The sequence below is a fragment of the Leclercia sp. M-A074-M genome (assembly GCF_965195605.1).
Classification (GTDB): domain Bacteria; phylum Pseudomonadota; class Gammaproteobacteria; order Enterobacterales; family Enterobacteriaceae; genus Enterobacter.
On sequence record NZ_CBDAHM010000003.1, the window covers coordinates 284561 to 636733 of the forward strand.

305 protein-coding genes, 8 tRNA genes, 1 rRNA gene, 1 other RNA gene and 2 pseudogenes are annotated in these 352173 nt (G+C 57.0%); 119 read left to right on the forward strand and 198 right to left on the reverse strand.

Translation table 11 applies throughout. From position 1 onward, the window contains the following. Window positions 1–30 precede the first annotated feature (30 nt). The 3 genes from fruA to fruB are packed head-to-tail and all read right to left on the reverse strand — an operon-like array spanning window position 31 to window position 3810. Window positions 31–1725: a PTS fructose transporter subunit IIBC gene (gene fruA / locus ACOKCT_RS08050; protein WP_263950405.1), complete on the reverse strand. Its 1695-nt coding sequence runs from the start codon at window positions 1723–1725 to the stop codon at window positions 31–33. A gap of 16 nt (window positions 1726–1741) precedes the next feature. After that, window positions 1742–2680: a 1-phosphofructokinase gene (fruK, locus tag ACOKCT_RS08055; protein WP_103180352.1), complete on the reverse strand. Its 939-nt coding sequence runs from the start codon at window positions 2678–2680 to the stop codon at window positions 1742–1744. Further along, entirely contained in the window at window positions 2680–3810 is a 1131-nt protein-coding gene (gene fruB, locus ACOKCT_RS08060; RefSeq protein WP_420193350.1) for a fused PTS fructose transporter subunit IIA/HPr protein, read from the reverse strand. The genes fruK and fruB overlap by 1 nt, the downstream gene beginning before the upstream one ends. A 357-nt stretch (window positions 3811–4167) precedes the next feature. Here fruB and setB point away from each other — a divergent pair, with 357 nt between their 5' ends. Further along, window positions 4168–5349 carry a sugar efflux transporter SetB gene (setB, locus tag ACOKCT_RS08065; protein ID WP_103180355.1) on the forward strand — a complete coding sequence of 394 codons (1182 nt, stop codon included), beginning with the start codon at window positions 4168–4170 and terminating at the stop codon, window positions 5347–5349. On the opposite strand, the gene ACOKCT_RS08070 is transcribed toward setB, so the two are convergent. Next, window positions 5346–5600: a YkgJ family cysteine cluster protein gene (locus ACOKCT_RS08070; protein WP_103180356.1), complete on the reverse strand. Its 255-nt coding sequence runs from the start codon at window positions 5598–5600 to the stop codon at window positions 5346–5348. The genes setB and ACOKCT_RS08070 overlap by 4 nt on opposite strands. 163 nt (window positions 5601–5763) lie before the next feature. Between ACOKCT_RS08070 and yeiP the strand changes: the two genes are divergently transcribed. Continuing rightward, a complete protein-coding gene (gene yeiP / locus ACOKCT_RS08075; RefSeq protein ID WP_014884579.1) occupies window positions 5764–6336 on the forward strand; it encodes an elongation factor P-like protein YeiP in 573 nt (190 codons plus the stop codon). Window positions 6337–6461: 125 nt separating this feature from the next. Here yeiP and uxuA read toward each other — a convergent pair whose 3' ends face one another. Continuing rightward, window positions 6462–7652 (reverse strand): mannonate dehydratase, encoded by a 1191-nt coding sequence (gene uxuA, locus ACOKCT_RS08080; RefSeq protein WP_103180357.1) that lies wholly within the window; start codon window positions 7650–7652, stop codon window positions 6462–6464. 205 nt (window positions 7653–7857) lie between these two features. On the opposite strand from uxuA, the gene ACOKCT_RS08085 reads away from it, so the two are divergent. The 9 genes from ACOKCT_RS08085 to yejF all read left to right on the forward strand — a co-directional run bounded on the left by ACOKCT_RS08085 (window position 7858) and on the right by yejF (window position 19506). Further along, entirely contained in the window at window positions 7858–9324 is a 1467-nt protein-coding gene (locus ACOKCT_RS08085; protein ID WP_420193351.1) for a mannitol dehydrogenase family protein, read from the forward strand. A gap of 123 nt (window positions 9325–9447) precedes the next feature. After that, a complete protein-coding gene (locus tag ACOKCT_RS08090; RefSeq protein ID WP_156654916.1) occupies window positions 9448–10434 on the forward strand; it encodes a CobW family GTP-binding protein in 987 nt (328 codons plus the stop codon). Window positions 10435–10461: 27 nt separating this feature from the next. Next, window positions 10462–11193 carry a phosphatase PAP2 family protein gene (locus tag ACOKCT_RS08095; RefSeq protein WP_103180362.1) on the forward strand — a complete coding sequence of 244 codons (732 nt, stop codon included), beginning with the start codon at window positions 10462–10464 and terminating at the stop codon, window positions 11191–11193. A 404-nt stretch (window positions 11194–11597) separates the two neighbouring features. Continuing rightward, window positions 11598–12167, forward strand: coding sequence for a bifunctional murein DD-endopeptidase/murein LD-carboxypeptidase (mepS, locus tag ACOKCT_RS08100; protein ID WP_103180364.1), 570 nt, complete (start codon window positions 11598–11600; stop codon window positions 12165–12167). A 181-nt stretch (window positions 12168–12348) separates the two neighbouring features. Next, window positions 12349–13905, forward strand: coding sequence for a cyclic di-GMP phosphodiesterase (locus ACOKCT_RS08105; RefSeq protein ID WP_420193352.1), 1557 nt, complete (start codon window positions 12349–12351; stop codon window positions 13903–13905). Between the two features lie 75 nt (window positions 13906–13980). Then, window positions 13981–15786, forward strand: a complete 1806-nt coding sequence (locus tag ACOKCT_RS08110; RefSeq protein WP_420193353.1) for an extracellular solute-binding protein — start codon at window positions 13981–13983, stop codon at window positions 15784–15786. Between the two features lie 9 nt (window positions 15787–15795). Then, window positions 15796–16890: a microcin C ABC transporter permease YejB gene (locus ACOKCT_RS08115; protein ID WP_114314418.1), complete on the forward strand. Its 1095-nt coding sequence runs from the start codon at window positions 15796–15798 to the stop codon at window positions 16888–16890. After that, a complete protein-coding gene (locus ACOKCT_RS08120; protein ID WP_420193354.1) occupies window positions 16890–17915 on the forward strand; it encodes an ABC transporter permease in 1026 nt (341 codons plus the stop codon). Before ACOKCT_RS08115 ends, ACOKCT_RS08120 begins: the two co-directional genes overlap by 1 nt. Window position 17916: 1 nt before the next feature. Beyond that, on the forward strand, window positions 17917–19506 hold the full coding sequence (yejF, locus tag ACOKCT_RS08125; RefSeq protein ID WP_420193355.1) for a microcin C ABC transporter ATP-binding protein YejF: 1590 nt from the start codon (window positions 17917–17919) through the stop codon (window positions 19504–19506). Window positions 19507–19509: 3 nt separating this feature from the next. On the opposite strand, the gene ACOKCT_RS08130 is transcribed toward yejF, so the two are convergent. From ACOKCT_RS08130 to rsuA, 3 genes are all read right to left on the reverse strand, one after another. Then, a complete protein-coding gene (locus ACOKCT_RS08130) occupies window positions 19510–19854 on the reverse strand; it encodes a YejG family protein (protein WP_103180374.1) in 345 nt (114 codons plus the stop codon). A gap of 332 nt (window positions 19855–20186) precedes the next feature. Continuing rightward, window positions 20187–21383: a Bcr/CflA family multidrug efflux MFS transporter gene (locus ACOKCT_RS08135; RefSeq protein ID WP_156654921.1), complete on the reverse strand. Its 1197-nt coding sequence runs from the start codon at window positions 21381–21383 to the stop codon at window positions 20187–20189. Window positions 21384–21398: 15 nt separating this feature from the next. Next, entirely contained in the window at window positions 21399–22106 is a 708-nt protein-coding gene (gene rsuA / locus ACOKCT_RS08140) for a 16S rRNA pseudouridine(516) synthase RsuA (protein WP_156654922.1), read from the reverse strand. Between the two features lie 151 nt (window positions 22107–22257). Between rsuA and ACOKCT_RS08145 the strand changes: the two genes are divergently transcribed. Together ACOKCT_RS08145 and rplY are read left to right on the forward strand one after the other, a co-directional pair. Continuing rightward, entirely contained in the window at window positions 22258–24018 is a 1761-nt protein-coding gene (locus ACOKCT_RS08145) for a DEAD/DEAH box helicase (RefSeq protein ID WP_103180380.1), read from the forward strand. Between the two features lie 125 nt (window positions 24019–24143). Next, window positions 24144–24428: a 50S ribosomal protein L25 gene (gene rplY / locus ACOKCT_RS08150; RefSeq protein ID WP_103180382.1), complete on the forward strand. Its 285-nt coding sequence runs from the start codon at window positions 24144–24146 to the stop codon at window positions 24426–24428. Window positions 24429–24479: 51 nt separating this feature from the next. Here the strand turns inward: rplY and yejK are convergent, their stop codons facing one another. Beyond that, entirely contained in the window at window positions 24480–25487 is a 1008-nt protein-coding gene (yejK, locus tag ACOKCT_RS08155; protein ID WP_156239401.1) for a nucleoid-associated protein YejK, read from the reverse strand. Between the two features lie 134 nt (window positions 25488–25621). On the opposite strand from yejK, the gene ACOKCT_RS08160 reads away from it, so the two are divergent. The 3 genes from ACOKCT_RS08160 to ACOKCT_RS08170 all read left to right on the forward strand — a co-directional run bounded on the left by ACOKCT_RS08160 (window position 25622) and on the right by ACOKCT_RS08170 (window position 27778). Beyond that, window positions 25622–25849 (forward strand): YejL family protein, encoded by a 228-nt coding sequence (locus tag ACOKCT_RS08160; RefSeq protein ID WP_032612681.1) that lies wholly within the window; start codon window positions 25622–25624, stop codon window positions 25847–25849. A gap of 19 nt (window positions 25850–25868) precedes the next feature. After that, window positions 25869–27629 carry an LPS biosynthesis-modulating metalloenzyme YejM gene (yejM, locus tag ACOKCT_RS08165; protein ID WP_420193356.1) on the forward strand — a complete coding sequence of 587 codons (1761 nt, stop codon included), beginning with the start codon at window positions 25869–25871 and terminating at the stop codon, window positions 27627–27629. Between the two features lie 72 nt (window positions 27630–27701). Further along, a tRNA-Pro gene (locus ACOKCT_RS08170) sits at window positions 27702–27778 on the forward strand. 110 nt (window positions 27779–27888) lie between these two features. On the opposite strand, the gene ACOKCT_RS08175 is transcribed toward ACOKCT_RS08170, so the two are convergent. The 3 genes from ACOKCT_RS08175 to ACOKCT_RS08185 all read right to left on the reverse strand — a co-directional run bounded on the left by ACOKCT_RS08175 (window position 27889) and on the right by ACOKCT_RS08185 (window position 30911). After that, on the reverse strand, window positions 27889–29292 hold the full coding sequence (locus ACOKCT_RS08175; protein ID WP_420193357.1) for a DUF7594 domain-containing protein: 1404 nt from the start codon (window positions 29290–29292) through the stop codon (window positions 27889–27891). A 91-nt stretch (window positions 29293–29383) separates the two neighbouring features. Further along, entirely contained in the window at window positions 29384–30568 is a 1185-nt protein-coding gene (locus tag ACOKCT_RS08180) for an MFS transporter (RefSeq protein WP_214422219.1), read from the reverse strand. Between the two features lie 82 nt (window positions 30569–30650). Beyond that, entirely contained in the window at window positions 30651–30911 is a 261-nt protein-coding gene (locus ACOKCT_RS08185) for a DUF2534 family protein (RefSeq protein ID WP_420193358.1), read from the reverse strand. 195 nt (window positions 30912–31106) lie between these two features. On the opposite strand from ACOKCT_RS08185, the gene eco reads away from it, so the two are divergent. Continuing rightward, entirely contained in the window at window positions 31107–31598 is a 492-nt protein-coding gene (gene eco / locus ACOKCT_RS08190) for a serine protease inhibitor ecotin (RefSeq protein WP_420193359.1), read from the forward strand. Window positions 31599–31634: 36 nt separating this feature from the next. Here eco and mqo read toward each other — a convergent pair whose 3' ends face one another. After that, window positions 31635–33290 carry a malate dehydrogenase (quinone) gene (mqo, locus tag ACOKCT_RS08195; RefSeq protein WP_180210026.1) on the reverse strand — a complete coding sequence of 552 codons (1656 nt, stop codon included), beginning with the start codon at window positions 33288–33290 and terminating at the stop codon, window positions 31635–31637. Window positions 33291–33478: 188 nt separating this feature from the next. Here mqo and ACOKCT_RS08200 point away from each other — a divergent pair. Then, window positions 33479–34769 (forward strand): annotated as a pseudogene (locus tag ACOKCT_RS08200) (SulP family inorganic anion transporter). On the opposite strand, the gene mgtE reads toward ACOKCT_RS08200, so the two are convergent. The 6 genes from mgtE to ACOKCT_RS08230 all read right to left on the reverse strand — a co-directional run bounded on the left by mgtE (window position 34732) and on the right by ACOKCT_RS08230 (window position 42119). Next, on the reverse strand, window positions 34732–36168 hold the full coding sequence (gene mgtE / locus ACOKCT_RS08205) for a magnesium transporter (RefSeq protein WP_103180395.1): 1437 nt from the start codon (window positions 36166–36168) through the stop codon (window positions 34732–34734). The pseudogene ACOKCT_RS08200 and the gene mgtE overlap by 38 nt on opposite strands. Window positions 36169–36323: 155 nt before the next feature. After that, window positions 36324–37967 (reverse strand): multidrug ABC transporter permease/ATP-binding protein, encoded by a 1644-nt coding sequence (locus ACOKCT_RS08210; RefSeq protein ID WP_420193360.1) that lies wholly within the window; start codon window positions 37965–37967, stop codon window positions 36324–36326. 76 nt (window positions 37968–38043) lie between these two features. Further along, the gene (alkB, locus tag ACOKCT_RS08215; RefSeq protein ID WP_103180398.1) at window positions 38044–38694 is read right to left on the reverse strand and encodes a DNA oxidative demethylase AlkB; all 651 of its coding nucleotides are present in this window, start codon (window positions 38692–38694) and stop codon (window positions 38044–38046) included. Beyond that, the gene (gene ada, locus ACOKCT_RS08220) at window positions 38694–39758 is read right to left on the reverse strand and encodes a bifunctional DNA-binding transcriptional regulator/O6-methylguanine-DNA methyltransferase Ada (RefSeq protein ID WP_103180399.1); all 1065 of its coding nucleotides are present in this window, start codon (window positions 39756–39758) and stop codon (window positions 38694–38696) included. Before ada ends, alkB begins: the two co-directional genes overlap by 1 nt. Window positions 39759–39830: 72 nt before the next feature. Further along, window positions 39831–40886 carry an FAD:protein FMN transferase ApbE gene (gene apbE / locus ACOKCT_RS08225; RefSeq protein WP_103180401.1) on the reverse strand — a complete coding sequence of 352 codons (1056 nt, stop codon included), beginning with the start codon at window positions 40884–40886 and terminating at the stop codon, window positions 39831–39833. 120 nt (window positions 40887–41006) lie between these two features. Continuing rightward, window positions 41007–42119, reverse strand: coding sequence for a porin OmpC (locus ACOKCT_RS08230; protein ID WP_103180403.1), 1113 nt, complete (start codon window positions 42117–42119; stop codon window positions 41007–41009). 740 nt (window positions 42120–42859) lie between these two features. Between ACOKCT_RS08230 and rcsD the strand changes: the two genes are divergently transcribed. Together rcsD and rcsB are read left to right on the forward strand one after the other, a co-directional pair. Further along, window positions 42860–45532 carry a phosphotransferase RcsD gene (gene rcsD, locus ACOKCT_RS08235; RefSeq protein ID WP_103180405.1) on the forward strand — a complete coding sequence of 891 codons (2673 nt, stop codon included), beginning with the start codon at window positions 42860–42862 and terminating at the stop codon, window positions 45530–45532. A gap of 16 nt (window positions 45533–45548) precedes the next feature. Next, window positions 45549–46199, forward strand: coding sequence for a response regulator transcription factor RcsB (rcsB, locus tag ACOKCT_RS08240; RefSeq protein ID WP_032612710.1), 651 nt, complete (start codon window positions 45549–45551; stop codon window positions 46197–46199). Between the two features lie 110 nt (window positions 46200–46309). Here the strand turns inward: rcsB and rcsC are convergent, their stop codons facing one another. Beyond that, window positions 46310–49156: a two-component system sensor histidine kinase RcsC gene (rcsC, locus tag ACOKCT_RS08245; RefSeq protein WP_159339609.1), complete on the reverse strand. Its 2847-nt coding sequence runs from the start codon at window positions 49154–49156 to the stop codon at window positions 46310–46312. Between the two features lie 143 nt (window positions 49157–49299). Continuing rightward, on the reverse strand, window positions 49300–51936 hold the full coding sequence (gene gyrA, locus ACOKCT_RS08250) for a DNA topoisomerase (ATP-hydrolyzing) subunit A (RefSeq protein WP_103180409.1): 2637 nt from the start codon (window positions 51934–51936) through the stop codon (window positions 49300–49302). A 132-nt stretch (window positions 51937–52068) separates the two neighbouring features. On the opposite strand from gyrA, the gene ubiG reads away from it, so the two are divergent. From ubiG to yfaE, 4 genes are all read left to right on the forward strand, one after another. After that, a complete protein-coding gene (gene ubiG / locus ACOKCT_RS08255) occupies window positions 52069–52803 on the forward strand; it encodes a bifunctional 2-polyprenyl-6-hydroxyphenol methylase/3-demethylubiquinol 3-O-methyltransferase UbiG (protein ID WP_156654935.1) in 735 nt (244 codons plus the stop codon). A gap of 327 nt (window positions 52804–53130) precedes the next feature. Next, entirely contained in the window at window positions 53131–55416 is a 2286-nt protein-coding gene (gene nrdA, locus ACOKCT_RS08260) for a class 1a ribonucleoside-diphosphate reductase subunit alpha (protein ID WP_180210755.1), read from the forward strand. Between the two features lie 81 nt (window positions 55417–55497). Further along, window positions 55498–56628 (forward strand): class Ia ribonucleoside-diphosphate reductase subunit beta, encoded by a 1131-nt coding sequence (gene nrdB, locus ACOKCT_RS08265; RefSeq protein ID WP_214422221.1) that lies wholly within the window; start codon window positions 55498–55500, stop codon window positions 56626–56628. Continuing rightward, window positions 56628–56882 carry a class I ribonucleotide reductase maintenance protein YfaE gene (gene yfaE, locus ACOKCT_RS08270; protein WP_103180417.1) on the forward strand — a complete coding sequence of 85 codons (255 nt, stop codon included), beginning with the start codon at window positions 56628–56630 and terminating at the stop codon, window positions 56880–56882. Before nrdB ends, yfaE begins: the two co-directional genes overlap by 1 nt. Before the next feature lie 83 nt (window positions 56883–56965). Here the strand turns inward: yfaE and glpQ are convergent, their stop codons facing one another. Both glpQ and glpT read right to left on the reverse strand, forming a co-directional pair. Next, a complete protein-coding gene (glpQ, locus tag ACOKCT_RS08275) occupies window positions 56966–58027 on the reverse strand; it encodes a glycerophosphodiester phosphodiesterase (RefSeq protein WP_420193361.1) in 1062 nt (353 codons plus the stop codon). Window positions 58028–58038: 11 nt separating this feature from the next. Then, entirely contained in the window at window positions 58039–59391 is a 1353-nt protein-coding gene (glpT, locus tag ACOKCT_RS08280; protein WP_156654937.1) for a glycerol-3-phosphate transporter, read from the reverse strand. 250 nt (window positions 59392–59641) lie between these two features. On the opposite strand from glpT, the gene glpA reads away from it, so the two are divergent. The 3 genes from glpA to glpC are packed head-to-tail and all read left to right on the forward strand — an operon-like array spanning window position 59642 to window position 63664. After that, the gene (gene glpA, locus ACOKCT_RS08285) at window positions 59642–61270 is read left to right on the forward strand and encodes an anaerobic glycerol-3-phosphate dehydrogenase subunit A (RefSeq protein WP_420193362.1); all 1629 of its coding nucleotides are present in this window, start codon (window positions 59642–59644) and stop codon (window positions 61268–61270) included. Continuing rightward, the gene (glpB, locus tag ACOKCT_RS08290) at window positions 61260–62477 is read left to right on the forward strand and encodes a glycerol-3-phosphate dehydrogenase subunit GlpB (RefSeq protein WP_420193363.1); all 1218 of its coding nucleotides are present in this window, start codon (window positions 61260–61262) and stop codon (window positions 62475–62477) included. The genes glpA and glpB overlap by 11 nt, the downstream gene beginning before the upstream one ends. Further along, window positions 62474–63664, forward strand: a complete 1191-nt coding sequence (gene glpC, locus ACOKCT_RS08295; RefSeq protein ID WP_103180425.1) for an anaerobic glycerol-3-phosphate dehydrogenase subunit GlpC — start codon at window positions 62474–62476, stop codon at window positions 63662–63664. The genes glpB and glpC overlap by 4 nt, the downstream gene beginning before the upstream one ends. A 32-nt stretch (window positions 63665–63696) precedes the next feature. Here the strand turns inward: glpC and ACOKCT_RS08300 are convergent, their stop codons facing one another. The 4 genes from ACOKCT_RS08300 to tctD form a co-directional block, all read right to left on the reverse strand. Next, window positions 63697–64896, reverse strand: coding sequence for a nicotinamide mononucleotide deamidase-related protein YfaY (locus tag ACOKCT_RS08300; protein ID WP_103180427.1), 1200 nt, complete (start codon window positions 64894–64896; stop codon window positions 63697–63699). Window positions 64897–64989: 93 nt separating this feature from the next. Beyond that, window positions 64990–65529 carry a YfaZ family outer membrane protein gene (locus ACOKCT_RS08305; protein WP_103180429.1) on the reverse strand — a complete coding sequence of 180 codons (540 nt, stop codon included), beginning with the start codon at window positions 65527–65529 and terminating at the stop codon, window positions 64990–64992. 128 nt (window positions 65530–65657) lie between these two features. Next, entirely contained in the window at window positions 65658–67067 is a 1410-nt protein-coding gene (locus tag ACOKCT_RS08310; RefSeq protein WP_420193364.1) for a sensor histidine kinase, read from the reverse strand. Next, a complete protein-coding gene (gene tctD, locus ACOKCT_RS08315) occupies window positions 67054–67728 on the reverse strand; it encodes a transcriptional regulator TctD (RefSeq protein WP_103180432.1) in 675 nt (224 codons plus the stop codon). Before tctD ends, ACOKCT_RS08310 begins: the two co-directional genes overlap by 14 nt. A 148-nt stretch (window positions 67729–67876) precedes the next feature. Here tctD and ACOKCT_RS08320 point away from each other — a divergent pair, with 148 nt between their 5' ends. From ACOKCT_RS08320 to ACOKCT_RS08330, 3 genes are read left to right on the forward strand one after another with little or no spacing between them, the layout of a single operon-like run. After that, on the forward strand, window positions 67877–68857 hold the full coding sequence (locus ACOKCT_RS08320) for a Bug family tripartite tricarboxylate transporter substrate binding protein (RefSeq protein ID WP_159339615.1): 981 nt from the start codon (window positions 67877–67879) through the stop codon (window positions 68855–68857). A gap of 11 nt (window positions 68858–68868) precedes the next feature. After that, the gene (locus ACOKCT_RS08325; protein ID WP_103180436.1) at window positions 68869–69300 is read left to right on the forward strand and encodes a tripartite tricarboxylate transporter TctB family protein; all 432 of its coding nucleotides are present in this window, start codon (window positions 68869–68871) and stop codon (window positions 69298–69300) included. A gap of 11 nt (window positions 69301–69311) precedes the next feature. Beyond that, window positions 69312–70826 (forward strand): tripartite tricarboxylate transporter permease, encoded by a 1515-nt coding sequence (locus ACOKCT_RS08330; RefSeq protein WP_114314388.1) that lies wholly within the window; start codon window positions 69312–69314, stop codon window positions 70824–70826. Here ACOKCT_RS08330 and menE read toward each other — a convergent pair whose 3' ends face one another. The 8 genes from menE to ACOKCT_RS08370 form a co-directional block, all read right to left on the reverse strand. Further along, on the reverse strand, window positions 70827–72188 hold the full coding sequence (menE, locus tag ACOKCT_RS08335; protein WP_156654944.1) for an o-succinylbenzoate--CoA ligase: 1362 nt from the start codon (window positions 72186–72188) through the stop codon (window positions 70827–70829). Continuing rightward, window positions 72185–73150: an o-succinylbenzoate synthase gene (menC, locus tag ACOKCT_RS08340; protein WP_420193365.1), complete on the reverse strand. Its 966-nt coding sequence runs from the start codon at window positions 73148–73150 to the stop codon at window positions 72185–72187. The genes menE and menC overlap by 4 nt, the downstream gene beginning before the upstream one ends. Beyond that, on the reverse strand, window positions 73150–74007 hold the full coding sequence (menB, locus tag ACOKCT_RS08345) for a 1,4-dihydroxy-2-naphthoyl-CoA synthase (protein WP_103180443.1): 858 nt from the start codon (window positions 74005–74007) through the stop codon (window positions 73150–73152). Before menB ends, menC begins: the two co-directional genes overlap by 1 nt. Beyond that, entirely contained in the window at window positions 74004–74780 is a 777-nt protein-coding gene (menH, locus tag ACOKCT_RS08350) for a 2-succinyl-6-hydroxy-2,4-cyclohexadiene-1-carboxylate synthase (RefSeq protein ID WP_420193366.1), read from the reverse strand. The genes menB and menH overlap by 4 nt, the downstream gene beginning before the upstream one ends. Continuing rightward, the gene (menD, locus tag ACOKCT_RS08355; RefSeq protein WP_420193367.1) at window positions 74777–76447 is read right to left on the reverse strand and encodes a 2-succinyl-5-enolpyruvyl-6-hydroxy-3-cyclohexene-1-carboxylic-acid synthase; all 1671 of its coding nucleotides are present in this window, start codon (window positions 76445–76447) and stop codon (window positions 74777–74779) included. The genes menH and menD overlap by 4 nt, the downstream gene beginning before the upstream one ends. 88 nt (window positions 76448–76535) lie before the next feature. After that, window positions 76536–77831: an isochorismate synthase MenF gene (menF, locus tag ACOKCT_RS08360; RefSeq protein WP_214422228.1), complete on the reverse strand. Its 1296-nt coding sequence runs from the start codon at window positions 77829–77831 to the stop codon at window positions 76536–76538. Between the two features lie 98 nt (window positions 77832–77929). Next, window positions 77930–78235 carry a stress response protein ElaB gene (elaB, locus tag ACOKCT_RS08365; RefSeq protein WP_103180450.1) on the reverse strand — a complete coding sequence of 102 codons (306 nt, stop codon included), beginning with the start codon at window positions 78233–78235 and terminating at the stop codon, window positions 77930–77932. A 62-nt stretch (window positions 78236–78297) separates the two neighbouring features. Further along, window positions 78298–78759 carry a GNAT family N-acetyltransferase gene (locus tag ACOKCT_RS08370; protein WP_159339621.1) on the reverse strand — a complete coding sequence of 154 codons (462 nt, stop codon included), beginning with the start codon at window positions 78757–78759 and terminating at the stop codon, window positions 78298–78300. A 73-nt stretch (window positions 78760–78832) separates the two neighbouring features. Between ACOKCT_RS08370 and rnz the strand changes: the two genes are divergently transcribed. Both rnz and ACOKCT_RS08380 read left to right on the forward strand, forming a co-directional pair. After that, window positions 78833–79750: a ribonuclease Z gene (gene rnz / locus ACOKCT_RS08375; RefSeq protein ID WP_420193368.1), complete on the forward strand. Its 918-nt coding sequence runs from the start codon at window positions 78833–78835 to the stop codon at window positions 79748–79750. Window positions 79751–79816: 66 nt separating this feature from the next. After that, a complete protein-coding gene (locus ACOKCT_RS08380; RefSeq protein WP_103180456.1) occupies window positions 79817–80821 on the forward strand; it encodes a chemotaxis protein in 1005 nt (334 codons plus the stop codon). 109 nt (window positions 80822–80930) lie between these two features. Here the strand turns inward: ACOKCT_RS08380 and nuoN are convergent, their stop codons facing one another. From nuoN to lrhA, 14 genes are all read right to left on the reverse strand, one after another. Further along, complete coding sequence (gene nuoN, locus ACOKCT_RS08385) at window positions 80931–82388, reverse strand: NADH-quinone oxidoreductase subunit NuoN (RefSeq protein ID WP_103180457.1); 1458 nt, start codon at window positions 82386–82388, stop codon at window positions 80931–80933. Between the two features lie 6 nt (window positions 82389–82394). Continuing rightward, window positions 82395–83924 carry an NADH-quinone oxidoreductase subunit M gene (gene nuoM / locus ACOKCT_RS08390; RefSeq protein WP_420193369.1) on the reverse strand — a complete coding sequence of 510 codons (1530 nt, stop codon included), beginning with the start codon at window positions 83922–83924 and terminating at the stop codon, window positions 82395–82397. Between the two features lie 76 nt (window positions 83925–84000). After that, on the reverse strand, window positions 84001–85842 hold the full coding sequence (gene nuoL / locus ACOKCT_RS08395; RefSeq protein WP_156654951.1) for an NADH-quinone oxidoreductase subunit L: 1842 nt from the start codon (window positions 85840–85842) through the stop codon (window positions 84001–84003). Continuing rightward, window positions 85839–86141 (reverse strand): NADH-quinone oxidoreductase subunit NuoK, encoded by a 303-nt coding sequence (gene nuoK, locus ACOKCT_RS08400; RefSeq protein ID WP_049841347.1) that lies wholly within the window; start codon window positions 86139–86141, stop codon window positions 85839–85841. The genes nuoL and nuoK overlap by 4 nt, the downstream gene beginning before the upstream one ends. Then, window positions 86138–86692, reverse strand: a complete 555-nt coding sequence (gene nuoJ, locus ACOKCT_RS08405) for an NADH-quinone oxidoreductase subunit J (protein WP_103180463.1) — start codon at window positions 86690–86692, stop codon at window positions 86138–86140. The genes nuoK and nuoJ overlap by 4 nt, the downstream gene beginning before the upstream one ends. Window positions 86693–86703: 11 nt before the next feature. Continuing rightward, window positions 86704–87246 carry an NADH-quinone oxidoreductase subunit NuoI gene (nuoI, locus tag ACOKCT_RS08410; RefSeq protein WP_103180465.1) on the reverse strand — a complete coding sequence of 181 codons (543 nt, stop codon included), beginning with the start codon at window positions 87244–87246 and terminating at the stop codon, window positions 86704–86706. A gap of 14 nt (window positions 87247–87260) precedes the next feature. Beyond that, window positions 87261–88238, reverse strand: a complete 978-nt coding sequence (gene nuoH, locus ACOKCT_RS08415; RefSeq protein WP_039030977.1) for an NADH-quinone oxidoreductase subunit NuoH — start codon at window positions 88236–88238, stop codon at window positions 87261–87263. Beyond that, a complete protein-coding gene (gene nuoG / locus ACOKCT_RS08420; RefSeq protein ID WP_139156354.1) occupies window positions 88235–90958 on the reverse strand; it encodes an NADH-quinone oxidoreductase subunit NuoG in 2724 nt (907 codons plus the stop codon). Before nuoG ends, nuoH begins: the two co-directional genes overlap by 4 nt. A 180-nt stretch (window positions 90959–91138) precedes the next feature. Then, complete coding sequence (gene nuoF / locus ACOKCT_RS08425) at window positions 91139–92476, reverse strand: NADH-quinone oxidoreductase subunit NuoF (protein WP_103180470.1); 1338 nt, start codon at window positions 92474–92476, stop codon at window positions 91139–91141. After that, complete coding sequence (gene nuoE, locus ACOKCT_RS08430) at window positions 92473–92973, reverse strand: NADH-quinone oxidoreductase subunit NuoE (protein WP_159339623.1); 501 nt, start codon at window positions 92971–92973, stop codon at window positions 92473–92475. Before nuoE ends, nuoF begins: the two co-directional genes overlap by 4 nt. Window positions 92974–92975: 2 nt before the next feature. Beyond that, window positions 92976–94778: an NADH-quinone oxidoreductase subunit C/D gene (gene nuoC / locus ACOKCT_RS08435; RefSeq protein ID WP_103180472.1), complete on the reverse strand. Its 1803-nt coding sequence runs from the start codon at window positions 94776–94778 to the stop codon at window positions 92976–92978. Window positions 94779–94867: 89 nt separating this feature from the next. Next, the gene (gene nuoB, locus ACOKCT_RS08440; RefSeq protein ID WP_003861482.1) at window positions 94868–95542 is read right to left on the reverse strand and encodes an NADH-quinone oxidoreductase subunit NuoB; all 675 of its coding nucleotides are present in this window, start codon (window positions 95540–95542) and stop codon (window positions 94868–94870) included. A 15-nt stretch (window positions 95543–95557) separates the two neighbouring features. Next, window positions 95558–95998, reverse strand: coding sequence for an NADH-quinone oxidoreductase subunit NuoA (nuoA, locus tag ACOKCT_RS08445; protein ID WP_420193370.1), 441 nt, complete (start codon window positions 95996–95998; stop codon window positions 95558–95560). 630 nt (window positions 95999–96628) lie between these two features. Continuing rightward, on the reverse strand, window positions 96629–97567 hold the full coding sequence (lrhA, locus tag ACOKCT_RS08450; protein WP_159339624.1) for a transcriptional regulator LrhA: 939 nt from the start codon (window positions 97565–97567) through the stop codon (window positions 96629–96631). A gap of 947 nt (window positions 97568–98514) precedes the next feature. Here lrhA and alaA point away from each other — a divergent pair. Beyond that, on the forward strand, window positions 98515–99729 hold the full coding sequence (gene alaA / locus ACOKCT_RS08455) for an alanine transaminase AlaA (protein WP_159339625.1): 1215 nt from the start codon (window positions 98515–98517) through the stop codon (window positions 99727–99729). Between the two features lie 93 nt (window positions 99730–99822). Continuing rightward, a complete protein-coding gene (gene yfbR / locus ACOKCT_RS08460) occupies window positions 99823–100422 on the forward strand; it encodes a 5'-deoxynucleotidase (RefSeq protein ID WP_103180476.1) in 600 nt (199 codons plus the stop codon). A gap of 75 nt (window positions 100423–100497) precedes the next feature. Here yfbR and ACOKCT_RS08465 read toward each other — a convergent pair whose 3' ends face one another. The 4 genes from ACOKCT_RS08465 to yfbV form a co-directional block, all read right to left on the reverse strand. Beyond that, on the reverse strand, window positions 100498–102330 hold the full coding sequence (locus tag ACOKCT_RS08465; RefSeq protein ID WP_159339626.1) for an SLC13 family permease: 1833 nt from the start codon (window positions 102328–102330) through the stop codon (window positions 100498–100500). Window positions 102331–102407: 77 nt separating this feature from the next. Then, window positions 102408–103067 (reverse strand): sugar phosphatase, encoded by a 660-nt coding sequence (locus ACOKCT_RS08470; protein WP_103180478.1) that lies wholly within the window; start codon window positions 103065–103067, stop codon window positions 102408–102410. An 11-nt stretch (window positions 103068–103078) separates the two neighbouring features. Further along, window positions 103079–103573, reverse strand: a complete 495-nt coding sequence (locus tag ACOKCT_RS08475) for a YfbU family protein (RefSeq protein ID WP_103180480.1) — start codon at window positions 103571–103573, stop codon at window positions 103079–103081. Between the two features lie 91 nt (window positions 103574–103664). Further along, a complete protein-coding gene (gene yfbV, locus ACOKCT_RS08480; RefSeq protein WP_103180482.1) occupies window positions 103665–104120 on the reverse strand; it encodes a terminus macrodomain insulation protein YfbV in 456 nt (151 codons plus the stop codon). A gap of 336 nt (window positions 104121–104456) precedes the next feature. Here yfbV and ackA point away from each other — a divergent pair, with 336 nt between their 5' ends. Further along, window positions 104457–105659, forward strand: coding sequence for an acetate kinase (ackA, locus tag ACOKCT_RS08485; RefSeq protein ID WP_420193371.1), 1203 nt, complete (start codon window positions 104457–104459; stop codon window positions 105657–105659). A 76-nt stretch (window positions 105660–105735) separates the two neighbouring features. Next, entirely contained in the window at window positions 105736–107874 is a 2139-nt protein-coding gene (gene pta / locus ACOKCT_RS08490; RefSeq protein WP_103180485.1) for a phosphate acetyltransferase, read from the forward strand. Window positions 107875–107928: 54 nt separating this feature from the next. On the opposite strand, the gene yfcD is transcribed toward pta, so the two are convergent. Genes yfcD through yfcF form a run of 3 tightly spaced genes read right to left on the reverse strand, consistent with a single transcriptional unit; the run spans window position 107929 to window position 109778 of the window. Next, window positions 107929–108471 (reverse strand): NUDIX hydrolase YfcD, encoded by a 543-nt coding sequence (yfcD, locus tag ACOKCT_RS08495; RefSeq protein ID WP_103180487.1) that lies wholly within the window; start codon window positions 108469–108471, stop codon window positions 107929–107931. Between the two features lie 55 nt (window positions 108472–108526). After that, a complete protein-coding gene (gene yfcE, locus ACOKCT_RS08500; RefSeq protein WP_263950379.1) occupies window positions 108527–109078 on the reverse strand; it encodes a phosphodiesterase in 552 nt (183 codons plus the stop codon). Between the two features lie 55 nt (window positions 109079–109133). Then, complete coding sequence (yfcF, locus tag ACOKCT_RS08505) at window positions 109134–109778, reverse strand: glutathione transferase (protein ID WP_263950378.1); 645 nt, start codon at window positions 109776–109778, stop codon at window positions 109134–109136. 143 nt (window positions 109779–109921) lie between these two features. Between yfcF and yfcG the strand changes: the two genes are divergently transcribed. From yfcG to ACOKCT_RS08525, 4 genes are read left to right on the forward strand one after another with little or no spacing between them, the layout of a single operon-like run. Further along, complete coding sequence (yfcG, locus tag ACOKCT_RS08510) at window positions 109922–110551, forward strand: GSH-dependent disulfide bond oxidoreductase (RefSeq protein ID WP_103180492.1); 630 nt, start codon at window positions 109922–109924, stop codon at window positions 110549–110551. 51 nt (window positions 110552–110602) lie between these two features. Then, entirely contained in the window at window positions 110603–110965 is a 363-nt protein-coding gene (gene folX, locus ACOKCT_RS08515; protein WP_103180493.1) for a dihydroneopterin triphosphate 2'-epimerase, read from the forward strand. A 19-nt stretch (window positions 110966–110984) separates the two neighbouring features. Then, window positions 110985–111878, forward strand: coding sequence for a TIGR01777 family oxidoreductase (locus tag ACOKCT_RS08520; protein ID WP_420193372.1), 894 nt, complete (start codon window positions 110985–110987; stop codon window positions 111876–111878). A gap of 55 nt (window positions 111879–111933) precedes the next feature. Then, window positions 111934–112443 carry a GNAT family N-acetyltransferase gene (locus ACOKCT_RS08525; RefSeq protein ID WP_159339628.1) on the forward strand — a complete coding sequence of 170 codons (510 nt, stop codon included), beginning with the start codon at window positions 111934–111936 and terminating at the stop codon, window positions 112441–112443. Window positions 112444–112517: 74 nt separating this feature from the next. Here ACOKCT_RS08525 and hisP read toward each other — a convergent pair whose 3' ends face one another. From hisP to pdxB, 15 genes are all read right to left on the reverse strand, one after another. Then, on the reverse strand, window positions 112518–113291 hold the full coding sequence (hisP, locus tag ACOKCT_RS08530) for a histidine ABC transporter ATP-binding protein HisP (RefSeq protein WP_103181114.1): 774 nt from the start codon (window positions 113289–113291) through the stop codon (window positions 112518–112520). Between the two features lie 8 nt (window positions 113292–113299). Further along, the gene (locus ACOKCT_RS08535) at window positions 113300–114013 is read right to left on the reverse strand and encodes an ABC transporter permease (protein WP_159339629.1); all 714 of its coding nucleotides are present in this window, start codon (window positions 114011–114013) and stop codon (window positions 113300–113302) included. Beyond that, a complete protein-coding gene (locus ACOKCT_RS08540; protein WP_103180501.1) occupies window positions 114010–114696 on the reverse strand; it encodes a histidine ABC transporter permease HisQ in 687 nt (228 codons plus the stop codon). Before ACOKCT_RS08540 ends, ACOKCT_RS08535 begins: the two co-directional genes overlap by 4 nt. A gap of 83 nt (window positions 114697–114779) precedes the next feature. Beyond that, on the reverse strand, window positions 114780–115562 hold the full coding sequence (gene hisJ / locus ACOKCT_RS08545) for a histidine ABC transporter substrate-binding protein HisJ (protein WP_032612831.1): 783 nt from the start codon (window positions 115560–115562) through the stop codon (window positions 114780–114782). Window positions 115563–115803: 241 nt separating this feature from the next. Beyond that, window positions 115804–116586, reverse strand: coding sequence for a lysine/arginine/ornithine ABC transporter substrate-binding protein ArgT (gene argT / locus ACOKCT_RS08550; RefSeq protein WP_103180503.1), 783 nt, complete (start codon window positions 116584–116586; stop codon window positions 115804–115806). A 297-nt stretch (window positions 116587–116883) separates the two neighbouring features. Then, a complete protein-coding gene (locus ACOKCT_RS08555; RefSeq protein WP_103825163.1) occupies window positions 116884–117453 on the reverse strand; it encodes a UbiX family flavin prenyltransferase in 570 nt (189 codons plus the stop codon). An 89-nt stretch (window positions 117454–117542) separates the two neighbouring features. Further along, entirely contained in the window at window positions 117543–119060 is a 1518-nt protein-coding gene (gene purF, locus ACOKCT_RS08560; RefSeq protein ID WP_103180507.1) for an amidophosphoribosyltransferase, read from the reverse strand. Between the two features lie 33 nt (window positions 119061–119093). Continuing rightward, complete coding sequence (gene cvpA / locus ACOKCT_RS08565) at window positions 119094–119582, reverse strand: colicin V production protein (RefSeq protein ID WP_039030950.1); 489 nt, start codon at window positions 119580–119582, stop codon at window positions 119094–119096. A 197-nt stretch (window positions 119583–119779) separates the two neighbouring features. Continuing rightward, the gene (gene dedD / locus ACOKCT_RS08570; protein ID WP_103181115.1) at window positions 119780–120484 is read right to left on the reverse strand and encodes a cell division protein DedD; all 705 of its coding nucleotides are present in this window, start codon (window positions 120482–120484) and stop codon (window positions 119780–119782) included. Next, window positions 120474–121742, reverse strand: a complete 1269-nt coding sequence (folC, locus tag ACOKCT_RS08575; RefSeq protein ID WP_159339630.1) for a bifunctional tetrahydrofolate synthase/dihydrofolate synthase — start codon at window positions 121740–121742, stop codon at window positions 120474–120476. The genes dedD and folC overlap by 11 nt, the downstream gene beginning before the upstream one ends. Before the next feature lie 68 nt (window positions 121743–121810). Next, window positions 121811–122716, reverse strand: a complete 906-nt coding sequence (gene accD / locus ACOKCT_RS08580) for an acetyl-CoA carboxylase, carboxyltransferase subunit beta (protein ID WP_103825166.1) — start codon at window positions 122714–122716, stop codon at window positions 121811–121813. A gap of 142 nt (window positions 122717–122858) precedes the next feature. Next, complete coding sequence (locus ACOKCT_RS08585; RefSeq protein ID WP_103180515.1) at window positions 122859–123518, reverse strand: DedA family protein; 660 nt, start codon at window positions 123516–123518, stop codon at window positions 122859–122861. A 28-nt stretch (window positions 123519–123546) separates the two neighbouring features. Further along, window positions 123547–124359, reverse strand: coding sequence for a tRNA pseudouridine(38-40) synthase TruA (gene truA, locus ACOKCT_RS08590; RefSeq protein ID WP_103180516.1), 813 nt, complete (start codon window positions 124357–124359; stop codon window positions 123547–123549). After that, complete coding sequence (locus ACOKCT_RS08595; protein ID WP_159339631.1) at window positions 124359–125372, reverse strand: aspartate-semialdehyde dehydrogenase; 1014 nt, start codon at window positions 125370–125372, stop codon at window positions 124359–124361. Before ACOKCT_RS08595 ends, truA begins: the two co-directional genes overlap by 1 nt. Window positions 125373–125439: 67 nt before the next feature. Continuing rightward, window positions 125440–126576 carry a 4-phosphoerythronate dehydrogenase PdxB gene (gene pdxB, locus ACOKCT_RS08600; RefSeq protein ID WP_159339632.1) on the reverse strand — a complete coding sequence of 379 codons (1137 nt, stop codon included), beginning with the start codon at window positions 126574–126576 and terminating at the stop codon, window positions 125440–125442. A gap of 114 nt (window positions 126577–126690) precedes the next feature. On the opposite strand from pdxB, the gene flk reads away from it, so the two are divergent. Next, entirely contained in the window at window positions 126691–127695 is a 1005-nt protein-coding gene (gene flk, locus ACOKCT_RS08605) for a flagella biosynthesis regulator Flk (RefSeq protein ID WP_103180522.1), read from the forward strand. 90 nt (window positions 127696–127785) lie between these two features. Here the strand turns inward: flk and ACOKCT_RS08610 are convergent, their stop codons facing one another. Next, window positions 127786–128964 (reverse strand): MFS transporter, encoded by a 1179-nt coding sequence (locus tag ACOKCT_RS08610; protein ID WP_420193373.1) that lies wholly within the window; start codon window positions 128962–128964, stop codon window positions 127786–127788. Between the two features lie 68 nt (window positions 128965–129032). Beyond that, the gene (gene fabB, locus ACOKCT_RS08615) at window positions 129033–130250 is read right to left on the reverse strand and encodes a beta-ketoacyl-ACP synthase I (RefSeq protein ID WP_159339634.1); all 1218 of its coding nucleotides are present in this window, start codon (window positions 130248–130250) and stop codon (window positions 129033–129035) included. Window positions 130251–130407: 157 nt separating this feature from the next. Here fabB and mnmC point away from each other — a divergent pair, with 157 nt between their 5' ends. Continuing rightward, window positions 130408–132411: a bifunctional tRNA (5-methylaminomethyl-2-thiouridine)(34)-methyltransferase MnmD/FAD-dependent 5-carboxymethylaminomethyl-2-thiouridine(34) oxidoreductase MnmC gene (mnmC, locus tag ACOKCT_RS08620; protein WP_201304733.1), complete on the forward strand. Its 2004-nt coding sequence runs from the start codon at window positions 130408–130410 to the stop codon at window positions 132409–132411. A gap of 35 nt (window positions 132412–132446) precedes the next feature. On the opposite strand, the gene ACOKCT_RS08625 is transcribed toward mnmC, so the two are convergent. The 6 genes from ACOKCT_RS08625 to prmB form a co-directional block, all read right to left on the reverse strand. Further along, complete coding sequence (locus tag ACOKCT_RS08625; RefSeq protein WP_103180529.1) at window positions 132447–132725, reverse strand: YfcL family protein; 279 nt, start codon at window positions 132723–132725, stop codon at window positions 132447–132449. A 9-nt stretch (window positions 132726–132734) separates the two neighbouring features. Beyond that, window positions 132735–133283: an elongation factor P hydroxylase gene (locus ACOKCT_RS08630; protein WP_103180530.1), complete on the reverse strand. Its 549-nt coding sequence runs from the start codon at window positions 133281–133283 to the stop codon at window positions 132735–132737. Continuing rightward, window positions 133283–134092 carry a sulfite exporter TauE/SafE family protein gene (locus tag ACOKCT_RS08635; protein ID WP_103180532.1) on the reverse strand — a complete coding sequence of 270 codons (810 nt, stop codon included), beginning with the start codon at window positions 134090–134092 and terminating at the stop codon, window positions 133283–133285. The genes ACOKCT_RS08630 and ACOKCT_RS08635 overlap by 1 nt, the downstream gene beginning before the upstream one ends. Beyond that, the gene (mepA, locus tag ACOKCT_RS08640) at window positions 134092–134916 is read right to left on the reverse strand and encodes a penicillin-insensitive murein endopeptidase (protein ID WP_420193374.1); all 825 of its coding nucleotides are present in this window, start codon (window positions 134914–134916) and stop codon (window positions 134092–134094) included. The genes ACOKCT_RS08635 and mepA overlap by 1 nt, the downstream gene beginning before the upstream one ends. Window positions 134917–134918: 2 nt before the next feature. Next, window positions 134919–136004, reverse strand: coding sequence for a chorismate synthase (aroC, locus tag ACOKCT_RS08645; RefSeq protein WP_103180536.1), 1086 nt, complete (start codon window positions 136002–136004; stop codon window positions 134919–134921). A gap of 76 nt (window positions 136005–136080) precedes the next feature. Beyond that, entirely contained in the window at window positions 136081–137013 is a 933-nt protein-coding gene (gene prmB / locus ACOKCT_RS08650) for a 50S ribosomal protein L3 N(5)-glutamine methyltransferase (RefSeq protein ID WP_103180537.1), read from the reverse strand. Between the two features lie 157 nt (window positions 137014–137170). On the opposite strand from prmB, the gene smrB reads away from it, so the two are divergent. Next, window positions 137171–137722 carry an endonuclease SmrB gene (gene smrB, locus ACOKCT_RS08655; RefSeq protein WP_103825178.1) on the forward strand — a complete coding sequence of 184 codons (552 nt, stop codon included), beginning with the start codon at window positions 137171–137173 and terminating at the stop codon, window positions 137720–137722. A gap of 46 nt (window positions 137723–137768) precedes the next feature. Here smrB and sixA read toward each other — a convergent pair whose 3' ends face one another. The 4 genes from sixA to ACOKCT_RS08675 all read right to left on the reverse strand — a co-directional run bounded on the left by sixA (window position 137769) and on the right by ACOKCT_RS08675 (window position 142361). Next, on the reverse strand, window positions 137769–138254 hold the full coding sequence (gene sixA, locus ACOKCT_RS08660) for a phosphohistidine phosphatase SixA (RefSeq protein ID WP_103180541.1): 486 nt from the start codon (window positions 138252–138254) through the stop codon (window positions 137769–137771). Window positions 138255–138463: 209 nt separating this feature from the next. Beyond that, window positions 138464–140611: a fatty acid oxidation complex subunit alpha FadJ gene (gene fadJ, locus ACOKCT_RS08665; RefSeq protein ID WP_420193375.1), complete on the reverse strand. Its 2148-nt coding sequence runs from the start codon at window positions 140609–140611 to the stop codon at window positions 138464–138466. Continuing rightward, the gene (gene fadI / locus ACOKCT_RS08670; protein ID WP_420193376.1) at window positions 140611–141921 is read right to left on the reverse strand and encodes an acetyl-CoA C-acyltransferase FadI; all 1311 of its coding nucleotides are present in this window, start codon (window positions 141919–141921) and stop codon (window positions 140611–140613) included. The genes fadJ and fadI overlap by 1 nt, the downstream gene beginning before the upstream one ends. A 155-nt stretch (window positions 141922–142076) precedes the next feature. Continuing rightward, entirely contained in the window at window positions 142077–142361 is a 285-nt protein-coding gene (locus ACOKCT_RS08675) for a YfcZ/YiiS family protein (protein ID WP_103180546.1), read from the reverse strand. 371 nt (window positions 142362–142732) lie between these two features. Between ACOKCT_RS08675 and fadL the strand changes: the two genes are divergently transcribed. Further along, window positions 142733–144055: a long-chain fatty acid transporter FadL gene (gene fadL, locus ACOKCT_RS08680; RefSeq protein ID WP_168192031.1), complete on the forward strand. Its 1323-nt coding sequence runs from the start codon at window positions 142733–142735 to the stop codon at window positions 144053–144055. Window positions 144056–144101: 46 nt separating this feature from the next. Here fadL and mlaA read toward each other — a convergent pair whose 3' ends face one another. Then, the gene (gene mlaA / locus ACOKCT_RS08685; protein ID WP_103180550.1) at window positions 144102–144854 is read right to left on the reverse strand and encodes a phospholipid-binding lipoprotein MlaA; all 753 of its coding nucleotides are present in this window, start codon (window positions 144852–144854) and stop codon (window positions 144102–144104) included. Between the two features lie 315 nt (window positions 144855–145169). On the opposite strand from mlaA, the gene ACOKCT_RS08690 reads away from it, so the two are divergent. Together ACOKCT_RS08690 and ACOKCT_RS08695 are read left to right on the forward strand one after the other, a co-directional pair. Beyond that, window positions 145170–146099, forward strand: a complete 930-nt coding sequence (locus ACOKCT_RS08690) for a formate/nitrite transporter family protein (protein WP_156654969.1) — start codon at window positions 145170–145172, stop codon at window positions 146097–146099. A 75-nt stretch (window positions 146100–146174) separates the two neighbouring features. Further along, a tRNA-Arg gene (locus ACOKCT_RS08695) sits at window positions 146175–146246 on the forward strand. Between the two features lie 191 nt (window positions 146247–146437). Here ACOKCT_RS08695 and ACOKCT_RS08700 read toward each other — a convergent pair. After that, window positions 146438–146602 carry a hypothetical protein gene (locus ACOKCT_RS08700; protein ID WP_159339637.1) on the reverse strand — a complete coding sequence of 55 codons (165 nt, stop codon included), beginning with the start codon at window positions 146600–146602 and terminating at the stop codon, window positions 146438–146440. 70 nt (window positions 146603–146672) lie between these two features. Beyond that, the gene (locus ACOKCT_RS08705; protein WP_197431807.1) at window positions 146673–148565 is read right to left on the reverse strand and encodes a flagellin; all 1893 of its coding nucleotides are present in this window, start codon (window positions 148563–148565) and stop codon (window positions 146673–146675) included. Between the two features lie 109 nt (window positions 148566–148674). Here ACOKCT_RS08705 and ACOKCT_RS08710 point away from each other — a divergent pair, with 109 nt between their 5' ends. Together ACOKCT_RS08710 and ACOKCT_RS08715 are read left to right on the forward strand one after the other, a co-directional pair. Further along, window positions 148675–149322 (forward strand): cysteine hydrolase family protein, encoded by a 648-nt coding sequence (locus tag ACOKCT_RS08710; RefSeq protein WP_420193377.1) that lies wholly within the window; start codon window positions 148675–148677, stop codon window positions 149320–149322. Between the two features lie 34 nt (window positions 149323–149356). Next, window positions 149357–149896: a DUF2058 domain-containing protein gene (locus ACOKCT_RS08715; protein ID WP_159339639.1), complete on the forward strand. Its 540-nt coding sequence runs from the start codon at window positions 149357–149359 to the stop codon at window positions 149894–149896. Between the two features lie 45 nt (window positions 149897–149941). On the opposite strand, the gene ACOKCT_RS08720 is transcribed toward ACOKCT_RS08715, so the two are convergent. From ACOKCT_RS08720 to ACOKCT_RS08760, 9 genes and pseudogenes are all read right to left on the reverse strand, one after another. Further along, window positions 149942–151306, reverse strand: a complete 1365-nt coding sequence (locus tag ACOKCT_RS08720; RefSeq protein ID WP_420193378.1) for an HlyD family type I secretion periplasmic adaptor subunit — start codon at window positions 151304–151306, stop codon at window positions 149942–149944. Next, window positions 151293–153443 carry a type I secretion system permease/ATPase gene (locus tag ACOKCT_RS08725; protein WP_420193405.1) on the reverse strand — a complete coding sequence of 717 codons (2151 nt, stop codon included), beginning with the start codon at window positions 153441–153443 and terminating at the stop codon, window positions 151293–151295. The genes ACOKCT_RS08720 and ACOKCT_RS08725 overlap by 14 nt, the downstream gene beginning before the upstream one ends. A gap of 138 nt (window positions 153444–153581) precedes the next feature. Then, a complete protein-coding gene (locus ACOKCT_RS08730) occupies window positions 153582–154931 on the reverse strand; it encodes a TolC family outer membrane protein (RefSeq protein WP_263950368.1) in 1350 nt (449 codons plus the stop codon). A gap of 169 nt (window positions 154932–155100) precedes the next feature. Next, window positions 155101–156687 (reverse strand): hypothetical protein (locus ACOKCT_RS08735; RefSeq protein WP_420193379.1); only part of this gene is annotated, 1587 nt, incomplete at its 5' end. 286 nt (window positions 156688–156973) lie between these two features. Further along, window positions 156974–157653 (reverse strand): annotated as a pseudogene (locus ACOKCT_RS08740) (retention module-containing protein); the annotation flags it as partial. Between the two features lie 275 nt (window positions 157654–157928). Then, window positions 157929–158270 (reverse strand): tryptophan synthase subunit beta, encoded by a 342-nt coding sequence (locus tag ACOKCT_RS08745; protein WP_156654981.1) that lies wholly within the window; start codon window positions 158268–158270, stop codon window positions 157929–157931. A gap of 26 nt (window positions 158271–158296) precedes the next feature. Further along, a complete protein-coding gene (gene lapD / locus ACOKCT_RS08750; protein ID WP_420193380.1) occupies window positions 158297–160243 on the reverse strand; it encodes a cyclic di-GMP receptor LapD in 1947 nt (648 codons plus the stop codon). 9 nt (window positions 160244–160252) lie between these two features. Beyond that, window positions 160253–160945 carry a cysteine protease LapG gene (lapG, locus tag ACOKCT_RS08755; protein ID WP_103180595.1) on the reverse strand — a complete coding sequence of 231 codons (693 nt, stop codon included), beginning with the start codon at window positions 160943–160945 and terminating at the stop codon, window positions 160253–160255. Between the two features lie 8 nt (window positions 160946–160953). Then, on the reverse strand, window positions 160954–162615 hold the full coding sequence (locus tag ACOKCT_RS08760) for a Mur ligase (protein WP_103180597.1): 1662 nt from the start codon (window positions 162613–162615) through the stop codon (window positions 160954–160956). Between the two features lie 116 nt (window positions 162616–162731). Between ACOKCT_RS08760 and ACOKCT_RS08765 the strand changes: the two genes are divergently transcribed. The 6 genes from ACOKCT_RS08765 (at window position 162732) to ypdK (ending at window position 170446) form a co-directional block, all read left to right on the forward strand. Then, on the forward strand, window positions 162732–163610 hold the full coding sequence (locus tag ACOKCT_RS08765) for an alpha/beta hydrolase family protein (RefSeq protein ID WP_231736532.1): 879 nt from the start codon (window positions 162732–162734) through the stop codon (window positions 163608–163610). A 24-nt stretch (window positions 163611–163634) separates the two neighbouring features. Then, entirely contained in the window at window positions 163635–166967 is a 3333-nt protein-coding gene (locus ACOKCT_RS08770) for a CapA family protein (protein ID WP_420193381.1), read from the forward strand. A gap of 94 nt (window positions 166968–167061) precedes the next feature. Then, the gene (locus tag ACOKCT_RS08775) at window positions 167062–167406 is read left to right on the forward strand and encodes a hypothetical protein (RefSeq protein WP_156654988.1); all 345 of its coding nucleotides are present in this window, start codon (window positions 167062–167064) and stop codon (window positions 167404–167406) included. Then, window positions 167403–168845, forward strand: a complete 1443-nt coding sequence (locus ACOKCT_RS08780; protein WP_420193382.1) for a hypothetical protein — start codon at window positions 167403–167405, stop codon at window positions 168843–168845. Before ACOKCT_RS08775 ends, ACOKCT_RS08780 begins: the two co-directional genes overlap by 4 nt. 250 nt (window positions 168846–169095) lie before the next feature. Then, window positions 169096–170016, forward strand: coding sequence for a kdo(2)-lipid IV(A) palmitoleoyltransferase (gene lpxP / locus ACOKCT_RS08785; RefSeq protein WP_420193406.1), 921 nt, complete (start codon window positions 169096–169098; stop codon window positions 170014–170016). A gap of 349 nt (window positions 170017–170365) precedes the next feature. Next, window positions 170366–170446 (forward strand): membrane protein YpdK, encoded by an 81-nt coding sequence (gene ypdK / locus ACOKCT_RS08790; protein WP_197080173.1) that lies wholly within the window; start codon window positions 170366–170368, stop codon window positions 170444–170446. Window positions 170447–170501: 55 nt separating this feature from the next. On the opposite strand, the gene alaC is transcribed toward ypdK, so the two are convergent. After that, window positions 170502–171743 (reverse strand): alanine transaminase, encoded by a 1242-nt coding sequence (gene alaC / locus ACOKCT_RS08795; RefSeq protein ID WP_159339645.1) that lies wholly within the window; start codon window positions 171741–171743, stop codon window positions 170502–170504. Window positions 171744–172129: 386 nt separating this feature from the next. Here alaC and ACOKCT_RS08800 point away from each other — a divergent pair, with 386 nt between their 5' ends. Next, entirely contained in the window at window positions 172130–173827 is a 1698-nt protein-coding gene (locus tag ACOKCT_RS08800; protein ID WP_156654994.1) for a sensor histidine kinase, read from the forward strand. A gap of 12 nt (window positions 173828–173839) precedes the next feature. Then, on the forward strand, window positions 173840–174577 hold the full coding sequence (locus ACOKCT_RS08805) for a LytR/AlgR family response regulator transcription factor (protein WP_103180611.1): 738 nt from the start codon (window positions 173840–173842) through the stop codon (window positions 174575–174577). Between the two features lie 41 nt (window positions 174578–174618). Here ACOKCT_RS08805 and glk read toward each other — a convergent pair whose 3' ends face one another. Beyond that, window positions 174619–175584, reverse strand: coding sequence for a glucokinase (gene glk, locus ACOKCT_RS08810; RefSeq protein ID WP_103180613.1), 966 nt, complete (start codon window positions 175582–175584; stop codon window positions 174619–174621). A 204-nt stretch (window positions 175585–175788) separates the two neighbouring features. Here glk and ACOKCT_RS08815 point away from each other — a divergent pair, with 204 nt between their 5' ends. Then, window positions 175789–177024, forward strand: a complete 1236-nt coding sequence (locus ACOKCT_RS08815; protein ID WP_103180614.1) for an ion channel protein — start codon at window positions 175789–175791, stop codon at window positions 177022–177024. Here the strand turns inward: ACOKCT_RS08815 and ipdC are convergent, their stop codons facing one another. Then, on the reverse strand, window positions 177025–178680 hold the full coding sequence (gene ipdC, locus ACOKCT_RS08820; protein ID WP_156654996.1) for an indolepyruvate decarboxylase: 1656 nt from the start codon (window positions 178678–178680) through the stop codon (window positions 177025–177027). A gap of 184 nt (window positions 178681–178864) precedes the next feature. Between ipdC and mgrA the strand changes: the two genes are divergently transcribed. Both mgrA and ypeC read left to right on the forward strand, forming a co-directional pair. Further along, a complete protein-coding gene (gene mgrA, locus ACOKCT_RS08825; protein ID WP_103180618.1) occupies window positions 178865–179863 on the forward strand; it encodes an L-glyceraldehyde 3-phosphate reductase in 999 nt (332 codons plus the stop codon). A 126-nt stretch (window positions 179864–179989) separates the two neighbouring features. Then, complete coding sequence (ypeC, locus tag ACOKCT_RS08830; RefSeq protein WP_103180619.1) at window positions 179990–180334, forward strand: DUF2502 domain-containing protein YpeC; 345 nt, start codon at window positions 179990–179992, stop codon at window positions 180332–180334. 29 nt (window positions 180335–180363) lie between these two features. Here ypeC and ACOKCT_RS08835 read toward each other — a convergent pair whose 3' ends face one another. Beyond that, window positions 180364–181605 carry an Nramp family divalent metal transporter gene (locus ACOKCT_RS08835; protein WP_103180621.1) on the reverse strand — a complete coding sequence of 414 codons (1242 nt, stop codon included), beginning with the start codon at window positions 181603–181605 and terminating at the stop codon, window positions 180364–180366. 342 nt (window positions 181606–181947) lie between these two features. Between ACOKCT_RS08835 and ACOKCT_RS08840 the strand changes: the two genes are divergently transcribed. Then, complete coding sequence (locus tag ACOKCT_RS08840) at window positions 181948–183135, forward strand: NupC/NupG family nucleoside CNT transporter (protein ID WP_103180623.1); 1188 nt, start codon at window positions 181948–181950, stop codon at window positions 183133–183135. 46 nt (window positions 183136–183181) lie between these two features. On the opposite strand, the gene ACOKCT_RS08845 is transcribed toward ACOKCT_RS08840, so the two are convergent. From ACOKCT_RS08845 to ACOKCT_RS08855, 3 genes are all read right to left on the reverse strand, one after another. Further along, entirely contained in the window at window positions 183182–185368 is a 2187-nt protein-coding gene (locus tag ACOKCT_RS08845) for an EAL domain-containing protein (RefSeq protein WP_420193383.1), read from the reverse strand. Between the two features lie 208 nt (window positions 185369–185576). Continuing rightward, window positions 185577–185652, reverse strand: a tRNA-Ala gene (locus ACOKCT_RS08850). Between the two features lie 41 nt (window positions 185653–185693). After that, window positions 185694–185769: transfer RNA gene (locus ACOKCT_RS08855), tRNA-Ala, on the reverse strand. A 220-nt stretch (window positions 185770–185989) separates the two neighbouring features. Between ACOKCT_RS08855 and ACOKCT_RS08860 the strand changes: the two genes are divergently transcribed. Further along, window positions 185990–186349, forward strand: coding sequence for a YfeC-like transcriptional regulator (locus ACOKCT_RS08860; protein ID WP_103180626.1), 360 nt, complete (start codon window positions 185990–185992; stop codon window positions 186347–186349). A gap of 1 nt (window position 186350) precedes the next feature. Continuing rightward, a complete protein-coding gene (locus tag ACOKCT_RS08865) occupies window positions 186351–186746 on the forward strand; it encodes a YfeC-like transcriptional regulator (protein ID WP_103180628.1) in 396 nt (131 codons plus the stop codon). A 42-nt stretch (window positions 186747–186788) separates the two neighbouring features. Here ACOKCT_RS08865 and gltX read toward each other — a convergent pair whose 3' ends face one another. Beyond that, window positions 186789–188204: a glutamate--tRNA ligase gene (gene gltX / locus ACOKCT_RS08870; RefSeq protein ID WP_103180630.1), complete on the reverse strand. Its 1416-nt coding sequence runs from the start codon at window positions 188202–188204 to the stop codon at window positions 186789–186791. Window positions 188205–188461: 257 nt separating this feature from the next. Between gltX and ACOKCT_RS08875 the strand changes: the two genes are divergently transcribed. The 6 genes from ACOKCT_RS08875 to ACOKCT_RS08900 all read left to right on the forward strand — a co-directional run bounded on the left by ACOKCT_RS08875 (window position 188462) and on the right by ACOKCT_RS08900 (window position 189489). Next, a tRNA-Val gene (locus tag ACOKCT_RS08875) sits at window positions 188462–188537 on the forward strand. Window positions 188538–188581: 44 nt separating this feature from the next. Beyond that, window positions 188582–188657: transfer RNA gene (locus ACOKCT_RS08880), tRNA-Val, on the forward strand. 48 nt (window positions 188658–188705) lie between these two features. Next, window positions 188706–188781 (forward strand) — tRNA-Val (locus ACOKCT_RS08885). Window positions 188782–188785: 4 nt separating this feature from the next. Beyond that, window positions 188786–188861, forward strand: a tRNA-Lys gene (locus tag ACOKCT_RS08890). A gap of 29 nt (window positions 188862–188890) precedes the next feature. Then, window positions 188891–189015, forward strand: a non-coding RNA gene (locus ACOKCT_RS08895) — RtT sRNA. Between the two features lie 132 nt (window positions 189016–189147). Then, window positions 189148–189489, forward strand: coding sequence for a FlxA-like family protein (locus ACOKCT_RS08900; protein WP_420193384.1), 342 nt, complete (start codon window positions 189148–189150; stop codon window positions 189487–189489). Here ACOKCT_RS08900 and ACOKCT_RS08905 read toward each other — a convergent pair. Continuing rightward, on the reverse strand, window positions 189486–190421 hold the full coding sequence (locus ACOKCT_RS08905; protein ID WP_420193385.1) for a LysR substrate-binding domain-containing protein: 936 nt from the start codon (window positions 190419–190421) through the stop codon (window positions 189486–189488). The genes ACOKCT_RS08900 and ACOKCT_RS08905 overlap by 4 nt on opposite strands. 89 nt (window positions 190422–190510) lie before the next feature. On the opposite strand from ACOKCT_RS08905, the gene ACOKCT_RS08910 reads away from it, so the two are divergent. Beyond that, window positions 190511–191509, forward strand: coding sequence for a bile acid:sodium symporter family protein (locus ACOKCT_RS08910; protein ID WP_103180634.1), 999 nt, complete (start codon window positions 190511–190513; stop codon window positions 191507–191509). On the opposite strand, the gene ACOKCT_RS08915 is transcribed toward ACOKCT_RS08910, so the two are convergent. The 3 genes from ACOKCT_RS08915 to zipA all read right to left on the reverse strand — a co-directional run bounded on the left by ACOKCT_RS08915 (window position 191506) and on the right by zipA (window position 194820). Further along, the gene (locus ACOKCT_RS08915; RefSeq protein ID WP_103180635.1) at window positions 191506–191721 is read right to left on the reverse strand and encodes a DUF3820 family protein; all 216 of its coding nucleotides are present in this window, start codon (window positions 191719–191721) and stop codon (window positions 191506–191508) included. The genes ACOKCT_RS08910 and ACOKCT_RS08915 overlap by 4 nt on opposite strands. Before the next feature lies 1 nt (window position 191722). Then, complete coding sequence (gene ligA, locus ACOKCT_RS08920) at window positions 191723–193738, reverse strand: NAD-dependent DNA ligase LigA (RefSeq protein ID WP_180209688.1); 2016 nt, start codon at window positions 193736–193738, stop codon at window positions 191723–191725. Window positions 193739–193806: 68 nt separating this feature from the next. Further along, window positions 193807–194820 carry a cell division protein ZipA gene (zipA, locus tag ACOKCT_RS08925; protein WP_103180639.1) on the reverse strand — a complete coding sequence of 338 codons (1014 nt, stop codon included), beginning with the start codon at window positions 194818–194820 and terminating at the stop codon, window positions 193807–193809. A gap of 230 nt (window positions 194821–195050) precedes the next feature. Between zipA and cysZ the strand changes: the two genes are divergently transcribed. From cysZ to crr, 5 genes are all read left to right on the forward strand, one after another. After that, window positions 195051–195812, forward strand: coding sequence for a sulfate transporter CysZ (gene cysZ / locus ACOKCT_RS08930; protein ID WP_103180640.1), 762 nt, complete (start codon window positions 195051–195053; stop codon window positions 195810–195812). 154 nt (window positions 195813–195966) lie between these two features. Beyond that, the gene (cysK, locus tag ACOKCT_RS08935; RefSeq protein WP_039029656.1) at window positions 195967–196938 is read left to right on the forward strand and encodes a cysteine synthase A; all 972 of its coding nucleotides are present in this window, start codon (window positions 195967–195969) and stop codon (window positions 196936–196938) included. A 379-nt stretch (window positions 196939–197317) separates the two neighbouring features. After that, the gene (gene ptsH, locus ACOKCT_RS08940) at window positions 197318–197575 is read left to right on the forward strand and encodes a phosphocarrier protein Hpr (protein WP_000487600.1); all 258 of its coding nucleotides are present in this window, start codon (window positions 197318–197320) and stop codon (window positions 197573–197575) included. Window positions 197576–197619: 44 nt separating this feature from the next. Next, a complete protein-coding gene (gene ptsI, locus ACOKCT_RS08945) occupies window positions 197620–199347 on the forward strand; it encodes a phosphoenolpyruvate-protein phosphotransferase PtsI (protein ID WP_103824678.1) in 1728 nt (575 codons plus the stop codon). Between the two features lie 43 nt (window positions 199348–199390). Continuing rightward, window positions 199391–199894: a PTS glucose transporter subunit IIA gene (gene crr, locus ACOKCT_RS08950; RefSeq protein WP_039029658.1), complete on the forward strand. Its 504-nt coding sequence runs from the start codon at window positions 199391–199393 to the stop codon at window positions 199892–199894. A gap of 47 nt (window positions 199895–199941) precedes the next feature. Here crr and pdxK read toward each other — a convergent pair whose 3' ends face one another. The 10 genes from pdxK to ACOKCT_RS09000 form a co-directional block, all read right to left on the reverse strand. Then, window positions 199942–200778 carry a pyridoxine/pyridoxal/pyridoxamine kinase gene (gene pdxK, locus ACOKCT_RS08955; RefSeq protein WP_103180643.1) on the reverse strand — a complete coding sequence of 279 codons (837 nt, stop codon included), beginning with the start codon at window positions 200776–200778 and terminating at the stop codon, window positions 199942–199944. A 5-nt stretch (window positions 200779–200783) separates the two neighbouring features. Continuing rightward, on the reverse strand, window positions 200784–201695 hold the full coding sequence (cysM, locus tag ACOKCT_RS08960) for a cysteine synthase CysM (protein ID WP_159340071.1): 912 nt from the start codon (window positions 201693–201695) through the stop codon (window positions 200784–200786). 114 nt (window positions 201696–201809) lie between these two features. Then, complete coding sequence (gene cysA, locus ACOKCT_RS08965) at window positions 201810–202904, reverse strand: sulfate/thiosulfate ABC transporter ATP-binding protein CysA (RefSeq protein ID WP_103180647.1); 1095 nt, start codon at window positions 202902–202904, stop codon at window positions 201810–201812. Further along, a complete protein-coding gene (gene cysW / locus ACOKCT_RS08970) occupies window positions 202894–203769 on the reverse strand; it encodes a sulfate/thiosulfate ABC transporter permease CysW (protein WP_103180649.1) in 876 nt (291 codons plus the stop codon). The genes cysA and cysW overlap by 11 nt, the downstream gene beginning before the upstream one ends. Next, on the reverse strand, window positions 203769–204602 hold the full coding sequence (cysT, locus tag ACOKCT_RS08975; protein WP_159340070.1) for a sulfate/thiosulfate ABC transporter permease CysT: 834 nt from the start codon (window positions 204600–204602) through the stop codon (window positions 203769–203771). The genes cysW and cysT overlap by 1 nt, the downstream gene beginning before the upstream one ends. Further along, the gene (locus ACOKCT_RS08980; protein ID WP_103180653.1) at window positions 204602–205618 is read right to left on the reverse strand and encodes a sulfate ABC transporter substrate-binding protein; all 1017 of its coding nucleotides are present in this window, start codon (window positions 205616–205618) and stop codon (window positions 204602–204604) included. The genes cysT and ACOKCT_RS08980 overlap by 1 nt, the downstream gene beginning before the upstream one ends. Before the next feature lie 174 nt (window positions 205619–205792). After that, the gene (locus ACOKCT_RS08985; protein ID WP_156655005.1) at window positions 205793–206692 is read right to left on the reverse strand and encodes a Dyp-type peroxidase; all 900 of its coding nucleotides are present in this window, start codon (window positions 206690–206692) and stop codon (window positions 205793–205795) included. A gap of 93 nt (window positions 206693–206785) precedes the next feature. Next, the gene (locus ACOKCT_RS08990) at window positions 206786–207361 is read right to left on the reverse strand and encodes an RpoE-regulated lipoprotein (RefSeq protein WP_159340069.1); all 576 of its coding nucleotides are present in this window, start codon (window positions 207359–207361) and stop codon (window positions 206786–206788) included. A 62-nt stretch (window positions 207362–207423) separates the two neighbouring features. Beyond that, window positions 207424–207873 carry a DUF2919 domain-containing protein gene (locus ACOKCT_RS08995; protein ID WP_103180659.1) on the reverse strand — a complete coding sequence of 150 codons (450 nt, stop codon included), beginning with the start codon at window positions 207871–207873 and terminating at the stop codon, window positions 207424–207426. Next, entirely contained in the window at window positions 207860–208285 is a 426-nt protein-coding gene (locus tag ACOKCT_RS09000) for a GNAT family acetyltransferase (RefSeq protein WP_032613000.1), read from the reverse strand. The genes ACOKCT_RS08995 and ACOKCT_RS09000 overlap by 14 nt, the downstream gene beginning before the upstream one ends. Window positions 208286–208497: 212 nt before the next feature. Between ACOKCT_RS09000 and amiA the strand changes: the two genes are divergently transcribed. Continuing rightward, a complete protein-coding gene (amiA, locus tag ACOKCT_RS09005; RefSeq protein WP_103180661.1) occupies window positions 208498–209373 on the forward strand; it encodes an N-acetylmuramoyl-L-alanine amidase AmiA in 876 nt (291 codons plus the stop codon). After that, entirely contained in the window at window positions 209373–210272 is a 900-nt protein-coding gene (hemF, locus tag ACOKCT_RS09010; RefSeq protein ID WP_103180663.1) for an oxygen-dependent coproporphyrinogen oxidase, read from the forward strand. Before amiA ends, hemF begins: the two co-directional genes overlap by 1 nt. 69 nt (window positions 210273–210341) lie before the next feature. Here hemF and maeB read toward each other — a convergent pair whose 3' ends face one another. After that, complete coding sequence (gene maeB / locus ACOKCT_RS09015) at window positions 210342–212621, reverse strand: NADP-dependent oxaloacetate-decarboxylating malate dehydrogenase (protein ID WP_420193386.1); 2280 nt, start codon at window positions 212619–212621, stop codon at window positions 210342–210344. Between the two features lie 290 nt (window positions 212622–212911). Between maeB and tal the strand changes: the two genes are divergently transcribed. Next, entirely contained in the window at window positions 212912–213862 is a 951-nt protein-coding gene (tal, locus tag ACOKCT_RS09020; protein ID WP_420193387.1) for a transaldolase, read from the forward strand. A 19-nt stretch (window positions 213863–213881) separates the two neighbouring features. Further along, window positions 213882–215870 carry a transketolase gene (gene tkt / locus ACOKCT_RS09025; protein ID WP_103180667.1) on the forward strand — a complete coding sequence of 663 codons (1989 nt, stop codon included), beginning with the start codon at window positions 213882–213884 and terminating at the stop codon, window positions 215868–215870. Window positions 215871–215956: 86 nt separating this feature from the next. On the opposite strand, the gene ACOKCT_RS09030 is transcribed toward tkt, so the two are convergent. From ACOKCT_RS09030 to aegA, 3 genes are all read right to left on the reverse strand, one after another. After that, complete coding sequence (locus ACOKCT_RS09030) at window positions 215957–217000, reverse strand: DUF1176 domain-containing protein (RefSeq protein ID WP_103180668.1); 1044 nt, start codon at window positions 216998–217000, stop codon at window positions 215957–215959. A gap of 125 nt (window positions 217001–217125) precedes the next feature. After that, entirely contained in the window at window positions 217126–217701 is a 576-nt protein-coding gene (gene nudK / locus ACOKCT_RS09035) for a GDP-mannose pyrophosphatase NudK (protein ID WP_103181120.1), read from the reverse strand. Window positions 217702–217766: 65 nt separating this feature from the next. Then, on the reverse strand, window positions 217767–219728 hold the full coding sequence (gene aegA, locus ACOKCT_RS09040) for a formate-dependent uric acid utilization protein AegA (RefSeq protein WP_420193388.1): 1962 nt from the start codon (window positions 219726–219728) through the stop codon (window positions 217767–217769). A gap of 197 nt (window positions 219729–219925) precedes the next feature. Here aegA and narQ point away from each other — a divergent pair, with 197 nt between their 5' ends. Continuing rightward, a complete protein-coding gene (gene narQ, locus ACOKCT_RS09045; RefSeq protein WP_420193389.1) occupies window positions 219926–221620 on the forward strand; it encodes a nitrate/nitrite two-component system sensor histidine kinase NarQ in 1695 nt (564 codons plus the stop codon). Window positions 221621–221819: 199 nt separating this feature from the next. Further along, complete coding sequence (gene acrD, locus ACOKCT_RS09050) at window positions 221820–224933, forward strand: multidrug efflux RND transporter permease AcrD (protein WP_325940724.1); 3114 nt, start codon at window positions 221820–221822, stop codon at window positions 224931–224933. Window positions 224934–225040: 107 nt separating this feature from the next. Here acrD and ypfM read toward each other — a convergent pair whose 3' ends face one another. Further along, a complete protein-coding gene (gene ypfM, locus ACOKCT_RS09055; RefSeq protein ID WP_015572204.1) occupies window positions 225041–225100 on the reverse strand; it encodes a protein YpfM in 60 nt (19 codons plus the stop codon). A gap of 389 nt (window positions 225101–225489) precedes the next feature. Here ypfM and ACOKCT_RS09060 point away from each other — a divergent pair, with 389 nt between their 5' ends. From ACOKCT_RS09060 to ACOKCT_RS09070, 3 genes are read left to right on the forward strand one after another with little or no spacing between them, the layout of a single operon-like run. Next, window positions 225490–225846, forward strand: a complete 357-nt coding sequence (locus ACOKCT_RS09060; RefSeq protein WP_103180672.1) for an ArsC family reductase — start codon at window positions 225490–225492, stop codon at window positions 225844–225846. A gap of 3 nt (window positions 225847–225849) precedes the next feature. Further along, window positions 225850–226977 (forward strand): succinyl-diaminopimelate desuccinylase, encoded by a 1128-nt coding sequence (gene dapE, locus ACOKCT_RS09065; RefSeq protein ID WP_156655013.1) that lies wholly within the window; start codon window positions 225850–225852, stop codon window positions 226975–226977. Window positions 226978–227003: 26 nt separating this feature from the next. Further along, entirely contained in the window at window positions 227004–227201 is a 198-nt protein-coding gene (locus ACOKCT_RS09070) for a YpfN family protein (protein ID WP_039029679.1), read from the forward strand. Window positions 227202–227239: 38 nt separating this feature from the next. Here the strand turns inward: ACOKCT_RS09070 and ypfH are convergent, their stop codons facing one another. From ypfH to dapA, 6 genes are all read right to left on the reverse strand, one after another. Beyond that, entirely contained in the window at window positions 227240–227935 is a 696-nt protein-coding gene (gene ypfH / locus ACOKCT_RS09075; RefSeq protein WP_103180674.1) for an esterase, read from the reverse strand. Window positions 227936–228008: 73 nt separating this feature from the next. Beyond that, window positions 228009–230009, reverse strand: coding sequence for a tRNA(Met) cytidine acetyltransferase TmcA (locus ACOKCT_RS09080; protein ID WP_409201140.1), 2001 nt, complete (start codon window positions 230007–230009; stop codon window positions 228009–228011). A 15-nt stretch (window positions 230010–230024) separates the two neighbouring features. After that, on the reverse strand, window positions 230025–230888 hold the full coding sequence (locus tag ACOKCT_RS09085; RefSeq protein ID WP_156655015.1) for a neutral zinc metallopeptidase: 864 nt from the start codon (window positions 230886–230888) through the stop codon (window positions 230025–230027). Window positions 230889–231014: 126 nt separating this feature from the next. Continuing rightward, window positions 231015–231728 carry a phosphoribosylaminoimidazolesuccinocarboxamide synthase gene (gene purC / locus ACOKCT_RS09090; protein ID WP_103180677.1) on the reverse strand — a complete coding sequence of 238 codons (714 nt, stop codon included), beginning with the start codon at window positions 231726–231728 and terminating at the stop codon, window positions 231015–231017. A 110-nt stretch (window positions 231729–231838) separates the two neighbouring features. Then, window positions 231839–232873, reverse strand: coding sequence for an outer membrane protein assembly factor BamC (gene bamC / locus ACOKCT_RS09095; RefSeq protein ID WP_103180678.1), 1035 nt, complete (start codon window positions 232871–232873; stop codon window positions 231839–231841). A gap of 16 nt (window positions 232874–232889) precedes the next feature. Continuing rightward, entirely contained in the window at window positions 232890–233768 is an 879-nt protein-coding gene (gene dapA / locus ACOKCT_RS09100) for a 4-hydroxy-tetrahydrodipicolinate synthase (protein ID WP_263950350.1), read from the reverse strand. A gap of 145 nt (window positions 233769–233913) precedes the next feature. Between dapA and ACOKCT_RS09105 the strand changes: the two genes are divergently transcribed. Together ACOKCT_RS09105 and bcp are read left to right on the forward strand one after the other, a co-directional pair. Beyond that, the gene (locus ACOKCT_RS09105; protein ID WP_197431813.1) at window positions 233914–234483 is read left to right on the forward strand and encodes a glycine cleavage system transcriptional repressor; all 570 of its coding nucleotides are present in this window, start codon (window positions 233914–233916) and stop codon (window positions 234481–234483) included. Continuing rightward, the gene (gene bcp / locus ACOKCT_RS09110) at window positions 234483–234953 is read left to right on the forward strand and encodes a thioredoxin-dependent thiol peroxidase (protein WP_039029687.1); all 471 of its coding nucleotides are present in this window, start codon (window positions 234483–234485) and stop codon (window positions 234951–234953) included. The genes ACOKCT_RS09105 and bcp overlap by 1 nt, the downstream gene beginning before the upstream one ends. A 95-nt stretch (window positions 234954–235048) precedes the next feature. On the opposite strand, the gene ACOKCT_RS09115 is transcribed toward bcp, so the two are convergent. Further along, window positions 235049–236110, reverse strand: a complete 1062-nt coding sequence (locus tag ACOKCT_RS09115; protein WP_103180681.1) for an AI-2E family transporter — start codon at window positions 236108–236110, stop codon at window positions 235049–235051. A 222-nt stretch (window positions 236111–236332) separates the two neighbouring features. On the opposite strand from ACOKCT_RS09115, the gene bepA reads away from it, so the two are divergent. Next, window positions 236333–237796, forward strand: coding sequence for a beta-barrel assembly-enhancing protease (bepA, locus tag ACOKCT_RS09120; protein ID WP_103180682.1), 1464 nt, complete (start codon window positions 236333–236335; stop codon window positions 237794–237796). Window positions 237797–237807: 11 nt separating this feature from the next. Next, the gene (gene arsC / locus ACOKCT_RS09125; RefSeq protein WP_103180683.1) at window positions 237808–238167 is read left to right on the forward strand and encodes an arsenate reductase (glutaredoxin); all 360 of its coding nucleotides are present in this window, start codon (window positions 237808–237810) and stop codon (window positions 238165–238167) included. Window positions 238168–238199: 32 nt separating this feature from the next. Here arsC and ACOKCT_RS09130 read toward each other — a convergent pair whose 3' ends face one another. From ACOKCT_RS09130 to ACOKCT_RS09145, 4 genes are all read right to left on the reverse strand, one after another. Next, complete coding sequence (locus ACOKCT_RS09130; RefSeq protein ID WP_214422612.1) at window positions 238200–238901, reverse strand: DnaA inactivator Hda; 702 nt, start codon at window positions 238899–238901, stop codon at window positions 238200–238202. 95 nt (window positions 238902–238996) lie between these two features. After that, complete coding sequence (gene uraA, locus ACOKCT_RS09135) at window positions 238997–240286, reverse strand: uracil permease (protein ID WP_114314300.1); 1290 nt, start codon at window positions 240284–240286, stop codon at window positions 238997–238999. Between the two features lie 94 nt (window positions 240287–240380). Next, on the reverse strand, window positions 240381–241007 hold the full coding sequence (upp, locus tag ACOKCT_RS09140) for a uracil phosphoribosyltransferase (protein WP_263950349.1): 627 nt from the start codon (window positions 241005–241007) through the stop codon (window positions 240381–240383). Between the two features lie 257 nt (window positions 241008–241264). After that, complete coding sequence (locus tag ACOKCT_RS09145; protein WP_103180686.1) at window positions 241265–242695, reverse strand: 6-phospho-beta-glucosidase; 1431 nt, start codon at window positions 242693–242695, stop codon at window positions 241265–241267. A gap of 278 nt (window positions 242696–242973) precedes the next feature. Here ACOKCT_RS09145 and purM point away from each other — a divergent pair, with 278 nt between their 5' ends. The 4 genes from purM (at window position 242974) to ppx (ending at window position 248448) form a co-directional block, all read left to right on the forward strand. Further along, window positions 242974–244011 (forward strand): phosphoribosylformylglycinamidine cyclo-ligase, encoded by a 1038-nt coding sequence (purM, locus tag ACOKCT_RS09150; protein ID WP_103180687.1) that lies wholly within the window; start codon window positions 242974–242976, stop codon window positions 244009–244011. Further along, entirely contained in the window at window positions 244008–244649 is a 642-nt protein-coding gene (purN, locus tag ACOKCT_RS09155; RefSeq protein ID WP_214422261.1) for a phosphoribosylglycinamide formyltransferase, read from the forward strand. The genes purM and purN overlap by 4 nt, the downstream gene beginning before the upstream one ends. Window positions 244650–244842: 193 nt before the next feature. Beyond that, window positions 244843–246903, forward strand: a complete 2061-nt coding sequence (gene ppk1 / locus ACOKCT_RS09160) for a polyphosphate kinase 1 (RefSeq protein WP_103180689.1) — start codon at window positions 244843–244845, stop codon at window positions 246901–246903. A 3-nt stretch (window positions 246904–246906) separates the two neighbouring features. Further along, window positions 246907–248448: an exopolyphosphatase gene (ppx, locus tag ACOKCT_RS09165; protein ID WP_103180690.1), complete on the forward strand. Its 1542-nt coding sequence runs from the start codon at window positions 246907–246909 to the stop codon at window positions 248446–248448. An 8-nt stretch (window positions 248449–248456) separates the two neighbouring features. On the opposite strand, the gene ACOKCT_RS09170 is transcribed toward ppx, so the two are convergent. Beyond that, complete coding sequence (locus ACOKCT_RS09170; protein ID WP_103180691.1) at window positions 248457–250697, reverse strand: EAL domain-containing protein; 2241 nt, start codon at window positions 250695–250697, stop codon at window positions 248457–248459. A 346-nt stretch (window positions 250698–251043) separates the two neighbouring features. Between ACOKCT_RS09170 and ACOKCT_RS09175 the strand changes: the two genes are divergently transcribed. Next, window positions 251044–251250 carry a YfgG family protein gene (locus tag ACOKCT_RS09175; protein WP_103180692.1) on the forward strand — a complete coding sequence of 69 codons (207 nt, stop codon included), beginning with the start codon at window positions 251044–251046 and terminating at the stop codon, window positions 251248–251250. A gap of 27 nt (window positions 251251–251277) precedes the next feature. Here ACOKCT_RS09175 and ACOKCT_RS09180 read toward each other — a convergent pair whose 3' ends face one another. Continuing rightward, window positions 251278–252162 carry a LysR family transcriptional regulator gene (locus tag ACOKCT_RS09180; protein ID WP_103180693.1) on the reverse strand — a complete coding sequence of 295 codons (885 nt, stop codon included), beginning with the start codon at window positions 252160–252162 and terminating at the stop codon, window positions 251278–251280. 98 nt (window positions 252163–252260) lie between these two features. Between ACOKCT_RS09180 and ACOKCT_RS09185 the strand changes: the two genes are divergently transcribed. Beyond that, window positions 252261–253442 (forward strand): MFS transporter, encoded by a 1182-nt coding sequence (locus ACOKCT_RS09185; RefSeq protein ID WP_420193390.1) that lies wholly within the window; start codon window positions 252261–252263, stop codon window positions 253440–253442. Here ACOKCT_RS09185 and ACOKCT_RS09190 read toward each other — a convergent pair. Continuing rightward, window positions 253439–254164 (reverse strand): SDR family oxidoreductase, encoded by a 726-nt coding sequence (locus ACOKCT_RS09190; protein ID WP_420193391.1) that lies wholly within the window; start codon window positions 254162–254164, stop codon window positions 253439–253441. The genes ACOKCT_RS09185 and ACOKCT_RS09190 overlap by 4 nt on opposite strands. Window positions 254165–254384: 220 nt before the next feature. Between ACOKCT_RS09190 and ACOKCT_RS09195 the strand changes: the two genes are divergently transcribed. From ACOKCT_RS09195 to ACOKCT_RS09205, 3 genes are read left to right on the forward strand one after another with little or no spacing between them, the layout of a single operon-like run. Continuing rightward, window positions 254385–254846: a DUF6130 family protein gene (locus ACOKCT_RS09195; protein WP_420193392.1), complete on the forward strand. Its 462-nt coding sequence runs from the start codon at window positions 254385–254387 to the stop codon at window positions 254844–254846. Between the two features lie 35 nt (window positions 254847–254881). Then, window positions 254882–255136 (forward strand): DUF1471 domain-containing protein, encoded by a 255-nt coding sequence (locus tag ACOKCT_RS09200; RefSeq protein WP_103180696.1) that lies wholly within the window; start codon window positions 254882–254884, stop codon window positions 255134–255136. A gap of 9 nt (window positions 255137–255145) precedes the next feature. Continuing rightward, window positions 255146–255895, forward strand: coding sequence for an alpha/beta fold hydrolase (locus ACOKCT_RS09205; protein WP_263950344.1), 750 nt, complete (start codon window positions 255146–255148; stop codon window positions 255893–255895). Window positions 255896–255956: 61 nt separating this feature from the next. Here the strand turns inward: ACOKCT_RS09205 and guaA are convergent, their stop codons facing one another. Both guaA and guaB read right to left on the reverse strand, forming a co-directional pair. Then, window positions 255957–257534 carry a glutamine-hydrolyzing GMP synthase gene (gene guaA / locus ACOKCT_RS09210; RefSeq protein ID WP_103180698.1) on the reverse strand — a complete coding sequence of 526 codons (1578 nt, stop codon included), beginning with the start codon at window positions 257532–257534 and terminating at the stop codon, window positions 255957–255959. Between the two features lie 63 nt (window positions 257535–257597). Next, window positions 257598–259064, reverse strand: coding sequence for an IMP dehydrogenase (gene guaB, locus ACOKCT_RS09215; protein WP_156239545.1), 1467 nt, complete (start codon window positions 259062–259064; stop codon window positions 257598–257600). A 159-nt stretch (window positions 259065–259223) separates the two neighbouring features. Here guaB and xseA point away from each other — a divergent pair, with 159 nt between their 5' ends. Continuing rightward, window positions 259224–260597, forward strand: coding sequence for an exodeoxyribonuclease VII large subunit (gene xseA / locus ACOKCT_RS09220; RefSeq protein WP_180210863.1), 1374 nt, complete (start codon window positions 259224–259226; stop codon window positions 260595–260597). Between the two features lie 5 nt (window positions 260598–260602). Here xseA and ACOKCT_RS09225 read toward each other — a convergent pair whose 3' ends face one another. Beyond that, window positions 260603–261733 (reverse strand): MFS transporter, encoded by a 1131-nt coding sequence (locus ACOKCT_RS09225; RefSeq protein ID WP_420193393.1) that lies wholly within the window; start codon window positions 261731–261733, stop codon window positions 260603–260605. A gap of 155 nt (window positions 261734–261888) precedes the next feature. Between ACOKCT_RS09225 and ACOKCT_RS09230 the strand changes: the two genes are divergently transcribed. After that, window positions 261889–262908, forward strand: a complete 1020-nt coding sequence (locus ACOKCT_RS09230; RefSeq protein ID WP_156655026.1) for a M4 family metallopeptidase — start codon at window positions 261889–261891, stop codon at window positions 262906–262908. Then, entirely contained in the window at window positions 262909–263259 is a 351-nt protein-coding gene (locus tag ACOKCT_RS09235) for a protealysin inhibitor emfourin (RefSeq protein ID WP_103180702.1), read from the forward strand. Here the strand turns inward: ACOKCT_RS09235 and ACOKCT_RS09240 are convergent. The 13 genes from ACOKCT_RS09240 to ACOKCT_RS09300 form a co-directional block, all read right to left on the reverse strand. Continuing rightward, entirely contained in the window at window positions 263256–263477 is a 222-nt protein-coding gene (locus ACOKCT_RS09240) for a zinc ribbon domain-containing protein (RefSeq protein ID WP_103180703.1), read from the reverse strand. The genes ACOKCT_RS09235 and ACOKCT_RS09240 overlap by 4 nt on opposite strands. A gap of 52 nt (window positions 263478–263529) precedes the next feature. Continuing rightward, window positions 263530–264567 (reverse strand): Gfo/Idh/MocA family oxidoreductase, encoded by a 1038-nt coding sequence (locus ACOKCT_RS09245; RefSeq protein WP_420193394.1) that lies wholly within the window; start codon window positions 264565–264567, stop codon window positions 263530–263532. Between the two features lie 61 nt (window positions 264568–264628). After that, window positions 264629–266182 carry a peptide MFS transporter gene (locus ACOKCT_RS09250; RefSeq protein ID WP_103180705.1) on the reverse strand — a complete coding sequence of 518 codons (1554 nt, stop codon included), beginning with the start codon at window positions 266180–266182 and terminating at the stop codon, window positions 264629–264631. 300 nt (window positions 266183–266482) lie between these two features. Continuing rightward, window positions 266483–267955: a ribosome biogenesis GTPase Der gene (gene der / locus ACOKCT_RS09255; protein ID WP_103181122.1), complete on the reverse strand. Its 1473-nt coding sequence runs from the start codon at window positions 267953–267955 to the stop codon at window positions 266483–266485. Between the two features lie 110 nt (window positions 267956–268065). Further along, a complete protein-coding gene (gene bamB, locus ACOKCT_RS09260) occupies window positions 268066–269244 on the reverse strand; it encodes an outer membrane protein assembly factor BamB (RefSeq protein WP_103180706.1) in 1179 nt (392 codons plus the stop codon). 10 nt (window positions 269245–269254) lie between these two features. Then, window positions 269255–269875, reverse strand: coding sequence for a YfgM family protein (locus ACOKCT_RS09265; RefSeq protein ID WP_103180707.1), 621 nt, complete (start codon window positions 269873–269875; stop codon window positions 269255–269257). 13 nt (window positions 269876–269888) lie between these two features. Then, the gene (hisS, locus tag ACOKCT_RS09270) at window positions 269889–271163 is read right to left on the reverse strand and encodes a histidine--tRNA ligase (RefSeq protein ID WP_103180708.1); all 1275 of its coding nucleotides are present in this window, start codon (window positions 271161–271163) and stop codon (window positions 269889–269891) included. 91 nt (window positions 271164–271254) lie between these two features. Then, the gene (gene ispG, locus ACOKCT_RS09275; protein WP_103824628.1) at window positions 271255–272373 is read right to left on the reverse strand and encodes a flavodoxin-dependent (E)-4-hydroxy-3-methylbut-2-enyl-diphosphate synthase; all 1119 of its coding nucleotides are present in this window, start codon (window positions 272371–272373) and stop codon (window positions 271255–271257) included. 30 nt (window positions 272374–272403) lie between these two features. Further along, a complete protein-coding gene (gene rodZ, locus ACOKCT_RS09280) occupies window positions 272404–273411 on the reverse strand; it encodes a cytoskeleton protein RodZ (protein WP_103180710.1) in 1008 nt (335 codons plus the stop codon). Window positions 273412–273703: 292 nt separating this feature from the next. Then, complete coding sequence (locus tag ACOKCT_RS09285) at window positions 273704–274870, reverse strand: bifunctional tRNA (adenosine(37)-C2)-methyltransferase TrmG/ribosomal RNA large subunit methyltransferase RlmN (RefSeq protein WP_103180711.1); 1167 nt, start codon at window positions 274868–274870, stop codon at window positions 273704–273706. Window positions 274871–275039: 169 nt separating this feature from the next. Continuing rightward, window positions 275040–275471 carry a nucleoside-diphosphate kinase gene (ndk, locus tag ACOKCT_RS09290; RefSeq protein WP_039029721.1) on the reverse strand — a complete coding sequence of 144 codons (432 nt, stop codon included), beginning with the start codon at window positions 275469–275471 and terminating at the stop codon, window positions 275040–275042. 155 nt (window positions 275472–275626) lie between these two features. Beyond that, window positions 275627–277951 (reverse strand): peptidoglycan glycosyltransferase PbpC, encoded by a 2325-nt coding sequence (gene pbpC, locus ACOKCT_RS09295; RefSeq protein WP_420193395.1) that lies wholly within the window; start codon window positions 277949–277951, stop codon window positions 275627–275629. A 1-nt stretch (window position 277952) separates the two neighbouring features. Then, window positions 277953–282911, reverse strand: a complete 4959-nt coding sequence (locus ACOKCT_RS09300; RefSeq protein WP_159340033.1) for an alpha-2-macroglobulin family protein — start codon at window positions 282909–282911, stop codon at window positions 277953–277955. A 285-nt stretch (window positions 282912–283196) separates the two neighbouring features. On the opposite strand from ACOKCT_RS09300, the gene ACOKCT_RS09305 reads away from it, so the two are divergent. The 4 genes from ACOKCT_RS09305 to ACOKCT_RS09320 all read left to right on the forward strand — a co-directional run bounded on the left by ACOKCT_RS09305 (window position 283197) and on the right by ACOKCT_RS09320 (window position 287825). Next, window positions 283197–284741 carry a PTS transporter subunit EIIC gene (locus ACOKCT_RS09305; protein ID WP_420193407.1) on the forward strand — a complete coding sequence of 515 codons (1545 nt, stop codon included), beginning with the start codon at window positions 283197–283199 and terminating at the stop codon, window positions 284739–284741. A gap of 11 nt (window positions 284742–284752) precedes the next feature. Continuing rightward, a complete protein-coding gene (locus tag ACOKCT_RS09310) occupies window positions 284753–286120 on the forward strand; it encodes a 6-phospho-alpha-glucosidase (protein WP_290527484.1) in 1368 nt (455 codons plus the stop codon). Window positions 286121–286209: 89 nt separating this feature from the next. After that, entirely contained in the window at window positions 286210–287055 is an 846-nt protein-coding gene (sseA, locus tag ACOKCT_RS09315) for a 3-mercaptopyruvate sulfurtransferase (RefSeq protein WP_156655031.1), read from the forward strand. After that, a complete protein-coding gene (locus tag ACOKCT_RS09320) occupies window positions 287055–287825 on the forward strand; it encodes a MurR/RpiR family transcriptional regulator (RefSeq protein ID WP_156239569.1) in 771 nt (256 codons plus the stop codon). Before sseA ends, ACOKCT_RS09320 begins: the two co-directional genes overlap by 1 nt. A gap of 17 nt (window positions 287826–287842) precedes the next feature. Here ACOKCT_RS09320 and sseB read toward each other — a convergent pair whose 3' ends face one another. The 11 genes from sseB to trmJ all read right to left on the reverse strand — a co-directional run bounded on the left by sseB (window position 287843) and on the right by trmJ (window position 296601). Next, window positions 287843–288619 (reverse strand): enhanced serine sensitivity protein SseB, encoded by a 777-nt coding sequence (gene sseB, locus ACOKCT_RS09325; RefSeq protein ID WP_103180718.1) that lies wholly within the window; start codon window positions 288617–288619, stop codon window positions 287843–287845. Between the two features lie 96 nt (window positions 288620–288715). Further along, complete coding sequence (pepB, locus tag ACOKCT_RS09330; RefSeq protein ID WP_103180719.1) at window positions 288716–290002, reverse strand: aminopeptidase PepB; 1287 nt, start codon at window positions 290000–290002, stop codon at window positions 288716–288718. Between the two features lie 59 nt (window positions 290003–290061). Further along, entirely contained in the window at window positions 290062–290262 is a 201-nt protein-coding gene (gene iscX, locus ACOKCT_RS09335; RefSeq protein ID WP_032613119.1) for a Fe-S cluster assembly protein IscX, read from the reverse strand. 1 nt (window position 290263) lies between these two features. Further along, window positions 290264–290599 (reverse strand): ISC system 2Fe-2S type ferredoxin, encoded by a 336-nt coding sequence (gene fdx, locus ACOKCT_RS09340; RefSeq protein ID WP_039029728.1) that lies wholly within the window; start codon window positions 290597–290599, stop codon window positions 290264–290266. A 1-nt stretch (window position 290600) separates the two neighbouring features. After that, on the reverse strand, window positions 290601–292451 hold the full coding sequence (hscA, locus tag ACOKCT_RS09345; RefSeq protein WP_156239575.1) for a Fe-S protein assembly chaperone HscA: 1851 nt from the start codon (window positions 292449–292451) through the stop codon (window positions 290601–290603). Between the two features lie 14 nt (window positions 292452–292465). After that, window positions 292466–292981 (reverse strand): co-chaperone HscB, encoded by a 516-nt coding sequence (hscB, locus tag ACOKCT_RS09350; protein ID WP_156655033.1) that lies wholly within the window; start codon window positions 292979–292981, stop codon window positions 292466–292468. 77 nt (window positions 292982–293058) lie between these two features. Beyond that, the gene (gene iscA, locus ACOKCT_RS09355; protein WP_103180721.1) at window positions 293059–293382 is read right to left on the reverse strand and encodes an iron-sulfur cluster assembly protein IscA; all 324 of its coding nucleotides are present in this window, start codon (window positions 293380–293382) and stop codon (window positions 293059–293061) included. A 15-nt stretch (window positions 293383–293397) separates the two neighbouring features. Continuing rightward, window positions 293398–293784, reverse strand: coding sequence for a Fe-S cluster assembly scaffold IscU (gene iscU / locus ACOKCT_RS09360; RefSeq protein WP_004866383.1), 387 nt, complete (start codon window positions 293782–293784; stop codon window positions 293398–293400). 23 nt (window positions 293785–293807) lie between these two features. Then, the gene (gene iscS, locus ACOKCT_RS09365; protein ID WP_103180722.1) at window positions 293808–295022 is read right to left on the reverse strand and encodes a cysteine desulfurase; all 1215 of its coding nucleotides are present in this window, start codon (window positions 295020–295022) and stop codon (window positions 293808–293810) included. Window positions 295023–295138: 116 nt separating this feature from the next. After that, window positions 295139–295630, reverse strand: coding sequence for a Fe-S cluster assembly transcriptional regulator IscR (gene iscR, locus ACOKCT_RS09370; RefSeq protein WP_103180723.1), 492 nt, complete (start codon window positions 295628–295630; stop codon window positions 295139–295141). Window positions 295631–295872: 242 nt separating this feature from the next. Next, the gene (gene trmJ / locus ACOKCT_RS09375; RefSeq protein ID WP_420193396.1) at window positions 295873–296601 is read right to left on the reverse strand and encodes a tRNA (cytosine(32)/uridine(32)-2'-O)-methyltransferase TrmJ; all 729 of its coding nucleotides are present in this window, start codon (window positions 296599–296601) and stop codon (window positions 295873–295875) included. A 124-nt stretch (window positions 296602–296725) separates the two neighbouring features. On the opposite strand from trmJ, the gene suhB reads away from it, so the two are divergent. After that, window positions 296726–297532, forward strand: a complete 807-nt coding sequence (gene suhB / locus ACOKCT_RS09380; protein ID WP_103824616.1) for an inositol-1-monophosphatase — start codon at window positions 296726–296728, stop codon at window positions 297530–297532. A 69-nt stretch (window positions 297533–297601) separates the two neighbouring features. Here the strand turns inward: suhB and ACOKCT_RS09385 are convergent, their stop codons facing one another. The 3 genes from ACOKCT_RS09385 to ACOKCT_RS09395 all read right to left on the reverse strand — a co-directional run bounded on the left by ACOKCT_RS09385 (window position 297602) and on the right by ACOKCT_RS09395 (window position 300085). Then, window positions 297602–298267, reverse strand: coding sequence for a hypothetical protein (locus ACOKCT_RS09385; RefSeq protein ID WP_159340030.1), 666 nt, complete (start codon window positions 298265–298267; stop codon window positions 297602–297604). A gap of 223 nt (window positions 298268–298490) precedes the next feature. Beyond that, a complete protein-coding gene (locus ACOKCT_RS09390) occupies window positions 298491–299456 on the reverse strand; it encodes a nickel/cobalt transporter (protein WP_103180728.1) in 966 nt (321 codons plus the stop codon). Further along, window positions 299447–300085: a DUF1007 family protein gene (locus ACOKCT_RS09395; protein WP_103180729.1), complete on the reverse strand. Its 639-nt coding sequence runs from the start codon at window positions 300083–300085 to the stop codon at window positions 299447–299449. Before ACOKCT_RS09395 ends, ACOKCT_RS09390 begins: the two co-directional genes overlap by 10 nt. Window positions 300086–300208: 123 nt before the next feature. On the opposite strand from ACOKCT_RS09395, the gene csiE reads away from it, so the two are divergent. Continuing rightward, window positions 300209–301486, forward strand: a complete 1278-nt coding sequence (gene csiE, locus ACOKCT_RS09400) for a stationary phase inducible protein CsiE (RefSeq protein ID WP_103180730.1) — start codon at window positions 300209–300211, stop codon at window positions 301484–301486. Here csiE and ACOKCT_RS09405 read toward each other — a convergent pair. The 4 genes from ACOKCT_RS09405 to ACOKCT_RS09420 form a co-directional block, all read right to left on the reverse strand. Next, window positions 301483–302619, reverse strand: coding sequence for a 3-phenylpropionate MFS transporter (locus ACOKCT_RS09405; protein ID WP_103180731.1), 1137 nt, complete (start codon window positions 302617–302619; stop codon window positions 301483–301485). The two genes, csiE and ACOKCT_RS09405, sit on opposite strands and share 4 nt — an antisense overlap. A gap of 72 nt (window positions 302620–302691) precedes the next feature. Then, window positions 302692–303534 carry an aldose 1-epimerase gene (locus ACOKCT_RS09410; protein WP_420193397.1) on the reverse strand — a complete coding sequence of 281 codons (843 nt, stop codon included), beginning with the start codon at window positions 303532–303534 and terminating at the stop codon, window positions 302692–302694. Next, window positions 303534–304976, reverse strand: coding sequence for a sugar porter family MFS transporter (locus ACOKCT_RS09415; protein ID WP_103180733.1), 1443 nt, complete (start codon window positions 304974–304976; stop codon window positions 303534–303536). Before ACOKCT_RS09415 ends, ACOKCT_RS09410 begins: the two co-directional genes overlap by 1 nt. A 71-nt stretch (window positions 304977–305047) precedes the next feature. Further along, the gene (locus ACOKCT_RS09420; RefSeq protein ID WP_159340028.1) at window positions 305048–308323 is read right to left on the reverse strand and encodes a DUF5107 domain-containing protein; all 3276 of its coding nucleotides are present in this window, start codon (window positions 308321–308323) and stop codon (window positions 305048–305050) included. A 114-nt stretch (window positions 308324–308437) separates the two neighbouring features. On the opposite strand from ACOKCT_RS09420, the gene ACOKCT_RS09425 reads away from it, so the two are divergent. Both ACOKCT_RS09425 and ACOKCT_RS09430 read left to right on the forward strand, forming a co-directional pair. Continuing rightward, window positions 308438–309634 carry an ROK family protein gene (locus ACOKCT_RS09425; RefSeq protein ID WP_103180735.1) on the forward strand — a complete coding sequence of 399 codons (1197 nt, stop codon included), beginning with the start codon at window positions 308438–308440 and terminating at the stop codon, window positions 309632–309634. Window positions 309635–309762: 128 nt separating this feature from the next. Then, a complete protein-coding gene (locus tag ACOKCT_RS09430; protein WP_103180736.1) occupies window positions 309763–310185 on the forward strand; it encodes a DoxX family protein in 423 nt (140 codons plus the stop codon). Between the two features lie 47 nt (window positions 310186–310232). Here the strand turns inward: ACOKCT_RS09430 and glyA are convergent, their stop codons facing one another. Next, on the reverse strand, window positions 310233–311486 hold the full coding sequence (gene glyA, locus ACOKCT_RS09435) for a serine hydroxymethyltransferase (RefSeq protein WP_103180737.1): 1254 nt from the start codon (window positions 311484–311486) through the stop codon (window positions 310233–310235). Window positions 311487–311790: 304 nt separating this feature from the next. Between glyA and hmpA the strand changes: the two genes are divergently transcribed. Further along, window positions 311791–312981 carry an NO-inducible flavohemoprotein gene (gene hmpA / locus ACOKCT_RS09440; protein WP_420193398.1) on the forward strand — a complete coding sequence of 397 codons (1191 nt, stop codon included), beginning with the start codon at window positions 311791–311793 and terminating at the stop codon, window positions 312979–312981. 86 nt (window positions 312982–313067) lie between these two features. Here hmpA and glnB read toward each other — a convergent pair whose 3' ends face one another. From glnB to purL, 5 genes are all read right to left on the reverse strand, one after another. Further along, window positions 313068–313406 (reverse strand): nitrogen regulatory protein P-II, encoded by a 339-nt coding sequence (gene glnB, locus ACOKCT_RS09445; protein ID WP_003860685.1) that lies wholly within the window; start codon window positions 313404–313406, stop codon window positions 313068–313070. Window positions 313407–313485: 79 nt separating this feature from the next. Continuing rightward, on the reverse strand, window positions 313486–314823 hold the full coding sequence (glrR, locus tag ACOKCT_RS09450) for a two-component system response regulator GlrR (RefSeq protein ID WP_420193399.1): 1338 nt from the start codon (window positions 314821–314823) through the stop codon (window positions 313486–313488). Next, the gene (qseG, locus tag ACOKCT_RS09455) at window positions 314820–315596 is read right to left on the reverse strand and encodes a two-component system QseEF-associated lipoprotein QseG (protein ID WP_103180740.1); all 777 of its coding nucleotides are present in this window, start codon (window positions 315594–315596) and stop codon (window positions 314820–314822) included. Before qseG ends, glrR begins: the two co-directional genes overlap by 4 nt. Next, window positions 315593–317026 (reverse strand): two component system sensor histidine kinase QseE/GlrK, encoded by a 1434-nt coding sequence (gene qseE, locus ACOKCT_RS09460; protein ID WP_197431814.1) that lies wholly within the window; start codon window positions 317024–317026, stop codon window positions 315593–315595. Before qseE ends, qseG begins: the two co-directional genes overlap by 4 nt. A gap of 577 nt (window positions 317027–317603) precedes the next feature. Next, the gene (purL, locus tag ACOKCT_RS09465; RefSeq protein WP_420193400.1) at window positions 317604–321491 is read right to left on the reverse strand and encodes a phosphoribosylformylglycinamidine synthase; all 3888 of its coding nucleotides are present in this window, start codon (window positions 321489–321491) and stop codon (window positions 317604–317606) included. A 268-nt stretch (window positions 321492–321759) separates the two neighbouring features. Here purL and mltF point away from each other — a divergent pair, with 268 nt between their 5' ends. Further along, window positions 321760–323310 (forward strand): membrane-bound lytic murein transglycosylase MltF, encoded by a 1551-nt coding sequence (gene mltF / locus ACOKCT_RS09470; RefSeq protein WP_156655040.1) that lies wholly within the window; start codon window positions 321760–321762, stop codon window positions 323308–323310. Here mltF and tadA read toward each other — a convergent pair. The 4 genes from tadA to murQ are packed head-to-tail and all read right to left on the reverse strand — an operon-like array spanning window position 323198 to window position 326663. Beyond that, on the reverse strand, window positions 323198–323737 hold the full coding sequence (tadA, locus tag ACOKCT_RS09475) for a tRNA adenosine(34) deaminase TadA (protein WP_103180745.1): 540 nt from the start codon (window positions 323735–323737) through the stop codon (window positions 323198–323200). The genes mltF and tadA overlap by 113 nt on opposite strands. A 30-nt stretch (window positions 323738–323767) precedes the next feature. Further along, on the reverse strand, window positions 323768–324403 hold the full coding sequence (yfhb, locus tag ACOKCT_RS09480; RefSeq protein ID WP_103180746.1) for a phosphatidylglycerophosphatase C: 636 nt from the start codon (window positions 324401–324403) through the stop codon (window positions 323768–323770). 3 nt (window positions 324404–324406) lie between these two features. Next, the gene (locus ACOKCT_RS09485) at window positions 324407–325759 is read right to left on the reverse strand and encodes a PTS transporter subunit EIIC (protein ID WP_103180747.1); all 1353 of its coding nucleotides are present in this window, start codon (window positions 325757–325759) and stop codon (window positions 324407–324409) included. A gap of 10 nt (window positions 325760–325769) precedes the next feature. Then, the gene (murQ, locus tag ACOKCT_RS09490; protein ID WP_103180748.1) at window positions 325770–326663 is read right to left on the reverse strand and encodes an N-acetylmuramic acid 6-phosphate etherase; all 894 of its coding nucleotides are present in this window, start codon (window positions 326661–326663) and stop codon (window positions 325770–325772) included. A 118-nt stretch (window positions 326664–326781) separates the two neighbouring features. Between murQ and ACOKCT_RS09495 the strand changes: the two genes are divergently transcribed. Further along, window positions 326782–327630 carry a MurR/RpiR family transcriptional regulator gene (locus ACOKCT_RS09495; RefSeq protein ID WP_039029756.1) on the forward strand — a complete coding sequence of 283 codons (849 nt, stop codon included), beginning with the start codon at window positions 326782–326784 and terminating at the stop codon, window positions 327628–327630. 56 nt (window positions 327631–327686) lie between these two features. Next, window positions 327687–327947, forward strand: a complete 261-nt coding sequence (locus ACOKCT_RS09500; protein ID WP_103180749.1) for a YfhL family 4Fe-4S dicluster ferredoxin — start codon at window positions 327687–327689, stop codon at window positions 327945–327947. On the opposite strand, the gene acpS is transcribed toward ACOKCT_RS09500, so the two are convergent. From acpS to rseD, 12 genes are all read right to left on the reverse strand, one after another. Beyond that, complete coding sequence (acpS, locus tag ACOKCT_RS09505) at window positions 327944–328324, reverse strand: holo-ACP synthase (RefSeq protein WP_103180750.1); 381 nt, start codon at window positions 328322–328324, stop codon at window positions 327944–327946. The genes ACOKCT_RS09500 and acpS overlap by 4 nt on opposite strands. Next, window positions 328324–329055 (reverse strand): pyridoxine 5'-phosphate synthase, encoded by a 732-nt coding sequence (pdxJ, locus tag ACOKCT_RS09510; RefSeq protein ID WP_103181123.1) that lies wholly within the window; start codon window positions 329053–329055, stop codon window positions 328324–328326. Before pdxJ ends, acpS begins: the two co-directional genes overlap by 1 nt. A gap of 23 nt (window positions 329056–329078) precedes the next feature. Further along, on the reverse strand, window positions 329079–329789 hold the full coding sequence (recO, locus tag ACOKCT_RS09515) for a DNA repair protein RecO (RefSeq protein ID WP_103180751.1): 711 nt from the start codon (window positions 329787–329789) through the stop codon (window positions 329079–329081). Between the two features lie 11 nt (window positions 329790–329800). Then, window positions 329801–330706: a GTPase Era gene (gene era / locus ACOKCT_RS09520; RefSeq protein WP_103180752.1), complete on the reverse strand. Its 906-nt coding sequence runs from the start codon at window positions 330704–330706 to the stop codon at window positions 329801–329803. Next, window positions 330703–331383 (reverse strand): ribonuclease III, encoded by a 681-nt coding sequence (gene rnc, locus ACOKCT_RS09525; RefSeq protein ID WP_103180753.1) that lies wholly within the window; start codon window positions 331381–331383, stop codon window positions 330703–330705. The genes era and rnc overlap by 4 nt, the downstream gene beginning before the upstream one ends. 223 nt (window positions 331384–331606) lie before the next feature. Then, a complete protein-coding gene (gene lepB, locus ACOKCT_RS09530; RefSeq protein WP_103180754.1) occupies window positions 331607–332581 on the reverse strand; it encodes a signal peptidase I in 975 nt (324 codons plus the stop codon). Between the two features lie 16 nt (window positions 332582–332597). After that, window positions 332598–334397: a translation elongation factor 4 gene (gene lepA / locus ACOKCT_RS09535; protein WP_103180755.1), complete on the reverse strand. Its 1800-nt coding sequence runs from the start codon at window positions 334395–334397 to the stop codon at window positions 332598–332600. 184 nt (window positions 334398–334581) lie between these two features. Beyond that, window positions 334582–335058, reverse strand: a complete 477-nt coding sequence (gene rseC / locus ACOKCT_RS09540) for a SoxR-reducing system protein RseC (RefSeq protein WP_114385946.1) — start codon at window positions 335056–335058, stop codon at window positions 334582–334584. Further along, window positions 335055–336008: a sigma-E factor regulatory protein RseB gene (gene rseB, locus ACOKCT_RS09545; protein ID WP_103180757.1), complete on the reverse strand. Its 954-nt coding sequence runs from the start codon at window positions 336006–336008 to the stop codon at window positions 335055–335057. The genes rseC and rseB overlap by 4 nt, the downstream gene beginning before the upstream one ends. Then, window positions 336008–336658, reverse strand: coding sequence for an anti-sigma-E factor RseA (rseA, locus tag ACOKCT_RS09550; protein WP_103180758.1), 651 nt, complete (start codon window positions 336656–336658; stop codon window positions 336008–336010). Before rseA ends, rseB begins: the two co-directional genes overlap by 1 nt. Window positions 336659–336689: 31 nt before the next feature. Beyond that, a complete protein-coding gene (gene rpoE, locus ACOKCT_RS09555) occupies window positions 336690–337265 on the reverse strand; it encodes an RNA polymerase sigma factor RpoE (protein ID WP_032613187.1) in 576 nt (191 codons plus the stop codon). Beyond that, a complete protein-coding gene (rseD, locus tag ACOKCT_RS09560; protein WP_233212310.1) occupies window positions 337262–337330 on the reverse strand; it encodes a rpoE leader peptide RseD in 69 nt (22 codons plus the stop codon). Before rseD ends, rpoE begins: the two co-directional genes overlap by 4 nt. A 357-nt stretch (window positions 337331–337687) precedes the next feature. On the opposite strand from rseD, the gene nadB reads away from it, so the two are divergent. Further along, entirely contained in the window at window positions 337688–339307 is a 1620-nt protein-coding gene (gene nadB, locus ACOKCT_RS09565) for an L-aspartate oxidase (RefSeq protein WP_159340023.1), read from the forward strand. On the opposite strand, the gene trmN is transcribed toward nadB, so the two are convergent. Beyond that, window positions 339292–340029, reverse strand: coding sequence for a tRNA(1)(Val) (adenine(37)-N(6))-methyltransferase TrmN (gene trmN, locus ACOKCT_RS09570; RefSeq protein ID WP_103180761.1), 738 nt, complete (start codon window positions 340027–340029; stop codon window positions 339292–339294). The two genes, nadB and trmN, sit on opposite strands and share 16 nt — an antisense overlap. Window positions 340030–340161: 132 nt before the next feature. Here trmN and srmB point away from each other — a divergent pair, with 132 nt between their 5' ends. After that, window positions 340162–341490 carry an ATP-dependent RNA helicase SrmB gene (gene srmB / locus ACOKCT_RS09575; protein WP_159340022.1) on the forward strand — a complete coding sequence of 443 codons (1329 nt, stop codon included), beginning with the start codon at window positions 340162–340164 and terminating at the stop codon, window positions 341488–341490. Between the two features lie 51 nt (window positions 341491–341541). On the opposite strand, the gene grcA is transcribed toward srmB, so the two are convergent. Further along, complete coding sequence (gene grcA / locus ACOKCT_RS09580) at window positions 341542–341925, reverse strand: autonomous glycyl radical cofactor GrcA (RefSeq protein ID WP_103180763.1); 384 nt, start codon at window positions 341923–341925, stop codon at window positions 341542–341544. A gap of 314 nt (window positions 341926–342239) precedes the next feature. On the opposite strand from grcA, the gene ung reads away from it, so the two are divergent. After that, a complete protein-coding gene (gene ung, locus ACOKCT_RS09585) occupies window positions 342240–342929 on the forward strand; it encodes a uracil-DNA glycosylase (protein ID WP_103180764.1) in 690 nt (229 codons plus the stop codon). Window positions 342930–343022: 93 nt separating this feature from the next. Here ung and ACOKCT_RS09590 read toward each other — a convergent pair whose 3' ends face one another. Further along, window positions 343023–344108, reverse strand: coding sequence for a tRNA/rRNA methyltransferase (locus tag ACOKCT_RS09590; protein WP_103180765.1), 1086 nt, complete (start codon window positions 344106–344108; stop codon window positions 343023–343025). Window positions 344109–344314: 206 nt separating this feature from the next. Between ACOKCT_RS09590 and trxC the strand changes: the two genes are divergently transcribed. From trxC to ACOKCT_RS09615, 5 genes are all read left to right on the forward strand, one after another. Then, window positions 344315–344734, forward strand: a complete 420-nt coding sequence (gene trxC, locus ACOKCT_RS09595; protein ID WP_103180766.1) for a thioredoxin TrxC — start codon at window positions 344315–344317, stop codon at window positions 344732–344734. A 71-nt stretch (window positions 344735–344805) separates the two neighbouring features. After that, the gene (gene tapT / locus ACOKCT_RS09600; protein WP_103180767.1) at window positions 344806–345504 is read left to right on the forward strand and encodes a tRNA-uridine aminocarboxypropyltransferase; all 699 of its coding nucleotides are present in this window, start codon (window positions 344806–344808) and stop codon (window positions 345502–345504) included. 35 nt (window positions 345505–345539) lie between these two features. Continuing rightward, complete coding sequence (locus ACOKCT_RS09605; RefSeq protein ID WP_420193401.1) at window positions 345540–348203, forward strand: GNAT family N-acetyltransferase; 2664 nt, start codon at window positions 345540–345542, stop codon at window positions 348201–348203. A 110-nt stretch (window positions 348204–348313) separates the two neighbouring features. Beyond that, window positions 348314–349669 (forward strand): CDP-diacylglycerol--serine O-phosphatidyltransferase, encoded by a 1356-nt coding sequence (gene pssA, locus ACOKCT_RS09610; protein ID WP_159340020.1) that lies wholly within the window; start codon window positions 348314–348316, stop codon window positions 349667–349669. Between the two features lie 31 nt (window positions 349670–349700). Further along, window positions 349701–350036: a YfiM family lipoprotein gene (locus ACOKCT_RS09615; protein WP_255584953.1), complete on the forward strand. Its 336-nt coding sequence runs from the start codon at window positions 349701–349703 to the stop codon at window positions 350034–350036. Here the strand turns inward: ACOKCT_RS09615 and ACOKCT_RS09620 are convergent. From ACOKCT_RS09620 to rrf, 3 genes are all read right to left on the reverse strand, one after another. Beyond that, on the reverse strand, window positions 350033–351340 hold the full coding sequence (locus tag ACOKCT_RS09620) for an MFS transporter (RefSeq protein WP_156655043.1): 1308 nt from the start codon (window positions 351338–351340) through the stop codon (window positions 350033–350035). The genes ACOKCT_RS09615 and ACOKCT_RS09620 overlap by 4 nt on opposite strands. 152 nt (window positions 351341–351492) lie before the next feature. Further along, entirely contained in the window at window positions 351493–351948 is a 456-nt protein-coding gene (locus ACOKCT_RS09625; RefSeq protein ID WP_103180771.1) for a DUF4385 domain-containing protein, read from the reverse strand. 117 nt (window positions 351949–352065) lie between these two features. Further along, window positions 352066–352173, reverse strand: a 5S ribosomal RNA gene (gene rrf / locus ACOKCT_RS09630); the annotation flags it as partial.

The window sequence follows — 352173 nt, forward strand, 5'->3', positions numbered from 1 at the left end:
TCGCCTCTGCCCTTTTCGGATGAAGAAAGATTATGCTGCTTTTGCGGCAACCGCTTCAGCTTCCGGGCGTTTCAGCACCGCGTAAGAGAGGCCCGCTACCAGGGTACCGGCGATAATCGCAAACAGGTAACCCAGCACTGGCGTAATGGCGCCCGGGATCAGCAGAACAAACAGACCGCCGTGCGGCGCCATCAGTTTTGCGCCAATCGCCATGGAGATGGCGCCGGTCACCGCGCCACCGACGATACAGCATGGCAGAACGCGCATTGGGTCACGGGCAGCGAACGGAATCGCCCCTTCGGTGATAAAGCACAGGCCCAGTACCAGCGCCGCTTTACCGCCTTCCTGCTGCGCCTTGTCGAACTTACGACGGGCAACGATAGTCGCCAGGCCCAGCGCCAGCGGCGGCACCATACCCGCCGCCATAATGGCAGCCATTGGCGCATAGGTCTGGGTACTCAGCAGACCAACACCGAAGGCGTAAGATGCTTTGTTCACCGGACCACCCATATCGGTACACATCATCGCACCGAGGATTGCACCCAGCAGGACCGCATTGGCGGTGCCCATGGTTTGCAGCCAGTGGGTCAGGCCTTCGAGGATACCCGCAACCGGTTTACCGATCAGGTAGATCATCGCCAGGCCAACCACCAGGCTGGAGATCAGCGGAATGATCAGGATCGGTTTCAGGGCTTCCATACTCTGCGGCAGTTTCAGCTTCGAGCTAATCAGCTTCGCCATGTAGCCTGCGAGGAAGCCCGCGATGATCCCGCCGATAAAGCCAGAGCCGGTGCTCACAGCCAGCATACCGCCGATCAGACCTGGAGTCAGACCCGGACGGTCAGCAATAGAGAACGCAATGTAACCCGCCAGGACCGGCACCATCAGCGCGAACGCCGAGCCGCCGCCAATCTGCATCAGCGCCGCCGCCAGGGTACCCGGCTCTTTAAAGGCTTCGATACCAAAGGCGAAGGAGAGCGCGATACAGAGACCGCCCGCCACCACCATCGGCAGCATATAGGAGACGCCCGTCAGCAGGTGACGATACGCGCCAGCGGACTCTTTTTTGCCTTCAGAAGCCGCAGCCGCGGTGTTGCCGGCAGGCTGGAACGGTTTCGCTTCGGCCTGGGCTTTATCCAGCTCTTGCGCGGTTTTCTTCAGCGCCAGACCGGTGGAGGTGCGGTACATCGGCTTACCGGCAAACTTCGCCAGATCCACTTCGATATCTGCCGCCACAATCACCAGATCCGCAGCCGCCACCTCTTCCGGGGTGATCGCATTACCTGCGCCCACGGAGCCGCGGGTTTCAACTTTTACCCACCAGCCGCGTTTTTTGGCTTCAGTTTCAATGGCTTCAGCCGCCATAAAGGTGTGCGCTACGCCGGTTGGGCAGGCGGTAACCGCCACCACGCGTTTCGGACCCGCAGCAACAGCCGTCTCCGCCGCTGCGACAGGTGCGGTATAGAGTGCCGCATGGCCTTTCGCTTCGCTCAGGAACAGTTCCGGGTGTGCAACGGCGCGGTTGATATCGCCCAGCCACACTTTTTTGCCGTTCAGCGAACTGTCGGCGGGGATTTTGTCGCCGAGAACGATAACCAGTTCGGCATCGCCCGGGTTGTCGATGAAATCAAGGTGTGCTTTATGTCCCGCCGAACCGAGCAGGGTTTTCGCCATATAGGCGCGCGCCTGTCCGAGTGCAGAGTCAATAATCAGCAGCGTTTTCATTATGCCTCTCCTGCTGTCAGTTAAAGGGTTTTAAGTCAACGCGCGCCATCATCGCGGCCAACTGGGTACGATCGGTAATACCGACATTGCTCTGGCTGACGGCCAGGGCTGCAACGGCGGTGGCAAGACGTAAAGTATGTTCACTGGATTCGCGCATCAGCAGGCCATAAATCAGCCCGCCAACCATCGAGTCGCCGGCACCGACGGTGCTGACCACTTCCATCGACGGCGGTTTCGCGATCCATTCGCCGGAGGCGTTAACCCACAGCGCGCCCTCTGCCCCCAGAGAGATGACCACATGAGCGATACCCTGCTCACGCAGCGCATGGGCGGCTTCAATCACATCCTTTAATTCTGGCAGCTTACGGCCTGCCCAGATCTCAAGTTCGCGACGATTAGGTTTCACCAGCCACGGTGCGGCTTTCAGACCGGCCACCAGCGCATCGCGGCTGCTGTCAAAGATGATGCACGGGCACTGGCTGCGCAGACGCGTCATCCAGTCGGTAAAGGCTTCCGGGCTGACACCGGACGGCAGACTGCCGCTGACGCAGACCATGTCGAACTGACCCAGCCAGCTCAGGGAGTCATTCACAAAACGTTCCCAGTCGGCCTGGGTCACTTCAAAACCGGAGAAGTTCAGATCGGTGACTTCGCCATCTTTCTCGGTCAGCTTCACGTTGATGCGGGTACGCCCCTGCACCACCTGGAAACGGTTGGCGATCCCCAGCTCGCTGAACAGCTGCTGGAAACCATCCTGGTTATCTTTGCCGAGGAAACCGCCGACGGTGACGTCGATACCCAGATCCTTCAGCACTTTGGCAACGTTAATCCCTTTACCTGCCGCGTGCAGGCCAGTGGTACGCACGAGGTTGACTTCGCCGCGTTCAATTTCCGGGCAAAAGCCCACGAGGTCGTAAGCCGGGTTCAGCGTAATAGTGGCAACACGTCTGCTCATTATGCGCCCTCCCCCAGACCCGCCGCGATGGCTTCGCCAATCGCTTTCAGTGCCTGTTCAGCATCCGCACCCTGCGCGGTGAAGCGCAGGCGATGCCCTTTCTTCACGCCCAGCGCCACGACTTTCATCAGGCTACGGCCGTTGGCCGGTTTACCGCTGCCGTCGAGGTTGGTGACGGTCACGTCGCTGTTGAACTGCTTAATGGTATTGACCAGCATGGTGCCAGGACGGGCATGCAGGCCATGTTCGTTGCGCACGACAAACTCGGCGCTCAGCAGTTCATCGGTGTTCACATCATCGCTGGTCAGCAGCGCCAGCAGGGTCGCAGCATCCGCTTTCAGCAGTTGTTCAGCTTTTTTGTTCAGCAGCAGATCGCTAAGGCGCTTCAGCACCTCAACCGGCTGTTCATCGGCCATGGCGACGGTCACCAGCATCGCCGTGGTTTCGCCGGCGGTATCGAATGCGGTTGTTGCACGGCTGACGGCGATAGCGCTGCGCAGGTTGCCTTCAGCACAGTCGTTCAGCCAGACGCCCTGACCGAGATTCAGCGGTTTATCGTTAATGGCGTGGGCCACGAAGGCGGTATCCACCGCACCGGCCTCTTTCAGGCGACCGGCGTTCAGCGCCTGCAGGGTCACCAGATCGGAGGCGGCTACGTCGAGCGTCAGCGTCTCGTTATCCAGCTTCAGGGCTTCGCTCTGCTTTTCACCCATCAGCAGGGCGCGCAGCTCTTCGGCGGTGGTGGCGGATTTCAGCTGTTCAGCCACGGCGTCGTCGCTCAGGACGTGCGTCAGCTGACGCAGCAGACCGAGGTGTTCGTCGCTGCTGGCGGCAATGCCGATGGCAACATAGGCTACCTGGCCTTCACCCCAGAGCACGCCCTGCGGGAACTGATAGACCTGAACGCCGGTTTTCAGCACTTGATCGCGGGTATCGGTGGTGCCATGCGGAATGGCGATGCCATTGCCTAGGAAAGTAGAGGTCTGCTGCTCACGCGCCAGCATGCCGTCAACGTAGCCGTTAGCGACATTGCCCGCCTCTACCAGCGCGGCGGCGATCTGCCGGATAGCCTCTTCTTTAGTGCCGGCCTGTTCGCCGGGATGAATGTCCTGCACGGATAACTGGAACATGGTTCTCCACTCCTGCTGAAATTGAATCGTTTCAGCTTAAATGTGAAAAAAGGCGCCAATCCGTTTGGGTTAGGTAAACCAATTAGCGCTGAAACGTTTCAAGAAGTCTTGCGCTTTCCAGGCATCCTTGCAAGTAAAGCCGCATTTCAGCTTGCAGAATTTAGAGTTACAGCACATTTTTGCTTCAGGCCGCTGCCTTCAGGGGTGAACAGCCGTTCGGCTTCAGCAACTTCAGCAAGCGCAGCGACAGACTGAAAACCCGTTTTGATTTTTTGTGGGGTAACTGGCGAGGATATCTGTCTATTTTATGACAAGCGGCGTAAACTCCGCGTCTCTTCATATCACTGATACAGAAACATGCACACCACTCCCGCAGCCGCCTCACCCAAGCCATTTGATTTGACCTCATCGGCGTTTTTGATTGTTGCTTTTCTTACCGGCATTGCCGGCGCGTTACAGACCCCGACGCTGAGCCTGTTCCTCACCAACGAGGTGCATGCCCGCCCGGCCATGGTGGGGTTCTTCTTCACCGGCAGCGCCATTATCGGCATCCTGGTCAGTCAGTTCCTGGCCGGTCGCTCAGATAAGCGGGGCGATCGCAAATCCTTGATCGTCTTCTGCTGTCTGCTGGGTGTCCTGGCCTGCCTGCTGTTCGCCTGGAACCGTAACTACTTTGTGTTGCTGTTTGTCGGCGTATTCCTTAGCAGCTTTGGCTCTACCGCCAACCCGCAGCTGTTTGCCTTAGCCCGCGAACATGCCGACCATACCGGTCGCGAGGCGGTGATGTTCAGCTCGATCCTGCGTGCCCAGGTGTCGCTGGCCTGGGTCGTGGGGCCGCCAGTGGCCTATGCGCTGGCGATGGGCTTTGGCTTCCCGGTGATGTATATCAGCGCCGCCGTGGCGTTTGTGGTCTGCGGCGCGATGGTCTGGTTTTTCCTGCCGACGATGCGCAAGGAGCCGAAGCTGGCAACCGGGGTGCTGGAGTCGCCGCGCCGCAACCGTCGCGACGCCCTGCTGCTCTTTACCATCTGCACGTTAATGTGGGGCACCAACAGCCTCTATATCATTAACATGCCGCTGTTTATCATTAATGAGCTGCATCTCTCCGAGAAGCTGGCGGGAGTAATGATGGGAACCGCTGCCGGGCTGGAGATCCCGACGATGCTGATTGCGGGCTACTACGCAAAACGCTTCGGTAAGCGCTTCCTGATGCGCGTTGCCGCCGTTGCCGGTTTGCTGTTTTACGTCGGGATGCTCACCGCGCACACGCCGGTAGTGTTACTCGGGTTACAGCTGCTGAACGCCATCTATATTGGCATTCTCGCCGGGATCGGCATGCTCTATTTTCAGGATCTGATGCCGGGTCAGGCTGGCGCGGCCACCACGCTTTATACCAACACTACCCGCGTCGGCTGGATCATCGCAGGCTCCGTGGCGGGCGTCGTGGCCGAGATCTGGAGTTATCACGCGGTATTCTGGATTGCGCTGGGGATGTGCATCCTCACCACGCTCTGCCTGACGCGCATTAAGGATATTTAAGGCGCGGTAAGCGTCTCGAGTTCGAGCAGCCAGGTCATGGCCTGGCCGCGCGTATCGCCGCACATCTCCCGCGACGGCTGCAGGCCAGCACACACTTTCGGGCGCGAGCTCGAGCCGAAAATTTTGCAGCGCTGTTGCGCGTCCAGCTGCACGCAGGGGGTATTGGCAGGCTTGCCGTTGGGCATCCCGGGAATGGGGCTGGTGATGGAGGGGGCGGTGCAACATGCTCCGCAGTCCGGACGGCAATCCATATTCGTACTTTACCTGAAAGAAAGCCGCTCCCGCGGGCGTGACGGGCACAGTAACACCTTTTACGTATTGATAGCAAAAGCCACGAAATCCACTTGCCTGAAATGCCGCGCGCGAGTACTTTGACGCGATATTTTTGACCTTCCCGTTAACAGGATTACTGCAATGCCAAGAGCGAACGAAATTAAGAAAGGTATGGTGCTGAATTACAACGGCAAATTGCTGATTGTAAAAGACATCGATATTCAGGCACCCAGCGCCCGTGGCGCAGCAACGCTGTACAAAATGCGTTTCGCCGATGTACGTACCGGTCTGAAAGTTGAAGAGCGTTTCAAAGGCGACGATATCGTGGATACCGTTACCCTGACCCGTCGCTATGTCGATTTCTCGTATGTTGATGGCAACGAATACGTCTTTATGGATAAAGAAGACTACACGCCATACATCTTCACCAAAGATCAGATTGAAGAAGAGCTGCTGTTTATTCCGGAAGGCGGCATGCCCGACATGCAGGTTCTGACCTGGGATGGCGTTCTGCTGGCGCTGGAGCTGCCGCAGACCGTCGATCTGGAGATCGTGGAAACCGCACCGGGCATTAAAGGCGCATCCGCGTCTGCACGTAACAAACCGGCGACCCTGACCACCGGTCTGGTTGTGCAGGTGCCGGAATACCTCTCCGCAGGCGAGAAAATTCGTATCCATATCGAAGAAAAACGCTATATGGGTCGTGCTGACTAAGTGCGGGCTGTTTTGCCCGGTGGCGCTACGCTTACCGGGCCTACAAAAAACCGGCCATTGAGCCGGTTTTTTTGTGTCTGCTTTTGTAGGCCGGGTAAGGCGAAGCCGCCACCCGGCAATACCGGTTAAAGAAGCTCAGGATATTTGGTCATCTTCAGCGCCAGCTCCACGCCGCGCACTTCCGCCATCCCTTTCAGACGGCCAATGGCCGAATAACCCGGGTTGGTTTTCTTACGCAGATCGTCCAGCATCTGATGCCCGTGATCCGGACGGAATGGAATAGGACGCAGATCTCCCGCCTGCTTACGGCGCTTCTCTTCACGGAGAATGGCATCCACGACTGCCACCATATTCACGTCACCGCCGAGGTGCGCCGCTTCGTGGAAGGTCTTCGGATTCTCTTCCCGGCAGGTTGCCCGCAGGTGGGTAAAGTGAATGCGGTCGCCAAAGGTTTCAATCATCTGCACCAGGTCGTTGTCGGCCCGCACGCCGTAGGAGCCGGTACACATGGTGAAGCCGTTGCTGATGCTGTCGACCGTCTCTTTCAGCCACTGCATATCCTCAATGGTGGAGACGATACGCGGCAGGCCCAGGATAGGACGCGGTGGATCGTCCGGGTGAACGGCCAGACGCACGCCCACCTCTTCCGCTACCGGCACAATAGCGCGCAGGAAGACGGCCATATTTTCCCGCAGCTGGGCTTTGTCGATGTTGCCATACTCCGCCAGGCGCGCGCGGAACTGGTCGAGGGTGTAGCCCTCTTCCGCCCCCGGCAGACCAGCGATGATATTGCGGGTCAGCTTTTCGATATCCGCTTCGCTTGCCGCATCGAACCACGCCTGCGCCTGCTGCTGCTCTTCTGCAGTGTAGTCAGCCGCTGCGCCTTCACGCTTCAGGATGTGCAGCTCGAACGCGGCAAAGGCGATCTGGTCAAAACGCAGCGCCTTTGAACCATCCGGCAGCTGATATTCGAGATCGGTACGCGTCCAGTCAAGGATGGGCATAAAGTTGTAGCACACGGTATCAATGCCGCAGGCCGCGAGGTTGCGAATGCTCTGCTGGTAGTTGGCGATCCAGGTCTGATAGTCGCCGGAGTGGGTTTTAATCTCCTCGTGAACCGGAATACTCTCCACTACCGACCAGGTGAGTCCTTTTTCGGCCAGCAGCGCCTGACGCGCTTTGATCTCTTCTACCGGCCACACCTGACCGTTAGGAATATGGTGCAGCGCGGTGACAACGCCCGTTGCGCCAGCCTGACGCACGTCATCAAGCGAAACAGGATCATTGGGTCCGTACCAACGCCAGGTTTGTTCCATCGATTCACCCTCTAAAGTTGTTATACCAATATTTCGTCATGTGATGACGACTACCATACATGCATGCGGAAACAGGTCAACTCGCCTCGCAATATTGATTGATCCATCTCACAGTTCCCGGATATTTACGGCTTACCAATTCAATTTGCTGTCATATAACTTTACACTCACCTTGTTAATTAATGGTTAATCAGGTGTTTATTTCATGAAGACAATTGCCACCACCGCGCTACCCGCTCACGTGTTGCAGCCGCAGTACGATCGCCAGGCGTTACGCTCCCGTATCGTCCATTTCGGCTTTGGCGCCTTTCATCGCGCCCATCAGGCCCTCCTGACCGACCGGGTGCTGAACGCCAAAGGCGGCGACTGGGGGATCTGTGAGATTAGCCTGTTTAGCGGCGATACGCTGATGAGCCAGCTGCGCGCGCAGGATCATCTCTTTACGGTGCTGGAAAAAGGCGCCGACGGAAATCAGCCGATTATCGTCGGGGCGGTACATGAATGCCTGAACGCTAAACTCGATTCGCTGGCGGCCATTATTGAGAAGTTTTGCGAGCCGCAGGTGGCGATCGTCTCCCTGACCATTACGGAAAAGGGTTACTGCATCGATCCGGCCACCGGCAAGCTGGATACCCGCAACGAGCGTATTATTCACGATCTGGAGTACCCGGATGCGCCGCACTCGGCGCCGGGTATCCTGGTCGAAGCCCTGCACCGCCGCCGCGAGCGCGGCCTGGCGCCGTTCAGCGTGCTTTCCTGCGATAACATTCCGGACAACGGCCACGTGGTGAAAAATGCGGTGCTGGGGATGGCCCACAAGCGCTCGCCAGAGCTGGCGGAGTGGATCGCCGCCAACGTCAGCTTCCCGGGCACGATGGTGGACAGGATCGTACCCGCCGCCACCGACGACTCCCTTGCGGAAATCGCCCGCGAAGTGGGCGTCGAGGATCCGTGCGCCATTAGCTGCGAGCCGTTTATTCAGTGGGTGATCGAAGATAACTTTGTTGCCGGCCGCCCGGAGTGGGAAGTGGCCGGAGTACAGATGGTGCAGGACGTCCTCCCCTGGGAGCAGATGAAGCTGCGCATGCTCAACGGCAGCCACTCTTTCCTCGCTTATCTCGGCTATCTGGCCGGTTTCGCCCATATTAATGACTGCATGGCCGACAGCGCGCTGCGTGACGCCGCCCGTCGTCTGATGCTTAACGAACAGGCGACGACGCTGCGCATCACCGGGGTGGATCTGATCGCCTACGCCGACAGCCTGATTGATCGCTTCGCCAACCCGGCACTGCAACACCGCACCTGGCAGATTGCGATGGATGGCAGCCAGAAACTGCCGCAGCGAATGCTGGAGAGTATCCGCCTCCACCTTCAGCGTGACACCGCCTGGCCACTGCTGGCGCTGGGAGTCGCCGGGTGGATGCGCTACGTCAGCGGCGTGGATGATGCGGGCAATGCCATTGACGTGCGCGATCCGCTAAGCGATAAAATTCGCGCCATCATCGAGACCAGCAGCGAGGAGGAGCGCGTGACCGCCCTGCTGGCGCTGAATGAAATTTTTGGCCACGACCTGCCTCAGGAACCCCGGTTCGTGGAGGCCATCACCCAGGCTTACCAGCGTATCAGCCAGTCGGGCGCGCGCCAGGCGATTATCGACACGCTGTCGCTTTAACCTTTATTGCGCTTAAGGCGAGCGGGAAGTCTTCCGTTCGCCCTTCCCCTTCCCAATGCTGTTCTTTTCCGCCAGGATTATTGATAATTGTTATAGCATTACATTTATCACCCTGGAGCACCTGTGACTAAAACCAACCTCATTACCGGTTTTCTCGGCAGCGGGAAAACCACGTCAATACTGCACCTGCTGGCCAATAAAGATCCTGACGAAAAGTGGGCCGTGCTGGTCAATGAATTTGGCGAGATCGGCATTGATGGCGCGTTGATGGCTGATAACGGGGCGCTGATAAAGGAGATCCCAGGGGGATGCATGTGCTGTGTCAACGGCCTGCCGATGCAGGTGGGGCTGAATACCCTGCTGCGACAGGGCAAGCCCGACCGGCTCTTGATTGAACCTACCGGGCTCGGTCACCCAAAGCAGATCCTCGACCTGCTGACCGCCCCGGTCTATGAGCCGTGGATCGATTTACGCGCCACCCTGTGCCTGCTCGATCCCCGTCAGCTGCTGGACGAAAAGTTTGTCCAGAACGAGAATTTCCGCGATCAGCTGGCCGCCGCCGACATCATCATTGCCAATAAAGAGGACCGCGCCACCCCGGAAAGCCGCGCTGCGCTGGAACTCTGGTGGCAGCACTTTGGCGGCGAGCGTCAGATTGCGCACACCACCCAGGGAAGTGTGGACAATGCCCTGCTCGACCTGCCGCGGCGTAATCTTGCTGAATTGCCCGCCAGCGCAGCCCATTCCCACAGCCACGGCGAAAAACAGGGTCTGGCGGCACTGAGTCTGCCTGCGCACCAGCGCTGGCGTCGCAGCCTGAACAGCGGCCAGGGGCATCAGGCCTGTGGCTGGGTCTTTGACGCCGACACCTGCTTCGATACCATCGGTTTACTGGAGTGGGCGCGGCTTGCCCCGGTTGAACGGGTGAAAGGGGTAATGCGTACCCCCGATGGGCTGGTACGGATTAATCGTCAGGGGGAAGATTTCTTCATCGAAACGCAGGGCGTGGCGCCGCCGGACAGCCGAATAGAGTTAATTAGTGCGGTTAACACCGACTGGAATGCCTTACAGTCGAGCTTGTTGAAGCTTCGTTTAAGTTCGGGGAACTAACGTTGCCCTGATTGAATTACTTACGGCGTGATGATGAAAACCCGACTTTTCCCCATTTTATTGCTTAATGTCGCCGGTGTGGCGCTCTTTTTATCCTGGTATCTGCCGGTCAACCACGGTTTCTGGTTCCCGCTGGATAGCGGCATATTCCACTTCTTTAACCGGCAGCTGGGAGAGAGCCGCGCCTTCCTGTGGCTGGTGGCGATCACCAATAACCGTGCCTTTGACGGCTGCTCGCTGCTGGCGATGGGTTATCTGATGCTGACGTTCTGGCGAAAAGAGAGTCCCGCCGGGCGTCGCCGTATTCTGATGATCGGCCTGGTGATGCTACTGACCGCGGTGGTGCTGAACCAGCTGGCGCAGGCCTTAATACCGGTGAAACGCTCAAGTCCGACGCTATTTTTCCCGGATATTTATCGCGTCAGTGAATTGCTGCATATTTCCACAAAAGATGCCTCTAAAGACAGTTTCCCAGGCGATCACGGAATGATGCTGCTTATTTTCAGCGCTTTTATGTGGCGTTATTTCGGGCATAAGACTTTCGCATTAGCCCTGATTATTTTTGTGGTTTTCGCATTCCCTCGGGTAATGATCGGTGCGCACTGGTTCACTGATATTGCCGTCGGGTCGCTTTCGGTGGCGTTGATTGGTCTTCCGTGGTGCCTGATGACCCCATTGAGTGAGCGTTTAATCGCCTTCTTTAATCGTTATCTGCCCGGCAATAAAACAAATTCGAAACAAGTTACTAACAGAAATTAACAATAACCATCAGGGATCATTACCGATCCCTGATAGATTTCCCCCTCGATTTCAGCGCCTTTGTCATCTTCCTGTCACATTAATCACGTTAGAAATTAATGCGTTGTACAGAACTTAACCTAAATTACCCTGCCCGACCACTCTCCTGTCAACGTACTTTTACTATCACAATTACTTATAAAAAAAGTGCGTATTTTTACTCGCATTACCCGCCTCAATCAGGTAATCTCAGACTCGTTTTACCTCAGCGCCACAATTATTATCGTTGTAAATAAATTTGTGCGATTCGCCACAGATTTGACCATAAAGAATTGTCTGATAGTGCGCAGGTATTTAGTCTCGTCTCGCTTGGCATTTTTTATAACGATATTTGTCGTTAAGGACTTCAAGGGAAAATAAACAACATGGTCAAATCTCAACCGATCTTGAGATACTTCTCACGGGTAATCCCGGCGATTGCAGTCGCGGTTCTGCTTTCAGCTTGTAGCGCATCGAACACCGCAAAGAATATGCATCCTGAGACGCGTGTTGTGGGGTCAGAAGACGCCTCTTCACTGCAAGCTTCTCAGGATGAATTTGAAAAAATGGTCAGCAATCTGGATATCAAATCCCGATTAATGGACCAGTATGCCAGCTGGAAGGGCGTGCGCTATCGCCTGGGCGGCGAAACACGTAAAGGCATTGATTGTTCCGGTTTCGTACAGCGTACCTTCCGCGAACAGTTTGGTTTAGAACTTCCGCGTTCAACCTATGAACAACAGGAAATGGGCAAATCGATTTCACGTAACAGCTTACGTACCGGCGATTTAGTTCTGTTCCGTGCGGGTTCAACCGGCCGTCATGTCGGCATCTATATTGGTAACGACCAGTTTGTCCACGCGTCCACCAGCAGTGGTGTGACGATCTCCAGTATGAACGAGCCATACTGGAAAAAGCGCTATAATGAAGCGCGTCGTGTACTGACTCGCAGTTAACCGCCTGTGCTGTCCGTTTCCCTTGACTGACAGCATGGAAAAAAGCACTGCTATGGCAGTGCTTTTTTTTTATCGCAGGACGCGATAATTCTGGACGGCTCGTTCCAGGTTATAGTTTTATCGTTGCGTGAGTTTAGCCGTCATGATAATGCGGGCGGCAAATCAGGATCCCATAACGTTTATGTTTACCCGCCATTTATCTTCCCGCCGAAAGGTGCTGATGCTCAGCGTACTTTCAGCTCTTATCGTCGCCCTGCTCTGCGGCGGTATGCAGTTTTTTTTCAGTTACCATAAACGTGCAGTGAAATACGATAACCTGATTAAAGACCTCCATGACTACATCGAAAGTTATTTTAAAGAGCTGCGCGTTTCTGTTGATGAATTACAGCCACTGACGCTCAGCGAGTGCCAGGATGTACGATCTGAACTCACCTCCCGCGCGTCATTCAGCCTGAACGTCCGCGCCTTTCTGCTGGTGAAAGATAAAATGGCCTTCTGCTCATCAGCAACCGGGCCGATGCATGTCCCGCTCAGCGAACTGGTGCCGAAAATCGACGCAACTAAAGCGGTAGATATGGCCCTGCTGCCGGGTACGCCAATGATGCCGAAAAAACCGGCCATTGTGTTGTGGCATCGTAATCTGCTGATGAAAGATGGGGGGATATTTACCTCCATTAACCTCAACCTGACCCCTTATCTGCTCTACACCGCCCGCCAGGATGAGTTTGCCGGTATTTCTCTGATCATTGGCGATACGGTTTTTTCGACCTATTCAAACCGCATCACCCACGTTTCGGAGCTAAAAGAGCGCCCTGCGCGCTCAAGCAAAATCGAAGGACTGCCGCTCACCGTTAATCTCTACGCCGAAAGCTGGACGATGGAAGATCTGGTCTTTGCACTACTGTTTGGTCTGTTGTGCGGTTCCAGCATCGGGGTACTCTGCTTCTACTGGCTAATGATGCGCGCCAACCCGCGTAAAGAGATCCTGACCGGCATTAAGCAGAATCAGTTTCATGTGGTCTACCAGCCAGTGGTAGGTGCCAGCGATTTGCAGATGCGGGGCGTGGAGGTGTTGATGCGCTGGCAGCATCCCGGCGCGGGGGCGATCCCGCCGGATGCCTTTATTAACTTTGCAGAGGCCCAGCAACTGATTGTGCCGCTGACGCTGCACCTTTTCGATCTGATCCTGCGCGACGCACCGGCGTTAGCGAAACGGCTGCCGCCAGGCTCCAAGCTGGGCATTAACATTTCGCCAGGCCATCTGCACGCCGAGAGCTTTAAAGATGACATGCGCAAATTTGCCGCCTCGCTGCCGCCGGATCATTTCCAGATTGTGCTCGAAATTACCGAGCGCGACATGCTCAATCAACGGGAAGCGACAAAGCTGTTTGAGTGGCTGCATCTGGAAGGTTTTGAAATCGCCGTGGATGATTTTGGCACCGGACACAGCGCCCTGATCTACCTTGAGCGTTTTACTATGGACTACCTCAAAATCGACCGGGGTTTCGTGAATGCTATCGGGATGGAAACTGTCACCTCGCCGGTACTGGATGCGGTGCTGACCCTGGCGCGGCGGCTGAATATGGTGACCGTCGCCGAAGGTGTCGAAACCCCCGAGCAGGCGAAATGGCTGCGCGATCACAACGTCAATCTGCTGCAGGGCTACTGGATAAGCCGACCCCTGCCCCTGGAGCAGTTCCTGAACTGGCAACCTGATATTCACCTTGATCGCGAATAATTGCCCAACCACCGCTACGTCACTTATTATTCAGGTATCTTGCCCGGGCCGAACAGAGAAGGAAAACGTAGCGTAATGATAGTGCGCATTGTGGTGCTGATGGTGGCGTTAATGAGCGGATTCAGTCAGGCGCAAACCATTAAAGAGAGCGACGCCTTCGCGGTTATTGGCGAGCCAAAATATGCCATCAATTTCGATCACTACGATTACGTCAATCCGGCCGCGCCTAAAGGGGGCGCTGTGACCCTGGCGGCAATTGGCACCTTCGATAATTTCAATCGCTATGCCCTGCGCGGCGTGGCGGCCGAAAGAACCGACGCCCTCTACGACACCCTCTTTACCACCTCAGACGACGAGCCCGGCAGCTATTATCCGCTGGTGGCCGAGACCGCCCGCTATGCCGATGATTTCTCCTGGATGGAGCTGACGATCAACCCGCTGGCGCGATTTCATGACGGTACGCCGGTCAAAGCCAGCGATGTTGCCTTCACCTTTCACAAATTTATGACCGAGGGCGTCCCCCAGTTCCGGCTGGTCTACAAAGGGGCGACGGTAACGGCCATCGCGCCGTTGACGGTGCGCATTACCCTTGCCAGCCCCAATAAAGAGGACATGCTGAGCCTGCTCACCCTGCCGGTAATGCCGGAAAAGTTCTGGAAAGATCATAAGCTCAGCGATCCGCTCTCCACCCCACCGCTGGCAGGCGGCCCGTATCGCATCACTCGCTGGCGGATGGGGCAATATGTGATTTATTCCCGGGTAAAAGATTACTGGGCGGCAAACCTGCCGGTAAACCGGGGCCGCTGGAATTTCGACACCCTGCGCTACGACTACTATCTGGATGACAACGTGGCCTTTGAAGCCTTTAAAGCGGGTGCCTTTGATATGCGGATAGAGAGCAGCGCCAAAAACTGGGCCACCCGCTACACCGGGAAGAATTTTGACCGCCACTATATCGTAAAGGAGTCCTTTAAAAATGATTCCGCCCAGGATACGCGCTGGCTGGCGTTTAATATTCAGCGCCCGGTATTTACCGACCGCCGCGTGCGCCAGGCCATCACCCTCGCCTTCGATTTTGAGTGGATGAACAAAGCGCTCTTTTATGGCGCCTACAGCCGTGCCAACAGCTATTTCCAGAATACCGAGTATGCCGCGCAGGGCTACCCGGATGCCGCGGAGCTGACGCTCCTCGACCCATTAAAAGATGCAGTTCCCCCGGAAGTGTTTACGACTCTCTTTCAGCCCCCCGTCTCGAAAGGCGACGGTTTTGATCGTAACAATCTGCTGAAAGCCAGCCAGCTACTGGACGAGGCGGGCTGGGTCATCCGAAATAAACAGCGGGTCAATAAGCAAACCGGCAAACCGCTCAGTTTTGAACTGCTGCTGGCTTCCGGGGGCAACAATCAGTGGGTACTGCCGTTCCAGCACAACCTGGCGCGGCTGGGCATTACCATGAATATCCGCCAGGTGGATAATTCACAGATCACCAACCGGATGCGCAACCGCGATTACGATATGATGCCGCGCCTGTGGCGGGCCATGCCGTGGCCGAGCAGCGATCTGCAGATCTCCTGGGCCTCTCAGTACATTGATTCCACCTACAATTCACCGGGGGTGCAAAACCCGGCGGTGGATAAGCTGATTGCGCAGATCGTCGCCGCGCAGGGGGATAAAGCCAGACTGGTACCGCTTGGCCGGGCGCTGGATCGGGTTCTGACCTGGAACTATTACATGCTGCCCATGTGGTTTATGGGGGAAGACAGGGTCGCTCGCTGGGATAAGTTCGCCCTTCCCGCCCAGCGCCCGGTTTATTCTCTCGGGTTTGATACCTGGTGGTATGACGTTAATAAAGCGGCGAAATTACCCGCCGAACGGCGTTAAGGATACGCAATGGGCGCATATTTACTTCGTCGTTTACTGCTGGTGATCCCCACCCTATGGGCGATCATCACCATCAACTTTTTTATCGTGCAGATTGCTCCAGGCGGCCCGGTGGATCAGGCGATTGCCGCCATCGAGTTTGGTAACAGCGGGACGATGCCCGGCGGAGGCGATGCGGGCATGCGCGCCAGCCACGCCCGCACCGGGGTCGGCAATATCAATGAGAGCCACTATCGCGGCGGGCGCGGGCTCGATCCGGAGGTGATCGCCGAGATCACCCAGCGGTACGGCTTCGACAAACCGATCCATGAGCGCTACTTCAAAATGCTGGGCGACTATCTGCGCTTCGATTTTGGCGACAGCCTGTTTCGCAGCGCGTCGGTGCTGCATCTGATCAAAGAGAGCCTGCCGGTCTCCATTACCCTGGGGCTATGGGGAACGCTGATCATCTATCTGGTCTCCATTCCGTTAGGTATTCGTAAGGCGATGGATAATGGCAGCCGGTTCGACATCTGGAGCAGCACCTTCATTATTATTGGCTATGCCATTCCGGCATTCCTGTTTGCCGTCCTGCTGATCGTCTTTTTCGCCGGGGGTAGCTACTTCGATCTCTTCCCGCTGCGCGGGCTGGTCTCGACCGATTTCAGCAGCCTGCCGTGGTACAAAAAGATAACCGACTACCTGTGGCACATTACCCTGCCGGTGCTGGCGACGGTGATCGGCGGCTTTGCGGCCCTGACCATGCTGACCAAAAACGCCTTTCTTGATGAGATCCGCAAGCAGTACGTGGTCACCGCCCGCGCGAAGGGGGTGAGCGAGCGACGCATCCTGTGGAAACATATTTTTCGCAATGCCATGCTGCTGGTCATCGCCGGTTTCCCGGCCACCTTTATCAGCATGTTCTTTACCGGCTCCCTGTTAATTGAGGTGATGTTCTCCCTTAACGGCCTGGGTCTTCTGGGCTACGAGGCCACCGTCTCGCGGGATTACCCGGTGATGTTTGGCACGCTCTATATTTTCACCCTGATTGGCCTGCTGCTGAATATCCTCAGTGATATCTGCTATACGCTGGTCGATCCGCGTATTGATTTTGAGGGTCGCTGATGCTGCGCTTAAGCCCCGTCAACCAGGCCCGCTGGGCTCGCTTTCGTCACAACCGCCGCGGCTACTGGTCGCTGTGGATTTTCGCCCTCTTTTTTGCGCTGAGCCTCTGTTCGGAGATCATTGCCAACGACAAACCGCTGCTGGTGCACTTTAACGATCGCTGGTACGTGCCGGTTTTCAAGAATTACAGCGAGAGCGACTTTGGCGGCCCCTTTGCCACCGAGGCGGATTATCAGGACCCGTGGCTACAGGCGCAATTGAATGAGCACGGCTGGGTGCTCTGGACGCCGGTCCGCTTTGGCGCCAACAGCATTAACTTTGCCACTACCACCCCGTTCCCGTCGCCACCCTCGGCACAAAACTGGCTGGGTACCGATGCCAACGGCGGCGATGTGCTGGCGCGTATTCTGTACGGTACCCGCATTTCTATACTGTTTGGCCTGCTGCTGACCCTGTTTTCCAGCGTCATGGGAGTGCTGGCCGGGGCGATCCAGGGCTATTACGGCGGCAAGATTGATCTCTGGGGACAGCGGTTTATCGAAGTGTGGTCCGGCATGCCAACGCTGTTTTTAATTATTCTGCTCTCAAGCGTGGTGCAGCCTAACTTCTGGTGGCTACTGGCTATCACGGTGCTGTTTGGCTGGATGGCGCTGGTAGGGGTGGTGCGGGCGGAGTTTCTGCGCACCCGCAACTTCGACTACATTCGCGCCGCCCAGGCGCTGGGGGTAAGCGATAGCGGGATCATTTTCCGCCACATGTTGCCTAATGCGATGGTCGCCACCCTCACCTTCCTGCCGTTTATTCTGTGCAGCTCTATTACCACCCTCACCTCGCTCGATTTTCTCGGCTTCGGCCTGCCGCTGGGCTCGCCTTCTTTGGGGGAGTTGCTGTTGCAGGGCAAAAATAACCTCCAGGCACCGTGGCTTGGGATCACCGCCTTCCTCTCCGTTGCTGTGCTGCTCTCATTGCTGATTTTTATTGGCGAAGCGGTACGCGACGCCTTTGATCCAAATAAGGCGGTTTAAGATGACGCAGCCTTTACTTCACATCGACGCGCTCTCCGTTGCTTTTCGCCAGCAGGGCGAGCTACGCACCGTGGTGAATGATATCTCCCTGAAAATTGACGCCGGCGAGACGCTGGCGCTGGTCGGCGAGTCGGGTTCCGGGAAGAGCGTCACCGCCCTGTCGATCCTGCGTCTGCTCCCCGCCCCGCCGGTGGTCTATCCCCAGGGCGATATCCTGTTTCACGGCCAGTCCCTGCTCCATGCTGACGAGCGCACGCTGCGCGGGGTGCGCGGCAATAAGATCGCCATGATCTTTCAGGAGCCGATGGTGTCGCTGAATCCGCTCCATACTCTTGAAAAACAGCTCTACGAGGTGCTTTCCCTGCATCGCGGTATGCGTAAAGAGGCGGCTCGCGGAGAGATGCTGGATTGTCTCGAACGCACCGGGATCCGCAACGCCGCAAAACGGCTTGCCGATTACCCGCACCAGCTTTCGGGCGGTGAGCGCCAGCGGGTGATGATTGCCATGGCGCTGTTGACCCGTCCGGAACTGCTGATCGCCGATGAGCCCACCACCGCGCTGGATGTTACGGTGCAGGCGCAGATCCTGCAGCTATTACGCGAGCTGCGCGACGAGCTGAACATGAGCCTGCTGTTTATCACCCACAATCTCAGCATTGTGAAAAAGCTGGCCGACCAGGTGGCGGTGATGCAGAACGGTCGCTGCGTGGAGCAGAACCGCGCCGCGCCGCTGCTTGCCGCACCGCAGCATCCCTATACCCAACGCCTGCTCAACAGCGAGCCCGCAGGGGATCCCGTCCCGCTGCCGCAAGATGTTCAGCCGCTGCTGCGGGTCAAGGATCTCTCGGTGGCGTTTCCGCTACGTAAAGGCATCCTGCGCCGGGTGGTGGATAACAAGCAGGTGCTGAACAACGTCAGCTTTACCCTGCGCCCGGGTGAGACCCTGGGGCTGGTGGGTGAGTCTGGCTCCGGCAAGAGCACCACCGGGCTGGCGCTGTTACGCCTGATCGCCTCGAAGGGGGAGATCCTGTTTGACGACAACCCCCTGCATGAGTGGGATCGCCGCCAGATGTTGCCCGTCCGCCACCGGATGCAGGTGGTTTTTCAGGATCCTAACTCTTCTCTTAACCCGCGCCTCAACGTGCAGCAGATCATTGAGGAGGGGCTGCGGGTACACCAGCCTGGCCTGAGCCTGCAGGCGCGTGAAGAGGAGGTCATTCGGGTAATGGGCGAAGTGGGGCTCGACCCGCAGACCCGGCATCGTTACCCCGCCGCCTTTTCCGGCGGCCAGCGCCAGCGGATCGCCATTGCCCGGGCGCTGATTTTGCGCCCGGAGTTGATAATTCTGGATGAGCCGACCTCATCCCTCGATAAAACCGTGCAGGCGCAGATCCTGGCGCTGCTAAAAGATTTACAGCGAAAACACCGTCTGGCCTATATTTTCATCAGCCACGATTTGCAGGTGGTACGTGCGCTATGTCACCAGGTGATTGTGTTACGTCAGGGAGAGGTGGTCGAGCAGGGAGACTGTCAGCGCGTGTTTGCCGCGCCGACGCAGGAGTATACGCGTCAGCTGTTAGCGTTACGCTGACGCTCAGAAAGGATTCTGGCCAGAAAAAGGCTCGGCGATAGCCACACCGACGTTTTTCAGGCGGCAGGTTGCTGCAAACTCATCCTGGCTTTTCACGAACAGGCACGGCTCGCCTTCGCACTCCAGCACCGAGCTGTAAAGCTCAATGTCCGTCAATGCCTGGCTCAGCTTTTCCATCAGCGGCCATGCGTTGCCCTCTTCCGGGCTCAGCAGTTTGAGCGCCACCAGACAATTATCAGGGGTTGTTCCACTTTGCGGAATCGGTTCAACCTTCGAGCCTGCAAAACCAGCCGACCAGCGATAGCTCTGCGGCAAGCGATGCACAATTGAGAGCTGTAATGTATTCACGTTTATTCCCCGGAAGCAAATTTACTTCACAATCTATTTACATTTATAGTAACACAACATTAACCGCCTGCTCTGTTTTTAATAAGAAAACGCTTACACCCACTATTCATGGGTGCAGGGGCCTTGTTTTTCAGGGCTTTCTGACGGTGTTTCAGGTTTATAGCGGCGCTATATGTACCCGTTTCTGTGATCTAACACAACCTTTTTAACTACAAAGATGTGACTATTTACACAAATAGATTTTACATAAAAGAAACAAACAAGAGGTCAAAGAACCGCCTTTTAATTGACCTGCATCAAAAAAGGGCCCCGACAGGGCCCTTTTTTGTGCATCATTTCACCAATTTCTTTGGCCGGCTGGCATAAAGGCAGAAAAGAATCGAGCCGGTGGCGCACAGCGCGATTGACCAGAGCATCGGCCAGGCGCTGTTAAACGTCGCCAGTGAAAGCAACGCGCCGACAATGGCGCCGATACCAAAGCGGAAGGTCCCCGCCAGTGAAGAGGCGGTACCGGCCATATGCGGGAACTCGTCGAGGATGACCGCCATAGCGTTGGACGAGACCATCGATATACAGCCAACAAAGGCCGCAATACCGATTACCAGCGCCCAGAATCCGATATCAAAGTAAGCGGTTACCACCATCCACACCGCCATCACAAACTGGATCCACAGCCCGATACGGAACATATTCAGCGCCCCTACCCGGCGCACGAAGCGGCTGTTGATCATCGTCAGCACGAAGATGAATACCACGTTCAGCGCGAAATAGTAGCCAAATTGCTGCGGTGAGACATGGTTAAGCTCAATGTAGACAAACGGCCCGGCGCTGAGGAATGAGAACATCCCGGCAAAGCTGAAACCGCTGGCCAGCATGTAGCTCAGCACGCGCTTATGGCGAAACAGCGAGGCAAAGTTGCCAAGCGTGGTGCGAATATGAAACTTCTGCCGGTGTTGTGCAGGCAGGGTCTCTTTAATAAAGAAGAAGATCATTGCCGAGGCCAGCAGGGCCGCCAGCGCCAGGATCCAGAAAATAGCGTGCCAGCTAAACCAGACCAGCACCGCTCCCCCGACCATCGGCGCCACCAGCGGCGCGACGGTGGTCACCAGCATGACGAATGACATCATGCGGGAGAACTCCTCCTTCGGGTAGATATCGCGCATCAGGGCATTGATGACCACGCTTGCCGCCGCAGCCGCCAGGCCGTGGAAGAAACGCATCACAATAAGGTAATCGACAGATTGCGCCATCGCGCAGGCCATCGCCGCGCCGGCGAATACCAGCGTACCGCCCAGCACCACCGGTTTGCGCCCCAGGCTGTCGGCCATTGGCCCGTAAAGCAGCTGACCGAGGGCAAAACCGAGAATATAGCTGCTGAGAGTCATCTGTACGCTGCCTGCCGGCACGCCAAACTGCTCGGCGATCACCGGCAGTGCGGGCAGATACATGTCGATGGACAGCGGCATCAGCATGGCCAGCAGGCCAAGAATAAAAACAATGCTGAACGACGAGTGTGGCCTGGTGGTCACAATTAACTCCTGAAATTAGCGTGAAGAGAGGCCAACGCTGGCAATTTCTTCTTCCGTCAACGGGCGGTATTCGCCTGGCTCAAGGTCCGGGTCGAGAGCGATAGCCCCGATCCGTTCGCGATGCAGACCGACCACGTGATTTCCCACGGCGGCAAACATGCGCTTCACCTGATGATAGCGCCCTTCACTGATGGTCAGACGCACTTCGGTTGGGGTAATAACTTCCAACACGGCGGGTTTGGTCAGATCTTTTTCATTATGCAGCTGGACGCCGTGGGCGAACTGCTCTGCCGTACTGTCGCTCACCGGATTTTCCAGCGTCACCCGGTAGGTCTTTTCGCAATGGTGGCGCGGTGAGGTGATGCGGTGTGACCACTGACCGTCGTCGGTCATCAGCACCAGGCCGGTGGTGTCGATATCCAGACGCCCGGCAGCATGCAGTTTGTGAGCGACCGGCTCATCGAGAAAATAGAGCACGGTGGGATGGTCGGGGTCTTCGGTGGAGCAGACATAGCCTTGCGGCTTATTGAGCATGAAGTAGCGCGGGCCGTTCTGCTGGGTCAGCGAGTTGCCTTCATACTCCACCTGATGCTCAGGCTGGAGTTTAAACGCGCTGTCTCGCACAATGTCGCCATCCACGGTAACGTGGCTGCCGCGGATCAGACGCCCGGCAATAGCGCGGCTTACGCCGAGTTGCTGAGCGATAAACTTATCAAGTCGCATGAAATATTTTAAACCTTACAGGTGCCAGGAGCCGGACAATGCGTCCGGAAAAGAAGCAGTCAGGAACAGTCCAGTATAACGGGCTCTGTGCGCCACTCAAGGGAAAAAGTTTCGTGGCATAATATGAGCGAGATAACCAAACCGAGACCCCATGACCTTTACACTTCGCCCCTACCAGCAGGAAGCCGTGGACGCTACCCTCGCCCACTTTCGTCAGCATAAAGAACCGGCGGCCATTGTCCTGCCCACCGGCGCGGGCAAAAGTCTGGTGATCGCCGAGCTGGCGCGCCTGGCCCGGGGCCGCGTGCTGGTGCTGGCGCACGTCAAAGAGCTGGTGGCGCAGAACCATGCCAAATATCTGGCGCTGGGTCTGGAGGCTGATATTTTTGCCGCCGGCCTACAGCGTAAAGAGAGCCACGGTAAAGTGGTCTTTGGCAGCGTGCAGTCGGTGGCGCGCAATCTGGATAAATTCCAGAGCGAGTTCTCCCTGCTGATTGTCGATGAGTGCCACCGTATCAGCGATGATGACGATAGCCAGTATCAGCAGATCCTGACCCATTTGAAAAATGTTAATCCGCAGATCCGCCTGCTGGGGCTTACCGCCACCCCGTTCCGCCTCGGTAAGGGCTGGATTTATCGCTTTCATTACCACGGCATGGTGCGCGGCAATGAAAAGGCGCTCTTCCGCGACTGCATTTACGAGCTGCCGCTGCGCTACATGATCAAACATGGCTACCTGACGCCACCGGAACGGCTGGATATGCCGGTGGTGCAGTATGATTTCAGCCGGTTGCAGGTGCAGAGTAACGGCCTCTTCAGCGAGGCGGATCTTAACCGCGAGCTGAAAAAACAGGATCGTATTACCCCGCATATCATCAGCCAGATCATGGAGTTTGCCGCCACGCGTAAAGGGGTGATGATTTTTGCCGCCACCGTGGAGCACGCCCGGGAGATCACCGGCCTGCTCCCCGCCAGCGAGGCCCGGCTTATCACCGGCGAAACGCCAGGCAGCGAGCGCGATCGGCTGATTGAGGCGTTTAAGGCGCAGCAGTTCCGCTATCTGGTCAATGTGTCAGTGCTTACTACCGGCTTTGATGCCCCGCACGTGGATCTGATTGCCATTCTGCGCCCGACAGAATCCGTCAGCCTTTACCAGCAGATTGTTGGCCGCGGCCTGCGCTTAGCCCCCGGGAAAACCGACTGCCTGATCCTGGATTATGCCGGGAACCCGCACGACCTGTATGCCCCGGAGGTGGGTACGCCAAAAGGCAAAAGTGACAACGTGCCGGTACAGGTGTTTTGCCCCGCCTGCGGCTTTGCCAATACCTTCTGGGGTAAAACCACCGCCGACGGCACGCTAATCGAACACTTTGGCCGTCGCTGCCAGGGCTGGTTTGAAGATGACGAGGGCCATCGCGAACAGTGTGACTATCGCTTCCGCTTTAAAAACTGCCCCCAGTGCAACGCCGAGAACGATATCGCCGCCCGCCGCTGCCGCACCTGCGATGCGGTGCTGGTCGATCCCGACGATATGCTGAAAGCGGCCCTGAAGCTGAAGGACGCCCTGGTGCTCCGCTGCAGTGGGATGGCGCTGGCACACGGTGCCGATGACAAAGGCGAATGGCTCAAAATCACCTACTACGATGAAGATGGCGCCGATGTAAGTGAGCGCTTCCGTCTGCACACACCCGCCCAACGCACCGCCTTTGAACAGCTGTTTATCCGCCCGCATACCCGCACGCCGGGCGTGCCGCTGCGCTGGATCACCGCGGCGGATATCGTTCATCAACAGCCGCTGCTGCGCCACCCCGATTTTGTGGTGGCGCGGAAAAAAGGGCAGTTCTGGCAGGTGCGAGAAAAAGTGTTTGATTATGAGGGCCGCTTCCGCCGTGCCAATGAATTGCGGGGATAGCGGGACTTTTCATTGATGTGAAAGCCATTTGAGTATAAAATGCCGCCCGCTTCACATCCGTGAGGCAGAACACTCACCTGTTGCTGGGTCGCCTGTAGCAGGATTTTTTATACAGAGAGAAATCAATGTTCACTATCAATGCAGAAGTACGTAAAGAGCAGGGTAAGGGTGCGAGCCGCCGCCTGCGCGCAGCTAACAAATTCCCGGCCATCATCTATGGCGGCGAAGCTGCTCCTGTCGCAATCGAACTGGACCACGACAAAGTGTGGAACATGCAGAACAACGCTGAATTCTACAGCGAAGTACTGACTCTGGTTGTTGACGGTAAAGAAGAGAAAGTTAAAGCTCAGGCAGTACAGCGTCACGCTTTCAAGCCAAAACTGACTCACATCGACTTCGTTCGCGCGTAATCGCAAACTTGTCGAAAAAAAACCCCGCATTGCGGGGTTTTTTTATGGCCGTTATTTGCCGCCAGAGGTGCGACGCTGCAGCTGATCCCGCAGATTTGGCGGCGTGCCTTTAATGGTCAGCGTGTCGGTCGCCGGATCCCAGAAAATGCGCTCGCCGAGCAACATGGCATCAAAGTTGATGGTTAATCCGCCGCCGCTACCGGCAAATTTGGTGAGCTGACGCAGCGTACTGCGATCCGCCGGGAAGCTCTCTTCCAGCTCGTAGCCTTTCTCCGCCGTAAAGTCCTGGAAGCTCACCTCGCTGACGCCCGCCAGCTCTTTGGAGAGCGATTCCAGTTCAATCTCTTCGCCCGCCTGTAGCTGTTCGTTGCAGTAGGCATAAACCTGCTGGCGCACGTTCTGGCGTTCCGCTTTGTCCAGCTCGGCTTCTGCGGTGAAGTCATCCACCGCCTGCAGCAAACCTTTATTCTGCGCTTTGGCATTCAGCCCTTCGCTGGCGCCGAGGAAATCCATAAAGAAGTCGGCCACCTTGCGCCCTACCCGGCCTTTCAGGAAGGTCAGATAGCGGGTGGATTCAGGATTGGTTTCCCATTCGGTCAAATCGATGCGCGCCACGATATCCGCGTGGTTGATGTCCAGATAGTGGGTCGAGCTGATATCCAGCTGCTCGTTGACGCGCATGCTGCTTAAGTTGTTCAGCACCGCCACCAGCAGGTACTCGACCGCCAGGTAACGATAATGGCAGAACAGGACGATGCCGCCGTCGGCAAAGGGGTATTTTGCCAGCTCATCGCGCAGGCGGCCGGTGGCGGCCCGGCTGAACGCGAGAAAATCGTCTTCACCCTGACGCTGCTGGCGCAGCGCCTGCGCCAGTTCGCTCTCTTCGCTGAACAGGCCGTAGGCTTTGTTTTTGGCACTGTAAACCCGATGCAGCTCCGCCATCATGTCAACAACGGTAGGCGTCGGCTCCAGTAACGAATCGCGCAGCACCAGCTCAAGGGTTTGCTCATCACGCTTGATAAGCTGGTGCAGAGCAATCTGGTTGATATCCAGACTCATGTTAAACTCTCCTTTTAGACCGGGCCGTATTCAACCACCCCCCAGTCATGTATGCAACCGAAGATAAAAAAGGGGAAAAAAAGCTGTTGCTACGTTAATATGTTGCCCTTTCCTCCACAAACAGATTTAGATTTATGCCACAACTCTCCCGCTACAGTGATGAACACGTTGAACAAATGCTCAGTGAGCTGCTCAACGTACTGGAAAAACATAAGGCGCCGACCGACCTTTCCCTGATGGTTCTGGGAAATATGGTGACTAACCTTATCAATACCAGCGTTGCGCCGGCCCAGCGCCAGGCGATCGCGAAATCTTTCGCTCAGGCCTTACAGTCCTCGGTTAACGACGACCAGGCGCACTAAGGGAAACAAACGACAGTTTATGGTGACGAATCGTCAGCGCTACCGTGAAAAAGTCTCCCAGATGGTTAGCTGGGGGCACTGGTTTGCCCTGTTTAACATTCTGCTGGCGATAGTGCTTGGCAGTCGTTATCTGTTTGTCGCCGACTGGCCGACGACGCTTGCCGGACGGGTCTTCTCCTGGATAAGCGTCATTGGCCATTTCAGCTTTCTGGTCTTCTCCACCTATCTACTGATCCTCTTCCCGCTGACGTTTATCGTCATGTCACAGCGGCTGATGCGGTTTATCTCCGCTATCCTCGCCACCGCAGGCATGACGCTGCTGCTTATCGACAGCGAAGTCTTTACCCGTTTTCACCTGCATCTTAATCCCGTCGTCTGGGAACTGGTGATCAATCCCGACCAGAACGAAACGGCGCGCGACTGGCAGCTGATGTTTATCAGCGTGCCGATTATCCTGCTGATTGAGATGCTGTTTGCCACCTGGAGCTGGCAAAAACTGCGCAGCCTGACGCGGCGCCGTCGCTATGCCAAACCGGTGGCCGCCCTCTTTTTTGTCGCCTTTATCGGCTCGCATTTTATGTATATCTGGGCGGACGCTAACTTCTACCGCCCCATCACCATGCAGCGCGCGAACCTGCCGCTCTCCTATCCGATGACCGCTCGTCGTTTCCTGGAGAAACACGGTCTGCTGGATGCCCAGGAGTATCAGCGCCGCCTGATTGAACAAGGGGATCCTGAAGCGGTATCGGTACAATATCCGCTGAGCGATCTGCGCTACCGTGACATGGGTCAGGGGCAAAACGTCCTGTTGATCACCGTCGACGGTCTGAACTACTCGCGCTTTGAGAAACAGATGCCAGCCCTGGCGGAGTTCGCCGAGAAGAACATCAACTTTACTCAGCACATGAGCTCCGGTAACTCAACCGATGCCGGGATCTTTGGCCTGTTCTACGGCATTTCACCTGGCTATATGGACGGCGTGCTGTCATCGCGTATCCCTGCCGCGCTCATCACCGGGCTCAACCAGCAGGGCTACCAGCTGGGGCTGTTCTCTTCGGATGGCTTCAGCAGTCCGCTCTATCGCCAGGCGCTGTTGTCCGACTTCTCTCTGCCGACCGCACAGAGCCAGTCCGACGAACAGACCGCCGGGCAGTGGATCAGCTGGCTTCACCGTTACGCGCAGGACGACAACCGCTGGTTCTCCTGGGTTGCTCTGAACGGCACGACGCTGGATGACAGCAACCAGAAAACCTTTAACCGCCGCTATGCGCAGGCCGCAGGCAATGTTGATACCCAGATTGCCCGGGTGCTGGACGCGCTGCGGGAATCGGGCAAGCTGGAGAATACCGTGGTGGTGATCACCGCCGGTCACGGTGTGCCGCTGGGCAGCGAGCGCAACGATGTCGACTGGGCGCGCCCTCGCCTGCATGTTCCGCTGGTGATCCACTGGCCTGGTACGCCATCCCAGCGCATTAACATGCTGACCGATCATAAAGATGTGATGACTACCCTGATGCAGCGTCTGCTCCACGTCAGCACGCCAGCCAATGAGTATTCCCAGGGTCAGGATCTGTTCAGCGCAACGCGTCGTCATAACTGGGTGACGGCTGCCAGCAACAACACGCTGGCCGTTACAACGCCAACCCTGACGCTGGTGCTGAACAGCAACGGTAATTACAAAACCTATAACCCGCAGGGTGAGAAACTCAACGACCAGACGCCGCAGTTAAGCCTGCTGCTACAGGTGCTGACGGATGAGAAACGGTTCATTGCAAATTGATTTAATATTAATCAGTTAGCCAGAACCACCCTTGCATTAAACGCGGAAATAGGTAGTATAAATTTCACGTGTCGGCACGTAGCGCAGCCTGGTAGCGCACTGTCATGGGGTGTCAGGGGTCGGAGGTTCAAATCCTCTCGTGCCGACCAAAATTTCCCCAAAAAAAACCAACCTTCGCGGTTGGTTTTTTTATGCCTGCAAGAGATGGCTAAAAAGCCAGCCCGATGGCAGGCTGGCTTTTGCACGAACATGCTGCTGATTAGATTTCCGGGGTATGCTTGTACCCGGTCAACATCAGTATCAGGCTCTCTTTAGAAGAGGCAGGGCTGAACTGATAGTGATTACCCTGACGGTCGCCACCGATATACCAGGAGATTTCAGTCTTGCCCGCCGCCAGCGCTTTGCGCACCGCCTTGTCGACATCCACCATCCGGTATTCGCGCTTGTTGTTGAGATAGAGCAGCGCATCGGACGAGTAGTTACAGGCCGGACGATTTTTCCAGGTGACGGTGGCGGGATCCCAGTCGTTGCTCGCCGGATAGAAGAAGATCTGATCCGCGCCGTTAGCCTCGACTTTTCCGCCATAGATCCGCACCCGGTATTTGAACAGAGAAGGATCCTGGCCTTCAGGCAGCGCAGGGATCGTAAACTTAACCAGACTCATCGTTTCGCTGTTACGGGTGCGGCCGCCGTTTTTCCAGTTATCCTGCACCAGCAAGGTCTGCGCCCCAGGTACCGGGGTATCTGGCGTCTCGCTACTCACCCAGACGTTTGCCAGCGCCTTTGAATAGCCGTAGGGGACGTTAGTGCCGCAGTCCATGCCCTGATTCATGCACATCTCAGTCATAAAGCGGGCACCCTCTTCAGTCCAGCCATTCATAAAGTCGGCGTGGGCGGTATAGAGGCTGCCCCAGTGCTCTTCGCGCACATCGCCATTCATGGTGGGATCGAGCGACAGCTGGGCTTTCGCGGTATCCAGGGAGGTGATCCCGTGCAGCACCCAGGCCACGTTCATATTAACCGTCGGGATTTTCACCGGATAGCCGGACGGGCACTGCCCTTTCACATCGTAGGTCGCACTCGCCATGCCATGGTGCGGCTGCAGGTGGATACCATCCCAGCAGTTAGGGAACTGGATCCCGATATTAAACTGCACCGCATCTTTGGCTTTTCTCAGCCCACACACTTCACCGACTTTATTGCTGTAGCCTCTGCCGTTAGCGCATAAAAAGGTTATGCGGGCGTTAGGCCCGGTACCGTGGTGATCGCCCGCCAGCAGCGCCAGCCCTGCCGGAAATGGGCTGAGCGGGAACTGTTCCACGTTAGACGCCTGGTAATAGGTTTTTTGGTAGGCGGGTTGAACCACCGTCCCGTCCGGCAGGCGCAGCGACGGCGCCCAGTAAGCTGAGCTGTCGGCTTTGTTATCGCAGGTGGTTTCTGACTGCTTACGCAGTGATTGATAGGTCGAATGGGCGTCCGTGCGGGTGTTGCCGAAAAAGTCGTGCCACATCGCCTGGTTGGTTTTGCCAAACATCATAATGGCGTCATCGCCCAGAGTATGGCTATAAGCACAAACCACGTGCGCCTGCGGGCCTGCATGGGCATAAAGTGACGGCAACAGCAGGGCTGACGCCATCGCGGTATAAAGTGTGGTCCTTTTCATAAGTATCTCCTGATAGAAAGGACCACATTGGTAACAAAACGGCACTCACGCTTCGAATGATTTGCGCAATATTTTTCTGCGCTTGCGCGCTTTACAACGCCGCGGGGGGGTTGCGCAGATATCCCAGCGTCAGCAGGCAGATCGTCGCCCCGGCATAAAAGGTATATTCCGCGCCCCACGTTTCCCAGATGATGCCAGCCCCCAGGCTGGCAACCAGCAGCGCCACGCCGCTCACCATACTGAACAGGCCAAACGCCGTACCGCGCAGGTCGGGGGGTGCCGTCTTCGCAATCATCGCGGTCAGCAGCCCCTGGGTCATCCCCATATGGATGCCCCACAGCGCCACGCCGGCAATAATCCCGATCCAGTGGGTGCTCAGCGCCAGTACAATATCGGCGGCGATCAACACCGCCAGTCCCCACTGGAGCAGGCGCGTATGGCTCATGGCATCGGAGAGTTTGCCAAACGGATAGGCCGAAAACGCGTATAGCAGATTCATGGCGACCATCACCAGCGGGATCAGCGCCAGCGGAATGTCCGCCTGCTGGGCACGCAGCACCAGAAATGCCTCACTGAAACGGGCGAGAGTAAAGACAGCGCCGAGGCCAATTACCCACCAGCAGCTGGCGCCGAGGCGTTTCAGGTTCTCTTTTTTGATGGGATTGGACCGTTTATGGGCAACAGGCGTGGCGGGCTCATGCAGGCCCACAAAGAGCAGTAAGACGGCCAGCACGCCGGGGATGACGGCGATCCAGAAGATAGTGCGGAAATCATCGTTCCACAGCAGCATCATGCCGACCGCCAGCAGTGGGCCGAGAAACGCGCCAATGGTATCCATCGACTGACGCAGCCCGTATGCCGCCCCGCGCAGTTCCGGCGGCGTGACGTCAGCTACCAGCGCGTCGCGGGGGGCACCGCGGATCCCCTTTCCTACCCGATCAATCAGACGCGCCCCGAGGATCATCCCCGACGACGAGGCGATCGCAAACAGCGGCTTACTGGCCGCACCCAGACCGTAGCCCAGCAGCGCCAGCCCTTTGCGTTTCCCCAGATAGTCGCTGATGGCACCGGAAAAAACCTTAATGATAAGCGCGGTGGCTTCCGCCAGCCCTTCAATCAGGCCAATGAAAATGACGCTGGCGCCCAGGGTGGTCACCATAAAGAGCGGCAGCAAGCTATGGATAATTTCCGATGAAATATCCATCAGCATACTGACGCCGCCAACAACCCAGACCCCTTTTGGGATCCGGCTCAGCGTGGAAAACCGGGAAACCATGCTCCACTCCTGTAAACGGGGAAAAAATCATTTAACCCGAAAACGGCACAGGAGTGAAACAGGCATTAATCGCGTTGGCGACTCAGTGTTTATCGCTCCCGCCGAGGAAAAATATGCCCAACGGGATAGCCAGCAGCACGGTAAAGACCGTGGTGTAGACCAGCACCATCGCCGACTGCAGCACGTACATGCTGGTGGTCCACTCCGTCAGTGGGATATTGTACTGCTCAACCACGCCGATAATAGTCACACGGCCTACCCCCATCACCGCGATCAGAAAAACCGTCAGCAGTGCCAGCAGAAATTTTTTCCCCGCCGGGGTGTTGAGTTTATTACGTACCATGCGTGTTTCCTTCACAGATAGATAACAATGATTGCAGCTCACCCTACCACGATCGTTCCCCCGGGGCCAATACAGAATTTAAAACCAAATCACAAGGCACTTACCAGTTATATAAACCATTTAAAAATAAAATTAAGGTAAAAAACACCATTCATGGTAGTGTATGGCCACCGTTTGACATAAAAAGGAATCACTGTGAAAAACGCCGCTAAAAGTCTCATCACTCTGCTGGCTCTGACCTGCGCCAGCGCATACGCCACCCCTGCTGACCAGCAGCTCAGTAAAACGGCCCCCTACCCGCAGGCGGAACAGGGGATGAAGCGCCAGGTCATTGACCTGCCTGAGCAGAAAGATGAAGCGAATTACAAGGTGGAACTGCTGATCGGCCAGACGCTGGAGGTGGATTGCAACGCGCACCGCCTCGGCGGTCAGTTAACCAGCAAGACGCTGGAAGGCTGGGGATATGACTATTACATCTTTGATAAGGTCACTTCGCCGGTTTCCACCATGATGGCCTGTCCGGACGGGAAAAAGACCACAAAATTCATAACCGCGAATCTCGGCGAGCATAGCCTGCTGCGCTACAACAGTAAGTTGCCGATTGTGGTTTATACGCCTGCGAATATCGAGGTGAGATACCGTATCTGGCAGGCTGACGAGAAGGTAGAAAGCGCCGTCACGCGCTAATAAAAAAAGCCGGGTAAATCACCCGGCTTTTTAATATCAGAGTGCGATATCCGCAACCGGTTTGCTTTCCGGCTGGGAGGTCGCCTGTGCCTCAGGCTGAGGCGCCGCATCCGGTGCCTGCGGTTTTTCATACTTCAGCTGCAGCACGCGGCTGGTGTACTCCAGCTCCTGCTCGGTGGCCTCAACGTTGCCGTTCAGCGCCGTACCGTATGAAGGAATAATGGTCTTCAGCTTCGCCTGCCACTCCGGGCTGGCGACTTTGTCTTTAAACACTTTTTCCATCAGGTGCAGCATAATCGGTGCCGCGGTGGAGGCGCCCGGGGAGGCTCCCAGCAGCGCGGCTACAGTGCCTTCTTTGTCGCTGACCACTTCAGTGCCCAGACGCAGCACGCCGCCTTTTTCCTCATCACGCTTGATGATCTGCACGCGCTGGCCCGCCTGCCACAGACGCCAGTCCGCTTTCTTCGCTTCCGGATAGTACTCTTTCAGCGCCGCAAAACGATCGTCATCGGAGAGCATCACCTGGCTAATCAGGTATTTCACCAGATCGAAGTTATCCAGACCAACATCAACCATCGGACCCACGTTTGAAGTGGTGGTGGAGCTGAGCAGATCCCACAGCGAACCGTTCTTCAGGAATTTGGTCGAGAAGGTGGCGAACGGCCCGAACAGCACCACGCGCTTACCGTCGAGAACACGTGTATCGATATGCGGCACCGACATCGGCGGTGCGCCCACGGACGCCTGGCCATAGACCTTCGCCAGATGGCGATTCACCACCTCCGGGTTTTCCGACACCAGGAACTGGCCGCCAACCGGGAAGCCCGCGTAATTCTCCGCTTCCGGAATACCGGTCTCCTGCAGCAGCTTCAGCGCCGCGCCGCCCGCACCGATAAAGACAAACTTCGCCTTAATGACGTGCTCTTCTTCATTGTGCTTCAGATCGGCGACGGTCACGCTCCAGGAGTTGTCCGCGTTGCGCTTAAAGCCGCGCACTTCGCTGTTCAGCGACAGCGTAAAGTTCTCTTTTTTCTGCAGAGAGCCCACCAGCTGACGGGTAATTTCGCCATAGTTAACGTCGGTACCGATTTCCGTACGGGTGGCCGCCACCTTCTGGTTCGGGTCGCGCCCTTCCATCACCAGCGGCGCCCACTCTTTGATCTGGGCGTGATCTTCGGAGTACTTCATGCCGCGGAACAGCGAGCTTTGCTGCAGAGCAGCATAACGTCCGCGCAGGAAGTTCACATTGTCGTCTCCCCAGACAAAGCTCATGTGCGGGACGGTGTTAATGAAACTGTGTGGATCGTGCAGCACACCGCTGTTCACCTGGTGAGACCAGAACTGACGAGAGATCTGAAACGCTTCGTTGATCTCCACCGCTTTCTCAATGCTGATGGAGCCATCTTTCTTCTGTGGGGTGTAGTTCAGCTCCATTAACGCGGAGTGGCCGGTCCCGGCGTTGTTCCAGCCGTTAGAGCTCTCCTGCGCTACGCCGTCCAGGCGTTCAACCATGGTCATGGACCAGTCCGGTTGAAGCTCCTGCAAATAGGTTCCCAGCGTGGCGCTCATGATCCCGCCACCAATTAACAGAACGTCCGTTTCCTGCTCTTGCGATGCCTGAGCCTTCGCCGCCGTGGAGACAGCACTAAGGCTTGCCGCCGCAGCCAGCAGCAGGGCAGTCATTTTTTTCATAATTAATGCCTTCGTAATACGCGTTTGTTCGCTATTTATGCAGATGAGGTCGAGTGCGGCGCCACGGTAGCAATATTTAAATATTGTTTAAAGGTTAAATAATTATTGTAATTATGATAATTAATGTCGCGGTATTTGTAGGGATATGGCATTTGCTGCGCTGGAAACGCGCGCGATTTCCCGTTACTATGCTGCCCTTTGTGATCGGCCGCACAGATCCAGCCTTCTGCCACTAACCTGCGAAGAATTATGTCTCCTACACACGCTTCTCCCCATACTCTTGCCGTCCTGCGCTCTCCGTCGCTGTTGATGCGTGAAACGCTGGCCGGTGTGATCACCGCTCTGGCGCTTATTCCGGAGGTGATCTCCTTTTCCGTGGTAGCGGGCGTCGATCCGAAAGTGAGCCTTTTTGCCTCGGTGGTGCTGTGCCTGGCGCTGTCGGTGATGGGCGGACGCCCGGCAATGGTGACTGCCGCTGCGGGATCGGTGGCGCTGGTGATTGGGCCGATGGTGCATCAGCATGGCGCGCAGTATATTCTGCCGGCAGTGCTGCTGGCGGGGCTTATCCAGATCCTGTTCGGCGCGCTGGGAATGGCGCGTCTGATGCGTTTTATTCCCCAGGCGGTGATGACCGGGTTTGTTAACGCCCTCGGGATCCTGATTTTCTTTGCCCAGGTGCCGCATTTCTGGAGCAGAAGCCCGCTGATTGTCGGCCTGTTCGTCCTGACCCTGCTGATTGTGCTGTGGGCGCCCCGCTACATTAAAAGTATCCCTTCCCCGCTGATCGCGATTGTGGTCCTGACGCTCTATACCGTCACCAGCGGCCAGCTGCTGCCGACCGTGGGGGATGAAGGGTCAATTGGCGGCGGGCTGCCGGGGATCACCCAGATGCTGGTGCCGCTGAATCTGCACACCCTGAGCATTATCTGGCCCTGCGCCCTGAGTATCGCCTTTGTCGGCCTGATGGAGTCGCTCCTGACCGCGAAGCTGGTGGATGAGCTGACGGCAACCCCGTCCAGCAAGCGCCGCGAGAGCATGGGGCTGGGCGTGGCCAATATCATGGCGGGCTTCTTTGGCGGGATCGCCGGTTGCGCGATGATCGGTCAGACCATTGTTAACGTCGAAATGGGCAAAGGCCGCAGCCGCGTCTCCACCTTTGCCGCCGGGCTGGTACTGCTGGTGCTGGTTACCGCCCTGAGCGAAGTGATGGCGAAAATTCCGATGGCGGTGCTGGCGGGGATCATGGCGATTGTCGCCATTAAGACCTTCAACTGGCAGAGCATTCGCCCTGCCACGGTGAAAGGCGCGCCGGTTGCGGAAACGCTGGTGATGCTGGTGACCGTCGGGGCCACCGTTTCAACCGGCAACCTGGCAATTGGCGTGGTAGGCGGGATTATCATGATGGTGATCCTCCCTGCCCGCCTGCGACGCAAACACGCCGTTACAGCAGAAACAGTGTCGCCAGCCCAAGAAAAATAAAGAAGCCGCCAGTATCGGTAATGGCGGTGATCATCACGCTCGACCCCACTGCGGGGTCGCGCCCGAGGCGGGTCATGATCATCGGGATGAGAACGCCCATCGTCGCCGCCACCAGCAGGTTCAGCACCATCGCCAGAGTCATTACCCCACCCAGCGCCATATCGCCGTACAGCCACCAGGTCACGCCCCCCATGATGCCGCCCCACACCAGGCCATTAATCAGCGCCACGCCGAGCTCACGCAGGATCAGAAAGGTAAAGTTGCCCGGCTGAATATGCTGAAGCGCCAGGGCGCGCACGATCATGGTGATGGTCTGATTACCGGTATTGCCGCCAATGCCCGCCACGATGGGCATCAGCGAGGCCAGCGCCACCAGCTGGGAGATGGTGTGTTCAAATCCGTCAATGACACGTGAAGCGATGAAGGCGGTGCAGAGGTTGATCGCCAGCCACGCCCAGCGGGTTTTCACCGCCTTGCTCACCGGGGCATAGACATCCTCTTCGGCACTTAACCCGCCGAGGGCACGCATATCGTTATCGGTCTCTTTGTAGACCACGTCGACGATCTCATCGATGGTCAGGCGCCCCAATAGCTTACCCGCCGGGTCTACTACGCCCGCGCTGAGAAGGTTGTCACGTTCAAAGGTGCGGGCGGCTTTTTCGGCGTCATCTTCCGGGGAAAAGAGCATCGGCTGCGTTTCCATCACCTCGCTGACCAGGGTCTGAGTGCTGTTAAGCAGGATGGTCTGTAGCTCAAGCTCGCCGAGCAGGGTTTTATCCCGTGAGGTCACAAACAGCTTATCGGTGTTCTTTGGCATTTTGCCCAGACGTCGCAGGTAGCGCTGGACCGCGCCCAGCGTGACGTCAGGGCGCACCGTAATGACGCTGAACTCCAGGATTGCGCCGACGCGGTCCTGCTCATAGTGCATCACCTGTTGGACCCGGGCACGATCCTGAGGCGGCAGCGACGCCAGCAACTGTCCGGTCAGGTTGCGCGGCAGGTGCTGGACCATGTAGAGCTGGTCGTCGATATCCAGGGTGCGTACCGCGTCGAGAATGGCCTGGTCGCTCATCTCGTCGATCAGATCGTCCCAGACGTTTTCAGAGGCTTCCAGCAGTACCTGACCGCGCTCGTGATCCTCTACCAGCCGCCACAAAGCGTGGCGCTCTTCCGAGGGCAGCGCTTCGAGGGTGTCGGCGAGATCCGGCGGCGGCAAATGGGCTACCAGCGCCCCTACCTCAGCAATATCGTCGGCTAACGTCCCGACATCATATTGCTCAGCCAGGGTCAGTTTACCCAGCAGGGTGGAAGTGAGCGCTTTGTCGGTGGTCATCAGCCAGATCAGGCGCGCACGCTCTTCATCGCGCAGCCTTGCGCTGTTTTTGGTTAATCCAGACATTAAATATCAATCCATTAAATAAGTTGGCATTAAGCATAGCGTGGGGTTGTGTAAATTTTAATAAACGGATGAGAGGAGAGGTTAAAAAAACAGCAGGCGGGGAAAACAAGATCGCAGGCCGGGTGAGGCGAAGCCGCCACCCGGCACAGTTACGCTCAGGCGGTACGGGCTACCGCATCACGCGACGCGGCATCACGCTCAGCGCCGGTCAGTTCCGTCAGCTGGCCGCTGCGCATCTCAAGCAGACGGTCAGCATGGATAAAGTAGTGGTCGTCATGGCTGATGGCGAAGATGGTTTTGCCCATCTGCTGCATCAGCGGCAGCAGCACCTGGTAAAACTCGCGACGGAAATGTGGGTCCTGGTCGGCAGCCCACTCATCCAGCAGAATAATGTCACGCTCTTCCGCCAGCGCCAGCAGCAGCGCCACGCGCTTCTTCTGCCCTTTTGACAGCTTGAGGTTGAGGATTTTACCATCCTGTAGCTCCAGCTTGTGGGACATCTGCAGATGCGCCAGCCACTTCTCCACCAGCGCCGGATCGGCCTGCTTGCCTTCCGGGCCCAGCAGCTGATCGAACAGCCAGACGTCGGTAAACACCGCCGAGAAGAGCTTGCGGTAATCCTCCGGTTTTTCAGCGCTGAGCGGTTTACCGTCCAGCAGGATCTCGCCTGACTGGGGCTGATACAGGCCGGTCAGCAGCATCGCCAGCGTCGATTTGCCGCTGCCGTTGCCGCCAATCAGGAACAGCAGCTCACCGCGCTTAAGGGTTAAATTTACCGGCCCGACGGAAAATGCATTGTCCTGGTACTGGAAGGTGACGTTGCGCAGCTCCAGCGTCTGCCAGTTTGGGAAGGCCTCAGGGCGCGGGAACTCAGGTTTGTACGGCGCCAGGGCAAACTTGCGCAGTTTGTTAAAGGCCACCTGGGCGCTGAGCAGGGTCGGCAGCGCACCGACAGCCGAGAGCAGGGGCGTGCGCAGGAACAGCAGCGTCAGCGAATAGGTCGCGGCGACGTTGGTATCCGCCCAGCCGAGGCTATTTGCCATCCAGAAGACCAGGCCAATCGCCCCCAGCATCATGATATTCGACCAGTTGACCGCGCTCAGGTGGAAGGTATCGGCCCGCACGATATGGTGGCGATACTCACGGGCATCCGGAATATAGAGATTATTGAAGATGTGCTCGGCGCGCTCGCGGTTCAGGGTCAGCTCTTTGCGCCCTTCCAGCACCGTCTGATAGTCGTTGTAGAGCTTATCTTCGGTTTCGCGCAGCACCGCCATATGTTTGTAGACGCGCGACACCAGCAGGTAGCCGCCCCAGATGGTGATCGCAATCCACAGGGCAGTGATGGCCAGCATTTTGGTGGAGAGCCAGGCCAGCCAGGCGGCCGATCCAAAGGTCAGGATGATCCCCTGCACCAGCTCCGGCAGACGCACAAAGGCGATGGTGATCGAACGTACGTCGCTAGTCAGTCCGGCCAGCAGCGAGGCGCTGCCCAGTTGCTCGACGCGTTCAACCTGAGTATCCAGAATCCGCTTGATGAACTCGCTGCGCAGGCGGTAGACAAAGTGGTGACCGAGCGTCGTGAGCGCCAGCTGCGAGCCGAGGGTGACGGCCATCAGCAGGACCAGCAGGCCGAGAAATTCCGGCAGCACCATCAGGGTGGTATCAACAGTTTCAATCAAACGCAGGTTGATAAAGGCGATAAGCCCAATACCCAGCGCGGCGCTGAGCAAGCTCAATGCCATCACCGCGATAAACGGCCAGCGGTATTGGCGCCAGACCAGTAACAGGAGTTCCATGCAGAGCAATCCAGACAAGAAAAAACAGCCAGCAGTGTAAACTGCTCGCCGTTTACATCAAGAATAATTCTTATTTTTATTCGCTATCCGCCGCCTGGCGGAAGGTCAGGTTGTAGCGACAGTCGCCGGTAAGAGGATGCGTACCAGGCTTAAGCGGCTGAATACCATGATAAAACAGTCGTGATGCCCCACCCCAGACCACCACGTCGCCATGCTCCAGCAGCAGACGTTTAAGGGGATCGTTACGCCGTAATCCGCCAAACTGGAATACCGCCGGCAGGCCGAGGGAGACTGAGACAATCGGCGCCCGCAGGTCCGCTTCATCTTTATCCTGATGCAATGAGAGCTTAGCCCCAATCGCGTAGCGGTTGATGAGACAGGCGTCCGGCTGGAACTCAGGGTAGCCCGCCGCGCAGGCAGCATCGTGGCACAGGGTAGCGAACGCCTCCGGCATCGGCGGCCAGAGGGCGTCGGTAAGCGGGTCTTTTGGGGAGTAGAGATAGCCCCGCTGATTGGTGGTCCAGCCCAGCCCGCCGCAGTTGGTCATTGCCACCGACATGGTGTAGCCCCCGGGGGTGACCATCTGGCGGAACGGCGAGACGGTAGCCACCTGTTCGATTGCCTGCATTAATGCAGGCGCCCCAGCCCGGGCGAAGCGGCGCAGGATCACCGCACCGGGCGCCAGCGGCTCCTGCCAGGGTTGTTCATCTGCAAAGAGATCGAGCATCACACCTCCTCTTTTTTCGCTTCCCGACGCAGCAGCGCCGCTTTGCGGGCCGTGCCCCAGCGGTAGCCCGAGAGCCCACCATCACTACGCACCACCCGGTGACAAGGGATGATAACCGCCAGCGTGTTGGCGGCACAGGCCCGGGCCACCGCCCGCACCGCGCCAGGATGGCCAATGGCGTTTGCCACCTGTTGATAGCTTGCCGTCTCGCCGCTACGTATGGCTCGCAGAGCTTGCCAGACCTGGCGCTGAAAAGCGGTGCCGCGAATATCCAGCGGCAGGGGGAGCGCCACGGCGTGGTTATCCACGCTGGCGATCACCCGGGCGACGCGGGCGGCAAAGGCGGCATCTGCCTGTTCCCGCCGGGCGTGAGGAAAAAGGGTCTCCAGCTCGGCAATCAGCGTGCTGTCGTCATCGCCGGGTAAAATGGCGCAGATCCCCCGCACGCTCTCCGCCACCAGGCACCGCCCCAGCGTACAGTCGCTCAGGGCGTAGCGCACGGTGGTCTCTTCCCCGCCGTTGCGGTACTGCTTCGCGGTCATCCCCAGCGTGGCATCGGCGTTGCGATAGTAGCTGCTGCTGTCGGGGAAACCCGCTGCCAGCACGGAGTCGGTAATTTTATCCCCCTGCGCAAGGGCATGGCGTAGCCGTTTCGCCCGGGCCGCCTGCTGCCAGGCTTTCGGGGTCATTCCGGTCGAGGATTTGAACAGACGATGAAGATGATACGGGCTCATCGCCACCTGCTGCGCCAGCTGCTCAAGGGTCAAAGGTTGCTCCTGCTCCAGCAACCGGCAGGCTTTTTCGATGGTGGCGGCGCGCTGCGCCTGCGGGTCCTGTTGATCCGGGCGACAGCGTTTGCAGGGGCGAAAACCCGCCAGCTCCGCACGGTGGGCATCAGGATAAAAGCGGACATTCTCACGCAGAGCATGGCGAGCCCGGCAGGAGGGACGGCAGAAGATGCCGGTGGTCTGCACGGCAAACACAAACTGACCATCGGCACTCTCATCGCGGGCCAGCACCGCCAGCCAGCGTTCATCATCATTATTCAGGTTCGGCTTTTTCATGATCGGCTCCTACTGTAAGCATACTCATAGCCTGCCTGAGCGCCAGCCGACAAAAACCCGCAACCTTGCTTTTTAATTCTTCCCGTTAACGAGGAAACTGGCGAACTGCGGGGACATCCAGGTTTTGAAGCCCTCCCCTTCCCGGGTGATCATATAGACAGCCAGCCCTTGCTGACGCACGACCTCTTTGGCTTTTTCCGTCCCCAGCACCATCAGGCCGGTATCCCAGGCATCGGCCTCCAGGGCCGTCGGGGAGATTACCGTCACCGACACCAGGTTGTGGGTAATCGGACGGCCGGTCTGCGGATCGATTACGTGCGAAATGCGTTTTCCGTCCAGCTCATAATAGTTGCGGTAGCTGCCGGAGGTGCTGATCCCGTGGCCGTTGATATCGAGAATGGCCTGCACGGCGTTTTGCTCATCGGTCGGCTTCTGGATCGCCACGCGCCAGGGCTTATCGCTGGCGTTCATGCCCCGGCTGACCAGCGCCCCGCCTACCGACACCAGATAGCGCGAGATCCCCTCTTCGGCCATTAGCCGGGCCAGGTGATCGGCGGCGTAGCCTTCGCCCACCGTGGAGAGATCGACAAACAGATCGGGAATATCTTTTTGCAGATACTGCTGGCCGGACTGATTAATCACGGACAGATGCTGCAGCCCCGTTTGCGCCCGGGCATCGTCAATCTGCGCCTGATCGGGGGTTTTCACAGGCTGCTTGTTTGGGCCAAAGCCCCACAGGTTAACCAGGGGACCGACGGTAATATCCATTGCGCCGTTAGTTTTGTAGCCCACCCGCAGCGATTCGGTGACAATGTCCGCCATCGCTTCGCTCACCGGCCAGGGCGACGTACTCTTCGACTGATTAAAGCGCATCAGCGCGGAGTCGTTTTTATAGGTGGACATCAGTTGGTCATCGCCGTCCAGCTGAGCCTGGATCTTCCCGCGCAGCTCTTCCGCCCGGGCAGCGGAGAGATCGATGGCGCTGACGCGCCAGAAGGTGCCCATCGTTTTCCCTTCCAGCACCGTCGCGGCGGCGGTTTCGTTCTTTGCAGATGGAGCAGGTGCGTCACACGCGGTCAGCATAAAAAGTGTTGCCAGCAAGCCGACACGTAAAAAAGTAATTTCCATTCGTTATTATCCTCAAGCCTGAGACCGGCAAGAGTACACCAAAAAGCAGGCTTTGTAAGGGCCTGACGGTAAAACCAAAAAAAGGGGCCATTTGGCCCCTTTCGCAAGAGTACGTAAGACTTAGAACTGGTAAACCAGACCCAGTGCTACGATGTCATCGGTGCTGATGCCTGCACGGTCGGTGAAGGCGTTTTCATCCAGCAGGTTGATTTTGTAATCAACATAGGTGGACATGTTTTTGTTGAAGTAGTAAGTCGCGCCCACATCAACATATTTCAGCAGATCCTGGTCGCCGTTGCCTTCGATGTCCTTACCTTTAGACTGCAGGTAAGCCACGGATGGACGCAGACCGAAGTCGAACTGGTACTGTGCAACCACTTCGAAGTTCTGTGCTTTGTTGGCAAAGCCGTAAACAGCATTAGCGCGGTCGGACTGAGAGTCACCGAAACGGGTTGCGTTGTAGGTCTGGGAGTACTGCGCTGCCAGGTACAGGTTGTTTGCGTCATATTTCAGGCCGCCGCTGTACACTTCAGCACGGTCGCCACGGCCGTAAACGCGTGGACCGTTCTGGTCTGCGGTACGTTTAGAAGAGGCTGCTGCCGCACCTACGCTGAAGCCTTCGCCCAGATCGTAAGTCAGGGAGCCGCCGAAGCCGTCGCCGTTCTGTTTCAGCAGGCTACGACCGCCCACGTTTTCACCGCTGACGCTGCCGTTTTTACCCTGATACTGCAGAGCAAAGTTCAGGCCATCAACCAGACCGAAGAAGTCCTGGTTACGGTAGGTAGCAACGCCGTTACCACGGGATTGCAGGAAGTTATCGGCACCGTAAGTGTCGCCGCCGAATTCTGGCAGAACGTCAGTCCAGGAGGTGACGTCATAGATTACGCCGTAGTTACGACCGTAGTCGAAAGAACCTGCTTCAGCGAACTTCAGACCTGCGAAGGCCACACGCGTCCAGGACTGGTTCTCGCTTTCGCTGGTGTTGCCCTGAATCTGGTATTCCCACTGACCGTAGCCAGTGATCTGGTCGTTAACCTGAGTTTCGCCTTTGAAGCCGAGACGCATGTAAGTCTGATCGCCATCAGCGCCATCGTCATCAGAGAAATAGTGCAGACCGTCTACTTTACCGTAGAGATCTAATTTGTTGCCGTCTTTGTTGTAAATTTCAGCCGCATTCGCTGCGCCTGCTACCAGCAGTGCTGGTACCAGGAGGGACAGTACTTTAACTTTCATTATTTTAACCCTCTGTTATATGTCTTTTATTACCACTGCTTACTGATTAACCCTCTTAACCAGTCGGCAAGTTCATTCTCCGCAAAAAAACAGAATAATCCAATAAGAATATGATACGAAAACTTTTAAGATGTTTCATATTGCCACATAGATGTTTCAATTTGTAAATTTCGGGGAACTTTTTGGCCGCACATTTAGTTAAAAAATAGAGCACCAATAATCAAAAACACAAAATAAATCATAAAAATCAGTTATTTATCCAAAAACAAATTATAGCACTGATTGATAAAACAAAAACCGCAGCGGCGACTAAAATATTTACNGCTATCATCATTAACTTTATTTATTACCGTCATTCAGATTTGAATGTCTGTTTATCCAGAATTGAACCGAATGCAATGCATTCGGTTTTTTTTTACTCATCTTTACGCAAACTTGAATAATTTGTGCTACCTGCCTGAAACTATAACGACTATTAATTAAATCTTCGCTTGCTATTTTTAGGCGCATAAATTTCATGGTGATTTTAATTTCTTGTTTATTCGTGCTATTTTTTTTCCTATATTGGGACTTATTTGTACAATTTTTATCTGAGCGTACAGATTTAAAACAGTCCATTTTCGTCTCACAGCGACATGAAAAAGTCAGCCCCGGTAGTGGCGTGAGGCTGGAAATTCGATTATTACGCTTTATACTGCCCTATTCGCCTGAAGCGCAGCCATAACGGGTTAAACACATCAATGAGTCAGTCTGAAACCACAGCCGCGAACAAGTTTTCCCTGCTCCCGGGCAGCATTACTCGTTTCTTTCTTCTATTGATCGTTGTGCTGTTAGTGACCATGGGCGTAATGGTGCAGAGCGCCGTGAACACCTGGCTCAAAGACCGCAGCTATCAGATTGTCGATATCAGCCACGCGCTGCATAAACGCATCGACACCTGGCGCTACGCCACCTGGCAGATTTATGACAACATCGCGGCAACCCCTACCACCTCCTCTGCTGAAGGTTTGCAGGAGACGCGCCTGAAACAGGACGTCTACTATCTTGAGAAGACGCGACGCAAAACCGAAGCCCTGATTTTCGGTTCCCACGACAGCGCCACGCTGGAGATGACCCAGCGCATGTCGACCTATCTGGATACGCTTTGGGGCGCGGAGACTGTTCCCTGGTCGATGTACTATCTCAACGGTCAGGACAACAGCATGATCCTGATCTCCACCCTGCCACTTAAAGATCTCTCTTCCGGGTTTAAAGAGTCTACGGTGGGTAATATTGTCGATTCCCGTCGCGCGGAGATGCTCCAGCAGGCTAACGCTTTGGATGAGCGCGAAAGTTTCTCCTCCCTGCGCCGACTGGCATGGCAAAATGGCCACTACTTCACCCTGCGTACGACGTTCAATCAGCCAGGCCATCTGGCCACGGTGGTGGCCTTTGATCTGCCCATCAACGATCTGATCCCGCCGGATATGCCGCTGGAAAGTTTCCGCCTGGAGCAGGACAATAGCGTGCAAAATATGCGCGCGCCAACGGATAAAGAGAGCCCTGACAGCGTCTCCATCTCCTTTAATGGTTCGAAAATCGAAATTGCTTCCGCCCTGAACACCACCGGCATGCGTCTGGTCTGGCAGGTGCCTTTCGGCACGCTGCTGCTGGATACGCTGCAAAATATCCTGTTGCCGCTGCTGCTCAATATTGGTCTGCTGGCGCTGGCGCTGTTCGGTTACAGCACCTTCCGTTCGCAGCCGGGTCGCCAGAGCGATGTTCCCGTGGCAGCCGGTACCCATAATGAGCTGCGCGTCCTGCGCGCGCTGAATGAAGAGATTGTCTCTGTGCTGCCGCTCGGCCTGTTGGTGCACGATCAGGAGGCTAACCGCACGGTGATCAGCAACAAAATCGCCGACCACCTGCTGCCCCACCTGAATCTGCAAAACATCACCAGCATGGCGGATCAGCACCAGGGGGTGATTCAGGCCACGATTAATAATGAGCTGTACGAGATCCGCCAGTTCCGCAGCCAGGTGGCGTCGCGCACGCAAATATTCATTATTCGCGATCAGGATCGCGAGGTGCTGGTGAATAAAAAGCTCAAGCAGGCGCAAAGGCTGTATGAGAAAAACCAGCAGGGCCGCGCAGCGTTTATGCAAAATATCGGCGAAGCGTTCAAGCTGCCGCTGAAGGCGCTTGCCAGCGAAGCCGCCCATTTATCCACCCCGGAGAGCATGCAGCTGTCCGCTCATGCCGATACGCTGGTACGGCTGGTGGATGAGATCCAGCTTGCCAACATGCTGGAAAATGATACCTGGAAGAGCACGGCGTCGCTGTTTTCCATTCAGGATCTGATTGATGAAGTGGTGCCGGAGGTACTGCCAGTCATCAAGCGTAAAGGGCTTCAACTGCTGATCAACAATCCGCTGCGCGCGAACGATGAGCGTCATGGCGACCGCGACGCCCTGCGCCGCATTCTGCTGATGCTGATCCAGTACGCGGTCACTACCACCCAGATCGGCAAAATTACCCTTGAAGTGAGCAGCGATGAATCGGCTGACGACCGCCTCACCTTCCGCATTCTGGATACCGGCGAAGGGGTGACGGCCAGCGAAATTGATAACCTGCACTTCCCGTTCCTCAACGAGACTCAGGGCGACAACTATGGCAAAGCCAATGCCCTCACCTTCTGGCTCTGCGATCAGCTGGCGCGTAAGCTTGGCGGCCATCTGAATATCAAAGCGCGTGAGTCGCTGGGCACCCGTTACTCTCTTCACGTTAAAATGGCGGCCAGCCCGCAGGATGCGGAGGAGGATGAACGCCTGCTGGATGATGTGGTAATAATGGTGGATGTGACCTCAAATGAGATCCGTAATATTGTGGTTCGTCAGCTGGAAAACTGGGGTGCGAGCTGTATCTCGCCGGACGAACGGCTGGCAAGTCAAGAATATGATCTCTTTTTAACAGATAATCCGTCTAATCTTACTGCCTCGGGCTTGCTTTTAAGCGATGATGAGCCAGGCGTGCGGAAAATTGGCCCCGGCCAGGTGCGCGTCAACTTTAATATGAGCAATGCTATGCAGGAAGCTGTACTACAACTAATAGAAGAGCAACTGGCGCAGGAAACGATCCCGGAATCCCCACTGGGCGGCAATGAAAATGCTGAACTTCATGCCAGCGGATATTATTCGCTCTTTGTAGACACAGTTCCAGATGATGTTAAGAGGTTGTATACTGAATCGGCCGTGAACGACTTCGCGGCGCTGGCTCAGACAGCACACCGGCTCAAAGGGGTGTTTGCCATGCTTAATCTGGTTCCAGGCAAGCAATTATGTGAAACGCTGGAACATCTTATTCGTGAGAAAGATGCCGCCAGCATAGAAAAATACATCAGCGACATTGACGCCTACGTCAAAAGCTTGCTGTAGCAAGGTAGCCCTATACATGAACAATATGAACGTAATTATTGCCGATGACCATCCGATTGTACTGTTCGGTATTCGCAAATCACTTGAACAGATCGAGTGGGTGAATGTAGTTGGCGAATTTGAAGATTCCACAGCACTGATTAATAACCTGCCTAAGCTTGATGCGCACGTGCTCATCACCGACCTTTCCATGCCTGGAGATAAGTACGGTGACGGGATTACGCTGATCAAATACATCAAGCGCCATTTCCCGAGCATTTCGATCATCGTGCTGACCATGAACAATAACCCGGCGATTTTAAGCGCGGTTCTGGATCTCGATATCGAAGGCATCGTCCTGAAACAGGGCGCGCCGACCGATCTGCCGAAAGCGCTGGCCGCGCTGCAGAAAGGGAAAAAATTCACGCCGGAAAGCGTCTCCCGCCTGCTGGAAAAAATCAGCGCCGGCGGTTACGGTGACAAACGCCTGTCGCCAAAAGAGAGTGAAGTCCTGCGTCTGTTTGCCGAAGGTTTCCTGGTGACCGAAATTGCCAAGAAGCTGAACCGCAGTATCAAGACCATCAGTAGCCAGAAAAAATCGGCGATGATGAAGCTGGGTGTGGAGAACGATATCGCCCTGCTGAACTATCTCTCTTCCGTGACCCTGAGTCCGGCGGATAAAGAGTAATGAGCTACATGCCCGGCGGCGCTTCGCTTGCACGGGCCTACAGGTAGCGTAGGCCGGGTAAGCGTCAACGCCACACGGCAATAATAAAAAAGCCCATTTCTGGGCTTTTTTTATCCCCGCGCTCTTCTCACCCGCTCCGCATATACCGATAGCGTCTGTTTCAGGACATCCAGCGTTACCGGCTTGGAAAGACAGCTATCCATCCCCGATTCCAGACAGCGCTGCTTCTCCTCTGCCAGCGCGTTAGCGGTGACACCCACCACCGGCAGCGTCAGACCGAGCTGGCGGATACGCTGGGTCAGGCGATAGCCATCCATATTCGGCATGTTCACATCACTCAGGACAATGTCGATATGGTTTTTGCTCAGCACATTGAGGGCATCCACGCCGTCATTCGCCGTTTTACACTGATAGCCCAGCGAGCCGAGCTGATCGGCCAGCAGGCGGCGGTTAATCGGATGGTCGTCCACCACCAGGATCATCATATCCTCATTCAACGACTGCTCAGATTCCGGCGACGGCAGCGAGGCTGTTCCGTCCGCGCTGTCCATTTCCACACGATAGATGCGCGCCAGCAGCGTAATCAGCTCATGTGGCGAGGCCACGCTGTTCACCCATTCGCCGTGCGCACGCTCCAGGGCGATACCGATATGGCGCCGGCAGAAGATCACCGCCGCTTTACCCTGCCACGGCTTCGTCAGCTCATCGTCGGTGAGAAGCATATCTTCCGCGTCCGGGGTTTGGCCGGCGTAGCGCGCCACCCGAATGCCGTATGAGCCCAGCAGAGACTCCAGGTAGGCATACAGCGAGGCATTATTCACCGCCAGCCAGCAGCGTTTATCGCTTAATCCCTCAATCAGCATGTTGCCCGGAGACTGCGCCGCATAAAGTGGAATACGGATAGTAAACTGACTGCCCATGCCCGGTTCGGTATCCACCGAGATATCGCCGTCCATCATGCTGATCAGTTTTTCACAGATCGCCAGCCCCAGCCCGGTGCCCTGGAAGTTGCGCTGAACCCCCGTCCCCACCTGGAAGAACGGGTCGAAGAGTTTGACCACCTCTTTTGCCGGGATCCCCACCCCGGTGTCGCGCACGCGAATGCTCAGGTAGTCCCCTGCTTTGGCGACATGCATCACAATGCAGCCCATATCGGTGAACTTAATGGCGTTGCTGAGCAGGTTGGAGATCACCTGCTGCAGGCGCATCGGATCGCCCTGCAACGTTAGCGGCACGTCTGGCTCAATAAAGCAGTACAGCCCCAGCTGCTTACGCACCACCAGCGGCAGGTAGTTGGCGCTGATATGGTTCATCACCTCGCGCGGCGAAAATTCGCGCGGTTCAATTTTTAGCTGCTCGGACTCGATCTTAGAGAAGTCGAGAATGTCGCTGATGATTTTCAGCAGCAGGCTGGAAGAGTTGTTCATCGCCGTCACCAGACGGTCAACGCCACGCGGCAACTCTTTGGTCTGCAGCAGATCGAGGTTACCGATAATCCCGTAGAGCGGAGTACGCAATTCGTGACTGACGGTAGCAAGGAACATCGATTTCGACTGGCTGGCCTGTTCGGCGGACTGGGCCATATCCTGCAATGACTCTTCCATTTTGACGCGCGCGGAGACATCCACCAGCACGCAGATCGCCACGTTCTCATTGCGATAGCGCGAATGGACAAAGCTTATCTGCAGGTTGGTGTTGTTACTGGTCAGGACATCGACGAAGTTGACCTGCTGCCCACAGATAATCTGCGTCAGCCGCTGTCGGTCCTCATGGGTGAGCATATTGAGATAGTTATGCGCCAGCTCGTTACTGAGGATGTTGGTCCCGTCAAGGGTGCGTAAAATACAGATCCCCACCGGCGCAGAGGCAACAATCTTACGGTTAAACTGCTCATGCTCTTCAAGACGCTGGGCATCGATCTCCGCCGGAATAAAGATTTTACGCTCGTACATCCGCGCGAGGGTAAATAGCGCAATCCCCACCAGCACGTTCAGCAGTACCGAGTTGAGGATCAGCATCCGAATACGCTCCAGCACCATATCCACCGGTACGGAGTAAACAATGCTCAGCGACGAAGGCGGCAGGCTTTTTTTCAACACCAGGTCACGAAAACCGGCGCTGTAACCAAACCATGAGCGCTCCTGCATCCAGCGAGGATCAACCTTCAGCCGCGATTCCGGCCCGGCCAGCGAAATAAGAGAGTGGCCATTTTCATCAAGAATGGTGACGCCCATCGGCAGATTACCCGGGGTGAAAAAGTTCTCCATGCGGATAGTCTGCTCGATACCGAGCATCGCCTGCAGACGGTTGCCCAGATAGACCGGCGTCAGGGCATAGAAGTACCCTACCCCTGAACGCGGCCCCTGGCTTATCCAGAACAGATTATTACCGCGTTCATCCTGCGGCGCGTTACGGTACTTGATGATCCGCTCGTGCAGGCTTTTCAGCGCGCTGTCACGATCCACCGGCACATCGCGCAGGCCAAAATCGGCCATACAGAGATTTTCGCTGCCAATCAGGAAGACGCGGTTCAGGTCATAGGCTGCCGAGAAGTTATCGCGCCAGTAGCGCATAAACCAGGCCAGTGACTCCAGCGATCCCCGCCATGCGGAGCCCATCGCCGAGCAGTCAGAGTCGGGGAAAAGCGGCTCAAAGTTGGGAACGTCCGCCTTACTGTCGCGCCCGCGGATAGCCAGAACGCCATTCTCCGCCGTCAGACGGTTCTCGGCGATATACTTGAGCTCCTTCATGACGTCCGCGGTGCGCTGAATATAGCGCTGGGACTGGTCGAAGCTGAGGTTAAACTCCTGACGGATCTCCGCCTCCTTCTGGTGCAGCGCATTGACGATGTAAAACACCGAAAATAGCGCGATAAGCACCCAAATCAGGAGCGCCAGCGCCCGAAAAAGATAGCGAGAAACTTTCAGCGTGGTTCGAAAGGAGACGAGGTATTTCAAGGGGGCGAGGCTCCGCCGTCAGGTTGACAAGGAATGGGTTAAGGTAGCGGTAAATCGCCGCCGTCGCAACGTTCGGTTGTCTGCAATTCAGCGCCGCGACAAAAGAAAAGGGCCGGAAACCGGCCCTTTGTCGTCAGAAGAGATTACTCTTCGGCATCATCTGCCGCATCATCGTCGATTTCCGCTTCCGGCGCGATTTCATCGTCACCTTCTGCCACGCTACCGTCGATTGAATCGAGCTCTTCGTCATCCACTGGCTCAGCAACACGCTGCAGACCCACCACGTTTTCATCTTCCGCAGTACGGATGAGGATCACGCCCTGGGTGTTACGCCCGACCACGCTGATTTCCGACACACGGGTACGCACCAGCGTACCGGCATCGGTAATCATCATGATCTGGTCGGCATCATCGACCTGTACCGCGCCCACAACGGAACCGTTGCGCTCGGTGACTTTAATCGAGATAACGCCCTGCGTGCCACGGGACTTGGTTGGATATTCGTCCTGGGCAGTACGCTTACCGTAACCATTCTGGGTGACGGTGAGGATTGCGCCTTCGCCACGTGGAACAATCAGGGAGACCACGCTGTCTTCGCCCGCCAGTTTGATCCCGCGGACACCGGTCGCCGTACGGCCCATGGCGCGCACCGCGTTCTCTTTGAAGCGCACCACTTTACCGGCGGCAGAGAAGAGCATCACTTCATCGGAGCCGGAGGTCAGATCCACGCCAATCAGTTCATCGCCTTCGTTCAGGTTGACGGCGATAATGCCGGCAGAACGTGGGCGGCTGAACTCGGTCAGGGCGGTTTTCTTCACCGTACCGCTGGCGGTCGCCATAAAGACGTTCACCCCTTCAGCGTACTCGCGAACCGGCAGGATCGCCGTAATACGTTCGTTTTGTTCCAGCGGCAGCAGGTTGACAATTGGACGTCCACGGGCGCCACGGCTCGCTTCCGGCAGCTGATAAACCTTCATCCAGTACAGACGGCCCCGGCTGGAGAAGCAGAGGATGGTGTCATGGGTGTTGGCCACCAGCAGGCGGTCGATAAAGTCTTCTTCTTTAATACGTGCCGCTGATTTGCCCTTACCGCCACGACGCTGTGCTTCATAGTCGGTTAACGGCTGGTACTTCACGTAGCCCTGGTGAGACAGGGTAACCACAACATCTTCCTGGTTGATCAGGTCTTCGATGTTGATATCCGCGGAGTTGGCGGTAATTTCCGTGCGACGCTCGTCGCCGAACTGATCGCGGATCAGCTCCAGCTCCTCGCGGATCACCTCCATCAGACGATCGGCGCTGCCGAGGATATGCAGCAGCTCAGCGATCTGCTCCAGCAGCTCTTTGTACTCGTCGAGCAGTTTTTCATGCTCAAGGCCGGTCAGTTTCTGCAGACGCAGATCCAGAATCGCCTGGGCCTGCTGTTCGGTCAGCCAGTATTTGCCCTCGCGAATACCGTACTGCGGCTCCAGCCACTCAGGACGCGCGGCATCGTCACCGGCACGTTCCAGCATCGCAGAGACGTTGCCCAGATCCCACGGCTGGGCGATCAGGCCCGCTTTCGCTTCGGCAGGGGTTGGCGCACGACGGATCAGTTCGATGATCGGATCGATGTTTGCCAGGGCCACCGCCAGCGCTTCAAGGATGTGCGCACGATCGCGGGCTTTACGCAGTTCGAAAATAGTCCGACGGGTCACCACTTCACGGCGGTGACGCACGAACGCGCTCAGAATGTCTTTCAGGTTCATGATCTTCGGCTGACCATGGTGCAGTGCCACCATGTTAATACCGAAGGAGACCTGAAGCTGAGTCAGGGAATAGAGGTTGTTAAGCACCACTTCCCCTACCGCGTCACGTTTGATTTCAATCACGATACGCATGCCGTCTTTGTCAGACTCATCACGCAGCGCGCTGATACCTTCAATACGTTTCTCTTTAACCAGCTCGGCAATCTTCTCGATCAGGCGCGCTTTGTTCACCTGATACGGAATTTCGTGGACGATAATGGTCTCACGGCCAGATTTGGCATCCGCTTCGACTTCGGCGCGGGCACGAATATAGATCTTGCCGCGACCGGTACGGTAGGCCTCTTCGATACCGCGACGGCCATTAATGATGGCGGCGGTCGGGAAGTCCGGGCCCGGGATGTGTTCCATCAGCCCTTCAATGCTGATCTCTTCATCCTCGATATAGGCCAGGCAGCCGTTAATCACTTCGGTGATGTTGTGCGGCGGAATGTTGGTCGCCATACCTACGGCGATACCGGACGAACCGTTTACCAGCAGGTTAGGGATCTTCGTCGGCATAACGTCAGGAATTTTTTCCGTGCCGTCATAGTTGTCGACAAAATCTACCGTCTCTTTTTCCAGATCGGCCATCAGCTCATGGGCAATCTTCGCCAGGCGGATTTCCGTATAACGCATTGCCGCAGCGGAGTCGCCGTCGATAGAACCGAAGTTACCCTGACCATCAACCAGCATGTAACGCAGCGAGAACGGCTGCGCCATACGGACGATAGTGTCGTACACCGCGGAATCACCATGAGGATGGTATTTACCGATTACGTCACCAACGACACGGGCAGATTTTTTGTACGCTTTATTCCAGTCATTGCCCAATACGTTCATGGCGTATAGTACGCGACGGTGTACCGGCTTAAGTCCATCGCGGACATCCGGCAGCGCACGGCCAACAATGACCGACATCGCATAATCCAGATAGGAGCTCTTCAGCTCTTCCTCGATGTTAACCGGTGTAATTTCTCTCGCAAGGTCGCTCATCTAACCGCTATCCCTCTACTGTATCCCGGATTCAAAGGTCGGAAATTATAACACACCCGCTTAGGTTTAAACTAATTTGCTTTGTTATCCTGATATACTTCCTCGTCTTTAAATTACGGAGTAAAAGCGTCCATGAATGCGGAAAAATCCCCGATGGCTGACAACGTCGACCACGAAGAGATCGCCAAATTTGAAGCCGTGGCCTCGCGCTGGTGGGATCTTGAAGGTGAGTTCAAACCGCTGCACCGCATTAACCCTCTGCGCCTGGGCTATATCGCGGAGCGTTCCGGCGGCCTGTTCGGTAAAAAAGTGCTTGATGTGGGGTGCGGCGGCGGCATCCTGGCCGAGAGCATGGCGCGCGAAGGCGCCACGGTGACCGGGCTGGATATGGGCTTCGAGCCACTGCAGGTAGCACGTCTGCACGCGCTGGAGAGCGGTATCCAGGTGGAGTACGTGCAGGAAACGGTTGAAGCCCATGCGGCGGAGCACGCCCACCAGTACGACATCGTCACCTGCATGGAGATGCTGGAGCATGTTCCCGATCCGCAATCGGTGGTGAAAGCCTGTGCCGCGCTGGTGAAGCCGGGCGGTCAGGTGTTCTTCTCCACCATCAACCGCAACGGCAAGGCCTGGCTGATGGCGGTGGTTGGCGCAGAGTACGTGCTGCGAATGGTGCCAAAAGGCACGCACGACGTGAAAAAATTCATCAAGCCGGCAGAATTACTGAGCTGGGTCGACAACACCTGGCTTAAAGAACAGCATATGACCGGCCTGCACTACAATCCCCTGACCGACAAATTCAAACTGGCGCCAGGCGTGGACGTTAACTACATGCTCCATACCACCGCCAAAAAAGAGCAAGAGTAATTACTCTTTTTCTGACGAATGCGCAGCAGTTTGTTGCGCATTTTTGACAGCCCGTTGAAGAAATCAGCAGTCGATCAAATTTTCATTTTTTTTTCTGGAATATTGACATGTCTTCCAGGCCTTACGGTACGAGGACTTACGCTTTTTTACGCTTTAACAACCTCAATTTAACCTCAAAATCAACTCTTGTACTCAAAAGAATCCTTACTAGAATACTCACCATCTTGCGTTATCCTTATTGTAAAACCCCTATATGTAGTATTTATCCACAGAAGGCTGTGGATAAGCGGGGGATATTTTCATTTTCACGGACAGGTAAAAACCCACATGAATCAGAGTCTGCTGGTGACAAAGCGCGACGGTACCACCGAGCGTATCAATCTGGACAAAATCCATCGAGTTCTCGACTGGGCAGCAGAAGGACTGAATAACGTATCGATCTCCCAGGTTGAACTGCGCTCCCATATCCAGTTCTATGACGGCATCAAAACGTCTGATATCCACGAAACCATTATCAAAGCCGCGGCGGATCTCATCTCCCGCGACGCGCCGGATTATCAGTACCTCGCTGCCCGTCTGGCGATTTTCCACCTGCGTAAAAAAGCCTACGGTCAGTTTGAGCCGCCAGCGCTGTTCGATCATGTCGTGAAGATGGTCGAGCTTGGCAAGTACGACACGCATCTGCTGGAAGACTACACGGAAGAAGAGTTCAAGCAGATGGACGGGTTCATCGATCACTGGCGTGATATGAACTTCTCCTACGCCGCGGTGAAACAGCTGGAAGGGAAATACCTGGTCCAGAACCGCGTGACCGGCGAGATCTACGAAAGCGCTCAGTTCCTCTACATTCTGGTGGCGGCCTGCCTGTTCTCGAACTACCCGCGTGAAACCCGTCTGGAATACGTGAAGCGTTTCTACGATGCGGTTTCCACGTTCAAGATTTCTCTGCCAACGCCAATCATGTCCGGCGTTCGCACCCCAACCCGCCAGTTCAGCTCCTGCGTGCTGATCGAGTGCGGCGACAGCCTGGATTCCATCAACGCGACCTCCAGCGCCATTGTGAAATACGTTTCCCAGCGTGCCGGTATCGGCATCAACGCCGGTCGCATTCGTGCCCTGGGCAGCCCAATTCGTGGCGGTGAAGCGTTCCACACCGGCTGTATCCCGTTCTACAAACACTTCCAGACCGCGGTGAAATCCTGCTCTCAGGGCGGCGTGCGTGGCGGTGCAGCTACCCTCTTCTATCCAATGTGGCACCTGGAAGTAGAAAGCCTGCTGGTGCTGAAAAACAACCGTGGCGTGGAAGGCAACCGCGTGCGTCACATGGACTACGGCGTACAGATCAACAAGCTGATGTATACCCGTCTGCTGAAAGGTGAAGATATTACCCTCTTCAGCCCGTCCGATGTTCCGGGCCTGTATGACGCCTTCTTTGCCGATCAGGATGAGTTCGAGCGTCTGTACAGCAAATATGAAAAAGACGACAGCATCCGTAAACAGCGTGTGAAAGCGGTTGAACTGTTCTCCCTGATGATGCAGGAACGTGCCTCTACCGGCCGTATCTACATTCAGAACGTCGATCACTGCAACACCCACAGCCCGTTCGATCCGATCGTTGCGCCAGTGCGCCAGTCCAACCTGTGTCTGGAGATCGCCCTGCCGACCAAACCGCTGGAAGATGTGAACGACGAAAACGGCGAAATCGCCCTGTGCACGCTCTCCGCGTTCAACCTGGGCGCCATCAATAGCCTGGACGAACTGGAAGAGCTGGCGGTGCTGGCGGTTCGCGCCCTGGATGCGCTGCTGGATTACCAGGATTACCCAATCCCGGCGGCAAAACGTGGTGCGATGGGTCGTCGTACCCTGGGTATTGGCGTCATTAACTATGCTTACTGGCTGGCGAAAAACGGCAAACGCTACTCCGACGGCAGCGCTAATAACCTGACGCACCAGACCTTCGAAGCCATTCAGTACTACCTGCTGAAAGCCTCGAACGAGCTGGCGAAAGAGCAAGGCGCCTGCCCGTGGTTCAATGAAACTACTTACTCCAAAGGCATTCTGCCGATCGATACCTATAAGAAAGACCTGGATGCGATCGCCAACGAGCCGCTGCACCTTGACTGGGAAGCACTGCGCGAATCCATCAAGACCCACGGCCTGCGTAACTCCACGCTCTCTGCCCTGATGCCGTCTGAGACCTCCTCGCAGATCTCTAACGCCACCAACGGTATTGAGCCGCCGCGCGGTCATGTCAGCATCAAAGCGTCGAAAGATGGGATCCTGCGCCAGGTGGTACCGGATTATGAGCTGCTGAAAAACAACTACGAGCTGCTGTGGGAGATGCCAAATAACGACGGCTACCTGCAACTGGTGGGGATTATGCAGAAATTTATCGACCAGTCGATCTCTGCCAACACCAACTACGATCCGTCACGCTTCCCGTCCGGGAAAGTGCCGATGCAGCAGCTGCTGAAAGACCTGCTCACCGCCTACAAATTTGGCGTGAAGACCCTGTACTATCAAAACACCCGCGACGGTGCGGAAGATGCGCAGGACGATCTGGCCCCGTCCATTCAGGATGATGGCTGCGAAAGCGGCGCATGTAAGATTTAATGTAAATGCCGGGTGGCGCTACGCTTACCCGGCCTACGATTTTGTTTGCCCGATCTACAAAATCTCTCACAGGACACACTCATGGCATACACCACCTTTTCACAGACGAAAAACGACCAGCTCAAAGAGCCGATGTTCTTCGGCCAGCCGGTCAACGTGGCGCGCTACGATCAGCAAAAATATGACATCTTCGAAAAGCTGATTGAAAAGCAACTCTCTTTCTTCTGGCGTCCGGAAGAAGTTGACGTTTCACGCGACCGCATCGATTTCCAGGCGCTGCCGGAACACGAAAAGCACATTTTCCTCAGCAACCTGAAGTATCAGACGCTGCTGGACTCCATCCAGGGGCGCAGCCCGAACGTGGCATTGCTGCCGCTGATCTCCATCCCGGAGCTGGAGACCTGGGTCGAGACGTGGGCGTTCTCCGAGACGATCCACTCCCGCTCCTATACCCACATCATCCGTAACATCGTCAACGATCCGGCGATTGTCTTCGATGATATCGTTACCAACGAACAGATCCTGAAGCGTGCGGAAGGCATCTCCCACTTCTACGACGATCTGATCGAGCTGACCAGCTACTGGCACCTGCTGGGTGAAGGCACCCACACCGTAAACGGCAAAACCGTCACCGTGAGCCTGCGCGAGCTGAAGAAGAAGCTCTACCTGTGCCTGATGAGCGTGAACGCGCTGGAAGCGATCCGCTTCTACGTCAGCTTCGCCTGCTCCTTCGCCTTTGCGGAACGCGAGCTGATGGAAGGCAACGCCAAAATCATTCGCCTCATCGCCCGCGATGAAGCCCTGCACTTGACCGGTACCCAGCATATGCTGAACCTGCTGCGCAGCGGCGTGGACGATCCGGAGATGGCCGAGATTGCGGAAGAGTGCAAGCAGGAGAGCTATGACCTGTTTGTCCAGGCGGCACAGCAGGAGAAAGAGTGGGCGGAGTATCTGTTCCAGGGCGGCTCCATGATCGGCCTGAACAAAGATATTCTCTGCCAGTACGTCGAGTATATCACCAACATCCGCATGCAGGCGGTCGGCCTGGATCTGCCGTTCCAGACCCGCTCCAACCCGATCCCGTGGATCAACACCTGGCTGGTCTCTGACAACGTGCAGGTGGCGCCGCAGGAGGTGGAAGTGAGCTCCTACCTGGTCGGTCAGATTGACTCCGAAGTCAACACCGACGATTTGAGCGACTTCCAGCTCTGATGAGCCGCGTAACGCTTCGTCTTTCTGGCACAGAGCTTCTGTGCCAGGAAGAGCACCCCTCCCTGCTTATTGCGCTGGAATCCCACCAGATTGCCGTTGAATACCAGTGCCGCGAAGGCTATTGCGGCTCCTGCCGCTGTCGTCTGGTGACCGGTCAGGTTGACTGGATAACTGAACCACTGGCCTTCATCAACGACGGTGAAATTTTGCCCTGCTGCTGCCGGGCGAAAGGGGATATAGAGATCGAGATGTGATTGTGCCGGGTGGCGCTTCGCTTACCCGGCCTACAAAACCGCAGTCCATAGGCCGGGTAAGGCGCAGCCACCACCCGGCAATTTCAGCCTTTATCCTTCAAAAAGCTCACCGCTTTATCCGGGAAGTCCGTAAACAAACCGTCCACGTCCGCCTGCTTATATAACACCTCGTAAAGCTGATTCACGTCTGTGGCGTACGGCGGCAACTGGTCAGCACGCACCGTATACGGATGCACCTGCATCTTGCTGGCATGCGCCTCTTTCACCATCGCCGTTAGCTTCACGTGGCCCGGGGTTGAACCTTCCGCCACCAGCATGTGGTAATCGGGTCCGATCCCGTCGGCGTACTGCGCGATCTGCTTCATCGCACCCGGTTTGAACATCCAGTCGTAGTTGTAATTTACCCACTTGCCGTCTGCCTGCTTCTCCTGGGTTTCATTCCAGTCGGTATAGGCGATCAGCTGAACCAGATTGAGATCCATCCCCATCTTTGGCTCCAGCTCGGTTTTGATGCGCTTCAGTTCCGCGGCATCAAAACACTGGAGCCAGACTTTGTCCTTCTTGCTGGTGTAGCCGTACTGCTTCAGCACCTCCAGCGTTTTCGCGGCGATATCCTTCCCTTCCTGGTGATGGAACCACGGGGCTTTAATTTCCGGATAGATACCGATATTTTTGCCCGCCGAGTGGTTCAGCCCCTGAACAAACTCAATCTCTTCCTGGAAGGTATGGATGCGGAACTCAGATTTGCCCATCGGGAAACGTCCCGGATAAACCTGCACCTTTTTGCCGTTTTCAATCTCGAAGCCCTCGGTAAACTTCAGAGAGCGGATTTCATCCAGGGTGAAGTCGATGGCATAAAAACGGCCATCTTTACGGGCGCGGTCCGGGAAACGTTCCGCCACATCGGTCACCCGGTCAAGATAGTGGTCATGCAGGACGACCAGCTGGTCGTCCTTTGTCATTACCAGATCCTGCTCCAGATAATCGGCCCCCTGCGCATAGGCCATCGCTTTCGCCGGCAGCGTATGCTCCGGCAGATAGCCGCTTGCGCCGCGATGGGCAATAACGATTTTATCCGCCGCCAGGGCGGATCCGGTCATCAGGCCCGCCAGCAACAGACCGGCCGCTATTTGCGTGAATTTCATGGCAGTGCTCCTTATTGACGACGCGCCAGCACGTCCGCGTGGTGACGTTTTTCACCGATCATCACAACAATCAGCAGCAATACCGCCAGCACGCTTCCGCCGATCATCACCATAAAGCCGCCGTCCCAGCCGAAGAAGTCAACGGTATAGCCTACGATGGCGCTCGCCGCGACCGAACCGCCCAGGTAGCCGAAGAGACCGGTAAAGCCTGCCGCCGTGCCTGCCGCTTTTTTCGGTGCCAGTTCCAGGGCATGCAGACCAATCAGCATAACAGGGCCATAAATCAGGAAGCCGATGACGATCATACAGGCCATGTCCACGCCCGGGTTGCCCGGCGGGTTGAGCCAGTAGACGACGGTGGCAATGGTCACGAGGGTCATAAAGAAGACGCCCGTCGCGCCACGGTTGCCCTTAAACACTTTGTCCGACATCCAGCCGCAAATCAGCGTCCCCGGGATCCCGGCGTACTCGTAGAGGAAGTAGGCCCAGGAGGATTTATCCAGCGCAAAATGCTTCACCTCTTTCAGGTAGGTCGGCGACCAGTCGAGGATGCCGTAACGCAGCAGGTAAACAAACACGTTCGCTACCGCGATGTACCACAGCAGTTTGTTCGGCAAGACGTACTTCATGAAGATCTGCTTTGCCGTCAGCTCTTCTTCGTGCTTCTCGCTGTAATCATCCGGATAGTCGTTTTTATACTCTTCAATCGGCGGCAAACCGCAGGACTGCGGCGTGTCGCGCATCAGCGCAAAGGCGATAATCGCTACCAGGATTGCCCCAAAGGCTGGCATATAGAGCGCGGCGTGCCAGTCGTTGAACCAGGCCATCCCCAGCAGGAAAAGCAGCGGTGGAAGCCCGCCCCCGACGTTATGGGCGCAGTTCCAGACCGACACGATACCGCCGCGCTCTTTCTGCGACCACCAGTGCACCATGGTGCGTCCGCACGGTGGCCACCCCATCCCCTGGAACCAGCCGCAGAGGAACAGCAGCACAAACATAATGGCGATGCTGGAGGTCGCCCACGGCACAAAGCCCATAAACAGCATGACCGCCGCCGCCAGGATCAGGCCAGCGGGCAGGAACACGCGCGGATTCGAGCGATCCGACACTGACCCCATAATGAATTTCGAAAAACCGTAGGCGATAGAGATCCCCGACAGCGCGAAACCAAGATCGCCGCGTGAGAAGCCCTGTTCCACCAGGTAGGGCATGGCGAGTGCGAAGTTTTTACGTACCAGATAGTACGCCGCATAGCCAAAGAAAATCCCCATGAAGATTTGCCAACGCAGACGGCGGTAGAGAGGGTCTATCTCTGCCTCTGGCAGTCGCGCCCGATGTGGCGCAGGTTTAAAAATACTGAGCATAACAGCCTCCGTGGCCTTTCAAAAAGTGACCGGACATCACGCGCCCGGCTAGAGAGGCGGGGATGTTAAGAAATCACGGTGATTGTTACTGTGAATCAACGCACAGATTGTTACAGAAATATGACAGAATGCGCAAAAAAGCGCATTAAATCACGTTTCACTTTCGAATTTCGCTCGTTTGTGTTCGATATCAAACAAACCACAGTTTTTATGTGGCTAAATGAGACAAAACGAACACTGAGGGATGGCAATGACAATTCACGATCCACGCTATAGCGATGTGATTATCATTGGCGGGGGCGCGACCGGCGCAGGCATCGCCCGCGACTGCGCGCTCAGGGGGCTGAGCGTCACGCTTCTGGAGCGCCATGATATTGCAACAGGCGCAACCGGACGCAATCATGGTCTGCTGCACAGCGGCGCCCGCTACGCCGTCACCGACGGCGAATCGGCCCGCGAATGTATCGCCGAAAACCAGATCCTCCGGCGCATTGCCCGTCACTGCATTGAGCCCACCGACGGTCTGTTTATTACGCTTCCCGAAGACGATCTCGCCTTTCAGTCAACCTTCATTACCGCCTGCCAGGCCGCAGGCATTCAGGCGCAAGCCATTGATCCTGCCCTCGCGCGCCGCATCGAGCCTTCGGTTAATCCAGCATTGACCGGGGCGGTGAAAGTTCCGGACGGCACCGTGGATCCGTTTCGCCTGACGGCGGCCAACATGCTGGACGCCCGCGAGCATAGCGCGCGGATCCTGACCGGCCATCAGGTCACCGGGCTTATCCGTGAGGGGCATCGCATCGTAGGTGTGCGGGTCCTGGATACGCATTACAACGAACACCACGAGCTCTATGCCGCCGTGGTGGTCAACGCGGCGGGGATCTGGGGGCAACGCATCGCGGAATACGCCGATCTCTCTGTGCGCATGTTTCCGGCCAAAGGCTCGCTGCTGATCCTCGACCACCGCATTAATAACCATGTCATCAACCGCTGCCGCAAACCGTCTGACGCAGATATCCTTGTACCGGGCGATACCATCTCGCTAATCGGGACCACCTCCACCCACATTGACTACAGCGAGATTGATTTCAATCGGGTCACCGCAGAAGAGGTCGACATCCTGCTGCGCGAAGGAGAAAAACTGGCGCCGGTGATGGCCCAGACCCGTATCCTGCGCGCCTACGCGGGTGTGCGTCCGCTTGTTGCCAGCGATGACGATCCGAGCGGACGCAACGTCAGCCGTGGCATTGTGCTGCTTGACCACGCCGCGCGCGACGGGCTGGACGGCTTCATCACCATAACCGGGGGTAAATTGATGACCTACCGTCTGATGGCCGAATGGGCGACGGATGCCGTCTGCCGCAAGCTGGGCAATAGCGAACCGTGCGTGACCGCGGAACAGCCCCTGCCCGGCTCGCGCCAGTCCACCGAGAAAACAGTGCAAAAAATTCTCTCCCTGCCCGCCCCCCTGCGCGGTTCGGCTGTCTATCGCCATGGCGACAGAACGCCGTTGTGGCTGGGCGAAGGACGGCTGAGCCGCAGTCTGGTATGCGAGTGCGAGGCCGTTACCGCCGGGGAAGTGCAATATGCGGTGGAGAATCTGATGGTGAATAGCCTGCTCGATCTCCGCCGCCGCACCCGCGTCGGGATGGGCACCTGTCAGGGGGAGCTGTGTGCCTGCCGTGCCGCCGGGCTGCTGCAGCGTTTTCATACCACCACCGCCACCCAGTCGCTCGATCAGCTCAGCGATTTTTTAAACGAGCGCTGGAAAGGCATTCAGCCTGTCGCCTGGGGCGATGCCCTGCGTGAAAGCGAATTTACCCGCTGGGTGTACCAGGGGCTTTGCGGTCTGGAGAAGGAGCAACGCGATGAAATTTGATACGGTGATCGTCGGCGGCGGGCTGGCGGGTCTGCTCTGTGGCATCAAACTCACGAAGCAGGGACTGCGCTGCGCCATTATCACCCGGGGCCAGAGCGCCCTGCACTTCTCGTCGGGCTCGCTGGATCTGCTGGACGAAACGTACCGCGAAAAACTGCCGGCAGAGCATCCTTATCACCTGATCGGCGCGCAGCACATTGACCGCTTTGCCCTGGAAGCCGAATCTCTGCTGGCTGATTGTGGCGCACGTATGCAGGGGAGCGCCAGGCAAAATCACGCGCGCGTCACGCCGCTCGGTACGCTGCGCGCCGCCTGGCTCAGCCCGGAAGAGGTCCCCGTTGCCCCATTCAAGGCCACGCGCGTGCGGGTGGTGGGTATTAGCGGTTTTCTGGATTTTCAGCCCCATCTGGCGGCGGCCTCGCTCAGTCGCCAGGGGGTCAACGCTGAAACGGCAGAGATTGACCTTCCTGAGCTGGATCTCCTGCGCGACAATCCCAGCGAGTTCCGCGCGGTGAATATTGCCCGTTTGCTCGATAACGAAGAGAAATGGCCGCTGCTGTATGAGGCGCTCAAACCGCTTGCAGAGGGATGCGATGCGCTCTTTATGCCAGCCTGCTTTGGCTTAGGTGATAACCGGCTGTGGTGCTGGCTCTCCGATCGCCTGCCCTGCTCGCTCGGCCTGCTGTCGACGCTTCCCCCTTCCGTGCCCGGCATTCGCCTGCATACCCAGCTTCAGCGCCAGTTTGTGGCCCAGGGTGGCGTGTGGATGGCGGGCGATGAGGTGAAAAAAATCACCCTGACAGACGGCACGGTGAGCGAAATCTGGACCCGCAACCACGACGACATTCCGCTTCGCACGCGTTACGCGGTGCTGGCAAGCGGCAGTTTCTTTAGCAACGGTCTGCTGAGCAGCCGGGAGGGCATTCGCGAGGCGATTATGGGGCTGGATGTGCGCCAGAGTGCCTCCCGCGCGGACTGGTATCAGAGCGATTTCTTTTCCCCGCAGCCCTGGCAGCAGTTCGGCGTGATTGTGGATAACCAGCTGCATCCGCAACTTTCCGGAAAGCCAGTTCCAAATCTCTACGCCATCGGTTCGCTTTTGGGCGGATACGATCCTATCGCCCAGGGCTGCGGCGGCGGCGTCTGCGCCATAACGGCGCTCTATGTAGCAGAGCAGATTTGCCAGCGCACGGAGGCTGAACAATGAACGACACCCGCTTTGAAAGCTGCATCAAATGCACGGTCTGCACCACCGTCTGCCCGGTCAGCGGCGTTAACCCGCGCTATCCCGGGCCGAAACAGGCCGGACCGGACGGCGAGCGCCTGCGTCTGAAGGACGGCGCGCTGTACGATGACGCGCTGAAATACTGCATCAACTGCAAACGCTGTGAAGTCGCCTGCCCGTCGGATGTGAAAATCGGCGACATTATTCAGCGCGCCCGGGCACGCTATAGCACGCAAAAACCGTCGCTGCGCGATGCCATTCTTAGCCATACCGACCTGATGGGCAGCGTCTCCACGCCGTTTGCCCCGCTGGTGAACGCCGCGACCTCGCTGAAACCGGTGCGCCAGCTGCTGGATGCCACGCTGAAGATCGACCATCACCGCAGCCTGCCTAAATATTCCCACGGCACCTTCCGCCGCTGGTACAAATCCGTAGCGGCAGACCAGGCGCGGTATGCCGACCAGGTGGCGTTCTTCCATGGCTGCTACGTGAATTACAACCACCCGCAGTTGGGCAAAGATCTGCTGAAAGTGCTGAACGCCATGGGTACAGGCGTGCAGTTGCTGAGCAAGGAGAAGTGCTGCGGTGTGCCGCTGATCGCCAACGGGTTTACCGATAAAGCGCGCAAACAGGCCAGAAGCAACGTCTCGTCGCTGCGCGAGGCCATCATCGATAAAGGCATTCCGGTGCTGGCCACCTCCTCGACCTGCACCTTCACGCTGCGCGATGAGTATCCGCACCTGCTGGAGGTGGACAATACCGGCCTGCGCGAAAAGATTGAGCTGGCGACGCGTTTCCTGTGGCGCAAGCTGGACAGCGGGCAGACGTTACCGCTGAAAAACTTACCCCTGAAAGTGGTCTACCATACGCCCTGCCATATGGAAAAAATGGGCTGGTCGCTCTACACGCTGGAACTGTTGCGGTTAATTCCGGGGCTGGCGCTGACGGTGCTGGATTCGCGCTGCTGCGGCATTGCGGGGACGTACGGCTTTAAGCGTGAAAATTACGAAACATCACAGGCGATTGGCGCGCCGCTGTTCCGCCAGATTGAGGAGAGCGGCGCCGATATCGTGGTGACCGACTGCGAAACCTGCAAGTGGCAGATAGAGATGTCCACCAGCAAGCGCTGCGAACATCCCATCACGCTGCTGGCGAAGGCGTTGGGTTAGCTATCGCCGGGGCCGCCGCCCCGGCAAACCGGTTACTCAACGAACAGCGATTCCACCACGTTGATCCAGCCGTGCTCGCTGGCCACCTCCTTACCTGCCAGCCAGCGACGCAGCATGTTCAGCGCCATCATGGCGCAGACCTCCTGACGCACCGCCAGGCTGTGGCGGCTGATACCCATTTTGACTCTTAAGGCATGGGTCCCTTCCGGCGTGGCGAGCGCAAAATTGAGATACTCTTCATCCAGTCCCCCAACAAACAGCGCCAGACCGGCAAAATGTTTCACCCGGCGTTCTGACGCCCAGCGTGCCGTCTGCGCCAGCGTCTCCTGCTGGAAGGGCACCACTTCGCTGGCCAGCAGTGGGGCACTGGCCCGGTTTAACTGCAACGCCAGCAGGCCACCGGTAAACTGCTCGCTCAGGGTAACGCTCAGCTGGCGCGACTGCAGATGCTTCGCAATCTGCGCTGGTAGCCCTTCCGTACCCTCGAAAATAAGACTTTCGCCCGCCACGCGCTGCACTTCCGGCCAGAGCGCCAGCATCGCCGCTTTCTGCGTCGCAGGCCCGGTCAGCTTGAGTTCAATGATCGGCATGGAAGAGCGATAGCCCATGGATACCCCCGGTGGCAGCGGCAGGTGATCGAGGCTCTGCGCCAGATCGCTTTCCGAGCGGCCAAAGGTGGTCAGGCGCAGGCAGACTGGCGGTTCAGGCAGGGTAAAACGTTGACGAAGGCGCGGCAGGATCTGCTGTTCGACCATCACTTTAAATTCAGACGGGACACCCGGCGTGAAGAACATCAGGCAGCGGTTCAGTTGAACGGCGAAACCGCAGGCGGTACCCACCGGGTTATCGACCAGTTCGGCGCTGGCCGGGATTTCAGCCTGTTTGCGGTTGCTGGGGGCCATCACGCGGCCACGTTCGGAGAAGAAACGCTCCATCTGGGCCAGCCACGCCTCATGCAACACCAGCCCTTCGCCTTTGGCGGTCGCGGCAGCCAGCGCGCTGAGATCGTCGCCGGTGGGGCCGAGCCCACCGTTCACAATCAGCACGTCGCAGTGTTCGCTACGCTCGCGCAGAACAGTCACCAGCGACTCAAGACTGTCGCCTACGGTATTGCGGCGCGTTAACGGTAATCCTTGCTCAAAGAAAAGATCGGCAAGCCAGGCAGCATTGGTATCAATAATCTGTCCATGCAGCACTTCGTCGCCGGTGGATAACATCTCCACGTTAATCATTGTGTTCTCCCGCTTATATGGTGAAAACACTATAGCGCAATCACCGGCACGGAGAGGAGAGAAACTGGCGCGACGGACGCCGCGCCGGAGGGGTTAGAAGCCTGCGCTGACGCCCACGTACGGGCCGTCAGCCAGCGCGTTGTCGCGGTTGCCCTCTTTGCCCGCCAGGTTCAGATAACGATAGCCCGCTTCGATGGTAATCGGACGCATGATGGTCCAGCGCGCACCCGCGTTAGCTTCTTTATAGCTGTCGATACCGCTGGAGAGGGAGTCCGGAGAGTAGTAATACTCGCCGAACAGGCCGAAGCTGTCGCCAATTTTCCACTGCAGACCGCCGCCCACTGCCGCCGCGTAACCTTCGTCACCGTCGTTCGGGTTGGTATAGATGCCTTTACCGCCGACGGTCGCCAGGAATGGACCAAGCGGAACGTTAAAACCGAGGCCCAGGCTTGCCGCATCGCCATCGTCGTCGTTATGCGTCCAGCCGCCGGTCATCGCCAGGCCTGCGCTATCCGTGCCAAGACCAAAGCCCAGGTGGGTATAGTCCTCGCCCGCCGAGCCGTTGAAGGAAATAGCGTTGGCCGCTGCCGATACACACATCAGGCCTAAGCCCATTAATGCCACTTTTTTCATTGTCGTGATCCCGCACAATTTGTTCACAGATATCCAAAACCGCGAGATTTTAACCTGACTGGCTATGGGATCAATGGACTCCGTGTGCGTCGGACAATTAGTTTGTAACGATTTGATAATATCAACATTTACGTCATCAATAAAAAGCGCATTTTGACGCACAGACCGCCCAGATTTTCACTGGCCATCAGTTGAAGATGGCTGCGGTGCAGGCGGGCGATATCGTTGGCCAGCGCCAGCCCAATCCCGGACCCGGTGGCATCTCCTACATTATCCAGCCGATGAAACGGCAGCATGGCCTGGGAAATCTGATCTTCAGCAATTCCCGGTCCGCTGTCCTCCACGCTCAGCTCAACAGCGTCGTTAACCGTGTGCAGAGACACGGTGACGATGCCCTGCTGCGGGGTGTATTTGATCGCATTCTCCAGCAGGTTGGCACACAGTTCGCCCAGCAGCACCTCATCACCTTCAATCATGACGGATTGCTGAATGCCGTCATAACCTAAATCGATCCCCTTGCTGCGCGCCTGCGCCAGCCGGGAGAAGCAGCAGTTCTGCACCACCTGAACCAGATCCACCGGCGCAAACTGGCGATCCCCCTGCTCTTTGCGCCTCACCGTGGAGAGTTGCAGCAGCCGTTCGGTGAGGACGATGGTGTTATCCAGCGTCACGTTCATGGCACGTAAACTCTCCTGCCACAGGGCCGGATCGTTTCGCGTCAGGGCAACGGAAACCTGGGTTTTGAGCACCGCCAGCGGCGTTTTGAGCTGATGAGACGCATCGGCGTTGAAGCGCTCCTGGCGGGAAAGCACGCCGCGTAATCTGTCGATATAACGGTTAAAAGCCACGATCAGCAGCCGCGTTTCCGACCAGGGCAGCAGCTCCGGCAGCGGGGCCAGCAGCCCAGGCTCACGGCGCACCATCAGCGAGGAGAGCTGACGCATCGGGCGCAGCACGCGGCGCAGCAGCCAGGCGGTTAAGACCAGCGTCAGCAGCACCAGTAGCCCCTGCGAAACGAGTGATGAAAACAGAAGCTGTGTGGCGAGATAGCGCCGCGACTGCAAGGTTTCGGCGACGTAGATCTCCGCCATACCGGAAACATTGTCTTCGTTAATTGGCTGGAGCAGCTTCGCCACGCGGATCGCCTGGCCGCGATACTCAGTATGATAAAACCAGGCCAGCGCGGGATAGTGCGTGGTGCGCGACGTGGAGCGGGGCATATTCGGCAGATCGTCATAGCCGGAGATCACCCGCCCCTCCGGGTCAACCACCTTGTAATAGAGGCGATCGTTCATGTTCAGCTCGAAGCTGTCGAGCACCACCCAGGGAACATCGACCAGCAGCTTGCCGTTGTGCACCTCCAGCCGCTCAGAGACGGTACGCGCCGACGATAACAGCGTGCGGTCGTACGCCTGGGTCGCCGCCTGCAGGGCGCTGACGTAACTGTTAAAGGCCGACAATCCCCACAGCAACAGCAGCGGTAGGCCGAGAAAAAGCAGCAGTTGCAGATAAAGCGACTGAGGTTTAACCCACTTCATCGCCGCACTCCAGCACATAGCCCAGCCCGCGCAGGGTGGTGATCCGCACCCCGCTGCCAGTCAGTTTTTTGCGCAGGCGATGAATGTAGAGATCGAGACTCTCGGGGCTGACGTCATCATTCAGGCTAAACACCTGATCGAACAACTGCTGGCGGGAGACGGGCCGGGTGCGGCGATGCATCAGCACCTTCAGCAGTGACAGTTCGCGCGGGGTGAGCGAGAGCGGCTCATCGCGCAGCAGGAAAAAACCGTCGTCGTCATACTCCAGCTCCCCAAGACGCTGGCGTTCCTGGGTTCGCCCCTCGCTTCGGCGCAGCAGGGCGCGAAGCCTGGCGTCCAGCTCCTCCAGCTCAAACGGTTTTGGCAGATAATCATCCGCCCCGGCGTTCAGGCCTTTCACCCGATCCGCCACGTTGCTGCGTGCGGTGAGAAACAGCACCGGCAAGGTCTGGCCGCGTTTTCGTAAACGGTGCACCACCTCCAGGCCGTCAAAACCGGGCATACCGATGTCCAGTATCGCCACCGCGTAGTTTTCCCCCTGCAGGAGATGATCGGCCGCGCGCCCGTCAGAAACGCAGTCTACGGCAAAGCCCTCCTGCACCAGCGCTTTCTCCAGCCAGTGAGCCAGCTCACGATTATCTTCCGCCAGTAAGAGACGCATATCACATCCTGTAAAGTTGGTGTCGCGTTGAAAGGGAAATGAAAGGTTATTGTTTTAACAATCACGCAACGGAACCGCTACAAGGTGGTTCACATAATCAGAAAAAACCCGTACCCGTACCCCCGGATCGCCGGCGTGAGGATAAACGATGAAAAAACAATTACTTTCAACGGTTGCTGCAAGCGTATTAATGTTGAGTGCCTCTGTTGTCCAGGCGCAGGACGCTCCGTCCCGCACCGAATGTATCGCTCCGGCCAAACCGGGCGGCGGTTTCGATCTCACCTGCAAGCTGATTCAGGTCAGCCTGCTGGAGACGAAGGCCATTGAAAAACCGATGCGCGTGACCTACATGCCAGGCGGCGTGGGCGCGGTGGCCTATAACGCGATTGTCGCGCAACGTCCGGCGGAAGCCGGCACGGTGGTCGCCTTCTCCGGCGGCTCGCTGCTGAACCTTTCCCAGGGCAAGTTTGGCCGCTACGGCGTGGATGACGTGCGCTGGCTGGCCACCGTCGGTACCGACTACGGCATGATCGCCGTGCGCGCAGATTCCCCGTGGAAATCCCTGAAGGATTTGCTCACCGCCATGGAAAAAGACCCCAACAGCGTGGTGATTGGCGCAGGCGCCTCCATCGGCAGCCAGGACTGGATGAAAGCCGCCCTGCTGGCGCAGCAGGCGAAAGTGGATCCGCACAAAATGCGTTACGTGGCGTTTGAGGGCGGCGGTGAACCGGTGACGGCGCTGATGGGCAACCACGTGCAGGCAGTTTCCGGTGATCTCAGTGAAATGGTGCCTTACCTGAGCGGCGATAAAATCCGCGTGCTGGCGGTCTTCTCCGAAAACCGTCTGCCGGGACAGCTGGCAAACGTGCCGACTGCAAAAGAGCAGGGTTATGACCTCGTCTGGCCGATTATCCGCGGCTTCTTTGTCGGGCCAAAAGTGACCGATGCCGAATACCAGTGGTGGGTCGACAACTTTAACAAACTGCAGCAGACAGACGAATTTAAAAAGCAGCGCGATCTGCGCGGGCTGTTTGAGTTCAACCTGAACGGTAAGCAGCTGGACGAGTATGTCAAAAAACAGGTGAATGACTACCGCGAGAAGGCAAAAGCGTTTGGCCTGGCCAAATAACCGGAGGCGCTATGAGCGATCGCATTTTTGCCGGGATCTGGTTGTTGCTCTGTATTGGCGGGATGTTCGTCGCCTGGCAGATCCACAGCGAATACAGCTATGAACCCGTGGGGCCCCGCCCCTTTCCAATGGGCATTGTCGGCCTGATGCTGCTTTGCTCGGTGGCCATGCTGTTACGCCACCCGGATACCGTAGAGTGGCCGCCCAGACGCATTTTGCAGCGGCTGTTGGTGATGGTCATTGTGCTGCTGATGTATGCCTGGGGCTTTGAATGGCTCGGCTTCCCGGTGGCGACCGCCATCCTGACGATGGTGATCGGCATGCTGTTTAACGCCAGCCTCCCTGCGGCGGGGATCTCGGGTGTGGTGATGGGCATTTTCCTGTGGTACGCCTTTGACCGCCTGCTGGATGTGACGCTGCCGCTTGGCGCCTGGCTTAATTAACGGAGCACGCTATGGATACCTGGATTTACCTCTCACAGGGGTTCGCCGTGGCGATGACCCCGGAAAACCTGGTGATCGCCCTGATCGGCTGCTTCGTCGGGACGATCGTCGGTCTGCTGCCCGGACTTGGGCCCATCAACGGGGTCGCTATTTTGCTCCCGCTGGCGTTTGCCCTGCATCTGCCTGCGGAATCGGCGCTGATCCTGCTGGCGACGGTCTACATCGGCTGTGAATATGGCGGCCGTATCTCGTCAATACTGCTCAACGTGCCCGGGGATGCGGCGGCCATTATGACCGCGCTGGATGGTTACCCGATGGCGCGGCAGGGGCGCGGCGGCGTGGCGCTGTCTATTTCCGCCGTCAGTTCGTTCTTTGGCTCGCTGATTGCCATTGGCGGCATCATTCTGTTTGCGCCTGCGCTGGCCCAGTGGTCGCTGGCGTTTGGTCCGGCAGAGTATTTTGCCCTGATGGTCTTCGCCATTGCCTGTCTCGGCAGCATGATGGCGCAAAACCCACTGAAATCGTTTTTGTCTGCGCTGATTGGCTTAGGGTTAGCCACCGTCGGCGTGGATGCCAACACCGGGGTCTATCGTTTTACCTTCGACAGCGTTCACCTCTCCGACGGCGTGCAGTTTATCGTGGTCGTGATTGGTCTGTTCTCTGTCTCTGAGATCTTACTGATGCTGGAACATACCAGCAGCGGGCAGACGCTGGTGCGTAAAACCGGCCGGATGCTCTTTAACGCCAAAGAGGGCGCGCAGTGTATCGGTACTACGCTGCGTTCAGGGGTGATTGGTTTCTTTGTCGGCATTCTGCCGGGCGCCGGAGCAACCATCGCCAGCGCCATCACCTACATGACGGAGAAAAAGCTCAGCGGCAACAGCGACAGCTTTGGCAAAGGCGATATTCGCGGCGTCGCCGCACCTGAGGCGGCCAACAATGCCTCGGCCTGCGGCTCGTTTATTCCCATGCTGACGCTCGGCGTACCCGGCTCCGGTACCACGGCGGTGATGATGGGAGCGCTGACGCTCTATAACATCACGCCAGGACCGGCGATGTTTACCGAACAGCCGGACATCGTCTGGGGACTGATTGCGGCGCTGCTGATTGCTAACGTCATGCTGCTGGTGATGAACATCCCGCTGATTGGCCTGTTCACCCGTATGTTGACCATTCCGCTGTGGTTCCTGGTCCCCGCGATCGCGGCCGTCTCGGCGGTGGGGGTGTATGCGGTACACAGCACCACCTTCGACCTGATTCTGATGGTGGTGCTGGGGGTGTTCGGCTACATCTTGCGTAAAATGCACTTCCCGATGTCGCCGCTGATTTTAGGGTTTGTGCTGGGTGAGATGCTGGAGCAGAACCTGCGCCGCGCTCTGTCCATCAGCAATGGTAATGTCTCCATTCTGTGGGACAGCAACGTGGCGAAGATCCTGCTGACGCTGGCGATTGTGGTGGTGGTCGTACCGCCGGTGCTGCGCCTGCTTCGTCGCCGTCAACGTAAGCCGCAGCCCGATATCGGCTAATTACCCTGACAGTTGGGCATTCACCCACTGTGTTAACGCCTGGCGGGAGATCTTAATCCCGCCATTTTTTAGTTCTGCTGGCAGCACCAGCCAGTGCACGGGCTGCTCAAATCGCGCCATTTTGCCCTGTACCCACTCCGGGAAGCGGGTGAAATCCGTTCCCGGTTCACACTCCACTACCGCCACCGGACGCTGACCAAATTCGGCGTCATTCAGCGGGACAATAAAGACCTGGCTGATGTGCGGATGGGTCGCGATAATCCGCTCAAGGCTCTCCGGCTGAATGCCCTCGCCTCCGCTGAAAAAGAGGTTATCCATCCGACCGAGGATCGTCAGGCGACCCTCATGCAGCTCCCCGCGATCGCGGGTGGCAAACCAGCCCTCAGAATTTGTGAGCGGCAGCAGCGCGCCGTCGCGCCAGTAGCCTGAGGCCATGCTTTGCGCCCTGATCCACACTTCACCGTTAACAACCTGCACCTCCCTGCCCGGCAATGCGCAGCCCACGTCCGGCTCACCGTCAGCCTCTTTCGCGCAGACGGTAGAGGCAAACTCCGTCAGGCCGTAGCCACAAAACGTAGAAATACCCTGCGCGCGCGCCTGTTGCGTCAACTCAACGGGGATGGCGGCCCCGCCCAGGAGTACCGCTTTCAGCGCGATGTGCTGGTGTGTATTGAGCAGACGCCAGAGCTGGGTTGGCACCAGCGAGGCATGCGTACACCCCTGCAAGGCCTGCTCCAGCGGCTGCTTCTCGCGCACGGTTAAGCGCGCGCCGGCCTGCAGCCAGCGCCATAAGATCCCCTGCCCGGAGACATGAAACAGCGGCAGCGAAAGCAGCCAGTCGTCATCCTCGCCGTAGGGCATCAGCGCGAGGACACCCTCAGCGCTGGCAAGATGCGCCCCGCAGGTATGAACGGCCGCTTTCGGCAGCCCGGTAGAGCCGGAGGTGAGCGTCATTGAGGCCAGCCGCTCAGGCTGCCATGCCACGCTGTATTCGCCAGACTGTGCATGCATGCCAAGCGCGGCGAGTCCGTCATAGTGACCATCCAGCACCAGCGCAAAACGCAGCGTCATTTGCAGAAGCAATACCTCCAGCAGCGGGCGCGGGAGCTGAGGGTTAACGGGAAGAATACGCGCGCCGCACTGGAGCAGCGCCAGCCATGCGAGCAGAGTCTGCGGATGATTATGGGCAAGCAGCAGCACGCCGTCCCCCGCCTCCACGCCCTGCTGATGGAACCCTGCAGCCAGATTGTCGATGCGGGTGCAGAGCTGTTGCCAGCTCAGCACCTCGTCGTTGAGACGCAGAGCCGGTTTATCAGCACGCTGCTCGCGCCAGTGCCGCCACGGCCAGTCACTAAAACTCATTGCAACGGCTCCAGGGCCTCAACGCCCGCGCACGGCAGGGCGCTACCCGGCCACGGGCGAATAAGCTGGGTTTGCATCAGGTTTAACGTATCCAGCCCCGGGATGGTATCGGGCGTTAACCAGGCGGCAATACGCGCCAGCTGCGTCAGCCCAAGGCTGGATTCGATGGAGGAGCTGATCACCGCCGTCAGTCCTGCGCTATGCGCTGCCGTCACCTGGGCACGCACCTTCGCCAGACTGCCCGTTAGCGTCGGTTTTATGACCACGGCGCTGACGCCCGGCTCGGCGGTAAAGGCAAAGTCCGCCTCGCGCAGGCTTTCGTCCCAGGCGATGGCTATGCCGGTTTCGCGGGCAAAGCCGCGTGAATCCTCACGGGTTTTGCACGGCTCTTCCAGAAAAGCGATGCGGCTGCGGTACGCCGGATTGACGTACTTCGCGAACTGCTGCGCCTTAAGCGGCGTCCAGGCGCGGTTGGCATCCAGACGCAGGCGCAGATCGGGGATTGCCTCCAGCAAGAGGTTAGCGACCATGCCGTCGCGTACCGCTTCGTAAAGACCGACTTTGATTTTCGCCACTTTCTCGCCGGGCATAGCGCTGAGCAGTGCAAACAGCTCATCCGGATCGCCGGTACAGAGCGGCGCGGCACGGTAATCGGCCTCATCAGGGAGGCTGCCGTCGAGCTCCGCGAGCGCACAACTGATGCCGAACGCGGCGGAAGGAACTTCGGGCAGCGGCGGATTCAGGCCTGTACGCCATTCCTCTACCCATGCCACCAGCGCAGCCTGCGCCTCCTCCAGCGACTCCAGGCTAAAGCCCGGCAGAGGCGAAATCTCGCCCCAGCCCTGCCCTTCGCCCTGCTGCAGTTGCACGAAGAAGCCATCACGGGTTTTTAACCGCCGTTCACGCAGCACCACGCCCGCGTCCATCGGTATCTGCCAGCGGTAAACCTGCGCGCTGCGCATTACGGGTTCCGTTTGTATTTGCTGAAGTCCGGCTGGCGCTTCTCGTTAAACGCGTTGCGTCCTTCCTGACCCTCTTCAGTCATGTAGAAGAGCATGGTGGCGTTACCCGCCAGCTCTTGCAGACCGGCCTGGCCGTCGCAGTCGGCGTTCAGGGCCGCTTTCAGGCAGCGCAGCGCCATCGGACTGTTCTGCAGCATTTCACGACACCAACGCACGGTCTCTTTTTCGAGGTCGGCAATCGGCACCACGGTGTTCACCAGGCCCATATCCAGTGCTTCCTGAGCGTTATACTGGCGGCAGAGGAACCAGATTTCACGCGCTTTTTTCTGACCGACAATGCGCGCCATATAAGAGGCACCCCAGCCGCCGTCGAAGGAGCCGACTTTTGGTCCGGTCTGCCCGAAGATGGCGTTCTCTGCGGCAATGGTCAGATCGCACATCATATGCAGCACGTGACCACCGCCGATGGAGTAGCCCGCCACCATTGCGACAACCGGTTTCGGGCAGGTGCGGATCTGACGCTGGAAGTCAAGCACGTTCAGGTGATGGGTACCCGCATCGTCCTGGTATCCGCCGTAGTCACCGCGTACTTTCTGATCGCCACCGGAGCAGAACGCTTTTTCACCTTCCCCGGTCAGGACGATAACGCCGATGTTGTCGTCATAGCGCGCATCCGCCAGGGCCTGAATCATCTCTTTGACGGTTAACGGGCGAAACGCGTTACGCACCTCTGGACGGTTAATGGTGATTTTGGCGATGCCGTCAGTGGACTTGTGGTAACGAATGTCGGTATAGCCTTCGGAGCAGTCCAGCCATTCCACCGGTGCATAGAGCATGTTTTCATCAGGGTAGATCATAGAGTGTCCTTAATTGAAAGAGGGAGTATCTGGGCCAGACGCTCAGCCACCGCAGCGGGGTTTTCCCGATGGGCGTTATGTCCGGCGTGAGGAATTTCATGGCGGGTGGCGGTAAGCTGCCGGGCAATACCCCGAAACTTAGGGTCCTGTTCGCCATAGAGATAGAAAAAAGGAAGTGCGCACGAGGCGAGCTCAGGGCGTAAATCGGCTTGTTCGGCAAGCGACGTCGCCTGGAGCATGGCGGCCAGAGCTGGACCATTATTCTGGCTACGCAGGGCGACAAGCTGTTCGCGCTGCGCGGGGGTTAGCGAGGCAAATACCGGCTGCTGATACCAGTCGGCAAATACCGACGCCAGAGGTTCATGGCGCAAGCGTGCCGCCCACTGCGCATCGGAGGCGCGACGGCTCGTCCGCGCGTGTTCATCGCTCAACCCCGGATGCGCCCCCTCCACAATCAGCCCCTGTAGCCCCCCGGGCCGCTGGCAGGCGTGATACATCGCAATGCGGCCGCCGAGGGAGTACCCCACCAGCCAGTAATTTAGTATGTTGTAACTAATCAGAGTGCGATTGAGCAAGCCGTTGAGATGATGGAAATCACTCACCACAATGGAGGCCGACTCTCCGTGTCCCGGGAGATCGAGATAGAGGCGGGAATAATCGCTCAGGCGCTCCCCTGACACCTGCCATTCGCGGCAATCGCCGGAAAAACCGTGCAGGAAAACCAGCCAGGGTTTATCCGGCTGACCTTTACGCTGGGTTCCCGCGAGGATCATAGATGGCTTACCTGCGCCAGCAGGTTTTGCAGCATCTGCGCCCCGTCGCTGTCGTTTACCACCACCTCGATTAGCGTGGTGCCGGGTTTGCTCCACGCCGTGCTGAGCGCGCTCTCCAGCTCCGCCCAGTTTTCCGGGCGCTGATACTTGAGGCTGAACATCGCCGCCGCATGTTCAAACTGCACGTTCTGCGGCATCAGATAAAAGCGTTCCCGTTCGCTCTGCGGCGTCGGCAACAGGGAGAAAATCTGGCCGCCATTGTTGTTGATCACCAGCAGCACAAAGGGCGCCGAAGCCTGACGAAGCAGCGCCAGCGCGTTCAGATCGTACAGCGCCGAGAGATCGCCGACGATCGCCAGCGTCGAACGGGCATTCGCGCGCTGAAGCCCTGCTGCGGTTGAAATCAGACCGTCGATACCGCTGGCGCCACGGTTACTGAATACCGGGTAGCCCGCCGGCAGGCGGGAGAAAGCGTCAATCAGACGCACCACCAGGCTGTTGCCCACAAACAACTGCCCCTGTTCGGGCAGATAGCGATGGATGCGGTGGGCCAGCTGCGCTTCACCGAATGCGTCGCTGTGTTGCGCCGTCAGTTCCCAGGCCTGGCGAGAGAGTTCAGGAATGTCGGTTGCCCAGGGGGCACGTTTTTCCGCCGGATGCAGCTCCAGCCACTCGGCCACGCTGGATACCAACCGACGGCCACGATGGTGCGCGGGATCCAGCCGCCCTTCGCGGGAATCGACCAGCCAGTACTCTTCCGGCCTGCAGGTGGCCTGCCACTGCAGAAGACGTTTACCCGTCAGGCTGCCGCCAAGCTGCACCACAATCTGCGCCTGCTCCAGTTCGGTCACGGCTCTGGCGTTGCCGAGCCAGAGATCCGCGCACGGCAGCGGCTGGCCGGTCTGGGAGAGCACGTCGCCAATCAGCGGCCAGCCAAGCCGTTGCGCCCACTGCGCTACCTGCTTGCCTTCCTCGGCGCTCATCCTGCCCGCGATGACCACACCGCGTTTCTGCCGCCAGAAGAACCAGTCGCGCTGTTGGGGGCTTGAAAGCGCCGCCGGAGCGCGCAGCCAGGGTTTATCGCTCTGCCACCAGTCGCCCAGCGCCTGCTGCCACTCAAGATCGGTATCATCCATTTCGCCATACAGCGGCTCGGCAAACGGACAGTTGATGTGCAGCGCCCCGGCACGCAGCCCGCCCAGGGCGTTATCCACCGTCGAAACCAGCCAGCGGGCGGGAATATCGCGGGTCGGACGCGGCAGCGACAGGGTTTCTGTCGGATGGGTGGCAAAAATCCCCGACTGGCGAATGGCCTGATTGGCGCCGCAGTCGATCAGCTCCGGAGGACGATCTGCCGTCAGCAGCACCAGTTTTTCACCGGTCAGACCGGCTTCGATCAATGCGGGATAGAGGTTAGCCACCGCCGTGCCGGAGGTCACAATCACCGCCACCGGCTCATGGCTGGCTTTTGCCAGCCCCAGCGCCAGATGGCCGAGACCGCGCTCATCAAAATGGGTGTGATGAATAAAGGCGCGGTTTTCGGCGGCGGCCAGGGTCAACGGCGTTGAGCGCGAGCCGGGCGCAATGCAAACATGCCTGACGCCATGGCGGGTCAGGGCTTCAAGGATCACCGCCGCCCAGCGCCGGTTAAAGGAACTCACTGACATGGAATTGTCCGGTATCAATATTGCGACGTAGTATAAATAATAGAGAAAGATGTAATTTTGATATGAATCGGGAATGTATGACTCAGTATTAATCCTTTAGGAGCAGAGAGCGCAGCCCGGCTGCTTTATTTTCAATCTCCTGCCACTCCTGATCGGGGTCAGAACCGCTGACGATCCCCGCCCCGGCATACAGGCGAACACAGCTCTCCTCAACGCTTGCCGAACGCAGCGCCACGCAGAACTCGCTTTGTGCTAACGAGAGATACCCGGCGGAACCGGCATACCACTCCCGGTCGAAGGGTTCATTGTGGGCGATGAAATCCCACGCCGCCTGGCGCGGCAGACCGGCAACGGCCGCGGTAGGCTGCAGGCGCAGCAGGCACTGTTCATCGTCCGGCTGTTGCAGCGCGGTCCAGATGCAGCGGCGTAAATGCTGAACCTTCCGCAAGCGCACGATTTGCGGCGGGAGGACATCAAGCACCCCGTTTTCCCGCTGCAGGCGCTGGCAGATGTCCTCAACCACCAGCATATTTTCCCGCTGGTTTTTATCGTCGGTCATCAGCCAGTTACCCAGCCGTGCGGCATGGGCATCGTCCGGATGGCTGGCAACGGTACCGGCCAGCGCTTCGGTGCGCAGCAGCAAACCGCGCCGCCGCCACAGCCGTTCCGGCGATGAGCCGAGAAACGCCCGGCTGGCATCAGGGCGCATAAAGAAGTGATAGCACTGGAAGTTGACCTGCCGGCTGGCCGCCATCAGCGCGGCGGGGTTTACCGCCTCGTTAAACTGCAAATCTGTCGCCCGGGCCAGCACCACTTTATCGAATGCCCCCCGGCCGATAGCCTCTGTCGCCCGGGTAATCAGCTGAAGCCAGCCGGCCCGGTCAGGGAGATGCGTTTCGCTCACCACCGCCTGCGTGACCGGGGCGACAGGCTGGCTCTCCGCCAAAGTCTGCATAAACTCCCGCGCGCGCTGGGCCTCCGCTTTCAGGGAGGTGTCGCTCCAGAGCACCAGGCGCAACGTTGCGGTCCCGCCGAAGCGCTGCCACAAAAGGCGCGGCAGGAACAGGCTGCCCTGCTTTGGATCGAAGGCATTAACGCCCACCACTCTCAGGTCGGGTGCGTGTGGATAACGGTTTAAAAACTGACGGGCAACGGATAACGAGGAGAAATGCGTTATCGCTCCGAGAGCAGCATACTCTTCGTCGCCATTGCGCTGCTGCCAGTAGAACTGCGGGTAGATGTGCTGGGCATTCAGCCAGCCGAGCGGATCAAACGCGTCGTTGAGGGCAAAGGAGACATCGAGATAATGCAGGCCTGGGGTATCGGGAAAATCGTCAGCTAATTGTTGGCAAAGGCCTTTCAGCGCGGTGGAAATCGAGTGCACGCGAACTTCTCCCAGCTCAAAAACCTCACATTATAAGGGGTACTAAACAGAAAAAGCAGTACCCCGAGTTGGCAGGGAGAAGCGTTCGTGCTGTGTTGTTAACGGCGGGCGAGTAAAATACCCAACACCAGGCCGGCGGCGGCGCCTACGCCAATCCCCTGCCACGGCTTTTCACGGACATAATCATCCGCACGATAGACCGCTTTTTTGGCCTTGTAATAGTATTGATCGGACGCATGACCCACGCGCGTTTTCACATCATGCAGAGCCTGCTCAGCACGCGCTTTTAGCTCAATGTATTTCTGATCGGCCGGATCGCCGGAAGAGCGTAAGACCTCCTCCAGGGTTTCACTCAGCAGGGTCAGATCGTCATCTACATGGTTATCCGATGATTGATAAGACATAGTGTTCTCCATGTGGTTGCATCAGTTCCGTAACTATAGACAATGCTTGACGATTCCGCCTGCTACGCTTGTTGTACCTCTTTCGCCATACCCACGTGCGGAATGCTATCTTCGTCGTAGATATCCGTCACCTGCACAAAGCCAAAACGGGCATAAAAAGTGTGCAGATGCGCCTGCGCCCCGAGGTATAACGCCTTGTCGGGCCAGTTATTTTCGCAGGAACGCAGCGCGTGCTCCATCAGGGCATAGCCCAGCTTCTCGCCCCGCACCTCACGGCTGATAATCACGCGGCCAATCACAACGGGGGAGAAATCGTCGTCACTTTTCAGAATCCTCGCATACGCCACCAGCCGGTTATCTTTCCAGCCGAGGATATGGCGGTTCTCCCCCACCAGGTCTTCGCCGTCAATGTCCTGATAGGGGCAGGTTTGCTCAACGACAAACACCTCACAGCGCAGTTGAAGTAAGGCGTAAAGCACAGGAACGGACAGCTCGCTATGGTGCAGATCTTGCCACTGGATCATTGGGGTCTCCTTATCGTGAGGGGAGCCGTTATACTAATGACTTTTCATCCCCGGTGCAGAGGCTGAGTGCATTATGGAGCTGTTTTTTTTAGGAACATCCGCTGGCGTACCGACCCGTACGCGCAACGTCACCTCAATTTTGCTGGATCTCCAGCACCCCACCCGCGGCGGGCTGTGGATGTTTGACTGCGGCGAAGGCACGCAGCACCAGCTGCTGCGCACCGCCGCGCATCCCGGCAAGCTGGATAAAATTTTCATCACTCACCTGCACGGCGATCACCTTTTTGGCATGCCGGGGCTGCTCTGCAGCCGCTCGATGGCGGGCAATATCCAGCCGCTGACCATTTACGGCCCGCACGGTATCCGGGAGTTTGTTGAAACCAGCCTGCGGATCAGCGGCTCGTGGACGGATTATCCCCTCGAGATTATTGAGATCAAACCGGGCGTGGTGTTCAAAGATGATGCTTACACGGTAACCGCTGCGGCGCTCAATCACCCCGTGGAGTGTTACGGTTTTCGCATTGAAGAGCGGGATAAACCCGGCGCGCTGGACGGTGCCGCGCTGATTGCCGCGGGAGTGCCCTTCGGCCCGCTGTTTCAGCAGCTAAAACGCGGCGAAAGCGTCACCCTGGAAGATGGCCGGACCATCAACGGTGCGGCGTATCTCTCCCCGCCCCGTCCGGGTAAGAAGCTGGCCCTCTTCGGGGATACCGCCCCCTGCGAGAACGCCCTTGCGCTGGCTCAGGGCGTCGATCTGCTGGTGCATGAGGCCACGCTGGAGGTAGCGATGGAGGAGAAAGCCAATAGCCGCGGCCACAGCTCCACGCATCAGGCGGCCAGGCTTGCCCGCGACGCGCAGGTAAAAAAACTGATCGTCACCCACGTCAGCTCCCGTTACGACGCCGAAGGCTGCGCCATGCTGCTGGCGGAGTGTTGCGCCATCTTTGCTGCCAGCGAGCTGGCAGAAGATTTTGCTACCGTGCGCGTTTAATGCTCTGGTTTTCCCCGAAACTGCCGATAACCCTATCAGGCCGGTATTTTTCACTGAGGGGCAAACATGGATAACTTCCAGAAAGACATTGATGACAGGGCAAATCTTACTCTGTCGAACCGATTTGAGCTGCTGCTGTTTCGTCTTGGCCGCTCAATGAATGAAAACAAATCTGAGCTGTTCGGCATCAACGTCTTTAAGCTTCGCGAGATTGTGCCCATGCCCTCGTTCACCAAACCGGCGGGGATGAAGTCGCCCCTGATGGGTATGGTTAATATTCGCGATCAGGTGATCCCGGTTATCGACCTGGCCGCGGTGGCAGGCTGCAAGCCAACGACGGGGCTGAACATTTTGCTGATCACCGAGTATGCCCGTAGCGTCCAGGCGTTTGCCGTGGAGTCGGTCGAAAATATCATGCGCCTGGACTGGAAGCAGGTGCATGCGGCGGAAACCGCGGTCAGCGGACGCTATATCACCAGTATCGCCTGTCTGGATGAGAAGACGGATACCAACGATCTGGCGATGGTGCTGGACGTTGAGCAGATCCTCTATGACATCACTCCGGCTAACCACGACCTGCATGCTACCGATCTGAAAATCACCAAATTCAATATCAAGCCGGGTGCGGTGGCGATTGTGGCAGAAGACTCCAAAGTGGCGCGCTCAATGCTGGAAAAAGGGCTGCAGGCGATGCAGATCCCGGCGCAGCTGCATATCACCGGCAAAGAGGCCTGGGAGAAGATCGGCGTGCTGGCCGCGCAGGCCCAGGCGGAAGGGGTGCCCATTACCGATAAGATCTCGCTGGTGCTGACCGACCTTGAGATGCCGGAGATGGATGGCTTTACCCTGACGCGCAAAATCAAAACCGACGCCATCCTGAAGGATATTCCGGTGGTGATCCACTCTTCCCTGTCCGGTAACGCCAACGAAGATCATATCCGCAAGGTGAAAGCCGATGGATACGTGGCGAAGTTCGAGCTGAACGAGCTGTCATCGGTGATTGAAGAGGTGCTGGAGCGCGCCAACAAGAAAATCGACGGGCCGCTGATTAGCCGTAAGCAGCTGGCTTAAGCCCGGCGGCGCTTCGCTTGCACGGGCCTACGGTTTTGTAGGCCGGGTAAGCGCAGCGCCACCCGGCAATAAAAAAACCCGCCGAAGCGGGTTTTTTTTTCTGCCGTTTTTACATCAGCGGCATCGCATGCTGCACGATGGTGATCAGCGGCTGCGGATAGATACCGAAGATCAGCACCAGCAGCGCGGAGATGAGCACCACAATACCGCCGGCGCTGTACTGCCAGTTGCCTGGCGCATCGCGGTTGAGCTGCTGAGGCGCACTCAGGTAGAGGCTCACGGCAACGCGCAGGTAGTAGTAGAGACCAATCGCGGAGCCGATAACGACACCCGCCGTCAGCCACCACAGACCGGCCTGCACACCCACTGCCAGCACATAGAACTTCCCGATAAAGCCGAGCGTCATCGGGATACCTGCCAGCGAGAGCATCATCACGGTCATCACCGCGGAGAGGATCGGACGGTGCCAGAACAGACCACGGTAGGAGAAGAGCGAGTCGGCATCCGGGCCACGGTACGGGCTGGACATCAGGCTCACCACGCCGAAGGCGCCGAGGCTGCTGAACAGGTAACCGGCCAGGTAGACACCCACGGTCTCCATGGACATCTGACCGCTCTGCAGGGCAATCAGCGCCACCATCAGATAGCCGAGGTGGGAGATGGAGGAGTAACCGAGCAGACGCTTGATGTTGGTCTGGCTCAGCGCCATCAGGTTACCGAAGATGATGGAGACAAAGGCGATCACGCCCAGCACTACGCGAACCGCTTCGCTGTCACCCACCGGGGCGTAGAGGAACAGACGCATCACCACCCCGAAGATAGCGATCTTGCTCGCCGTCGCCAGGAAGGTGGATACCGGCGCTGGCGCACCCTGGTAGACGTCTGGCGTCCACAGGTGGAACGGCACCAGAGAGAGTTTAAAGCCGAGGCCAACAATCATCATGCCCAGACCCGCCAGCAGCAGCGGCTCATGCAGCATGCCGTCGCCGAGGCTCTTGCCGAGCGCTTCAAATGAGAGGTTACCGGACTGAGCGTAGAGCAGCGCAATACCAAACAGCAGGAAGGACGAAGCAGCAGCAGACAGGATCGTATACTTGATACTCGCTTCCAGAGAGCGCTTCTGGCGGAAGGCATAACCAATCAGGCCGAACAGCGGCAGCGAGATCAGCTCAATACCGAGGAACAGCGCCGCCAGATGGTTGGCATTCGCCAGCAGAATGCCGCCCAGGGCCGCAATCAGAACCAGCAGGTAAAACTCTTCTCTGTTGTCGTTGTACCCTTCCAGCCACGGGTAGGCAAAGGTGCAGGTCGCCAGACTGGCTAACAGCACCAGCCCGGTGTAGAGCATGGCGAAGCCATCAACGCGCATCAGCGGCGTGACGTCCATCGCCCCCGCCTGGCCAACAAACCAGAGGGAGACTAACGCAGCGTTCAGACCCAGAACCGCCAGCGTGGCATTCAGGAAGTGATTGCGTCGCCACGCAATGGAGAGCATCACAACCACCACCGTCAATCCGACGATCAGCAGCGGTAGCAGCGCAATCAGTTGTTGTGGAGTTATTGTCATGGCGATTTACGGCCTTGTAGTAGAAGCAGAATTAACAAACCACTGCTGGATATTACCCATCGCGGAGTGCGAGGTATCCAGAATCGGCTGCGGGAAGAAGCCCAGCAGCACCAGCAGTACGACCAGCAGCAGGATGATGAACAGCTCGCGCAGCGACATCCCCGGCAGTTCTTTAGCAGCGATCTCACTCTTCGCTTTACCGAAGTAAGCGCGGTGCAGCATCGCCAGCGAGTAAACGGAGGCGAACACCAGACCGAAGGTGGAGATCACGGTGATCGTCGGCACCACTTTAAAGCTGCCGAACAGGATCATAAATTCGCCAACGAAGTTACCGGTCCCCGGCATCCCCAGCGTGGCAACCGCGAAGAACATCGACATCGCTGGCAGCCACTTAATTTTGCTCCACAGACCACCCATCTGACGCATGTCACGGGTGTGCAGACGTTCGTACAGCTGACCACACAGGATGAAGAGACCGGCTGCGGAGAGACCGTGGGCAATCATCTGGATCACCGCGCCCTGGTAGGCCAGCTGGCTGCCGGTATAGATAGCAATCAGCACGAAGCCCATGTGGGAAACGGAGGTGTAGGCAATCAGACGCTTGATGTCGTACTGCGTGAAGGCCATCCAGGCACCGTAGAAGATACCGATCACACCGAGCCACATGGCAATCGGCGCAAACTCTGCGGAGGCATTCGGGAACAGCGGCAGCGCGAAACGCAGCAGACCGTAGGCCGCGGTTTTCAGCAGGATGCCCGCCAGGTCAACGGAACCCGCCGTTGGTGCCTGGGAGTGCGCATCTGGCAGCCAGCCGTGCAGCGGCACCACCGGCATCTTCACCGCAAACGCAATGAAGAAGCCCAGCATCAGCAGGTATTCTACGCCGTGGGCCATTGGGGTCTTCAGCAGGTCCTGATAGTTGAAGGTCCAGACGCCGGTCGCGTTGTAGTGCACGAAGACCAGCGCCAGGATGGCAATCAACATCACCAGACCACTCGCCTGGGTATAGATGAAGAACTTGGTGGCCGCCGTGATACGCGTTTTACCGTCGGATGCCTTATGGCCCCACAGCGCGATCAGGAAGTACATCGGCACCAGCATCATCTCCCAGAAGAAGAAGAAGAGGAACATGTCGATGGCAAGGAACACGCCGATCACGCCGCCCAGGATCCACATCAGGTTCAGGTGGAAGAAGCCCTGGTATTTTTCGATTTCTCGCCAGGAGCAAAGCACCGCCAGAACGCCGAGCAGACCGGTCAGCACCACCATCAGCAGCGACAGACCGTCAATCGCCAGATGGATCGTGATACCGAAACGCGGGATCCACGGCAGAATGAATTCAGACTGCCACTGCGGAATGCCCGCAGACTGGGTCAGTGAATAGCCGCCCTGCAACCAGAGTTGCAGACCGAGCGCGAGCGTCAATCCCATGGTGATCAGCGCAATCCAGCGCGGCATCTTCACGCCAAAGCGTTCGGTCTGCCAGCACAGGAACCCACCGATAAAGGGAATTAATATTAGCCAGGGTAGTAACATGGCGATTTGCATTCCTTTTTAAGGCCCCCAGCAGGGGCCTGATTTTCAACGAATTCGAATAAAATTCACTTAACGATCAACGCAATACCATCAGCAGCGCCAGCACCACAACCGCACCGATGCTCATGGAGGCCACATACCAGCGCAGATACCCGTTCTCGCTGAACAGCAGGCCTTTACCTGCCAGGCGGGAAAGGATGGCCGGGATGTTCATTACCGCGTTCAGCGGATCGCGTTTGATAAGCCACGCAATGCCGAGGAACGGTTTCACGAAGATCATGTCGTACAGCCAGTCGAAGCCCCACGCGTTATACCACCAGGTGCCCAGCAGACGGCCCGGCGCACTGTTGGCAACCGAGGTGACCAGGGTACGTTTGCCCAGCCACAGCCATGCCGCAATCAGGATACCCGCGATAGCGACCACACCGGAGGTGATTTCAAGCGTCAGAACGCGACCGTGCTCAAGCTCGGTGGTGTCTGGCAGTACGCCCTGCAGCGGTGGCACAATCATCGCGCCAACGAAGGTGGAGAGTACCAGCAGCACAATCAGCGGCAGGTGGTGGGTAATCCCCTTCCCTGCGTGAGCGTGAATTTGTTCTTTACCGTGGAAGACGATGAAAATCATACGGAAGGTATACAGGGAGGTCATAAACGCACCGACCAGACCCGCAACCATCAGATTGATATGCCCGTTCGCCATGGCCCCCGCCAGGATTTCGTCCTTACTGAAGAAGCCCGCGGTGATCAGCGGCAGTGCCGCCAGCGCCGCGCCGCCCACCAGGAAGCAGACGTAAACCAGCGGGATGGACTTACGCAGTCCGCCCATTTTGAAGATGTTCTGCTCGTGGTGGCAGGCCAGGATCACCGAACCGGACGAGAGGAACAGCAGCGCTTTGAAGAACGCGTGCGTCATCAGGTGGAAAATAGCCGCGTCCCACGCCTGTACGCCCAGCGCCAGGAACATGTAACCGATCTGGCTCATGGTGGAGTAAGCGAGAACGCGTTTGATGTCGGTCTGGACCAGCGCGGCAAAGCCTGCCAGCACCAGCGTCACCGCACCGACGATACCCACCAGATGCAGAATTTCCGGAGTCATCAGGAACAGGCCATGGGTACGCGCAATCAGGTAAACACCGGCGGTCACCATGGTGGCGGCGTGGATCAGCGCGGAGACAGGGGTTGGACCCGCCATCGCGTCGGCAAGCCAGGTCTGCAACGGCAGCTGTGCAGATTTACCCACAGCACCACCCAGCAGCATCAGGGTTGCCCACCACAGCATATTGTTGCCGGCTTCGAAGTGCGCCGGTGCCAGTTCCACCATCTCGCGGAAGTTCAGCGTGCCCAGCTCGTTGTAGAGAATGAACAGCGCGAAGGCGAGGAAGACGTCACCCACACGGGTCACAACGAACGCTTTCATGGCCGCTGCGCCATTCTTCGGATCGGTGTAGTAGAACCCAATCAGCAGGTAAGAGCAGAGACCCACCCCTTCCCAGCCGAGATACATCAGCAGCAGGTTATCCGCCAGCACCAGTACCACCATGCTGGCGATAAACAGGTTGGTGTAGGCGAAGAAGCGGGAGTAACCCTCTTCACCGCGCATATACCAGGAGGCGAACATATGGATCAGGAAGCCGACACCGGTGACCACGGAGAGCATGGTCAGAGAGAGGCCATCCAGCACCAGATTAAAACCGATGTTGAAATCACCCACCGACATCCAGGTCCAGAGTGGAACGCTGAAAGCCTGACGTCCGTTATTAAAGAAGTCGATCCCCGCATACGCTGTGACCAGTGCGGCCAGGCCCACAGAGCCCATGCCGATGGTCGCAGAGAGATTCTCAGACCAGCGGCCGCGTGAGAACGACAGCAGCAGGAAGCCAATCAGCGGAAAAATAATGGTTAAGGCAAGCATGTTCATCCACGCAACTCACTTACTGAATCGATGTTCAGGTTCTGGCGGCGACGATGGAGCTGCAGCAACAGCGCCAGGCCAATACTCGCTTCCGCAGCCGCGAGGCTGATAGCGAGAATGTACATCACCTGACCATCGGTCTGGCCCCAGTAGCTACCGGCAACCACAAAGGCCAGCGCGGAAGCGTTGATCATGATCTCCAGGCCAATCAGCATAAACAGCAGATTGCGGCGGATAACCAGACCGGTTAAGCCCAGCACGAATAAAATCGCGGCGAGGATCAGTCCGTGTTGTAAAGGGATCATGCGTGATCCTCCGTTTTTCTTTTCGCGCTGTCGTCCTTACGGTTGCTCAGCACTTCACCCATGCGCTCTTCGCGACCCACGTGGAAAGCAACGACCAGGCCTGCCAGCAGCAGCATCGAGGCCAGTTCCACCGCCAGTACGTATGGCCCAAACAGGGTGACACCCACCGCTTTGGCGCTGATTGGCGTACCGTCGATACCCTGGTCGTTCACACCCAGAATGGCGTAAACGATCACCGCCAGCATGATGGCCGACAGAATTGCCGGGCCAATCCACACCTGCGGTTGCAGCCACTGACGTTCCTGCTCGATCTCAGAGCCGCCCAGGTTCAGCATCATCACCACGAAGACGAACAGAACCATGATGGCCCCGGCGTAAACGATGATTTCAAGCGCACCGGCAAAGTGTGCGCCCAGCGCAAAGAACACCCCGGAAATAGCCAGCAGCGAAATGATTAAATAGAGCAGCGCATGCACCGGGTTGGTGTGCGTAATCACTCGCAGCGTAGCCAGGATGGCGATCAGGCCACAGATATAAAAAGCGAATTCCATTGCCCCTCTCCTTACGGTAACAGGCTCTTGACGTCGATAGGCTTGGCTTCGTTCTCTGCTTCGCCCTTATCTTTGCCGTCGATTGCCATACCCGCCATCCGGTAGAAGTTATATTCCGGGTATTTGCCCGGACCGGAAATCAGCAGATCCTCTTTCTCGTACACCAGATCCTGACGTTTGAATTCACCCAGTTCGAAATCGGGGGTCAACTGAATCGCCGTGGTCGGGCACGCTTCTTCACACAGGCCGCAGAAGATGCAGCGTGAGAAGTTAATGCGGAAGAACTCAGGGTACCAGCGACCGTCCACCGTCTCTGCTTTCTGCAGAGAGATACAGCCTACCGGACAGGCTACCGCACACAGGTTACAGGCAACGCAGCGCTCCGAACCGTCCGGATCGCGCGTCAGCACGATACGGCCACGGTAGCGCGGCGGCAGATATACCGGTTCTTCCGGATACATCCGGGTTTCGCGTTTAGAAAACGCGTGCAGGCCGATCATCCAGATACTGCGTACCTGGGTGCCGAAACCTACCAATAATTCTTTTAAGGTCATGATCTCAAAGCCCCTTATGGCTGCTGCCAAAGAATGACAGCCGCCGTTACCAACAAGTTGACGAGCGTCAGCGGCAGGCACACTTTCCAGCCGAAGGACATTACCTGGTCATAACGCGGACGTGGTAATGCAGCGCGAATCAAAATGAACATCATCATGAAGAACGCGGTTTTCAGCGCGAACCAGATGAACGGCGGTAAGAACGGGCCATGCCAGCCACCAAAGAACAGCGTGACCATCAATGCGGAAATGGTGACGATACCGATGTACTCGCCCACGAAGAACAGACCGAACTTCATACCGGAATATTCAATGTGGTAACCGTCAGCCAGTTCCTGCTCGGCTTCTGGCTGGTCAAACGGGTGGCGGTGACACACTGCCACACCGGCGATAGCAAAGGTAACAAAACCAAAGAACTGCGGGATAACGTTCCAGATGTCGGCCTGGTTGTTGACGATGTCGGTCATGTTGAATGAACCGGCCTGCGCCACCACGCCCATCAGGGAGAGACCCAGGAACACTTCGTAGCTGAGCGTCTGCGCAGACGCACGCATCGCACCCAGCAGGGAGTATTTGTTGTTACTGGACCAGCCTGCAAACAGTACCGCGTAAACCGCGAGACCTGCCATCATCAGGAAGAACAGAATGCCGATGTTCAAATCAGCGACCACCCAGGTCGGGCTGACCGGAACGATAGCAAACGCCAGCAGCAGCGAGGTAAAGGCGATCATCGGTGCCAGAGTAAAGATCACGCGATCCGAGAAGCGCGGGATCCAGTCCTCTTTGAAGAACATCTTGATCATGTCCGCGACCAGCTGGAGTGAACCACCCCAGCCCACGCGGTTCGGTCCGTAACGGTTCTGGAACAGACCGAGCAGACGACGTTCACCAAAGCTCATGAACGCACCGCAGGTGACCACCACCAGCAGGATAACAACCGCTTTCAGGATGCTCAGCAGGATATCGATAAGATCCGGCGTTAACCAACTCATGCTTTTGCCTCCTGCAGGTTATCAAGACGCGCGCCGGCCAGCACCGGGGCGATGCCAGGCATACCCATCGGCAGACCCACCTGCCCTGCTGTCAGACCTTCAGAGATAATCAGCGGCAGGCTGATTGTCTGGCCTTCATAGCTAAAGCTGATGTTCGCGCCCGCGTTGACGCCAAGCTTCGCGGCGTCTGCCGGGTTGAGCTTGATGTAAGGCTGCGGCATGCGGGTCTGGAAGACCGGGGAACGCTGTGACAGCTCGTCGCTACCAAACAGATGGTAGTACGGCGCAATACGCCAGTTGCCCTCTTCTGCCTGGAAGCGTGCCGGAACGGTGGAGAAGAACGCCAGACCGGTTTCGCTGGCTTCAATCAGGCGTACGCCCGGATCGCCGTGGCGCAGAGAACCACCCACTTCAGCCTGGAACTTGTTCCATGCCTGCGGGGAGTTCCAGCCTGGCGCCCATGCGAATGGGATCTGCGAACGTGGCGCAGACGGCTGGTTGTTCCCTTCCATCGAGAAGGCGAACATGGTGTCTTTATCCTGCGGCTGACGCGGTTCGTGTACGCTGATATTGGCGCGCATTGCAGTACGGCCACTGTAGCGATGCGGTTCACGCGCCAGTTTCTGGCCGCGAATACGGAAGCTCGCTTCCGGCGCCGCATCTTTGATGCCTGCCAGCTGCGGCAGCTTTTCAATAACGGCGTCGATCACGTGGTCGAGCTGCGTCCAGTCCACCTCACGGCTCAGCACGGTGCTGTGCAGGGAGTGCAGCCAGCGCCAGCTTTCCAGCATCAGGGTGGTATTGTCGTAGTAGGCCGGGTCATAAACCTGGAAGAAGCGCTGGGCGCGGCCTTCGTTGTTAATCACCGTCCCGTCGCTTTCCGCGAAGCTTGCCGCAGAGAGCACCAGGTGCGCTTTGTCCATAATGGCGGTGCGCTGATGGTCGATAACCATCACCAGCGGCGCCTTAGAGAGCGCAGCATCTACGCGTGCGGCAGAAGCATGGCGGTGAAGATCGTTTTCAAGTACGACAACGGCATCCGCAGAGCCAGATTCCAGTTCACTCAGCGCCTCTTCCAGAGAGCCGCCGCCGATCATACCCAGACCAATGCTGTTTACCGCACGGGCAATCATGGTTACGCCAACGTCGGCGCCACGGCCTTTCAGCGCTTTGGCCACGTTCGCTGCCGCTTCAATGATCTCGCTGCTGCCGGCGTTGGTACCGGAGATAATCAGGGGTTTCTTCGCACCGGCCAGCGCCTGCACGATAACGTCAACTTTGTTCTGCAGATCGCGATCCAGCTCAACGGCCGGGGCACTGCTGTCCAGGCCGTTAGCAATAGCAAAGCCGAGACGGGCCTGATCTTCCACCGGCGCGCGGTAGGTCCAGGCGGCGATGTCGTCGAGACGGGTGTCATCAACGTTGGTCACGAACAGCGGATGCTTCGCGCGCTGACCGATGTTGAGGATAGCCGCGATCTGCCAGTCAGCCACTTTCTGTGCCGCTGCCATTTCACGCGCTTTCCCTTTCACCGCCTGACGAACCGCCAGGGCTGCGCGAGCGCCGGTCTGGGTCAAATCTTCGCCCAATACCAGTACCGCATCATAGGATTCGATTTCGCGCAGCGCCGGGGTATGGATACCGCCTTCGCGCAGCACTTTCAGCACCAGCTGCAGACGTTCCTGCTCGCCCTGGGCGATACCGGTGTAGAAGTTATCCGCACCCACCAGCTCGCGCAGCGCGAAGTTGCTTTCGATGCTGGCGCGCGGGGAGCCGATACCGATCACTTTCTTCGACTGGCGCAGAATATCCGCCGCGCCCTGCATCGCCTGTTCAGCGTTCAGGGTGATGAAGTCATCGCCACGGCGCTGAACCGGACGACGCGGACGGTCTTTCAGGTTCACATAGCCATAGCCGAAACGACCGCGGTCGCAGAGGAAGTAGTGGTTAACAGTACCGTTGTAACGGTTTTCGATACGACGCAGTTCGCCGTAACGTTCACCCGGGCTGGTGTTACAGCCCAGCGAACACTGCTGGCAGATGCTTGGCGCAAACTGCATGTCCCACTTACGGTTGTAACGCTCGGAGTGAGTTTTATCGGTGAAGACGCCGGTCGGGCAGATCTCTACCAGGTTACCGGAGAATTCGCTCTCAAGCGTACCGTCTTCCGGACGACCGAAGTAGACGTTGTCATGCGCGCCATAGACGCCCAGATCCTGACCATCCGCGTAGTCTTTGTAGTAACGCACGCAGCGGTAGCAGGCGATGCAGCGGTTCATTTCGTGAGAGATGAACGGCCCCAGATCCTGGTTACGGTGGGTACGCTTGGTGAAACGGTAACGACGGAAGCTGTGCCCGGTCATCACGGTCATATCCTGAAGGTGGCAGTTACCGCCCTCTTCACAGACCGGACAGTCGTGCGGGTGGTTGGTCATCAACCACTCCACCACGCTTTCGCGGAACTCTTTGGCTTCCGCATCGTCGATAGAAATAAAGGTACCTTCGGCGGCTGGCGTCATACAGGACATTACCAGGCGACCACGCGTGTCTTCCGCGTTTTGATATTGCTTCACCGCACACTGGCGGCAAGCACCGACGCTCCCCAGCGCCGGATGCCAGCAAAAATACGGAATATCAAGGCCGAGAGACAGACAAGCTTCCAGCAGGTTGTCCGCCCCGTTGACCTCATATTCTTTGCCGTCTACATGAATCGTAGCCATTAGCATGCTTCCAGTTGTCTCGGTATAAACCGAGCGTTAATCAAAATTCTTTTTACGCTTCATCCTTCAGGCTGCCTCTGCGTTGGCTTCCCTCGCTCACACCAGTCACTTACTGATGTAAGCTCCTGGTCCTCACTCAGTCGCCGCCTTGACGCAGACTGAATGATTTTGCGTAAGGAATTACCAGCGCGCTTTCAGCAGGTTCGGCTGAATCCCATTGATTGAATGGGTATTGCTGAACGGCTGCTTGATGCCTGCTTCGAATTCGTCGCGGAAATATTTAATCGCGCTCTGCAGCGGCTCAACCGCACCTGGCGCATGCGCACAGAAGGTTTTACCTGGGCCCAGGAATCGACACAGTTGCTCAAGTGTCTCGATATCGCCAGGCTGGCCTTCGCCACGCTCAATAGCACGCAGGATCTTCACGCTCCACGGCAGACCGTCGCGGCACGGCGTACACCAGCCGCAGGACTCGCGGGCAAAGAACTCTTCCAGGTTACGCACCAGCGACACCATGCCAATCTCGTGGTCGACGGCCATCGCCAGCGCCGTACCCAGACGGCTGCCTGCTTTACCAATGCTTTCGAATTCCATCGGCAGGTCAAGGTGCGCTTCGGTCAGGAAGTCTGTCCCTGCCCCACCCGGCTGCCAGGCTTTGAATTTCAGGCCATCACGCATACCGCCGGCGTAGTCTTCAAGAATTTCACGGGCGGTGGTGCCGAACGGCAGTTCCCAGACGCCAGGGTTTTTCACGCGGCCGGAGAAGCCCATCAGCTTGGTACCGGCATCTTTACTTGAGGAGATGCCCTGATACCACTCCACGCCGTTGGCGAGGATAGCCGGAACGTTACACAGGGTTTCGACGTTATTCACGCAAGTCGGTTTACCCCATACGCCTGAGCTCGCCGGGAATGGCGGCTTGGAGCGCGGGTTGGCGCGACGCCCTTCCAGAGAGTTAATCAGCGCGGTCTCTTCCCCGCAGATATAACGCCCTGCCCCGGTGTGCACGAACAGCTCGAAGTCGAAACCGGTGCCGAGAATGTTTTTGCCCAGCAGGCCCGCTTCGGTCGCCTCGGCAATCGCGCGACGCAGGTTCTCTGCCGCTTCGATGTACTCGCCGCGCAGGAAGATGTAGCCGCGATAGGCTTTCAGGGCGAAGGCGGAGATCAGCATGCCTTCCACCAGCAGGTGCGGCAGCTGCTCCATAAGCAGGCGGTCTTTATAGGTGCCCGGCTCCATCTCATCGGCGTTACACAGCAGGTAACGGATGTTCATGGATTCGTCTTTTGGCATCAGGCTCCACTTCAGACCGGTGGAAAAGCCTGCGCCGCCGCGCCCTTTCAGGCCAGCGTCTTTAACCGCGTTAACGATCTCATCCGGCGCCATGCCGGAGAGGGCTTTACGCGCCCCGGCATAGCCGTTTTTGCTCTGGTACTCTTCGAGCCATACCGGCTGTTTGTCATCACGCAGACGCCAGGTCAGCGGATGCGTCTCAGCAGTACGAATTACAGTTTTCATTTGTACTGCTCCAGCAGGTCAGGAATGGCTTCCGGCGTCAGATAACTGTGAGTGTCCTCATCAATCATCATGGTCGGCCCCTTGTCGCAGTTACCCAGGCAGCAGGTTGGCAGCAGGGTAAAACGACCGTCAAAGGTGGTCTGGCCCGGCTTGATATTGAGCTTCTTCTCAATCGCAGCCTGAATGCCCTGATAACCAGTGATATGGCATACCACGCTGTCGCAGTAGCGGATCACGTGACGGCCTACCGGCTGACGGAAGATCTGGCTGTAGAACGTAGCCACGCCTTCGACGTCGCTCGCCGGAATACCCAGCACTTTTGCAATCTCATAGATCGCGCCATCCGGCACCCAACCACGCTGTTTCTGTACGATTTTCAGCGCTTCAATGGACGCCGCACGCGGGTCTTCGTAGTGGTGCATCTCGTGCTGAATGGCGGCACGCTCTGCTTCACTCAGCTCAAAAGCCTCGGTTTGTGGTTGTTGATTCTCGTGCATAATTAGCGGTCCACATCTGACATAACAAAATCGATACTACCCAGATACACAATCAGGTCAGAGACCAGACTGCCGCGAATGGCTGACGGGATCTGCTGCAGGTGCGGGAAGCTTGGCGTACGTACACGGGTACGGTAGCTCATGGTGCTGCCGTCGCTGGTCAGGTAGTAACTGTTGATACCCTTGGTCGCTTCAATCATCTGGAAGGATTCTTGCGCCGGCATGACCGGGCCCCAGGAAACCTGCAGGAAGTGCGTGATCAGGGTTTCGATATGCTGCAGCGTGCGCTCTTTCGGTGGCGGCGTGGTCAGCGGGTGATCCGCCTTGAACGGGCCTTCCGGCATGTTGTTGAGGCACTGCTCAAGGATGCGCAGGCTCTGGCGCAGCTCTTCCACTTTCAGCATCACGCGGGTGTAGCAGTCGGAAACACCGCCGCCCAGCGGCACTTCAAAGTCGAAGTTTTCATAGCCAGAGTAAGGACGCGCTTTACGCACGTCGAAATCGATACCGGTGGCGCGCAGGCCAGCACCGGTGGTGCCCCACTCCAGCGCCTCTTTCGCGCCATAGGCAGCAACGCCCTGGGAACGGCCCTTCAGGATGGAGTTACGCAGCGCGGCTTTCTCATACGAGGCCAGACGTTTCGGCATCCAGTCGAGGAATTCACGCAGCAGACGATCCCAGCCGCGCGGCAGGTCATGCGCGACGCCGCCAATACGGAACCAGGCCGGGTGCATACGGAAACCGGTGATCGCTTCCACCAGATCGTAAATCTTTTGACGGTCGGTAAAGGCGAAGAAGACCGGGGTCATCGCGCCGACGTCCTGAATGAAGGTGGAGATGTAGAGCAGGTGGCTGTTGATACGGAACAGTTCAGAGAGCATAACGCGAATCACGTTAACGCGATCCGGCACGGTGATGCCTGCCAGTTTCTCAACGGCCAGCACGTACGGCATTTCGTTTACGCAGCCGCCGAGGTACTCGATACGGTCGGTGTACGGAATGTAGCTGTGCCAGGATTGACGCTCACCCATCTTCTCGGCACCACGGTGGTGGTAGCCGATGTCTGGCACGCAGTCGACGATCTCTTCACCATCAAGCTGCAGAATAATACGGAACGCACCGTGCGCGGAGGGGTGGTTTGGACCGAGGTTGAGGAACATGAAGTCCTCGTTGTCGGTGCTGCGCTTCATGCCCCAGTCTTCCGGCTTGAAGGTCAGCGCTTCCATCTCCAGATCCTGCTTGGCTTTGGTCAGCTCAAACGGGTCGAATTCGGTGGCGCGCGCCGGGTAGTCTTTACGCAGCGGGTGACCGGTCCAGGTCTGCGGCATCATAATGCGCGTCAGATGCGGGTGGCCATCGAAGGTCATGCCAAACATTTCCCAGGTTTCACGCTCATACCAGTTAGCGTTCGGGAAGAGTTTGGTGATCGTCGGCAGATGCATGTCGTTTTCAGACAATGCCACCTTGAGCATGATATCCGTGTTGCGGTCTATTGAGATCAGGTGGTAGAAAACGGAAAAATCCGCCGCGGGTAAACCCTGGCGGTGAGTACGCAGACGTTCGTCCATGCCGTGTAAGTCAAACAGCATGACGTAAGGTTTAGGCAGTTTCTTGAGGAAATCAACCACTTCCAGTAACTGCTCACGCTTCACCCAAACAACGGGTACCCCGGTGCGGGTGGCCTGAACAGTAAAGGCATCCGGCCCAAAACGGTTGCGCAGTTCGCCGATGACCGGGTCATCCAGATGATCCCGTGTTTGCCAGGCGGCGTCTTGCGCGGTTAAGTCGGTCATAGTGTTCACCATTGCAAAAGGTCCGTGGTGACTGTTGGGCGTGGCTTCGCGCTATTTGAATAGTGATATGCGAAGGTTATCTCCATGCCCACAGGCGCAAATTAAATTTCGTCTGGTGTCCGCAGATTGGTCACTGCGATACGTTCACCGCGTTTACGCTCGCGCTCAGACTGCATGTTAGCGCGGTACACGCCCTGGTCACCCACAACCCAGGAGAGCGGGCGGCGTTCTTTGCCAATCGACTCCTGCAACAGCATCAGCGCCTGCATGTAGGCTTCCGGACGCGGTGGGCAGCCCGGGATATAAACGTCAACCGGGATAAACTTATCTACACCTTGTACGACGGAATAGATGTCGTACATGCCGCCAGAGTTGGCACAAGCGCCCATGGAGATAACCCATTTTGGCTCGAGCATCTGGTCGTACAGACGCTGAATGACCGGTGCCATTTTGGTAAAGCAGGTGCCCGCTACCACCATCAGGTCAGCCTGACGCGGAGATGCACGCAGTACTTCCGCACCAAAACGCGCAACGTCATGCACCGCAGTGAATGACGTCACCATTTCAACGTAGCAGCAAGAAAGGCCAAAGTTGTATGGCCAGATGGAGTTCTTACGACCCCAGTTGACCATATCGTGCATGGCATGCTCGAGCTTGCCCATGTACACGCTTTTGTTGACTTCTTGCTCCAGGGGGTCGGTTACGATCTCCTGCTTTTGCAGGGGGTAACGGTCATTCTCACCGTTAGGATCTATGCGGGTGAGCGTATAATCCATCTTATTGCCTCGCTGTTACTGCTGACGATTAGGGATACTGTTTTCCGGGTTGATACGTTCACGGCGTGAACGTGCAGGTGTCCAGTCCAGCGCGCCAATACGCACCAGATAAACCAGACCGGCCAGTAACACTAAAATGAAAATTGCGGCCTCGACAAAGCCTACCCAGCCACTCTCACGAATGGAGGTCGACCATGCGAACAGGTAAAGCGCTTCCACGTCGAAAATGACGAAGAACATGGCTACCAGATAGAACTTGGCAGACAGGCGTAAACGCGCGGTACCTACCGAATCGATACCCGATTCGAATGGCATGTTTTTGTGCCTTGCGCGGGCGCGACCGCCCAGGAACCAGCCGCCGACTAGCATCAGGCAGCACAGGCCAATGGCAACGATAAGAAAGATTGCGAATGCCCAGTGATGAGCGATGACTTCTGTGGATGTTGACATACTCATTGCTTACTCATCAAAAGTGATACCTGAAACACTGCTCTTTCTGGCAGATGGGCATCACATCGATTCATGGGGAGGAACAAATAACCGTACACTAACTGTCGAAAATGAGACATAGACAGCAAAATGATGTGGTTTTTTACTCCTTTCTATAACCTTTTGTCAACTTTAACAAAAGTTTCTTCACATTAAATTACATTGATCGAACTTCATTAACATTTAATGCCCTTTACCCTCATTAAGTGTGAGGCGCGTACCTGCGTGGGGGTGTTGAATCGTGTCCGTAATGAACTAATACAAAGATTACCCGCCTATTTTGACAGGATTTGCCGTCGATTCCTCCCCCCAAAGAGGAGTATTTTCTTGATCTGTGACACGCTTTTGTTAATTCAATCAAAAAAACAGCAACATCTTTGCTGCTTTTTTAACATGCCCATTGACATTAGAAAGAACAAGTATAGCGGGGTTTTGGAGAAAGGCAGGATATCTATCAGATTGATAAAACACAAAATTAGCAATGACTTAAATCAAATCTCTGGAATCCCATGCAAAAAAAGAACCACTGTGCGCAGAGGCAGCAGCAGTGGTTCGTTATCGTCTGGACGAATTGTTATCAGATTATTAGGGCCCCTTTTACTCGAAATCACTTTCAATGATTACCGAGTCATCCCCTCCTTGTTGAGTCACTGTATTGTACTGCCAGGGGTTATGGTAATCATCCATGGCGCTAAAGATGGTCTGCGCAAGCTCGTTGTTACTGGCCGGATTATGGCACAACAGATATTCCGTATCCGGCAGCGCGGGCAATCCGTCCGCTTTACCTAACACACGCAAATCGGGGCTCATCATCTCCACCGGGCGTGCCGTTACGCCGAGCCCCGCTTTTACCGCGGCGCGGATCGCAGGCAGCGTGGAGGCGACATAGGCCATTCGCCATGGGACATTGGCGGCATTGAGCGTAGCCAGCACAACGTCGCGAAACGGGCTGGGATCGTCCAGCAGGACTAACGGCACCGGCTCGCCGCGCTGCAGCGTGAACTCGGCGGCGCAGTACCAGTGTGTCGGCGAGGTGCGCAGCGTCAGACATTCGAACTGGCTGGTACGATGGGTGGTCACCACCAGATCGACCTCCTGCTCCTGCAACATATCAACCATAAAGGCGTTGCGTTTCACTCTGACATCAAGAGCAAGTTTCGGGTAAACCGAACTGATGCGATTGAGCAGGAACGGCAGAATGGTGTCGGCCGACTCGTCAGAGGCGCCTAATGTTAAGACACCCTGCAGGTTGCTAAACATTAATGATGAACATGCTTCATCATTGAAGCGCAGGATTTTTCTGGCGTAACCCAGGAGCTGAATACCATGCTCCGTTAACAGCTTATTGCGGCCATGACGGGCAAAAAGCTCTTTACCGACCAGTTGTTCCAGTCGTTGCATTTGTTGGCTTACTGCAGACTGGGTACGGCAAACTGCCGCCGCCGCCGCAGCAAAGGTGTTCAGATCGGCGACCGCCACAAAGGTTCTCAGCAGATCGAGGTCGAGATTCAGTATCGGACGATTTGCATTAATCATATCTTTTCACTTACAGGTTGCTCGTACGGAGCTGCCCCGGGTTTAAGCTGTGTGCGTAAAAGTAATACAGTTCCTTCTGAACGAAATCCGCTGACGTCCTGGTCTGGCAGGGGCCTGCATAATGTAATTGTGCTGGTTATATCAGTGGTCAGAAACAACTTATCTGACGTTATTTTTATTCTCAAAATCGTTCGAGATATATAGGTATTTGCCGGATGATGTAAATTCGATTAAAGAAGATGCATATCCAACGTTAACTTTATCGCAGTACAGGTTGAGCGGCAATGGTATCGCTTAACTTCTCAAGGCAGAGATAATTCCAGCAATTACAATAAACTATTAAAGGTCCAGGCATCAAGGCCTGCTGTGACCTGTTATCTTTCATCGCTAAACCCGGCATACATCTTACCCTAAAACCTTTTTCTTTATAAGCCTTATTGCAAATCCTTTGATTTAACCTGAATGGTAACTAGCTAAACTAATTTTATTAATATTAACGAAAGTTGCGATTTCGTCTTTATTTAGAAATAAACAATAATTGAAACCGGACTTAATGATTAATAATACTTAACATTAATTTCACATGAGCAACGTTAATATAAAAAGGCAGGAAAGCGAATACCAGTGAGTTTCATTCAGCTTTTACGAAAAATCACTACAGGAAACTGTAGCACCACCAGCGCAAGCAGCTCAAATCACCCCTTTTTTACAGTGTAAAATCCATATTACAACATCCATAACAGGACAAAACACCAACAAAAACCAAAAATACATACGTTAAAGTGATTAACCCATTAAAAAAGAGTTAAAAGATTCAGGGCAAAGCGGCAGCAATGCACAAAATCTTCTTCTGCCAACGCTTCAAAATCGGGCGTTCGAGGAGTACATTGTTTCGTGCTGACTTCCACGGCAGGACGTCGCAATAACAGTGAAAAGGTCAAAGATTCATGTCACCCATCGAAAAATCCAGCAAGTTAGATAACGTTTGTTATGACATTCGTGGCCCGGTTCTTAAAGAGGCAAAGCGTCTCGAAGAAGAAGGTAATAAAGTACTTAAGCTCAATATCGGCAACCCGGCGCCATTTGGTTTTGATGCACCGGATGAAATTCTGGTTGATGTGATTCGCAACCTGCCGACGGCGCAAGGCTACAGCGACTCCAAAGGTCTCTACTCTGCGCGAAAAGCGATCATGCAGCACTATCAGGCGCAGGGTATGCGCGATGTGACTGTAGAAGATATCTACATTGGTAACGGTGTTTCCGAGTTGATTGTCCAGGCGATGCAGGCCCTGCTGAACAGCGGAGACGAAATGCTGGTTCCCGCTCCGGACTACCCGCTCTGGACCGCGGCCGTGTCCCTCTCAAGCGGTAAAGCGGTGCACTACCTGTGTGACGAATCGGCTGACTGGTTCCCGGACCTGGATGATATTCGCGCCAAAATTACGCCGCGCACCCGCGGGATCGTCATCATCAACCCGAACAACCCCACCGGCGCCGTCTATTCCAAAGAGCTGCTGCTGGAGATCGTCGAGCTGGCCCGCCAGCATAATCTGATCATCTTCGCGGATGAGATCTACGACAAAATTCTGTATGACGCCGCGCAGCACCACTCTATTGCCGCGCTGGCGCCGGATCTGTTGACCGTCACCTTTAACGGCCTGTCAAAGACCTATCGTGTTGCGGGCTTCCGTCAGGGGTGGATGGTCCTGAACGGCCCGAAAAAACATGCGAAAGGTTACATTGAAGGGCTGGAGATGCTGGCTTCCATGCGTTTGTGCGCCAACGTTCCGGCCCAGCATGCGATCCAGACCGCACTGGGTGGCTATCAGAGCATCAGCGAATTTATCGTGCCGGGCGGGCGACTGTATGAGCAGCGGCAGCGCGCGTGGGAGCTGATCAACGATATTCCGGGCGTCTCCTGCGTGAAGCCAAACGGCGCCCTCTATATGTTCCCGAAAATCGACATCAAACGCTTCAACATCTTTGACGATCAGAAGATGGTGCTCGACTTCCTGCTGCAGGAAAAAGTGTTGTTGGTACAGGGAACGGCATTTAACTGGCCGTGGCCGGACCATGTTCGCATCGTAACGCTGCCGCGTGAAGATGAGCTGGAGATGGCCATCAGCCGGTTCGGACGCTTCCTCTCCGGATACCATCAGTAAACGATAATCGGGCTGCCACAGGCAGCCCGATTTGCATCTCACCGCCCCTCCCCTCACAATGAAACCTGTCGCTGTGCAGATTTAAGGTAACTTATGAGTCAGAGTCATTTCTTCGCCCATCTTTCCCGACTGAAACTGATCAACCGCTGGCCGCTGATGCGCAATGTGCGCACCGAGAACGTTTCCGAACACAGCCTGCAGGTAGCGATGGTCGCCCACGCGCTGGCCGCCATCAAAAACCGTAAGTTCAATGGTCAGCTAAACGCCGAACGTATCGCGCTGCTGGCGATGTACCACGATGCTTCAGAAGTGCTGACGGGCGATCTGCCCACGCCGGTAAAATACTTCAACTCGCAAATCGCCCAGGAGTACAAGGCGATTGAAAAAATCGCCCAGCAGAAGCTGGTCGATATGGTGCCGGACGAGCTTCGCGATATTTTTGCCCCGTTAATAGACGAGCAGAGCTATAGCGAAGAGGAGCACTTCATTGTGAAGCAGGCCGATGCGCTCTGCGCTTACCTGAAGTGTCTGGAAGAGCTCTCTGCCGGCAATCACGAGTTTTTACTGGCGAAAACGCGTCTGGAAAAGACGCTTGAGGCGCGACGTAGCGAGGAGATGGACTACTTCATGGAGGTGTTTGTCCCGAGCTTCCAGCTCTCGCTGGATGAGATTAGCCAAGATTCGCCGTTGTGAGTTATGCCCGGCGGCGCTTCGCTTGCCGGGCCTACGGTTTCCAGGCAGCAAGCTTAGCGCCGCCGGGCAAAACTGTCAGAACGGGAACAACATCGGGATCATCACTACGCACACCACCATCACCAGGATCGTGAAGGGCACGCCAAGCTTAACGAAATCGCTAAAGCTATATCTTCCCGGCCCCAGCACCAGGGTGTTAACCGGTGACGACACCGGCGTCATAAATGCTGCGGAAGCGGCCATCGCCACCATCATGGCGAACGGATAAGGTGAGACTCCCATCGATTTCGCCATCGCCAGCGCAATGGGCGCCATCAACACAGCGGTCGCGGTATTGGAGATAAACAGTCCGATCGTGGCGCACATAACAAACAGGCACATCAGCATCATGTATGGGCCATAGCCGCCGCCGAGCTCCATCAGACCTTTCACCACTAAATCGACACCGCCAGTTTTTTGCAGCGCCAGCGCAAAGGGCATCATGCCGACGATCAAAATGATGCTCGGCCAGTGAATCGCTTTGTAAGCGCTTTCAGCGTCAATACAGCGGAATTTCCCCATCAGCAGACAGGCAATGATCGCCGCCACCGGATTGGGGATTTCGTCGGTCAGCATCAGAGCGACCATCAGCACCAGACAAAAAATGGCGTGCGGTGCCTGGCTATGGGCTGGGGATGCATCGCTGACCTCGACAGGCAGGTTGAGCACCACAAAGTCTCGCCCTCTCTGCCCCAACTGGGTAATCAGCTTCCAGTTACCCACCACCAGGAAGATATCCCCCAGTTGAAGGGGCTCATCCACCACCGAGCCGTTCATCGCCTCGCCGTCGCGCTTTAACCCCACGACGTTCAGACCGTACCGGGTACGAAAGCCGATTTCGCGAATGGTTTTGCCGAGCAGCTCCGACTCAGGGATCAGCGAGACCTCGGCCATCCCCACATCCAGCGCCTGATCGGAGAAGTACTCCCCGCGCAGGACCATCGGCTCCAGCAGCTGTTCGCTGCAAAATTCACGCAGATCGACCTCTGCCGACGACATATCAATGAGCAACACGTCACGGGCGCGAAACTCCGATACACCGTTTACGTTGACGATAACCCGACGAAAACGGCGCCAGCGCTCCACGCCGATGACGTTGGCCCCGTAGCGTTCGCGGAGTTTTAAATCATCCAGACGCTGCCCAATCAGCGGTGAACCGGGGCGGATCGCCAGACGGCGGGCCCGCCCGGTAAGGCGATACTCTTTGATCAGATCGCGAAACGTGCGGCGCTTCCAGCCGTCGCGGGTTTTATCCTGCTTTTCGCTTTTCAGGGCAAAGCGGGTCAACAGCATATAGACAATGCCCATCACCAGGACAACCAGCCCCAGCGGCGTCACGCTGAAGAAGCTGAAACCGTCCAGGCCTTCACGCAGCAGTTCACTGTTTACCACCAGGTTTGGCGGGGTCGCCACCAGCGTCATCATGCCGCTGATAAGGCCGGCAAAGCTCAGCGGCATCATCAGGCGCGACGGCGAAATCTGCATGCGCATGGAGACGCTCAACACCACAGGAATGAAAATAGCCACCACACCGGTGGAGCTCATAAAGGCCCCGAGTCCGGCCACGGTGAGCATCAAAAAGACCAGCATTTTGGTCTCGCTGTTGCCCGCCATGCTCACCAGCCAGGTACCCATACTGGTTGCCACGCCGGTCCGCACCAGGCCGTCGCCGATGATAAACAGGGCGGCAATGAGAATCACGTTGGGATCGCTAAAGCCTGAAAAGGCTTCCGGGAGGGTTAAGGTGCCGCTCAGCACAAAAGCGACGATCACCAGCAGCGCCACAGCATCCATGCGGATTTTGCCGGTTGCAAAAAGAAGAATGGCGATAAGAAGCAGGCTTAACACCCAGATGAGTTCACCGTTCACAACAGATCCTTGTCAGAAAAGAGTGCGTCAGATAGTGCCATAAAAAAGCCCCAGCAATGTGGGGCTAAATCATGTGATTACATTTTCCGGGTGACTGTTACATTCCCGTCGGGCTCGCGGCTGACGGCGAGTGCCTCCAGCGTGGTAAGCACAAAATCCGCCTCATCCAGACGCGGCGAGTTAGCGGGGACATTGACGGCAATGACGTGGCTTCCGGCATTGAGTCCCGCCAGCACGCCGGCTGCGGCATCTTCTACCACCACACACGCTTCAGGCGCCAGCCCCAGCAGCTCCGCGCCCAGTAAAAAGGCATCGGGCTCTGGCTTGCCGCGCTTGACCCGCTCCGCGGTGATAAAGACTTCCGGCAGCGGCAGGCCTGCCGCTTTATGACGCGCATGAGCCACAGGAACCGAACCGGAGGTGACGATAGCCCAGGGGATCGCCGATTCATTCAGATGGGTGAGCAGCGCCTGGGCCCCCGGCAGCGCGGTAATACCGTCGGTATCGGTGGCCTCGACCTGCTCAAGCCAGCTGAACTCCGCCTGAATTTCCGCTTCACTTTTTCCCTGGAGAAAGTGCCGTAAAGAGGTTATGGCCTGTTTGCCATGGATAAAATTCAGTACGTCCTGATGGTCGATGCCATGTCTGTCGGCCCAACGGCACCAGGAGCGTTCAACAACCGGTAGCGAATCGACCAGCGTACCGTCCAGATCAAACAGAAAACCTTCACACTGCACATCTACCTCCGTCAGGCATTAATAATTTGTTGGATCTCGTTACTGCTCAGGTGGTACTGGCGAGGACAAGCGTGCCATACGCTGAGCATGCGCTGATATTTTTCCCACATCGGGGTCTGGGCATTAAAGCCATGCGTACCGGCATCGAAATGGGTATAGCGTCCTTCGACATTGACCATAAAGCGGACATAGCTCAGGTAACGGGATTCAGTGGCCGCATCAAAACCCAGGAAGGTGACACGACGTTCGTCGATGCTCTGGGCATCTTTCAGGTTGGTCCAGGAGACATGCAGGGCGTGATACATCTCCATGATGTCGATGACGATGCGGCAGGTCTCTTCTTTCAGTTCGCCAAAGTCGCGATCCAGCTCGCGCATCTGTAAACCAAAGCCACGTTCGATGATAGTCTGCAAGCGGCGATAGCGCTCTGCGTTGTCGGGATCAAGCATAGTCATCATTTTGTACTGATTGGACAAAATCAGACGTTGAGCGTGGGTCATTTCCATCTTTCGACTCCTGTTGCGCATGGCAGCTTTAAAAAAGACACGGTAACGGTGGGTTACTGTGCCTTCTTTTGGTCATCGTTTCGATGATCAATCACAAGTCATCGAGGAATGTTTTATCAAGTTGCTTGAATGCCCGCTTCAGCGTATCAGCCAGCGCCTGATAATCGGGTTTCCCCTCTACCGGCGCGAGCGCCTGACCAGCATCCTGCAATTTGCCGCGCACCTCATAGAACCAGGACAACACGGATGGCGGCAGCGGTGTGACCGAGCGTTTGCCGAGCCACCACAGCCCCTGCATCGGCAGACTCAGGGCAAACAGCGCGGTAGCAACAGCAGGACCAAGCTGTCCGCCCAGCGCAATCTGCCAGCACAGAGTAAAGACCGCGAGAGGCGGCATCAGGCGGATAGCGTGACGGGTGGCGCGGATCACCCGGTTTTCAATAAAGACGGGCGCCAGGCGCTTTTCCAGTGGCCACGTCTTTGCATAGTGCTGTCCCCGGCGAAACAGGCTAAAAAAGCTCACGGATGGATTCTCGGGTGTCGACATGGCTTACCTCAACTTCACATATAAAATTTAAAAAATTCGTGCAAAACCACAACTGCTCATGACAACGTTCAAAAACTTTTGTCAGCGCTACCCAGTATCGGGTATCCTGTGCCGGCCTGCAAAGGCCTTAGACGAGGAACGTTCACTCGTCAAATTATCGCACATTATGCCATTGCCGGAAAAATGCGCAAAATGGCATAAAATCATATGTATTCTTTTCGTCATGCCAGAATGTCCTTCGGGCATGATGTTAATCATAAATGTCAGCGATATCTTGCGCTACGATCCTTGACTCACTGACGTTTTTTTAGCCACGTATCAATAATAGGTACTTCCATGTCGAGTAAGTTAGTACTGGTTCTGAACTGCGGTAGCTCTTCCCTGAAATTCGCCATCATCGATGCGCTCAACGGTGAAGAGTACCTTTCTGGTTTGGCCGAATGTTTCCATCTCCCTGAAGCACGTCTGAAGTGGAAAATGGACGGCAGCAAACAGGAAGCGGCTTTAGGTGCAGGCGCCGCTCACAGCGAAGCGCTGAACTTTATCGTTAACACTATTCTGGCACAAAAACCGGAACTGTCCGCCCAGCTGACCGCAATTGGTCACCGTATCGTTCATGGTGGCGAGAAGTACACCAAATCTGTGGTCATCGATGACAGCGTTATTCAGGGTATTAAAGACTCAGCCTCTTTTGCACCGCTGCATAACCCGGCTCACCTGATCGGTATCGCTGAAGCACTGAAAGCCTTCCCGCAGCTGAAAGACAAGAACGTGGCCGTATTTGATACCGCGTACCATCAGACCATGCCGGAAGAGTCTTACCTCTATGCCCTGCCGTATAAACTGTACAAAGAGCACGGCGTTCGTCGCTATGGCGCACACGGCACCAGCCACTTCTACGTCACGCAAGAAGCAGCAAAAATGCTGAACAAGCCGGTAGAAGAAGTGAACATCATCACTTGCCACCTGGGCAACGGCGGTTCTGTTTCTGCTATCCGTAACGGCAAATGTGTTGATACCTCCATGGGTCTGACCCCGCTGGAAGGCCTGGTCATGGGTACCCGCTCCGGTGATATCGATCCAGCGATCATCTTCCACCTGCACGATACCCTGGGTATGAGCGTAGAAGATATCAACAAGATGCTGACCAAAGAGTCTGGCCTGCTGGGTCTGACCGAAGTGACCAGCGACTGCCGTTACGTTGAAGACAACTACGCCGAGAAAGAAGACGCGAAACGTGCAATGGATGTTTACTGCCACCGTCTGGCCAAGTACATCGGCTCTTACACTGCGCTGATGGACGGTCGTCTGGATGGCGTGGTCTTCACCGGCGGTATCGGTGAGAACGCGGCAATGGTGCGCGAACTCTCCCTGGGCAAACTGGGCGTGCTGGGCTTTGATGTTGACCATGAACGTAACCTGGCCGCGCGCTTCGGTAAGTCTGGCTTCATCAACAAAGAAGGCACCACGCTCGCAATGGTTATCCCAACCAATGAAGAGCTGGTCATCGCGCAAGACGCGAGCCGTCTGACTGCCTGATTCCCCACCGCCAGCAATGCTGGCGGTGCTGTTTTGAAGCCCGCCCGTTTTCGGCGGTAACGAAAGAGGATAAATCGTGTCCCGTACTATTATGCTGATCCCGACCGGAACCAGCGTAGGCCTGACCAGCGTCAGCCTCGGTGTTATCCGTGCGATGGAACGCAAAGGCGTTCGTCTGAGCGTGTTTAAGCCAATCGCTCAACCACGTGCTGGTGGCGACGCACCAGACCAGACCACCACTATTGTTCGTGCAAACTCTAACCTGCCAGCCGCTGAACCGCTGAAGATGAGCCACGTTGAGTCTCTGCTCTCCAGCAACCAGAAAGATGTGCTGATGGAAGAGATCATCGCTAACTACCACGCTAACGCCCAGGATGCGGAAGTGGTACTGGTAGAAGGCCTGGTTCCGACGCGCAAGCATCAGTTTGCCCAGTCTCTGAACTTTGAAATCGCCAAGACGCTGAACGCGGAAATCGTGTTTGTGATGTCCCAGGGTACCGATACCCCGGAACAGCTGAAAGAGCGTATTGAGCTGACCCGCAGCAGCTTCGGCGGCGCGAAAAACAGCAACATCACCGGCGTGATTGTTAACAAACTGAACGCACCGGTTGATGAGCAAGGCCGTACCCGCCCTGACCTGTCCGAAATTTTCGACGACTCGTCCAAAGCAAAAATCGTGAAAATCGATCCGGCTAAGCTGCAGGAATTCAGCCCGCTGCCAGTGCTGGGCGCGGTGCAGTGGAGCTTCGATCTGATCGCCACTCGTGCTATCGACATGGCGCGTCACCTGAACGCCACTATCGTGAACGAAGGCGATATCAATACCCGTCGCGTGAAGTCCGTGACTTTCTGTGCGCGTAGCATTCCGCACATGCTGGAGCACTTCCGTGCAGGTTCCCTGCTGGTTACCTCCGCTGACCGTCCTGACGTGCTGGTTGCAGCCTGTCTGGCCGCAATGAACGGCGTGGAGATCGGTGCGATCCTGCTGACCGGTGCCTATGAAATGGACCCACGCGTCAGCAAACTGTGCGAACGCGCATTTGCCACCGGCCTCCCGGTCTTCATGGTGAACACCAACACCTGGCAGACCTCCCTGAGCCTGCAGAGCTTTAACCTGGAAGTGCCGGCTGACGACCATCAGCGTATCGAGAAAGTGCAGGAATACGTTGCCGGTTGCATCAATCCTGACTGGATTGAATCTCTGACCGCGACCTCCGAGCGCAGCCGTCGTCTCTCTCCACCAGCCTTCCGTTATCAGCTCACCGAGCTGGCGCGTAAAGCGGGCAAACGCGTTGTTCTGCCTGAAGGCGACGAACCACGTACCGTTAAAGCTGCGGCAATCTGTGCCGAGCGCGGTATCGCCACCTGTGTGCTGCTGGGTAATCCGGATGAGATCACCCGCGTCGCGGCGTCCCAGGGCGTTGAGCTGGGTGCGGGTATCGAAATCGTGGATCCGGAAGTGGTGCGCGAAAGCTATGTTGCCCGTCTGGTTGAGCTGCGTAAGAGCAAGGGTATGACCGAAGCCGTTGCCCGCGAACAGCTGGAAGACAACGTGGTTCTCGGTACACTGATGCTGGAGCAGGACGAAGTTGATGGCCTGGTTTCCGGGGCTGTTCACACCACCGCGAACACCATTCGTCCGCCGCTGCAGCTGATCAAAACCGCGCCAGGTAGCTCTCTGGTTTCATCCGTGTTCTTCATGCTGCTGCCGGAACAGGTTTACGTTTACGGTGACTGTGCGATCAACCCGGATCCAACCGCTGAACAGCTGGCAGAGATCGCGATTCAGTCCGCTGACTCCGCGATTGCGTTCGGTATCGAGCCGCGCGTTGCGATGCTCTCCTACTCCACCGGTAACTCTGGTGCAGGTAGCGACGTAGAGAAAGTACGTGAAGCCACCCGTCTGGCGCAGGAAAAACGCCCGGATCTGGTTATCGATGGCCCGCTGCAGTATGACGCCGCAGTTATGGCTGACGTTGCCAAATCTAAAGCGCCTAACTCGCCGGTTGCTGGTCGCGCTACCGTGTTCATCTTCCCGGATCTGAACACCGGTAACACCACTTACAAAGCGGTACAGCGTTCTGCCGACCTGATCTCCATCGGGCCGATGCTGCAGGGTATGCGCAAGCCAGTGAACGACCTGTCTCGTGGCGCGCTGGTAGACGATATCGTCTACACCATCGCCCTGACTGCGATCCAGGCTTCACAGCAGTAAGCTGCTGCCAAACGTAAAAAGGCGACCCCAGGGTCGCCTTTTTTATTATCACCGTTACGCTTCTTCTTGCTTAGCCGGTTCGTTGTTGGCATTGCGGCTCATCCACAGCGCCAGCGCTTTTAACGAATCAGGCGTGAAGTCATCGCAACGGGCGGTGATCTCCGTCGGGGTCATCCAGAAGACTTCGCTGACCTCTTCTTCCTGCAGCGCAAACGGGCCGTGGGAGACACAGCTGAAGAGGCCTCCCCAGACACGGCAGTGGCTGTCTTCAAAGTAGAACTGACCGTGTTCGGCAAACGGCACACCGGCAATCCCCAGCTCCTCTTCCGCTTCACGGCGGGCGGAGTCAAGTAACAGCTCATCGGCCTGCACCACACCGCCGGCCGTTGCATCGAGCATGCCGGGCATGAAGTCTTTCGTTTCGGTACGGCGCTGCACCAGGATATTGCCCATACCATCATGCACCACGATATAGGTCGCGCGATGGCGAAGGCGCTGCGCGCGCATCTGCTCGCGGCTCGCCTGGGCGATGACTTCATTGTCTTCGCTGACTATATCTACCCACTCAGTACTTGCCAAATGACTCTGCTCCACCATCGGGAAACCTTCTCTTTATAGCGCTCTCACGGCGCGTTTACTGTTGAGGAGTAAGTTACGGATTAATCCTGGACTCTGCAATAACCTGGCTGTCATTCAGCGTCATAACGCACAAATGGCCCTCTTCCAGCATCCCATAGCTGGGTGGAAACCCGCCTTTAGGCAGGCTGACGGAGCCAGGATTGAAATGAATAATGTCGCCCTTCTTCCCGGCCACCGGAATATGAGTATGACCATAAACCAGGACATCGCCAGCATTCAGCGCGGGCAGATTATCCGGACCAAACAGATGGCCGTGGGTGATAAAGAGACGGCAGTCCTCCAGCAAGATCTGCTGCCACGGGGCGGTGATGGGAAAGTGCAGTAACATCTGGTCGACTTCGCTGTCACAGTTGCCCCGCACGGCAATAATGCGCGAGGCAAAAGCATTAAGCCGCTCTGCAACCTCAGCAGGGGCATAGCCTTCGGGTAGCGGGTTGCGCGGGCCGTGATTCAGCACATCGCCGAGGATCACCAGCCATTGCGCCCCGCTCTGGTTAAACAGCGAAAGCACTTTTTCGGTCGCCGGTAGCGAGCCGTGAATGTCCGATGCAAACATCAGCTTCATCAGTGACTCCTTGTAGTGAAAAGCCGCCCCATCATACCTGAATCAGCAGGCCTTATCAGCCAGCCCGCTTCGCTGAAAGCGCCACATAACGCTGCACCGAGGCGCGCTGCCACTGGAAGCTGGCGTAATCCACCAGCTGTTGTGGTACGTCATCACCATTGAGCACCAGGCGGTTGAGCATCAGCGCCAGATCGCTATCCGCAATGCACCACTCCCCGAATAAATTCTGATTGCCGTGGGCCAGAAGCGAGGTGGCGGTATCAATCAGCTGGCTTGCCGTGCGCTGGGCAGTTTCGCTCAGGGCCGGTTTTTTCACCCCGGCAAATACCACGTCGGTAGAACGTTCTTCACGGATGGGCATCAGATCGCTGCGCAGCCACGCCTGTATCTGACGCACGCGGGCGCGTTTTTGCAGATCGAGCGGATAGATCCGCTCCCATTCCGGCGGCGCAAAACGCTCTTCCAGATATTCGGTAATCGCGGAGGATTCGCTGAGTTCAAACCCATCCACTTCCAGGAGCGGCACGCGACGGGTCAGCCCATAGCCCCGCCACTGCGGCTGACGGTTCTCCCCCCGGCTGAGGTCGATGGTTTTCAGGGCAAAGGGCAATCCCTTTTCGGCCAGCGCGACGTACACGCTCATCACATAGGGTGAAAAATAGTCGGCATCTGACCACAGGGTAATCGCAGGTTGGCTCATAACGTCCTCATAAGGCTTCGCGTGATGGGTAGATATCCAAAATATAACCTCCTGCCCCGGCTGTCACTTGATGAAAACTCACGATTTATCATCACCACCTATACTCGATCTATGCAGAAAAAAGCGCTATGACAGGAGTTGCGATGATTGACCTTTACTACGCCCCGACGCCCAACGGGCATAAGATCACTCTTTTTCTGGAAGAGGCCCAGCTGGACTACCGCATCCTGCCGGTCAATATCAGCAAAGGCGAACAGTTCCGCCCCGAGTTTCTCGCCATTTCCCCCAACAATAAAATTCCGGCGATTGTCGATCGCGATCCGGAGGATGGCGGTACCCCGCTGAGCCTGTTTGAGTCCGGCGAAATATTGCTCTATCTGGCAGAGAAAACCGGCAAGCTACTGAGCGGGGAATTACGTGAACGCCACGTCACGCTGCAGTGGCTCTTCTGGCAGGTTGGCGGCCTGGGGCCGATGATTGGTCAGAACTACCACTTTAACCATGCTGCGCCACAGCCTATCGCCTATGCCATCGAACGTTTCCAGGTCGAAACGCAGCGGCTCTATAACGTCCTGAACAAGCGGCTGGAAAAATCGCCGTGGCTGGGAGGCGAACACTACAGTATCGCAGATATCGCCTGCTGGCCGTGGGTCAACACCCATGAAAACCATCGTGTCGACCTGGCATCATGGCCTGCGGTAAACAACTGGTTTGAACGTATCCGCACCCGCCCGGCAACCGAGCGTGCAATGCAAAAAGCGCAGCAGATATAAACGCTTTCCTCATGTATTATGGTGTCGATAATGACACGGAGGAAGCCTGCAATGTCCCAGCAAGACGCAATTATTCGTATTAAAAATTTACGCCTGCGCACCTTTATTGGAATCAAAGAGGAGGAGCGTGCTAATCGCCAGGATATCGTTATTAACGTGACGATCCACTATCCGGCAGACAAAGCCCGCGCCAGTGAAGACATTAATGATGCGCTGAACTATCGCACCATTACCAAAAGCATTATTCATCTGGTGGAGAATAACCGTTTCTCTTTGCTGGAAAAATTAACTCAGGATGTGCTGGATATCGCACGCGAACATCACTGGGTCACCTATGCTGAAGTCGAGATCGATAAACTTCACGCGCTGCGCTACGCCGACTCCGTCTCGATGACGTTAAGCTGGCAACGCTAAGCGCAACCCTGGAGGTGGTATGAAGATCCTGGTAACCGGCGGCACCGGCCTGATTGGCCGGCATTTAATCCCACGTTTGCAGGTATTAGGCCATGAGCTGACTGTGGTCACGCGCAGCACTGAGAAGGCGCGCCAGCTTCTCGGCTCCGGCATCGATATCTGGAAAGGGCTGACGGAGCACCAGGATCTCAACGGCTTTGATGCCGTCATCAATCTTGCAGGCGAGCCCATCGCCGACAAGCGCTGGACAAAAGAGCATAAACAGCGTCTGTGCAACAGTCGCTGGAACATCACCCAGCGGCTGGTCGATATGGTTAAGGCCAGCGACACGCCGCCCTCGGTCTTTATCTCCGGTTCGGCTTCAGGTTATTACGGCGATTTAGGCGAGGTGGTGGTGACCGAAGAGGAGCCGCCGCACAATGAATTTACCCATAAGCTGTGCGCCCGCTGGGAGCAGATTGCCTGCGGTGCCCAGAGCGAAAAGACCCGCGTATGCCTGTTGCGCACCGGCGTGGTGCTGGCCCCCAAAGGCGGGATTCTCGGCAAAATGCTGCCGGTATTTAAGCTGGGTCTTGGCGGCCCGGTCGGTAACGGGCGTCAGTACCTGGCGTGGATCCATATCGACGATATGGTCAACGGCATTCTCTGGCTGCTGGATAACGATCTGCGCGGCCCGTTCAATATGGTCTCCCCCTACCCGGTGCGTAACGAGCAGTTTGCCCATGCCCTGGGCCATGCGGTGCATCGCCCTGCCGTAGTTCGCGCGCCCGCCACCGCTATCCGCCTGCTGATGGGGGAATCCTCCGTGCTGGTGCTGGGCGGCCAACGCGCACTGCCGAAGCGCCTGGAAGCCTCCGGCTTTGCTTTCAGGTGGTATGACTTAGAAGAGGCCCTGGGAGATGTGGTAGGTTAAATTTACCCTGTCAGATGTTAATTTGTTATCTTCGCTCCCTGTTCAAGGCGCTTTGATGGCAACCATTACCACTCCCCGGCTGACGCTCTCCCCTTTTGAGCCCGCCGACTGGCCTTTTTTCCACAGGCTGCGTGAAGCGCCGGAGATCATGCGCTATATGGCCGCGATCGCCCCGGAAAAAGAGATCCGACGCCTGTTTGCCGCCCGTCTTACCGCCCCGCACACCTTTGTGATCCGCGTCCATGATGATGCCACCCCGCTCGGGGATATTGGCCTGCAAATCAGCTCCCACTACCCTGAAGAGGCCGATATTGGTTACACCGTGATTGCCGCCGCCCAGGGCCAGGGAATAGCCAGCGAGGCGCTGCGTGCCGTGTGTGAATATGCGTTTATCCGGGTGGGCGTAAAAGCGATTAACGCATATGTGCTGGCGGACAACGGCGGATCGGTGCGGGTGTTAGAGAAAGCGGGTTTCATGCGCACCCAGGTACTGGAGCAGGCATATGAGATTAACGGCGTGCGGTATGACGACTGGGTGTACCGACTGGAGGTAAGTGCGGCCTGAATGCCGGGCGGCACTGCATTTACCCGGCCTACGGTTTTGTAGGCCCGGTAAGCGTAGCGCCACCGGGCAACAAACTACTTCAACGATCCCTTAAGGAACTGCTGCAGACGCGGGCTCTTCGGGTTGGCCAGCACCTCATCCGGATGCCCCTGCTCTTCGATTACGCCCTGATGGAGGAAAATCACGTGGTTGGAGACGTTACGGGCAAAGCCCATCTCGTGAGTTACCACCACCATGGTTTTCCCCTCTTCAGCGAGCTGCTGCATGATGCGCAGCACTTCCCCCACCAGCTCGGGATCGAGCGCGGAGGTAGGTTCGTCAAAGAGCAACACTTCCGGCTCCATCGCCAGCGCACGGGCGATAGAGACACGCTGCTGCTGACCGCCGGAGAGATGCACCGGGTATTTCATCTGCTGGCGTTCGTCGATACCCACTTTCGCCAGGTATTTCTCCGCCCGGGTACGGGCTTCCTGCTTGCTTAAGCCCAGCACCTGCACCGGCGCTTCCATGACGTTCTCCAGCACCGTCATGTGACTCCAAAGGTTAAAGTGCTGGAACACCATCGTCAGACGAGTACGCAGCAGACGAAGCTGGTGTTTATCCGCCACCTTCAGCTGACCGTCTTTGTCCTGCACCAGATTGATGTTCTCACCGCTGACCACAATCGAGCCGGCACTCGGCTTTTCAAGAAAGTTAATGCAGCGCAGGAAGGTACTTTTACCCGACCCTGAGGAGCCGATAATACTGATCACATCGCCCGCATTAGCCTGCAGCGACACCCCTTTCAGCACTTCATGTTCGCCGTAGCGTTTGTGCAAATCGATAACGTTTAATTTGTTCTCAGCCATCTTCATTCTCAGTGCGTCGAAGGTTTGACATGCTGCAACCAGCGTTTTTCCGCTTTGCGGAACAGGCTAATCAGGGCATAAGAGATGATTAAATAGAGCACTGCCGCGATCCCGAAGGCGGTAAAGGGCTGATAGGTCGCCGAGTTAATATCACGGGCAATCTTCAGCAGGTCCGGCACGGTAGCGGTAAAGGCCAGCGCGGTGGAGTGCAGCATTAAAATCACTTCGTTGCTGTAGGCAGGCAGCGCAATACGCAGCGCCGACGGCAGAATAATGCAGCGATAGAGCTTCACCGAAGAGAAGCCATACGCCCGCGCCGCCTCAATTTCACCGTGCGGCACGGAGCGGATCGCGCCGGCAAAGATCTCGGTGGTGTAGGCGCAGGTGTTGAGCGTTAACGCCAGCACGGTACAGTTCAGCCCGCTACGGAAGAACGCGTTCAGCATCTCGGTGCCTTTGACGATTTCCAGCGTGTACATCCCGGAGTAGAAGACCAGCAGCTGCACATAGAGCGGCGTACCGCGGAACACGTAGGTAAACAGCCAGATGGGGAAGCGAATATATTTGTTGCTGGAGACGCGGCCAATGGCGAGGAAAATCGCCAGGATCCCGCCCATTACCACAGAAGAAATCAGCAGCCAGAGGGTGATCGCCACACCTGTAAAACGGTATCCGTCGGTCCACAGCAGGGATTTCCAGTATTCCTGAATAATTTCGATCACAGGTCAGCCCTCTTCACACCCACGGAATAGCGCCGTTCGAGCAGGAGCAGCACGCCATTGGAGACGGTGGTAAACACCAGATAAATCACCCCGCAGACAATCGCGAAGTAGAACGGCTCCCAGGTGCTTTTGCCTGCCAGCTGCGTGGCTTTTACCACATCTTCCAGCCCCAGTAAGGAGACCAGCGCCGTTGCTTTGAGGATAACCTGCCAGTTGTTACCAATTCCCGGCAGCGCAAAGCGCATCATGGCCGGAAACATAATGCGGCGAAACGTCTGTGATGAGGTAAACCCGAAGGCCGTAGCCGCTTCGATATGCCCTTTCGGCACCGCGAGATAGGCCCCGCGGAAGGTTTCGGTAAAATAGGCGCCATAGATAAAGCCCAGGGTGATGATACCGGCCACCATCGGATCGATATCAATCTGCGCCATACCGATGGCATCCGTAATGCCGTTAAGGGCGATTTGCAGACCGTAGAAGATCAGCAGCATCAGCACCAGGTCAGGCACCCCGCGGATCAGGGTGGTATAGCCCTCAAACAGCAGCGCCATCGCCCGATTCGCAGAGAGCTTCGCGCCCGCGCCTGCAAGGCCTATCAACACGGCCAGCACCACTGAACTGAGAGCCAGTTCAAGGGTGACCAATGCGCCTTGTAAAATTACGCCAGAAAATCCGTACAGCATACCGCCTGCCCTGTCGTGAGTGGTGTAGCCGTGTCTTTTCCCCTCCCTGGACGGAAGGGGCCGCACGTTATTAAGTGGAGGGATTAACCACCGTAGACATCAAAGTCGAAGTATTTCTTCGCCAGTTTTTCGTAAGTGCCGTCGGCGCGCATTTCAGCAAAGGCTTTGTTCAGCGCTTCACGCAGTTCGTTATCCTCTTTACGCAGACCCATACCGGTGCCCACGCCGAAGAGTTTCTCATCCTTGATGGACGGACCGCCAAACTTGTAATCTTTACCAACCGGCTGTTTCAGGAAGCCTTCGCTGGCTGCCACTTCATCCTGGAAGGCGGCGTCAATACGGCCCGCAGTCAGGTCAGCGTAGATATTCTCCTGGCCCTGGTAAGAGACGATTTCAATTCCTTTCGGTGCCCAGTGCTCGTTGCCGAAGGTCTCCTGAGTGGTGCCCTGCAGCACGCCCACACGTTTACCTTTCAGGGATTCAAGGGTTGGCTGAATATCGGAAGATTTCGCTACCACCAGACGCGAGTCCGCTGCATAAAGCTTGTCGGTAAAGGCAATCTCCTGCTGGCGTTTTTCGGTGATAGAGAGGGAAGACATAATGGCATCAATTTTTTTCGCTTTCAGCGAAGGGATCAGCGCATCCAGTGGGTTTTCAACGAAGGTACACTCTGTTTTGATACGTTTGCACAGCTCTTTAGCCAAATCGATATCAAAACCTACCAGTTCACCCTGCGCATTCTTCGATTCGAAGGGGGCATAAGTCGGGTCAGTACCAATACGAACTTTTTGCGGAATTGCTGCAAATGCCGCGGTAGCGCTGGAAAAGGCCAGAGCCAGAGAAAGTGACAAAACCAGTTTTTTCATATCTATCCTCAACAGACTGTCTTCTTACGGGATTTTAACGCCGACGGGGCGCCTTTAATGTGCCACTAATCGCCGCGGCAAGGCAAAAGATTATGCCCGGCAAGCGCGAAAAAGTGCATTGCGAGTGCTTAACTATTCACTTTATAACCAACACAGCGCACGATTTGCACCATCCTGGTTCGCAAAGGCCATTGTCGCACCATAACGGGGAGCCATTATGGTGCGCACCCGTCAGTTCCGGTTAGTCGCCGTAAACATTGAAGTCGAAGTATTTCTTCGCCAGTTTGTCGTAGGTACCGTCTTTACGCAGTTCAGTGAAAGCTTTGTCAAAGGCCGCCTTCAGCTCGGCATCGTCTTTACGCAGGCCGATCCCGGTGCCGTCGCCGAAATATTTTTTGTCTTTGACTGACGGGCCAGCAAAGGCAAACTCTTTGCCCGCCGGTTGTTTCAGGAAGCCTTCGCTCGCGGCGACTTCATCCTGGAAAGCCGCATCCAGACGCCCTGCCGCCAGATCGGAATAGATCAGATCCTGGTTCTGGTACGCCACTACATCCACGCCCTTCTCACGCCAGTTGGCGTTCGCATAGCCTTCCTGCGTTGAGCCCTGCAGAACGCCTACATGCTTGCCTTTCAGCGAGTCAATGGTTGGCTGGATTGGGGAGCCTTTCGCCGCAATCAGACGTGAATCCGCCGCGTAAAGTTTCTCAGAGAAGGCGATCTCCTGCTGACGCTTTTCGGTAATCGAGAGCGAGGAGATGATCGCGTCAATCTTCTTGGCTTTCAGAGACGGGATCAGCGCGTCGAAGTCGCTGCCCACCCAGGTACATTTCACGGACATGCGTTTGCACATCTCATTTCCCAGGTCGATATCAAACCCAACGAAATCCCCCTTCGCATCTTTCGATGAGAACGGGGCATAGGTTGCGTCTGTACCGATACGTACGTTCTGTGGGAGCGCCGCAAAGCTGCTTGCCGCAGCGCTTAATCCCACCAGCAAAGACAGAGCCAGAACCGTCTTCTTCATACATTACCCTCAAGTGTCGTGATTTTCTTATGTAATAGATTGTGTTGTGTGTTGTTGCAGGCAATCTCTTGCAGGTCTTATGCCATATTGCAGATAACGCAAAATTACGGCGTTAAATATGTTAATGAAAGGTTGCAGGATTACCTTAATGGTGAAAGATAGCAGGTCTGCCAAACGAACCGCAGTGCCTGGAAAGGAAAAAAGGAATTAAATGTTGAGGATATGATCGCTGTTGCAGAATTGCCCTGAAACAGGGCACGTTGCGGTGAAATGCACTCTGGCAGAACAGCCTTACCGTCAGGCGCCCTGCCAGCGGGTAAAGAGATCGTCCGGCAGGTCAATGTCGAACTGATCGAGCACCCGGTTTACGGTCTGATTAATCACATCATCCAGGCTTTGCGGACGGTGATAAAACGCCGGCACCGGCGGCATGATCACCGCCCCCAGTTCAGCGGCCTGGGTCATCAGGCGTAGATGGCCCAGATGCAGCGGGGTTTCGCGCACGCACAATACCAGCGGGCGACGCTCTTTTAATATCACATCGGCCGCACGGGTCACCAGCGTATCGGTATAACTGTTGACGATGCCAGAGAGAGTTTTGATGGAACAGGGCAGGATCACCATGCCCGCCGTTTTAAACGACCCGGAGGAGATGCTGGCGGCGATATCGCGCGCGTCATGCACCACATCGGCCAGCGCCTGAACGTCACGCAGGGAGTAATCGGTTTCGAGAGAGAGGGTCTGACGCGCAGCCTGGCTCATCACCAGATGCGTTTCAACCTCGGCGACGTCGCGCAATACCTGCAACAAACGGACACCGTAAATCGCGCCGCTGGCCCCTGAGATCCCTACAATTAATCGTTTCATGATGTTCGCCCTTTCTGTTACAGGGCTGACTGTGCAGGATTTTGGCGGGAGTTGCAAGCGAGGGCAGATGCCCTCGCCTGCGATAGTGCTTAACCTTCGTTATGCATCTCTAAACTTTCGAGATCGTTCGCCAGCTGGACGGCTTTCGCGTCGTCGTTGCGCAGTGAATCGAGGTAGTCCAGGTAGCCCTGATCCACATCTTTGGTGACGTAGATACCGTTAAACACCGAGCACTCGAACTGCTGAATATCCGGGTTCTCGGCGCGCACCGCGTCGATCAGATCGTTCAGATCCTGGAAAATCAGGCCGTCGGCACCGATGATCTGGCGGATCTCATCCACTTCACGACCGTGGGCAATCAGCTCGTTGGCGGTAGGCATATCGATGCCATACACGTTCGGGAAGCGAATTTCCGGTGCCGCAGAGGCCAGATAGACCTTCTTCGCACCCGCTTCACGGGCCATCTCGATAATCTGCTCAGAGGTGGTGCCGCGCACGATGGAGTCATCCACCAGCAGCACGTTCTTATCGCGGAACTCGGCGCGGTTGGCATTCAGCTTGCGGCGCACCGATTTACGGCGCAGCTGCTGGCCCGGCATGATAAAGGTGCGGCCAACGTAGCGGTTCTTCACGAATCCCTGGCGGTAAGGTTTACCCAGAATACGCGCCATCTCCAGGGCGATATCGCAGGAGGTTTCCGGGATAGGGATCACCACGTCGATATCCAGGTCTTCCCACTCGCGTGCAATCTTCTCGCCGAGCTTGGTTCCCATATTGACGCGGGCGCTGTAGACGGAGATTTTGTCGATGAAAGAGTCCGGGCGAGCGAAGTAGACGTACTCGAACAGGCACGGATTGCTGACCGGATTCTCTGCGCACTGACGGGTAAACAGCTGGCCTTTCTCGGTGATGTAGACCGCTTCGCCAGGTGCGACGTCACGCAGGAACTCAAAGCCCAGGGTATCCAGCGCCACGCTTTCGGAGGCGACCATATACTCGGTGCGGCCATCGCCAATATCGCGCTTGCCCAGCACCAGCGGGCGGATGCCGTTAGGATCGCGGAAGGCGACCATACCGTGGCCGATAATCATCGCGACGCAGGCATAAGCGCCACGGATCAGGCGGTTAGTGGCGGCTACCGCGGCAAAAATGTTGTCAGCTTCCAGCGGATAGTGGCGGAAGTTATCCAGCTCGCTGGCAAAGACGTTGAGCAGGATTTCAGAGTCAGAAGTGGTGTTAATGTGACGACGCTTCTCTTCAAACAGCTTCTTACGCAGCTCGTGAGCATTGGTCAGGTTGCCGTTGTGGGCAAGCGTGATGCCATACGGCGAGTTAACGTAGAACGGCTGAGCTTCAGAGGCGCTGGAACTGCCAGCAGTCGGGTAACGAACGTGACCAATACCCATGTTGCCTTGAAGACGCTGCATATGGCGGGCTTCGAACACATCGTTTACCAGGCCGTTGGCCTTACGTAAACGGAAGCAGTTGTGTGCATCAATGGTGATGATACCCGCAGCATCCTGCCCACGGTGCTGAAGCACCGATAATGCGTCATAAATAGACTGGTTTACCGGCATGAAACCGGCGATACCGACAATACCGCACATTCGTCATTTCCTCGTTAAGCCACATCTCAGGGTTTATGCCCTGGGCAAAAAACTCGACGAGCTTTGCAGATAGTCAAAGAACCATCTGATGATGAAGCTGAACTGCGGGATAAGCTGCGATTTCTGCCAGTCTTCACTTTTTGAGAACCCGGTAAAGGTATCAAGGAAGAATAGTATCGCGGCAACAATCAGCGCGCCTCGCAACGCCCCGAAACAGATCCCCAGCACCCTGTCCGTTCCTGACAACCCGGTTTTCTCGACCAGCTGGCCAATCACGTAGTTAACAATGGCGCCGACAATCAGCGTCGCGATAAACAGCACCGCGATGGCAATCCCATTTCGAACCAGTTCATCTTCAAAGCCCGTGAACCAGACAGACAGGTAAGTGTAGTAATGACTGGCAACAAAGAAGGCACAGCCCCAGGTTACCAGCGATAACGCTTCACGAACAAAGCCACGGATCAGGCTAACCAGACAGGAAAAACCTATCACCGCAATGATGGCGTAATCAATCCAGACCATATGTGTCCCACGATCAAACGCCCTGTCATCCAGTTCGGGGCGAATTCTAACAGAAAAAGAAAACGTTTGCGTAGGGATTTCCTTCCCGCGCGTAAATAAAAAAAGCGCTGAAAAAATATTCAGCGCCCCAGGCGGGTTACCTTCTCAGGCAATCTGCTGCGCCTGTTTTTGCCTTATCCCGTAAACGAGAGAAACCCTCAGTTCACGCTGTAATTCATCACCACGCCGCTCAAACCAGAGAGTTTATTCAGCTCTCCAAGCGATCCCTTCAGCTTGTCTCTCGACGCATCCGGCCCTACGAGAATACGGGTGATTTTACCCTGTACCGGTGTGGTAGGTGAAGTGTAAACGCGATACCCCGCACCACGGAGTTTAGCCACCACCTCGTTGACCTTATCGGCGTTTTTCAGGGCACCGAGCTGCACAACGTAGGCTTTACCGGTCGGGGCCGGTTTCTCTTCTGCCGCCGGTTTGGCCGGTGGGGTTTCTGTCGCCGCCGCCAGCTGCTGGCTGGTGTTATCGCGCTGCGGTTTCGGCTGCGGCTTCTCAACCGGTTTCGGTTTTTGCACCGGTTTTGGCGCGTACTGCTCAACCGGCGCCGGAACGGGATCCAGCTCGTTGTTGTTTCCGGCTGCCAGACGCGCCGGATCTAACGATGGCGCCGCGGCATCGCCCGCGCGCACCTCTTCAGCCGCCCCTTCTGGTGGCTGTGCAGGCAGAGCCTGTGTTGCCGGGAGCATGTCCGGCTCATCCCGATCGCCCGGTTTCGGCACCAGCGGGATCGCCGCAAACTCATCCTGATAATGTTTTTTCTGTCCATCAAGCAGCCCGGGGAGAATAATCACCCCCAGCGCCACCAGCACAATGGTGCCTGCTAAACGGTTCTGAAACTTACTTGCCACCGGTTCTCCCCGCATCCATTACGTCCATGACATGTGCCACCGTGTGGAACGAACCACACACCAGCACGGTATCTTCTGGTCTGGCATCGGCCATCGCCGCCCGCCAGGCCTGCGCCACGCTATCAAAGCGCTGCCCTGCGCCGAGATGCGCCATTAACTGTTCGGCAGTCGCCCCGCGTGGGCCTTCCAGAGGGGCACAATACCAGCTATCGACCACACTCTCCATGCAGGCCAGCGTGCCGCCAATATCTTTATCATGAAGCATACCGATAACCGCCAGCACGCGCCCGGTTTTTGGCAATGATTTGAGACGCCCTGCGAGATACGCCGCGGCATGGGGGTTATGCGCCACATCCAGAATCAGACGCGGTGATTCGCTGACTATCTGGAAACGCCCCGGCAGAATCGCATGCTGAATGCCGTCGCGCATCGCCTGCTCCTCTACCGCCAGACCACTGGCGCGCAGTGCGGCCAGCGCCGTCGCAGCATTCGGCTGCGGTACCTGGGGCAGCGGCAGGTTATCCAGCGCGCCCGCCGCGTCTTCAAAGCGCCAGCCGCTTTCCGTCACGCTGTAGCGCCAGTCGACGTCACGGCGCTGCAACAGCGCCCCTTTCTCCTGCGCCACGTCAGCAATAGTGTGCGGCATATCGGGTTCGCCGACGATAGCCGGTTTGCCCGGGCGGAAAATACCGGCTTTTTCACGGCCAATGCTCTCGCGATCGGGCCCCAGCCAGTCGGTATGATCCAGCGCGATGCTGGTGATTACCGCCACATCCGGGTCGACAATATTAGTGGCATCCAGACGTCCGCCTAACCCGACCTCGAGGATCACCACGTCCAGCTGCGCCTGCTTAAAGAGCCACAGCGCCGACAGGGTGCCATATTCAAAATAGGTCAGCGAAATATCGCCGCGCGCGGCTTCGATCTCCGCAAACGAGGCGGTATGCGCGGATTCAGCCAGCTCCGCATTCTGTACCCGCACGCGCTCGGTATAGCGCACCAGATGAGGTGAGCTGTAGACCCCTACTTTGTAGCCTGCCGCCATCAGCATCGCTTCCAGGGTGCGGCAGGTGGTGCCTTTGCCGTTGGTACCCGCCACGGTGAAGACAAAGGGAGCCGGTTTCAGAACATCAAGGCGCGCCGCGACCAGGCTGACGCGCTCAAGTCCCATGTCGATGGCTTTACTGTGCAGGTTTTCCAGATAAGAAAGCCACGCGGCCAGAGGCGACGTGGCTTGGGGAAGAGTAATATTTTCCATGTTGCGCGCTTTTCAGTTACGGTTAGAAAGCAAAAGGGCAGCGCCACTGGCCCTGCCCTTTTCAGTTATCAGGCCTCGGGTTCCTGATCCGGTACCACCACGCCTTCGCGCGGCTCATCCGGGCTCGGCGACGGCAGATTCATCAGCTTCGCCAGAATGCTGGCCAGTTTCAGGCGCATTTCCGGACGGCGAACGATCATGTCGATAGCGCCTTTCTCGATAAGGAACTCACTGCGCTGGAAGCCCGGCGGCAGCTTTTCACGTACCGTTTGTTCAATAACGCGCGGGCCGGCAAAGCCGATCAGCGCTTTCGGTTCAGCGATGTTCAGATCGCCCAGCATCGCAAAACTTGCCGATACGCCGCCCATGGTTGGGTCGGTCAGCACAGAGATGTACGGCAGACCGCGCTCCTGCATTTTCGCCAGCGCTGCGGAGGTTTTTGCCATCTGCATCAGCGACATCAGCGCTTCCTGCATACGGGCACCACCGGAGGCGGAGAAGCAGATCAGCGGACAGTTGTCTTCCAGCGCCTGCTCAACGGCACGCACGAAGCGCGCGCCCACTACGGAGCCCATTGAGCCGCCCATAAAGGAGAACTCAAACGCCGCCGCGACAACCGGCATCTCGTGCAGAGTGCCTTTCATCACCACCAGGGCATCTTTCTCGCCGGTCTCTTTTTGCGCAGAGGCCAGACGATCTTTGTATTTCTTGGAGTCACGGAACTTCAGCACATCTTTCGGCTCAAGCTCGCTACCCAGTTCAACCAGAGAACCTTCATCCAGCAGGCTATGCAGGCGGTTACGCGCCGACATACGCATGTGGTGATCGCACTTCGGACAAACTTCGAGATTACGCTCCAGTTCGGCGCGGTACAGGACCTGGCCACAGCTGTCACATTTAGTCCACACCCCTTCAGGAATACTCGCTTTGCGGGTTGGGGTGATATTGCTTTTAATTCGTTCAATCCAGCTCATTGATAACCTTTCTGCCTGAACCAGGTTTGCTGCAAGGGGCGCATAATGCCATTTTTGCCCCCGGCAGACCATGAATGTTGCACATTAAAACATAACAGCCCGAAACTTTGGATAAAAAAGTGGTCGAACCGCAGTCGTGCCTTTATTTTACTTGTTTTGCCGCCGCGCGACGGTGACGAATCACTTCGATAACGCCCGGCAGAATGGAAACCACAATAATCCCTACGATCAGCAACTTAAGGTTTTCCTGGATCATAGGAATGGTCCCGAAGAAATAGCCCGCGTAGGTAAAGCTCAGCACCCACAGCAGCGCACCGGTGACGTTATAGAGCGCGAACTGACGGTACGACATATGACCCATACCCGCAACAAACGGGGCAAAGGTTCTGACGATGGGCACAAAGCGCGCGAGAATGATGGTCTTACCGCCGTGTTTCTCATAAAACGCATGGGTTTTATCGAGATAGCTGCGACGGAAAATCTTCGAGTCCGGGTTACTAAATAACCGCTCGCCGAACAGCCGCCCTATAGTGTAGTTCACCGCATCGCCAAGGATGGCGGCAATCAGCATTAACACCACCATCAGGTGAACGTTAAGGTCGTTGGTCTCCAGCGACGCCAGCGCGCCCGCCACGAACAGCAGTGAATCGCCCGGTAAGAAGGGCGTCACCACCAGCCCGGTTTCGCAAAACAGGATCAGGAACAGAATGGCATACACCCAGACGCCATAATCAGCGACCAGCTCTGCCAGGTGCACATCGATATGCAGAATGAAATCGATCAGAAAGCGAATTAAATCCATATTGTCTAAACCTTTATTGCCACGGCTATCAGTCCGCTAAGAACAGCGGGCCCATTGGCGGTTTTGGAAGGTCAAACCGATCCGGGTAATCGACCGAGACCAGATAGAGCCCTTCCGCTTTCGCCGTTGCTGCCGCCAGCGTTCTGTCCTTCGCCGCCAGCAACTCTGCAATCCAGCTCTCCGGCTGGTGTCCGGCGCCTACTTCCATCAGGCTGCCTGTAATATTCCTGACCATATGATGAACAAAGGCATTCGCTTTGATATCCACCACCACATACGCGCCATGCCGACTGACGTTAATGTGCATCACGTTGCGCCACGGCGTGCGAGACTGGCACTGCACGGCACGGAACGAGGTGAAGTCGTTTTCGCCAATCAATGCCTGCGCCGCGCGGTGCATGCGATCGGCATCCAGCGGCTCGTAAAAATGGGTGACGCCCTGGCCTAACACCGCCGGACGAAGACGCTGGTTATAGATGATATAGCGGTAGCGGCGCGCGGTGGCGCTGAACCGCGCATGAAAATCATCCGGCACATTTTTGACCCAACGTACCGCGATGTCACCAGGCAAATTCGCATTTACCCCCAGCGTCCAGGCCGCGTCTTTACGCACGGCGGTGGTTTCAAAATGCACCACCTGCCCCGTACCATGGACACCGGCGTCGGTACGCCCCGCGCACAGGACATTGATGGGCTCATTCGCCACCTGAGAGAGCGCTTTTTCCAGCTTTTCCTGGACGCTGCGCACCTCATTCTGACGCTGCCAGCCATAATATTTACTGCCATCGTACTCAATGCCGAGGGCAATCTTATGAACGGGCTTTTGCTCCACTTCAGACATCAGTAGAGATACTCCTGCACCAGTTTTTCAGCGATTTTCACCGCCATCAGCGCGCCGCCGAAACGCACGTTATCGGCGACCGACCAGAACTGGATCTGCTCCGGCATACCGTAATCGTTACGTACACAGCCAATGGAGAGACGCGCGTTGCCCGTTGCGTCGCCCACCTGGGTCGGGAACTCGCGCTCTTCAGACAGTTCAATATCTTCGCCGCGGCCAAAGGCATCGCGCGCCTCTTCCGCAGCCAGCGGACGCATGGCTTCAAAGCTCACCATCTGGGCATGGCCGTAGAACACCGGTGACTGCACACAGCTGGCGGAGATCATCAGTCCGTCGTCCTGCAGGATCTTACGCACTTCATCGATGATACGGCGCTCTTCGCGCACGCTGCCTTCACGATCCGGCAGCAGCGGCAGCATGTTGAACGCCAGCTGGCGGCCAAAGAAATCCTCTTCGTCCACCGGGATACCATTCAGCAGCTTCGCGCTCTGCCCTGCCAGGGCATCCACCGCTTTTTTACCGCGGGCAGAGACTGACATCAGGCTGGTGACGGCGATACGGGACAAGCCACCTTCGTCGATGAGCGGTTTCAGGGCGCTAAGCAGCTGGCTGGTCAGGCTGTCCGGGACGGCGATGATGTTACGGTTGCGGTAGTCGGCCAGCACGAAGGGGTTCACCTCCGGCACCACCAGCGGCACGTCCGGTTCAAGGGCAAACAGGCCGCTTAAATCAATGACCAGACAGCCCGCGTTGGTGGCCTCTTCAATATATGCTGCGGAGGCGTCGACCCCGGCCGCGAAAAAGGCCAGCTGCGCCTGGGTCCAGTCGAACTCAGCCGCATCCTGAACCATGACGGATTTACCCGCAAAGCGCAGGTGCTCGCCCGCGCTCTCATTACGCGCCAGGGCATAAATGTCGCCCACCGGGAACTGACGCTCAGCAAGGGTTTCGAGCAGGGCTTCGCCCACGGCGCCCGTTGCGCCCAGTATGGCAATGTTCCAGCCTTCAGACATGGTGGTTTACTCCAGAAATAAAAAAGCGTCCCTGGCGGGGTATCCGCCAGGGAGCATTAAGAAGACATTAACGAACCGGGTGATGAACGGCGTTGAAACCCAGCTTATGCAGCAGCGACGCCGCAGCAGGATCATCACACATCACATACAGAGAGGACCATTCGCGGCGCTCAACGTAATGCTTACGCAGCTTGTCAAACTCACCCGGTATACCCGCTACTTTTCGCAGCAGCGCGTCATCGCGGCGCACATCATACACTAAATGCACCAGCCTTTTCAGCGTTCCCTGATCCAGCGGGCCGTGCAGGGTGATGCGGCCAAAATCCGGGGTTGGCAGAAGGGTATCCAGCGCCACCTGCTGGGATTTGCCGATAAACGCGCTGTACGCCTCAAACACCTGGGTGGTGCCGCGGGCTTTACCTTCGAGGGTGTAACCGGCGATATGCGCGGTACCGATATCCACTTTGTCCAGCAGGGCCACGTTGAGATCCGGCTCCGGCTCCCACACGTCCAGCACCACGCTCAGATCCTGACCAGTTTCCAGGCGCTGCAGCAGGGCCGCGTTGTCCACCACCGGGCCACGGCAGGCATTAATCAGGATGGTGCCCGGTTTCAGGCGGCCAATCAGGGCGTCGTCTGCCAGATGGCGCGTCTTATACGGCCCGTCTTTAAACAGCGGCGTATGGAAGGTGAGCACGTCACACTCGGCCACCAGCTCATCCAGGCTGCGGAAATCGCCTTCATCGCCACGGTCAGCGCGAGGCGGGTCGCACAGCAGCGTGCGGATACCTAACGCCTCGAGGCGCTTTTGCAGGCGGCTGCCGACGTTACCGACACCGACAATGCCTACGGTCCGGCTGGTGAGCGTAAACCCGTCACGCTCGGCCAGCATCAGCAGAGAGGAGAAAACATACTCCACGACGGCAATAGCGTTACAGCCCGGTGCGGCGGAAAAGCCAATCCCGGCCTGCTTCAGCCACGCGTCATCCACATGATCGGTTCCTGCGGTTGCCGTGCCGACAAATTTGATCCCTTTGCCAGACAGCAGCGCCTCATTCACTTTGGTTACCGAGCGCACCATCAGGGCATCGGCATCAGTCAGCTCGGCGAGCGGAATGGGACGTCCAGGAACGGCCTTAACCTCACCCAGGCGGCTGAACAGCTCGCGGGCGTAAGGCATATTTTCATCAACGAGGATTTTCACGTCTGAGTACCTGTTTGAGAGGAAGAAAACCTGTCAAGTGTGCCATAATCTGGCCGCCAGGCATATACGTAAACCTGGTTAACGATGAGTAACGACTTTAAGGATTTTTTGCCGATGCAGCCCATTTCAGGTACGCCGCCACAACCTCCGGGTGATGGCCCGCGTCCATCCCACGTCGCGGGCGAACAGCCCCTCTCCACACAGCAACGCACTGTACTGGAACGTCTGATCACCCGGTTAATCGCTCTGACGTCGCAGCAGAATGCGGAGGTGTGGGCCGGAGTGAAACACGATCTGGGATTAAAGAGTGATGCGCCCATGCTGTCGCGCCACTTCCCTGCTGCGGAGCAAAACCTCAACCAGCGCCTGAACACCGCCCAGCAAAACCACACCACCCGGCAGATGGTCTCCCAGTTGACGGAGCTGCTGACTCAGGGCAATAACCGCCAGGCGGCCAGCGATTTTATTCGCCAGCAGTATGGCCAGACCGCCCTGAACCAGCTGACGCCCGATCAGCTCAAAACGGTGCTGACGCTGCTGCAAAATAATCAGCTCAATATTCCGCAGCCACAGCAGCGCCCGGCCACGGAGCGCCCGCTGCTGCCAGCCGAACACAATACGCTGAAGCAGATGGTGACCAAACTTGCCGCCGCCACGGGCGAGCCGACCAAGCTCATCTGGCAGTCGATGCTGGAACTGTCGGGGGTGAAAGCGGGAGAGTTAATCCCGGCCAGGCAGTTTACCCACCTTGCCACCTGGCTACAGGCACGCCAGACGCTGAGCACGCAAAGCGCGCCAACCCTGCACACCCTGCAGGCCGCGCTGAAACAGCCGCTGGAGGCCCAGGAGTGGGACAGCATTCAGGACTATGCCCGGCAGAACTGGCAGGCGACGCCGCAGACGGTGCTGACTACCGCCCAGGTACAGGATCTGCTCAACGAGATCTTCGTCCGCCGCACCGAGCGTGAAGCTGGCGTGACGGAAGTGCGCAATATCCAGCCGATCTACAGCCCGCTCTTTGCCCCGGTAGTGGAAACCTTCAGAACGCTGTCTGCCCGTCCCGGACTGATGTTGATCGCCTTAATCATTGCGCTGGCGATTTTCTGGCTGGTCGCCTGATGTTTTGCCCGGTAGCGCTCCGCTTACCGGGCCTACAAAAGCACGAACTGTAGGCCGGGTAAGGCGCAGCCGCCACCCGGCAACAAACAGCTAACCCCGGCGAAACGCCACCAGCGTCACCACAATCCCCACCACCGCTGAAACGGCCCCGGCCAGGAAGACCGAAGGGTAGCCAAACGAGGTGGCTAACAGCCCCGCCAGCGGCCCGGTTATCCCGTATGAGATATCCTGAAAGGCGGCGTAGCCCCCCAGCGCCGTGCCCCGCACCTGCGGGGCAACGCGTTTAACCACTTCAACACCCAGCGCCGGGAAGATCAGCGAACAGCCGCAGCCGGTCAGGGCTGCCCCCAGCAGGGCTACCGGCGCGCTCGGCGCCTGCCAGAGCAACACCAGACCCACGGTTTCAATTACCAGCGACGCCACCGCTACTTTTACGCCACCGAAGCGATCCGGCATCCAGCCGAACAGCACCCGCATCAGTACAAACGCGCCGCCAAAAGCGGTGAGCGTAAACCCGGCCATCGCCCAGCCGCGGCTCATAAAGTAGAGCGAAACGAAGGTGCCAATCACCGCGAAGCCAACGCCCTGCAACGCAAGGCCCAGGCCTGGCTGCCAGATCTGCCCCACCACGCTCCACAGGGAATGTCGTTCGCCTTTATGGGCCGGAACTTTACGCACCGAGCCGTTAAACGCCCAGGCCAGCAGCGGCAGTGCCATCGTGGTGGCGGCCAGCGCCGCAAAGCCCAACTGACTGTTGATCAAAAGACCCAGCGGCGCGCCTGCGGCCAGCGCACCATAGATCGCCATTCCGTTCCACGACATCACTTTGCCGGAACGCGCAGGCCCGACCAGCCCCATCCCCCATGTCAGGGTGCCGGTCAGGAGCTGGCTTTCACCAAAACCGAGAATTAATCGCCCCACCACCAGCAGCGCGAATTTCCAGGCAGCCTCTACCGGCAGCAGCGCGGCCAATAGCCATGCACCCCCCGCCAGCCCGCAGGCGAACATGCCCTGCAATGCCGAGCGTTTTGCGCCGTGCTGATCCGCCAGCCGTCCGGCATAGCCGCGGGTTAGCACCGTGGCTAGAAACTGAATACCTACGGCGATGCCGACCATGGTGTTGCCATAGCCCAGCTCCTGGTGCACAAACAGCGGGATCACCGGCAACGGCAGGCCGACGGTCATATAGGTGAGGAATACCGCAAAGGCGATACGGAACAGCGAGACGTTGCCGGAAGCGGCGTGTTTATCTGTGGTAACGGCCGTCATGCATAACTCCATGTTCAGGCATAAAAAAAGGGAGCCATCAGGCTCCCTTCTACTATACATTCAAACGCTTATGCTTTCAGCTTACGCATCACCAGCGTGGCGTTGGTGCCGCCGAAACCGAAGCTGTTGGACATGACGGTAGTCAGTTCACGCTCGGTGGTTTCAGTTACGATGTTCAGACCTGCGGCCTGCTCGTCCATCTCTTCAATGTTGATGCTCGGCGCGATAAAGCCGTTTTCCAGCATCAGCAGGGAGTAGATCGCTTCCTGCACGCCAGCCGCACCCAAGGAGTGACCGGTCATGGCTTTGGTGGCGGAGATAGCCGGGCTGTTGTCGCCGAACACTTCACGGATAGCACCCAGCTCTTTCACGTCGCCTACCGGAGTAGAGGTACCGTGGGAGTTCAGGTAGTCGATTGGGGTATCAATGCCGTGCATCGCCATCTTCATGCAGCGCACTGCGCCTTCGCCTGATGGAGCCACCATGTCTGCGCCATCGGAGGTGGCGCCGTAGCCAACAATCTCAGCATAGATGTGCGCACCGCGGGCCAGAGCGTGTTCCAGCTCTTCCACCACGACCATACCGCCGCCGCCAGCGATAACGAAACCATCGCGGTTTGCGTCATAGGTACGGGAGGCTTTTTCCGGGCATTCGTTGTATTTGGTGGACAGGGCGCCCATCGCATCGAACTCACAGGCCATTTCCCAGCCCAGCTCTTCGCCGCCGCCAGCAAATACGATGTCCTGTTTACCCAACTGGATCTGCTCAACCGCGTTACCGATACAGTGTGCAGAGGTCGCGCAAGCGGAGCTGATGGAGTAGTTTACGCCGTGGATTTTGAACGGGGTTGCGAGGCAAGCGGAAACCGCTGAACCCATCGCTTTGGTCACAACGTATGGACCGACCGCTTTCAGGCCGCGCGGGCTGCGCATCGCGTCGGCACCAAACACCTGCGCTTTAGAGGAGCCGCCGGAGCCAGCAATCAGACCCACGCGCGGGTTGTTCTGATAAACCTCTTCGCTCAGGCCAGCGTCAGCAATCGCTTCCTGCATAGAGAGATAGGCGTAGATGGAGGCATCGTTCATGAAACGGACCACTTTGCGATCGATCATGCCCGTGGTGTCCAGTTTTACATTACCCCATACGTGGCTACGCATACCGGAATCTTTAAACTCTTCAGAGAAGGTGATCCCGGAGCGTCCTTCACGCAGAGATGCCAGGACTTCCTGCTGGTTATTACCGATGCTGGAAACGATGCCCAAGCCAGTAATCACTGCACGTTTCATTCAATACCTCTGTAAGTCGCACTATTTAAGTTTCGAGTCGCACAATAGCGTACACTTGTACGCCGAACAAGTCCGATCAGCCAATTTCTGTGGAAATTTGCACCATCAGACGCACATCGTTAAGATCGCGGCACAGCCTGTCAGACGAGTAACTTACGTGAAACAAAACGCTATACAACCCGCCAACCTCGAATTCAACGCTGAGGGTACACCTGTTTCCCGAGATTTTGACGATGTCTACTTCTCTAATGATAACGGACTGGAGGAGACGCGTTATGTTTTCCTCGAGGGAAATCAGCTAAATTCCCGTTTTCCGCTGCATCCCCGCGATCTCTTTGTGGTGGCCGAAAGCGGCTTTGGCACCGGGCTGAATTTTCTTACCCTCTGGCAAGCGTTCGATCGCTTTCGTGCGGCACACCCTGACGCTACTCTGCAAAGGTTACATTTCATCAGTTTTGAGAAGTACCCGCTGGCCGCCGACGATCTCCGTCTGGCCCACCAGCACTGGCCCGAGCTGGCGCCGTGGGCGGAACAGCTCCAGGCCCAGTGGCCGCTGCCTATCGCAGGCTGCCATCGTTTGCTGCTGGACGGCGGGCGCGTCACGCTCGATATCTGGCTGGGGGATATTAACGAACTCACCGATAAGCTGGATGACTCCCTGAACCAGCAGGTTGACGCCTGGTTCCTCGACGGTTTTGCCCCGGCCAAAAACCCGGATATGTGGAGCCCTGGGCTGTTTGCCGCCATGGCGCGTCTGGCGCGGCCCGGGGGAACGCTCGCCACCTTTACCTGCGCCGGGTTTGTCCGTCGCGGCCTGCAGGAAGCGGGCTTCACCATGAAAAAAACCAAAGGCTTTGGCCGCAAGCGCGAAATGCTTGTCGGGGTGATGGAGCAGGATTGCCCCTCCCCTGCCCGCACCCCGTGGTTTGCCCGTCCGGCCAGCGACGGGCGCGAAACCGCCGTGGTGGGCGGCGGGATTGCCAGCGCGCTACTGTCGCTGGCGCTGCTGCGCCGTGGCTGGCAGGTGACGCTCTACTGCGCCGACGATGCCCCGGCAGCGGGCGCCTCCGGCAATCGTCAGGGGGCGCTCTATCCCCTGCTCAGCGCCCAGGATGCTGCACTGAGCCAGTTTTTCCCGGCGGCGTTCACCTTTGCCCGCCGCCTGTACGACACCCTGCCGGTGGCCTTTGATCATGCCTGGTGCGGCGTCACCCAGCTGGGCTGGGATGAAAAGAACCAGAAAAAAATCGACCAGATGCTGGCTCTGGGCCTGCCCGAGCAGATTGCGGTGGCGGTGAACGCCCAACAGGTGGCGGAGAGCACCGGGGTGCCCACCGGCTGCGGCGGGATCCAGTATCCGCTCGGCGGCTGGCTGTGCCCGGCGCAGCTTACCGCAGCGGCGATCGCGCTGGCGCAAACTCTGGGCCTGCAGGTGCGCTATGGCCGCAAGGTAACGTCGCTGGCCCAGACCGACGCCAGGTGGATGTTGCAGTTTGCCGACGGTGAGCAGGCGCAGCATGGCAGCGTGGTGCTGGCGAACGGACACGGCATCAGCCAGTTCAGCCAGACCGCACCACTGCCGGTCTACCCGGTGGGCGGTCAGGTGAGCCATATCCCGGCGGCACCGCGGCTGAGCCAGCTACGTCAGGTGCTCTGCTACGACGGGTATCTGACCCCGCAAAATCCAGCCAACGGCCAGCATTGCATCGGCGCAAGCTATCATCGCGGCCAGACCGAGCCGCGGTACAGCGATGAGGACCAGCAGCATAATCGCCAGCGTCTGCTCGACTGTTTGCCGCAGGCGGCATGGGCGCGTGAGGTGGATGTCAGCGCAGGCGAGGCGCGCAACGGCATTCGCTGCGCCACCCGCGATCATCTGCCGATGACGGGTGCGGTACCGGACTATGAAGCCACGCTGACGGCTTATCAGGATCTCGCCAGCAACACATCCCAGGCGGTCAGCGCCCCGGCGTTCCGGAATCTGTTTATGCTCGGCGGGCTGGGCTCCCGCGGGCTCTGTACGGCGCCGCTGACGGCGGAGGTTCTTGCCGCCCAGATGAGTAACGAGCCGATCCCGCTGGACAGCCACACGCTGGCCGCGCTCAATCCGAACCGGTTATGGGTAAGAAAGTTGTTGAAGGGGAAAAGGGTGAAAGCGTAGGCCCGGTAAGCGTAGCGCCACCGGGCGATTACCGATTAGTTCAGGCTGGCTTTCTGAAACAAGGTTTCCCACATCCCCAGCACTAATGACTGGTCGCGCGGAGAGAGTTCGCCGGCCAGAATCGCTTTTTCCAGGCTGCGGGAAACTTCAGCATGCACCGCGTCCGCAGAGTGGTCGTCACCGGCTTCCAGTTCGGCGACGGCCAGCGTCAGGTGACCACGCAGATAACCGCTGGCAAACAGTTCATCGTCACTGGCGTGCTCCACCATGTCATCAATTAACGCCAGAATGCGTGATTCAAATTCTGCGATCATCTTCTTTCCTCAGTTAAGATCTTCCGGCCACGGGAAGTGTTCCGCCGTGATGTCCGGCGTGTGGTAATAATTCTGTAAAGCCTTGATCAAGCGCGCCGGACGTTCCGGGATGCCTTTTTCAAGGTACTCCATCACCTGCGCGTGCACGCGGCGCTGGAAGACAATACGGTCTGGCTCGAAGTCGCCTTCGAGATTGTCGCAGCTGACGTTGAACGGAAATCCTGCCGCCACGCAGAAGAGCCATTCCAGCGCCTGGGGTTTCACTTCCACATCTTCAAATTGCCCCTGGGTCGCGGCGTCACGCCCGTCCGGGCAGTACCAGTAGCCAAAGTCCACCAGCTCGCGGCGCGCTTTACCGGCAATGCACCAGTGGGATATTTCATGCAGACCGCTGGCGTAAAAGCCGTGGGCAAAGACGATCCGGTTGTACGGTAGCTCTGCATCAGCAGGAAGATAGATCGGTTCGTCGTCGCCTTTAATCAGACGGGTATTAAAATCATCAGCAAAACAGCCGTCGAAGATCTCAATCAGCTGTTCATATTTATGCGTACTGTTCATTAGTTCATCCCCAACCAGTGGAGGATCTCCTGTCCGTGGCTGTCATAAAGAAGTTTGGCACTCATGACGGCCGAGACAATGACAATCATCGGACGGATGAGCTGTTGCCCTTTGCTTAACACCAGGCGCGAACCTGCCCGCGCGCCCAGAAATTGTCCGGCCATCATCACAAAGCCTGTCGCCCAAATCACCTTCCCGCCGATGATAAAGAGCAGCAGGCCACCGACGTTAGAGGTGGCGTTCAGCACTTTCGCATGGGCGGTGGATTTGGCGAGGTTAAAACCGGCCAGCGTGACAAACGCCAGGGCGTAAAACGACCCGGCCCCGGGCCCGAAGAAGCCGTCGTAAAAGCCGACGCAGCCGCCCGCGATCAGCGCAAACGGCAGACCGTGCAGGCGGCGCTGCCTGTCCTCTTCACCCAGTTTCGGCATCAGTAAAAAATAGAGACCAATGCAGATGACGAGAATCGGCAAAATCTGGCGCAAAATATCGGACTGCACGTGCTGAACCAGCAGCGCCCCGCTGGTAGAGCCGATAAAGGTCATCAGGATGTTGAGCTTCTGATCGGCGAGGCTCACCACCTTGCGGCGGATAAAATAGAGCGAGGCGGATAACGATCCGCCACACGCCTGCAATTTGTTGGTCGCCAGCGCCTGGGCCGGGCTCATGCCCGCCGCCAGCAGGGCCGGAACCGTCAGTAACCCGCCGCCACCGGCCAGGGCATCAATAAACCCGGCCAGCATGGCGATAAAAAACAGCGCCACCAGCATCAGCGGCGACACCATAAACAACTCAGCAAATTGGTCCATCACAGGGCATGCTCATCCAGTAGCGCCTGGCAGGAAGGCGGCAACGGAGGCGGTGTCTTCTTCTCAGGCTTGGTGGGTCCAGGTTTCGCTGGCTCAAACCAGCTTTGTAATTCCGCGCCGCAGCCATCGCCTGGCGGCGGTAACGGTTGATCTTCACACTCGAGGCTGTTCGCCGGGCATCGCAGGCGCACGTGCATGTGCGCGCGGTGCTGGAACCACGGCCGCACTTTGCGCAGCCAGTCGCGGTCGGTTCCGGCATCTTCGCATAGCTGCTGCTTGATGGCCGGGTTAACGAAGATACGCGTGACGTCGTTATCTTCCGCCGCCAGCTTGATCATGCTGGAGACCTCTGGCGACCAGCGCGACGGCACCACCCGCTTGCCATCGCTGGAGACCAGATCGAGGGCCTGCGGCTTCAGCAGTTGCGAGGATGACCAGCGCGTTTTCGGCAGCTGGAGGAAGATATCGACATCCAGCCCTGTCTGGTGGCTGGCGTGGCCGCCGTTAAAGCGTCCGCCTGCCGGCATCCCCATATCGCCAATCAGCATCGTACCGAGCCCCAGGTTATGCACCTGGTTACCCAGACGCTGAATAAACAGCGCCAGGTCCGGGTGGCCGAAGTAGCGGCGCTGGTCGGTACGCATCACCTGATACGTATCCGACTGCAGAGGAAGTTCCTGCGCACCAACGATACAGCCATTAGAGAACGCACCAATGGACTGCGCGCTGCCTGCCACCGGATGGGTGATTTTTTGCCATGGCGTTGCCGCCAGAGCGGCTCCACTGGCAAGCAGCGCCAGCAGAGCAATTGCGGTTTTTTTCATGGTTACCAGCGTGGAATGGTGGTCGTCACATCCGCATTCTGCGCGCGCTGGCGCAGGAAGTGATCCATCAGCACGATCGCCAGCATCGCTTCGGCGATCGGCACTGCGCGGATCCCGACGCAGGGATCGTGACGTCCTTTGGTGATCATCTCAACTTCTTCACCAGAGCGGTTAATGGTGTGGCCCGGCACGGTAATGCTGGAGGTTGGTTTCAGCGCAATGTTGGCGATAATCTGCTGCCCGCTGCTGATGCCGCCTAAAATGCCGCCCGCGTGATTGCTCTGGAAGCCCTGGGCTGTGATCTCGTCCCGGTTCTGACTGCCACGAAGCTGAACCACGTCAAAACCGTCGCCAATCTCCACCCCTTTTACCGCATTGATGCTCATCATCGCATGGGCGATATCAGCATCAAGGCGGTCAAAGACCGGCTCGCCCCAGCCCGGCGGTACGCCGTCAGCCACCACGGTGACTTTGGCGCCAATGGAGTCGCCCTCTTTCTTCAGGGCGCGCATCAGTTCATCAAGCGCTTCCAGCTTCGAGGCGTCGGCGCAGAAGAATGGGTTCTGCTCAACCTGCTCCCAGTCGGCGATCGCCAACGGGATGTCGCCCATCTGGGTCAGGCAGCCGCGAATGGTGATACCAAACTTCTGTGCGAGGTATTTTTTGGCAATGGCCCCTGCCGCGACGCGCATGGCGGTTTCACGGGCGGAGGAGCGTCCGCCGCCGCGATAGTCGCGAAAACCATATTTCTGCTCGTAGGTGTAATCGGCGTGACCCGGACGGAACACATCCTTAATGGCGCCGTAATCCTGGGAACGCTGATCGGTATTCTCAATCAACAGGCCGATGCTGGTGCCGGTGGTGCGTCCTTCAAAGACGCCTGACAGAATTTTGACCTGATCCGGCTCGCGGCGCTGGGTGGTGTAGCGTGACGTGCCTGGACGGCGTCGGTCGAGATCGTGCTGTAAATCGGCTTCAGTCAGTTCGATGCCTGGCGGTACGCCATCGACGATACAGCCCAGCGCCAGCCCGTGGGACTCACCAAACGTCGTCACACGGAATAATTGTCCAATACTGTTTCCTGCCATCACGGCTCCGTTTTCGTTGTTCTGTGTTTGAGCTTTCTGTGTTTGCGCAATGTGAAACGGGCCGAAGCCCGTTGGATTAATCTTTGTAGATGCTGAAGTGTTCGCGCGCGGCGAGAAGCTGCGCTTTGGTCAGCATGAAGACGCCGTCCCCACCGTTGTCGAACTCGAGCCAGGTGAACGGCACATCCGGATATTGCTCCATCAGATGTACCATGCTGTTACCGACTTCACAAATCAGAATGCCGTTGTCGGTGAGATAATCCGGCGCACAGGCCAGAATGCGGCGGGTCAGCTTCAGGCCGTCGGAGCCGGAAGCCAGGCCCAGCTCTGGCTCGTGACGGTATTCGTTTGGCAGGTCTGACATATCTTCTGCGTCAACGTACGGCGGATTGGTCACAATCAGGTCGTACTGCACTTTTGGCAGGTCACGGAACAGATCGGAACGGATCGGCGTGACATGATGGATCAGACCGTGCTCTTCAATATTGTGTTCCGCTACCGCCAGCGCATCAGGAGAGATATCGACAGCATCCACTTCCGCTTCCGGGAAGGCGTACGCGCAGGCAATGGCGATGCAGCCGCTGCCGGTACACATATCCAGGATATGCTCAGGCTGATGGTCAATCAGGCCGGCGAACTGGTTGTTGATCAGCTCACCAATCGGCGAGCGCGGCACCAGCACGCGTTCATCGACAAAAAACTCATGGCCGCAGAACCAGGCTTTGTTGGTGAGGTAGGCCACAGGAATGCGCTCGTTAACGCGACGGATCACGCGCTCAACGATGCGGTGTTTTTCGCTGGAGGTCAGGCGGGCTGCGCGCATATCTTCCGGAATATCCAGCGGCAGATAGAGGGATGGCAGAACCAGCTGTACCGCCTCGTCCCATGGGTTATCGGTACCATGGCCGTACCAGATATTGGCCGCGCTGAAACGGCTGACCGCCCAACGCAACATGTCCTGAATGGTTTGCAGCTCATTCACCGCTTCATCGACAAAAATTTTATCCACTATGTTCTCCAGGGCATGCTCGCTAAATTTTCGGCGGCTAGTGTGCCATGAAGACGGCGATAAATCAGCATTGTCAGCCGCCGCTGGCATTGAAAAAATGCGTTTTGCCGCGCAGTGAGTCAGGTACACTGTCGGAAATAAGAGATGAGACGACCCCATGAAAAAGAAAATATCGCTCAGCGAGGAGGATCAAACGCTGTTTCGTCAGTTAATGACCGGCACGCGTCAAATCAAGCAGGACACTATCGTCCACCGCCCGCAGCGCAAAAAAGTGAGTGAAGTTCCGGTAAAACGGCTGATTCAGGAGCAGGCCGACGCCAGCCACTACTTTTCCGACGAGTTTCAGCCGCTGCTAAATACGGAAGGTGCGGTGAAATATGTGCGCGCGGACGTCAGCCATTTCGAGCTGAAAAAACTGCGTCGGGGAGATTATTCGCCGGAGCTGTTCCTCGATCTGCACGGGCTAACCCAGATGCAGGCGAAACAGGAGCTGGGCGCGCTGATTGCCGCCTGCCGTCGCGAACATGTTTTTTGCGCCTGCGTGATGCACGGCCACGGCAAACATATTCTCAAGCAGCAAACCCCACTGTGGCTGGCTCAGCATCCACACGTGATGGCATTTCATCAGGCACCGAAAGAGTATGGCGGTGATGCCGCCTTGCTGGTGTTAATTGAAGTGGAAGAGTGGCAACCGCCTGAGCTCCCCTGAGAGGCAGGCGGGTGGCTGGATGCTACCCGCCTGGGTCCGTTTTACATCAGATAGCTTTCGCCATCTTCAGATTGCAGGGGCTCATCTGCCAGTTGAAGACGCCAGCACCCGTTTCAGAGAGGGTAACGTTGGCAATGGCAGAGGTGCTGAACATTGGCGGCGTTTCGCCCGGGCAGAGTTCAGCCACAAGATAGCCGACTAACGGCAGATGGGAAATTACCAGCGCAGAGGCGACACCTTCATTGCACAGCGCCTGAAGATAGGCACTGACAAGACCCACGTCGCCGCACGGGGTAAGCTCGGGCAGAACATCGACATTGGCTGGCAGGTTCATACACTCCCCTACCACATCCAGCGTCTGTTCAGCGCGTAAGAACGGGCTGACGAGGACACGTTCAATATCCACTTTTTGCCCTTTCAACCAGGTAGCCATTTGACGGGACTCGTCACAGCCGCAAGGCGTCAGAGGACGTACAGAGTCACTGGCAGCATCAAGTGCCGCGTCACCGTGACGCATGATAAAAACTTGCATATTGCACCGCTTTTGTTGACCAGGATCACCGGTGTTATTGCCCCGCGTGAACACTTAACGAGGTAAAAACCCGATGGCCGGGCATTGTGCCTGATCCATCCGTTGAATGAAACGCTGTTTTTTACCTCAACGGCGTAAGTATAGTCAATGTCTGTTTACAAATTAGACAGGACCAGCCCCTTCAACGGCGGATTTACTCTTATTTGACCTTAATTTACAAGGTCAGTTTCCTTTGCTGGCCAAAATCGCAGCCCCTGATCCGCCATCTGCAATAATGTGTCACACGGTGTAAACCGCGGCCCATATTGCACAGCCAGTCGTTGTAAAATCGCAACAACTTCACCCGCACCTACGCTATCCATATAGCGGAACGGGCCACCCAGGAAAGGTGGGAAACCAATGCCAAAAACGGCGCCAATGTCGCCATCTCGACCATTTTTAATGACCTTCTCACCAAAGCAGCGCGCCGCTTCGTTGAGCATCATCATCACGCAGCGTTCCGCGCACTGGGTCGCAGAGAGTTTGCCCTCGCCGCCAGGCTTAATAAGCCCATAAATCGCCGGGTCTACCCGCCTCTTGCTTTTACGCCCTTTTGGCTCGTAAAGATAGAAACCGCGGCCATTTTTTCTGCCTTTGCGATCGTCATTCAAAATTGCAGAAACAATGTTTGCGGGCGCGCTAAACCGTTCTCCATAAGCGCTTTCCAGCACAGGTATAATTTTAGTGCCGGTATCGATTCCCACCTCATCCAAAAGTTGGATTGGGCCGACGGGGAAACCAAACTTCACCAGCGCATTATCGATATGCTCGACCTTTTCGCCTTCGGTCAGCAGGCGCATAGCCTCGTTGATATAGGGGGCCAGAATGCGGTTGACGTAGAACCCGGCTTTATCAGCCACCACCACCGGCGTTTTGCCCTGCATTTTTGCCAGCTTAACGACGGTGGCAATGGTCTGCGGGCTGGTTCCGGCATGGGGGATAACCTCCACCAGAGGCATTTTTTCTACCGGACTAAAGAAATGCAGCCCAATCACCTGCTCAGGGCGCGCGGCCTGGGCCGCAATATCGCCGATAGGCAATGAGGAGGTATTAGAGGCAAAAATGGTGTGCGGCGCACAGTTCGCTTCGACCTCGGCCACCATCTGCTGTTTCAGCGCCAGGTCTTCAAATACTGCCTCAATCACCACATCGCGATGACGGAATCCGCTGTAGTCAGTGGTGCCGGAGATCAGCGCCAGCTCGCGATCGCGCTCGCTGGCTTTGATATGGCGGCGTTTGACCTTTTTATCAAGCAGCTGCCAGCTGTACTGCAGGGCGTGGTTGATCCCTTTCGGATTGATGTCTTTGATCCGCACCGGTAATTTGCCTTTGCTGGCGCTGACGAAGGCGATCCCGCCCCCCATCAGGCCACCGCCCAGCACGCCAATTGACGCCAGCGGCGCAGGCTCGGCTTCGCTGCCGGGATCTTTCTTCACGTCGGTGCTGGCAAAAAAGATGCTGCGCAGCGCCTGAGACTGCGGCGTCATCGCCAGCTCGCCAAAGGCTTTCGCTTCTGCAGCATAGCCGCTGCTGCTGCCCTGAGTCAGACCGGTATGGATAACCTCAAGAATGCGTTTTGTCGCCGGGTAATTGCCCTGGGTTTTTTGCTCGGTTTTGTTCGCCACCATTTTAAACAGCAGCGCACGGCCCAGCGGCCCTGCCAGCACGCGCTCGCGCACCGGTAAGCGACGGCTATCGGGTTTGCCTTTCAGCGCGCGCGCCACGGCGGCCTCCAGCAGAATGGAATGCGGAACCACCTCATCTACCAGCCCGACTTTCAGGGCCTGACGCGGACGCAGCTGTTTGCCGGCGAGGATCATCTCCAGCGCCGTGCTGACGCCCACCAGTCGCGGCAGGCGCTGGGTGCCGCCTGAGCCCGGCAGTAAGCCAAGCTGCACCTCCGGCAGGCCCAGCACCGTTTTGGCGTCGTCGGTACAAATTCGTCCGTGGCAGGCTAGCGCCAGCTCCAGGCCGCCGCCGAGACAGGCGCCGTTGATCGCCGCAATCACCGGAATGGTCAGGGCGTGAATTTCGGCCATGATCTGCTGCCCCTGACGGGCCAGGTCTTCCGCTTCCTGGGCGCTTTCAGCGCGGGCAATCATGTTGATATCGGCCCCGGCGATAAAGTTATCCGGCTTGGCCGAGATAAATACCAGCCCGCGCAAGGCTTTGTTTTCTCGCACCTGTTTGAGGATAGCGCGAACCTGACCGCCAAACTCCGCTTTCAGGGTATTCATCTTTTCGCCTGGGGCGTCAATGGTGACGACCGCCACGTTGTCCGGACGCACGTCCAGGGTGAATGCCGTTGTCATCTCCATTACTCTACCTCCAGAACCATTGCGGCACCCAGGCCACCCGCAGCACAGGCGGTGACCAGTCCAAACCCACCGCCGCGACGGCGCAACTCATGCAGCGTCTGGGTGATCATCCTCGCCCCGGTCGCGGCAAAGGGGTGGCCATACGCAATGGAGCCCCCCAGCACGTTAAATTTGCTTTCGTCCACTTCGCCGGTGGCGTGGGCGCGGCCCAGCACATCCCGGGCAAAACGATCGCTTGCCAGCAGTTGCAGGTTGGCCAGGGTTTGCGCGGCAAAGGCTTCATGCATGTCGATGAGCGTCAGATCGCCCATCGTCAGTCCGGCGCGCTCCAGCGCCAGCGGCGTGGACCAGGCCGGCCCCAGCAGCATATCCTGCCAGACATCAATGGCGGTAAAGGCATAGCTGCGCAGATAGCCGAGCGGCTTCAGGCCCAGCTCTCTGGCGCGGGATTCGGTCATCAGGATCACCGCTGCCGCGCCGTCGGTTAACGGCGTGCTGTTCGCCGCCGTGACGGTGCCATGTTTGCGGTCGAATGCCGGACGCAGTTTCGCATAATCCGCCAGCGTAGAGGTGTCGCGAATATTGTTATCCTGGCTTAGCGGTTCGCGGAATGGTGGGGTGTAGGCGGTCATCACCTCCTCCGCCAGCTTGCCTTCTGCCCAGGCTTCTGCGGCGCGCTGATGCGAGCGGTGCGCCAGGGCATCCTGCTGCTCACGGGTGATGCCATAGGTTTTCGCCATCTGCTCGGCGGTATCCCCCATTCGCAGCCCGGTGGAGTATTCCGCCACGGCGGGGGGAACAGGAAGGAGATCGCGCAGACGCAGGCGCGAGAACAGTGACAGCCGCTGCCCGGTGGTGCGGGCCTTGTTGACGTCCACCAGCACACGCGCGAGCTTTTTGCTGACGCCAATCGGCAGAACTGAGGAGGAGTCGGCACCCCCGGCTATCCCGACGCGAATGGTACCGGTTATCAGGCTTTCTGCCACGTTCGCCACTGCCTGAAAGCTGGTGGCGCAGGCACGGCTGACGCTGTAAGCATCGGTGTGGACATTCATTCCGGTGCCAAGCACGATTTCACGGGCGATATTCGGCGCTTCCGGCATTTGCACGACCTGGCCAAAGACCAGCTGTTCAATCACCTCGGGCGGGATTTCGCTGCGAGCCAGCAGCTCCCCTACAACCATTTTTCCCAGATCGACGGCAGGTACGCCATGATACGCCGTCGCCTGACGGGCAAATGGCGTGCGTAATCCACTGACAATGGCAATGCGATCCCCCTGACGGGTGATTAGCGGTAATGCCTGACTCATAACGCTCCCCTGTGAATAACAAATGCGCAAAGTGGTCTGACCTGATAACAGTCTTAACTAAATTTTTACATTAGCCAATCGGGGAGAGGAAAAATTGCGAGCGAACACACAGAGAGGAGACGAAACGCCTCCCGGAAGGGAGGCGCGGGAAGGAATTAACGCAGACCGAGTTGAAAAATCAGGGATTCTGCTTCGCAGCTGAACACGAAGTCGATGTCCAGACGAACGCCGCCTTCCACTTCGGTGAAGTTGGCGTTGATTGCACACGGTTCGGACTCCACGCCGCGGGCTTTCTCGGTCAGCGCGGCCAGCGTCTCTTCGGCGTCGGCACGGCGGGTAAACTCACGGCTGTAAGAGGCGGTGCAATCCGTGTTGTCCACAATGGTGCCCACATCCATACAGCAGCAAACCGGGGTTTCATCAGCACTGCATTTACTCATAGTAGATTTCCTCTTCATTCGCGCATGGCGCGAGATAAACACGATGCTGATATTTTACGCGCCGGGCGGGAGCGGCTCCAGTTGTTAATGGCTTTAAACCGGGTAAGTGAGCAATATCACAAGTAAAAATGATCTAAAACAAAAATCACCCATTAGGAGGACGCGAACTGGTCACAATTTTGCCAACCAGATCCCGTTTCGAAAAACATATCGGTAAATATTCATAAACACCCTTGCAACATTCTATCTGGTCAGACCTATACTCTCGCCACTGGTCTGATTTCTAAGTGTTACCACAGACCCTACACTTCGCGCTCCTGTTACGGTATGTAACAAAAATTGAATAAAAATAACTCAATGAGGTTATGGTCATGAGCCAGAAAACCCTGTTCAAAAAAACTGCGCTGGCAGTCGCAGTGGCAATCGTCTCCACCTCCGCCTGGTCAGCGGGCTTTCAGTTGAATGAGTTCTCTTCCTCAGGCCTGGGCCGCGCCTATTCCGGGGAAGGTGCTATCGCTGATGACGCAGGGAACGCGAGCCGTAACCCTGCCCTGATCATGATGTTTGATCGTCCCACCTTCTCCGCAGGTGCCATCTTTGTTGACCCTGACGTGGATATCTCCGGACGCTCGCGAACGGGCGCAAGCCTGAATGCGGATAACATCGCGCCAACAGCATGGGTGCCAAACCTGCACTTTGTCGCACCAATCAACGATCAATTCGGCTGGGGCGCATCCGTCACCTCTAACTACGGACTGGCGACCGAGTTCAATAACAACTACGCAGCAGGGGCATACGGCGGTACCACCGACCTGGAGACCCTCAACCTGAACCTGAGCGGTGCTTATCGCCTGGATAATCACTGGAGTTTCGGTGTTGGCTTTGATGCGGTCTATGCGAAAGCGAAAATTGAGCGCTACGCGGGTGACCTGGGTCGCATCGTTGCAGGCTCCGGGGCATTACCTCCGGCTCTGGCACGACAGGTCGCGGGGATCCCGGGAGATACCCAGATTGCCTACCTGAAAGGTGATGAGTGGGGCTTTGGCTGGAACGCCGGTATTCTGTATGAAATCGATAAGAACAACCGGTATGGCTTGACCTACCGCTCTGAAGTGAAAATCGATTTCGATGGCGACTATAAGAGCAGCCTGCCTTCAGCCTATAACCAGATCCTCGGAAACTTTGGTCTGCCAATGGGGACGGATGGCCGCACCACTGGCGGTTCTCTGACCCTGAATTTACCTGAGATGTGGGAACTGTCCGGTTATAACAGAGTCGCGCCGCAATGGGCCATCCACTATAGCCTGACCTACACGAGCTGGAGCCAGTTCCAGGAGCTGAAAGCGACTAACAGCGGCGGTGATACGCTCTTCTATAAAGACGAAAGCTTCCGTGATGCTTACCGCATCGCTCTGGGTACCACCTACTACATGGACGATAACTGGACATTCCGTACCGGTATTGCCTTCGATGACAGCCCGGTTCCGGCAGACAAACGCTCTATCTCCATTCCGGATCAGGATCGCTTCTGGCTGAGCGCCGGTGCGACCTATGCATTCAACAAAGATGCCTCCATCGATGCGGGTGTCTCTTATATGCATGGTCAGAAAGTGACGTTCCAGGAAGGTCCGTATGAGTTCTCTTCTGAAGGTAAAGCCTGGCTCTATGGCATGAACTTCAACTACGCGTTCTAATCACGCAGGGATAAAAAAGGTGAGCCTCGCGCTCACCTTTTCTTTTTTATTCCGCATCAATCTCGGAGAGTTCATTCTCGATCGCTTTGGCGTTCGGGTTATCTTCCGGTTTCAGCTTACCGCCGTTAGCAATGAAGTCGTGATTCTGGAAGTACGCTTCACGCACCATGAGATACGGATCGGAAGACTGACGCAGCAGACCGTCTGAATCCAGCAGTTGCGCGCGCGTCTCCACCCCTTCCAGCGTCCATTTACCCACCGACAGCGGCCAGGTCAGCCACGACAGCACCGGATAGAGCGTATCGACCATATCACCGCCGTCATCACGCAACGTGAAGCTACCGTAGAACGGCAGATGCACGTACGGGCCGTAACCCACATTGTAGTGACCCAGCGTACTACCGAAGCGGTGCGGCTGTTCGCGCTGCAGCTTCGGATTCGCCATCCCGGCAACGTCAATAAAGCCACCCATACCTAACAGGGTGTTCAGGAAGAAGCGGGTAAAGTGGACCATCCCCTGATAGGGATCGCCCTGCAGGAAGTAGTTCGCCATCACCGCTGGCTCTTCGAGGTTGCTGGTGAAGTTGCTCAGCCCGTTACGGGCAGGCTGTGGAACATAATCCCGCCATGCCACCGCAACCGGACGCACCACATACGGATCCAGCACGTTATAGTTGAAGTTGTACATGGTGCGGTTAAATCCTTCCAGAGGATCGGAGCGCCCCTGCTGCTCGCCAGAGCTGGCGCAGCCCATCAGCAACGTGGTGCTCAACGCAACCACCGACAGCCGAAGTTTCATATCTTTCTCCCTGTTAAGTATGGCTATCAGCAAAAGCCATCCGTCATGGCGCTTTCGCGCTCTGTCTGTAAACGTGTAAGTGATTGTATCAGCGCGTTTACTGATGTCTACGACCACAAATCGGGGCAATAAACACTCTCTGGTATGATCTCAGAATAGCCTGGCTTTAGGTTTTCGTTTGGCTGGCAATTTTATACGGCCTTTGCCAGCGATGTATCGCCTTTATTGCCATTACAGGAATTTAAGAGCTTCCCCACGGGCGGCGGGAGAAAAAGCGCTACGCTTAAAGGTATCTGCAACCTATGGAGCATTGCGATGGACGAGCTAAAAGAAGAAAAAATTGATAACCATACCGAAGAGCTGGAAGTTGAAAGCGAGGAGAATCGCCGGGGAAAGAAGATTGAGGTTGACGAGGATCGCCTGCCCTCACGTGCAATGGCAATCCACGAACATATTCGCCAGGATGGTGAAAAGGAGCTGGAGCGCGACGCCATGGCGCTGTTCTGGTCGGCCATTGCCGCCGGATTATCGATGGGCGCTTCCCTGCTGGCAAAAGGGATTTTTCATGTCGAGCTTGAAGGGGTACCCGGCGGGATAATCATCGAAAACCTCGGATACACCTTTGGCTTTATCATCGTGATTATGGCGCGCCAGCAGCTCTTCACCGAGAATACCGTCACCGCCGTACTGCCGGTGATGCAAAGCCCAACCTGGGGCAATTTCGGCCTGCTGATGCGCCTGTGGAGCGTGGTACTGCTCGGCAATATTATCGGTACCGGTGTCGCCGCCTGGGCGTTCGAGTTTATGCCGATATTTGATGAGCCCACCCGCGACGCCTTTGTGAAAATCGGGATGGGAGTCATGGAAAACAGCCCGGCAGAGATGTTCGCCAACGCGATCATCTCCGGCTGGATTGTCGCCACCATGGTCTGGATGTTCCCGGCGGCCGGTTCAGCGAAAATCGTGGTCATTATTTTGATGACCTGGCTTATCGCTCTGGCCGATACCACTCATATCGTGGTGGGTACGGTAGAGATTTTATATCTGGTCTTTAACGGCACCATTCACTGGAGCGAGTTTTTCTGGCCCTTCGCGATCCCTACTCTGGCAGGCAATATCTGCGGCGGCACCTTTATTTTTGCCTTGCTGAGCCATGCGCAAATCCGTAACGATATGTCGAATAAGCGCAAAGCCGAGCTTAAGGCCCAGCAGGAGGAAGCGGAAGAAGATAAAAAAGCGGTGTGAGTGGCGACACTTTAAGCAGTCAGGCGGTCACGCGCTTAACGCATTGTATAAATGACGTTATACTCGTGCCGCTTTGTCCCCTTAGTTAAATGGATATAACGAGCCCCTCCTAAGGGCTAGTTGCAGGTTCGATTCCTGCAGGGGACACTTTCCTGCCGTCAGATTTACCATTTTTTCCCGCAACTTCGTAAGTTACTTTCTGTTCAATAGCACCCATAAACACAACTTAACCGGTTGCTGTAATGTACTCTCCCGCCATCAGAACGTATCCCTGGCTCACCAGGTAATACAAAATTGAACGGAGAAAGTTAATGAAGAAGATCCTGATCGCGCTGGCTTTAATCGCCCCATGCTCTGCCTTTGCTGGTGTTATCTTTCACCCGGTAGAACGCGCAGCCGTGGTTGCGAATTCCGCCCACCCGGTAGCGGCTGCAACGGTTACCGCGCAGGCAAGAAATCACCGTGCCGCCAGGGTAGATGCCGTTAACTGCAACGATGGGCATTGCGTACAGCGCGGCAACGTCATTCGCTAAGCGTTACGGAGCCCCGAAAGGTTGGGGCTCTCACCAGATGTTATTTCATCGAATCATTCAGCAGTGACAACACTACCTGTGACGTCTGGTTGGCTTTGGTCATTAACGAGGCGAACGTTTCCTGGAGCATCTGCGCCCGGGCCATACTGGACACTTCCGCGGCATAGTCCGCATCTTCAATCCGCGAGCGGGACGCACTGACCGCAACAGACATTGTCGCCTGGAGATTTTGCGTGGACTCCAACCGGTTCGCCACAGCGCCCAGCGTGCTGCGTCTTTCATCAACCTGTTTAATGGCATTATCGAGCGCGGCCAGAGGGTTCTCAGGATTTTTCAGGCGGATCTCATCGCCGACTTCAGCGATATTCAGGGTCGTGTAGTTGGTCGCCGCATCCGTAGAGGCACTAAAAGACGCCTGGTAGTAGATCTGGAGATCCCCCAGACCATTCAGCGTTTTTAGCAGGAAACGGGCAGGATTCTCATCAGTCAAAACCAGAGTGGCTTTTTTTGTCTCAGTGCCGTTCACCACATCCATGTAGTAATTACCGTCCGCGTCCAGGCGCAGCACATCGTTGGAGATATTACCTTTGGCATCGGTATAACGCACGTTGACCTTCGCAGGATCCATCGTGACCCTTGACGACCCGCTGACCTGATTCACATCAGAGAAATTATTCAGACTGGTAGCGTTATTCGCCGTCACCACAAGCGAACTGTTCGTACCGTCAGTCGTGGTCGTTACTGAGGCAGTGTAATAGTTAAAATTACCATTGCCATCATCCACTTCCATAATGTACTGGCTGCCCGACTTCAGGAGTCGGGAACTGGAGCCGGAAAGCGGATTATTACTCGCATCCCTGAAGCTCAATGCTGCGGTCGTGGCATCAATATTGGGCGTAGTCGTTACGACAGCCGGAAGCGTAGCGAAATCCGTATCCAGTTTTGCCGTGGTGCTGGTCATTTGTGCGGTGACGGCACCCGATGAACCGTAGCTCAGGGTTGCAGGATAATAGAAATCATCCTGCTCAATATAATACTGACCGTTTGATTCTCTTAATGACGGCGCGGGACTATTGCTTAACATTCCCCCATTGGTATCGATATAGCTCACCGAAGTAATGGTCCGGCTATTTAGCTGGGTGACGCTGCTGTAGAGAGGCGTTCCATTGGTGGCACTGATATTTACAGTTCCGGTTCCGCTGGCGGTATCCCAGCTTGCGGCCGTGGTGGCCTGATAATAAGCTGGCTTGCCGTCGGCTCCCGTGTCCTGAATGTAATACCGGCCATCAGTGGCGTTTCGCACCAGTTGCGGCGAGTTGTATGAGCCCGTCGGATACCAGGTTACGCTGACATTACCGCTGTTCAGGTCGATATTACTGGCATTTCCAGAAACCTGATTGATATCTGAAACCTTACCGCTGATGCCACGAATAACGAAATCCTTCAGGCCGATACTCTCTACGCTGAAATTTTTCGATAAATCGAGGGAGATTTTTTCATTATCCCGGGTGCCGACCTGAAAACCGACGGTACCCGCACTGCCATTCAACAGATTGATGCCGTTAAAGTCGACAGCGCCGTTCAGGCGGTCGATCTCTTTAAGGTTTAAGTTGATTTCGGCCTGAATGGTATCGGCATCCACCAGGGTATTGGATTCACTGAGCCCTTTGACTGTAAGCTCGCGAATACGCTGCAAACGATTGTTAATTTCATCCATTGCGCCTTCGGCCGTCTGAATCATCGACAAGCCATCACCAGCATTCCGCTGCGCCTGCTGCAGCCCATTTTGCTGGCTGGTCATGCGGTTAGCAATCGCCTGGTTGGCCGCATTGTCCTTCGCGCTATTGATACGCATGCCGGAAGACAAATTGCGGATAGACTGCTCCAGGGCAGAGGTGTTTTTTGCAGATTGACCCCGCAGCGTTAACGCCATCAGGTTAGTTTTTAGGCTCAGCATTTCGATATACCGATACAGGTTTCTCTGAAGCTGTTATCGGTCGTACAGTAGATTAGTTGATGATTTATTTGAGCCTTAACCAAATTTGGTAGGGGGCGTGGCGCATAATTGCGAATATGTTAATGCGTTCCAGCGTTACGAAGATGCCCAAAAACCGATAATAACCCTGCCAGTGGCAAGGTTTAAGGAGGATTACATGCCAAAAGCACTACTCATCATCGATATGCAGAATTTTGTCACAGAGAGAATTCAGCAGGGCGTGGATTACTTCCCGCATAACAGCATTGAAAACATGACCTCTGTAATTGAAAAATTCAGAAAATCAGGCCTTCCCGTCATCCACGTTCGCCACCAGACGCCTGAACAGGGCTCGCTTTTCCATCCCAGCTCCTCCTCCAGCTTACCCCTGGACGCCTTTAAAGAATCAGCGAACGAACCGGTTTTTATCAAACACACCTCCTCCGCATTCAGCTCAACGGGATTACTGGATTATCTTCAGGATGCGCAAATTTCAGAGGTTGTTGTCACTGGCGCGGTGGCCGGATTTTGCGTTAACTCCACCGTCAGGATGGGTGCCGACCTTGGGTTAAAGATGACGGTGCTAAAAGATGCGGTAATCAGCTTTGAACTGAGGCAAGCTCAGCTCAGCGCAAAAGTCATTCATGACGTCACCCTTGCGCTGCTTGCGGCCGATTTTGCCCAGGTTATCCCTGCAGTGGAATTACAGGTATAATCTGCCCATCATTTGACAGATTTCAGAAACGACGATGACCAAACTCACACTACAAGAGCAGATGCTGAAAGCTGGCTTAGTCAGCAGTAAAAAGCTGGAAAAAGTGCAGCGCACCGCTAAAAAGTCCCGCGTCCAGGCGCGCGAAGCCCGGGAAGCGGTAGAAGTGAATAAGCAGGCGCAAATTGAGCGCGATAAAGAGCTTAGCGAACAGCAAAAGCAGGCGACGCTGGCAAAAGAGTATAAGGCGCAGATCAAGCAGTTGATTGAGATGAACCGCATTGTGATTGCCAAAGGCGATATCAGTTTTAACTTCACCGACGGCAATCTGATTAAAAAAATCACTGTGGATAAGACCACGCAAAAACAGCTGGTCAATGGCCGTCTGGCGATTGCGCGTCTGGTTGCTGAAGCGGGTCGCGAGAGCGAATACGCCATCATCCCTGCCGTTGTGGCGAATAAAATTATGCAGCGTGATGCGAGCTATATCGTCTTCAGCGGTGAGCTGACGCAGGAAGCGAAGGATGAAGACGATCCATACGCCGATTTTGTCGTGCCTGACGATTTGATGTGGTAACACTTAAAAGCCACCTCCCGGCGAGGTGGCCTTTCTCCATACTTATTAACGCTCGTGGAACGCCTCCGCTCTGGCGCGCAGAATCGGTTTCAGCAGATAGGCCATCACCGTTTTCTTACCGGTAATAATATCCACCGACGCCACCATTCCCGGAATAATTAACAGCGGCTTTTCATCCGTGCCGAGATGGTTTTTATCGGTGCGCAGGCGAATCACGTAAAAACTTTTCCCGTCTTTGTCGGTTACCGTATCAGGGCTGATCTGCTCCAGCGTTCCCTTCAGGCCGCCATAGATGGTGTAGTCGTAGGCGGTGAACTTCACCGTTGCTTCCTGGCCCGGACGTAAAAACGCAATGTCCTGCGGGCGAATTTTGGCCTCCACCAGCAGCTTGTCGTCCAGCGGCACAATCTCCACCAGGTCGTTGCCCGGCTGGATCACGCCGCCGATGGTGTTGACCATTAGCTGCTGCACCACGCCGCGCACCGGCGAGGTGACCAGGGTACGGTTCACCCGGTCGGAAATCGCCTTGCCCGACGCCTCTATCTTGCTGAGATCGGTTCGCGCCTCGTTGAGCTGCCCCAGCGCCTCGCTGCGATAACGCCCGCGCGTTTCACTGACTTTGCTCTCAATCTCCTTGATGGCCGCTTCCGCCCGGGGAATGGCAAGGGTCACGGAGTCGAGCTGTCCCTGGGTCTCTACCACGCCACGACGCAGGCGGAGCACTTCGACTTTGGAGATCGCCCCTTTCGCCACCAGCGGTTCAGACATGGCGACCTCCTGCTGCTGCAGCCCCAGGCTACGACGGTACTGGCTGGCTTTGCCCTGGAAGTCGAGCAGCTCCTGCTTCTTCTGCACCAGCTGTTCGTTGAGCCCCGCCAGTTCGCTCTGAATACGTTTGTTGACGCTGGCGAAGAGTTCCATCTCACCGCTGGCGATCTCCGGCGCCTTCTTCACTATCTCCGGCGCCAGGGTCAGGGTTGTGGCATCGTTCAGCAGCGCGGTCAGACGCTGGATGCGCGCCTGGAGCGCCAGCCGGTCGGCTTCGCTCTCCCCGGCGTTGGAACGAAACTGGGTATCATCCAGACGCAGCAGCGGCGCGCCGGCTTTCACCACCTCGCCTTCATGCACAAAGACTTCGGCCACGATCCCACCCTCAAGGTTCTGCACTTTCTGCAGACGTGATGAGGGGATCGCCCGCCCTTCCCCGCGCGTCACTTCGTCAATGCTGGCCAGCGATGCCCAGAGGATCATGGCGATAAAGAAGGCGAAGATAGCCCACAGCGTGACGCGCACCACCCGGGGGGCATCATCCAGCAACGCTTTGTTGACCTCGTTGGTGGTAAACGGTGCGGGCTGTTTATCTCCTGACAGCCAGCTCATCAGGTGGCTAAGCATCTCAACGATTCGCATGAATTTGTCCCTTCTTCAGCGCACTCATGACGCTCTCTTTCGGGCCATCGGCAATGATTTTGCCGTTGTCGACAATAATCAGACGATCCACCAGCGTCAGCAGCGACGCACGGTGGGTGACCATCAGCAGCGTTTTGTTGGCAATCACTGGCGCAAGCGCCTTTTTGATCAGATCTTCGCTGGTGTTATCCATCGAACTGGTGGGTTCGTCCATCAACAGCACCGGCGGGTCGAGCAGTAGCGCCCGCGCCAGGGCGACAGCCTGCCGCTGGCCGCCGGAAAGGCTCATTCCCCGCTCACCCACCTGCATGTTGTAACCGGAGGGGTGACGACGGGCAAACTCGTGCACCCCGGTCAGGGTGGCCACCCGCAGCATGGTTTCGTCATCAACGTAGCTGGCGCCATACACCAGGTTCTCCCGCAGGGTGCCGCTGAACAGATGAATATCCTGTGGCGCGTAGCCGATATTGTGCCGCAAATCGTGAACATCGATCTGACGGGCATCGATGCCGTCGATCAGCACATTCCCGCTGTCCGGCTGGTAAAACCCGACCAGCAGTTTCGCCAGCGAGCTTTTCCCGGACCCACTGCGGCCGATGATCCCCACCTTCTCGCCGGGCTGGATCGTCAGCGAGACGTTGCTGAGCGAGGCATACTGATTGCCGGGATAGATAAAGGTCACATCGCGCAGCTCAATGGCGCCGGAGAGGGTTTCCCGCTTCAGCGGCACTTCGTCGTCCTGCACCTCCTGCTCAAGATCCATCATCCGGTCGATGGTGGCCTTGGTCATTCGCGCGCGCTGGTAGCGGGTGATCAGGCTGCACAGCTGGCCGATGGGCATCATGGCGCGACGGTGCAACAGATAGCAGGCAATCAGCCCGCCCATGCTCAGGTTGCCGCCGATAATGATGTAGACCCCGGCCACGATCAGGGCCACGCCGCTGAACTGCTGCAGCCAGGCAGTAAAGTTCACCGCCACATAGGAGAGCGACTTCACCCGCAGTTCCAGCTTGCTCAGCTGACCGGTGAGGTGCTCCCACTGATACTGACGCTCGCTCTGGGCGTTGTTGATTTTGATGGCATCCAGGCCGGTGAGTGTCTCCACCAGCATCGCCTGGCGTTCGTTGGAGAGCTGATAGGTCTTCCTGACCCGCGACATCAGCGGACGCTGGATCAACCAGTTCACCAGCAGCGCCAGCGGATAAGCGAGCAGCGGGATAAACACCAGCGGGCCGCCAATGATGCCAATCACCAGCAGGATCAGCAGGGTAAAGGGGAGATCGATAAAGGCGGTCAGCGTCAGCGACGACAGAAAATCACGAATCGACTGGAACTCCTGGAAATTCTGCGCAAAGCTGCCCACCCGCTGCGGGCGGAGCTTCATCTTCATCCCCAGCAGCCGCTCGAACAGCGCCGAGGAGACCACGAGGTCGGTTTTTTTGCCCGCCAGATCGAGGCAAATTCCCCGCAGGATCTTCAGTACAAAGTCGAACACAAAGGCAATGCTGATGCCAATCGCCAGCACCCACAGCGTGGCGGTGGCCTGATTGGGCACCACCCGGTCATAGACATTCATCACAAACAGCGGGGCGCTGAGCGCCACCAGGTTGACGAGGAAACTGGCGACCACCGCATCCAGGTAGAGGGATTTCGACAGTTTGAGCGTATCCTGGAACCAGGCTTTGGTACGCGGCAGAGTGGCCGTCGGCTGGGCATCAAACTCATGTTCCGGAGAGATAAAAATCACCCGGCCGCTGTAATTCTCCGCCAGCGTCTCTGGCGACACGGTGATCTCACCGCCCTCCGTTTCACTGGGCAGCAGCCGGGCGCGCTGCTGCGCATCCCAGCCAATCAGCACCGCGGCCTGATTGTTCTTCAGCAGGAGAATGGCGGGCAGAGAGAGCGCGGTGATGTTTTCAAGCCCACGCTGCACCACCCGCGCCTTGAGCCCGGCCCGTCCGGCGGCGCGGGGGAAGGTCTCTGTCGTCAGGGTGTGGGCTGCCAGCGGCAACCCCGCGGTCAGGACGTTGCGGCTGGTGCCTATGTTATGCAATTTACAGACGATCATCAGCGCATCCAGCAGGGGATCGTCATGGCTTTGCCGCGGATCCAGCCTGCCCTGCGCCTGCGGGGCCATCTCGATGCGATCAGAGGAGTCAATATCAGGCGTCATTCTCTGCCTCAGTGTTCTGCGGACGGGAACCGCAGATAAAAAAAGAGAGGGTTGTTGCCGTTATCTCTGCCAGCAACAACCCCGTCAGCCTCTCAGGGCGTCTTACTTTAATTCAGGCAGTTCTGCCTGGGAAGATTTCGCTTGCGTGAGCGGCTCCGCTGCCGTCGGCGGCTGAATATTCAGGCTCTTAAGCAGTTCGCCGGTACGGGCGCTGATGCGGTAGGTGGTAAACATGTCGACAAACTGCAGCTCGACGTAGCGGCGCTGGGCGCTGAACACCTCGTTTTCACTGTCCAGCATATCGAGCAAGGTCCGGTCGCCAAGGCTGAACTGCTCCTGGTAGGCGCTACGCACCTGCACGCTGCGATCGGCATACTCTTTGGCGATCGGCACCTGCTGCCCGGCGTTTTTCAGGGCGTTCCAGGCCAGACGGAGATCTTCGTTCAACTGACGCTGGGCGTTGTTTTTCACATCCTGCGCCTCTTTCATTTTGTAGGCGTAAGAGGTGAGCGTCGCCTGGTCGCTGCCGCCGTTATAGAGGTTGTAGCGCATGCGCAGCATCGCCTGCCACTCCTGGCTGTGACCGCGGGTTCCATCGATGTTGTTATCCATGGTACGGCCAACTTCAACGTTCACATCCGGATAAAATCGCGATTTTGCCGCCTCGTACTGCTGGCGGGTCGCTTCCACATCGGCATCGGCCTGTTTCAGCAGCGGATTGTTTGCCAGCATGACGGTCCGCGCGGCCTCCAGCGAGGCGGGTACCGCGATTTTGGCGGGCATGACGAGAGTGTCAGGCTCTTGGCCGGTGATACTCTGGTAGTTGGCGCGGGCGTCTTCGAGGTTAGTTTGCTCGGTCAGCAGGTTGTTGCGCGCCTGTGCCAGACGAGCCTGGGCCTGCTCGAAATCGGCCTGACGCCCCACCCCCTGCTCGGTACGCAGGCGGATCTGATCGAATACGCGCTCGTGATTCTTCAGGTTATCTTCTGCCAGCGCCACCATCTTCTGGCGCATCAGCACATCGAGATAGCTCTGGATCGCCTGCAGGGCGGTGGATTCGCTGGTATTCATTACCGTCCAGGCGCGGGAGTTGACCGTCGCTTTCTGGCGGCCCACTTCGCTGGTGGTGGCAAAACCGTTGAAGACGTTCTGGCGCAGATTGATGGCGGACTCGCTGCGGTGCAAATCACGCAGATGATCGCCTGCCCCGCGGGTGCTGGCGTTATCGGTTTGTTCCCAGCCGGTACCGGCGGTGAGATCCAAGGTCGGGAGATAGCCGCCTTTGGCGGCGCGGAGATCCTGATCGGCGGAATAGCGGCTGTTTACCGAGGCGTTAACTTCCGGATGCCATAACAGGCTCTCTTTCACGGCCTGTTCCAGGGTCGTGGCCTGGCTATATGTGGCGCTCAGCGCCAGGGTAGCCCCTATAACGAACTGACTATACTGTTTCATCTTATTTTTTCCTTCATATCCCTTGATTATTGGTCAATATTCACCAGAGAAAACCCCATCAGAGAGAGGGGGAAAAATGTACCCTGCGATTTTGCGGACAGACGGGATCCCTCGTCTGTCCTGAATAATGTTTGCCGCGCAGTGCCAGACCAGCCCTGCGCGGCGCCAGTCAGGCGTGCTCTTCCGGTTTGGCGATCAGACTGTCGAGCATCGTGTCGTTACCCGCGTCATACCCCTCCGTTCCGGCGATCTCACCGCCTTCAGCAGGAACATGCTCGACTTCCGCCGGGCCCTCCGCCGTGTCGCTCTGCGGCCCCGCCTGGATCAGCGTGCTGAGATCGTTATGCTCTTCATCATGAATGAGATCGCTAAAGTTCAGCTGCTCCTCCTGATCCGTACTCTGGAGCGTGAGGTTTTCGCTCTGCGCATTATCGACCGTTGGTGTGCCGTTGTTATCCACACTGCTGGTATTGAGCATCAGGTTGTCGTCATCGATTAACGATGCGGCGTGATCCCCGTTCGCCAGAGCGTGGTCGGCGTCATGCTCATCAGCCGTCAGGCTGCTCGTCTGCTTGTGATTCTCTTCACTGTCGCTTTCAACATGATTCTCCTCAACGCTGTGGTCAGCCATCAGAGAGCGATCGTCAACGTTATCATCGGCGTGCTCTTCTCCACCGTGGCTTTCGCTGACAAACGTTCCGCCCTCTTTCCCGTCAACGGTGAAGTCGGTTTCGTGTTGATCGAAGGCGGTAGAGTCCACTTTCAGCCCGATCTCCCCGAAATCGCTCTGACCGTCCGGCAGCTCAACGCTCACCTGGCCGGTGAAGTGCGAGGTGTCGTTGTCAAAGGTCAGGGTGTAGCTCTTCTCTTCGGCGTTGTAGCTGACGCTCGCATAGTTGCCGGTAAAGGTCGCGTTTTCCGGGATACCGCTCAGGGTGATGCTGTTAAGGTGATCGCTGCTGTCTGAGCTTTCGAGATTGACATCCAGATTCAGCGTCACCGTATAGCTGACGGTGGTATTGCCACCGAGCTCAGAAGAGGGTCCGTCACCAAATACCACCCCTTCAATGCCGTTGGCATTCTGGAACGGTGACTTCCCGGTCTCGTTATCAACCACATGCAGGTTATCTATATCGTTGTTTTTACCATTCTGTGGATGGTCGACACCGGTAACGGTGTAGTCAGCCTCATTCCCCTGAACAAAGATATAGTCCTTACCCACGCTGCTCTGAGGTAAGCCCTGGTTGCCAGTGATGCCGTTGAGCGGTCGGAATTCATAGCGATCCTGCGGCCAGTCACCCTGCTGGTAATAGCCACCCGTATGGTCACCGACCACAAAGATATCGGTGTAGGTCTTGTCGCCGTTATTGGCATTGGCGTTACCCTGGCTGTTGTAGTAGTGGATCTGATCCGGGCTGTCGGCCTTCGGCACGAAGTCGCCCTGGATCTTACCGTCCGGGCTATCCGGAGTCAGCCAGACATGTACGTTGCTGCCGATCGCCACAATCACGCCGTTCTGGATGTCGTAACCGTTAGGATCGCCGCTGCCGCCATTAACGTGGATGATCTGGTCATCTGTCGTCTCGGTCGTCTTACTGCCTGGAGTGACGGTAACGGTTAGTTTGACGTCGGCGTCGGAATCAGAGTCCGCGTCGGCATCCGCGTCGGCGTCGGCGTCGGCATCAGAGTCCGCATCTGCGTCGGCATCGGCATCGGCATCGGAATCAGAATCGGCATCAGCATCAGCATCAGCNTCNGCATCNGCGTCGGCATCNGAATCNGCGTCNGCNTCNGCNTCNGCATCNGCNTCGGNATCAGCATCTGCGTCGGAGTCAGAATCGGANTCCGCATCNGCNTCGGCATCNGCATCNGCATCNGCATCNGCATCCGCATCNGCNTCNGCATCNGCATCCGCATCTGCATCGGNATCCGCATCGGCATCAGAATCCGCATCGGCATCGGCATCGGCNTCNGCATCNGCATCTGCATCTGCATCTGCATCTGCATCNGNATCNGCATCNGCATCNGCNTCCGCNTCGGNNTCAGAATCCGCATCGGCATCCGCGTCTGCATCAGCGTCAGAATCCGCATCAGAATCCGCATCGGCATCGGCATCCGCGTCGGCATCGGAATCCGCGTCAGCGTCAGCGTCCGAATCGGCATCTGCATCCGCGTCGGCATCCGCATCCGCATCCGCGTCAGCATCAGAATCCGCATCAGCATCTGAATCATCAATATCGAGCAGCGTTAATTCTTCCGGGGGCTCATCATCGGGGAAATCCAGGCCGATCGTTGGGTAACCCGCAGTGGGATCAACAATTTCGCCGGTAAGATCGAGCACGACGTGGGTATGTGACCCGCCGCCGCTGCCGCCTGGCTCGCCGCCAGAATTACCGGATTGCGGACCAGCTGCTGTCGCTTCCAGGGTTTGCGTCGGGTCCTGCCCGTCGGCAATAGCCTGCTGGATGGTTGCCACGTCCTGCTGCTGGGTCGCCGTGGCCTCTGCCACTATGTGCCCTGAGCTGTCCCACTGACTGTCACGCCCTAGATCCAGTTGTTTGCCATCCGGCAAAGATAAGGTAATTGCGCCAGCCGCTCCCGTCTGGACGTGTTCTCCCTCGAGAACGCGGTCGCCTTCGGTGAGCAAACGCTTACTGCCGTCAGGGCTGACGGCAAATACCTGCCCGATTACTGCTTTGACAATCCCGGATACGCCACTCATATATTGTCTCCCTCAATCTTTTTCTTGCCCAATTCATCCATTTGTCAGGCTTAGAATGCTAAAAGAGTATTTAATCTGTATTAGTAATATGCTGTGCAACTATGACTACAATACGCCTTTATGCACCAGATTTATTGATGCAGATACGGATCAGGGCGCTATATTAATAGATGCCATGAATAAACAGGAAACTAAAAAGATCTGTACTATCAAAATAGGGAGCCAGGGAAATATCCCCCTATTAATTGTTGATTAATCCCGGTACGCAAAAGAGGCTAAATAAGCCCCTCGTCCTCATCCGCGATTAATCCTTCCAGTCCGCTCAACGAGCGACGCGCCTGCGCACGGCTGGTGAGTTTGGCCTGTGCGGCAGGCGGCAGGTCAGTAATGGTGATAACGCCTTTACTCATCAGAACCTCGATCAGATCCTCAAGCACACGCACCATCTCAAGGTCGCTTTGCCGTAGCTGATAGAGCGTGGCTTCGCGGATATCACGCTGGCGCAGCCACTCGTCAATCTCGGGCGTACAGAGATCGTGCTGTTCTGTCATTGCGGGAAAAGGTGTCAACTCCACCCGAATTATTCGTCTTTCTGTATCGCGTTCTACGTAATACATATTCAGCCTCTGTATAGCCTGTGAGGTTAATTTCCGCCCAGCGTACTGGCATCAGCAAAATAGCGTCCCATTGCGCCATACAGCCCCATTTTTTCAAGGATCGCCAGCTCGCCCGCAGTTTCTACTCGTTCGGCAATTAAGGGAAGATTTATCTGACGGGCGGCCCAGTAAATAGCCTCAATAAACAGTTTTTTATCGGCTTCGCTGTCTATATCGCGAATATAACTGCCATCAACCTTAATCCAGGCCAGACCCCATTGCGGTAAATTGCCGATAAGGTGGAAGCGTCCGCCAAAGTGCTGGATCCCCAGACGACACCCCAACGCCTTCAGGCGGCTGACCAGAACATTCACCCTCTCGACATCGGGCAGCTCATTCTCATCCAGCTCAAACGTCAGCCAGGTTGCCAGCTGCGGCGCGCTTTTCAGCGGCTGCAACAGGGCATTCAGGCTCTGGTCATCCGCGACGCTGGCCCCGCTGATGCTCAGCGCCAGCGGACGCGGTGATTTTGCCAGTTCACTTAGGGTCTGCTGGAGCATCACAATGTCCATGCGGCGGCTGAGATTGAGCCGGTGGATCCACGGCATAAAGCGTCCGGCAGGCACCAGCTCCCCCTCCGGGGTTTTAATTCGCGCGAGGATCTTATGATGCAGCACCTCACGCGCGCTGTTGCAGGCGTAGACCGGCTGTGAAAAGAGCGCAAAGTCGCCGCTTGTCAGCACCGCGTCCAGACGGGTGTACCAGCTGTGATGATCGTCTTCGCTCTCGGTGGCCGATGCGGTATCCGGCGTCGCAAAGATGCGCATTTCGGTTTCGGCTCTTGCCAGCGCCTGATCCGCCTGAGCCAGTACTGCCTGGGGCGTATCGCCTGGGTTAAACGGCACCAGGGCAAAATGCGCCACCGGCGTCACGTCGCTCATGCCCATCTCAGACAGCGCCTTCAGCTGGGTGCTGAGGGTGTTGCGCAGATTATCGAGCTCCTGGCCCAGGATCTGCGGGGCGATAATGGCAAACTCCCCGCCGCGCACGCGGGCTACAAACCCCTCGTTGTGGAAATAGTTGCGCTGCAGGCCGCTCAGAATATCCGCCACGGCCACCAGCAGCTGATCGGATTTCGCCCCACCCAGACGGTGGTTAAGCCCCATCAGATCCTGCACCCGCAGCAGCATAATGTGGCCGGCGGCGTTCTCTTCATCACTCAGGCGTGACTGGAGCTGCATATCAAACGCCCGGCGGTTGCTCAGGCCGGTCAGGCTGTCGTGATAGGCCTCCTGGCGCAGCGCTTCGGTACGCCGGGCCTGCTCGCTGAATAACACCTTGAGCTGGGTCACCATCATGTTGGTGGCGTCCACCACCCGGCGCAGCTCAGGCGTTTTTGGCAGCGCCTGTATATTAAGAAACTCGCGGCGGCAGATGGCCATCGCCTGTCCGGCAATATAGTTAAGCGGGCGCAGAATGCGGTTCAACAGCAGGGTGGCTGCCAGCACAAACAGCAGGCTACAGCCGATCAGCCACAAAAAGCTGGCAACGATACTGTTCCACAGGCGGGCCAGGGCGAACATCGGATGGCTGACCACTTCTACCCGGGCAACCTGCGTCCAGCCCCGCATCACAATGGCATCGCCTTCGCCTGGGCTGAGGTTCACCAGCCGCACAAACCAGTGCGGTACACGGGTGCTCTGGGGTACGTCGCTGCGCTCGATAATCGGTTTATTGGTTTTAATGTCGATCACGCGAATGCGATAGAAATAGCCGCTGTCGAAGATGGAGTTCACCATCAGCTCGGTCATGGCCGGATCGTCGATATGGGTGGTCAGCGACACCCCCAGCGCCGTCGCCGCGTCCTGCGCGTGGGCGCTAAGCTGATTGCGGTACTGCTCCCGTGAGCTTTCCAGGGTAACGAAAAAGTTGCCGCAGAAAATGACGAGCGTAAATAAACAGATGCCAATCAGTAGCTGTTTATAAAGAGACATGGCCCTATCCTATTCATGAATTACAAATCCTTCTGCACGCATACGGGTGAGAAGATCCTGCCAGCGGGAGAGCCGTTTGCTGTCACCCACGCGTTTGTTGCCGCCAGATTGCGGTAGCCACAGCCCTTCGCCGTTAAACGCATACACCGGAAGCAGATCGGTACGCTGTGTAGCAGGCAAGATGGCGGTTTTCAGGTTATCCAGAACCAGTGGGATCGCCGTGGGGGTGGAATACCATGTCACCACCATGTGCGCCTGATTCAGTTCGAGTGCTTTAACATAGGTAATACGTAACTGGTTCGCCGGCACGCCCATTTCGCGCAGGGTGAAATATTTCGCCAGCGCAAAGTCCTCGCAGTCCCCTGCCCCCTGACGTAAAAACTCAATTGGCGTTGCCCAGTAATCCTGCTGCTTCCAGACGACGATATCATCGCGAAACGCCATCCGGGCGTTAAAAAACTGGTTAACCCGGTTTAAGGTGTCATGGATCGTGCCCTGCGACGGCTGTTTAAGCAACGCTGCCCACTCATCAATCCGCTGCCGGGCGGCGGGGGTAGCCGGGCCATACAGCCGTTCGGTACGGGTGCTGATGGCGCTGAAATCCCACCCGGCGCCGAGTCCGGGGGAGATAACCAGCAGCAGCACCAGCCAGAGCGACAGCCAGCGTCGACAGCTCACCAGAAGAGAAGGATAAAGCCGCATGACGTAACTTACTGCTCGCCTGACCGGGCCAGCCAGCGCTTACGGTACGCGACATAGCCGGAAAGGTAGTGTTCAACATCGTCGATTCGCACGCGATAGCTGTGGTGACGAATAAAAAAGCTGCCGACGATGCGCGGCGGGTTTTTAAAGAACATCGCCAGTTCCGGCCAGAAAAAGCCGTTTGCCAGATAGCGGGCGCGGCTCTCCAGCGCCTGGTTGAACACCGCCATGTCGAAGCCCGCCAGCAGATGTTTATGCGGCGATGTCTCAAGCCGCGCGATCATCCGTGAGGCCGCCATCATCAACTCAAGCAGCGTAGGATAAGTGGTGACGCGGTTCTGAACGAAGTCGAGATGATCGCGCACGTTATCCAGCCCAAACTGGTAATAGCGCTCCAGCGGCTGGTAGCGCGTCAGCTCGTTGACGCAGTAGCTGAGCCAGTGATCGTGCGCCTGCCAGTGCTTCTGCACAATAAAATGATCCATCGCCCGTTCGACCATTGCCAGCCAGCGCGGCGCTTTAGTCAGTCCGTAAAGACGCATCAGCGCAAACGCCGCCTCACCGTCGTAATAGATAATGCGGTGCGCCGCCTTCAGCGACAGATCCCCTGCGTTCAGCACGTGAACAAACCCGCCCGTCTGTGGATCCTGCATAAAGCCGATCCCGTTCGCCAGCCGCGCCATCGGTTCCAGATACCGATCATCACCGGTCAGCTCGCTGTATTTCGCCATCGCCAGAATACACACCGCATTGCCGCCAAGCTTAATCTCATCCCCGGTATCGACCAGGAAATCGGCGTCGCTGCCGTCCGGTAGCCGGTAAGTACGAATAAAGCTGGCGCAGAGGTCGTTGAGTGCCCGCTCGATTGCCGCGAACTGTTCAGGCTGCTGCGTCACTTCCCATCCTTCGAGCAGTGCATAGGTGGAGCTGGCGTGGCGCAAGGCGTTATAGGTGGGAATGGCGCGGTCGAAACAGGGGAACCAGCCGTACTGATAGCGCCCGGAGGGGGCGATCTGCCGGGCAAGGTAGTCGGTGGCGGAGGCGATCATCGGCTCAAGCGCCGTCGCCTGCCAGTCGGGTAGCTGGCGGTAGCCGCTGTTACGCCCGGTCGATTCGATGGGTAACAACTGCTCGCCGTCGCAAAACAGCGCCCGGGTGGTGAAGCGCCAGAGCGTCTGGTCAGGCTCCTCCGGCCAGCTCAGCACAGCGCCGAAGCGACGGCGGGAAAAATGGGCCAGATTAGTGGCATTGGGCGTGGCAACGCCGTGATCGCCATGATAGAGCAGCGCGTTGGCGGCAATCTCCTGCTCCAGCATCGCGTAGCGAAACGCTGGGTCCAGGCTGATGCCGAAGCGAAAATAGTTGCGTTTGGTCTTGGCTAAGCGGGCTTGCAGGTTATCCCAGCGCAGGGCCTGCACCTGATCCACAAGGTCAACGCGCAGCCAGCAAACCACCGCCCCACTCTTTTGCTGCCACTGCAGCAGCGCCTCTACGCCCTGCTGCCAGGCCTGATCGAAGCTGTCGCCAGAGCCCTGCACAATATGCGCACGGCTTTGACCATCGGAAGCACTAAAAAAGATCGCCCAGGCGGGGCAAATCGGCGGTTTGGGCGCGACGTCCAGCAATTCCATCGCCGGGCGGGTTTGCGCCAGTAATTGGCTGAGCGGCATTTTTACTCCTGATAACGCCTGAAGAAACCCTGTCAGAAAAATCCTAACCAGATAATACCATTATGTATGACAAGTTGTGTATTCTGTATGTCTATTGTTTCTTCCGGGGCGGTGGTGTGAGTCGATGTTTCGCGGTATGGATCCTGCTGCTAATCAGCGTTTTCGCTTACGCTGAGACGCCGCTGCTGTGGAACCAGCCAGCCTCCCGACAGCACTGCCCGGTCGGCGACGAGGCCGTGTGGGTACACTACCCTCAAGGCAACGCCTGTATGCGCTATTTCAGCGCCGGAAATCTCCAGGCTGCCCCGCTGGCGGTGGTGATGTTAAAAGGCGACCGCGTCTCGCTGATAAAGCGTCCACCCGAAACCATTCCCGGTAACACCGCCGCCGACCAACGCCGTCAGGCACGGGCGATCCTACGCCAGACCGGGTTGCCGACCATTATTATCGCCCGCCCCGGCACCTACGGCTCCAGCGGCAACCATTACCGCCGTCGTCAGGCGGAAGAGTTCCAGGCTATCGATGCCGCCCTCAATGCTATCAAGGCCCGCTATGGTATCCAGCGCTTTATTCTCAGCGGACACAGCGGAGGCGCCACCGCCGCTTCGGCGCTGTTGACTACCGGCCGCCGGGACATCGCCTGCGCGGTGCTTACTTCCGGCGCCTGGGGAATACTCGAGCGGGCGCAGCGCCTGCGTCAGCAGCGTGGCGAAGCCCCGGCGCCTGCACTGGACGGCACCGGCCTCCCTCACCCGTGGGATCCCCTCGACCACATCAGCGGGATCGCCGCCGATCCCTTCCGGTTGATCCTGGTGATCGGCAACCCGCAGGATCGCAATACGCCGTTCGATCTGCAGGCGCGATTCGCGGATGCGCTGCGGGAACATGGCCACCGGGTAGAACTGCTCGAACGCCCCGCCAGACCGCCGCAATTTCATAATTTGACGGGGAATGCCGGTATCAACGCCATTCGCCTTTGTCCGCTACGCGGATAAGCCCAAAAAAGCAGGAATAAAAATATGCGCCAGAAACCGCCCCGTCAGCCACGCGCAGAGACGCAAGCCCCGGGATGGACCGCTGCCGAACTCGAAAAACTACCCGGTAGCGTCTGGTACAATCGCCCGGATGCAGGCTGGTGCGCCACTGACATTGTCCTTTTTCATGATAAGGCGCAGCCTGGCCATCCCTGTCTGTTTGTCGCCATCGATCCCGACACCTGGCACAAGGGCTCCGGCAACACCGGAGTTTACGCTGGCTGGGATGATACTCATCTTTCGCTTTCCCGCCACGCCTCTCGTTACTGCGGGGCCATCGTCCAGCGACGCCTTGAAGATCTCCCGCCAGACTTCCCTCAACTGGTGGTGGGCAACAGCTATCAGGCCCTGCTTTGGCTTGCAGAAGAAGCCCGGCGGCGACTGGACGGTAAGCTGGTGGCGATCACCGGTACGGTAGGCAAAACCTCGACCAAAGAGATGCTCAACAGCATCCTGACAAAGCATATGTCGGTAGTGGCGAGCCGCGGAAACCATAACACCCGCACGGGGGCCTCCATCACGCTGGCGCGTGCAGTCTGCAATCCGCAGGCGGTGGTGCTGGAGGTGGCGATCTCTGCTCTGTGGATGCGCAACGGCGGGATCGGCCCGCGTATCAAACCGCATATCGTCATTATTACCGAGATCGGCCTCACCCAGGTGGGCAGGAGCGTGACCTCTCTCGACGATGTGGCCCGCTTTAAAGCGCGCATCAGTCACGGTCTTATTCCGGGTGGTTACGCCATTTTAAACCGTGATATGGCCGGATATAACACTGTGGCTGCCAGCGTTACCCGCGACGGTGCCCGCATCATCAGCTACGGGTTTGATGCCGACGCCGACGTGCGGATCACGGCGTTTACCCAGAATGCCAACGGGAGCCTGATCACGCTCAGCCTCCGTCAGCAGAGCCTGAATTACCGGCTGGCTGTGCCGGGCAAAGGCGCCGCGCTTAACTCGGTGGCCTCGCTTATCGCCGCCGATCTGCTCGGGGTGAGCCTGGCGGAGATCGTGGCCAGCCTCGAAACCTGGCGCAGCGATGATCAACATATGGGCATTTCCGCGCTGCCGCTGCCGGGCGGCGGGGCTGTCACCCTGATTGACGACAGTTATAACGCCGAATACCTCTCGATGCTCAACGCGTTTGAGGTGGCCGCTCAGCGAGCGCAGGAAGGGGGCGGCCGTGTGATCGCCCTGCTGGGGCGGATCATCAACCTCGGGGATCGGTCCGCCGCCATCCACCGCTCGCTGGCGCAGCCCCTGCTGGCGGCTGGCTGTCAGCAGGCATTTCTGCACGGTGACGAGATGTGTGCCCTGCACGACGCCCTGCCGGAGGAGGTTCGTAGCGGTCATTTCAGCACCGCAGAAGCGCTGGTGGAAGCCGCTGCGCCAGCGTTGCGCGACGGCGATATCGTGCTGGTCAAAGGGAGCGTGCGTAATTCCGACTTCAGGCGGGTTGTCGGCCTGTTGAAGCGCCGACTTACCGCGTCGCCAGCCCTGGCAAAAGGGCAAATCGCCCGCCTGCTGATGAATCTTACCACCGGCGAAACCCGGCTGTCTGAGCAGGGTGACAGCGCGTTTGCCCCCACGTACTTGAGCCAGCTGCTGCTGGCCGTCTGCCTGGCAGAACGGCTGCTGGCGAAAAAAATAGACCTTGATACGCCTGTTGAGATGCATGGCATCGCTGCCCACGTTTTGCAGGGCAATCCGGCTCTTGGCCTGCAACGGGGGAGCACGGCAACCGTGAAATCGCTGGTGCAGGGGATGCTCATCCACAACGCCTGCGACGCCGCCATTCATCTGGCGGAAACGCTGGCCGGCAGCAGCGCGGAGGCGTTGAAGGCGCTGCGCAGCCTTGTCGACCAGCTGGAGATGCGCCACACCCATATCAATAACGTCTCCGGTCGTCCCCGCCCCGGCCAGCGCACCACGCTTACGGATATCGCCAGGCTGATGCACCATTTTCAGCTGCGCTACCCGCATTGGCTTACCTGGCTGGGTGAGCACGAGGCGGCCATCGGCGAGCGGGTCTACCGTAAAAGCGGCAACCTGCACAGCAACGGCAGCGCATGGGGACAATTCTGCGCCGGACGCTGGGGCGTTGCGCTGCAGTGGATCGCAGGCGAACTCTGGCTGGCCTGCGCTGCCGGGGCGGATGACGCCTTTCATCTCGACTATCTGCTGGATGGGCTCCTGGCCGGAGTGGATGGCGCAGAGCCCGCACCGGTGCCCGTCGAACGGCACATCGACAAACCTGTGGCGACCCTCACCTTGTTGGGCGACACCTACTTTGGGGAGTGGTATACCCGTAAGCGCCAGGCGCGGGGTCTGGATGATGCCCTGCAACGTTACGGCTACGATCACAGCTTTCTGGGCATCGCCCCCCTGCTGCGCGGTAGCGACTTCACTCTTGCCAACTTTGAGGCGGCCCTCGCCACCGATCTGCGCGCCAGTCTGGAAGGCCGAAAGCCGTTCTGCCTGACCGGGGATCCGGTCGCCTCGGTTACCGCCCTGCGTAAACAGGGTATCGACGCGGTGGCCCTTGGCAATAATCACGCCATGGATGCCGGAGTGCCGGGGCTGGAGAGCACCCTGGCGGCGTTTGGCGGCGGCGGCATTGCCTGCATCGGCGCCGGACGCAATGCGCAGCAGGCCCACGCTCCGCTGGTGCTGACGGTGGGCGACAGACAGTACAAGATTTTCAGCGCCTACTGGTACCGGCGCTACATGGAGCAGGATTGCGCCTTTTATGCCCGCCCACGTCGGGCAGGGGTCGCCTGCCTGAGCGGCGGCCTGGCTGAACAGCTGCGTCTGGAGAAAGCACGCCCCCGGCCAGCCACCACTATCGTGCTCGCTCACTGGGGGCTAGATTACCAGTGGACAACGGTGGGACAGCGGGCGCTGGCGCAGCGTCTCTGCGAGGCCGGAGCCGACCTGATTATCGGCTCCGGGCCGCACATGGCAGGCGAGGCGGTAAAACAGGGCGAAAGTCTGGTGGTCTACAGCATCGGCAATGGGGTGTTTAACAGTAACGGTGAATACCAGTCGCGTGGCGTGCCGCCGTATGGCTTTGTCGTCCGCCTGCTGCTTGGCAATCCGCAGCCGCAGATCGCGCTTCTGCCGATCCTGACCGACAATAAACAGACTTTCTGGCAGCCCCGCCCGGTGACCGGGGCGGAATTCTCAGATCTGATCGCGCAGCTTACCGCGCAGGGCATGCCCATTACCCAGGAAGAGACGTCCGATGCGGGCTGGCGCGCCGTCAGTGAGGAGGGTGAATGCAGGCTGATCATGCCGCTGGCGCACCTGGCCGGGAGGTAAGCAGAATTTTTAAGCGATACAACTACCTGAATTAAAATTCCCGATTACATTTAAAAGACGTCACTCCGCTGTGCGACAGAGTCAGGACAAACTGATGAGCGTGCTACTGCAAAAAATGCCCCGCTGCGGGGTGGTGTTGTTAACGCTGCTTCTGAGCGTAAGCGGTTGTGCTAGCCATGATAAGAATCCCAGCCGGGCGCGTGTAGCGCCGAAATATGTTCGCCCTGCGCCTGTGCAGCCCGCGTATAGCGCACCTGAATCGTTCCTGAACGCGCCAGAAGCGTCCCCTGCGCCGCCCGTAAGAGTAAAAAAACGGCCTCAGGATAAAGCCGCCGAACCGCCCGCGCCCCGGGTCATGCCGGTGCTGGATAACTCGTTGCCGGAGCAGATCTGGCAACCTGCGATCACCCGTCAGACCAGCCTGGAGCTAAAATCATGACGGAACGCGCTCTCGGTGAACTGGAAAACCGGGCCGATATCAAGCGCCCCACGCTGCCGCTGTGGCAAAACGCAGTGGTTATTCTTCTCACCCTCACCTATCTCATCTGCGAGCTGGCCTTTAACTCGCGCCTGCTCGACCTGGTGGGAAGTCTCTCCACCCCCGACGATATCCACAGTATGGAGCGCTATGGTCGGGCTTTAACCGCTATCGCCGCCGCGCTGCTGATGTTCCAGCTGGTGCTGGCAGCGAACGCCTGGCTGAAAAAACGCGGCATTGCCTTTCCCGCCCCCTGGGTGGCAGGCATGGTGTTCTCGCTCTGTCTGCTCACCGGCGTGGTGACATGGCAAACGGTGGAGCGGGTAATTGAGCGCCAGGTCGCCCAAAGTACCGGCGAGTTTCGCCAGAAGTCGATGCTGGCGCAGCTCTATCAGCAGTCTTTAATTGACGGGCACCAGACGCTGGAGGGGATCCCGCTTGATGACGATGGCAGTCAGCGCGAAACCTGGACCAGCCCATCCGGGAAAGCGTTTCTGGCGATGCTGCCGCTACTTATGAGTTCGGTCAGCCGCTATCACGAACTGCTTGAGCGAGAGGCGGCGCAAAACCTGCGCGACAGCATCAGCGTTCAGGAGGGCGGGCTCCTCGGCTATTACAAACTCTGGCTGGCCGCGCGCGCAGAGATTTATCAGGACTATCTCGACTATACCAGCGTTACGCAGAAAAATGGGCTCTATCATGGGGTGACAATCCCGGCCCGCCTCGACTGGGAGACATTTTTTATGCTGGACCCGGTGCAGAAAAGGCTGCGGGAAAAGCTGGCCCTGCCGCTGCAAACCCGGGTGCAGCCTGAATATCCGAAAGAGGACGCCCTGAAACAGTTCGCCCTGGCGCTGCAGGCTCCCCATCTTGACTACGCCGTGCAACAGCAACTCCCCCGCCTGCAGGCTGCGCTGGCCAGCTACGGCACGGGCGGAGCAAATGAAAAACGGGGCGAGGATGCGGCGCGGGCGGTGATTGTTCCTCCCATTGCGCTGATGTTCTCCCTGCTCGGCGCCCTCACCCACCTGGCAAAACTGCTCTATCTGCTGCTTCTGCCGTTAAGTTCCGCCCTGCTCTCTGTTACCGCCTGGCGGCCCTTTCGCCTGCTTAACCGCCATCCGTTGATCTTCCCGGTGCTGTTAATCTGCCTGCTGCTCGGCCTGTGCAGCGTGACCAATAACAGTATTACGGCTTCTCCGGCCTATCAGTCGCTGCGGCACGCATTGCAGGGAGCGGAAGTGGCGATCACCAATACCCCCTCATCCCTCAGCGGCGGCACGCTGTTGCGGGCGATCCATACGGTCAGCATCGGGCAGAGTTACAGCTATCCGTTGAATCATGCCATACGCCAGAACGTGCTGCTCGGCTTTGATTTTGGATATGGAAAGCCTGACTAATCGCGTTTTAATGTTGATAAAAATAGCCCCGGTTTGAGCCCTTTTGTGGGTTATTTTTTGCGCAAAAAGTAGTGTTAGCAGTTAAGATATATCAGTGCTACATTACGCCGCCCAGCGCCGACAGCCTTTTTTCAGACCTTGGGCATATACGGTAATCACCATGAACCAGTAGTATTAACGCAGGTCTTAATAGCATTCCGGCGTAGCGCCAGTCTGGGGCTACCAATATACTCTCCATAAAGGTCGTTTTATCTTGTCTCAATGCAAATTCACGCGCACGCTTCTGCACCCGCGTTACTGGTTTACATGGTTTGGTCTGGGTGTCCTCTGGCTGCTCGTGCAACTTCCTTATCCGGCGCTACGCTGGCTCGGTGCCAGCCCCGGAAGTCTTTCGCGTCGTTTTCTGAAGCGCCGTGAATCTATCGCTCGCAGGAACCTCGAACTCTGTTTTCCGGCGCTCTCCCCTGAAGAGCGTGATCATCTCATTAGTGAAAATTTTAAATCTATCGGCATGGCGTTACTGGAAACGGGGATGGCCTGGTTCTGGCCGGACTCGCGGGTACGTAAGTGGTTTGACGTTGAAGGCCTGGAAAATTTGCAGCGCGCGCAGGCAAAAAACTGCGGGGTGATGGTGATCGGCGTTCACTTTACGTCGCTGGAGCTGGGTGGCCGGGTGATGGGGTTGTGCCAGCCGATGATGGCCACTTATCGTCCACATAACAGCGCCCTGATGGAGTGGGTGCAGACGTGCGGGCGCATGCGTTCAAATAAGGCGATGATCAGCCGCAATAATTTACGCGGGCTGGTCAGCGCCCTGAAAAAAGGCGAAGCGGTCTGGTTTGCTCCGGACCAGGACTATGGCCGCAATGGCAGCAGCTTCGCCCCCTTCTTCGCGGTAAAGGAGGTGGCCACCACTAACGGCACATTTGTGATTCACCGTCTTTCAAAGTCGGTGATGCTGACGGTCACCATGGTCAGAAAAGACGATAAAAGCGGTTATCGCCTGTTTATCATGCCGGAGATGGAGAACTATCCTCAGGAAGAGGCGGCCGCCGCGGCTTACATCAACAGGGTGATCGAGAGCGAGATCATGCGTGCGCCGGAACAGTATTTATGGGTGCATCGCCGTTTTAAAACGCGTCCTGTGGGGCACGCTTCCCTCTATCTTTAACCCCGTTGAAGGTTAGTTTCTTTTAGAAACTAACCTTTTCAATCACCTGTAATCACTCAGGTTTATCGTTAGCACGCTATCTTGCCGAACGACAATTTATTACCCGCCGAAATTAAACTGTCGCCGTTCCACGACACTCGTAAGTCGTGGAAATTATTTAGAAAAATGCCTCTTGTCACTCCTGAAATTTAAGCGTACATTAGCGCCGTCTGGCTACCTGAAAGCACAGAATTCTGAGCTGGAGTCGTCGCTGAAACGGGATAATTCTCATTTCCGCCCCGGCCTGACTTCACTTCTCTATACTCAGTTGGACTCTATTTTTATTGCGTATCACGAAATACGCGGAGCGATGAACGTGAAATATTTCTTTATGGGTTTTTCAGTGATTTTGTTCGCATGGGTCGGTACGTTTGCCCTGATGATGAACTGAGCAAAGAAAATGTAGTCAAAAAAACAGGCGCCCAAGGCGCCTGTTTTTTTTGGGGTTACTGACCCGCCTGCTCTGGCATCGGCTTTGTTACCTGGGGCAGTAATCCGTCGGCGCGGAACATGCTTTTAATGCCCCTCACCGCCTGACGGATACGATCGCTGTTCTCAATCAGCGCGAAACGCACGTGCGTATCGCCGTAGTCACCAAAGCCAATCCCCGGGGAGACGCACACTTTCGCATCCTGGAGGAGTTTTTTGGCAAACTCCAGCGACCCCATCGCGGCATAGGCGTCCGGGATCTTCGCCCAGACGTACATCGAAGCTTTAGGCATCTCCACCATCCAGCCCGCCTCATGCAGCCCTTTGACCAGCACATCGCGACGGCGTTTATACTGGGCGGCAATGTCCTTCACACACTGCTGATCGCCTTCCAGCGCAGCAATGGCCGCTACCTGCAACGGGGTAAAGGTGCCGTAGTCGTGGTAGCTTTTGATACGTGCCAGCGCGTTGACCAGCGTCTTGTTACCGACCATAAAGCCGATACGCCAGCCCGCCATGTTGTAGCTTTTCGACAGGGTGAAAAACTCCACCGCAACGTCGCGCGCGCCGGGTACCTGCATGATCGACGGCGCTTTCCAGCCGTCATACACGATATCGGCGTAGGCCAGGTCATGCACCACAAGCACGTCGTAGCGCTTCGCCAGGGCCACCACTTTCTCAAAGAAGTCGAGTTCCACGCACTGGGCGGTCGGGTTGGAAGGAAAACCGAGGATCATCATCTTCGGCTTCGGATAGCTTTCCCGGATGGCGCGCTCCAGCTCGTTAAAAAAGTCGACGCCTTCAACCAGCGGCACAGAGCGCACCTGCGCACCGGCAATGACCGCACCGTAAATATGGATCGGGTAGCTGGGGTTCGGCACCAGCACCGTGTCGCCATGGTCCAGCGTCGCCAGCATCAGATGCGCCAGCCCCTCTTTTGAACCGATGGTGACAATGGCTTCGCTCTCAGGGTCGATCTCCACCTGATAGCGTTCCTGATACCAGCGCGAAATGGCGCGGCGTAAACGCGGAATCCCTTTAGAGGTTGAGTAACCATGCGTGTCCGGGCGCTGGGCGACGGTGCAGAGTTTTTCCACGATATGGGGCGGCGTAGCGCCGTCCGGATTACCCATACTGAAATCGATAATGTCTTCGCCGCGCCGGCGCGCAGCCATTTTCAATTCAGCAGTAATGTTAAACACATACGGGGGAAGACGATCGATACGCGAAAAACGGCGTTCAGGACTGGAGTCAGCCATAAATTCCTCAGATTACGTTAGCGCCCGGACCGTCCGAGCGACGTCGCCACGGATGTGGCGTGCTTAGAAAATAACCTGAAAAAATTCGCCTTGTCGAGGGGGGAAGAAATAAAAAAAAGCGTAGCGCTAAAACAGGAACTCTGCTGAGGCAAAAACCGGAAGCAAAAAAGAAAAGAGGTATTATTAAAACCTTTTATTAACATTTTAATATCATTACAGTTACGACTTCCGGGTGGCTTTTTAGCTTTTCTGCCCGCTTATGCGACCTTAGATACAATCCCCTTTGATTAACGTGGTTTATCCCCATTTTATAAAAGAGCGGGATGGCTGGTCATTGAGCGTCAGGTTTTTTATCATGGTTCTTTCCTCTTTTCCCAGGTTTACCCGTGCACGAAATATTCAATATGCTGCTGGCGGTGTTCGATCGCGCGGCGTTAATGCTGATTTGCCTCTTTTTCCTCATTCGCATCCGCCTGTTCCGCGAGCTGCTGCATAAGTCTGCCCACTCGCCCCGGGAACTGCTGGCGGTCACTGCGATCTTTTCGATGTTTGCCCTGTTCAGTACCTGGTCCGGGGTACCGGTGGAAGGTTCCCTGGTTAATGTGCGGATCATCGCCGTGATGTCTGGCGGGATCCTGTTTGGCCCATGGGTCGGGATCATCACGGGCCTCATTGCCGGGACCCACCGTTACCTGATTGATATCGGCGGCGTGACTGCGGTTCCTTGCCTGATCACCAGCATTATCGCTGGCGTGCTGTCGGGGGCGATCAACCGCAAAGTCCCTAAGAAACAGCACTGGAAAGCGGGTATCATCGCCGGCATGCTCTGCGAAACCCTGACCATGATCCTGGTGGTGGCGTGGGCCCCCACCACGGCGCTGGGGCTGGATATCGTCTCAAAAATTGGTATTCCGATGATCCTCGGTAGCGTCTGCGTGGGCTTTATCGTGCTGCTGGTGCAGAGTGTGGAAGGCGAAAAAGAGGCCAGCGCCGCCCGGCAGGCCAAGCTGGCGTTGGATATTGCCAATAAGACGCTGCCGCTGTTTCGCGACATTAACGCTGAATCGCTGCGCCAGGTGTGCGATATCATCCGCCGCGACATCGACGCCGATGCGGTGGCCATCACCAATATTGACCGGGTGCTGGCCTACGTGGGCGTGGGTGAAGCAAACTACCGGGATAATGATGATACCATCAGCCCCACCACCCGCCAGGCAATCAGCGGCGGCAAGATCATCATTAAGAATAACGATGAGGCTCACCGCACCCCGGAGATCCACTCTATGCTTGTGATCCCGCTCTGGGAAAAAGGGGTGGTCACCGGCACGCTAAAAATTTACTACTGCCACGCGCACCAGATCACATCGACCTTACAGGAGATGGCGGTCGGGCTGTCACAGATTATCTCTACCCAGCTGGAGGTCTCCCGTGCCGAGCAGCTGCGGGAGATGGCAAACAAGGCAGAGCTGCGCGCCCTGCAGAGTAAAATTAATCCCCATTTTCTGTTCAATGCGCTGAACGCCATCTCCTCGTCGATCCGCCTGAATCCGGACACCGCCCGCCAGCTGATCTTCAATCTGTCGCGCTATCTGCGCTACAACATTGAGTTGAAAGACGACGAGCAGATCGACATCAAAAAAGAGCTTTATCAGATTAAAGATTACATCGCCATCGAACAGGCGCGGTTTGGCGATAAGCTTACCGTCATCTATGACATCGATGAAGAGGTGAACTGCGTGATCCCGAGCCTGCTGATCCAGCCGCTGGTGGAGAATGCCATTGTCCACGGCATTCAGCCGCGCAAGGGTAAAGGGGTGGTCACCATCAGCGTGGCCGAATGCGGTAACCGCGTGCGGGTGGCGGTGCGCGACACCGGCCACGGGATCGACCCGAAAGTGATTGAACGGGTGGAGTCGAATGAGATGCCCGGCAATAAAATTGGTCTGCTCAATGTCCATCACCGCGTTAAGCTGCTCTATGGTGAAGGGCTACACATTCGCCGCCTTGAGCCGGGTACCGAGATCGCGTTTTATGTTCCTAACGAACGCGCCGCCGTTCATGCCCAGACGTTGTTGTTGCCTTAGAGGGAGTGACGCATGAAAGTCATCATTGTGGAAGATGAAATACTCGCCCAACAGGAGCTGAGTTGGCTGATAAAAGAACACAGCCAGATGGAGATCGTCGGCACCTTTGAGGATGGTCTGGACGTGCTGAAATTTCTGCAGCACAACCGGGTAGACGCCATATTTCTGGATATCAATATTCCCTCTCTGGACGGGGTACTGCTGGCGCAAAACATCAGCCAGTTTGCCAGTAAGCCGTTTATTGTCTTTGTCACCGCGTGGAAAGAGCATGCGGTGGAGGCCTTCGAGCTGGAAGCGTTCGACTATATTCTTAAGCCGTACCAGGAGTCGCGGATTGTCAGCATGCTGCAGAAGCTGGAACACGCCTGGCACCAGCAGTCCGGCGCGGAACAGGTCGCGGCCTCACCGGTCATGCGCGAAAATGACACGATCAATTTGATCAAGGATGAACGCATCATCGTGACGCCGATGAACGATATCTATTATGCCGAAGCGCATGAGAAGATGACCTTCGTCTACACGCGCCGCGAGTCGTTCGTCATGCCGATGAACATCACCGAATTTTGCAGCAAGCTGCCGGCGAGCCACTTCTTCCGTTGCCATCGCTCTTTTTGCGTCAATCTGAACAAGATCCGCGAGATCGAACCCTGGTTCAACAACACCTACATTCTACGGCTGAAGGATCTCGATTTTCAGGTGCCGGTGAGTCGCAGCAAGGTGAAAGAGTTTCGCCAGCTGATGCACCTGTGAGGGGAATGCCCCGGTGAACAGACGTCACCGGGGAAGAGCCATTACAGTACCTGGCCCAGGGTCTGGCGCAGATGCGCGCCCGAGCCCAGCAGACCCGGATTGTCATGTACAATCAGGTACACCGGAATATCCCGGACATAATCGCGGAAGCGCCCCTTGTCTTCAAACCCGCCGCGGAAACCGGAGGATTTAAAGAAGTCGAGGAAGCGCGGTACGATCCCGCCCGCGATATAGACCCCACCAAAGGTGCTCAGATTCAGCGCCAGGTTGCCGCCAAAACGCCCCATGATGACGCAGAAGAGCGACAGCGCGCGACGGCAGTCGGTGCAGCTATCTTCCAGCGCGCGTTCGGTCACATCTTTCGGCTGTAGATTCTCCGGCAGACGGCCATCGGATTTCACAATCGCCCGGTAGAGGTTCACCAGGCCCGGACCCGAGAGCACCCGCTCCGCCGAGACGTGGCCGATCTCCGCGCGCAGCTCTTCGAGGATAATGCCCTCTTCTTCGCTGTTTGGGGCGAAATCGACATGTCCGCCTTCACCCGGCAGGCTGATCCAGCGCTTGTCGACATGTACCAGATGGGAAACCCCCAGGCCAGTGCCAGCGCCGTAGACGGCAATGGGCTTACCTTCAACCGGCTCGGTGCCGCCGAACTGGATCAGATGCTCCGGCTTTAACATCGGGATCGCCATCGATACCGCGGTAAAGTCGTTAATAATTTCCAGATGGGCAAAGCCGAGGTTGGCCTTCATTTCGGCGACAGAGAATGCCCAGGTGTGGTTGGTCATCGCCACCCAGTCGCCGGTAATCGGACAGGCAATGGCGATACAGCCATCCTCAACGCTGACATCATGCTCCGTCAGATAGACACGAACCACCGCTTCCAGGCTGGGGTAATCCAGCCCGGAATAGGTTTTGGCGCGGGAGATTTCGCCGGTGTTGACGTCACATAACGCCAGACGCGCGTTAGTCCCCCCTACATCACCTACCAAAGCATACTTTGTCATTCTTCTACTGCTCCGCTAAAGTCAAAATAACTGTTTGGCACACTCTAAATTCAAGGCCCGTGAACAACAACGACCTGGATAAAAGCACCCCAGGATTATCGATCTTCATCACAGAATAACTTTACCGTTTCAGCACCATTTGCACTATTGCCATAAGGCTGAACGTGCAAAGTACAGACAGCTATTTTTAACAAGGAAATCATCATGCTCCATCCGCGAGCCAGAACGATGCTGCTGCTGGCCCCTCCTGCGCTGATTATTGGCGTTGCATCCAGCCTGATCCTGATTGTGATCATGAAGGTCGCCTCCGTGCTGCAGTCGGTTTTGTGGACCTCATTACCGGCTTCCCTCGGCCTTAACGCAAGCTCGCCGGTATGGGTTATTTTAATCCTGACGCTTACCGGTATCGCTGTAGGAGTGGTGATACGCTACAGCCCGGGCCATGCCGGGCCAGATCCAGCCACAGAGCCGTTGATTGGCGCGCCGGTCAATGCCGCTGCCCTGCCCGGGTTGATTATCGCCCTGATTATTGGTCTGGCGGGCGGCGTCAGCCTTGGGCCTGAGCATCCTGTGATGGCGGTGAATATCGCCCTGGCCGTCGCCATAGGGGCGCGGGCCTTCCCCCGGGTAAACGCCCTTGACTGGACCATTCTCGCCTCTGCCGGCACCATCGGGGCGCTGTTCGGCACACCTGTCGCGGCGGCGCTGATTTTTTCCCAGACCCTGAGCGGCAACACGGAGATCCCGCTCTGGGATCGTCTGTTCGCCCCGCTCTTATCCGCCGCCGCCGGAGCCCTGACCACCAGCCTCTTTTTTCATCCTCACTTCTCACTGCCCGTTGCCCACTACAGTCAGATGCAGATGGTGGATATTTTCAGCGGCGCGATCGTCGCCGCCTTCGCCATCGCGCTGGGGATGGTGGCGGTCTGGTGTCTGCCGCGCCTGCACCGTCTGATGCATCGTCTGAAGCACCCGGTACTTATTCTTGGCGCAGGCGGATTTATTCTGGGGATCCTTGGGGCAATCGGGGGCAATATCACCCTGTTTAAGGGGCTGGATGAGATGCAGCAGATGGCCTTCAGCCAGATCTTCAGCGTGTCGGATTATCTGCTCTTTGCGCTGATAAAACTGGCGGCGCTGGTAGTGGCTGCGGCCTGCGGTTTTCGCGGCGGGCGCATTTTCCCGGCGGTGTTTGTCGGCGCGGCGCTGGGGTTGATGTTGCATGAACATGTAGAGGCGGTTCCCCTGGCGATCACCATCTCCTGTTCGATTATGGGGCTGGTGCTGGTTGTCACCCGGGATGCGTGGCTAAGCCTGTTTATGGCGGCAGTGGTGGTGCCGGACACCACCCTGCTGCCGCTGCTCTGTATTGTGATGCTGCCCGCCTGGCTGCTGCTGGCGGGCAGACCGATGATGGCTGCATGGAACGATGAGAAGTAATCAGGCGCTTTTGCGTGCTTCCAGCGCCTGGATAATGCCGCTCAGCAGCGGCGGAACGTCGGCTTTCGGCAACATCACCTCAATCAATGACAGCCGTTGTGGGTGCGCGACTCTCTCCAGCACCTCTTCCAGCTGCACCGTCTCGCTCACCCGCCAGCACTCGGCCTGACAATCCAGGCTGAGCGCCTGCGGGATCTGCGTCCAGTTCCACAGCGCTATGTCGTTATAGCGCTGGTTCGGACCATGAATGGCGCGCTCCACCGTGTACCCTTCGTTATTCAGCACCATGATCACCGGGCGCTGCTTGTCCCGCAGCATGGAGCCCAGCTCCTGGATAGTGAGCTGCGCCGCGCCGTCGCCGGTAATGGCAATCACGCGACGATCCGGGCAGGCGGTCTGCGCACCGTAGGCGGCGGCCAGGGTGTAGCCAATCGATCCCCAGATCGGCTGCACGATAAAATTTACCTCATCCGGCAGACGCAGCGCGCCAGCCCCAAAGGCCGAGGTTCCCTGGTCGGCGAGAATAATGTCCCCCGGACGAATATAGGTTTGCAGCGTTTTCCAGAAGCTGTCCTGGGTTAACGAACCGGGATGAACCGCATGAAGCTGTCTCGCCGGGCGAGGCGTATTGCCGGTTTGGGCATACTGATGGCAGAGGCTGGAAAGTACCTCAATGGCCTGGGTCATGGGGATCCCGGTGTACCAGACATCGCCTATGCGCGAGGCATGCGGCTGAACATCAATAGTCTGCTGATGGGTAAGTTTGTGGGTGAAGCCTGCGGTAAGCGTATCGGTAAAGCGCGTACCCACGCAGATCACGGTATCGGCGCCTTCAATGGCCTCGTTAACCTCGGCTGCGCTGGCGGAGCCGCTGTAGGTGCCAGCAAAACCGGGTTTGCGCTCGTCAAAAATCCCTTTCCCCATCAGCATGGTGGCGTGGGCGATGGGCGTTTGGTCCACCCAGCGTTGCAGCTGATTTTTCAGGCCATAACGCAGGACCAGGAAGTCGGCCAGCAGCGCGGTGCGATCGCTCGCGGCCAGCCGTTTTTCTGCCGCCTGGCGGAAGGCGTCAAGACGGAAACTGTCGCTCTCATAAAGAGGGTTCATGAGCGTGCTCACAGGCGGCGTGGCCGGTTTTTTTGCCACATCGGCAGGCAGCATAATATAGCCCGGACGGCGCTCCCGAAGCATCTGGGTCAGGACCCGGTCGATTTCATAGCAGGCATTTTGTTCGGTCAGGTGCGCCTGGGCGACGGTAACGGGCTCACTCATCTTATAGAAATGACGAAACTCACCGTCACCGAGCGTATGGTGCAGTAGCTCCCCTTTTTTCTGCGAGGCGCTGCCCGGGGCACCCACGATATGCAGAACCGGCACATGCTCGGCGAAACTGCCCGCGATACCGTTCATGGCGCTGAGCTCGCCTACCCCGAACGTTGTCAGCAGCGCAGCAAACCCTTTGCAGCGCGCATATCCATCGGCGGCATAGGCCGCATTTAATTCGTTGGCACAACCTACCCAGCCAATATCCGGGCTGGCGATAACGTGATCGAGAAACTGCAGATTGTAGTCGCCCGGCACGCCAAACAGATGATCGGCACCACAATCTGTAAGACGGTCCAGCAGGTAATCGGCGACGGTGTAGGGGGTTTGCATGACAGTTATCCTTATAATGTTGACTTCAGTTTGAGTATTGAAGAAGCGTGATAGCTGTCCAGGAATGGCGATAAACTGCCCATGGAAATAATGCTTTACGTATTTTCGCGAGGTAATCTGCCTGCCTGACGTTTAGTGTAAACGTATACACTGAATGACATTCTGACGCAGAGGGGCAAGACTCATGGTTTATCAGGCGAATCAAAACCGTTACCAGTCAATGAATTATCAACGATGCGGGCAAAGTGGTCTTAAGCTCCCTGCCATCTCCCTGGGGCTGTGGCACAACTTTGGCGACGCCACATTGATCGAAAACAGCCGTCAACTTTTACATCGTGCCTTCGATGTGGGGATTACGCACTTCGACCTTGCCAATAACTACGGTCCACCGCCGGGTTCCGCAGAACGTAACTTTGGACGAATCTTGCAGGAAGATTTCAGCGCCTGGCGCGATGAACTCATCATCTCGACCAAGGCGGGCTATACCATGTGGGAGGGCCCTTACGGCGACTGGGGCTCGCGTAAGTATCTGATTGCCAGCCTCGATCAGAGCCTGAAACGGATGGGCCTGGAGTATGTCGATATCTTCTATCATCACCGTCCGGACCCGGAAACGCCGTTGAAAGAGACGATGAAAGCGTTAGACCACATCGTGCGCCAGGGCAAGGCACTGTACGTTGGGCTATCCAACTATCCGGCAGAGCTGGCTCGCCAGGCCATTGAGATCCTCGATGATTTAGGCACGCCCTGCCTTATCCATCAGCCGAAATATTCGATGTTTGAACGCACCCCGGAAGCGGGCTTACTGGGCGTCCTGAAGGATAAAGGGGTGGGCTGCATCGCCTTTTCGCCGCTCGCCGGGGGCCAGCTGACCGACCGCTATCTTAACGGTATTCCGGCAGATTCCCGCGCCGCCAGCGGAAGCCGGTTCCTCAATCCGGATCAGCTCACCGAAGAGAAGCTGGCGAAAGTGCGTCAGCTTAACGCCCTGGCGGAACGCCGCAACCAGAAGCTATCGCAGATGGCGCTGGCCTGGGTATTACATCAGGAGGCCGTCACCTCGGTGCTGATTGGCGCCAGCAAAACGGCGCAAATTGATGATGCTGTGGGAATGCTGGCGAACCGTCACTTCACGCCTGAGGAACTGAACGAAATCGACGGAATTCTGAATAGTGTAAATTAAAAGCGCTTTTAGCAAAAAGTGCTACGCCTTCTGAATTAGGAGTTAAAGCGATTATCCGGGGCTTTACCGCCCCTTAATATTGCGTTAACAAGCCGATTACGGCTCCGATCGTGAAGGAGAAAAACCATGTTCAGGTCTCTGATTCTTGCAGCAGTATTACTGGCTTCAGCCCCGCTGGTCGCTAATGCTGGCGAAATCACCCTGTTGCCATCCATAAAATTACAAATTGGCGATCGTGATAATTATGGTAACTACTGGGATGGCGGCGGCTGGCGTGACCGCGACTACTGGCGCCGACATTATGAATGGCGCGGCAACCGCTGGCACAGACATGATAACGGCTACCATCGTGGCTGGGATAAACGCAAAGCCTATGAGCGTGGCTACCGCGCAGGCTGGAGCGATCGTGACGATCATCGAGGCCCACGCGGTCGTGGTCATGGTCATGGCGGGCACGGTCACCGTCACTGATACGAAAAAGGCGCCTTCCGGCGCCTTTTTTACAATCCCAATGCGGTCCCGATAAGTAGCCACAGATTCAGCGCCACCACCAGAACCACGATCGCCCACCCCGTCCGTCTCACCGCCTTACTGTTAACCAGATCGCCCATCAGCTTCTTGTCACTGGTGAACACCAGCAGCGGCACCAGCGCCAGCGCAATACCAAAACTGAGCAGCACCTGGCTCATCACCAGAATGCGGGTCGGATCCAGTCCCATCAGGATCACCACAAACGACGGCAGCATCGTGATCGAACGGCGCACCCATAAAGGAATGTGGAAGCGCACAAATCCCTGCATCACCACCTGCCCTGCCAGCGTGCCTACCACGGTGGAAGAGAGACCCGCTGCCACCAGGCTCAGGCCAAAAATGGTGGCCGCCGCGTGACTCAGCAGCGGTTCCAGCGTCAGGTACGCCTGATCCAGATCGGCAACGCCGGTATGGCCGTTGAAATGGAATGCCGCTGCGGCGGTGGCCATCATCGCCAGGTTAACAAACCCGGCAATGGTCATAGCGATGGCGACGTCCCACTTTGTCGCGGAGTAGCGCTCATGCCGTGAACCGCCATGCAGGTTCTGGGTCAGCGAGGAGTGCAGATAGATCACGTGCGGCATAATGGTCGCGCCCAGTACCCCGGCCGCAAGGAACACCGCTTCGGTGGTAGGCAGACTTGGGATCGCCATTCCTTTACCCAGTTGAACCAGATCCGGCTGGGAGAAGATGAGCTCAACAATGTAGGCTGCCGCCACAAACAGCAGCAGGCCGCCAATTACTTTCTCCAGCGGTTTCTGCCCGCGTCGTTGCAGCATCAGAATAAGGAAGGTGGCGATACCGGTTAATACCGCGCCCTGCAACAGCGATACGCCGAGGATCAGCTTAAAGCCGATCGCCGCGCCGATAAATTCTGCCAGGTCGGTCGCCATGGCAATAATCTCCGCCTGCACCCAGTAGAACCAGACCAGCGGACGCGGATAGTGGTCGCGGATCTGCTCCGCGAGATTTTTACCGGTGGCAATGCCCAGTTTTGCTGACAGCACCTGGATCATCATCGCCATCAGGTTGGCCCAGACCACCACCCACAAGAGTTTGTAGCCGAAACTGGCTCCGGCCTGGATGTTGGTCGCAAAATTACCGGGATCGATATAGCCAATGGCGGCAATAAACGCAGGTCCCATCAATGCGAACCGCATTTTGCGTGCAGCCCTACCACTGCTACTCTCATCAACGCGACTGTTGCTCATTTTTGCCTCAGTAATATAGCCTTTGCTATGTTAAATGCTATCAAAATGCGAATGATTATCAAGTTCATTTAAAAGGATTATCGTGATTGCAGTGATAGCGAAGAACAATTAGCAGGCTGGAATGAAGTATAGATAGCGGGCAGAAGCACGCGCCTTTGTGAAGCGTAGCACACAAACTTAACTTTTAACTCATTTACATAACATAACAAAAATGTATCGTATGTCACTATTTTTGAAACTCGTCACAGGACTCAACGATAGTGTGGCTTTGATCTCGTTTTCTTTACGCTTGTTTCATAGAATGTGCAGCGAAATTAAACCTGCCTCATATTTGGAGCAAATATGGACCGCGTCCTACATTTTGTCCTGGCACTTGTTGTCGTTGCCGTGCTTGCGTTGCTGGTCAGCAGCGATCGCAAAAAGATCCGCATTCGCTATGTCATTCAGTTACTTGTTATTGAAGTATTGCTCGCCTGGTTCTTCCTGAACTCAGACGTGGGGCTGGGCTTTGTAAAAGGCTTCTCCGAGATGTTTGAAAAACTGCTCGGATTCGCTAATGAAGGAACCAACTTCGTGTTCGGTAAAATGAACGATGAAGGTCTGGCATTCTTCTTCCTGAAAGTGTTGTGCCCAATCGTCTTTATCTCTGCCCTGATCGGTATCCTGCAGCACATTCGCATTCTGCCGATTGTCATCCGCGCTATTGGTACCGTGCTGTCTAAAGTGAACGGCATGGGCAAACTGGAATCTTTCAACGCCGTAAGTTCCCTGATCCTCGGTCAGTCTGAGAACTTTATCGCCTATAAAGATATCCTTAGCAAAATGTCCCGCAACCGCATGTACACCATGGCGGCAACGGCAATGTCTACCGTTTCCATGTCTATCGTGGGCGCGTATATGACCATGCTTGAGCCTAAATATGTGGTGGCTGCGCTGGTACTGAACATGTTCAGCACCTTTATCGTTCTGTCACTGATTAACCCGTACCGCGTGGACGAAAGTGAAGAGAATTTGCAGATGGCGAATCTGCACGAAGGTCAGAGCTTCTTCGAAATGCTGGGTGAATACATCCTGGCAGGCTTCAAAGTGGCGGTGATTGTTGCCGCGATGCTGATCGGCTTTATCGCCCTGATCTCCGCGCTGAATGCCCTGTTTGCTGCCGTACTGGGTATCTCCTTCCAGGGGATTCTGGGTTACATCTTCTACCCGGTAGCCTGGGTGATGGGTGTGCCAGCCAGCGAAGCGCTGCAGGTGGGCAGTATTATGGCGACCAAACTGGTTTCTAACGAATTCGTCGCGATGATGGATCTGCAGAAAATCGCCGGTAGCCTCTCCCCGCGCGCCGAAGGCATTCTCTCCGTCTTCCTGGTTTCATTCGCTAACTTCTCTTCCATCGGTATCATCGCCGGTGCGATTAAAGGCCTGAACGAAGAGCAAGGTAACGTGGTTTCCCGCTTTGGTCTGAAACTGGTCTACGGTTCTACGCTGGTCAGCGTCCTGTCAGCGTCCATCGCTGCACTGGTACTGTAATCAGCATAAAAAAACCGGGGATAACACCCCGGTTTTTTTTCGTCTGTCATTCAGTGAGCGGTTGCGGTTTGCCGATCAGATATCCCTGTAAATAGTCCACTCCCGAGGCGAGCAACTTTTCCCGCTGCGCTTCCGTTTCGACAAACTCCGCCACCACGCACAGCGACCGGGTCTTTGCCAGGTTACAGATGGATTTCACAATCATCGCATCCATGCTGTCGCTGCAAATATCCTTCACAAAGCAGCCGTCGATCTTGATGATATCCGCCTGCAGGCGCTTGAGTCGTTCGTAATTGGCGTACCCGGTACCGAAGTCGTCGATAGCAATTTTAAAGCCATACTGACGCAGCTGCTGAATGTTAGCGATACTGACTTCCGAATTGGAGAACGCCTGCTCTTCGGTCACCTCAATAATAACCGTCTGCGGCTTCACGCTGTAGCGTTCAAACAGTGCAATGATCTCTGACGCAACCTCTTTTTGCATCAGCGTTAACGGCATCAGATTCACCGAGAAACGCGCGCAGCACCCCTGTGCAGGATGATCCTGCAGCCATACCAGCAGTGCTTCAACCACGCTGATATCGAAGCGTCGGCTCAGGTTAAATTGCGCCACCAGGGGCAGAAATCTGTCGGGCGTAAGGAGTTCGCCCTCGCTCTCCAGTCGCGAGAGGATTTCATGGTAGCCCACGCCATCGGCTCTCTGAATGGGTTGTGCATACAGACGCAGCCCCCCCTCATCCAGAGCGCGTTTGATCCGGCTCAGCATCAGCACACGCTCCGTCGTCTGGCCCGAAACCGTCTCAAAGCTGTTATTCAACGACAGAACCTGATTCGCCGAGCAGGCCTTTTCTGCCAGCCAGCTTAGCTGGCCCAGCGTGTGGTACAGGCTCTCACCCCCGTTAGATTCCACACCGCCCCAGGCGCCGCCAAACTCAATATCCATGCCGATATTGTTCCAGTAAATTTTGCGGCTGTTGAGATAATCAGTAATGTGCTGCAGGCGCGCTCCGGTTTCCGGGCCGCTAAGCACCACCACCAGCTCATTACCCGGGATTTGAAAAACCTGTTCGTTGACCATCAGCAACGGCTGCAGCTGGCGAATAATGTCCCGTTTACACTGCACGCGCATCATCAGGCCGTAATGACGGCTCAGAAACTCCAGGTTGTCCATGCGTAAACAGCACAGGGTGATATCCCTGTTGCCCTTCATAAAGCATTCCAGCGCGCGCAGATTACGCAGCCCGGTTAATGGATCGACCAGCGCCCTCTCCTGCCAGCCACGTTTGAGCCATTGACTGCGCTGAAAAATGCGGGACATATAAGCCAGACAAATTGCGAAGGAGATCAGCACCGACAGCACAAACGCCAGTGAATAACCGTTCTGTACGCCCTGTAGAAAATTGCTGTTGTAGGTAAGCAGCAGCAAAGCGCTTAGCGCCCAGCCCAACGCGATGAAAGGATAGCGAAATCGACTGACCCCTAAGGTGAATAAAATGAATATGACGGGAACCAGGTAGCCTGCAATGATATCGGAGGTAAAAGGTACACAGAGCAGCAAAAGGAAAGCAACAAGCGTGAGAAGTAATGCGGATGTAAATAACCTGTTGCGAAATGAAAATGAATTATGAATATTGCGCCGCCAGAAAGCGCGCGCATAATGGGGATTGATAATCATCCTTAAGGGATAATAGAACAGCATGGTAAAAATCAGAACGGCACAAATCAGGCTTTGAATATCGACTATATGGTAAATAACCGAGCCGCGGTCGGAAAAATTCGCAAGGGTAATCGGAAAATCACATAAATAACCGGCCAGATACATTGAGAGTTTGGTGGCTAGCGGCAGGATAAATCCCAGCCAGAAAATGCGCGCGCCGATAAAGCGATTGGGTACGTGATAACGCCAGCGCGTTCCAAGTTGCCATCGCAGGATCCCACAGACCACCAGCGTACTAAATACCTGACAAAATAATAAGATAGCAACCTGCCCTGGCGTTAAATCTAAATTCCATTCGTTAATGAAGGCAAAACTGATGATGATTGGAAGAATAGCCTGACGACCAAATAAGAGTATCATCGCCAGCATGACGCTCAGCGGCATCCATGCCAGATAAACTTCAAAACCATCAATAACAGACTTCGGTGAAATAAGGCGGGAGAAAGGAATGACAACCAGACATAACACCAGAGCGAGCGAGAAGCGCTTTACGTCAATAGTAAACTTAATATTCATTAATTTTATTAAACAGTTTATCTGGCGTTATTAAATTCACAATAATAATAATTTCTTTATGCAGGTGATTCAACTTAAGGTCCAGGAAATAGCATTTCCTGCTCAGGAGTAAACCTGAATAAGATTTATTTACAGAATTACGAGGAGAGACAGGCAACGGTATCGCGGGCATAAAAAAACCCCCGCCGTCTGGCGAGGGTTAATATTTTGGTGGAGCTAAGCGGGATCGAACCGCTGACCTCTTGCATGCCATGCAAGCGCTCTCCCAGCTGAGCTATAGCCCCACAGTATTCTTTACGCACCAGACTCTGTTGGGTTCAGAGTTTGGTGGAGCTAAGCGGGATCGAACCGCTGACCTCTTGCATGCCATGCAAGCGCTCTCCCAGCTGAGCTATAGCCCCATCGCGTAAAGCGTGTCGTGTTGACGGGCGGCATCATATGAATTCCATTGCTGAGTGTCAACGGCAAATTCTCACACTCTGGTTCAATCGCTGAAAATTCATGCAAATGAATCACATTGCGAGAGTGCTCGCAGCCATGAGTTAATCTTGTCACGTTTTCCAGTAAAAGGGTGTTATAAAATGACTCACTAATTAACCACACTCTTACTCAGGAAATTGCATGATCAAGGAACGAATGACGCCAGAAGAGTTGGCCCGACTCACTGGCTATAGCCGACAGACCATCAATAAGTGGGTGCGGAAAGAGGGTTGGTCCACATCGCCAAAACCCGGCGTCCAGGGCGGTAAAGCACGTCTGGTCCATGTGAATGAGAAAGTTCGGGAGTTTATCCGCAACGCACGCAGAGCCCCGGATGTGGCCGCATCGCCGGAGATCTACCCTGAGAACTCGCTACAGGCCCTGCTGATTACGCTGGCCAATGAAATGACACCCACAGAGCAGAAACAATTGACCTCTTTATTACTCCGGGAAGGGATTACCGGTTTGTTACAACGTTTAGGGATCCGCGATCAGAACTGATATGAAAAGATTACGTAGCAAAATGACCACCGAGGAGCTTGCGGAAACGCTGGGCGTCGCCAGGCAAACCGTCAACCGTTGGGTGCGCAATAATGGCTGGAAAACGGAAGGCATTAACGGCGTAAAAGGTGGGCGGGCGCGCCTGATTCATATAGATGCGCAGGTACGCGAGCACATCATGAACATCCCCGCCATTCGTAAACGGCAGGCCCTCTTTCAGTTGGCGGAGACCTCGGCCAGCTATGGTAATGGGCAACCCGTTGCCGTGCTGCGGCAGATTACGGATGCACTGGAGAAGATGACCCCACCTGAGCAGGAGCGGCTGGCCGTTTTGCTGGCGCGCGAGGGAATAGAGGGTTTTCTGGTGCGGCTGAACATTCATCAGTCAGCGCAATAAAAAACGGCAGGGAAACCTGCCGTTTTATTTTTTACGTTCTGGTTACTGCTGGCTTTCGCGTTCAGCAATAAACGCCAGCGCTCTGTTGATGCGCGCCACGCTACGGGTTTTGCCAATGGCGTGTACGGTAACGTCCAGTGCCGGAGACTGACCCGCACCGGTGACCGCCACACGCAGCGGCATACCCACTTTACCCATACCGACTTCCAGCTCATCCGCTGTCGCCTGAATGGCATGATGCACATTCTCAGCGCTCCAGTCGGTAATGGCTGCCAGCTTGTCGCGAACCACTTCCAGCGGCTGACGCGCAACCGGACGCAGGTGCTTCTTCGCCGCATCAGCATCAAACTCGTCATACTCCTCATAGAAGTAGCGGCAGTTTTCCGCGATCTCTTTCAGGGTCTTACAGCGTTCACCCAGCAGTTTGATCAAATCGGCAAGCTGTGGACCGTTGCGGGTATCAATATTTGCCTGCTCAATGTGCCACTGCAGCTGGGTCGCAACATACTCTGGCGGCAGGGTATTGATGTAGTGGTGGTTCAGCCACAGCAGTTTATCGGTATTGAACGCACTTGCAGACTTACCCACCGCACTCAGGGAGAAGAGCTGGATCATCTCTTCGCGGCTAAAGATCTCCTGATCGCCATGGGACCAGCCCAGACGCACCAGGTAGTTCAGCAGCGCTTCCGGCAGGTAGCCGTCGTCACGGTACTGCATGACGCTGACTGCACCGTGGCGTTTAGACAGTTTTTTACCGTCGTCACCGTTGATCATAGAGACGTGGGCGTAAACCGGTACCGGCGCATTCAGCGCTTTAAGGATGTTGATCTGACGTGGGGTGTTGTTGATATGGTCTTCGCCACGCACCACGTGGGTGATCGCCATATCCCAGTCATCCACCACGACGCAGAAGTTATAGGTTGGTGAACCATCGGTACGGCGGATAATCAGATCGTCCAGCTCCTGGTTGCTGAATTCGATCGGGCCGCGGATCTGATCGTCAAAAATGACTGAACCTTCCTGCGGGTTAGCGAAACGCACTACGCACGGTTCATCCGCAGCGTGATGTGAATGGTCATGGCGGCAGCGACCGTCGTAACGTGGTTTTTCGTTATTCGCCATCTGCTCTTCACGCAGCGCTTCCAGGCGCTCTTTCGAGCAGTAGCACTTATATGCAGTGCCCGCTTCAAGCATGTCATCAATTACGGCGTTGTAGCGATCAAAACGTTTAGTCTGGAAATAGGGGCCTTCGTCCCAATCCAGATTGAGCCAGTTCATACCATCCATAATGGCTTCGATTGCTTCCGGCGTGGAGCGTTCGAGATCGGTATCTTCGATACGCAGCACAAACTCACCGCCCTGGTTGCGAGCAAACAGCCAGGAATAGAGAGCAGTACGCGCACCGCCGACGTGCAGGTAGCCTGTCGGGCTTGGCGCGAAGCGAGTTTTGATTTTCATGAAGTGGCCTTACAGTGATAAAGATGCCGACAACCGGCATATCCTGGAAACTAAAGTGGGCAATATTCTATCACTCCAGCCTGATTCCTCAATCTTGTTACTGTCAGATCGTTCTCTGTAGCCGTTTTTGTTTAGAAATCATGCACCACAGGCGGTTTTGCGATCGTTTTGTTTAATTTTACGACGAACGAACAAAATCTTTAGAAAAGGCGTTGACTCATTTTCAACTCTCCCTATAATGCGACTCCACACAGCGGGGGTGATTAGCTCAGCTGGGAGAGCACCTCCCTTACAAGGAGGGGGTCGGCGGTTCGAACCCGTCATCACCCACCAACTACTTTATGTAGTCTCCGCCGTGTAGCAAGAAATTGAGAAGTGGGTGATTAGCTCAGCTGGGAGAGCACCTCCCTTACAAGGAGGGGGTCGGCGGTTCGATCCCGTCATCACCCACCACTTTCTCGCCAGCTGGATTTCTTGCAGTAGTAAATGAAGTACCGAAGTGGGTGATTAGCTCAGCTGGGAGAGCACCTCCCTTACAAGGAGGGGGTCGGCGGTTCGATCCCGTCATCACCCACCACTTCGGGTCGTTAGCTCAGTTGGTAGAGCAGTTGACTTTTAATCAATTGGTCGCAGGTTCGAATCCTGCACGACCCACCAATGTAAAAAGGCGCCCTAAAGGCGCCTTTTTGCTATCTGCGATATTAACGATTCGAACCTGCGCAGGTTCGGGACGAACGCAGTGAGTCAACGGAGCCGCCTGCGGCGACGGCCCGAAGGGCGAGCGAAGCGAGTCATCCTGCACGACCCACCAATGTAAAAAGGCGCCCTAAAGGCGCCTTTTTGATATCTGCGATATTAATGCGCTTACTACCTCTTCAGGTAGCTATTCTCAAGCCCTTCAATTTTCTGCCGATATCTCTTTTTTAGGCAAGAGACTATCGTCATGACAACCATTCAGACATCCACCCCGTCCGTACAAACCCAAAGCAGCGGCAGCAGCAGTTCCGCCGGCAATGACCTTGCGTCGCAAATCAGCCGCCTCACCTCGCAAATCACCACACTGACCAAACAGCTGAAAGAGGTCGCCAACGGCAGCGGCTCGGCGGAAGAGAAAAAAAAGCAGCAGGAGCTGCTGCAGAACCAAATCAAAATGTTGCAGGCTCAGCTCCAGCAGTTGCAGCGCCGCCAGGCAGAAGAAGCTCAGCAGAAGCAGGATAAACAGCAGGCTAAAGTGGAAGGCGTTAACTCCCCTTCCGCTGAACACCAGATTGATATCTACGTTTAACGGTTTTCTGGGTTAAAAAGCGGATCGCGTATGCGGGCCTGCGTCAGCCGCTTCGCCTGCATGCGTACCACTTCCCACAATGCCTGGGCGGCCCCCGAAAGTGAGCGATTCTTTCGACGAACCAGCATCAGCTTCCGTTCGATGATTGGAGTGAAACGTTTTACCGTCAGTCGACTCCCCTGCGGCAACGGGAGCGCCAGCGCGGGCAGCACGCTAATTCCGATTCCGGCTTCCACCATTGGAAAGAGCGTGGCGGGATGACCAATCTCCTGCACAATCGTCGCCCTTACCTGCTGCTCTGCCAGAGCCGCATCAATGAGTGGCCGACTGCCAGAGGCGTAATCCTGTAACACCAGTTTGGCACCCTGAAGCGACTGCCATGTCACCTGCGCCAGAGCAGCAAGGGGATCGTCGTCCCGGCACAGCAATAAGAAAGGCTCAGAGAGCACCTCTTCACACTCCAGATCGCTAACCGGCCCCGGATCGATAACGATACCGAAATCCACCTCTCCCAGGCGGATGCTCTCCAGAACCCACTGCTGCGGCCGGTCATGGAGCACAAAATTGATATCCGGATACTGATGATTACTTTGCGCGATACAGTGTGGAATTAAATGCGCCGAAATGGTCTGGCTGGCGGCAACCCTTACTGTTCCGGAGAGCTGTTGCCCTACTCTGCCTGCATCCCGTAGCGTGCTGGTAAGTTCATCCAGCAGCCTTTCCAGACGCGCGGCCAGCTGTTGCCCCGCCTCTGTTAACACCACCTCACGGGTGGTGCGGTCGATAAGCCGCACGCCGGTCTGTAACTCCAGCTCTTTCACGCTATGGCTCACCGCCGACTGGCTCAGGCCGATCATCGTCCCCGCGCGGCTGAAACTTTTCGCCTGCGCGACGGTAACAAATATACGAAGTTGCCGCAGAGAGTAATTCATCTGTTTTACTCATAAATTGATGCAATAAATCAATTTTATTTCTCAAACGGAGTTAAGCACAATAGCGTTATCTGTTTTCAGGAGTATTTATGAAACTTTTGCGCATTCTTGATCCGTTCACCCTTATTCTTATCGTCGTGGTTCTGCTCGCCTCCTTCTTCCCGGCTCGCGGCGGTTTTGTCCCCTTCTTTGAAGGCTTAACCACTGCCGCCATCGCCCTGCTGTTCTTTATGCATGGGGCAAAACTCTCCCGTGAAGCGATTATCGCGGGCGGCAGTCACTGGCGACTGCACCTGTGGGTAATGTGCAGCACCTTTGTTGTTTTCCCGGTCCTGGGCGTGCTGTTTGCCTGGTGGGCACCGGTCAACGTCGACCCGGCGCTCTATACCGGTTTCCTCTATCTCTGCATTTTGCCAGCTACGGTGCAGTCGGCCATCGCCTTTACCTCCATGGCGGGCGGCAACGTGGCGGCTGCGGTCTGTTCAGCCTCCGCCTCCAGCCTGTTGGGAATTTTCCTTTCGCCGCTGCTGGTGGGGCTGGTGATGAATATGCATGGCGCGGAGGGCAGTCTGGAGCAGGTGGGCAAAATCATGCTGCAGCTGCTGCTGCCGTTTGTGCTGGGACATCTTTCCCGCCCCTGGACCGGGGCATTTGTGGCGAAACATAAGAAGTGGATCGCCAAAACCGATCAGTCATCGATTTTGCTGGTGGTCTATTCTGCGTTCAGCGAAGCCGTGGTGCATGGCATCTGGCATAAGGTTGGAGTCGGATCGCTGCTGTTTATCGTGGTGGTCAGCCTGGTGCTACTGGCGATTATCATTGCCATCAACGTCTTTGCCGCCCGCCGCTTTGGGTTTAACAAAGCTGACGAAATCACCATTGTCTTCTGTGGCTCGAAAAAGAGCCTGGCTAACGGCATCCCGATGGCCAATATACTGTTTCCAGCCTCGGTGGTTGGGATGATGGTGCTGCCGCTGATGATCTTCCACCAGCTGCAGCTGATGATCTGTGCGGTGCTGGCGCGTCGCTACCGTCGCCAGACCGATGAGTTGCAGGCCCGGGAGCAGGCCCGCGCGGCAAAAGTTTAAGGACGTCTCAGGGGCTGAACCAGCTGGGTCAGCCCTTCGGTTTTAATCAGCAACGTTAAGGCCATCAGCTCACCCAGATGCCCGGCAGGAAATTCATCCTTACGGGCAAACCACAGCAAATACTCTTCCGGCAAGTCAATCAGCCGACGGCCTTTATACTTGCCGAACGGCATTTCGGTGTTGGCAATCTCAATAAGCTGCGCTTTATCCACGTTACTCTCCCAACAGACGCAGCATTTCGGCTTCGTCGATGACCGTAATGCCCAGCTCCTGCGCTTTGGCAAGTTTAGAGCCCGCCGCTTCACCGGCAATCACCAGGTCGGTTTTCTTCGACACGCTGCCGGCCACCTTCGCCCCCAGCGCCGTCAGACGCGCTTTAGCATCATCGCGTGAAAGCTGGCTCAGGCTGCCGGTCAGCACCACGGTTTTGCCGGCAAACGGGCTGTCGATCTCGTCGGCGTTGATCGCCACCGGCGCAGGCCAGCGGATCCCCTCGTTAAGCAGCTGGCCGATAACGTCGCGGTTGCTCTCTTCCGAGAAGAAGTTAAAGACGTGGGTAGCAACCACGATGCCAACGTCCGGCACCTTTTGCAGTTCGTCGATCGTCGCCTTTTCCAGCGCCTCCAGCGTACCGAAATAGCCCGCCAGCCCCGCCGCCGTCGCCTCGCCCACTTCACGGATCCCCAGTGCGTAGAGGAAACGGGCAAAGGTGGTCTCTTTGGCCTTTTCCAGCGCGTCAGCCACATTCTGGGCAGATTTAGGCCCCATGCGATCCAGCCCGGTCAGCTTACCGGGCGTCAGGCGGAACAGATCGGCTGGCGTATGGACATACTCTTTCTCTACCAGTTGGTCGATGATTTTGTCGCCCATACCGTCAACATCCATCGCCCGGCGGGAGACGAAATGTTTCAGGGACTCTTTGCGCTGGGCGCCGCAGACTAAACCGCCGGTACAGCGGGCTACGGCCTCTCCTTCGACGCGCTCAACGTCGGACCCGCACACCGGACAGTGGGTCGGGAACTCAACGGGGCGCGTATCGTCAGGACGCTCTGATTCCACTACGTTCACCACCTGCGGGATCACATCCCCGGCACGGCGGATCACCACCTTATCGCCAATTCGCAGCCCCAGCCGGTCGATCTCATCGGCGTTGTGCAGGGTTGCATTGCTGACCAGTACCCCGGCCACCTGAACCGGCTCCAGACGCGCCACCGGCGTTATCGCCCCGGTACGGCCCACCTGGAACTCAACGTCGCGCACAAAGGTCATCTGCTCCTGCGCCGGGAACTTAAAGGCTACTGCCCAGCGCGGCGCACGGGCGACAAAGCCAAGCTGTTCCTGCAGCGCGAGGGAGTTGACTTTGATCACCACCCCGTCGATATCGAAGCCCAGCGTCGGACGATCGGCTTCGACCTGACGATAAAACGCCAGCACGGCCTCCGGCGAGTCGCACAGCTGCACCCGGTTGCTGACCGGCAGCCCCCAGGCTTTAAACTGCAGCAAACGGCCCAGATGGGTATCAGGCAACTCTCCCCCTTCCAGGATGCCGACCCCATAGCAGAAGAACGTTAGCGGGCGCTTCGCGGTAATGCGCGGGTCGAGCTGGCGCAGCGATCCGGCGGCGGCATTGCGGGGGTTGGCGAAGATTTTGCCGCCGGTACGACGCGCCTCTTCGTTAATTTTTTCAAATCCCGCCTGGGGCAGGAAAACTTCGCCGCGCACTTCGAGACGTGCCGGAATGTTCTCGCCATGTAATTTGAGCGGAATCGCGCGGATGGTACGCACATTGGCGGTAATATCCTCGCCGGTGGTGCCATCGCCGCGAGTGGCCGCGCGGATCATAACCCCGTTTTCGTACAGAATGCTGACGGCCAGCCCATCCAGCTTTAGCTCGCAGCACCAGCTCAGGGCATCGGTATGCTTCAGGCGATCCTGGACGCGTTTGTTGAAGGCGAGGAAGCTCTCTTCATCAAAGACGTTATCCAGCGACAGCATCGGCACTTCATGACGGACCTGGCTGAAAAAGGCCAGCGGTGCCGCCCCGACGCGCTGAGTTGGCGAGTCCGGTGTGATTAACTCGGGGTGCTGCGCTTCAAGCTCGCGCAGCTCACGCATCAGACGGTCATACTCCGCGTCCGGCACTTCCGGCGCATCCATCACATGATAGAGATATTCATGGTGGCGAAGCGTGGTTCGCAGTTCGGTGAGTTGTTGTTCGATTGAGTCCATGTCGCACCATTAATGAGAAAAACCCCCGACAGGCGGGGGTTGAGGAGGTGTGAAACAAACGCGAATGTTTACGCGTTAGCTTCTTTCACTTCGCGGATGCGGTCCTGATATTCGCGCAGTTTCTGCGGCGTCATCATTCGACGCTGATCGTCGAGCACCATACCGCCCACTTCATCGGCAATATGCTGAGCAGACTGCAGCATCAGCTTAAAGTTTTGCAGTTCATCGCCATACGAGGGCACCTGCATAAAGATGGTAATGCCCGGCGTCGTGAAATCGCCGGTCATCTCCGGATCGAAGGTTCCCGGATTAACCATATTCGCCAGGCTGAACAGCGAAGGGCCGCTGCCGTCAGGGCTGAGGTGGCGATGGAAGATATTCATATCGCCAAATTTAAAGCCCGCCTGATGAATGCTGTTAAGCAGCACATCGCCATTCAGGGTGGTGCCCTGGTGAGCCGCAACGCTCATGACAATCACCGTCTCTTTACGCTGTGGTTTTTCAGCTACTGGCGCGGCCTCGACAACCGGCTCCGGCTCTGAAACCGGCGCTGGGGCTGGTTGCGGCGCTGGCGCAACAGGCTGCGGCGCCTGCTGTACGACAGGTTGTGGCTGCGGCTGTGGTTCAGGCTGCGCGGCATATTGCGGCTGCGGCACCGGCTGCTGACGCACAGGTTCATGCTGCTGCGGCACGGGCTGCTGTCGCACAGGTTCATGCTGCTGCGGCTGCGGCTGGCGTACCGGTTCGGCCACGGGTTGCGGCGCAGCGGGACGTGGCTGTGCAGATGCGTAAGGCGGCTGGTACTGATGCTGCGGAGGCTGACGAGGCGCTTCATGCTCCCCATGGCCTGCGCCGGGCGCAGTATTGGCCCGATGAACGCGTACTTCACCCACACCCTCATCTTCCATGTCGTCGATATCCTCATCGCTATCGTCGTCACGGGTAGACTTCATGCGCTTCAGTGGGCGATCGCGAAACATAGAAGAGCGCTCTTTACGGCTGGTCCAGAAACCATGTACCAGTAAAGCGATTATGGCGATCGCGCCAACAATGATTAATATCAGACGCAAATCCTGCATCATTATATTCTCTGTTGTTCTAACACCTTGCCACCACGGCAAACATTTACTCACTAAGAGTATTTGCCGATTACGTCAAGTGCAAGTGCGTGCAGAGCATTCGCAGCATAAAGATGAGTTAAATCGTGCTTTTTGCTGTTTTTTCGAACATTTCCGAACTGGTCAACGTGCCGCAACTGGCTAATATAGGCAGGCAATTTCACTGGTTGTGATAAAAGGAGCTCAACCTGGTTATGGTTTCATCGACATCTTCCCCTTCACGCAGCGGCGTCTGGTACTTTTCGCAGGGCTGGAAACTGGTTTCCCTGCCCGGCATCAGACGCTTTGTGATCCTGCCTCTGCTGATCAACGTTCTGCTGATGGGGGGCGCCTTCTGGTGGCTCTTTACCCGTCTGGACAGCTGGATCCCGGCGCTCATGAGCCATGTCCCCGACTGGCTGCAATGGCTGAGCTATCTACTATGGCCGATTGCGATCGTTTCGGTGCTGCTGGTGTTTGGCTACTTTTTCTCGACGCTCGCCAACTGGATCGCCGCGCCCTTTAACGGTCTGCTCGCCGAACAGCTGGAAGCGCGGCTGACGGGCGCCACGCCGCCGGACACCGGCGTGCTGGGGATCATGAAAGATCTGCCGCGCATTATGAAACGCGAATGGCAAAAGCTGGCATGGTATCTGCCCCGCGCCATCGTGCTGCTGCTCCTCTATTTTATTCCCGGCATCGGACAGACCGTAGCGCCGGTACTCTGGTTCCTGTTCAGTGCGTGGATGCTGGCCATCCAGTATTGCGACTATCCCTTTGATAACCATAAGGTGCCCTTCAAAGAGATGCGCACCGCCCTGCGCAGCCGTAAGATGGCCAATATGCAGTTTGGCGCGCTGACCAGCCTGTTCACCATGATTCCGTTCCTTAACCTTTTCATCATGCCGGTAGCGGTGTGCGGCGCGACGGCGATGTGGGTGGATTGTTATCGCGACAAACACGCTTTGTGGAAATAAGTTAAAAAGAGGGGTGGCTTATGCCGCCCCTTATTCCATACTGATCCCCATTATTTCTATGCAGCATATAGATATGCGATTTCCTTACTTCCCCCTACCTATGCAACAGGTATGCTGGGACGGTATCCCAATTTCAAACAGTTAAGGACAGGCCATGAGTAAGATTTTTGAAGATAACTCGCTGACTATCGGTCACACGCCCCTGGTTCGACTGAACCGTATCGGTAATGGACGCATCCTGGCGAAGGTAGAATCTCGTAACCCAAGCTTCAGCGTAAAATGCCGTATCGGTGCCAACATGATTTGGGATGCGGAAAAGCGTGGCGTACTGAAACCGGGCGTTGAGCTGGTTGAACCAACCAGCGGTAACACCGGTATCGCGCTGGCCTACGTTGCCGCCGCGCGCGGTTATAAGCTGACGCTGACCATGCCAGAAACCATGAGTATTGAGCGTCGTAAACTGCTGAAGGCCCTGGGCGCAAATCTGGTCTTAACCGAAGGCGCAAAAGGCATGAAAGGCGCTATTCAGAAAGCAGAAGAAATTGTGGCCAGCGATCCGGCTAAATACCTGCTGCTGCAGCAGTTCAGCAACCCGGCTAACCCGGAAATCCACGAGAAGACCACCGGTCCGGAGATCTGGGAAGATACCGACGGTCAGGTTGATGTCTTTATCTCTGGTGTGGGTACCGGCGGTACGCTGACGGGCGTGAGCCGTTATATTAAAGGTACAAAAGGTAAAAAAGACCTTATTACCGTTGCCGTTGAGCCAACCGACTCTCCAGTCATTGCCCAGGCGCTGGCCGGAGAAGAACTGAAGCCGGGCCCGCATAAGATTCAGGGTATCGGCGCGGGCTTTATTCCGGGCAACCTGGATCTGAAACTGATTGATAAAGTTGTGGCTATCACCAACGATGAAGCCATTTCTACCGCGCGCCGCCTGATGGAAGAAGAGGGTATTCTGGCGGGTATCTCCTCCGGTGCTGCCGTAGCCGCCGCGTTGAAATTACTCGAGGATGAAACCTTTACCAATAAGAACATCGTGGTTATTCTTCCATCGTCGGGTGAGCGTTATTTAAGTACTGCCCTGTTTGCCGATCTCTTCACTGAAAAAGAACTGCAACAGTAGTGCCAGAATGTAAATATCGCGTAAAAAAGCACCCAACTGGGTGCTTTTTTGTGGCCTGCTTCAAACTTTTATCTCTTCCGGCATTGCTCAACCCCGTTGGCTCTGGTATTTAAGCTGACAATTATTTTGAAGCACGAAATTAATCGATCCAGGAATTCGCGCTGCTGAATCGATTTTATGATTTGGTTCAAGTCTTGCTTTCGCGGCATAATGTTTAATGTCGAGCGAGACGTCAGCAGCCTGACATGCCAGTGCCGGAATACGTTTGACACATTTGTGCCTCGTGCCGTTAAGCCGGTGCTAACAATACAGGCTAAAGTCCTGCCGCCAGGCTAGACTTTAGTTCCACAACACTAAACCAATAAGTTGGGGAAATACAATGTTCCAGCAAGAAGTTACCATTACCGCTCCGAACGGTCTGCACACCCGCCCTGCTGCTCAGTTTGTTAAAGAAGCAAAAGGCTTCACTTCTGAGATCACTGTGACTTCCAACGGCAAAAGCGCAAGCGCAAAAAGCCTGTTCAAACTGCAGACTCTGGGTCTGACTCAGGGCACCGTTGTGACCATCTCCGCGGAAGGCGAAGACGAGCAGAAAGCAGTTGAGCATCTGGTTAAACTGATGGCTGAGCTCGAGTAAGTATCCGGGTTCTTTTAAATATCAGTCACAAGTAAGGTAGGGTTATGATTTCAGGCATTTTAGCATCCCCGGGTATCGCTTTCGGCAAAGCACTTCTGTTGAAAGAAGACGAGATCGTCATCGACCGGAAAAAAATTTCTGCTGATAAGGTAAATCAGGAAGTTGAACGTTTTCTGAGTGGCCGTGCAAAAGCATCTGCGCAACTGGAAGCGATCAAAACTAAAGCTGGCGAAACTTTCGGTGAAGAAAAAGAAGCCATCTTCGAAGGGCACATTATGTTGCTCGAAGATGAGGAGCTTGAGCAGGAAATCATAGCCCTGATTAAAGATAAAGGCATGACAGCGGATGCCGCTGCGCATGAAGTTATCGAAGGTCAGGCATCTGCCCTGGAAGAGCTGGACGATGAATACCTGAAAGAACGCGCGGCTGACGTGCGTGATATCGGTAAGCGCCTGCTGCGCAACATCCTTGGCCTTGCCATTATCGATCTGAGCGCGATTCAGGATGAAGTCATCCTGGTTGCTGCCGACCTGACCCCGTCAGAAACCGCACAGCTGAACCTGAACAAGGTGCTGGGTTTCATCACCGACGCGGGTGGCCGTACCTCCCACACCTCTATCATGGCGCGTTCTCTGGAGCTGCCAGCCATCGTGGGTACCGGTAGCGTGACCGCACAGGTGAAAAACGACGATTATCTGATTCTGGATGCCGTAAACAACGTGGTTTACGTCAACCCAACTAACGAAGAGATCGAAAAACTGCGTACCGTTCAGGAGCAGGTTGCGACTGAAAAAGCGGAACTCGCTAAGCTGAAAGATCTGCCAGCTATTACGCTGGATGGTCATCAGGTAGAAGTGTGCGCAAACATCGGTACCGTACGCGACGTCGATGGCGCTGAGCGCAACGGCGCGGAAGGTGTCGGTCTCTATCGTACTGAATTCCTGTTCATGGACCGTGACGCCCTGCCAACCGAAGAAGAGCAGTTCGCTGCCTATAAAGCGGTTGCTGAAGCCTGTGGCTCCCAGGCCGTTATCGTCCGTACTATGGACATCGGCGGCGACAAAGAGCTGCCGTACATGAACTTCCCGAAAGAAGAGAACCCGTTCCTGGGCTGGCGTGCCGTGCGTATCGCAATGGATCGTAAAGAGATCCTGCGCGACCAGGTCCGCGCTATCCTGCGCGCCTCCGCTTTCGGTAAACTGCGCATCATGTTCCCGATGATCATCTCTGTTGAAGAGGTGCGTTCACTGAAGAAAGAGATCGAAATCTTCAAACAGGAACTGCGCGACGAAGGTAAAGCATTCGACGAAGCTATCGAAGTTGGCGTGATGGTAGAAACCCCTGCTGCCGCGACGATTGCCCGTCATTTAGCCAAAGAAGTGGACTTCTTTAGTATTGGTACCAACGATTTAACCCAGTACACCCTGGCAGTTGACCGTGGTAATGATATGATTTCACATCTTTACCAGCCAATGTCCCCGTCCGTACTGAACTTGATCAAGCAAGTTATTGATGCTTCTCATGCAGAAGGTAAGTGGACAGGCATGTGTGGTGAGCTTGCAGGCGATGAACGTGCTACACTTCTGTTGCTGGGTATGGGTCTGGACGAATTCTCTATGAGCGCCATTTCCATCCCGCGTATCAAGAAGATTATCCGTAACACGAACTTCGAAGATGCGAAGGTGTTAGCAGAGCAGGCTCTTGCTCAACCGACAACGGACGAGTTAATGACGCTGGTTAACAAGTTCATTGAAGAAAAAACAATCTGCTAATCCACGAGATGCGGCCCAAATTACTGCTTAGGAGAGAAGTCTAATGGGTTTATTTAGTAAACTATTCGGTGACAAAGGCAATAACGACACCGGAACTATTGAGATTGTTGCTCCGCTGTCTGGTGAGATCGTCAACATCGAAGACGTGCCAGATGTCGTATTTGCTGAGAAAATCGTTGGTGATGGCATTGCTATCAAACCAACCGGTAACAAAATGGTTGCACCGGTTGACGGCACGATTGGTAAGATTTTTGAAACCAACCATGCATTCTCTATCGAATCCGATAGCGGTATTGAGCTGTTCGTTCACTTCGGTATCGACACTGTTGAACTGAAAGGCGAAGGCTTCAAGCGTATCGCTGAAGAAGGCCAGCGCGTTAAAGTTGGCGATCCGGTGATTGAATTCGATCTGCCACTGCTGGAAGAGAAAGCCAAGTCTACCCTGACGCCGGTTGTTATCTCCAACATGGACGAAATCAAAGAGTTGATTAAACTGTCCGGCAGCGTCACCGTGGGTGAAACCCCGGTTATCCGCATCAAAAAGTAATTTTTGCCGCACAGAAAAATGGCGCCTTCGGGCGCCATTTTTGTTTGTCAGAGAGGTAAAACCAGCTCGTCGTACCCTTTTTCCTGAGTATACTGCATGACCTGCGTCACCCTCTCCCCTGCACGGCTTATCGCCGCCGCCACGCTCTCATTCTGCACCAGCGCGCTGACAAGCTCTGAACAGAAGAGATCGCCAGTACCTTTAAGATCGACGTTGACGCGGGGATGGGTACTGATTGTCACCTCGTCATGGGATACCAACACTACATGAATAGCGTCAGCGTCACCAGCCACGGGGGCGCTGGTAATCGCTACCCACTGCAGCGTATCAGAAAGTAGCCCTTTTGCCGCGGCAATGGCGCTGGCGTTATCCCGACACGATTTGCCACTGAGCACTTCCAGCTCGTAGACATTGGGCGTAATCCCCTGCGCCAGCGGCAGCAGATGCTGACGGTAGGCTTCCGGGATTTCGGGTTTAACGTAGGTTCCGCTGTCGGTGTCGCCAATGACCGGGTCCACCAGGATAAAGAGATCCGGATGCTGTGCCTTAATCGTGCGCAGCCAGTTCGCCAGCAGGATAATCTGGCTGGCGCTGCCCATGTAGCCGGTGGTGACCGCTTTCAGCTCCCGCAAAATGTCCCGCTCTTCCAGCGCCTGCAGGTAGCCGCTGAACCACTCGTCGGGGATCACCCCACCGTAAAAGGTGTCGTAGTGGGGGGTATTACTGAACAGCACGGTTGGTATCGCCGTCACGTTGAGGCGATGCTGGCGAATATTAGGCACCGCAATGCTGTTACCCACGCTGCCGTACACCACCTGCGACTGAACCGCCACAATATCGCTCTGCTGCGCCCGGGTTTTATCCCGGAATAAAATCATCTCCATCGCCTTTAGATCCCTGCCCCTTGCGTATAGCTCTCCTCACCAAACACGCCGGTAGAGAGATAGCGATCGCCGCGATCGCAGACGATCGCCACCACCACCGCGCCCGGCACCGCCTGTGCAATGCGCAGGGCGCCCGCTACCGCGCCGCCTGAACTGACGCCGCAGAAAACACCTTCGCGTACGGCCAGTTCACGCATGGTATTTTCCGCCTCGCGCTGGTGAATATCCAGCACCTGGTCCACAAGCTGAGCATTAAAAATGCCCGGCATGTACTCCGCAGGCCAGCGGCGAATACCCGGGATGCTGCTCCCCTCTTCCGGCTGCAGGCCAACAATGGTGACCGCTTTTTCCTGCTCACGCAGAAAACGGGAGACGCCGGTGATGGTGCCCGTGGTTCCCATGCTGGAGACAAAATGGGTGATGCGGCCTTCGGTCTGCTGCCAGATCTCCGGGCCGGTGGTGGTGTAATGGGCATAGGGGTTATCGGGGTTGTTGAATTGATCCAGCAGCTTACCTTCGCCCCGGTTCGCCATCTCAAGAGCCAGATCGCGAGCCCCCTCCATACCCTGCTCTTTACTGACCAGAATTAACTCGGCACCATAGGCCCGCATCGCGGCACGGCGCTCCTGGCTCATGTTGTCCGGCATCAGCAGCTTCATGCGATAGCCTTTGAGGGCGGCGATCATGGCCAGCGCAATGCCGGTGTTCCCGCTGGTCGCCTCGATCAGCACATCGCCGGGCTTGATTTCACCGCGCTTTTCCGCCTGGACAATCATCGACAGCGCGGCACGATCCTTCACCGAACCCGCCGGGTTGTTGCCTTCCAGTTTGATCCAGATTTCGCTGCCGTTATCCGGCCCCATCCGTTGCAGCTTGATCAGAGGGGTGTTGCCGATGGTTTGTTCTAATGTGTTCATGACCGCTGTCCAATAAAAAGCCCGGTGGCGCTGACGCTTACCGGGCCTACACAGAGCATATCGTAGGCCGGGTAAGCGCAGCGCCACCCGGCAAAACTACGTGGCGTTAACCTATCAGGCAGATTCCGCCAGAGCAAGATCTCCCCGCGTCTCGATGCGATCCTTATCATGGTAAATGCGCGCATGTTGCAGGCCGACAAACAGGCGTTCACCGCGGTGCGGCGGCTCCTCGTCGCGCATCACCACCGTCAGCGGTTCGTTGTACCAGCCCAGCGGCTGGACGACCAGTTGGGTGTAATGACCTTTCGGGCTGGCTTCCAGCACCTGGACCGGCAGCGGCGAGTCGAGACTGGTGCGACGGCTGACATCCACTTCCCACGGACGCAGGAAGAGATCGACCGGCCCCTGATAGCCAGGGGTGTAACCCAGCGGCCAGCGGTGGGCCCCGACATGGAACTGGCCGCCGCGGATATTGCCGTGCAGTCGGTTCACTTCACCCATAAACTCCAGCACGAAGCGGGTCGCCGGTTCACGCCAGAGCTGCTCAGGCTCATCAACCTGTTCGATATTCCCCTGGCTCATTACCACCACCCGGTCGGCCACTTCCATCGCCTCTTCCTGATCGTGGGTCACGAAGACGCTGGTGAATTTCAGCTCCTCATGCAGCTGACGCAGCCAGCGGCGAAGCTCTTTACGCACCTGCGCATCCAGCGCGCCAAAGGGTTCGTCCAGCAGCAGGATTTGCGGCTCAACGGCGAGGGCGCGCGCTAAGGCCACACGCTGTTTCTGGCCGCCGGAGAGCTGCGCCGGATAACGATCAGCCAGGTGAGCCAGCTGCACCATCTCCAGCAGTTTGGTAACTTTCGCCTTGATGGTGGCGGCGTCCGGACGTTCACGACGCGGCAGCACCGTCAGGCCAAAGGCGATGTTATCGAACACCGTCATGTGGCGGAACAGGGCGTAATGCTGGAACACAAAGCCCACTTTACGGTCGCGGGCATGCAGGCGGCTCACGTCAGTGCCGTGGAAGCGGATGTGCCCGCTGGTCTGATGCTCGAGACCGGCGATGATACGCAGCAGCGTGGTTTTACCGGAGCCAGACGGCCCCAGCAGCGCCACCATTTGTCCGGAAGGGATATCCAGCGAGATATCATTCAGCACCTGGGTGCGACCAAAAGACTTCTTAATATTGGCAATCTCAATGCTCATGATTTCCCTCCTGATGCTGACGTTTTTCCTGATTCTCTAAACGCCACTGCACCACACTCTTCAAAAACAGGGTCAAAATAGCCATCAGCGTCAGCAACGCTGCGGCGGTAAAGGAGCCGATGGTGTTGTAGTCCTGCTGCAGCAGTTCAATCTGTAACGGCAGCGACAGGGTTTCACCGCGAATGGAGCCGGATACAACAGAAACGGCCCCGAACTCGCCAATTGCACGGGCGTTCGTCAACACTACGCCATAGAGCAGCGCCCAGCGGATATTCGGCAGGGTGACGCGGCGGAACATCTGCCAGCCGGATGCGCCCAGCAGCACCGCCGCTTCGTCTTCGTTGCTGCCCTGGCTTAACATCACCGGCACCAGCTCACGTACCACAAACGGACAGGTGACAAATATCGTAACCAGCACCATGCCCGGCCAGGCGAACATGATCTGCAGGTTATGCTCATCCAGCCAGCCGCCCAGCGGGCCGTTGGAGCCGTAGAAGAGCAGATAGACCAGACCGGCCACCACCGGTGAAACCGCAAACGGAATGTCCAGCAGGGTCAGCAGCAGCTGGCGGCCCGGGAAGTTAAAGCGGGTGACCAGCCAGGCCAGCAGAACACCGAACACCAGGTTCACCGGCACGGTGATAAGCGCAATCATTACCGTCAGCCAGATGGCATGCAGCATGTCCGGGTCGGCCAGATTGTGCAGCGCGGGCATAATCCCTTTACTGAACGCCTGGACAAAGATATAGACCATCGGCACGACCAGAATGAAGGCCGATACCAGCACGCCGGTGCCAATCAGCACCCATTTTCCCCAGTTGATACGGGGAGCGTCGTAGCGTTTCAATTGAGTGATTTCCGCCATCAGTGACCTACCACGCGTCGACCAAAGCGACTTTGCAGAGTGTTAATCGAGAACAGCAGCAGCAGCGATGCCGCCAGGATCACCGAGGCAATGGCGCTCGCCGCCGGGTAATCAAACTCCTGCAGGCGAACAAAAATCATCAGCGAGGTCACTTCGGTTTTCCACGCGATGTTACCGGCGATAAAAATCACCGCGCCAAACTCACCGAGGCTGCGGGTGAACGACAGCGCCACGCCTGCCAGCAGGGCCGGAGATAGCTCAGGCAGTACCACCTTGCGGAAGCTCTGCCAGCGCGTTGCGCCCAGCGTTTCTGCCGCCTCTTCATATTCCGGGCCTAACTCTTCCAGCACCGGCTGCACGGTTCGCACCACAAACGGGATGCTGGTAAAGGCCATCGCCACCGCAATGCCGAGCCAGGTATAGGTCACTTTGATATCAAACTTCGCCAGCCACTCGCCGTAAAAACCGTTGACGGAAAACAGCGAGGCCAGGGTCAGGCCCGCCACCGCGGTGGGCAGCGCGAAGGGTAAATCCATCAGAGCATCCAGCAGCGTGCGGCCCGGAAAACGGTAGCGAGTTAAGATCCACGCCATCAGCAGGCCGAACACGCCGTTAAACAGGGAGGCAACAAACGCCGACAGCAGCGTCACTTTATAGGCCTCCACCACCTGCGGATTGCTGATCACCTCCCAGTACTGGGACCAGCTCATCTCAGAGAGCTGGACCACCAGCGCGCTGAGCGGTAATAACAAAATGAGACAGACGAACAGCAGGCTGGTCCCGAGGCTTAAGGTAAAGCCCGGCAGCACACGTCTGGAGGAAACTGCAAACATTACTTACGCCCCGCCGCCAACAGTTTGTCTAACTCACCGCCGCTGGCGAAATGGGTTTTCATCACCTCAGGCCAGGCACCAAAGTGCTCTTCCACGCGGAACAGCTCGGTCTGCGGGAATTTGTCTTTCAGCTTGTTCATCACGTCCGGGTTATTCACGCGATAGTAGTAATCGGTGATCACCGTCTGCGCCTGCGGGCTGTAGAGATAGTTGAGATAGGCTTTTGCCGCCTTCTCCGTGCCGTTGGCTTCGATATTTTTATCCACCCACGCTACCGGGAACTCCGCCAGAACGTTGGTTTTCGGGATAACCACTTCAAAGCCCTGGGCTTCGTACTGCTTACGGATGTTGTTCACTTCCGATTCAAAGCTGATCAGCACATCGCCCAGACCGCGTTCCGCGAAGGTGGTGGTGGCACCGCGACCGCCGGTATCAAACACTTCAACGTTTTTCAGGAACTGGGTCATGAACTGTTCAGTTTTGGCTTTATCGTTGCCGTCCGCTTTGTCTGCGGCGCCCCAGGCGGCCAGGTAAGTGTAACGGGCGTTGCCGGAGGTTTTCGGGTTCGGGAAGATCAGCTTCACGTCAGAACGCACCAGGTCGTTCCAGTCGTGGATGTTCTTTGGGTTGCCCTTACGTACCAGGAAGCCCATGGTTGAGTAGAACGGCGAGCTGTTGTTTGGCAGACGGCTCTGCCAGTTGGCCGGGATCAGCTTGCCTTTATCGTGCAGGATCTGCACATCAGTGACCTGGTTATAGGTGACCACATCGGCCTTCAGCCCCTGCAGAATGGCCAGCGCCTGTTTCGACGAGCCGGCATGAGACTGCTTAATGGTCAGCTTATCGCCGTTATTCTCTTTCGCCCACTGCTGTTCGAAGGGCGGGTTCAGGGCGGCAAACAGCTCGCGCGAGACATCATAGGAGCTGTTCAGCAGCTCGGTTGCCTGCGCCTGCGCGACCAGCAACACTGAAGCTGCCAGCACCAGAGATCCTTTTTTCAGTACAGTAATGGCCATTGCGCACCCTTAAGATGTGATGTTTTTCTCAGGGTCATGATATTTATAACGCGTACTAAAGGAGTAACGGTTTTATATACCGTTTAGTGATTTGGAAGCAGAAAAGGGAATAAGGGTGCGGGAAAAGTGCCGGGTGGCGCTTACGCTTGCCCGGCCTGTGAAAGGAGTGCCGTTTTATAATGCCAGCAGACGCTCGATGGATGGCGCAAAGTAGTAGCCGCCGGTCACCGGTTTGGTGAAACGCAGCATCGCGTCGCGCTTGCCGTCGGTATCGCCAAACATGCTCAGCAGCTGCTGTTCAATGTTATACAGACGCGCGCAGTAGGCGCAGAAGTAGAGGCCGTGTATGCCGCTGGCGGTACCATACGGCAGGCTCTGGCGGACAATCTTCAGCCCTTTGCCATCCTCTTTCAGATCCACGCGGCTCAGGTGAGAGGTCGCCGGGCGATCGTCGCCGTCGATCTCTTCATTGGCCTCTTTGGTGCGGCCAATCATCATCTCCTGGTCGTGTACGCTCATGCGGTTGAGCTGTTTGAGGTTGTGCTCCCAGCGCTGGACGAAGACGTAACTGCCGCCCGCGTCCACGCCCTCTTTGATCACCGCGACTTCACGACGGATCTCGTCCCCTGCCGGATTTTCGGTGCCGTCAACAAAGCCACTCAGATCGCGCTCTTCCACCCAGCGGAAACCGTGGATCTCTTCTTTTACTTCAACGCAGTCGCCAAAGGCAGCCATCGCAGCCTGGGCGATGGAGAAGTTCACGTCGTGACGCAGAGAGAGAATATGGATCAGCACGTCGTACTGGGTGGCCGGAGCCAGACCTTTACCGTAAGGGACAAAGTCTTTCAACTCTTCGGCCCCTTCTCCGCCGCTCAGCTGACGCCAGACGTTGTGACCAAATGCCACCACTGCGCCGCAGTGGGCATCCGGGAATTTGGCCTGGAAGGTGGCCACGTTATCAATAAAGACTTTGCTGGCCGCACGCAGGGCATCAACATCCCCTTTGACATTGGCTTCGATCCAAATCGCCGCGCGGCAATGTTCTGGCAAAATGCCACTCTGAACCTGAGACATCGCTCCTCCTGAAAAAAAGATGCCACGAAGTCGTGGCATGGTTGGCGGCGATTATACCCGCTTTTTCAGCGAGGCGGCTTGTCCAGGCGCAATTTACTGCTGCCAGATAATTTTGCTGACTTTCCAGTTTTTCAGGGTGTCGTCAGAGGGCATTAACCCTTGCGGGCCATTCCAGGTTCCGCTGAACTGATAGCTGATATGCTGGCTGCCTTCCGCCTTGCACTCTACCGCCACCCCCTCTTCTGCAGGGGCGCTCGCGCAGTTGCCGTAGGCTTTCTGATAGAGGTCGCTGAACGGAGTACCGATCTTCACCCCAGTGTCAGTTTCGATGTCGCTATCCAGCACCTCGATGCGCGTCACCGTCTCTTTATTACCGTTAATCACCAGGGCCAGTTGGTCATCTTTCAGTGCTTCGTAATAGTGCACAATGTTGCCGTTCTCGGTTTTCATGCCGCTGCGCAGCCGGTAATCACCGCCTAATGCCGATTCGATGGCGCTCTGTTCCAGCGGCGTGGCGGCGGTGAGGTTGCCCACCCCCTGCTCAGTCACATCGCTGGATGAGCCGAACCAGTTCCAGGGATAAGCCGCAGACCAGTTAACGGCGGAAAGCGTTGAGCAGCCCGTCAGGACAACGGGGAGCGCACATAACAGTAAACGCAGCGATTTCATCGGGAGTTCCTTTCTGGTTATTTGAACGCTTGTTGGAGTACAGCATCGCTAAAAAGTGCCGTTTAATCTTTCTCGGGGGTGAAACAGGCGCGCAGACGAGGATGGGTCAGCAGCCACAGCAGCGCCACAATATCGGCCACCACCAGCGCAATGCCTGGGCCGCTCAGGGCTTCGCCGTTCAGCCACAGCAGCGGCTGCCAGCACAGCAACACACCCTGGGCAAGGATAAGCAGCCCGTGCAGCGCACGCCACAGGCGCGGCCAGAGATGACGCCGCCCGCTCAGTAAAAAGGCAACTACTGCCGGGAGCCCCGGCAGCAGCCCGAGCCAGAAGTTATTGCGATCGGGATAAAACAGGCTCAGCAGCGTGTTGCCCTGATCCCGGGAGGCGCCAGCCAGCACGAACAGCACCCAGGTGCGCGCCTGAAGGAGCAGCACGCACCAGAACAGAAACGGCAGGCGTACCCGGCCATAGCTGTCATAGTCGCCCGGGTGAAAATCAATACTCTTCATCTTCTATCAGGCGCTTGCCCAGCGTCAGCACGTCGGCATGTTCATAGTTAAGACGCTCGTACATACCCAGTACCATGTCGTTATCTTCCCGCACCATGATCTGAATTTTTGGACAGCCGCGGGCGATCAGTTTCTTTTCCAGACGATTGAGCAGCGCGTTGGCGATACCACGCCCGCGAAACTCCGGGTGCACGCCCAGATAGTACGCCGAGCCGCGATGCCCGTCGTAGCCGCCCATTACGGTGCCTACCACTTCGCCGTTCACCTCCGCCACCAAAAACAGGCTGACGTCATGATTGAGCTTGCGCTCGATGTCCATCTCCGGATCGTTCCACGGTCGCAGGAGCTCGCAGCGCTCCCAGAGAGTGATCACCTCTTCGAAGTCTGCCTGGCGAAAAACACGTATCTCCATGGTATTAACCGCCTTTTTGGGTTCAAAAACAGTGATTATGACGCGAACGCCCGCTTTCGCCAATATCCCGCGAAAAACGCCTGAAAATTTGGCATAATGGCACTTTGTCACGTATTGAAATGAAAAGTAAAACAATTCGCCACATGGACTGTCGTAACGGAAAAGACGATACGATATAACACCAGGACCCCAATTTTTACAATTCAGGCCGCATGAGCACATTCAAACCATTAAAAGCACTCACATCGCGTCGTCAGGTTCTCAAAGCGGGGCTGGCGGCCTTAACGTTAACGGGCATCGCAAAGCAGGCTCAGGCAAAAGACGAGAGCACGCTCAAAACCAGTAACGGACACAGTAAACCCAAAACCAAAAAACCCGGCGCGAAGCGTCTGGTGATGCTCGATCCGGGTCACGGCGGCATTGATACCGGCGCCATTGGCAGAAACGGATCGAAAGAAAAACACGTTGTGCTGGCAATTGCAAAAAATGTCCGGTCGATTTTACGCAACAACGGCATTGACGCCCGCCTGACCCGCACCGGCGACACCTTCATTCCGCTGTACGACCGCGTGGAGATCGCCCACAAGCACGGCGCGGATCTGTTTATGTCGATACATGCCGACGGCTTTACTAACCCGTCGGCGGCGGGGGCATCGGTATTTGCCCTCTCCAACCGCGGCGCCAGTAGCGCCATGGCAAAATACCTCTCCGACCGGGAAAACCGCGCGGATGAAGTGGCCGGAAAGAAAACCACCGACAAAGATCATCTCCTGCAGCAGGTGCTGTTTGACCTTGTTCAGACGGATACCATCAAAAACAGCCTGACGCTCGGCTCGCATATTCTGAAGAAGATTAAGCCGGTACACCGTCTGCACAGTAAAGGCACCGAGCAGGCGGCGTTTGTGGTGTTGAAATCGCCGTCGATTCCATCAGTGCTGGTGGAAACCTCTTTTATTACCAACCCGGAAGAGGAGCGTCTGCTCGGCACGACGGCGTTTCGCCAGAAGATCGCCAACGCGATTGCCTCCGGCATTATCAGTTACTTTAACTGGTTCGATAACCAGAAAGCGCACTCCAGGAAACGTTGATGAAACCCAATGCACAGCTGGTTAAAACCTTTCTGCTGCAACTGCAGGATGACATTTGCCAGAAACTGAGCGCCGTCGATGGCGGTGAATTCCAGCAGGACGAGTGGCAGCGCGAGGCCGGTGGCGGCGGACGCAGCCGCGTACTGCGCAACGGCGGCGTGTTCGAGCAGGCCGGGGTTAACTTCTCCCACGTCCACGGCGACGCGATGCCCGCCTCGGCCACCGCGCACCGCCCGGAGCTGGCAGGCCGCAGCTTTGAGGCAATGGGCGTCTCGCTGGTGGTGCACCCGCATAACCCCTTTGTACCGACCAGCCACGCTAACGTGCGCTTTTTTATCGCCGAAAAACCGGGTGCTGAGCCGGTGTGGTGGTTCGGTGGCGGCTTCGACTTAACGCCTTATTACGGCTTTGAAGAGGACGCGGTGCACTGGCACCAGACCGCCCGCGATCTGTGTCAGCCTTTTGGCGACGAGGTCTATCCGAAATACAAGAAGTGGTGCGACGACTATTTTTACCTGAAGCATCGCGACGAGCAGCGCGGCATTGGCGGGCTGTTCTTTGACGATCTCAACACCCCCGATTTTGATACCGCGTTCCGCTTTATGCAGGCTGTGGGCAAGGGCTATACCGATGCGTACCTGCCGATTGTCGAGCGGCGGAAAAACCACAATTACGGGGTGCGCGAGCGCGAGTTCCAGCTCTATCGCCGCGGGCGCTACGTGGAGTTTAACCTGGTCTGGGACCGCGGGACGCTGTTCGGTCTGCAAACCGGCGGGCGCACGGAGTCGATTCTGATGTCGATGCCGCCGCTGGTGCGCTGGGAGTACAGCTATGAGCCAAAAGAAGGCAGCCCGGAGGCTGCCCTGAAGGATTTTATTAAGGTTCGCGACTGGGTTTAACCCCAGGCGGCGCTGCGCTTGCCCGACCTACAGGCCGGGTAAGCGAAAGTGCCACCCGACACTTACCCACTACAGCGGCTGCGTCTGCGCCTCAACCACCGCCAGCGCCACCATATTCACGATACGGCGCACCGAGGCAATCGGGGTTAATACATGCACCGGTTTCGCCACCCCCATCAACACCGGCCCGACGGTCACCCCTTCTGAACTGGAGACGCGCAGCAGGTTGTAGCTGATACGCGCCGCTTCCACGTTCGGCATGATCAGCACGTTGGCAGAGCCTTTCAGCGGACTGTCCGGCATCCGCTCGTTACGGATGCTCTCCACCAGCGCGGCATCGCCATGCATCTCCCCGTCGATCATCAGCTCCGGTGCGCACTCGCGCACCAGCGCCAGCGTCTGGCGCATTTTGCAGGCGGCAGCCGATTTGGATGAGCCAAAGTTGGAGTGCGACAGCAGCGCCACCTTCGGTTCGATACCGAAGCGACGCACCGTTTCCGCCGCCATCACCGTAATCTCCGCCAGCTGTTCCGGGGTCGGATCGTCGTTGACGTAGGTATCGGCAATAAAGGTGTTACCGCTTGGCAGCAGCAGCGCATTCATCGCCCCGGCAGTATGCACGTTGTCGCGATAGCCGAAGATCTCCTGCACCACGCTGAAGTGCTCATGGTACTCACCGATGGTGCCGCAGATCAGCGCGTCGGCTTCACCGCGGTGCACCATGATCGCCCCGATCACCGTGGTGTTGCCGATCACCGCCCGCTGCGCCTGCTCCTGGGTGATCCCCCGGCGCTTCATGATGCTGTAGTACTCGCTCCAGTACTCCTTGAAGCGTGGATCGGATTCATTGTTGACGATCTCGAAATCGACGCCTGGCTTGATCTGCAGACCCAGCTTCTGGATACGCATCTCGATCACGCTCGGACGACCAATCAGGATCGGCTTTGCCAGCCCCAGGCTTACCAGCTCCTGAGTGGCGTGCAGGACGCGCGCCTCCTCCCCTTCCGCCAGCACCACGCGTTTTGCGTCCGCGCGCGCCTGGGAGAAGATCGGCTTCATGAACAGGTTGGTTTTGTAGACGAATTCGGTGAGTTTATCGACGTAGGCATCAAAGTCGGCGATCGGGCGCGTTGCCACGCCGGAATCCATCGCCGCTTTCGCCACCGCTGGCGCAATTTTGACAATCAGACGCGGATCGAACGGCTTCGGAATAATGTAATCCGGGCCAAAGCTCAGATCCTGATCGCCATAGGCGGAGGCCACCACTTCGCTCTGCTCCGCGTGGGCCAGCTCGGCAATGGCGTGAACCGCTGCCAGCTTCATCTCTTCGTTGATGGCGGTCGCGCCGACGTCCAGCGCCCCGCGGAAGATGAACGGGAAGCAGAGAACGTTGTTCACCTGGTTTGGGTAGTCTGAACGACCGGTACAGATAATGGCATCCGGGCGTACCGCTTTCGCCAGCGGGGGCAGGATCTCCGGCTCCGGGTTGGCCAGGGCGAGGATTAACGGCGCGCGCGCCATCTTCATCACCATCTCTTCGTTCAGCACTTTCGGGCCCGAGCAGCCAAGGAAGATATCCGCGCCGTCCACCACCTCTGCCAGAGTGCGCCTGCCGTCATCCTCCACGGCGTAGGCAGCTTTGGTCTCCGCCATATTGGCTTCGCGGCCTTTATAAATAACGCCTTTGGAGTCGCAGACCACAATGTTGTGCTTCTGCATCCCCAGCGCCACCAGCAGGTTCATACAGGCGATAGCTGCCGCACCCGCACCGGAGACCACCATGCGCACGTCAGAGAGGTTTTTCTCCACCACCCGCAGGCCATTGAGGATAGCGGCGGTGCTGATGATGGCGGTTCCGTGCTGGTCGTCGTGGAATACCGGAATGTTCATCCGCTCGCGCAGTTTCTGCTCGATGTAGAAACATTCCGGCGCTTTGATGTCCTCAAGGTTGATGCCGCCAAAGGTCGGCTCCAGCGCGGCCACCACGTTGATAAATTTATCCGGGTCGAGCTCATCCACTTCAATATCGAACACGTCGATACCGGCAAATTTCTTAAACAGTACGCCCTTGCCTTCCATCACCGGTTTACCGGCCAGCGCTCCGATATTCCCCAGCCCCAGCACCGCGGTGCCGTTGGAGATCACCGCCACCAGGTTGCCGCGGGCGGTGTATTTGTAGGCCGCCAGTGGATCTTTTTCGATTTCAAGACAGGGCGCGGCCACGCCCGGCGAGTAGGCTAACGCCAGGTCGCGCTGGGTGGCGAGAGGCTTGGTGGGGGAGACCTGAATTTTGCCGGGTACAGGGAATTCATGAAAATCGAGGGCACTCTGTTTCAACTGATCGTCCATTGTAAGGTTCCTTTCACGTGTCGTTCAAAATGGGTGATGTTGTTATGGTCTGAGTTCACCCAGGGTGGCGGATAGTATCGCTGCTGACTGCGGTTCAAACTTTGAAGGGTGCCAAAGTCTCACTATCCAAAAACAAAAATTGTTATCAATTTATAACAATCATGTTACCTGCCCAGCGAAGCAAGACCATGTCCGTCTGCTATGCTTTTTTGTTAAGTCCATCGCGAATTTCGCAGAAGTGTGATCTAACACACTCCACCAACTCTTTTATTTTCAAGGAGTCATCATTTATGAACCAACTAGACGGCATCAAACAATTCACCACAGTCGTGGCTGACAGCGGTGATATCGAGTCTATTCGCCATTATCAACCCCAGGATGCGACCACCAACCCGTCGCTGCTGCTGAAAGCCGCCGGGCTTGAGCACTTCTCGCACCTGATTGACGACGCTATTACGTTTGGTAAAGCCCGCGGCAAGACCAAAGAGCAACAGGTTGCCGAGGCCAGCGACAAACTGGCGGTGAATATCGGTAGCGAAATTCTGAAAAGTATTCCGGGGCGCGTCTCTACCGAAGTGGACGCCCGGCTGTCGTTCGACCAGGAGAAGAGCATCGCCAAAGCGCGGCAGATTGTGCAGCTCTACGAGGAGCAGGATGTGGAGAAATCGCGCATTCTGATCAAGCTGGCCTCCACCTGGGAGGGGATCAGCGCGGCCGAAGTGCTGGAGAAAGAGGGGATCAACTGTAACCTGACCCTGCTCTTCTCCTTCGCTCAGGCGCGTGCCTGCGCCGAAGCCGGGGTGCATCTGGTTTCACCGTTCGTCGGGCGTATCTACGACTGGTATCAGGCCCGCCAGCCGATGGACCCCTATGTGGTGGATGAGGATCCCGGCGTAAAATCCGTTCGCAATATCTACGATTACTATAAGCAACACCGCTACGAAACCATCGTGATGGGCGCCAGCTTCCGCCGGACCGAACAGATCCTGGCCCTCACCGGCTGCGACCGGCTGACCATCTCCCCTAACCTGCTGAAAGAGTTGCAGGAGAAAGATGAGCCGGTTATCCGCCGTCTGGTGCCCTCCTCCACGGTGCTGCCAAAACCTAAACCCATGACCGAAGCCGAATTCCGCTGGGAGCATAATCAGGATGCCATGGCGGTCGAGAAGCTGTCAGAAGGGATCCGTCTTTTCGGGGTCGACCAGCGCAAACTCGAAGATCTGCTTGCCGCCAAACTGTAACCTTGCCATGGAGTGAACTATGTCCCGTAAAGAGTTAGCCAATGCCATTCGCGCCCTCAGCATGGATGCCGTGCAAAAAGCCAATTCCGGTCACCCAGGCGCGCCGATGGGCATGGCCGATATTGCCGAAGTGTTGTGGAACGACTTCCTGAAACATAACCCTAACGATCCGACGTGGTATGACCGCGACCGCTTTATTCTCTCTAACGGTCACGCCTCGATGCTGCTTTATAGCCTGCTGCACCTCTCCGGCTATAACCTGCCGCTTGAGGAGTTGAAAAACTTCCGTCAGCTGCACTCAAAAACGCCGGGGCACCCGGAACTGGGTTATACGCCAGGGGTTGAAACCACCACCGGTCCGCTCGGTCAGGGGCTGGCGAATGCGGTCGGGCTGGCGATTGCCGAGCGCACGCTGGCGGCGCAGTTTAACCAGCCGGGACATGAGATTGTCGATCACCATACCTATGTCTTTATGGGCGATGGCTGTCTGATGGAGGGGATCTCGCACGAGGTCTGTTCCCTGGCGGGCACGCTGGGCCTGGGCAAGCTGATCGGCTTCTACGATCACAACGGCATCTCCATCGACGGCGAAACCGAGGGTTGGTTCACCGACGACACGGCCAAACGCTTTGAGGCCTATAACTGGCACGTGGTGCATGAGATTGACGGCCACGATCCAGAGGCACTGAAAGCGGCCATTCAGGAAGCGCAAAGCGTAACCGATAAACCGTCGCTGATAATCTGTCGCACGGTCATCGGATTTGGTTCCCCGAACAAAGCCGGCAAAGAAGAGTCCCACGGCGCGGCGCTGGGGGAAGAGGAAGTAGCTCTGACGCGGCAGAAGCTGGGCTGGAAATACCCGGCCTTTGAGATCCCTAAAGAGATCTACAAAGCCTGGGATGCCCGTGAAGAGGGCGAAAAAGCGCAGGCGGCCTGGAACGACAAATTTGCTGCCTATCAGAAAGCCCATCCGGAGCTGGCGGCAGAGTTCAGCCGTCGCATGGGGGGTGGCCTGCCTGAAAACTGGGAAGAGACCACCCAGGCGCTGATTGAGAATTTACAGGCTAATCCGGCGAAAATCGCCACCCGTAAGGCCTCGCAAAACGTCCTTAACGCTATTGGCCCGATCCTGCCGGAGCTGCTCGGCGGCTCGGCGGACCTGGCACCGAGTAACCTGACTATCTGGTCGGGCTCCACCTCTCTCAAGGAAGATATTGCCGGGAACTACATCCACTACGGGGTGCGCGAGTTCGGCATGACCGCCATTGCCAACGGTATCGCCCACCACGGCGGGTTCGTGCCTTATACCGCCACCTTCCTGATGTTTGTGGAGTATGCGCGTAACGCCGCGCGTATGGCGGCACTGATGAAGGCCCGGCAGATCATGGTTTATACCCACGACTCCATCGGTCTGGGGGAAGATGGCCCAACTCACCAGGCGGTGGAACAGCTGGCCAGCCTGCGTCTGACGCCAAACTTCAGCACCTGGCGACCGTGCGATCAGGTTGAAGCCGCTGTCGGCTGGAAGCTGGCGATAGAGCGTCACAACGGCCCGACGGCGCTGATCCTCTCCCGCCAGAACCTGGCGCAGATCGAGCGTACCCCGGAACAGGTGAAAAATATTGCCCGCGGGGGATATATCCTGAAAGACAGCGGCGGCAAGCCGGATCTGATTCTGATTGCGACCGGTTCGGAGATGGAGATCACCGTCAAGGCGGCGGAGAAGCTCACCGCCGAAGGCCATGCAGTACGGGTGGTGTCGCTGCCTTCAACGGATATCTTTGATGCTCAGGATGAAGAGTACCGCGAGTCGGTGCTGCCATCAGACGTGACGGCCCGTGTGGCGGTGGAAGCGGGTATCGCGGACTACTGGTACAAATATGTCGGGCTGAAAGGGAAGATTGTCGGCATGACCGGCTACGGTGAATCCGCCCCGGCCGAGAAGCTGTTCCCGTTCTTCGGCTTTACGGTGGAGAATGTGGTCGAGAAGGCGCAGGCCTTACTGTAAGGGGTTTGCCCGGCGGCGCTGCGCTTGCCGGACCTGGAAGGTTAACGTCATCCGTGGGCCGGGTTAGCGCAGCGCCACCCGGCATTTTAGCGCGTTATCCACAACGTCGGCCATGCATCCGGCCCATGCCAGTTATCACAGCTTGGCTCTTCCGCATACCGTACCAGACGGAAGCGCTGACCGGTAAAACGCCAGCGCGTCTGGATGCCGCAGTCGGCAATCCCGCGTCCCAGCGCCAGGGTCGTCAGCTCGCGGCTCTTCTCATCAAAACTGGCGTTCATTAACTCCATCTCGCTGCTGTCGCTGGCGGGAACAAACGGCAGGCGCAGACGTACCGCATGGGAAGCAAACGGCTTTTTGCGTGAGACCAGCCAGGCCAAATCGACGGTGTTGTACGCCCCCGCCTCGCAGCCAACCATCAGCAGCGCTTTGTCATCCGTCAGGGCGGTGACCCGCACTTCACGACGCGCCGGGTCAAGTGAACACTGGCTGTTGTTGATACGCCAGGTGCCATAGTCGAGCAGATCGCTGCGCTCCTCGCGAGTGAGCGGCGTCGGCGTCGGGTTTACCACGGCCACCTCTTTTAGCGCCGGTGCGGGCGGTACGCTCAGCGGGGGTTGCGCCCCTTTGTTGATCCACGCGGTTTCGCTTCCGCCACGCTTTTGCTGGGCATCAATAAACTGTAGCGCCTCTTTCATCCCATCCAGGGAGATGACCTGCTTGCCACCAGCGAGCGTGATGACCCTTTTTTGCTGAAGCGTAGTCAGCAGGGCAGTAATGGTGGCGGCATGGTCGGTCGTCAGACGCCAGGGGGTGATTTGCCAGTGCGGGGGGCCAAGCTGCAACGGCTCGCCGTCGAGCAGCAAGCGGGGAGCAATGGCGGGCTGTTTAGGATCGGGCGTTGCCAGCCCACCGAGATCGATGCGCAGCAGCGCGTCAGTTTTTGCACCCGCGCTGCGGCTTAAGGTCATCACCAGCCCGTGATGTTCGCCGGTATTACGGGCGATGCAAAAGTTCTGGTTGTTGCAGGTCACCTGCCAGTCGATAAACGACCGCTGTGCAGGTGCTGCCCGGGCTAACGTCGCGGGCAGCACGCTGAGCATGAAAACAAGTAAAAGGCAGTGACGCATGAATAGCAGGATCCCGGAAGCAATAGCTGAACAGACAGAGCGTATCTTCCTGCTCAGACCGGGGTTGCTCAATCAGATTTATCGGATAGATTTATTCTGAATACATCTTATTAACGGCAACAAGATCAAGCCATTAACCCGGAACTTTGCAAATACTGTAATAATATCACCGTTTTGCCGTCTCGTATTTCACCCGATTGTATCATCGATAATGCCTGAGCAAAGGGCAGCTCCAGCACCTCGATCTCCTCATCTTCGATGCCCCCGCCCTCTCCGGCGCGCCGGGCGTCGCTGTATTCCGCCACGAAGAAATGGACGATTTCCGTTACGCCGCCCGGAGACATATAGAGCTCAAAAACTTTGCGTGCCTCGCCGACGACAAAGCCGGTCTCTTCAATCGCCTCTTTGCGAATGCACACTTCCGGCTCATCGTTATCCAGCAGTCCGGCACAGGTTTCAATCAGGCGCCCGTCGGGGTTGCCATTCACCCAGGTGGCAATGCGGAACTGGCGAATCAACACCACGCTCTGCTTCTCACGGTTGTAAAGCAGGACCGTGGCACCGTTGCCCCGATCGTAAACTTCGCGTTTGTGGCGCACCACCTCACCGTTACGCCGCGTCAGATCGTAGGTCAGGTTGCGCAGGATGAAATAGTTATCCGAAAGGCACTTGTCTTTAATTAATTCAATTTTCACGGTAATACGGGCTCCGTTGCGCTCAATACTGGCCATACTACGCTGCGAAGCCCGCCTTGTCGCCCGTCGGGTTAATGTTCGGTGGGAGAAGCGACCCCAAGCCAGTCGGCGATCCCCAGGGCGGCGTGTCGCCCTTCCGCCATCGCCGTTACCACCAGATCGGCCCCCCGCACCGCGTCGCCACCGGCAAATATCTGCGGGTTGCTGGTCTGGTAGCGATAGCGCGATTCCACGCTTGCCGCAATCCTGCCCCAGTCATCCACCTCAACCCCCTGCGCCTGTAGCCAGGGCATCGCATGCGGGTTAAAGCCAAAGGCCATAATCACCGCCCCGGCAGGCATCACAAACTCGCTTCCCTCGATGGGCTCCGGGCGACGGCGTCCCTGCGCATCCGGCTCACCCAGCCGGGTGCGCAGCAGGCGGATGCCGTTGACCCGCCCGGCGTCATCGAGGGTGAGCTCCACCGGCTGGACGTTAAACTCAAAGGTCGCGCCCTCTTCTCTGGCGTTTTTAACCTCTTTTTTCGAGCCCGGCATATTGGCCTCATCCCGGCGATAGGCGCAGGTGACATTCGCCGCTCCGTGGCGCAGGGCGGTGCGCACACAGTCCATCGCCGTATCGCCGCCGCCCAGCACCACGACGTTGAGTCCGGCGGTATCGACAAAGGGCTCTTCCACCGACGGCGGCAGCCCCATCAGCTGACGGGTGTTGCCCACCAGGAACGGCAGCGCATCGTAAACGCCCGGCGCATCTTCGTTGGGAATACCCGCTTTCATTGAGCGATAGGTCCCCACCCCAACAAAGAGGGCATCGTACTCGCTGAGCAGCTGCGCCAGCGGGATATCTTTACCCACCTCGCAGTTCAGTTCGAAGCGGATGCCCATGGCGGTGAAGATCTCCCGACGGCGGGCCAGCAGGGATTTATCCAGCTTAAAGGCCGGAATACCGAAGGTGAGCAGGCCGCCGATTTCCGGGTGGCGGTCAAAGACCGTGACGCTGACGCCGCGACGGATCAACGCGTCAGCGCACGCCAGCCCGGCGGGCCCAGCGCCGATGATGGCCACCTGCTTATTGACCGGCGTAACGTGGCTCAGGTCCGGTCGCCAGCCTTTCGCCAGCGCCTGGTCGGAGATATAGCGTTCGATGTTGCCAATGGTCACCGACCCGGCCACGTCGCGCACCGTGCAGGCGCCTTCGCACAGTTTGTCCTGCGGGCAGACCCGGCCTGTTACTTCCGGCAGGCAGTTGGTCTGGTGAGAGAGCTCGACCGCCCCAGCGATATCCCCCGCTTTCACCCGTTCGATCCACTGGGGGATATGATTGTGCAGCGGACAGGTCCATTCGCACACCGAGTGCTCGCCGCAGGTAAGGCAGCGGTCGGCTTCCCGCTTCGCCTGCGCCGGACGGAACGGCAGATAGATTTCGTTGAAATTACCCGCCCGCGCCTCAGGGGAGAGCTTATCTGGCTCCCCGCGCGCAGGCGTAGCTGCCAGCTGCTCGCGTTTGCTACCTGTTCTGGTCACGCTCGCCGCCCGGGTCTGCCACGGCTGGGCCTCATGGCGCGCCGTGCGCATTTGCCGGGCGCGGGCCAGCTGGTTCAGGTTATCGGGGGTCACCAGCGACAGGGCATCCGCCGGGCAGTTCGCCACACAGGCGGGCCCCTGCGGGCGCTCAAGGCAGAGATCGCACTTCTGGGCGGTAGCCGCCAGCGGTGTGGTGACAATCTCGATGGTGCCAAACGGGCAGGCAACCACACAGGCTTTACAGCCGATACATTTGTGCTGCTCCACCTGTACACTGTCATGCATGCGGCTGATAGCCCCGTTCGGGCAGCTCTGGACGCAGGGGGCGTTTTTACAGTGGTGGCAGGTTACGGCGCTCTGTTTATTGCCCTCTTTGACCACGGTGATGCGCGGGGTAAAATGGCGCTGGCTGAGGACATGCTGCTCATTATTATGTGCCATGACGCAAGCGACCTCGCAGGCATAGCATCCAATACATTGCTGGCTATTTGCCATAATAAAACGGTTCATGACGGTTCCCTTGCTGGCCCTGATAACCTTATTCTTTTAACGGAATAGTGTATTTACCCACCGCAACGGTAACAGGCAATGTTCATTTGCCCAGGAACGGAAAATATTTCGCCTGAACCTGTATCAGATCAATTTATTTCAGCGCGGGTGAAATTACGTTTCATTCCCTTGCACAAATGCTTATCAGGACGCGACCGGTGAGAGTTAAACAACCTGTTTCACGCAGCCTTGCCCGGGCCTTTTTCTCCATCATTGCCCTGTCGCTGCTGACCAGCGCGATTGCGCTGTTTACGCTCGCCAGCGGCCAGCGTGATGCTGAAGCCATCAACCTGGCCGGTTCGTTACGGATGCAGAGCTATCGCCTGGGTTACGACATTCAGCGGGGCAGCGTCGACCTGGTTCCTCATCGCCGGATCTGGCAACAAACCCTGGACGCCCCTGCCCTGCAAACCCTGAACAGCTGGTATGTCCCGGACGAGGTTAAGCAGCGCTATCGCCAGCTGCAGATCCGGTGGCAGGCGGTGGATCAGAAACTCGCTCAGGGTGATTACGCCTGGTATCAGGCGCAGATGGACGAGTATGTGGCGCGTATCGACGCCTTTGTCCTCTCCCTGCAGCACTATGCCGAACGTAAGATCACCCTGGTCTTCGCCATCTCCTTTGCCGGTGGGGCCAGTATTTTTCTGCTGGTGTTTGTCACCCTCCGCCGCATCCGCCAGCAGGTTGTCGCCCCGCTCAATCACCTGGTCACCTCCAGTCTGCGCATTGAACAAGGTCATTTTGATACCCCGGTGCCGAATACCGATCTCTCCAATGAGCTTGGCCTGCTCTCCCGCACCTTTAACCATATGTCGGCGGAGCTGCACACCCTGTACCGCTCGCTGGAGATTTCGGTTGAAGAGAAGACGCATCACCTGCACGAAGCCCACCAGCAGCTGGAGATGCTGTTTACCTGCTCCCAGGCGTTGAACACCGACAAGATTGACAGTCACTGCTTCCGCCACATCCTGCATATTGTCTGCGAATATACCGGGATCACGTATCTGGCCCTGCACACCAGCGACGGCTGGCAGATGCAGGAGGGTGAAGCCGCACTGCATCTCGACACCCAGGTGCTGCCGGTAGTGATGATGGAGACCCGCTTCGGTGAGCTGCGCTGGCAAAGCGCGCAGCGCCCCGTCCCGATGCCGCTGATGAAAAGCGTGGCGACGATGCTTGGCCGCGGCCTCTTTTCCAACCAGGCGCAGAAGCACTATCACCAGCTGCTGTTGATGGAGGAGCGCGCCACTATTGCTCGCGAACTGCATGATTCGCTGGCGCAGGTGCTCTCTTATCTGCGGATCCAGCTGACGCTGCTCAAACATGCGGTGCCGGAAGAAAACGAAACGGCGCAGGGGATCATTACCGATTTTTCCCAGGCGCTGAATGCCGCCTACCGCCAGCTGCGCGAGCTGCTTACCACCTTCCGCCTGACGCTGAACCAGGCCAATCTGCCGGCTGCGTTGCAGGAGATGCTGAATGACTTACAAAAACAGACCGCTGCGCGGCTGACTCTCGACTGCCAGCTTTCGTCTCTGGCGCTGGATGCACAGATGCAGGTCCACCTGTTGCAGATTGTCCGGGAGGCGGTACTGAACGCCATCAAGCATGCGCAGGCCAGCGACATCACGGTCTGCTGTATCACCGCCCCGGATGGCAAGCACACGGTGACAATTTGCGACAACGGCATCGGCATTGGTGATGCCAGCGAACCTCCGGGCCACTACGGTCTGAACATTATGCGTGAACGTGCCGACCGGCTGGGGGGAACCCTGAGCTTCTCACAGCCGCCAGCTGGCGGTACCCAGGTCAGCGTGCGCTTTTGTTCTTCGACCGCAACCGAGGGTAAATAACGGTAAAAACAGGCGGGGGATCGCCTGTCAGCCACGCAGATGAACAATACTCACCGCTGCACCAGGGCGATGGCGCGGAAAAAGCGCATGATAATTTACATTATCTCCTTTATTTCTCCACGTTTGACATCCCCCTTGCCGCTAGAGTGAAGCGGGCTATCTACAATGACGACGCGCAGCAAAACGAGGTCCTATTTTAATGGCGAATTTTTTCATCGATCGCCCCATTTTTGCCTGGGTGCTGGCAATTTTATTGTGCCTGACCGGCACGCTGGCTATTTTTTCTCTCCCTGTTGAGCAGTACCCGGATCTGGCCCCACCTAACGTGCGGATCACGGCTAACTATCCGGGGGCATCCGCACAAACTCTGGAGAACACCGTTACCCAGGTGATTGAACAGAATATGACGGGCCTCGACAACCTGATGTACATGTCCTCCCAGAGCAGCGCCACCGGCCAGGCGTCGATAACGCTCAGCTTTACCGCGGGCGCCGACCCGGATGAAGCGGTGCAGCAGGTGCAAAACCAGCTTCAGTCAGCCTTGCGTAAGCTGCCGCAGGCGGTGCAAAACCAGGGCGTGACGGTGCGTAAAACCGGCGATACCAACATCCTGACCATCGCCTTTGTCTCCACTGACGGTTCAATGGATAAGCAGGATATCGCCGACTATGTCGCCAGTAATATTCAGGATCCGCTGAGCCGTATCAACGGCGTGGGGGATATCGACGCCTACGGGTCGCAGTACTCCATGCGCATCTGGCTCGACCCGGCGAAGCTCAACAGCTTCCAGATGACCGCGAAAGATGTCACCGACGCCATTGAATCGCAGAACGCCCAGATTGCGGTGGGTCAGTTGGGGGGCACGCCGTCCGTGGATAAACAGGCACTGAATGCCACCATTAACTCCCAGTCGCTGTTGCAAACGCCCCAGCAGTTCCGCGACATCACCCTGCGTGTCAATCAGGATGGCTCCGAGGTGCGCCTGGGGGATGTCGCCACCGTGGAGATGGGGGCCGAGAAGTATGATTACCTGAGCCGCTTTAACGGCAAGGCGGCCTCCGGGCTGGGGGTTAAGCTGGCTTCCGGCGCCAACGAGATGGCCACCGCAGAACGGGTTATCGACCGTCTCGACGAGCTGTCGCACTACTTCCCGCACGGGCTGGAGTACAAAATCGCCTACGAGACCACCTCGTTCGTGAAGGCTTCTATTGAGGATGTGGTGAAAACCCTGCTCGAAGCCATCGCGCTGGTGTTTTTAGTCATGTACCTGTTCCTGCAAAACTTCCGCGCAACATTAATCCCCACCATCGCCGTTCCGGTAGTGTTGATGGGCACCTTCACGGTGCTCTACGCCTTTGGCTACAGCATCAACACCCTTACCATGTTTGCGATGGTGCTGGCGATAGGCCTGCTGGTGGATGATGCCATCGTGGTGGTGGAGAACGTTGAACGTATCATGAGCGAAGAGGGACTCTCGCCCCGGGAAGCGACGCGTAAATCGATGAAGCAGATCCAGGGCGCGCTGGTGGGTATCGCCATGGTGTTGTCGGCAGTGTTTGTGCCGATGGCCTTCTTTGGCGGTACCACCGGGGCGATCTACCGTCAGTTCTCAATCACCATCGTGGCGGCGATGGTGCTGTCGGTGCTGGTGGCGATGATCCTCACTCCGGCGCTGTGCGCCACCCTGCTTAAACCCCTGCATAAAGGTGAACACCACGGTCAGAAAGGCTTCTTTGGCTGGTTCAACCGCATGTTTAACCGCAACGCGGCGCGCTATGAGGCGGGTGTGGGACGGGTTCTGCATCGCAGTCTGCGCTGGATGCTGATCTACATTCTGCTGCTGGGGGGCATGGTTTTCATGTTCCTGCGGCTGCCCACCTCGTTCCTGCCGCTTGAAGACCGGGGCATGTTTATTACCTCCGTGCAGTTACCGAGCGGCTCGACCCAGCAGCAGACTCTGAAGGTAGTGCAGCAGGTGGAGTCGTACTTCTTTAATCAGGAGAAAGACAACGTGCTGTCGGTCTTTGCCACCGTCGGCTCCGGCCCGGGCGGGAACGGACAGAACGTGGCGCGTATGTTTGTCCGTCTGAAAGACTGGGATGAGCGCGATGCCACAACCGGCAGCTCGTTTGCCATTATCGAGCGCGCCACCAAAGCCTTCAGCCGCATTAAAGAGGCGCGGGTCTTTGCCAGCAGCCCACCCGCCATCAGCGGGCTCGGCAGTTCGGCGGGCTTTGATATGGAGCTGCAGGATCACGCCGGGGCCGGACATGATGCGCTGATGGCCGCCCGCGACCGTCTGCTGGAGCTGGCCGGAGAAGAACCTTCCCTGACCCGCGTGCGTCACAACGGTCTGGACGATAGCCCGCAGATGCAGATCGATATCGATCAGCGTAAAGCCCAGGCGCTGGGCGTCTCCATCGATGATATCAACGACACCCTGCAAACCGCGTGGGGTTCGAGCTACGTGAACGACTTTATGGATCGTGGCCGCGTGAAAAAGGTCTACGTGCAGGCGGCGGCCAAATACCGCATGTTGCCGGACGATATCAACCTGTGGTACGTGCGCAATAAAGAGGGCGGCATGGTGCCCTTCTCGGCCTTTGCCACCTCGCGCTGGGAGACGGGCTCGCCGCGCCTGGAGCGCTACAACGGCTACGCCGCGGTGGAGATTGTCGGTGAAGCCGCGCCGGGCGTCAGTACCGGAACCGCGATGGATGTGATGGAAAATCTGGTGCGGCAGCTGCCTGCCGGATTTGGTCTCGAGTGGACCGCCATGTCCTATCAGGAACGCCTCTCGGGAGCCCAGGCTCCGGCGCTGTATGCCCTGTCGCTGCTGGTGGTATTCCTCTGTCTGGCCGCGCTGTATGAGAGCTGGTCGGTGCCATTCTCGGTGATGCTGGTGGTGCCGCTGGGGGTTATCGGCGCCCTGCTCGCCACCTGGATGCGCGGCCTGGAAAATGATGTCTATTTCCAGGTAGGGCTGTTAACGGTCATCGGTCTGTCGGCGAAGAACGCCATTCTGATTGTCGAGTTCGCCAACGAGATGAATGAAAAAGGTCAGGAGCTGATGGCCGCCACCCTGGAAGCCTGTCGCCAGCGCCTGCGCCCCATCCTGATGACCTCGCTGGCGTTTGTGTTTGGCGTTCTGCCGATGGCCACCAGCTCTGGCGCGGGCTCCAGCAGTCAGCATGCGGTGGGTACCGGGGTGATGGGCGGGATGATTTCGGCCACTGTTCTCGCCATTTACTTTGTTCCGCTGTTCTTTGTTCTGGTACGGCGACGTTTTCCGTTAAAGGAAAAACAGAAATAAGATCTTGATAATAAAAAAGGCGTCCTTACCGGCCGCCTTTTTTGTGTGTTAATTTTCACACTTTTATTATTTAGAAAATTAAGTGCTCTTGCGTTACTTGCTGAATGTCATTTACGAAGCATGCCTTCGATAAAATCTTTCCAGTTCCCCAGTTCACGTTCAATCATAACTACCTCTCTTATTATTATCGGCCATTCTACGAGAATATATCATCATTGTGAAGAGTTTTTAATCAGTGATACTGCTCTACCCCCGTTGGTACGACTGGCTTGTAGATACTATGGGCTCTTCGCGTTAAATTTTATGTGACCAACTGCAATATTTTGAAATAACCTTAATCAGGGCCGGGAAAATAACTTTGTAGCTGTTCTTAAATGCATTTTTGGCTATCAGCGCTCTATGCAATAAAGATGAAATTATATTCAGGACTTAAGTGCAATTTGTCACGCTGCTGAATATTCAATAAGGTAATAAAACAAATGTGTTATATTTCCACAAACGTTTACTCATCGAAATTACTGAGCAACTGACCACTTTTAAGACAAAAGGATTCACCATGATCACCCTGTATGGCATTAAAAATTGCGACACCATTAAAAAAGCCCGCCGCTGGCTGGAGCACAACAACATTGAGTACCGTTTTCACGACTATCGCGCCGACGGTATTGATGCTGATTTGATGCAGAAATTTATTGCTGAGCTCGGCTGGGAGGCGCTGCTCAACACGCGCGGCACCACCTGGCGCAAACTGGATGAAAGTGTGCGGGCCAGCATCAACAATGCCGACAGCGCAGCCGCATTAATGGTGGAAATGCCCGCAATCATCAAACGCCCATTGCTCTGGGCGCCCGGTAAGCCTATGCTGCTGGGTTTCAACGAAAATCAATACCAAACCTATTTTATTGAGGTGTAGTCTATGTCATGCCCGGTCATTGAGCTGACTCAGCAGCTTATTCGCCGCCCCTCCCTGAGCCCTGATGATGCGGGTTGTCAGGCTCTGATGATCGAACGCCTGCGGGCGATTGGTTTTACCGTCGAACCGATGGATTTTGGCGACACGCAAAATTTCTGGGCCTGGCGCGGCCAGGGTGAAACCCTGGCATTTGCCGGACATACCGATGTGGTACCCGCCGGTGATGCCGATCGCTGGATCAACCCTCCTTTCGAACCGACCATCCGCGACGGCATGCTCTTTGGTCGTGGCGCGGCAGATATGAAAGGATCGCTGGCAGCGATGGTGGTTGCCGCCGAACGTTTCGTGGCGCAATACCCGAACCATAAAGGCCGCCTGGCGTTTTTAATCACCTCTGATGAAGAGGCCAGCGCTAAAAACGGCACCGTGAAGGTGGTTGAAACGCTGATGGCCCGTAATGAACGTCTGGATTACTGCCTGGTGGGCGAGCCGTCCAGCACCGAAATGGTGGGCGACGTGGTGAAAAATGGCCGTCGCGGCTCTATCACCTGCAACCTGACCATTCACGGTGTCCAGGGTCACGTGGCTTATCCGCATCTGGCCGATAACCCGGTGCACCGCGCCGCGCCGATGCTCGAGGAACTGGTTGGCATTGAGTGGGATAAAGGCAATGAATATTTCCCGCCGACCAGCATGCAGATCGCCAACATTCAGGCCGGTACCGGCAGCAACAACGTGATCCCTGGCGATCTGTTTGTGCAGTTCAACTTCCGCTTCAGCACCGAGCTGACGGATGAGATGATCAAAGCCCGCGTCGTGGCCCTGCTGGAGAAACACCAGCTGCGCTACAGCATCGACTGGTGGCTTTCGGGCCAGCCGTTCCTGACCGGGCGCGGCAAACTGGTGGATGCGGTGGTTAACGCCATCGCGCACTATAATGAAATTAAACCGCAACTGCTGACCACAGGCGGTACCTCTGACGGGCGCTTTATTGCCCGCATGGGTGCACAGGTGGTCGAACTTGGGCCGGTGAATGCCACGATTCATAAAATCAATGAATGCGTGAATGCCGCTGATTTGCAACTGCTGGCCCGTATGTATCAACGTATCATGGAGCAACTTGTCGCCTGACGGTTGCCCCAAAGAAGGATAAGCGAATGGACTGGCTGGCTAAATACTGGTGGATCCTGGTACTGGTTTTTCTGGTAGGCGTACTGCTGAATGTGATCAAGGATCTCAAGCGCGTTGACCATAAGAAATTCCTCGCCAACAAACCTGAACTCCCCCCACATCGTGACTTTAACGACAAGTGGGATGATGAAGACGACTGGCCGAAGAAAGACCAGAAGAAGTAATGCCTGCCCCTCTCCCCCGGCGGGGAGAGGGTTATCCGCTAAAAGAACTCCACGATGTCGTCATCATTGGGCTTGCCGCCGCTGAGCGCTTCATCGAAGTAACGTTTCGGCACGGTAAAACGCAGGTGATCCAGCGCAAACTGCATGCTGCGATCGTCAATGGCGTGCCCCAGATCGTCGACAATATCCAGCGTCACATCACCGCCCGCGCGGATCAGCGCCTCCTGGGCAGCAACCGCATGGGAGAGCTCAATCACGCGATCGTCCCCGCCGTGGATCAGATGAATAGTGGTTCTGGTGGTCGCCTGTCCGGGCAAGGTCGCATAGCGGCCATTAAAAGCAATTACCCGCGAGACCAGGCCTGGCTCCGCTTTTATGCTCTCCAGCGCCATAATCGCTCCCTGGGAAAAACCGATCAACGCCGTGGCATCCGCCTTCACACCGCTTTGCTGCTGCCAGTAACGCACCGTTTCGACAAAGGCCGGCATGATGGCATCCACGCGCTCCTGACGGCTCTCTTCGGTCACGCCCTGCACGGAAAACCACTGACGGCCGTTCGGGCCGCAAGGCTCCGGAGCGCCCACGCTCACCACAAGCGCGTCAGGAAACAGGGGTGCAAACCAGCGGCCAATCTCCCCCATATTGACCGGGTTGTCGCCAACGCCATGAAACAGCAGCAAAAGCTGTTTGGCTGGCATAGCGGGGCTCTGGACAACAAAATGGTCATGTTTCATGGCAGTCTCCTTAATGGGTAAGCGGGATTCTACGCCTGACAGGCAGAATGAACATGCCAGTTTACTGATGAAGTTATTGAAAAAATTGCCATTGCAAAACCGTCTGCTTCAGCTCCTGACAGCGCTGACTGTCCAGCTGCGCCAGCGCCTGGCCCGCCTCGCTGCGCAGATAATTCAGTAACGCCTTGCGCCCGTTCAGCCCCAGACTCTGGCTCAGCGCGCCGTCGTCCCGGTCCTGCTCGATTTTGCCCCGCAAGCCTGCCAGGGGCAGAACCGTTGACCGCAGCAGGCGCGTCAGACTGGCAAACGACGCCGTGAGGGGGCGATGCGCAAAAGCAAATCCGGCCAGCTCCAGCCAGTCATCATCATTAAGGGTAGACTCACCCGCGGGCTCTACCGGGATCTTTTCTCCGTTCATGCGTTCAATCACTGCGGCATCACGACAGAGCCGCTGATGCTCGCGCTGACACAGCGCCTGCCCCGCCGGGCTAAGCGGCAGGAGTGCCATCGCCGTGAAGCAGCCGCTGCTGGCCTCCCGGTGGCTCCCCATGCGCACCAGCACAAAACCGCAGCGCTGCCAGAAACGCCAGAGCGCGTCGGTGTAACCAAAGCTCACAGAAAGGTAGTCGAGGCTCGTCTGCTGGCAGGCCGCGGCCACCAGCGCCCGGCCAATGCCTTCGCGCTGGCGGGCAGGATGAACGGCTACGCGGGTCACCCGTCTCGCGCTCAGCGTTGCCGCCAGGGGCGAGCCCCCGTGTGCCGCCAAAGATTGCGCCACCAGATTACCGCGCGGACGCCGGTAGCCCGCCCATACCGCCTGGCTGAGCGCCGGGCTTAAGCCTCCCTCCTCCACCAGCCACAGCGCGCCGCAGACGCTCTCCCCTGCCCGGGCGACGGCAAAATGCTGCCCGGGGGCATCCATCATGCGTCGCAGATCGAGGGGGGATGTCCGGTAGTGGGCCGCGCAAAGCAGTTTATAGACCGCCGCCGGGAGCGCAGGGGCGCGGTTCCAGGCCTCCTGCTCCAGGGTTGCGTAGCCGATCTCCCCCAGCGGGATGCTGTCGTCGGGCTCATCATCAAACAGCAGCACCTGGGCGATAAGGCGCTCCAGCGGGCAGCCTGACGCCCAGCGCACCGGGGTGGAGAGGGTGAAGTAACGCAGCCCGGCAAAACGGGCGCAGAACTTCAGCAGGAACCCCCTGCCGGTGCCCTCATAGCCCTGCACCGTGGTGGTAAGCAGGACCCGGGGGAAGCGCGTCACCAGCCGCTCCAGCAGCGGGCCGGGAATGGCCGCCGCCTCATCAACGATCAACCAGTCGGCATGTTCGTCCGGGGCCAGCAGCGCGTCAGGGGCCATAAAGCGATAGCGCTCACCGCCGAAACGGGCAATGACGTCGGTCGCCGCCCTGGCGGGAGCGGTGACAATGGCGTTGCCCATAATGCGATGCAACAGCATGCCCGCCAGCGCCGACTTGCCGCGCCCGCGTGGAGCGGTGACGGCGGCGACGCCTTCAGGCATGGTAATGAGCTGGTCCAGTATCGCAGCCTGCTCGCTCTGGGGCTCGCCGCTGGCTGGATGCCAGTCGGGTGCGGGTGGCGTTGGCGTAAGCATAAAAGGCTCGCCCTGCTGCCAGCGTAACACCTGCGGATCGCCCAGGATGTGGCGGCAGAAGCGGTCAATAAAGCGCGGCGTAGGGATGGGCTCTGGCCTGTCGCTCCAGCGCAGCGAATCCTGGTCGGGAATCTTTGGCCAATGCGTCAGGTCGGGTGTGAGTAAAACCAGTAGACTGCCGGCTCGCAGGGTGCCCGCCACGGCAGCAAAGGCCGAGACGTCGAAGCCGTGCCGGGCGTCGAAGATAGCGTGAAGAAACTCACGGCCCAGCAGCCGATGCAGCGCCTGGGGCGCGCAGGATGGCGGCTGCGGGGCATCAGCGCCAATCCACAGCCACTCCCCGGGATACTCCTCTTTCAACAGCCGCGCCTGCTGCTGCGTCCAGGTTTCATCCCCGCTCAGCACCAGCAGCCGCCGGTGCCCTTCCCGCGCCAGTTGTTCAGGCAGGCCTGATAAATTCATCCCTGACATTGAAAATTACAGCGCCTTGCCGAAGGTATTGCACTGTGCCGGATCGCCGCCGTCAAAGCCCTTTTTGAACCAGTTATAGCGCTGTTCTGACGTACCGTGCGTAAAGCTGTCTGGCACGACATGGCCCTGACTTTGCTGTTGCAAACGGTCATCGCCAATGGCGTGGGCCGCGTTGAGGGCCTCTTCCAGATCGCCCGCCTCCAGCACGCCCTCCTGCTGCATCTTGTGACCCCAGACGCCGGCAAAGCAGTCGGCCTGCAGTTCCATGCGTACCGACAGGGCATTCACCTCTTTCTCGCTGGCATTCTGCTGCAGCTGACGCACTTTAGGTTCAATCCCGAGCAGTTTTTGCACGTGATGGCCGACTTCATGGGCGATAACATAGCCCTGGGCAAAGTCGCCGTCGGCGCCCAGCTTATGTTTCATGTCATCGTAGAAGGAGAGATCGATATAGACGGTAGAGTCAGCAGGACAGTAGAACGGACCCATGACCGATTGTCCGGTGCCGCAGCCGGTGCGGGTGGCGCCGCGATACATCACCAGCTTCGGTTGCTGGTAGGTACGGCCCATTTTTTCAAACAGCTGGCCCCAGGTATCTTCCGTGGTGGCGAGAATGACCGACGTAAATTTCGCCGCCTCGTCTTCGCTCGGGCTGATGGAGCGCGTTGCCTGCTGCTGTTGCTGAATCGGTTGCCCGGTTAACAGCCCGCTCAGGTCGACCCCGTAGTAGCCCGCCACCACGACCACCAGCAAAATAATAATGCCGCCCTTGCCTCCCGGCAGGCGAAATCCCGGGCCGCCCATTGACGGGCCCCTACTGCTGCGTCTGTCATCCACATTGTCACTTTCGCGACGCCCTTGCCAGCGCATAATCCCACCTCGAAAAATATCATCTTGATAACAGGTATGATCGTAGGCGCTTCGAAGCAAGATTACCACAGGAAACAGGAGTGAGATGCCAGAGGAGGCTGTGCTCCTCTGGCAGGTAGGGCAGGATTAATCGAGTTTAACACCCAGACGGTGAGCAACGGCTTCGTACGCTTCAATCAGGCCGCCCAGGCTTTGGCGGAAGCGGTCTTTGTCCATTTTATCCAGGGTCTCTTTGTCCCACAGGCGGCTGCCGTCCGGGGAGAATTCATCACCCAGCACCACCTCACCTTTATACAATCCGAATTCCAGTTTGAAGTCGACCAGAATGAGGCCCGCGTCGTCAAAGAGCTTCTTCAGCACGTCATTGGCTTTGAAGGTCAGCTCCTGCATACGCGCCAGATTCTCTTTGCTCACCCAGCCAAAGGTTTCGCAGTAAGATTCGTTGACCATCGGGTCGTGCATGGCGTCGTTTTTCAGGAACAGGTCGAACAGCGGTGGGTTCAGCTCCATGCCCTCTTCGATGCCCAGACGCTTCACCAGGGAGCCCGCGGCGCGGTTACGGACGACACATTCAACCGGCACCATGTCCAGCTTCTTCACCAGACACTCTGTATCGGACAGTAACGCTTCCATCTGCGTCGGGATACCCGCCTCTTCGAGCTTGCTCATAATGAAATGGTTGAACTTGTTGTTCACCATGCCTTTACGGTCAAACTGCTCAATGCGCGCGCCATCTCCTGCTGACGTATCATTGCGGAACTCGAGCACCAACAGATCCGGGTTTTCGGTGCTGTATACGGTTTTCGCTTTGCCACGATACAACTCAGCTTGCTTCTGCATCTTCATTACTCCTGGTGTGATGATTTGTGTTCAAAACTGGAGATATTATGCCACGCACACGTTTGCGTAGCACGAAAATTAAAAGGGCTGGATTAACCAGCCCCTTTTTTTTACTTGCTGAATGCCGCCTGAAGGACAGCGACCAGCGCATCATTCTGCGACTGGGTCAGCGTATGGCCTTTCGGATCGATAAACTGCAGGCTGCTACGGTTATCCAGATCGCCGACCTGAAGTTTGTAATCGCCCGAAGCCAGACCCGGATCGCGTACGCCCAGCTCTTCCCAGCTGCTGTCAGAGAGCGGTTTGTAGGTGAGCGTCATGCTGCCGGTTGAGCGGGTGCTGTCGGTGACTTTCATGCCGACACGCTCAAGGGTGGAAGGCAGACGCTGCCAGACCTGGTTGAACGGACCACGCACTACCAGCATTGGCAGACCGGTATCGTCGGCAGCGCTCTGCACGTCGAAGGTGGCACCATTACGGTTCTGAGCAGCATTCGCCGCGTCGGTGGCGCTCTTATCAAGACCCGCAGCAATCACGTTAAGCAGTTCGGTGCTGTAACGCTGCATGGATGCCGCGTCGGCAACCGGTTTGCCCGCCTGCTCCAGGTTGATGAGTTTAACCACCACCGCCTGCTGATAACCCTGAGGTTTAACAGAGACTTGATAGCGCCCACGGTACTGCTGGTCTTCATCCAGACGGCTCCATTCGATCCAGTCTGTCGTCAGCGTCTGGCTGGCATCGTCGCGCTGGGTAATCGCGTAGTTCTTCGACTGAAGTACGCTCACCACCTGCGGCCACAGCCCGGCATTGCGCGCGCTCTCAACCTGCAGCGTCGCGGTATCGCCGGTGAACTGAGTACGCGCCCCGCTTACCAGCGCCAGAGGCTGTGCTGGCGGACGAATATCAAGCGCTTTGCCTACCGCGCCGCTACCGTTGGCAACCGGAATGTTGTAGTCGCCATTCTGAATGGGCAGGATCATGCCAGCAGGTGCATGAAGTTCAGCAAGCGGCGCAGCATCCAGATAGGATTCGTCACCGCTCACCTGGCGCTTGTAGCGTGAATCTGAGCTACAGGCCGCGAGCAGCATAACAAGCGAAACACCCGCAACCTTCACCAGGCGCGACTTCTGTACTGAGTAAGCCATCAAATCTCCCTAAACTTTACAGCAGACCGGCATGCTTCAGCGCCGCAGTGACCGTTTCACGACCGTGGTCGGTAATCGGGGTCATTGGCAGACGCAGCGTATCGGTCGCTACAAGTCCCAACTCCTTACATGCCCATTTCACTGGGATTGGATTGGGTTCGACAAATAATTTGTTGTGCAGCGGCATCAGACGCTGGTTAATCACACGCGCTTCCTGGAAATGACCAGCCGCAGCCAGTTTACACATTTCAGCCATATCGCGGGCTGCAACGTTAGAGGTCACGGAAATCACGCCGTGGCCGCCGAGCTGCATAAAGTCCAGCGAGGTCGCATCATCGCCACTCAGCAGAATAAAGTCGTCTGAAACCAGCTCTTTGATCTGATGAACGCGGCTTAAGTTCCCGGTCGCCTCTTTAATACCGATAATATTTTTTACTTTCGCGAGGCGGCCTACCGTTTCTGGCAGCATATCGCAGCCAGTGCGCGACGGCACATTATACAGAATTTGTGGCAAGTCAGTATGTTCAGCGATGGCTTTGAAATGCTGGAACAGACCTTCCTGGGTAGGACGGTTGTAGTATGGGGTTACCGTCAGGCATCCCACCACACCACTGTCGTTGAAGCGCTGGGTCAGACTGATGGCTTCAGCCGTGGCGTTGGCACCTGTACCAGCGATAACCGGGATACGCCCGTCAGCCAGTTCAAGGGTCATCAACACCACTTCGCCATGCTCTTCGTGGCTCAACGTAGCAGACTCACCGGTAGTTCCTACCGAAACAATCGCCGAGGTTCCGCTGGCGACATGATAATCAATCAGTTTCTTCAGGCTTGACCGGCAGATATTACCTTTCTCATCCATCGGTGTTACAAGCGCGACAATACTTCCCGTGAACATGGGCCATCCTCTGTGCGTACAAGAGCCTCAATGGTACGTTTGGTGCTGTAATAAAAGCAAGCGACGTGAGACCTCCAGGTTATTGTATGCCGGTTTTTTTTATGCTTTCCTTAGAAAGACTAAACCAAGCAAAGGAAGAACAGGTTTGACAACCTCATCACAACATTACCTGGTTATTACTGCGCTGGGTGCCGACAGGCCGGGGATCGTGAACACCATCACCCGCCACGTCAGTAGCTGCGGCTGCAACATCGAAGACAGCCGCCTGGCGATGCTGGGTGAAGAGTTTACTTTCATCATGCTGCTTTCCGGGTCGTGGAATGCGATTACCCTGATTGAATCGACCCTGCCGTTAAAAGGCGCAGAGCTGGATCTGCTGATCGTGATGAAGCGCACCACCGCGCGCCCGCAGCCTGCCCTGCCGGCTACCGTCTGGGTCCAGGTGGAAGTGACTGACTCCCCGCATTTAATCGAACGCTTTACCGCCCTGTTTGACAGCCACCAGATGAATATCGCCGAGCTGGTCTCGCGGACGCAACCGGGCAAAGATGACGCCGTGCCGAAACTGTTTATTCAGATCACCGCCCACAGCCCGGCGTCGCGGGATGCCTCAAATATCGAGCAAGCGTTCAAAGCCCTCTGTACAGAACTGAATGCGCAAGGCAGTATTAACGTCGTCAATTATTCCCAGCATGAACAGGATGGAGTTGAGTAATGAATCCACTGAAAGCCGGTGACATCGCACCGAAATTTAGCTTGCCCGATCAAGACGGTGAGCAAGTAAATTTGACCGACTTCCAGGGACAGCGTGTACTGGTCTATTTCTACCCGAAAGCCATGACCCCAGGCTGTACCGTACAAGCCTGCGGCTTACGCGATAACATGGACGAGTTGAAAACCGCCGGCGTCGAAGTGCTGGGTATCAGCACCGACAAACCGGAAAAACTGTCTCGTTTCGCCGAAAAAGAGCTGCTTAACTTCACGCTGCTTTCTGACGAAGATCACCAGGTTTGCAACGCGTTTGGCGTCTGGGGTGAGAAAACCTTTATGGGTAAAACCTATGACGGTATCCACCGCATCAGCTTCCTGATCGACGCTGACGGCAAAGTTGAACACGTGTTTGATGACTTCAAAACCAGCAATCACCACGATGTGGTGCTGGAATGGGTGAAAGCGAACGCCTGATTTGGCTCTTCGCTTGTTTGGCCGGGTGGCGCTACGCTTACCCGGCCTACAAAATCCATAGGCCCGTGCAAGCGTTAGCGCCGCCGGGCAACAGCCTACTCCTCCACTGCCGGCACATCCGGCCAGGCATGCACCACCGCTTTAACCAGCGTGGCCAGCGGGATCGCGAAGAAGACTCCCCAGAATCCCCACAATCCGCCAAAAATTACTACCGACAGAATAATGACGAGTGGGTGCAGGTTTACCGCTTCCGAGAACAGCACCGGAACCAGCAGGTTTCCGTCCAGCCCCTGAATAATCAGATAGACGACGAAACAGCTCCAGAACTCGGTGCCAAGACCAAACTGGAAGAGCGCCACGCCCACTACCGGAATGGTGACCACAAACGCCCCGATATAGGGAATCAGCACCGAGAAGCCTACCAGCACCGCCAGCAGTAGCGAGTAGTTCAGGCCGAAGATTAAGAAGCCAATCCAGGTGGCAACCCCAACGACAATCATCTCCAGCACTTTGCCGCGAATGTAGTTGGTGATCTGCTGGTTCATCTCCTTCCACACCTGCCCTGCCAGCCCACGGTTACGCGGCAGGACGCGGCGCACCGCGTTAAGCATCTGATCTTTGTCCTTGACCAGGAAGAAGACCATCAGCGGCACCAGCACCAGATAGACCGCCAGCGTCAGCAGGCCCACCAGCGACGCGAGGGAGAATTTGACCACCGTATCCCCCATCGTCATGATGCGGGTGCGCATGTTCTCAGCCATGGCATCAATGATGCCCGCATCCATCAGGGCCGGATAGCGGCGCGGCAGGGTGGCGGCAAAGTCAGAGAGTTTGCTGAGCATCCCCGGCATATCGCGGATGAGATTGATCCCCTGCTGCCAGGCGATCGGCAATACTACAAAGGACATCACCATCAGGATGCCGACAAAAAAGACCAGCACGATGATGCTGGCCCAGCGGCGGGAACAGCCAATATTTTCCAGCCGGACGGTAGGCCACTCCAGTAAATAGGCGAGCACGATTGCCACCAGTAGCGGCGCCAGCAGCCCGCTAAAGAAGAAGAGGATGCCAAAACCGGCAACCAGAATAATCAGCAAAGCAATGGCCTCAGGATCGCTAAAACGTCGGCGGTACCACTGCATTAATAACTCGAGCATTCAACCCTTCCCTGAAGATATTGGCGGAACGTAAAGAGTGAATTGTATCGAAGAGTTAATGAAAAGACTTTCGCTTTTTCTTGCTCCGTCACAAAACGCAAAAGCCTGAAAAGAGGGATTTTCTTATCGCCCTGAGGCGCATACACTTGCAGAGCAGCCGCAGATGAACGATATGCGGGTTCTTCGGTCAAATTAGCACACCCACCAGACAGGACAGAGGTTATGTTCAGGCAGTTGAAAAAAACGTTGGTTGCGACGCTCATCGCTGCGCTGACCGCTGGCCAGATGATGCCAGCCTTCGCTGACTCTGCAGACGCATTGCCGGATATGGGCACCTCGGCAGGAAGCACGCTCTCCATTGGTCAGGAGATGCAAATGGGCGATTTCTACGTGCGCCAGCTGCGCGGCAGTGCGCCGTTGATCAACGATCCATTGCTGGTGCAGTACATCAATTCGCTGGGGATGCGCCTTGTCTCCCACGCGGATTCGGTAAAGACCCCTTTCCACTTCTATTTGATCAATAACGACGAGATCAACGCCTTCGCCTTCTTCGGCGGCAACGTGGTGCTGCACTCGGCGTTATTCCGCTATGCCGACAACGAAAGCCAGCTGGCCTCGGTAATGGCGCACGAAATTTCTCACGTCACCCAGCGTCACCTGGCGCGCGCGATGGAAGATCAGAAGCGCAGCGCCCCGCTCACCTGGGTGGGCGCACTGGGCTCTATCCTGCTGGCGATGGCGAGCCCGCAAGCGGGTATGGCCGCGCTGACCGGTACCCTGGCCGGCACCCGTCAGGGGATGATCAGCTTTACCCAGCAAAATGAACAGGAAGCGGACCGCATCGGTATTCAGGTACTGCAACGCTCCGGGTTCGACCCGCAGGCGATGCCGAACTTCCTCGAAAAGTTACTCGACCGGGCGCGCTACTCCTCGCGTCCGCCGGAAATTCTGCTGACTCACCCCCTGCCGGAAAGCCGTCTCTCGGATGCCCGCAACCGCGCCAACCAGATGCGTCCGGTGGTGGCGCAGTCCTCAGAAGATTTCTATATGGCGAAGGTCAGAACCCTCGGCATGTACAACTCGGGGCGCAACCAGCTGACCAACGATCTGCTCGATGCCCTGAATAAAGGCAACGTGCGTGAACAGCGTGCCGCCCGGTATGGCCGTGCCTTACAGGCAATGGAGGCCAGCAATTATGACGAGGCGCGCAAAAACCTGCAGCCGCTGCTGGCCGCAGAGGCCAACAATGCCTGGTATCTTGATCTGGCAACTGACATCGACTTAGGGCAGAAAAAAGCCCAGGATGCGATCAACCGTCTGAAAGGCGCCCGTGACCTGCGCAATAACCCGGTCCTGCAACTCAACCTGGCGAATGCTTACTTACAGGGTGGACAGCCGCAGGAAGCCGCGCCCATTCTCAACCGCTACACCTTCAATAATAAAGATGATCCTAACGGCTGGGATCTGCTGGCCCAGGCGGAAGCCGCGCTCGGCCATCGCGATCAGGAGCTGGCTGCCCGCGCCGAAGGTTATGCCCTGGCCGGACGTCTGGATCAGGCCATCTCCCTGCTGAGCAGCGCCAGCTCGCAGGTGAAACTCGGCAGCCTGCAACAGGCCCGTTACGATGCCCGTATCGATCAGTTGCGCCAGCTGCAGCAGCGCTATCGCGCGTATGAAAAGATGTAAAAGGAGAAAAGATGTCTGACGCGGTTACGATCTACCATAACCCTCGCTGCTCAAAGAGCCGCGAAACCCTGAACCTGCTGAAAGCCAACGACGTTGAGCCGCAGGTGGTGCTCTATCTGGATACGCCGCCGGATGCCGACACCCTCCGCACGCTGCTCGCCCAGTTGGGAATGACCAGCGCCAGAGCGTTAATGCGCCAGAAAGAGGAGCTTTACAGAGAGTTGCGTCTGGCAGACAGCGCGCTCAGTGAAGATGAGTTAATTCAGGCGATGGTGGAGCATCCGAAGCTGATTGAGCGCCCGATTGTGGTGGCCAACGGCCAGGCCCGGATTGGCCGCCCGCCTGAGCAGGTGCTTGAGATTGTGAAGTAAGCAGGAATGGCCCGGTAGCGCGTGCGCCGGGCCTACAGATTGAGAATGTCTTTCACAAAAGGAATGGTGAGCTTCCGCTGGGCGGTGATGGATGCCTTATCCAGCTGATCGAGCGTCATAAACAGCGTACGCATCTCGCGATCTAAACGTTTTAGCAGAAAACGTCCCACATCTTCCGGCAGTTCAAATCCCCGTAACCGCGCCCGCAGCTGCAAAGCCTGCAGCTTATCTTCATCGGAAAGCGGCTGTAATTTGTAGATTTGTCCCCAGTCGAGACGCGAAGCCAGATCGGCCAGCCCGAGATTCAGCTGACGCGGCGGTCGATCGCCGGTAATCAGCAGCCGGGTCTTCCCCGACTCCAGAATGCGGTTATAGAGATTGAAAATCGCCATCTCCCACAGCTCATCCCCCGCCACGCATTCGATATTGTCGATGCAGACCAGCGACAGCTGTTCCATTCCATCGAGCACCTCCGGCACAAACCAGGTGCGTTTATCCAGCGGCACATAGCCGACCGCATCCCCGCGCTGAGAAAGTTCAGCACAGGCGGCGTGCAGCAGATGGCTGCGCCCCGCGCCTTCGCGTGACCAGATATAGATGTAACCGCTGTGCTCCTGGCGCAACACGTTTTGCAGTGCAGCCAGTAAAGAGGGGTTATCACCCGGCCAGAAACTCGCGAAAGTTTCGTCGTCGGGAAGATAAAGTGGCAAAGAGAGCTGTGCCGGTGCGTTCAGAAATACCTCAACCAGGTCTTACTCGGAATCGGCCCAGAGTTTAACACGGAACAAGCGGGGAGAGAACCGGGCGGATCGGCCACCCGGTTGCAGGATCAATGCGAGACTTTTTCGCTCTCTTCGGCGTCCAGCACCACCTCTTCCGGGCGCAGAACGGAGATCAGCTTGAAGATCAGGGCCAGACCGATACCGACGATGGTGGCCAGCGCCATGCCTTTCAGCTCGGCGGCGCCAATGTGCACCTTGGCACCACTGACGCCGATAATCAGGATCACCGAGGTCAGGATCAGGTTTTGCGCTTTGCTGTAGTCAACTTTTGAGTCGATCAGAACGCGAATACCGGAGGCGCCAATCACCCCGTACAGCAGCAGCGAAACACCGCCCATCACCGGAACCGGGATAATCTGGATAGCCGCCGCCAGCTTACCGACGCAGGAGAGCAGGATGGCGAAAATCGCCGCACCGCCGATAACCCAGGTGCTGTAGACGCGGGTAATAGCCATCACGCCGATATTCTCACCATAGGTGGTGTTTGGCGTGGAGCCGAAGAAACCGGAGATGATGGTTGAGAAGCCGTTGGCAAACATTGAGCGGTGCAGACCCGGGTCGCGGATCAGGTCGCGCTTGACGATATTCGCCGTCACCACCAGGTGACCGACGTGCTCGGCAATCACCACCAGCGCCGCAGGCAGAATGGTGAAGATGGCAAACCACTCAAAGCGCGGGGTGTAGAAGGTTGGCAGCGCGAACCAGTGAGCCTGGGCAATCGGGGTGGTATCCACAACGCCCATCGCAAAGGAGAGCGCATAGCCAGCCAGTACGCCGATCAGGATCGGGATAATTGCCATAAAACCGCGGAACAACACGGAGCCAAAGACCGTCACGCCCAGCGTGACCAGCGAGATAGTAATGGTTTTAGTATCCGGGGATTGCCCGTCGGCAGGCAGCAGGCCCGCCATGTTTGCGGCCACACCGGCTAATTCAAGACCGATGACGGCAACGATTGCGCCCATCGCCGCAGGGGGGAACATCACATCCAGCCAGCCGGTCCCCGCTTTCTTCACAATGAAAGCCACCAGACAGAACAGCACGCCGCACATAATGAAACCACCCAGCGCCACTTCATAGCCTAACGGCAACAACAGCAAGACCGGGGAGATAAAGGCAAAGCTGGAGCCCAGGTAGGCCGGAATCTTACCTTTACAAATAAAGAGATAAAGCAGCGTACCGATGCCGTTAAACAGCAGCACGGTGGCCGGGTTAATGTGGAACAGGATTGGCACCAGCACGGTTGCACCAAACATCGCAAACAGGTGCTGCAAACTAAGCGGGATTGTCTGCAAAAGTGGCGGTCTTTCACTCACCCCGATAGCACGGCGCGTCATAGAATCTTCCTCAAGTGTTGTTTGTTTTAAGCGGTTGGGTTTTTTATTCAAAAAAAAGCCGACTATCAAAGTCGGCTTCTTTTTCGTTATTCACTTATTTAGTACCAAAAATCTTATCGCCGGCATCGCCGAGTCCCGGCATGATGTACCCGTGCTCGTTCAGGCCCTGATCGACAGAGGCGGTGTACAGTTCAACGTCCGGGTGCGCTTTTTCCAGCGCAGCAATGCCTTCCGGCGCGGCAACCAGTACCAATACTTTGATGCTGCTGCAGCCCGCGTTTTTCAGCAGGTCGATGGTGGCGATCATGGAGCCACCGGTGGCCAGCATCGGGTCAACGACCAGCGCCATACGCTCGTCGATATTGGAGACCAGCTTCTGGAAATAGGGCACCGGCTCCAGCGTCTCTTCGTTACGGTAGATGCCAACCACGCTGATACGCGCGCTCGGAACGTGCTCCAGCACCCCTTCCATCATGCCCAGACCTGCGCGCAGGATTGGCACAACGGTAATTTTTTTGCCTTTGATCTGCTCAACCTGTACCGGGCCGTTCCAGCCTTCGATGGTCACAGTTTCGGTTTCCAGATCGGAGGTTGCTTCATAGGTCAGTAAGCTGCCAACTTCAGAGGCCAGTTCACGAAAGCGCTTAGTGCTGATGTCATGCTCACGCATCAGGCCCAGCTTGTGTTTAACGAGTGGGTGTTTCACTTCCACAATCTTCATTCTCTTTCTCCTTCGGGTGGCAGCCACAAAAAAAATCGCCGGATTATACCGCTTTTTTCGGATAGCACCATACCCATCTTGCTTGACCGGGATCAACCAAAGTGAATTAGAGGCTGTCAGAGAGTATAAAAGAGACAAAAAAAACCGGCGGGGGATCGCCGGCTTTTGTGCGGATTTTCGCCCGGCGGTGCTGCGCTTGCACGGGCCTACGGTTTTGTAGGCCGGGTAAGGCGAAGCCGCCACCCGGCAGTAGGCGTTTAAAGCGACTCGCCGTTGCTGGCGATCACCTTCTGATACCAGGCGAAAGACCTCTTCTTGCTGCGATTCAGCGTGCCGTTGCCTTCGTTGTCTTTATCAACATAGATAAAGCCATAGCGTTTTTTCATCTCGCCCGTTCCGGCAGAGACCAGATCGATACAGCCCCACGGGGTATAGCCCATCAGATCCACGCCATCTTCCACCACCGCTTTTTTCATCTCACGGATATGGGCGCTGAGATAGTCAATGCGGTACTGGTCATTGACCGTGCCGTCACTCTCCAACACGTCGATGGCGCCAAACCCGTTCTCGACAATAAACAGCGGCAGCTGGTAGTGATCCCAGAACCAGTTCAGGGAGTAACGCAGCCCCACCGGATCAATCTGCCAGCCCCAGTCCGATTTCTGCACATAGGGGTTGGAGACCAGGCTTTTGCTTTCGTCGTAGTCGAGCTGCGGGTTGTCCTCCGTGGCTTTGGTGGCAAACGACATGTAGTAGCTGAAGCCGATGTAATCCACGCAGCCCTGCTTCAGCGCCGCTTTATCCTCTTCGGTGATATCCAGCGCAAAACCGCGACGGGCAAAGTAGTTCAGAAGATGCTGCGGATAGGCGCCGCGCACGTGCACATCGGTGAACCAGTAGCGGCGGTGCATGGCATTCATCGCCATCATCATGTCGTTCGGGGCGCAGGTCAGGGGATAGATCGGACACATGGCGATCATGCAGCCAATTTTCAGGGACGGGTTGATGTCGCGTCCGGCTTTTACCGCCAGGGCACTGGCGACCAGCTCATAGTGCGCCGCCTGGAACATCACCGGCTCGCGATCTTCACCCGGCTGGTACTTCAGCCCGGAGTTGGTAAACGGGGCGAAATCTTCGTGGAAGTTGGCCTGGTTGTTGATCTCGTTAAAGGTCATCCAGTATTTCACTTTGTGCTGATAGCGCTCGAATACCACGCTGGCAAAGCGCACAAAGAAGTCGATCAGTTTGCGGTTACGCCAGCCGCCGTACTCTTTCACCAGGTGATAAGGCATTTCGAAGTGCGAGAGGGTGATCACCGGCTCGATGCCATGCTTCAGGCACTCATCAAACAGATCGTCATAAAACTGGAGCCCCGCCTCGTTAGGCTGCTGTTCATCGCCTTTCGGGAAAATACGCGTCCAGGCTATGGAGGTGCGGAAACATTTAAAGCCCATTTCCGCGAACAGCTGGATGTCATCTTTATACCGGTGATAGAAATCGATGGCTTCATGGTTGGGGTAGTTTTTGCCCGGCAGTACGCCGTCGGTAATTTCGCGGGGGACGCCGTGGGCGCCAGCGGTCATCACATCTGCCACGCTCGTGCCCTTCCCGCCCTCCTGCCAGCCGCCTTCAAGTTGATGCGCCGCCACTGCGCCGCCCCACAGAAAACCCTCTTTGAATCCTGACATGCAATATCCCTCATTCAGCGTTAATTATCGGCAAAAAAGAGTACAGAAACCGGTTTCAGTGAAATGATGTGCATTCAGTGGCAGGGTTGCAAGAATAAGAATGTACCCGGTTTCATTTTCGTGAACGGGTTCATGTTTGTATGCTAAGAGTCGATTTTTACTCAATTTTCAGGCGCACATTTTTCTGTTGCAGAATGGGCTCGCAAACGTTTGCCTGGACTGTTAGAATTGCGCCGATTTTTCTTATATCGCAATGCAATCGCGTGGGGACTTGAGCCGTGACCAACAAAACTTCTCTCAGCTACAAAGATGCCGGTGTAGATATTGACGCAGGTAATGCGCTGGTTGACCGTATCAAAGGGGTAGTTAAAAAAACCCGCCGCCCGGAAGTGATGGGAGGTCTGGGAGGATTCGGCGCACTGTGCGCGCTGCCGCAAAAATACCGTGAACCGGTTCTGGTCTCAGGCACCGACGGCGTGGGCACCAAGCTGCGTCTGGCGATGGATCTGAAACGCCACGACACCATCGGCGTTGACCTGGTTGCGATGTGCGTGAACGACCTGGTGGTTCAGGGCGCTGAGCCGCTGTTCTTCCTCGACTACTACGCGACCGGCAAGCTGGACGTCGACACCGCAGCCAGCGTCATCAGCGGTATCGCAGAAGGCTGTTTGCAGTCAGGCTGTGCACTGGTCGGCGGTGAAACCGCTGAAATGCCGGGCATGTACCACGGCGACGATTACGACGTGGCTGGCTTCTGCGTGGGCGTTGTCGAAAAATCAGAGATCATTGACGGCAGCAAAGTGGCCGACGGCGACGTGCTGATTGCGCTGGGCTCCAGTGGCCCGCACTCTAACGGCTACTCCCTGGTGCGCAAAATTGTTGAAGTGAGCGGCTGCGACCCTCTCACCACCGAGCTGGAAGGTAAACCGCTGGCCGATCACCTGCTCGAACCGACCCGCATCTACGTGAAATCCATTCTGGAGCTGATTGAGAATGTGGACGTTCACGCGATTGCCCACCTGACCGGCGGCGGCTTCTGGGAAAACATTCCGCGCGTCCTGCCGGATAACACCCAGGCGGTGATCGACGCATCCTCCTGGCAGTGGCCTGCGGTATTTAACTGGCTGCAGGATGCCGGTAACGTCAGCGATCATGAGATGTATCGCACCTTCAACTGCGGCGTGGGGATGGTTATCGCCTTGCCGGCAAGCGAAGTGGACAATGCCCTGGCGCTGCTGCAGGCGAAAGGTGAAAACGCGTGGAAAATCGGTATCATCAAAGCATCTGATTCCGAACAGCGTGTGGTCATTGAATGAAAAATATAGTGGTGCTCATTTCCGGTAACGGAAGTAATTTGCAGGCTATCATCGATGCCTGCAAACAGAAGAAGATCAACGGCACCCTCCGCGCAGTATTCAGTAACAAGGCCGATGCATACGGCCTTGAGCGTGCCCGCCTCGCGGGCATTGCCACGCATGCGCTCAGCGCTGCCCAGTTTGCCAGCCGCGAGGCGTTTGACCGCGAATTGGTGCAGGAGATTGACGCCTACGCCCCGGATGTGGTGGTGCTGGCCGGCTACATGCGGATCTTAAGCCCGGCGTTTGTCGCGCACTATGCCGGACGTCTGCTCAATATCCACCCCTCCCTGCTGCCTAAATATCCTGGCCTGAATACCCACCGTCAGGTGCTGGACAACGGCGATGAGGAGCACGGCACCTCGGTCCATTTCGTTACTGACGAACTGGACGGCGGCCCGGTGATCCTGCAGGCGAAAGTGCCGGTGTTTGAAGGCGACAGTGAAGAGGAGGTGACCGCCCGGGTGCAGGCTCAGGAGCACGCTATCTACCCGCTGGTGGTGAGCTGGTTCGTTGAAGGCCGTCTTAAAATGCGCGACGGCGCCGCCTGGCTGGATGGCGCGCCGTTACCCCCGCAAGGTCACGCGGCGGAAGAGTAAACTTTTGCCGGGTGGCGCTATCGCTTACCCGGCCTACAGCACCTTTTGCCCCGCCAACTCTCTATTATCCCTCAAGAAAAAATTTAACTGTCATACTTTTCTGACACAGTTGGACATATTGTGGAAATGCTCGCCATAATAAAGGCGAGACGGATTTACCACGTCCTGTGATTGAACTGGAGTGTGAGTAGTAATGGGTCAGGAAAAGTTATACATCGAGAAAGAGCTAAGCTGGTTAGCGTTCAACGAGCGCGTGCTTCAGGAAGCGGCCGACAAAAGTAACCCGCTGATTGAGCGCATGCGTTTTCTGGGGATTTACTCCAATAATCTGGATGAATTCTATAAAGTGCGTTTCGCTGAACTGAAGCGTCGAATCATCATTAGCGAAGAGCAGGGTTTAAACTCGAATTCGCGTCATCTGCTTGGCAAGATCCAGTCCCGGGTACTGAAAGCCGACCAGGAATTTGACAGCCTGTATAACGAACTGCTGCTGGAGATGGCGCGTAATCAAATCTTCCTGATTAACGAGCGTCAGCTCTCGGTTAACCAGCAGAGCTGGCTGCGTCACTATTTCAAACAGTATCTGCGCCAGCACATCACCCCGATTCTGATTAACCGCGAAACCGATCTGGTGCAGTTCCTGAAAGATGACTACACCTATCTGGCGGTGGAGATTATCCGCGGCGACAGCATCCGCTATGCGCTGCTGGAAATCCCGTCAGACAAGGTGCCGCGCTTCGTCAACCTGCCACCGGAAACGCCGCGCCGCCGCAAGCCGATGATCCTGCTGGATAACATCCTGCGCTACTGCCTGGACGATATCTTCAAAGGCTTCTTCGACTACGATGCGCTGAACGCCTATTCCATGAAGATGACCCGCGATGCCGAGTATGACCTGGTGCACGAGATGGAGGCCAGCCTGATGGAGCTGATGTCATCCAGCCTTAAGCAGCGTCTGACGGCGGAGCCGGTGCGCTTTGTCTATCAGCGCGATATGCCTGATGCCATGGTTGATATGCTGCGCGAAAAGCTGACCATCTCCCGCTATGACTCCATTGTGCCGGGCGGTCGCTATCACAATTTCAAAGACTTTATCGGCTTCCCAAACGTCGGCAAGGCCAACCTGGTGAACAAGCCGCTGCCCCGCCTGCGCCATATCTGGTTTGATAAGTTCCGTAACGGCTTCGACGCCATTCGCGAGCGCGATGTCCTGCTCTACTATCCGTACCACACCTTTGAGCATGTGCTGGAGCTGATGCGTCAGGCGTCGTTCGACCCCAACGTGCTGGCGATTAAAATCAACATCTACCGCGTGGCGAAAGATTCCCGCATTATCGATGCGATGATCCACGCTGCCCACAACGGCAAAAAAGTGACCGTGGTGGTGGAGTTGCAGGCGCGTTTCGATGAAGAGGCCAACATCCACTGGGCCCGTCGTCTGACCGAAGCGGGCGTACACGTGATCTTCTCGGCCCCTGGGTTGAAGATCCACGCCAAGCTGTTCCTCATCTCCCGTAAAGAGGGTGATGATGTGGTGCGTTATGCCCACATCGGCACCGGTAACTTCAACGAGAAGACCGCGCGCATCTATACCGACTACTCGCTGTTGACCGCCGATGCGCGGATCACCAACGAGGTGCGTCGGGTCTTCAACTTTATTGAAAACCCCTATCGTCCGGTTAATTTCGACTATCTGCTGGTCTCCCCGCAGAACTCCCGTCGTCTGCTGTATGACATGATCGACCGCGAGATCGCCAACGCGCAAAACGGCCAGCCGGCCGGCATTACGCTTAAGCTCAACAACCTGGTCGATAAAGGACTGGTGGATCGCCTGTATGCCGCCTCCAGTTCGGGAGTTCAGGTTAATCTGCTGATCCGCGGCATGTGCTCGCTGATCCCCGATCTTGAGGGCATCAGTGAAAATATTCGCGTCATCAGCATCGTCGATCGCTATCTTGAGCACGATCGGATCTATATTTTTGAGAATGGCGGCGATAAACGCGTTTACCTCTCTTCCGCCGACTGGATGACGCGAAACATCGATTACCGGATTGAAGTGGCGGCACCGCTGCTCGATCCGCGGCTGAAGCAACAAATTCTTGATATTATCGACCTGTTGTTAAGTGATACTGTAAAAGCACGTTATGTCGATAAAGAACTGAGTAACCGCTATGTGCCGCGCGGCAATCGCCGTAAAGTACGGGCACAGCTGGCGATTTACGACTATATCAAATCACTCGAGCAATCCGATTAACCTATGCCGATAAACGATAAGACCCCACGACCGCAGGAGTTTGCTGCGGTCGACCTTGGTTCTAACAGCTTCCACATGGTCATCGCCCGTGAGGTGGATGGCGCAATGCAGATCATCGGTCGTCTGAAGCAGCGCGTCCACCTGGCTGATGGCCTGGATGCGAACAATATGCTCAGCGAAGAGGCGATGGAGCGCGGGCTGAACTGCCTGTCGCTGTTTGCCGAACGCCTGCAGGGTTTCACCCCGTCGAGCGTCTGCATTGTCGGAACGCATACCCTGCGCCAGGCCGCAAACGCGACGGAATTTTTAAAGCGCGCGGAAAAGGTGATCCCCTACCCTATCGAAATCATTTCGGGTAACGAAGAAGCCCGTCTGATTTTTATGGGCGTGGAACATACGCAACCTGAAAAAGGCCGCAAGCTGGTGATTGATATTGGCGGCGGCTCGACGGAGCTGGTGATCGGCGAAAACTTTGAGCCGCATCTGGTCGAAAGCCGCCGGATGGGCTGCGTCAGCTTTGCCCAACTCTATTTCCCCGGCGGGGCGATCAGCCGGGAGAACTTCCAGCGCGCGCGGATGGCCGCGGTACAGAAGCTGGAGTCCCTCGCCTGGCAATACCGTCTGCAGGGCTGGAACGTGGCGCTTGGCGCCTCGGGTACGATCAAAGCGGCACACGAAGTGCTGGTGGAGATGGGCGAAAAAGATGGCTTTATTACCCCTGAGCGTCTGACCAGGCTGATGGAAGAGGTGCTCAAGCATAAGAGCTTTACCGCCCTCAGCCTGCCGGGTCTCTCCGAAGAGCGCAAAGCGGTGTTTGTGCCGGGTCTGGCGATCCTGTGTGGCGTGTTCGATGCGCTGGCGATCCGCGAGCTGCGTCTTTCCGACGGCGCGCTGCGCGAAGGGGTACTCTATGAGATGGAAGGCCGTTTCCGTCATCAGGATATTCGCAGCCGCACCGCGCAGAGCCTGGCCAACCAGTACAATATTGACCGCGAACAGGCCAGACGCGTGCTGGAAACCACGACCCAAATGTATGAGCAGTGGGAAGCCCAGAACCCGAAACTGGCGCATCCGCAGCTGGCGGCTCTGCTCAAATGGGCGGCGATGCTGCATGAAGTGGGGCTCAATATCAACCACAGCGGGATGCACCGCCATTCGGCCTACATTCTGCAACACAGCGACCTGCCAGGCTTCAACCAGGAGCAGCAGACCATGATGGCCTCGCTGGTGCGCTATCATCGTAAAGCCGTTAAGCTGGATGAGCTGCCGCGCTTTACGCTGTTCAAGAAAAAACAGTTCCTGCCGTTGATCCAGCTGTTACGTCTGGGCGTGCTGCTGAACAACCAGCGCCAGGCGACGACAACGCCACCTACGCTGACGCTCACCACGGACGATAACCACTGGACGCTGAGTTTCCCGCATGACTGGTTTAGCCAGAATGCGCTGGTCTTGCTGGATCTGGAAAAAGAGCAACAGTACTGGAGCGCCGTCACCGGCTGGTGCCTGAAAATTGAAGAAGAGCACTCCCCGCACGTCGCCGCGTAATCTTCCCGTCAGGCGCTCATACCGAGCGCCTCACCCCTAAGCAGACTCTCCAGCGGCACAGGTTTGCCAATCAAATAGCCCTGAAAATAGTCAATGCCCAGCGCTTCAGCCGCATGGCGGATCTCTTCGCTTTCAACATACTCCGCCACCACCAGCATCTTTTTCATCCGCGCAAGATGACAGATCGAAGCGACAATCTGGTAATCCAGACTATTGCTGACGATGTTACGAATAAAGCTGCCGTCGATCTTCAGAATATCGGCATCCACGTTTTTCAAGCGCGCATAGCTGGCGTAGCCGGTACCAAAATCATCAATGGCAATCCGGCACCCCATCTGCTGCAGATGGTTGACGGTCTGCATCGCCAGCCCGGCGTTGCCGAAGCTGCTGCTTTCGGTGATCTCGAAGATGAGCTGCCAGCTCTCAATGGCATATTTTTGCAACATCCGGCTGACCTCAAGCGGCAGCTGGGCCCGGCAAACGGACGTTGGCGAAAGGTTAATGGCGAACCGCTGCCCCGGGAGCGTTTCGCGATTCTTCGCCATAAACTGAAGCGTCTTCTCCAGCACCAGCAGATCAATTCGCGACGAAAGGCCAAACTCCATGGCAACGGGCAAAAAGATATCGGGCGAGATCAGCCCGGCATCACCATTTTGCAGGCGGAGCAGTATCTCGTGATAGCTATCGCCGCGGATGCCCTGTACGGGCTGCGCCAGCAGGGTAAACTCATCTTTTTCCAGCGCCCGCTGCACGCGATTCATCATCGCAACCTTGTCTTTCAGACCGCGCTGCAGGTTGATTGCGCCCCGCTGCTGCAGGTTTTCCGGGTGGTTGGTCGCCAGAGAGAGATCCGCAATGGTACTCAGCTCACCCAGCAGCAGATAGATATGCACCACCGGTGAACGCACATAGCAGTAACTGACCCCCACCTGCGGCTGCAGCGGCATCCCATCCCAGATAAAGCGAAAGCGTTTGATGTGCAGATCCAGCTCTTCAATACGGGATTGGTGCAGCTCGGTATTTAAACGCAACACTAAATCGTGACCCGAGAGTTGATAGATGCACTCATCCGGCTGCAGATAATCATTCAGCCAGGCGGCCAGCTTCTGTTTGTACTGGATGCGCAGCAGTACGCCATAGTTACGCCCCAAAACTTCCAGCTCAGGGATGCGCAAGAAACAGAGCACCGACCAGGGTTTTTTGCCCAGGGCACGATTGAGCGCCCGCAGGTTTGGCATGTGCACCACCGGATCGAGAAACGCCAGCCGACGGGCGCGAATATTGATGGCCCGCTGTCGCGTCGCCAGTACCGCCATATAGACCACCACGAAGGTAAAGACCAGATAACTGGAGGAGGTAATGGTGAGCTGAATATCGTATCCCTGCGACCAGGGGATGTAGCGGTAAAAATAGTGAATAGAGACGATCAGCACTGGAGTCCAGATCAGAGACATCAGCTTATAACCAAAGCGCATCGATCCCCAAAGCATGACCGGCATCAGCAGCGACAGCGTGTAGTTGGTACTGAAGATACTGCTGTTTTCGTTAATCGGCCATAACAGCAGGGCCAGTAAGGCACTGTTGATCAACATCCAGGTGACAGCTTCTGCCAGCGACACTTTGCGGTCTATCTGGCTCCTAATCTGCGATATCAGGCTGCGCAGATAGCGGGGATGACGGAGGATGCGGATGATCACATAGCTGAAGGGCACCCCTGTCAGGCAGCCAACCAGTAACCCCTGATAGTTAATCAGCGAGCGGATCCCGGGAGTACTGATACCGGCCAGGTCAAACCGCGTCTGGTAAACGCCGAGGTAAACCGCGAACTGAAATAGCAGGAGAAAAATCGTGGCCGGGCAGAACATCTGCCAGAACATCCGTTGCGCGATAAGCCGTGCGTCGCCATAGGCAGTCATATTACGTCGGGGTGTGAAGACCCGATATCCGCCCCAACTGAGAGTTATAGGGATCAGGAAATGCGCAATGGCAATCGCCGTTTCGTAGTCGCCAATCGAGGGATAATAGTGCAGGAAGAGCGCAACCATAATGCCCGGCACTGCCGCCATTCCATAAAACAGCATGAGCGCGAGTAACAACGCCAGCGGCATATAGTAGAGCACCACCAGACTCCCCTCAACCTGGGTGTAGGTAGTAGCTAAGCGCGCAATGGGCAGCAGCACGATCGGCAGAAGCATCGGCAGCGCCCACCAGCGATCTTTGTATTTTTTGTATAAAGTGAAAATAGTCATAGATGCCATAGTAAACCCGCTGATCCCGGGGGTAATTCAGACAGGCATCCAACCTGACACTGTTGCCGCGCATCGAATAACGATTACACGAAGGGAATAAAAGATTTTAATTAGCAACGGCGGGTGACATTTGACTTAAATCAAAAATATTAATATCGCTCAATTAGATTCACATTTTTTGACCACACTTTTGTGCTAATTATCAATGGCGTAAATAAGTTAATTATTATACATAACATTAAGTGAGTGAGTTGTTGACGCAATTTTACATTACGATTAATTGACCCCTGCCCGCCCGTATGCCTTAATGGCGTACCGCCCGCAGGGTATTATCAGGAAAACAACAGTGAGTCAGGCCACACGTATGCGAAGACGACATCGGTTTAACACTCGGATGACGCGTATCATACTGCTAATCAGCTTCTTCTTTTTCCTTGGCCGTTTCGTCTATTCCTCTATAGGTGCCTGGTATCACCATCAGGAGAAAAAACAGGCCCAGCAATCCAGCCTCTCTGTCGATTATGCCGGGCGTTCCACATCGACAATTAATTAATCGTTTGGTTTTTATTGGTTAATTTAATTATTCTGTTGTTTGTAATAAACGAATAATTTCGCTCATTCCTTTGCTCAGTATTTTGTCCTGACGCATAACAATAGCCAGCTGGCGCTGTAATACCGGCGTAAGCGATTGTACGCATAATCCCTGTCTGTCCTGCGCGCAGGCGACCGCCATGCGGGGAATAATGCTGTACCCCAGCCCGACACGAACCATACGCTTGATCGCTTCGATGCTGCCGGACTGCATCACCGGCTGCACCTCCACGCCGCTTGCCTGGAACCAGGCGTCGATGACCGTACGCGTACTGCTTCCCGCACTAAAGGCGATAAAGGGTCGATCCTGTAGATGCTCTGCGGTCAGCATGCCGAACTGCCTCTGCTCTTCCCCGGCGGCGATATAGACAAACTCCTCATTCATCACCGGTGCGATCGAAAGCGCAGACCCGGCAGCCGGGAGTGTCACCAGCCCCAGATCGAGACGGTTCTCCTCGATAGCGCGAACAATCTCAAGGGTATTGCCGGTGGTGACGCCAACCCGCAGCAGCGGATGATCCTGACGCAGCTGCTGCAACAGAGGTGGCAGCAGATGGATGCAGGCCGTGGCACCCATTCCGAGGGTAATGGTGCCGCTCACCTCATGGCTGAAGGCCCCTATCGCGCGTATCGCCTCATCCACCGCCTGCTCGATGCGCTCGCCGTGCGTAAGTAACGTGAGCCCCGCCGCGGTGGCTTTAATCCCCCGTCCGGTTCGCTCGATTAATCGCGCCTGCAGAAACTGCTCCAGCTGGCGGATCTGCAGACTGACGGCCGGTTGCGAAAGTCCCAGCAGATCCGCCGCGGCAGAAAAACTGCCCCGCTGCACCACCAGACGAAAGGTCGCCAGCTGTCCCAGATTCAGCGTCGTCATCACAAAGTTTCTCTTATAGGAGCCATAAATGCACCGGCCTGCCAGGGTCCTGATGCAACCGATATGCTCAGCATAACGCCCTGATGGAATGAAAGATAATGAAAAACCCTGCCCTGCCCCGCGCCCTCTCCCTCACTGCCGGCTGTAACCAGCTTATCAACTGGGGGATCTCTTTTTATATGCCCGGCACCTTTGCCCGGGCGATGACGGCGGATACCGGCTGGTCGTCAGCGCAAATCTACTCGGGCCTGACGCTCGCCATGCTGGTGATGGCTGCCCTCTCGCCGTTTGTCGCCCGCTTACTGGCGTGGATCGGCGGCCAGCGCGTGGTGATGACCGGCTCCCTGCTGATCGCCTTGAGTTGTCTGCTCATGGCTTACACGCACTCGCTTATGACCTGGTACGGCGCCTGGGTGTTAACTGGCATCGGTATGCGCCTGTCGCTGTACGACGCACTGTTTGCGGCGCTGGTGAATCTCTACGGTCAGCAGGCGCGGCGAACGATCTCCCGCGTGACGCTGGCGGGCGGGCTGGCCTCGGTGGTCTTCTGGCCGCTGGGAGAGGCACTGCTCATGGTCATGAGCTGGCGTGAAGCGCTGCTGATCTATGCCCTGTTCGGCCTGCTGAGCGCCGCGTTAACCCTGTCGCTACCCAATCAAACTCACCCTCTAGCCAACAAACCCGCCGCCCGTGCCAGAGGAGAGGATCGGCGCAACGGCTGGCTGTACGCCACGTTTATCGCGCTGATCACCTTTGTCTCTAACGGCACCTCGACCCATCTGCCGGAATTTATCGCCAGCGTCGGGCTGCCGGTTGCCGTCGGCATGTTATGGGGAATTGGGCAGACCGGGGCGCGGTTCCTGGAGGTGGTGGCCGGAGCGGGACTGACTCCGCTGCGCCTGACCCTGCTCACCGCCCTTGCCATGCCGGTCTGCTTTATGCTCGGCCTGAGCAGTACGCTTTTCCTCTGGTCAGCCGCCGGTTTTGTGCTGGGCTATGGGGCGATTAACGGCCTGGTGACCATCGTCAAAGCTACGCTGCCGTTGCAGTTGTTTGCCCCTGAAGAGTACGCCAGACGCACCGGGGTGCTGCTGATCCCGGCCCAACTGATGGCGGCGGCTTCTCCGCTGGCCTATGCGTGGCTGAACCGGGCTTTAGGGACGATTGGGGCGATGTGGCTGTCGTGGGGGCTGACGCTGGTGATTGCCGGGCTGGCGGTGGCGATGGTGAAGGGACAGGCCGCGCGTGGGGGCCAGGGCATCCCTGCCCTGAGTGACTAAAGAACAAATCCGCCGTCGATGGTCAGGCTTGCCCCGGTCATGTAGCCGGATGACGCCCCGGCAAGCCAGGCCGCCAGCGAGGCGATTTCGTCCGGCTCGCCCATTCTTTGCAACGGAATGCTACCAATGATCTGCTCCGCCATCCCGGCGGTCATATCGGTGGCGATGGGCCCTGGCTGGATGTTGTTAATGGTGATGCGCCGTGGCGCCAGATCCAGGGCGATGTTCTGCACCATCGATGCCACCGCCGCTTTGCTCATGGCATAAACGCTGCTGCCCGCATGCCCGGTACGCACGGCGGTATTGCTGCCGATGGTGATAATTCTCCCCCCTTCCGTCATCGGCTTCACCGCCGACTGAATGGCGAGGAAGACGCCGCGTACGTTGACCGACAGCGTGGCGTCCAGATCCGCCAGGGCATACTCCTCAATCGTTCCAGGGCGAAGCACACCCGCGTTCACCACCGCGACATCCAGCCTGCCGTAGCGGCGCAGCGTCGTATCCACTGCCGCCTGGATTGCTGCCGCATCTGCGCTGTCGGCTTCAATGGCTATCGCCTGGCCGCCCTGACGCGCAATGGTTGATACCAGCGCCTGCGCCCGGTCCGGACGGGATACCCATGTAATGGCAACCCGATAGCCCTCGCGCGCCAGTCGCGCCGCAATGGCCGCTCCGATCCCGCGTGCCCCGCCGAAAATCAACGCTACTTTTTCGTGATTCATGATGGTCATTCTCCTGTTGGCTTGAGCACCCAGCCGGGTGCCTCTGCAGACACCCTGCCAGCAGAAACAGCCCTGCGCATGCGCGGAATGTATCGCACTGTATCCCCGCCGCCCTGCTTACGCAGCCATACAAAAAAGCCGCCCACAGCAAACAGACCCGATACATAAAAATGGTTTTCTGTACCTGTCGTCACTGATTACCTGAAGAGGAGATACCCGGATGATGCATCGAAATGTCCTGCTCACGCTGTTCGCCTTGTCATCAGGCTGTACCTGGGCCGCACCGTTAAGCGGGCTTAGTGCGGCGGAGGTGAATGGCCCTGCTGCCGTAGCACCGCTCGAACAACCCCAGCCTCCGGCGAAGCTGATTGTGGATCCGCCGCTGGCGGGTCCGCTAAGTAAAGGCGCGGTCTTTATTCAATACCGCGCAGAGAACATGCGCATTGAACCGGTGTTCGGGCCTGAGGCGTTGAAAGTGACGCCGCGCATCGGCCATATCCACGTCATCGTGGATGACAATCCCTGGCACTGGGCCGACGCCAGCGGTGAACCGATCATTCTGGTGGGGCTACCCGCAGGTCATCACAAGGTGACCCTTATTCTCGCTGACCCAACTCATAAACCTGTTGATCGTAAAACCATTGAATTTACCGTGCCGCCGCATGCCGCGGTTATGCACTGAACGCAACCCCTGACTTATTTTTGAGGATTTAAACCATGAAAACATTACTGATTGCTGTCCTGACCTTCACTGCCGCAATGGCCTCTTCCGCTTTCGCCGCCCAGGAAATTAACCAGCCTCAGGGAGAGCAAAAGATTGGCACCGTTTCCGACAGCAGCGGTGCGACGTCGCTGGCGGATCTGGAGGCAAAACTGCAGGCCAAAGCCGATAAAGCGGGCGCCAGCGCGTTTCGTATTACCTCCGCCGGGGGGAACAACACCCTGTCCGGCACCGCCGATATTTATCGCTGAGGCGTAACCATGAAAAAAGTGTCTATCCATACCGTTGCGGTGGGCTTGCTGCTGGCCGCCGCCAGCGGCTCCGCGCTGGCGAATAATAAAACCGTCGTTCTGGTGCACGGCGCGTTTGCCGACGGCAGCAGCTGGAACCGCGTGATCGACAAGCTGCAACACCAGCATACCGAGGTCATTGCCGTTCAGCTGCCGCTCACCTCGCTGAAAGAGGATGTCGCCGCAACCCAGCGCGCCATCGCACGGGCCCACGGGGATGTGGTGCTGGTAGGCCACTCCTGGGGCGGCACGGTGATAAGCGAGGCGGGTAACGATGCGCGGGTCAAAGCGCTGGTTTACGTGGCGGCGTTTGCCCCGGACTCGGGCCAGTCGACGGCGGATCTGGCGGGGAGCTGCTACCCTGCCCCACCGGGCAGCGCAGGCATCGCCAAAACCGCGGACGGTTTTCTCTATTTGCCTGCCAAATCGGTACGTCAGGACTTTGCCCCGGACATTAATGCGGCCGAGCAAAGCACACTGGTCGCCACCCAGGGCCCGATCCGCGCAGAGGCTTTTGCAGAAAAGGTCACGCATGCGGCCTGGCACGATAAGCCGAGCTGGTATGTGGTCAGCAAGAGTGACCGGATGATCAACCCGGATCTGGAGCGGGCAATGGCGAAAGCGATTGATGCGAAAACCAGCGAGGTAGCGGCAAGCCATGTGTCGATGGTGAGTCATCCCAGGGAGATTGCCCGGGTGATTGAGCAAGCGGTGAAATGAGGCCAGCGAAAAAAAGCCCGCACGATGCGGGCTTGATTTATATGCGCTTAACAGGCGGGATTTATTCCCACTCGATCGTCGCCGGTGGCTTACCGCTGATGTCATACACCACGCGGGAAATACCGTTCACTTCGTTGATAATACGGTTGGATACGCGGCCCAGGAAGTCATACGGCAGGTGCGCCCAGTGGGCAGTCATAAAGTCGATGGTCTCCACCGCACGCAGGGAGACAACCCAGTCATACTTACGGCCATCGCCCATTACGCCTACAGAGCGAACCGGCAGGAAGACGGTGAACGCCTGGCTCACTTTGTTGTACAGGTCAGCTTTGTGCAGCTCTTCAATGAAGATCGCGTCCGCACGACGCAGCAGGTCACAGTACTCTTTCTTCACTTCGCCCAGCACGCGCACGCCCAGACCCGGCCCCGGGAACGGATGACGGTAGAGCATGTCATACGGCAGACCCAGCTCCAGACCGATCTTACGCACTTCGTCTTTGAACAGCTCGCGCAGCGGCTCAACCAGACCCATCTTCATCTCTTTCGGCAGGCCGCCCACGTTGTGGTGAGATTTGATGACGTGTGCTTTACCGGTGGCGGATGCCGCGGATTCGATCACGTCAGGGTAGATGGTGCCCTGCGCCAGCCACTTCACATCTTCCAGCTTCAGCGCTTCTTCATCGAACACTTCAACGAAGACGCGGCCAATGATTTTACGTTTGGCTTCCGGATCGTTTTCACCCGCCAGCGCGTCGAGGAAGCGCTGCTCGCCTTCCACGTGAACGATGTTCAGACCGAAGTGGTCGCCGAACATGTCCATCACCTGCTGGGCTTCGTTCAGGCGCAGCAGACCGTTGTCGACGAAGACGCAGGTCAGGTTTTTGCCGATGGCGCGGTGCAGCAGCATCGCGGTCACGGAGGAGTCAACGCCGCCGGACAGACCGAGGATCACTTTGTCGTCACCCACCTGCTGGCGGATACGCTCCACGGCGTCGTCGATGATTTTTGCTGGCGTCCACAGCGCTTCACACTGGCAGATGTCGATGACAAAACGCTCCAGCATGCGCAGGCCCTGACGGGTGTGGGTCACTTCCGGGTGGAACTGCACGCCGTAGAAGCGCTTCTCTTCGTTCGCCATGATGGCAAACGGGCAGCTCTCGGTGCTGGCAACGGTCACGAAGTCGGACGGGATAGCGGTGACTTTGTCGCCGTGACTCATCCAGACGTCGAGCAGCGCTTTGCCGTCGGCGGTCAGGGAGTCTTCGATACCGCGGATCAGGGCGCTGTCGGTCTGTACTTCAACCTGTGCATAGCCGAACTCACGCTCGTTGGAGCCCTCTACATGGCCACCCAGCTGCATCGCCATGGTCTGCATGCCGTAGCAGACGCCGAACACCGGCACACCGGCTTCGAATACATACTGCGGCGCGCGCGGGCTGTTCTCTTCGGTGGTGCTTTCCGGGCCGCCAGAGAGAATGATACCGCTTGGGTTGAATTCGCGAATCTGTGCTTCCGTGACATCCCACGCCCACAGTTCACAGTAAACGCCCAGCTCACGTACGCGACGTGCCACCAGCTGAGTGTACTGCGAACCGAAATCCAGAATGAGAATGCGATGTTTATGAATATTTTCCGTCATTGACGCTAATTCCGAGGCAAGTGAAACAAAATCGCCCGGCTTATAGCCGGGCGTGGAAATTTATCAGGAGCCCATGCGGTAGTTCGGGGACTCTTTGGTGATGGTCACGTCGTGAACGTGACTTTCCTGGATACCCGCACCGCTGATACGCACAAATTCCGCTTTGGTACGTAACAGGTCAATAGTACCACAGCCGGTCAGGCCCATACAGGAGCGCAGGCCGCCCATCTGCTGGTGGATGATCTCTTTCAGGTAGCCTTTATAGGCCACGCGGCCTTCGATACCTTCCGGCACCAGTTTGTCAGCAGCGTTGTCGGTCTGGAAGTAGCGGTCGGAGGAGCCTTTGGACATCGCGCCCAGAGAGCCCATTCCACGGTAAGATTTATAAGAACGCCCCTGGAACAGTTCGATTTCGCCCGGAGACTCTTCGGTACCGGCCAGCATGGAACCCACCATTACCGCTGCCGCACCGGCCGCGATCGCTTTCGCGATATCGCCAGAGAAACGGATACCGCCGTCAGCGATAACCGGAATACCGGTGCCTTCCAGCGCTTCTACCGCGTCGGATACCGCAGTGATCTGCGGAACGCCCACGCCGGTCACGATACGGGTGGTACAGATGGAGCCTGGGCCGATACCCACTTTCACTGCGCTACAGCCCGCTTCAGCCAGGGCACGCGCGCCCGCGCCGGTTGCCACGTTACCGCCGATGATCTGCAGGTCAGGGTATTTTGCACGGGTCTCACGAATACGCTGGAGAACGCCTTCGGAGTGGCCATGAGAGGAGTCGATCAGCAGCACGTCAACGCCCGCCGCAACCAGCGCATCAACGCGCTCTTCGTTGCCCGCACCTGCGCCCACCGCCGCGCCAACGCGCAGACGGCCATGCTCGTCTTTACAGGCGTTCGGTTTACGTTCTGCTTTCTGGAAGTCTTTAACGGTGATCATGCCGCGCAGGTGGAAGCTGTCGTCCACAACCAGCGCTTTTTCAACGCGTTTTTCGTGCATTTTTGCGAAGACCACGTCGCGGGATTCACCCTCACGCACGGTGACCAGACGCTCTTTCGGGGTCATGTAAACGCTGACTGGCTGGTTCAGGTCGGTGACGAAACGCACGTCACGGCCAGTGATGATGCCCACCAGTTCGTTATCGGAGGTGACAACCGGATAGCCTGCAAAACCATTACGCTCGGTCAGCGCTTTCACTTCGTGCAGGGTGGTGGTTGGCAGAACGGTTTGTGGGTCGGTAACGATGCCAGATTCATGTTTCTTCACGCGGCGAACTTCTTCCGCCTGACGCTCGATAGACATGTTTTTATGAATAAAGCCAATGCCGCCTTCCTGAGCCAGGGCGATAGCCAGGCGCGCTTCCGTCACGGTGTCCATTGCCGCGGAGAGCATAGGAATGTTCAGGCGAATGGTCTTGGTTAACTGCGTGCTGAGGTCGGCAGTATTCGGCAGAACGGTGGAATGAGCGGGAACGAGGAGGACGTCGTCAAACGTCAGTGCTTCTTTAGCGATACGTAGCATGGGCAATATCTCTGACCTGGGTGGTTAAATATTGCCGTGGCATTATACAGAGCGTAACCGATTGCATCCACACTTTTTTATAAATAATGCTTGCGATTGCCTCTTATCAGGTTACTATCGACTGAATAACCTGCTGATTTAGAATTTGATCCCGCTCACATGTTATCCTCCCAGTCCCCCTCAATTTATACTGTTAGCCGCCTGAATCAGACGGTCCGCTTGCTGCTTGAGCAGGAAATAGGCCAGGTGTGGATCAGCGGAGAGATCTCCAATTTCACCCAGCCGGCGTCCGGTCACTGGTACTTCACCCTGAAGGACAATACCGCTCAGGTGCGCTGCGCGATGTTCCGCAACAGCAACCGCCGGGTGACCTTCCGTCCGCAGCACGGGCAGCAGGTGTTGGTTCGCGCCAGTATCACGCTGTACGAGCCGCGCGGTGATTATCAGATTATCGTTGAGAGCATGCAGCCTGCGGGGGAAGGGCTTCTTCAGCAAAAATATGAGCAGCTGAAAGCGGCGCTTTCCGCAGAAGGGCTGTTCGATCAGCAGTACAAACAGCCCCTCCCCTCCCCCGCCCACTGCGTGGGGGTGATCACCTCGAAAACCGGCGCCGCGCTGCATGACATTCTGCACGTTCTGAAACGTCGCGACCCCTCCCTGCCGGTCGTTATCTATCCAACCGCGGTGCAGGGCGATGATGCGCCGGGTCAAATTGTCCGCGCCATTGCGCTTGCTAACGCCCGTCAGGAGTGTGATGTGCTGATTGTCGGGCGCGGCGGCGGCTCGCTGGAAGATCTCTGGAGCTTTAATGACGAACGGGTGGCGCGGGCGATTTTTGCCAGCCGGATCCCGGTAGTCAGCGCCGTCGGGCACGAAACTGACGTCACTATCGCCGATTTTGTTGCTGACCTGCGGGCCCCCACACCGTCCGCTGCGGCAGAGATGGTGAGCCGTAACCAGCTCGAGCTGCTGCGCCAGCTGCAAAACGGCCAGCAAAGGCTGGAGATGGCGATGGACTATTTCCTTGCCAACCGCACCCGTCGCTTTACCCAGCTTCATCATCGTCTGCAACAGCAGCACCCGCAGCTGCGCCTGGCGCGCCAGCAAACCGTGCTGGAACGTCTGCGCCAGCGGATGAACGTGGCGGTGGATAGTCAGCTTAAACGGGCGGTGCAACGCCAGCAGCGCGTTACCCAGCGCCTGAACCAGCACAACCCGCAGCCGCGTATTTACCGCGCGCAAACCCGCATTCAGCAGCTGGAGTATCGCCTTGCGGAGAATCTGCGTGCCCGCCTGAGCAGCACCCGCGAGCGTTTTGGTAACGCGGTCACCCACCTGGAAGCCGTCAGCCCGCTCTCAACCCTGGCGCGCGGCTACAGCGTGACCACGGCAACCGACGGCAAAGTGCTGAAGCAGACGAAACAGGTCAAAGCGGGGGATGTGCTTACTACCCGGCTGTCAGATGGCTGGGTGGAAAGCGAAGTGAAAGGCGTGACGCCGGCCAGAAAAACCCGCGCCCGCAAAAAGGGATGACGCGATTAATTCCGGGCGTCGGGCATCACCGCCAGCATCGCCAGCGATAGCGCGGAGAAGGCCAGCAGCGCCCACGCCGCGCCGACAAATCCATACAGCTGGCCAAAGAGCACCGAGCCGATAATCTGCCCGACCGCCAGCATCAGGAAGGCGACGCTGACTCCGGCCGCAGGCGAAGGCTCCGCGACCCGCGCCCCCTGAACCAGCAGCACGCCGGATAAAATCACATATCCCGCCCCGCTCATCGCCACTACCGGCAGCAGCCACCAGGCAAAGCCCTTGCTGAAGGCCAGGGCAATCAGCGACCCCGCCATAAAGATCTGCGATCCGCGATAAACCCCGCGCATGCCGATGCGTTTCGCCAGGCTGCCGGTAAAAACGGCGGCCACCCCAGCCCCGCCGCTCACCAGCCACAGGATGTTGGTGGCGGCGTCCTCCAGCCTGGTATGGCGCTGTAAAAGCTCGGGGCCGAAGCTCCACCAGGCGGCGCTGGCGATGCCGCTGACCAGCGCAATAGCGGAGAGCCGAATCATCCCCGGTTTCTGCATCAGGCTGCGCCAGCCCGGGGTCGTTTCGCCCGCCCTTCCCGCGCGGGGCAGATAGCGCCAGACGGGAAGAAGAGAGGCTAACGCCAGCAGGGCAAAGATCGCGCAGGCAACTCGCCAGCCGCCCGGCACAAAAAACAGCACCGGCACCGACAGAATGATGCCGCCGCTGGTCCCGGCATTGATAATGGTGTTCACCTGAGTTTGCCGCTCGGGGTTAACCCCGATGCTTACGGCCCCTGCCAGGGCGGGAGACGCCAGCCCCGAACTGAGGCCAGCAATGAACAGGCCCGCGGCCAGCACCGGCGGCGAAGGGGCGAACGCCAGAATCAGCAGCCCGGCCGCCGCCGTTAAGGCCGCCAGAACCGCCGGCAAGCACGGCCCGAAGCGCTCAGTGAGAGACGAGGCGAAAAAAACCGACAGGCAATAGGCCCCGTAGCTGCAGGCGGCAATCAGCCCCGCGGCCTGCGGCGAGAAAGGGATAGCCTGCCGGATATCCGGCAGCATAATGCCCCATGAAAAGCGCGCCATCCCATAGGTTATAGCGATCAAGGTAAATCCTGTGATGGCCAGAGCCAGGTTTTTCTTCATGCCGTTCCTCGCATTGGGTCGTTAAAACCTAAACCCTGCGCGCCGGGTGCGCCACTTTTTCGCCCCGCGATTTGTCCGACTTGCCTGCCGTTTTGCTGCGATGGCATACACTTAAGCTGTTGCTTTTTTCGGCATTGCCATAACAGGAGAGACGCATGACCCGAATCTATAGCGTGATCCCGCCCTATATCCTTCGCCGTATTATTGAGAGCGGCTCTGAGCCGCAGCAGCGCTGCGCTCGCCAGACCCTGACCCATGTCCAGACGCTGATGGCCCACATGCCGGGCAAACCTGTCGCGCCGCACGTGAACAGACCCGGGCAGCTGGAGCGGGACATTTACGACGCCAGGCAGACCCAGGAGCTGCCGGGCACCCAGGTGCGCTATGAGGGGCAACGCTCTAACGGCGACGTGGCGGTGGACGAAGCCTACGATTATCTGGGCATCACCCATGATTTTTTCTGGAAAAACTATCAGCGTGACTCCCTCGATAACAAAGGGCTAATCCTCACCGGTACCGTGCATTATGGCCGGGAGTATCAGAACGCCTTCTGGAACGGGCAGCAGATGGTCTTTGGCGACGGGGACGGTGAGATTTTTAACCGCTTTACCATCGCCATCGACGTGGTCGCCCACGAGCTGAGCCACGGCGTCACCGAAACCGAAGCCGGGCTTATCTACTTTGAACAGTCCGGGGCGCTGAACGAGTCGTTATCTGACGTTTTTGGTGCGCTGGTGAAGCAGTATCATCTTAAGCAAACCGCCGATAAGGCCGACTGGCTGATTGGCGAAGGCCTGCTGGCAGAGGGCGTTAACGGCAAGGCTCTGCGTTCCATGTCCGAGCCGGGCAGCGCCTACGACGATCCACTGCTGGGCAAAGATCCGCAGCCGGGGCATATGGATGATTTCATTAAAACCCGTGAGGACAATGGCGGCGTTCATCTGAACTCCGGCATCCCTAACCGCGCCTTTTACCTGGCGGCCACCGCCATTGGGGGCTATGCCTGGGAAAAGGCTGGCTACGCCTGGTACGATACGGTGTGCGATCGCAACCTGGCGCAGGACGCAGATTTTGCCGCCTTTGCACGGCTGACCATCTATCACGGAGAGAAACGCGCCGGCGGCGACGTGGCGGCAGCCATTGAACAGGCCTGGAAGAGCACAGGAGTACTGTAAATGCAGATCCCGGAACTGACGGATGACGCCGTGGTTGAGCTGGCCCGCGAGGGCGGCGTCGCTTTTATTCCTAAGCTGAGCGGCCTGCGGCGTATCGCCCTCTCGGAACTGAACGAGCAGCAGCGCCAGCGGGTGGTAGCGATCCTCGACCAGGCGCTGAACCTTGGCCAGCCGCCCGGCCAGGCATCATCACCGGGGCGCGGGGATCAGCGCTATTTTCGCATCCAGATCGTCTGGACCCGGCACAACCAGGCGCAGTATACCGACGTGATCCTACTGGTGCCGGAACAGGAAGCCCCGCCCTCGCTGGTAGATTTGTGGCGTAAGGGCGAAGACTGCGTCTGCGATTAAGCGCCGGGCAGGACGAACTCAACGCGCTTTTTCGAGATCAGGCCGTGGCCGTTCTGGCAGAAATAGTCCACCGCACCGCAGGCTTTTAACACCTCGAGCGGCTTATGGCACTCCGGGCAGCGCGCTTCCAGGGCAATATCCTGGTTGCAGTTTTCACAATGCGCCACGCCGTTTTGCGGTTCAATCTCCGCATGGCAATCCGGGCAGGTAATCGACATGATGACTCCTTGAAAGGATATTCAGTACGCTGTTGATTTTAACACGATGCGCTCAGTGGGGGCCACGTAGCTGTTGCTGTAATGTCAGCAGGCATGTTACTTCCTCCAGCCGACGTTGCGTTGTGCGGCTCACCTCCTGCGGGGCACGTTCAAACAGGCTCTGCTCCCCCAGGATATGCTCCGCCAGACAGTGGGCGTAAATCGTGCCGCCAAAACGCCAGCTCTGAACAACCTGCCCCTTATCAATGAGCTCCAGCACATCTTCCGCTCCGCGCCGGTCGTGGCTGAGGATACGGCCGTCACGCAGATAGAACCGCAGCCCTTTTTGCCCGCCGCTCGGCCCCGCATATTTGTTGAGCCAGATATCCACCGGCACGCCGCTAATCTGCCCCTGAAGATGCGCCTCGCCTTCCGCGGTGGTCAGGTCGCCTTTAGCGATATCGCGCCCCAGCCGATCTCTGGCAGTCACCACCTGCAAGGCCAGATCCCCACTGCCGCCCAGATAGCGCACCGTTTCGCGCATCATCGCCAGTACGTGCGTGCCGATATCGAGGATCACCCCATCCGGGTGGCGAAGCGTCCGGGTATCCGGCTCGCCGGTGGCAAAGTTAAGCGCGACAGGCTCCCCCGCCGCGTTAAACCCGCTCGGCTCCTGCAAAAAGCCCTCGATCCTGACGATGTCAGAGAAGGAGCCGATCAGCCCCAGACGTATCAGATGAATGCGCGCCATCCAGTGATCGAGCGCCAGCACCCGGGAGGCCGCCTCCGGCCTCGCCAGCAGCGATGTCAGTTTTTCGGCCTGGGCAAGCGTGGCGACAATCGGTTTTTCGACCACAATCCTCGATATGGAGGAGGCCAGCGCCTGCTCAAGCACATCCAGATGGTGTAGTGATGAGGTCGTGATAAAAAGCGTATCGAGGGGGCGGGCAAGGAGGTCGTCGAGCGCAGGAGATCGGGTGATGCCTGCAAGGGTCTTTGCGGGCTGGATATCAAACCCCACAGAGTGGAGTGAATCACCAAAGGTATTTTGTAGTGCGGGCAGGTAGGCGGTTTCAACCACCGCGCCAAGCCCGACAAATCCAATCTGCATCTGTTACCTCTTTCGTTGCATTGCCGGGGCGTAACACCGCCCCGGCCAGGAAAGGTCAGATTCAGGCGTTGGTTACGGGTTTCGGCTCACTTTTCGTTTGCGCATTTTCCAGCATACGACGCACCGGAACAATGAGCACCGTCAGAACAGCGGCACAAATCAGCAGGGCAATGGAGCAGCGCGCGAAGAGGTCCGGCAGCATATCCAGCTGGTCGGCCTTCACGTGCCCGCCAATCAGGCCCGCCGCCAGGTTGCCCAGCGCGCTGGCGCAGAACCACAGCCCCATCATCTGACCGCGCATTCTTTCCGGGGCCAGCAGGGTCATGGTCGCCAGACCAATCGGGCTCAGGCACAGTTCACCGAGGGTCAGCATCAGAATACTGCCCACCAGCCAGAATGGGGAGACACCCGCCCCACCGTTACTGAGGACATTCTGCGCCGCCAGCATCATCAGGCCAAAGCCCCCTGCCGCGCACAGAATACCGATCACGAACTTGGTGATGCTGCTCGGACGAATATTGTTTTGGGCCAGTTTAGGCCAGGCCCAGCTAAAGACCGGCGCCAGCAGAATAATAAACAGGGCGTTAATTGACTGGAACCACACGGCCGGGATTTCAAAATCGCCGATCATGCGATTGGTGTAGTCGTTCGCAAACAGATTGAACGAGGTCGGCTTTTGCTCGAACGCAGACCAGAAGAAGGCCGCAGAGACCAGCAGAATAAAGCAGACCAGCAGTCTGGCGCGCTCTTTCCGGTTCAGGCCGGCAAAGGCAAACAGCCAGATGAAGTAGAGCGCCACAGAGGCGGCAATCACATACACCAGCACGCTGGCCACGGCGACCGGGTTAATGACAATCACGCCCTGAGCAATCAGGGTAACAATAATCGCAATACCCACTGCCAGTGCCAGCAGCCAGCCGCCGACACCGTTTTTCTTCGCAACCGGGCTGTTCCAGGTGGAGTCCAGCCCCACTTCACTGTCATAGCGTTTCATGGCCGGTACGGCAAACAGGCGGAAGATGACCAGCGCCACCAGCATCCCGATGCCGCCGATACCAAAGCCCCAGTGCCAGCCGTGGGATTTAATCAACCAGCCGGAGATCAGCGGCGCGATAAATGACCCCATGTTGATGCCCATATAGAACAGCGAGAAGCCGCCGTCACGACGCGCATCGCCTTTCTTATACAGGGTGCCGACCATTACCGAAATACAGGTTTTAAACAGGCCCGAACCAAGGACAATAAACATCAGGCCGATAAAGAACAGGTTGTTACCCATCACCGCAGAAAGCGCAATCGACAGGTGGCCGAGCGCAATCAGGATCGAACCGTACCAGACCGCTCTTTGCTGGCCGAGCCAGTTATCCGCCAGCCAGCCGCCCGGCAGTGCGGCCAGGTACATGGTTCCGGCGAAGATACCGACGATAGCGGAGGCATTTTCACGCGCCAGCCCCATGCCGCCATCATAGACGGTGGCCGCCATAAAGAGGATCAGCAGCGGACGGATACCGTAAAACGAGAAGCGCTCCCACATCTCCGTGAAGAACAGCGCGCCGAGCGGATAAGGATGGCCGAAGAAAGTTCGGCTTTCGTTTTTATTAACAGAGGATTGCATAATTCTCCCGAGATGATGTGTCGTCGTACTTGTTAGCACCGGAAGTCAGCCGTCCCGTTAGCATTCGGGTGGCTTTTTTACATCCGGCGAAATGTTATTTAACCATTTGATAACCTGAAGCAACTTTTGTCCAGCCCCTGGTGCACCACCAAAAGATGAAAGTTCGACAATCGTCTTATTTCTTAGATTTTATGTTGGATAAACATGAATAGTGATTGACATCACATCAATAATTATTCGTTCCTGTCAGGCATAAAAAAACCCGCGACAGGCGCGGGTTTTTTGGCAGAGCAGCAAAGATTATTTGCTTTTCTTGATGTGTTTAATCAAACGCTTACGTTTACGCATCTGGTTCGGCGTCAGGGTGTTGCGTTTGTTAGCAAACGGGTTATCCCCTTCCTTGAACTGGATACGGATCGGCGTACCCATTACGTCCAGCGATTTGCGGAAGTAGTTCATCAGGTAACGTTTGTAAGAATCGGGCAGATCCTTCACCTGGTTACCGTGAATCACCACGATCGGTGGGTTATAACCACCGGCGTGCGCATACTTCAGCTTCACGCGACGACCACGCACCAGCGGTGGCTGGTGGTCTTCTGCCGCCATGGTCATGATGCGGGTCAGCATCGCGGTACCGACACGGCGGGTAGAGCTGTCGTAGGCTTCGCGTACGGATTCAAACAGGTTGCCGACGCCGCTACCGTGCAGGGCAGAGATGAAATGCACACGAGCAAAGTCGATAAAGCCCAGACGGAAGTCGAGGGTCTCTTTCACCTGCTCACGCACTTCATTGCTCAGGCCATCCCACTTGTTGACGACGATAACGAGTGAGCGCCCACTGTTGAGGATAAAGCCGAGCAGGGAGAGATCCTGGTCGGAGATACCTTCACGGGCATCGATAACCAGCATCACCACGTTGGCATCTTCAATCGCCTGCAGGGTTTTGATTACCGAGAATTTTTCCACTACATCGGTGATTTTGCCGCGCTTACGCACGCCCGCGGTGTCGATCAGCACATATTCACGCTCGTCGCGCTGCATCGGGATGTAGATGCTGTCACGGGTCGTGCCCGGCATGTCGTAGACCACCACGCGGTCTTCACCGAGAATACGGTTAGTAAGCGTTGACTTACCGACGTTTGGACGGCCCACAATCGCCAGCTTGATCGGCAGATCCTGTGGATTGAAGTCGTCTTCAGGCTCTTCTTCGCCCTCTTCGCTCTCTTCAAACTGCGCCCAGTATTCCGCGTCTTCATCCACCTCTTCTGGCGGGTTGATCTCATCAACAAACGGCAGCAGCGCGGTTTCCAGCAGGCTGGTCACGCCACGACCGTGAGAGGCGGCGATCGGGTAGATATCACCCAGGCCTAATGACCAGAAATCGGCCATCGCCTGGTCGGCATCGATACCGTCAGTTTTGTTCGCCACCAGGAACGTTGCTTTTTCACGTGAGCGCAGATGCTTGGCAATAGCCGAGTCGGCAGGCATCAGGCCCGCGCGCGCATCGACCATAAACAGCACGATATCGGCCTCTTCGATCGCCAGCAGGGATTGCTCCGCCATGCGGGTTTCCACGCCGTCCTCTGTACCGTCGATACCACCGGTATCGATACAGATAAACTCACGACCTTCCACTTCTGCACGACCGTACTTACGGTCACGCGTGAGCCCCGGGAAATCCGCAACCAGCGCATCACGGGTGCGTGTTAAACGGTTAAAAAGAGTGGATTTTCCAACGTTCGGGCGCCCGACAAGCGCGACCACAGGTACCATGTTTAAAGCCTCATAAAATTCGATATCACGTCGCATTTGCGGCGTTTTTTAAAAAATCAAAACGGCCCCTGAAGCAACAGGAGCCGTTGAGTATACTACAACCGCGGTGATTAACGCGTGATCGCGTACAGCGTGCCGTCTTTTGCCTGGATCAGCAGTTTACCGTCAACCGATACCGGCTCGGTCAGGAAGCCGGAACTGTCGACCTTCTCCTGCGCGACAAAACGACCGTTGCTCGGGTCAATCCAGTGCATATAGCCTTCGCTATCACCCACCACCAGGCTGCCGTTATAGAGTGCCGGCGCGGTCAGCAGACGGTGCAGCAGATCGCTTTGCGTCCACAGCGTCACGCCGCCTTCAGTGCTCAGGGCCAGCACGCGATCGTTCTGATCGACCAGGTAGATGCGGTTGCCGTCAACGATGAAATCGTTCACCGAGCCCAGCTCACGTTTCCACATGATTTGACCACTACGCAGATCCATCGCGGTCAGGTTGCCGTTATAGGCCAGCGCATACACAACGCCATTCACGATAACCGGCGTGGTATCGACGTCGCTCAGACGGTCGATTTCGGTCGGACCGGTAGCCTGAGAGATACGCTGCTGCCAGATCAGCTGACCTTGCTGCATCAGTACGGCGCTAACGCGACCGTTATCACCGCCGACAATGGCGGCGCCAAACGCGGTAGCCGGAGCCGATTCGCCGCGCAGGGAGAGCGCAGGCATATCCAGGTTCACGGTCCATTTCACCGCGCCGTCAGTTTCATTCAGCGCCTGCAGCTGACCGTTTGCGGTATGCACCAGCACCATGCCGTCGCTGACGACCGGACGAGAGAGCGATTCGCCCGCCACGCGGGTCTGCCAGGCAATGGAGCCATCGCTGGCGTTAAGAGCATAGACCTGTGCCTTCTCGCTGCCGATATAGACATGGCCACCAGCGACCGTTACACCACCGGAGAGCAGCGCAGGCGTGCGTGACAGCCAGCCGCTTTTTTCTGCGAGGTTAACCGACCACACTTCTTTGCCGTCGTCGGCATTCAGGGCTTTCACCGTGCCTTTACGGTCAGCCGCATAGACAACGCCGTCCGCAGAAGCCGGATGCAGGTTAGAGTAGAAATCACCAATCCCGTCGCCCACGGAGGTGCTCCAGGCGGTAGAAGGTTCAAACTGGTTTTCAACCGTCGGCAGTGGCGACATGGTCACGACATCTTCTTCACCGCTGAACAGTGAACAGCCGCTCAATAACGTAACGGAAAGCAGTCCTGGCAGAAGTAATTTACGCAATTGCATCGGGTCCCTCTCAGACGGACAAATTATTTATTTTCATCTGCAGCATTTCGCTCAGCGCTGGCGAGGCGTTACTTTTCACGCCCGCTTCCCACGCGCTGCGCGCGCCCTGTTTGTCACCTTTGCTCAGCAATGCTTCGCCACGCAGGTCGGCAACAATGGCGGCGTAACCTTCACCTTTAACGCTGTCCAGCGTTTTCAGCGCGTCGTCAGTTTTTTTCTGCTGAACCTGAATACGGGCGAGACGCAGGTTGATAACCGCTTTCAGATTATCGTCGCTTGCTGATGCCAGACCCTGCTGCAGCTGGGCTGCCGCTTTGTCCAGTTCATTTTTATCAACAAACTGCTGAGCCACTTCCAGGGAAGCCAGCGCACCGTAGGTGTTTTTGTTGTCTGCGGCAAATTTCTCTGCCGCCGCCAGCGTTTGTGGCTGATCGGCGCGGATTGCGCTAACGGTATTTTCATACTGTAAGGAAGAACCACGGGCAGAGTCGACCTGATGATTGTTCCAGTAACGCCAGCCCACCAGGGCGCCAACACCTAAAATGACCCCAACAGCCAGGGCTTTGCCGTTTTCAGCAAAGAAGCGTTTAAGTGCATCAACCTGGTCGTTTTCGTTCTCGTAAATTTCCACGCAGTCCTTCTCCTTAGCCCAGTAGAGTGCGCAAGTGCGCCGCAACGCCGTCCTGCGTTACCGTTGTTTGCTCACCAGAGCGCAGATCTTTCACTACCACTTCGCCGTTAGCCACTTCTGACTCGCCAAGTACCAGTGCGATACGCGCGCCCCACTTATCGGCACGGGCGAACTGTTTTTTAAAGTTGCCGCCGCCGTGGTTGGTCATCAGCTTAGCCTCCGGGAGCGCATCGCGCACGCGTTCGGCAAGCTGCATTGCCGCAGACTGCGTTTCCGCGCCTGAGGCTACCAGGTATATATCGACAACAGGATCGGCTTTAAATTCCGGATTAACTGCCTGAACTAACAAAACAAGTCGCTCAAGGCCCATGGCGAAGCCAACGGCAGGTGCTGGGCGACCGCCTAACTGCTCAACCAGACCGTCATAACGGCCACCGGCACAGACAGTCCCCTGGGAACCCAGGCTGGTAGTGACCCACTCAAAGACGGTGCGGTTATAGTAATCCAGGCCACGTACCAGGCGCTGGTTAACCGTATAGGTAATACCAGCAGCTTCCAGCAGTTTGCACAGACCAGCAAAGTGTTCGCGGGAGTCGTCATCCAGGTAATCACCCAGCGCAGGCGCATCGTTCAGCAGCGCCTGCACGTCCGGGTTCTTGGAGTCCAGCACGCGCAGCGGGTTGCTGTACATACGACGTTTGCAGTCTTCGTCCAGCTTCTCTTTGTGCAGTTCCAGGAAGGCCACCAGCGCATCGCGGTAGTTCGCGCGCGCTTCAAGAGAACCGATAGAGTTCAGCTCCAGCGTAACATGTTCGGCGATGCCCAGCGCACGCCACCAGCGCGCGGTAAGCATGATCAGCTCAGCGTCGATATCCGGACCCTGCAGGCCAAAGGCTTCGACACCCAGCTGGTTAAACTGGCGGTAGCGACCCTTCTGCGGACGTTCGTGGCGGAACATCGGGCCGATATACCACAGGCGTTGCTCCTGATTGTACAGGAGACCATGCTCGATGCCGGCGCGAACACAGCCCGCCGTACCTTCCGGACGTAAAGTCAGGCTGTCGCCGTTACGATCCTCAAAGGTATACATCTCTTTTTCAACCACATCGGTCACTTCGCCGATAGCGCGCTTGAATAACGGGGTCTGCTCTACAATCGGCAAACGGATTTCGCTGTAACCGTAGCTGCCGAGCACCTGCTTCAGGGTGCCTTCAATGCGCTGCCAGATGGCGGTCTCGGCAGGCAGATAATCGTTCATGCCGCGAATGGCTTGAATATTCTTTGCCACGTTTGTTCTCTTTCTATAGACAAAAATGAACCCTGGGGTTCATAACCGAAGGGTTCAATCATACACAGGAAGCATACCGCTTCCCATCACGTTATTTTTCGACCTGGTGCACGCTGATGCGCTGCGCTTCATCAAGCATGGTCGCTTTGGCGCGGATTCGGGCTTCAAGCTGATCGATCATGTCGCTATTATCCAGACGATCTTTGCGAACGCCATCTTCATAGAGACCACTTTTCTTGTTGCCGCCCGTTACACCAAGCGTTGACACCAGCGCTTCACCCGGACCGTTTACCACGCAGCCGATAATCGAGACATCCATTGGGGTGATGATATCTTCCAGACGCTGCTCAAGGGCATTCACGGTACCGATGACATCAAACTCCTGACGCGAACAGGTCGGGCAGGCGATAAAGTTGATGCCACGGGAGCGGATACGCAGGGATTTCAGAATATCGAAACCGACTTTGATCTCTTCGACCGGATCGGCGGCCAGCGAGACGCGCAGGGTATCGCCAATGCCTTCGTTCAGCAGCAGGCCGAGGCCAATGGCTGACTTCACCGCCCCACTGCGCGCGCCACCGGCTTCGGTGATCCCCAGGTGCAGCGGCTGATCGATCTGCTTCGCCAGCAGACGATAGGATTCAACGGCAAGGAAAACATCAGAGGCTTTCACGCTGACTTTGAATTGATCGAAGTTCAGGCGATCGAGATGATCCACATGACGCATGGCCGATTCCAGCAGCGCCTGCGGCGTCGGTTCGCCATACTTTTCCTGCAGATCTTTTTCCAGAGAACCGGCGTTTACGCCGATACGGATGGGGATGTTTTTATCGCGGGCGCAATCCACCACCGCACGAATACGCTCTTCGCTGCCGATATTGCCGGGGTTGATACGCAGACAATCGACACCGTATTCCGCCACTTTCAGCGCGATGCGGTAATCGAAGTGAATATCGGCAACCAGCGGAACAGAGACCTGCTGCTTGATGAGTTTGAATGCTTCTGCCGCATCCATCGTTGGCACGGAAACGCGAACAATGTCCGCACCTACGCGTTCTAACGCTTTGATCTGATTGACCGTCGCTTCCACATCCGTGGTGCGGGTGTTGGTCATCGACTGAACGGCGATGGGGGCACCATCGCCGATTGGCACATTTCCGACGTAAATACGTTTCGATTTTCTACGTGGAATAGGAGCCTGGTTATGCATGAAAAATCTCCCGCGTTGCCTGTCCGTTACTTACTGTGCTGCTGATTGTTCGGCATTTACGGTCAGACGCGCAACCTGGTTAGTTCTGATAAAACGGCTCAGATCGACAGGTTTACCCTGGAACTGGATCTGGACCGCAGCCGGAGCACCAATCTTGAGTTTGTACGGCGCCTGGCCTGTCAGGTTTAAATTACCGTCTTTACGCTGCAGACCGCTGAACAGCTTTTTGCCCGTCGCATCGGTCACTTCCAGCCAGCAGTCGGCGGTGAAGTTCATCACCAGCGCGTTCGGGTCAACAGGTGCTGCCGACACGCCTGCCGGATCGGCAGGTAAGGTCTGAGTGGCATCCGCCGTCGCTGCAGGTGCGGTTGCAGGTGCAGTCTCGACGTTAGCCTGAGAAGGCGACACCACCGCATTGTCTGCCGGTGCCTGCGCCGTCTGATCCGCGGCTGGCGCAGCAGTTTGCGCCGTTGCCATATCCTGAGTGCCGGTTGCTGGCGTCTGTGAATCGCTGGCGCTTGCAGAGGCGTCGGTATTCAGCGGGATGCTCTGGGCACCATCGCCCGCTGAGTTATTGAGCTCGGCGGAAGTTTGATCGGCCATGGTGGTGATCTCTTCCTGCTGCGCTTTATGGTTCTGCCACCACCACGCGCCCGTCAGGCCGATGACCACAAACAGCACCAGCCAGGTGAAACTCATCAGCCAGCCATCACGTTTTTTACGGCGTTTGCCCAGCGAAAAACTCTGCATCGGCGCGACTTTCGCCGCTCTGACCGGTGCCTGTTTTTCCATCATTGGCAGCAGTTCGTTTTCAGGGATATGAACCAGTTTCGCATAGGAGCGGATATAACCACGCAGAAACGTTGAAGCAAGATCGGCAGGAGCCTTATCTTCTTCAATATCGCGGACCGTGGAAACCTTCAGACATAAGCGCTCCGCAACGACTTGCTGGCTTAGTCCAAGTTGTTCACGGGCGTTACGAAGACGTACGCCAGTGGAAAGTGCTGCATTTTGGTCGTGAGTGGCTTCAGTATTCATTCGCTACAACTACTGGTACGTGAAAAGTGAGTATCCTGGCGCCGGTGAGTCACAATGCCACCTGCACCGCGAAACTTCTGGTCAGTTAACCTTAGTAACCCCGCCCAATGCTGTCAGGTTATCGTTGACAGAGGCGGTCTGGCAGTGAGGCTAAACTGTTGTTGCATCGTTACATACTGCCTCAAAGTCATATAAAACGCACCGTAATTATTACCCATATGCCGGCGCAATGACTGTTTATTCGCATCCGTAGCCGCCACGGCGCAATAGACGCGCCGTGACGGCATAATAATTACACGGACTTGATCGCGATGGCGTCGCCCTGCATGCGTTTACGCAGTGTGCGCTTGGTGCGGTCGATAACATCACCGGCCAGCTGACCACAGGCGGCATCAATATCATCACCACGGGTTTTACGCACGATAGTGGTAAAACCATACTCCATCAGAACCTTGGAGAAACGGTCGATACGGCTGTTTGAGCTACGGCCATACGGCGCGCCCGGGAACGGGTTCCATGGGATCAGGTTGATCTTGCACGGCGTGTCTTTCAACAGTGCCGCCAGCTCGTGGGCGTGTTCGGTACCGTCGTTGACGTGATCCAGCATGACGTACTCAATGGTGACGCGACCCTGGTTGGCGTTGGACTTCGAAATGTAGCCACGAACCGAGTTCAGGAAGGTCTCAATGTTGTACTTCTTGTTGATGGGCACGATCTCATCGCGGATGGTATCGTTTGGCGCATGCAGCGAAATCGCCAGCGCCACGTCAATCATATCGCCGAGCTTATCCAGCGCGGGAACAACGCCTGAGGTAGAGAGTGTGACGCGACGTTTGGAGAGGCCAAAACCGAAGTCGTCGAGCATGATTTCCATCGCCGGAACCACGTTGGTCAGGTTCAGCAGCGGCTCGCCCATCCCCATCATCACCACGTTGGTGATTGGACGGGTGCCGGTGATTTTTGCCGCACCGACGATTTTCGCCGCACGCCACACCTGGCCGATGATCTCTGACACGCGCAGGTTACGGTTAAAGCCCTGCTGCGCCGTGGAGCAGAATTTACACTCCAGCGCACAACCCACCTGGGAGGAGACGCAGAGGGTAGCGCGATCGTCTTCCGGGATATAAACCGTTTCAACACGCTGATCGCCAACCGCAATCGCCCATTTGATGGTGCCGTCAGCGGAACGCTGCTCTTCCACCACTTCCGGCGCGCGGATTTCGGCCACTTCTTTCAGCTTGTTGCGCAGCACTTTGTTGATGTCGGTCATCTCATCAAAGTTGTCGCTGCAATAGTGGTACATCCATTTCATGACCTGGTCGGCACGAAACGGCTTTTCGCCCATCTCTTTGAAGAACTCGCGCATCTGCTGACGGTTCAAATCCAGCAGGTTGATTTTTCCATTTTTATTCGGAACCGCAGGAATGGCGACTTCGGAGGTGTTAACTAATTCAGACATAATATATTCCGGCCTCGTTGTTACACGTTATGGCCCGTGGAGGGTTGAAAAGAAACGCCCCGGAAAGCGATCGGCTCATCCGGGGCGTTACATTGTACAAAGTCTGGTGCAGGGATGCCACGTTTGCACGCGGCATTTACGAAAATAATGTGTAAACGAAACCGTTATATTAACGGGTACGTGGACACACTTCGCCTTCCGCGAAGAAGTAGGCGATTTCGCGTTTAGCAGATTCTACGGAGTCGGAACCGTGGGTGCCGTTCTCGGTGAAGCTGTCAGCGTAGTCTGCACGCAGTGTACCTGCCAGCGCGTTGTCCGGGTTAGTGGCACCCAGCAGATCGCGGTGACGCTGAACGGCATTTTCGCCTTCCAGAACGGAAACCACGATTGGGCCAGAGGTCATGAACTCAACCAGGCCGTCGAAGAATGGGCGACCTTCGTGCTCAGCATAGAAACCGCGAGCCTGCTCAACGGTCAGATGCAGCATTTTGGTACCAACAATTTTGAACCCTGCCGCTTCAAAGCGCGCAAAGATGCTGCCAATAACGTTTTTTGCCACCGCGTTTGGTTTGATGATGGAAAAAGTACGTTCAATAGCCATGATTACCTCTGTGATTTGTTCTGTTGTTTTGCATTCATGCGAAATATATGGCGCGGATTATAATGAGCATTGGCGCCATTGCCTATGGATGCATGTAACATTTTTTTAAAATAAGACGAGTTTTAACAACAGATCCTCGTCAAAACACCTTTTATCTATTGCAGCGTGAAATCCACAGTCGCCACCTGCCCCGCCTCATCCATTACCAGTAGCTGATAATCTCCTGCATTTTCAAGCTGCAACGTATACATTCGCCCCTGGACATTCAGCGGTTCGCCATTAAGAAACCACCAGCGCGGTCCCTCGCTGCCGCTGACCAGCAGAGGCAGCGAGACGCGCGACTCCCCCGGCAAACGCTTAATCACTGCCCCCTGACGAATGCCGGAGAGCAGCAGCGGCGCCGGGAAGGTCTGACCGAGCGGCGGACAGGTTGCAGACGCGGGCGGGATGCGGGCAGACCGTCGCTCTGCCTGGGGCAGCCACGGCTCCAGCGGCAGCGGCCAGACGTCGACGCTTTTTTCCTGCGCCTGCGGGCAGTCTGCTGCCACCCGCTTACCGCTGTTATCCAGCCAGATCGGAAAATGAATGCCGCGGATGCCCTCCTGCTCCGGCAGTAACAGCGTCGGCGGTTGGCTCCCTTCGAGCAGCCACGTCGCGAGTCGACGGCGGCAGTTGCTGTCCCCGTCTGGCAGCGACTGCCCGCCCGGCCAGCAAATCACCCCGCGGCTAACGGAGGCCGGGCGCGGATCGCGCGGCAGACGCGCCTCATCCAGCGCCGATCGCGACTGCAGCAGGTTATTAACCTGATTCAACACCGGCACGGCGCTGGCAAAACCAAACTGCCCGGCCACCGGGGTGCCGTCCGGCCTGCCGGTCCAGACCCCGATGACGTAGCGCGCATTCAGCCCTATCGCCCACGCATCGCGATAGCCATAGCTGGTGCCGGTTTTTATTGCCAGGGGCACTACCTGAGCAAGCGCGCTGTCGGGTAACGGCTGCGCCTCACTGGCAAGAATGCGTCGGATGATCCACGCGGACCCAGGCGAGAGTAGAGGCCGTTCCAGCAGCGGGTCGTCGGGTTTCAGGCGCAGCTTCCCTGCCCGACCCTGACGGGCAAACGCGCTGTATGCCGCGGCGATATCCGCCAGACGCGCCCCGGCGCCCCCGAGAATCAGGGACAGGTTCGGCTGAGCCCCCGCAGGCAGGAGAAGCGGTAAACCAGCGTTACGCAGCATTCCGGCAAACTTTTTCGGCCCGTAGGCCTCCAGCACCTGGACGGCGGGCAGGTTCAGGGATCTCACCAGCGCCTCGCTCATGCTCACTGGGCCGTGAAAGCCGCTGTCAAAGTTACCCGGACGGTAATCGCCGGTGCGTCGCGGCACATCCTGCAGCAGCGAGGCGGGATGGATCAGCCCCTCATCCATCGCCAGGCCATAGATAAAGGGCTTCAGCACCGATCCGGGGGATCGGATCGCGCTGATCATATCCACATGGCTGAAGCGGCTGTCGTCGTTGATGTCGACCGACCCCACCCAGCCGCGCACCTTCATATCGGTATGATCCAGGACGATCATCGCCAGCGAGCTGCGGGGCGGCAGGCGGGATTTCCAGTTCAGGACCAGCTCCTCCAGCTGACGCTGCAGCGTGGCATCCAGCGTCGTCACCACTTTGCTGTCGCGGCTTTTGCCCAGCATCATGCGCGAGAACAGCGGCGCCAGCTGCGGCATCTGGCGTGGCGCCAGCCAGACGGGCTCTTCCTGTGACTCTTTGACCTGGCGGGCGGACCAGACGCCCTGGGATGCCATCCGGTTGAGCACTTTGTTACGCGCCGCCTCTGCCCGCTGCGGCCAGCGATCCGGTCGCAAACGGCTCGGCGCCTGGGGCAGAACGGCAAGCAGGGCGGCTTCGGAGTAGCTCAGTTGCGCAGGGGATTTTCCCAGATAGGCCCAGCTGGCGGCCCCCACGCCCTGTAGCGTGCCGCCAAACGGGGCGCGGTTCAGATAGAGCGTCAGGATCTCAGCTTTGGAGAGGTGCCACTCCAGCTGGAGCGCCCGCCAGAGCTGACGCACTTTGCCCCCCAGCGTACGGGAATGCGGATCCAGCAGTCGCGCCACCTGCATCGTCAGCGTGCTGCCGCCCGAGATCACCTTTCCGGCCAGCAGATCCTGCCAGGCGGCGCGCAGAACAGAGAATGGGTTAACGCCGGGATGATCCCAGAACCAGCGATCCTCATACTGGATCAGCGCCTCAAGATAGCGGGGTGAAACCTCTTCAATGGTGACCGGATAGCGCCAGATCCCGTCGCGATCGGCAAATCGCCACAACGGAATGCCCTTTTCATCCACCACCAGGCGGGCAGGGTTGACCTCGTGTAACGGCAGCGGCCACAGGCGATCGGCGGCCACGACAGCGCCCCATAGCAGAAGAAGCGCTCCCGCCAGCCACAGCCAGCGGGAGCGTAACAGAGAGCGGCGCTGCACGTTACGGAACGACAGTTAGCGGGCCGCTGGCCGCACCCGTTGCCCGCCACTGCGGTACGTACATGGATTCCACCATCGGTACCGGCACCGTGTAGGTTCCCGGGGTGACGGCACGGGCCAGATAGACCAGCGTCACTGTCTCATAATTTTTCACCGACACGGCGGCGACAAAGCGATCGTCGCGGAACTCCATATGCTGGATATCCGCCTGCTGCATCTGGTTGAGCAGGTTTTGTACCTCGCTGCCGCTCTCCTGCAGGCTGGCGCTGCTGCTGGCGAGGTTCTGGTTTTCCAGCTCCAGCCCCGCAGGCAGCAGATCCACCACCAGCGCATCCGGCACGTTCTTGCTGGCACGCACGGTCAGCCAGACCAGAACCAGCTCCCCGCTTTTCAGGGAGGAGAGCGACTTGCTGCTGCCATCGGTGGCCAGAATCTGCCGTTCAATTTTCAGCACGTTCGAGGCGGGCTGCGGCGCGTATTGTGGGTAGCCGCTGCTGTCCAGACGCACCCACAGCGGTGCAGTGCCGGTATTGGTCACCTGCAGGGCGGCCAGTTGATCGGCATTAAGATTTTGCACCTGCGGTTTGTCTCCCCGCATATTGCCTTCTTTAAACGACGTGGTGGCCTGCCACTCTCCGGTGAGTTTCTGTACGGAACGCCCCGCCAGGAACAGAGCGTTACTCTCCTGCGTTGAGAGCCAGCGCTGGCTGTACGCCTGCTCAGAAAGCACATTCAGCAGCGTATTCTGAGCGTTCGGCAGCAGTTTGTACTCTTCCAGCAGGCTGAGCATCATCGCGTTATCGCGAAGCGGGCTGCCGTAATCGGCCAGCCAGCTTTGCGTTTCGCTGCGCGGCGTTTTGATTGCCAGATCGAGCGCCTGCTGGCTGCGCGGCGCATCCCCCATCAGCTTCAGCGCCAGGCCAAGCTGCATCAGCGGCAGGCCCGATTTGGCCTGACCATGACGATCCCAGATTTCACGCAGCGCCCCCAGCGGCGCTTTTTGCTGACGAGCCAGCACCAGCGCGGCATAGGCCTGGATGGCAAATTTGCTGGCGGTGGTGTTCTCGCTGTAGCGGACAGCCATCATGCCCGGGTCCTGCAGATAGCGCAGCAGGCGGTTGTTGGCGTTGGTAATGGCCTCAGCCGGGACGCTGTAACCCTGCTCGCCCGCCCGCACCAGGAAATCAGTGACGTAGGCGGTGAGCCAGTACTCTTCCTCACCGTTTTTATCCCACAGGGCAAAGCCACCGTTGTCACGCTGCATCTGCAGCAGGCGGGAGATACCGATCTCAATAGCCGCGCGACGTTTTTCGTCGCTGTCACCCTTAATCCCTAACGCGCTCAACTGGGCGGCATTGGTATACAGAGACGGGAAGAGACCGCTGGTGGTCTGTTCCAGACAGCCATACGGATAGGCCTGCAGCTCACGAATGTAGCGGGCCAGGTTGAGCGGCGGCTTGCCGCTGAGCAGAAGCTGCCCCTGTAAAGTCACCGGCGAGAAATTCGCCAGGTGCTGTTCCGGCGCATGCCAGCTTTCGCCCGGATTGAGCATCGTGCCGGTGTTCACCGTCTGCGCCGGGAATGCCGGGCGCACGCCGATTTTCCAGCTCTTCTGCTGCGGGGCAAAGGTTTCGCCGGGCAGCGTCAGGCCGTTTACCTGCGCGACGATTTCGCCCTCGCCGTAACCCTCCAGCGCCCGCACCGGAATAAACAGCGTCGAGCGTTCACCCGCGGCCAGTGTAACCGGCTGCGGCTGGGCCCCTTCCAGCGCCAGATTACCGCCAGCGGTCAGGGCGACGTTCAGGGTCTGCGGACGATCGGTGAGGTTAGTCAGATCCAGCGTCAGCCTGGCGCTATCGCCGCTGGCCAGGAAGCGCGGTGTGTTTAGCTCGGTGATCACCGGTGCGGCAACGATGATTTTGCTCTCGCTACTGCCAAAATCATCATCGGTCCACGCCTGGGCCATCAGACGCAGCTCGCCGTTAAAGTCGCCAATGGGTAACGAGACGGTGCCCTCCCCGTTGGCGTCCAGCTCTACCGGCTGCGCCTGCTGGGCGATAATGGTGACGTGGTTAACCGGCGGTTTGCCGCCGCGCTTGAGCTCATCGCCGTCGCCGCCAAAGCGCAGCGACGCCAGACGCCCCTGGCCTTCAATCACCTGGCCGTAGATGTCGTAGATGTCCGCGCCATAGCGCTTCTGGCCAAAGAACGCCTGCCACGGATCCGGGGTGACGTAATCGGTAATGTTGAGTACGCCGCTGTCCACCGCCGAAACCAGCACGTTAATTTTCTGCGGGGTCGTCCCCTCTTTCACGCTGGCTTTCACTTTCACCGTCAGCATCTGGTCAGGACGCATTTTGGGCGGATTTTCCAGGGCGATGCTCAGGCGACGGTTCTCATCGCCCATCGGCAGATGCAGTAAGCCCACAGCTCGTTTTGGCGTGGCCGATTTGGATTTATCGCCGGGGCGAACCACCAGCGTGGAGAGGTAAAGATCGTGACGTTTCCAGGCTTTATCTACCGGGATCGTCATATCCAGCCCTTCAGCCGGGACGTCGATCTCTTTCCACCACAGCGGCCCTTCGCTGGATTCGATCATCGCGTAGCCTTTACCTGCCGCCGGGGCGGCAATGTGCAGCTTGATGGTATCCCCTGGCTGATAGGCCGGTTTGTCCAGCTTCAGGGTGACGCGATCTGGCCGGGCCGCGCCGGAGCCGTCGCTGTTATCCTGCCAGCTGTAGCCCGCCCAGAAGCGCACGCTGCTCACCGCCTCATCCGGGGCTTTCACCTCCAGACGGTAGGAGCCCCACTCCACCGGGAAGCTCACTTTCCCCGTTTCGCCCGCGGCCAGATCCAGCGCCTGCTCGCCTTCGATCAGATCTTTTTGATCAAACTGCGACTGCCAGCCGTCACTTTCCGACCAGGTCCAGGCGTAGTCCCGACGTTCGCGGATCAGGCGAACCTGCAGACCAGAAACGGCTTTTTTCGCCCCGCTGGCATCAGCGTAGACAATATCGAATCCGGCCTGGCTGTTCTCCTCCACAATCGGCTGGTTGACGGTGGTATCGGTGCGGTAGTCATAGACCGCTTTGCTGGCGAACTGCGGACGGATGCCCGGCAGGGTGGCCGCTGGCCAGACGGCCTGTTCCGCCCGGCGGGTCACCGGACGTCCGCCGGACTCCAGCAGGCTGGCCTGCAAAATAACCTGCAGCGGGGAGTGCGTCTCTTTCCACTGGCTTTCGCTGGTCACCTGACCCTGCCCTTGTTCGTCCAGGGTCAGCTGCACTTCGTCGAGGCTGCGGCTCAGGTTCTCTTCGGCGATATCGCCAAACTGGAAGCCCGGCAGTGCGGCCACGGCGTCACGCAGCGGGCGTAAAAAGAGCTGTCCTTGCAGGCTGTTGCCGTTGGCGGGAGCGCCGTACAGGTAATACCCCGTCACGTCGAACGCGACATCATCCTGCGGCGCAACCGGCGCTTTTTGCCCGGTAAGATTCAGCGCCATGCGCTCTGGCATAAAATCTTCGACGTGGAAATCCCACATCCGCTGCTGGTTATCGCCGGTACTGGCGCGCACATGCCACATGCCGGTCTGCGCCCCGCTATCAAGGGGATAGTTAAAGCGATAGAGACCGTTTTCCGGCTGGCTGACCACGGTACGTGCCACCTGGCCGTCCGGGCGTAATACCTCCAGCTTCACCGGCTGGTCGGGCAGCGGTTTGCCGTCGCTGTCGCGCAGCAGGCCGTTGAGGATCAACGTTTCGCCCGGGCGATAGAGATCGCGCGGACCAAACATAAAGAACTGCTTGTTCAGGCCTGGCGCGCCGGAGATGGCAAACTCCGCCAGATCCAGCGCCGGAAGGGTGAGATCCAAAAGCGTGGTCTGCCCATCTTTACGGGCGAGAAGCAGCGCGGCCGCTTTATCTGTTTGCAACGTCGCGTGACCGTCGGCATCGCTCGACGCCTGGGCCAGCGTTTGCCCTTTATCGTTAAGCAGCAGCACCTCAATGCCCGACTGCGCCGCGCCGTTCTCCAGGCTCTGGGTAAAGATATCCAGTCGGTTATGGTAGCGGTGGGCGGAGAGACCAATATCGCTGAGGGTAAAGAGCGTGGCGGCGTTGCTGTAGTTATAGTGCCCGGCCTGATTCATCACCGCGATGTAGACCCCCGCCTGCTGTAGCGGCTTGATCTCCGCCAGCGGCAGCAGCAGTTTCTCGCGGGTATTGCGCGCCGGGTTAAGGTCGAAGCGGCCGGTATAGACCAGATCGGCCATCTTCAGCAGGTTGTCAGATTCCCAGTTGGTAAGCGAACTGCGGTACTCCCACTGGCTGACGAACGCGGCCAGGGACTCGGGTTTGACCCGGTAGAAATTCACATCGACGTTGTTTACGTTCAGCGCCATTACCGGCAACCCTTCTACCACCTTGCCCGGCAGCAGCGAGCCGCGGCTGGCGAAGCCCACGGTCGGCTCAATATCGCGGGTGGTGATGGTTTTTTCGATATCGCTGCCCAGCGTGGCTTTATTCAGCCCAAGCAGCGCGCCCTCGACGGTGACCACCAGATTCCGGTTTGGCTCCAGATGGCGCAGGCGCAGCTCCTTCAGGTTAGGCGCCAGCTCCCATGCCCCATCAACCTTGCCGCTTTTTTTGTCCACCACGTGCACGGTGCGGGCGAAATCCTGGGCGGGATCGAGGGGAACCGAGAAGGTCAGCACCAGGGCTGCCGCGCCGTCGAGCTGGAGCTCTGAAGCATCCAGCAGGGTCAGCGCCTTGCCCTGGCTCTGCGCTGCCAGTTTTTCCAGCGTGGCGCCGTCAGGCTTCGCCGGGACAGTCGGTTGTGTGGTGGATGCAGCCGCCGCAGCGGGCGCCTGGGGTTTGGGCTTATCGTCACTGTTGTCACAGCCGATAAGCGCCAGTGAAGTGAGCAGCGCTAATGAAAGTGCGGCGAAGCGAAACGGTTTCATCCTTTATCCCTGGCCTCTCGGGCCTGTTGGTCGTCGTCGGGGTAAGTATTATCCGCAAGTTTCATTAATACAAAAGCACTCAATCCAATTACGGACAGCACCTCGCAAAATAATTATCAGCATTAAAAATTCCGCTGCTACGGCGATCACAGCGCATAAGGTTACATGTAACCTTTAACGTCATTTGTTTTTAAAACAAGAAGATATATGGATAAACCGGCGTTCCCACTGCTAGTTTTACTCTCAGACGCACCTTGAGTGCGCGGTTCAATAAGAGAGAACATGATGAAACGAGCCGTGAACGCCCTACAAAATTTCGGAAAATCATTATACGGACCGGTACTTATCCTGCCGATTGTCGGTCTGTTTATTGCCTTTGGAAACGTGCTGGGTAACGGTGGTCTTGCCGGCTATCTGCCATTCCTCGGCCATCCACTGATCCAGAGTATTGGCCAGCTGATCGCCAAATCCGCCGTCTCGGTGCTGGTTAACCTCGCGCTGGTGTTCGCCGTGGGGATTCCCATTGGTCTGGCAACACGTGACAAAGGTTACGCGGCGCTGATTGGTCTGGTGACCTTTGTGGTGTTTATCAACGCCATGAACGTCACGCTGCAACTGCAGGGCGCGCTGGCCCCTGCGGAGCAGATGAAAGCCGCCGGACAGAGCATGGTGCTGGGGGTACAGGTGCTGGAGATGGGCGTGTTCGCCGGGATCCTCACCGGGGCGCTGTCGGGCTACCTGTATAACAAATACTCCGGGGTGCAGTTTAACGGCGCCATGGCAATCTACTCCGGCCACTGCTTTGTCGCCATTATTATGCTGCCGGTCTCAATGCTGCTGGGGGTGGTGATGAGCGAGCTGTGGCCGTTTGCCCAGCACGGGATCAGCACGATGGCCTTAGCAATAAAAGGTTCCGGACCGTTTGGGGTGGCGATTTACGGCTTCCTTGAGCGCATCCTGGTGCCGACCGGCCTGCACCATCTGGTTTATACCCCCTTCCTCTATACCGAACTGGGCGGTACCCAGGAGGTCTGCGGCGCTACCTACCAGGGCGCGCGTAATATCTACTTCGCCGAGATGGCCTGCCCGGATGTGAAGCAGCTCAGCAGCACCGTGGTCTGGGATGCTCGCGGTATCAGCAAGATGTTTGGCCTGCCTGCCGCCGCGCTGGCGATGTATGTCACCGCGAAACCGGAGCGTAAAGCCGCGGCGAAAGCGATTCTGATCCCGGCGGCGCTCACCTCGTTGCTGGTGGGCGTGACCGAACCCATTGAGTTCTCCTTCCTGTTTGTCGCCCCGCTGCTGTTTGTGGTGCATGCGGTGCTGACCGGGATTGGCATGATGCTCTTCTCCCTGTTCGGCGTTCACGCCATCGGCGCCAATGGCATCATCGATTTTATTCTCTATAACCTGCCGCTGGGCACGGAGAAGTCTAACTGGCCGATGTACATCGTGGTCGGGCTGATCATGTTCACCGTCTACTTCGTTGTCTTCCGCTTCCTGATCCTGCATTTCCGCATGAAAACGCCGGGACGCGAGGAGGAAGATCAGGAGACCCGTCTGTACAGCAAGCAGGAGTATCAGGCGAAGGGCAGCAATAATGGCCTGGGCGAGGCGATTGTGGTCGGCCTCGGCGGACGTGAAAACATCGAGGTAGTGGACAACTGCTACACCCGCCTGCGCGTCACGGTGAAAGATGTCGCCGTCATCGACGAGCCGCGGCTCAAGGCGACGGGCGCGAAAGGCATTATCAAACAAGGTAACAACGTTCAGGTGGTCTACGGGCTGCATGTCAAAAAAATGCGAGAAGCGGTCGAGACGGTTCTCTGAAGGAGATAAACATGATTACACCCCCATTCATTCTCTCTATCGCCGGTGGTGGCAGCACCTATACGCCAGGAATTGTGAAAAGCCTGATGGTGCAGCTGGACAAATTCCCGCTGGCGGAAATTCGCCTCTACGACATCGACGCCGCGCGGCAGGATACCATCGCGCCGGTGGTGGAGAAGGTGATTCGCGATCACAGTCAGAGCATCAAATTCACCGTCACCAGCGACCCGGAAGTGGCCTTCAGCGGTGCCCATTTCATCTTCGCCCAGATGCGCGTGGGTCAGTACAAAATGCGCGAGCAGGATGAGAAGATCCCGCTGCGTCACGGCGTGGTTGGCCAGGAGACCTGCGGCCCGGGCGGGCTGGCGTATGGCTTACGCACGATCCTGCCGATGGTTGAACTGATCGACATGGTCGAGCGCTATGCGCATGAAAAAGCGTGGATCGTTAACTACTCCAACCCGGCGGCCATCGTCGCAGAGGGTGTGCGCCGCCTGCGACCTGACGCCCGGGTGCTGAACATCTGCGATATGCCGGTCGCGGCGATGCGCAATATGGGGGCCATTCTGGGCGTGGATCGTCACAAGCTGGAGGTGGATTACTTCGGTCTGAACCACTTCGGCTGGTTTACCCGCGTGCTGGTGGATGGCGAAGATAAATTGCCGGAGCTGCGCCGCCATGTCGCCAGATTTGGCCTGCTGACGGAAGATGCGGCTAAAACCGACCCGCAGCACTCCGATCCATCCTGGGTGAAAACCTGGCGCAACATCAAGCCGATCATGGATAACTTCCCGGAGTATCTGCCTAACCCCTATCTGCAGTACTACCTGATGCCAAACCAGATCGTGGAGCACCAGAACCCGGACTATACCCGCGCCAACGAAGTGATGAACGGTCGCGAGAAAAAGCTGTTTGCGGCTGCGGAAGAGTATAAACAGACCGGGATCCTGCCGGATGCGTTCCACGTGGGGGTACACGGCGAGTTTATCGTGGATGTGGCCCGCTCGCTGGCGTTTAACCTGCGTCAGCGCCATCTGGTGATGGTGGAAAACCGCGGGGCGATTACTAATCTGCCGTATGACGCTATGGTTGAAGTGCCGGCCTATATCACAAGCGAAGGGCCAGAGCCGATCCGCATCGGCCAGGTACCGCTGTTCCACCAGACCCTGCTGCAACAACAGCTGGCCTCGGAGCAGTTGCTGGTAGAGGCCACCATCGAAGGCAGCTACGAGAAAGCGTTGCAGGCGTTCACCCTGAACCGCACCGTGCCAACCATGGAGCATGCCAAAGCCATTCTGGACGAGATGATCGAAGCTAACCGTGAATACTGGCCTGCATTGCAGAAAGCGTGGCAGGACGGAGAAGCGGTGAAAAAATAAGGGCTTGCTCGCGAGTTGAACGTGGTTCCCTTGTCGGTGTCAGAAAAAACACCGACAATCCATTATTGGATTCATTTATGGAGGCAACCATGTCCACCTCATATTTTGTCGCAGCCGACTGGCTGATTGAGCACAGTGACGATCCTGAAGTCCAGATCCTCGACGCGCGCATGGCGCCGCCGGGTCAGGAGCATCGTGACGTTCCCGCGGAATACCGCGCCGGGCATCTGCCGGGGGCGGTATTTTTTGATATTGAAGCCCTCTCCGATCACACCTCTCCCCTGCCGCACATGATGCCGCGCCCGGAAGCGTTTGCGGTCGCCATGCGCGAGCTGGGCGTCAGCCACGATAAGCATCTGGTGATTTATGATGAAGGGAATCTCTTCTCCGCACCACGGGCGTGGTGGATGCTGAAAACCTTCGGCGTGGAAAAAGTGTCGATTCTGGCGGGCGGGCTTGCGGGCTGGCAGCGGGCGGAGCTCCCGCTCCAGCAGGGCGATGTTTCCCTGCCGGACAGCGATTTTGAAGCCACCTTCGACGCCGGGGCGATCAAGCGCGTCACCGACGTGCTGCTGGCGAGCCACGAACAGACCGTACAGATTGTCGATGCCCGCCCTGCCCCGCGCTTTAACGCCGAGGCCGACGAGCCGCGCCCTGGCCTTAAGCGCGGCCATATCCCAGGCGCACGTAACGTGCCCTGGGGCGATCTGGTGTTTGAAGGCGAGCTGAAAACCACCGATGAGCTGCGTGAGATTTTTGCCCGTCAGGGTGTGGATCTGCATCAGCCCATCGTCACCAGCTGCGGCTCGGGCGTCACCGCCTGTGTGGTGATCCTGGCGCTGGCTACCCTCGGCAAAACCGACGTGACGCTCTACGACGGGGCGTGGAGTGAATGGGGTGCCCGGGACGATCTGCCGGTTGAACCGGCGCAGTAATGGATAACCGCCTGGCGACATTGTTATCGCGCGGGGAGACCCTGACCCGCGCGGAATATCGCGTGCTGGCCCATCTGACCGGGCATCCACTGCTGGTGGGTCAGATCACGGTGCGGGAGCTGGCGCAGGCGACCTTTGTCTCTACCGCCACCATTATGCGCCTCTGCCGCAAGCTGGGGTTTAGCGGCTTTAGCGAGTTCATCTGGCACTGCAAGCAGCTATTGAGCGACACGCCGCACATTGCCGCCGAAAGCCGTCAGCCTGCGGAGTTGCCCGCGCTGTTCAATCAGTTTATCGCCAACTATCAGCAGACCTTTCAGTGGGCGACGGCGCAAAAGCGCCACTATTTTGCCGAACTGCTGCGGGAAAAAGAGAGCTTCTTTCTCTACGGGGCGGGCTTTTCCTATCTTTTTGCCGAGTACCTGACCAAAAAATTGCAGGTGCTGGGCAAGACGGCCTTTATCTCCGGCCCGGGCGACAGCCGTAATATCTTTCTCAGCAACGCCTCGCGCTATCAGGTCTTCATCGCAGTCTCGCGCAGCGGGGAAACGGAACAGGTTCTGGATAAGGCGCGCATTGCGCAAAACGTGGGGATGACGGTGGTGGCTTTTACCCGCGCGTCGGCGAATAGCCTGGCGGGGATGGCGGATCTGCATTTTGCTTTGTACGACGAAGCGGTGCATTTCGCCGCCGAAGCCGCAGGGGTGACCTCGTTTGAGTCGAACCTGGTGCTGCTGATGGATTTACTGCTGCTGGAAGCAACGGGGTGAGTGCCACCCCGTAAGATTCAGATAATGCGGTTGTTTTTGAAATCGCGCAGGAAGCCACCCCAGCGGCGCTCATAGAACGGCGTGATGTGCTCGGTGATAAAGTGGCTGATGCCCTTCTCCCCCGCCACTACCCGGCAGATATCGATCGGCTCGTCGCCCGGCAGGGTGTCGGTCGCCACGCTGCCCGCGGCCTGAATGATGTCGTCGATCTCGCCATCCGCCTCGATACCAATCAGCAGTACCGGCTGTTCGTCAGCCTGCTCTTTGATGGAGCAGAGAAACGCGCGCTTAACCGGCTTGAGGGTCTGGAAAAGGGTGGTCAGGGAGTCGATCATCTGCGCCGGTGGCTCGGCCACTTCCGACAGCAGCAGCGACTCGCCGCCCTCCAGCACCTCCTGGGTGCTAAGCGGGTTGCCCTCTTCGCCAATCAGATGGCTGATTTCACGCGGGGTGAACTCTTTCCCGGTCGGCAGTTTGGCATTCAGAAACAGGGTTTCGCCCAGCGTCATCTCAAACAGGGTGCGCACCGGCATCACCACGAACGCCTGCTCATCTTCAACGGCTTGCTGTAAGGCCTCAAGGGAGGAGAAGAACGGGATCACCGAGGTGCCGTCGTCTTTTTCCCAGTGCAGCAGATCCAGGGCGCTGTCCTCAACAACCTGCTCGCCTTCCGCCGCCGTACCGGGCACCCAGACGGTGGACTCCAGCAGCGCGCGGAAGAATGCCGGACGATGGGCGGGCTCGGTGGCCGCTTTCTCCAGCAGGGTTTCTAATTCGTTTTTGGTTTCTGACATAGTTTCACTACTTCAAAAAACGCCGGGTGGCGCTTTGCTTACCCGGCCTACAACACCCGTAGGCCCGTGCAAGCGCAGCGCCGCCGGGCAAGCTAATTACTCTGCCGTCAGCAGGTTCGCAATGGTACGCACGCCCAGACCGGTCGCACCCGCGGACCACTGTTCAACCGCCGCTTTACGGTAGGTCGCGGAGCAGTCGATGTGCAGCCAGCCTTCGCGATAGTTCTCGACAAAGTGCGACAGGAAACCGGCGGCGGTGCTTGCCCCTGCCGGATAGGCCGCGCTGGCGGTATTGTTCAGTTCGGCAAAGTTCGACGGCAGCTGGCTGCGGTGGAACTCGGCCAGCGGCAGACGCCAGAACGGCTCGTTCTCGGCGGCGGCGCTCGCCAGCAGGCGGTTTGCCAGCTTATCGTCGAAGCTGAACAGCGCGTGGTAGTCGTTGCCCAGCGCGGTTTTCGCCGCCCCGGTCAGGGTCGCCATGTCGATAATCAGCTCTGGTTTTTGCGCCGAGGCATCGATCAGCCCATCCGCCAGCACCAGACGGCCTTCGGCGTCGGTATTCATCACTTCAACGTTTTTGCCGTTGCGGTAGCGAATGATGTCGCCCAGCTTAAAGGCGTTACCGCTGACCATGTTGTCGGCGCAGCAGAGCCAGAGCTTCACGCGTTTGTTCAGGCCGCGGGTGATGGCAAAGGCCAGCGCACCGGTGATGGTCGCCGCGCCGCCCATGTCGGACTTCATGGAGTCCATGAACGCGCTCTGCTTCAGGCTATAGCCGCCGGTGTCAAAGGTAATGCCCTTCCCGACCAGGCAGGCGAATACCGGGGCCGCTTTATCGCCGGTTGGGTTGTAGTCCAGCGCCAGCAGCACCGGCGGGCGCTCAGAGCCGCGACCCACGGTGTGGATGCCCATATAGTTCTGCTCGCGCAGATCTTCGCCTTTGGTGATGCGGTAAGAGACGTTGTCGCCCGCCACCTTGCTCAGCAGATCGACAGCACGCTGCGCCAGCTGCTCCGGACCCAGCTCTTCCGCCGGGGCGTTGATGGTGTCGCGCACCCAGTCGATAATGGTCAGACGGCTTTCCAGCTCGCGCTTGCCGGCTTCGTCCAGATTAGCCCACTCAATTTTACGGCTGCCTTTTGGCCCTTTATAACCGGCCCAGAAGGCCCAGCTACGATCGGTGTCCCAGCCTTCGCCGTCGAGTAACACATGTTTAATGCCCAGGCCGTCAATTTTACGCGCCGCGCGCTGGATCAGGCCTAAATCGTCGCTGCCGTTCAGGTGCAGGGTAATACCGTCGTTGTTGATGCTGTAAGTGGCTTTTTCACCCCAGCGCGCATCGGCAGGCTGAGTAGAGAGCGTAATCTTCATCGCTTCGGTCATTTTATTTTTCCTTATTAGCAACAAGCAAACGGGCCGCCTGAAGGCAGCCCGTTACGTTTTTATTCTGCTTCGTCCAGCCAGACTAACAGAATCGCCTCCAGAATTTTTTCATTGGATGCGTTGGGATCGTCGTCAAACTCTTCCAGATCGCAAATCCACTGATGCATATCGGTGAAGCGTACGGTCTTCGGATCGAGATCCGGGTTGGCGTCGTACAGCGCCTCGCCGATTTCACGGCTGTCTGTCCACTTCAGTCCCATATTAATGCTCGCGTGCGTGGTTAAGCGTATAACGCGGAAGTTCGACCACCAGATCTTCATCGGTGACGCGCGCCTGACAGCTCAGACGGCTTTCCGGCTCCAGACCCCATGCTTTATCCAGCATGTCGTCTTCATCTTCTGTGCTCTCCGCCAGGGAGTCAAACCCCTCGCGGACGATGCAGTGGCAGGTTGTGCAGGCACAGGATTTTTCACAGGCGTGTTCCACTTCAATACCGTTACGCAGGGCAACGTTAAGGATGGTTTCGCCGGTCTCAGCTTCCAGAACTGCGCCATCCGGACAGAGGTCCGCATGTGGCAGAAAAACAATCTTTGGCATATTAAACCTCGTCCACGGAGTGGCCTTTCAGCGCGGTACGGACAGACTGGTCCATACGACGAGCGGCAAACTCCTGGGTTTGTTTATCAACGTTTTTAATCGCTTGTTCTATGGCGTCAGCATCATTGCCTTCGGCCACCGCAATCAACTGTGCGACGGCATCGTCAATGGCCTGACGTTCAGCGGCGCTTAGCAGCGCGGCATCAGCAGTGAGTGCGCTATTCAGGCTTTCCAGCACGCGTGCGGCTTCGACTTTCTGTTCGGCCAGCATACGCGCCTTTACATCCTGCTCAGCAAAACTCATTGAGTCCTGAATCATGGTGGCGATCTCATTATCGGTCAGACCGTAGGACGGTTTCACCTGAATGGAGGATTCGACACCGGTCGATTTTTCCATCGCCGTGACGCTCAGCAGGCCGTCCGCATCCACCTGGAAGGTCACGCGGATGTGCGCCCCGCCTGCAGGCAGCGCCGGAATGCCGCGCAGGGCGAAACGCGCCAGCGAACGGCAGTCCTGAACCAGCTCGCGCTCACCCTGCAGCACGTGGATCGACATTGCAGTCTGGCCATCTTTAAAGGTGGTGAACTCCTGCGCGCGGGCCACCGGAATGGTGGTGTTACGCGGGATCACTTTCTCCACCAGGCCGCCCATGGTTTCTAACCCGAGGGAGAGCGGGATGACATCCAGCAGCAGCATTTCGCTGTCCGGCTTGTTGCCGACCAGAATATCGGCCTGGATAGCGGCGCCGATAGCGACCACTTTATCCGGATCGATAGAGGTTAATGGCGTGCGGCCAAAGAACTCGCCCACGCGCTCACGCACCAGCGGCACACGGGTTGAACCGCCGACCATCACCACCTCCAGCACCTCTTCGGCTTCCACGCCCGCATCTTTCAGCGCGCGGCGGCAGGCCAGCAGGGTGCGTTTCACCAGCGGGGCAATCAGTTCATTGAACTGCTCGCGGCTGATGTCGCCTTTCCAGCCCGCCACCTCAACGGTCACGGAGGAGGCATCGCTGAGGGCGATTTTGGCGGCAATGGCCGCATCCAGCAGCTCGCGCTGGACGCGCAGGTCGCTGCGATCGGCAATCCCCGCCTGCTCGCGGATGTGATCCGCCAGCAGATGGTCGAAGTCGTCACCGCCGAGGGCAGAGTCGCCGCCGGTCGCCAGCACTTCAAACACCCCTCGGCTCAGGCGCAGGATGGAGATATCAAAAGTCCCGCCGCCGAGATCGAATACCGCGATCACCCCTTCCTGGCCGGAGTCGAGACCATAGGCAATGGCGGCCGCGGTCGGCTCGTTGAGCAGACGCAGCACATGCAGGCCCGCCAGACGCGCGGCATCTTTGGTGCCCTGACGCTGGGCGTCATCGAAATAGGCCGGCACGGTGATCACCACGCCATCCAGCTCGCCTGAAAGGGTCGCGGTGGCGCGGGCGGCCAGCGCCTTGAGAATATCGGCAGAGACGCGGATCGGGTTCAGTAACCCTGCGGCAGTGGCGATCATCGGCAGGCCATTTTCACTTGCCTGCAGCTGATACGGCAGATGGGGATAACGGTTCTGGATATCCGCCAGCGAGCGGCCCATCATGCGTTTTACCGAGCTGATGGTGTTGGCAGGATCCTGCGCGGCATTGGCGCGGGCATCGAAGCCCACGCTGTGGCCCTGAGGCTGATAGTGGACCACAGAAGGCAACAGATGTTGACCCTGCGCATCCGCCAGCGTCTCAGCCTGGCCGCTGCGCACGGTCGCCACCAGCGAGTTTGTGGTGCCTAAGTCGATGCCCACCGCCAGACGACGCTGGTGCGGTGCGGCACTTAAACCAGGCTCACTAATTTGTAATAAGGCCATAATCGCTTCCGAAATTAAAAATCGAGCAGCTTTTCTTCGAGTTGTTCAGCACTGCTTCGCAGTTTATCGAGAAAACGCAGCTTGCGAACGCTGTCCGCTGCCACGTCCCACGTCTCGTTATTCAATTGGTTAACCATCTGCTGATGGCGGGTATCGAACATCCCTTTTACGCGCTTGATAAAGCGCTCCAGACGGGCTTCGTCTTTGGCCTGTTCAATCTCATCCAGCTCTTCACGCAGCTCCAGCTGTTCCATCAGGAACGCGGTGTCGCGGACGGTGTGTTGCTCACTGGAGAGATCAAACCCGTGACGCGAAAGCAGATATTCTGCCCGGCTCAGCGGATTGCGCAGGGTTTGCCACGCCTGATTGATGGTCGCAGAGTGCTGCACCGCCGCCAGTTGTTCCGCCTGCGTACCGCTGGCGAATTTATCCGGGTGATACTGACGTTGCAGATCCTGGAAACGGGCCGCCAGCGCCTGAGTATCAATTTCATACCCGGCTGGTAACCCAAAGAGGGTGAAGTAATCCATAACAATCTCAGGGTTAGCTGATTAAAGCAAACCCCACACACAGCCTGGCTGCGGTGGGGTTAACAGGTGATGCGCAATTATACGTGGAAGCTTTCGCCGCAGCCGCACTCGTCTTTCACGTTCGGGTTGGTGAACTTAAACCCTTCGTTAAGACCTTCTTTAACAAAGTCCAGCTGAGTGCCGTTCAGGAACTGCAGGCTTTTACCATCGACCACCACCTTCACGCCTTTGTCTTCGAACACGGTGTCTTCCGCCGCAGGTTCGTCAACAAATTCCAGTACATACGCCATACCGGAACAACCGGAGGTGCGTACACCCAGTCGCAGGCCAAAGCCTTTGCCACGGTTTGCCAGGAAGGCGCTTACTCGCGCGGCAGCGCTGTCGCTAAGGGTAATCGACATAACAACCTCAACTAATTATTTTGCTTCACGTTTGCTTTTGTAATCCGCAATTGCGGCTTTGATCGCATCTTCCGCCAGGATAGAGCAGTGAATTTTCACCGGCGGCAGTTCGAGTTCGTCAGCAATATCGGTATTTTTAATCGCCTGCGCTTCGTCCAGAGACTTGCCTTTCACCCACTCGGTAACCAGGGAGCTCGACGCGATTGCGGAACCGCAACCGTAGGTCTTGAAGCGCGCGTCTTCAATGATACCTTCATTGTTGACTTTAATCTGCAACTTCATCACGTCGCCACACGCTGGTGCACCCACCATGCCGCTGCCCACGCTGTCGTCGCTGTTGTCGAAGGAGCCCACGTTACGTGGATTCTCGTAATGATCGATAACTTTTTCGCTGTATGCCATGCTGAATTCTCCTTACAAACCGATTAGTGATGTGACCATTCAATGCTGTTCAGATCCACGCCTTCTTTGTACATTTCCCACAGTGGAGAAAGATCACGCAGACGGCCAATGGAGTTGCGAACCAGTTGGATGGTGTAGTCAATCTCTTCATCGGTAGTAAAACGACCTAAAGAGAAGCGGATAGAGCTGTGTGCCAGTTCGTCGGTCATGCCCAGCGCACGCAGTACGTAGGACGGCTCCAGGCTTGCGGAAGTACACGCAGAACCGGAAGAGACGGCCAGGTCTTTCAGCGCCATGATCAGCGACTCGCCTTCAACATAGTTGAAGCTGACGTTGAGGATATTTGGTGCGCCCTGCTCGAGATCGCCGTTCAGGTAGACCTCTTCCATATCCTTCACGCCTTCCCACAGACGGTTGCGCAGCGTACGCAGGCGCGCCATCTCGGTTTCCATCTCTTCTTTGGCGATACGGTAAGCTTCACCCATGCCCACGATCTGGTGAACAGGCAGCGTACCGGAACGCATGCCGCGCTCGTGACCACCGCCGTGCATCTGGGATTCGATGCGGATACGTGGCTTACGACGCACGTACAGCGCGCCGATACCTTTCGGGCCGTAGATTTTATGGCCGGAGAAGGACATCAGGTCCACTTTCAGCTGGCTCAGATCGATAGGCAGTTTGCCCACGCTCTGGGTCGCATCCACGTGATAGATAATGCCGCGCGCACGGCACAGCTCGCCGATTGTCGCGATATCCTGCACCACGCCGATTTCGTTGTTAACGTGCATGATGGAGACCAGAATGGTGTCGTCACGCATTGCCGCTTCGAGCTCTTTCAGGTCGATGATACCGTTGCGCTGCGGAGCGAGGTAGGTTACTTCAAATCCTTCACGCTCCAGCTGACGGCAGGTATCCAGCACGGCTTTGTGTTCAGTTTTGCTGGTGATGATGTGCTTGCCTTTTTTCTGGTAGAAATTAGCGGCACCTTTAATCGCCAGGTTATCGGATTCGGTTGCGCCAGAGGTGAAAACAATTTCACGCGGGTCGGCACCAACCAGCTCGGCAATCTGGTTACGGGCGATATCTACCGCCTCTTCAGCATGCCAGCCAAAACGGTGTGAACGGGAAGCTGGGTTACCAAAGTTTCCGTCCAGGGTCAGACACTGCATCATTTTCTCGGCAACACGCGGGTCCACCGGCGTGGTTGCGGAGTAGTCGAGATAAATCGGTAATTTCATTGCTCTATAAACTCCGTACATCGCTTCAATGCAAGGAATCAGGCAACCGGCTGGATGTACGACCGAGTACACGGGGCGTTACGCCCCGGCCTGATTCTGAAATACTTATCTTTTTATTACGCGCGTAATTTGACGTCGATAGCGTCCTGCGCGCGGGTATTACGATGGGAATCGTGGCTGTGCTGACGGCCTGATACATCCAGAACTTCCTGGTTATTTACCAGCTCACCGAGGGTGATATTGTTCAGGAAACCGGTCAGACGGTCGCTCAGATCGCGCCACAGCGCGTGCGTCAGGCATTTGTCGCCGCCCTGACAGCCGCCTTTACCCTGGCAACGGGTCGCGTCGACGGATTCGTCAACTGCGCTAATCACTTCACCAACCGCAATACTGCCCGCGTCTTTACCTAACAGATAACCACCGCCAGGACCGCGAACGCTGGAAACCAGGCCATTTTTACGCAGTCGGGAAAAAAGCTGTTCCAGATAAGAGAGGGAGATTCCCTGACGTTCAGAAATATCAGCCAATGGAACCGGGCCCGCTTCGGAGTTGAGCGCAACGTCCAGCATCGCGGTCACGGCATAACGCCCTTTAGATGTCAGTCTCATGTCTTACTTAACCTCAAACTCGCCCCTGCCCGGGGTTTTTTATTGTAAAGTGGGGGTATTGCATAGCAGGGCCAAGTCTGACATTCCTGACTAAAATGGTCAACTATTTACTTGACTGATTTAGTCAGGTATTTAACCTTCTGTGCGCTCATCAGTTTTTGCCCGGCGGCGCTTCGCTTACGTGCGGCCTGATGCCCTCACCCCTGCCCTCTCCCACGGGGAAAGGGGGAAAACAAACGGCACTACTCTTTATTCTTCTGCTCAATCGACGCCAGAATACCGCGCAGGATATTCAGCTCCTGGCTTTCCGGCCGCGCGCGGGTAAAGAGGCGGCGCAGTCGGTTCATCACCTGCCCCGGATGACCGGCGCGGATAAAGCCGGTGGCAAGCAGGGTCTGCTCCAGATGGCCGTAGAACCGCTCCAGATCGTCCACCAGCGGATAAGGCGTCTCTTCCTGCGCGGCGGGAACATCTTTTTCCTGGGTTGCCAGCCAGGCCATACGCACCTCATAGGCGATGACCTGCACGGCCATGGCCAGGTTCAGCGAGCTGTACTCCGGGTTGGCGGCAATGGCGACATGATAGTGACACTTCTGCAGCTCATCGTTGATCAGCCCCACGCGCTCACGGCCAAACACCAGCGCCACCGGCGCATGCTGGCCTTCGCTGATGCTTTTCAGCCCGCATTCACGCGGGTCGAGCATCGGCCACGGCAGGGTGCGGGAACGCGCGCTGGTACCCACCACAAGGCTACAACCCGCTAAGGCTTCATCCAGGGTATCGACGATCTGGGCATTGCCAATCACGTCGCTGGCCCCTGCCGCGAGGGCAATGGCCTGGGAGTCGGGTTTGACCAGCGGGTTAACCAGCCAGAGATTGGTTAAGCCCATGGTTTTCATAGCGCGGGCTACGGAGCCCATGTTGCCGGTATGCGATGTTTCGACCAGCACGATTCGGATATTTTGCAGCATAATTTTTCTGAGTATGGAGAATATTCGATGATGTTATCATAAACGGAAGACATATTCCGATCCCGCTGCTATACTCTGCGCCGTTTTCGTTTCCCCGTTCTTTAACATCCAGTGAGAGTAACCGATGCAACATCCTATGTTGACCATCGCCGTGCGCGCAGCGCGCAAGGCGGGTAATGTAATTGCCAAGCACTACGAAACACCCGATTCCGTAGAAACCAGCCAGAAAGGCAGCAATGACTTTGTGACTAACGTTGATAAAGCCGCAGAAGCCGTCATTATCGACACCATTCGCAAATCTTACCCGCAGCACACCATCATCACCGAAGAAAGCGGTGAGCATGCAGGCGAAGATCAGGATGTTCAGTGGGTTATCGATCCTCTGGATGGCACCACCAACTTCGTTAAACGTCTGCCACACTTCGCTGTCTCTATCGCCGTACGCATCAAAGGCCGTACTGAAGTGGCCGTGGTTTACGACCCAATGCGTAACGAACTCTTCACCGCCACCCGTGGTCAGGGCGCACAGCTGAACGGCTACCGTCTGCGCGGCACCAACGCTCGCGACCTCGACGGCACCATCCTGGCGACCGGCTTCCCGTTCAAAGCCAAACAGCACGCCCCTGCGTACATGAAAATTCTGGGCAAACTGTTCACCGAGTGCGCCGACTTCCGCCGTACCGGCTCCGCTGCGCTGGACCTGGCTTATGTTGCCGCTGGCCGCGTTGATGGTTACTTCGAGATTGGCCTCAAGCCGTGGGACTTCGCCGCTGGCGAACTGATCGCGCGTGAAGCGGGTGCGCTGGTGTGTGATTTCACCGGTGGCCACAACTACATGCTGTCTGGCAACATCGTTGCGGGTAACCCACGCGTGGTAAAAGCCATGCTGGCGAACATGCGTGACGAACTGAGCGAAGCGCTGAAGCGTTAATCTCAGCAGGCGGGTGAAGATCTTTCACCCGCCTCTTTTCCTGCCCTGCCCGCCCCAGACAATTAACGATTACTGCAGCCGTGACAGCAGTATACGAATGAAGGTATTGGTGACCATCGCCAGCACCGCCATGCCGTTAAACAGCGCAAAATACCGCCACCCTTTTTGACACCGCGCCTCCCCCAGCCACTGATGCAGCAGACAGGCGATACCGCCCGTCGCCAGTCTGGCTAACAGCACGCCAATCATGGTGGGGACGAATAGCAGCCATCCTGTCAGGATCAAATCATGCTCCCGCGCCCCCAGCAGTAGCCACACGATTTGTGAAGGCATATAGAAGCTCAGCGCGAAAATGAGCGGCAGCCGAATATTGCTCCGGGGACCTTCAGCGCTTTTCCGCCAGCACAAGGCATCGCGAACCAGCAACACACCCAGTACCAGCGTGGCGAAATAGCAGACGTAGTTGAACGCTGCGACAAAGCGCAGCAATACCTCGTGGGAGAGATTCTGCGTAAATCCGATGCGCCAGAAAACAATGACAAAAAAACCGCCCTGCAGGATCCAGCTGCGCACTATCCAGTCAAAGAATTGCCTGGCCGAAGGCTGGTTATGCAGCATCCAGGCGACGAGAGGTATTTTGCTGTAGCCGGGATGCAGAAAAGCCAGCACAAAACCGGCCACCAGCAGCTTGCCGTACATGGCGAGCGGAAGCGTGTCGATGCTGGTTTGCCCCATACCGATAAGAAAATAGAGGGTGGAATAGATGCGGGGGAGATCTTCAGGCCGACAGCAGGCCGGACCCGGCGGCTAACCAGAGATTGCGTGTTGAAACAGTAGTATTATGATCGGTCATCGTGACTCCTTGTCATGACCCCAAAGCAAAGCTGCAAACTAAAACATCCCTGTCGAAGCGACAATCATGTCCCGCCATTTTGGGATTTTTGCCCGGCCGGGACGACTAAAACGGCCTCAGCCCCCTGCCCACCGGCACCGCGCTCAGCCACATGATGACCGCCGCCGCCAGCAACACCACACCGCCCGCTAATGCCAGCGTCGTCCATCCGACCTGTCGCCACAGCACCGGCGTTTTATTGCCGCTGAGCCTGACCGCCAGATGGCGAAAGCCGTGCACCAGCAGTGCCAGCGAAGAGATGGTTAACCCCGTTCCCGCCGCCATCGCCAGCGCCGAGGCCACACCCCAGCTGAATACGCCGATTACCTTACTGAACAGCAGCACCATAATGGCCCCGGAACAGGGCCGCATCCCCATCGACAGAATAATCATCAGCCGCGTCCGCCAGTCGTCCGCGCCCTGCATCTGTCCCGGCGTGGGCAGATGTTGATGGCCGCAGCCGCAGTTTGCGTCGTGAACGTGGTGCGGGGTAAAGGCTTTGAAGGTCGGTTTGCGCAGCAAGGCACGCAGTTTTTTCAGCGCCCGCCAGCAGAGCATAATCCCCAGCACGCCCACCAGGGCGTAGCTGCCCTTCTCCAGCCAGAAGCTACTCATGTGCAGATCCCGCGCCGGGAGCCGCAGCAGCATTAATACCCCCACCACCAGGGCGATCGCCACGCCCCCCTGTAATAAAGAGGAGGCCAGGGTTAAGCCGATGCTCGATTTCAGTTTTGAGGGGTGGGTCGCAAGCCAGGTGGTGATAACAATTTTGCCATGTCCCGGCCCCAGCGCGTGCAGCACGCCATAGAGGAAGCTGAAGATCAGCAGTGACCCGCCTGCTGCCGTCGGGTTATCGGCCACCGCTTTCAACAAACCGCTCATCTGCTGGTTGACCTCCCGCTGCCAGAGAATGCTCTGGCGCATCACCTGCGGCCACGCCTGCCATAACCACACGGCTCCCGCCGCCGCCACAACGAGGAACAGCGCCAGCGGCCAGAGATCCCACCCACGTCGCGCGCGCATTACTGACATTGTAAGGTCACCGTCTGGGCAAACTGTTTGCCGAGATTCATATCTTCCGGCGGGGCATCATCTTTATCCAGCGAGCTGGCAAAGTTGAGCGTCTCATCGCTGGGCTCCGGGGTATCGATAGTGAGGGCGCATTGACTTTTCAGGCCGTCAGGCAGCGTCACGTCACTATCCTCTGCATAGCTCATGTCGACGTAATAAGAGGGATCGAAGGTCGAGAAGGTGTACTTTTGTCCGGCCAGCGGCTGGGGCTCCGCCAGCGGCAGGATAAATGTCAGCACCGCCTGGTGATCAATGCGGCTCATACCGTACTGAGTGGGGCGGTTAAGAAATTTCACCTTCTCCCCGTTATGCCAGAACTCGGTAAAGTAGTGCTGGCCGAGCACGTTGGCCATGACCTCCGCCGCCAGCTTTTTCCAGATTTCATCCCCGGGCTTTGCGTTCCCGGCATCATAAAGCAGATCGGCGGATGTTAGCTCGTCCATTACCCAGCGCATTTTCAGGCCGGTGACCTGCTCATCCTTCACCATGATTTGCGTTTTCAGGGTGATAAAGCTGTGAGGGTGCGCGACGGCGGAAAAAGACAAAACCGCCAAAAAAAGCGCAGTTGCGCTGCGTTTAACTATTTGCATCTCATCCTCACGTCAAAAATTCTGTGATGTTCACCCGCATTCCTGAAGGAAAGCCCGGCATCCCGTGCTATGGCGTACATCCTTTAGCTATTCTTATCAAACACACTCACTGGAACCCGACAGATGATGACGACTCTCGAAATGCCATCTGCACTTTCCAGTTCGCAGCGCCGCTGCCAGGTTCTGTTGATGCTCTATGTGCCAGGCTTTCGCGCCACTCTGCAAAGCATCGGGGAAATCAATGGTGTCGATGATGCCCTCTGCCGGCAGGATATCGACGAGATGCGCATGGAGATCCAGCGCTATCACCAGCTCGACATTGCGACACAGCATGATGGCTGCTACCTGCTGGAAGGTAGCCACCTTAATCAACGCTTATGCCTGCTGCACTGGTTGCGCCGGGCGTTACGCCTCTGCCCCCACTTCATCGCGCAGCAGTTTACCCCATCTCTGAAGATCGCGCTAAAGCAGCTCGGCATTGCCCGCACGTTATATGACGATACTAACCTGCAGGCGCTGGTCAATTTCTGTTCCCGCCGCCTGCAACGGCAGTTTGAATGCCGTGACGCGCAGTTTTTACAGCTCTACCTGCAATACTGCCTGCTCCAGCACCATCTGGGCCAGACGCCGCAGTTTACAGTGGTTCAGCGTAACTGGACCCAGTCGCGTAACGAATATCTGATGGCGCAGGAGATTGTACGCCACTGGCAGCGCCGCGTGGTGCAGGTACCCCACGCGGATGAACAGCTGTTTCTGGCTCTGCTGTTTATGATGTTGCGTACCCCCGATCCGCTGCGCGATGCGCACCAGGAAGATGAACGCCTGCGCCACGCCATTACCCGGATGATCGACCGCTTCCGGGAACAAACGGGGATGCATTTCAGTGACGAGCAGGGACTGACCGCTCAGCTCTATATCCACCTTGCCCAGGCGCTGGACCGCTCGCTGTTTGGCATTGGCATCGACAACAGCCTGCCGGAGGAGATCCACCGCCTCTATCCGCGCCTGATGCGTACCACCCGGGAGGTGCTGTTTGAGCTGGAGTCCGAATTCGGCCTGCGGTTCTCCGAGGAGGAGGCGAGCCTGGTGGCGGTGATCTTTGGCGCCTGGCTGATGCAGGAGACCGATCTGCATGAAAAGCAGGTGGTGTTGCTGACCGGTGAGGATAAAGCGTGCGAGGAGCTGATTGAACAGCAGCTCCGGGAACTGACCCTGCTGCCGCTGAACATTCGCTATGTGACGCTACAGTCTTTTCAGAAGGAGGGTGCCCCGCGCGAAGCGGCCCTGGTGGTCACACCTTACACCACCGCCCTGCCGCTGTTCTCGCCGCCGCTTATCCATGCCGTCGAGGCGTTGAATGCGCAGCAGCAGGAACATATTCGCGCCATGCTGGAAACTTAGCGCACTGCCACGCGCGGACGCAGCAGAACCGCGGGCAGCGCCACCAGCGCCATCACCCAGAAGACCCCGTGACCCAGATGCTGGTAAAGGAAACCGGCAAACACGGTCATGATGGCAATACTGCCCCCCATCGCCACGGCGGAGTAGACCGCCTGCAGGCGGATCACGTCGCTGCCTTCGCGCGCCGCGATATAGCGCATCGCCGCCAGGTGGCACACCGTAAAGGTGCCGCAGTGCAGGATCTGCGCCACAATCAGCCACGGCAGCTCCGTGGTCCAGCCCATCAGACCCCAGCGTACAATCCCGCAGAGGGCCGATAACAGCAGCAGGTCCCGGGCGCTGAAGCGGCGAAACAGCCTGTTGCTGAGAGCAAAGATAATCACTTCCGCTACCACGCCCAGCGACCAGAGATAGCCGACAGCGGAGGCTGAATACCCGGCTCCCTGCCAGTAGATAGCGCTGAAGCCATAGTAGGCGGCATGCGCCCCCTGCAGCAGACAGACGCAGGCCAGAAAACGCCAGCTCTGGGCGACAAGCGATCGCCAGGCGGGCCAGCCTGCGCTCTCCTGCTGACGGCTCTCCCCCTGCGGCATCACCGAAGGACGCAACAGCATACCGAGCAGCATCGACAGGATCCCCACGCTTAGCAGCGCCAGAATCGCGCGATAGTCGTAAAGGCTCACCAGTTTGCCCACCAGCGCCGAGCCAATCACAAAGGCAATCGAGCCCCACAGCCGCACCCGGCCATAGTCCATGGTGATCTGCTTTTGCCAGGTATTGGCGAGCGCGTCGGTCAGCGGAACCAGCGGCGAGAAGAAGAGGTTAAAGCCCACCATCACCACCATCAGCCAGGCAAACTGCTGGCTGACCCAGAAACCGGCCATAAACACCAGGGTGAGCAGCGCCAGCACGCGTACGGCTTTGATTAACAGGGAGGGATCGCTGACGCGCGGCGCAATAAGCAGGCTACCGAGAAAACGTGCCACCAGGCCCGAGCCCAGCAGAAGGCCAATCATCTCCGGCGTAAGGCCAATTCCCTTGAGCCAGACGCTCCAGAAAGGCAGAAAAATACCGTAGCTAAAAAAGTAGGTGAAGTAGCTGAGCGCCAGCCAGCGTGTGGAATGCAAAACCATGAATCCCTCCCGTTTTGGAGGCGATAGTCTGGCGGCAAAAACGGGCTGGCGCAAGGGAGTATTAACAGCGGTTTAACAGTTTCGGCGAGCCTTTTCGACGGCGATTTCCATCGCAAAACGACTGCTCTCTCCCTGGGCTAACGCCACCAGGCCAGGCTGCCCGGCCATATGGTGGGCATTGACCGGATGGCTCTGGGGCTCAAGGCATAAGAACGATTGACCCGACATTCTGAACAGCATCAACCACGGAGTTTGCGCTGTAATTGTGATATTCATCACATCATGATCCAGGGTCGCCACGCCGTTCCAGCCGGAATAGCCGACGTTCAGCCAGCGATCGCCGCCATGGCGTGGCGTGCTGAAATCGATATCCGCCGGGATGTCGCTCTGCCAGGCTTGCGGTAAATGGTGTGCACCTTCCGGCCAGTAGCCGCTGGCGGAGAAGCGCAGGCGGCTTTGCGCATCAAAACAGAACCACGGGTGAAAGCCCAGGCCGTACAGCATCGGCGCCTGACCAAGATGGGTGAGCGTCAGCTCCGCCCGCAGAACGTTCCCGCGCAGCTGGTAGCGCAGCCCGGCCTGATAATCAAAACCGCACTGATGCTGGCTGCGCAAGGTGAGGACGCACGCCGTGTCGGAATGCGAAGCTATCTGCCAGCGCGACTGCCAGCCATCACCGTGCAGGAAGAAGCGCTCATCAACCGGACTTTGCGGCAACACCACCTCCCGCCCCTGAAACCAGAAGCGATTCCCCGCCACCCGGTTTGCCAGCGGCACCATCGGAAACAGCGCGCTGTCGCCGCCGTCCCATAACACCGGCTGCCCGCAGGTCAGGGAAAAGAGTTCCTGTAACCCGCCGCCCTGCGGGTTGACGCGCATCCGGAGATGCGCGTTTTCAATCAACAGCGTTTCCATTAGTGCACGCGCTCAGCATGATTTGCGGAGGCAACCTTGCCGTGCTGTTTTTCCAGCTGTGCCTCCAGCGCCTCCAGCGTCACGCCTTTGGTCTCCGGCACTTTACGCAGAATGTAGAGATAGCCCGCCGCGCAGATCACCCCGTAGAGCAGGAAGCTCCCCGCCGCACCCAGACCGGCATTGAGCAGCGGGAAGGTGTAGGTTAACAGGAAGCAGGCGATCCACAGCGCCAGCGTGCCCACGGACATCGCCAGGCCGCGCACGCGGTTGGGGAAGATCTCCGACAGCAGCACCCAGGTGACCGGCGCCAGCGTCACGGCGTAGATGGCAATCGCCGCCAGCACCAGCAGCAGCACCGGCCAGCCCATGATGTTCATAGCGTAGGCGCTGGCAATCAGCACGTAGATAATGGTCAAGCCTGAGGCGCCGAGCAGCATCAGCTTGCGGCGGCCAATCTTATCCACCAGCGGCAGCGCGGCGAGGGTAAAGACCAGATTAATGATGCCGGTCGCCACGATCGATTTCAGGGTGTCGTTGATATCAAACCCGGCGGAGGCGAAGATCTCCTGGGCATAGTTGAAGATCACATTGATCCCGCACCACTGCTGGAACATCGCCAGCACGATGCCGATGATGACAATCGGTTTGACCTGCGGTTGCAGGAGCGTGGAGAACGCCACCTTCTGGGTGTCTTTCTCCAGGGTGTGGGCGATCTCTTTTAAGGTCTGACTGGCGTACGCCGGGGTGCCAATACGCTCCAGCATGGCGCGCGCACGCTCTGGCTTGCCCGCCTTCATCAACCAGCGCGGCGATTCCGGGACAAAGAACATCAACACCAGAAACGCCAGGGCGGGAACCAGCTCAGCGCCAAACATCCAGCGCCAGCCGGTCTGCCCGTTCCAGGTCTGAATGATGGCCTCCTGAGTGGCGCCTGCCGCTACCGGCTCGGCAATCATCAGGTTAATCAGCTGTGCGGCCAGCACGCCCACCACGATGGTCAGCTGGTTAATGGCTACGAAGCGACCGCGCTTTTCCGCCGGGCTGACCTCCGCGATGTAGAGCGGACTCAGGGCGGAGGCCAGGCCGATACCGAGGCCGCCGACGATGCGCCAGACCACAAACATATCAAAACTGCCCGCCACCGCCGTGCCCCACGCCGAGGCGCTGAACAGCACCGCCGAGAGGATAAGCGGACGCTTGCGGCCAAATTTATCGGCACACCAGCCGGAGATCAGCGCCCCGAAGATACAGCCCACCAGGGCGGAACTCATCGCCCAGCCGGACTGTGCCGGGTCGGTAATGGAGAACCAGGCTTCATAGAAGGGCTTGGCCCCGCCAATCACCACCCAGTCGTAGCCAAACAGGAGTCCGCCGCAGGCGGCGACCAGACAGATAGTCCAGACGTAGCCCATTTTCAGTTGTGTCTGCGCGCTATTATTCATGTTGATTCCTCTTTAAGGGAAACGCAGGGTACAGAGGGTTAACAGGTGGGTTTCCCCACCTGCGAGGTCAGTTAATGGAAAATGCCCGTGGCCTGCGCATGCTGAAACAGATGCGCTTTGTCATGGGCCGGGTTCAGCGCCAGTAAGTTCCCCAACAGGCGTTTGCAGGCCGCGAGCTCGCCCAGCCCTGCATAGCCCAGCGCCTCAATGAACAGGCAATGCTGCTGGTGCTGATGACCCGCTGGCGTATCCAGTACCACCAGATCCGGGAGCGAAACTGCAAAGAAATCCGCTTCGGGCAGGTCGTCGCGATGGGCCTGCACCCACGCCAGGAATCCCTGGAAGTGGCGCTCCGCCGCGGCGGGATCGCCCAACTGGCGCAGCGCCATTCCCTGCCAGAACAGATAGTCCGCTGGCTGATCGTTGTAGTAGCGTCCGGCATCGAGAGTGGAGCCGCCCTGTGCCGCCCGGGCAAAACAGCGTTGCGCGTCGGCATGTACGCCACTTTGCGCATGGCAGAACCCCAGCAGATACCAGATATCGTTATCGGTTTGCCCCGGCAGACGCCCCTCCCCCAGATTGTGCGGATAGTGCAATGCCGCCTGCAGCAGAGCCATCGCCTCCTGGAATTCCCCGCGGCTTATGTGCTGCAGGGCACGATGCTGCTGGTTCAGCAGATACTGCCCGGTCACTTTGCCTTCCCCCCCTTCCCACGGATGGAACTGCCGCTCCTGAAGTACCTGCGCCGCAGCATCGTAGCGCCCGGAACCGTTCCACAGACTCAGGAGTTCTGCGGTGAGGTCATCGCGCTTCAGCGCCACGCGCTCCCGCTCGGTGAGCATGGCGAGGCGTTTCGCCACCGGCTGCCCGGTGAGCTTATTGAGATAATCAAGCTCAAACAGGAAACGCGGATTGTCCGGCTCCAGGGCCACGGCGCGCTGCAGACACTGCGCCGCCAGCGCCAGGTTGTGCTGTTTATTCCAGGCGTAGATCCCCAGCAGGCGGTGGGCAGGGGCAAACTCCGGCTCCTGCGCCAGCGTGGTCTGCCAGCATTTCACCGCATCGTCATAGCGGCGTTTGCTGTACCAGAAGCAGCCCAGCAGATAGCAGGCATATGGGTCGTCGTGCAGGGTTTGCAGCATCTGCACTTCATCAAGCGCATTCGGGAAACGTACCCGGTTGGCCTCGCAGCGCCGCGCCGCGGCAATATAGCGGGCACGGGTAGCAGGATCGTCGCTTAAGGCGGCCCGCCACAGCTGGGGCAACGTCTCCTGGCTGTCGAGCAGATCCAGCATCTCGCGGGCGGCGTCGCGCATGCCCATCGAGATTAACCAGCCCGCCAGCAGGCAGGCATTGGCCCCTCGACGACCAGTCACCTGCAACAGCTGGTCACAGGCAGCATCATCCCGGCTGATTGCCCAGCGGGCATAGTGCAGGGCGTAGCTCAGAGGATGGGTTTGCAGGCAGCGCTGAATGTAGTCCAGCGCTGCGCCTTCGCCCTGCACCTCTGCCAGCGCGAGGGCTTTCAGCCCCATCGCCAGGTTGTTGCTGGCGTTGGTGCTAAGGCTGATATCAACTTTTTCCAGCGCATCAGCCGCGTTGCCGCGCTTCATCGCCAGCCGCGCCAGGGATAAGAAAGCCGCATCACGGCAGTTTCCGCTCCACGAGGCTTTGTAGTAGTGATCCCATGCGGCGTCGTCCTGCCCCTGCCGCTCCAGGGCCGTCGCCAGCAGCTGGCTGGCTTCGCCGTCGCGGGGGTTTTTATTCAGACGATGGGCGCGAACCAGCGCGGCTTCGGCGCAGCGTTGCGCCAGCGCCCAGTCGGCACGGTTGAGCGCCAGCGTGCCCAGCGCCACGTTATTGCGATAGTCGTTAGCATCCAGCGCCAGCGCCCGGCGATAGTAATCTTCCGCATAGCGGCTGGCATGGTTGTACTGCTCCAGATGCTGCCCGATAAAATAGAGTTCATCGCTGTTGCTGATCTCTTCCGGCATGGCGGGCGCGGTGGCCGGATCCGGCAGCGGCGTCTCCTGCGGGATATGCTCCTGGTAGTGGAGCAGCGTGCGGCCCGAGGCCTCTTTCACCCTCAGCGTTAAGCGCTGCGGCCAGGTATCCGGCAGCGCCTGCTGCCAGCTTTCGCCCGGCATCAGGGTCAGGTGCGTCTCCCAGACCGGTTTTTCGTCGGCGGTCAGCTCGAGCCGCACATCATGCAGCGGTGCGATGGCGTAGAGGCCGAGGTGAAGCTGCTGCTCACGCCGTTCCAGCTTAAGCGCCAGCTGCGTGTTGGCGTTATGCACCTGTCCCAGTTCGCTATAGGGCAGGAAGTTCTGCACGAAGATCTTCTCTTCGTAGGGTGCAAGCCAGGTGAAATCGGGCTGGTTATCGGTAAACACCCCGGTCATCAGCTCGATATAGGGGCCGTTTTCATCGGTCAGATTGCGATCCCAGGCACGGCCAAAATCGTCATGACCCCAGGTCCACTGCTTTTTCCCCGGCGACACATGGTGGTCGGCCACGTGCAGCAAGCCGCCGCGCTCGCCGTGATGGTATGCCCCGACGAAATCGTAGTCCGATTTTTCCGCCATGTAGGAGGTTGGCACCGGCACGTTTTTGTAGCGGGAGATATCCACGCCCGCGGAATAATCGACTTTATAGTAGGTGCCGGTGGCGATCGGGAAGGCGGAGACGGCGCGCTTGCCATGGTCAAATACCGCCGTGACGTCCGGCGGGAAGACGCTCTGGTGATCGTCCCCACCCTTCACCGCCGGATTTGCCCACCACAGGAAGTGGCGCGGCGTGGCATTGCCGTTGAAGACTTTGCCGGCGATCTCAATCAACGCCCGGTCCGGGTAAAGGGTAAACCCAGTCATCACCTGCAGGCCGCGCATCGGCTCGGCCTCGCCCAGCCAGACGGTTTGCGCCCCGTTATCCTGCTCCTGAATGGTGACGTCGACAGGCATAAAGGTGGTTGGGCGATGGTGCTGCGGCCAGTTAAACTCGATCCCACCGGAGATCCACGGCCCCAGCAGCCCCACCAGCGCCGGTTTCACCACTTCGTTGTAGTAGACGAAATCACGCTGCTGGACTTTGTCATACGCGCGATGAATACGTCCCCCCAGCTCCGGCAGCAGCATAATGCGGATGAAGTCGTTTTCCATCCAGACGGCCTGGTAATTACGGGTTTCGCGAACGCCGGTCAGGGTATCGGTCACGCCGTAGGGATAGACCGCGCCAGAGGAGCCCTGATAGACGCGCTTTTCCAGGAACATCGGGTTGGTATCTTCTGCGCCGGTGGTCCACGTCGGTAATGCCACGGTCTCCCGCCAGACCTTCACTGCTCCAGACATATTCACTCTCCAGTAAACAAATAACAGTAAAACGCGATAAGATGGCAGTGTAGAGAGGAATTCAGCGCGCTGATTGCGTAATGCTCACGCAATATAATTAACGGAGTTTAGTGAATGCAGCTATCCGGTCTGAACAATCACAGGGTACGACAGCATAACCGCCGCACGATCATGTCCCTGGTCTGGCGCTACAAGCGCCTGAGCAAATCCCAGCTGGCCCAGCACACCGGGCTCTCTATTCCCGCGGTAAGCAAGATCCTGGATGAGCTGGTGGCGGACAAAAAGCTTGGGCATTCCAGTGAAAACCTCAGCACCCGGGGAATGAACAGCGGCCATTATCAGATCCCGGATGCGGGGCCATTAATACTCTGCATGAATGTCAGCCCCACCAGCATTGAGAGCCAGCTTATCGACGCCCGTATGTCGCCGTTAGGCGAGTTTCGCTGGACTGACGTGAACGCACAGACGCCCGAAGCGTTGTTACAGGCCATTGAGAACCTGTGGCAGCAGCAGCGCAAACAGTGGCCGGGGCAGCGCATTAATCTGGCGCTGGGGATCCACGGCCAGGTCGATACCGCCACCGGGGTATCGCAGATGATGCCCCAGGCGCCGTGGAAAAAACCGGTTGAGATTAAGTATCTGCTGGAAGAAAAACTGGGCATCACGGTGAAGGTGGATAACGACTGTGTGATGCTGGCGCTGGCAGAGAAGTGGCAAAACCCGGCCAACCGCGACGATTTTTGCGTGATTAACGTCGATTACGGTATCGGATCCTCGTTTGTGATTAATGGCCAGGTCTATCGCGGGACGCTTAACGGCAGCGGGCAAATTGGCCACACCATTTTCGATCGCGACGGCGTAGCCTGCGCCTGCGGACGCTACGGCTGTCTGGAGACGGTCGCCTCCCTCTCAGCCCTTAAAAAACAGGCGCGTTTATGGCTGAAATCCCAGCCCGGCACCCTCGGGCTTGATCCGGACAGCCTCACCAGTCTGCAGCTGATTGAGGCCTGGCGTCAGGGGAATGCTCCAATTCAGCGCTGGGCTGACGAGGCCGCCAACGCTATCGGACTGACGCTCTACAACCTGCTCAATATCCTTAATATCAACCAAATCTGGTTCTATGGCCGCAGCTGCGCCTTTGGCGAACGCTGGCTGCAGACCATCAATCGCCAGATTGGATTTACCCCCTTCGATCACGGCGATGCGGTGCGTAACCGGCAAACGGAAATCGCCTTTGGCGGCTTAACCCGGCAGCAGCAGATTATCGGCATTGGCTTTCTGTTCGTGGAGGACGCGCTGGCGGAAGGCTAGCGGAGAACATGCTGAAAGGGGGGGGAATTTAAATCATCCTGATGGCTGATTTATGGCGAAAAGCGGAATGGCGGGGCGGCAATTTGTGTATTAGCTTTAAGATAAATCCCACCCCAAACGAGCCTGCCATGAACACACTACGGTATTTCGATTTTGGTCAGTCCCGGGCGCTGATCCTGTTGATTGCCCGTCTCGCCCTTATCCTTCTGTTCATTATTTTCGGCGTGCCTAAAATGTTCGGTTTTGACGGCACGGTGCAGTATATGGTGAAGCTGGGCGCCCCGATGCCGATGCTGGCGGCCATTGTGGCGGTGATCATGGAAGTGCCCGCCGCCATTCTCATCGTGCTCGGCTTTTTTACTCGCCCGCTGGCGGTCCTGTTTGTCTTTTATACGCTGGGAACGGCGTTGATTGGGCACCACTACTGGGATATGAGTGGCGATGCGGTAATGCCGAACATGATTAACTTCTTCAAGAACATCAGCATCGCTGGCGGATTCCTGCTGCTGGCGGTGGCCGGGCCGGGCGCTATCTCCATCGACCGGCGTTAGCCATAAAAAAGGCCGCTTGCGCGGCCTTTCTGTTCTGCGAGGCAGACTTATGCGTAAACCGGGAAGCGGGCGCAGATCTCCAGCACTTTCGCTTTCACGCGTTCGATAACCGCTTCGTCGTTGATGTTGTCCAGCACGTCGCACATCCAGCCCGCCAGCTCTTTCACTTCCGCTTCTTTAAAGCCGCGGCGAGTGACAGCCGGAGAACCGATACGGATACCGGAGGTCACAAACGGGCTCTTCGGATCGTTTGGTACGCTGTTTTTGTTAACGGTGATGTTGGCGCGGCCCAGGGCAGCGTCAGCTTCTTTACCGGTCAGGTTTTTATCAACCAGATCCAGCAGGAACAGGTGGTTTTCAGTCCCGCCGGAGACCACTTTGTAACCGCGGTTCAGGAAGACTTCCACCATCGCTTTGGCGTTCTTAGCAACCTGCTGCTGGTAAACCTTGAACTCTGGCTCCATCGCCTCTTTCAGCGCCACGGCTTTTGCCGCGATAACGTGCATCAGCGGGCCGCCCTGCGCGCTTGGGAAGACAGCAGAGTTCAGTTTTTTGTACAGCTCTTCGTCACCGCCCTTCGCCAGGATCAGGCCGCCGCGCGGACCGGCCAGGGTTTTGTGGGTAGTGGTGGTGACAACGTGTGCGTGTGGAACCGGGTTCGGGTAGACGCCTGCGGCGATTAGACCGGCAACGTGTGCCATATCGACGAACAGGTATGCGCCGATGCTGTCTGCGATTTCACGCATTTTTGCCCAGTCAACAACACCGGAGTAGGCAGAGAAACCACCGATGATCATCTTCGGTTTGTGCTCTTTGGCCTGCTTCTCCATGTCGGCGTAGTCAATTTTACCGGACTCATCGATACCGTAAGGGATGATGTTGTACAGTTTGCCGGAGAAGTTAACCGGGGAGCCGTGAGTCAGGTGGCCGCCCTGCGCCAGGTTCATACCCAGTACGGTATCGCCCGGCTGCAGCAGTGCGGTATAGACAGCGAAGTTAGCCTGAGAGCCAGAGTGCGGCTGCACGTTAGCGTAGTCAGCGCCAAACAGCTCTTTTGCACGGTCGATTGCCAGCTGTTCAACCACATCGACATACTCGCAACCGCCGTAGTAGCGCTTGCCCGGGTAACCTTCAGCATATTTGTTGGTCAGCTGAGAGCCCTGCGCCTGCATCACGCGCGGGCTGGTGTAGTTTTCGGAGGCGATCAGTTCGATGTGCTCTTCCTGACGTACTTTTTCCTGCTCCATAGCCTGCCACAGTTCGGCATCATAATCGGCAATGTTCATTTCACGCTTTAACATCCGCATCTCCTGACTCAGCTAACAAGTAAATTTTGGCCTGAAAAGGCAGTCCTGATGGACGACGGGCAACAGTATAACTGATTAGCAGAGTGATAACAGGTCTTGACAAAGGATTTTACGCAAACGTTTACCTCCCCTCCACGCAAGGGTTTGAGGAATAGCGTTCTCGCCCTGCAAAAGGGAATTCTTTTCAGGTTTGTGATGCAGTTAATTCATGTTGCAAAGAACCATTTACAAAGCAGGGTTATTTTTTATAAGATGCATTCAAAATACACTATTAAAGTAACATTTGAAGGAAGCTGCTATGTTAGATGCCCAAACCATCGCTACCGTAAAAGCCACGATTCCCCTGCTGGTCGAAACGGGTCCTAAACTTACCGCCCATTTTTACGATCGTATGTTCGCGCACAACCCGGAGCTCAAAGAGATTTTTAACATGAGCAACCAGCGTAATGGCGATCAGCGCGAAGCGTTATTCAACGCCATTGTCGCCTACGCCAGCAACATCGAGAACCTGCCGGCCCTGCTGCCAGCAGTGGAAAAAATCGCTCAGAAACATACCAGCTTCCAGATCAAACCTGAGCAGTACAACATTGTTGGCACCCACCTGCTGGCGACCCTGGACGAAATGTTCAGCCCGGGCCAGGAGGTGCTGGACGCCTGGGGCAAAGCCTACGGCGTGCTGGCGAACGTCTTTATCAACCGTGAAGCGCAGATCTACAGCGAAAACGCCAGTAAGACCGGCGGATGGGAAGGTACCCGTGCCTTCCGTATCGTGGAAAAAACCCCGCGCAGCCAGCTTATCACCAGCTTTGAATTTGAACCCGTCGACGGCCAGCCGGTTGCCGATTACCAGCCAGGCCAGTACCTGGGCGTGTGGCTGAAGCCTGAAGGCTTCCCGCATCAGGAGATCCGCCAGTACTCTCTGACCCGCAAGCCAAACGGCAAAAGCTATCGCATTGCGGTAAAACGCGAGGAAGGCGGTCAGGTTTCGACATGGCTGCATAACGAAGCCCGCGTGGGTGATGTGGTGCATCTGGCCGCCCCTGCGGGCGACTTCTTTATGGCTGTTGAAAGCAATACCCCGGTGACGCTGATCTCCGCCGGTGTCGGTCAGACTCCGATGCTGGCGATGCTGGACACCCTGGCGAAGGCGCAGCATAAGGCGCAGGTGAACTGGTTCCACGCCGCAGAGAATGGCGAAGTGCATGCGTTTTCTGATGAAGTGAAAAGCCTGGCTGCCGGCCTGCCGCACTTTACCGCTCATACCTGGTATCGCCTGCCGTCGGATGACGACCGTGCCGCTGCCCGCTTCGACAGCGAAGGCCTGATGGCGTTAAGCGAGCATAAAGAGCAGTTCCACGCCCCGGAGATGCAGTTCTACGTCTGTGGCCCGGTGGCCTTTATGCAGTATGCCGCCGCGCAGCTCCTTGAGCTGGGGGTGAATAAAGAGAACATTCACTACGAATGCTTCGGCCCGCATAAGGTGCTGTAATGCAAAAAGCCCCTCAGTAGAGGGGCTTTTTTTTGCCCGGCGGCGCTGCGCTTGCAGGGGCCTACGGGATGTCAAACAACGGGTAATTAAATCGCTGCGTCGTCTTCTTCGCCGGTACGGATACGGATCACGCGCGCCACGTCAAAGACGAAGATTTTGCCATCACCAATTTTGCCGGTCTGTGCGGTGCGGATAATGGTATCCACGCAGGTATCCACGATGTCATCCGACACCACGATCTCAATCTTCACCTTTGGCAGGAAATCGACCATGTATTCTGCGCCACGGTAGAGTTCGGTGTGGCCCTTCTGACGACCAAAGCCTTTCACCTCTGTCACCGTCATGCCGGTAATGCCGACTTCTGCCAGCGCTTCGCGCACATCATCCAGTTTGAAAGGTTTAATAATCGCATCAATCTTTTTCATGGTGGTCCTTAAACTTATGCCTGTCAGCTGCCTCGTAATCGGTTGCTCACAGTATCATATTCAGGCGGAATTTAGCGCATCACTCTTTAAAATCGTTTGCTTCCAGCTCATGGCGCGAGAGCAGTTTATAAAACTCGGTGCGGTTACGCCCAGCCATGCGCGCCGCATGGGTGACGTTGCCTTTGGTGATCTGCAGTAACTTACGCAGATAGTTAAGCTCAAACTGGTTGCGGGCTTCAACGAAGGTCGGCAGGGCGGTGTTTTCGCCCTCCAGCGCCTGCTCCACCAGCGCATCGCTGATCACCGGCGAGGAGGTGAGCGCCACGCACTGCTCAATCACGTTCACCAGCTGACGCACGTTACCGGGCCAGCTGGCGGTCATCAGCCGCTTCATGGCGTCGGTGGAAAATGCACGGACAAACGGCTTGTGCCGCTCCGCGGCCTGGCGCAGCAGCTGAGTAGCGAGCAGCGGAATATCTTCTGCCCGCTCCGCCAGCGCCGGGATCTTCAGGTTAACAACGTTGAGACGGTAGAAGAGGTCTTCACGAAACTCGTTGCGCGCCATCGCCTTGGGCAGATCCCGGTGGGTCGCGGAGATGATGCGCACGTTGATGTCGATATCGCGGTTACTGCCGAGCGGTCTGACCTTGCGCTCCTGCAACACGCGCAGCAGTTTAACCTGCAGGGGCGCCGGCATGTCGCCAATTTCATCGAGGAATAGCGTGCCGCCTTCCGCCGCCTGGAAAAGCCCTTCCCGGCTGCTGACCGCGCCGGTAAAGGCGCCGCGCGCGTGTCCAAAGAGCTCGGACTCCAACAGCTGCTCGGGCAGCGCCCCGCAGTTAATGGCGATAAAGGCGTTTTTGCCGCGCGGGCTGGCGTTGTGAATGGCCTGGGCGAGGATCTCTTTCCCTGTGCCGCTCTGGCCGTTAATCAGCACGCTGACATCGGACTGCGCCACCATGCGCGCCTGCTCCAGCAGACGCAGCATAATCGGGCTGCGGGTAACGATCGCCTCCCGCCACGTTTCGTCGCCGGAGGGGGCGGCGTGTTCCAGGGCATCATCAATCGCTTTGTAGAGCGCGTCTTTATCCACCGGCTTGGTGAGGAAGCTAAAGACCCCCTGCTGGGTGGCGGCCACCGCATCGGGGATGGAGCCGTGGGCGGTAAGAATAATCACCGGCATGCCGGGCTGGAGCTTCTGGATCTCGGTGAAGAGCTGCATGCCGCCCATTTCGTCCATCCGCAGATCGCTTATCACCAGATCGATCTTCTCGCGGCCCAACACTTTCAGCCCCTCCTGACCACTTTCGGCGGTCACGATGCTGTAACCCTCGCTCACCAGACGCATCCCCAGCAGCTTCAGCAAACCGGGATCGTCATCCACCAGCAAAAGATGCGCAGGTTTTCGGCTTGTCATGGCTTTACGTCCTCCTGTTTCGGGGCATCGCTTTTCGGCTCTGTCGCATCACCCTCGGTGCCGGCGGGCGACGCGGCACTCTTCGGCGCGTCCGGCAGATAGTTACTGACCGGCTTACGGGTGGAGAGCTGCCGTTCAATATCGGTCAGGTTTTCCAGCTTGCGGGTTGTGGTGTCCAGCTGCGCCCGCAGGTATTGCTGCTGCTGGCGCAGGGTATCCAGTTCACCGTCGGTGGTCTGCTGCAGCTTACCGTAGCGGAAACGCTCCTCTGCCAGCTGCAGTTGCAGCACCTGACCGTGTCGCCACAGCTGATACAGCGGGCGCACCTGGGCCGGGATCTGCGGGCTCAGCGCATCCAGCCGGGTGGTCAACTGGCGCCGCTCCACGGGATTAATTTTGGCATTGGCCAGCAGGATCCCGCGCTTAAAACTCTCCTGCCAGGTATCATCGTCCCATCCCCTCGCCTCTGCGCGCGCGGCGGCGGGTGAGAGGCGATCTGCGCAGTCCATGCCGCGCAGCCAGTAAAGCGGGTTGCTGTCGGTCTCCTGACCGTGCAGCTGCCAGATATTATTGCAGTCGGTAGACAGGAAGTCCGCCAGCTGATGCTCAGGCAATTTTTCACCCTGCTTGTCGCTGATGGCACTGGTCGGCGTACTGGTGACGCACCCGGCCAGCAGCAGGCAGGGAAGGCTCAGAAAGAGAGAGTGACCGGAAAATACCGCGTTAATGGCGCGGGAAAAGACGTGTGACATACTCACCAGATTTAGATTCATTTTAGTGGTTTTTCCGACTCAAGCGGCAGTTCGATGCGAAAACAGACATCGGTACGGTCGTCAGTGACAAGGTTAAGCTCTCCATGCATACGACGAATACAGTCGCGTGCGATACTCAGCCCCAGGCCGCTTCCCTTCACCGCCCCTTTTCGTTGATGGCTACCCTGATAAAAGGGTTCAAAGATCATCGCTTTTTCATCGTCGGGGATCGGGCTTCCGGTGTTGGCGACATCGATACAGACTCGCGAGCCGCGCGTAAAACTGCGAACATAAATGGTACCGGATTCAATACCATAGTGCACCGCATTGGAATAAAGATTATCCAGCACGCTCATCAGCAGCATCGGCTCGGCTAAACAGGCGGGTGTCGCCAGCGCCAGTTCAGTATGCATCATTTTAGCGCGAGCAGGCAGGCTGTGAGCAGACAGCACCATATCCACCAGCGGCGCGAGCTCGACGCGCTCAAGCTCCGGGATGCCGTCGGCCAGTTTACGGTTGTAGTCGAGCAGCTGTTCAATCAGCTTTTGCAGGTTGCGGCTGCTGGCATCAAGGATCTCGACAATCTCTCTTTGCTCCGGGGTCAGCGGCCCGGCAACCTCATCGGCCAGCAGTTCGGTGCCCTCACGCATGCTGGCGAGGGGCGTTTTCAGTTCGTGGGAAATATGGCGTAAAAACTGGTGACGTTGGGATTCGAGCCATGACAGCCGCTCCGACAGCCAGATGATACGTTGCCCGACCGAACGCAGCTCGCGCGGGCCGGTAAAGGCCACGGTATTGCCCAGCGAGCGCCCCTCCCCCAGCCGGTTGATCATCCGCTCAATGCCCTTAACCGGGCCGATGATCATCCGGGTGAAGAGCACCACTAACAGCAGGCTGAGCAGAAAAAGGACCAGCGTCTGCCAGCCAAAGAACTGGCCGCGCTCGGCAATCTCCTGCTGGAGCTGTTGCCCGCGGGAGAAGATCACCGACCGGGTCGCCTGAACCATCTCGGTATTGGCATTCGCAAAGGCTTCCAGTCGCATAGCGGCCTGGGCATCAGGCCCGCTGTTAATGCACTGCAGCTGGGACAGAGCGTTAAGATCCTGGCGCAACGTCTGATAGAGCTTATCGTCGGGCAGTACACCGGCATGGGCGTCGAGCATATCGCTGTAGCGCTTACGCTGATCCTGGTACACCCGCGCCAGCGTTCTGTCGTCGAGGACGCAATACTGCCGGTAGCTGCGCTCCATCTCCAGGGCGGCATTGGTCATCGCCTCGCTGCGGCGGGCATCAATCAGGGTGGTTCTGTTGGTCAGCGCCGCCTGCGCGCTGAGCGCGTTCAGGCTCTGCCACGCCTGCCATGCCAGCACCAGCAAAGGCAGCAGGATCAGCAGGAAGGCCATCATGACTAACTGTCGTAAGGAGCGAGGGAAAACTGGCCAGCGTTTCAACGCATTACTCTCTGTCGCGAGGGGGTAAGGGGATGCTAGCCGGACATGCGTTCAGATACAACAAAGCCGGGTTAAAAACCCGGCTTTGTTGCGGAATGAGGCGGTGCCTAACTCGACGTTTCGCCCTGGGTCTGATAAAGCAACGCTATGATCAGTAGTTGGACGGCAGGCACCTTTTTGTGCGTCATTCGAAGTTTATGTAGCACGTCCCGAAGGGGCTGACATAAGAAGGTGAATGAGCCACTGGTTACTATTATGCAACAGATGTGCCAAAATGCAAATAAAAATATTAATGTGTTGAAAAATATGAATTTATAGAGCTTTGCGTACTTATTCAGCGCGTGATGATTTTCAGGCTATCTGTCGCTAATCAGCAACACTCTGGCAGAATCCTTACTACCATTATAAAAATCACAAACTTAAGTGTCGCCTTTTGGCGACACCGCAGAATGTGAGTTGTCGCACATTTGCGACACTGAGGAATTGCCGGGCGGCACTGCCTTTGCCCGGCCTACAAAATTTATCCGGCTTTTGGAGGCCCGGTAAGCGAAGCGCCCCCGGGCACAACAACGATCTCTTAACCTAACTGCTTACGCGCGTTGCGGAAGATACGCATCCACGGGCTGTCCTCGCCCCAGTTTTCCGGGTGCCAGGAGTTACTGACGGTGCGGAATACGCGCTCAGGGTGCGGCATCATCACCGTGACGCGACCGCTTTCGCTGGTCACCGCGGTGATCCCGTTGGCAGAGCCGTTCGGGTTTGCCGGGTAGTTTTGCGTTACCTTGCCGAAGTTGTCGACAAAGCGCAGCGCCACCAGACCTTTGCTTTCCAGCTCCGCCAGATGCGCGGCATCACGCAGTTCAACCTGCCCTTCACCGTGGGAGACAGCGATCGGCATCTGCGATCCCACCATTCCCTGCAGCAGCAGAGACGGGCTCTGGGTCACTTCCACCAGGCTGAAACGCGCTTCGAAGCGATCGGACTGGTTACGCACAAAGCGCGGCCAGGCTTCGCTGCCCGGGATCAGCTCACGCAGGTTAGACATCATCTGGCAGCCGTTACAGACGCCCAGCGCCAGGGTCTGTGGACGGTGGAAGAAGGTTTCGAACTCATCGCGGACGCGTTCGTTGAAGAGGATGGATTTTGCCCAGCCCTCGCCCGCGCCCAGCACGTCACCGTAAGAGAAGCCGCCGCAAGCCACCAGCGCCTGGAAATCGGCCAGACCGGTGCGCCCTGCCAGCAGGTCGCTCATGTGAACGTCGATGGCATCGAAGCCTGCACGGTGGAAGGCGGCCGCCATCTCAACGTGGGAGTTCACGCCCTGCTCACGCAGGACAGCTACTTTCGGACGCGCACCCTTCGCAATGTACGGCGCGGCGATGTCTTCGTTAATGTCGAACGAGAGTTTGACGTTCAGGCCCGGATCGTTGTCGTTGGCTTTCGCCTCATGCTCCTGATCGGCACACGCCGGGTTATCACGCAGACGCTGCATCTGCCAGGTGGTTTCCGCCCACCACATACGCAGCGTGGAGCGGCTTTCGGCAAAGACGGCCTGGCCGTTGGCGTCGATAACAAAGCGATCCCCGGTCACTGCTTTACCCAGGTAATGGACGCAGTCGCCCAGGCCGTGCTGCGCCAGCAGCGCTTCCACCGCCTCGCGATCGGCCGCACGCACCTGAATCACCGCACCCAGCTCTTCGTTGAACAGCGCTGCCAGACGATCCTCGCCCAGGCTGGCGATGTTGGCTTCCACGCCGCAGTGGCCGGTGAAGGCCATTTCCGCCAGGGTGACCAGCAGGCCGCCGTCGGAACGGTCATGGTAGGCCAGCAGTTTGCGTTGGGCCACCAGCGCCTGAATAGCGTCGTAGAAGCCCTTCAGCTGCGCCACATCGCGCACGTCTGCCGCTTTGTCACCCAGCTGGCGATAAACCTGCGCCAGCGCGGTGGCACCCAGTGCGTTATGACCTTTACCCAGGTCAATCAGCAGCAGGGCGTTATCTTCGGTAGAGAGCTGCGGCGTGATGGTGTGACGCACGTCTTCCACGCGGGCAAAGGCGGTGATCACCAGCGACAGCGGAGAGGTCATCTCGCGCTGCTCGTTACCTTCCTGCCAGCGGGTTTTCATCGACATGGAGTCTTTGCCCACCGGAATGGTCAGGCCCAGCGCCGGACAGAGCTCTTCACCCACCGCTTTAACCGCTTCGTACAGCCCGGCGTCTTCACCCGGGTGACCGGCTGCGGCCATCCAGTTGGCGGAGAGCTTGATACGTTTGATGTCGCCAATCTGGGTGGCGGCGATGTTAGTCAGCGCTTCACCTACCGCCAGGCGGGCAGAAGCGGCAAAGTCCAGCAGCGCCACCGGGGAGCGTTCGCCCAGCGCCATCGCTTCGCCATAGTAGCTGTCAAGGCTGGCGGTAGTGACCGCGCAGTTCGCCACCGGGACCTGCCACGGGCCCACCATCTGATCGCGGGCGACCATGCCGGTCACGGTACGGTCACCGATGGTGACAAGGAAGGTTTTCTCCGCCACCGCCGGCAGATGCAGAACGCGGTTTACCGCCTCGGCAATCGTCACACCCTGCAGGTCGAGCGCTTTACCGCTCGCTTTGCGGGATTCAACGTCGCGAGTCATCTTCGGCGTTTTACCCAGCAGCACGTCCAGCGGCAGATCGATCGGCTGGTTGTCGAAATGGGTATCGCTTAAGGAGAGGTGCATCTCTTCGGTGGCCTCACCGATCACCGCATACGGGGCGCGCTCGCGACGGCAGAGCTCGTCAAACAACGGCAGCTGATCCGGGGCAACGGCCAGCACGTAGCGCTCCTGAGATTCGTTACACCAGATCTCCAGCGGGCTCATGCCGGGTTCATCACTCAGGATATCGCGCAGGTTGAAGCGGCCCCCGCGGTTGCCGTCGCTCACCAGCTCCGGCATGGCGTTGGAGAGACCGCCCGCACCCACGTCATGAATAAAGAGGATCGGGTTGGCATCGCCCAGCTGCCAGCAGCGGTCGATCACCTCCTGGCAACGGCGCTCCATCTCCGGGTTGTCGCGCTGTACGGAGGCGAAGTCGAGATCTGCATCAGACTGGCCGGATGCCATAGAGGAGGCTGCCCCGCCGCCCAGACCGATATTCATCGCCGGGCCGCCCAGCACGATCAGCTTGGCACCTACGACGATCTCGCCCTTCTGCACGTGATCGGCGCGAATGTTGCCGATCCCGCCAGCCAGCATGATCGGCTTATGGTAGCCACGCAGCTCTTCGCCGTTGTGGCTGTCCACTTTTTCTTCGTAGGTACGGAAGTAACCGTTCAGTGCCGGACGACCAAATTCGTTGTTAAACGCCGCGCCGCCCAGCGGTCCGTCGGTCATGATATCCAGCGCGGTAACAATACGCTCTGGTTTGCCAAAATCTTCTTCCCACGGCTGTTCAAAGCCCGGGATGCGCAGGTTGGAGACGGAGAAGCCGACCAGACCCGCTTTTGGTTTTGCCCCACGGCCGGTTGCACCTTCGTCACGGATTTCACCGCCGGAGCCGGTGGCGGCACCTGGCCACGGCGAAATAGCCGTCGGGTGGTTATGGGTTTCCACCTTCATCAGGATATGCGCCGGCTCCTGATGGAAATCATAGCGCCCCGCTTCGCGATCGGCGAAGAAGCGGCCCACCTCGGAACCCTCCATAACTGCGGCGTTGTCTTTGTAGGCGGACAGCACATGATCAGGGGTTTGCTCGAAGGTGTTTTTGATCATTTTGAACAGCGACTTCGGCTGCTGCTCGCCGTCGATAACCCAGTCGGCGTTAAAAATCTTGTGGCGGCAGTGCTCTGAGTTGGCCTGCGCGAACATATAGAGTTCGATGTCGTTCGGGTTGCGGTTCAGCTTAATGAACGCGTCCTGCAGGTAGTCAATCTCATCTTCTGCCAGCGCCAGGCCTAAACGCAGGTTGGCGTCAATCAGCGCCTGACGGCCCTCACCCAGCAGGTCCACGCTCTGCACGGGCGCAGGCTGATGGTGAGAGAAAAGCTGCTGCGCGTCGTCGAGAGAGGCGAACACGCTCTCCATCATGCGGTCGTGCAGTTCTGTTGCCACGGCTGACCACTGTTCATCAGTCAGGCTTGCGGCTTCAACGTAATAGGCCACGCCCCGCTCCAGACGATTAATCTGGCTCAGACCACAGTTATGGGCGATGTCGGTTGCTTTAGAAGACCAGGGGGAGATGGTACCCGGACGAGGCGTAACCAGCAGAAGTTTACCGTTCGGGGTATGGCTGCTCAGGCTTGGCCCGTACTTCAGCAGGCGCTCAAGCCGGACTAAATCCTCTGACGTTAAGGGAGCATTCAGGTCAGCAAAATGGACATACTCAGCGTAAATATTGCTTACCGGAAGGTCGGCCGCCTGAAAACGTGCCAGCAGTTTATTGATACGGAAGGCAGACAGTGCAGGCGAACCACGCAGAATTTCCATCATAAGTCTCTCGTCTTCGAAGCGCCGGAGGCGCTTACAGTGTGCGCAAGGGGGGAAAACGGGCGCCATTATAGTGGATCCTGCGCGCCGACGAAACCGTTTGCGTCGTAATAAAATCGTCGTCGTCATTTAACCATTGGTGTTGCCTTTCCCGCTAATAAGTTGCCAAGTGGCGCAACTTTACGCAAAATGCCGCGAAATCTTTGGTAATACTTGTTTTTACTATGGCCAATAAACAACAGAATAATACACAGCGCATAGAATCAACTTATTGAAAAAATTAAAGATTAATTATCTGTTCATCGGCATCGTGACCCTGCTGTTGGCAGCGGCCCTGTGGCCTTCAATCCCTTGGTTCGGTAAAGCCGAAAATCGCATCGCCGCCATTCAGGCGCGGGGGGAGCTGCGCGTCAGTACCGTGGCCTCTCCCCTCACCTACAGTGCGATCAACGATAAAGTCATTGGGCTGGATTACGAGCTGGCGCAGCATTTTGCTGACTATCTGGGCGTAAAGCTCAGAATTACGGTACGCCAGAACATCAGCCAGCTGTTTGACGACCTGGACAATGATAAGGCTGACATGCTGGCTGCTGGCCTGGTCTATAACAGCGAGCGCAGCAAAAACTATCAGCCAGGCCCAACCTACTACTCTGTCTCGCAGCAGCTGGTCTATCGCGTGGGCAGCCTGCGACCACGCACGCTTGCCGGGCTCACCGCCGAGCAGCTCACCGTTGCCCCGGGCCATGTTGTCATTGACGACCTTCGGGCGCTGAAAGAAAAAAAGTACCCTGAACTTAGCTGGAAGGTTGATAAGAAGCTCGGCACCACGGCGCTGCTGGAGCAGGTGACAGACGGGAAACTGCCCTACACCATCGCCGACTCGGTTGCCATCAGCCTGTTCCAGCGCGTTCACCCGGAGCTGGCCGTGGCGCTGGACGTCACTGACGAGCAGCCTGTCACCTGGTTCAGCCCTCTCGACGCCGACCAGACGCTTTCCGCCGCCATGCTCGATTTCTTTAACAGGATGAATGAAGACGGCACGCTGGCGCGTCTGGAGGAGAAGTACCTCGGTCACGGGGAGGGCTTCGACTATGTCGATACCCGCAGCTTCCTGCGGGCGGTGGATAATGTCCTGCCGACGCTGAAGCCCCTGTTTGTGAAGTATGCCCAGGAGATTGACTGGCGACTGCTGGCCGCCATCTCTTATCAGGAGTCTCACTGGGACGCACTGGCCACCTCGCCAACCGGGGTACGCGGCCTGATGATGCTGACCAAAAATACCGCCCAAAGCCTGGGACTAACCGACCGTACCGATGCTGAGCAGAGCATCAGCGGCGGCGCGCGCTACCTGCAGGCGATGATGGACAGAGTGCCGGAGAGCGTCCCGGAAGAGGAGCGGATCTGGTTTGCGCTGGCGGCCTATAACATGGGCTATGCCCACATGATCGACGCCCGCGCCCTGACCGCGAAAACCAAAGGCAACCCCGACAGCTGGTCAGACGTAAAACAGCGTCTGCCGCTGCTGAGCCAGAAGCCTTATTACAGCAAGTTGACCTATGGCTACGCGCGCGGCCACGAGGCGTACGCCTACGTGGAAAACATCCGCAAATATCAGATAAGCCTGGTGGGGTATCTGATGGAGAAAGAGAAAGAGGCGCAGGCAGCCCAGCAGCTGGCCCAGGCCTATCCGGTGGTGGCACCGGAGGAGCTTACTCACCCGATAACTTCCATTCTGCCTTTTGCTGCTTTTTCTGCTGACGCCGCATTCGAAAGAAGTCACTTAGCATCGCCGAACACGCTGGTGCCAACACCTCTCCAATAACCTTGACCTGATGGTTCATGCCGGGATGGCTGAGCACGTCCAGCAGCGAACCTGCCGCACCGGTTTTTTCATCCCGCGCCCCATACACCACCGTACCGATCCGGCTGTGGATCATGGCGCCGGAGCACATGACGCAAGGTTCGAGAGTGACATACAGGGTGGTGTCCAGCAGGCGGTAGTTTTGCAGCACCAGTCCGCCCTGGCGCAGGGCCATAATTTCGGCATGGGCGGTGGGGTCATGGCGACCAATCGGGCGATTCCAGCCCTCGCCGATCACCTGATTATTGTGTACCAGCACGGCACCGACCGGGACTTCGCCTTCATCCCAGGCACGTTGGGCAAGCTGGAGCGCATGGCGCATCCAGTATTCATGATTAAGTTCAGGGTCGGACAACGCAGCATACTCCAGTCTGAAAAGCGGGCGCATTATACACACCCGCTATGCATAATCACAAAATCATTCCAGTTGCTGAAGTTCGCCCAGCGGCGTAACGCGCCAGCGGTGCTGGCAGAAGTAGAGCAGCGGGTTATCCTGTTTGCTGTCGCTGTAGCCGCTGTAGAGCCGCAGCGGGGTGCCGATTTTCTTCTCCAGCTGTGCCACCTTCTCATGCCCGAGACAGCGCATGGTCAGCACCCAGCCGCCATAGGCGCGGCCAATCTGGGTGGCGATCAGGTTAACGCGCGGCAGCCAGGGGGTATCAAAGTAGACCTGTTCCACCAGCGACTGCGGCGAGCCGGTGATGAGCCAGATGTCGGCATCGTTGGCGTCCAGGTAGTTTGTCAGCCGATCCTGCACCACCGGAAAGGCGGTGACATGTTTGCGAAACCAGGTGACAAACTCTTTCTCCAGCTGTTTAAGCCGGGCTTCGCTGTGGCCGAAGGTACACCCCCACAGCAACAGGCTCATCGGCCAGCGAGCGGCGCGCCCCTTCACCAGCAACACGCCGCCAATGATTGGCAGCAAGGGCAATACGAGCAGGGCATTCAGGGGCTGTCGGCGCAGTAAATAGCGCATAAAGGTGCCGAACATATCCTGCTGATGCAGCGTTCCGTCCAGGTCAAAAAAGACAACACGACGCTCGTTATTTGCCAAACCTTACTCCTCTGGATCGTTAAACCCTAACAGCCAGGTAAACAGGAACCCGGCGATCACCGCTACCAGATAGCCTAACAGATAGAGCATGACTTTTCCGGTCACGATGGTTAATGCCAGCGGTAATCCGGAAATACCAAAGGTGATGACGGTCGCCACTTTCCAGTAACCGATCAGCGCCCCACCGACCGCGCCACCCAGACAGGCCCCGATAAACGGCTTGCCGAGCGGGAGGGTGACGCCAAAAATCAGCGGCTCGCCGATGCCCAGCAGCCCGACCGGCAGCGCCCCTTTAATTACCTTTTTCAGGCGTGCGTTGCGGGTTTTCATCAGCACCGCGATGGCCGCGCCGATCTGTCCGACTCCGGCCATCGCCAGAATAGGCAGCAGGGCGTTGTAACCGTGCGCCTGCACCAGCTCAACGTGGATCGGCACCAGCCCCTGATGTAAACCGGTCAGCACCAGCGGCAGGAAGGTGCCCGACAGCACCGCCCCCACCAGGAATCCACCGCGATCGATAGCCCAGGAGGCACCGTGGGCAATGGACTCCGAGATCCAGCCTCCCAGCGGCTGCAGGGCGATGATGGCGATACTGCCGGTGATAAGCGTGGTCAGCAGCGGATTGAGGATCAGCTCCAGAGAGCCTGGCAGGACATTACGCAGCTTTTTCTCGAGCCAGCACATCAGCACCACCACCAGCAACACGGCGATCACCCCGCCGCGCCCCGGCTGCAGCGCTTCACCGAACAGGGTGATCTGCGCCAGCTGCGGGCTGGAGAGAATGCCGGCCATCACCCCGCCTAACGCCTGCGAGCCGCCAAACACTTTGGCGGTATTAACCCCCACCAGAATGTTCATGATGGCAAAGACCGCGCTGCCGAAAATGCCGAGGATCCCGAGCAGGTTTGGATAGTGGGTCGCAAAATCCCCGACAATGTCCGGGCGTTTGAGGATATTGATAATGCCGGTGATGAGCCCCGAGGCAATAAAGGCCGGAATGAGCGGAATAAAGACATTCGCCAGCATGCGTAGCGCATCGCTCATCGGGGCTTTATATTTCGCTTTTGCCTGCGCTTTGGTGCGCTCGGCATCATCAATCACCGCCCCGCCCATCAGGGAGCGCATGGCATCCACTACCTGCGCGGCTTTACCCGGCCCGACGATGAGCTGGTGCTGCTCCCCCTGCTTTACGTATCCGCTGACGCCAGGCAGTTTTTTCAGGGTGGCCGGATCGAGCTTGTCGTCATCCTGCACTTCCACCCTCACTCGCGTCATACAGTTTTCCAGACGCCGTATATTTTTTTCTCCGCCGATCCCCGCAAGAATACCGCTGGCGAGCGCTACTGTTTTTTCCATGTACGCCTCTTTAGTTTTCTAATGCCGCACGTAAGAATCCCTGATGCGCGTCAAGCCTGGCGCGCGCCGCAGCGGCATCCAGCCCGCTTAAAATCATCAGAATGGCCGGTTTGACGTCGTACCCGGTCTGTTTCAGCACCTCTTCCGCCTCTTCGCGGGAGCTCCCTGTGGCTTCGACCACCATGCGACACGCCCGGTCAATGAGCTTCACGTTGGTCGCTTTCATGTCCACCATCAGGTTCTGGTAGACCTTACCGAACTTGACCATTGCCCCGGTGGAGATCATATTCAGCACCAGCTTTTGCGCCGTGCCGGATTTCAGGCGGGTGGAGCCGGTCAGCGCTTCCGGGCCTACCACCGGCGAGATAGCGATCGTCGCCACCTGGGCGATGGGGGAACCGGGATTGCAGGAGATGGCCACGGTAGTGCAGCCGGTCTGGTTCGCATACTCCAGCCCGCCAATGACGTACGGCGTGCGCCCGGAGGCCGCCAGCCCGACCACCAGATCCTGCGCGGTCAGGTTAAGCGCTTTGAGATCGTCTTCACCGAGCTGCTTGCTGTCCTCTGCCCCTTCCACCGCTTTCAGCAGCGCTCCCGGCCCACCGGCGATGAGGCCGATCACCAGGCCATGTGGTACGCCGAAGGTGGGTGGGCACTCTGAAGCATCCAGCACCCCCAGACGCCCGCTGGTGCCCGCCCCCATATAGATAATGCGTCCCCCCGCTTTCAGCGCATCTGCCGCGGCATCCACCGCTTTCGCCACCTCGGGCAATGTTTCTTTCACTGCCTGCGCGACCAGCGTATCCTGTTGGTTGAAGCGATGAACAAGGTCAAGCGTGGAGAGTGCGTCCAGGTCCAGGGTTTGTGGGTTGCGGGATTCTGATACCAGTGAGCCGAGATTCATTTTTTTGTACCTCAAGAATTTTTAATTCATAATAATCGCATTATCATGGAATATAAAATTCATTCAGGCGAGCAGAATTCGCATTTGCTGCAGTCATCACATTTCGCCAGGAGTCCCTATGAACTGTCTAATTCGCATCCGCCAGCGATACGCGGGTTTTGCCCAGAGCGATAAAAAGCTGGCGGATTTTTTACTCTCGCAGCCCGATCGTGCCCGCCATTTAAGCTCTCAGCAGCTTGCCAGCGAGGCGGGCGTGAGCCAGTCAAGCGTAGTGAAATTCGCGCAAAAGATTGGTTTCAAAGGTTTCCCCGCCCTGAAACTGGCGCTCAGCGAGGCGCTGGCCAGCAACCCAAATCCGCAATCCATGCCGGTTCATAACCAGATCCGCGGCGACGATCCGATGCGCCTGGTCGGGGAAAAGCTCATCAAAGAGAACGTGGCGGCGATGCATGCCACCCTCGACGTCAACAGCGAAGAGAAGCTGCTGGAGAGCGTGGCCATGCTGCGGGCGGCAAGACGGGTGATCCTAACCGGCATCGGCGCCTCGGGGCTGGTGGCGCGTAACTTCGGCTGGAAGCTGAATAAAATCGGTGTGATTGCCATTGTCGAACAGGACATGCATGCCCTGCTGGCTACCGTACAGGCGATGGAGCCTGATGATCTGCTGTTGGCCCTCTCCTATTCTGGCGAACGCCGCGAGATTAATCTGGCCGCTGATGAAGCGCTGCGCGTGGGGGGCAAAATTCTGGCGATCACCGGCTTTACTCCCAATGCCCTGCAGCAGCGGGCCACGCGCTGTCTGTATACCATTGCCGAAGAGCAGGCCACCCGCAGCGCGGCGATCTCGTCCACCAGCGCGCAGATGATGCTGACCGATCTGCTGTTTATGGCGTTGGTTCAGCAGGATCTGGAGCATGCCCCGGAACGTATTCGCCACAGCGAGGCATTGGTAAAAAAACTGGTTTGAACAGACAATGAGCGTATAATGCCCGCCCTGTTTGTGTTGTTTCTGAGAATTTCCTGATGGCGCTGTTAATCACCAAAAAATGCATCAATTGCGATATGTGCGAACCCGAATGCCCTAATCAGGCAATTTCAATGGGAGCGAGCATTTACGAGATTAACAGCGACCGCTGCACCGAGTGCGTGGGCCATTATGAGACGCCAACCTGCCAGAAGGTGTGCCCGATCCCCAATACTATCCTGAAAGATCCGGCACATCCTGAATCGGAAGAGCAGCTGTGGGACAAGTTCGTTCTGATGCACCACGCCGATAAAATTTAACTTTCGATAATCACCGTGGCGCAGGCGTAATGGCGTTCATCCGCCAGCGTCACATGCATGTTCGCCACGCCCAGCTTTTCTGCCAGATTTAGCGCCTCGCCCCACAGCCTGAGGCGCGGTTTACCCAGCTCATCGTTAAAGACTTCGAACTGATTGAACGCCAGACCGTTGCGGATGCCGGTACCGAAGGCTTTTGCCGCCGCCTCCTTCACCGCAAAACGTTTGGCAAGAAAACGCACCGGTTGCTGGTGCGCTTCCCAGATGGCCCACTCGTTATCGCTGAGCACCCGACGGGCAAGGCGATCGCCGCTGCGGGCAATCACCGCTTCGATGCGGGCGATCTCAACAATATCCGTGCCTAAGCCGAGGATAGCCATTACTTGCGGGCTTCCAGCATCAGACGCTTCATCTCTGACACCGCCTCTTTCAGACCGCTCATCACCGCGCGCCCGATAATCGCATGGCCGATGTTCAGCTCATGCATCTCCGGGATCGCCGCAATGGCCTTAACGTTATGATAGGTCAGACCGTGACCAGCATTCACCTTCAGACCCAGACCCGCCGCGTAGGTTGCCGCTTTGGCGATGCGATCGAGCTCTTTCGCCTGGGTCGCTTCGTCTTCGGCATCGGCGTAGCAGCCGGTGTGGATCTCAATAAACGGCGCGCCAACGTCGGCGGCGGCTTTGATCTGCGCTTCATCGGCATCGATAAACAGGGATACTAAAATCCCGGCATCGGCCAGACGTTTGCAGGCGTCACGCATCTTATCCAGCTGACCGGCCACATCCAGCCCGCCTTCGGTGGTCACTTCCTGGCGCTTTTCCGGCACCAGGCAGCAGAAGTGCGGTTTGGTCTCAACGGCAATCGCCAGCATCTCTTCGGTGACGGCCATCTCCAGATTCATGCGGGTGTCCAGGGTCTGGCGCAGGATGCGCACATCGCGGTCGGTAATATGGCGACGGTCCTCGCGCAGATGCACGGTAATGCCGTCGGCACCCGCCTGCTCGGCGATAAAGGCCGCCTGGACCGGGTCAGGATAGGCGGTTCCGCGCGCATTGCGCAGCGTGGCGATATGGTCAATGTTGACGCCTAACAGTAATTCAGCCATGACAATCCTCGGTTTCTCGTTGTTCATTTACGCTTTGGCATAAACTGCCTGAATAATTCGCGGCTCTTTAAGGGCTTGCCACCAAGATACGGCTTGAGCGCAATACGGGTAAAGCGTTTTGCCGCCCGCAGGGTGCTGGCGTCCGGAAATTCGCGTTCCGCCAGCGCCCGCAGATCCCGCCCGGTAAAGGTGCTGTTGTCGATAACCACGCTGGCGATAAAGCCCTTCTCTTCGCGATAGCGGTAGGTCATGGTGTCTTCGACTGGTTCGCCGCTGCCCGCGCAGTGCAGAAAATCGACGCCGTATCCCAGATGCCCGAGCAACGCCAGCTCAAAGCGGCGCAGCACAGGCTCGGGCGAGCCGCTCACGCCAGCCAGCGCCTGAAGACAGTGCAGATAATCGAAAAAGAGTTCAGAGAAGCGGGTCTCATGTTCAAGCACGCGCGTAATAAGCTCGTTAACATACAGACCGCTGTAGAGCGTAATACCAGAGAGAGGGAGCGCCAGAGAGACGGCTTCAGCACTGCGCAGGGTTTTCACTTCCCCACGTCCGCCAAAGCGCACCAGCAGCGGTGTGAAGGGCTGCAAAGCACCTTTCAGATTAGAACGTTTAGAACGTGCGCCTTTGGCAACAAGGCGCACGCGGCCTGACTCTTCCGTGAAGACGTCCAGCATCAGGCTGGTTTCGCTCCAGGGACGACTGTGAAGGACAAAGGCTCTTTGCCATCCATCCACGTTTTAGTGGCTTATACGTCGTCGCCGTAACCAAGACTGCGCAGTGCGCGCTCGTCATCGGCCCAGCCAGATTTCACTTTCACCCACAGTTCCAGGTGAACCGGCGCTTCGAACATCTCCTGCATATCCTTACGGGCTTCGATACCGATGGTTTTGATTTTGGCACCTTTATTGCCAATCACCATCTTCTTCTGCCCTTCGCGCTCAACGAGGATCAGCCCGTTGATGTCATATCCGCCGCGCTCGTTAGTCTGGAAACGTTCGATTTCAACGGTGACAGAGTACGGCAGTTCCGCGCCAAGGAAACGCATCAGCTTTTCGCGAATAATTTCAGACGCCATAAAGCGCTGAGAACGGTCAGTGATGTACTCTTCCGGGAAGTGATGAATCGCTTCCGGCAGATGCTTGCGCACGATGCCCGCGATGGTGTCGACGTTCAGACCGGTCTCGGCAGAGAGCGGGACGATATCGAGGAAGTTCATCTGGCTACCCAACCACTGCAGATGCGGCAGCAGATCGGCTTTTTCCTGCACGTTGTCCACTTTGTTGACCGCGAGGATCACCGGCGTTTTACCGTCACGCAGTTTGTTCAGCACCATCTCGTCGTCCGGGGTCCAGCGGGTACCTTCGACAACAAAAATCACCAGCTCAACGTCGCCGATAGAGCTGCTCGCCGCCTTGTTCATCAGACGGTTAATGGCGCGCTTCTCTTCCATATGCAGACCCGGGGTATCGACATAAATCGCCTGATATGCCCCTTCGGTATGGATACCGACAATGCGGTGACGCGTGGTCTGCGCCTTGCGGGAGGTAATAGAGATCTTTTGCCCCAGCAGATTATTCAGCAGGGTTGATTTGCCTACGTTCGGACGTCCGACGATGGCAATAAATCCACAATAACTTTTTTCTTCGCTCATTCCAGCTCCAGCATTTTCAGCGCCTGTTCGGCGGCAGCCTGTTCCGCCTTACGACGGCTTGAACCTGTGCCAACCACCGGTTCACTCAGGCCACTGACCTGGCAATGGATGGTAAACTCCTGATCGTGTGCTTCGCCACGAACCTGCACCACCAGATAAGATGGCAGCGGCAGATGGCGACCCTGCAAATACTCCTGCAAACGGGTTTTTGGATCTTTCTGTTTATCACCCGGGCTGATCTCATCCAGACGCGTCTGATACCAGTTCAGGATCAGCTGCTCCACCGTCTGGATATCGCTGTCGAGGAAAACACCACCGATTAACGCTTCGACCGTATCCGCGAGAATAGATTCACGACGGAAGCCGCCGCTTTTCAGTTCGCCAGGCCCGAGTCGCAGGCATTCACCCAGTTCAAATTCACGGGCAATTTCGGCAAGCGTATTGCCACGTACCAGCGTTGCGCGCATGCGGCTCATATCGCCTTCATCCACACGCGGGAAACGGTGATAAAGCGCATTCGCAATAACAAAACTTAAAATGGAGTCGCCCAGAAATTCGAGTCGCTCATTGTGTTTGCTGCTGGCACTGCGATGGGTTAATGCCTGTTGCAACAACTCCTGATGCTGAAAAGTGTAGCCCAGCTTCCGTTGAAGCCGATTAATTACGATGGGGTTCATGCGATACCAATAGAATAAATGCGTCAAAAATGCAGCACACGAAACCGTCCTGAGAAAGCCAACGCGGTTTCGTGTGCCGTGGCACTGAATCAGCGCCAACCTTAAACTTCGGGGGAATATTCTATACGCAACGACAGGGGTTGTCGTTAGTCAGAAGAGATTTATCAGTGAAATAATTCACGTAGCCTCTGGTTAAAGAGGCTACGTGCTCATTTATCAGGAATTAATGGATGCCGCCAATACGATTTAACCGTACGCCGGTTGGCCATTCGCCTTCCTGTTTCTCGAAGCTCATCCAGATGGTGGTGGCTTTACCCACCAGGTTCGCTTCCGGCACAAAGCCCCAGTAACGGCTGTCCGCGCTGTTATCGCGGTTATCACCCATCATGAAGTAGTGTCCCGGTGGCACGATCCAGGTCGCCAGCTGCTGCCCCTTCTGCTGATAGTACATGCCCAACTGATCCTGCGCGATGGAGACGGTCAGGATACGGTGCGTCACATCGCCCAGGGTCTCTTTACGCTCGTTCAGACGAATACCGTTCTCTTTGGTCTCGCCTTTCGGCAGCAGGAAGAAACCGCTGGTCGCTTCGCCGCCGTTGCGACGGGCAAAGGTCTGCACAAAGTCGCTTGGCTCAACGCCGGAATAGGTCACCGGTAATGCGCTACCGCAAGCGGTGCCGGAACTGCAGCCAGGCTGAACCGTCACCTCTTTGGAAACCGGATTATAGGTTACCTTATCACCCGGTACGCCAACGGTACGTTTGATGTAATCCAGACGCGGATCGTCCGGATATTTGAACACCACGATATCGCCGCGTTTTGGATGGCCGGTTTCGATCAGCGTTTTCTGGTAGATCGGATCTTTAATGCCATAAGCAAACTTCTCGACCAGAATAAAATCACCGATCAGCAGCGTTGGCATCATCGAACCGGATGGGATCTGGAAAGGTTCATAGATAAACGAACGTACCACCAGCACAATGGCCAGCACCGGAAAGACCGAAGCGCCTGTTTCCAGCCAGCCCGGCTTAGGGCTGACTTTCTTCAGGGTATTCGGATCCAACTGGTCGCCCGTGGCAGCCTGCGCGGCGGCCTGACGTTCGCGACGTTTCGGAGCAAAGATAAACTTATCCAGACACCACAACAGCCCCGTCACCAGTGTGGCAATCACCAGGATCAGGGCAAACATGTTCGCCATGCCAACTCCTTAAGGGTTATTTTCCGTCTTTACCAACGTGCAGAATGGCGAGGAACGCTTCCTGCGGCAGCTCAACGTTACCGACCTGCTTCATACGCTTCTTACCTTCTTTCTGCTTCTGGAGCAGCTTCTTCTTACGGCTGACGTCACCGCCATAGCATTTTGCCAGAACGTTTTTACGCAGCTGTTTCACCGTAGAACGGGCGATAATATGGTTGCCAATGGCCGCCTGAATCGCAATGTCGAACTGCTGGCGTGGGATGAGATCTTTCATCTTCTCTACCAGTTCGCGACCGCGATATGGGGCGTTGTCGTTATGGGTGATCAGCGCCAGCGCATCGACGCGCTCGCCGTTGATCAGCACGTCCACACGCACCATGTTGGAGGCCTGGAAGCGTTTGAAGTTGTAATCCAGCGACGCATAACCGCGTGAAGTTGACTTCAGACGATCGAAGAAGTCGAGCACCACTTCCGCCATCGGGATTTCATAGGTCAGCGCCACCTGGTTACCGTGGTAAACCATGTTGGTCTGCACACCGCGTTTTTCGATACACAGCGTGATGACGTTGCCGAGGAACTCCTGCGGCAGCAGCATGTGACATTCGGCGATCGGCTCGCGCAGCTCATGAATATTATTCAGCGGCGGCAGCTTGGATGGACTGTCGACGTAGATAACCTCTTTGGAGGTGGTCTCGACTTCGTACACGACCGTTGGTGCGGTGGTGATCAGATCCAGGTCATATTCACGCTCCAGACGCTCCTGAATGATCTCCATGTGCAGCAGGCCGAGGAAGCCGCAGCGGAAGCCGAAGCCCAGCGCCGTCGAGCTTTCTGGCTCATAGAACAGGGAAGCATCGTTCAGGCTCAGCTTGCCGAGCGCGTCACGGAAGTTCTCATAATCGTCAGAGCTGACCGGGAACAGACCGGCGTAAACCTGCGGTTTTACCTTTTTAAAGCCTGGCAGCGCTTTTTCTGCCGGGTTGCGGGCGCCCGTCAGGGTATCGCCCACTGGCGCGCCGAGGATGTCTTTGATGGCGCAAACCAGCCAGCCTACTTCGCCGCACTTCAGTTCGGTACGGTCGACCTGTTTTGGCGTGAAGATACCCAGACGGTCAGCGTTGTAAACCTGTCCGGTGCTCATCACTTTGATCTTGTCGCCTTTACGCATGGTGCCGTTTTTAATACGCACCAGCGAGACAACGCCGAGATAGTTATCGAACCAGGAGTCGATGATCAGCGCCTGCAGTGGCCCCTCCGGATCGCCTTCCGGCGCCGGGATGTCACGCACCAAACGTTCCAGCACGTCGGTTACACCCACGCCGGTTTTTGCCGAGCAGCGCACGGCGTCGGTCGCGTCGATGCCGACGATATCTTCGATCTCTTCCGCCACACGCTCAGGATCGGCGGCTGGCAGGTCGATCTTGTTCAGAACCGGCACCACCTCGAGATCCATTTCCATCGCGGTATAGCAGTTCGCCAGGGTCTGGGCTTCTACGCCCTGCCCCGCATCCACTACCAGCAGCGCGCCCTCACAGGCCGCCAGCGAACGGGAAACTTCATAAGAGAAGTCAACGTGGCCTGGGGTGTCGATAAAGTTAAGTTGGTAGGTTTCACCGTCAGACGCTTTATAGTCGAGCGTAACGCTCTGCGCTTTAATGGTAATACCGCGTTCGCGTTCCAGGTCCATGGAGTCCAGTACCTGGGCTGCCATTTCACGATCAGACAGGCCACCGCAAATCTGGATAATACGGTCAGACAGCGTCGACTTACCGTGGTCAATGTGAGCAATGATCGAAAAGTTACGTATGTTCTTCATATAGTTAAATAATTATGCCTTACGAATTCCTGGAGGCCGCTGTTCTTAGCCTGACGTTTTTCAGTGCGAAAACGCAGCATTCTACACTACATCTCCGTCACCAGGAAATGCTCTTCCAGCAAGCTTAGCGCGAAGATCTGGCGTTTTCTTTTATGAGATGTAAATAAAACAAAGCCCGGTAACATCACCGGGCTTCTGAAGAGAGCGTGTCGACACGCAGCTGATCGGGTGGCAATCCGACGCTGAGAATAACGGGCTGCCACGCTTCACGCTCCGCAAGACGGGAGGAAAAGCCGCGAGCCAGTAAAAAACCGCCTACGCCGCCCAGCGCTGCGCCGCACATGGCGGCGAGATCGGTCCCAAACAGTACCTGGAACAGACCGCCAAGGGCAAACAACCCCACCAGCGGGGAGAGATAGACCAGCATCGCCGAGCCAAGCAGGCTACCTTCAGCGATTCCTAACTCGACTTTTTGCCCCTCCACCAGCGGCTCTGCGCTGGGCACGCTGATCGTGTGTGAGGTCTGTGGTCCAAGTTTGTTCAGCACCCGGCTGCCGCAACCGGCGCGGGAGGCGCAGCTGTTGCAGGATGCTTTGACGTCGCAGCTGACCAGCGCGACGCCCTTATGCCATGAAACGACCGTTGCCCACTCTTTGATCATTGTGCAGCCCTGAATTTAATGCTGTCGGCGATACGTTTAGCCGTTTGCGGCGGCAGTTCACCGACAACGGTGATCTCTGCGTTATCCCGTATTGTGGTGCTGACGGTGCGACGCCCGGTACGCAACATCTGATCGGCACTGACCGGTGTTGCCCGGTTGATATTAACCGAGAAGCTGAACAAGCCGTCGGAGTAAAGACGGGATTCAACCGGGGTATCGATGGTGGGCAGCTGGCGTCGACTGCTGGAGACTTCACTGAAGCCCTGCGGGATCCAGTTGGGCGCCCAGTTAAAGTTGACGTTATCCCCCGCCGGGACGGAGAGCAGCGGCGGCAGGTTCGCTTTTGCCAGATTCTGCATGCTGTTACCGACCTGATCGTCGATGGTGAAAGAGATCACCCGGAACTGCTCCAGCGTCTCACCATCCCGATCCAGCAGATCGACCCGCATTGGCAGCTTGGTCTCTGCATCCATCCAGACGATATAGCTGTAACGTGTTCCGTCTCTGGCGACCACCCGCAGCACCTCGCAGAGCCGATCGGCGATACGGGTACGTCCTACGGAGATAAAGTCGTAGTAAGGGGAGAGCCGTTTAAAATCGGTATAAATGAGCGAAGGCAGCGAATCAACAATGTAGTCGCCATTCAGCGTAAAGGGTTCGAGACCCGGCTCGAAATAGCTGATTTCATTGCCACGCTGCACGACTTCGCGGCGCGGACCATCCATCTGCAAAAGCTGGGCAAGCGGCTGTTTATCAAGACGGGCATGGCGATAGCGTAACGACTCTACACCTTGCTTATTGATACTGATAAAAGACAGCTCGTAGTTGAGTGACTGGCTGGCCTGGTTCATTTGCTGCAACAACGCCCCGGACGATACATCAGCCGAGGCGTTGACAGTGAACAACAGGCTACCCGCCATCAGAGACATGGCGCACCAAAGTTGCTTCATTACTGCGATTGCGTTCCTAAAGTTTGGTTTCCTGGCACTTGCACAGCAGCCTGCTGCGTTTGCGCCTGTTCAAACTGAAGCTGTTCAGAATGCAGACGACGCTGCAATTCATAATCCTGCAACATCGCGTTAATACGACGGCGCTGCTCCTGGACCTGCTGCTGCTGACCGGCACCGGCCGAGGCATCAGAAGGAATACCCAGACTTACCGGGCTGGCTTTGCCCATCATCGGCAGTGTATTAAACACTGGCGCTTCTGGTTGCTGGCTCACTTCAGATTGAGTGTTATAGTGCTGGACGCCCACAATAACTGCAAGCGATACGCAAGCAGCCACACCCATTTGAGTCAGTTGACTCGCCCAGGGGCGCACTTTGTTCCAGAAAGGCATCTTCTGCCACAGGTGCGGTGCAGGTTGGGCTTCGGGGATTAGCGGGGTGGCCTGAGAAACAGGTTCGTTCTCTATGGCCGCCATTACGCGAGCTGAGATATCAAAATGGAGGAGATCGCTGGTATCGCCGCGCAGAGTATCGCGAATGAGATGATAACTCTCCCAGGTTTTTTGCATCTCAGGAGAGCGAGAGAGCTCGTTGAGCATCTCACTGTCCAGCGTTTCACCATCCATCAAAGCGGAAAGTTGTTCTTTCTGCATGCCTAATACCTTTTCCAGTATCCCGCTATCGTCAACGCCTGATTAGCGGTTGAACTTTATTATCAATAGCTTCTCGCGCACGAAAGATCCGTGAGCGAACCGTACCGACCGGGCAATCCATGATAGCGGCTATCTCTTCATAGCTCAGGCCATCTAACTCCCGCAACGTAATTGCCATGCGTAAATCTTCCGGGAGCGACTCGATGGTGCGAAAAACTATTTGTCTCAGTTCTTCTGACAACATTAAGTTCTCAGGGTTCGAAATTTCTTTCAACGCACCGCCGCTTTCAAAATTTTCAGCGTCGATAGCATCGACATCGCTTGAAGGCGGACGTCGGCCCTGAGCGACGAGGTAGTTCTTAGCCGTATTGACGGCAATACGGTACAGCCAGGTATAAAAAGCACTATCTCCCCGGAAAGATTCCAGCGCACGATAGGCCTTAATGAAAGACTCTTGTACCACATCAGGAACATCCCCTGACGGTACATAGCGGGACACCAGACTCGCCACCTTATGCTGGTAGCGCACCACCAGTAGGTTAAAGGCTTTCTGATCTCCCTTCTGGACCCGTTCAACCAGAATCTGGTCCGTTAACTGCTCGCTCATCCGAGGTAAAGTCTCCCCAAACCTAAATTCCACGCGTTATCGAAACGCCACTCCAAACACTGCACTGTGAGCAAGCAGTTGCTTTGAGGGTCTTTATTTCAATTAGTTCCGTCACGCCTTTGTTTTTGTTAATCACGTCGCAGACCGTTCATTTTCTATCATTATAAGTCTGATACCGATACGTACCCAGTTTCTGCTAAGAAATGGTCTTTTACCGCTTGCAGGGTAACGCAAGACGGGCTTTATTTCACCACAAAATCTGAAGCTAACGATCTGCTACGCAAAATATTTTCGCCCTTTTAGTCCCTTATCGCTGTCCAGCCTTTGTTTAGTCATTGCAACAACTCTTAAAAAAAACGTGCGATTCATCGCATTCAGGTGCTATGCTGGCCAAACACTGTTTAGTAAATTAAACACACATCATGAACGCAATTTCCGAACTCACCTGTGACGTACTGATTATCGGCAGCGGTGCCGCCGGCCTTTCACTGGCGCTGCGACTCGCCCCACACCAGAAAGTGATTGTCCTCAGCAAAGGTCCTGTTAGCGAAGGTTCTACCTTCTATGCCCAGGGCGGAATTGCTGCGGTGTTTGATGAAACTGACAGTATCGACTCCCATGTCGAAGATACCCTGATTGCAGGTGGCGGTATCGTGGACCGACACGCGGCTGAATTTGTCGCCAGTAATGCCCGCCACTGCGTGCAATGGCTGATCGATCAGGGCGTGCTGTTTGATACCCACGTGCAGGCCAATGGAGAAGAGAGTTACCACCTGACGCGTGAGGGCGGACACAGCCATCGCCGGATCCTGCATGCCGCAGATGCCACTGGTAAAGCAGTCGAAACGACGCTGGTCAGCCAGGCGTTAAGCCATCCCAACATCCGGGTGCTGGAACGCAGCAACGCGGTGGATTTGATCATCTCCGATAAGATTGGTCTGCCGGGCACGCGGCGCGTTGTGGGAGCCTGGGTCTGGAACCGTAATAGAGAGAAGGTGGAAACCTGTCGGGCAAAATCGGTTGTACTGGCAACCGGCGGTGCCTCTAAGGTGTATCAGTACACCACCAACCCGGATATTTCCTCAGGGGACGGTATTGCCATGGCCTGGCGAGCAGGCTGTCGCGTGGCCAATCTGGAATTTAACCAGTTCCATCCCACTGCGCTATTCCACCCGCAGGCACGCAACTTCCTGCTGACCGAAGCGCTACGCGGTGAAGGCGCGCATTTAAAACGCCCGGATGGCACGCGCTTTATGCAGGATTTCGACGAGCGGGGCGAGCTGGCGCCGCGTGATGTCGTGGCCCGCGCTATCGATCATGAGATGAAACGCCTGGGCGTGGACTGCATGTATCTGGATATCAGCCACAAACCCGAAGCCTTTATTCGCCAGCACTTCCCGACCATCTATGAAAAACTGTTGGGGCTCGGCATCGATATCACCAAAGAGCCGATGCCGGTGGTGCCCGCGGCGCACTATACCTGCGGCGGCGTGATGGTCGACGATCATGGCCGGACCGACGTTGACGGCCTGTACGCCATCGGCGAGGTGAGCTACACCGGCCTGCATGGCGCGAACCGAATGGCATCAAACTCGCTTCTGGAGTGCCTTGTGTATGGCTGGTCAGCGGCGGAAGATATCACGAAGCGCATGCCTTACGCCCGCCAGGTGGAAAACCTGCCGGACTGGGACGAAAGCCGCGTGGAGAACCCGGATGAACTGGTCGTGATCCAGCATAACTGGCACGAGCTGCGCCTCTTTATGTGGGATTACGTCGGCATTGTGCGCACCACCAAACGTCTGGAGCGCGCCCTGCGCCGTATTACCATGCTGCAGCAGGAAATTGATGAGTATTACGCCCATTTCCGCGTATCCAATAATTTGCTGGAACTGCGTAATCTGGTTCAGGTGGCGGAGCTGATTGTGCGCTGCGCAATGATGCGCAAAGAGAGCCGCGGTTTGCACTACACGCTCGACTACCCGGAGCAGCTTGAGCATTCCGGCCCGTCGGTGCTCTCACCGCTGGCTCACATAAATAAATAGAAGGGGTGGGTCAGCGCCGTGTAGTCATCGGAATAACGCTGATCTGGCCCACGTATCACCAGCCTGTCGCTGAAGCACTCTCCCTCTTTCGGCGACAGCGCCAGCAGCACCCGGTGCGGCAGCCTGCCGTCGGTTTCCGCAATATCGGTGCGCAGGCGTAAAAACCAGCCCATCTCCAGCGCGCTGGCAATAAATGCACTGCCTGCGCTCTCCGGTAATACCACGCAGAAAAATCCCTCTTCGGAGATCAACCCGGCAGCGCAGGCTAACAGCGCGCCATGATCGAGCGTGTCGGTATACCGGGCCTGCTCTCGCTGGGGTGTAGCACAGGCTACGCCCGGTTCAAAATAGGGAGGATTGCTGACAATCAGGTCATAGCGGCCCGTTTGTTCTGGCGCCCAGGCAAGAACATCCGCACAATGAAGAGATACGCGCGAAGCCCAGGGGGATTCCGCTACGTTTTCCGCTGCCTGCTCAGCCGCCTGGGGATCCAGTTCAACCGCGTCAAGCGTGACAGCGTGTTCGGTACGCTGCGCCAGCATCAGGGCTAATAATCCGCTGCCGCTGCCAATGTCGAGGATACGTTTAACGCCTGCTACCGGTGCCCATGCCCCCAGTAAAATGCCATCAGTGCCGACTTTCATTGCACAGCGATCGTGGGCAACAAAGAACTGCTTAAAAGTAAAACCATCGCGGCGCAGCTGCGCTTTGAGTTGAGACATGTCGGAGCAACCTTCAAAGTGAAACGGGAGTAGCATAGGTGAAAGCGTAACGACGGAAAAGGGATATCCACACAAACAGATGAAGATTGCAGCCGTAACGTCTATAATCAGCGCCCCACACAGAGGTAGAACATGACTGTAACGACTTTTTCCGAACTTGAACTCGATGAAAGCCTTCTGGACGCGCTCCAGGAAAAAGGCTTCACACGCCCGACCGCTATTCAGGAAGCGGCAATTCCGCCTGCACTGGAGGGCCGTGACGTGCTCGGTTCTGCGCCAACCGGCACGGGTAAAACGGCAGCCTATTTGCTGCCTGCGTTGCAGCATCTGCTGGATTTTCCGCGTAAGAAATCAGGTCCGCCGCGTATTCTGATCCTCACCCCGACCCGTGAACTGGCGATGCAGGTTACCGATCATGCCCGTGAGCTGGCGAAGAATACCCACCTGGATATCGCAACCATTACCGGCGGTGTGGCCTATATGAACCACGCCGAAGTATTCAGTGAGAACCAGGATATCGTCGTTGCGACGACCGGGCGTCTGCTGCAATACATCAAAGAAGAGAACTTCGACTGCCGTGCGGTTGAAACCTTAATTCTTGACGAAGCTGACCGTATGCTGGATATGGGCTTTGCGCAGGATATCGAACACATTGCCGGTGAGACCCGCTGGCGTAAGCAGACTATGCTCTTCTCCGCGACGCTGGAAGGCGATGCAATTAAAGATTTTGCTGAGCGTCTTCTGGAGGACCCAGTTGAGGTTTCCGCCACCCCGTCCACCCGCGAGCGCAAGAAGATCCATCAGTGGTACTACCGCGCCGATGATATTCAGCATAAAACCGCGCTGCTGATCCACCTGCTGAAACAGCCTGAAGCCACCCGCTCTATCGTCTTTGTACGGAAACGTGAGCGTGTGCACGAGCTGGCGACCTGGCTGCGTGAAGCGGGTATCAATAACTGCTATCTCGAAGGCGAGATGGTGCAGATTAAACGTAACGAAGCGATCAAACGTCTGACCGATGGCCGCGTGAACGTGCTGGTGGCGACCGACGTTGCTGCGCGCGGTATTGATATTCCTGATGTCAGCCACGTGTTCAACTTCGATCTGCCGCGCACTGCGGATACCTATCTCCACCGCATTGGCCGTACCGGTCGTGCCGGGCGTAAAGGGACAGCCATTTCGCTGGTCGAAGCGCATGACCATCTGCTGCTGCAAAAAATTGGTCGTTACGTTGAAGAGCCGCTGAAGGCCCGCGTGATCGACGAACTGCGTCCGAGCACCCGTGCGCCGAGCGAAAAAATGACGGGCAAACCGTCCAAGAAAGTGCTCGCTAAACGTGCCGAGAAAAAGGCGAAAGAGAAAGAGAAACCGCGCGTGAAGCAACGCCACCGTGATACCAAAAACGTGGGCAAGCGTCGTAAGCCTAGCGGCAGCGCGCCGGTGACACAGAAAGAAGAGTAATAAAAAAGCCGGGTTCTAACCCGGCTTTTTTTATCTGTACGCTGGTAACGATTACAGGCTGGCAGTAAAGGTACGGGCAATAACGTCGCGCTGCTGTTCGGCAGTCAGTGAGTTAAAGCGTACCGCGTAGCCAGAAACACGGATGGTCAGCTGCGGATATTTTTCCGGATGCTTAACAGCATCTTCCAGCGTTTCACGACGCAGCACGTTAACGTTCAGATGCTGACCGCCTTCAACGCGGACTTCAGGTTTGATTTCCATAGGGATTTCGCGGTATTCGAACTCGCCCAGCGCGTTAACCTGAACAACTTCATCTTCAGCAAAGCCTGCTTTTGCGCATACGCAACGCGCTTCGCCTTTCTCGCTGTCCAGCAGCCAGAAAGAGTTCAGCAGGTCGTCGTTTGCAGCTTTAGTAATCTGGATACCAGTAATCATGTGATGTCTCCCTTACACTACAATATTGGGTGTCGCCCGTTCGTCCGGGCAATTGGTAAAACCATTGTTGCTTGAGTGTATATATATCAGTCAAACCCTCGCCATTCCTTGACTTAAATCAACAAAAACCACACCAGTAAAAGGGTGATAAACGGAGATTATTGTTTTATATCAATTTTAACCTCGCAATTGGCTTCAAAATTCCGTGTAAATTTTCAATATTTTTCAGTGCAATGACATTTTTGGCTCGCCAGTTTTGTTCCCTCGTCATATGCAGTTAAGCTAAAGACAGTGAAAATTCGCAGGAGAGCGAGATGACAGCACCTTTAACCTGGCACGACGTACTGGCCGATGAAAAAAAACAGCCTTACTTCGTTAATACTCTGAATACCGTTGCCGCGGAACGTCAGGACGGCATCACCATCTATCCGCCCCAGAAAGATGTGTTCAACGCCTTTCGTTTTACCGAGCTGGCAGATGTCAAAGTGGTTATCCTGGGACAGGATCCCTACCACGGACCGGGTCAGGCACACGGCCTGGCGTTTTCTGTGCGTCCGGGCGTTGCTATCCCCCCTTCCCTGCTGAATATGTATAAGGAGCTGGAAGCCTCCGTACCGGGGTTTACCCGACCTTCACATGGTTACCTGGAAAGCTGGGCGCGTCAGGGCGTTCTGTTGCTCAACACCGTGCTGACGGTTCGCGCCGGGCAGGCCCATTCTCATGCCAGCCTCGGGTGGGAGACATTTACCGACAAGGTCATCAGCCTGATTAACCAGCACCGGGAAGGCGTGGTCTTTTTGCTCTGGGGATCGCATGCGCAGAAGAAAGGGTCGATCATTGATACTCAGCGCCATCATGTGCTGAAAGCGCCGCACCCGTCACCGCTGTCAGCCCATCGCGGCTTTTTTGGCTGCAATCATTTTGTGCTGGCGAATGAGTGGCTGGAGAAACAGGGCGAAACGCCGATTGACTGGATGCCGGAGTTACCGGCTGAAAGCGAGTAAGTTGTTGTAGGCCGGGTAAGGCGAAGCCGCCACCCGGCACATTGCCCGGCGGCGCTACGCTTGCCGGGCCTACGAACGACGAACAAAGCGGGATTATGCTTTGTTCTGACGCCACCATTCCGCCAGCAGAACGCCGGTCGCAACGGATACGTTGAGGCTTTCTACATTGCCGGTGCCATCGATAGAGACGCTCAGATCGGCGCTGGAGAGTGCCGCATCGGAGAGACCATCGCGCTCCTGACCCAACACCAGCACCATCTTACGGGGCAGTGTCGCTTTAAACAGCGGCGTGGTGCCTTTGTGGCTGGAGGTGGTCACGATGGCATAGCCCGCCTGACGGAACTGCTCAATCGCTTCCAGCACGCTGTCGCCAGTGATCGGCTGAACGTGCTCCGCGCCGCCTTCCGCCGTACGGATTGCTGCGCCGGATTCCAGCAGAGCCGCATCCTGCAACAGAACGCCTTTCACGCCGAAGTGGGCACAGCTGCGCATCATGGCGCCGAGGTTGTGCGGGTTACCCACGTCTTCCAGGGCCAGCACGCAATCATCTTCGCCAGCCTGGCTGACCCACTGCTTAACGGTGGTACCGTTACGTTTCTTAATCAGGAAGCAGACGCCACCATGGTGTTCGGTGCCAGACGCTTTGGTGATCTCAGCATCGTCCACCACATGGTAGGCTTTGCGGTTGGCCGCCATCCAGCGCAGCGCTTCTTTGAAACGCGGCGTGACGCTCTGGATGAACCAGGCGCGCACGATGCAATCAGGACGGCTCTGGAACAGGGCCTGACAGGCGTTTTCGCCATAGACGCGCGTCTCTTCGGCACGCTGACGGCGGATCACTTCCGGATCGATAACCGTTTTACCGGCCATGCTGCCGTGATCGACGGGCGCTGTGGACTCGTCGCCCGGCGCGCGGGAGACGGTACGCCACGGTGAGGCGTCGCGGCTAAAATCGTCGCGTTTGAAATCATCACGCTTACGGTCGTCACGTTTGCGGTCATCACCGCGGCTGCTTCTCTCATCGCGGGCGGGGCGACGGCCACCGTCTGCACGAGATGGCCCTGGACGTCCGCCACCTTTTCCGGTACGCGGATTTTGGGTGCGTTTATCAGAGTCATCGTCACTGCGGACATACATCACTTTGACCTTGCCGCTTTTGTTTTTCAGTTCGTCGTTCATGCTTTTCTCCACCAGCGCTGCGCGAAGCGCGCAGATTACCCGATGTCCCGGCGCATAGCCATTACTTCGTATAAAAGCCTGTGACTATTGTTCTCATTGAACAAAACGCATTGTCGTTTCAAACAGGGTCGTTGATAATATGTAACATATTGGAAACATAACCGGCATGTTGCCGATTTGTCCCCCTGCTCTACCTGAGGTTAGTTATGAATACCGTATGTGCCAACTGCCAGGCTCTTAACCGCATTCCGGAAGATCGCATTGATGACGGAGCAAAATGCGGACGCTGCGGTCATGAATTGTTCGATGGTGACGTGATTAATGCTACCGGCGAAACTCTGGATAAACTGCTGAAGGATGATCTGCCGGTTGTTGTAGACTTCTGGGCACCCTGGTGCGGCCCTTGCCGTAACTTTGCGCCGATCTTTGAAGATGTCGCCGAAGAGCGTAGCGGTAAAATGCGTTTTGTGAAAGTGAACACCGAAGCTGAGCGCGAACTGAGCTCCCGCTTCCGCATTCGTAGTATCCCGACCATTATGATTTTCAAAAATGGTGAAGTCGTCGATATGCTCAATGGTGCCGTTCCGAAAGCACCTTTTGATAGCTGGCTGAACGAATCCCTCTGACATTCCGGGGCACGTAACTTGTGCCCCGCCCTCGCCTCTGCGAGAATGGCGTTTTTTCTGCGCTCCTTCCCATGACTGATAACGCCGTACTGCAACTGCGCGCCCAACGCCTGGCGCGTGCGACTCGCCCTTTTCTTGCCCGTGGTAACCGCATTCGTCGCTGTCAGCGCTGTCTGCTGCCGCTCAGGCAGTGTCTCTGCGCGACGCTGGCGCCCAGCCATGCTCAAAGCCGTTTCTGCCTGGTGATGTTCGATACCGAACCGATGAAGCCCAGCAACACCGGACGGCTGATCGCCGATATTCTACCGGATACCGCAGCCTTCCAGTGGTCACGCACTGAGCCACCTCAGGCGCTGCTCGATCTGGTCGCCAGCCCCGACTATCAACCGATGGTAGTGTTTCCGGCCTCCTACGCCGGTGAGACGCGCCAGGTAATTACCGCGCCCTCCGCCGGCAAACCGCCGCTGTTTATCATGCTGGATGGCACCTGGACTGAAGCGCGTAAAATGTTTCGCAAAAGCCCCTATCTGGATGCGCTGCCGGTGATCTCCGTCGATTTGTCGCGCGTCTCGGCTTACCGGCTGCGTGAAGCCCACGCAGAAGGCCAGTATTGTACTGCCGAAGTGGCCATTGCCCTGCTGGATCTGGCGGGGGACGTTCAGGCGGCAGGCGCCCTGGGCGATCACTTCTCACGCTTTCGCGAACGTTATCTGGCCGGAAAAACCATTCATAAGGGAAGCATCACAGCGGCGGAGCCGGAAAGCGTTTAAAATCATCAGGTCACTCGCCTTTTCAGGAGATCTGTATGAGCCAGCGCGGGCTAGAAGCCTTACTCCGCCCTAAATCCATAGCCGTGATTGGCGCGTCGATGAAGCCTGAACGCGCCGGTTATCTGATGATGCGTAACCTGCTCGCTGGCGGCTTTAATGGCCCGATACTGCCGGTTACCCCCGCGTATAAGGCGGTGTTGGGTGTCCTTGCCTGGCCGGATGTGGAGAGCCTGCCCTTCATTCCCGATCTCGCGGTGCTCTGCACCCACGCCCGACGTAACATCGCCCTGCTCGACGCGCTGGGGAAGAAGGGCTGCAAAACCTGCATTATTCTCTCTTCGCCCCCTGAACAACAGGCGGAGCTGCTGGCCTGCGCGACGCGCTACCAGATGCGACTGCTGGGGCCAAACAGTCTGGGTCTGCTGGCACCGTGGCAGGGGCTGAATGCCAGCTTTTCTCCCGTCCCGATACGTAAAGGCAAGCTGGCCTTTATTTCCCAGTCGGCGGCGGTCTCTAATACCATCCTCGACTGGGCCCAGCAGCGCGAAATGGGCTTTTCCTATTTCATTGCGCTGGGCGACGGTCTGGACATTGACGTTGACGAGCTGCTGGATTTTCTGGCGCGCGATAGCAAAACCAGCGCCATCTTGCTCTATCTTGAGCATCTCAGCGACGCGCGACGCTTCGTCTCGGCAGCCCGTAGCGCTTCACGCAACAAACCGATTCTGGTGATCAAAAGCGGGCGTAGCCCGGCCGCCCAGCGTCTTTTGCATTCTCATTCAGGCATGGATCCGGCATGGGATGCCGCTATCCAGCGTGCCGGCTTGCTGCGTGTTCAGGACACCCACGAACTCTTTTCCGCTGTCGAAACGCTCAGCCATATGCGCCCGCTGCGCGGGGAACGGCTGATGATCATCAGTAACGGGGCCGCACCGGCCGCGCTGGCGCTGGATGAACTGTGGCTGCGTAACGGTAAGCTGGCCACACTCAGCGAAGAGACAATGCAGCGCCTGCGTGAGGCATTGCCGTCCGGCGTGGAGCCGGGTAATCCACTCGACTTACGCGACGATGCCAGCAGCGAGCACTATCTCATGGCACTCACTATCCTGCTGGACAGCCAGGATTTTGATGCCCTGATGGTTATTCACTCCCCTAGTGCCGTAGCCCCGGGCAGCGAAAGCGCTCGTGCGCTGATTGATATTGTGAAGAAGCATCCGCGTGGAAAGTATGTGTCGCTTCTGACCAACTGGTGCGGTGAATTTTCATCTCAGGAGGCGCGACGTCTGTTTAGCGAGGCTGGCCTCCCCACTTACCGTACCCCGGAAGGCACTATCACCGCTTTTATGCATATGGTGGAGTACCGGCGCAATCAGAAACAGCTGCGGGAGACGCCTGCCCTGCCGGGAAACCTGACCGCCAATACGGGTCATGCTCACGACCTGTTGCAGCGTGCCATTGATGACGGCGCGCGTTCGCTGGATACCCATGAGGTACAGCCGATCCTCACCGCCTATGGCCTGCATACACTGCCCACCTGGATCGCCAGCGACAGCGCGGAAGCGGTGCATATTGCCGAGCAGATCGGTTATCCGGTAGCACTGAAACTGCGTTCGCCAGATATCCCGCATAAATCTGAAGTTCAGGGGGTGATGTTGTATCTGCGTACCGCGGCGGAAGTCCAGCAGGCGGCGGATGCCATTATCGATCGCGTTAAAATGGCCTGGCCCCAGGCGCGGATCCACGGCCTGCTGGTGCAGAGCATGGCTAATCGTGCCGGCGCGCAGGAGCTACGGGTGGTAGTGGAACACGATCCGGTCTTCGGTCCGCTGATTATGCTGGGCGAAGGGGGCGTGGAGTGGCGCCCTGAAGAGCAGGCGGTGGTTGCCCTGCCGCCCCTGAACATGAACCTGGCGCGTTATCTGGTGATTCAGGGGATTAAGAGCAAAAAGATCCGTGGACGCAGTGCCTTAAGACCGCTGGATATCGCCGCCCTGAGCCAGTTCCTGGTGCAGGTATCGAACCTGATTGTCGATAGCCCGGAAATCCAGCGTCTGGATATTCATCCTTTACTGGTATCCGGCAGCGAACTGACGGCGCTGGATGTGACGATGGATGTGGCGGCCTATACCGGCGATCGCGAAAGCCGGCTTGCTATTCGCCCTTACCCCCATCAGCTTGAAGAGTGGGTGGAGATGAAAAATGGCGAACTGTCGCTGTTCCGCCCTATCCTTCCAGAAGATGAACCCCAGCTTCAGCGCTTTATCGCCCAGGTCACAAAAGAAGATTTGTATTACCGCTACTTTAGCGAAATCAACGAATTTACCCACGAAGATTTAGCCAATATGACGCAGATCGACTACGATCGGGAAATGGCTTTCGTTGCTGTCCGACGCACTGAAGAGGGCGATGAAATCCTTGGCGTCACACGTGCCATCTCCGATCCTGATAACGTTGATGCGGAGTTTGCGGTGCTTGTTCGCTCCGATCTGAAAGGTCTTGGGCTGGGAAGACGATTACTCGAAAAACTGATCAGTTATACGCGCGATCACGGACTGATCCGCCTCAATGGCATTACCATGCCTAACAACCGTGGCATGGTCGCCCTGGCGCGAAAGCTGGGCTTTACCGTTGATATCCAGCTTGAAGATGGGATCGTCGGGTTGACTCTGCAGCTTATGCCATCAGGTAAACAAGAGTAAGGTACTGGAAATGTTGACCACTTTAAACGGCACTGGTGGTATGATTGCCCGCTTCTGTTGTCTACATAGTACATATAATCCTTCAATGAACAGAGAAGAAACGCACTGTGATGTTGTCAAAATTTAAGCGTAATAAACATCAACAACACCTTGCTCAACTACCGAAGATTTCTCAGTCAGTTGATGATGTAGAGTTTTTTTATGCTCCCGCCGACTTTCGGGAGACGCTACTGGAAAAAATTGCCAGCGCAACGCATCGTATCTGCATTATCGCGCTTTATCTTGAACAGGATGAGGGCGGCAGCGCCATTTTACGCGCCGTGTACGAAGCCAAACGCCAGCGCCCTGAGCTGGATGTCCGTATCCTGGTCGACTGGCATCGCGCCCAGCGCGGTCGTATTGGCGCCGCTGCGTCCAACACCAATGCCGACTGGTATTGCCGCATGGCGCAGGAAAACCCTGGCGTAGATGTCCCCGTTTATGGTGTTCCTGTTAACACCCGCGAAGCTCTGGGCGTTCTCCATTTCAAAGGCTTTATCATTGATGACAGCGTGCTCTATAGCGGCGCGAGTCTGAACGATGTCTATCTGCATCAACTAGATAAATACCGTTACGATCGTTATCACCTGGTGCGTAATGCCCGCATGGCTGACGTCATGTTTGAGTGGGTGGACCAACATCTGGTGCATGGCCGCGGCGTGAATCGGCTTGACGATCCGCAGCGACCAAAAAGCCCGGAGATCAAAAATGAGATCCGCCTTTTCCGTCAGGAACTGCGCGATGCCATGTTCCATTTCCAGGGCGATGCCGATAATGAACAGCTTGCAGTGACCCCACTGGTTGGGCTGGGTAAATCCAGCCTGCTCAACAAGACCATCTTCCATCTGATGCCGTGTACAGAACATAAGCTGACCATCTGTACACCGTACTTCAACCTGCCGGCGGTGCTGGTGCGTAACATCATTCAGCTGTTACGCGACGGTAAAAAGGTGGAAATTATCGTTGGCGATAAAACCGCGAACGATTTCTTCATTCCTGAAGATCAGCCGTTTAAGATCATCGGCGCCCTGCCTTATCTCTATGAGATCAACCTGCGCCGCTTCCTGAGTCGCCTGCAGTACTATGTGAATACCGATCAGCTGGTTGTGCGTCTGTGGAAAGATGAAGACAACAGCTATCACCTGAAAGGCATGTGGGTTGATGATGAATGGATGCTGCTGACGGGCAATAACCTCAATCCACGCGCGTGGCGACTGGATCTTGAAAATGCGATTTTGATCCACGATCCCCGCCAGGAGCTGGCTGCTCCGCGCGACCGTGAACTGGATCTGATCCGCACGCACACCACTGTAGTGAACCATTACCGCGATCTGCAAAGTATCGCTGACTATCCGGTGAAAGTGCGTAAGCTAATTCGCCGTTTACGTCGCATCCGAATCGACCGGTTGATTAGCCGCATCCTGTAATCTTCAGCCCTGTCATTGACGGGGCTTTTTTATGGAGGTCGTTGTGCGTTATTTGCTGTTAATGGGCTGCCTGGTTTTGGGCGGATGCAGCCATATGGCTCAGGATAGCTGGTCGGGTCAGGATAAGGCGCAACACTTTTTAGCCTCGGCGATGCTCTCGGCTGCGGGTAATGAATATGCACAGCGCCAGGGCTACAGCCGCGACCGCAGCGCTGCATACGGCCTGATGTTTTCGGTCAGTCTGGGGGCATCGAAAGAGCTCTGGGACAGCCGCCCGGCAGGGAGCGGCTGGAGCTGGAAAGATTTTGCCTGGGACATAGCCGGTGCGACTACCGGCTATGCCGTCTGGCAGATGGCGGATCATTAAAGACGCACGCCTTTCCCTTTGCGGTGCAGCATTAAAGAAACCATAAATGCCAGCGCCCCCATCAGCGTGACGTACCAGAAAAAGATTGCCTCACTCCCCACCGATTTTAATGACAGGGCTACATATTCCGCTGAGCCGCCAAACAGCGCGTTAGCCACCGCATAAGATAACCCAACGCCCAGTGCACGCACCTGAGCCGGAAACATCTCTGCCTTAAGAATGCCGCTGATCGAGGTGTAAAAACTGGCAATGACCAATGCGACCATCACCAGTGCAAAAGCGGCATAAGGAGATGTGACATGCTGGAGTGCAGTGAGAATGGGCACAGTACATATTGCCGACAACCCGCCGAAAATCAGCATTGAGCTACGACGACCGATTCTATCCGACAGCGCACCGATAATGGGCTGGATGAGCATAAAGACAAAGAGCGCCACCGTCATGACCATGCTCGCCACGTTAGCGTGCATACCCGTTGTATTAACCAGATACTTCTGCATATAGGTAGTGAAGGTATAGAAGGTGAGCGAACCGCCAGCCGTAAAGCCGAGCACCATTAAAAAGGCCTTCCGGTTACGCCACAAGCCCTTAAAAGAACCTGCCTCTTTTAACGTCCTTACCTCTTTACGCGACGTTTCGTCCAGCTGACGGCGCAGCCACAGCGCCACAATGGCAAGGAGGGCGCCAAGCGCAAAAGGAATACGCCATCCCCAGGCACGGAGATCTTCATCACTCAGAACCTGTTGCAGGATCACGACGGCCAGAATTGCCAGGAGCTGTCCCCCGATCAGGGTGACGTACTGAAATGAGGCATAAAAGCCTTTACGCCCTTCCACGGCAACTTCACTCATATATGTCGCGCTTGTGCCATATTCCCCCCCAACGGAAAGTCCCTGGAACAAACGCGCCAACAGCAGTAAGGCTGGAGCCCAAGTGCCGATAGTGTCATAGCCCGGAAGGCAGGCGATAACCAGGGAGCCGAAACACATCATGCAGACGGAGATCAGCATGGACGTTTTTCGCCCCTTTCGATCGGCAATACGCCCAAAGAGCCAGCCGCCGATTGGACGCATCAAAAAGCCTGCGGCGAAAACGCCTGCAGTTTGCAGAAGCTGGGTAGTGGTGTTGCCGGATGGGAAGAAGATATGGGCAAAATAGAGCGAGCAAAACGAGTAAACGTAAAAGTCGAACCATTCAACCAGATTGCCTGAAGATGCGCCGACGATTGCCCAAATCCTGCGGCGAGTATCGTCCTCTGCCAGTTTTTTACTATCCGTATCTGTACTTGCTACGGTTTCTGTCATTTTAAATCCCCTGTCTTACAATGCGGGCCAAAGCACCCACTCCAGTAAAACCAGATTTAAAATTTAACGTTAGGTAAAATAATTGTTTCTATTATGTTTCATTTAATTTTGTTATCTCCGTCACAAAATGCGTCCTGGCACGGATAACATCATCAGCCCCACTTTTTTTGATGCGCTTGTTTTCTCTGTAAATAATCCTCATCGGCGCGAATTTTGTCCCACCATCCTTTGAATACTTTTGCGGCTTCGGCTTTAACGGGATCGTGATCCAGTGGACGAACATTGCGTTCATCATCGTACTTTTTTCCGCCTTTGTGGTTGGCGTAGCGTCTGGCGCGGGTATATCCCATCTGGATGAATTTTCTGGCCATATCCATGCCCACAAAATCGTCTTGCTGACGGTATTGCTCAAAGAGTGCGTATATTTCCTGCGCAGATTTTGTCGCAACCTCAGCATTTTTGTATCGCCAGTAGGGCAGAATTTCGCTTTTGTAAGGTTCAACCAGCAGAACGCCTTGTTCTCCCCGCCCTACCTGGTAAAGCTCAGGATGGTCGCGAAAGTTTATGTTGGCGAAATCTTGTTGATAGTTAAAGGGGGGGTTCGGCAAAATAACCTCGCTGACGATGCGTATCTTGTTATTTTAGCCAGAGATTGTTGATTGTGCCCGCCAGGGTGGAAAAGCAAAAAACCCCGCACCATAAGGTACGGGGTTTTTTAATTTGATGCCTGGCAGTTCCCTACTCTCGCATGGGGAGACCCCACACTACCATCGGCGCTACGGCGTTTCACTTCTGAGTTCGGCATGGGGTCAGGTGGGACCACCGCGCTACAG

Bases quoted from the DNA above. Each gene is read 5' to 3' on its own strand.
- fruA (WP_263950405.1), bottom strand. From the start codon at position 1,725: ATGAAAACGCTGCTGATTATTGACTCTGCACTCGGACAGGCGCGCGCC.
- fruK (WP_103180352.1), bottom strand. From the start codon at position 2,680: ATGAGCAGACGTGTTGCCACTATTACGCTGAACCCGGCTTACGACCTC.
- fruB (WP_420193350.1), bottom strand. From the start codon at position 3,810: ATGTTCCAGTTATCCGTGCAGGACATTCATCCCGGCGAACAGGCCGGC.
- setB (WP_103180355.1), top strand. From the start codon at position 4,168: ATGCACACCACTCCCGCAGCCGCCTCACCCAAGCCATTTGATTTGACC.
- ACOKCT_RS08070 (WP_103180356.1), bottom strand. From the start codon at position 5,600: ATGGATTGCCGTCCGGACTGCGGAGCATGTTGCACCGCCCCCTCCATC.
- yeiP (WP_014884579.1), top strand. From the start codon at position 5,764: ATGCCAAGAGCGAACGAAATTAAGAAAGGTATGGTGCTGAATTACAAC.
- uxuA (WP_103180357.1), bottom strand. From the start codon at position 7,652: ATGGAACAAACCTGGCGTTGGTACGGACCCAATGATCCTGTTTCGCTT.
- ACOKCT_RS08085 (WP_420193351.1), top strand. From the start codon at position 7,858: ATGAAGACAATTGCCACCACCGCGCTACCCGCTCACGTGTTGCAGCCG.
- mepS (WP_103180364.1), top strand. From the start codon at position 11,598: ATGGTCAAATCTCAACCGATCTTGAGATACTTCTCACGGGTAATCCCG.
- ACOKCT_RS08105 (WP_420193352.1), top strand. From the start codon at position 12,349: ATGTTTACCCGCCATTTATCTTCCCGCCGAAAGGTGCTGATGCTCAGC.
- ACOKCT_RS08110 (WP_420193353.1), top strand. From the start codon at position 13,981: ATGATAGTGCGCATTGTGGTGCTGATGGTGGCGTTAATGAGCGGATTC.
- ACOKCT_RS08115 (WP_114314418.1), top strand. From the start codon at position 15,796: ATGGGCGCATATTTACTTCGTCGTTTACTGCTGGTGATCCCCACCCTA.
- ACOKCT_RS08120 (WP_420193354.1), top strand. From the start codon at position 16,890: ATGCTGCGCTTAAGCCCCGTCAACCAGGCCCGCTGGGCTCGCTTTCGT.
- yejF (WP_420193355.1), top strand. From the start codon at position 17,917: ATGACGCAGCCTTTACTTCACATCGACGCGCTCTCCGTTGCTTTTCGC.
- rsuA (WP_156654922.1), bottom strand. From the start codon at position 22,106: ATGCGACTTGATAAGTTTATCGCTCAGCAACTCGGCGTAAGCCGCGCT.
- ACOKCT_RS08145 (WP_103180380.1), top strand. From the start codon at position 22,258: ATGACCTTTACACTTCGCCCCTACCAGCAGGAAGCCGTGGACGCTACC.
- rplY (WP_103180382.1), top strand. From the start codon at position 24,144: ATGTTCACTATCAATGCAGAAGTACGTAAAGAGCAGGGTAAGGGTGCG.
- yejK (WP_156239401.1), bottom strand. From the start codon at position 25,487: ATGAGTCTGGATATCAACCAGATTGCTCTGCACCAGCTTATCAAGCGT.
- ACOKCT_RS08160 (WP_032612681.1), top strand. From the start codon at position 25,622: ATGCCACAACTCTCCCGCTACAGTGATGAACACGTTGAACAAATGCTC.
- yejM (WP_420193356.1), top strand. From the start codon at position 25,869: ATGGTGACGAATCGTCAGCGCTACCGTGAAAAAGTCTCCCAGATGGTT.
- ACOKCT_RS08175 (WP_420193357.1), bottom strand. From the start codon at position 29,292: ATGAAAAGGACCACACTTTATACCGCGATGGCGTCAGCCCTGCTGTTG.
- ACOKCT_RS08180 (WP_214422219.1), bottom strand. From the start codon at position 30,568: ATGGTTTCCCGGTTTTCCACGCTGAGCCGGATCCCAAAAGGGGTCTGG.
- ACOKCT_RS08185 (WP_420193358.1), bottom strand. From the start codon at position 30,911: ATGGTACGTAATAAACTCAACACCCCGGCGGGGAAAAAATTTCTGCTG.
- mqo (WP_180210026.1), bottom strand. From the start codon at position 33,290: ATGAAAAAAATGACTGCCCTGCTGCTGGCTGCGGCGGCAAGCCTTAGT.
- mgtE (WP_103180395.1), bottom strand. From the start codon at position 36,168: ATGTCTGGATTAACCAAAAACAGCGCAAGGCTGCGCGATGAAGAGCGT.
- ACOKCT_RS08210 (WP_420193360.1), bottom strand. From the start codon at position 37,967: ATGGAACTCCTGTTACTGGTCTGGCGCCAATACCGCTGGCCGTTTATC.
- alkB (WP_103180398.1), bottom strand. From the start codon at position 38,694: ATGCTCGATCTCTTTGCAGATGAACAACCCTGGCAGGAGCCGCTGGCG.
- ada (WP_103180399.1), bottom strand. From the start codon at position 39,758: ATGAAAAAGCCGAACCTGAATAATGATGATGAACGCTGGCTGGCGGTG.
- apbE (WP_103180401.1), bottom strand. From the start codon at position 40,886: ATGGAAATTACTTTTTTACGTGTCGGCTTGCTGGCAACACTTTTTATG.
- ACOKCT_RS08230 (WP_103180403.1), bottom strand. From the start codon at position 42,119: ATGAAAGTTAAAGTACTGTCCCTCCTGGTACCAGCACTGCTGGTAGCA.
- rcsD (WP_103180405.1), top strand. From the start codon at position 42,860: ATGAGTCAGTCTGAAACCACAGCCGCGAACAAGTTTTCCCTGCTCCCG.
- rcsB (WP_032612710.1), top strand. From the start codon at position 45,549: ATGAACAATATGAACGTAATTATTGCCGATGACCATCCGATTGTACTG.
- gyrA (WP_103180409.1), bottom strand. From the start codon at position 51,936: ATGAGCGACCTTGCGAGAGAAATTACACCGGTTAACATCGAGGAAGAG.
- ubiG (WP_156654935.1), top strand. From the start codon at position 52,069: ATGAATGCGGAAAAATCCCCGATGGCTGACAACGTCGACCACGAAGAG.
- nrdA (WP_180210755.1), top strand. From the start codon at position 53,131: ATGAATCAGAGTCTGCTGGTGACAAAGCGCGACGGTACCACCGAGCGT.
- nrdB (WP_214422221.1), top strand. From the start codon at position 55,498: ATGGCATACACCACCTTTTCACAGACGAAAAACGACCAGCTCAAAGAG.
- yfaE (WP_103180417.1), top strand. From the start codon at position 56,628: ATGAGCCGCGTAACGCTTCGTCTTTCTGGCACAGAGCTTCTGTGCCAG.
- glpQ (WP_420193361.1), bottom strand. From the start codon at position 58,027: ATGAAATTCACGCAAATAGCGGCCGGTCTGTTGCTGGCGGGCCTGATG.
- glpT (WP_156654937.1), bottom strand. From the start codon at position 59,391: ATGCTCAGTATTTTTAAACCTGCGCCACATCGGGCGCGACTGCCAGAG.
- glpA (WP_420193362.1), top strand. From the start codon at position 59,642: ATGACAATTCACGATCCACGCTATAGCGATGTGATTATCATTGGCGGG.
- glpB (WP_420193363.1), top strand. From the start codon at position 61,260: ATGAAATTTGATACGGTGATCGTCGGCGGCGGGCTGGCGGGTCTGCTC.
- glpC (WP_103180425.1), top strand. From the start codon at position 62,474: ATGAACGACACCCGCTTTGAAAGCTGCATCAAATGCACGGTCTGCACC.
- ACOKCT_RS08300 (WP_103180427.1), bottom strand. From the start codon at position 64,896: ATGATTAACGTGGAGATGTTATCCACCGGCGACGAAGTGCTGCATGGA.
- ACOKCT_RS08305 (WP_103180429.1), bottom strand. From the start codon at position 65,529: ATGAAAAAAGTGGCATTAATGGGCTTAGGCCTGATGTGTGTATCGGCA.
- ACOKCT_RS08310 (WP_420193364.1), bottom strand. From the start codon at position 67,067: ATGAAGTGGGTTAAACCTCAGTCGCTTTATCTGCAACTGCTGCTTTTT.
- tctD (WP_103180432.1), bottom strand. From the start codon at position 67,728: ATGCGTCTCTTACTGGCGGAAGATAATCGTGAGCTGGCTCACTGGCTG.
- ACOKCT_RS08320 (WP_159339615.1), top strand. From the start codon at position 67,877: ATGAAAAAACAATTACTTTCAACGGTTGCTGCAAGCGTATTAATGTTG.
- ACOKCT_RS08325 (WP_103180436.1), top strand. From the start codon at position 68,869: ATGAGCGATCGCATTTTTGCCGGGATCTGGTTGTTGCTCTGTATTGGC.
- ACOKCT_RS08330 (WP_114314388.1), top strand. From the start codon at position 69,312: ATGGATACCTGGATTTACCTCTCACAGGGGTTCGCCGTGGCGATGACC.
- menE (WP_156654944.1), bottom strand. From the start codon at position 72,188: ATGAGTTTTAGTGACTGGCCGTGGCGGCACTGGCGCGAGCAGCGTGCT.
- menC (WP_420193365.1), bottom strand. From the start codon at position 73,150: ATGCGCAGCGCGCAGGTTTACCGCTGGCAGATACCGATGGACGCGGGC.
- menB (WP_103180443.1), bottom strand. From the start codon at position 74,007: ATGATCTACCCTGATGAAAACATGCTCTATGCACCGGTGGAATGGCTG.
- menH (WP_420193366.1), bottom strand. From the start codon at position 74,780: ATGATCCTCGCGGGAACCCAGCGTAAAGGTCAGCCGGATAAACCCTGG.
- menD (WP_420193367.1), bottom strand. From the start codon at position 76,447: ATGTCAGTGAGTTCCTTTAACCGGCGCTGGGCGGCGGTGATCCTTGAA.
- elaB (WP_103180450.1), bottom strand. From the start codon at position 78,235: ATGTCTTATCAATCATCGGATAACCATGTAGATGACGATCTGACCCTG.
- ACOKCT_RS08370 (WP_159339621.1), bottom strand. From the start codon at position 78,759: ATGATCCAGTGGCAAGATCTGCACCATAGCGAGCTGTCCGTTCCTGTG.
- rnz (WP_420193368.1), top strand. From the start codon at position 78,833: ATGGAGCTGTTTTTTTTAGGAACATCCGCTGGCGTACCGACCCGTACG.
- ACOKCT_RS08380 (WP_103180456.1), top strand. From the start codon at position 79,817: ATGGATAACTTCCAGAAAGACATTGATGACAGGGCAAATCTTACTCTG.
- nuoN (WP_103180457.1), bottom strand. From the start codon at position 82,388: ATGACAATAACTCCACAACAACTGATTGCGCTGCTACCGCTGCTGATC.
- nuoM (WP_420193369.1), bottom strand. From the start codon at position 83,924: ATGTTACTACCCTGGCTAATATTAATTCCCTTTATCGGTGGGTTCCTG.
- nuoL (WP_156654951.1), bottom strand. From the start codon at position 85,842: ATGAACATGCTTGCCTTAACCATTATTTTTCCGCTGATTGGCTTCCTG.
- nuoK (WP_049841347.1), bottom strand. From the start codon at position 86,141: ATGATCCCTTTACAACACGGACTGATCCTCGCCGCGATTTTATTCGTG.
- nuoJ (WP_103180463.1), bottom strand. From the start codon at position 86,692: ATGGAATTCGCTTTTTATATCTGTGGCCTGATCGCCATCCTGGCTACG.
- nuoI (WP_103180465.1), bottom strand. From the start codon at position 87,246: ATGACCTTAAAAGAATTATTGGTAGGTTTCGGCACCCAGGTACGCAGT.
- nuoH (WP_039030977.1), bottom strand. From the start codon at position 88,238: ATGAGTTGGTTAACGCCGGATCTTATCGATATCCTGCTGAGCATCCTG.
- nuoG (WP_139156354.1), bottom strand. From the start codon at position 90,958: ATGGCTACGATTCATGTAGACGGCAAAGAATATGAGGTCAACGGGGCG.
- nuoF (WP_103180470.1), bottom strand. From the start codon at position 92,476: ATGAAAACTGTAATTCGTACTGCTGAGACGCATCCGCTGACCTGGCGT.
- nuoE (WP_159339623.1), bottom strand. From the start codon at position 92,973: ATGCACGAGAATCAACAACCACAAACCGAGGCTTTTGAGCTGAGTGAA.
- nuoC (WP_103180472.1), bottom strand. From the start codon at position 94,778: ATGGTGAACACTATGACCGACTTAACCGCGCAAGACGCCGCCTGGCAA.
- nuoB (WP_003861482.1), bottom strand. From the start codon at position 95,542: ATGGATTATACGCTCACCCGCATAGATCCTAACGGTGAGAATGACCGT.
- nuoA (WP_420193370.1), bottom strand. From the start codon at position 95,998: ATGAGTATGTCAACATCCACAGAAGTCATCGCTCATCACTGGGCATTC.
- lrhA (WP_159339624.1), bottom strand. From the start codon at position 97,567: ATGATTAATGCAAATCGTCCGATACTGAATCTCGACCTCGATCTGCTG.
- alaA (WP_159339625.1), top strand. From the start codon at position 98,515: ATGTCACCCATCGAAAAATCCAGCAAGTTAGATAACGTTTGTTATGAC.
- yfbR (WP_103180476.1), top strand. From the start codon at position 99,823: ATGAGTCAGAGTCATTTCTTCGCCCATCTTTCCCGACTGAAACTGATC.
- ACOKCT_RS08475 (WP_103180480.1), bottom strand. From the start codon at position 103,573: ATGGAAATGACCCACGCTCAACGTCTGATTTTGTCCAATCAGTACAAA.
- yfbV (WP_103180482.1), bottom strand. From the start codon at position 104,120: ATGTCGACACCCGAGAATCCATCCGTGAGCTTTTTTAGCCTGTTTCGC.
- ackA (WP_420193371.1), top strand. From the start codon at position 104,457: ATGTCGAGTAAGTTAGTACTGGTTCTGAACTGCGGTAGCTCTTCCCTG.
- yfcD (WP_103180487.1), bottom strand. From the start codon at position 108,471: ATGGTGGAGCAGAGTCATTTGGCAAGTACTGAGTGGGTAGATATAGTC.
- yfcE (WP_263950379.1), bottom strand. From the start codon at position 109,078: ATGAAGCTGATGTTTGCATCGGACATTCACGGCTCGCTACCGGCGACC.
- yfcF (WP_263950378.1), bottom strand. From the start codon at position 109,778: ATGAGCCAACCTGCGATTACCCTGTGGTCAGATGCCGACTATTTTTCA.
- yfcG (WP_103180492.1), top strand. From the start codon at position 109,922: ATGATTGACCTTTACTACGCCCCGACGCCCAACGGGCATAAGATCACT.
- folX (WP_103180493.1), top strand. From the start codon at position 110,603: ATGTCCCAGCAAGACGCAATTATTCGTATTAAAAATTTACGCCTGCGC.
- ACOKCT_RS08520 (WP_420193372.1), top strand. From the start codon at position 110,985: ATGAAGATCCTGGTAACCGGCGGCACCGGCCTGATTGGCCGGCATTTA.
- ACOKCT_RS08525 (WP_159339628.1), top strand. From the start codon at position 111,934: ATGGCAACCATTACCACTCCCCGGCTGACGCTCTCCCCTTTTGAGCCC.
- hisP (WP_103181114.1), bottom strand. From the start codon at position 113,291: ATGGCTGAGAACAAATTAAACGTTATCGATTTGCACAAACGCTACGGC.
- ACOKCT_RS08540 (WP_103180501.1), bottom strand. From the start codon at position 114,696: ATGCTGTACGGATTTTCTGGCGTAATTTTACAAGGCGCATTGGTCACC.
- hisJ (WP_032612831.1), bottom strand. From the start codon at position 115,562: ATGAAAAAACTGGTTTTGTCACTTTCTCTGGCTCTGGCCTTTTCCAGC.
- argT (WP_103180503.1), bottom strand. From the start codon at position 116,586: ATGAAGAAGACGGTTCTGGCTCTGTCTTTGCTGGTGGGATTAAGCGCT.
- ACOKCT_RS08555 (WP_103825163.1), bottom strand. From the start codon at position 117,453: ATGAAACGATTAATTGTAGGGATCTCAGGGGCCAGCGGCGCGATTTAC.
- purF (WP_103180507.1), bottom strand. From the start codon at position 119,060: ATGTGCGGTATTGTCGGTATCGCCGGTTTCATGCCGGTAAACCAGTCT.
- cvpA (WP_039030950.1), bottom strand. From the start codon at position 119,582: ATGGTCTGGATTGATTACGCCATCATTGCGGTGATAGGTTTTTCCTGT.
- folC (WP_159339630.1), bottom strand. From the start codon at position 121,742: ATGGAAAATATTACTCTTCCCCAAGCCACGTCGCCTCTGGCCGCGTGG.
- accD (WP_103825166.1), bottom strand. From the start codon at position 122,716: ATGAGCTGGATTGAACGAATTAAAAGCAATATCACCCCAACCCGCAAA.
- ACOKCT_RS08585 (WP_103180515.1), bottom strand. From the start codon at position 123,518: ATGGATTTAATTCGCTTTCTGATCGATTTCATTCTGCATATCGATGTG.
- truA (WP_103180516.1), bottom strand. From the start codon at position 124,359: ATGTCTGAAGTGGAGCAAAAGCCCGTTCATAAGATTGCCCTCGGCATT.
- ACOKCT_RS08595 (WP_159339631.1), bottom strand. From the start codon at position 125,372: ATGTCTGAAGGCTGGAACATTGCCATACTGGGCGCAACGGGCGCCGTG.
- flk (WP_103180522.1), top strand. From the start codon at position 126,691: ATGCAGCCCATTTCAGGTACGCCGCCACAACCTCCGGGTGATGGCCCG.
- ACOKCT_RS08610 (WP_420193373.1), bottom strand. From the start codon at position 128,964: ATGACGGCCGTTACCACAGATAAACACGCCGCTTCCGGCAACGTCTCG.
- fabB (WP_159339634.1), bottom strand. From the start codon at position 130,250: ATGAAACGTGCAGTGATTACTGGCTTGGGCATCGTTTCCAGCATCGGT.
- ACOKCT_RS08625 (WP_103180529.1), bottom strand. From the start codon at position 132,725: ATGATCGCAGAATTTGAATCACGCATTCTGGCGTTAATTGATGACATG.
- ACOKCT_RS08630 (WP_103180530.1), bottom strand. From the start codon at position 133,283: ATGAACAGTACGCATAAATATGAACAGCTGATTGAGATCTTCGACGGC.
- ACOKCT_RS08635 (WP_103180532.1), bottom strand. From the start codon at position 134,092: ATGGACCAATTTGCTGAGTTGTTTATGGTGTCGCCGCTGATGCTGGTG.
- mepA (WP_420193374.1), bottom strand. From the start codon at position 134,916: ATGAAAAAAACCGCAATTGCTCTGCTGGCGCTGCTTGCCAGTGGAGCC.
- aroC (WP_103180536.1), bottom strand. From the start codon at position 136,004: ATGGCAGGAAACAGTATTGGACAATTATTCCGTGTGACGACGTTTGGT.
- smrB (WP_103825178.1), top strand. From the start codon at position 137,171: ATGAAAAAGAAAATATCGCTCAGCGAGGAGGATCAAACGCTGTTTCGT.
- sixA (WP_103180541.1), bottom strand. From the start codon at position 138,254: ATGCAAGTTTTTATCATGCGTCACGGTGACGCGGCACTTGATGCTGCC.
- fadJ (WP_420193375.1), bottom strand. From the start codon at position 140,611: ATGGAGATGACAACGGCATTCACCCTGGACGTGCGTCCGGACAACGTG.
- fadI (WP_420193376.1), bottom strand. From the start codon at position 141,921: ATGAGTCAGGCATTACCGCTAATCACCCGTCAGGGGGATCGCATTGCC.
- ACOKCT_RS08675 (WP_103180546.1), bottom strand. From the start codon at position 142,361: ATGAGTAAATGCAGTGCTGATGAAACCCCGGTTTGCTGCTGTATGGAT.
- fadL (WP_168192031.1), top strand. From the start codon at position 142,733: ATGAGCCAGAAAACCCTGTTCAAAAAAACTGCGCTGGCAGTCGCAGTG.
- mlaA (WP_103180550.1), bottom strand. From the start codon at position 144,854: ATGAAACTTCGGCTGTCGGTGGTTGCGTTGAGCACCACGTTGCTGATG.
- ACOKCT_RS08690 (WP_156654969.1), top strand. From the start codon at position 145,170: ATGGACGAGCTAAAAGAAGAAAAAATTGATAACCATACCGAAGAGCTG.
- ACOKCT_RS08700 (WP_159339637.1), bottom strand. From the start codon at position 146,602: ATGCCCATCGTTGCAGTTAACGGCATCTACCCTGGCGGCACGGTGATT.
- ACOKCT_RS08705 (WP_197431807.1), bottom strand. From the start codon at position 148,565: ATGGCGTTAACGCTGCGGGGTCAATCTGCAAAAAACACCTCTGCCCTG.
- ACOKCT_RS08715 (WP_159339639.1), top strand. From the start codon at position 149,357: ATGACCAAACTCACACTACAAGAGCAGATGCTGAAAGCTGGCTTAGTC.
- ACOKCT_RS08720 (WP_420193378.1), bottom strand. From the start codon at position 151,306: ATGCGAATCGTTGAGATGCTTAGCCACCTGATGAGCTGGCTGTCAGGA.
- ACOKCT_RS08725 (WP_420193405.1), bottom strand. From the start codon at position 153,443: ATGGCCCCGCAGGCGCAGGGCAGGCTGGATCCGCGGCAAAGCCATGAC.
- ACOKCT_RS08730 (WP_263950368.1), bottom strand. From the start codon at position 154,931: ATGAAACAGTATAGTCAGTTCGTTATAGGGGCTACCCTGGCGCTGAGC.
- ACOKCT_RS08745 (WP_156654981.1), bottom strand. From the start codon at position 158,270: ATGTATTACGTAGAACGCGATACAGAAAGACGAATAATTCGGGTGGAG.
- lapD (WP_420193380.1), bottom strand. From the start codon at position 160,243: ATGTCTCTTTATAAACAGCTACTGATTGGCATCTGTTTATTTACGCTC.
- lapG (WP_103180595.1), bottom strand. From the start codon at position 160,945: ATGCGGCTTTATCCTTCTCTTCTGGTGAGCTGTCGACGCTGGCTGTCG.
- ACOKCT_RS08760 (WP_103180597.1), bottom strand. From the start codon at position 162,615: ATGCCGCTCAGCCAATTACTGGCGCAAACCCGCCCGGCGATGGAATTG.
- ACOKCT_RS08770 (WP_420193381.1), top strand. From the start codon at position 163,635: ATGCGCCAGAAACCGCCCCGTCAGCCACGCGCAGAGACGCAAGCCCCG.
- ACOKCT_RS08775 (WP_156654988.1), top strand. From the start codon at position 167,062: ATGAGCGTGCTACTGCAAAAAATGCCCCGCTGCGGGGTGGTGTTGTTA.
- ACOKCT_RS08780 (WP_420193382.1), top strand. From the start codon at position 167,403: ATGACGGAACGCGCTCTCGGTGAACTGGAAAACCGGGCCGATATCAAG.
- ypdK (WP_197080173.1), top strand. From the start codon at position 170,366: ATGAACGTGAAATATTTCTTTATGGGTTTTTCAGTGATTTTGTTCGCA.
- alaC (WP_159339645.1), bottom strand. From the start codon at position 171,743: ATGGCTGACTCCAGTCCTGAACGCCGTTTTTCGCGTATCGATCGTCTT.
- ACOKCT_RS08805 (WP_103180611.1), top strand. From the start codon at position 173,840: ATGAAAGTCATCATTGTGGAAGATGAAATACTCGCCCAACAGGAGCTG.
- glk (WP_103180613.1), bottom strand. From the start codon at position 175,584: ATGACAAAGTATGCTTTGGTAGGTGATGTAGGGGGGACTAACGCGCGT.
- ACOKCT_RS08815 (WP_103180614.1), top strand. From the start codon at position 175,789: ATGCTCCATCCGCGAGCCAGAACGATGCTGCTGCTGGCCCCTCCTGCG.
- ipdC (WP_156654996.1), bottom strand. From the start codon at position 178,680: ATGCAAACCCCCTACACCGTCGCCGATTACCTGCTGGACCGTCTTACA.
- mgrA (WP_103180618.1), top strand. From the start codon at position 178,865: ATGGTTTATCAGGCGAATCAAAACCGTTACCAGTCAATGAATTATCAA.
- ypeC (WP_103180619.1), top strand. From the start codon at position 179,990: ATGTTCAGGTCTCTGATTCTTGCAGCAGTATTACTGGCTTCAGCCCCG.
- ACOKCT_RS08835 (WP_103180621.1), bottom strand. From the start codon at position 181,605: ATGAGCAACAGTCGCGTTGATGAGAGTAGCAGTGGTAGGGCTGCACGC.
- ACOKCT_RS08840 (WP_103180623.1), top strand. From the start codon at position 181,948: ATGGACCGCGTCCTACATTTTGTCCTGGCACTTGTTGTCGTTGCCGTG.
- ACOKCT_RS08845 (WP_420193383.1), bottom strand. From the start codon at position 185,368: ATGAATATTAAGTTTACTATTGACGTAAAGCGCTTCTCGCTCGCTCTG.
- ACOKCT_RS08860 (WP_103180626.1), top strand. From the start codon at position 185,990: ATGATCAAGGAACGAATGACGCCAGAAGAGTTGGCCCGACTCACTGGC.
- ACOKCT_RS08865 (WP_103180628.1), top strand. From the start codon at position 186,351: ATGAAAAGATTACGTAGCAAAATGACCACCGAGGAGCTTGCGGAAACG.
- gltX (WP_103180630.1), bottom strand. From the start codon at position 188,204: ATGAAAATCAAAACTCGCTTCGCGCCAAGCCCGACAGGCTACCTGCAC.
- ACOKCT_RS08900 (WP_420193384.1), top strand. From the start codon at position 189,148: ATGACAACCATTCAGACATCCACCCCGTCCGTACAAACCCAAAGCAGC.
- ACOKCT_RS08905 (WP_420193385.1), bottom strand. From the start codon at position 190,421: ATGAATTACTCTCTGCGGCAACTTCGTATATTTGTTACCGTCGCGCAG.
- ACOKCT_RS08910 (WP_103180634.1), top strand. From the start codon at position 190,511: ATGAAACTTTTGCGCATTCTTGATCCGTTCACCCTTATTCTTATCGTC.
- ligA (WP_180209688.1), bottom strand. From the start codon at position 193,738: ATGGACTCAATCGAACAACAACTCACCGAACTGCGAACCACGCTTCGC.
- zipA (WP_103180639.1), bottom strand. From the start codon at position 194,820: ATGATGCAGGATTTGCGTCTGATATTAATCATTGTTGGCGCGATCGCC.
- cysZ (WP_103180640.1), top strand. From the start codon at position 195,051: ATGGTTTCATCGACATCTTCCCCTTCACGCAGCGGCGTCTGGTACTTT.
- cysK (WP_039029656.1), top strand. From the start codon at position 195,967: ATGAGTAAGATTTTTGAAGATAACTCGCTGACTATCGGTCACACGCCC.
- ptsH (WP_000487600.1), top strand. From the start codon at position 197,318: ATGTTCCAGCAAGAAGTTACCATTACCGCTCCGAACGGTCTGCACACC.
- ptsI (WP_103824678.1), top strand. From the start codon at position 197,620: ATGATTTCAGGCATTTTAGCATCCCCGGGTATCGCTTTCGGCAAAGCA.
- crr (WP_039029658.1), top strand. From the start codon at position 199,391: ATGGGTTTATTTAGTAAACTATTCGGTGACAAAGGCAATAACGACACC.
- pdxK (WP_103180643.1), bottom strand. From the start codon at position 200,778: ATGGAGATGATTTTATTCCGGGATAAAACCCGGGCGCAGCAGAGCGAT.
- cysM (WP_159340071.1), bottom strand. From the start codon at position 201,695: ATGAACACATTAGAACAAACCATCGGCAACACCCCTCTGATCAAGCTG.
- cysA (WP_103180647.1), bottom strand. From the start codon at position 202,904: ATGAGCATTGAGATTGCCAATATTAAGAAGTCTTTTGGTCGCACCCAG.
- cysW (WP_103180649.1), bottom strand. From the start codon at position 203,769: ATGGCGGAAATCACTCAATTGAAACGCTACGACGCTCCCCGTATCAAC.
- cysT (WP_159340070.1), bottom strand. From the start codon at position 204,602: ATGTTTGCAGTTTCCTCCAGACGTGTGCTGCCGGGCTTTACCTTAAGC.
- ACOKCT_RS08980 (WP_103180653.1), bottom strand. From the start codon at position 205,618: ATGGCCATTACTGTACTGAAAAAAGGATCTCTGGTGCTGGCAGCTTCA.
- ACOKCT_RS08985 (WP_156655005.1), bottom strand. From the start codon at position 206,692: ATGTCTCAGGTTCAGAGTGGCATTTTGCCAGAACATTGCCGCGCGGCG.
- ACOKCT_RS08990 (WP_159340069.1), bottom strand. From the start codon at position 207,361: ATGAAATCGCTGCGTTTACTGTTATGTGCGCTCCCCGTTGTCCTGACG.
- ACOKCT_RS08995 (WP_103180659.1), bottom strand. From the start codon at position 207,873: ATGAAGAGTATTGATTTTCACCCGGGCGACTATGACAGCTATGGCCGG.
- ACOKCT_RS09000 (WP_032613000.1), bottom strand. From the start codon at position 208,285: ATGGAGATACGTGTTTTTCGCCAGGCAGACTTCGAAGAGGTGATCACT.
- amiA (WP_103180661.1), top strand. From the start codon at position 208,498: ATGAGCACATTCAAACCATTAAAAGCACTCACATCGCGTCGTCAGGTT.
- hemF (WP_103180663.1), top strand. From the start codon at position 209,373: ATGAAACCCAATGCACAGCTGGTTAAAACCTTTCTGCTGCAACTGCAG.
- maeB (WP_420193386.1), bottom strand. From the start codon at position 212,621: ATGGACGATCAGTTGAAACAGAGTGCCCTCGATTTTCATGAATTCCCT.
- tal (WP_420193387.1), top strand. From the start codon at position 212,912: ATGAACCAACTAGACGGCATCAAACAATTCACCACAGTCGTGGCTGAC.
- tkt (WP_103180667.1), top strand. From the start codon at position 213,882: ATGTCCCGTAAAGAGTTAGCCAATGCCATTCGCGCCCTCAGCATGGAT.
- ACOKCT_RS09030 (WP_103180668.1), bottom strand. From the start codon at position 217,000: ATGCGTCACTGCCTTTTACTTGTTTTCATGCTCAGCGTGCTGCCCGCG.
- aegA (WP_420193388.1), bottom strand. From the start codon at position 219,728: ATGAACCGTTTTATTATGGCAAATAGCCAGCAATGTATTGGATGCTAT.
- acrD (WP_325940724.1), top strand. From the start codon at position 221,820: ATGGCGAATTTTTTCATCGATCGCCCCATTTTTGCCTGGGTGCTGGCA.
- ACOKCT_RS09060 (WP_103180672.1), top strand. From the start codon at position 225,490: ATGATCACCCTGTATGGCATTAAAAATTGCGACACCATTAAAAAAGCC.
- dapE (WP_156655013.1), top strand. From the start codon at position 225,850: ATGTCATGCCCGGTCATTGAGCTGACTCAGCAGCTTATTCGCCGCCCC.
- ACOKCT_RS09070 (WP_039029679.1), top strand. From the start codon at position 227,004: ATGGACTGGCTGGCTAAATACTGGTGGATCCTGGTACTGGTTTTTCTG.
- ypfH (WP_103180674.1), bottom strand. From the start codon at position 227,935: ATGAAACATGACCATTTTGTTGTCCAGAGCCCCGCTATGCCAGCCAAA.
- ACOKCT_RS09080 (WP_409201140.1), bottom strand. From the start codon at position 230,009: ATGAATTTATCAGGCCTGCCTGAACAACTGGCGCGGGAAGGGCACCGG.
- ACOKCT_RS09085 (WP_156655015.1), bottom strand. From the start codon at position 230,888: ATGCGCTGGCAAGGGCGTCGCGAAAGTGACAATGTGGATGACAGACGC.
- purC (WP_103180677.1), bottom strand. From the start codon at position 231,728: ATGCAGAAGCAAGCTGAGTTGTATCGTGGCAAAGCGAAAACCGTATAC.
- bamC (WP_103180678.1), bottom strand. From the start codon at position 232,873: ATGGCTTACTCAGTACAGAAGTCGCGCCTGGTGAAGGTTGCGGGTGTT.
- dapA (WP_263950350.1), bottom strand. From the start codon at position 233,768: ATGTTCACGGGAAGTATTGTCGCGCTTGTAACACCGATGGATGAGAAA.
- bcp (WP_039029687.1), top strand. From the start codon at position 234,483: ATGAATCCACTGAAAGCCGGTGACATCGCACCGAAATTTAGCTTGCCC.
- ACOKCT_RS09115 (WP_103180681.1), bottom strand. From the start codon at position 236,110: ATGCTCGAGTTATTAATGCAGTGGTACCGCCGACGTTTTAGCGATCCT.
- bepA (WP_103180682.1), top strand. From the start codon at position 236,333: ATGTTCAGGCAGTTGAAAAAAACGTTGGTTGCGACGCTCATCGCTGCG.
- arsC (WP_103180683.1), top strand. From the start codon at position 237,808: ATGTCTGACGCGGTTACGATCTACCATAACCCTCGCTGCTCAAAGAGC.
- uraA (WP_114314300.1), bottom strand. From the start codon at position 240,286: ATGACGCGCCGTGCTATCGGGGTGAGTGAAAGACCGCCACTTTTGCAG.
- upp (WP_263950349.1), bottom strand. From the start codon at position 241,007: ATGAAGATTGTGGAAGTGAAACACCCACTCGTTAAACACAAGCTGGGC.
- ACOKCT_RS09145 (WP_103180686.1), bottom strand. From the start codon at position 242,695: ATGTCAGGATTCAAAGAGGGTTTTCTGTGGGGCGGCGCAGTGGCGGCG.
- purN (WP_214422261.1), top strand. From the start codon at position 244,008: ATGAAAAATATAGTGGTGCTCATTTCCGGTAACGGAAGTAATTTGCAG.
- ppk1 (WP_103180689.1), top strand. From the start codon at position 244,843: ATGGGTCAGGAAAAGTTATACATCGAGAAAGAGCTAAGCTGGTTAGCG.
- ppx (WP_103180690.1), top strand. From the start codon at position 246,907: ATGCCGATAAACGATAAGACCCCACGACCGCAGGAGTTTGCTGCGGTC.
- ACOKCT_RS09170 (WP_103180691.1), bottom strand. From the start codon at position 250,697: ATGACTATTTTCACTTTATACAAAAAATACAAAGATCGCTGGTGGGCG.
- ACOKCT_RS09180 (WP_103180693.1), bottom strand. From the start codon at position 252,162: ATGACGACGCTGAATCTGGGACAGCTGGCGACCTTTCGTCTGGTGGTG.
- ACOKCT_RS09185 (WP_420193390.1), top strand. From the start codon at position 252,261: ATGAAAAACCCTGCCCTGCCCCGCGCCCTCTCCCTCACTGCCGGCTGT.
- ACOKCT_RS09190 (WP_420193391.1), bottom strand. From the start codon at position 254,164: ATGAATCACGAAAAAGTAGCGTTGATTTTCGGCGGGGCACGCGGGATC.
- ACOKCT_RS09195 (WP_420193392.1), top strand. From the start codon at position 254,385: ATGATGCATCGAAATGTCCTGCTCACGCTGTTCGCCTTGTCATCAGGC.
- ACOKCT_RS09200 (WP_103180696.1), top strand. From the start codon at position 254,882: ATGAAAACATTACTGATTGCTGTCCTGACCTTCACTGCCGCAATGGCC.
- ACOKCT_RS09205 (WP_263950344.1), top strand. From the start codon at position 255,146: ATGAAAAAAGTGTCTATCCATACCGTTGCGGTGGGCTTGCTGCTGGCC.
- guaA (WP_103180698.1), bottom strand. From the start codon at position 257,534: ATGACGGAAAATATTCATAAACATCGCATTCTCATTCTGGATTTCGGT.
- guaB (WP_156239545.1), bottom strand. From the start codon at position 259,064: ATGCTACGTATCGCTAAAGAAGCACTGACGTTTGACGACGTCCTCCTC.
- xseA (WP_180210863.1), top strand. From the start codon at position 259,224: ATGTTATCCTCCCAGTCCCCCTCAATTTATACTGTTAGCCGCCTGAAT.
- ACOKCT_RS09225 (WP_420193393.1), bottom strand. From the start codon at position 261,733: ATGAAGAAAAACCTGGCTCTGGCCATCACAGGATTTACCTTGATCGCT.
- ACOKCT_RS09230 (WP_156655026.1), top strand. From the start codon at position 261,889: ATGACCCGAATCTATAGCGTGATCCCGCCCTATATCCTTCGCCGTATT.
- ACOKCT_RS09235 (WP_103180702.1), top strand. From the start codon at position 262,909: ATGCAGATCCCGGAACTGACGGATGACGCCGTGGTTGAGCTGGCCCGC.
- ACOKCT_RS09240 (WP_103180703.1), bottom strand. From the start codon at position 263,477: ATGTCGATTACCTGCCCGGATTGCCATGCGGAGATTGAACCGCAAAAC.
- ACOKCT_RS09245 (WP_420193394.1), bottom strand. From the start codon at position 264,567: ATGCAGATTGGATTTGTCGGGCTTGGCGCGGTGGTTGAAACCGCCTAC.
- ACOKCT_RS09250 (WP_103180705.1), bottom strand. From the start codon at position 266,182: ATGCAATCCTCTGTTAATAAAAACGAAAGCCGAACTTTCTTCGGCCAT.
- der (WP_103181122.1), bottom strand. From the start codon at position 267,955: ATGGTACCTGTGGTCGCGCTTGTCGGGCGCCCGAACGTTGGAAAATCC.
- bamB (WP_103180706.1), bottom strand. From the start codon at position 269,244: ATGCAATTGCGTAAATTACTTCTGCCAGGACTGCTTTCCGTTACGTTA.
- ispG (WP_103824628.1), bottom strand. From the start codon at position 272,373: ATGCATAACCAGGCTCCTATTCCACGTAGAAAATCGAAACGTATTTAC.
- rodZ (WP_103180710.1), bottom strand. From the start codon at position 273,411: ATGAATACTGAAGCCACTCACGACCAAAATGCAGCACTTTCCACTGGC.
- ACOKCT_RS09285 (WP_103180711.1), bottom strand. From the start codon at position 274,870: ATGTCTGAATTAGTTAACACCTCCGAAGTCGCCATTCCTGCGGTTCCG.
- ndk (WP_039029721.1), bottom strand. From the start codon at position 275,471: ATGGCTATTGAACGTACTTTTTCCATCATCAAACCAAACGCGGTGGCA.
- ACOKCT_RS09300 (WP_159340033.1), bottom strand. From the start codon at position 282,911: ATGAAACCGTTTCGCTTCGCCGCACTTTCATTAGCGCTGCTCACTTCA.
- ACOKCT_RS09305 (WP_420193407.1), top strand. From the start codon at position 283,197: ATGAAACGAGCCGTGAACGCCCTACAAAATTTCGGAAAATCATTATAC.
- ACOKCT_RS09310 (WP_290527484.1), top strand. From the start codon at position 284,753: ATGATTACACCCCCATTCATTCTCTCTATCGCCGGTGGTGGCAGCACC.
- sseA (WP_156655031.1), top strand. From the start codon at position 286,210: ATGTCCACCTCATATTTTGTCGCAGCCGACTGGCTGATTGAGCACAGT.
- ACOKCT_RS09320 (WP_156239569.1), top strand. From the start codon at position 287,055: ATGGATAACCGCCTGGCGACATTGTTATCGCGCGGGGAGACCCTGACC.
- sseB (WP_103180718.1), bottom strand. From the start codon at position 288,619: ATGTCAGAAACCAAAAACGAATTAGAAACCCTGCTGGAGAAAGCGGCC.
- pepB (WP_103180719.1), bottom strand. From the start codon at position 290,002: ATGACCGAAGCGATGAAGATTACGCTCTCTACTCAGCCTGCCGATGCG.
- iscX (WP_032613119.1), bottom strand. From the start codon at position 290,262: ATGGGACTGAAGTGGACAGACAGCCGTGAAATCGGCGAGGCGCTGTAC.
- fdx (WP_039029728.1), bottom strand. From the start codon at position 290,599: ATGCCAAAGATTGTTTTTCTGCCACATGCGGACCTCTGTCCGGATGGC.
- hscA (WP_156239575.1), bottom strand. From the start codon at position 292,451: ATGGCCTTATTACAAATTAGTGAGCCTGGTTTAAGTGCCGCACCGCAC.
- hscB (WP_156655033.1), bottom strand. From the start codon at position 292,981: ATGGATTACTTCACCCTCTTTGGGTTACCAGCCGGGTATGAAATTGAT.
- iscA (WP_103180721.1), bottom strand. From the start codon at position 293,382: ATGTCGATTACCCTTAGCGACAGCGCTGCCGCGCGAGTAAGCGCCTTC.
- iscU (WP_004866383.1), bottom strand. From the start codon at position 293,784: ATGGCATACAGCGAAAAAGTTATCGATCATTACGAGAATCCACGTAAC.
- iscS (WP_103180722.1), bottom strand. From the start codon at position 295,022: ATGAAATTACCGATTTATCTCGACTACTCCGCAACCACGCCGGTGGAC.
- iscR (WP_103180723.1), bottom strand. From the start codon at position 295,630: ATGAGACTGACATCTAAAGGGCGTTATGCCGTGACCGCGATGCTGGAC.
- trmJ (WP_420193396.1), bottom strand. From the start codon at position 296,601: ATGCTGCAAAATATCCGAATCGTGCTGGTCGAAACATCGCATACCGGC.
- suhB (WP_103824616.1), top strand. From the start codon at position 296,726: ATGCAACATCCTATGTTGACCATCGCCGTGCGCGCAGCGCGCAAGGCG.
- ACOKCT_RS09385 (WP_159340030.1), bottom strand. From the start codon at position 298,267: ATGGGGCAAACCAGCATCGACACGCTTCCGCTCGCCATGTACGGCAAG.
- ACOKCT_RS09390 (WP_103180728.1), bottom strand. From the start codon at position 299,456: ATGTCAGTAATGCGCGCGCGACGTGGGTGGGATCTCTGGCCGCTGGCG.
- ACOKCT_RS09395 (WP_103180729.1), bottom strand. From the start codon at position 300,085: ATGCAAATAGTTAAACGCAGCGCAACTGCGCTTTTTTTGGCGGTTTTG.
- csiE (WP_103180730.1), top strand. From the start codon at position 300,209: ATGATGACGACTCTCGAAATGCCATCTGCACTTTCCAGTTCGCAGCGC.
- ACOKCT_RS09405 (WP_103180731.1), bottom strand. From the start codon at position 302,619: ATGGTTTTGCATTCCACACGCTGGCTGGCGCTCAGCTACTTCACCTAC.
- ACOKCT_RS09410 (WP_420193397.1), bottom strand. From the start codon at position 303,534: ATGGAAACGCTGTTGATTGAAAACGCGCATCTCCGGATGCGCGTCAAC.
- ACOKCT_RS09415 (WP_103180733.1), bottom strand. From the start codon at position 304,976: ATGAATAATAGCGCGCAGACACAACTGAAAATGGGCTACGTCTGGACT.
- ACOKCT_RS09420 (WP_159340028.1), bottom strand. From the start codon at position 308,323: ATGTCTGGAGCAGTGAAGGTCTGGCGGGAGACCGTGGCATTACCGACG.
- ACOKCT_RS09425 (WP_103180735.1), top strand. From the start codon at position 308,438: ATGCAGCTATCCGGTCTGAACAATCACAGGGTACGACAGCATAACCGC.
- ACOKCT_RS09430 (WP_103180736.1), top strand. From the start codon at position 309,763: ATGAACACACTACGGTATTTCGATTTTGGTCAGTCCCGGGCGCTGATC.
- glyA (WP_103180737.1), bottom strand. From the start codon at position 311,486: ATGTTAAAGCGTGAAATGAACATTGCCGATTATGATGCCGAACTGTGG.
- hmpA (WP_420193398.1), top strand. From the start codon at position 311,791: ATGTTAGATGCCCAAACCATCGCTACCGTAAAAGCCACGATTCCCCTG.
- glnB (WP_003860685.1), bottom strand. From the start codon at position 313,406: ATGAAAAAGATTGATGCGATTATTAAACCTTTCAAACTGGATGATGTG.
- glrR (WP_420193399.1), bottom strand. From the start codon at position 314,823: ATGACAAGCCGAAAACCTGCGCATCTTTTGCTGGTGGATGACGATCCC.
- qseG (WP_103180740.1), bottom strand. From the start codon at position 315,596: ATGAATCTAAATCTGGTGAGTATGTCACACGTCTTTTCCCGCGCCATT.
- purL (WP_420193400.1), bottom strand. From the start codon at position 321,491: ATGATGGAAATTCTGCGTGGTTCGCCTGCACTGTCTGCCTTCCGTATC.
- tadA (WP_103180745.1), bottom strand. From the start codon at position 323,737: ATGCGCCCGCTTTTCAGACTGGAGTATGCTGCGTTGTCCGACCCTGAA.
- ACOKCT_RS09485 (WP_103180747.1), bottom strand. From the start codon at position 325,759: ATGGAAAAAACAGTAGCGCTCGCCAGCGGTATTCTTGCGGGGATCGGC.
- murQ (WP_103180748.1), bottom strand. From the start codon at position 326,663: ATGAATCTCGGCTCACTGGTATCAGAATCCCGCAACCCACAAACCCTG.
- ACOKCT_RS09495 (WP_039029756.1), top strand. From the start codon at position 326,782: ATGAACTGTCTAATTCGCATCCGCCAGCGATACGCGGGTTTTGCCCAG.
- ACOKCT_RS09500 (WP_103180749.1), top strand. From the start codon at position 327,687: ATGGCGCTGTTAATCACCAAAAAATGCATCAATTGCGATATGTGCGAA.
- acpS (WP_103180750.1), bottom strand. From the start codon at position 328,324: ATGGCTATCCTCGGCTTAGGCACGGATATTGTTGAGATCGCCCGCATC.
- pdxJ (WP_103181123.1), bottom strand. From the start codon at position 329,055: ATGGCTGAATTACTGTTAGGCGTCAACATTGACCATATCGCCACGCTG.
- era (WP_103180752.1), bottom strand. From the start codon at position 330,706: ATGAGCGAAGAAAAAAGTTATTGTGGATTTATTGCCATCGTCGGACGT.
- rnc (WP_103180753.1), bottom strand. From the start codon at position 331,383: ATGAACCCCATCGTAATTAATCGGCTTCAACGGAAGCTGGGCTACACT.
- lepB (WP_103180754.1), bottom strand. From the start codon at position 332,581: ATGGCGAACATGTTTGCCCTGATCCTGGTGATTGCCACACTGGTGACG.
- lepA (WP_103180755.1), bottom strand. From the start codon at position 334,397: ATGAAGAACATACGTAACTTTTCGATCATTGCTCACATTGACCACGGT.
- rseC (WP_114385946.1), bottom strand. From the start codon at position 335,058: ATGATCAAAGAGTGGGCAACGGTCGTTTCATGGCATAAGGGCGTCGCG.
- rseB (WP_103180757.1), bottom strand. From the start codon at position 336,008: ATGAAGCAACTTTGGTGCGCCATGTCTCTGATGGCGGGTAGCCTGTTG.
- rseA (WP_103180758.1), bottom strand. From the start codon at position 336,658: ATGCAGAAAGAACAACTTTCCGCTTTGATGGATGGTGAAACGCTGGAC.
- rpoE (WP_032613187.1), bottom strand. From the start codon at position 337,265: ATGAGCGAGCAGTTAACGGACCAGATTCTGGTTGAACGGGTCCAGAAG.
- nadB (WP_159340023.1), top strand. From the start codon at position 337,688: ATGAACGCAATTTCCGAACTCACCTGTGACGTACTGATTATCGGCAGC.
- trmN (WP_103180761.1), bottom strand. From the start codon at position 340,029: ATGTCTCAACTCAAAGCGCAGCTGCGCCGCGATGGTTTTACTTTTAAG.
- srmB (WP_159340022.1), top strand. From the start codon at position 340,162: ATGACTGTAACGACTTTTTCCGAACTTGAACTCGATGAAAGCCTTCTG.
- grcA (WP_103180763.1), bottom strand. From the start codon at position 341,925: ATGATTACTGGTATCCAGATTACTAAAGCTGCAAACGACGACCTGCTG.
- ung (WP_103180764.1), top strand. From the start codon at position 342,240: ATGACAGCACCTTTAACCTGGCACGACGTACTGGCCGATGAAAAAAAA.
- ACOKCT_RS09590 (WP_103180765.1), bottom strand. From the start codon at position 344,108: ATGAACGACGAACTGAAAAACAAAAGCGGCAAGGTCAAAGTGATGTAT.
- trxC (WP_103180766.1), top strand. From the start codon at position 344,315: ATGAATACCGTATGTGCCAACTGCCAGGCTCTTAACCGCATTCCGGAA.
- tapT (WP_103180767.1), top strand. From the start codon at position 344,806: ATGACTGATAACGCCGTACTGCAACTGCGCGCCCAACGCCTGGCGCGT.
- ACOKCT_RS09605 (WP_420193401.1), top strand. From the start codon at position 345,540: ATGAGCCAGCGCGGGCTAGAAGCCTTACTCCGCCCTAAATCCATAGCC.
- pssA (WP_159340020.1), top strand. From the start codon at position 348,314: ATGTTGTCAAAATTTAAGCGTAATAAACATCAACAACACCTTGCTCAA.
- ACOKCT_RS09615 (WP_255584953.1), top strand. From the start codon at position 349,701: ATGGAGGTCGTTGTGCGTTATTTGCTGTTAATGGGCTGCCTGGTTTTG.
- ACOKCT_RS09620 (WP_156655043.1), bottom strand. From the start codon at position 351,340: ATGACAGAAACCGTAGCAAGTACAGATACGGATAGTAAAAAACTGGCA.